Below are 373,625 nucleotides of genomic sequence, written 5' to 3' on the forward strand. Positions count from 1 at the left end.
CACGAGCGAGGTGACCAACAGGTCGCGTGTCAGACCGCGCAGCACCGGATTCCCGGCCGAGGACCACGTGTCGTAGAGACGAAGGGGTGACTCCCTCTGCGATCTCCACACTTCGAGGCCAATGCTCGTAGATAGCAGAAAACCCCCAGCCGTATCGACTGGGGGTCCTCTCGCTGGTGGGGCTAACAGGATTTGAACCTGTGGCCTCATCCTTATCAGGGATGCGCTCTAACCAACTGAGCTATAGCCCCGCCGCGCTCTGCGGTGTGTGTCCCGCGCGCTGACTCCTGAAGATTAGCGCACGACATGGGCAGTCCCAAAATCGGTTGTCGGGACGACACCGCAGGGCCGTCACTCGTCCTCGGCGAGCGTCAGCTCCACCCCGCCCACGAAGCCCGCGGAGAGGTTGTAGATGAACGCGCCGAGCGTCGCGAGGGCCGTCGCGAGGACGACGTCGATGACCGCGATGACCGACGTGAACAGCAGGACGTTGGGCAGCGACAGGAAGGCCTGCAGGTCGAAGCCGTTGGACTCGTTGGAGCCGGTGGCCTCGGAGATCGTGCCGCCGACCGTCGAGAAGACACCCATGGCGTCCATGACCATCCACAGCACGGCGGCCGCCACGATCGTGCAGATGCCCAGCGCGATCGAGAGCAGGAAGCTGACCTTCATCACCGACCACGGGTCGGCCTTCGCCACCCGCAGACGCGCCTTGCGGACCCGCGGCGTGGTGCGCGCGCCCGTGCGCGGACGCCGTACGGCCGCCGCCCCCGCGTCGGCCCCGGCCGCGGCCCCCTGCTGCGCCGGGTAGGCCTGCGGCGGGTGGTACGGCCCGGCCGGCTGCTGCGTCCGCCGCTCGCCCGGCAGCGGAGAGGCCGGCTGCGCGGCGGCGCCCTGGTCCTGGGCGGCCGGCTGCGGCTGTGCCGCCGCGCCGGTGGCGGCCGGGCCCGCTCCAGGCTTCTGCTGGGTCTGCGGACCTCGGGTGTCCGTCACAGTTCCCCCCTGTGATCCTCGCGTGTCAGGCGTGGACGAGTCCTTGGTCGGGGACTTGATCGCCTTCAGGTTGGTCGTGTGCGGATCCGCCGCACGCGCCGCGGAGCCACGGCCGCCGCCGTCCGTCTCCGTACCCTCGGAGGTACCGGTCGGTCCGGCGCCCGTGGCTCCGCTCACGCTGACTCACTCCTCGTGCTACTCGGCCGAGGGCGCCTCACCCTCGTCCGTGCCGGTGGTCACGGGACCCTCGGCGGTCTCGTCGACGACCACGTCGCCGTCGACCTCTTCCGCCTCGCGTCCCGCCTCGGCGTTGCGCGCGATGCCCACGACGGCATCGCGCTTGCCCAGATTGATCAGTTGGACGCCCATGGTGTCACGGCCGGTTTCCCTGATCTCGTTGACTCGCGTACGAATCACACCGCCCGACAGCGTGATGGCGAGGATCTCGTCGGTCTCCTCGACCACCAGCGCGCCGACGAGGGAACCGCGATCCTCGACGATCTTGGCGGCCTTGATGCCGAGGCCGCCGCGACCTTGGACGCGGTACTCGTCGACGTTGGTCCGCTTCGCGTACCCGCCGTCTGTGGCAGTGAACACGAACGTACCGGGTCGAACAACATTCATCGAGAGGAGCTCGTCCCCTTCGCGGAAGCTCATGCCCTTCACACCCGAGGTGGCACGGCCCATGGGGCGCAGGGTGTCGTCCGATGCGGTGAACCTGATCGACTGCGCCTTCTTGCTGATCAGAAGCAGATCGTCATCGGCCGAGACGAGTTCGGCACCGATCAGTTCGTCGTCCGAACCGTCCTCCATCGACCGGAGGTTGATCGCGATCACACCGCCGGAACGGGGCGAATCGTAATCCTTCAGAGGCGTCTTCTTCACCAGTCCGGCCTTGGTGGCGAGCACCAGGTACGGGACGGCCTCGTAGTCGCGGATCGCCAGGATCTCGGCGATCGCCTCGTCCGGCTGGAAGGCAAGCAGGTTCGCCACGTGCTGACCGCGCGCGTCCCGGCCGGCGTCGGGCAGCTCGTAGCCCTTGACGCGGTAGACGCGGCCCTTGTTCGTGAAGAACAGCAGCCAGTGGTGCGTGGTGGACACGAAGAAGTGGTCGACGATGTCGTCTTCCTTGAGCTTCGCGCCGCGCACGCCCTTGCCGCCGCGCTTCTGGGCGCGGTAGTCGTCGGTCTTGGTGCGCTTGATGTAGCCGCCCCGGGTGACCGTGACGACGATGTCCTCCTCGGCGATCAGGTCCTCGATGGACATGTCGCCCTCGTACGGGATGAGCTTGGTCTTGCGGTCGTCGCCGTACTTCTCGACGATCGCGGCCAGCTCCGCGCTGACGATGCCCCGCTGGCGGACCGGGGAGGCCAGGATCTCGTTGTACTCGTTGATCTTCGCCTGGAGCTCGTCGTGCTCCTGGACGATCTTCTGGCGCTCCAGGGCGGCCAGCCGGCGCAGCTGCATCTCCAGGATGGCGTTGGCCTGGATCTCGTCGATCGTCAGCAGGTCCATCAGGCCGCCGCGGGCGATGTCGACGGTCTCGCTGCGCCGGATCAGCGCGATGACCTCGTCGATGGCGTCCAGGGCCTTCAGCAGACCGCGCAGGATGTGCGCCCGCTCCTCGGCCTTGCGCAGCCGGAAGCGCGTCCGGCGGACGATGACCTCGATCTGGTGCGTCACCCAGTGGCGGATGAACGCGTCCAGCGAGAGCGTGCGCGGCACGCCGTCGACCAGCGCCAGCATGTTGGCGCCGAAGTTCGTCTGCAGGTCGGTGTGCTTGTAGAGGTTGTTCAGCACGACCTTGGCGACCGCGTCCCGCTTGAGCACGATCACCAGCCGCTGGCCGGTGCGCGAGGACGTCTCGTCGCGGACGTCCGCGATGCCGCCGATCTTGCCGTCCTTGACGAGGTCGGCGATCTTCTGGGCCAGGTTGTCCGGGTTCGTCTGGTACGGCAGCTCGGTGACGACCAGGCACTGGCGGCCCTGGATCTCCTCCACCTCGACCACCGCGCGCATGGTGATGGAGCCGCGGCCGGTGCGGTACGCCTCCTCGATGCCCTTGCGGCCGACGACGAGCGCGCCGGTCGGGAAGTCGGGGCCCTTGATGCGCTCCAGGAGGGCGTCCAGCAGCTCCTCGTGCGAGACCTCGGGGTTCTCCAGGTACCACTGGGCACCGGCCGCGACCTCGCGCAGGTTGTGCGGCGGGATGTTGGTCGCCATGCCGACCGCGATACCGGCCGAGCCGTTGATCAGCAGGTTCGGGAAGCGGGCCGGCAGGACCGTCGGCTCCTGGGAGCGACCGTCGTAGTTGTCCGTGAAGTCGACGGTCTCCTCGTCGATGTCACGGACCATCTCCATGGACAGCGGCGCCATCTTGCACTCGGTGTACCGCATGGCCGCGGCCGGGTCGTTGCCCGGGGAGCCGAAGTTGCCGTTGGAGTCGACGAGCGGCATGCGCATCGACCAGGGCTGGGCGAGGCGCACGAGCGCGTCGTAGATGGAGGAGTCGCCGTGCGGGTGGTAGTTGCCCATGACGTCGCCGACGACGCGGGCGCACTTGTAGAAGCCGCGCTCGGGGCGGTAGCCGCCGTCGTACATGGCGTACAGGACGCGGCGGTGCACGGGCTTGAGGCCGTCACGGACGTCGGGCAGCGCACGCGAGACGATGACGGACATCGCGTAGTCGAGGTAGGAGCGCTGCATCTCCGTCTCGAGCCCGACGGGCTCGACACGCATCGCGAGGTCGCCGCCCTGCTCAGGGGTGACGGGAGTGTTCTCGTCGGTCATTGCTGGTGGGAATCCTTCCTGGTGCGGTCAGCTGAGACCGACTCAGATGTCGAGGAAGCGGACGTCCTTGGCGTTGCGCTGGATGAACTGGCGCCGGGCCTCGACGTCCTCGCCCATCAGGACCGAGAACAGGTCGTCGGCCTGCGCGGCGTCGTCCAGGGTGACCTGGCCGAGGACCCGGTGCTCCTGGTCCATCGTGGTCACGCGCAGCTCCTCGGCGTTCATCTCGCCGAGACCCTTGAAGCGCTGGATCGAGTCCTCGCGGACGCGCTTGCCGCGCTGGCGGCCCATCTCGATCAGCGCGTCGCGCTCGCGGTCCGAGTAGGCGTACTCGACGTCGTCCCGGCCCCACTTGATCTTGTACAGCGGCGGACGCGACAGGTACACGTGCCCGGCCTCGACCAGCGGCCGCATGAAGCGGAACAGGAAGGTCAGCAGCAGGGTGCTGATGTGCTGGCCGTCGACGTCGGCGTCCGCCATCAGGATGATCTTGTGATAGCGCAGCTTCTCGATGTCGAAGTCCTCGTGCACGCCCGTGCCGAAGGCCGAGATCAGCGCCTGGATCTCCTGGTTCTGCAGGATCTTGTCGATCCTGGCCTTCTCCACGTTGAGGATCTTGCCGCGGATCGGGAGGATCGCCTGGTACTGCGGGTTGCGGCCGGACTTGGCCGAGCCGCCGGCGGAGTCACCCTCGACGATGAAGATCTCGCACTTGGTGGGGTCGTTCGACTGGCAGTCCGAGAGCTTGCCCGGCAGGGACGCGGTCTCCAGCAGGCCCTTGCGGCGGGTCAGGTCGCGGGCCTTGCGGGCGGCCACGCGCGCGGTGGCGGCCTGGATGCCCTTGCGGACGATGTCCGCGGCCTCGTTCGGGTTGCGGTCCAGCCAGTCGTTGAGGTGCTCGTAGACGGCCTTCTGGACGAAGGTCTTCGCCTCCGTGTTGCCCAGTTTGGTCTTGGTCTGGCCCTCGAACTGCGGCTCGCTCAGCTTGACCGAGATGATCGCGGTCAGACCCTCGCGGATGTCGTCGCCCGTGAGGTTGTCGTCCTTCTCGCGGAGCAGCTTCTTGTCGCGCGCGTACTTGTTGATCAGGTTCGTCAGCGCCGCGCGGAAGCCCTCTTCGTGGGTGCCGCCCTCGTGCGTGTGGATGATGTTGGCGAAGGAGTACACGCCCTCGCTGTAGCCGCTGTTCCACTGCATGGCGACTTCGAGGGAGAGGGACTTGTCCTTGTCCTCGGCCTCCAGGTCGATCACCGACGGGTGCACCGCCTCTCCCTTGCGGGAGTTGAGGTACTTCACGAAGTCGACGATGCCGCCCTCGTAGTGGTACGTGACCGTCTTGACCTCGGCGGTCTCGTCCGCGCCGGCCTCGTCCGCCCCGGAGGTGGCCTTCGCCGACTCGCGCTCGTCCGTGAGCTTGATCGTCAGGCCCTTGTTGAGGAACGCCATCTCCTGGAAGCGCCGCGACAGCGTCTCGAAGGAGTAGTCGGTGGTCTCGAAGATGTCGCCGTCGGCCCAGAAGGTGACCGAGGTGCCCGTCTCCTGCGTGGCCTCGTGCTTGGCGAGGGGGGCCGTGGGGACGCCCATCTTGTATTCCTGCGTCCAGCGGTGGCCGTCGGTCTTCACCTCGACGGAGACCTTGCTGGACAGGGCGTTCACGACCGAGACACCGACACCGTGCAGACCACCGGAGACCGCGTAGCCGCCGCCGCCGAACTTGCCGCCCGCGTGGAGCACGGTCAGCACGACCTCGACGGCCGGCTTGCCCTCGGACGGGACGATGCCCACCGGGATGCCACGGCCGTTGTCGACGACCCGGACGCCGCCGTCGGCGAGGATCGTCACCTCGATCGTGTCCGCGTGCCCGGCCAGCGCCTCGTCGACGGAGTTGTCGACGACCTCGTAGACGAGGTGGTGCAGTCCGCGCTCACCGGTGGAACCGATGTACATACCGGGTCGCTTGCGGACCGCGTCCAGACCCTCGAGGACGGTGATGGCGCTGGCGTCGTACGACGCCGTTACGGAGGCCTCGGCGACTCCGGCCGGGGCCTCGGTGGACGGGATGTTCTCGTTGGGGTTGCCGGAATCGGCCACGAAGCGCCCTTTCTGGCACAGCACGAGCCGGGCTCGTCGGCGGGTTGCCGGAGCGGCTGCGGCATGTTGCGTTGGTAAGCCTTGATCAGCGTTGCTCAGCTTTTCCCGGACGGTCCCCAGCGAGTGGGGCGGGATTGCTTCCAGTCTACCGGTAGCACTGACACTGATGGGGGTTTGCCGGTACCTGAGTCCGCATGTGCCGCCCTCGACGGGTCTCGTCCGACTCCCGATATACGGAAGGGGGCTCCAAGAGGCTCACGGAGCCACTCAGCGCTTCCGGCCGTCAACCCTTGGCTACTTCGGAGTCAGGTCGCGATTCGCAACCGTGTGCGGTGCCACGACGGGACGGCCGGGCGGGCCGATCCGGGGTGTGAAGACGTGACGTAAGTCACCTGTAGGAAGAGCCAGGACCACCGCTGCCGGGGGCGCGCAGGGGGCCGTAGCGGCGTGTGGGAGCACTGGGACCGACCACCTTGATCTGCCGCACGGTGCCGTGCCCCAGGTCCTCGTTGAGCCGCGCGACGAGCACGGGCGCGAGGCGGCGCACCTCCGTCGCCCAGGCCGGCGACTCGCACTGCACGACCAGGACCCGCTCGTCCTCGTCGTACCGCTGCGGGGTGCAGTGGTCGGCGAGCTTCTCGCCGACGATCTGCGGCCAGCGGCCCATCACACCGCCCACCGCGGCAGGGGCCTCCCAACCGCGCTCGGTGATCAGCCGGTTGATCGCGGGGCCGAGCGCCATGGGGTCACGGCCGTCGGCGCGCGCGCCGGAGCGCAGCCCGCCACCCCGGCGCGCCTGCTTCCTCTGCTGCGCCGCGTCCCCCCGCGCGCGGGCGGCCTCCTTGGCGGCGCGCAACGCCACGCGCGCGAGGTCCACACCGGAGGGCTCGGGGTCCTTCTTCGGCTCCTGCGTGCTCATACGCGCTCCACCGTCCCCTCGGACACGGCGAACCGCACCCCGGACAGCACGTGCGGGACGTCGTCGTCCACCGCCGCGGTCACCAGGACCTGCTCACCGGGTGCGACCAGTTCGGCGAGCCGCTCGCGCCGGCGGGTGTCCAGCTCGGCGAAGACGTCGTCGAGCACCAGCACCGGCTCGTTTCCCTCGGCCCGCAGCAGGTCGTACGAGGCCAGGCGCAGCGCCAGCGCGTACGACCAGGACTCGCCGTGCGAGGCGTAGCCCTTGGCGGGCAGCTGGCCGAGCTTGAGCAGCAGGTCGTCCCGGTGCGGTCCGACCAGCGTGACGCCCCGCTCGATCTCCTGCTTGCGGGCCTCGGCGAGCGCGGCGGTCAGCTGTTCGAAGAGGTCCTCGCGGGTGTGCGCCTCGCCCGGCGCGGACGGCTTGTACTCCAGGGCGACCGGGCCGCCGCCGGGGGCGAGCTGCTCGTACGCCTTGTCGGCCAGCGGCTGGAGCGTGGCGATCAGATCGAGCCGCTGGGCGAGCAGCTCGGCGCCCGCCCGCGCCAGGTGCTGGTCCCAGACGTCCAGGGTGGACATGTCCATGGAACGGCCGCCGTGCCGCCGGGCCAGCGCGGCCGACTTCAGCAGGGTGTTGCGCTGCTTGAGCACCCGGTCGTAGTCGGAACGGACCCCGGCCATGCGCGGTGAGCGGGCGGTGATCAGCTCGTCGAGGAAGCGGCGCCGCTCCCCGGGGTCGCCCTTGACCAGGGCGAGATCCTCCGGCGCGAACAGCACGGTCCGTACGATCCCCAGCACGTCACGCGGTCTGACCTGCGAGGACCTGTTGATACGGGCGCGGTTGGCGCGGCCCGGGTTGAGCTCCAGCTCGATCAGCTGCTGCCGCTCGCCCTGCCGCACCTGGGCCCGGATGATCGCCCGCTCGGCGCCCATGCGGACCAGGGGCGCGTCGGAGGAGACCCGGTGGCTGCCGAGGGTGGCGAGATAGCCGACGGCCTCGACGAGGTTGGTCTTGCCCTGCCCGTTCGGCCCGACGAAGGCCGTCACCCCCGGGTCGAGCGGGACCTCGACCCGGGGATAGGAGCGGAAGTCGGCCAGCGACAGATGCGTGACGTGCATGGTCGTTTCGCCGACCTCCCTCGGTGCTCGGTTACTTCTTCTCGACCGCGTGGCCGCCGAACTGGTTGCGCAGCGCCGCGATCATCTTCATCTGGGGCGAGTCCTCCTGGCGCGAGGCGAACCGCGCGAACAGCGACGCGGTGATCGCCGGCAGCGGCACCGCGTTGTCGATTGCGGCCTCCACGGTCCAGCGTCCCTCGCCGGAGTCCTGTGCATAACCCCGGAGCCCGTCCAGGTGCTCGTCCTCGTCGAGCGCGTTCACCGCGAGGTCGAGCAGCCAGGAGCGGATGACCGTGCCCTCCTGCCAGGAGCGGAAGACCTCCCGGACGTCGGTCACGGAGTCGACCTTCTCCAGCAGCTCCCAGCCCTCGGCATAGGCCTGCATCATCGCGTACTCGATGCCGTTGTGGACCATCTTGGCGAAGTGGCCCGCGCCGACCTTGCCGGCGTGCACCGAGCCGAAGTCGCCCTCCGGCTTGAGGGCGTCGAAGACCGGCTGCACCTTCGCGACATTCTCCGCGTCGCCGCCGTACATCAGCGCGTAGCCGTTCTCCAGGCCCCAGACGCCGCCGGAGACACCGCAGTCGACGAAGCCGATGCCCTTGGCCGCCAGCTCCTCGGCGTGCTTCTCGTCGTCCGTCCAGCGGGAGTTGCCGCCGTCCACGACGACGTCGCCCGGCTCCAGCAGCTCGGCGAGCCGGTCGATGGTGGACTGGGTGGCCTCGCCCGCCGGGACCATCACCCAGACCACGCGCGGTCCGCTGAGCTTGCCCACAAGCTCTTCCAGGCTGTGGACATCGGCGAGGTCCGGGTTGCGGTCGTATCCGTGGACGGTGTGGCCCGCGCGGCGGATCCGCTCGCGCATGTTGCCGCCCATCTTGCCGAGGCCGACGAGACCGAGCTCCATCAGTTGTTTTCCTTAGGTTTGCAGGTGTCCGACGTGGCGCTGCGGCACTGGTGTGCCGCGTCCGAGCCTAATCCCGGACGCTCGCGCACATCTGTGGGCATACGCGCTCACTCGCACGCCCTCACCTGCGGGTTTTCCCCCAGCCTGTGGACAGCCGGCGGAGCTCAGCCGCTGAGGCGCACCGGCATGATCAGGTACTTGTAGGCCTCGTCCGCCTCGGCGTCCACCGCCGGCTTGCCGCTGAGCAGCGCGGGCTTGGTGGACGTCGTGAAGGACAGCTGGGCGACCGGGGAGTCGATGGCGCTCAAGCCGTCGAGCAGGAAGGTCGGGTTGAAGGCGATCGAGATGTCGTCGCCCTCCAGCTGGGCGTCGACCCTTTCCACAGCCTGTGCGTCGTCGCTGGAGCCGGCCTCCAGGATGAGCACGCCCTGCTCGAAGCTGAGCCGCACCGGGGTGTTCCGCTCGGCGACCAGGGCCACACGCTTGACGGCCTCCACGAAGGGGGCGGTCTCGATCACGGCGATGCTGTTGAACTCCGTCGGGAACAGCGTGCGGTACTTCGGGAGGTCGCCCTCCAGCAGGCGGGTCGTGGTGCGGCGGCCGGCGCCCTCGAAGCCGATCAGGCCCTCGCCCGAACCCGAGCCGGACAGCGCCAGGGTCACCTGGTCGCCGCTGGTCAGGGCCTTGGCGGTGTCCAGGAGCGTCTTGGCGGGCACCAGGGCGACCGCGGAGGCGTCCGGGTTCTCCGGCTTCCACAGGAACTCGCGGACCGCGAAGCGGTAGCGGTCGGTGGAGGCCAGCGTGACCGTGTCGCCCTCGATCTCGATGCGGACGCCCGTGAGGACGGGCAGCGTGTCGTCACGGCCGGCGGCGATGGCCACCTGGGCGGCCGCGGAGGCGAAGACCTCGCCCGGGACCGTGCCCGTCGCGTTCGGCATCTGGGGCAGGGCCGGGTACTCCTCCACAGGCAGGGTGTGGAGGGTGAACCGCGAGGAGCCGCAGACCACCGTCGCCCGTACACCGTCTGTGGAAATCTCCACCGGGCGGTTGGGGAGCGCGCGGCAGATGTCCGCGAGCAGGCGGCCGGAGACCAGGACCGTGCCCTCCTCCTCGACCTCGGCCTCGACGCCCACCCGGGCGGAGACCTCGTAGTCGAAGCCGGACAGGCTCAGCTGGCCGTCCTCGGCCTTGAGGAGCAGGCCGGCGAGGACAGGCGCCGGCGGACGGGCCGGGAGGCTGCGAGCCGCCCAGGCCACTGCCTCCGCGAGTACGTCGCGTTCCACCCGGATCTTCACTGTTGCCGCCTCCTGCTGTTGCCGGCGCTTCTCGCTCTGCCTGGCCCTCGTCGTCTGTCTCGGTGTCGACGGTCCCTGAGACGGGGAGGACACCGGGGACCAGTCTGACGCACGGCACTGACAGTAGGTGCCTCTCGGGGTCAAGTCGTGACGAGGGGCGGCCGGGCTCCGGAGAGCGAGTTGTGCACAGGGCCCGCTTCGAAACGAATTCCGCTCTCTCTCTAGTCGGGAGTAGTAGTAGGGCCTGTGGATACCGTGGATAACCACGTTTGCCCAGCTCAGAGCGGGAATTTTGTCCACGGGGCCTGTGGGTGGAGGCGGTGGACAACCCGGCGCTTCTGTGGAGAACGGAAAGTTCTGCACACCCCGTGCACAGGAGGAGGCGAGTTCTCCCCAGTGCCGTCCCCAGGTTTACCCACCTTTCCCACAGCCCAACCCGGCACCTTGGTGTGACGCCTTTCACTCGACCCGGTGAGGAGGCGCGTCGGGTTGCCGAACAGTGGACAGTCATGTGGAGAAGCGGCCGATCGCTGGGGACAACCGCCCCCAGCCTGTGGGCAGCCCGTGGACAACTCGGTGCACAGCCTGTGGATCACCGCTTCGTCCACAGTCTGTGGAGATCGTTCGTCCACCAATCCACAAGCAGCTGAGCTGGTCTGATGGTCTTTCAACAGTGCTCCCTGTGGACACGATCTGGACAACTCCCCGGTCCCCAGGATGTGGACGGCAGAAAGTCCCCGAATCTGTGGAGGGAGGCCGTAACCCGGCGACTATTCGAACAGCGGGATGCGGATGAGGGCCGGCCCGGTCGCCCGCACACATGCCGAAGGGCGCCCCCGGCAGGCTCCGGGGGCGCCCTCAGCGGTCTGCGAAGCGGCGCTCAGCCGTTCTTGATGCGGTTGGTGAGCTCCGTGACCTGGTTGTAGATGGAGCGGCGCTCGGCCATCAGATTGCGGATCTTGCGGTCCGCGTGCATGACCGTCGTGTGGTCCCGCCCGCCGAACAGCGCGCCGATCTTCGGCAGCGACAGGTCCGTCAGCTCCCGGCACAGGTACATGGCGATCTGCCGGGCGGTGACCAGAGCCCGCCCGCGGGAGGTGCCGCAGAGGTCCTCGACGGTCAGCCCGAAGTAGTCCGCCGTCGCGCCCATGATCGCCGTGGAGGTGATCTCGGGCGCCGAGTCGTCTCCGCCGGGGATGAGGTCCTTGAGGACGATCTCCGTCAGCCCCAGGTCCACCGGCTGCCGGTTGAGCGAGGCGAACGCCGTGACCCGGATCAGCGCGCCCTCCAGCTCACGGATGTTCCGCGAGATCCGGGACGCGATGAACTCCAGCACCTCCGGCGGCGCGTTCAGCTGCTCCTGCACCGCCTTCTTGCGCAGGATCGCGATGCGCGTCTCCAGCTCGGGCGGCTGGACGTCCGTGATCAGTCCCCACTCGAAGCGGTTGCGCAGCCGGTCCTCCAGTGTCACCAGCTGCTTGGGCGGCCGGTCGCTGGAGAGCACGATCTGCTTGTTGGCGTTGTGGAGCGTGTTGAAGGTGTGGAAGAACTCCTCCTGCGTCGACTCCTTGTCCGCAAGGAACTGGATGTCGTCGACGAGCAGGATGTCCATCTCGCGGTACCGCTTGCGGAAGCTGTCGCCCTTGCCGTCGCGGATGGAGTTGATGAACTCGTTCGTGAACTCCTCCGAGCTCACGTACCGCACCCGGGTGCCGGGGTACAGGCTGCGCGCGTAGTGCCCGATGGCGTGCAGCAGGTGCGTCTTGCCGAGCCCGGACTCCCCGTAGATGAACAAGGGGTTGTACGCCTTGGCCGGTGCCTCTGCGACGGCGACCGCGGCCGCGTGCGCGAAGCGGTTGGAGGCGCCGATGACGAACGTGTCGAAGAGGTACTTCGGATTCAGACGGGCGGTGGGCTCACCCGGGCCCGTCGCCGGAGCGGGCTGCGCGGCCAGCGGGCCGGGTGCCCCGGTCGTCGGCAGGTTCGGGCCGACCGGACCGCCCCGGTGCACGTGCCCCGAGCCAGCCGGCGGCTCCGGCAGCTCGCGCCGGACCGGGTCGCGCTGGTCGTAGTCGGGGCGTGAGTTCTCGTACTCGGAGCGCGGCGGCTCGTAGGAGGGGCGCTCCACCGGCTGTGGACGGTAGTCCTGTGATCCGTAGGGCTCCTTGGGGGAGCCGTAGGAATCCTGCCCGCCGTACGAGTCCTGCCCGCCGTAGGAGTCCTGTGACGGTGACGCGTACGGGTCACGGTCGGGGAAGCCGAGGCGCTGCTGCTGCCAGCCGTAGTCGTCCTGCGGGGGGCGCGGCCAGGCGCCGGGCTCCGGGCGCTGGTACTCGCCGGGGTAGGCCGGGCGGGCCGTCGGCAGCTGGTCTGCGCGCGTAGGCGGGAGCTGGTCGCCACCCGTGCCCGGCAGCGGCTCGGCACGGTGCCGGCCGTACCCCTCGTAGCCGTCGCGGTCCTGACGCGCCTCGTAGCCGTCACGGTCCTTGCGGCTGTCGTATCCGTCGCGGTCGGGCCGGTTGTCGTACGCGTCACGGTCCTGGCGCGCGTCGTACCCGTCACGCTCGGAGCGGTTGTCGTACGCGTCACGTTCCTGACGTGCGTCGCGGTTGTCGCGCTCGGGGCGGCTGTCGTAGCCGTCGCGGTCCGGGCGGGTCTCGTAGCCGTCGCGGTCCTGCCGGGCGTCGTACCCGTCGCGGTCCTGGCGCGCGGACGGGAGCTCGGGCTCCTCGTAGCGCTGCTGGGGGCGCGCGGGCGGTGCCGGCGTGGCCGGGGGCTCGCCCGCGGAGTCGTCGACCGTGATCGCGATCCGGATCGGGCGTCCGCACTCACGGCTCAGCGTCTCGCTGACGACCGGCGCCAGCCGGCCTTCCAGCACGCCCTTCGCGAATTCGTTCGGCACGGCGAGCAGCGCCGTGTCGGCGACCAGCGCGAGCGGCTGGCAGCGCCGGATCCAGTGCTCGTCCTTCGCCTCGACCCCCTGGCCGCGGCCCTCCCCGAGGAGCTGCTCCAATACGCGTGGCCACACTGCGGCAAGATCGGCAGGTACGTCAGCCACAGGGCACGCTCTCTCACGGGTCCCTCGAAGGTGTGATTCGGGGACGGGTCGGGATGTAAATCGGGTCGGGCAGGGATAAGGGAACGAATCGGAGTCCAGTCACGGTAGTCAGGGCGGCGGGTGCGGTTCAAGTTGTTGTCCCCAGGCTGTGGACAAGTGTCTCCCGGCGACTCCTGGTTTGACCGGATGGCGTAGCCGCGCGTACCGTAACCAGGTCGAGTTGTCGATGGCTGCTGCCGCCTGCCTCCGATGGGCACAGATCACCGGGGTGATCGGTAAGCGGTGCACTCGGGCGTAACTGCGAGCTACTCGTGGGCGCACGGTGACAGCCAGGACGGCACCCCGCAACCACCGATTCTTTCTGGAGCCCCCGAGTGAGCAAGCGCACCTTCCAGCCGAACAACCGTCGTCGCGCGAAGACCCACGGCTTCCGGCTGCGTATGCGCACCCGTGCCGGCCGCGCGATTCTCGCGTCCCGCCGTAGCAAGGGTCGCGCCCGCCTGTCCGCCTGATCCCGATCAGGTCATGACGTCGTGCTGCCCACCGAGAACCGGCTGAGGCGGCGCGAGGACTTCGCGACCGCGGTACGACGAGGTCGCCGGGCAGGCCGCCCGACGCTCGTCGTCCACCTTCGAAGCGGTGCCACGGACCCGCATGCGCCTGGGGAGAGCGCTCCCCCGACGCGTGCGGGTTTCGTCGTGAGCAAGGCCGTGGGTGGCGCGGTCGTGCGCAACAAGGTGAAGCGCAGGCTTCGCCACTTGATGCGCGAGCGAGTCGCCCAGCTGCCCCCCGGTAGCCTGGTAGTCGTACGAGCGCTGCCCGGTTCGGGCGACGCCGACCATGCACAGCTGGCCCGAGACCTGGATGCCGCCCTTCAGCGGCTGCTGGGAGGGGGCGCGCGATGAAGTACCCGCTGCTGGCTCTGATCAAGCTCTACCAGTGGACGATCAGTCCGCTGCTCGGGCCGGTCTGCAAGTACTACCCGTCGTGCTCCCACTACGGCTACACGGCCATCGACCGGCACGGTGCCATCAAGGGAACGGCACTCACGGCCTGGCGCATCCTTCGGTGCAATCCGTGGTCGCTGGGCGGTGTGGACCATGTCCCGCCGCGCAAGCGCCCGCGGTGGCACGAGATGCTGCGTCACGCGTGGCGCGCACGCAAGGGCGGGCCCTCCGCCGCCGACCCGGCCACCGAGGGACAGACTTCTCCCACAAGTCCGTCGAGTCCTTCGAGCCCGGCCGCAGAGACACCGTCCCATGCCCAAGGAGCATGATTAGTGGACACGATTGCCAGCCTCTTCAGCTTCATCACCACACCCGTCTCCTGGGTCATCGTCCAGTTCCACTCGGTGTACGGCGCCCTCTTCGGGCCCGACACCGGATGGGCCTGGGGCCTGTCGATCGTGTCCCTGGTGATCCTGATCCGTATCTGCCTGATCCCGCTCTTCGTGAAGCAGATCAAGGCGACCCGGGCGATGCAGACGCTCCAGCCCGAGATGAAGAAGATCCAGGAGCGCTACAAGAACGACAAGCAGCGTCAGTCCGAAGAGATGATGAAGCTGTACAAGGAGACGGGCACCAACCCGCTCTCCTCGTGCCTTCCCATCCTGGCGCAGTCCCCGTTCTTCTTCGCCCTGTACCACGTGCTCAACAGCATCGCGTCGAACGACACCATCGGCGTGATCAACAACCGCCTGCTGGAGAGCGCCCAGAAGGCCCACATCTTCGGTGCGCCGCTCGCGGCGAAGTTCACCGACAGCTCCTCGAAGGTGGAGGCCCTCGGGTCCTCCATCACCGACGTGCGGGTCGTGACGGCCATCATGATCGTCCTGATGTCGGCCTCGCAGTTCTTCACCCAGCGCCAGCTGATGACGAAGAACGTCGACACCACGGTGAAGACGCCGTTCATGCAGCAGCAGAAGATGCTGATGTACGTCTTCCCCATCATGTTCGCCGTCTTCGGCATCAACTTCCCCGTCGGCGTCCTCGTCTACTGGCTGACCACCAACGTGTGGACCATGGGTCAGCAGATGTACGTCATCCGCAACAACCCGACCCCGGGTTCCAAGGCCCAGGCCGAGTACCTGGAGCGGCTGCACAAGCACGTCACGCACCGCGACAAGGTGTCCCGGCGCCGGGACCGGGTCATCGTGAAGGCCATCGTCGCCAAGGGCCGGGACCGCAACGAGTACGAGCGCAAGTTCATCAACGGACTGAGCAAGGCCGGACTCGCCGCGCAGGCCGACGGCACGGTGATCAAGAGCGACGCCGCGGCCGCGGCCCAGGCCGAGGACGGTACGCCGGCCACCACCGGTACGCCGAAGCGCCAGCAGCCCAAGCGGCAGACCAAGGCGCAGCGTCAGTCCGGCACCGTCGGGGGTGCGAAGGCAGCGGGTGAGCAGGAGCCGAAGACCTCGCTGACCAAGTCCGACGAGCCCGAGGATGCCAAGCCCGCCGCCGCTGCCAAGAAGGGCGGCGCCAAGCCCGCCGGCGGCACCCGCAGCAAGGCCCAGTCCGGACAGCGCAAGGGCCCTCAGCGGCCCAAGTCCCCGTCCAAGAAGTAAGAAGGAGTCCATCCCGTGACGGAAGGCACCACCTCCGCCGCTGCCGAGGGTGCAGACACCCTGACTCGCCTGGAGCAGGAGGGCGAGATCGCGGCGGACTACCTGGAGGGTCTGCTCGACATCGCCGACCTCGACGGCGACATCGACATGGACGTCGAGGCCGACCGTGCCTCTGTCTCGATCATCAGCGACACGGGCGGCCGTGACCTGCAGAAGCTGGTCGGCCGTGACGGTGAGGTGCTGGAGGCGCTCCAGGAGCTCACCCGCCTGGCCGTGCACCGGGAGACCGGCGACCGCAGCCGTCTGATGCTCGACATCGCGGGGTACCGCGCCCAGAAGCGCTCCGAGCTGTCCGAGCTGGGCGCCAAGGCCGCCGCCGAGGCCAAGAGCAGCGGCGAGGCCGTGAAGCTGAAGCCGATGACGCCGTTCGAGCGCAAGGTCGTGCACGACGCGGTCAAGGCCGCCGGCCTGCGCAGCGAGTCCGAGGGCGAGGAGCCGCAGCGCTTCGTCGTCGTGCTGCCCGCCTGATCGGCTCCTGCTTTCCTCGGCCCCGTCTGTTGCGCAGACGGGGCCGAACTTTGTCAGCCTGATAGTTCTGTGGTTCTGATGTCGGCGCCGGGTGCGCCGACGCGGTACGGAAGGACGGTCCCCCCGTGACGGAGGCAGCGGAGCTTCCCCCCGCGCCCGAGCAAGCGCGCGAGGTGTTCGGTGACCGCTTCGCGGATGCGGTGCGGTACGCCGAGCTGCTCGCCGAGGCGGGCGTGCAGCGCGGTCTCATCGGTCCACGCGAAGTGCCCCGCCTGTGGGAGCGGCACCTGCTGAACTGCGCTGTGCTCTCCGAGGTCGTACCCGAGGGGGTGACGGTGTGCGACGTCGGTTCGGGCGCCGGCCTGCCGGGCATTCCGCTGGCGCTGGTGCGGGAGGATCTGAAGATCACCCTGCTGGAGCCACTGCTGCGGCGGACCAACTTCCTCACCGAGGTCGTGGAGCTGCTCGGCCTCGACCATGTGACGGTCATGCGCGGCCGGGCCGAGGAGGTCATGGGGAAGATTCAGCCCGTCCATGTGGTGACCGCCCGAGCCGTCGCGCCCCTCGACCGTCTCGCCACCTGGGGCATCCCACTGCTGCGTCCTTACGGAGAGATGCTCGCGCTCAAGGGGGACGCCGCCGAGGAGGAGCTGAAGAGCGCCTCCACGGCTCTCAGCAAGCTGGGAGCCGTGGGGACCTCCATCCTGCATGTGGGTGAGGGCGTGGTGGACCCGATGTCCACGGTGGTGCGCGTCGAGGTCGGGGAGAGCCCGGGCGGCGTGCGCTTCGCCGCGAAGCGGGCCAAGGCGGCACGGACGGGCCGCGCCCGCCGGCGACGCTGATCCGTCCTGCGGACGAGACGTACTCCACACAAGCTGCCAAACCTACGCATGCCGGAGTGTCGCGGCCGTCCGGCCACGGCTGCCCTGCATCGTGTTTCACGTGAAACGTCGCTCACTGCTGCACGGCATCATCAGTCGTGGCCGCGCTGCGGCCGAACCCCGCGACCGTAAGCCCCTCGGTTCACTCGACGAGGGAACTGAGTTGTCCACAGAGGTGGATTTCTCCACAGAACGTCAGGCCTCACTGGTTCACGACCCCGAAGACATGGGAGGCTCTGTTCATTGCGAGCCTGAAGTCGAGGAGAGTGAATCCTTGCGGTCCGACGCCAACATCGCGGGACCGATGACCGATCCGGTCCCCGGTCCCCGTACCGAGTCGATGGGGGCGGATGTTTCACGTGAAACACCGCCTCCGATGGACGACACTCCCATCGGTCGTGCTGCCCAATTGGCGGTGGAGGCTCTGGGCCGCGCCGGCGAGGGCCTGCCGCGGCCCGAGCAGACCCGGATCATCGTGGTCGCCAACCAGAAGGGCGGTGTCGGCAAGACGACGACGACCGTCAACCTGGCCGCGTCGCTGGCTCTGCACGGCGGCCGGGTCCTCGTGGTCGACCTCGACCCTCAGGGCAACGCGTCGACCGCGCTGGGAATCGACCACCACGCCGAAGTCCCGTCCATCTACGACGTGTTGGTGGAGAGCAAGCCGCTCTCCGAGGTCGTCCAGCCGGTTCCCGACGTCGAGGGTCTCTTCTGCGCCCCCGCCACGATCGATCTCGCCGGTGCGGAGATCGAGCTGGTGTCCCTGGTGGCACGGGAGAGCAGACTGCAGCGCGCCATCCAGGCGTACGAGCAGCCGCTGGACTACATCCTCATCGACTGCCCGCCCTCACTCGGCCTCCTGACGGTCAACGCCCTGGTGGCGGGCCAGGAGGTCCTGATCCCGATCCAGTGCGAGTACTACGCGCTGGAGGGCCTGGGCCAGTTGCTGCGCAACGTCGACCTGGTGCGGGGACATCTCAATCCTTCCCTGCACGTGTCGACCATTCTCCTCACCATGTACGACGGCCGGACGCGCCTGGCGTCCCAGGTGGCCGAGGAGGTACGCACCCACTTCGGCGACGAGGTACTGCGGACGAGCATCCCCCGGTCCGTCCGTATCTCGGAGGCGCCGAGTTACGGGCAGACGGTCCTGACCTACGATCCAGGATCGAGTGGTGCCCTCTCTTATCTTGAGGCGGCACGAGAGATCGCGTTGAAGGGCGTGGGCATCAGCTATGACGCCACGCACGCCCACATCGGCGCACAGCAGAACGACCCGAGCATGGTGGAGGGCATCCAGTGAGCGAGCGACGGAGGGGACTGGGCCGTGGCCTCGGCGCACTGATCCCTGCCGCCCCGACGGAGAAGTCGGTGGCCCAGGCCGCGGCAGGGAGTGCCGTGTCCACGTCCCCAACGGCGGTGCCCGTGCTGCCCGGCGACCGCGGGGTGGCCGCGGCGAAGGTGGCGACGCTGCCCGCTGTTTCACGTGAAACGGAGGAAGCGGCGCAGCCCACGGCCCCCGCCACCCCCGCTGCGCCGATCGGTGCGCACTTCGCCGAGATCCCGCTCGACGCGATCACGCCGAACCCGAGGCAGCCGCGTGAGGTCTTCGACGAGGACGCGCTGTCCGAGCTCATCACGTCCATCAAGGAAGTGGGGCTCCTTCAGCCGGTCGTCGTCCGGCAGGTGGGCCCCGCCCGCTATGAGCTCATCATGGGCGAGCGTCGCTGGCGGGCCTGCCGTGAAGCGGGCCTGGAGGCGATCCCGGCGATCGTGCGCGCCACGGAGGACGAGAAGCTCCTTCTGGACGCCCTGCTGGAGAACCTGCACCGCGCTCAGCTCAACCCGCTGGAAGAGGCCGCCGCCTACGACCAGTTGCTCAGGGACTTCAACTGCACGCACGACCAGCTGGCGGACCGCATCGGCCGTTCCCGTCCGCAGGTCTCCAACACCCTGCGCCTGCTGAAGCTCTCGCCGGCCGTGCAGCGCCGGGTCGCCGCGGGTGTGCTCTCCGCCGGTCATGCGCGGGCCCTGCTGTCCGTCGAGGACTCGGAGGAGCAGGACCGGCTGGCTCACCGCATCGTGGCTGAAGGGCTCTCGGTGCGTGCCGTCGAGGAGATCGTCACCCTCATGGGGTCGCGGCCCCAGAAGGCTCAGCGGCCCAAGGGACCACGTGCCGGAGCCCGGGTCTCTCCCGCGCTGTCCGACCTCGCCACGCGGCTCTCGGATCGCTTCGAGACGCGCGTGAAGGTCGACCTGGGACAGAAGAAGGGCAAGATCACCGTCGAGTTCGCCTCGATGGAGGACCTGGAGCGGATCCTCGGTTCTCTCGCCCCCGGCGAGGGACCGGTCCTGCAGAAGAGTCTCCTGGAGGGCGACTCCGAGGACAGCGAGTCCTGAGCCTCCTCAAGGAGTCTCGGCTGTGCATCCGACAGAGCGGGTCGTGTCCGGTGTGTACCGGAACGTGGCCCGCTCTTTCCTTTTTGGCGGTTTCGAGGGAATCGCATCGTCGATACGATGCGTTCGGGTACGGCGCGACCACCCGGCAGCACCTCTGAGAGGGAGGCAGGGGCCATGCGAACGATGAGCCGCACCGGACTGGTGAGCGCCGGTTTGGGGCTGGGAGCCGTCGGTGGGTTCATCGGCAGTCTCCTCAGGGAACGGAGTGCTCTGACAGCCGCCCGCGGCGCGGCGGGCGAAGGAAGCGAGGAACAGCCTCCATGGGGCGTCGGCTTGTACCGCTCACGCTGGACAACCTTCAGGACCTTCCCCAGCGCTGTCGCTCGTGCGTCTTCTGGGAGCTCGACCCGGTCAGCGGTGAGGCAGCGGTAAAGGCGGGCACCTCCGATCTGGAGAAGGAAGCCTGGATCTCAGCGGTGCTGCTGGACTGGGGCTCCTGCGGTCGCGTCGTCTACGTCGACGACGTGCCGGTGGGCTTCGTGCTCTACGCCCCTCCTGCCTACGTCCCGCGCTCCACGGCGTTCCCCACGAGCCCCGTCTCCCCTGATGCCGTCCAGCTGATGACCGCGTTCATCGTCCCGGGCTACCAGGGGCAGGGGCTGGGCCGGGTCATGGTCCAGACGGTGGCGAAGGACCTGCTGCGGCGCGGCTTCAAGGCGATCGAGGCGTTCGGAGACGCGCGCTGGAAGGAGCCGGCCTGTGTGCTGCCGGCCGATCATCTCCTGGCGGTGGGCTTCAAGACGGTCCGGCAGCACCCCATCCATCCCCGGCTGCGACTGGAGCTGCGGTCCACGCTCTCCTGGAAGGAAGACGTCGAGATGGCGCTCGACCGGCTCCTGGGAGCCGTCCAGAAGGAACCGGCGCTGCGACCGCTGTAGAGAGGGGCACGTAAACGAAAGGGCCAACCCATGCGGGTTGGCCCATTCGTGTTTCACGTGAAACATGCGCCGTCGACGTGACGGCTCAGCCGTCCTACTCGGCGATGAACTCCTCCAGGTCGCGCACGATCGCGGCCTTCGGCTTGGCGCCCACGATGGTCTTGGCGACCTCGCCACCCTGGTAGACGTTCAGGGTCGGGATGGACATGACGCCGTACTTGGCGGCCGTACCCGGGTTCTCGTCGATGTTCAGCTTGACGATCTCGATCTTGTCGCCGTACTCGGAGGCGATCGCCTCGAGGGACGGCGCGATCTGGCGGCACGGACCGCACCAGGCGGCCCAGAAGTCCACAAGGACGGGCTTGTCGCTCTTGAGGACGTCCTGCTCGAAGGAGTCGTCGGTCACATTCTTCAGGGTGCCGGCCACGGCGGGCTCCTTAACTGTTGGTGCGTGGGGCGGGTAGGGAGAGGTCAGACAGCGGTCTTCTCGGGCTCCGGCTGCTCCTCGTCCGCGAGGGCGGCGAGGAAGCGCTCGGCGTCGAGAGCGGCGGAGCAGCCGGTCCCGGCCGCGGTGATCGCCTGCCGGTAGGTGTGGTCCACGACGTCGCCGGCACCGAAGACACCCGGCAGGTTCGTGCGCGTCGACGGCGCGTTCACCTTCAGGTAGCCCTCTTCGTCCAGGTCGAGCTGACCCTTGAAGAGCTCGGTACGGGGGTCGTGGCCGATGGCGATGAAGAGTCCGGTCACCGGCAGATCCGAGAGCTCGCCGGTCTTGAGGTTGCGCAGCTTCAGACCCGAGAGCTTGGGGTCGCCCTGGATCTCGGCAACCTCGCTGTCCCAGACGAACGAGATCTTCGGGTCGGCGAAGGCGCGCTCCTGCATGGCCTTCGAGGCGCGCAGGGTGTCCCGCCGGTGGACGACGGTGACGGACTTGGCGAACCGCGAGAGGAAGGTCGCCTCCTCCATGGCGGTGTCGCCGCCGCCGATCACAGCGATGTCCTGGTCCTTGAAGAAGAACCCGTCACAGGTGGCACACCACGACACGCCACGCCCGGAGAGAGCGTCCTCGTTCGGCAGGCCGAGCTTGCGGTGCTGCGAGCCGGTCGCCACGATGACGGCCTTGGCCCGGTGGACGGTGCCGGCGGTGTCCGTGACGGTCTTGATCTCACCGGTCAGATCGACGGCCACCACGTCGTCCGGGACGAGCTCAGCGCCGAAGCGCTCCGCCTGGGCGCGCATGTTGTCCATGAGCTCGGGGCCCATGATGCCGTCCTGGAAGCCCGGGAAGTTCTCGACGTCGGTGGTGTTCATGAGCGCACCACCAGCGGTGACAGCGCCCTCGAACACCAAGGGCTTCAGCGACGCGCGTGCGGTGTACAGCGCCGCCGTGTAACCGGCGGGCCCGGAGCCGATGATGATCACGTTACGGACGTCGCTCACGGCTTGATTCCTCGTCTCTGGACTGCGTCGTTCGACCGGTGGGAGCTTCTTTCGGAGCTCTCACCCCACCCAACGGATCCTAAGGGGCGCGCATTCCCACTGTGTCCGGGCACACGGAGATGCACCCCCGTGCCGGATACCACGCAGGGGGAGGGCGAAGCGCCGGCTCAGGGAGACGGGTAGGTGCGCTCCAGGAGGACCGCGCCCTTGGACGAGGAGTCCTTCTGATCCACACAGGTCGCGTCGACGACGTAGGCGGTGACCCTGGTCGCGTCGGCCGCGTCGGGAAGCAGCACGAGCATGGCCTTCTTCCCTTGATAACGGCCGTTCTCGACAGCGAGGGCGGCATCCTCACGCCCGATGCCGTCGCGCACGCAGCCTGGCACGACGATCTCCCTGAAGACCTTGTGCTCGTTGGTGCCGGGGGCGGTCGCCGCGCCGAAAGGCGTGCGTGAACCGCCTTCTCCCTCGCTCTCGCTGTTGTTTTCGGAGAGGAGTTCGGCGACCTGGTTCCGCAGTCGGCCCTCGGAGAAGGTGTCGGCAGGGGCGGTCTGCCCATCGCTCGCCGTATCTCGCGCGGGCTCACCGTCGCCGAGGGACGACAGCAGGACGGATCCCAGCCCCAGGGCGGCGACGGTGAAGACGGTGCCCAGAACGGCGATCCTGCGGCGTCCGTTCCGTGTGCGTCCCTTCCGTCCCGGGCCGGTGGTCGAGGAGCGGGGGCGTCCGGTGGGCCGGTCGGTGGAGGGCGATGTTTCACGTGAAACACGCGTACCGCTGTCGCCCTCCGCGTCGGAGCCGTCGCGGGAACCAGCACCCTCATCGGGCTCGGTCGCGGCGTCCGGGCCGGGGGTGCTCGTGGGCGCCGCCGGGCTGTCCGAGGCCTCCGGGCGTGTGGCCGTCAGCAGGGCCTCGGCGGCGAGAGCGGCGTCGATGCGGCCGGCCACCTCGGCGGGCATGCGCGGCGGACCCGGCAGGGTGCCGAGCAGACCGCGGATCTCCTCCAGAGAGGCATGGACGTCCGCGCAGAGCTCGCACGAGTCGAGGTGCCGCCGCAGGTCGCTGCTCCGGGCCGGCGGGAGGAGACCCTCGGCGAGGTCGGAGATCTCCGCGACGTCCGGGTGCCAGTCCATGTCGGTCGTCGACGTCACGCTCGTCCACCTCCGCCCTTCACTACAGCTGAGTCGCTCGGTCCTGTCTCCGGCGGTGCCGTCGGCGGTCCCGCTGCGGGTGGGACGGCCGAGTCCGGCGTCCGGTTCCGCTCCGCGCCCGTCTTCTTGCCGCTGCTTTCCGGCCGCAGGTGGGTGAGCAGCGGCAGGAGTCTGGCTCTGCCGCGTGCGCAGCGGCTCTTCACCGTGCCGGTCGGCACGTCGAGGATGCGGGCTGCCTCCGCGACGGGGTAGCCCTGCATGTCCACCAGGACGAGCGCCGCGCGCTGGTCGGCCGGCAGCGTGCCCAGCGCCTCGACGAGCTGGCGGTGCAGATCGTTGCGCTCGGCCGGCGCCGAGGCCGACTCGTGCGGTTCCAGCAGCTGCTCCAGGCGCTCGGTGTCGTCGACCGGGGAGGTCTTGCGGGAGGCCACCTTGCGGGCCCGGTCCAGGCAGGCGTTCACCGTGATCCTGTGCAGCCACGTCGTGACGGCCGACTGGCCCCGGAAGGTGTGGGCGGCCCGGTAGGCGGAGACGAGGGCGTCCTGGACCGCGTCAGCGGCCTCCTCGCGGTCTCCCAGTGTCCTCAGGGCGACGGCCCAGAGCCGGTCGCGGTGCCGCCGGACGATCTCACCGAAGGCGTCGGGGTCACCCTCGACATGCCGGGTGAGGAGTTCCTGATCCGTGGCACCGCTGTGCTCGGCGCGGTCCCCCATCGAACCCCCTCCCCTCGGCCGGCTCTCAGCCCGTGAACTTCACTTCGGTGATGGCCTGCTTGTAACCCGGGTCGCTGAAGTTGGACGGGTCGGCGCCCGAGTACGGCAGCGCCGTCAGCCAGACCAGGACGTACCGGCTCTTCACGGGCTTGTCGACGGTGACCTTCGCGGAGGTTCCGCTGGTCGTCACATCGCCGAGCTTCTTCATGGAGCTCAGCGGGGTGGAGGAACCGGAGGAGTCGGTCGCGTACAGCTCGACCGTGGTGTGGTCGCCGCCGTACCGCAGCGACAGGGCCGCCGCCGAGACCTGCTGCTCGGATCCGAGGTCGTAGACGATGCCGACACCCGGCTTTATCACCATCTTCGGACCGTCGAGGTAGCTGTTGGTCCGCCAGCCCGTGGACGGGTCGCCGTCGTAGGTCTTGCCGACGTCGGCGGCGTGCTGGGCCTGGCCCTTGGCCACGTACTCCTCCGACCCCTTGATCGCGACGGGCTTCGGAGCCGGGCGGTTCTTGTTCTTGTCGCCGCCCTCGTTGTTCTGCGTCTTGGTCGGGTCGTCCGACGCGCCGCCCTGGTCCATCAGGGCGTCGGCGAGCTGCCAGCTGCCGAGGCCCAGCGCGGCGATCAGGAGGGCGGACACGGCCCACTTCAGGGCCTTGCCGGTGCGGCTCTGCAGCGGGGGCGGCGGAGCCGCGAGCGGCTGGGCGGCGCCCGGGTGAGGCGACTGACGGCCGTACGTGCCCTGCTGGTACGTCGTGCGCTGGTACTCGGGCGGGGCGGTGAACGCCGGCTCCGGCGGGCGGATGCGGGGCATCTCGCCGATCGCCTTCACCAGCTCCTCCGGCGTGGTGCACGGCGACTCGTGCCGGGAGGCGGTGGCACCGTCGTTGGCGAGGGCCCGCATGGAAAGCTCGGACAGGCCGCGGTGCACCCCGGCCCGCACCTGGTCCGGCGCGATGAGGCCGATGTCCTTCGGAAGCCCCGACAGACCGTAGGCGTCGCTCTCGTACGGCCAGCGCTGGGTCAGCGCCGCGTACAGCAGGGCGCCGATGGCCTCGGTGTCGGTGCGCTGCGGGGTGTCGGACGAGACGCCGCGCAGCGCGGCGTTCACGGCGAGGCCGCGGATGCGCCACTGGCCCGTCGAGGCGCGCAGGACGGCGTTGGGGTTCAGCCGAAGATGGGCGAGGCCCTCACGGTGTGCGGCGGCCATGGCGGCGGAGACCTGGCTGACCATCTGGTAGGCGTCGTACGGCTCCAGCGGCCCGGCGGCGAGGAGCGTGGTCAGCTCCGTCGCGTCCGGGAGCCACTCGTGGACCACGTAGACGACGTCGTTCTCCTCCACGGCGTCGAGCACCTGGACGAAGCGCGGGTCGCCGAGGAGCGCGGAGGAGCGGGCTGCGGCCAGGACGGACCGGGCCCGTGAATGGTCCGCGGGCAGGATGTGCACGCCCACGGCACGGCGGAGCTTCTCGTCCACGGCGCGCCAACTGCTGAAACCGTCCAGACGGGTGACGCACTCCTCGAGGCGGTAGCGTCTGGCGAGCTTGTGACCGCTGTGCAGTTCAGGCGTCGAGGTCTTCTCGGAGCCGTCGCCCCGGGTGCTCTCCTGTACCTCGTCGCTGTCCGTGTCCCGCTCCCGGTTCTTGGCCACCCCGTCGGCCGTGGACTGGTCCGCCTGTGCGGTCAGCGACGTCTCGCCGCTGTTGTCTGCCACGTCGACGGCAGCCGTACTCCGTTCCGCCACCGTCGTTCCTGCCTCCCCATCCATTGCGCGCCGGCCGGCATCCGTTGCGCGCCGTCCGACGCCGAAACCAATTGTGCCCACAGTCCGCCGCTATGCACGACACGCGGTGGCTGACGATGGTTGTGCGCCTACCCCCCCGCCTCAGCGTCCCAGGCGTCCGCGGACCATGCCGACCAGCGAGTTGAGCTCCTCGATGCGCATGCGGCGGGCGGCGACGAAGAAGACCCCGAGCAGCACGGCACCGCCGGCGAACACCGCGGCGAGCGAGCCCGCGACGCCCTGGCCGAGCGTGTGGCCGATGCCGTAGACGGCCGCGCCGCTGAGCAGGGCTGCCGGGATCGAGGCGATGCACAGCCGGGCGTAAGTCCGCAGGACGCGGGCGCCGTCGAGGTCTCCGCCCAGCCGCTTGCGCAGCCGGCGCCAGGCGACGCCGACGCCGATCGCGTAGGCCAGTCCGTAGGAGGCGGCCATGCCGACGACGGCCCAGCGGGACGGGATGACGAAGTAGCAGACCGCCGAGGCGCCGGCGTTGACCGCGGCCACGATGACCGTGTTGTAGAAGGGAGTTCGGGTGTCCTCGTAGGCGTAGAAGGCGCGCAGGACCACGTACTGCACGGAGTACGGGATCAGGCCCAGGCCGAACGCCATCAGCATGAAGCCCATGTTGGTGGCCTCGCTGGTGCCCGAGGAGCCGAACATGAGCGTGCACATCGGGATGCCGAGGGAGAGGAAGCCGAAGGCGATCGGCACGATCGCGACGGCCGTGTTGCGCAGGCCCTGCGAGATGTCGTCGCGGACCGCCCCGCCGTCGCCCTCGGCCGCCGAGCGCGACAGGCGCGGCAGCAGGGCGGCCATCAGGGAGACGGTGATGATGGCCTGCGGCAGGCCCCAGATCAGCTGGGCGTTGGCGTAGGCGGCGAAGCCGGTGCCGTCGACCGGCGAGGCCTTGCCCGCCGCGGTGGACAGCTGGATGACGATCATGGCGCCCGCCTGGTTGGCGAGGACGAACAGCACCGTCCACTTGGCGAGCGTGACGGCCTTGCCGAGTCCCTGGCCCCTCCAGTCGAAGCGCAGCCGCAGCCGGAAGCCGGTCTCGCGCAGGTAGGGGATCATCGCCAGTGCCTGGACCACCAGGCCGAGCAGGACACCGACGCCGAGCAGGCGCTGACCCTCCGGCGGGATGGTGGTGACCTCCATGCCGGAGTCGGCCGCCGTGCCGTAGACGTAGATGAACATGCCCAGCGTCACGATGATGACGATGTTGTTCAGGACCGGGGTCCACATCATCGCGCCGAACTTGCCGCGGGCGTTGAGGATCTGGCCCATCACCACGTGGATGCCCATGAAGAAGATCGTGGGCAGGAAGAACTGGGCGAAGGTGGTGGCGACCCGGTTCGCCGCGGGGTCGCTGGCGACCGGGTCGGACAGCACGCGGATCAGCAGGGGCGCGCCGAGCACGGAGAGCGCGGTGAGTCCGCCGAGCGTCACGATGACCAGGGTCAGCAGACGGTTGGCGTAGGCCTCGCCGCCGTCCTCGTCGTTCTTCATGGCGCGCACGAGCTGCGGTACGAAGACCGAGTTCAGGCCGCCGCCGACGGTGAGGATGTAGATCATCGTCGGCAGCTGGTAGGCGACCTGGAAGGTGTCACCGAGCAGGCCGACGCCCAGAGCGGAGACGATCAGTGCGGAGCGGATGAAGCCGGTGAGGCGGGAGACCATCGTGCCGGCCGCCATCACGGCGCTGGACTTCATCAGGCCCGCGGCGCGGCCGGTCTTCTTCGGGGCGGGCGAGGGGGCCGTCTCCTCGGCGGGGGCCTCCTCCGTCACGGCCGCCATCGCCGCGGTCTGCTCGGGCGCCGGGTACTGGCCCTGGGCCAGGGGCGCCGGGGACGGGCCGGGGACCGAGGGCGACTCGTACGAGGGGTGGCCGCTGCTCTGCTGCTGGTCCCGGAAGAGGTGCGCGAACGCGTCCGGTTCCTGGCGCGGCTCACCCGCCCGGGAGACGAGGTCGTCCACGCCGACGAACTGCGTGGTGCGCGGGTCGTCGCCGTACGGCAGGTGCCGCGTCGGACCGTCCGGCTCGGGCGCGGGCGTCTGGGCCCACACCCGCGGGTCGGGGGCGTACGGCGACTGCGGCGGCTGGGCGTACAACTGCTGCTGGGGCTGGTACGTGCCCGGCGCGGGCGGCGGGTGCGCGGCGCGGTCGTAGAGCGCCTCGCCGACCGGGTCCTGGGCGGAGAGGTCGTGCGCCTGGTAGGGGTCCGGGGCGTAGGCGTCCTGGAGGTACATGTCCGCGGGCGGCTGCGGCGGCACCTGGCCGTGCTCGGCCGGCGAGCCCTCGGGCCCGCCCGACTCGGGGTGCCCCGGGCTGCCCGCGGCACGGCCGCGGTCACCGTCGTACGGCGCGTTCATGGTTACCCCACCTCATCGTCCCGGGCCCACCGGCCACGACATCTCAACGGTCCACTCTCTCACCCGTGCCGGACGGGTCGGCGCTTTCCGCTGCGGTGTCCGGGGCCGGGTCACTCGGCTGCTCCGGGGCGCCTGCCCGGGAGCCGGCGGCGGACTCCTCCGTGAGACGGTCGCCGGCGGTGTGCGGATCGTGCGGGGCGCCGGCCGGTTCCTGCGGCTCGCCGGCGGTCTCCTCGGGCCCGGCGGTCTCCTCGGGCTCGGCGGCCTCGCGGGCGGCGGCGCGCTTGCGCTGGGTGTACATCCGGAAGCCGGCCAGGACCAGGAGCAGGAAGCCGCCGCCGATGACCAGCATCACCGTGGGGGTGACCTCGGTGACCCGCACGTCGAAGGTGACAGGGGCGCCGTAGGGCCGGCCGTCCTCCGTGTAGAGCTGGGCGACGACCTCGGCCCGCCCGTTGGCGTTGGCGGACGTGGTGAACTTCACCGACTGGCTGTGGCCGCCGTTGACCGCGACGGGCTGCTCCTCGTAGGAGGCGTCGCCGATCTTGAGGCGGGTCGGGTTCTTCGACGTGAGCCGCAGTTCGAGGTGCTCGACGCCCTGCACCAGGTTGTTCTGGACGGTCACGGGGATCGTGGCGCTGCGGCCGGAGAGCTTGGTCTCCGTCTTCTGGATCAGCTTGACGCCGTCGATGATCCCGTCGAGGTAGGACTCGATGTCGTCGCGGTAGCCCACCGCCGCGACGCCCCGGCCGCGCCAGGACGTGGACATCTCGCGGTTCATGGCCCGCCCGAACGGGGTGACCACGCGGGACTGGATGGTGAGGATGACCTTGAACTTGTCGAGCTTGCCCTGCGTCCGGGCGATCTGCTCGAACGCGGCCCGCGGCAGCTCCTGCTTGCGCAGGTCACGGGGGTACACCGACGCCGGCGGCACCTTCGTGTTCGCGGCGGGATCGGGCTTGGCCTTGGCGGCGTCCGCGAGATCCTGCGCCTCGGACCAGTTCCCGCCCTCCAGGGCGGCCAGGGCTTCGGCCATGGCCTGGGCCTGACCGACGGAGGGCATGCGCTGCGGGGCGACGACGACGCTGCGCTGCTTGCCGGTCTGCAGGCCCAGCGTCAGGCTCTGGGCGAGGAAGCGCTGCACGGCGAGCGTGGACGCGGAGGCCTTCGTCAGGTCGCCCTGGAACGGCGTGGACATCCTGGCGTCCGCCACGACCGCCGTGGTGCCACCGCCGATGGGCCGGGCCGCTGAGGGCGTGTAGGACAGGTTGTCCTGGAGACTGTCGCCGCGGGCGATCACCTTGTCGGCGCCCGCGGACGTGGCGACCTTCACGATCGGCGGGTCGACGGCACCCTCGGCGGGCCACGCGAAGTCCGTGTTCGGCTTCACATGGAGGATCGTCTCCACCGTGTCGTCGACGACGTCGGTGGCCTCCTTGAGGTGGCTCAGGGAGCCGGTGACGTTCGTGCCGTTGTGGGCGAGGGAGGCCAGGTCGGGGTCGCCGAAGGGCAGGGCGACGACCTCCTTGCCGGCGACGGCCTGCTGGAGCTCGGTCAGCCACTTCTTGGCGAGCTCCTGGTTCCTGCCGGGGACGGTGGTGCCGTCGGCGGCGCGGACCTCGTAGCTCCTCGTCATCGCGTCGACGGACGCCAGCAGGTCCGGGTCGACCACCCACGTCACGCCGAGGCCCTTGCCCAGCGACACCATCTGCTCCAGGCGGCCGCCCGGGGAGATCTCCTCGGCGAGCTCCTCGTCGCGGAAGACCGGCGTCTGCTGCTCGTTCGACCCCGTCTCGGCCGCCATGTGGGAGGTGGAGACGAGGGGCCACAGGAACGTGGTCCTCGTCTTCGTGCCGGCCTCCTCCGGCTGCCAGGGCAGGAACGTCCGCTGAATGCCCAGGAGCCGGTCCCAGGGCTGTGCGGAGGTCTCCCCGGAGAGCGTGACACCCAGCTGGTAGACGCCGTCCCCGCCGAGGTCCAGTTCGTCCACGGGCACCGAGATCGAGAAGGGCTCGGCCACGCCCGGGGTGAGCTTGGGGAACTTCTCGGTGTACTTCCCGCCGACCTCTTCGCCGAGAAGACCCTGGACGTCATCGCTCTTCCTGGCCAGGGTGTCGATGGACGAGCGGGTCTCGACCCGAGGGCCCACCCGCAGATCGACGTGGGCGTCGGTGACCGCCTGCTTGCCGTTGTTGGTGACCGTGCCCGAGACCGTCACCGTGTCCCCCTCGGTGGGGGCGCTGGGGGTCAGTGAGTCGACCGCCACGGCGACCGAGCCCGCGCCGGAGGCGACCTGCGGGGACTCCTGTCCCGCCGCGTCCGCGGGGGTCGCGCCGGGCAGCTGGAGGAGCCCGGCCAGCAGGGGCGCACCAGCGAGCAGTGCCCCGGTGCGCCGCAGCCACCGGCGGGCAGGTGAGGCACTGGTCCCCTGGAAGTCTGCCGCGTCGGCCACGCGCTTGCCCGTCCCTCGTCGTCGTCAGTGGTGGTCGTCGGAATGTGCGTCCACGCATGGTAACGATGCGCGCTGAGGGGAAGTGCCGCGGTCCGCCTCACAAGATCGCAGGCCGATGCCCCGCTGTCCCGTATGACGCCCTATGGAAGGGAGCGGTTCTCTATCGCTCAAGGGTCGCCCTTGTGCGCGTCTGGCGGGACCTGTCCCACCCGGAATACGGGGAGCTGAGGGGCGCCCCGGCCACGTACCCTCTTCTTTTGTGCCGAACGCCAACGAAGAAACGTCCAGTGTCCTGAGCCAGGTGCAGCACCGCGCGGTGAGTGAGCTGCTGCGGGTCGCCCCTGTCGCCGACGACCTCGCCCGCCGCTTCCAGGAGGCCGGGTTCTCCCTCGCCCTGGTCGGCGGCTCGGTCCGGGACGCGCTGCTGGGCAGGCTCGGCAACGACCTGGACTTCACGACCGACGCCCGTCCCCAGGACGTGCTCAAGATCGTGCGGCCGTGGGCGGACGCCGTCTGGGAGGTCGGGATCGCCTTCGGTACGGTCGGCGCCCACAAGGACGGCTACCAGATCGAGGTCACCACCTACCGGTCCGAGGCGTACGACCGCACCTCACGCAAGCCCGAGGTGTCGTACGGCGACTCCATCGAGGAGGATCTGGTCCGCCGTGACTTCACGGTCAACGCGATGGCCGTCGCGCTGCCGGAGAAGGACTTCATCGACCCGCACGGCGGCCGGGAGGACCTCGCGGCGCGTGTGCTGCGCACCCCGGGCACTCCGCAGGATTCCTTCTCGGACGATCCGCTGCGGATGATGCGGGCCGCGCGCTTCGCGGCTCAGCTGGACTTCGAGGTCGCACCCGAGGTCGTCGCAGCGATGAAGGAGATGGCGGGACGGATCGAGATCGTCTCGGCCGAGCGGGTCCGGGACGAACTGAACAAGCTGATCCTCTCCCCGCACCCGCGCAAGGGCCTGTCCCTGCTCGTGGAGAGCGGCCTGGCCGACCACGTGCTGCCCGAGCTGCCGGCCCTGCGGCTGGAGCGTGACGAGCACCACCGGCACAAGGACGTCTACGACCACACGCTGATCGTGCTGGAGCAGGCGATGGCGCTGGAGGAGGACGGTCCGGACCTGACGCTGCGGCTGGCGGCGCTGCTGCACGACATCGGCAAGCCGCGCACCCGGCGTTTCGAGAAGGACGGCCGGGTCTCCTTCCACCACCACGAGGTGGTCGGGGCGAAGATGACCAAGAAGCGCATGACCGCGCTGAAGTACTCCAACGAGCTGGTGAAGGACGTCTCCCGGCTGGTCGAGCTCCACCTGCGGTTCCACGGCTACGGCACCGGCGAGTGGACGGACTCCGCGGTCCGCCGCTACGTCCGTGACGCCGGCCCGCTTCTCGACCGTCTCCACAAGCTGACCCGCTCGGACTGCACCACGCGCAACAAGCGCAAGGCGGCGGCCCTGTCCCGGGCGTACGACGGGCTGGAGGAGCGGATCGCCCGGCTGCAGGAGCAGGAGGAGCTGGATTCGATCCGCCCCGATCTCGACGGCAACCAGATCATGGAGATCCTCGGCGTCGGTCCCGGCCCCGTCATCGGCCGCGCGTACCAGCACATGCTGGAGATGCGGCTGGAGCACGGGCCGATGGAGCACGACGCGGCCGTGGCGGTGCTCAAGGAGTGGTGGGCCGAGCAGGAGAGCTGAGGCTGTGGAACGGGGTCGTGTTTCACGTGAAACACGACCCCGGGACCAGCACGAGGGGCGGTGTTTCACGTGAAACACCGCCCCTCTCTGCATCCGCGTTACTTCTTGTAGTCCTGCAGGCAGAGCAGGAAGTCCTTGCCGTCACCGCTCTCGGTGTACGTGTACTGGAAGTCCTTGGCTTCGGCCTCGCACTTGCTCGACGCCAGGGTCTCCGTGAGGAAGGACCCCTCGATCTTGGCCAGCACCTTGAACTGAGCCTTCGCGTCGCTGCACTCGACGACCTCGAGGTCCGGGTTGTTGTCGTTGGTGCTGCCGCGGTGCATGCAGTCACCGACAGCCGCCGTGTTCGCGTCGTCCCGGCTGGTGATGTAGCCGCCGATGGCGATGCCCGCCACCGCGACGACGATCACGATGTTCTTGATGGTCTTGAAGCTCAGCTTGCGGCCGGACGGCTGCGGCGGAACCGGGGCGTACGGGCCCGCGCCCTGGGGCGGGATGCCGGGCTGGCCGGGCTGCTGGGGGTAGCCGCCCTGCGGCGGGTACGGAGCCTGGGCCTGGCCGGCGGGCTGGTTCTGCGCGAACGGGTTGCCCTGGGGCGGCGGAGTAGACACTTGGGGTCCCCCTATAAAGCATGGATGAGTGACGCGAACATGTCGCGAGATAAGACCCACGTAAGGTAGCGGTCCCCACTGACAGCGCAGTAGTCAGGAGTGGCTCTGTGTCATTGATGTGACACTGCCGCCCGGCCAAACCGGGCCATAGCAGCAGCTACTGCCGCGTAGATAACGGCGATCGTGATCACCAGCGGCGCGGATCGGCCGTCCGGCGGCAGCATGAGGGCGGCCACGGCGGCCGCTCCGACGAAGAAAACGTTGAACAGGACGTCGTAAACGGAGAAGATCCGGCCACGGAAGCCGTCGTCGACGGAGGACTGGACGATGGTGTCCGTGGCGATCTTCGCGCCCTGGGTGGTCAGACCGAGGACGAACGCGGCGACCAGCAGGGGCACGATGGCGAACGGCAGCCCGAGAGCGGGCTCCAGCAGGGCTGCGGCCCCGGCGCACACGACGATCCAGCGGCCCGGTCCGAGCCGTCCCGCGGCCCAGGGCGTCACCACCGCCGCCGCGAAGAACCCGGCGCCCGATACGCCCAACGCCAGCCCCAGCAGGGCGAGTCCGTCGTCCGTGGTCTCGGTGAGGGCGTACCGGCAGAGCATCAGCAGCATGACGAGCAGCGCGCCGTAGCAGAACCGCATCAGGGACATCGCCGCGAGTGCCCAGGCGGCCTGCCGGCGCGGCGGTCCGGCCAGGTGCCGTACGCCCGCCGCGAGTTCGCGCATCGTGCCGGTGAGGGCCGTGCCGATCCGCAGGCGTACCGCGCTCCGGTCGGGACCGAGGAGTTCGCGCGCCATGCTCAGTGTCGCCAGGGCGGCGCACAGGTACAGCCCGGCCGCCACGAGCAACACGGCCGCGTCGGAGTCGGCCACCACCAGACGGACGACGAAGGCGAGGCCGCCGCCCGCGGTCGCCGCCAGCGTTCCGGCGGTCGGGGAGAGGGAGTTGGCGATGACGAGGCGATCGGCGTCCACGACGCGGGGCAGGGCGGCGGACAGGCCGGAGAGCACGAAGCGGTTGACGGCGGTGACGCACAGGGCGGAGACGTAGAAGAGCCAGTCCGGTGCCGGACTGAGTATCAGCAGGGCCGTCGCGCAGGCCAGGAGGGCGCGCAGCAGACTGCCGTGGAGCAGGACCTGGCGCCGCCGCCAGCGGTCGAGCAGGACGCCGGCGAAGGGGCCGACGAGCGAGTACGGAAGCAGCAGCACGGCCATCGCGGAGGCGATCGCGGCCGCCGAGGTCTGTTTCTCCGGTGAGAACACGACGTAGGCGGCGAGCGCGACCTGGTACACACCGTCGGCGCCCTGGGAGAGCAGACGGACGGCGAGCAGGCGCCGGAAGCCCTGGAAGCGCAGCAGCACGCGCAGGTCACGGACGACGGCCATGGGGCCCAGCCTCACATACGGGGAGGGTCCCCGGGCCATACGACCCGGGGACCCTCACAGCCCTGGCAGGAGCGACTCTGTGCGGCGCGTCAGCGCTCGACCTCACCCTTGATGAACTTCTCGACGTTCTCGCGGGCCTCGTCGTCGAAGTACTGCACCGGCGGGGACTTCATGAAGTAGCTCGACGCCGACAGGATCGGGCCGCCGATGCCGCGGTCCTTGGCGATCTTCGCGGCGCGCAGGGCGTCGATGATGACGCCGGCGGAGTTCGGGGAGTCCCAGACCTCCAGCTTGTACTCCAGGTTCAGCGGGACGTCACCGAAGGCGCGGCCCTCCAGGCGGACGTAGGCCCACTTGCGGTCGTCCAGCCAGGCGACGTAGTCGGACGGGCCGATGTGGACGTTGCCCTCGCCCAGTTCGCGGTCGCGGATCTGGGAGGTGACGGCCTGGGTCTTGGAGATCTTCTTCGACTCGAGGCGGTCGCGCTCGAGCATGTTCTTGAAGTCCATGTTGCCGCCGACGTTCAGCTGCATCGTGCGGTCCAGGACGACGCCCCGGTCCTCGAACAGCTTCGCCATGACGCGGTGCGTGATGGTGGCGCCGACCTGCGACTTGATGTCGTCACCGACGATCGGGACGCCCGCCTCGGTGAACTTGTCCGCCCACTCCTTGGTGCCGGCGATGAAGACCGGGAGGGCGTTGACGAAGGCGACCTTGGCGTCGATGGCGCACTGGGCGTAGAACTTCGCCGCGTCCTCGGAGCCGACGGGCAGGTAGCAGACCAGGACGTCGACCTGCCGGTCCTTGAGGACCTGAACGACGTCGACGGGCTCCTCGGCGGACTCCTCGATGGTCTCGCGGTAGTACCGGCCGAGGCCGTCGAGGGTGTGGCCGCGCTGGACCGTCACGCCGGTGCGGGGCACGTCGCAGATCTTGATGGTGTTGTTCTCGGAGGCGCCGATGGCGTCCGCGAGGTCGAGACCGACCTTCTTGGCGTCCACGTCGAACGCGGCGACGAACTCGACGTCGCTGACGTGGTAGTCGCCGAACTGGACGTGCATCAGGCCCGGCACCTTGGCTGCCGCGTCGGCGTCCTTGTAGTACTCGACTCCCTGCACCAGCGACGCGGCGCAGTTGCCCACGCCGACGATGGCTACGCGAACCGAACCCATTCCGGTTGCTCCCTGTGTGTACGAGTGAGGCCCGCGAGGGCTCTCACGTGGCGGTGTCGTCGGGCGTATCCGGACGGGGGTCGTCCCCCGGCCGGGGCAGGCCGCCCGACGCTCCAGATGTGGTGTCACGCGAAGCGGGGTCCCCGGAGGCGGGGCCCTTGAGGTCCCGTCCCGCCCGCTCGCTCTCGATGAGCTCGTTCAGCCAGCGCACCTCGCGCTCCACGGACTCCATCCCGTGGCGCTGAAGCTCGAGCGTGTAGTCGTCGAGTCGCTCGCGGGTCCGGGCCAGAGAGGCGCGCATCTTCTCCAGGCGCTCCTCCAGGCGGCTGCGGCGGCCTTCCAGCACGCGCATGCGGACATCGCGCGAGGTCTGCCCGAAGAACGCGAAACGGGCGGCGAAGGTCTCGTCCTCGTACGCGTCGGGCCCAGTCTGCGAGAGCAGCTGCTCGAAGTGCTCCTTACCTTCCGCCGTCAACCGGTAGACGATCTTGGCGCGGCGGCCGGTGAGGGGCACGGCCTCGGTCTCGTTCCCCGGTTCCTCGATCAACCAGCCGTTGGCGACCAGCGTCTTGAGGCAGGGGTAGAGCGTCCCGTAGCTGAACGCACGGAACACGCCCAAGGACGTGTTGAGGCGTTTACGCAGCTCGTATCCGTGCATCGGAGACTCGCGGAGCAGGCCGAGTACGGCGAACTCGAGGATGCCGGAACGCCGGCTCATCGTCGCCTCCTCTCCGCGGTGTGCGCGTCCCCGTCCGGTGTATCGCTCCGATGTCTCGGGGCGATGTGTCGAGCTGATGTATCGACTCGATACATCACGACGATAGAACGGCCTTCCGGATGCGACAAGAGGGGGTGTGGTGAACGGGATCACATCACCGATTCATCGGACGCGAGTTGCCTGATTTGAGGTGAACTTCGGGGCTCGGCAGGTTTTGACGGTGCGTAGTCTGTGCGCCATGCACATCACCGGGAACCGAGTGACGCACGAGAGCGTCGTGGTCTTCGGTGTAGTACGGGTGCATGCGGGACCGATGAATGCGGAGCCGACCGCATCCGTACTTCGGGGGGACCGGAAACCAGCCGCCGTTTCCAGGCGCGCAAGGGTGCGCCTGCCCGAGGAGTAGTCGTTCGATGAGCGAGCACCGTCGCAAACCGCCGCAGCCGCAGGGAGGCGGACGTGCCGCGGCCCGACGCGGCCAGTCCGGCTCGTCCTCCGGCCGCCGAGCGGCACCGCGAGGCGCCACCGGGTCTCCGTCCGACTCCTATGGGTCGGACTCCTACGGCTCAGGGGGTGAAGAGCGTACGTACGGCGGCCGTGCCGAGGCCCGTCGTGCGGCGCAGAGAAGTGGGGGTGGCCGGCGGAGAGCGGCCGAACCGCCGCGGGGCGGCGGCCGACGTGGCGCCGCCATGGGCGCTGCCGGGGCGGCTGCCGCCGGCCGGGGCCGGGGACGCGCCGCCGCCGTCTACGACAAGAAGCGGCTGATCGACTACCCGCGGGCCGGCAAGTACGGCTGGCAGCGCTGGATGCCGTCCTGGAAGCTCGTCTCCGGTCTGTGCATCGGCTTCTTCGGCAGCCTGGTGGCCGTGGCCGGCATCGGGTACGCCATGGTGGGCGTCCCCAACGAGGAGAACGCGGCGGCTCTGTCGCAGAACAACGTCTACTACTGGTCCAACGGCCAGCAGATGGTCGCGACGGGCAGTGGCCAGAACCGGCAGAACGTCACGATCGACCGGATCCCCAAGGCCATGCAGGAGGCCGTGATCTCGGCCGAGAACAAGACCTTCTACCAGGACTCCGGCGTCGACCCCATGGGCATCGCCCGAGCCCTGGCGAACATGGCCCGGGGCGGTGACACGCAGGGTGGTTCGACGATCACCCAGCAGTTCGTGAAGAACACCTACCTGAGCCAGGAGCAGACGGTCTCCCGGAAGTTCAAGGAGATGTTCATCTCCATCAAGGTGGGCACGAAGCTCTCCAAGCAGGAGATCCTCCAGGGATACCTCAACACCTCGTACTACGGGCGGGGCGCCTACGGCATCCAGGCCGCCGCCCAGACGTACTACGGCAAGGACGCCCACCAGCTCAAGCCGAGCGAGTGCGCCTTCCTCGCCGCCCTGCTCAAGGGCCCGACGTACTACGACCCGGCGGGCAATGCGAGCCTCGACCCGGCGGCGAGCGCCAAGGCCAACCGCAAGCGGTCGGAGGAGCGCTGGGGCTGGATCCTCGAGCAGATGCACAACGACGACAAGCTCACGGACGCCCAGTACCAGGAGGCGATCAAGGAGTACCCCGAGCCGCAGGGCCGCAAGGCGACCAAGGGCATGAGCGGCCAGATCAGCTACCTGGTGGACACGGCCAAGAAGTACGTCCTGAACCACTCCGACATCACGGAGCAGCAGTTCGACCAGGGCGGCTACCAGATCAGGACGACCTTCGAGAAGAGCAAGGTCGAGGCGCTGGCCAAGGCGGTCAAGAAGGTCGAGAAGGAGAAGCTGGACCCGGAGAAGCGTGAGCTGGACAAGCACGTCCAGTTCGGCGCGGCGTCGGTGAAGCCGAAGGACGGCGCGATCGTCGCGCTCTACGGCGGCGCCGGCTACGAGAACGGCCACTTCAACAACAACGCGGACACCTCGGGTGTCCCCGTCGGCTCGACGTGGAAGCCGTTCGTGCTGGCGGCCGCCATGGAGCACGGGACCTACCGCAGTGACGGTCCGCTCTCGCCGATGAGCAAGTACAACGGCAACGACCGCCTGAAGGTCCTGAACAACGACGGCTCGTACGTCCTGAAGAAGGACAACACCCCGTTCCTGCAGAAGAACGAGAGCGACCGTCCCTGGGGCTACATCACCCTGCACAAGGCGATGGAGCAGTCCGTCAACACGCCGTTCGTGCAGCTCGGCATGGACGTGGGGATGAGGAACGTGCGGGACGTGGCCGAGAAGGCCGGGATCCTGGACAGCAGCTTCGCCACGCTCAACCCGTCGTTCGCGCTCGGTACCTCCACCCCCAGCGCGATCCGCATGGCCGACGCCTACGCGACGTTCGCCGCGGCCGGCAAGCAGGCCGCTCCGTACTCGGTGACCAGCGTCAAGTTCAACGGGCAGGAGATCGACGGCTTCGACAAGCCGAGGATCACGCAGGCCATGCCCGAGAACGTGGCGAACAACGTCACGAACGTCCTGGAGAACGTCATCCAGAACGGTACGGGCCAGAAGGCACTCGCTCTGGGCCGTAAGGCGGCCGGCAAGACCGGTACGACGGACGAGAACAAGTCGGCCTGGTTCGTCGGCTACACCCAGCAGTTGTCGACCTCGGTCGCGATGTTCCGTGAGGATCCCAAGAGCGCCAAGCTGCTCTCGATGAACGGCACGGCGGGTGAGAAGTCCATCCACGGTGGTGACGTCCCGACGCTGGTGTGGACCGAGTACATGAAGGCGGCGCTCAAGGGCAAGCCCGACCTCGGCTTCCCGGAGGCCGAGCCGATCGGCGACGTCCAGGACGCGGTGGGAGCCCCGTCGCCGACGCCGACTCCCAGCGACACGCCGAGCGAGACGCCGAGCGAGACCCCGAGTGAGACGCCCAGCGAGACCCCGACCGATCCGTCGCCCTCGCCGAGCGACACCTGTGGCTTCTTCGGCTGCGAGGAGGAAAACGGCGGACAGAACGGCGGTGCGGACGACGGGGGCACGGACGGAGGAGCGAGTACCGAGCCCACGCCGACCGATACGAACCTGGACGGTGGCAACACCAGAGGGAACGGCAACGGAGGAGGCATCTTCGGAGGCCCCGCCGGATAGCCGCCGAACGCCCGGCTTGGGTGTTTCACGTGAAACACGTTGTTTCACGTGAAACAGGGCCGCCGTACCCGACTCGGGTACGGCGGCCCTCGCCGTTTTGCCGGACACGTACGGCAGGATGTGCGACATGCCCAGTGCAGAAACGACGCCAGGGAGCGTCCACGAGCCGGAGCCGGTGCGGCCGACCCAGGAGGACAAGGTCGCCGCGGCCGGCAGTGAGCTGATCGGCGGTCCGATCGGGCGCCGCGCCCTGCTCGGCACGTCCAGGTGGACTCCTGTCCGGGTGATCGCTCTGGTGGCGATCGGGATGTTCGCCCTCGGCCTGGTCCAGAAGGCGCCCTGCTACAACGGCGCCTGGTTCTTCGGCGCCAGCTCGCAGTACACGCACGCGTGCTACTCGGACATCCCGCACCTCTACCAGGGGCGCGGTTTCGCCGACGGGCTCGTGCCGTACTTCGACCGGCTCCCCGGCGACATGCAGTACCTGGAGTACCCGGTGCTGACCGGTGTCTTCATGGAGGTCGCGTCCTGGCTCACGCCCGGCAGCGGCACCATCCAGGACCAGGAGCAGTGGTACTGGATGGTCAACGCCGGGATGCTCATGGTGTGCGCGTCGGTCATCGCCGTCTGCGTGACCCGCACCCACGCCCGGCGTCCCTGGGACGGCCTGCTGGTCGCCCTGGCGCCCGCCTTCGCACTGACGGCGACCATCAACTGGGACCTGCTGGCGGTCGCTCTGACGGCCGCGGCGATGCTGATGTGGTCCCGCGGCCGCTCCCTCGCCTTCGGCGTCCTGCTGGGGCTCGCCACGGCCGCCAAGCTGTATCCCTTCCTGCTGCTGGGACCGCTGCTGGTGCTGTGCTGGCGGGCCGGCCGGTGGCGGGAGTTCGCCACGGCCGTGGGCGGCGCGGTCGTCGCCTGGGTCGTCGTGAACGGGCCGGTGATGCTCTTCGCCTTCGAGGGCTGGTCGAAGTTCTACACCTTCAGCCAGGAACGGGGCGTCGACTTCGGCTCCTTCTGGCTGATCATGGCCCAGAACTCGGACGACCCGCTCGCCACCGACACCGTCAACACCCTCGCCACGCTGCTGATGCTGGCGTGCTGCGCGGGAGTCGCGGCCCTGGCCCTGACCGCTCCGCGCCGGCCGCGCTTCGCCCAGCTCGCCTTCCTGATCGTCGCGGCGTTCATTCTCACCAACAAGGTCTACTCGCCCCAGTACGTGCTCTGGCTGGTTCCCCTGGCCGCCCTCGCCCGGCCCAAGTGGCGGGACTTCCTGATCTGGCAGGCCTGCGAGGTGGCGTACTTCCTGGGGATCTGGCTGTACCTCGCGTACACGACCAGCGGAGACGCCCACAAGGGGCTGCCCACGGACGGCTACCACTGGGCCATCGCGCTGCACCTGCTGGGCACGCTCTATCTCTGTGTGATGGTCGTGCGGGACATCTTCCTGCCGGAGCGGGACCCGGTGCGCCGCTCCGGGGACGACGACCCCTCGGGCGGGGTGCTCGACGGTGCCGAGGACGTCTTCGTCCTCGGGCCCGCGGCCCGGGCCCGGCGCCAGGCGACCGCGCACTTCACGGAGCAGCCCATCGAGTGGGGCAAGCAAGGCACCGCGGGCGGTTCACTCTGAGCGAACGGTGCCGGGTGTCCGCCCGACGCCGCCCCCCAGTCAGACGGAAGGCCGTACAGGAGACCCCTGTACGGCCTTCTCGCTGTACTGCGGCGGTCAGCGGTCCACGAGCCGGTCGAACTGCGTGGTGGTGTGCCGCAGATGGGCCACCAGCTCCTCACCGACCTGCGGCTCCGGCGCGTCCGCGGGCACGAACAGGATCGACACCTGCATGTGCGGCGGTTCGGCGAACCAGCGCTGCTTGCCGGCCCAGACGAAGGGAGAAAGGTTCCGGTTCACCGTGGCGAGGCCGGCGCGGGCGACGCCCTTGGCGCGCGGCATGACGCCGTGCAGCGCCTTGGGGGCCTCCAGACCCACCCCGTGCGACGTTCCGCCCGCCACGACCACCAGGTAGCCGTCCGAGGCGGCCTTCTGCTGCCGGTAGCCGAAGCGGTCGCCCTTGGCGACGCGTGTGACGTCCAGGACGGCGCCGCGGTACTCGGTGGCGTCGTGGTCCCCCAGCCACAGCCGCGTGCCGATGCGGGCCCGGAACCGGGTCTGCGGGAACTGCTGCTGGAGCCGGACGAGATCCTCGGACTTCAGGTGGCTGACGAACATCGTGTGCAGGGGCAGCCGTGCCGCGCGCAGCCGGTCCATCCAGCCGATGACCTCCTCGACCGCGTCCGAGCCGTCGGTGCGGTCCAGGGGCAGGTGGAGGGCGAAACCCTCCAGGCGGACGTTCTCGATGGCGGCGTGCAGCTGGGCCAGGTCCTGCTCGCTGATGCCGTGGCGCTTCATCGAGGACATCACCTCGATCACCACACGGGCACCGACGAGGCCGTACACACCGTCTATCGACGAGACCGAGCGGATCACCCGGTCCGGCAGCGGCACCGGCTCCTCACCGCGCCGGTAGGGGGTCAGCACCAGCAGGTCCCCGCCGAACCAGTCCTTGATCCGGGCGGCTTCGTACGTCGTGCCGACGGCGAGGACGTCCGAGCCCAGCCGCGTGGCCTCCTCCGCCAGCCGCTCGTGCCCGAAACCGTAGCCGTTGCCCTTGCAGACCGGCACGAGGCCGGGGAACTGCTCCTGCACGTGCTTGTGGTGCGCCCGCCAGCGCGCGGTGTCGACGTAGAGCGTGAGCGCCATGGCCGGACCTGGAACCTTTCTCGTGGTTGCCGTGAATCAGCGGTCGCCGTGAATCAGCGGGCCGTGTCAGCGGTTGCCGTGTGTCAGAGGTATAGAAGCACTGAACGGGACATCAGCGACGCGACATGTAGATGTCGAGCGCCTTGTGCAGCAGCTTGTTGAGCGGGAAGTCCCACTCGCCGAGGTACTCGGCCGCCTGGCCGCCCGTGCCCACCTTGAACTGGATCAGGCCGAAGAGGTGGTCGGTCTCGTCCAGCGAGTCGGAGATGCCGCGCAGGTCGTAGACGGTCGCGCCGAGCGCGTAGGCGTCGCGCAGCATCCGCCACTGCATCGCGTTCGACGGCCGGACCTCCCGGCCGATGTTGTCGGAGGCGCCGTAGGAGTACCAGACGTGGCCACCGACGATCAGCATCGTCGCCGCCGACAGGTTCACACCGTTGTGGCGGGCGAAGTACAGCCGCATCCGGTTGGGGTCCTCGCTGTTGAGGGCCGTCCACATGCGCTGGAAGTACGACAGCGGGCGCGGCCGGAAGTGGTCGCGCACGGCCGTGATCTCGTACAGCCGCTGCCATTCCTCGAGGTCCTGGTAGCCGCCCTGGACGACCTCGACGCCGGCCTTCTCGGCCTTCTTGATATTGCGGCGCCACAGCTGGTTGAAGTTCTTGTGGACCTCTTCCAGGGAACGGTTCGCCAGCGGCACCTGGTAGACGTAGCGCGGCTGGACGTCGCCGAAGCCGGCGCCGCCGTCCTCGCCCTGCTGCCAGCCCATGCGGCGCAGCTTGTCGGCCACCTCGAAGGCACGCGGCTCGATGTGGTCGGCCTCGATGTCCCGCAGGCGCTTGACGTCCGGGTTCTGGATGCCCTGCTTGATGGAGGCGGCCTCCCAGCGGCGGATGATCACCGGCGGGCCCATCTTCACCGAGAAGGCGCCCTGCTGCTTCAGGTGCGCCAGCATCGGCTCGATCCACTCCTGCAGATTCGGCGAGAACCAGTTGATGACCGGGCCCTCGGGCAGGTAGGCCAGGTAGCGCTTGATCTTGGGAAGCTGCCGGTAGAGGACCAGACCCACGCCGACCAGCTCGCCGGTGCGGTCGTCGAACCAGCCGAGGTTCTCGGAGCGCCATTCCGCCTTGACGTCAGCCCAGGCCGGGACCTGCATGTGGCTCGCCGACGGCAGGCTCTGGATGTAGGCCAGATGCTGCTCTCGACTGATGGTCCTCAGGGTCAGGCTCATTCGGGGCGCTCCTCGGGCTGGTGTGTCCCCATGGGTTCAGGGGCTCCGGCTCTCGCGCGAAGCCTACTGCGCCGTGGGAGCGCGCCGGTTGGGCGTACGGAAGCTGCGTCCCGGCCCGAGGACGGCCGGGGCGTCGTCCGGTGTGCGGAAAGGGGTGCTCCGGCGTCAGCCGATGAGGCCGCCGTGCATCATGCCCAGGAAGAATCCGACGCCCGACGCTCCCAGGCCCAGGATCAGGCCGAAGCGCTCACGCGTCGTCTCCGAGATCCACTGGCCGTAGGCGCCCGTGAGAATGCCCACCAGGCCGGCCCAGGAGCTGAGCACGTGCAGGTCGTCGCTGATGATCGCCGTGAGGAACGAGGTGAGGCCCAGCACCAAGGTCACCGCGAGCAGCGTGTCCTGGAGGGGGTGGGGCTTGCCGTCCGTGGCGAAGAGGCCGCCGGCGGTGTTGGGTCGCAATGCCTGTGCCATAGGGCACCTCCTGCGAAAGTCGGCGCATCGTAGCGCCATACACACCCGATGTGTACAGATTGGCTGCCCTGGCGACCGGATTTCAACCGGAAGCCACCGTGCGGGTACTCTGTACCGTCCGCACCGGTGTCTGCCCATGTCACGGCAGGGGCTTCTCCACAGAACCCCCGATTGTCAGTGGTGGCCGATACCGTTGCCTACGCATCACAACCCTCCTGCCACGGAACGACCGTGGCCGCTGAGTCCAAAGGAGGTGGGTTCCACATGCGTCACTACGAGGTGATGGTCATCCTCGACCCCGACGTCGAGGAGCGCGCTGTCTCCCCGCTGATCGAGAACTTCCTCTCTGTCGTCCGTGACGGCGGCGGAAAGGTCGAGAAGGTCGACACCTGGGGTCGTCGTCGTCTCGCGTACGAGATCAAGAAGAAGCCCGAGGGCATCTACTCGGTCATCGACCTGCAGGCCGAGCCTGCGGTCGTCAAGGAGCTCGACCGCCAGATGAACCTGAACGAGTCGGTCCTCCGGACCAAGGTCCTCCGTCCCGAGATGCACTGAGCTTCCACGCTCAGCTGATCCCGGGATTCGAGTAGCAAGCAGCCAGAGCAAACCCGCCGAGAGGTTCCCCCATGGCAGGCGAGACCGTCATCACGGTGGTCGGCAATCTTGTCGACGACCCCGAGCTGCGCTTCACCCCCTCCGGTGCGGCCGTCGCGAAGTTCCGTGTCGCGTCCACTCCCCGCACCTTCGACCGCCAGACGAACGAGTGGAAGGACGGCGAGAGCCTGTTCCTGACCTGCTCGGTCTGGCGTCAGGCGGCGGAGAACGTCGCGGAGTCGCTCCAGCGAGGCATGCGCGTCATCGTGCAGGGCCGGCTGAAGCAGCGGTCCTACGAGGACCGTGAGGGTGTCAAGCGCACGGTCTACGAGCTGGACGTCGAGGAAGTCGGCGCCAGCCTGCGCAATGCCACGGCCAAGGTCACCAAGACCAGCGGCCGCGGTGGCCAGGGCGGTTACGGCGGCGGCGGTGGCGGCGGCCAGGGTGGCGGCGGCTGGGGCGGCGGCCCCGGCGGCGGCCAGCAGGGCGGCGGAGCTCCCGCCGACGACCCGTGGGCGACCGGCGCTCCCGCCGGTGGCAACCAGGGCGGTGGCGGCGGCTGGGGTGGAAACTCCGGCGGCGGCGGTGGCGGCGGCTACTCGGACGAGCCCCCCTTCTGAGGGCGGGTTCGCACCCACACTTCTTGATCACACAGGAGAATCACCATGGCGAAGCCGCCTGTGCGCAAGCCGAAGAAGAAGGTCTGCGCTTTCTGCAAGGACAAGGTCACGTACGTGGACTACAAGGACACGAACATGCTGCGGAAGTTCATTTCCGACCGCGGCAAGATCCGTGCCCGCCGCGTGACCGGCAACTGCACGCAGCACCAGCGTGACGTCGCCACGGCCGTCAAGAACAGCCGTGAGATGGCGCTGCTGCCCTACACGTCCACCGCGCGATAAGGGAAGGGTGACCGACACATGAAGATCATCCTCACCCACGAGGTCTCCGGCCTCGGTGCCGCGGGCGACGTTGTCGACGTCAAGGACGGTTACGCTCGCAACTACCTGATCCCGCGGAAGTTCGCGATCCGCTGGACCAAGGGTGGCGAGAAGGACGTCGAGCAGATCCGTCGTGCTCGCAAGATCCACGAGATCCAGACCATCGAGCAGGCCAACCAGGTGAAGGCCCAGCTCGAGGGCGTCAAGGTCCGTCTGGCCGTCCGCTCCGGCGACGCCGGTCGTCTCTTCGGTTCCGTCACCCCGGCCGACATCGCCTCGGCGATCAAGGCTTCCGGTGGCCCCGAGGTCGACAAGCGCCGCATCGAGCTGGGCTCGCCGATCAAGACGCTGGGCGCTCACGAGACGTCCGTGCGTCTGCACCCCGAGGTTGCCGCCAAGGTCAACATCGAGGTTGTCGCGGCCTGAGTGTCGTGCTCGCTGAAGCAGTGAGCGGTGGGGTCGTTCCCTTCGGGGGACGGCCCCACCGTCATGTGTGCCGACGGAGTCCGCTCGTTCCCCGGTGGACTCCTGTTTCACGTGAAACCGTCGATGTTTCACGTGAAACGGTCAGCGGGTCGCGCCCGTCACGATCCAACGGCCCGAGCGGGTACGGAGCCACAGGGTCAGCATCCGCACCGTCATCATCAGCGTCATGGTGGCCCACAGCGCGGTGAGCCCTCCGCCCAGTACCGGCACCAGCAGAGCTGCCGGAGTGAACACCGCGAGAGTGACCAGCATCGCCCAGGCCAGATAGGGACCATCGCCGGCGCCCATCAGGACGCCGTCCAGCACGAAGACGATGCCGGAGATCGGCTGGGAGAGAGCGACGATGACCAGGGCGGGCAGCGCCACGTCCTTGACCGCAGGGTCGCTGCTGAAGAGGGGCAGGAACACCGGTCGGGTGATGACCACCAGGACGCCGAGGACGACCCCGACGGCGATACCCCACTCGACCATGCGACGGCAGGCGTCGCGGGCGCCCTGGGCGTCACCTGCTCCGAGGTAGCGGCCGATGATGGCCTGGCCCGCGATGGCGATGGCGTCGAGAGCGAACGCGAGCAGGCTCCACAGGGACAGGATGATCTGGTGGGCGGCGATGTCGGCGTCCCCGAGCCGGGCGGCGACCGCCGTGGCGATCATCAGGATCGCCCTCAGGGAAAGGGTCCGCACCAGCAAGGGAACACCCGCCTGGGCCGAGGCCCTGATCCCGGCGGCGTCCGGACGCAAGGAGGCCCCGTGCTTGCGGGCGCCCCGGAGGACCACGACGAGATAGACCACGGCCATGCCGCACTGTGCGATGACCGTGCCCCAGGCGGAGCCGGCGATTCCCAGGTCGGCGCCGTAGACGAGCCCCGCGTTGAGGGCGCCGTTCGCGACGAAACCGGCGACGGCGACGTAGAGCGGGGTTCTGGTGTCCTGAAGGCCCCGCAGGACGCCGGTCGCGGCGAGGACGACGAGCATGGCGGGGATGCCGAGTACGGAGATGCGCAGGTAGGTGGTGGCGTACGGGGCTGCCGCCTCCGATGCTCCGAAGAGGCTCACGAGGTGGGGCGCCGTGGGCAGGGCGACGGCGACGACGGCGGCGCCGAGGAGGAGGGCCAGCCAGATACCGTCCATGCCCTGGCGGATGGCGGCCTGCAGGTCACCTGCGCCGACCCGGCGGGCGACCGCCGCCGTGGTGGCGTAGGCGAGGAAGACGAAGACGCTGACGGCGGTCATCAACAGGGCCGAGGCGACGCCGAGACCGGCGAGCTGGGCCGTGCCCAGGTGGCCCACGATGGCGGTGTCGGCCAGCAGGAAGAGGGGCTCGGCGACGAGAGCGCCGAAGGCCGGTACGGCCAGCGCGACGATCTCTCGGTCGTGCTGTCTCCGGCCGTCTCGACGGCGCGCGGGGGCCTGTGTCATGTGCACCAATCTAATCGTCCACAGGTAAGAGATGCAAAGCTTTCTCAACCCTTACTTTCCGTTCGGGGATGCGCACTGCTGTGCACCTTTCGAAGCGATCTTGCGCCGCTTGGGGAAGTTTTTCTTCTGCACAGCCGGTGGATGGCAAAGGGGCAGGTCAGGGCGGTCTTGGTAGGAGGGCGCGCCGCTTGTTCACAGGCCTGTCCACCGGGTCGTGCACAGGTTTCACGGAGTTCTCCACAGCATCTGGGCCGTCGTCCACATGGCCTGTGGATAACCAGATTGGCTGACGGTGCCGAGGGGCCTACGGTGGTCCGGCGCCTGCTCCGTCCGCCGGTTTTCAAAACGCCACAAAACCGGCGCCGACCAACCGGAGTTGGGCCTCTTATTTGTCAGTGCCGTGCCGTAGAAAGAAGGGGCACGGCGAGGTCTGCTGCGGCGGACGGGAGGAGGTGGCTCGGTGAGCATTTCCGAGCCCTTGGACGACCCGTGGGCCGACAGCGGGCCCAGTGATCGTCTTCCCTCGTCCCGCCGCAGGGGCGACGGCCCCCGGGGCCGCGAGGAACAGCACGAGCGCGGCCGGGACACCGGGGCGTGGGACGGTGGCTCGGGCACGTCGTTCGAGCGGGTGCCTCCGCAGGACATCGAGGCCGAGCAGTCGGTCCTCGGCGGCATGCTGCTGTCCAAGGACGCCATCGCCGACGTCGTCGAGATCCTCAAGGGCCACGACTTCTACAAGCCGGCCCACGAGACGATCTTCCAGGCCGTCCTCGACGTCTACGCCAAGGGCGAGCCGGCCGACCCGATCACGATCGCGGCCGAGCTCACCAAACGCGGCGAGATCAACAAGGTCGGCGGGGCCTCCTATCTGCACACCCTCGTCCAGACGGTGCCCACGGCGGCCAACGCGGCCTACTACGCGGAGATCGTCCACGAGCGTGCGGTCCTGCGCCGCCTGGTCGAGGCCGGCACGCGGATCACGCAGATGGGATACGCGGCCGACGACGACGTCGACGAGATCGTCAACCGCGCCCAGGCCGAGGTCTACGCCGTCACCGAGCAGCGCACCAGCGAGGACTACCTGCCGCTCGGCGACATCATGGAAGGCGCCCTCGACGAGATCGAGGCGATCGGCTCGCGCAGCGGCGAGATGACCGGTGTGCCCACGGGCTTCACGGACTTCGACTCGCTCACCAACGGTCTGCACCCCGGCCAGATGATCGTCATCGCGGCCCGTCCCGCCATGGGCAAGTCCACGCTCGCGCTGGACTTCGCGCGGGCCGCCTCGATCAAGAACAACCTGCCCAGTGTGATCTTCTCACTGGAGATGGGGCGCAACGAGATCGCGATGCGCCTGCTGTCCGCCGAGGCCCGGGTCGCGCTGCACCACATGCGCTCCGGCACGATGACGGACGAGGACTGGACGCGCCTGGCCCGGCGGATGCCGGACGTCTCGGCCGCGCCTCTCTACATCGACGACTCCCCGAACCTGTCGATGATGGAGATCCGCGCCAAGTGCCGCCGCCTCAAGCAGCGCAACGACCTCCGGCTGGTCGTCATCGACTATCTCCAGCTGATGCAGTCCGGCGGGTCCAAGCGGGCCGAGAGCCGTCAGCAGGAGGTCTCGGACATGTCCCGTAACCTCAAGCTGCTGGCCAAGGAGTTGGAGATCCCGGTCATCGCGCTCTCCCAGCTGAACCGTGGCCCCGAGCAGCGCACGGACAAGAAGCCGATGGTCTCCGACCTGCGTGAGTCCGGCTCCATCGAGCAGGACGCCGACATGGTCATCCTGCTGCACCGCGAGGACGCCTACGAGAAGGAGTCGCCCCGCGCCGGCGAGGCGGACCTGATCGTGGCCAAGCACCGAAACGGCCCGACGGCGACCATCACCGTCGCCTTCCAGGGTCACTACTCGCGGTTCGTGGACATGGCACAGACCTGATCCGCGCCGCGCGGTGAAAAGAAGTCGACTCCCGCGATCGGGCCGGATGGACTGGGCCCATGACGACACCTCAGGAAGAGCTGCTTCCCGCCACGCGTCGCGCGCTGCTGCACCGGATCGCCGTGGCACAGGCTGAGGGACGGGCACCGTCGCTGGTCGCGGCCGTCGTCCGGGACGGCCGGGCGGTATGGCACGGGGCCCGGACCTCGGTGGAGGGGCACGGGCCAGACGAGACCGTGCAGTACCGGATCGGTTCCATCACCAAGACCTTCACGGCCGTCCTGGTGATGCGCCTGCGTGACGAAGGACTGCTCGGGCTCGGCGATCCCCTGGAGAAGCATCTGCCGGGCACGGGGGCGGGGGAGGCGACGATCGCCGAACTGCTCGCGCACACGAGCGGGTTGGCGGCTGAGGCGCCCTCGCCGTGGTGGGAGCGCACCTCGGGGTCCCTGCGGCCGGAGGTGTCCGACGTCCTCGGCGAGCAGCCCTTCCTGCACCCGGTCGGCCGGCGGCACCACTACTCGAACCCGGGTTACACGCTGCTCGGCGCACTCGTGGAAGAGCTGCGGGGGACCTCCTGGGAGGAGGCACTGCGGCGCGAAGTGCTCGATCCCCTGGGGCTCGATCGGACGAGCGTGCGGCCGCGGGTCCCGCACGCGGGCGGCTGGGCGGTCCACCCCTGGGCCGACGTGTTGCTGCCCGAGCCCGCCGAGGACCTCGGCCGCATGGCACCGGCCGGCCAGCTCTGGTCGACCACCGGTGACCTGGCCCGGTTCGCGGCCTTCCTCTCGCGGGGCGACGAGCGGGTGCTGAGCCCCGAGTCGCTGCGGGAGATGCGGACCCCTTCGGCCCCGGCGGAGGCCATGGACGTGGTGTCGGGCGATGCCTACGGCCTCGGCCTGCAGATTCAGCACCGGCACGGCCGGCTGCTCGTGGGGCACAGCGGATCCCTCCCGGGCTTCCTGGCGAATGTGAGCATCGGCGTGGAGGACGACGTGGCGGCGGTCGTGCTCGCCAACTGCACGTCGGGACCCCTGGTGTCGGCGGTCGCCGCCGATCTCGTCCGCATCGTCGCCGAGGCGGAGCCGCGCATCCCGGCCCCGTGGACACCGATGCGTGCGGTCGAGCCGGCCGCACTGGAGCTGACGGGCCCGTGGTACTGGGGGACGTACGCCTTCGCGCTGCGGCTCACGGCCGACGGGCTCGCCTCGCTGGAGCCGCTGTCCGGCAACGGGCGCCGCTCACGCTTCCGTCCGAACGGGGACGGCACCTGGACCGGCCTGGAGGGGTACTACGCCGGAGAGCTGCTCACGGCCGTACGGAGGCCCGACGGATCCGTGAGCCATCTGGATCTCGGCTCGTTCGTGTTCACGCGGAAGCCGTACGACGAGACGGCTCCGGTACCGGGAGGAGTCGACCCGGAAGGCTGGCGCGGGATCGGCTGAGCGGGATCTGGTGAGCGGGATCTGGTGAGCGGGATCGGCTGAGCCCGATGGGCTTGAGCGGGATCGGCTTGAGCGAGACGCGTAGGAGCGCCTGTGTTTCACGTGAAACACAGGCGCTCCGGCGTATCGGTCAAAGCTGGAGCTTGAAGCCGGTATGGGAGGCCGTGAAGCCGAGCCGCTCGTAGAAGCGGTGGGCGTCGGTGCGGGACTTGTCGGTGGTCAGCTGGACCAACTGGCAGCCTTCTGCCCGGGACTCGCCGATCGCCCACTCGATGAGCTGGGACCCCAGGCCGCTGCCGCGCTCGTCGGCGTGGATGCGCACGCCTTCGATGAGGGACCTGGTCGCGCCGCGCCGGGACAGCCCGGGGATGAAGGTGAGCTGCAGCGTGCCGACGACGCGGCCCGCGCGGACCGCCACCACCAGGCGCTGATTCGGATCGGAACTGAGCCGCTCCAGGGCGGACACGTACGGGGTGAGGTCGTCCGGTGACTCGCGCTGCGCCCCCAGCGGGTCGTCGGCGAGCATCGCCACGATCGCCGGGACGTCGTCGGTGACGGCGGTGCGTATTTCAAGATCTCCCATGGCTGCACCCTACGCAGAGGGAGCCGACGGGGTTATGCGGGCACCGGCGCCTTCAGTGTCTCGACGACCCGGACCAGCGGGGCCAGCTCGGGGTTCTTCGCCGCCTCGTCGAGGGCCTCGCGCAGAGCCGCGTCATTGGTCGGCCGGGCCGCCTCCAGCAGCTTCAGGCCCGCCTCGGTGACGTTCGTGTAGATGCCCCGGCGGTCGGTGGGGCAGAGATAGCGCTCCAAGAGGCCGCGGTCCTCCAGGCGGGTCACCAGGCGGGTGGTGGCGCTCTGGCTGAGGACGACCGCGTCGGCGACCTGCTTCATCTGCAGATGGCCGCCATCGCCGTCGTGCTGTCGGCTGAGCACGTCCAGCAGGGAGTACTCGCGTGCGCTGAGGTCGTGCTGGGCCTGCAGGGCGCGCTCGATGTGGGCCTCGATCCTCCCGTGCAGCAGGGAGAGGGCGCACCAGCCCTGGGCGAGGGCGGTGAGCGCGGGGTCCGTCGCTGTCATTGGCGTTTCCTCCGTCCCGGGGTGGCTGACATCCAGGATAGAGCAGTCGCGCAATAGACGGCGGTTGCGTGTAGCCCGCGTCTGCAACTATTGTAGACGCACGCAAAGCGCTCCTGCAATCTTCTGGGAAGGTAACCCCTCCATGCCTCTCGCGCTTCTGGCCCTCGCGATCGGGGCCTTCGGGATCGGAACGACAGAGTTCGTGATCATGGGCTTGCTGCCCGAGGTCGCGGGCGACTACGGGGTCTCCATCCCCACGGCCGGGTATCTGGTCACCGGTTACGCGCTCGGCGTCATGTTCGGCGCCCCGCTGATGACCGTCCTCGGCACCAAGGTCTCCCGCAAGCGGATGCTGATGCTGTTGATGGGCTTGTTCATCGTCGGCAACCTGCTCTCGGCGCTGGCCCCCGCCTTCGGCGTCATGCTGATCGGCCGGATCGTCGCCTCGCTGGCCCACGGCGCCTTCTTCGGCATCGGCTCGGTGGTGGCCGCCGATCTGGTCGCCCCGGACAAGAAGGCCGGAGCCATCGCGATGATGTTCACCGGGCTGACCGTCGCCAACGTCGTCGGGGTCCCGCTGGGCACGCTCGTCGGTCAGTCCGTCGGCTGGCGTGTCACCTTCGGCATCGTCGCCGCCCTCGGCGTCATCGGCCTGATCGGCATCGCCCGGCTCGTGCCCGACATGCCCAAGCCGGAGGGGGTGCGCCTGCGGCACGAGCTGGCCGCCTTCAAGAACGTGCAGGTGCTGCTCGCCATGGCGATGACCGTCCTCGGCTTCGGCGGTGTCTTCGCGGCCATCACCTATATCGCGCCGATGATGACCCACGTCGCCGGATTCGCCGACGGTTCGGTCACCTGGCTGCTGGTCCTGTTCGGCCTCGGCATGGTCGGCGGCAACCTCGTCGGCGGCAAGTTCGCCGACCGCGCCCTGATGCCCATGCTGTACGTCTCCCTGGGCGCCCTGGCCGTCGTCCTGGCGCTGTTCACTGTCACGGCCCACGACAAGGTCCTGTCGGCCGTCACGATCGCGCTGATCGGTGCCCTGGGCTTCGCCACCGTCCCGCCGCTGCAGAAGCGGGTCCTCGACCAGGCCCACGGCGCCCCGACCCTGGCCTCCGCCGTCAACATCGGCGCCTTCAACCTGGGCAACGCCCTGTCCGCCTGGCTCGGCGGCCTCGTGATCGCCGCGGGCCTCGGCTACACCGCTCCCAACTGGGTCGGTGCCGCCCTCGCCGCCGGCGCCCTGCTCCTGGCCGTTCTCTCGGCCGCCCTGGAGCGCCGCGCCGGCGCACCCGGCACCGTCGTCACCGGGTCCGCTCCGACGGAGCAGCGGACCGCTGTCCACCACTGAGCCGTCGGGCTGACCCGACCGCCTTCACCCCACATCCTCCAGGAGAACCACCCCATGAGCACCACCACCGCTGTCGCCCCGCTGACCACCCAGGACGCCGACGCCCTCGTCGCGGCCGCGAGCCGTGCCGCCGAAGCCGCGGGTGTCACCGTCAGCGTCACCGTCCTGGACGCGGGCGGTCACCTGCTCGCCTTCCGGCGGGACGACCGTGCCGTGCTGATCTCCGGCGAGACCAGCACCCGCAAGGCCTACACGGCGCTCCAGCTGAACGCGCCCACCGCCGACCTCGTCGACGCCGTGCAGCCCGGAGGCCTCTTCCACACGCTGCCCACCGCGCTCGACCGGCCGCTGCTGTTCATCGCCGGCGGCGTTCCGGTGCACCGTGACGGCCGGCTGATCGGCGCGATCGGTGTCGGTGGCGGGGCCCCCGAGCAGGACCATGCCTTCGCCACGGCCGCCGTGGAGACCCTCGCCTGACCCGACTGGGCCTCGCCTGATCCGAGTGGGCGGCGCCTGATCCGAGTGGCCCTGCTTGCCCCGGCAGGGCCCGGCACAACCGACGCCGGTTCCCCGATGCCCGGGGAGCCGGCGTCCGGCATGAGGAGGCCCGTCAGCCCGCCGCGACCGTGACCGGGGCGAAGCGCCGGGTCCACTCCCCGGGCAGTTCCGTGATGCCGTAGGTCATCACGGAGTTGAAGGCGACGGGGGCCAGGCCGCGCTCCTTCACCCAGGCGAGCAGCTCCTCGTGCCGTACGTCGATGTCGGTGCGCAGCGGACGGTCGGTGTGGGCGGCCAGCGACGCGATGAGGGCCTGGGCCACCGCTGTGTCCCGGGCGATGAGCGGGCCGACGACGTGTGTCTCCATGTTCGGCCAGGCGGCCGCGTAGCCGACGATCCGCCCGCCTTCCTCGGCCACGCGCAACTGGTCCGCGAAGGCGGGCAGTCGGGTGACGATGTGCGTGCGGTCGGTCCCGAAGACCTGCTCGTCGAGCCGGAGGATCGCGGAGAGGTCCTCGGCGGTCGCGGCACGGGTGGCGACCTCCGGCTCCGCCCCGCCGGGAGTGAAGCGCCCCCTCACCATCTCCGCCCGTCCGGTGACCTTGAAGCCCAGTTCTTCGTAGAGCGGCCGGCCGTACGGCGTCGCGTGCAGGGTGAGGGGCGTGGTGCCCATCGCGGAGATCACATGGCGCATCAGCCGGCGTCCGATGCCCTGCCGGGCATGCCGGCCGGCGACCAGCACCATGCCGATCGCGGCGAGGGCGGGGCGTTCGAGGGGTCCGTACTCGGTGACGACACAGGCGCTCACCAGACCGCCGTCGGGATCGTCGATGCCCCAGCCCTTTCCGGCCGTGAGGAGGAACCCCCACTTGTGCTCCTCCCGTGGCCACCCCCGGTCCTCGGACAAGTCGGCACAGGCGGTGAGGTCGCGAAGCGTCAGACGGCGGATGGGCAGAGCGGCAAGGGAAGGAGTCGACACGCAGGCCAGGCTGTCCGAAGGAAGCCCCTGACGTCCACCTGTTTCGGCGGAGACAATCGACCTTTTGGCCAGTTGCAGTCGCATGCGGAGTGGGCGAACGCGCATCGGCCGTTTCACGTGAAACACGCAAGAACAGCAGGTGACCGACAGGGACGGTCAATGTGTCTATTCCACATGCCAGTTGGTCCGCCCGATCGTGCGCCCGCCGCCCTCATTCGTGATGAGGCAAGGGGGGACTTGTGTGCACAGCGCGGGCCGGTAGGGTCGACTCCGGTTCGCGTCAGGGACGGGTGACCCGTCTCGTGTGGGCCGAGTGCAGGGCAATGCAGCCTAAAGGGACGGAGAGATCGAAGACCCGCGTTTCCGGTAATGCGACGAGAACCGTCGAGGCGAGTGGGAAGCTCGGAGAAAGTACTGCGGGCAATGTCACACTCTCGCCTTACTTGTCCGTACAGAGCTGGATCACGGGTTGAATGTGGCCGCATTGGCCGCGACAGGGATGGGAACACGGCCCGTCCACGGGGGAAAGCAGGCACCTTCCGACCAGGGAAGTGCGCAGACCGACCGAAAGATGCTCGAGGCGAGGCACACCATGGACGCTCCGACCACCACGTCGGCCGACAACGGCACTTCTGGCGGCGGGGGCGGCTGGTTCACGCCCCGCAACAAGCCGGAGCCGGGCAACGAGCCGGCTCCCGCCGAAGCACCCGGCCCGGCGGCAGGACGCCGCCCGGCGGCGATACGCCCGGTGGGCCGCCCCACACCCCCTCCGCAGCCCGCACCCCCAGCCGCCGGGACCGCGCAGCCTGAATCCCCGCCCGCCGGGACCGCGCAGCACGCATCCCCGCCCGGGAGCACGCGCCCCGCCTCCTCGCCCGGAGCTGCTGCCGTGCCCGCCGACACGGCTGGGCCGGCGGGTCCCGTGCCCACGGCGCTCACCCCGGCACCCTTCGCCTCGACCGTGGTACCCCCCGCCGAGACCCGGGCCCCCGCCCAGCGCCCCGCACCGGCGCCGCCCCGAGGCGAGGCCGCCTCAGCTCCCGCAGCGTCCCCGGACGCCCTCCTGGTCCGGCGCGCGATGGCCGAAGTCACCCCCGTGGCGGACAAGGTCACCTCGTACTTCTACGCCCTGCTCTTCGTTCGTCACCCCGATCTGAGATCGCTGTTCCCCGCCGCTATGGACACCCAGCGGGACCGGCTGCTCCGGGCGCTGCTGACGGCCGCCGAGCACATCGACAACACCGACGTCCTCGTCGACTACCTCCAGAACCTCGGCCGTGGCCACCGCAAGTACGGCACCCGGCCCGAGCACTACCCGGCCGTCGGTGAATGCCTCATCGGCGCACTGAGCAAGTACGCCGCCGGGGTCTGGAACGAGGAGATGGAGGCGGCCTGGGTCCGGACCTACACCACCATCTCCCAGATCATGATCGACGCGGCTGCCGCGGACGAACTGCGGTCCCCCGCCTGGTGGTACGCCGAAGTCGTCACCCACGAGCTCAGAACCCCGGACATCGCGGTCGTCACCGTCCGCCCCGACCAGCCGTATCCCTTCCTCGCCGGGCAGTACACCAGCGTGGAGACCCCCTGGTGGCCGCGGATCTGGCGGCACTACTCCTTCGCCTCGGCGCCGCGCTCCGACGGCCTGCTGTCGTTCCACGTGAAAGCCGTTCCGGCCGGCTGGGTGTCCAACGCCCTGGTGCACCGCGCCCGCCCCGGCGACATCATCCGGCTGGGCCCGCCGGCCGGGTGGATGACCGTGGACCACACCACCGACAGCGGGCTGCTCTGCGTGGGCGGCGGCACCGGCATCGCGCCCATCAAGGCCCTGGTCGAGGACGTCGCCGAGCACGGGGAGCGCCGCCGGGTCGAGGTCTTCTACGGCGCCCGCACCGACCACGACCTGTACGACATCGACACGATGCTCCGTCTGCAGCAGACCCACCCCTGGCTCTCGGTCCGCGCGATCATCGACCAGCAGGCGCACCAGCAGCTCCCGGACGCCGTGCGGGCCTACGGGCCGTGGAACGAGTACGACGCCTATCTCTCGGGCCCGCCGGGGATGATCCGCAGGGGTGTGGACGCCCTGCGGGACAGCGGTATCCCGTCGGACCGCATACGGCACGACTCCGTCGAGGAACTGGTCTCGGCCGGGAACTGACCTGCCGCCCGGCTCAGCCCAGGTCGGGCGCGTGCATGGCCCGTACGCCTTCGATGTTGCCGTCGAGGTAGTGCCGCAGGGACAGCGGTACGAGGTGCACGGAGGCGATACCGACCCGGGTGAAGGGCACGCGCACGATCTCGTACGAACCGATGGGCTCGTCGACCTCGGGGCCGTGGCGGAGGGAGGGGTCCATGGTTTCCAGGCGGCAGACGAAGAAGTGCTGCACCTTCACACCCGTGGCGCCGCCGTCCTCTCCGATGTGTTCCACGGTGTCCACGAAGCAGGGCACCACGTCGGTGATCTTCGCACCGAGTTCCTCGTACACCTCGCGGTGGAGGGCGTGGACGACGGTCGGATCGTCGGGCTCGACCCCGCCGCCGGGAGTGACCCAGTAGGGATCGATGCCCGGCTTGGTGCGCTTGATCAGGATCAGGTCGTCACCGTCCAGCAGAACGGCGCGGGCGGTGCGCTTGACCACGGGTCGGACGGTCATGGGGGAAATGTGGCCCGGCTGGTTCCACGTGAAACATCGCGACGTGTCACCGGCCGGGCGCCCCGCGTGAGGGGCCCTTGCGCGCGCCCCTCAGCACCACTCGCTCGCCGCCCGCTGCAGCCAGTCGTGGGCCCGCGCGATGTGCGGCATGGCCATGGTCCCGGTCCGGACCACCAGGAAGTACGTCCGCAGCGGCGGCACCGCCGGCTCGTGCAGCGCGACGACGTCACCCCGCTCCAGCGCGGCCGCGCACAGGTACCGCGGGAGCACCGCCAGGCCCGCGCCCGCGACCGTGCAGGCGAGGACCGCACGCAGGTCGGGGACGACGACCGTGCCGGGGGCGGCCGGGCGCGAGTCGAAGACGGAGGCCCAGTAGCGGGAGACGAAGGGGAGCGACTCGTGCACCTCCACCAGGGGCACCTGCTCCAGGGAGGGCTCCGGCTTGCGGTCCGGCTGGCCGGCGCCGATCCGCTCGGCCCAGCGCGGGGCGGCGACCAGAACGTGTTCCTCGTCGCAGAGCGCAGTCGCCGTGAGCAGGGCGCCCCGCGGCCGGGCCGTGCTGATGGCCAGATCATGGTGTCCGGCGGAAAGCCCTTCCAGGGTCTCCTCGGCGTTCCCGAACGAGGCGCGCAGTGCGAAGCCCTGCCCGTCCTCGCCGGTGAGCTCCGTGAGGGCGGGCAGGGCTCGTTCGGCGGTGAACTCCGGGGGCCCCGCGAGGTGCAGCGTCCGTAAGGAGGAGTCGTCGTGGAGGCCGGTCTCGGCGATCTCGACCAGGGCGTCGAGATGCGGAGCGGCCTTGTGGGCGAGTTCGTCGCCGATGCTGGTCGGGGTCACGCCACGGGCCTGCCGCAGGAACAGGGGGCGGCCCAGCTGCCGTTCCAGGGTTCTGATCTGCGAGGTGACGGCCGGCTGGGAGAGGCCGAGCAGGGCGGCGGCGCGGGTGAAGGAGCCGGCCCGGTGCACGGTCACGAAGGTCCGCAGCAAGGCCAGATCCACGGACACTCTCCCCTCGTCGGCCCCCGCTCCCGGCCCCCGGCCGCGCCCAACTATAAATAAGTCGATAGGTCTCTGTCGCTACTGTGATTGGACACTGACAGAGAGTCAACTAGCCTTGGTCGCGCGGTTCTTGCGCGCGGAACCGGGGGACGGTCCGAGCCACGAGGGGGGAGGCTCGGACCGTCCGCGGGGGGATGTCAGCCGGTCGACGCGTCCAGGGCGCGCAGCAGGTCCGCCACCAGATCGTCCGGGTCCTCGGCCCCGACCGACAGGCGCACGAAGCCCTCCGGCACGGCGTCCCCGCCCCAGCGTCCGCGCCGTTCCGCCGTGGACCGCACACCGCCGAAGCTCGTCGCGTCGTCCACGAGCCGCAGGGCTTCGAGGAAACGGTCGGCACGCGCGCGTGAGGGCAGCGTGAACGACACCACGCAGCCGAAGCGCCGCATCTGCTGCGCGGCGATCTTGTGCGAGGGATCCTCGGGGAGCCCCGGGTAGCGCAGGTCGCTCACTTCGGGCCGGGCGCGCAGCGCCTCGGCGACCGTCAGGGCCGTCGCGCACTGCCGGTCGACCCGCATCTGCAGCGTCGCGATCGAACGGTGGGCCAGCCAGGCCTCCATGGGCCCGGGGATCGCGCCGACGATCTTGCGCCAGCGGCGCACGGCGGCCATGGCACCGGGGTCCCGGCCCACGACATAGCCGAGGAGGATGTCGCCGTGGCCGGTGAGCTGCTTGGTGCCACTGGCCACCGCGAAGTCGGCGCCGAGTTCCAGCGGACGCTGGCCGAGCGGGGTCGCGAGGGTGTTGTCGACGGCGACCAGCGCGCCCCGCGCGTGGGCCGCCTCGGAGAGCCGCCTGATGTCGCACACGTCGAGCCCCGGGTTCGACGGCGTCTCGATCCACAGCAGCTTCGCGCCGTCCAGTGCGTCGAGCTGGGCGTCACCGCCGGTCGGCGCGGTGCGCACCTCGATGCCGTACGTCTCCAGCTGGGCCCGGACCAGCGGCAGGGCCTGATAGCCGTCGGAGGGCAGCACGCACACGTCACCGGCGCGCAGCTGGGAGAAGAGCACCGCCGAGGTCGCGGCCATGCCCGAGGCGAAGACCAGCGTCTCGGCATCGTCCCGGCCGGGCGCCTCCAGCTCGCCGATGGCCCGCTCCAGCAGCGTCCAGGTCGGGTTCTCGTCCCGGCCGTAGGTGTAGGGGCCGGTCGGGTCGCCCGGCAGGTGGAAGTGGGCGGCGAACACGGGGCCGGGCAGGGTGGGCTCGTACTTGACCGCCTCGGGCAGTCCCGCCCGCACCGCGCGCGTGCCGTCGCCGGGGCCCGGGGCCGCCCGGCCCGGGCCGCCCGTCGTTCCGCCCTGGTCACCCGTCGCGGATTCGCTCATGCCGCTCTGCCCTCCATGTCCTCGCGCACTGCGGCGAGCAGACCGGTGCTCGCCGCCTCCACCATCTCAAGACACTCCTCGAAACCCTCCGGGCCCCCGTAGTACGGGTCGGGCACGTCGAGGTCGTCCCCGGCGGCGGGGTCGTAGGAGCGCAGCAGCCGTACCTTGCGCGCGTCCTGCTCCGTGGGCGCGAGGCGGCGCAGGGCTCCGAGGTGGCCGGAGTCGAGAGCGATCACCAGGTCCAGGCGGGAGAACCACGACGGCTGGAACTGCCGGGCCGTGTGGCCCGTGGCGTAGCCGTTGTCCTCCAGGACGGCCACCGTCCGCGGATCGGCGCCGTCACCCTCGTGCCAGCCGCCCGTGCCGGCGCTGTCCACCTCGACCCGATCGTCCAGCCCGGCCTCCGCGACCCGCGCGCGGAAGACGACCTCGGCCATCGGAGAACGGCAGATGTTGCCCGTGCAGACGAAACAGACGCGGTACGCCATGGCCGCTCAGTCCTCGTCGGGCAGGACGACGTGCAGCGCCCAGGAGACGACCGAGATGATCAGACCGCCCAGGACGGCCGTCCAGAAGCCCTCCACGTGGAAGCTGAGATCGAGCACACCGGCCAGCCACGAGGTGAGCAGCAGCATCAGCGCGTTGACGACCAGGGTGAACAGGCCGAGCGTCAGGATCAGCAGCGGCAGGCTGAGGAGCTTGACGACCGGCTTGACCAGGAAGTTCACCAGGCCGAAGAGCAGCGCGACCACGATCAGGGTGCCGACCTTCTTGCCCGTGCTGTCACCGGTCAGGGTGATCTTGTCGAGCAGCCATACGGCGACCGCCAGGGCACCCGCGTTGGCGATCGTCTTGACTACGAAATTCTTCATGTGTCTGATCGTGGCAGACCTGATCGGACACGGGCACAAGAGGCAGGGGCGGACAAGGCGATGAAGGCATTCCGGCTGGATGAACTGGAGGCGGAGCGCGCCGCCCACGACGGCGCCTACCTGCAGTTCCTCCGGGAGAAGAACATGTCGGTCGGCCTCTACGCCCTGGACGCGGGCGACCAGGACCCGCAGAAGCCGCACCATCAGGACGAGGTCTACTTCGTGGTGAGCGGGCGGGCCGCGATCACCGTGGGCATGGAGACGACCCAGGTGGCGCGCGGCAGCGTGGTCTACGTGCCGGCCGGTGTCGCCCACAAGTTCCACCACATCACCGAGGACCTCAGGGTGCTGGTGGTCTTCTCTCCGCCGGAGAGCTGAGGGACCGTCCCCGGGTTCCCTAGGGGTTCGGTCAGGGGAGGACAAGGGGTGCGAGGCCCCCGCGGCACCCCTCCCCGGACCTAGCATCGGGTGCAGGACATCAAGGACCGACCGGACCCGGCACTCGAACGGGCGGAGAGGCAAGGACGAGGGCGATGCGAGAGATCTTCACGGGACTGCCGTGGTGGGTGAAGTGGATCGCGGTGCCGGTCATCGCCCTCGTCGTGTTCGGGGGACTGATCGCCAGCGTGGTGGGCTTCGTCATCGGACTGCTCTTCAAGGTGCTGGTCTTCGTCGCACTGGTCGGCGGACTCGTCTACGTCGTTCGGAAGTTCACGGCCGGGTCCTCCTCGCGCAGCGACTGGTGAGACCGATGGGAAACCGGTGGGGGTAACGGGAAACGCCTGGAATCACCGGTTCCCTCGGCCGGGGGAAGTTTCCCGTCCGGGCCGTCTGCGTGCGGTGGCAGCCGAATAGAGTCCAGAACTCGACGCGGGGGCATCCCCGCGAGCGGCGTACACCCCCACCCGTGTTCTTCCGCACGGGCTGCCCCCACGCGCCTCGGGAGTGACCCTTGGTCCCGGCTGACACCGCCCCTGTCCACCTCCACACCGTGCCCGCCCAACCCCGTTCGGCGGCCCCCTGCTCGCCCGCGGCCCCCTCCCCGCCGGCGACCCTCATCGGTTCCGTACAGCGCGCGATGCGCCTGCTGGAGACCGTCGCCCGGCACGAATACGGTGCCCCTGCCAAACAACTGGCCCGCGAGACCGGGCTGGCACTGCCCACGACCTACCACCTGCTGCGCACCCTGGTGCACGAGGGATACCTGCGCCGGGACAAGGGGTTGTTCTTCCTCGGCGAGGCGGCCGAGCTGCTGAGCAGCAGCGGAGCGCGGCAGAAACGTCGCAGCACGGTCGTGGACGCCCTCGCGCGCTGGCGGGACGCTCTCGGCGTACCCGTGTACTACGCGGTCTACCGCGAGGGCGAGATCGAGGTCATGTGCGTCTCCGACACTCCCGCCAACCCGGCGGTCGAGGAGTGGGCCGGCTTCCGGGAGACGGGGCACGCGCACGCCATCGGGCAGTGCCTGCTGTCCCAGCTGGACGAGGCGTCCCGCCGCGACCACCTCGACCGCTACCCGGTGCAGCCCCTCACGCCGTACACGGTGCGGGACGACCACAGTCTGCTCAGACGCCTGGAGCGGATCCGCCGCATGGAACCGGTGATCGAACGTCAGGAATACGCGCTGGGCGCGGTTTGCGCGGCGATTCCGCTGACGCTGGGCACCACCGCCGCGACGGTGGCCATCTCCCTGCCCGCTCACCAGTCGGATCGCCTGCTGCCCGCGGCCCGGCAGCTGCAGCACGAGATCGGGCGGCTGCTCGGATCGCTCGCGCTCTCTATCAGTATGTGAAAACTCACTCCTTGTGATCTGCTGTGTACGTTCAGCAAGATTCCACCTGATGTCAGAGGTTCGGTCCCGGCCAGTCGACGGCGAATGACGGGGTTAGCGATGCGCGAGTCCGTACAAGCAGAGGTCATGATGAGCTTTCTCGTGTCCGAGGAGCTCTCTTTCCGCATCCCGGTGGAGTTGCGCTATGAGACCAGTGATCCCTATGCCGTGCGGCTGACCTTCCACTTGCCCGGTGACGCCCCGGTGACCTGGGCCTTCGGCCGCGAGCTGCTGATCGACGGCGTCGGTCGGCCGTGCGGCGAGGGCGATGTGCGGGTCACGCCCGTCGAACCGGACGCACTGGGCGAGGTGCTGATCCGTCTTCAGGTGGGCACCGACCAGGCGCTGTTCCGGTCGTCCACGGCACCGCTGGTCGCGTTCCTCGACCGCACGGACAAGCTGGTCCCACTGGGCCAGGAGGGTTCGCTCGCCGACTTCGACGCACATCTCGACGAGGCCCTCGACCGCATCCTCGCGGAGCAGGGCGCCGGGTGAGACCTCAGCCGGCGGCCCGGTGGAGGAACGCTTCACCGGAGGCCGCCGAGCTGTGCAGGAACGCTTCTCCGTACCGCTCCGCGCCCAGGGACCGTCAGCGCTTGCGGCGCCGGCCCTTCCCCCCGCGCATCGCGGCGGGTTCCGCGGCGGGTTCCGTACCCGGGCGGTCGGCCGAGACCACCAGCGCGGCCAGGGCCGTGGTGACCGGCACCGACGCCACCAGGCCGATCGAACCGATCAGCGTCCGTACGATCTCCTCCGCGACCAGTTCGCTGTTGGCGACCGTGCCCACGCTGCTCTGCGCGATGGAGAACAGCAGGAGCAGCGGCAACGCGGCACCCGCGTAGGCGAGGACGAGTGTGTTGACGACCGAGGCGATGTGGTCACGGCCGATCCGGATGCCCGCGCGGTAGAGCCCCCGCCAGCCCATCGACGGGTTGGCCTCGTGCAGCTCCCAGACGGCGGAGGTCTGGGTCACCGTCACGTCGTCCAGGACACCGAGCGAGCCGATGATGACGCCGGCGAGGAGCAGACCGCTCATGTCGATCGTCGGGTAGAGCCCGTGGATCAGACCGGTGTTGTCGTCGGTGTTGCCGGTCAGCGCGGCCCACCCGATGAACACCGAGCCCAGGACACCGATCAGCAGCAGGGAGACGAGGGTGCCCAGCACCGCCACAGAGGTCCGGGCGGACAGGCCGTGACACAGATACAGGGCGATGAGCATGATGGCGCTCGCCCCGACCACCGCCACGACCAGCGGGTTCGAGCCTTGCAGAATCGCGGGCAGGATGAACTGGTTCAGGACGAGGAAGCTGATCGCCAGCGCGACCAGCGCCATGACGCCCCGCAGCCGGCCGACGGCCACCACGGCGAGCGCGAAGATGCCGGCGAGCAGCGCGAGGGGCACCCGCCGGTTGACGTCCGTGACGGAGTACTGCAGGTCCCTGGGCGCCGAGGGCTCGTAGGCGACCACGACCTCCTGGCCCTCGTGCAGCTGGCGGGACTGGTCGGGCTGGACGATCTCGGTGAAGGTGCGGCCCTTGTCCTTGCCGCTGTCGACCCGGATCGTGGCCCGCTTGCAGGTGCCGTTCTCCTGCTGCACCGCCGACGAGCCCTCGGCGGTCGAGGTGTCGCCGGTCGGTGGCACCCCCGAGGCACCGGCTTCCTTGCAGCTGATGTCCACGACCTCGGTGACCGTGGCCTGCTGGGTCTGCCGGTCGAAACCGACGCCGGTGCGCTGGTGCGGCGGGGCGCCACCGGGCCACAGCACGGCGAGACCGACCAGCACGGCCGCGGCGAACGGGATCAGGATCGCCGCGATGACCTTGCGCAGGTGCATCGAGACGGGCGTGGCCGGGCCGTGGTTGTGCGAGTGCCCGTGTCCACCGCCAGGCGCGGACCCGTGGCCGTGACCGTGATCATGCCCGCCGCCTCCACCGCCGCCTTGACCGCCACCGCCCGGGCCGGGGCCTCGACCGCCACCGCCCGGGCCGGAGCCCTGACCGCCGCTTCCCGGGCCGGAAGCGGGTCCCGGGGAGTTCGAGCCGTAGCCGTCGCCCCTCGGCCCGTAGTGATTACCGTCGCCCTGCGCGTCGCCCTGCGCGTCGCCCTGCGCGTCGCCCTGCGCGTACCCGCCATCGTCGCGCGGCGTGTAGCCGCCACTATCGCCCTGTTCGTACGCGCCACCGCCGCGCGACGTGTACTCGCCACCGTCGCGCGGTGCGTACCCGCCACCGTCGCGCGGTGCGTACCCATCGGCCGGCCGTGACCCGTAGCCGCGGCCGGCGCCGGACCCGTAGCCGTGCTCCTGCCCCTGGGCAGGTCCGTGCCCGGCCCCGGCGGTGGCATCTCGGCCGTCACCAGGGCCGTTGCCGTGTCCGGCGCCGGATCCGCGGGGCGGTTCGGGCGGAGGGTACGGGGGACGCTGTGTCGTGGTCACCGACCGATCATCGCAAGAACGACGGGGGCCCTCTGTTCACCGCGCCAAGATTGCCGCTAGCGTGGAGGCACCTTTTGTACACGCGGGAGCTCGGAGCACCGGGCTGAGAGGGCGCTGACCTCCGTCCCAGCGACGTTTCACATGAAACATCGCCGGAGTCGAGTGATGTTTCACACGAAACGTCGCCGGACGGAAACCGCTGCGTCGACCGCCGAACCTGTTACCGGGTAATGCCGGCGTAGGGAGTAGGTCTGATGACCAACAAGGACGCACGCACGCCTGCCTCCGTTCAGGACGAGAAGTCCGAGGAGGCCGGGAAGTCCATCGGCTGGCACAAGGCGTACGTCGAGGGCAACCGCCCCGACCTGCGGGTGCCGGTCCGTCAGGTGCACCTCACCAACGGGCAGTCGGTCACGCTGTACGACACATCCGGCCCGTATACCGATCCGCTCGTCGAGACCGACGTCCGCAGGGGCCTGCCGCCGCTGCGCGAGAACTGGATCATCGCCCGCGGCGACACCGAGGAGTACGCGGGCCGCCCCGTCCGCCCCGAGGACGACGGCATCAAGCACACCTCACCCCGCGGCGGCCTGCGCAATCTCGACGCCGTCTTCCCCGGGCGGCCCCGGCAGCCGCGTCGCAGCCGGGACGGCCGGGCCGTCACGCAGCTCGCGTACGCCCGCCGCGGCGAGATCACACCCGAGATGGAGTACGTGGCCATCCGGGAGAACGTCTCCCCGGAAGTCGTGCGCGACGAGATCGCGGCCGGCCGGGCGGTGCTCCCGGCCAATGTCAACCACCCGGAGATCGAGCCGATGATCATCGGCAAGCGGTTCCTGGTGAAGGTCAACGCCAACATCGGCAACTCGGCCGTGACGTCCTCGATCGAGGAGGAGGTCGAGAAGATGACCTGGGCGACCCGCTGGGGCGCCGACACCGTCATGGACCTCTCCACCGGCCGCAACATCCACACCACACGCGAGTGGGTGCTGCGCAACTCCCCCGTCCCCATCGGCACCGTGCCGCTCTACCAGGCCCTGGAGAAGGTCGACGGCCGGGCCGAGGAGCTGACCTGGGAGATCTACAAGGACACGGTCATCGAACAGGCCGAGCAGGGCGTGGACTACATGACGGTCCACGCGGGCGTCCGTCTGGCGTACGTGCCGCTGACCGCCAACCGCAAGACCGGCATCGTCTCGCGCGGCGGTTCGATCATGGCCGCCTGGTGCCTCGCCCACCACAAGGAATCGTTCCTCTACGAGAACTTCGAGGAGCTCTGCGAGATCCTCGCCGCGTACGACGTCACGTACTCCCTCGGGGACGGCCTCAGGCCCGGTTCCATCGCCGACGCCAACGACGAGGCGCAGTTCGCGGAGTTGCGGACGCTCGGGGAACTCAACCGGATCGCGAAGCGTTTCCACGTACAGACCATGATCGAGGGCCCGGGCCACGTCCCGATGCACAAGATCAAGGAGAACATCGACCTTCAGCAGGAGATCTGCGATGAAGCTCCGTTCTATACGCTCGGCCCGCTGACCACGGACGTAGCGCCCGCGTACGACCACATCACCTCCGGCATCGGTGCCGCGATGATCGCCTGGTGGGGCACGGCGATGCTCTGCTATGTCACGCCCAAGGAACACCTGGGTCTGCCCAACCGTGACGACGTCAAGACCGGCGTCATCACCTACAAGATCGCAGCTCACGCGGCCGATCTGGCCAAGGGGCACCCGGGCGCGCAGGAGTGGGACGACGCCCTGTCCGACGCCCGCTTCGAGTTCCGGTGGGAGGACCAGTTCAATCTGGCCCTCGACCCGGACACGGCACGGGAGTTCCACGACGAGACCCTGCCGGCGGAACCCGCCAAGACGGCCCATTTCTGCTCGATGTGCGGCCCGAAGTTCTGCAGCATGAAGATCTCGCAGGACATCCGCCGTGAGCACGGCGGCAGCCGGACCGAGATCGAGGCGGGCATGGCCCAGAAGTCGAAGGAGTTCGCGGCGAGCGGCAACCGCGTGTACCTGCCGATAGCGGACTGACCCGGCCTCACGACCGCGTCACGGAACAGCACGGCGGCGCCCACCGGGCCCAAGACCCCAGGCCACAGGCAGGAAGGGGATCGATGTGGTCGCCGGAGTCGTGGGCGCCGCCCTCGGCATGGTGTTCGCCGTGCTGTTCCAAGTGCCCCGTGCCAAGCCGTCCGGTGCCAAGCCGTCCGGGCCAAGCCGTCCCGTGCCGGGCCCGAGTGCCGGCGGCGCCGTCACTCCGGCTGGTGCTCCGGTCCTCCGAAGTCCGGGCTGGTGTAGTCCGGGCTGCTGAAGCTCGGCCGTGAGCCGCGGCTGCCGTCGTCCGGGCTGGAGAAACCCGGGCGGTCGTAGCCGAGGTGCGGCATGCGGCTGACCGGGGCCGGGGTGGACGTGGGATGCAGCGCGGCGGCCGCGCCCGGGTCGGCGAGTGCCTCCCGCAGGAAGGGCAGGATGCCGCGCTCCAGCAGGGCCTGGCGCCAGTCCTCTCTGGCTTGTTCCACCTCCCGCTGCCGTTCGCCGTAGGGCCCGCCTTCGGCCGTCGGCTTGTTGCGCAGGGCGGTGAGCAGGAGTCCCACGGCGGCGACGAGGATCGCCACCGCGGTCACGGCGCCGAAGACCCAGCCCGTGGTGAGCATGGTCCGGGCGAAGCCCTGCTCCGGGTCGAGCATCTGCAGGATGTAGCCGACGAGCAGGAAGATCGCCGCGGCGGTTCCGGCCAGGACGGGCGCGAGGACGGCGACGACGGCGACGGCGCCCGCGCCGGCGGTCTCGGCGGCCACCTCCCCCATGGTGGCGGCGAACCCGGAACCGCCCGCGCCCGGCTCGGCGGAGCCGGACTCGCGCGCGGACGGCGCATTCGGCGACGCCGGCTGGCGGAGCTCGTCGCGGACCTTGACGTAGTGCTGGTACTCGGCCGACGCGGCGGCCGTGATGAGCGCGGTGGCGTTCAGCGCCATGGTGCGCAGCTGTTCGGAGTTGAGCCGCTGTCCGACCGCGGCCAGCTCCGGGCGGTGTGGTGCGGAGCGCAGCGCCTCATCGAGGATCCGCTCGTATTCCTGGCGGTCCTCGCTCAGCAGGTGCTGCGGAACGCTGTTCATGTGCATCCCCCGATGCTCCGTAGGGCTTGTGGCTCGGCATGCTGACGAGCCGTCGGGCAGAAACGGAGGGGAGCCTGCTACGGATAAGCCGATGGTAGAGCGGTGACGGTGGGGGGTGACAGGGGGTTTACCGAAATTGGCCCTTCACCGGTCCGGTCCTGTGGCGGGACCAGCCTGCCGGGTGAACGCTCAGGGGGCCAGCGGCAGTTGCTGGACCAGCAGTTTCCCGGCCATGGTCACGCCGCCGTCCATCGCGATGGCCAGTCCGTCGGCGTAGATGTGCGGTCCCTCGACGACGGGGTCGGTGCGCTCCTCGTCCTCCTCGGAGCCGACCTCGCCCAGCAGATACGGAATCGGGCTGTGGCCGTGAACGATGCGGGTGCCCCCGTACGTATCGAGCAGGGAGCGAACGGCGTCCGCGCCGCCCTCGTCGCGGAAGGAGAACCGCTTGGTGAACTTGCGGAACAGGTCCCAGACCTCGTCCGCGTCGTTGCGCGTGAGCGTCTCGCGGACGGTGTCGTTGACCTCTTCGATGGAGCGGCCGTAGTCGAGGTAGGCGGTGGTGTCGGAGTGCACGAGCAGGTGGCCGTCGACCTCCTCGACGGCGTCCAGCCGGGCCATCCACTGCAGGTGGTGGTCCTGGAGCCGGTCCATGTCGGTCTTCTGGCCGCCGTTGAGCAGCCAGGCCGCCTGGAAGGTGGCGGTGCCCGCCCCGGAGTTGACGGGCGTGTCGCCGAACCGCTTCGCGCCGAGCAGCAGGAGCTCGTGGTTGCCCATGAGCGCCTTGCAGTAGCCGCCGGCCGCCGCGGCCTCGGCGGACAGCCGCATCACCAGGTCGATGACGCCGATGCCGTCCGGCCCGCGGTCGGTGAAGTCGCCGAGGAACCACAGCCGGGCGGTGCCCGCGCACCAGTTCCCGGCGGCGTCCAGCAGGCCCTTCTCCTGGAGGGCGGCCACCAGCTGGTCGAGGTAGCCGTGGACGTCACCCACCACGTACAGCGGGCCCTGCCCGGTGGTGGCGGGCGCGGCGGCGGTCTCGGGATCGACGGTCACCTGGACAGTGTCGCCCCGGTTGACGACGGGGAGGTCACGCTGGGTCGGCGTGTATCCCTCGGGATAGGTCTCCTCGGCCGGCGGCGCGACGTCGCCGGGGTGGACGCTGTGGACGTACGGACCGGTCTCGTGGACGTACGCGGGCACCCGGAAGTCGCGCAACGTCGCCGTCCGCTCCACCTCGGGTCCCTGACCGGCCCCCTGAGTCATCGACCCCTCCACCATCGCGCCGCATCTGCACCGCATCGGACTGCCTGGTCGTAGCGGTCCGCCGGTGTCGTGGGCCCATCATAGGAATGCGGATCGCGCCATGTGATGACCCAGGGGTGGTGAATCAGAGCAAGACTCCGGTTCACCGCGGCTTTCGCCCCGATTGCGCCGGGCTTCGACCACCGTGTGACCGTCCTCGCTCTTCTTCTCTTCGCGAGAACGATGCCGTCTCTCCGGGGGACCGGCCCCGTTTCTCCCCAGGAGAGCGACCTTCCCCCCGGGCCCCTGGAGGGGCCTACGTCTCCTCGGGTGAACGCGGCGGGCTGACGGTCGTGCGCGGGGGGCGTCGCTGGGACGAGGTGCGCACGATCAGCTCCGTCGGTATCACCTGCTCGACCGGGTGGTCGGATTCCACGCCCTCGATGGCGTCGATCAGCAGCTGGACCACCGCCGTGCCGATGCGGCGCGGTTTCAGGGAGAGCGTGGTGATCGGCGGCTCGGTGTTGGCGTACACGGTGGACTCGCTGCAGCAGACCAGCAGCAGGTCTTCGGGGACGCGCAGGCCGTAGCGGCGGGCGGCGGCGAGCAGGTCGGTGCCGTTCGGGTCGAACAGGCCGTAGACCGCGTCGGGGCGGTCGGGCCGGGCGAGCAGCCGGTCAGCGGCGACGGCGCCCGCGCAGGGATCGTGCGCCGGGTAGGCCTCGTACACCGGGTCCTGGCCGACGCGCTCGCACCAGCGCAGGTACGCCGTGGTCGACAGGTGGGTGTACGTGTCCGTGGTCGTGCCGGTCAGGAGGCCGATGCGACGGGCGCCGGCGTCGGCCAGGTGGTCGAGGATGCCGAGGACGGCGGCCTCGTGGTCGTTGTCCACCCAGGCCGTGACCGGCAGCGCGCCGGCCGGGCGGCCGTCGGAGACGACGGGCAGGCCCTGGCGGGCGAGTTCGCTGACGACCGGGTCCTGGTCGGAGGGGTCGATGACGACCGTGCCGTCCAGGGCGACGTTCGACCACACGTCGTGGCGGGAGGTCGCGGGGAGGATGACGAGGGCGTATCCGCGGGCGAGCGCGGCGGAGGTGGCGGCGCGCGCCATCTCGGCGAAGTACGCGAACTCCGTGAAGGTGAAAGGTTCATCCCCGTAGGTGGTCACGGTCAGGCCGATGAGGCCCGACTTGCCGGTACGGAGCGTCCGGGCGGCGGCCGAGGGCCGATAGCCGAGCCGGTCGGCGACCTCGCGGACATGACGCCGGGTGGCGTCCGGGAGCCGGCCCTTGCCGTTGAGGGCGTCGGAGACGGTCGTGATGGAGACTCCGGCGGCGGCGGCCACGTCTCTGATACCCGCCCGACCCGGCCGGCTGCCTCGCCGTGAGGTTTCCGCGCGGCTCACCTGGTGCTTCCCTGCTGCTGTCATGGCGAGCCGATAGTAGGGCTCATGCGGTGGGGTAGTGCGGACGCATATGCACGCGTTGACAGGCACGTTTCTGCATGATCATTAAGGCTCAATTGCCGTGGAAAGTAAGGGTGTTGAGCGCTCTCAATCCAGTACGTGACGTGTCGGCGCGCGCGGGCCTGCCAAGGGGCCGAGGTTGCGAAGAGGTCTCAACTCACCTGCACGGGGGATGCGCGCCACGGCGTGCACCACCGGCGCGTAGATATATGTGCGGCGCGCCCCTGAATTCGTACGCCTTCGTACGGTGATGCCCCTGATGCCGGTGGGACGAGGGAGGCCGGCCCTCGCCGGATCGTCGCGGCTATACGCAGCGGCGCCGAATCCTCATAAGGTGAGGAGCATTGGATGTCGGCGGCGGTCAGGGGCCGCCGGTCTTCGCGAGGAGGACTGCGGTGAGCGAGACGAGCCCGAAGCTGCGCGCCGAGCTGGAGGGAATCCCCACCTACAAGCCGGGCAAGCCGGCCGCGGCCGACGGAGCGGTGGCCTACAAGCTGTCCTCCAACGAGAACCCCTACCCGCCGCTGCCCGGCGTGATGGAGACCGTGACGGCGGCGGCCTGCTCCTTCAACCGCTACCCGGACATGGCCTGCACCGGGCTGATGAACGAGCTGTCCGAGCGCTTCGCCGTGCCCCTGACCCACCTGGCCACCGGCACCGGGTCGGTCGGCGTCGCCCAGCAGCTCATCCAGGCCACGTCCGGCCCGGGTGACGAGGTGATCTACGCCTGGCGCTCCTTCGAGGCGTACCCGATCATCACGCAGATCAGCGGGGCGACCTCGGTGCAGGTGCCGCTGACCCCCGGTGATGTGCACGACCTGGACGCGATGGCCGACGCGATCACCGACCGGACCCGGCTGATCTTCGTCTGCAACCCCAACAACCCGACCGGCACGGTCGTACGGCGGGCCGAGCTGGAGCGCTTCCTCGACCGGGTCCCCGGGGACGTCCTGGTGGTGCTCGACGAGGCCTACCGCGAGTTCATCCGCGACCCCGAGGTGCCGGACGGTGTCGAGCTGTACCGGTCGCGGCCCAACGTGTGCGTCCTGCGGACCTTCTCCAAGGCGTACGGCCTGGCCGGGCTGCGGGTCGGTTTCGCCATCGCCCATGAGCCGGTGGCGGCGGCGCTGCGCAAGACGGCGGTGCCGTTCGGTGTGACGCAGCTGGCCCAGGAGGCGGCGATCGCCTCGCTGCGGGCCGAGGACGAGCTGCTGGGCCGGGTCGGCTCGCTGGTGTGCGAGCGCACACGCGTGGTCGACGGACTGCGCGCCCAGGGCTGGACGGTGCCGGAGACCCAGGCCAACTTCGTGTGGCTGCGGCTGGGGGAGCGCACGGCGGCCTTCGCGGGGGCGTGTGAGCAGGCCGGCGTGGTGGTCCGGCCGTTCCCGGGCGAGGGTGTGCGGGTGACGGTCGGGGAGGCCGAGGCCAACGACATCTTCCTGAAGGTGGCCGAAGGGTTCCGCAAGGAGCTCTAGCGGCTGGGCGCGGGACGTGAGGAGAGCCGGTCGGCGCTGGGCGCCGGCCGGCTCGCTGCGTATCGGCCTGTGCTTCACGTGATCGGGCCTCTGTTTCACGTGAAACCGGTGCCCTCGCTCCCGGGCGCCGGGGGTTGATGAGCGTCACACGGGGCCCCCTCCATCGGTCGAAAGTGCGTGCTGCATAATGGCTTGTGAATGTGAACGCTTTCACAAGCGTAGGTAAGGAGCGGCGACGTGGACCTGGCTTTGGCGCCGGAGACCCTGGCGCGATGGCAGTTCGGCATCACCACCGTCTATCACTTCCTGTTCGTCCCCCTGACGATCTCGCTGGCCGCACTGACGGCCGGGCTGCAGACCGCCTGGGTGCGGACGGAGAAGGAGAAGTACCTCCGGGCCACCAAGTTCTGGGGCAAGCTTTTCCTGATCAACATCGCCATGGGTGTGGTCACCGGCATCGTGCAGGAGTTCCAGTTCGGGATGAACTGGTCGGACTACTCACGGTTCGTCGGTGACGTCTTCGGTGCGCCGCTCGCCTTCGAGGCCCTGATCGCCTTCTTCTTCGAGTCCACCTTCATCGGCCTGTGGATCTTCGGCTGGGACAAGCTGCCCAAGAAGATCCACCTGGCCTGCATCTGGATGGTCTCGATCGGCACGTTGCTGTCGGCGTACTTCATCCTCGCCGCGAACTCGTGGATGCAGCACCCGGTCGGCTACCGGATCAACGGCGAGAAGGGCCGGGCCGAGCTCACCGACTTCTGGCTGGTGCTGACCCAGAACACCACCCTCAACCAGGTCTTCCACAGCTTCTCCGCGGCGTTCCTGACGGGCGGCGCCTTCATGGTGGGCATCGCCGCCTTCCACCTGCTGCGCAAGAAGCACATCCCGGTGATGCGCACCTCGCTCCGGCTCGGCCTGGTCACCGTCGCCGTCGGCGGCCTGCTCACCGCGGTCAGCGGCGACACCCTGGGCAAGGTCATGTATGAGCAGCAGCCGATGAAGATGGCCGCTGCCGAGGCGCTGTGGGACGGCGAGAAGCCGGCGCCCTTCTCCGTGTTCGCGTACGGGGACGTCGACAAGGGGCACAACAAGGTCGCCCTGGAGATACCCGGCCTGCTCTCCTTCCTCGCCCACAGCGACTTCGAGTCGTACGTGCCGGGCATCAACGACACCAACAAGGCGCTCCAGGAGAAGTTCGGCCCCGGCGACTACAAGCCCATCGTCCCCGTCGCCTACTGGGGCTTCCGCTGGATGATCGGCTTCGGCATGGCGTCGTTCTCGATCGGCCTGCTGGGGCTGTGGCTCACCCGGAAGAAGTTCCTGCTGCCGGCGGCGTTCCGGACCGGGGACGACGAGGTGCCGCATCTGGTCCTGTTCCGCAAGCCGCTGCGGCCGCGGCTCACCCGCCTGTACTGGCTGGTGGCGGTCTGGACGATGGCCTTCCCGCTGATCGCCAACTCCTGGGGCTGGATCTTCACCGAGATGGGCCGCCAGCCGTGGGTCGTCTACGGCCTGTTCCAGACGCGGGACGCGGTCTCCCCCGGCGTCTCCCAGGCCGAGGTCCTCACCTCGATGATCGTCTTCACCGTGCTGTACGCGATCCTCGCCGTCATCGAGGTCAAGCTGCTGGTCAAGTACGTCAAGGCGGGCCCGCCCGAGCTGACCGACTCCGACCTCAACCCGCCCAAGAAGATCGGCGGCGACCTCCGTGACGCCGACAAGCCGATGGCCTTCTCCTACTAGGCCGAGGGAGCTGCATCGTCATGGAACTGCACGACGTCTGGTTCGTCCTGATCGCCGTCCTGTGGACCGGCTACTTCTTCCTGGAGGGCTTCGACTTCGGGGTCGGGGTGCTCACCAAGCTGCTCGCCCGCGACCGGCCCGAGAAGCGGGTGCTGATCAACACGATCGGGCCCGTCTGGGACGGCAACGAGGTGTGGCTGCTCACGGCGGGCGGCGCGACCTTCGCCGCCTTCCCCGAGTGGTACGCCACGCTGTTCTCCGGCTTCTACCTGCCCCTGCTGCTCATCCTGGTCTGCCTCATCGTCCGGGGCGTGGCCTTCGAGTACCGCGTCAAGCGGCCCGAGGAGAACTGGCAGCGCAACTGGGAGACGGCGATCTTCTGGACCTCGTTGCTGCCGGCCTTCCTGTGGGGTGTGGCCTTCGGCAACATCGTGCGCGGCGTGAAGATCGACCGGGACTTCAACTACGCCGGTGGCGTCCTGGACCTGCTCAACCCGTACGCCCTGCTCGGTGGTCTGGTGACGCTGACGCTGTTCACCTTCCACGGGACGGTGTTCGTCGGCCTCAAGACCGTCGGCGAGATCCGGGAGCGGGCGCGGAAGCTGGCGCTGCGCGTCGGCGCCGTGACCGCCCTGCTGGCCCTCGCCTTCCTGCTGTGGACGCAGTCCGAGCGGGGTGACGGGGCGTCGCTCGTCGCCGTGGTCGTGGCCGTGGCGTCGCTGGTCCTGGCGCTGGCCGCGGCCCGGGCCGGGCGCGAGGGCTGGGCGTTCGTCCTGTCCGGCCTGACCATCGTGGCCACGGTGGCGGTGCTGTTCCTGACGCTGTTCCCGAACGTCATGCCGTCGACGCTGAACCCGGACTGGAGCCTGACGGTCACCAACGCCTCGTCCAGCCCGTACACGCTGAAGATCATGACGTGGTGCGCGGGGGTCGCGACGCCGGTGGTGATGGTCTACCAGGGCTGGACCTACTGGGTCTTCCGTAAGCGGATCGGTACGCAGCACATCGCCGATCCCGTGCACTGAGGTGTGTTTCACGTGAAACCAATCGATCCGCGCCTGCTCCGCCACGCCCGTGCCACCCGGGGTTTCCTGGCGGCGGTCGTCGCCCTGGGAGCGCTCGGGGCAGGGCTGGTCATCGCGCAGGCGATGCTCATCGCCGAGGTCGTGGTCGGCGCCTTCCAGCACGGCCTGGCGGTGTCCGCGCTGGGCACTCCCCTGCTGCTCCTGGTCGCCGTCGCGGTCGGGCGGGCGCTGGTCGGCTGGCTCACCGAGCTCGCCGCCCACCGGGCGAGCGCGGCGGTGAAGTCGGAGCTGCGGGGACGGCTGCTGGAGCGGGCCACCCGGCTGGGACCGGGCTGGCTGAGCGGACAGCGGACCGGATCGCTGGTGGCCCTGGCCACCCGAGGGGTCGACGCCCTGGACGACTACTTCTCGCGGTACCTGCCCCAGCTGGGTCTGGCCGTGGTCGTGCCGGTGGCGGTGCTGGCGCGAATCGTCACCGAGGACTGGGTCTCGGCGGCCATCATCGTGGGCACCCTGCCGCTCATCCCGGTCTTCATGATGCTCATCGGCTGGGCCACCCAGTCACGGATGGACCGTCAGTGGCGGCTGCTGTCGCGGCTCTCCGGCCACTTCCTGGACGTCGTCGCCGGACTGCCGACGCTGAAGGTCTTCGGGCGCGCCAAGGCGCAGGCCGAGTCCATCCGGCAGATCACCGGCGAGTACCGGCGGGCGACCATGCGGACGCTGCGGATCGCCTTCATCTCCTCGTTCGCGCTGGAGCTGCTCGCGACGATCTCGGTGGCCCTGGTCGCCGTGACGATCGGCATGCGGCTGGTGCACGGCGAGATGGACCTGTACATCGGCCTGGTCATCCTGATCCTGGCCCCGGAGGCGTATCTGCCGTTGCGGCAGGTCGGGGCGCAGTACCACGCGGCGGCGGAGGGGCTCGCCGCGGCCGAGGAGATCTTCGAGGTCCTGGAGACGCCGGTGCCGGCGACCGGTTCCCGGGCCGTGCCCGAGGGCGCGCTGGCCTTCGAGGGTGTGACCGTCCGGTATCCGGGGCGGTCGGGTGACGTCGTCTCCGGGGTGACCTTCCGGGTCGATCCCGGGGAGACGGTCGCCCTGGTCGGCCCGAGCGGCGCCGGCAAGTCGACGCTGCTCGGCGTCCTGCTCGGGTTCGTCACCCCGGCCGAGGGACGGGTCGTGGCCGGGGGAGTCGATCTCGCCGAGGCAGACCTGGAACAGTGGCGGTCCCGGATCGCCTGGGTCCCGCAGCGGCCGCACCTGTACGCCGGGACCGTCGCCGAGAACGTACGGCTGGCGCGGCCCGACGCGGACGACGAGGCCGTGCGGCGGGCGCTGCGGGACGCCGGGGCACTGGAGTTCGTGGACGCGCTGCCCGAGGGTGCCGCGACCGTGCTCGGCGAAGACGGGACGGGACTGTCCGCCGGGCAGCGGCAGCGGCTCGCGCTGGCCCGGGCGTTCCTCGCCGACCGGCCCGTGCTGCTGCTCGACGAGCCGACGGCGGCCCTGGACGGGGCCACCGAGGCCGAGGTCGTGGCGGCGGTGCGGCGCCTGGCGGCCGGGCGGACCGTGCTGCTGGTGGTGCACCGGCCGGCGCTGCTTCAGGTGGCGGACCGGGTGGTGCGGCTGGCGGAGCCGGAGCCGTCCGGGGTGTCCGCCGTGGCCGCCCCGACCCGCACGGCCCGGTCCGCCGAGCGCGGTCCGTCCCTGCCGGCCACCTCGGCGGCGTCCACCGAGGCGCCCACCTCGGGCAGGGTCCTCGCACGCGTCCGCGCCCTGTCCGGCGCCCGGCGCGGGCGGCTCGGACTCGCGCTGCTGCTCGGGAGTCTCGCGCTCGGCAGTGCCGTGGGGCTGATGGCGACGTCCGGATGGCTGATCTCCCGGGCCTCGCAGCAGCCGCCCGTGCTGTACCTGATGATGGCCGTGACGGCGACGCGCGCCTTCGGCATCGGGCGGGCCGTGTTCCGGTACGCCGAGCGGCTGGTGTCGCACGACGCCGTGCTGCGGATGCTGGCGGACACCAGGGTCGCGGTGTTCCGCAGGCTGGAGCGGCTCGCGCCCGCGGGGCTGCGCCGGACCCGCCGGGGCGATCTGCTCTCGCGGCTCGTGGCGGACGTGGACGCGCTGCAGGACTACTGGCTGCGGTGGCTGCTGCCGGCCGGGGCGGCCGTGTTCGTGTCGGTCGCGTCGGTCGGTTTCACGGCGTGGCTGCTGCCCGAGGCCGGGGCGCTGCTCGCAGCCGGGCTGCTGGCCGCGGGTGCCGGAGTGCCGCTGCTCACGGCGGCGGTCGCCCGGCGGGCCGAGCACCGGCTGGCCCCGGCCCGCGGGGTGCTGGCGACCCGGGTGACCGATCTGCTCACCGGCACCGCGGAGCTGACCGTCGCCGGTGCCCTGCCCGCGCGGACCGCCGAGGCCCGTGACGCCGACGGGGTGCTCACCCGGATCGCCTCGCGCGCCGCCACGGCCACGGCACTCGGCGACGGGCTCACCGCGTTGATCTCAGGCCTCACCGTCACGGCCGCAGCCCTGGCCGGGGTACAGGCCGTCGCGGCCGGGCGGCTGGACGGCGTCGCCCTGGCCGTCGTCGTCCTGACCCCGCTGGCCGCGTTCGAAGCCGTGCTGGGACTGCCGCTCGCCGTGCAGTACCGGCAGCGGGTGCGCCGCAGTGCCGAGCGGGTCTTCGAGGTGCTGGACGCGCCGGAGCCGGTGGCGGAGCCCGAGCGGCCCCGGCAGGCGCCCGTGTCGCCCTTCCCGGTGGTCGTCAAGGGGCTGGCCGCGCGACACGCGGGGCAGGACCGGGACGCGCTCGCCGGGCTCGACCTCACCCTCGGCGAGGGACGCCGGATCGCCGTGGTCGGGCCTTCCGGCTCCGGCAAGACGACGCTGGCTCAGGTGCTGCTGCGGTTCCTCGACGCGCACACGGGCACGTACACGCTCGCGGGTGTGGACGCCCACGCGCTGCCCGGCGACGACGTCCGCGCCTTCGTCGGGCTGTGCGCGCAGGACGCGCACCTCTTCGACAGCTCGCTGCGCGAGAACCTCCTGCTGGCGAGGAAGGACGCCGGTGAGGACGATTTGCGGGCCGCGCTCGGCCGGGCCCGGCTGCTGGACTGGGCCGACAGCCTGCCCGAAGGGCTCGACACCCTCGTCGGCGAGCACGGAGCGCGGCTGTCCGGAGGGCAGCGGCAGCGCCTCGCCCTGGCCCGGGCGCTGCTCGCCGACTTCCCCGTCCTGGTCCTCGACGAGCCGGCCGAGCACCTCGACCTGCCGACGGCCGACGCGCTGACCGCCGACCTGCTGGCCGCGACCGAGGGCCGTACCACGTTGCTCATCACCCACCGGCTGGCGGGTCTGGAGGCGGTGGACGAGGTGCTCGTGCTGGACGGGGGACGGGTGGTGCAGCGCGGGCGGTACGAGGAGCTGGTGGCGGTGGACGGACCGTTGCGGACGATGGCGGAGCGCGAGGCGGCCTCGGAGTCGCTCGCCGCGGTCCCCTAGACGGGTCCGGGGGCGGAGTCGCTCGCCGCAGTGCCTTGGACGGGCTCGGTGGGGGGCGGGGTGGTTCGACGCCGTGCTGCGGCTGGGCTCGGTGGGGGCGGAGTCGCTCGTCGTCGGGCCCCGGGCGGGCTCGGTGGGGCGCTGGGCTGGGCCGTTCGGCTCAGCCGGTCCCCCGGCCGTACGAGATGAACGCGACCGGGCCCCGGCCCTGGGCGACGATCGCTGACATGCGCTCACTTCGCCGCCATCGCGTGGTCGTTCCCGTTCTGCTGTGCGTGCTGGCGGTCCTCGGGGCCCGGCCCATGACCGCGGACGAGGAACCCGCCGACCCCGCCGGCGGCCCCGAGACCCATACACACGGCGGCGGCCTGGCGACGGGCCTGAGCGCCGAGGTGGTGCGGCTCTACGAGGAGGCCGCGGTGGCGACGCAGCAGTACGAGGCGGGCCGCGCCGAGGCCGACGAGCAACGGGCCAAGGCCCGGCGGGCGGAGGAACTCCTCGACACCCAGCGGCGGCACATCGCGGCCCTGCACGAGGACCTGGGCCGCATCGCCCGCGCCCAGTACCGCACCAGCGGTGGTCTGCCGGTCGCCGCCCAGATGATGCTGGCCGACAGTCCCGAGGGCCTGATGCGCGGTCACCATGCCTTCGCCCAGGCCGATCTCGCCGTGAACAACGCCATCTCCAGGAACCGCCGGGCCGAGGCACGGCTCGCCGCGGACGAGGCGAAGGCCGCGGCCGAGTGGCAGGTGCTGGAGAAGCGGAACACCGAACTGGCCGCGCTGAAGGCGGACATCGAGGAGAAGCTGGAGTCGGCCCGCGAAGAGCTCCAGGGGCAGGCGGACGCCGCGGTGGCGGCGGGGGCGTGCCGGGGGGCGGTCCGGCTCGACCAGCCGCAGACGGCGTTCACGAGCGCGTGGGTGGCTCCCGTGGAGACGTACGAGCTGTCCGCGTCCTACGGCAGCGGCGGTGCCCGGTGGGCGCACCGGCACACCGGGCAGGATTTCGCGGTGCCGATCGGCACGCCGGTGCGGGCCGTGGGGGCGGGACGAGTGGTGAGGGTCTCCTGCGGCGGACCCTTCGGCATCGAGATCGTGCTGCGGCACGCGGGCGGCTACTACACGCAGTACGCCCACCTCGCGTCCGTGGCGGTCGACCAGGGCGAGCAGGTCGTTCCGGGGCAGTGGATCGGCCAGTCGGGCACCACGGGCAATTCCACCGGGCCGCACCTGCACTTCGAGACGCGGGTCACGCCCGAGTCGGGCTCGGCGGTGAACCCGGTGTCCTGGCTCGCGGCCCGTGGTGTGTCGCTCTGACCGGTCAGCCCCGCGGCCGGAGCCGCTCGGCCACCAGCCGCTCGATCACGACGGCGACTCCGTCGTCGTTGTTGGCGACGGTGCGCCCCGAGGCCGCGGCGATGACGTCCGGGTGGGCGTTGCCCATCGCGAACGACCGGCCCGCCCAGGTGAGCATCTCGACGTCGTTGGGCATGTCGCCGAAGGCGACGACCTCTTCGTGCGAGATGCCGCGCTCGGCGCAGCACAGGGCGAGGGTGCTCGCCTTGGAGACGTCGGGGCCGCTGATCTCCAGCAGGGCGCTGGGGCTGGAACGGGTCACGTTGGCGCGGTCCCCGATGGCGAGCCGGGCCAGGGTGAGGAAGGCGTCGGGGTCCAGCTCGGGATGGTAGGCGAGGATCTTCAGCACCGGCTCGCCGGCCGCCCGGTGCCCTGCCGAGAGCAGTTCCTCGGCCGGGGCGAGGCTGTCGGGTATCTCCATGTGCAGCTTCGGGTACGCCGGTTCCTGGTAGAAGCCGTACGTCTGCTCCACCGCGTACACCGTGCCCGGCGCCGCCTCGCGCAACAGCCGCACGGCGTCGAGGGCGTTCTCGCGGGCCAGCTCGCGCACCTTCACGAACCGGTGGGCCCCGGGGCCGCCGTGCAGGTCGACGACGGCGGCGCCGTTGCCGCAGATGGCCAGGCCGTGGCCGTGCACATGGTCGCTGACGACGTCCATCCAGCGGGCCGGCCGGCCGGTGACGAAGAAGACCTCGATGCCCGCTTCCTCGGCGGCGGCCAGGGCGGCGACCGTGCGCGGGGAGACCGACTTGTCGTCGCGCAGCAGGGTGCCGTCGAGGTCGGTGGCGATCAGCCGCGGGGGGAGGGTCTCGGCCGCGGTCTCGTGCTGTCGGGTCGCTGAGGTCACCCGGCCATTGTCCCGCATATGCCTGCACGGGCGTGCGGCACCGTGCACAGGTGAGTGGATCCCGCCCTTGGCCAGGGCTTCCGCCCTACCGGGTTTCACGTCCCCGCCGGGGCTTCCCGCCCCCGCCCGGGCTTTCCGCCTCCACCATGGCTTTCCCCCACCATGGCTTCCCGCCCCTGCCCGGGCCCCCCCCCCCCCCCCCCCCGCGCGGACCCCCGGGTGCTTCAGCGCAGCTGAGCCGGTGCCTCCATGGCGATCTGCTCGAAGACCTTCTCGTCCGCCGCGAAGTCCGAGTCGGGGATCGGCCAGTGGATCACGAGCTCCGTGAATCCCAGCTCGGCGTGGCGACCGGCGAAGTCGACGAACGCGTCGAGCGACTGCAGCGGGCCCGTGCGCTCCGGGGTGAACCCGGTGAGCAGGATCCGGTCGAGGTCGCTCATGTCGCGGCCGGTCTCTGCGCAGATGTCGGCGAGCCTGTCGGCCTGTCCGCGCATGGCTTGAAGCGACTGATCGGCCGTGCCGTTCTCGTACAGCTTGGGGTCGCCGGTGGTCACCCACGCCTGTCCGTAGCGGGCGGCGAGGCGCATCCCGCGGGGCCCGGTCGCCGCCACCGCGAACGGCAGCCTGGGGCGCTGCACACAGCCGGGGATGTTGCGTGCCTCGTGGGCGGCGTAGAAGTCACCCTCGTACGACACCGCGTCCTCGCTGAGCAGCCGGTCGAGGAGCGGGACGAACTCGGCGAAGCGGTCGGCGCGCTCGCGCGGGGTCCAGGGTTCCTGGCCGAGCGCGGTGGCGTCGAAGCCGGAGCCGCCCGCGCCGATGCCCAGCGTGACCCGCCCGCCGGAGATGTCGTCCAGGGAGATCAGTTCCTTGGCGAGGGTCACGGGGTGCCGGAAGTTCGGCGAGGTCACCAGCGTGCCGAGCCGGAGCCGGTCGGTGACGGTCGCGGCGGCGGTGAGGGTGGGCACGGCACCGAACCACGGACCGTCCCGGAAGGTGCGCCAGGAGAGGTGGTCGTAGGTGTACGCGGTGTGGAAACCGAGCTGCTCGGCACGGGTCCAGGCCGCGCGGCCGCCTTCGTGCCAGCGGCGGTACGGGAGGATCACGGTGCTCAGACGCAGACTCATGCCATCGAGCCTAAGGGAGCCCGGAGGGTTCCCCGTGTTTCACGTGAAACGCTCACTCTGGGCGGTCGGAGGAACGCGGCACGTCAGCGGGGTCCGGGGAAGCGCAGATAGGGAGAGGGCACGGCTTGGGTCAGCCATACGCCGTTCGCGCTGACGTGGAAGACGTGGCCGTCGCGGTGCATGGCGCCCGCGTCCACCGTCAGGACGACCGGGCGGCCGCGGCGGGCGCCGACACGGGTCGCCGTCTCCCGGTCGGGTGAGAGATGCACGGCGTGCCGGTTCATCGGCCGCAGCCCTTCCGACCGGATCGCGTCGAGATGGCGGGCGATCGTGCCGTGGTAGAGGTGTGCGGGCGGGGTCGCCGTCGGCAGGCCGAGGTCGACCTCGATGCTGTGGCCCTGGCTGGCACGGATGCGCGTGCCCTCGACGGCGAAGCGCCGCTTGTCGTTGGTGGCGACCACGTGATCGAGCTCGGCGCGGGTGAACCGGAAACCGTGGGCGGCGGCCGCGGCGATCAGGGTGTCGATCTCCACCCAGCCCGCCTCGTCGAGGGTGAGCCCGATCCGCTCCGGCTGGTGACGCAGATGCTTCGACAGGTACTTCGACACCTTCACGGTGCGTCTCTCGTCCATCCCATCAAGGTTGTCCATGCGACCAGGGTGGGGGAGAGACGTGAATCACGCGATCGAGTTTCACTCTTCGGGTTTGATCCACAACCAAGTGGTGTTATCCACAGGGGAAATGGTCGTCGCTGTGGACAACTGGCCGCGCGGAAGCGGTCCTTGGCACCCCGTCATACCGGCGGCCTGACCCGCGCGATCCTCCGCAGCACCCCCGGCGCGAGCCGCGAGAGCACCCGGGCGGTCCGGGCCTCCGGCGTCACCGCGACCACCGGCTCGTCGCGCACGACCGCCCGCAGCACGGTCCGGGCGACCTTCTCCGGCGGATAGTTGCGCAGCCCGTACAGGCGGGCGGCGCGCTGCTGGAGCCGCTTCTCCTCCGGCCCGTCGACCCCGGCGAAGCGCGCCGTCGACGTGATGGCGGTGTTGACGAAGCCCGGGCAGACCGCCGTCACGCCGATGCCCTGCCCGGCGAGTTCCGCGCGCAGGCACTCGCTGAGCATGAGCACGGCCGCCTTGGAGGTGCTGTAGGCGGGCAGGGCCCGGGACGGCTGGTAGGCCGCGGCGGAGGCCACGTTGACGATGTGACCGCCCTGCCCCCGCTCGGCCATCCGCCGGCCGAAGAGCCGGCAGCCGTGGATCACACCCCACAGGTTGACGTCGAGGACCTTCTTCCAGTCCTGGGTCGTGGTGTCGAAGAAGGAGCCGGACAGCCCGATGCCGGCGTTGTTGACCAGGACGTCCACCACGCCGTACGCGCCGGTGACCTTCTCGGCGAGCTTCTCCATGGCCTGTTCGTCGGAGACGTCGGCCGGTTCCGCCCAGGCCTCCGGCGCGCCGGCCCGGCGGGACGCCTCGGCGGTGCGGACCGCCGCCTCGGCGTTCCGGTCGACGGCCACCACGCGTGCGCCGGCCGCGGCGAAGGCCAGCGCCGTGGCCCGCCCGATGCCGCTGCCCGCGCCGGTGACCAGCACCAACTGACCGGAGAACCGCTCGGCGTGCGGCCCGCTCGCCGCCTCGGGCGCGCTGCCGCTCTCCACGGACGTCACGAACTCCCCGATCCACGCGGCCACCCGGTCGGGGCGGGTCCGCGGGATCCAGTGCCCCGCCTGGATCGTCCTGCGAGTCAGCCGCGGAACCCACTGCTCCAGCTCCTCGTCGAGCCGCTCCGACAGGAACCGGTCCTCCAGGGGCGTGATGACCTGCACGGGCACGTGCGCGTACGCGTCGGTGCGCGGGTTGCGCATCCGGGGCCGGACGTTGTCGCGGTACAGCCACGCCCCGTGGGCGGCGTCCGAGGGCAGGGATGAGGTGGGGTAGTCGCCCCGGGGCACCTTCTCCACCCGCTCCAGGACCTTCGGCCAGCGCTTGCCCAGCGGACCGCGCCAGGCCAGCTCGGGCAGCACGGGCGTGTGCAGCAGATACACGTACCAGGAGCGGGCGCCCTGCCCGAGGAGCTGGCCGACCCTGCGCGGAGTGGGGCGCTTCACGCGCCGGCCGATCCAGTGGCCGAAGTGATCCAGCGACGGCCCGGACATCGACGTGAAGGACGCGATACGGCCCTCGGTGCGCCGGACGGTGGTGAACTCCCAGGCCTGCACCGAGCCCCAGTCGTGCCCGACCAGGTGCACCGGCCGGTCCGGGCTGACCGCGTCCGCGACGGCCAGGAAGTCGTCCGTCAGCTTCTCCAGCGTGAATCCGCCGCGCAGGGGCCGCGGGGCCGTGGACCGGCCGTGGCCGCGGACGTCGTAGGCGACCACGTGGAAGTCCCCGGCGAGTCGTGCGGCGACCTCCGACCACACCTCCTTGCTGTCGGGGTAGCCGTGCACGAGGACGATCGTCGGCCGTCCCGCATCACCCAGCTCGGCCACGCACAGCTCGACTCCGCCGGTCCGTACCCTGCGCTCCCGCGCACCCGTGAGCAACGTCATCCGGCGAATCTGGCAGTTGTTAGAGAGTTCGTCAATAGCGCTCCCCGGCCGTGGTAACCCTGGAGGACCAGGTCCCCTAAGGGCCCGTAATACTCGAGGCTGATCCCAAGACAGCTCTGCGGAGTGACGACCGCCACGCGCCCGGCCCCTACCGTCGTAGCGTGACTGTGATCGCGACCGAAAGCCTGAGCAAGCGGTTCCCCCGGGTGACCGCGCTTGACCGGCTCTCCGTGGACGTCGGGCCCGGTGTGACCGGACTCGTCGGAGCCAACGGAGCCGGCAAGTCCACACTGATCAAGATCCTGCTGGGTCTGTCCCCCGCCACCGAGGGCCGCGCCGAAGTGCTCGGCCTGGACGTCGCCACGAAGGGCGCCGCCATCCGCGAGCGGGTCGGGTACATGCCCGAGCACGACTGCCTGCCGCCGGACGTCTCGGCCACCGAGTTCGTCGTCCACATGGCGCGCATGTCCGGCCTGCCGCCCACGGCCGCGCGCGAGCGCACGGCCGACACCCTGCGCCATGTCGGCCTGTACGAGGAGCGCTACCGCCCCATCGGCGGCTACTCGACCGGCATGAAGCAGCGCGTGAAGCTCGCGCAGGCCCTCGTCCACGACCCGCAGCTGGTCTTCCTCGACGAGCCGACCAACGGCCTGGACCCGGTCGGCCGCGACGAGATGCTCGGTCTGATCCGCCGGATCCACACCGACTTCGGCATCTCGGTCCTGGTCACCTCGCACCTTTTGGGCGAACTGGAGCGCACCTGCGACCACGTCGTCGTCATCGACGGCGGCAAGCTGCTGCGCTCCAGCTCCACCACGGACTTCACACAGATCACCACGACCCTGGCGATCGAGGTCACCGACACCGACGAGCACCCGGACGGCACCCGGGCGGTCCGCGAGGCGCTGCACGCGCGCGGGGTGAGCGTCGAGGACGGCAGCGGCCTGCCCGGCGCGGGCCACATCCTGCACTTGACCGCGCAGGGCGAAGAGACGTACGACCTGGTCAGAGACGTGATCGCCGACCTCGGCCTGGGTCTGGTGCGCATGGAGCAGCGCCGGCACCACATCTCCGAGGTCTTCACGACCGGCGACCGGAACGAGCAGCGGAAGGAGGCGGTCGGCCATGGCGGTTGAGCACTCCACGGGGACATCCGTCCCGGCACCGGGTGACCAGACCCGCATCCACAACATCGGCTACCGCAGCTACGACGGGCCGCGCCTGGGCCGCGCCTACGCCCGCCGCTCCCTGTACTCGCAGTCGCTGCGCGGCGCCTACGGCCTCGGCCGCTCGGTGAAGTCCAAGGTCCTGCCGATGCTGCTGTTCGTGGTGATGTGCGTGCCCGCGGCCATCATGGTGGCCGTCGCGGTCGCCACCAAGGCCAAGGAACTGCCGCTGGACTACACGCGCTACGCGATCGTCATGCAGGCGGTCATCAGCCTGTACGTCGCCTCGCAGGCGCCCCAGTCCGTCTCGCGCGACCTGCGCTTCAAGACGGTGCCCCTCTACTTCTCGCGGCCGATCGAGACCGCCGACTACGTCCGCGCCAAGTTCGCGGCGCTGGCCTCGGCGCTGTTCGTCCTCACGGCCGCTCCCCTGCTGGTGCTCTACGTCGGCGCCCTGCTGGCCAAGCTCGACTTCGCCGACCAGACCAAGGGATTCGCACAGGGACTCGTCTCCGTGGCACTGCTCTCGCTGCTCTTCGCCGGCATCGGCCTGGTCATTGCCTCCTTCACCCCGCGCCGCGGCTTCGGCATCGCGGCCGTGATCGCCGTCCTGACCATCAGCTACGGCGCGGTCTCCACCCTCCAGGCCATCGCCGACGCCCAGGGCAGCGGCGACGCCGTGCCGTGGATCGGGCTGTTCTCGCCGATCACCCTCGTCGACGGTGTGCAGTCGGCGTTCCTGGGCGCGACCGCGGCCTTCCCCGGCGGGGTGGGGCCGAGCACGGGCGAGGGCGTCGTCTTCGTCCTCGTCGCCCTCGGCCTGATCGCGGCGAGCTACGGCCTCCTGATGCGCCGCTACAAGAAGGTGGGACTGTGACCACGCTCTCCATCGACCACGTCTCCCGCTGGTTCGGCAACGTGGTCGCCGTCAACGACATCACCATGACCATCGGCCCCGGCGTCACGGGCCTGCTCGGCCCCAACGGCGCCGGGAAGTCCACCCTCATCAACATGATGGGCGGCTTCCTGGCCCCCTCCACCGGCACGGTCACCCTCGACGGGCAGCCCGTCTGGCGCAACGAGGAGATCTACAAGCACATCGGCGTCGTCCCCGAACGGGAGGCGATGTACGACTTCCTCACCGGCAAGGAGTTCGTCCTCGCCAACGCCGAACTGCACGGCCTGGGCGCCAAGGCGGCCCAGAAGGCCCTGGCCACGGTCGAGATGGAGTACGCGCAGGACCGCAAGATCCAGACGTACTCCAAGGGCATGCGCCAGCGCGTGAAGATGGCCTCCGCGCTCGTGCACGACCCGTCGCTGCTGCTGCTCGACGAGCCCTTCAACGGCATGGACCCGCGCCAGCGCATGCAGCTGATGGACCTGCTGCGGCGCATGGGCGACGAAGGCCGCACGGTGCTGTTTTCGTCCCACATCCTCGAAGAGGTCGAGCAGCTCGCCTGGCACATCGAGGTCGTCGTCGCCGGGCGGCACGCGGCCAGCGGTGACTTCCGCAAGATCCGCCGCCTGATGACCGACCGGCCGCACCGCTATCTGGTGCGTTCCAGCGACGACCGCGCCCTCGCGGCCGCGCTGATCGCCGACCCGTCGACGTCCGGCATCGAGGTCGACCACGCCGAGGGCGCGCTGCGCATCCAGGCCGTCGACTTCGGCCGCTTCACCGCGCTGCTGCCCAGGGTCGCCAGGGACCACGGCATCCGGCTGCTCACGGTCTCGCCGTCCGACGAGTCCCTCGAGTCCGTCTTCTCGTACCTGGTCGCGGCGTAGGAGGCCCTGATGTACGACCCCACAGTCGCCCGGCTCACCTACCGGGCCCTGCTCGGCCGGCGCCGGGCCCTCATCCTCGGCGCGCTGCCGCTGCTGCTGATCGTGATCGCCGTGGCGGTGCGCGGCCTGGCCGGAGCGGACGACCAGACGGCGTCCGACCTGCTGGGCGGTCTCGCCCTGGCCACGATGGTGCCGATCATCGGCGTCATCGCCGGCACGGGAGCCATCGGCCCGGAGATCGACGACGGCTCGGTGGTGTACCTGCTGTCCAAGCCGATCAAACGGCCGACCATCATCTTCACCAAGCTGATCGTCGCGATCGCGGTGACGATGGTGTTCTCCGCGGTGCCGACGCTGATCGCCGGCTTCATCCTCAACGGCAACGGCCAGCAGATCGCCGTGGCCTACACGGTGGCGGCCCTGGTCGCGTCCATCGCCTACGCCGCCCTGTTCCTGCTGCTCGGCACGGTCTCGCGGCACGCCGTGGTGTTCGGCCTGGTCTACGCCCTGGTCTGGGAGGCCCTGTTCGGCTCCCTGGTGCCGGGCGCGCGCACGCTGAGTGTCCAGCAGTGGTCGCTGGCGGTGGCTCAGAAGGTGGCCGGCGGGGAGCTGGTGACCTCGGACGTGGGCCTGACCACGGCGACGGTGCTGCTGGTCGCCGTCACGGTGCTGGCCACCTGGTACGCCGGTCAGAAGCTGCGCTCGCTCACGCTGGCCGGCGAGGAGTGACGTGCCCGGGCCTTGACGGGGGCTTCACCCCCGTCAGGGCACACTGGGCGAACGGGACATAGCTACACCGCACGCGGCACACGGGAGTCGGACGGCCGGGAGGGACACGCATGGCGGGCGAGAGGGCACAGTACGACGACCGCGGACAGCCGGACTCCGGGTCGGGGTCCGGGTCCGGGGACGACGCCTGGGGCGAGGTCGTCCTGGACGACGACTTCATACGCTCCGCCGAGACCTCCGAGCCGTCGGCCCGGGCCCGGATGCTCGCCGCGCGCTGGCGCCGCGAGGAACCGGAGCCGCAGCCCTGGCGCTCCGACGAGCCGCCCGCCGGCTGGTTCTTCAGCAAGGCCCGGCGGCGCAGGTGGCGCAAGCGCTGACGCCCGCGGGCCGGTCGTCTGCCTCCCGCACGGGATGCCCTCCGGCCGTCGGCCCCCGGCCGCCGGCCCCCGGGCCCCGTCCGTCCCCGCCCGCCGATTTAATCGGTGGCGTCCGTTTCGCCCGGCGGGCAGAGTAGTCGTGTTCCTGCCGGACGAGGAGTCCGGCGGTGCCACGTCTGGGAGAGGAGCGGGACGATGTCCATGCACGGCAGTACGTCCAGCTCCCTTCAGGGCAGCCCGCGGCAGGCTCCGGAGTAGTCGCCACCTCTCCGTGGAGCCTTGCCCCGCACGGGGAGCTGCCCGGGGCGGCCGCTTCGAGCACGCGAGTCGCACCTCGCGTGGGCCGCCCACCCGGAGGATTGGCCGAGTGGTAAGGCACTGGCTTGCTAAGCCATGGTCGGGCCGGAAGGCCCGCGCACGTTCGATCCGTGCATCCTCCGCCGCATGCGCGACACGAAGGTTCAGCCCAGCAGCCGTTCCAGTACGACCGCGATCCCGTCCTCCTCGTTGGAGGACGTCACCTCGTCGGCCACCGCCTTCAGCTCCTCGTGGGCGTCGGCCATGGCGACGCCGTAGGAGGCCCAGGCGAACATCGGTATGTCGTTGGGCATGTCGCCGAAGGCGATCGTGTCGGCCGCCTTCAGCTTGAGCCGGCGGGCCGCCAGCGACAGGCCGGTGGCCTTGGACAGGCCCAGGGGGAGGAGTTCGACGATGCCCGGGCCCGCCATCGTGACGGTGACGAAACCGCCGGCGGTCCGGGTGGCCGCCTCGCACAGCTCGTCGTCCGACAGGGTCGGGTGCTGGATGTACAGCTTGTTCAGGGGCGCGGTCCACAGGTCCGACGCGTCCGTGAAGGGAGTCGCGGGCAGCTTGCCGTGGGCCGCGTAGCCCGGGCCCACCAGCACCTCGCCGTCCAGGCCGTCGCGGCTCGCGGCCAGGTACAGCGGGCCGACCTCCGCCTCGATCTTGGCCAGGGCCACTCCGGCGAGCTGCCGGTCCAGCGTGACCGAGGTCAGCAGGCGGCGGGCGCCGGCGTCGTAGACCTGAGCGCCCTGGCCACAGACGGCCAGACCCTCGTAGCCGAGGTCGTCGAGGATGTGCCGGGTCCAGGGGACCGCGCGGCCGGTGACGACGATGTGCGCCGCGCCCGCCGCGGTGGCGGCGGCGAGCGCGTCACGGGTGCGCCCGGACACCGAGTCGTCGGAACGCAGCAGCGTGCCGTCGAGGTCGGTGGCGACGAGCTTGTACGGGAAGCCGCCCGGGGAGGCCGAGTCGCTCACGTGGCCACCGGCTCCAGGACCTCCCGGCCGCCCAGGTACGGGCGCAGCACCTCGGGCACGCGCACCGAGCCGTCGGGCTGCTGGTGGTTCTCCAGGATCGCCACGATGGTGCGCGGGACGGCGCAGAGGGTGCCGTTGAGCGTGGCCAGCGGGCGGACCTGCTTGCCCTCACGGACGCGGATCGACAGGCGGCGGGACTGGAACTCGGTGCAGTCCGAGGTCGAGGTCAGCTCGCGGTACTTGCCCTGGGTCGGGATCCACGCCTCGCAGTCGAACTTGCGGGCGGCCGAGGAACCGAGGTCGGCGGAGGCCACGTCGATGACCCGGAACGGCAGCTCCAGGGAGGTCAGCCACTGCTTCTCCCACTCCAGCAGCCGCTGGTGCTCGGCCTGCGAGTCCTCCGGGGCGACGTAGGAGAACATCTCGACCTTGTCGAACTGGTGCACGCGGAAGATGCCCCGGGTGTCCTTGCCGTGCGAGCCGGCCTCCCGGCGGAAGCAGGGCGAGAAGCCCGCGTAGCGCAGCGGCAGCCGGTCCGCGTCGAGGATCTCGTCCATGTGGTACGCCGCGAGCGCGACCTCGGAGGTGCCGACCAGGTAGAGGTCGTCGTCCTGGAGGTGGTAGACGTCCTGCGAGGCCTGGCCGAGGAAGCCCGTGCCCGCCATGGACTGGGGGCGGACCAGGGCCGGGGTCAGCATCGGCGTGAAGCCGGCCGCCGTGGCCTGGGCCATCGCCGCGTTCACCAGGGCGAGCTCCAGCAGGGCGCCCACCCCGGTGAGGAAGTAGAAGCGCGAGCCGGAGACCTTGGCGCCGCGCTCGACGTCGATCGCGCCGAGGAGGTGGCCGAGCTCCAGGTGGTCCCGGGGCTCGAAGCCCTCGGCGGCGAAGTCGCGGATCGTGCCGTGCGTCTCCAGCGTGACGAAGTCCTCCTCGCCGCCCACGGGCACGTCCGGGTGGACGAGGTTGCCGAGCTTCTCCAGCAGCTGCTGGGTCTCGGCGGCCGCCGCGTCGCGTTCCGCGTCGGCGGCCTTGACGTCGGCGGCGAGCTGGCCCGCCTTCTTCAGCAGCTCGGCCTTCTCGTCCCCGGACGCCTTGGGGATCAGCTTGCCGAGCGCCTTCTGCTCGGCGCGCAGCTCGTCGAAGCGGACGCCGGACGACCTGCGCCGCTCGTCGGCAGACAGGAGGGAGTCGACGAGCGCGACGTCCTCTCCACGGGCGCGCTGGGACGCGCGCACACGGTCGGGGTCCTCACGGAGCAGGCGAAGGTCAATCACGCGCCCCAGGCTACCGGTGTGGGATGACCGCCCACGACTCACTATTCCTGTCGTGCCTTACGTGCCGTTATGAGTGAATTGCGCATCGTGTCAATGAAGAGGATGCCGCTCCCCGGAACGAGGCATCCAGCAGGCGTCGTCTTGACTCGAATCCCTTGCGGGGAGCGGGACTTGGGCTTCGGTTGTCCACAGGGATCCACACCCGCGAAAGAGTTATCCACAGGCTGTGTGGAAGATCTGTGGACTTCGGAATTGATCACTCCGTAAGGCAGGGTCGTCCCTGAGAATTCCCACCACAAACCCCCTCTATCCTCACTTTCGAGTGGAAACGGGTCACCCCAAAGAGTGACGCAGGGGGAAACGGTGGACGAAGGGTGACCTGCCCGCCGATGGACACATCAGGGGCCTGTAGGGCGATTTGTCGACTGACTCACGGTTCGTTGTCGACTTGTCCCCAGGTCGAGAAGCGGACCTGTGGATAACTTCTGTGGATAACGACTATCAGCAGGTACGACCGCCCACGACCGGCCCACGACCCGCCACGATCGCCCACGCTCGATCGCCTCATGAGGCGACCGCTAGAAGCGGCCGTCCTGACACCGGGCGACCCAGTCCGCCGCCGCCACGAACTCCTCGTCCGACGTGCCGAGCCGGGGCGGGCGCACCTCGGCCGGCTGCACGTCGGCCCGCGGATACGAGCCCAGGTAGCGCACCTGGAGACAGATCCGCTTCAGGCCCATCAGGGCCTCGGCCACCCGGCGGTCGGAGATGTGGCCCTCGGCGTCGATGCAGAAGCAGTAGTTGCCGATGCCGGCGCCGGTCGGGCGGGACTGGAGCAGCATCAGGTTGATGCCCCGGGTGGCGAACTCGCCGAGCAGGTCCCGCAGGCCGCCGGGGTGGTCGTCGCGCTGCCACAGCACGACGGAGGTCTTGTCCGCACCGGTCGGGGCGGCGGGCCGGGCGGGCCGGCCGACCAGCACGAACCGCGTCTGGGCGTTCTCCGCGTCGTGGATCCCGGTCTCCAGGGCCTCCAGCCCGTAGCGCGCGGCGGCGAACTCACCCGCGAAGGCGGCGTCGTACTGGCCCTCCTGGACCAGCCGCGCGGCGTCCGCGTTGGAGGCGGCCGACTCCCAGTGCGCGTCCGGCAGGTGCTTCCGCAGCCAGTTGCGCACCTGCGGCTGGGCGGCCGGGTGCGCGGAGACGGTCTTGATGTCCGACAGTTTCGTGCCCGGGCTGACGAGCAGCGCGAAGGTGATGGAGAGCAGCACCTCGCGGTAGATCATCAGCGGCGCACCGGCGACGAGCTCGTCGAGCGTGGTGGTGATGCCGCCCTCGACCGAGTTCTCGATCGGCACGAACGCGGCCTCGGCCTCGCCGGCGCGTACCGCGTCGAGCGCGGACTGGACGGACACGTACGGGATGAGCTCCCGGGTGGCGGCCTCGGGAAGCGTGCGCAGGGCGACTTCGGTGAAGGTGCCCTCGGGGCCGAGATACGCATAGCTCGCTGGCATGAGCTCACCCTAATGGGCTTGCGGAAGCGCTATCCCCCACAAGCCCGTACACGAGCGTTCTCTCACCCCTCCAGCAACTTCTGCCCCACGTACTCGCCCTCCGCCGCCCCGCCCGGCACCGCGAACAGCCCGCTCGACTCGTGCCGGATGAACGGGGACAGGGCGTCGCCCCGGTCGAGCTTGCGCTGCACCGGGACGAAGCCGCGCAGCGGATCGGCCTGCCAGCAGATGAAGAGCAGTCCGGCGTCGGGCATCCCGTCGGGGTCGATGCCGTCGTGGAAGGAGAAGGGACGGCGGAGCATCGCGGCGCCGCCGTTCTGGTCCGGCCGGGTGATGCGGGCGTGGGCGTTGATCGGGACGACGAGGTTGCCCTCGGCGTCCGTCTTCTCCAGGTCCATCGCGGTCGTCTCGGTGCCGCCGGACAGGGCCGCCCCGTCGGCCTTGCGGCGCCCGATGACGTCCTCCTGCGCCTTGACGGAGAGCTTCTCCCAGTCGTCGAGGAGCATGCGGATCCGGCGGACGACGGCGTAGGAGCCGTTCGCCATCCAGGCCGGCTCGCCCTTCTCCGGGACGAAGATCCGCTGGTCGAAGTCCGGCTCGCCCGGCTTGGGGTTCCGGGTGCCGTCGATCTGGCCCATGAGGTTGCGGGCGGTCATGGGGTGGGCGGTGGCGCCGGGCGAGCGGTTGAAGCCGTTCATCTGCCACCGCACCTTGGCGGCCCGTCCCGCGTCCTTCTGGATGGCGCGCAGGGCGTGGAAGGCGACCAGGGCGTCGTTCGCGCCGATCTGGACCCACAGGTCACCGTTGCTGCGGCTCTTGTCGAGGCGGTCGGAGGAGAACTCGGGCAGCGGGTCCAGTGCCACCGGCCGCTGCTTCTCCAGGCCCGTCCGGGCGAAGAAGCTGTGCCCGAAGCCGAAGGTGAGGGTCAGCGACGAGGGGCCGGCGTCGCGGGCCACGTCGGTGTCGCCGTGGGCGCTCGGCTCGCCCGCCATCAGCCGCCGGGCCGTCTCCGACCAGCGGCGGAGCAGGGCGGCGGCCTCCTTGCGGCCGGCGCCCGCCGCCAGGTCGAAGGCGACGAGGTGGCCGCGGGCCTGGAGGCCGTCGGTGATGCCGGGCTGATGTTTCCCGTGAAACATCGCCCGGTCGGTGCCGAGCGAGGTGAGCGGAGCGGCGGCCTCGGAGGGGGCGGCGGCGTATCCCGCCGCGGTGCCCGCCGTGCCGAGCACGAGCCCGGTGGCACCGGCGGTGCCCAGCAGCCGCCGCCGGGAGATGCCCCCGTGGGCGGCGGCCGCCTCGGTGTTCTCCGGGGCGGCCTCACGGGTGCGGGCCTGGGGGATGGACGGGTCGGACATGGTCGTTCAGCCGATCTGCGCGTTCTTGGTGACGGTCACCTCGTCGATCTCGGAGGTCCGCACGGTCACGTCGACCTGCCAGTCGCCGGCCATGGGGATCTGCACTCCGTTCGCCGACCAGTGTCCGACAGCGAGGTGGTCGGGGACGACGGGCAGGGGCCCGATGTCCTTGGCCTTGAGGGTGAACTCGACCTTGACCTCGGGGATGTCGAAGGCCTTGCCGTCGGGCCGCTCCACGTAGACGTGCATCTCGTTGCCGCCCACGCGGGCGGGGTCGAGGTCGACGGTGACGACGCCCTTGCCGTTCCGGCCACCGGTGTCGAAGGGCATGTTCAGGGTGAGCGCCCCGGACGTCCCCGTGTCGGCGGAGGCGGAGGACGACGACGAGGTGGCCGCCTTGGCCTCCTGCTCCGTACGTCCCGGCTCGGTCTGGGTCAGCACGGTGGTGACGGCGAGCAGGACGACCGCGACGCCGGCCTCGGCCAGCACCGAGCGGCGCAGCCCGAAGCGGTGGGGGTCGGCGTCCCGCAGCCGCTTCTGCCGGGCGGCGTCCCGGGCCGCCCGCTGCCGGGCGAGCTGGGCGGCGCGCTCGGGATCGGCGGGCTCGGAGGCTGACTCTTCGGCAGCGGACTTCTCCGCGGCGGGTTCGTCGTCCGTGTCCGCGGTGGCGTCGGCGTGGGTACCGGTATCGGTGTCGGTACCGGCCCCGGCACCGGTACTGGCCTCGGTGCCCGTACCGGGTCCGGCGGCCGCCTCGCCGGAGGCTCCCGCGCCGGCCCGTACCTTCTCCCGCTCCGCCGCAGCCGGCGCCGACTCCGCCAGCCGGCCCGTCCACCGGCGCGAGATCCACGCGACGCCGACGAGGACGATGACGAGGGCGATCTTCGCCAGGAGGAGCTGGCCGTAGCGGGTGTCGGTGAAGGCCGACCAGGAGCCGAGCTGGCGCCAGGACTGGTACGTGCCGGTCGCGATCAGCACGAGCACGCTGCCGAAGGCGATCCGGGAGAAGCCGCGTACGGCGGCCGCGTCGACGGGGGCGTCGGCCGGCGCCCGGTACAGGGCGACCAGGAGTGCGCCGAGCCCGCCGAGCCAGGCGGCGACGGCCAGCAGGTGGAGGACGTCCACGGGCATGGAGATGCCCGCCTGGATCCCGACCGAGGCGTGTTCGGACATCGCCCAGCTCGCGGCGAGCCCCGCGGCGACGACGCCACCGCCGATGGCCAGTCCGAAGGTGAGGTCCCGCTTCTCCTGGGCGTCCTCACGCTTGTCGTACGCCCCGAACAGCACCGCGATGAACAGCGCCGCGGCGGCGAGCAGCAGCAGCCGGGAGACCAGGGCCGCACCGGTCTTGGTCTGCAGCACCTGCCCCAGCAGGGACAGGTCGAAGACGTCGGAGACCTTCCCGGAGCCGGTGTAGGAGCCGCGCAGCAGGAGCAGGGCGAGGGTTGCGGCGGTCAGCGCCAGCCACCCGGAGACGACGAACCGCTGCACCGGACGCACCCCGGAGCCGCGCGGCCAGCAGGCGAGCACGAAGGCGGCGCCGCCGGCCATCACGATGAACCCGGCGTACGACACGTACCGCCCGAAGCCGTACAGCCAGCCGACCACCCCGTCGTCCGTGCCCTGCCCGGACACGGCGACGGACGTCTTGGAGGGGGCACCGATGGAGAAGGTATAGGCGCCGGCGACGGGGTGGCTGTCCGCCGAGACGACCTGGTAGGCCACGGTGTACGTGCCGTCGGACAGGCCCGACTGCAGGCGCACGGCGTACGTCGTGCCGCCGACGCCGGACGGCTCGCCCGTGTCGACGCGCTTGCCCTCGGGGTCGAGCACGCGCAGCGAGTCGCCGGAGAGCGCGACCTGCTCGGAGAAGGTGAGCGAGATCCGGGACGGGGCCTGGTCGACCACCGCCCCCTGCGCGGGGTCGCTGCCGGTCACCGCGGCGTGCGCGGAGACCGGGCCGGCCCCGGCGAGCAGGGCGCAGAGCGCGGCCAGGAGCAGCAGCACCAGCGTCCGGACGCGGGGGGCGATGGTCTGGGTCACAGGGGTCCCTCCGTCAGTGTCCGGTCGTCGGGGTGTAGGTGGCGGCCTTCACCGGCATCTCCACCTCGACGGGGTCGGAGTGGGCGAAGCGCAGCTCGACGGAGACGGTCTGGCCTTCCTTCGGCTTGCGCTTGAGCTGCTCGAACATCAGGTGGTCGCCGCCGGTCTTGAGCACCAGGCGCCCGTGGGCCGGGATCTTGAGGCTCTCCACCTCCTGCATGGCTCCGCCGGTGGTCTCGTGCACGGTGACCCGGCCGGCGATGTCGCTGCTGACCGAGGTCAGTTCGTCGGCGGCGCCGCCCTTGTTGGTGACGGTGAGGAAGCCGGCCGCCATCTCGTCGGAGACGGGCTGCGGCATGTACGCGGAGCCGACGGAGAGCTCCGCCTCGCCGCCCGAGCCGCCGTCGCCGCCCGAGTCCGAGCCGCCGCAGCCCGCCAGGGCCAGGGCCCCGGCCACGACGAGGGCCGCCGGGCCGAGCCGCCGCCTCACGGGGTCTCCCCCTTGACGATCTTGGGCAGGTCCTCGGTGTAGTCCTGGACGGTGGCGTCCTCGCCGTAGAGCACGTAACCGCCGTCCGTCTTCGGCGAGAAGGCGATGACCTGGGTGCCGTGCTCGGAGACGACCTTGCCGTTCTTGTCCTTGCGCGGCGGGTCGATGGAGATGCCGAGGGTGCGGGCGCCGGCCTGGACGGTGGCGAAGTCGCCGGTGAGGCCGACGAAGCGGGAGTCGATGCCCTTGAGCCAGGTGCCGAGTTCGGCCGGGGTGTCGCGCTCGGGGTCGGTGGTGACGAAGACGACGCGCAGGTCCTCCTGCTCGGCCTTCGGGAGCTGCTTGGTGGCGACGGCGATGTTGTTCATCGTCAGCGGGCAGACGTCGGGGCAGTGCGTGTAGCCGAAGTAGATCAGCGTCGGCTTGCCCGCGGTCTCCTTGCGGAGGTCGTACTTCTTGCCGTGGGTGTCGGTGAGGATCAGGTCCGGCTTCTCGAAGGGCTTGTCGAGGACCGTGGCGGCCTTGTCGGTACCGGCCTCCTCCGACACCACGGCGACGGGCTTGTTGCTGTCGTCGCCGCTGCCGCAGGCGGTCAGGGTCAGGGAGGCGGCGGCGAGCAGTGCGGCCGCGGCGAAGGTCTTGGTGCGCATAGAGAAATGTCCCAGATGTCGGTGGCCCGGCACGCACCGGGGTGCCCCCGTGGACGGGGGCGAGCACCCGGCGCGCGCCGTGCGAGGAAGCGGCGTCAGGCGTTGCTGCGCCGACGCCCGGCGAGCACGCCGTAGGCGACACCCGCGGCGCCGACGACGATGCCGACGATGCCCAGGACGCGGGCGGTGGTGTCCGTGCCGTCGGAGGAGCCGGAGTCGTCGTCCGCGGCGGTCTCGGCGGAGGCCTTCTCGGCGGACTCGGCGTCGTCGCCGTCGTCGCCGGCCGCCGAGTCGTGGTGCCCGTCCTCGGAGGCGGCGGACAGCTCCAGCACGGGGGCCGGGTTGTCGGGCTCCTCCTGGCCCTCCTGCGGCACCTCGATCCAGCGGACGACCTCCTTGTTGGAGTACGTCTGCAGGGCCTTGAAGACCAGCTGGTCGGTGTCCTCGGGCAGCTGGCCGACGGAGAGCGGGAACTTCTCGAAGTAGCCCGGCTCGATGCCCTTGCCGTCGGCGGTCCAGGTGACCTTGGAGACCGCCTCGGTGATCTTCTCGCCGTGCATCTCCAGCGGCTTGTCCAGCTTGGACTTGGTGACCTCGATCTTCCAGCCGGGCATCGGCTCCGGCATGACGGAGGCCAGCGGGTGGTCGGTCGGGAAGGTGACCTCCAGCTTGGTGGTGGAGGCGTCGTCGCGCTCGTTCGGCACCTTGAAGTCGACGACCGCGTAGCCGCCCTTGGCGGCCGTGCCCTCGGGCTGCACGGTGACGTGCGCGAAGGCGGGGGCGGACAGGGCGAGGACGGTCAGACCGGCGGCGGCACCGGCCGCGGCGATACGGGAAGCCTTCATGGAAGGAAGCACTCCGCTGTGAGTCGGGATGGAGAAGAGGGATCGCGCACGCGCGCGTGCCGCACGGCGGCGGCCCCTCCTCCCAGGCGTCCGGGGACCCGTGGGCTCGAAGAACCGGGGTTTCCGGGACGGCGGAGTGGTGGTCGCGTCGCGTCAGGCGGCGAGGGCGAGTGCGGCTGCGGAAGCCGTCGCGGCGGGCGGGCCCCGCCGGATCACCGTGTGCTGGAGCGCGGCGGTGCGGGGCATCGGGGGCACGGGGCGCGCGGCGTGCGCCGGGCGCGGACGCACCTCGGGCGCGCCGGGGAGACCGGCGCGCAGGGCGCGGACCAGCGCGAACGCTGCCCGCAGCGAGCGGACGAGCGCCCCTTCGGCGACGCCCTGCGCCGACAGTTCGGCCAGGCGCAGCACCGCCAGGTCGCCGCGGCGCAGCAGCCAGCCGGCGGCGAGTGCCGCGAGGACGTGACCGAGCAGCATCGGCAGGGACGGCCACAGCGAGACCGACACCCCGGACGCGGCGTCCGCGGCGAGGTGCGGGTGCGACCCCGTGGGCGGCTGGACCCGGGCGTCGGTGAGGATCCGGTGCGCCTGCGCCGGACTGATCGCCGCCGCCGTCGTGCCACACACGAACCGCGCTGCCTGCTCGACCAGAGCGGCGTCGCTCGGACCCGCCGGCCGCGGTGCGGCGACGGCGGCCGTGCCGTGCTGGCCCAGGCCGAACAGCGTGTGGAGCACCGTCTGGCCGACCGCGAGCAGGGCGGCGATGCCCGGCAGCGTGCGGGCGCGTCCGGCGAGCGGGACGGCCACGGCGGCCACGCCGAGGAACCCGGCGCCCAGGGTCCACAGCGGGATGCCGTCGCAGGAGGCCAGTGCGTGTCCTGCCCCGGCCAGCACGACGCAGACCGCGGCGAACACCGCGGCCCGCAGGATCCGGAGCCTGGCTCCGGAGCGTGTCGTGGGCGTGTGGGGGGCAGGCATGGCGGGCTCATCATCGCACTGGCCCTGCCGGTCCCGTGCGGCAGGTCCACAAGATGCGGTACGACCGGAACATCACCTTCTGGTCCGGCGCGCCCCTGGTTGCGCCGCTCCGCGCGCCCCCACCCCACCGACGCACGCCCCCACATACACCGATCAGGACCAGCGCGCATCCGCCGTATGGGCGGCATCACGTCAACTTCGCGCTTACGGACGGGCACTGAGGGCAATACGTAACGGTATGTCGAGCCGCGGCCAGGAGGCTGGAGCATGAGCATCTGGTGGTCACTCCATCTGCGGCGCGAAGCCGCGAGCGTGCCCCTCGCCCGCCGCCTGCTGATCGGCACGATGGAGACCGCGGGCGTGGACCCCGACATCTCCTACGACCTCTCCGTCGCCCTCAGCGAGGCCTGCGCGAACGCCGTGGAGCACGGCGGGGACACCGGGCGCGGCCCCGGTTCGGAGGCCTACCGCGTTACGGCCTACCTGGACGGCGAGAAGTGCCGGATCGAGGTCGCCGACGCGGGCCCCGGATTCCCCGCCGCCTCCGCCGGCCGGTCCCGCCCCCCGATCCGGCAGGCGCACACCGACGCCGAGAACGGCAGAGGGCTGTGTCTCATCGAGGAACTCGCCGACCACGTGCACATCGGCAACAAGCCGGGCCGGGGCGGAGCCGTGGTGAGCTTCGACAAGGTCCTCAAATGGCGTGAGGACGCGCCCCTGATGGCGGTCTGATCTGAGACAGGGCGGTGTTTCACGTGAAACACCGCCCCCGCGGCAGACAGCGGCCCTGACGGCGCTCCCGCGGCCATGACGCCGTCGCCCGCGGCCGACCTACAGCGCCGCCCAGTCCAGGGTCGTCCGCGCCAGCCCCGCCACCTCCGTCAGCAAGGCCAGCCGCGCCGCCCGGAGGGCCGGGTCCGGGTCCATCACGAGCACCTCGTCGAAGAACGTGCCGATCGCCTCGACCAGCGGGGCCGAGACCTCGATCAGCGCACCGAGGTCGTCCTCACGGCCCTCCAGGGCCTGACGCACGGTCTGCACGCTCTCGGCGAGACGCAGTTCGGCGGGCGCGGTCAGCAGGGACGGATCCGCCGCGCCGACACCGCCCTCGGGGAGGATCCGCACCACGCGCTGGAACGCGGCGGCGAGCGCCTCGAACGCCTCGCTGCCGACATGCCGCTCCAGCGTGGCCAGTGTCCGGTCGCCGTGCGCCGGGCGGTCGGCCCACACCAGCACGGCCTGCACCAGCCGGTGCTCGTGCCCGGCGTCCGTGAGCTGCTGCTCGTAGCGCCGCGTGATCAGCTCGGCGGCCTCGGCGACCCGGTCGGCGGGTACGGCGACCCCTTGCGCGGCGTACCGCACGGCCGCGGCGCGCAGCCCGTCACCCACCCGGATCCCGGCCACGGCCGGCACGCTGCGCAACACGTTGAGCAGCCCGATCGCGGCCCGTCGCACCCCGTACGGATCGGAGCTCCCGGTCGGTGCCGCGCCGATCACGAACATGCCGGTCACCAGGTCGAACCGGTCGGCGAGCGAGAGCACGGCCCCCGCGTCCCCGGCGGGCAGGGCGCCTCCGGCGGAGCGCGGCAGCTCCATCTCGGCCAGCGCACGGGCGACCTCGGGGGACTCACCGGCCCGGCGGGCGTACTCCTCGGCCATCACCCCGGCCAGGCCCGAGAACTCGATCACCATCTGCGAGGCCAGATCGAACTTGGCCAGCGCACCGGCCCGCCGCACGACCTCCACGGTCTCCTCCGCCAGCCCGGCCCGTCCCGCCAGGTCCAGGGCGAGGGACCCGAGCCGCCCGGCGCGGTCGGCGACCGTGCCCAGCCGGTCCTCGAAGGTCAGCTTGTCCAGCCGGCGGCGGAACTCCTCCGGCGCCACCTTCAGATCCGCCCGCCAGAAGAACGCGGCGTCCTCGTACCGCGCCCGCAGCACCGCCTCGTTGCCCGCGCGCACCACGTCGTCGTCGCACAGGGCGTTGGCGAAGGTGACGAAGTGCGGCATGAGGCGGTCGCCGTCCAGCACGGGCAGATAGCGCTGGTGCTTGCGCATCACCGTGGTCAGGACGCTCGCGGGCAGTTCGAGGTAGCGCTCGTCGAACGACCCCCGCACGGCGTACGGGAACTCCAGGATGTCGGTGATCTCGTCGATCAGCCCGGCCTGGGCCTCGACGTCGATCCGCCCGCCGACCTCGGCCGCCGCCTCCAGCGCCCCGCGCACCACCGCCCCGCGCCGGGCCTCCCGGTCGAGCAGGATGCCGTGCATGTGCAGGAAGTGCGGGTACCCCTCGGCGGAGGTCACCCGGACCTCCGGGTAGGGCGCCTGCCGCTGCACCCGGGTCGTGTCGCCCGAGGAGAGCGAGGAGACCACCACGGGCAGGGGGGTACGGCCCAGCAGCGCCAGCAGCCAGCGCACCGGACGGGAGAACGACAGGCCCGGGTCGCTCCACCGCATGTTCCGCCCGGCGCGCAGCCCGGACACCACCTCGGCCAGCAGATCGCTGAGCACCTCGACGGCCGGGCGCCCCGGCTCGTGCCGGGTGAGCGACACGTACTCGGCCCCGTTGAACTGGACGATCCGCACGTCGGACGGCTCGGCGCCCTGGCTGCGGGCGAAGCCCAGCAGCGCGGGCGTGGGAGCGCCGTCCTTGAAGGCGGCGGCGACCTTGGGGCCGCGAACGGTCCGCACGGTGTCCCGCTCGCGCGGCTGCACGCCGTCGACCGTGATGACGATCCGGCGCGGGGTGGCCAGCACGGTGATCGCCCCGTGCCCCAGCCGCGTCTCGGCGAGCTTGGCGGTGACCGACTCGCGCACCGCCTCGGTGGTGGCGACGACGTCGGCGTAGGGCAGTTCCTCCACCCCGATCTCGAACAGCAGCGTCTCGACGCCGGGCACCTTGGGCAGCGGGGCCCGTTCGGCGGGGGCGGGGGCGGGCGCGATCCCGAGCGGGTGCTCCAGTGCCGCCCGCCGCTTCTCCCACAGCTTGGCCGACTCGTGGGTCAGGCCGCGCATCAGCGCGAAGGCCTTGGCCCGCTCGGTGGTGCTGATCGCGCCCCGCGCGTCGAGCACGTTGAAGGTGTGGCTGCACTTGAGCACGTACGTGTACGCCGGTACCGGCAGCTCCAGGTCCAGCAGCCGCCGGGCCTCGGCCGCGTAGGCGTCGAACAGCCGGTGGTTGGTGTCCAGGTCGGCGTCGTCCAGGTAGTACCGGCTCATCTCGTACTCGTTCTGCCCGAACACCTCGCCGTAGGTGATGCCCGGGGCGTACGCGATGTCCTTGAAGTGGGACACGCCCTGGAGATTCATCAGGATGCGTTCGAGGCCGTAGGTGATCTCCACCGACACCGGGTCCAGCGCGACGCCGCCGACCTGCTGGAAGTAGGTGAACTGGGTGATCTCCATGCCGTCGAGCCAGACCTCCCAGCCGAGCCCCCAGGCGCCGAGCGCGGGGGAGGCCCAGTTGTCCTCGACGAACCGCACGTCGTGCGCGTTCAGGTCGACGCCGAGGGCCCGGAGGCTGCCCAGGTACAGCTCCTGCGGGTTGCCCGGGTCGGGCTTGAGGATCACCTGGAACTGGGTGTGGGTCTGGAGCCGGTTGGGGTTCTCGCCGTAGCGCGAGTCGTCCGGGCGCACGCTCGGCTCCACGTAGGCGACGCTCCACGGCTCCGGGCCGAGCACCCGCAACGCGGTGGCCGGGTTGGCCGTACCGGCTCCGACCTCGGTGTTCAGCGGCTGCGTGATCATGCAGCCGTTGTCGCTCCAGTACTTCTGCAGGGTGAGGATGGCGTCCTGCATGGTCAGCGCCGTCTGAACGTTCTTCATGGTGATCGCGCCCGTCCCCGAATCGGCCCGGCAAGGTCGGCCATGATCTCACACGTCAACTTGCGCTGACCTGCTGGTTTTTGAGCGGCCGGGGCGCGGGCGCCCTGTTCCCGGACGCCCGCGCACCCACGGGACTCAGCTCTTGAGCGCGGCCATCCACGCCTCGACCTCGTCGGAACGCCGGGGCAGCGCGGCGCTGAGGTTACGGTTCCCGTCCTCCGTCACGAGGATGTCGTCCTCGATCCGCACCCCGATCCCCCGGTACTCCTCCGGCACGGTCAGATCGTCGGCCTGGAAGTACAGCCCGGGCTCCACCGTCAGGCACATGCCCGGCTCCAGGACGCCGTCGACGTACGTCTCGGTCCGCGCGGCGGCGCAGTCGTGCACGTCCATGCCCAGCATGTGACCCGTGCCGTGCAGCGTCCACCGCCGCTGCAGCCCGAGCTCCAGCACCCGCTCGACGGGGCCCTCGACGAGCCCCCACTCCACGAGCCGCTCGGCCAGCACGCGCTGTGCCGCGTCGTGGAAGTCCCGGTACTTCGCGCCGGGCTTCACCGCCGCGATCCCGGCCTCCTGGGCCTCGTACACGGCGTCGTAGATCTTGCGCTGGATCTCGCTGAAGCGGCCGTTGATCGGCAGCGTGCGCGTGACGTCGGCCGTGTAGTACGTGTGCGTCTCCACGCCCGCGTCCAGCAGCAGCAGGTCGCCCGAGCGGACGGGGCCGTCGTTGCGCACCCAGTGGAGCGTGCAGGCGTGCGGGCCGGCCGCGGCGATCGTGCCGTAGCCGACGTCGTTGCCCTCGACGCGGGCGCGCAGGAAGAACGTGCCCTCGATGTAGCGCTCGGAGGTCGCCTCGGCCTTGTCGAGGACCTTCACCACGTCCTCGAAGCCGCGCACGGTCGAGTCGACCGCCTTCTGCAGCTCGCCGATCTCGAAGGAGTCCTTCACCAGCCGCGCCTCGGAGAGGAAGACCCGCAGCTCCTCGTCGCGCTCGGCGGTGACCTTGTCGGTCAGCGCGGCCTCGATGCCGGCGTCGTAGCCGCGCACGACCCGGACGGGGCCGGTGGCCTCGCGCAGCTTCGCGGGCAGCTCGCGCACGTCGGAGGCGGGGATGCCGTACAGCTTCCCGGCCTCGGTGAGGGAGTGGCGGCGGCCGACCCACAGCTCGCCCTGGCCGTCGAGCCAGAACTCGCCGTTCTCGCGGTCGGAGCGCGGCAGGAGGTAGATCGTCGCCTCGTGGCCGTCGCCCCTGGGCTCCAGGACCAGGACGCCGTCCTCGGTCTGGTTGCCGGTGAGCCAGGCGTACTCGACGGAGGCGCGGAAGGCGTACTCGGTGTCGTTCGAGCGGGTCTTGAGGTTGCCCGCGGGGATCACCAGGCGCTCGCCCGGGAAGCGCGCGGACAGAGCGGCCCGGCGGGCGGCGGTCTCGGCGGCCTGGGGGACGGGGTCGAGGTCGCGCAGCTCGGTGTCGGCCCAGCCGCTCTTCATGTTCTCGGCCAGCTCGTCGGACACGCCGGGGTACAGTCCGTTCTTCCGCTGCTTGATCGGCTCTTCGCTCTCGTCCGGGATCGCCGGTGTGAGCTCCTCGGCCACGGTCATCCTCCTCGATACGCCACTGGACCACCGTCCACTGTACGGCGGGGCGGAAGGGGGCCCGGGCCGGTGACGAGGAGCGTTACTCGAAGCGGGCGGCCAGCAGCACCACGTCCTCGGCCCCGTCCGCGGCGTCCAGTCCGTCCGGCAGCACACTGCGCAGGACGTGGTCGGCGATCGCGCCCGGGTCGCCGCGCAGGGCCCTGGGCACCCCGGCCCCGGCCGCGTGCAGCCGGGCGAAGGCCCGGTCCGTCGTCTCGCCGGTGCGGTGCAGCAGCCCGTCGGTGTAGAGCAGAACCGTCTCTCCCGGTTCGGCCAGGATCTCCACGCTGGGCGCCTCCCAGCAGGCGAGCATGCCGAGGGGGGCGGAGACGGAGGTCTCCACGAACTCCGTGCGGCGCTGCCCGATCAGCAGCGGCGGGCTGTGGCCCGCTCCGGCGAGCGTGATCTTGCGGGCGGCCGGTTCGCAGTAGCCGAACAGGGCGGTGGCCGAGCGGGCCGGCTCGGTCAGCCGCAGCAGCAGCTCCAGGTCGGACAGGACCGCGACCGGGTCCTCGCCCTCCATCACGGCGTAGGCGCGCAGGGACGCCCGCAGCCGCCCCATCGCGGCGACGGCGCTGGGGCCCGCCCCGGTGACGGAACCGACGGCGAGACCGAGGGCGGCGTCGGGCAGCGGCAGCGCGTCGTACCAGTCGCCTCCGCCGCGCGGGCCGGTGCGGTGCCGGGCGGCCAGCTGGACACCGGCCACCCGGGGCAGCCGGGAGGGCAGCAGCTCGTCGGACATGGTCGCCATGGACGCGCGCGTGCGCTCCAGTTCCAGGAGCCGGGCGAGGTGCTCGGCGGCGTACCGCGCGTAGAGGCCGGCGAGGTGGCGCTGCCGCTCGCTGGGCTCGGCGGGTTCGTCGTAGAGCCAGACGGCGGCGCCGAGGCGGCCGGCGGCCTCGGGGGTCAGGGGGAGGGCGTAGCTGGCGGCGTACCCCAGGCGGGCCGCGACCTCGCGGTGACGGGGGTCGAGCTTCTCCTCGGCGAAGAGGTCGGGCTCGGCGATCGCGTCGTCGCCGCCCGGCAGACCGTCGAGGATCCGGCCGTGGGACAGGGCGCTGCGCGGCACGGTCTCGATGTGTCCGAGGTCGGCGCGGGCCAGACCCAGGCCGACGGTGGTGTCGGGGCCGAGTCCGTCGCCCGGTTCCAGGACGACGAGGCCGCGGCGGGCCCCGACGAGGGCGGCGCCGGCCCGCAGGGTCTCGTGCAGTGCCTCGTCGAGCGCGCGCGTGCGGGCCAGGCGTTCGGTCAGTTCGTGCAGCGTGGTGAGGTCGGACACCCAGCCGGCGAGACGGTCCTGCAGCACGGCGCCGGGTGGGGCGGGTGGGTTTGCCGGGGCGGCCGGGGAGGTACCCGCGACGGGCGGGACAGTGTGTGCGGGGGCCGGAACCGTTGAATCGATTCCAGCCACTTTCGCAGGGTGCGGGGCGTTCATGGCGTCCGGCCTTCCGACCGGCGCGTACTGCTCAAAAGCATCGCAAACCCCCATGTCATTCTGCGCCGCCAGCAGTGTCTCCACATGTACACGCACTCGTGAGGAGATGTCCAGCATTGTCCTGCCGGGATTCCTGGTGTCCGTGAGGTCCGAGAGAACAACTTCCCTTCCTCTTGCGGAAATGCAAAGTTGGCTTAAAACTGCCGCAGGGGACGGCTTATTGCGGTCGACTGGGCTTGCTCGACGGAGCGTCACAACGGTCGTGATGGGTACGTACTCGGAGAAGGCCAGGGGTGGTTGGGAACCACCCGGAACCTGGTGACGGAACCGGGCGTCCTATCCACCGACGACCGTGCCCCATCCTCCCGTGGCGGAGGCGGAGAGAAATACGCGCGACGGCAAACGCCATACTTCGCCACCCCTACGCCACGCCCGTGCTTTTGACCGACGCAGTATGGGCGGGACGGCCGCGGAGGCAGCCCTTGCTCGACCCATAGGGGTTCCCCTTGCTTCAAGCAGGGGTGTGATGCGCCAACAGGTACGCACAGTGAAGTGATCGACACATGTTGTGATGTGGACCACGGTGTTGCCAGGCGTGCAACGGAAAGGACGAGCGCTCATGCGCGAGATCCCTGGAAGGCGACGCAGGCTCCTGTTCCAGCGCAGTGACGGGAGGCCTGAGCCGATCGGCGCGGCCCTGACCTACGCGACGGAATGGCAGTGGCCCGTACTGCCGGGCGTGGCGGCGGACCCGCAGGGGCACTCCCGCTGCAGCTGCCCCGACCCCGACTGCACGGTGCCCGGCGCGCACCCCTTCGACCCCGGCCTCCTCGCGGCCACCACCGACGGGCGCATGGTGCGCTGGTGGTGGAGCAACCGGCCGACGGCGCCGATCGTCCTGGCCACCGGCGGCAAGGCGCCCTGCGCGGTCTCCCTGCCGGCCCTGCCGGCGGCCCGGGCCCTCGAAGCGCTCGACCGCACGGGCATGCGGCTCGGCCCGGTCGTCGCCTCGCCCACCCGCTGGGCGATTTTGGTGAAGCCGTATTCCATGGAGCAGCTCGGCGAACTGCTCTACGCCAAGGACTTCGTGCCCGGCTCCCTCCGCTTCCACGGCGAGGGCGGCTACCTGGCCCTGCCGCCCTCCGAGACGGGCCAGGGCGAGATCCGCTGGGAGCGGGCGCCGCTGCCCGGCTCGGCCTCCCCGTGGGTGCCCGACGTCGAGGCCGTGGTGGACGCCGTGGTCGAGGCCCTCACTCGTACGGGTGTGAGCGCGCCCGAGTTCTAGGGCCGTCGGGCGCGCCGGGCGCCGCACACGCCCCGGCGCGTTAAGTTCCGGGGCCATGCCGCGTCATTCCCGGGGCCGCCGCCGGGACCCCCGCAAGACCCGACTGCTCGCTCTCGCGGGCGTCGGGGTGGCGTGCGCGGTCGCCCTGCCGCTGGCGGTGGCGGCGGCCGGGGCCGTGCGGTCCGAGCGGGCCACGAGCGGTGCGCCCGCCTCCGGTGCGGAACAGGCCGGGCGGCGTCCTTCCCCGTCCGACGGCAAGGCGCCCGGGGTGTCCTCCGCCGCCCCGCACCCGCCCACGGCCCGCCGGGGCCTGTCGACCGCCGTGCGCTGCGGTCCCGAACTCTCCTCCCCCGACGGCGTCGAGGCGCAGACCTGCGTGATGACGCAGGGTGCGCTGACCTGGGCGCGGACCTACTACCGCAACGCCACCGGTGAGGCGCTGGACGCGGCGCTCACCCTGATGGGGCCCGAGGCGCGTACCGTGCGGATCACCTGTGCCGTGGGGGCCGAGGACGAGCCGGGCACCTGCGAGACACCCCGGGAACCCGCCCGGGGCGAGCCGGCGGCGTACACGGCGGTCACGGAGTTCGCGCGGCGGGCCGGGCAGGGGCCGCTGCTGCTGCGCTCGGGGAGCAACTCACCCATGGGAACGGGCAGTTGACACACCATCGCGTCGGGTGAGCGATCGGGCCCATGAAAAGACCCGGTTGCTGGCGACGGGGGATGCACCAGCAACCGGGCTACAGGAACGGTAACAAGAGATCGGCGGTTCGCAAATTCGATCTCGCCCTTTCCAGTCACCGACTGGCCTGTCCGCGACGGGAGTTGTGATCCGCCGGGGCGCGGGGAGACCGGGCGGCCGGGTGTCCCGGCCGCCCCTGTTCGCATGCCCGGTGTCAGCTGAGCGTGACCTGCCGGTTGGTGAGTCCGCCCCGGGCCCGGCGCTCGTCCGCCGTCAGCGGCGCGTCCGTGGCCAGGGCCGTCGTGAGGCGCTCGGCGAACTCCGCCGCCGGCTTCTCCACGTCCTCGGCGGAGACGCCGCTCGGCAGGTCCCACACCGGCACCGTGAGCCCGTGAGCGCGGAAGGAGCCGACCAGGCGGGTGCCCTCGCCGAGGCTGGAACGGCCCGCGGCGTGCAGCCGCGCGAGAGCGTCCAGAAGCTGCTCCTCGGGGTGCGGCATGACCCAGCGCAGGTGGTTCTTCTCCGGCGTCTCGCACCAGTACGCGGCGTCCACGCCCTGGAGCTTGACGGTCGGGATGGCCGCGGCGTTGGCCCGTTCCAGGGAGGCGGCCACCTCCGGCGTGGCGTTCTCCGGGTCCGGGACCCAGAACTCGAAGCCGCTGTGCACTTCTGGCTCGAAGGCGCCCTCCGCGTCGAGCAGGTCCTGAAGGCGCGGACCGTCGGCGGGGGCGCGGCGGCCCTGCACCGGCGTGCCCGGCTCCGCTTCCAGGGCGCGCAGGAGGGTGTCGGCGAGGTCGCGGCTGATGTCGCCCGAGGAGGTGTCGTTCTGCAGGCCGAGCAGGACCGAGCCGTCGTCGCGGCGCAGGGCGGGCCAGGCCATCGGCAGGACCGTGGCCAGCGTGACCGCGGGGACGCCCTCGGGCAGGCCGTCCTTCAGGGGCAGTGCCGCCGTGGCCGCCGGGACCAGCTCGCGCAGGGCCACCCAGTCGCACTCGCCGGGCAGGCCCTCGAAGGGACGGCGCACCAGTTCGGTCACGGCGTGGGCGGCGGCGCGGCCGTGGCAGGCCTTGTAGCGGCGGCCGCTGCCGCAGGGGCAGGGTTCACGGGCGCCGACGACCGGAACGTCTCCCTCGGCGCCGACGGCGCCGCCCGTGGTCTGCGGGCGCTTGGCCTTCGTCTGGGGTCGCTTCTTGGCCATCGATGGGTCTCCCGGTTACGGCTCGTCTCGTACGGTCGCGAGCCTAGCCGTTCGTGCACCGGGGGACGGGGTCCTGTGGACAACGCCGGGTCCTGCGCGGCGTACCGGGCTCGGTCGGTCCCGGCGCGTCCATGTCGCGGCGTGCCGGGCTCGGCCCGTGTCGCGGCGTACCGCGCTCAGTCCACGTCCTCGAAGGCGTCCGCGAAGTCCAGCCCCGGTATGCGGGAGACGGCCGGGGCGGTGACGCGGGTCGCGAAGTCGTCGCGTCGGTGGCCGGCGTCCGGGTCGTGCACGTCGTCGTGGACGACGACCCAGACCGTGACCTCGCCGCGGGCGTCGTCCCGGACGCCCCAGTCGTCGGCGAGCGCGGTGATGATGTTCAGCCCGCGGCCGCCGTGGGCCGTGACGGACGGGGTCGCGGGGGCGGGGCGGGTCGGGCCGCCGCCGTCCGTGACCTCGACGATGAGCCGTCCGGCCGGGTCCACGCGCCACGCGGCCCGGACGTCGCCGTCACCGGCGAGCGCGTCGCCCAGGGGTCTGCCGTGCTTGCACGCGTTGCTCAGAAGCTCGGAAAGGATCAGTACGGCGTCGTCGATGACCGATTCCGCTACGCCGCCGCTGCGCAACTGCGCCCGCATGCGGTGTCTCGCTTTCCCCACGCCCGCAGGGCCATGGGGTACGGCCATGCTCGACGACGTGGGCACTTCCTGTGCCACCACCAACGCCACCCCCGAGACCTCCTTCGCCCCACGCCACGGTGTGGATGCCCCATTGGCCTGTACCGGAAACCGGCCAATCCACGTCCGGTGACGCACTCACCACGGACGAACACGGAGCGAACGCGCCGGAGCACTCCTTGTGACTGCGTGGCTGGAAATCATCGGTGTGGCCGAGACGGGAGCATCCCGTCGGTCGAGGGGTGAGGTCAAGAGGTGTGCGGGGGTCTGGTGGGACTTGTGTGGTCCCTGGGGCGGCGCCGGGGGTCAGCGGCCCAGCTGATCCAGCACCGCGCGCGGGCGGTTGGTGATGATGGCGTCGACGCCCAGCGCGACACACAGGTCCACGTCCTCGGGCTCGTTCACGGTCCACACGTGCACTTGGTGGCCGGCCCGTTTCAGCCGCTCGATGTGGGCGGGGTGGTTGCGCACGATACGGACGGAGGGGCCCGCGATCCGCACGCCCGGGGGCAGCCGGCCGTCGCGCAGCCGGGGTGTGACGAACTGCGTCAGGTGGACCGTGGGCAGGGTCGGCGAGGCGGCACGCACGCGCTGCAGCGAGCGGGCCGAGAAGCTCATCACCCGGATCCGCGACTCCTCCGGCGATGCCGGGGCGTCCAGGCCGAACCGCTTCAGCAGGGCCAGCAGCCGCTCCTCGACCTGCCCGGCCCAGCGGGTGGGGTGTTTGGTCTCGACGGCCAATTCCACCGGGCGCCCGGCGTCGGCGACGAGTTCCAGCAGCCGCTCCAGGGTGAGGACGGACGTCGCCTCGCGGTCCTCCGGGCGGTGCTCCCAGTCGGGTTCCTCGTCCCGCCCCTTCCAGACGTCGCGCGTCTTCCAGGAGCCGAAGTCGAGGGCGGCGAGGTCGGCCAGCTCCAGGGCCGAGACCGCGCCGCGGCCGTTGGACGTACGGTTGACGCGGCGGTCGTGCACGCACACCAGGTGGCCGTCGGCGGTCAGGCGCACATCGCATTCGAGCGCGTCCGCGCCGTCCTCGATCGCCTTGGTGTAAGCGGCCAGGGTGTGTTCCGGGGCGTCCTCGGAGGCCCCGCGGTGGGCGACGACTTGAATCGGATGCTGGCGTGCGTGGGTCACCGCGTCATGGTGCCACCGCGCGTGGGTACGCGTCCGGTCGGACGGACTCGGCGGATGGGCGGGTCCGGACGGAGGCACTGGGATTGCGTCCCTTTCGTGAGTAATGACCTATATAAAGAATGGCCCCGGACCCACAGCCACCGCTTATGGTGCTCTGACGGCCTGTGGGAAAAGCTGACGGCATACAAAGGGACAAGCACAGCTGTACCGCGCCGGACCCGTCGACCGGCGTGGACCGGCGTGACCGAGTGCGACCCAGGACGAACAGCCGTGGACCGAGGAGAGAAGCTGTGAGCACCGAGAACGAGGGCAACGCGGTACCCCCCGCCCCGTCCGCACCCCCCGTGCCGGTGGACGCTCCCGCTGCTCCGGCGCCCCAGGGGTCGTACGGACAGGGTGCGCCCGGTGATGCCGGTCACCCCGGCGTCTCCTCGTCCGCCCCCGACCCCTCCTGGCCCCCGCCCCCGCCGCCGGCCGGTCCGCACGGCGGCGGCGGTTCCGGCTCGGGCCCGGGCGGCTGGGGCGCGTCGTACCAGCAGCCGGCGCCGAAGTCCGGCCGCGGGCGCGGCGGGCTGGTCGCCGGGATCCTGATCGCCGCGCTGGTCGCGGGCGGTCTGGGCGGCGGCCTCGGCTACACGCTGGCGAAGAACAACGACGACAGCACCGGCTCGACGACCGTCTCCGCCTCCAGCAGCGGCGGCGACGTCAAGCGCGACCCGGGCACGGTCGCGGGCGTGGCCGCCAAGGCCCTGCCGAGCACGGTCACGATCGAGGCCGAGAGCACCAGCGGCGAGGGCGGCACGGGCACGGGCTTCGTCTTCGACAAGCAGGGCCACATCGTCACCAACAACCACGTGGTGGCGGACGCCGTGGACGGCGGCAAGGTCACGGCGACGTTCCCGGACGGCAAGAAGTACGACGCCCAGGTGGTCGGCAACGCGCAGGGCTACGACGTGGCGGTCATCAAGCTCAAGAACGCCCCCGGCGACCTCAAGCCGCTCACCCTCGGCGACTCCGACAAGGTGGCCGTCGGGGACGCGACCATCGCGATCGGCGCCCCCTTCGGCCTGTCCGACACGGTGACCACGGGCGTCATCAGCGCCAAGAACCGCCCGGTGGCCTCCAGCGACGGCAGCGGCAGCCAGGCGTCGTACATGAGCGCCCTGCAGACCGACGCGTCGATCAACCCGGGCAACTCCGGCGGGCCGCTGCTGGACGCGCAGGGCAACGTCATCGGCATCAACTCCGCGATCCAGTCCACCGGCAACGGCGGCTTCGGCACCGGCCAGTCCGGCTCGATCGGCCTGGGCTTCGCCATCCCGATCAACCAGGCGAAGTACGTCGCCCAGGAGCTGATCCGGACCGGCAAGCCGGTGTACGCGAAGATCGGCGCGTCCGTCTCCCTGGACGACAGCTCCGACGGCGCGCAGATCACCGACCAGGGCGCGGGCGGCTCGGCACCGGTGGAGCCGGGCGGCCCGGCCGCCAAGGCGGGTCTGAAGCCGGGCGACGTCATCACCAAGCTCGACGGCCACGTGATCGACTCCGGTCCCACGCTGATCGGCGAGATCTGGACCCACAAGCCGGGCGACAAGGTCACGATCACCTACGAGCGCGACGGCAAGGAGCGCACGACCGAGGTCACCCTGGGCTCCCGCGTCGGCGACAACTGACCCCCGCCCGCCCGCACCGACCCGTTACCCTTGTCCCCGCGCCGCCGATCACGGCAGGCGCGGGGAGGCGTGCCCGAGCGGCCGAAGGGAACGGTCTTGAAAACCGTCGTGGCAGCGATGTCACCGTGGGTTCAAATCCCACCGCCTCCGCTTGATCAGCAGTGAGCACGGCCCCTGACCTGTGAGTGCGGTCGGGGGCCGTGCTCATGTCCGGCCTGATGCCCGACGAGAACGGCGCATCTGAGTACCCGCGCTCATGTGCAGTGCCCGCTGCAACCACCACGCTGACCGCATGTACTCAGTGGATCGTCACCTGCAGACGGGACGGCAGTGGGCATGAGACGGGCGAACGAGCCGTCAACCGGCCGGCAGATCGGGGTCAGCCTGGCGCTGCTCGTCATCGACTTCATGCTCATCGCGTGGTCGGTGTACGGCGTCGGAATCGCGGGATGGGCCGACAGCTACGAAAGCGACGGCGTCGTTCCGTCGAGTGCGGCGCAGGCGGCGTCGCAGGCCATGTGGCTTCTGGGGGGCGGCGCAGTACTGACAGGCGGTGGCCTCCTCGCCCTGGGATGGCGCCTTCCTGGCATCGTGCAGTTGGTCGTCCTCGGGCTCGGGGCGGTGCTGGTCTCTTCACTGGCTGCCGGTTGACAGTGCGCCTGCCAAGCCGGAGATCCCGCGCACGCCACTACTCCGGCCGGCCCGCGCGAACGGCGCCCCCTCCATGACGGCCAGGGGCGTTTGCCGTGGCCAATTCGGGTCTATGCGCTGTGCATATGCGCAGATACTCTGCGTGCTCATGGGAAAAGTGGTGCATCTGTACTGGGGATACATGGTGGCCGCCGCCCTGATCGTCGCCTGGAGCCAGCAATGGTCCCTGCCGGTGATCGTGGCCTTGTCACTCGGCGTCTCGGCCTATGCCGCCTTCCAGGTGCCGGTTTGGTGCGGAGCTCTCAACCGGGACGGGCAGACCTACTGCCGCAACAATGCCTACGGCGTGCTGATGGGCTGCTCGAAGCGTCAGCACCGGTGGCAGAAGATGAAGATGATCGTCCTGCGCAGCAAGGTCGGCAACGCGAGTCGCTCCGTGTTCCCTACAGCCAAAGAGAAGTTCAACGGCGCTCTCGCTGTGGCAGGTCTGCTGTCGGCCATCGCGGCAGTGATCGTTCCCGTTGTGACGGGTGGTTGAGGGGGTACCGCCCTGCCGCTCGGGGCCTGTGGCGGGCACGCGATCTGTGGCGGCGTAGCATGCGGTCGGCAGTGAGCACGGCCCCCGGCCCGGTTCTCCGGTCGGGGGTCGCTTGTGTGTCCGGTTCCGGTTGGAGCGTCCCGTATCCGGAAAGGGTGTGAGCCCCCTGTGAGTCGGTGCGTCGTCGTCGTCACCGCTGTGCACGGCCCCCATGCCCGCTTCCTGCCGGAGGCCTACGCCTCGCTGTGCGCGCAGCGCTTACCCGGTGGGTGGGAGTGGCACTGGGTGATCCAGGAGGACGGGGAGGGCGACGGCGTACGGCCGTACGTGCCCGAGGACCGGCGGGTGACGTTCCGCCAGGGGCGGGGCGGGGGGCCCGGGGTGGCCCGGACCATGGCGCTGGCGCACGCCGAGGGCGCGTACGTGAAGGTGCTGGACGCCGACGACCTGCTTGCGCCCGGGGTGCTCGCGCGGGATCTGGCGGTGCTGGAGGGGGACCGCGGCCTCGCCTGGGTGACGTCCCGGGTGCTCGATCTGCTGCCCGACGGCTCGACGGCCGGGTTCCCGGGCGACCCCGAGGAGGGGGTGATCGAGCGCGGGGACGTGCTGGAGTACTGGAAGGCCAACGGGTTCCTCGCCCCGGTCCATCCGGCCTCGCTGTTCGTGCGGCGGGAGCTGCTGCTCGCGCTCGGCGGCTGGATGGCACTGCCCGCCTCGGAGGACACCGGCCTGCTGCTCGCCCTGAACGCCGTGAGCCGGGGGTGGTTCTCGCGGGAGGTGGGGCTGCTGTACCGGAAGTGGGAGGGGCAGGTCACGGGGAAGGCCGCGCACATGGAGCGGGGTGAGCGGGAGGCCCGGATGGCCGTCGTGGAGACCCGGGCCCGGGCGCTGTCCCGTCTGCGGTGGAGTTTCGGAGCGGCGCTATGACGAGAGGCCGGCGTCCGGGTCCGTGCCCGCGGCCGGGGGCGTGGGCGTGAGGGAGAGGCGGGTGTACCACTCCGTGCCCAGCAACAGCGCCCGTTCCCGGGCCGCCAGTGCGGCGATCAGGCCCGGGGCGGCTCCCCGTTCGACCTCGGTGCGGTGCGCCAGGATCGCGGCGACCTTGCGGTCCAGCCACGGGGTCACGTCGACCGCGGTGGTGACGTCGTCGTCCGGCACCGTGTACATCCGCTTGCCCGTGGGAGCCAGTGGACCGGCCCAGGCACGGACGGCCGCGTGCGGGTGCGTGGCCAGGTACAGCGCCTCCGGCCGCCAGGGATCACCCGCCTCCGGGTAGAGGCGTTCCAGGCCGGCGGCGTGGACCGCGAGCAGGGTCACCCGGTGGGTGTGCACATGGTCCTCGTGGCCGGTCAGGCCCCCGTACCCGTCGTGGGTGAGGACGATCCGCGGGCGGAAGGCGCGCAGGTGCGCGACCAGTCGGCGCACCGTGTCGTCCAGGGGGGCGTCCAGGAGGCGGGGCCGGCCCGGGGCCGAGTGCGGGACGCGGGAGTCGGCGTACCCGAGCATCCGGGGCGGGCCGGTGCCGAGGGCGCGCAGGGCATCGGTCAGTTCCGCGGCGCGCGGGGTGTCCGGGGCCCACGTCGCCGTGACGACCTCCGTGCGCGCGCCGGCCGCCGCGTGCCGGGCCAGCACACCGCCCGCGACGAGGGACTCGTCGTCGGGGTGTGCGAAGACCGCGAGGAGGTCGGGCGGTGGCATCCGGCGTCCGCTCGCCTAGGGGTGGTCCGGTGCCGGTGGCGGTGCTCCGGCGATGCCGATCGCCTGGCTCGGGCACTTCTCCGCCGCCTCCAGGACGTCCGGGTCGGCTCCTTCCGTCCGCTCCCGGCCCGGGCGGACGACGCCGTACCCGTCGACGAAGTCGAAGACCTCCGGGGCCCGGTGGGCGCACTCGGCGGATCCGTAGCAGAGCGCGCGGTCGACGGAGACCTTCATGACGACCTTCATGACCCTTTGTCCCCCTCCGGACGGCGTCACGAGCCGTGGGCATCACCAGGTGACTGCCCAGCGGGCCTCCGGTCGAACCGGCCCGGGGTCACACCGGCCGGTCCGGCCGGCGCGTGCCCGCAGCCGTCGCGAGCCAGTGGGCGACCCGGCGTACGGCGCCCTCGTCGAGACCGTCGACGAGGGCCCGGACGGCCGTGTCGTCCTCGGGCGTGAGCTCGTACAGGCCCGCCTCGTGCAGCCCGGCGAGGAGGACCTGGTGGCGGCGGCCGGTCATCCGCTGGGCGAGAACGGTGGGTTCGCCGGGTGCGGCCGCCGGGCCCGGGCGGGGCGCGGCCGTCTGCCGTGCCGGGGCGTCGTAGCGGTGCCAGGCGCCGTCCTTGGGCCCCCAGACGGCGACGGTGGCCTCCTCGCCCCGCGCGCGCAGGGTCCGGGTCATCTCGCCGACGGCGTGCAGCACGGGAGCGCGGTGGGGCGACTCGGCGGCCGCCTGCCAGGAATCCGTGGCCGGACGATGGAACATCGCCACCCAGCGGGGCGCACCCTGCGGTCGCGGGCTCTCGGGACGTGACTCCACTGCGCTCACCCCTGTACGTCTGTACGTCGCTGCGAAGGCGTTGCGGCAGCCCGAAGATAACTGACGGGCCGTCAGTTATCCAGGGCGCCCGGGGGCGGGAAAGAACCGGTCGGCGGAGTCGGAGAACGCGGTCGGCAGGGTTGGAGGGCGCCGTCCGCAGGGGAGGATCACCACGTCGTCCGACACCGGTCCCTCCCCTCGTGGGGACCGGTGCCGAACGGTGGAGTCACCGTCGTCCGACTCGGATGGAAGCTGACCGGATGGGTGCGTTGCTGCGTCCGGATCCTGCCATTTCCGGCTCTGGACGGGGAGGTTCCGGGGTCGAACGGAGGGTATTACCGCAGGTCAGCTGTATAGAGTGAGTTTTCCGGACCGGACGTCGGACGTCCCGGCGCGACCCGTCGTGACCAGTGAGGAGTGGAGACCTTGAGTTCCGACTCGGGGGCACGCACCGCCTTCGCGGAACGCCTCGCACTGCTGTACAAGGAAGCAGGCAACCCTCCACTCAAGCGCGTGTCCGAGTCGGTCGGGCGGCTGCAGCGGGTCGACGAACGCGGGCGGCCCGTGCGGGTGTCCGCCCAGCGGATCAGCGACTGGCGCCGGGCCCGGAACGTCCCCGCTCAGTTCACCGCCCTCGCGGCGGTGCTGCACGTGCTGATACCCGAGGCGCGGCGAGCGCGGCCGACGCCGGTCTCCCCCGGCCTGTACGACTTGGCGCAGTGGCAGCGACTGTGGGAGCGCGCGGTGGCCGACCCGGTCGCCGAACGTCCCGCGGCGTCGGCGGCGGAGGAGGGGCCCGCCGCCGAGCCGCCTCCCGCACCGGGCGGCGTGTGCCCGTACCGGGGACTGGCCTCCTACCGCCGGGAGGACGCCCGGTGGTTCTTCGGCCGGGAACGGAGCACACAGGCGCTGGTCACCCAGCTCCGGGCGGTGGGCGGCACGGGCGGTCTGGTCATGCTGGTCGGCGCGTCGGGGGCGGGGAAGTCCTCACTGCTGAACGCCGGCCTGGTGCCGGCCCTGCGTGACGGCGCGCTGACCGGGGACGACGGCAGGGGAGGCAGGGGCGGCCGCGTCGGGGCCCGCCAGACCGACGGCCGGGCCGACGAGGACTTGGTGCGCGGTGACCAGACCGACACCGAGAGCCAGGGCGACACCTCCGGTCCCGGCGGCCGGGGCGGTGACCCCGAGCAGGGCGGCGAGGTCCGGTCGGCCGGCAGTGCCGGGCACGGCCGGGGTGACCAGGGCGGACCCGCCGGCAGCCCCGGGCACGGTCCGGGTGACCAGGGCGGACCTGGCGGCGGTTCCGGGTACGGGCACGGTGGTCGGGGAGGGGGTCGGGGTGATGGTTCCGGGCGGAGCGGGTCGGTCGTGCAGCTCGTGCCGGGTGCCGATCCGCTCGCGGAGCTGACCCGGCGGATACCGGACCTGGAGCCCGTCGTCGCGGCGGGGGCCGGGCGGGTCGCGGCGGAGGCGGAAGGAGCCCGCGCTCCCCGGCCTGTCCTCCCCGGCGCCGTCCGTGCCGCCGTCTCGGCCTGGGCCCGGCGCGAGGCCCCCTCCGGTGCCCGGCCGGTCGTCATCGTCGACCAGTTCGAGGAGACGTTCACCCTCTGCCCGGACGAAGCCGAGCGGCGCACCTTCGTCGAGGTCCTGCACGCCGCCTGCACACCCGCCCGGCCCGGCGAACCGGCCCCGGCGGTCGTCGTCCTCGGCATCCGCGCCGACTTCTACGAGCGCTGCCTGCGCTATCCCGAACTGGCCGACGCCCTCCAGCACCGCCACATGGTGCTCGGCCCGCTCACCGCCGCCGAGCTGCGCGAGGCGGTGACCGGCCCGGCCAAGGCCGTCGGACTGGAACTGGAACCGGGCCTGGCGGAGCTCATCGTCCGGGAGGTCAGCGCCGACGGACCGCGCGGGGCGCACGACGCCGGCGTGCTGCCGCTGCTGTCGCACGCCCTGCTCGCCACCTGGCAGCGCAGGAAGGCGGGCCGCCTGACCCTGGCCGGCTACCGCGCGGCCGGCGGCATCCAGGGCGCGGTCGCGGCGACCGCCGAGCGGGCCTGGTCCCGGCTCGACCCGGCGGCCCGCACGGCGGCGCGTCTGCTGCTGCTCCGGCTGGTCAGGCTGGGCGAGGACACCCAGGCCACGCGGCGGCGCGGCACCCGGCGGCAGCTCGCGAACGAGTCGAACGACCCCGGAAAGACCGAGGAGTCCCTGGAAGCACTGGTCCGCGCCCGGCTGGTGACCCTCGACGCGGAGACCGTGGAGATCACCCACGAGGCGCTACTGCACGCCTGGCCGCGGCTGCGCGAGTGGATCGACGAGGACCGGCAGGGCAATCTGCTGCGCCAGCGCCTGGAGGAGGACGGCCGGGCCTGGGAGGAGTCGGACCGCGACACCTCCCTGCTCTACCGGGGCTCGCGGCTGGAACAGGCCGACACCTGGGCCAGGTCCGCCGGGGACACGTTCCTGACCCGCAGCGCGGTGGAGTTCCTGGCCGCCTCGCTCCGGCTGCGCCGGCGTTTCCTCTGGATCACCCGGGGCGCGGTGGCGGCGCTGGTCGTGCTGGCGATGCTGGCCGTCGGGTCGGCGGTCATCGCCTTCAAACAGCGCGACGACGCCGTGTTCGAGCAGGTGCTGGCCCAGGCCGACCGCGTCCAGGACACCGATCCCTCGCTCTCCGCGCAGCTCGACCTGGTCGCCCACCGGCTCCGGCCGGACGACGAGGGCGCGAACAGCCGCCTGATGTCCGTCGTGAACGCCCCGCTGGCCACTCCCCTCATCGGCCACACCGGCGCCGTCTACCTCACGACGTTCAGCCCGGACGGCAAGATCCTGGCCACCGCCAGCTACGACCGGACCGTCCGGCTGTGGGACGTGTCCGACCCCCGCCGCCCCAAGCCCCTGGGCGGTCCGCTGACCGGCCACACGAGCTGGGTGAGCAGCGCGGTCTTCAGCCCGGACGGCCGGACGCTGGCCTCCGCCGCCGACGACGGCACGATCCGGCTGTGGGACGTCACGGACCCGGGCCGGCCGAAGCGGCTGGGCCCGCCCGTGACCGGCCACGACGGCACGATCTACCTGATCACCTTCAGCCCGGACGGCCGGACGCTGGCCTCCGCCGGCGACGATCACACCGTCCGGCTGTGGGACGTGGCCGACCCGAGCCGGCCGCGGGCGCGCGGCGAGCCGCTGACCGGGCACACGGCCGCGGCGCGCTCGGTGGCGTTCACCCCGGACGGCCGGACCCTGGCGGCGGGCGGCGACGACGGCACGATCCGGCTGTGGGACGTGTCGGACGTGGACCGGCCCGAGCGGCTCGGCAGGCCGCTGACCGGCCACGGCGCCCTCGTGCACTCCGTGGCGTTCAGCCCCGACGGCAGGACGCTCGCCAGTGGCGGCGAGGACAACACGGTCCGCCTGTGGAAGATGGCCGATTCTCGTCGCCCGGAGCCGATCGGAGCGCCGCTCACCGGCCATACCGGCCCGATCTGGTCCGTGGCGTTCAGCCCCGACGGCACGATGCTCGCCGCCGCCAGCGCGGACAGTACGGCGAGCCTGTGGAAGGTCAGCGATCCGGAGTACCCCTCGCAGGTCGGGGGGCCGCTGGCGGGCAGCAGCGGTGAGATGTACGCGCTGGGCTTCAGCCCCGACGGGCGCACCCTCGCCACCGGCACGGGCGACAACAAGGTCCGTCTGTGGGCGGTGCCGCGGTCGGACATGACCGGCCGGACGGGTTCCTTCCGCTCCGACGGACGGGTGCTGGCGACGGCCGGCCGGGACGGCCGGGTCCGGCTCTGGGACGTGCGCAGACCGGGCGGGCCGGTGCGCATCGGTGAACCGTTCCGGCCCGGGAAGGACGGCGTGCGCACGCTGGAGTTCTCCCCGGACGGCCGCACCGTCGCCGCCGTCACCGGCGACCGGACCGTGCGGCTGTGGAACCTCAGCGACCCGGGGCACCCCGTTCCGTACCGTTCCTCCATTCCCCTGCGCATCCGGTACGCCGACCCGCTGGCGTTCAGCCCCGACGGGCGCGTGCTGGCCACCGCCCACGACGACCGCACCATCCGGCTGTGGGACATCGCCGACCCGTCCCGGCCCCGGCCGCTCGGCGCGCCCCTCACCGGTCACAAGGGCTATGTGAACTTCCTGGTGTTCAGCCCCGACGGCCGCACTCTCGCCAGCGGCAGCGCGGACGGCACCATCCGGCTGTGGAACGCGGGCGACCCCGCCCGGATCACCCTGATCGGCACCCCGCTGCGGGGACACCGCGGAGCCGTGAACGCCCTCGCCTACCGCCGCGACGGCCGCACCCTGGCCAGCGCCGGCGACGACAGCACCGTACGGCTCTGGGACGTCGCGGACCCCGCCCGCGCCTTTGAGGAGAAGCGCCTGACCGGGCACACGGAAGCGGTCGTGTCCCTCACGTTCAGCCGCGACGGCCGCACCCTGGCCAGCGGCGGCAACGACAGCACCGTCCGGCTGTGGGACGTCGCGGACCCCTCCGGGGCCACCGCGATCGGCCAGTCGATGAGCCCCGGCGCCAAGACCGGCAACTTCCTGGCGTTCAGCCCGAGCAGCCATCTGCTCGGGGTGTCCAGCGGTGCCGACACCATCCGGATCTGGGACCTGGACGTCGGCCGCGCGGTGGACCGCATCTGCTCGATGACCCGGGGCGTGCTCACGCCGGACACCTGGCGCGCCTATCTGTCCCGCCTCTCCTACGATCCGCCGTGCGACGACTGACCCGCCCCGGTTTTCCCCCCGGTTTCCCCAACAGGCCGTACTGTCAAGGCAGTTGCGTGATACCAGTCACAACTGCGGCTTACGGGCCGTCAGTCGTCCCCCACTGGGCAAGCGCTTGTTACCCTTGGCCATAGCCCGACCGCTGGTGCATCCCCCGTCGCCAGCGGTCGGGTCTTTTCTCAGCGCAGGTCCCGCCGCATCAGAACCCGGGGATGACCGGCCAGGACCGAGGTGGTGGCCGCCGCCCAGGTGAAGCCGGCGCGTTCGAAGTTCTTCCGCAGACCGGCGTAGGCCATCGTGAGGTCGACCTTGGCGTCGCCGTTGTCGAGCGGGTACGCCTCGATCACCGGTGCCCCGTGTGCCCGGGCGAAGTCGACGGCTCCGGCGATCAGGGCGTGCGAGATGCCCTGCTTGCGGTGGCCGGGGCGGACCCGGACGCACCACAGCGACCAGACGGGCAGGTCGTCGAGGTGCGGGATCTTGCGGTTGCGGGCGAAGGAGGTCTCGGCGCGCGGTGCGACGGCGGCCCAGCCGACCGGCTCGTCACCGTCGTAGGCGAGCACGCCCGGGGGCGGGTCCGCGCGGCACAGCTCCGCGACGTAGGCGCCGCGGGCCGGGCCGCGCAGTTCGTTGTTGAGCTTGGAGGGGATCCGGTAGCTCAGGCACCAGCAGACGTTCGCGGTCGGCGACTTCGGGCCGAGCACGGCGCGGACGTCCTCGAAGTCCGTCGCGGGGCGCACCTCGATGCTCATGCCCTCACGATGTCACGGGCCGCGCGGAGGCGCCGCCGGATCAGGACCTCGGCGGCGAGACGGCCTGGCTGAACGCGGTGTAGAACGGCTGGGCCATGCCCGCGAGCGCGGAGGCGCCCTGCGCGAACGGGGTGAGCGGATCGATCGAACCCGACCGGCTGCCACCGCCGCCGCCCTCACCGGCCAGGGCGGGCGAGCCGCCCTGGAGGACGACGAGGGCGATCAGCAGCACAGCGGCACGGGAGAGCAGACGAGTTCGCATGCCCGCTTCAACGAACCGTCTTCTCGCAGGTCACAGACGTGCGGTTAGTCATTTGGACGTACCGCCGAGGCCGCTCGCAGCAGCCGCAGCTGGCCGATCTCGCTCACGTTCTTGGTCAGTTCCGTGTTCACCCACGCCACCATGTGCGCCACGGTGTACCGGGGGTCCTCGGGCCACGGGAACGGGGCCGTGGCGTCCAGGTCCGTCTCGGTCAGGCCGTCCAGGGCGGACAGCCACCGCGTGCGCAGCTCCCGCAGCCAGGTGACGGCCGGGGCGCCCTCGCCCGGCCAGACCACGTCGGCGCGGTCGCGGGGCGGCCGGCCCTGCGCGTGGTCGAGGGCGACGCTCCACCACCAGCCGATGTGCCAGCTCACCCAGGCGATCGTGGGCACCGGCACGGGGTCGGGTTCGGTGTCCGCCCAGTCCGGGGTCCAGGTGCCGTCGGCGGCCCGGCGCATCGTCCAGCACAGCGGCGCGGGTTCCCAGAGGAAGTCCTCCGGCTCCAGCCGCTCCAGGTGGTACTCGAACAACGACCAGGTCAACTCGAACTGCTCGCGCAGCAGTTCCGTGCGGGAGACGCTCATCGCACGACCCTACGCAACGGTCCGGGCGTCCCGGGCCAGTGCCGCCCAGTCGAGGTCCCGCAGCGCCGGCTCCGCGTCGCAGCCGGACGGCAGGCGGGTCGTGGCCTGGAACCAGACGACGACCAGGTGCGAGCGGTAGGTGACCGGGTCGCGGCCGGGGTCCAGGGCGGTGGACCGGAACGTGCCCAGACAGGCCACGGCCGGCAGCACCTCCACGGGCCCGAGGCCGCCCGCGTACTGGTCGGGGTACTCGCGCACGGGCGGCACCAGATGCACCGGCGTGCCGGGGCGGGCCGCCCGCCGGGCGGCCCGCACCAGGCGGGCGATGCGCAGGTCGTTCACCGGCTTGCAGGGATAACCGGCCGGGAGGTCGCCGTAGGTCGACGAGAAGCGCAGCTCGGCGAGGTCCACCGAGCGGCCCGAGGCCAGGACGAGGCGGGTGAGCGCCATGGCCGGCGTGTTGCCGTACGGGTGCATGGGGGTCTTTCGGTGCTCAGGGGAAGGGCTCCGGTCACGGCCGGTGTCCCGCCGGCCGGGCCGCCGACGGGGGTCGGGTCACGGCCGGTGTCCCGTCAGCCGGGCCGCCGACGCGATCGTCGCCCGGGCCTCGCGCTCGGACAGGCCGGTGTTCAGGGCCGCCTCGACCAGGGGGTCCACGAGCGCCGGACCGAAGCCGTCCTCGTAGGCCCGGCAGGCCGCCCAGAACAGGCGGGTGTTGCGCTGGCCCTCGTGCGCGGCCAGGACGAACTGGACCAGGCCCTGGCCGTGTCCGCCGGCCGCCGCCGATGTGGGGTGGTGGGCGCGGGGCGGCGGGAGCAGCAGCCGCAGCAGGGAGCGCGGGCAGCGGGCGGGGGGCAGGTGGGCGGTGCCGGGCGCGGCGGCGTAGACGCCCCGGTCCGTGCGGGAGCCGGGGCCGACGAGGTAGCCGCCGGCGCCCCGGATGTCGATGCCGGGGGCGAGGCGGCCCGCCGAGTTGGGGACGACCACGTCGGGCGGGCCGCTCAGCCACAGGTGGCGCCCGCCGGAGGGGGTCAGCACGACCACCGTCGGGGGGATCGTGAACAGGTGCCGCAGGGCCAGCTCGCGCAGGGCGGCCGAGGAGTCCGTGCCGGTCTTCACGTCCAGGTCGACGCCGATCAGATGGTGCGGGGGCAGGCCGCAGGCGATGCCGTAGCCGGTCGCCCAGGGTGCGGCGGCGAACAGCTCGCGGATGCGGGCCGGGTCGCTGGAGGCGTCGTACACCCCGTGGCCGAGGCGGCCGCACTCGCCGTGGCAGGGGGAGGGGTCGTCGCGGTGGGGGGAGCGCAGCGCGGGCAGCTTGGTGCGCGACAGGGGGATGACGGCCAGCCCGCGCTCGGCGGCTGACAGGGCGTGTGCGAGGGCCAGCGTCGTGGCCTGCCGGTCGGTGGTGGCCATGACTCTAGTTTCGTACGTACGTTCGAAAAAGGAAAGAGGGAGCGGCCGTGACACGCCGGGCGGGGGTGCTGTGCCCGAAACGTGCGGGAACGCTTCGTCCCTTGCGGCACCTGGGTTCGAACGCCCCTTTCCGCCCCTGTTCGGGACGGAAGTGAAGCGAAGGGGTTTATCGACTTGTCCTCACGCTTGCGTGCGAATGGTGGCTTCCGGGGTGGTTCGCCGGGGATTCGGGGGGCAAGTCTGGATGCGCGACGTCGCGCAGAAAGCCAGGGCGGCCGGCCAACTTCCCTGGTGGCAGCAGTACTTCAGCAGCACTTCGCGCACTCACGGTCATCAGCCGGTGCGCACCGTTCTCGAAGTCCTGGAGGGACCACAACATGGCAAGCATCCGTACCGCCCGCGTCATCGCCGCCGTCTCCGCCCTTCCGCTCGCGGCCGCTCTCTTCGCCGGCGTCGCGACGGCGGACAACGGCGCCTTCGCGGACAACGGATCCATCGCCGCCGTCACCGAGGCCGAGCAGGGCATCCTCGGCAGCGGCGTCGGCGGTGACAACTTCGGCAACGCGGCGACCACCCAGCAGCAGGCCGTGGGCGAGGGCGCCTCGAACCAGAGCAACACGGCCCAGGTCAACGGCTCGGCGTTCACGGCCGTCAACCAGGGCAACGCCAACACCGCCGTCAGCTTCGCCCCGCTGTGGTGGTGAGCTGAGCGGGCCGGTGCGCCGGCCCGCCGTCCGGGTGGGGGTGTGCTTCGTGGGGTGACAAGCGTCTGAGCGGCGGTGCTCCGGTACCGCCGCGCAGGCGTTCTTCCGTGCTCCGGGTCCTCCCGCCCCGGCCGTCCGCGCCGTGCCGAAGGACCCGCCTCTTGACGGAGCATCAGATCTGACGGACAGTCAGAAACCGTGAACGGTGAGCCGGAGATCGACGAGGAGTTCGAGGCACGCCTGAAGGCCTACGCGGGCCGGCCGGCGGCCGCCACCGGGGCCGGCCGCGACCCGGTCAACCAGCCCATGATCAGGCACTGGTGCGAGGCCATGGGCGACACCAACCCGGCCTACACGGGACCGGACGCCGTCGCGCCGCCCACCATGCTGCAGGCCTGGACCATGGCGGGCCTGTCCCGCCGCCCGGAACGCGCGGCGGCCTACGACGAACTCCTCCACCTGCTCGACGCCTCGGGCCACGAGGCCGTGGTCGCCACCGACTGCGAGCAGGAGTACCTGCGCCCCCTGCGCCCGGGCGACCGCATCACCTACGACTCGGTCATCGAGTCCGTCTCGGAACGCAAGAGCACCAGGCTCGGCACCGGCTACTTCGTCACCACCCGCACGGACGTCCGGGCGAACGGCGAACCGGCCGGCACCCACCGCTTCCGCATCCTCAAGTACGCCCCCGCGCACCGGCCGGACCCACCGCGGGAGAAACGTCCCCGCCCCGTCGTCAACCGCGACAACGCCGGCTTCTGGGCGGGCGTGGCCCGCCACGAGCTGCTCATCCAGCGCTGCGCCGGCTGCGCCCGACTGCGTTTCCCCTGGCTGCCGGGGTGCAACGACTGCGGCTGTCCCGACTGGGACACCGTCGCCGCATGCGGCACGGGCACCGTCCACTCCTACGTGGTGATGCACCACCCGCCCTTCCCCGCCTTCGACCCGCCGTACGCGGTCGGCCTGATCGAGCTCGCCGAGGGCGTGCGGATCGTCGGCGACCTGGTCGGGGTGGAGCACGAGCAGGTGCGGATCGGCATGCCGGTACGGCTGGAGTTCCGGCGCTTCGACGAGGAACTGGTCCTGCCGGTCTTCCGCGGGGTGGCGCGATGAAGGCCGGCGACCGCCTCCCGCCCCTGGAGATCCCCCTCACCCGCACCCTGATCGTCGCCGGGGCGATCGCCTCCCGTGACTACCAGGACGTCCACCACGACCCGGACGCGGCCCGGCGCAGGGGCTCCCCCGACATCTTCATGAACATCCTGACGACCAACGGCCTGGTCGGCCGCTACATCACGGACCACTTCGGCGCCCGGGCCGAGCTGCGCCGGGTGGCCATCCGGCTGGGCGCGCCCAACCACCCCGGTGACACGCTGGTGCTGACCGGCACGGTGGAGGAGGTCGACGGGGACCTCGCGACCGTCCGGGTCACCGGCGCGAACGGCATCGGCACGCACGTCACCGGCACGGTGACGGTGAGGGTCCCCGGATGAGCCCGCGCGGACGGGAGGACGGGCTCGGCGGACGCGCGGCGATCGCCGGCATCGGAGCCACCGAGTTCTCCAAGGACTCCGGCCGCAGCGAACTGCGCCTCGCCGTCGAGGCGGTGCGGGCGGCCCTGGCGGACGCGGGGCTGACCCCGGCCGACGTGGACGGCATGGTCACGTTCACCATGGACACCAGCCCCGAGATCACCGTCGCGCAGGCGGCCGGCATCGGTGAGCTCTCCTTCTTCTCCCGCGTCCACTACGGCGGCGGCGCGGCCTGCGCCACCGTCCAGCAGGCCGCCCTCGCCGTCGCCGCCGGCGTGGCGGACGTGGTGGTCTGCTACCGGGCGTTCAACGAGCGCTCCGGCCGCCGCTTCGGCTCCGGCGTACGGCACCGGGAACCCTCGGCGGAGGGCGCGGCGCTCGGCTGGACCCTGCCGTCCGGCCTGCTCACCCCGGCCTCCTGGGTGGCGATGGCGGCCCGGCGCTATCTGCACGTGCACGGCCTGACACCGGAGGTGTTCGGGCACGTGGCCGTCACCGCGCGCGCCTACGCGGCGACCAACCCGGCGGCGTACTTCCACGGCCGGCCCCTCACCCTCGCCGAGCACGCCGCCTCCCGCTGGATCGCCGAACCGCTGCGGCTGCTGGACTGCTGCCAGGAGACCGACGGCGGGCAGGCACTCGTCGTCACCTCCGTCGAACGGGCCCGCGACCTGCCCCACCCGCCCGCCGTGATCGCCGCGGCCGCCCAGGGTGCCGGACGCGCGCAGGAGCAGATGACCGGCTTCTACCGCGGCGACCTCGCCGTCCTGCCCGAGGCGGCGGTCGTGGCCCGGCGGCTGTGGCGCACCTCGGGGCTCACACCGGCCGACATCGACGTGGGGATCCTCTACGACCACTTCACGCCGTTCGTGCTGATGCAACTGGAGGAGTTCGGCTTCTGCGGGCGCGGCGAGGCGGCCGGCTTCGTGGCCGGGGGCCGGCTGCCGCTCAACACCCACGGCGGTCAGCTAGGAGAGGCGTACCTGCACGGCATGAACGGCATCGCGGAGGCCGTCCGGCAGCTCCGGGGCACGGCGGTGAACCGGGTGCCGGGTGCCCGGCGGGTCCTGGTGACGGCGGGCACCGGCGTGCCCACGTCGGGCCTCGTCCTGACCGCCGACCCCCAGGGGTGAACCCGCAGTACGCCGGGCCCGCCGCTCCACCTACAGGAGGTGCAGTCACCCCCACCCCTACAACCTGAGGGGGACACCGCTTCGGGACCTGCGGCCGATCCGCCCGGCACCGCCCCGCTCATAGCGTTGAGCCATGACCCCACTCGTCTGCACCAGCGCTTCGAAGGCGGCCGCACCCGCGGCGCAGACCCTTCCGTACCCGTCGTTCTCGTCGTACGTCAGGGCCCGCCAGCCGGTGCTGCTGCGTACCGCCCGCTCGCTCACCGGCAACCCGAGCGACGCGGAGGACCTGCTGCAGACCGCGCTCGCCAAGACGTACGTCGCCTGGGAGCGCATCGAGGACCACCGCGCCCTCGACGGCTATGTGCGCCGGGCGCTGCTGAACACGCGGACCTCGCAGTGGCGCAAGCGCAAGGTCGACGAGTTCGCCTGCGACGAGCTGCCCGAGCCGGACCCGGTGACCGGCACCGACGACCCGGCCGAGCAGCAGGCGCTGCGCGACGCGATGTGGCGGGCGATCATGCGGCTGCCCGCCCGGCAGCGGGCGATGGTCGTCCTCAGGTACTACGAGGACCTCAGCGAGGCCCAGACGGCCGAGGTGCTCGGCGTGTCGGTGGGCACGGTGAAGTCGGCCGTCTCCCGCGCCCTGGGCAAGCTGCGCGAGGACGCCGAACTGGGGCTCGTCCGCCAGTGAGTCCCGCGGTGACCTGCGGCAGTCCGGCTCCGGCGACCCCTCTGTGTGTGACCGCCGGTAGTCCCAGGTGAGGAGCCCGGCCCGATGTCGTCCGGCCCGGCTGTGAGCTGTTCCGCCCGCATGGCGTGATGTGATCGATCACCCGGTCCTAGTGACATACCGCGTGGTATGTGCGCAGAATCAGCGCAACCTTTACCACCGCGTAGGCAATGTCGCCCCGGGAGGACGCCGTGCTGAGCACGATGCAGGACGTACCGCTGCTGATCTCGAGGATCCTGACCCACGGGTCGACGATCCACGGGACGTCACAGGTGACCACGTGGACCGGTGAGGACGAACCGCACCGCCGCTCCTTCGCGGAGATCGGCGCCCGAGCGGCCCAGCTGGCCCACGCGCTGTGCGAGGACCTCGGCGTCACCGGCGACGAGCGCGTGGCGACCCTCGCCTGGAACAACGCGGAGCACGTCGAGGCCTACTTCGCGATCCCGTCCATGGGCGCGGTCCTGCACACCCTGAACCTCCGCCTCCCGCCCGAGCAGCTGGCCTGGATCGTCAACCACGCCGCCGACCGCGTGATCATCGCCAACGGCTCGCTGCTGCCCCTGCTCGCCCCGCTGCTGCCGCACCTGAAGACCGTCGAGCACGTGGTCGTCACCGGCCCGGGCGACCGCTCCCTGCTCGCCGAGGCCACCGCGCGGGTCCACGAGTACGAGGACCTCATCGCCGGCAAGCCGACCTCCTACGACTGGCCCGAGCTGGACGAACGCCAGGCCGCCGCCATGTGCTACACCTCCGGCACCACCGGCGACCCCAAGGGCGTGGTCTACAGCCACCGCTCCATCTACCTGCACTCGATGCAGGTCAACATGGCCCAGTCGATGGGCCTGACCGACGAGGACACCTCCCTGGTCGTGGTCCCGCAGTTCCACGTGAACGCCTGGGGCCTGCCGCACGCGACCTTCATGACCGGCGTCAACATGCTGATGCCGGACCGCTTCCTGCAGCCCGCCCCGCTCGCCGCGATGATCGAGGGCGAGAAGCCGACCCACGCCGCCGCCGTCCCGACCATCTGGCAGGGTCTGCTCGCGGAGCTGACCGCGCACCCCCGGGACGTCTCCTCCCTCACCCAGGTCACCATCGGCGGCTCGGCGTGTCCGCCGTCGCTCATGGAGGCCTTCGACAAGCTGGGCATGCGGGTCTGCCACGCCTGGGGCATGACGGAGACGTCGCCGCTGGGCACGGTCGCCCGTCCGCCGGCCTCCGCGGTCGGCACCGACGAGGAGTTCGCCTACCGCCTCACCCAGGGCCGCTTCCCGGCCGGTGTCGAGGCCCGGCTGACCGGTCCGGGCGGCGAACGCCTCCCGTGGGACGGGGAGTCGGCCGGTGAGCTGGAGGTGCGCGGCGCCTGGATCGCGGGCGCCTACTACAACGGCCCCGACGCCGAACCCCTGCGCCCCGCCGACAAGTTCAGCGAGGACGGCTGGCTGAAGACCGGCGACGTCGGCACCATCTCTCCCGACGGCTACCTCACCCTCACCGACCGGGCCAAGGACGTCATCAAGTCCGGCGGCGAGTGGATCTCCTCGGTGGAGCTGGAGAACGCCCTGATGTCCCACCCGGACGTCGCCGAGGCGGCCGTCGTCGCCGTCCCCGACGACAAGTGGGGCGAACGCCCCCTGGCCACGGTCGTCCTCAAGGAGGGCGCCACCATCGACTTCGAGACCCTGCGCGCCTTCCTCGCCGAGGAGGGCAAGATCGCCAAGTGGCAGCTGCCGGAGCGCTGGACGGTGATCGAGGCGGTCCCGAAGACCAGTGTCGGCAAGTTCGACAAGAAGGTGCTGCGCAAGCAGTACGCGCAGGGCGAGCTGGACGTCACGTCCCTCACCTGACCGACCACGGCGAGGAGCCCCCGGCGTGCCGGGGGCTCCTCGCCGCATGCGCACCTCCGGGACTCCGCCGCGGCGCCACCTCACCGCCGCCGCAGGGTGAGCCCCCACCCCAGCAGCAGCCACACCCCCGCGACCACGCTCACCCCGCCCCAGCCGAAGTGGCTGTACGCGGCTCCCGCGAGGGCCGACGCACCGGCGCCACCCGCGAACCCGGCCACGACGTAGGCGGTGTTGGCGGTGGCCGGGGTGGAGGTCGCGGTCAGCGCGAGGGTCTGGTTGGCGACGTGCGAGGCGACCAGCGCCGCGTGGATCAGGACCGCGGCGGCGAACAGGGCGACCAGCACGTGCCCGCCGAGCCAGAACAGCGGCACCGACACGGCGGCCAGTCCGTAGGCGGCCCGCACGACCCGGGCCGCGCCGAACCGGTCCACCAGTCCGCCGGCCAGCGGCGCCACGGCGGTCGCCGTCAGCCCGAACAGCCCGAAGAGGCCGGCCGTCGCGGTGGACAGCCCGTACGCCGGCCCGGTCAGCAGCAGCGCGAGCGACGTCCACAGCGCGCTCCACGCACCGAACATCCCGGCCTGCCGCACGCACGCCCGCCACAGGTCGGACGAGCTCCGCAGCACCGACGGCAGGGCGGCCAGGCCGGAGAGGAGCGAGCCGGTCCCGCGCCGCCGCGAGGGCAGGACGGCGGCGGTGGCGAGCCCGAGGGCCAGCGTGAGCAGGGCCGCGCCGGCGAACACCCAGCGCCAGCCGAAGGCCTGCCCGGCCAGGCCGCCCAGCACCCGGGCCCCGACGATGCCGGTGAACAGGCCCGCGATCACGGCGGCGACATGCCGCGCCCGCCGGTCCGCCGGGGCGCGTTCGGCGACCAGCGGCACGAGCAGCTGCGGTATCACGGTCGCCGCCGAGGCGACGAACACGGCCACCGCCAGCGCCCCGACACCCGGCGCCAGCGCACTGGCCGTCAGCGCGACGGCGGTCACGAGCGTCAGGACGGTCACCAGCCGGCGCCGGTTCGCGCTGTCGCCGAGCGGGGCGAAGAACAGCAGGCCGACGGCGTAGCCGAGCTGGGCGACCGAGGCGATCCAGGCGACGGCCGAGGGCGCCGAGCCGAAGTCGCGGGCCATGAGCGAGAGCAGCGGCGCGGCGAGATAGATGTTGGCGGCGGTCACCGCGCTGCACACGGCGATCAGCGTGAGCAAGAGGGCGGGGGCGGGCGTCCGCTCCTGCCGCGCGGGGGCCGAGCGGCGGGGTGCGGTCGTGGTCGGTGACGACATGAGGGGAGGACTCCTTGGAGCCGACTCTAACAACTAACTGGTTGGTTGGCTATCTGCCCAACAGCATGGGCGGCCCGTTCATTCCTGTCAACCAAACAGTTGGTTACCTGTCGCGCTACCCTCTCCCCATGGCAGCAAGGGACCCCGAGGCCACCAAGGCCCGGATCTTCGAGGCGGCGGTCGCCGAGTTCGCCCGGCACGGCATCGCCGGTGCCCGCATCGACCGCATCGCCGCCGAGGCGAAGGCCAACAAACAGCTCATCTACGCCTACTTCGGCAACAAGGCGGAACTGTTCGCCATCGTCCTGGAGCGCAAGATGCTCCACCTCGCCGAGGCCGTCCCCGTCGACCCGGACGACCTGGAGGGCTGGATCGACCGCCTGATGGACTACCACGCCGCCCACCCGGAACTGCTGCGCCTGCTGTTCTGGGAGGGCCTGGAGTACGGCAGCACCGAACTGCCCCACGAGTCCGACCGCCAGGAGCACTACCGCCGCAAGGTCGCCGCCCTGCGGGACGGCCAGGAGCGGGGCGTCGTCACCGACGCGATCCCGGCCGCCGACCTGCTGTTCCTGCTGACCGCCCTGGCCAACTGGACCGCCGTCGTCCCGCAGATGCGGCGCATCCTGGTCGGCGACGAGGACACCGACCGGGACCGCCTGCGCGCCTCGGTCAAGGAGGCGGCCCGCAGGCTCACGGCCCGCTGACCCCCCGGACGTACGGCTAGTTGGTCCCGATCCGGCTGAGCAGTTCCACGATCCGGGACTGCACCTCGCCGCTGGTGGACCGCTCGGCGAGGAAGAGCACCGTTTCTCCCGACGCCAGCCGCGGCAGGTCGGCCTGGTCGACGGCGGCCGTGTAGACGACGAGGGGGGTGCGGTTCAGCTGCCCGTTCGCCCGCAGCCAGTCGACGATCCCGGCGTACCCCTCCTGCCGCCGGTGCACCTGCAGCAGGTCCATCACGACCAGGTTCGGCCGGAACTGCCCCGCCAGCGTCACCGCGTCCGCGTCGCTCGCGGCCCGCGCGACCTGCATCCCGCGCCGCTCCAGCGTCGCCGTCAGCGCGAGCGCGATCTCCGCGTGCTCCTCGATGAGCAGCACGCGCGGCGGGTGCTGCTCGCTGTCCCGGGGCGCCAGCGCCTTCAGCAGCACCGCCGGATCCGCGCCGTACGCCGCGTCCCGCGAGGCCTGCCCGAGCCCGGCCGTGACCAGCACCGGCACCTCGGCGGCCACGGCGGCCTGCCGCAGCGACTGCAGCGCCGTCCGCGTGATCGGCCCGGTCAGCGGGTCCACGAACAGCGCGGCGGGGAAGGCCGCGATCTGCGCGTCGACCTCCTCGCGCGAGTGGACGATCACCGGCCGGTAGCCACGGTCGCTCAGCGCCTGCTGGGTGCTGACGTCCGGTGCCGGCCACACCAGCAGCCGCCGCGGGTTGTCCAGCGGCTCGGGCGGCAACTCGTCGTCCATCGGCTGCGGCCGCGGCGGGTCGGCCACCTCGACGGCACCGCCCGGCCCGTCCAGCGGCTCGGGCCCCTCGGCGGCGTTCTCGTCCGGGGCGCCTATGGCGTACGAGCGTCCGCCGCCCTCGGTCATCTGCGCCGGCCGCGACTGCCCGGCCAGTGACGGCTGCGCGGGAACGGGTGCGGGGACCTGGGCGGGCCGCGCAGGCGTGGGCGTCGGCTCGGCCGCCGGATGCGGCCGGGCGGCCTGCTCGGGACGCGGTGCCTGCTCGGCGCGGGACGCAGCTTCCGGGCGCGCCGCCTGCTCGGTCCGGGCGGTGGGGTCGGGCGGCGTGCCGAGCTTGCGGCGCCGGCCCGAGCCGCCCGGCTGGTGCGGGGGAGGCGTCGCCGACGGCTGCTGGACCTGGGCCGCCTGCCGGTTGAACGGCACGCCCTGCCCCAGCGTCCGCACGCTGATCGCCCGTCCCTGCGTCGAGTGGGGATCGGCGGGCGCCGCGGCCTCGGCGGGCAACGGCTGTGCGACCCGGGGCAGACCCTCCGGGGGCAGTGGGGTGCCCGGGGCCGGCGTGCCGGCCTGGGCCGCCGCGCCGTTCGGCGGTACGGCGACACCGGCTCCCGAGGGGTCGTCGGCGGCGGGCCAGGGCTGCGGCGCGGGGGCGCCCTGCGCCGGAGTCGTGAGGGCGGGGCCGGCGGGGTTCGGCCCGGGTGGGGCTTCGGCGGGGAGCGGCTGCCCGGCGAAGGCCTGCGGCTCCGGCGCGACGGCGCCGCCCTGCTGCGGCAACGGCTGACCACCGTGCGGCCCGGCCTGCACCGGCGCCTGCGGCAGTTGCCCCGGAAGAGCGGCCTGCACACTCTGCCCGAGCCCACCCTGAGCGGGCACGGACACGACCTGCGGCTGCACACCGACGCCTTGCGGTACGGCGACGCCCTGCGGGGGTACGGCGGCACCTTGCGCTGGTGCGGCGACGCCGTGAGGTGGTACGGCCGCACCTTGCGGAGGTGCGACGCCGTGAGGCGGGGCCATGCCCTGAGGGGGAACGGCCGGGTTCTGCGCCTGAGGGAGGGCGGCCTGAGGGAGGGCGCCTTGGGGGACGGCACCCTGCGGGGCGTTGCCCTGCGGTGGCACGGCCGTGCCCGGCGCCATTCGACCGGCGGGCACCCCGACCTGTGCGGGCGCACCCTGCCCGGGGCCGACCTGACCGGGAACGGGCTGCCCGTGGCCGACCTGGCCGGGAGCAACCTGGGCGGGAGGGGCCTGGCCGGGAGGGGTCTGACCAGCGGCGTTGTGCTGCGCGGCAGCCCCCGGTTGCGGCACGGCGGGTGCGGCACCCGGCACGGCAGCCACGGCCGCCGGCGCCACGGGCTGAACGCCTTCGACCGCCCCCGGCACTCCCGCACCGGGCCCGGAAACACCGGCACCGGGCACTTCGGCGCCCGGCATTCCGGCGCCCGGCCCTGCCGTACCCGGCGCCTGGGCCCCAGCCCCGGTCGTTGCGGCCGCCTCGGCCGGCTGCGGGGCGGCGGCGCGCCGTCGGCGTCCGGTCGGCGCGCTCGTGGGATGCGGCTGCGGAGGGGTGTGATCGGCGGACTGGTCGTGCGGCGCGGCGTCGTGCCGCCCCTCGTCGAACCCCTGGTCGCCACCGCCACCACCGTCACCGGCGGCCGGGGATGCCCCGGCCGGCCCCACCCCGCCGGGCGGAACCGTCACGGCCGCCTGCCCGGCCGGAGACGTCTGGTCGGCCTCGGCGGGCGGCAGTGCGAACACCGGACGCGGCCCCGACGCCTGCTGGGCGGCCGCCGCCCTCTCGTTCGCGGCGGCCAGCGCCCGCCGCCGGCGACCGGTCGGCTGCTGAGCCTGCCCCTGCGCCGCGTCGCCCGCGCCACCGGAGGTCTCCCCGGACGACGACGGTGCGGGCAGGGCCGGCGGCAGCGCGTGCTGCTCGCCCGGCTCCCGCCGGGCCCGCCTCCCGGACGGCGGCGCGGGCACGCCCTGCGGCGGAACGGTCCCGCCCAGCCCCGTGCCCGTGGCCGCGGTCCCGGCCGCGTGCTCGGCAGCCGTGACCACGGCCCCCTCGGCGACACCCTGGACGGCACTGCCGATGGCGGCAGGGGCACCCGCGGCGCTCGCGGTACCCGCGGCACTGGCCACACCGGCGTCCTCGGCCGCTCGGCCGCGCCGCCGCCCGGTGCCGCCCGACGCAGCACCCTCGTCCGACGCCTGCGCGGGAAGAGCGGCCGGTTCCCCGGCGGCCCGCCGCCGGCGCCGCCCGGTCGGCACGGCCCCTTCGACACCACCGGCACCAGCCGCACCGGCCCCCGGAGCCGCACCGGCTCCGGCACCACCGGCGGCCCCGTCACCCTCGGTCGCCGGAACGTCCCCGTCGAGGAACGCGTCGGTCGAGCCGCGCCGAGCCCGGCGTCGCCCGCCCCCGGAGGTCTGCTCCTCCGGAGCGGCGGCGGCACCCTCGTCCGCCGGCTGCGCCGCGACGGCCCCGGCGCCGCCCCCGAGCGGCACCTCCAGGACGTACGCGCTCCCGCTCATCCCCGGCACCTCGTGCGTCTGCAGCACGCCGCCGTGGGCCCGGACGATGCCCCGCACGATCGGCTCGTGGACGGTGTCGCCCCCGGCGTACGGTCCGCGCACCTCGATGCGGACGACCTCGCCGCGCTGCGCCGCCGCCACCACGACGGTGTTGTCCAGATAGCCGCCCGCCGACACGGGCGTGTTGCCGGTCGCGTCGACACCGGCCACGTCGGCGACCAGATGCGCCAGGGCGGTCGCGAGCAACCGCGGGTCCACCTCGGCCTCGATGGGCGGCGCGTGCACGGCGAACTGCACCCGCCCCGGCCCGATCAGCTCGACGGCCCCGTCGACACCGGCGGCGACGACGGCGTCGAGCATCACCTTCGTCCGGGCGACGTTCTCACTGCCCGCGTCGAGGCGCTGGTAGCCGAGGACGTTGTCGATCAGCGTGGTGATGCGCGAGTAGCCGGCCGAGAGGTGGTGCAGCACCTGGTTGGCCTCGGGCCACAGCTGCCCGGCGTCGTCGGCGGCGAGCGCGGCCAGTTCGCGGCGCAGCTCCTCCAGCGGCCCGCGCAGGGAGCGCCCGAGCAGGGTCAGCAGTTGTTCGTGCCGGGCGGCGAGCGCCTCGAAGCGGTCCTTCTCCCGCTCCCCGAGGGCGGCGTAGCGCTCCTCGTTCGCGGCGAGTTCCTCGGCGTGCCGCTCGCGCAGCTCCTCCACCTCGGTGACGTGCCGCTGGCGCAGGGCGGTGAGCTCGGAGGCGTGCTCCTCGGCGACCCGCTCCAGCTCCTCGGCGTGCGCCCGCTCCGCCGCCTCCTTCTCCTCGACGACGGCGTCGTAGGGCCGCCGGTCGGTGAAGGTCATCACGGCGCCGACGAGCTGGTCGCCGTCGCGCACGGGCGCGGTCGTCAGGTCGACCGGCACCTGCGAGCCGTCCTTGGCGTACAGCACCTGCCCGCGTACCCGGTGCTTGCGCCCGGAGCGCAGGGTGTCGGCCAGCGGCGACTCGTCGTAGGGGAAGGGGGAGCCGTCGGGGCGGGAGTGCAGGACGAGTGTGTGCAGCTCGCGCCCGCCGAGGTCGCTGGCCCGGTAGCCCAGTATCTGGGCGGCGGCCGGGTTGACGAGGACGATCCGTCCGTCGGTGTCGGTCCCGACGACGCCCTCGGCCGCGGCCCGCAGGATCATCTCGGTCTGCCGCTGCGAGCGCGCGAGCTCGGCCTCGGTGTCGACGGTCCCGGACAGATCGCGTACGACGAGCATGAGCAGTTCGTCGCCGGTGTAGCCGTAACTGTCGTAGGCCTGCTGCCCGTTCTCCAGATTCGCACTGGTGACCTCGACGGGGAACTCCGTCCCGTCGGTCCTGCGCGCGACCATCCGGGTGGGCTTGGTCCGCGCCCGCGGGTCCAGGTGTTCGGGCCGCCGCATGGAGCCCGGGATCAGCTTGGAGTCGAACTGCGGCAGCAGATCCAGCAGCCCCCGGCCCACCAGGGCGGTCCCCGGGGTCTCGAAGGCCTCCAGGGCGATGGTGTTGGCGTTGACCACCGTCCCGTTGGCATTGACCAGCACCAACGCGTCCGGCAGGGCGTCCAGTATGGCTGCGAGGCGAGCAGCGCCTCGGGATGGCCTGCTGCTCACGAGACGCTTCCTCCCTGTTACCGCACCTTGCCGACCGCTCGGGCCATCTTGCCAACCGTCCCGCGGCGTGTCACGCGAGGGAGTCTAAGGGCTGCGGTTGCGCTCGCGACGCCGGATGAGAGGGAGGTCGCACGAGGAAGTGACCCCGAACTGACGACCGGGTAAGCGTCATACGCCCGCCCTCCTGCGACGACGTCGCGGGACCTTCGCGGGACCTTTACGAGAGCGGCGTTTCTGTATCTTTCGGCCGAGCCGCCCGGAGCTGGCGGAATGAGGGCGGAGTGTGGCGCAAACGGCCCGGAGCCGCCCGCCCTTCCTTCCGCCCTTCCTTCCGTCCCTCCCTCGTCCGGCGTCAGCCCTTGTCCGCGGCCTTCATGTCGGGCAGCAGCGGCACGAGCCGGTCCCAGCGGGAGATCCCGCAGCCGTCGCGGCGGTCGTAGGTCGCGTCCACGGGGCGGCCGGCCCAGGTGCCGGTGACGTGCGCGGTGGCCGGGCCGCCGTACTGCATGGTGCAGAAGCCGCCCTCCGGGGTGGGCGCGAAGAGGTCCTGGCCCCAGCGCGTGTCCCGCTGCAGCGTGGCGCAGGCGCCGCGCGGGTCGGGGTGGCTGCCGCCGTCGGGGTCGCAGTACAGCTCGTAGGTCCCGTCGGCCCCGCCGCCCGCGTTCCGCACGGTCACGGTGAGGTGGTCGCGGTCCGGCCCGCCGCCGGCGCGGGCGGGCGACGACGGTCCGGCCGCGTCGGCCCGGGCGTACGCGGTGGGGGAGACGGCAGCCAGCGACCCGGCGGCGGCGACGGAGGCGGCGGCACCGACGAGGAGGCGCCGCAGGGCGGGGCGGGCGGTGGCCCGGGGAGTGGCACGCAACATGCCCTGACTAACGCGGCACGCCCCCGGACGTTGCGCACGCCCCCGCGCACGCCCTCCCCTCGGACCTCCCCGCGCCCTCCCCCCGGCCCTGTCGCAGCCCTGCCGTGGCGGCTCCGGCCGGACCGGGCAAGGCCTTTGCCCTGCGCCCTTCCCGCCTAGTACCGTGGGGGTCGATTGGTGACACCCCGCTCGACTGTGTCATCATCGGCACGCACCGACCCGCGCTCGCGCGGGTGGATGTGTGGAGGCGTCGCCTAGTCCGGTCTATGGCGCCGCACTGCTAATGCGGTTTGGGCCTTAAAGCCCATCGAGGGTTCAAATCCCTCCGCCTCCGCCGTGATCACGAAGCCCCGGTCAGCCGACCGGGGCTTCGCCGTTGCCCGGGGTCTCGCACACCCCGTCCGAACGGCGATTCCGCAGGTCACAAGGGGTATGGCTAACGGATTTCACATGGCGGCGGCAGTCATGTAATGTTCTTCCTGTCGCCGCGAGCGAGCCGGAAGGCCCGGGAGCGGCGATAAAACAGAACAAGCACTCGTAGCTTAACGGATAGAGCATCTGACTACGGATCAGAAGGTTGCAGGTTCGAATCCTGCCGAGTGCACAGCACACCAGAGGCCCTGTGGAGAGATCCACAGGGCCTCCGGTCTTTGTCTGGGTGGTGATGACCGACGGCCGGTGGCTCCTCGGCCGCCGGTCCGCGGTTCTCAGTCCGTGCGGCGGTGTTCCTCCAGGTAGTCCGCCGCCAACGTGCTCGCGCGGTTGAACCAGTCGGTGAGGACCGCGATCTCGGCCGGGGAGTAGTCCGCGAAGAGTTCCATGAGGCGGGCGTAGTACGGCTCGTAGACCTCGCGGACGCGGGCGACCGCGTCGGGCTCGGCCGCCACGCGGATCCGGCGGCGGTCGTCCGGGTCGGGGCGGCGGGTGATGAAGCCGGCGCGCTCCAGGCGGTTGAGGATGCCGGTGACCGCGCCCGTGGTGACGTGGACGCGGGCCGCCAGGTCCCCGGCCGTGGGCAGGTTCTCCCCGGCCTGGATGACATACGCGAAGCACGTGAGGTCGGTCACGCTCAGACCGACCTGTTGGGCGATCTCGTGCTGTCCGACCAGGTGAGTCGCGATGAGGTGGTCCATCGCCGACAGTGCCTGCTCCGGCGTGGCGGCCGGACGCGGCTTGGCTTGCATTCCCATTTCCCTTAGTTCGTGAGATGTTTGTGCTGTAAAAGTCTTAGCAAGTAAGGGGTTCCGGGTGTGTTCTCCGGGGAGACCCCGTGGCTGAGGGGAAGCACGTGAGCGCACATCAGTATGACCACGGGCACACCGTCGCGGGCTGGGTCGGCTTCGGCATCGCGAGCGTCGGGGCCGTCGCCGTGGGGGCGGGGATCTGCACGGTCTCGGGCCTGCTGATCGCCGGGGGACTCGGCATCGGTGCGGTGAGCCTGCTCGTCACCTGGGCGCTCCATCTCTCCGGGTGGGGCAAGGGGCCGGGGGCGCGGCCCCGGTCGGAATGGGACTGGCGGGTGCGGGACTCGGCGGCGCCGGGCGGCCACGCGGACTGCCTCGGTTGCCGGCTGGCCGGCCGCGGCCGGAGCGGCGGACGGGCCGTCGGCACGCCCCGCCTCTCCATGCCGGTCCAGCGAGAGGGAGAGCAGGAGCCGGTGACGACACTGCGAGCGGACTCCGCCCGCTGAGACACCGTCCCCGATCCGTGTCCCCGCGCCCGGCCCGTGCCGTACGGTGCGCCTCCACCTGCCCGTCCCGAGCCGCCCCGCTCCTCCCCCTTCCGGAGCCCCGTTGTCAGTGGCCCCCTCTACGCTCGTCAGCGATGGCACACGCATGGAAGTGCTCGGGGCTGCGGTGGTCCGTGGAGGGGCCCGAGCTGGTGTGGGACGGGGGCCGGCGCAGTGTGCTGGCCCGGGGCGGACGCGTGGCCTTCGGGGTTGCGGAAGGCGGCGTGCGGACGTGCGCGGGGGCCCGGGGGCATGCCTGCCCCGTGGGGGCCGTCGTCGCGGCGCGCGGTACGGGGGCGCGATGCGAGGAGTGCGCGCGGCTGGACCGGGCGCACTCCGTCGCGGCGGACACCTTCGCGGACGACCCGCGGCCGTACCACGTGTACCTGGCGTGGTTCGGGCCCGGCATGCTCAAGGTCGGGATCACCGCCGTGGAGCGGGGCCCCGCCCGGCTCCTGGAGCAGGGGGCCGTCTGCTTCAGCTGGCTCGGTGCCGGGCCGCTCATGGCCGCGCGCCGTACGGAGGAGCTGCTGCGGGCCGCGCTGCGGGTGCCCGACCGGATCCCCTACGCGGAGAAGCGGGCCGTGCGCGCCGCCCTGCCGGAGACGGCGGCCGCCCGGGCCCGTGAGATCGCCGAGGTGCACGCGCGGGCCGTCGCGCTGGCCGGGTGGCCGGAGTCGCTGGAGCGCAGGCCGCTGGACGTGGTCGATCACGTAGGCGCGTTCGGGCTCGCGGGCGTCCCCGCCGCCGTCGGGGAGGTGGCCGGGCTGGCCGCCGGGGGCGTGGTCGGCGGGGAGCTCGTCGCCGCGGCCGGGCCCGATCTCCATCTGGCGACCGGGGCCGGCGTCGTCGTGCTCGACACGCGCCTGATGACCGGCTGGGAGCTGGTGCCCGCCCCCGGTGCCGGACTGACGGTGCCCGTACGGGAGTTCAGGGCCGCCGCGGGCGTACAGGACGGGCTGTTCTGACCCTCGCGACCCGTCGGCCGGCCAGGGCTCGCCGACCAGGGCCCGCGGGCCACGCCCCGTCGGCCACGGCCCACTGCCAGGGCCCACGGGCCACGACCCGCCGGCCAGTGCCCGTCGGCCAGGATCCCCGGCCAAGGCCCTGTCGGCCGTGGGGATGTGACCGGCCCCGCTTCCGCTTCCCAGGCGCTCCCAGACGTTCCCTGAGAGGCCCTGTCGGTTTCTCAGACAAATCACAGGTGCGGGAAAGGGCGCTCTCAGAGGGTCTCGACATCGTGTTCACATGACCACGACCTCGCCCCAGGGGCGCACCGAACTGCTGAGGCCGGACGGGAGCCCCGTCCGCGTGCTGGTGGTGGACGACGAGATGTCGATCACCGAGCTGCTGTCCATGGCGCTGCGCTACGAGGGATGGCAGATCCGGAGTGCCGGTGACGGTACGGGCGCGATCCAGGCCGCGCGGGACTTCCGGCCCGACGCCGTCGTCCTCGACATGATGCTGCCGGACATGGACGGGCTGGCCGTGCTCGGGCGGCTGCGCCGCGAACTGCCGGACGTGCCGGTGCTCTTCCTGACGGCCAAGGACGCGCTGGAGGACCGCATCGCCGGGTTGACGGCCGGCGGGGACGACTACGTCACCAAGCCGTTCAGCCTGGAGGAGGTCGTCGCGCGGCTGCGCGGGCTGATCCGCCGCTCCGGCGCCGCCGACCGGCGGTCCGAGTCCACGCTGGTCGTCGGCGACCTCACCCTGGACGAGGACAGCCACGAGGTGACCCGGGCCGGGGAGCACATCCACCTCACCGCCACCGAGTTCGAGCTGCTGCGCTTCCTGATGCGCAACCCGCGGCGCGTGCTGAGCAAGGCGCAGATCCTCGACCGCGTCTGGTCGTACGACTTCGGCGGCCAGGCCAACGTCGTCGAGCTGTACATCTCGTATCTGCGCCGGAAGATCGACGCCGGGCGGGAGCCGATGATCCACACGCGGCGCGGTGCCGGTTACCTGATCAAGCCCGCGGTGTCGTGAGCGGACGGCGACGGCCGCGGGCGCGGGGGGCGGCCGGCAGGCGGGCGGGCAGGCCGCGCACGCTGCGCACCCGGCTCGTCGTCGCGTCCGTGGCGCTGATCGCCGTAGTGTGCGCGGTGATCGGGACCGTGACGACCCTCGCCCTGCGGTCGCATCTGTACGAGCAGCTGGACGGGCAGCTCCACGAGGTCGCCGCGCGGGCCGCGCTGAGCCCTCCGAAGGACCCCGGCCGGGACGGGGGCGACGCCCTCACCCAGCCGAAGCGCAGCAGTCTCACCGACTTCGTCACCAAGGGACCGCAACCGAGCGGCACGGTCGCCGCCGAGATCCGCGACGGGAAGATCGCGGACTCCGCGCGCGGCGAGAAGTCCGAGGACAACTTCCGGATGACGGCGAAGTCGCTCACCTCCGCCCAGACCGCCGCGCTCGCCACCGTCGCGCAGACTGACGGGACGATCGAGACCGTCTCCCTCCCGGGCCTCGGCGAGTACCGGGTCGAGTACAGGTCCGGTGACAAGGGCAGCTACTACGTCGCCCTCCCCACCACCGACGTCACCGGCACCGTCAACACCCTCGTCCTGGTCGAGATCAGCGTCACGGCGGCCGGGCTGGCCGCCGCGGGACTGGCCGGGTCCGTACTGGTCGGCGTCGCCACCCGCCCCCTCCGCCGCGTCGCCGCCACCGCCACCCGGGTCTCCGAACTGCCCCTCCACACGGGCGAGGTGCGGCTCAGCGAACGGGTCCCCGACTCCGAGACCGACCCGCACACCGAGGTCGGGCAGGTCGGCGCCGCGCTCAACCGGATGCTCGACCACGTCCACGGGGCGCTGCACGCACGCCAGCAGAGCGAGACGCGGGTACGGCAGTTCGTCGCCGACGCCAGCCACGAACTGCGCACCCCCCTGGCCTCCATCCGCGGCTACGCCGAACTCACCCGGCGCGGACGGGAACAGGTCGGCCCCGACACCCGGCACGCCCTGGGCCGGATCGAGTCCGAGGCAGGGCGGATGACGCTGCTCGTCGAGGACCTGCTGCTGCTCGCCCGGCTGGACGCGGGGCGGCCGCTGCGGTTCGAGCCGACCGACCTCGTCCCCCTGGTCGTCGACACCGTCAGCGACGCCCGCGCGGCCGGCCAGGACCACGTCTGGCGGCTCGACCTGCCCGACGGGCCCGCGCTCGTCCCGGCGGACGCCGCCCGGCTGCACCAGGTCCTGGTCAACCTGCTCGGCAACGCCCGCAGCCACACCCCGCCCGGCACGACCGTCACCGCCCGGGTCCGACGGCACGGCCCGTGGCTCCGCGTGGACGTCGAGGACGACGGGCCGGGCATCCCGGCCGCGTTGCTGCCGCACGTCTTCGAACGGTTCGCGCGCGGCGACTCCGCGCGCTCCCGCGCCACCGGCTCGACCGGTCTCGGCCTGGCCATCGTGCAGGCCGTGGCCGGTGCGCACGGCGGTGCCGTCACCGTCGACAGCGTGCCCGGGCGGACCGTGTTCACCGTGCACCTGCCCGCGCCGCCGCCCGCGCCGCAGCCGGAGACGGCGGGGCAGCCGCACTCACAGGCACGCCACAGCCTCACCACATGGGCACGACAGGGCGCCTGACGACAGTCGGTGCCATGCGAACCGACTCTTCTCCCGGCACCCTGCCGGCGCGGGTGCACCTCCCGGCCGCACCAGCCGGAACTCCTGTCCTGGACGTAGTGATCCCCGTCCACAACGAGGAGAAGGACCTCCAGCCCTGCGTGCGCCGCCTGCACGAGCACCTCGCCCGGACGTTCCCGTACGGGTTCCGCATCACGATCGCGGACAACGCCTCCACGGACACCACCCCGCGGGTGGCCGCACTGCTGGCGGCGCGGATACCCGAGGTGACCGTGCACCGGCTGGAGCAGAAGGGCCGCGGCCGGGCCCTGCGCGCCGCCTGGTCCGCCTCGGACGCCCCGGTCCTCGCCTACATGGACGTGGACCTGTCCACCGACCTCAACGCCCTGCTCCCGCTGGTGGCGCCGCTGATCTCCGGCCACTCGGACCTCGCGATCGGCTCCCGGCTGGCCCCCAGCTCGCGCGTGGTGCGCGGCCCCAAGCGGGAGTTCATCAGCCGGGCCTACAACCTCATCCTGCGCGGCTCCCTCCACGCCCGCTTCTCGGACGCCCAGTGCGGCTTCAAGGCGATCCGCCGCGAGGTGGCGGGGGCGCTGCTGCCGCTGGTGGAGGACACCGGCTGGTTCTTCGACACCGAGATGCTGGTGCTCGCCGAGCGGGCCGGCCTGCGGATCCACGAGGTGCCGGTCGACTGGGTCGACGACCCCGACTCGACCGTGCACATCGTCAGGACCGCCACCGAAGACCTCAAGGGCGTGTGGCGGGTGGGCCGGGCCCTGGCGACGGGGTCGCTGCCGCTGGACCGGCTCACCCGGCCGTTCGGCGACGACCCGCGCGACCGTGAGATCGGGGACGTACCGAGGGGTCTGGCCCGCCAGCTCGTCGGGTTCTGCGTGGTCGGCAGCCTGTCCACCCTCTTCTACCTGCTCCTCTACAGCGGCTTCCGGGCCTTCACCGGCTCGCAGACGGCGAACGCGCTCGCCCTGCTGGTCTCCGCGGTCGCCAACACCGCGGCCAACCGGCGGCTCACCTTCGGGGTGCGCGGGCGCGGCGGGGCCGTACGGCACCAGGCGCAGGGCCTGGTCGTCTTCGGCATCGGACTCGCGCTGACCAGCGGCTCGCTCGCCGCGCTGGGAGCGGCCACGTCCGAGCCCGCCCACTCCACCGAACTGGCCGTGCTCATCGCCGCCAACCTCGCGGCGACCGTGCTGCGCTTCCTGCTCTTCCGGGCGTGGGTGTTCCCCGACCGGCGCGCGGACGACGCCCCGCTCGCCGTCCAGCCGGCCGCTCCGTACGGCACCACTTCCTTCCGCGCCGGTGACGTCGCGGACTCCTGGCGGGACGCCACCGCGCAGCTGTTGCCGGCGCGCCCGCATGACACCGATGCGAGGGACCCGCGATGACCGTCCACCACGACCGGCGGACCGACGGCGCGGCCGCGCGTCCCGAGACCTGGACACGGCCCTCCGCGCCCCCGCCCGCCCCCGAGGGCGGTGAGCCGAAGCGGCCCCTGCCGGGGCGGTTGTGGCGCGGGCGTCCCGAGGACCCGCGTTGGGCCCGCCCGGCCTTCCTCGCCCTGCTGCTGGTGACCACCGCGCTCTACCTCTGGAACCTGAGCGCCTCCGGGTACGCCAACTCCTTCTACTCGGCGGCGGTGCAGGCGGGCAGCCAGTCCTGGAAGGCGTTCTTCTTCGGCTCGCTGGACGCGGCCAACGCCATCACCGTCGACAAGCCCCCGGCCGCGCTGTGGCCGATGGCCCTGTCCGTGCGGCTCTTCAGGCTCGGTTCCTGGGCGATCCTCGTCCCCGAGGTCCTGATGGGCGTCGGCACGGTCGCCGTCGTGTACGCCGCCGTGCGGCGCCGGTTCAGCCCCGCGGCCGGCCTGATCGCGGGCGTGGTGCTCGCGCTGACCCCCGTGGCGGCGCTGATGTTCCGCTTCAACAACCCGGACGCGATGCTGGCCCTGCTGATGGCGGTGGCCTGCTACCTGGTGATCCGGGCCTTGGAGGACGGCCGCACCAGGTGGCTGCTGTGGGCGGGTGCCGCGATCGGCTTCGCGTTCCTCGCCAAGACCCTCCAGGCCTTCCTGGTCCTCCCGCCGCTCGCCCTCGTGTACGGCGTCTGCGCCCCGGTCACGGTGCGGAAGCGGCTCGGGCAGCTCGCCGCCGCCCTGGCCGCGATCGTCGTCTCCGGCGGCTGGTGGGTCGCGGTCGTCGAGCTCTGGCCCGCCTCCTCCCGCCCCTACGTCGGCGGCTCGCAGAACAACAGCTTCCTGGAGCTGACCTTCGGCTACAACGGCCTGGGTCGCCTCAACGGCGACGAGACCGGCAGTGTCGGCGGGGGCGGCGGAGGCGGTGGTGGCAACTGGGGCGCAACCGGCTGGGACCGGCTGTTCGGGTCCGCCATCGGCGGGCAGGTGTCCTGGCTGATCCCGGCCGCGCTGATCCTGCTCGTCGCCGGGCTCGTGGCCACCCGCAGGGCCGGGCGCACGTCGGTGACCCGGGGCGCGTTCCTCGTCTGGGGCGGCGCACTGCTCACCACCATGCTGGTCTTCAGTTACATGCAGGGCATCTTCCACGAGTACTACACGGTGGCCCTCGCCCCCTATGTCGCCGCGGTGACCGGCATGGGCGCGGCGCTGCTCTGGGAGCAGCGGGCCCGGGCGTGGGCGTCGCTGACCCTGGCGGCCGCGGCGACGGCGACGGCCGCCTGGGGGTATGTCCTGCTCAACCGCTCCTCCGACTACCTTCCCTGGCTGAAGTGGCTGGTCCTGGTCGGTGGTCTCACGGCCGCCCTCGGCCTGATCTTCGCGGGGCGGCTCGGGCGTCGGCTCGCTCTGGGCGCGGCGGGGCTGGGCCTCGCGGCGGCGCTGGCCGGCCCCGCGGCGTACACCCTCACCACGCTGAGCGAGGGCCACACCGGCTCCATCGTCACGGCGGGCCCCGCGGTCGCGGGCGGCCGCGGCGGCCCGGGCGGCGGGGGCGGCGCACCCGGCGGCAGAGGCCCCGGCGGCGGCTTCCCACCAGGGGGCCAGAACCAGCCGGGGCAGAACCAGCAGGACGGCCAGGGCTTCCCCGGCGGCGGCACGCCCGGCCAGAACCAGAACCAGAACCAGAACCGGCAGAACGGTGAAGGCAGCCGTACGGACGGCATGGGCGGCACGGGCGGTGGCGCCGGCATGGGCGGCCTGCTCAACGGCGCGGGCGTGGGCACCGAGGCCAGGAAGCTGCTGGAGACGGACGCGGACGCGTACACCTGGGCCGCGGCGGCCATCGGCGCCCAGAACGCGGCAAGTCACCAGCTGGCGACCGGGGAGCCGGTGATGGCCGTGGGCGGCTTCAACGGCACGGACCCGTCCCCGACCCTCGCGCAGTTCCAGCGGTACGTGGCCGCCGGGAAGATCCACTACTTCATCGCCTCCGGCGTGGGCGGCGGCATGGGCGGCAGCGGCGACGGCACGTCCGCGCGGATCACCTCCTGGGTCGAGGCCAACTTCGAGAAGGTCACGGCCGGTTCGGCCACCTTCTACGACCTCACACGGCAGGCGAGCGGCTGACCCGGTCGCCGAGGACGAGGGGCGGTGGCCGGGAACACCGCCCCTCCCGAAACTCCGTTGTACACCGTATGGGAGCTGTTCTACGGTGTAGAACATGACGACGTCCTCCCAGGAAACGGCCCTGCCTCCGACGGCGCACGGCGGCCATCCCCAACGCTGGCTGATCCTCGGTGTCATCTGCCTCGCGCAGCTCACCGTGCTGCTCGACAACACGATCCTGAACGTGGCGATCCCCTCGCTCACCCGCGAGATGGACGCCTCGACCGCGGACATCCAGTGGATGATGAACGCGTACTCGCTGGTCCAGTCCGGACTGCTGCTCACCGCGGGCAACTCCGCCGACCGCTACGGCCGCAAGCTGATGCTGATGTCGGGCCTGGCGATCTTCGGCGTCGGCTCGCTGGCGGCCGGTCTGTCCCAGAGCCCGGCCCAGCTGATCGCGGCCCGCGCGGGCATGGGCGTCGGCGGTGCGCTGCTGATGACCACGACCCTCGCGGTCGTCGTGCAGATCTTCGACGACCGGGAGCGGGTGAAGGCCATCGCGCTGTGGTCGACGGTCAGTTCGCTCGGCTTCGCGGCCGGGCCGCTGATCGGCGGCGTGATGCTGAACCACTTCTGGTGGGGCGCGATCTTCCTCATCAACATCCCGGTCGCGGTGCTCGGCCTGGTGGCCGTGGCCGCGCTGGTGCCGGAGTCGCGGCACAAGGCCGGTGACCGGCCCGACCTGCTCGGCGCGGTGCTGTCCACCATCGGCATGACGGCCGTGGTGTACGCGATCATCACCGGGCCCGAACACGGCTGGACCTCCGGGCAGGTGCTGGTCTCCGCGCTCACCGGCGTGCTCGTCCTCGGCCTGTTCGTGCTGTGGGAGCTGCGTATCGAGCACCCCATGCTCGACATGCACTTCTTCCGCAACCAGAAGTTCATCGGCGCGGTCGCGGGCGCGATCCTCGTGGCGTTCGGCATGACCGGGTCGCTGTTCCTGCTCACCCAGCACCTGCAGTTCGTGCTCGGCTACGAGCCGCTGGACGCGGGGCTGCGGACCGCGCCGCTGGCACTGACCGTGGTCGCCCTCAACTTCACCGGGGTCGGCGCGAAGCTCGTGCTGAAGGTGGGGACGCCCGCGGCGATCGCGCTCGGCATGACCCTGGTGTCGGCGGGGCTCGCGGCGATCGCGCTGCTCGGCGGGCACGGGTACGGGGGCATGCTGCTCGGCCTGGTCGTCATGGGCGCGGGGGTGGCCCTGTCCATGCCCGCGATGGCCAACGCGATCATGAGCGCGATCCCGCCGGAGAAGGCGGGGGTGGGAGCGGGCGTCAACGGCACGCTCGCGGAGTTCGGCAACGGACTGGGCGTCGCCGTCCTCGGGGCCGTGCTCAACTCCCGGTTCGCCTCGCTCGTCACCGTCTCCGCCGCGTCCCTCCCGGCGGCGCTGGCCGCGGCCGGCAGCCCCGAGGAGAAGGCACGCATCTCCGACGCGTTCGCCTCGGGACTGGAGACGAGCCAGCTGGTCGGCGCGGTCGCCGTCCTCGCGGGCGGACTGGTCGCCGCGGCGTTGCTCCGGCGGGCCGAGCGGGCAGAGTCCGCCTGACGGGCACTTAGCATGACCGGCAGCAGCACGACGAGGAAGGTGCGCCATGGCAAGGGCAGCCGACAAGGCCGGGCGAACCAGCGTCTGGCTGGAGAGCAGGGCGCACCGGCGGCGCGGTGGCGGACAGCCCTCGGGGCTGGACCGGGACCGGATCATCGAGGTGAGCGTCCGCCTGCTGGACGCGGAGGGACTGGCCAAGTTCTCGATGCGGCGGCTGGCCGGTGAGCTGAACGTCACCGCGATGTCCGTCTACTGGTACGTCGACACCAAGGACGACCTGCTCGAACTCGCCCTGGACGCGGTCATGGGCGAGATGCGGCTGCCCGACCCGGACTCGGGCGAGGACTGGCGCGAGCAGGTCAGGGCGCTGGCGCGGGAGTACCGGACGTTGCTGGTGCGGCACCCCTGGGTGTCGGCGCTGGTGGGTGTCTTCCTCAACATCGGCCCCCACAACCTGGCGTTCTCGCGGGTGGTGCAGCGCGTCGTGCGCGGCACCGGGATGCCCGCGCAGCGCCTGACGAGCACGATCTCGGCCGTCTTCCAGTTCGTCTACGGCTACGGCACGCTGGAGGGCCACCTGGCCACCCGGGCGGCGGCCGGCGGCATGACCGTGGACGAGTACTTCCAGGAGGCCCTGAGCACGGTGAGCGAGGCCCCGCAGGCCGCCGACGTCATCAAGGAGTCCCAGGAGATCATGGCGGCGCGCGGCGGCGACACGGTCGCCGAGATGCTGGAGCGCGACTTCGAGTTCGCCCTGGAACTGCTCATCGCGGGCATCGAGGCGATGGTCGCCCGGGGCTGACGGCTCCCGCCGCTACTCCCCTTCGACCAGCCGCGCCGGGAAACCGCCCGTCGCCACCGGCCCCCACCGCTCCGGCGTGATCCGGATGATCGACTTGCCCTGCTTGACCATGGCCGCGCGGTACTCGTCCCAGTCGGGGTGCTCCCCGGCGATGTTCCGGTAGTACTCCACGAGCGGCTCGACGGAGTCGGGCGAGTCGACGACCTCCGCCGTGCCGTCGATCTGGACCCACGGGCCGTTCCAGTCGTCGCTGAGGACGATCAGGCTGACCCGCGGGTCCCGCTTGGCGTTGCGGGTCTTGGCGCGCTCCGGGTACGTGGAGACCACGATCCGGCCCGAGTCGTCCACCCCGCAGGTCAGCGGCGAGCCCTGGGGGCCGCCGTCGGACCGGCGGGTCAGCAGGATCGCGTGGTGCCGGGGCCGTACGAAGTCGAGCAACTCGTCCAGGGAGACTCGGGTGTTCGTCGCGATGTTCGGTGCCATGCCCGGCAGCCTACGACGCCAGCGCTTCCGGGAGGTTGTCGTACACGGGGACGTCCCGGCGCATGCCGGTGAGCTCCAGGACGCGGCTCGCGACCCCGTCCGGACGGGCCACCAGCCGGACCCGGGCCCCGGGACGCAGGCCCTCGCGTATGTCGTTGATGAGGCGGACGCCCTGGGAGTCCATGAAGGAGGTCGCGCTGAGGTCCAGGATGAGCACGTCCAGCCGGTCCCCGCGGGCCTCGGCCTCGGACATGACGTGCGGGAGCAGTTCCGAGGCGTTGCAGTAGTCGATCTCGGCGGGCATGGTCAGGTGGACGCGGCCGGGTAGGTCGCGCGGTTCTGTGGGATTCGTGAAGAAGGTCACGGCACTCACCTGGCAGACGTTCGTCCGGTTTCCGGTAAGGCCGCTTCCTGACCCGCCGCCATTCCACCATGCCGGAGGGTGGCCATGGAAGCGGCCTGGCCCGGCCGTCGGCCGGGCGTCACTTCGAGGCAACCGAACAGTTAGAGTGCTGTCCGTCCTGTGCTCGCAGTCGGGAATGTGCTGCGGAGCTCTCCTGCGCACGGCCATGGCCGTGCATGCCGAAGAGGTTCGTGGTGGCTGCGTCCGAGTTTCCTGATTTGCCCCGTTTTCCGGCCGGCTTCGAGCTGGCCGAAGCACTGACGGTGGCGTCTCAGCAGCTGCACGAGACCTCCACGCCGCACAGCACGCTCCGCACGGCGGTCCGGCTGGCCGTCCATCTCATGCCGGGGGCCGAGCACGCCGGCATCTCCGTGGTCGAACGCGGTGACAGGCTCCGCACACTCGCCTGGACCGACGAGGTCGTCCGCTCCGCCGAGTCCCGGCACACCGGCGGCGACGGCCGCGGGCACTGGGACCAGCTGTGGCACAGCCCCGTCGCGCGGATAACGGACAGCGAGGCGGACGACGGCTGGGACGTGCTGTCGGGCCTGGGGCTGCGCTCGGCGCTGTCGCTGCGGCTGCGCGCCGACAAGCGCCGGCTGACCGTGCTCACGGCCTACGCGCGCAAGCCCGGCGTCTTCGACGAGGACGCGACGCGCATCGGCCGGCTGTTCACCGCGCACGTGAGTATCGCCCTGGACTCCGCGACCGTGCGCGAGCAGCTCACCGAGGCCATGCACACGCGCGACCTGATCGGCCAGGCCACCGGCATCCTCATGGAGCGTCAGGGCATCGACGCGGCCGCGGCCTTCGACAGTCTGGTGCGGGCCTCCCAGCGGGAGAACGTCAAACTGCGCGAGCTGGCCCGCCGCATCGTGGGCACCCACAACACCCCCTGAGGGCGGCGGGCACCTCGGGGGCGTGTTCGCGGGGTGACGGGATACACGTACGGTCATGAGCTCCGAGACGTCCGACACGCTGGACCAGGCGATGGTGCGCAGCAGTGGTCTCGACACCCTGCTGCGCGACCTGACCGACCGCGCGGTGCAGGAGGTGCCCGGCGTGGCCGCGTGCAGCCTGACAGTGCGCCGCGACGACCGGCTGCTCACGCTGGCCGGCAGCGACGGCCTGCCCAGCGGCCTGGATCTGCGGCAGTACGAGAACGGCTCGGGGCCCTGCGTCGACGCGGCGGAGACCGGTGCCGAGCAGTACGCCCCGGACCTGGCCGAGGAGTCCCGCTGGCCGGCGTACACGCCGTACGCGCTGTCCCTGGGCGTGAGCTGTCTGCTGGCGGTGCCGATCGCCGTCGAGGGCGGGACGGGCGCCGCGTTCAACTTCTACGGTGTGCAGGCCGGGGCGCTGGACACCGCCCGGGACACGGCCCGGGCGTTCGCGGCCCGGGCGGGGGACGCGATCAACGTGTCCCTGGCCATCGAGCGCCGGCGCCAGTCGGCGGCCGACGTGCGCGCCGCGCTGCTCTCGCGCAGCGTCATCGACCAGGCGGTCGGCATCCTCATGGCCCGGGAGCGCATCGACGCCCGCCAGGCCATGGAGCGGCTGCGCCGGGTCTCCCAGGACCGGAACGTCAAGCTCCGGGACCTGTGCGGGCAGTTGGTGGCGCGGGTGTCCCTGCCGCGCGACCCCTCCTCACGCCGCGGGCAGTGACTCGCCCTGCACGGCCTGGATGTCCAGCTCCACCTTGAGGGTGGTGCCGATGGCGGCGATGCCCGCCTGGAGGACCTGGTTGTAGTTCATCGCGAAGTCCTCGCGCCGCAGCTCGGTCGTGGCACGGAACGCCGCCCGGGTGCCGCCCCACGGGTCCGGGCCCGTGCCCAGGTAGGCCAGGTCCAGGTCGACCGGCCGTACGACACCGTGCATGCCCAGCTCGCCGTGGACGGTCCAGTGGTCGGAGCCGGTCGCCGTGACCCCCGTGGACCGGTAGGTGATCTCCGGGAACCGCTCGACGTCCAGGAAGTCCGGCGACTTCAGGTGCCCGTCGCGCATGCCGTTGCCGGTGTCGATCGAACCGGCCCGGATCACCGCCTCCACGCGCGACTTGGTGACGTCGTCCGGCGCGATCTCGATCGCGCCGGAGAACTCCGTGAACCGGCCGTGCACGCTGGAGATGCCCAGGTGCTGGGCCACGGCGGCCACGCTGGAGTGCACCGGGTCGATCGTCCACGGGCCCGGCGGCGGCAGCTCGGTGCCGCCCTGGCGCGCGAGCGTCACGGTGCCGACCTCGGCCCGCCCGCTCGCCGTGACGATCACACTCGACGCGGCGGGCGCGTACCCGACGGCCGTGACGATCACCGTGTACGCCCCCGGCTGCAGCGGCGACGCGTCCCGAACGGCGCCCTCCGCGTCGGCCTCGGCCCGCAGCACCTGCGCGCCGGTCATGTCCGCCACCGTGACGACCGCGTGCGACACGGCCCATCCGTCCCGGGTACGGATCCTCGCGGTCAGTCCCATCTCCACGTAACTCCTCAGAAAGAAACCGGCCCGTGACAGGGGGCGCACCTCCGCTCGGAGCGCGCCCGCCCGCCACGGGCCGGGGTCCGTACTACTCGCCGGGGTGGGCGAGTTCGATGTCGTGACCGTCGGTGCCGCGGCCCGTGACCGTCAGCGCGGTGGCCACCGGCGGATAGCCCGTCGCGATGACCGTGTACTCGCCGCCGTCCAGGTCGGTGAAGGCGTACGCCCCGTCCGTCCCGGTCGTGGCCGAGCCGACGACGTTGCCCGCCTGGTCGACCAGCGTCACCCGGGCGTCGGCCAGCGGGCCGTGCGGGGCGCGGACGACACCCTGGACGCGGGCTCCGGCGTCCAGGTCGATCTCGACCCGGGTGACCCCGGTGCCGCCGACCTCGACGGGCAGGGCGCGCGGCCGGTACCCGGCGGCGTTCACCGCCACGGTCACCGCCCCCGGCACCAGCTCGGCGAAGGAGAACTCGCCCTGCTCCCCGGTGGCCTGGGTGGCCAGCAGGTCGCCGCGCACGTCGGTCACGATGACCATCGCGTCCTTCACGGGCTGCCCGCTCTCGGCGGCCCGGACCAGGCCGGTCAGCCCGCTGGTGCCGCTGAGCAGGACGTCGTAGGCGAGCGGCTCGCCGTTGACCACGATCGTCGAGGCCTGCGGCTGGTAGCCGTCGGCGGAGGCGATCAGCACGTACGATCCCGCGCCCGGCGCGTCGACCGCGTAGGAACCGTCGGACTGTGCCACGGACCGGCCCAGCTGGCGTCCGGCCAGCGAGATCAGCGTGATCGCGGCCTGCGGCACGGGCGCGGACTCGGCGCCGCGCACGAACCCGCGGACCGGCACGCCGCCCCCGCCGGACGCCGGCTCCTCGGCCCGGGCAACCGTGGCGACCGCGGCGAGCCGCTGCGTGCCCTCGGGCCCGGTCCCGCCGGCGGCCTCGGTCTCCGCGACGGCCCAGCTCGGCGCGGCCTTCTCGGCCGACGCCTCGGCCGGCGCCTCTGCGGGAGCCTGCGCACCGGTTTCCGCGGCCGCGGCCTGCGCCAGCCCGCCCCTGGTCTTCAAGGGGACCTCCTTGATGAACAGCGACACCAGCAGCGCGAGCAGCGCCAGCGGGGCCGAGTAGAGGAACACGTCCGCGACACCGTGGCCGTAGGCGCTCTCCACGACGGTGCGGATCGGCGCGGGCATCGTGTCGAGGTCGGGGATGCCGCCCCCGCCCGTGCCGGCGTGGCCGAGGGCCGCGCCCTTGGAGCCGAGGTCGGCGAGGCCGTCCTGCACGTAGTCGGTGATCTTGTTGCCGAGCACGGCGCCCAGCGCCGAGACGCCCACGGCACCGCCCAGGGACCGGAAGAAGGTCACCGTGGAGCTCGCGGCACCGAGGTCACCCGGCTCCACCTGGTTCTGCGTGCAGAGCACCAGGTTCTGCATCATCATGCCGATGCCGAGACCCAGCAGCGCCATGAAGATCGCTATGTGCCAGTACTCGGTGTCGTACCGGATGGTGCCCAGCAGCCCCAGGCCCGCGGTCACCAGCACACCGCCGGCGAGCAGCCAGCCCTTCCAGCGGCCGGTCCGGGTGATGACCTGGCCGGAGACGGTGGAGGAGACGAACAGGCCCGCGATCATCGGGATCGTCATGACACCGGACATCGTCGGCGACTTGTCCCGGGCCAGCTGGAAGTACTGGCTGAAGAAGACGGTCCCGGCGAACATCGCGACACCGACGAACAGCGAGGCCAGCGACGCCAGCGTGATGGTGCGGTTGCGGAACAGCCGCAGCGGGATGATCGGCTCGCTCGCCCTGGACTCGACGAGGACGAAGACCGCCAGCAGCACCAGCGAACCGCCGACCATCGCGTAGGTCTGCCACGAGACCCAGTCGTACTTGTCACCCGCGAAGGTGACCCAGATGAGCAGCAGGCAGACGGCGGCGGTGATGAAGAAGGCGCCGGCCCAGTCGACCTTGACCTTCCGCTTCACCACGGGCAGGTGCAGGGTCTTCTGCAGCACGATCAGGGCGATCACGGCGAAGGGCACGCCGACGTAGAAGCACCAGCGCCAGCCGAGCCAGTCGGTGTCGGTGATGACACCGCCGACCAGCGGGCCGCCGACCATCGCGGTGGCGAAGACGGCGCCCAGGTAGCCGTTGTACCGGCCGCGCTCACGCGGCGAGATCATCGCCGCCATGATGATCTGGGCCAGCGCGGACAGACCGCCCATGCCGATGCCCTGGACGGCGCGGAAGGTGATGAGCATGCCCGGGTTCTGGGACATGCCGGCCGCCGCCGAACCCAGCACGAAGATCACCAGCGCGAGCTGGATCAGCAGCTTCTTGGAGAACAGGTCGGCGAGCTTGCCCCACAGCGGGGTGGAGGCGGTCATCGTCAGCAGGGACGCCGTCACGACCCAGGTGTAGGCGCTCTGCCCGCCGCCGAGGTCGCCGATGATCCGGGGCAGGGCGTTGGAGACGATCGTCGACGACAGGATCGCGACGAACATGCCGAGCAGCAGGCCGGTGAGGGCCTCCATGATCTGCCGGTGTGTCATCGGAGCGTCGCCGGAGGAGCCGTGGGAGCCTCCCCCGTGCTTGGCATGAGCCCGCACACCGGCTGGTGTGGTCGTTGCCATGGGCTTCCTTTACTTACGTGCTTGCGGGTGTACGGGTGGTCCGTTCGAAAGCGGGCGGTGCCGCCGCCCGGGCCGCGGGCCGGCAGTCGAAGCTCTCCCGCAGCCGCGCCATCAGGTCCGTGAGCCGGCCGACCTCCTCGTCGGTCCAGTCGCTCAGCCGCTCGGCCAGGACCTCGGTGGTCCGCCGGGACAGTTCGTCGAGCTGGGCGTGGCCCGCGGGGGTCAGGCGCAGGATGCGTGAGCGTTTGTCCGCCGGATCGGGGGAGCGTTCGATCCAGCCCCGGTCGACGACGTGCGCGACATGGCGGCTGGTGACCGACATGTCCACCGCGAGCAGCTCGGCGAGCTTGCTCATGCGCATGTCGCCGTGGCGGCCCAGCAGCGTCAGCACGGCCGCCGACCCGCCGGGGCACTCGGCGGGCATGATCCGGCCGAGCTCCCGCTTGACGGCGCCGAAGGCACTGAACTGGCGGACCAGCTCTTCGTACTGCGCCCTCTCGGCCATGACACCTCCCGCTTTCGTTGCTTAGGGCAACCATAGAAGCCATTGGTTGCTGCAGGCAAATAAAAGGCGGGAGTGCTAAATCAAAACTTGGCAAAGGCAAGTATTGCGAGAGTAAATGTGCAGGTGGCGAGCCCGGTGCTCCGGGGCGCACGGGGTTAAACGGAAGACCAACCCCCACTTGGGGAGCACCGGCGTTTTCGCTAGGGTCTCGGGCCATGGCTAACAACCAGGCCCCCCAGGGCAATCACGACCCTGCCGGCAGCACCCAGATGTTCCGCGCGTTCGTCGACGAGGCGCCGCAGGGGCGGCAGGCCGCGGCGACGGGCGGCGGCCCGCGCATCGGACTCGTCCTCGGCGTGATCGTCGCCGTGGCGGTCATCGCGGCGGTGGCTTGGCTGGCGCTGGGCTGACAAGGCGGGTTCTCAAGTACGCGGCACCGAAAGTCGGGGCCGAGTGGGTCCGCGATCCGGCGCAGCGGGGTGCCGCTGCGCCCACCCTCCCCCGAGCTCTCGGCTTCGCTCAGGGGGGATCCCATCGCCCCGGCGGCACGACTGCCCGCAGCTGAGCTGAGCGGGCCCACCCGCCGTCGAACGCAAGGGGCCGTGTCGGCCCCCGGCGCGGCCCCGACCCACCACCGGCGGGAAGGCGAAGACACCGCGCCACGGGCACCCGGCAACCGTCCTCGGTCCGGCCTCAGTCCGAGATCAGGCCTTCCCGCAGCTGCGCCAGCGTCCGCGTGAGCAGCCGGGAGACGTGCATCTGCGAGATGCCGACCTCCTCGCCGATCTGCGACTGCGTCATGTTCGCGAAGAACCGCAGCATGATGATCCGCCGTTCCCGCGGCGGCAGCTTCGCCAGCAGCGGCTTCAGGGACTCCCGGTACTCCACGCCCTCCAGCGCCGTGTCCTCGTAGCCCAGCCGGTCCGCCAGCGAGCCCTCGCCGCCGTCGTCCTCGGGAGCCGGCGAGTCCAGCGAGGACGCCGTGTACGCGTTCCCCACGGCCAGTCCGTCGACCACGTCCTCCTCGGACACCCCGAGCACCGAAGCGAGTTCGGTGACCGTCGGCGACCGGTCCAGCTTCTGCGAGAGCTCGTCGCTGGCCTTGGTGAGCGCCAGCCGCAGCTCCTGAAGCCGCCGCGGCACCCGCACCGACCAGGACGTGTCACGGAAGAACCGCTTGATCTCCCCGACCACCGTCGGCATCGCGAACGTCGGGAACTCCACGCCCCGTTCGCAGTCGAACCGGTCGATCGCCTTGATCAGCCCGATCGTGCCGACCTGGACGATGTCCTCCATCGGCTCGTTCCGCGACCGGAAGCGCGCGGCCGCGTACCGCACCAGCGGCAGGTTGAGCTCGATCAGCGTGTCACGGACGTACGCACGCTCGGGGCTGTCCTCGTCGAGCGCGGCCAGCCGCAGGAACAGGGAGCGGGACAGGGTGCGGGTGTCGATGGCCCCCGTGGCCGGCAGCACCGGCGCGGGCTCGGTCGCGAGCTCGGCCGGAACGTCGTCGATGGGGCCGAGTGAGTCGAGAGCATGGGGAGCTGTGTCGCTCTCCGCGAGCGTGAGCACCTTCGAGCTGCCCTGTTCTGCGGACATGCCACCCCCTTTGGGTCGCGGGACGGTCGCGGCGGACGCTCCCGTCCGGGGAACGCAGCCTTCACCTGAATACCGGAGCCGAAGCCCCGGCAAACGCGCTTCACGCAGAATGTCACATGTCGGCAACACGCTGTAGTGACATGTCGACATCTGAGACGCGAATCCGCCCTGCAAACAAGGGGTATGACGGTGTTTCGGCTCTCGACTGTCGGCAACCGCCCTGATGAGCGATTACCTCTCCCCGGTGACCTCTCGCTCGCGTTTGCGGTTACGCGTCGATCCGGTTCGCAGACCGCAACCGCTGGAAACTACGCGCCAGTAGCCGCGAGACGTGCATCTGTGAGACGCCGAGTTCCGCGCTGATCTGAGACTGCGTGAGGTTGCTGTAGTAGCGCAGCAGCAGGATCCGCTGCTCGCGCTCGGGCAGCTGGACGAGGAGGTGCCGTACGAGGTCCCGGTGCTCCACCCCGTCCAGGGCGGGGTCCTCGTAGCCGAGCCGGTCCAGCAGCCCCGGCAGCCCGTCGCCCTCCTGCGCGGCCTCCAGGGAGGTGGCGTGGTACGACCGCCCGGCCTCGATGCAGGACAGCACCTCGTCCTCGGTGATGCGCAGCCGCTCGGCGATCTCCGCGGTCGTCGGGGTCCGCCCGAACGCGGTCGTCAGATCCTCCGTGGCGCTGTTCACCTGCACCCACAGCTCGTGCAGCCGGCGCGGCACGTGGACCGTGCGGACGTTGTCGCGGAAGTAGCGCTTGATCTCGCCCACGACCGTCGGCATCGCGAACGTCGGGAACTGCACGCCCCGGTCGGGGTCGAAGCGGTCGATGGCGTTGATGAGTCCGATGGTGCCGACCTGGACGACGTCCTCCATCGGCTCGTTGCGGGAGCGGAACCGGGCGGCCGCGTAGCGCACGAGCGGGAGGTTCGCCTCGATGAGCGCCCCGCGCACGCGGTCGTGCTCGGGCGTGCCCGGCTGGAGCTCCTTCAGCTGGGCGAAGAGCACCTGTGTCAGGGCGCGGGTGTCCGCGCCACGGCTCCGCTGGGGAGTCGCCGGGGCAGCCGGGGCGGCCGGGACGGCTTCCGAGGTGGGTGCCTGAGGTGCGGTACTGGCCAGCACGGTCAACTCCACCTCGTCATCATCAACTCATCCGTCAACTCTTCCATCAAAAGCGGTCATAGCATCACAAGACATGTGCACTGTGTGCAAGCACCCCATAACTACGTGTTGAGGGATGAATGGCGCACAAATGAACTCACGCCACACAGAAGCCCCCTGTCGCACGGACAGGGGGCTTCGAATGCGAAGAGGAGGCGGAAGGGGCCGGACTCAGAACTCGTAGTCCGCGATCACCCAGGTGGCGAACTCCCGCCACAGCGCCACACCGGCCTGGTGATCGGGGTGCTCCACGTACCGCCGCAGCGCCTCCGCGTCGTCGAAGGCGGAGTTGATGGCGAAGTCGTACGCGATGGGGCGGTCGCTGACGTTCCAGCCGAGCTCCCAGAAGCGGAGCTCGGGGATCTTGCCGTCGAGCGCGCGGAAGGCCTCGACGCCCTTCACGACCCGGGGGTCGTCGCGCTCGACGCCCTCGTTGAGCTTGAACAGGACCAGGTGGCGGATCATCACTTTCCTCCGTCGGCGACCCACGTCGCGAAGTCGCCCAGGGCCCGGGCGGCGTCCGAGATGCCCTGGAAGCCTATCTGGACGTAGTCGGCGGCCCCCTCAGGGTCCGTGATGATCACATAGGCGACGAAGACCACGACGACGTAGACGGCGACCTTCTTCGCGTTCACCGCCATCGCGGCCTCCCCTGTCCCTGGTGTCCCGAACAGCGCACATGATCGCACGAAGGATCGATCACACGAAGGGGCGGATCGCACGAAGGGCCCCGTCTCGCGACGGGGCCCTTCTCAAGCGGTAGCGGAGGGATTTGAACCCTCGGTGACTTGCGCCACACTCGCTTTCGAGGCGAGCTCCTTCGGCCGCTCGGACACGCTACCGAGGGAGACCTTACAGCAAGGTGGCGCGTGCTTCGAAATCGGTTTGCGGCGACTACCCGGCGATCAGCCGGCGACCGCCCGGCGACCCGTCAGCGGTCGCGGAAGAACGCCGTGAGCAGCGCGGCGCAGTCCTCGGCGAGCACGCCCTCGATCACCTCGGGCCGGTGGTTGAGGCGACGGTCGCGGACGAGATCCCACAGCGAGCCGGCCGCACCGGCCTTCTCGTCGCGGGCGCCGTAGACGAGCCGGTCGACGCGGGACTGCTGGATCGCGCCCGCGCACATCGTGCAGGGCTCCAGGGTGACCACGAGGGTGCAGCCGGCGAGCCGCCACCGGCCGAGGGCGGCCGCGGCCCGCCGCAGGGCGAGGACCTCCGCGTGGGCCGTCGGGTCGCCGCCGGCCTCGCGTTCGTTGTGCCCGGCCGCGAGCACGGTCGTGCCGTCCGGGGCCAGGACCACGGCGCCGACCGGGACGTCCCCGCCCCGGACGGCCTCGGCGGCCTCGTCCAGGGCGAGGCGCATCGCGGGCCGCCAGGGGTCCCGTACCGGGTCCGGCGGCGCCGGGGTGGCGCGTGCGGTCAGCGGACGGTCTCCAGGGTCTCCGAGGCGCCCAGCGACTCGGCGATCTCGGTGACGGCGTCCGTCGACATCGAGCGCAGCTCCTTCTCGCTCACGCCGAGGTCGTCCAGGATCTGCGCGTCGCCGACCGGGCCGTGCGGCACGGATTCGGCGGAGCCGGCCACGGGGTCGCCGTCGTCGGTCTCCTCGTCGTCCGACTCGCCGTCCTCGGTGCCGTCGAGGTCGAGGGCGTCCAGGTCGTCGCCGTCGTCCGGGTCCCGGCCGAGCAGTTCGTCGGTGAGCAGGATCTCGCCGTAGCTGCTGCGGGCAGCGGCGGCGGCGTCCGAGACGTAGATGCGAGGGTCTTCCTCGCCGTCCACGCGGACCACGCCGAACCAGGCGTCCTCCTGCTCGATGAGTACGAGCACCGTGTCCTCGTCGGGGGAGGCTTCACGGGCCAGGTCGGCCAGATCCGACAGGGTTTCCACATCGTCGAGCTCTGTGTCGCTCGCTTCCCACCCGTCTTCGGTGCGCGCGAGCAGTGCGGCGAAGTACACCGTGACTCTCCCACTGGTCTTAGGCGTGCCGGTTGGGGGTCCCCCCGGCGGAGGTTACGGGCGGGGAGTGCTCGTCCGAGCCCCACCCACTCGGAATCGTGGCAGAAACAAGGCGTTCAGGGGACGTCTTCGGCTCCCTGTGTCCGGCAGTTGCGCTCGCACGCTCGTTGCCGCCACCTGCGGATCGTACGCGGCTTTGCCCTGCTCCACGCACGGTCACCCGCCACAACGCCCGCGCGGTTCGTGATCTTCCCCGGCGGTTTCCCCGCCCGTCTCCTACCAGCGGAACGTGCGCATGCGCATCGCGTGCCGCAGCCGGGCCGTCTTGGCGCGGCGCGGCTGGACGCGGTCGCGCAGGGCCCTGGCCTCGGCCAGGTCGCGCAGGAACCGGGCGCGGCGCCTGCGGCGCTCGGCGTCGGACTCGTCCGCGCCGGGACGTCGGGCCGTCCCGTCGGGACCGGCCCGCTCGGCCGTGCGGTCGTTCTCCGGGTCCGTCCCGGGCCAGGCGCGCGGTGACGGATCGTGTCGGGTCTCCCGGTCGGGCATCTGGTTCACCACCCCCACTCCGTCTCTCCCACCTTCCCCCGTCCGGACGGTTTGACGCCGACGAAAGGGTGACGGCCGGGCGGCGTCCTTGCCGTGCGGCCGGGGCCATCGGGCCCGGTTACTGTTGTGGACATGCGTCTCCACGTCGTCGACCACCCCCTGGTCGCCCACAAGCTCACCACGCTGCGCGACCAGCGCACCGACTCCGCGACCTTCCGCCGTCTCGCCGACGAGCTGGTCACCCTGCTCGCCTACGAGGCCACGCGCGACGTGCGCACCGAACAGGTCGACATCCAGACGCCGGTCGCGCGGACCACGGGCGTCAAGCTCTCCCACCCGCGCCCGCTGGTGGTGCCGATCCTGCGCGCGGGTCTGGGCATGCTGGAAGGCATGGTGCGGCTGCTGCCGACCGCCGAGGTGGGCTTCATGGGCATGATCCGCAACGAGGAGACGCTGCAGGCCTCCACGTACGCGACGCGCATGCCGGAGGACCTGTCGGGGCGTCAGGTGTACGTGCTGGACCCGATGCTCGCCACCGGCGGCACGCTGGTCGCGGCGATCCAGGAGCTCATCCGGCGCGGCGCCGACGACGTCACCGCCGTGGTCCTGCTGGCCGCGCCGGAGGGCGTGGAGGTCATGGAGCGCGAGCTGGCGGGCACGCCGGTGACGGTCGTGACCGCCTCGGTCGACGAGCGCCTGAACGAGCACGGCTACATCGTCCCCGGCCTCGGCGACGCGGGCGACCGGATGTACGGGGCGGCCGAGTAGGCCGGAGGGCCTCCCGGCGGCACGCGGGCCTCCCGGCTGCTCGGCGGACCGCTCGGCAGCCCTTCTCCGGCTGGCAGGCCTTCTCCGGCTCGGCAGCCTTCGTTCGGCTCAGCAGCCCTTCTTCGTCGTCGGCGCCGGCTCGGGCGCGGCCAGCTCGGCCAGCGCCCGGTCGGCGTCCGGCTTCTTCGCCAGGTCCTTGAAGGCGTCCCCGATGACGAGGTCGACGGCGGCGCCCTTGCGGGCTGCCTCGGTGCGCCGTTCGGCGCCGGGGAGCTGGGTGCCCAGCACCGGCAGGGCTGTGTCCAGGGCGGAGGCCGGGCCCAGGAGCAGACCGGTGCCCTTGACCTTCTTGTCGTACTCCTTGGTCGCGTTGCCCACGTCGCCGATCGTGAAGCCGCGCTTCTTCAGCTCGTCGGCGGTCTTCTTCGCCAGGCCGCTGCGGGTGGTGGCGTTGAGGACGTTGACCTTGATCGTGCGGGGCTCGGGCAGGGCCCTGGCGTCGGGCGAGGGGCTCGCCTTGGTCGCGGGGGCGCAGTCCGTGCCGCCGGCCGCCGAAGCCTTTCTGCCGCCGCCGGTGAAGACGTCGATGAGCTGCAGCGTGCCCCAGCCGCCCACGCCGAGCACGACGACGGAGGCGACGCCCACGGCGACGAGCCTGCCGCGCCGCCTGGGCCGGCGCATCCGGGGATACCTGTTGCCCGTGATGCGGTATTTGCCGCCCATGCCGGGGGGAGTCAGCATGCTCATGAGCGCAGCGTAGTGCGCCCGGGCGACGATGCCTACTAGATGATCATTCGACGTCGCCCAGCGGAACCCGAAAGGGTCAACCCGTGACCGGCGGGGGTCAGTCCAGTTCGAGCACGCGGGCGTGCAGCACCTGGCGCTGCTGGAGCGCCGCCCGCACCGCGCGGTGCAGGCCGTCCTCCAGGTACAGGTCGCCCTGCCACTTCACGACGTGTGCGAAGAGGTCGCCGTAGAACGTCGAGTCCTCGGCGAGGAGGGTCTCCAGGTCGAGCTGCTGCTTCGTCGTCACGAGCTGATCGAGGCGGACCGGGCGCGGCGCGACGTCCGCCCACTGCCGGGTGCTTTCCCGGCCGTGGTCGGGGTACGGCCGGCCGTTTCCGATGCGCTTGAAGATCACACGGAAAGCCTACCGGTCAAGACCTTCCGGGCGCAGCCATGGCGACGGAGTACGACGCCGAAAAAAGCCCCACAAGGCGGTACGAACCGCCTCAGGCACACGCATATGCCGGACCCGGCCGGGCGCGGTGTGCGGCAGGTCAGGGCCGTTCTCGCGGGAGGCGGTCACCCGGGACGCGCGCCTGATTCCCCCGAAAGGGGTCGGGTCCCCCGTTCCGTGGCGTGGACCCCGGGCGGCGGAGGCGCCGCGCAGGCCGCCTCCGCCGCCCCGGACGGGTCAGCCGCGGCCCCGGTCCTCCGGGTGCGGGGGCTGTGGCTTCCGCTCGGTCGGCGGGGAGCTCGGCTTGGGGGCGCTGCGGGCGGCCTCGGCGCGCAGCAGGGCGCGCAGGACGGCGTACGGGTCTTGGAGCATGGCTGTGTTCCTCGTCCTCTGGTTCCGTCTGGTGGTTCCGTGCGGGACTGGTGGACCGGTGGACGGTCCGCTCAGCAGCGCAGAACCTCGGAACGCAGGGGGCGGGGGTCGTGCGGCGGATCCGGCGGCACGGGCACGGGACGCCGTGCGGTGCACGCGGGCGCGGGGCCGGGGAGCGGGGCCGGGCGCAGCGGGACGGCGGCCCGGCGGGCACCCCGGGGCGCGGGGCGCAGGACGGTGTCGAAGGCGTCGTACTCGACGGCCGTGCTCTCCCCGACGGCGGGGGCCGCGGGGCCCGTGTGGGCGGCGGCGTGCGTGCCGGGCACGAGCAGGGCGAGCAGCAGGACGAGCACCCGCGGCCACGTGTGCCGGCGGGTGCCGCGGGAGACCGGCTGCGCCTCGGGGTGCACGAGGGGTCATTCCCCGCCGCGGGCACGCCGTTCATCGCGCGGGCCGGGAGATCCGCTCGCTCGGCGTAGGGAGCACGTGGCCCGTTCGCAGGGGATGCGGCGGCCCGGTGCGCCGGGGGCGTGCTCCGGGCCCGGGGGCTCGCCGGTCGGTGGCTCGGTCATGCTTCATGCTCGGACCGGGCCGGACCGCCCCGCCATCCGGAGCGGGCCACGCGGATGACGCCAGGTCGTGGCCGCGAAGTCCCACCTGCCCGGCGACGCCTGGCACGCGCATTCGGCGTACCGGACGCAGGCGCGCCCGTACGAGGGCCCGCGTCCGGCACGCCGAGCGCACGCACCAGACGCCGCTGGGAAGTCCCACCTGCCCGGCGACGCCTGGCACGCGCATTCGCCGTACCGGACGCAGGCGCGCCCGTACGAGGGCCTGCGTCCGGCACGCCGAGCGCACGCACCGGACGCCGCTGGGGGCCCGCCCTCCGGGCGGCGGAGGGACCGTGCGGACACGGCCTAGGCGCGGGCGGCCTTCGCGGCCTTGGCCGCCGCCTTCATCTCCTGCTTGTGCGCCCGCACCTTGGCCAGGGACTCGGGTCCGGTGATGTCGGCGACCGAGCGGAAGGACTTCTCCTCGCCGTAGGAGCCCGCCGCCTCGCGCCAGCCCTCGGGGCGCACCCCGAGCTGCTTGCCCAGCAGGGCGAGGAAGATCTGGGCCTTCTGCTTGCCGAAGCCCGGCAGTTCCGCCAGCCGCTTCAGCAGTTCCCTGCCGCTGCCGGCGTCCCGCCAGACGGCCTCGGCGTCACCGTCGTAGTGCTCGACGAGGTACTGGCACAGCTGCTGGATGCGCTTGGCCATGGAGCCCGGGTAGCGGTGCACGGCCGGCTTCTGCGAGAGCAGCGCGGCGAAGGCCTCCGGCTCGTGCGCGGCGATCTCGTGCGCGTCCAGGTCGTCCGTGCCGAGCCGCTGGGCGATCGTCGCCGGGCCCTTGAACGCCCACTCCATCGGGATCTGCTGGTCCAGCAGCATGCCGGTCAGCGCGGCGAGCGGACTGCGGCCGAGCAGCGCGTCGGCCTCGGGGTCCTGGGCGAGGTGCAGGGTGACGTCCATGCCCCGATCATCCCCCGGGCCGGGCCCGGCCGCGTCCGGAGCCCGGGTCAGGGGCGCCAGTAGCCGAGGGCGTGCACGCGCTGCTTGGGCAGGCCGAGTTCCTTGCGGACGTACGCGGCGAGCGTCCGGGTCGTCGCCGTGTCGCAGGCGATCCAGACGTACGGGTCGGCGGTCGTGCCCAGCAGTCCGGGCAGGTCCGCCTTGACGCGGTCGACGAGGTGGGCGCCGGAGTCCTGGCGGGGCACCTTGCGCAGCTCGTGGCGGTCCGGGTCGGTGCGGAACGGCAGGTCGTCGTCGCCGCCCTCGAACCAGACGGTCGCCGGGGCGGTGCCCAGGGCGTCCAGGAGGGAGTTGATGGCCGGCAGCGAGGCGGGGTCGCCGACGGCGAAGACGTGCGTGGGCGCCGGGCTCGGGTGCTCGAAGCCGGTGCCCTGGACGGTCGCCTCGATGGTGTTGCCGGGCTTCGCCGCCCGGGCCCAGTCGCTGGCGCACCCCTCGTGCAGGGCGAACTCCAGGCTGAAGGTCCCGGCCGCGGGGTCCGGGTCGACGAGGGTGTAGGCGCGCTGGTGCGGCTTGCCCGCGTTGTCGAACCAGAGCCGGACCCACATGGTGGGGTGCACGCCGGTCGCGGCCAGCAGACCGCCGTCGGTGAAGCGCAGCCGCCGGTAGTCCGGGGTGACGTCCTCCGCGTCCGTCACCGTGAACTGGAAATCCTTCGCGCGCAGCAGTTTGAGGACCGCGCCCTCCCAACCCCGCCCCTGCCCCATCGCGTTTCAGCCCTTCGCGTACGATTCCGGCCACACAGCTCTGACTTAGGCAAGGCTAACCTAAAGGAAGGTGGGGGTACAGGGTGGCGATCGAGATCTACCGTGACGCCTGGGGCATTCCGCATCTGCGCGCGGACAGCGCGGCCTCACTCGCGCACGCCCAGGGCCTGGTCACCGCCCGCGACCGGGCCTGGCAGCTGGAGGTCGAGCGCCACCGGGCGCAGGGCACCTCCGCGTCCTTCCTCGGCGAGAGTGCCCTGGCCTGGGACCGGTTCGCCAGACGCGCCAGACTCGACGACACCGCCAGACGCTGCTTCGCGGACCTGGAGAGACGGGACCCCGAGACGGCGGACTGGGTGCGGGCCTACGTCGACGGGGTCAACGCGGGACTGGAGCGGGCCGGAAGCTCCACGGCCCCCGAGTTCACCCGCACCGGTCTCGTCCCCGGGCGCTGGCAGCCCTGGACCCCGCTCGGCGTCTGGCTGGCCACGCACATCCTCTTCGCCGGGTTCCCGGCCAAGCTCTGGCGCGAGCAGGTGGCGACGCACCTCGGCGCGGACGCCGTCGCGCTGTTCGCCACCGACGGGCCCGGCACCTCCGGGAGCAACGGCTGGCTGGTGAGCGGCGAGCGGACCGTCACCGGGCAGGCCGTCATCGCCGGCGACCCGCACCGCTGGATCGAGGACCCGGGCGTCTACCAGCAGATCCGTCTGTCCTGCCCGGAGTTCGACGTCGTGGGCCTCGCCGTCCCCGGCGTCCCGGGCATCGCCCACTTCGCGCACACCGGCACGGTCGCCTGGGCCATCACCAACGCCATGGCCGACTACCAGGACCTCTACCGGGAGCGGCTGCGGCGCACGGGTGCCGGTGTCGAGGCGCTGGACCCGGACGGGGTCTGGCGCCGGGCGGCCCGGCACACCGAGGTCGTCGAGGTGGCGGGCGAGGAGCCGGTCGAGGTCGAGGTGATCGAGACCGGCCGCGGCCCGGTGGTCATCGGCGGGCCGGAGGGCCTGGACGGCGGCACCGCCGACCCGGGTCTGCCCCCGGTCGCCGTCAGCCTGCGCTACCCGCCGCGCGTCACCGGCGACCTCGGCTTCGGCGCCCTGCTGCCCCTGCTGCGGGCCCGCCGGGTCGCCGACGTGGACCGGGCCCTCGACCGCTGGGCCGAGCCGGTCAACGTGGTCCAGGCCGCCGACACCGAGGGCGGGGTCCTGCACCGCGTCGCCGGATACGTGCCGCAGCGCGCCGAGGCCAACCGGCTGCGCCTGGTGCCCGCCTGGGAGCCCGGCCACGAGTGGCGCGGCCGGCACGAGACGCCCCGCGCCGGGCTCACCGACGGCGTCGCCGTCATGGCCAACCAGCGCGGCCCGGCCGCACCCCTCGGCGTCGAGTTCGCCCCGCCCCACCGCCACGACCGCATCGCCGCGCTGCTGGCGGGCCGGGAGCGCTGGTCCGCCGCCGACATGCCGGCCGTCCACACCGACACCCACCTGGCCTCCGCCGCCGCCCTCCTGGACCGCCTCCGTCCGCTGACCGGCCTCACGCCCGAGGCCGCCGCGCTGCGGGACCGGCTGCTCGCCTGGGACCGCCGCATGGACGCCGGCAGCGCCGACGCGGCCCTGTACGCAGCCGTGCGCGGAGCGGTCGTACGGCGGCTCGCGGCCGAGCCGGCCTTCGCCGCGCTCGCCGCCCCGCCGGCGTACCCGGACGTCTTCCGGCCCTGGCTCGCCCTGCTGCCGCGGGTCGGCTTCGCCCTCGAACACCTGCTGACCGCCGGGGAGCTGTACGGCATCGACCGCCCCGCGGCCGTCCGCGCGGCACTCGAAGAGGTGGCCGGGCGGCCGCCCGCCGGCGTCTGGGGCGACACCCACCGGCTCGCCCCCTGGCGCGCCCTGGAGCCGGAGACACCGCACGAGGAGCCGGGGCTGTCCGGTGACCACGACTGCGTGCTGTGCACCTCGGGCGTGCCGGGCCTGACCGACCTGGCCGCGCGCGGCCCGGCCGCCCGGTACGTCTGGGACCTCGCCCGGCGTGAGGACAGCCGCTGGGTGGTCCCGCTCGGCGCCTCGGGCGTGCCCGGATCCCCTCACCACCGTGACCAGCTCCCCCTGTGGCTCGGGGGAGACCTCGTCCCGGTCGTCACCGACTGGGCCCAGCTGACCAAGGAGACCGATGTCTGACCCGTACGCCTCCCGTACCGCCGTCCACGAGCAGGTGACCGACGGTTTCGGCACCGTCCGCGTGCTGCCGGTGGACGCCGAGGCCGACGCCTGCGTGCTGCACCGCTGGGTGAGCGAGGAGCGGGCCGCCTTCTGGGGCATGACCGGCCTCACCGAACGTCAGGTCGCCGAGATCTACGCCCACATGGACACGCTCACCACCCACCACGCCTTCCTGGTCGTGCGCGAGGGCGAGCCGGTGGCGCTCCTGCAGACCTACGAGCCCGAGGCCGACCGCGTCGGCGAGTGCTACGACGTCCGGCCCGGCGACATCGGGGTCCACCTGCTCCTCGCGCCCGCCGGGCCGGGCGGCCGCAGGCCCGGCTGGACGGCCGGGCTGGTCGCCGTCGTCGCCGCGTACGTCCTGGTGGGCCTGGACCGCCGCCGGGTCGTGGTCGACCCGGACGTCCGCAACGAGAAGGCGATCGCCCGCTTCCTCCGGCAGGGCTTCACGGCCGGGCCGGTCGTGGTCCTGCCCGAGGTCGACCTCCCGGACGTGTACCTGCCGGAGAAGAAGGCCCAGCTGGCCTTCCTGGACCGGGAGATACTCTTCCCCGCGTGACGCCCGACGAGCTCATCACGCACTACGGCCTCGAACCGATCCCCAGCGAGGGCGGACTGTTCCGCCAGACCTGGGCCGGTCCCGAACGTCCCGACGGCAGACCGGAGGGCACGGCGATCGTCGCGCTCCTCACGGCGGACGACTTCTCCGCCCTCCACCGTCTGCCCACGGACGAGATCTGGCACTTCTACGGGGGCGATCCCCTGGAGCTCCTGCTCCTCGCCCCGGACGGCAGCGCGCGCACGGTGGTCCTGGGGCCCGAGGTGCTGCGGGACCAGCACGTGCAGTTCACCGTCCCGGCCGGCACGTGGATGGGCGGCAGGGTCCGGCCGGGCGGCGCGTGGTCCCTGTTCGGCTGCACCATGGCCCCGGGCTTCACGTTCGAAGGGTACGAACACGGGGACGGCCCGGAGCTGGCGGCGCGCTACCCGGCGGTGGCCGACGCGATCACCGCGCTGTCCCGGCCCGTCGCCTAGACGCCGGCTGCGGGACCGTGGAGCGCTGCACGGACCGTCGGGCGCCGCACGGACCGTTGAGCACTGCACGCTTCCCGTCCGTATCTGACCGGGAGCCGTACAGCCCGACCCCGGAGACCCACGTGGAGCGCAATGTCGGACACCCCCGGCGAGCCCGGGCCCTGGTGCTGCTCGGCACCGTGCTGGTCCTGCTCCTCGGCGGAGCCGCCCCCGCCCCGGCCCACTCCGCCCTCCGCGGCACCGACCCCGAGGACGGATCGGTCGTCCCCCGCGCCCCCCGGCACCTCACCCTGACCTTCACCGAGTCCGTCGGGCTGCTCGACGACTCCTTCCGGGTCTTCGGACCCGACCGGCGCCGGGTCCCGACCGGCGAGGTCACGCACGCCGACGGCCGTTCCGACACGGCCCGGATCCGCCTGACCGGCAAACTCGCGCAGGGCACGTACGCGGTCGCGTGGCGGGTGGTGTCCGCCGACAGCCACCCCGTCTCCGGCGCCTTCACCTTCTCCGTGGGCAAGCGCTCCGCGACCACGGTCCAGATCGACACCGGCCCGGAGGAGGATCCCCTCACCGACGGCCTCTACGACCTCGCCCGCTACCTCGCCTACCTCGCCGCCGCCCTGCTCGTGGGCACGGCCGCCTTCGTGTCGCTGTGCCGCCCGGCCGGCACGTCCCCGCTGCGCCGGCCCCTGGCCGCCGCCTGGTGGACGCTCCTGTGCGCCACGGCCGTCCTGCTCCTGCTGCGCGCCCCCTACGAGACCGGCGCCGGCCCGCTCGCGGCCTTCGACGCCGGCGCCCTGGAGCGCACCCTGTCCAGCCGCCCCGGCCAGGCCCTGCTGGCGCGGCTGGTGATCCTGCTGCTGATCGCGGCCTTCCTGGTCCGGTCGTCCAGGAGCCGTGACCACACCCGGCCCGTCGTCCGGGTGTCCGGCACCGCCCTGGCCGTCGCCCTGGCCCTGACCTGGGCGATGGCCGAGCACGCCTCGGCCGGCATCCAGGTGCCCGTGGCGATGGCGTCCTCGGTGCTGCACCTGCTGGCGACCGGCGTCTGGCTCGGCGGACTCGTGGCGCTGCTGCTGACCCTGCGCCGCGCGCCCGTCGACGGCCTGGCCGAGGTCGTCCCCCGCTTCTCCCGGGTCGCCTTCACCTCGGTGGCCGTCCTGGCGGTCACCGGCCTCTACCAGTCCTGGCGCGGCCTCGGCTCGCTGTCCGCGCTGACCGGCACGTCGTACGGACGGCTGCTGCTCGCCAAACTGGCCGCGGTGACCGTACTCCTGTGGGCGGCCGCTCATGCCCGGCGCTGGACGGCCCGGATCGCCGCACCGGCGCCCACCGCCCGGACCGCCGTACCGGAACGGGTCGCGCAGCCGGTCGGCGCGCACGCGGCGGCCACGGGTCCGGCGCCCACCGGGGCGTCCGCCACCGGGACGCTCGCCCCCGGGCCGGCGGCCCCGGGCTCGGGAGATCCGGGCGCGGGCGCTCCGGACTCGGCAGATCCGGAGCAGGGAATCACGGGGTCAGGAGAGCCGACAGCGGGCAGCGCGGGCCCCGAGCGGTCCGGGAAGCCCGCGGACCGGGCTCCGGTGACCGGCGGTGCGGGCGGCGGTTCGGCCGGCTCCGGCTCCGGCACGCCGGCCGACTCCGAGGCGCGCCGCCGCGGCCTGCGCCGCTCCGTGCTTGTGGAGGTCGCCGTCGCCGCCGTGGTGCTGGCCCTCACGACCGTGCTGACCGGCACGCTGCCCGGCCGCGCCGAGGCCGAGGCGGCGCGGCAGGCCCCGGCGGGCGCGCTGCCGCCCACCGCCCAGGTGACCGTGCCCTTCGACACGGGCACCGGCGGGATGACCGGCCGCGGCACGGTCCAGGTCACCCTGGACCCCGCCCGGGTCGGCGACAACGGCGTGCAGGCCGTGGTCTACGGCGCCGACACCGGCCTGGTCGTCGTCCCCGAGGTCCGCGTCACCTTCAGCCTGCCCTCGCGCGATCTCGGCCCGATCGACGCCGAACTGACCGACCGGGGCGGCTATTGGAGCACCAACGCCGTCAATCTGCCGCTTCCGGGGACCTGGACGATGAAGACGACCGTGCGGGTGTCCGACGTGGACCAGGTGACGGAGGAGAAGCGGGTGCGGATCGTGCCCTAGGCAGCCGGGCCCCCGCCGCGGGCCCGTCGCCGTGCAGGAGCCGCGTCATGGTCTCGGCGGCCCGTACGGCGGCGTCCCCGCAGCAGTTGTTGAACAGGACGTGCACCTGCTCGGTCCGCTCGGCCAGATGCCGCACGCGGGGCAGCCACTCGGCGAGTTCGTCCTCGCCGTAGACGTGCCGGAACCGGTCCTCCTTGCTGCCGGTGCCCCAGGCGGTGCTGCGGCCGTGGAACCGCACGACGGACAGCCGCGGCGAGGTCACCGGGGTCACCGGCGGCACGGAGGACGGCAGGGTCTGCGTCATGTCGACGGCGACCGCGGTCATGCCGTGCCGCGCCAGCAGCGCCTCGGTCGCCTCGGCCCGGCCCGGCTCCCACCAGGACGGATGCCGGAACTCCACGGCGACGGGCCAGCCGCGGGTCCGCTCCGCGCACTGCGCGAGGAACGTCTCGGCCCGCTCGCCCGGACGGAACCACGGAGGGAACTGGAACAGCACGCTCCCGAGTCGTCCGGCGCACCGCAGCGGCTCGACTCCGGCCGCGAACCGCGCCCAGACCGCGTCGAGCACGGCCGGGTCCCGGTGCTCGGCCGGCAGCCCGTCCGGCATCACCACCTGCCGGGTGGGGTGCCCGGTCAGCAGCGAGAACGCCTTCACGTCGAAGACGAACCCGTCCGGGGTCCGCTCGGCCCACAGCACGCTGTTCCGCTCGCTCGGCAGCGCGTAGTAGGAGGCGTCGACCTCGACGACCGGGAACCGCTCGGCGTAGTGCCGTAACCGCCCCTCCGCGTCCCGCCGCCCGGCCGGGTACCAGCCGCTGCCGACCAGCGCCCGGTCGGTCCAGGAACACGTGCCCACCAGGATGTCGCCCAGGATCTCGCCCATGGGGGAGCGGTTACCCGGGCCGGGCGCCGGCAGGCTCCGCCACCGGCCCGGCGGTGGCACGGTGAAAGCTCCCGAATCAGGGTAATCAGGTCATAGTTGTCCATTGCGGTGCCATGGCCGAAGCCTCCGCGAGAGCGAGATGACCGAACATGGAGCAGCCCGTCACCGTCGGCCGGGCCGGCCGGCCGCCCGGCGGAGCCCGCGAGGTTCCCGAAGCCCCCACCGCCCTCGACGCCCTGGTCGCGGAGGACCTCACCGCCCGCGTCACCCTCGACGAACAGGGCAGGGTGACCGGCTGGAACGCCGGCGCCGAGCGGCTGCTCGGCCATCCGTCCGGGGAGATGCTCGGCCGTCGCGCCGCGGACCTGCTGGCCGAGCCGATCCCGGTGCGCGGCGGCATGCCGGCCCTCGCCGGGCTGTCCCGGTGGAACGGCGACGTCGCCCTGCGCCACCGCGACGGCCGCAAGCTGACCGTCCGGATCCTCGCCCACCACCGCACGCCCGCCGGCGGCGCCCCGGCCTGGCTCATCGTCTCCGCGCTGACCGGTCCGAGCCCGCAACCCGGCCTCGACGCATCCCTGGTGTCCTGGAGTTTCGCCCAGTCCCCGTGCTGCGCCCAGGCGATCTACGACACCCGGCTGCGGCTGCGCCGGGCCAACGCCGACATGGAACGCTCCACCGCGCTCACCGAGGAGGAGATGCGCGGTCTGCGCGTCAGCGAGATCATCGACGACGCCGCCGGCGAGCGGGCGGAACACAGCATGGCCCGGGTGCTGCGCACCGGCGAGCCGCAGTACGACGAGAACTACCTGCGGGCCCCCGGCGAGGACCACGAGCACGCCTGGTCGGTCTTCATGTCCGCGCTGCGCGACCAGGAGGGCACGATCCGGGGCGTGTGCCTGTCCGCGCACGACATGACCGAGCAGTTCTGGGCCCGCAAGCGGCTCCAGCTGATCGCCGAGGCCGGCCGGCGCATCGGCAGCACCCTCGACGTGACCCGCACGGCCCAGGAGCTGACCGACGTGACCGTCCCGGCCCTGGCCGACTTCGTCAGCGTCGATCTGCTGGCCGCGCTGGACGACGTGCCCGAACCGCCCGTCCGGGCGCTGCCCGCCGACGGGCCGCTGCGCCTGCGGCGGGTCGCCCTGCGGTCCGTCACGCCGGGCGCGCCGGAGGCGGTCGTGGCGGCGGGCGAGGTGGACTCCTACCCGGCGGGATCGGCGCCGTTCGAGAGCCTGCGCACGGGACGGCCCACCGTGCAGGAGGCGACCGACCCGGCGCTGATCGCGTGGTTCGCGCGCGACCCGGCCCGGGCCGCCCGCATCCGCAGCTTCGGCATCCACTCCGTGCTGACCGTGCCGCTGGCCGCGCGCGGCACGACCCTGGGCGTCGCCTTCCTGGTCCGGTACCGCAACCCGGACCCCTTCCAGCACGACGACCTGGTCCTGGCCGGGGAACTGGCCGCCCGGGCCGCGGTCAGCATCGACAACGCCCGCCGCTACACCCGCGAGCGCGCCACCGCGGTCACCCTCCAGCGCAGCCTGCTGCCCCAGCGGCTGCCCCGGCAGGCGGCGGTCGAGGTCGCCTCCCGTTACCTGCCCGCGGGCGGGCGCGCGGGCGTGGGCGGGGACTGGTTCGACGTCATCCCGCTGTCCGGGGCCCGGGTGGCCCTGGTCGTCGGCGACGTCGTCGGCCACGGCCTGCACGCCTCGGCGACCATGGGCCGGCTGCGCACGGCGGTCCGTACGCTGGCCGACATCGACCTGCCGTGCGACGAGCTGCTCACGCACCTGGACGATCTCGTGGCCCGCCTGAACACGGAGGAGGGCGACGGGGGGCGGGGCGGGTCCGCCGAGTCCGCGGAGACCTCGGCCGACGTGGGCGCCACCTGCCTCTACGCCGTCTACGACCCGGTCTCCCGGCACTGCTGCCTCGCCGGGGCCGGACACCCCCGGCCCGCCGTGGTGCGGCCCGACGGCACCGTCGACCTGATCCCCCTCCCGGCCGCGCCCCCGCTCGGCATCGGCGGCCTGCCCTACGAGGCGACCGAGGTCGAGCTGCCCGAGGGCAGCCTGCTGGCCCTCTACACCAACGGCCTGGTCGCCACCCGCGACCGGGACATCGACGCCGGGATCGACCGGCTGCGGGAGGCCCTCGCCGGCCCGGCGCCCTCGCTGGAGGCCCTGTGCGACCGGGTGCTCACCGAGCTGCTGCCGCAGCGCCCGGCGGACGACGTGGCCCTGCTCCTCGCCCGCACCCGCGCGCTCGACGCCGGCCAGGTCGCCACCTGGGAGGTGCCCTGCGACCCGTCGGCGGTCGCCCGGACCCGCAAGGACGTGGTGGCCCAGCTGGAGCGGTGGGGCCTGGCCGACGCCGTCTTCGTCACCGAACTCGTCGTCAGCGAACTGGTCACCAACGCCATCCGGCACGCCGAGCCGCCCGTCCGGCTCCGCCTGATCCACGACACCACCCTCGTCTGCGAGGTCTCCGACGGCGGCAACACCGCGCCCCACCTGCGCCGCGCCCGCAGCCACGACGAGGGCGGCCGCGGCCTGCTCCTCGTGGCCCAGCTGACCGAGCGCTGGGGCACCCGCCAGAGCGCCACGGGCAAGACCATCTGGGCGGAACAGCCCCTGACCCTCCCGTGAGGAGCCACGCCCATGACCACCCCCACCGCCCACCGGACCGCCCACCCTCCGATCGCGCCCCCGGACACCGGCCTCATCACGCGCCGGACCGTCCGCCCCCGGGTCGTGCCCTCCGCCCCGGCGGGTGACCGGCCGTGCCGCGCCCCCGGCGTCCCGCGCACCGCTCGGTGAGGGGACGGACCCCGGTATGCAGACCTTCCTGCCCCACGCCGACTTCCGCGAGACCGCCCTGGCCCTGGACCGCCGCCGGCTCGGCAAGCAGCGGGTCGAGACGCTGCAGGTCCTGCGCGGCCTGATCGTGCCGGGCTACGGCTGGCGCCGGCACCCGGCCGTGCGGATGTGGACCGGCTACGAGGAGGCCCTGGTCCGCTACGGCCTGGAGATCTGCCGGGTCTGGCGCGAGCAGGGACACCAGGACAGCTGCGCGGCCACCCTGGTCGCCGACCTCGCCACCGCCCGCCCCCACGCCCCGGTCCGCGACCAGCACGACCTGGCCGCCGAGGGCGAACTGCCGCCCTGGCTCGGCGACGGCCCCTTCCACCGCAGCCACCGCTCGGCCCTCGTGCGCAAGGACCCGGACACCTACGGGGCGCTCTTCCCCGGGGTGCCGGACGACCTGCCGTACGTCTGGCCCGCCTCCGACCGCACCGCGTAGGCGCACCTGCCCCTCCGGTCAACTCCCGTCCGTGCGGCACCCGTTGTCGGCCCGGCGGTTCCGTGTTCCACTGGATCTTTTCCGGCACAGCGGTCACGGGTTCGGGCGGGCAGGACGTCATGGGGGAACCGTGTGTGAGGAACTGGGCTTCGAGGGGCTCCTCTCCGACGAGGGCTTCTTCGCGCGGCTTTTCGGGCGGGCGCCCTCGGGTGCCGGGCGGGAGCCGCTGTACGGTCCCGATCTGCCCGTGGTGCTGCTCACCGGCGGCCCGGGCATGGGCAAGGGCCGGCTGCTGCGCGCCGTACGGGACCGGTTCGCCGCCAAGGTGCCGGTGATCCACCTCGACTGCGCCTCGCCGGTGTACGAGGACCGGGCCGCCCCGGAGCCCGGCGCCCGCTCGGCCGCGACCGAGGCGCTGGTGGAGGTGGCCCGGCGGTTGTGCACCTGGCAGGGCACGGGCGGCTCGTTCGCCTTCCCGCGCCTGTTCACCGGCCTCGCCATGATCGCCACGGGCGTCGCGGGCGGTTCGCCCCAGGCGGTCGCGACGGAGGCCGAGCGCTACGAGGACCTGCCCCAGCGGCGCCGGGTGCGGGGCCTGGGCGGCGGCGACTTCTGGCGCGGGATGCTGCGCGGCACCATCCGCAACCTGCTGGCGACCCTGTACGGGCAGGCGTTCGACCCCTATTCGGCGGCCGTGAGCAACGCCCTGCTGGACGCCGTGTTCGAACGCGCGGCCCCCCGCGGCAGGGCGGAGCTGGAGCGGGTGTACGGCGCCTACCCCGGCGCGGCCGGCCAGCCCCGGATCGGCCTGCGCATCCTCGCCGCCGACTTCCGGGCGGGCGGTGAGGCACGGGAGGTCGCGGAAAGCTTTCTCTTCCGGGCCCTGCGCGAGGACCTGGAGGCCGCGTACGCCTCGCCCTCCGGCTGGCTGCGCCGGGTCGGCCGCCCGGGCCTGCTGCTGGACCACGCCGAGTCGCCCCTGGGCGAGCAGCTGCTGCGCGCGGTGCTCACCGACCGCAGGGGAGGCCGGCGCGACCGGGTCGTCGTCGTGGGCACGGCCCGCCGCGCGGACGGCGGCGCCTTCCTGCACGGCGGTCTGCCGCCCGGGTCGACCACGCCCCCGGCCGAGTACCGGCCCGCCGACGGCGCCCCGCCCGCCTGGACCCGCCGCACGGACGACGGCGCCGACCGGGCCCCGCTCGCCGACGGCGTGCTCCTGCTGCGGATGCCGCTGCTCACCGGCGACCAGCTGCGCCGGGAGACGGTGCGACAGCAGCAGCACGCCGAGCCGGAGGGCGGCGAGAACCGCCGCCGTATCGACGCGGCCGTGGCCCGGCTGAGCGGCGGCCGCCCGCACACGGTGATCCGGCTGGCCGCGGCGGCGGCGGCGTTCCGCATGCCGGCCGACGCCAACGACCGTGACCTCCTCGACGCCCCCCTGCGCCTGCCCGGAGAGGACGCCGAACTCCCGGTGGCCGAGGCCCTGTTACGGGAGCTGATCCTGGACCAGCTGCCCGTCCGGCTCCCCACCGAGCACCACGCCCACTGGCTCGACCTCCTCACCCACCTGTCGGTGGCCCACGACACCGAGTGCGCCGACGTGCTGCTCCGCCACCACCAGGCCGGGCACGTCCACCACCTGACCGCCCATCACGTCGCGCGGCTCCTCACCGACACCGGCTGGCCCACCTGCGAACGCCACTTCATCGGTGACTTCGGCCTGCGCCAGCTCCTCGTCCACCGCCTCTACGGCCTGCTCCCCGACGGCGCCGCCTGGTACGCCGACCACCACCTGCTGCGCGACCACTACGCGCGGCGCGCGGCGGGGGAGGAGCGCACCCGCGACGAGGATCTGCCGGCCGACGACGGAGCCGGCGACGGCGGCCCCCGCGACACCGCCTTCCGCTCCCTGACCGCCCACCGGATGAACCACCACCTGGTCTCCGGCGGCGCCGACGACGTCGTCGGTCACCTCGCCGCCACGCTCCCCGGCCGCCCCCGCGCCTGGTGCGCCGAACTCCTGGAGATCGCCCAGGCCCCGTACCCCGGCGGCGCCGACGCCCGGCGCGAGCGCGCCCAGGGCCTGGTCCCCGCGGACGGCCCGCCGCTGCGCCGCACGGTCGACCAGCTGCTGCACGCGGTGTGGCTGTGCGAGGAACGCACCCGCCCGACCGGCCGCGAGACCGCCCGCACCCTGGCCAAGCTGCTGGACCTCCTCTCGATCATGGACTTCGACGGCGCGGGCCGGCTCAGCAGGACGGCGGCGGACTGGAGCGCCCTGGCCGAGAACGAACAGCCCCTGCTGCGCTGCACCTGCACCGAACAGCTCCGGCGAAGGAGATGACGGCATGCCGAGATGGAAGAAGATCCTCTACACGCTGTTAGGGGTGCTGGTCCTCGTCACGGGCGTCATGGTGACGGCCTCCCTCGTCCGCAAGCCGGACACCTGCGCCGACGGCGTGGAGCGGATCGACGGCGAGTGCGTCGGCGTCAACGGCGAGGGCTACGACTTCGGCACCCCGGAGATCGCCGACGTGGCCCGCGCGGTCGCCCGCGAGAACGACCGGATCGAGGACGAGCCGCACGTCACCGTCGCGATGATGCTGCCTCTGCAGTCCGGCCGCGAGGCCCTGCGCCGGCAGATGCGCAGCGACCTGCAGGGCGCCTACCTCGGGCAGCGGCAGGCCAACTCCGGCGAGGGCGAGCCGCCGAAGATCCGGCTGGTCCTGGCCAACCCCGGACGCGACTACGGGCACCAGGCGAAGGTCGTCGACACCCTGCTGCGGATGGCCGCCTCCCCCGAGGACCGGCTGCGCGCGGTCACCGGCTTCAACCTGAGCCTCGCCGCCACGGAAGCGGCCGTACGGCGCCTGACCGAGCACAAGGTCCCCGTGCTGGCCGCCCGGATCAGCGGCGACCGGATCGCCAACGAGGACCGGGCGGACGGCATGGCCAGGCTCCGCTTCCCGGGCCTGGCCCGCATCCTGCCCACCAACAACGACGCCGCCCGGGCCCTGGCCGACTTCAACGGCGCACAGGGCCGCCGCAACGTCCGGACGGTCCTGGTCTACGACAAACGCCCCGACGGCTACAACGAGTCCCTGGCCAGGGCGTTCAGCCGGATCAAGGAGCAGGGCCCGGCAGGCCCCGCCGCGATGTCCTTCGAGTCCCCGGCCATCGACGAGGCGGGCTCCACCGGCAACCAGTTCACGCAGACGGCCAACAACATCTGCGACTCCGAGGCCGACACCGTCTACTTCGCCGGCCGCACCCTCCACCTGCGCATCTTCGCCCTCAAGCTCGCCCAGGTGGGCTGCGAGGGCCGCCACTACACCATCGTCAGCGGCTCGGACGCGGCCTCGCTGCGCCAGGACATGACGGAACGGGACTGGGCCTCGCTGCGCGGCGACGACGGACGGCCGAAGGTCACGGTCCAGTACGCGGCTCCCGCCCACCCCGACGCCTGGGCCACGGAACTGGCGGCCTGGACGAAGGACTTCCGAGCCCGGCACAAGCGCGCCCCGGAACCCCGGGAGCTCCCCCAGTACCTCGCCGAGCCCAAGGCGGCCCTGGACACCCTGCGGGCCCGGATCACGCAGACACGACGCGAGGGCATCTCCCTCGGCTCCGCACCGAACCTGGAGGACTCCCGCACGATGCTCGTGCACGACGGGCTCCTCACCATCGGCAAGGCCCTGCACCAGGCCCAGCAGGGAGCGCCCGACACGACGGTCCCCACCCGTGAGGACGTCGGCCGCCAGTGGTCGCTCCTCCACTCCCGCCACCGCGTCCAGGCCACCAGCGGCCTGATCTGCCTGACGACCGGTGGAAACGCCTACGACAAACCGGCCGCGATCGTCGAACTGGACCCGGGCCGCGAGGGCCGCGGCACGCTGAAGTTCGTGGGCCTGGGCTGGCCGACGGGCCGGCCCCAGCCGAAGAACTGCGTGATCCCGAGCGGGACACCGTGAGGAGGCCGGCGCGAGGCCGGGCCGCGGGAGCCTGCTAGGCAGCCCTGCGGCGCGGTGCCCGCCGGCCCGCGGAGGGCCGCGTGCGCTCCCGGGGCCTGACGGACTGCTCGGTGACCTCGGTCACCTCGGCCGCCTCTGCCGCCTCGTCCGGGAAGAACTCGTCCTCCCCGAAGTCGGGTGCGCGGAAGGGGTCGGTCACCGGGGGCGGCGATGCCGCCGCGGAGCGGCCGACGTGCCCTTCCGGAGCGGAGAACAGCGATGTCGAATCGATGAGAGGTCTCTCTTTCGTGGGTGCGGGCCCCCTCCGGGGGCGCGCGTGCCGTGACCCGGCACGTGGTCCTACAGCTTGGTCATCTTGGCGTAGGGGCTCAGGATCCGCATCTGCGCGGAACCGAAGTCCACCAGCGCCGCGATCCCGTCCTCGACCCCGACGACACGGCCGAGGCCGTACATGTCATGGGTGACCTGGTCCCCGACGGCGAAGTGCTTGGGAGCCGGCGCGACGGGAGCCTTGAAGGGGCTCGTAGGCAAGTGACGCTTATGTGCTGCACGCTTTGTCATCAGGCCCAGTATGCGCCCCGGGGGGTCCCCGTGGGGTTGCAGTCGGGCACCGATTGCCCGAGAACGCCCGAGGGCCGGGCCGCTTTCACGCGGTCCGGCCCTCGGGGCTGGCGGAGGATACGAGATTCGAACTCGTGAGGGGTTGCCCCCAACACGCTTTCCAAGCGTGCGCCCTAGGCCTCTAGGCGAATCCTCCGCCGGAAACATTACATGACCGAGAGGAGTGCTCGCGAACTCGTTCCCCGGCCCGGACATCAGGTAGCCTTGGCGCAGCCCCTCACGCGGCGCTATCTGACTGAACTCCCCCAGGGCCGGAAGGCAGCAAGGGTAGGTCGGCTCTGGCGGGTGCGTGGGGGGCGTCTGCGTTCCCGGGCCGGGGCGCCGGGTCCGTGTCCCGGGCGGGGCCCGATGTCAGTGGGCGCCTATAACCTCGTATGCGTGTCGTCTCTCGCTCTGTACCGCCGCTACCGCCCGGAGACCTTCGCCGAGGTCATCGGGCAGGAGCATGTCACCGACCCGTTGCAGCAGGCGCTGCGCAACAACCGGGTCAACCACGCGTACCTGTTCAGCGGGCCGCGCGGCTGTGGCAAGACGACCAGCGCGCGCATCCTGGCCCGGTGCCTGAACTGCGAGCAGGGGCCCACGCCCACGCCGTGCGGTGAGTGCCAGTCCTGCCAGGACCTCGCGCGCAACGGCCCCGGCTCCATCGACGTCATCGAGATCGACGCCGCTTCCCACGGTGGCGTGGACGACGCCCGTGACCTGCGCGAGAAGGCCTTCTTCGGACCGGCCCGCAGCCGGTACAAGATCTACATCATCGACGAGGCCCACATGGTCACGTCGGCCGGCTTCAACGCCCTGCTGAAGGTCGTCGAGGAGCCCCCGGAGCACCTCAAGTTCATCTTCGCGACGACCGAGCCCGAGAAGGTCATCGGCACGATCCGGTCGCGCACGCACCACTACCCCTTCCGCCTCGTCCCGCCCGGCACGCTCCGGGAGTACCTGGCCGAGGTGTGCCGGAAGGAGGACATCCCGGTCGAGGACGGGGTGCTCCCGCTCGTGGTGCGCGCCGGCGGCGGTTCCGTGCGTGACTCGATGTCCGTCATGGACCAGCTGCTCGCCGGCGCCGCCGCTGACGGTGTGACCTACACCATGGCCACGTCCCTGCTGGGTTACACCGAGGGCTCGCTCCTCGACTCGGTCGTCGAGGCCTTCGCCACCGGTGACGGCGCCGCGGCCTTCGAGGTCGTCGACCGGGTGATCGAGGGTGGGAACGACCCCCGTCGTTTCGTCGCCGACCTGCTGGAGCGGCTGCGCGACCTGGTGATCCTCGCCGCCGTTCCCGACGCCGTGGAGAAGGGGCTCATCGACGCCCCCGCCGATGTCCTGGAGCGCATGCAGGCCCAGGCCGGCACCTTCGGCCCCGCCGAGCTGAGCCGGGCCGCCGACCTCGTCAACGAGGGCCTGACCGAGATGCGCGGCGCCCACTCGCCCCGCCTCCAGCTCGAACTGATCTGCGCCCGCGTCCTGCTCCCCGCCGCCTACGGCGACGAGCGTTCCGTGATGGCCCGCCTGGACCGGATCGAGCGCGGGGTGAACTTCTCCGCGGCGGGCCCGGCCGCCATGCCGGCCATGGGATACGTCCCGTCGCCGGAAGCCCATCAGGAGATGCCCGGGGGCGCGCCCACCGGGCATGCTCCGGTACCCCCGGGTGGCGGCCCGGCCGCGGCCCGCGCGGCGGTGCGCGGCTCCGGAGGTCCCGGTGGTTCCGGCGCAGCCGGCCCGGTCGACGGGCCCGGGGCTCCCGGCGGTCCCGGCGCAGTCGGCACTCCCGGTGGCCCCGGTGGTCCCGGCGCAGTCGGCACTCCCGGTGGTCCCGGAGCTCCTGGTGGTTTCGGTGGTCCGGCTCCCGTGGCGGAGTCCGCCCCCGCGGCAGCGGGTCAGGGCATGCCGGCGCAGGGACCCGGTGCGCCCGGCGGGCACACCCCCGGCGCGCCCACGCCTCCCGCCGAGACGCCCGCCCGGCCACCGCACCCGCCCCAGGCCCCTCAGACGCCGGCCGCTTCCACCCCGGCTCCCGGCGCCTGGCCCACCGCCGCCCCGAGCGCACCCGCCCCGGGCACCCCGGCAGCGGGCTCCGCGGCGCCGAGCACGCCGACGGCCGCATCCGCGCCCAGCGCCCCGGCCCCGAGCGCCCCCCAGGCGGCACCGTCCGCCACGCCCGCTCCGCCGGCCGCCGCCACGCCCCCCGCATCCGGCGGCCTCGACCCCCGCATGCTCTGGCCGAACATCCTGGAAGCGGTCAAGAACCGCCGCCGCTTCACCTGGATCCTGCTCAGCCAGAACGCCCAGGTCGCGGGCTTCGACGGCACGACCCTCCAGCTGGGCTTCGTCAACGCGGGCGCCCGGGACAACTTCCTGAGCAGCGGCAGCGAGGACGTACTGCGGCAGGCGCTGGGCGAGCAGTTCAACGTCCAGTGGAAGATCGAGGCGATCGTCGATCCCTCCGGCGGCTCCGCGCCCCCGGCCCCGGGCGGCCCCTCCGGCTACGGCGGCGGCCAGTCCGGCGGCGCCGGCGGTTACGGCACCGGCGGTGGCGGCCACGCCTCCGGCGGTGGCACCGGCGCGGGCTACGGCTCGGGCACCGGTTACGGCTCCGGCGGCGGCACGGCGACCGCCCAGCGCCCGGCCCCGGCCCAGTCGTCCGCCCCGGCGGCCCCCGCCCCGCACTCGGGCGGCGCCGTCTCGGCCCCGGCCGCCCCCGTCCCACAGCCCTCCGCCCCCCAGCCCCGCCACGTCTCCGCGGAGGAGGACATCCCCGAGGACGACGACCCCGACCTCGACGAGTCGGCCTTGTCCGGACAGGAACTGATCGTCCGGGAGCTGGGCGCGACCGTCGTGGAGGAGTTCTCGAACGAGCCGTAGGCGAGAGCCGCACCTCGACCGGCCCCGCGCGCGGCTTGGAGAAACCTCCAAGCCCGCCACCCCGCCCCCTTCGGAAGCCCGCACAAGGGAAACCCGGCGCCTCCCGTTAGGCTGACCCCGTGAAGGTCCTCGTCATCGGTACCGGCGCCCGCGAACACGCCCTGTGCCACGCCCTGTCCCACGACCCCGACGTCACCGCGCTGCACTGCGCCCCCGGCAACGCCGGCATCGCCGAGGTCGCCGAGCTGCACCAGGTCGACGCCCTGGACGGCGCCGCCGTCACCGAGCTCGCCCGGCGGCTCGGCGCGGACCTCGTGGTCGTCGGCCCGGAGGCGCCGCTGGTCGCCGGTGTCGCCGACGCCGTGCGCGAGGCGGGCATCCCGGTCTTCGGCCCGTCCGGCCGCGCCGCGCAGCTGGAGGGGTCCAAGGCCTTCGCCAAGGACGTCATGGCGGCGGCCGAGGTGCCCACGGCCCGCTCGTACGTCTGCACGACCGAGGAGGAGGTCGACGCGGCCCTCGACGCCTTCGGCGCTCCGTACGTCGTCAAGGACGACGGGCTCGCCGCCGGCAAGGGCGTCGTCGTCACCGACGACCTGGAGACGGCCCGGGCGCACGCGGCCGCCTGCGAGCGCGTGGTCATCGAGGAGTACCTGGACGGTCCCGAGGTCTCCCTGTTCGCCGTCACCGACGGCGAGACGGTCGTGCCGCTGCAGCCCGCCCAGGACTTCAAGCGCGCGCTCGACGGCGACCAGGGCCCGAACACCGGCGGCATGGGCGCGTACTCCCCGCTGCCGTGGGCGGACCCCAAGCTGGTCGACGAGGTGCTGCAGACCGTGCTGCAGCCGACGGTGGACGAGATGAACCGCCGCGGCACCCCGTTCTCCGGGCTGCTCTACGCCGGTCTCGCGATCACCTCCCGGGGCGTCCGCGTGATCGAGTTCAACGCCCGCTTCGGCGACCCCGAGACCCAGGTCGTGCTGGCCCGTCTCAAGACCCCGCTGGCGGGTCTGCTGATGGCCGCCGCCACCGGCAACCTCGCCCACCTGGAGCCGCTGCGCTGGAGCGACGACGCGGCCGTGACCGTGGTCGTGGCCTCGCACAACTACCCGGGCACCCCGCGCACCGGCGACCCCATCACCGGCCTCGACGAGGTCGCCGCCCAGGACGCCCCGCACGCCTACGTGCTGCACGCCGGGACCCGGCGCGACGGCGACGCGATCGTCAGCGCGGGCGGCCGCGTCCTGTCCGTCACGGCCACCGGCAAGGACCTCGCCGAGGCCCGCCGGCGCGCCTACACGGCCGTCGGCCGCATCCGCCTCGACGGCTCCCAGCACCGCACGGACATCGCGGCCGGGGCCGCGGGCGCGTAGAGCCGCCGGCGGCCGACCGCCGTCAACCGTGGTGCGTCGGGGGAGAAACCACCCCCGCGCCGATGAACCTCCCAGGCCCCGGATCCGTCTCAGGATCCGGGGCCTGAAGTGTGCGCCGGGCGGGGGCCTGATCCTCGCTTTCCGTCATCCACCTTTCCCCAGAGCCATTCCATCGAGTGACCGATGCCCTATCCGGCTGACGGGGGGCGAGGCCCCAACTAGGGTGCGGCGCAAGCGTTCCGGCACTTGGCCCACCGGCATTGCGATGTCGGTGGCGGGTGCCACAGTGGGGGAGTGAGCAAGGAAAGCGTCAGGTCAACGGGGAGGGGGTGAGGTCGGTCGTGACCGGAATGGGTGTGGAGGCAGGCGCGCAGGCCGCGCGGTCCCGGGCGCTCGTCGTGCTGCGCATCCGCAGCCGCGCGCTGGCCGTCGCCCTGCTGCCGGCCGCCGCCGCCGTGATCCTGCTCGCGGGCGTCCCCACGGGCCATCTGGCCGGTCCCGGCTGGGACGCCGCCCGCTGGATCCTGACGCCGCTCGCGCTCCTGGTGCTGCTCGCCGCCGCCGGTGTCGCCCTGGTCGTCGCCCGGGCCCGCCCCGCCATGACCCCGACGGTCGCCATCGCGGAGGAGGCGGCCCCGGATCTGTACCGGCTGGTGCGTGACCTCGCCGACCGCCTCGACGTCCCCGCGCCCTCGGCGATAGCGCTCACCCCCGACTGCGACAGCTGGCTGGAGGACCGCACGCACCGGGCCCACGGCCCACCCCCGGCGGAGGAGCACGAGGACATAGCGGGTACGGGCGGACCCGCCCACCGCCGGCACCCGGTCGCCCCGGTCCTGGTCATCGGCTCCCCGTTCCTGTGGTGGATGCGGGTCGGCGAGCTGCGGGCCGTCCTCGCCCCGGTCGTGGCGGGCACGGGCCCCTCGGCCCACCCGGACATAGCCGCCGCCCGGCGTTTCGTCCGGGGCCTGGACGCCGCGGTCGCGGTGACCTCGGCGCCCCGCCGCGACCCGGTGTCGCGGCTGGTCCTCGCCGGTGTCGGCTGGGTGGCCAGGGCCCTGCTGCGCAGCTGCCGGGTGCACGCCGCCGAGATGGAGCGGGGCGTGGCGGCCGCGGCCGCGGAGCGTGCACAGGCTGTGGACTACGGCCTGCGGATCGTCGCCCAGGAGCAGGTGGGCCTCGCGTACGCGGGCTGGGACCGGCTGCTGACCCGGGTCGCCCTGCCCGCCTGGCGGATGGGCCGCTGGCCGTCCCGGCTGGACGCGGGGGTCGTCGCGGCGCTCACGGAGCTGTCCCGCCGCGACCGGCTGGCCGAGGGTTTCGCGTCCCGGCTCGGTGAGCGGCCCGCCTGCGATCTGCTGGAGGAGCCGGGCGCGGTCGACGAGGCCGCCTCCCTGCTCGCCGCCCGCCTCTTCCACGGCGGGCCGGCGGGGCCGGGGCCCGACTGGGCGCCGGTGGACTGGAGCGAGTATCCGGAGGAGGTCGTGGACCGCAAGTGGCGCGTCGACGCGGCCCGCCTCCACCGTGTCCTGGACGCCCTGGGCGTCCGTCCCGCCCCGGGCCCCGCGACCCCCGCGGGCGCCCCGACCCTCGCCCGCGTCCTGGACCACCTGACGGACCTCACCGCCGACGCCCCACCGGTCCCGGGCGAAGGCGCCGCATCGGCGACCGGCGCAACGCCGGGAACAGGCAGCGCCCCCGCCGCCGGCCCCGCGACCGCGGCGGGCTCCCGACCGGCCGCGGCGGCCGCAGCCGCCGATGACGACGACGAGGACCTCTCCGGCACCACCCCCCGCAGCGCCGCCCTCGCCGCCCGCCTCAGCGCCGAGCTGTCCCGCGAGGAGACCGCGGCGCCCCGCCCGACCTCCACCGCCACCGGCACCACGGCCGTCGACCCCGCGGCCCTCTGGGACGACCGCGCGCTCCCCCTCTTCCCGCTCCAGCCCCCGCGCACGGCCCGGGAACTGCTGGCCGACCACCTCACGGCGATGGTCTGCTGCGCCGCGATGGACACGGCCGGCGCGACCCCCGGCCTGGACTGGCTGGACGGCCCGACCCTGCTCGTCGACGGCGCCCGCACGCCGGATCTCGCCCCGAAGGTCCTCGCCCTGATCGAGGACGGCGACGCCACCCCGCTCCGGGTCTGGCTGGCCGACCTGGGGATACGGCCGGAGAAGCCGGTCCGCCTCGCCTGACCCGGCCGGTTCCCGCGGCGCCCACCCGCCGGAGCCCCGCCTTCCGCTTCTGGCCAATTCAAAACGAACAGTGACGAAGCGCGCGCGTTATGTGATGTGCTTGGACCGTTCGCGCGCATGGCAAAGGCGTGCGACATACGACAAACGCACAAGACCACACACGGCACCACACACCACATCGGCAGGGACCACCACGGGGGCGAAGGGGAGGGGAAACGACCATGCGTTCGGAGCAGATCCGCCGCTGGGAGTCGGGAGCGCTGGCGCACGCCGTGACGGATCCCTTCGGGCAGGGCCCCGTCCCGTGGCTGCGCGGCAATGTGACGTACTTCGACGACACCGGCCGGATCGTCCCCTGGTACGTGGACCAGGACGCGCCCCAGCGGAAGGGCGGCCGCTCCGGCGGCCCCCGCGCGGCCGACGACGTCCACCGCCAGATCAAGGGGTTCACCTCCACCGGAGCGGTCGCCCCGGGCGAGGCCGTGGACTTCCACATCACGGTCGACCCGCCCCAGCAGTTCGCCGTCGACATCTACCGCATCGGCCACTACGGCGGTGACGGCGCCGCCAAGATCACCACCAGCCCCCGCCTGTCCGGCATCGTCCAGCCCCCGCCCCTCACGGCCGACCGCACGGTCTCCTGCCACCACTGGTGGCTGTCCTGGCGTCTTCAGGTCCCGTCGTACTGGAACATCGGCGCGTACGTGGCCGTCCTCACCACGGCCGACGGCTACCGCTCCCACGTGCCGTTCACCGTCCGCCACGACGAGCCCGCCGACCTGCTCCTCGTACTGCCCGACATCACCTGGCAGGCCTACAACCTCTACCCGGAGGACGGGCGCACGGGCGCCAGTCTGTACCACGCCTGGGACGAGGAGGGCCGGCTGCTGGGCGAGGCGGACGCCGCCACGACGGTCTCCTTCGACCGCCCGTACGCGGGCGCCGGCCTCCCGCTGCACGTCGGGCACGCCTACGACTTCATCCGCTGGGCCGAGCGCTACGGCTACGACATCGCCTACGCGAACGCCGGCGACCTGCACGCGGGCCGGGTCGACCCCACCCGCTACCGCGGCCTGGTCTTCCCGGGCCACGACGAGTACTGGTCGGCCGAGATGCGCCGGACCGTGGAGACCGCCCGCGACGCCGGCACCTCGCTCGTCTTCCTCTCCGCCAACTCCGTGTACTGGCAGGTGGAGCTCGGCCCCTCCCCGTCCGGCGTCCCGCACCGGCTGCTGACCTGCCGCAAGCGCAAGGGCCCCGGGAAGCCGGTGCTGTGGCGGGAGATCGACCGGGCGGAGCAGCAGCTCCTCGGCATCCAGTACGCGGGGCACGTGCCCGAGCCGCACCCGCTGGTCGTGCGCAACGCCGGGCACTGGCTGTGGGAGGCGACCGGGGCGCACGAGGGCGACGAGATCGAGAACCTGGTGGCGGGCGAGGCCGACCGCTACTTCCCGCGCACCCCGCTGCCCGAGCACGAGGAGCGCATGCTGCTCGCCCACTCCCCGTACACCGACAAGGAGGGCGTCCTCCGCCACCAGGAGACGTCCCTCTACCGCGCTCCCTCCGGCGCCTGGGTCTTCGCAGCAGGAACGTTCGCCTGGTCACCGGCCCTGGACCGCCCCGGTCACGTCGACGCGCGCGTCCAGCGCGCCACCGCCAACCTCCTGGACCGCATCTGCAAACGCGACTGACCCGCTGTCGGTGATCAAGCTCGCATACGGGAGAATCGAGCCACTCGTACAGAACCACGGGGAGGAACCGTGTCCGGATTCGTCGAAAAGCCCGAGCCGCTCCAGATTCCGGGCCTGGTGCATCTGCACACCGGCAAGGTGCGCGAGCTCTACCGGAACGAGGCGGGCGACCTCGTGATGGTCGCCAGCGACCGCATCTCCGCGTACGACTGGGTGCTGCCGACCGAGATCCCGGACAAGGGCCGGATCCTCACGCAGCTCTCCCTGTGGTGGTTCGACCAGCTCGCGGACCTGGTCCCGAACCACGTGCTGAGCACGGACCTGCCCGCGGGCGCCCCCGCCGACTGGGCGGGCCGCACGCTCGTCTGCAAGAACCTGAAGATGATCCCCGTGGAGTGCGTCGCCCGCGGCTACCTCACCGGCTCGGGCCTGGCCGAGTACAACGAGACCCGCACGGTCTGCGGCCTCGCCCTGCCCGAGGGCCTGGTCGACGGCAGCGAGCTGCCCGCCCCGATCTTCACCCCGGCCACCAAGGCCGAGGTCGGCGAGCACGACGAGAACGTCTCCTACGAGGAGGTGGCCCGTCAGGTCGGCGCCGACACCGCGGCCCGGCTGCGCCAGGCCACCCTCGCCGTCTACTCGCGCGGCCGGGACATCGCCCGGGAGCGGGGCATCATCCTCGCGGACACGAAGTTCGAGTTCGGCTTCGACGGCGACACCCTGGTCCTCGCGGACGAGGTCCTCACCGCCGACTCCTCGCGCTTCTGGCCGGCCGACCAGTGGCAGCCGGGCCGGGCGCAGCCGTCGTACGACAAGCAGTTCGTGCGCGACTGGCTCACCTCCACGGAGTCCGGCTGGGACCGTGCGAGCGAGCAGCCGCCGCCCGCGCTGCCCCAGCACGTCGTCGACGCCACCCGCGCCAAGTACGTCGAGGCCTACGAGCGCCTGACCGGCACCGGCTGGTCGTAGGCGGGACACGCAGAAGCCCCCCGGCCGGAACCGGGGGGCTTCTCACTGGAGCGAACGACGAGGTTCGAACTCGCGACCTCAACCTTGGCAAGGTTGCGCTCTACCAACTGAGCTACGTTCGCATGCGCCGTGGCGCGGGAACCACTATACCCAACCTCGCTCCCGCGCGAGCCGCACCGCGGCATGCCGGTTCTCCGCCCCGAGCTTCGACACGGCCGACGACAGGTAGTTCCGCACGGTCCCCTGGGACAGCGCGGCCCGCTCGGCGATCTCCGCGACGGGCGCCCCGTCCGCGGCGAGTTCCAGCACCTCGGCCTCCCGCGCGGTCAGCGGCGAGTCCCCGGCGGCGATGGCGTCGGCGGCCAACTCCGGGTCGACGTACCGGTTCCCGGCGTGCACGGTGCGGATGAGTTCGGCGAGCCGCTGCGCGCTCACGGTCTTCGGCACGAACCCGCGCACCCCGGCCTCCAGCGCCCGTTTCAGATGCCCGGGCCGCCCGTGGCTGGTGACGATGAGGACCTTGCATCCGGGCAGTTCGGACCGCAGGGATGTGGCGACCTTCACACCGTCGGCGCCGGGCATCTGCAGATCCAGCACGGCGACGTCGGGCTTGTGGGCCCGGGCCATCGCCAGCGCCTCCGGCCCGGTGGCCGCCTCGGCGACGACCATGATGTCCTCCTCCAGCGCCAGCAGCGCGGCGAGCGCCCCCCGGATCAGGTGCTCGTCGTCGGCGAGCAGCAGCCGCACGGGCTTCACGGCCGTCATCCGGTGACCCCGTCGACGACCTCGCGTGCCCCGGCGGACCCGGCCGGAGCGCCCGACGGCAGGGCGATCGCCGCCCGCAGCCGGAACAGCCCCTTGCCGACGGGCCCGGCCTGCAGCGTCCCGTCGAGCTTCGCCAGCCGTTCCCGCAGCCCGGCCAGGCCCGTACCGGGCGAGCCCGGCGACCCCGGCCCGCCGCTCTCCGTCGCGGTGACCCCGTCGTTCTCCACGGTCAACACCACCTGCCCCTCCCGCACCCGCAGTTCCACAGCACACCACCGCGCGTCCCCGTGCCGCAGCACGTTCGTCGCGGCCTCCCGTACGACCCACCCCAGGGCGGACTGCACCTCGGCCGGCAGTCCCGCCGGGGTCCGCCCGCTCACCGTGCAGTCGATCCCGGCGGCGGCCAGCACCCCTTGCGCACCGGCCAGTTCCGACGCGAGGTCGGCCTCCCGGTAGCCGCGCACGACCTCGCGCACCTCCCGCTGCGACTCCTGCGCGAGCCGCTGCACCTCGACCATCTGCGCCACGGCCTCCGGCCGCCCCCGCTGGGCCAGCTGCACGGCCAGCTCGCTCTTCAGGGCGATGACGGCGAGGTTGCGCCCCATCACGTCGTGCAGATCCCGCCCGAACCGCAGCCGCTCCTCGGCGACGGCGAGCCGGGTACGGGTCTCGCGGGCCTCGTCGAGCGCGTAGACGGCGTCGAGCAGCCACACCGAGAAGACGGCCGTGAAGGCGATGAACTGCCCGCCGGCCAGGACGACCAGCGCCGTGGACAGGGCCGTGAGGGCGGAGGCGCCGACGGCGAGGGTCACGATGCAGGTGCCCACCGCGAACGCCCCGGCGATGCCGAAGGCGCGCCGCCGGTCGCGCACGCCGAGCGCCATGATGCCGGGGCCGAAGATCAGGATGACGCCGAAGACCCCGCCCGCGGCGGTGTCCAGGCCCTCGCGGTCGGGCCCGTGCTCGGCGAGGGTGATCGCCGCCACGGCGATCAGGGCCGTGACGGTGGCCAGCGCCCACAGCAGCCCGGTGGGCTGCGGCCTGCGGCCACGCGTCCAGTCCACCGCCGCCGACACGGTCACGAAGCAGAGGGTGGCGTGCACGGCCACCACCAGCATGGCGGCGGCGCCCCACCGCGGACCCAGCGGCGGGACGGACGCCAGCCCGACGGAGAAGAACTCCATCACCGCGAAGAAGTGGAACGACAACCGGGTGTACGTCTCGACCTTCTGCGGCGTGGTCTTCCCCCGCCACCACCTGCCCGGCCCGCGCATCAGCCCGTCACTCCCCGTCCGCTCAGCGCCGCGGTTCCCAGTGGAACCTCCGCCGTACAGCAAACACGGCGACGGCGATCCAGGCCACCGCGACCGCGAGGGCGCCGAGCGCCTCGGAGGCGGACAGGTCTCCGGTCCAGCCACCGCGCACCAGGGTGACGACGGGCGTCAGCGGCAGCAGCTCGCAGACGTTCGCCACCTTGTCCGGCAGCAGCTCCAGCGGGACGAACATCCCGGAGCCGACCATCGAGACCATCATCAGCGGCATCGGCGTGACCTGCGCGCTCTCGCCCGTGCGGGTGAAGCTCGCGGTGGCGGCGGCCAGGGCGGCACACATCACGAGCCCCAACAGCAGGCCCAGGACGGCGAAGTGGGGCGCGGACGGCGCGGCCACGTCCAGCAGCACGCTGCACCCGGCGGCCAGCAGCAGGGACTGCGCCAGCCCGGTGAGGACGGCCGGCAGGGCCGCACCGGACAGTATCTCGGCGTCCCGCAGCTCACCGGTGCGCAGCCGCTTCAGGACGAGTTCCTCCCGCCGGACCACGAAGGTGCCGACGAGCACCGAGTAGACGGCGAACAGCAGGGAGAAGCCGATCGCCGCGGGCAGCACGAAGGTGCCGGTGTCCAGCCCGGCCTTGGCGAGGTCCATCTCCTTGGCCGCCTGCGAGGCGCTGACCGGCAGCACCAGCGGCACGAACAGCGCGGCGACGAGTGCGCCCCTGGTGCGTCCCAGGAGGGTCAGTTCGGCGCGGGCCAGGGCCGTCATCCGGCTCAGCGCGGTGGTGGCCGCGGGGCGTGGGGTCGTGAGGACGGCGCTCATGCCGCGTACTCCTTCGTCGTGGTGGGCCGCTCGGCGGAGACCTCCTTGGCGATCTGGAGGAACGCCTCCTCCAGGGAGGCCGACCGCACGTCCAGGCGGCGCAGCTCGACCCGGGCCCGGTCGGCCCACATCAGCAGCCCGGTGGCGGTCCGCTGCAGCTCGTGGGTGCGCAGCCGGACGATCCGGCCGTCGGTCTCGTGGCCGGACACGCCCAGTTCGCCGAGCGGCGGAAGGTCGCCGACGAAATAGCCGTCGGGCAGCTCGAAGGAGATCCGCGAGGGCTCCGCCGCGGTGACCTCGGCCGGGGTGCCGGTGGCGGCGATGCGACCCTCGTGCATGATCGCCAGCCGGTCGGCGAGCTGCTCGGCCTCCTCCAGGTAGTGCGTGGTCAGCAGCACGGTCGTGCCGCCGTCGCGCAGCGCGCTCACCAACTCCCAGGTGTGGTGGCGGCCTTCGGCGTCCAGGCCGGTGCTCGGCTCGTCCAGGAACAGCACCTCGGGGTCGCCGAGCAGGGCGAGCGCCAGGTCCAGCCGGCGGCGCTGTCCGCCGGAGAGCTGCTTGACCCGGGTGCCGGCCTTGGACTCCAGCCCGACCAGGGCCAGCACCTCCGCCGGCGGCCGGGCCCCGCTCACGCATCCCGCCCACATCCGCGCGGTCTCCGCGACGGTCAGCTCGGACGGGAACCCGCCCTCCTGGAGCATCACGCCGGTGCGGGGGCGTACGGCGGCCCGCTCGGTGTATGGGTCGTGCCCGAGGATCCGCACCCGGCCGCCGGCCGGCGGGGCGAGTCCCTCCAGCAGTTCGACCGTCGACGTCTTGCCCGCGCCGTTGGTGCCGAGCAGCGCGAAGATCTCCCCGCGCCGAACGGAGAAACTGATTCCGCGAACGGCCTCGAACCCGCCCCCGTACACACGCCGCAGGTCAGTGACCTCGATCACGTGCTCGTGTCCGTTGGTTTCCATGCCTCAAGCGTTCCGCCCGCGGGGCCTGTGGAGCAGTGCGGGCTGTCATCACTCGGCATGACAAATGTCAGAGAGGACCGGGGAAACGAAAAGACCCCGGTCCATCAGGACCGGGGTCTCATTCCCGAGCGGACGACGAGGCTCGAACTCGCGACCTCAACCTTGGCAAGGTTGCGCTCTACCAACTGAGCTACGTCCGCATTGCTCCCGACCAGCTCTCACTGACCGGTGCGGGCACCAGCCTACCTGATCCACATCGGTGGTCGGTACGGCGGTGCAGAGCGGGTGACAGGAATCGCACACTGCGCCTTCCCCCTGGAAGGGGGATGTTCTACTACTGAACTACACCCGCATGTTCCGTGAGCTGGGCCTTTCGGCCGCGCCCCTCGGCGTGCTCCAGACTCTAGCTGATCAGCAGGGGTGCTGCGCAAGTCGGTTGCCGCGAGGGGCCGGTGACCGGTCGTCGGTGCGGGCCCTGGGGGGCCGTCACTGCGCGGCGCTGAACGCCTCGTAGACCCTCTTGGGGATGCGCCCGCGTGCGGGGACCTCCATCCGGTTGGCCTGGGCCCAGGCGCGCACCGCCGACGGGTCGGGCGCGACCTCCGTCTGCCGGTACGCCTTGCCCGAGCGGGACCGCTTGCGGCCGGCCTCCACGTAGGGCGCGAGCGCCTTCCGCAGTTCGCCGGCATTGTTCTCGCTCAGGTCGATCTCGTACGACCTGCCGTCCAGTCCGAAGGCGATCGTTTCCGTCGCTTCCGAGCCGTCGATGTCGTCAAAGAGAGTGACCACGACCTTCTGCGCCACGAATATCGGTCCCTTCTTGCGGCACTTGCCAATTCATTTCTACAGTGCCCGGCAATGCATGGTGAAACCCGACTAAATCCTTCCGCGTGTCCGAACGCAATAGGTTTCGGGTGTCGATCGGGAATCTTTCCCGGAAATTTTCGTGAGTGTGCGTGTCGATGCCGGATCGTGATGGCGGTCACGTAGCTTCCTCCAAGTCGACGCGCGTAGAAATTTTGTGCGGGTAGTCTGAAGGAACCTGCTCAGCACCACACACCGGGAGTGCCAGTGGCACGCGTCGTAGTCGACGTCATGCTCAAGCCGGAGATCCTCGACCCCCAGGGCCAGGCGGTGCAGCGCGCACTGCCGCGGCTGGGTTTCGACGGGATCTCGGACGTCCGCCAGGGAAAGCGTTTCGAACTGGAAGTTGACGGGCCGGTCGACGAGGCCGCCCTCGCCCGCATTCACGATCTTGCGGAGTCCTTCCTCGCGAACACCGTGATCGAGGACTTCACCGTCCGGGTCGAGGAAGTCGCGGAGGCCGTGAAGTGACCGCTCGTATCGGCGTCGTCACTTTTCCGGGAAGTCTGGACGACCGGGACACGCAGCGCGCGATCCGTCTCGCGGGCGCCGAGCCCGTCGCCCTCTGGCACAAGGACAAGGACCTCAAGCAGGTCGACGCCGTGGTGCTGTGCGGCGGTTTCTCCTACGGCGACTATCTGCGCGCCGGGGCCATCGCCCGTTTCTCGCCGGTGATGGAGCCCCTGCTGGAGCAGGCGAAGGCCGGTCTGCCGGTGCTCGGCATCTGCAACGGCTTCCAGATCCTCACCGAGGCGCACCTGCTGCCCGGCACGATGCTGCGCAACGACCACCTGCACTTCATCTGCCGCGACCAGAAGCTGCGGGTGGAGAACGCCGAGACCGCCTGGACCACCGACTACACGGCCGGCCAGGAGATCCACATCCCGCTGAAGAACAACGACGGGCAGTACGTCGCCGACGCGTACACGCTCGACCAGCTGGAGGCCGAGGGCCGCGTCGCCTTCCGCTACCTGGACTTCAACCCCAACGGCTCGCAGCGGGACATCGCCGGTGTCACCAACGAGGCCGGCAACGTGGTGGGCCTCATGCCGCACCCCGAGCACGCCGTCGAGCCGCTGATCGGCACCGGCCGCACCGACGGCCTCCCGTTCTTCACCTCGATCCTCAAGAAGCTGGTCAACGCATGAGCCGGACGCCTCTGGACACGGTCGAGCACGCGGCCGCGACCCCCGACGTCGAGCTGCCCTGGGCCGAACTGGGCCTGAAGAAGGACGAGTACGAGCGCGTGGTCGAGATCCTCGGCCGCCGGCCCACCGGGGCCGAACTCGCCATGTACTCGGTGATGTGGTCGGAGCACTGCTCCTACAAGAGCAGCAAGGTGCACCTGCGCCAGTTCGGCGAGAAGGCGCCCGAGTCCGACGCCCTGCTCGTCGGCATCGGCGAGAACGCCGGCGTGGTCGACGTCGGCCAGGGCTACGCGGTCACCTTCAAGGTCGAGTCGCACAACCACCCGTCGTACGTCGAGCCCTACCAGGGCGCGGCCACCGGTGTCGGCGGCATCGTCCGCGACATCATCGCCATGGGCGCCCGCCCGGTCGCGGTCGTCGACCCGCTGCGCTTCGGCGCCGCCGACCACCCCGACACCAAGCGCGTCCTGCCGGGCGTCGTCGCGGGCATCGGCGGCTACGGCAACTGCCTGGGCCTGCCCAACATCGGCGGCGAGGTCGTCTTCGACGCCTGCTACCAGGGCAACCCGCTGGTCAACGCCGGGGCCATCGGCGTCATGCGGCACGAGGACATCCACCTCGCCAAGGCCTCCGGCGCCGGCAACAAGGTCATCCTCTACGGGGCCCGGACCGGCGGCGACGGCATCGGCGGCGCCTCGATCCTGGCCTCGGAGACCTTCGACGACGCCAAGCCCTCCAAGCGCCCGGCCGTCCAGGTCGGCGACCCCTTCCAGGAGAAGCTCCTCATCGAGTGCACCCTGGAGGCGTTCCGGGAGAAGCTGGTCGTCGGCATCCAGGACCTCGGCGCGGCCGGACTGTCCTGCGCCACCAGCGAGTTGGCGTCCAACGGCTCCGGCGGCATGCGCGTCACCCTGGACGACGTCCCGCTGCGCGACTCCACGCTCTCGCCCGAGGAGATCCTCATGAGCGAGTCGCAGGAGCGCATGTGCGCGGTCGTCGAGCCGGAGAAGGTCGACCGCTTCCTGGAGATCTGCGCGAAGTGGGACGTCATCGCCACCGTCATCGGTGAGGTGACCGACGGCGACCGCCTGGAGATCTACTGGCACGGCGGCAAGATCGTCGACGTCGACCCGCGCACGGTCGCCCATGAGGGCCCGGTATACGAGCGCCCCTACGCCCGCCCGTCCTGGCAGGACGAGCTGCAGGCCGACGACGCGAACAAGCTGCCCCGCCCGGAGACCTCCGAGGAGCTGAAGGACCAGGTCCTGAAGCTGGTCTCCTCCCCGAACCAGGCCTCCAAGTCCTGGATCACCAGCCAGTACGACCACTTCGTACAGGGCAACACCGTCCTCGCCCAGCCCGAGGACTCCGGCATGATCCGGATCGACGAGGAGACCGGCCTGGGCGTGGCCATCGCCACCGACGGCAACGGCCGGTACGCCAAGCTCGACCCGTACCACGGCGCGCAGCTGGCCCTGGCGGAGGCGTACCGCAACGTCGCCACCACCGGCGCCAAGCCGCTGGCCGTCTCCGACTGCCTGAACTTCGGCTCGCCCGAGGACCCGGCGGTGATGTGGCAGTTCGCCGAGGCCGTGCGCGGTCTCGCCGACGCCTGCCAGCAGCTCGGCACCCCGGTGACCGGCGGCAACGTCTCGCTCTACAACCAGACGGGCGAGGCCGCCATCCACCCGACCCCGGTGGTCGCGGTGCTCGGCGTCATCGACGACGTGGCCCGCCGCACCCCGGTCGCCTTCCAGGAGGAGGGCCAGCTGCTCTACCTCCTCGGCGACACGCGCGAGGAGTTCGGCGGCTCGGCCTGGTCCCAGGTGATCCACGACCACCTCGGCGGCCTGCCGCCCACGGTCGACCTGGAGCGCGAGCGGCTGCTGGCCGAGATCCTGATCTCCGCCTCTCGCGACGGCATGATCGACTCCGCGCACGACCTGTCCGACGGCGGTCTGATCCAGGCGGTCGTCGAGTCGGCCCTGCTGGGCGGCAAGGGCGCGCGCCTGATCGTCCCGGACGGTCTGGACGCGTTCACCTTCCTGTTCTCCGAGTCGGCGGGCCGCGCGGTCGTGGCCGTGCCGCGCTCCGAGGAGCTCCGCTTCACCGACATGTGCGGCGCCCGGGGCCTCCCGGCCACCCGCATCGGTGTCGTCGACGGTGACACGGTCGACGTGCAGGGCGAGTTCGCGCTCACCCTGGCCGAGCTGCGCGAGGCGCACGAGAGCACGATCCCGGCGCTGCTGGCGTAAGAAGACAGGCCGCCGAGCCCCCGTCCGGTCCGTCCGGGCGGGGGCTTCGCCGTTCCCGGACGGTCTCCCCCGACGGAGCACGAGGCTTGCACGTGATTACGTACTTCCGTAATCTCGAAGCCGTGGATCTGGAACAACGCGTCGCCGACCTCGAACGCCGTCTGGCGGCGCTGGAAGGCGACCGCCCCACGGGACCCCGCATCGACGGCGGTGACTTCTGGGCCCTGAACGGGCTCAAGGAGCAGCTCTCCGGCGCGGGCGTCGCCGACGGAGGCGTCCTCTACACCGGCTCGGTACGGCTGCCGACCGGCGAGGAGTACGCCTGGCAGATGACGGCCCTCACGGCCGACCTCCTGGACACCGACGGGACGGCGGCCGCCGAGTCCTTCGCGGCGCTCGGCCACCCCGTGCGGCTCCGGCTGCTGCGCGAGATCATCGGCGGCCGCCGCACCGCCGCCGAACTCGCCGAGCTCGACGAGGTCGGCACGACCGGCCAGATCTACCACCACCTGCGTCAGCTCACCGGCACGGGCTGGCTGCACACGACCGGCCGGGGCCGCTACGAGGTCCCGCCGGCCCGGGTCGTCCCGCTGCTGGTGGCCCTGGCGACGGCCCGCCCGTAGGGACAGTCAGACGAACAGGGGGACAGGATGTCCGTACGCAAGCTCGGCATGGTCGCTTCCCGGATCCTGCAGCTGCTCTTCATCGGCCTGGTGATCGCCGCCGTCTGCCTGGACCTGGACCTTCCCCTGCTGTGGATCGTGCTGCCGCTGGTGCTCGCCTTCGCCGTCGTCACCGTCGCCAACCGGTGGGGCGGCGCCCCGGACAGCCCCCGGGCGGCCCGCGACCCCGTCGAGGTCGCCCCGCCCGTCACCGGCCGCTGGTCCGCGCGGAACAGCCCGGCCGACCGCACCCCCAGCCACGGCATCCACGCCCACGGCCAGACCTACGCCATCGACGTCGTGGCCGAGCCCGCGCCGGGTCAGCGCCCCGCCTTCCACTGGCTGTGGCCGCTCGCCCGCCGCCCCCAGGACTTCCCGGCCTTCGGCGCCCCGGTCCTCGCGGTCGCCGACGCCACGGTCGTGAAGGCCGCGGACGGACAGCGCGACCACCTCAGCCGCACCTCCCTGCCCGGGCTGCTGTATCTGCTGCTGGTCGAGGGCTCGGTGCGCGAGCTGACCGGCACCGGGCGCATTCTCGGCAACCACGTCGTCCTCGACCTCGGCGACGGCACCTACGCCGCCTACGCCCACCTGCGGCGCGGCAGCCTCACCGTCCGCGAGGGCGACCGCGTCCGCGCCGGGCAGCCGATCGCCCGCTGCGGGAACTCCGGCAACTCCACAGAGCCTCACCTGCACTTCCAGCTGATGGACGCCCCCGACCCGGACGCGGCCCGGGGCATCCCCTTCACCTGGCGCGGGATCGGCGTCCCCCGCAACGGCGAGACCTTCGAAGCGCCCGCCGCGACACCCGCCCTAGGCTGACCCCCATGCCCCCGGCCAGGAAACGTCCCCGCAGCTACGACCCCGCCAAGATCCGGGCGGCCGTGCTCGCCCAGTTCGGGCACGTACGCACGGCCGTCGCCGGCCTCACCCCCGAGCAGCTCGCCCGGCCCACCCGGCTCGGCGACTGGACCGTGCGCGATCTGGCCGCGCACTGCGCCATGGCCCTGGACGCCGTGGACCGGCTGCTCGCGGAGCCCGAGCCCGCGCGGCAGACCGGCCGGCTGCTCGACTGGCCGTTCGCCATCGCGGCCGACGCCCCCGTCATCGCCGGAACCGCCCGCCGCCTGGCCGAGGAGCACCCGGACCTCGACGCCCACCTCGCCGACGCGGAACGCCGCTTCACCGCGAACCTGGACGCGCACCCCGCCGGCCGGCTGCTGCCGACCAGCGCCGGAGCCCTGCCGCTGGCCGACTACGTCGTCACCCGCACCGTCGAGCTCGTCGTCCACACCGACGACCTCAACGCCGCCGTCCCCGGCCTGGACATCCCGCTCGACCGCCAGGCCCTGGCCGCCTGCACCCGGCTGCTCGCCGACGCGCTGGCCGTGAAGGCGCCCGGCGGTTCCACGGAGGTCCGGGTGCCGCCGTACGCGGTGGTGCAGTGCGTGGAAGGCCCGCGGCACACCCGGGGCACCCCGCCCAACGTCGTCGAGACGGACCCGCTGACCTGGATCCGGCTGGCGACCGGGCGGCGGACCTGGGCACAGGCGCTGCGGGACGCCGAGGTCAGCGCGAGCGGAGAGCGGGCGGACCTGTCCGTCCACCTGCCCCTGATGACATGAGGGGAACCGGTCCCCCCGGGTGCTCCGTCGAAGGGGCATGGACAGGCAGAAGCGCATGACCCTGACGGCCGCCGCCATGCTCGTCCCGCTCATGGCGGCCTGCGGCAGCGAGACGGCGGACGGCGGCAGCGGCTCGGTCGGTGCCGAGCGCCCGGTCACCGGCGTGCGGTGGAGCGTGGACAGCGTCACCGCCGACGGGAAGACCCACCAGGCGCCCGCCGGCGCCCACGTGACCATCGACAGGGGCCGGGCCGAGGGCAGCCTCGGCTGCAACACCTTCGGCGCCGACGCCACCGTCGACGGCGACCGCGTCCGGCTCGGCCGGACCATGGCCACGGAGATGGCCTGCGAGGGCACGCCCATGGCGTTCGAGGAGACCCTCGCGCGCACCCTCTCCGGACGCGAGTTCGAGGCCCGGGTGGACGGCGACCGCCTCACCCTCACCACCGACGGGGGCGAGACCGTCCGCCTGACCGAGGCGAAGGACGCGCGGCTGAGCGGCACCAAGTGGACCGTCACCAGCCCCCGGGCCGACGGCCGGGCCCACCTCACCTTCGACGAGAGGAAGGGCACCGTCGCCGGCAGCCTCGGCTGCAACAAGGTCAACGCCAAGGCCACGGTGCGCGACGGCCATATCACCCTCGGCCCCCCGGCCACGACCCGGATGATGTGCGAAGACTCACTCATGGCCGACGAGAAGACCCTGCTGCGACTTTTCGACGGGAAGCTGAAGTACGGAGTCGATCACCGAACCCTGACGCTGACCAGCGAAAACGGCACGCGTGTGCGAGCTGTCGCCGAGCGGTGATCCACCGGAAAGTCCGGTATCCCCAATTCGGACCAGTGGTCGACCTCGCCTACACTCGGTGGCGTGCCACGTGGTGACGGACGACTCAACCACGACCTGCTCCCCGGTGAGAAGGGCCCCCAGGACGCTTGTGGCGTCTTCGGTGTCTGGGCTCCGGGCGAAGAGGTCGCCAAGCTCACGTACTTCGGGCTCTACGCCCTCCAGCATCGAGGCCAGGAATCCGCGGGAATCGCGGTCAGCAACGGCTCACAGATCCTCGTCTTCAAGGACATGGGCCTGGTCTCGCAAGTCTTCGACGAGACCTCCCTCGGTTCGCTCCAGGGTCACATCGCGGTCGGACACGCCCGCTACTCGACCACCGGTGCCTCCGTCTGGGAGAACGCCCAGCCGACGTTCCGTGCCACCGGGCACGGCTCCATCGCGCTCGGCCACAACGGCAACCTCGTCAACACCGCCCAGCTCGCCGAGATGGTCGCCGACCTGCCCAAGCAGGAGGGCGGCCGCACCCCGCGCGTCGCGGCGACCAACGACACCGACCTGCTCACCGCGCTCCTCGCGGCCCAGACGGACGAGGACGGCAAGCCGCTGACCATCGAGGAGGCCGCCCACAGCGTCCTCCCGCAGGTCCGGGGCGCCTTCTCCCTCGTCTTCATGGACGAGCACACCCTGTACGCGGCCCGCGACCCGCAGGGCATCCGCCCGCTGGTCCTCGGCCGCCTGGAGCGCGGCTGGGTCGTCGCCTCCGAGTCCGCCGCCCTGGACATCTGCGGCGCCTCCTACGTCCGCGAGATCGAGCCGGGCGAGTTCGTCGCCATCGACGAGAACGGCCTGCGCACCTCCCGATTCGCGGAAGCGAAGCCCAAGGGCTGCGTCTTCGAGTACGTGTACCTGGCCCGCCCGGACACCGACATCGCCGGCCGGAACGTGTACCTCTCCCGCGTGGAGATGGGCCGCAAGCTGGCGAAGGAGGCCCCGGTCGAGGCCGACCTGGTCATAGCGACCCCGGAGTCCGGCACCCCCGCCGCCATCGGCTACGCGGAGGCCTCCGGGATCCCCTTCGGCGCCGGCCTGGTCAAGAACGCCTACGTGGGCCGGACGTTCATCCAGCCCTCGCAGACCATCCGCCAGCTGGGCATCCGCCTGAAGCTGAACCCGCTGAAGGAAGTCATCAAGGGCAAGCGCCTGGTCGTCGTCGACGACTCGATCGTGCGCGGCAACACCCAGCGGGCCCTGGTCCGCATGCTCCGCGAGGCCGGCGCCGCCGAGGTCCACATCCGGATCTCCTCGCCGCCCGTGAAGTGGCCCTGCTTCTTCGGCATCGACTTCGCCACCCGCGCCGAGCTCATCGCCAACGGCATGACGATCGACGAGATCGGCACCTCCCTGGGCGCCGACTCCCTGGCCTACATCTCCATCGACGGCATGATCGAGGCGACCACCATCGCCAAGCCGAACCTGTGCCGCGCCTGCTTCGACGGCGAGTACCCGATGGAGCTCCCGGACCCCGAGCTGCTCGGCAAGCAGCTGCTGGAGACGGAGCTGGCCGCCGGCCCGGCCGCCACGGCCGCCGCCGACGCGATCCGCCGTCCCTAGACGGCCCGTCATCCCCGCCGTACGACACGAAGGTTCTCTTTAGCCATGTCCGAGAAACCCATTGCCGAAGGCGGCGCCAGCTACGCAGCCGCGGGCGTCGACATCGAAGCCGGCGACCGCGCCGTCGAACTGATGAAGGAGTGGGTGAAGAAGGCCCAGCGCCCCGAGGTCCTGGGCGGCCTCGGCGGCTTCGCCGGCCTCTTCGACGCCTCCGCCCTGAAGAACTACGAGCGCCCCCTGCTCGCCTCCGCCACGGACGGCGTCGGCACCAAGGTCGACATCGCCCGCCGGCTGGGCGTCTACGACACCATCGGCCACGACCTGGTCGCGATGGTCATGGACGACATCGTGGTCTGCGGTGCCGAGCCGCTGTTCATGACCGACTACATCTGCGTCGGCAAGGTCCACCCCGAGCGGGTCGCCGCGATCGTCAAGGGCATCGCCGAGGGCTGCGTGCTGGCCGGCTGCGCCCTGGTCGGCGGCGAGACGGCCGAGCACCCGGGCCTGCTGGGAGAGGACGACTTCGACGTCGCCGGCGCCGGCACGGGCGTCGTGGAGGCCGACCGGCTGCTCGGCGCGGATCGCATCCGAACGGGTGACGCGGTGATCGCCATGGCGTCCTCCGGTCTCCACTCGAACGGGTACTCCCTGGTCCGGCACGTCCTGCTGAACCAGGCCGGCCTCGCGCTGGACGCGCACATCGAGGAGCTCGGCCGCACCCTCGGCGAGGAGCTGCTGGAGCCGACGAAGATCTATTCGCTGGACTGCCTGGCCCTGATGCGCACCACCGAGGTGCACGCGTTCAGCCACGTCACCGGCGGCGGACTCGCGGCCAACCTCGCCCGGGTCATCCCCGACGCGTTGCACGCGATCGTCGACCGCTCCACCTGGACGCCCGCCCCGATCTTCGACCTGGTCGGCCGTACGGGCAGCGTCGAGCGCCTGGAGCTGGAGAAGACCCTGAACATGGGCGTGGGCATGATCGCGATCGTGCCCCAGGAGTCCACCGAGGTGGCCCTGGCGACCCTCGCCGACCGCGGCGTGGACGCCTGGGTCGCGGGCGAGATCACGGAACGGGGCGAGCACCCCACGGGTGCCGCCCTGATCGGTGACTACGCGAGCTGAGACACGGTCGTCACCTTGCACGCAGCACAGAACCCGGTCGGTGACCGGAGTCACCGACCGGGTGAATGCTCAGTGCAAGGTCAAGCGCCGCGACGATGCTGCGGGGACTGGCCGTCCTCGTCGTCGTCGTCCTCGTAGAGGTCGGCGTACCGTGCGTACAGGTCGTCGTCCTCATCGTCTTCGAACGGCTCGCCGTTAGGCGGCTGCGGATTCGAAGGCGATGCACCCAGCTCCTCGGCCAGGCGTGAGAGGTCAGTCCCACCGCTGTTGTACTTCAGCTGGCGGGCGACCTTCGTCTGCTTGGCCTTGGCCCGGCCGCGCCCCATGGCTCGACCCCCTCAACGACGGGGCTCGACGGCCCCAGAGTCTTGACACGCGTTCATGGTCCGGCACGGACTCTCCGCAGAGAGACCGGTCCGTAGGGCTTCCACGGTACCTGAGCCCGCGCCCATACGGTACGTCGCCCGCATGACGTGCCCGCGCCCAGGACCTTCGAGGCGCCCCGTCCTCGCTGGTCAACCGCGATTTTAACCACTTATCGGCGGTCGACCCGCCGGGAGAAGTGAGAGTTCTCTCTAACTGCCCACCGGCGGGTACCGGCCAAACGTGCGAACCGCGGAACCCGGACCGGGTCAGCGCGCCCGGCGTGCCGCGGCCGCGTCGTGCATCCGCTGCTCGGCGATCCGGTCGGCCGCGGCGGCCGGCGGAATACCGTCTTCCTTCGCACGTGCGAATATGGCGAGCGTGGTGTCGTAGATCTTGGCCGCCTTCGCCTTGCACCGCTCGAAGTCGAAGCCGTGCAGCTCGTCGGCCACCTGGATGACGCCGCCGGCGTTCACCACGTAGTCCGGCGCGTAGAGGATCCCGCGGTCGGCGAGGTCCTTCTCCACGCCCGGGTGGGCGAGCTGGTTGTTGGCGGCGCCGCAGACCACCTTGGCGGTGAGCGCCGGGACCGTGTCGTCGTTCAGCGCGCCGCCGAGCGCGCACGGGGCGTAGATGTCCAGGCCCTCGACGCGGATCAGGGTCGCGGTGTCGGCGACGGCCGTGACGCCCTCGGGGTGCGCGGCGAGGATCCGCCCCACGGCGTCCTCGCGCACGTCGGTGACGACGACCTCGGCGCCCTCCGCCCGCAGGTGCTCGACCAGGTGGTGGCCGACCTTGCCGACGCCGGCGATACCGACCTTGCGGCCGCGCAGGGTGGGGTCGCCCCACAGGTGCTGCGCGGAGGCGCGCATGCCCTGGTAGACGCCGAAGGCGGTGAGGACGGAGGAGTCCCCGGCGCCGCCGTTCTCCGGGGAGCGGCCGGTCGTCCAGCGGCACTCCCGGGCGACGACGTCCATGTCGGCCACGTACGTGCCGACGTCGCAGGCGGTGACGTACCGGCCGCCGAGCGAGGCCACGAACCGGCCGTAGGCCAGCAGCAGCTCCTCGGTCTTGATCTGCTCCGGATCGCCGATGATCACGGCCTTGCCGCCGCCGTGGTCGAGACCGGCCATGGCGTTCTTGTACGACATGCCGCGGGCGAGGTTCAGCGCGTCGGCGACGGCCTCGGCCTCGTTCGCGTAGGGGTAGAAGCGCGTACCGCCGAGCGCGGGGCCCAGGGCGGTGGAGTGGAGGGCGATGACGGCCTTGAGGCCGCTCGCGCGGTCCTGGCAGAGCACGACTTGCTCATGGCCCCCCTGGTCCGAGTGGAACAGGGTGTGCAGGACATCAGCAGGTGCGCCGGTTACGTCGGTCACGGTGGTGACTCCTGAGTAAGTTGCGGCGGGTGGAGACAGGCCCCGTGCGGGTGGCGGGGACTGTTGAGCACGAGATTAGAGCCTGGTGGGCCCGCCGGCCGCACGGTGCTCAGGATCACCTCCGACCGGAGTACACCCGTGCGACGATTTGCATAGATTTCCCGCGCGATCGTGAGCGGGTTCCGCAGGTTTTCGCCGCGGTGCGCGGGGGAGGGAGCAGGCGTGCCCAAGGTGTCCTCGGTGATCGTCCCCTACGCGACCTACTTGCGCGTGTACGAACCGCTGGCCGCCTTCCCCGAGCCGGAGCGCGGCCACTGGGCCCGTTACGCACGCCGCCCGGACCGCCCCTCGTACCAGGACGAACTGCGCCGCGCCCTGGCCGACTTGGCGCCCACGCCGCCGGTCCCGGTGCCGGTGCACGAGAGCGAGGACGCCTTCGTGCTGGACGTGGACGGGGTCGTCTGCGTCTGCCCCTGGCGCACCCGGCTGCGCGGCTGGCTGGCCCTGGAGGACCTCTCGGACGAGCTCCCGCCGCCGGTCCTGGACGCGGTCCTGCCGCCCGTCCTGCGCCGTCAGGCCGCCCAGGACTACGAGCGCTGGCTGGCGATCAACCCCGACGCCCGGCCGTGGATCCGTACGGCGACCTGGCAGGTTCCGATCAGCTGGTTCGTGCTGGTCTCCGACGAGGAGCGCGAGTACGACAAGGGCGACAGCGTGGACAGCCCGCCCGTGCTGCGCTACCGCACCCCCATGGTCCAGGCCCGGCGGCGGGTGGCCCGGGGCCTGCGCGCCCTGCGGGAGGCCATGGACGAGGGACCGCTGATCGACGGCCTGCTGGACGTCGGGCGCTGGCTGGAGGAGTTCCACCCGCGCTCGCTGGTGGAGCTGGACTACGGCGGCCTGGTGCACGCCGTGCCGGCCGGGACGCTGGAGGACGACCACTCGGCCGCCGACGTCGCCGAGGGCATCGCCGCGCTGCGCCGGGGCGACGGCGCCGCCGCCGGGGTGGCGTACGCCCGGCTCGTGGAGCGGTGGCGATCGGTACGGGATCTGCGGTCGGCCAACTGACCCCTGACCACGCGATCCGTACGGACCGCTCGTGGTCGGTCACGAACTGACGTTTGACGAACCGCCCGATTTGGGGTTTCGTCCTCGCACCGAGTTCCTGAAGCGGGCTGTGCGTCTCCTGAGGCTTCGTCAACAAGGGACGTAGGACCCGATCCGGGCGTACCTCTCAAGTGGGCCAAGCGTGACGGACTACACGTACGTGGCCCTTGCGCCCCTTGCCCCTCCTCATGCCAAAATAGGACAAGGAGTCCGGGGAGGGCTCCTTCCGTCCCGTAGTGCTGCACTATGGGGGGAATCTCAGCATTGCACGCTTTGGGGGGTCTCGTGACTCCTGATCGCCGCTGTGACTGATCGTCACAGCGGCGTGACTGTCCGCTATGGCATGGTCCATCGGCTTCCGTGGCTGATGGGCACCTGGAGGGGCAATTCCATCGGTTTGGCCGACGCGGCTGGACAGATGGTGTAGTTGTAGTGCCGAGGACAAGCCGTTCGTCCTATAACCGACTCGACTCGCGTCCGCCATTTCGGGCAACGCGGGTCAAGGTGCAGAATTTAGAGGAAAGAACCGAGAAGGTTCGGTTCTCCCGAGGAGGCCGCTCATGACCGCTCGCACCCCTGATGCCGAGCCGCTGCTGACCCCGGCTGAGGTCGCCACCATGTTCCGCGTCGACCCCAAGACGGTCACGCGGTGGGCGAAGGCCGGCAAGCTCACGTCGATCCGCACGCTCGGCGGGCATCGGCGTTACCGCGAGGCTGAGGTCCGCGCTCTGCTCGCGGGCATTCCGCAGCAGCGCAGCGAGGCCTGAACAACTGAATACCGGGCAGAACGGTCCGTCCCCCAACTGGCCGTGACGTCCGGACCCACAGCTCCAAGCGACGCGGGGTCCTGCCCCAACAGGCCCCACGCCCAAGCCAGAGAGAGCTTTCCGGGCATGTAACAGGGTGCGTCGTCGGTCGCGCTGGACTCCGCCGGGTCCAGCGCGATCTTTTTTGTGTGCCGGGCACCGGCCGCCGGACCTGCTGTGAGCGGGCTTGTCGGAGTCTGGGGAGGGGTGTCGGATCAGCTGAGTGCGGCACCTCGGACAAGGTGCAATTGCACATATTAAATTGACCCTTTGTAGGAGGCGGGTAAGTACCGCACTTCCGGAAACTCATGCGGTGACACCCGTCACATACCAAGCGGCTTGTTAGCTCCGCCGCCGGTGCGGTAGAGGAGCCTGCGGCTCCAGCTTCCCTTGTGCGGACGGGTGTTGAGGGCGGCTCACGCGGGTGCGGGGCTCTCGTCCTCGGCGACCTCGTCCTGCGCCGGGCCGGCCTCCCGGGCCGTGCGCGGCGCCGATTCCATCGCCAGCCTCAGCAGGTGGTGGCAGATCGGGCAGTGCCGGGTGAGATGCCGGTAAGACGACGCGGCCGCCAGGTGCGCGCGGAGCAGGGCCCGCGTCTCGTGCCTAGCCGATGCCGCCATACGCCACCTCCGGGGGCCGTACGGGGAACGGCCCTGGTTCTGGGGTACCGACCGAATGAGGGGGCGTCAAGACGGCGCGTGGGGGCGCACGGAGCCATGGGGCGCCGACGGCCGGCCTGGGAACTCCAGAGCCCTCCGGGCATACAAAAGAGCCCGGATCCGAAGATCCGGGCTCTCTGCTGCGGTCCTGACGGGATTTGAACCCGCGGCCTCCACCTTGACAGGGTGGCGAGCACTCCAAACTGCTCCACAGGACCAGGTTTCGCGGCGCTTTTCGTGCGTTGCGCTGCGAGAAGAGACTGTACAGGAGGGTGGGCCCCCGGTCGAACTCACCCAGCGTGCACGGCCGGTCACGGAGCCAGCGCGTCGATCGCCTTCACGATCCGCTTGTCGGAGATCGGGTACGCCGTGCCGAGCGCGTGGGCGAAATAGCTGACCCGGAGCTCCTCCAGCATCCAGCGGACGTCCAGGACCTGCCGCGGCACCGGCCGGCCCTGCGGCATCTGCTCCAGGAGCCAGGCGTACTCGTCCTGCATCTCCTTGACCTTGTCCATGCGCGTGGTGTCGCGCTGGACGTTCGTCGGCATCTGCTGCAGCCGCCGGTCGGCCGCGACCAGGTAGCGCATCAGGTCCGGCATCCTGCGCACGCCCGCCTCCGTGACGAAGCCGGGCTTCACGAGGGCGTCCAGCTGCCCCCGGACGTCCTGGAGGTTCGGCAGCAGCGCGGGGCTGCGTACGGCCTTCAGACGGCGCTCACAGGCCTGCCAGGCGGCCAGGACCTGCTGCACCTGCCCCACCGTGCGGACGGTCGTGTCGACGATCTCCGCGCGCACCTTGTCGTACAGCTTCCGGTACGACTCCTCGTCCCACGCGGGGCCCCCGAAGTCCCCGATGAGCTTGTCCGCAGCCGCCATCGCGCAGTCGTCGAACAGGGCCTGCACCGACCCGTGCGGATTCGAGGACAGCGCGAGCTTCTGCGCGTTGGTCAGCTTGTCGGAGGCGAACTTCGCGGGGTTCACGGGGATGTTGCGCAGGATCAGACGGCGCGTGCCCTTCCACATCGCCTCGGCCTGCTCGGCCTCGGTGTCGAAGAGGCGGACCGAGACCGTGTCGCCGTCGTCCACGAGCGCCGGGTACGCCTTGACCGGCTGGCCGGCCCTGCGCGTCTCGAAGACGCGCGTGAGCGTGCCGATCGTCCAGTCGGTGAGGCCCTTGCGCTCCAGGGACTCGCCGCCCTGCCGCTCGGCCGTGGCCGCCGCGGCCTGCGAGAGCGCCTTGCGGGCCTTGGGCTTCAGCCGGAGCTTGAGCGCCTCCAGGTCCTTGTCCTCGGCCAGCTTGCGGCGCCGCTCGTCGACGATCCTGAACGTGATCTTGAGGTGCTCGGGCACCTTGCCCCAGTCGAAGTCCGTCGCGTCGAAGGGGACTCCGACCATGAGCCGCAGCTCGCGGGCCATGGTGGTGGTGAGGGGCTCCTGGAGCGGCACCGCCCTGTCCAGGAACGCCTTCGCGTAGTTGGGCGCGGGCACGTAGTTGCGGCGGATCGGCTTGGGCAGGGAGCGGATGAGCTCCGTGACCAGTTCCTCGCGCAGGCCCGGGATCTGCCAGTCGAAGCCCTCGTCCGTGACCTGGTTGAGGACCTGGAGCGGGATGTGGACGGTCACGCCGTCGGCGTCCGCGCCCGGCTCGAACTGGTACGTCACCCGGAACTTGAGGTTCCCCTGGCGCCACGAGTCGGGGTAGTCGGCCTTGGTGACCTCACCCGCCTTCTCGTTGATGAGCATCTCGCGCTCGAAGTCGAGGAAGTCGGGCTGCTCGTGCCGCTTGCGCTTCCACCAGGAGTCGAAGTGCGCGCCGGAGACGACGTGTTCGGGGATGCGCCGGTCGTAGAAGTCGAACAGCGTCTCGTCGTCGACCAGGATGTCCCGGCGCCGGGCGCGGTGCTCCAGCTCCTCGACCTCGGTGAGCAGCCGGCGGTTGTCCGCGAAGAACTTGTGGTGCGTGCGCCAGTCGCCCTCGACGAGCGCGTTGCGGATGAACAGCTCGCGGCTGATCTCCGGGTCGATCCGGCCGTAGTTGACCTTCCGCTGCGCCACGATCGGCACGCCGTACAGCGTGACCTTCTCGTACGCCATCACGGCCGCCTGGTCCTTCTCCCAGTGCGGCTCGCTGTAGGTGCGCTTGATGAGGTGCTGGGCGAGGGGTTCGACCCACTCCGGCTCGATCTTCGCGTTGACCCGGGCCCACAGGCGGGAGGTCTCGACGAGTTCGGCGGACATCACGAACCGCGGGGGCTTCTTGAACAGGGCCGAGCCGGGGAAGATCGCGAACTTGGCGTTGCGGGCGCCCAGGTACTCGTTCTTCGCGCCTTCCTTCACGTCCTTCATGCCGATGTGGGACAGGAGGCCGGCGAGGAGGGAGAGGTGGATGCGGTCGGCCGGGGCGTCGTCCTCGTTGAGGTGGATGCCCATCTGCTTGGCGACCGTGCGCAACTGGCTGTAGATGTCCTGCCATTCACGGATGCGAAGGAAGTTGAGGTACTCCTGCTTGCACATCCGGCGGAACGAGGACGAGCCGCGCTCCTTCTGCTGCTCGCGCAGATAGCGCCAGAGGTTGAGATAGGCCAGGAAGTCGCTGGTCTCGTCCCGGAAGCGGGCGTGCTGCTGGTCGGCCTGGGTCTGCTTGTCGGCGGGGCGTTCGCGCGGGTCCTGGATGGACAGCGCGGCGGCTATGACCATGACCTCGCGGACGCAGCCGTTCCTGTCCGCCTCCAGGACCATGCGGGCCAGGCGCGGGTCGACGGGCAGCTGGGCGAGCTTGCGGCCGGTGTCGGTGAGCCGTTTGCGGGGGTCCTTCTGCGCCGGGTCGAGGGCGCCCAGCTCTTGGAGGAGCTGTACGCCGTCGCGGATGTTGCGGTGGTCCGGCGGGTCGATGAAGGGGAACTTCTCGATGTCGCCGAGGCCGGCCGCGGTCATCTGCAGGATGACGGAGGCGAGGTTCGTCCGGAGGATCTCCGCGTCCGTGAACTCCGGGCGGGCGTTGAAGTCGTCCTCGCTGTAGAGGCGGATGCAGATGCCGTCGGACGTACGGCCGCAGCGGCCCTTGCGCTGGTTGGCGCTGGCCTGCGAGACCGGCTCGATCGGCAGGCGCTGCACCTTGGTGCGGTGGCTGTAGCGCGAGATGCGGGCGAAGCCGGGGTCGATGACGTACTTGATGCCGGGGACGGTCAGGGACGTCTCGGCGACGTTCGTGGCGAGAACGATCCTGCGGCCGGTGTGCGGCTGGAAGACGCGGTGCTGCTCGGCGTGGGAGAGCCGGGCGTAGAGCGGCAGGATCTCCGTGAAGCGGTAGTTCTTCTTGGTCAGGGCGTCGGCCGTGTCGCGGATCTCCCGCTCGCCGGAGAGGAAGACGAGGATGTCGCCCTGGCCCTCCTTCTGGAGTTCCTCCACGGCGTCGATGATCGCGGTGATCTGGTCGCGGTCGGCGTCGTCGCCGTCCTCCTCCAGGAGCGGCCGGTAGCGCACCTCCACCGGATAGGTACGGCCGCTGACCTCGATGATCGGGGCGTCGCCGAAGTGCCGCGAGAACCGCTCCGGGTCGATCGTCGCCGAGGTGATGACGACCTTGAGGTCCGGGCGCCTGGGCAGCAGCTGGGCGAGGTAGCCGAGCAGGAAGTCGATGTTGAGGGACCGCTCGTGGGCCTCGTCGATGATGATCGTGTCGTAGGCGCGCAGCTCGCGGTCGCTCTGGATCTCGGCGAGCAGGATGCCGTCCGTCATCAGCTTGACGAAGGTGGCCTCGGGGTCGACCTGGTCGGTGAAGCGGACCTTCCAGCCGACGGTCTCGCCGAGGGGGGTGTTCAGCTCCTCGGCGACGCGCTCGGCGACGGTCCGGGCGGCGATCCGGCGCGGCTGGGTGTGCCCGATCATGCCGCGCACGCCCCGGCCCAGCTCCATGCAGATCTTGGGGATCTGCGTGGTCTTGCCGGAGCCGGTCTCGCCGGCGACGATCACGACCTGGTGATCGCGGATCGCCGCCGCGATGTCGTCCTTCTTCTGGCTGACCGGCAGCTGCTCGGGGTACGTGACCTCGGGCACGCGGGCCCGGCGCCGGGCCATCCGCTCCTCGCCCTTGGCGATCTCCGCCTCGATCTCGGCGAGCACGGCGGCCCTGGCCTCCGGCTTGCGGATCTTGCGCGCACCTTCGAGCCTGCGCCCGAGCCGCTGCGCGTCGCGCAGGGACAGCTCGGTCAGGCGGGGGGCGAGGGCGCCGAGGGCGGGGGCGGATTGTGTAGACATACGGGATCCAGGATCTCATCCCGGGGAAATTCATGGCTAACGCTTTTGCCCCGGGGTGGGGGCGGTGCCGCCCGCCCTGCTCCGGCGCCTCGGATCGGAGGAGGCGTGAGCGGCACGAAAGAGCCCCTCTCCGGAATCCCGGAGAGGGGCTCAGGCCCTGGTGAGGCCGGTTGTGGCTGGGGCCGGGGTCGAACCGGCGACCTTCCGCTTTTCAGGCGGACGCTCGTACCAACTGAGCTACCCAGCCACGAGGTTTCACGTGAAACCTCAGCGGTCCTGACGGGATTTGAACCCGCGGCCTCCACCTTGACAGGGTGGCGAGCACTCCAAACTGCTCCACAGGACCAAGCTTCGTACGACAGTGTCGCACAGGGTGGTGCGTGCCCCCAACGGGATTCGAACCCGTGCTACCGCCTTGAAAGGGCGGCGTCCTAGGCCGCTAGACGATGAGGGCTATCGGCCCGCCTGGGCGCTTCTCAGCGCGTCGGGGACGTGAGAAGCATATGGGATGGCGGGAGCTATCGCCAAAACGGTTTAGGGGGAGGGGGAGGGCGAGCCCTGCGGGGAGGTGCTCGGGGAGCTGCTCGGGACCGCGCCCGGGGACGGTTCGGCGCCGGGCTGGTTCTCCTCCGGGAGGTGGCGGCTGACCTCGGCCGTCGTGAGGCCGAGACCGCCCAGTTCGATCTCGTCCCAGGCCTGGAGATGGCGGGTGTCCCGGTCGAAGTAGAGGATCGACGCCTCGATCGGGTCGGGGTGCTTGCCCTCGATGGCGCGCAGGCCGCTGCCGCCCGTCGAGCCCTCGATGCGCAGCCGGGTGCCGTACTTCAGGACCTCCGTCTCGTCGTGGTGCAGGTGGCCGGCCAGGACCAGGGGGACCTCGCCGTCGACCTCGCGGGCCGCAGAGGGCTCGTGGGCGACGGCCACGTCCACCGGGGTGCCCGCGGCGCGCTGGTCGCGCAGGGCCGTGGCCAGACGGGCGCCCGCGAGCTCCTGGGACTGTTCGGCCCCGGCGCTCCTGGAGCGGTCCGGGGTGAACTGCGGATCGCCGATGCCCGCGAAGCGCAGACCCTTGATCGTCTTCGCCCGGCCGTCGTCCAGGACGTGGACGTTCCTCAGGTCCTCCAGATAGCGCTGGGTGATCATCGAATCGTGGTTGCCGCGGACCCAGACGTAGGGGGCGCCGAGGTCCTCGATGGGGTCGAGGAAGCCGTTCTCGGCGGCTGTGCCGTGGTCCATCGTGTCGCCCGAGTCGACGATCACGTCGACCTGGTACTGCTCCACGAGCGAGGCGATGATCTTCCAGCTCGCCGGGTTGAGGTGGATGTCCGAGACGTGCAGGACCCGGATGGTGGAGGGGTCGGGCGCGTACGCGGGGAGCGTCGAGGTGGCGTCGTAGAGCTTGGTCACATTGGTGACCAGGCGGGCCAACTCCTTCTGGTAGACGTCGAATTCCGTGACGATGCTGCGCGCGTTGCCGACCAGGGAGGGGGCGGAGGTGAGCAGTCCGGAGAACTTGGGCTCCAGGACCGAGTCCGGGCGCCAGGTCGCGTACGCCGTGCCGCCCGAGGCGACGAGGAGGGTGAGGGCCAGGCCGCCGGCGGCCATCGCGCGGCGCGGGCGGCGGTAGACCGCGAGGCCCAGGGCGGTGGCGCCCACGACGACCGCGACGCCGGAGCGCACCGCCAGATCGAGGGTGCCGCGGCCGACGTCCTCGGCGACCTCGTCCTGGAGGCCGGAGAGCCGCTCGGGGTGATCGACCAGGGCCCGGGAGCGGTCGGGGTCGAGCTGGTCGACGTTGACGTCCAGACGGACGGGGGCGATGTGGCTGTCCAGCTCCAGGGCGCCCAGCGGCGAGATGTTGATCTTCGTCCCGCCGGTGAAGGACGGACGCAGCGTCATCGTCGTGTTCATGGGGCCGACCGGGACGCGGACGTTGCCCACGACCAGCAGGCCGAGCCAGGCGCCGACCAGGACGACGGTCACGAGTCCCACCGCGCGGGTCCAGGGGTGCGGCTGCGGTACGAGTTCGATCGTGGTGGGCGCCTGGCGGGAGCGGTAGTGGCGGGCCAGGGCGCGCGGGGCCCTGCGGATCGGGTTCAGGACACTCAGGACTGCGGCGGGGACGCGGGCCATTGGTCCCGTATGCCCAAGTCCGGGGCCGGATATGCGGCGCCGGGAGGCTCTCGTGGGGCGGTGTCGTGGCCGACAATGGGCCTGTGCTGGAGATGACGCGCGAGGAGTTCGAGGAACTGGTCGCCGAGGCGCTCGACCGGATCCCGCCGGAGCTGATGCGACTGATGGACAACGTCGCGGTGTTCGTCGAGGACGAACCGCCGGCGGACGATCCCGAGCTGCTCGGGCTCTACGAGGGGACGCCGCTGACCGACCGGGGCGAGTGGTACGCCGGGGTGCTGCCGGACCGGATCACCATCTACCGGAACCCGACCCTGCGGATGTGCGAGTCGCGGGAGGACGTCGTCGCCGAGACGGAGATCACCGTCGTGCACGAGATCGCGCACCACTTCGGCATCGACGACGAGCGCCTTCACGCCCTCGGCTACGGCTGAGCGGGTTGTGAATACGGGGCGCGTGTCCTCTTGTGGGCGGCGGGAGTTGGAGGTGTTGACTCCATCACCCCTCCCGGAGGTGGCCCCGTGCGCCCCTTGTACGTACCCGTCCGCCTGGCCGCCACCGTCGTGGCCGTCGCCGCTGCCGCCGGCTGTATGAGCGTGGGCGACGACGACGCGGGCGGGCGCGTCAAGCCGTCTCACTCCGCCGGGCAGCGGGGCGGTGAGGCCTCCGGCGGCGGCTCGACGGTGTCGGGCGGCGCCGGAGGCTTCGGGGCCGCGGCGGCCGACGGCGAGCGCGGGCACGGCAAGGGCAAGAAGGGGAAGAAGGGCGAGCGGGGCGGGCCGGGGGAGTCGGCACCGCCGGAGGCGTCGCCGACGCCGGACGCGAGTGCGTCCGCGCCGGGGGCCGCCGGTCCGGGCAAGCCCGGCAAGCCGGGGAAGCCGACGCCGAAGCCGCCGGCCCAGCCGACGCCCACCCGGACGACGGAGCCGGAGCCCACCCCGACGCCCCAGGAGCCGACGACCTCTCCCGAGCCGACGCCGGAACCCTCCTCGTCGGCGCACGAGCCGCCCGGACCACAGCTGGCCCAGCGCGAGCCCGCACCGGAGGCCGGAGCACCCGCGTAGGCGCCCGGGCGGGCCTGTCGTCGGTGTCCGGAAGGCGCCTGTCGTCGACTGCAGCGAGCTCGCACCGGAGGCCGCAGCTCGGCGTGGTGCCCGGGCAGGGGTGTCGGGGGTCCGGACAGGGTCTGCCGTCGGGTGTCCGGAGGTGCCTGGGTCTTTCCGGCTGTGTCGGGAACAGATGTGGGGGGTGGTTGGTTGAGGACTCCGGGAAGGCGCCTCGGCACCCTGGTGCGTGGGCGTGTTCCCGCTGTCCCCGACTCGGTCCGGTTTGCGTGACACGGCCCGGACTGCGTATGGTGGCAGATCGTTTGATCCCATCTTGCCCGGCGCCACCGCAGAGCGCGCCGTGTGGCGCGTACTCTCCCTTGCCGTGGTGGACCGCATTGAGGCGGTCGTATTGCGAATCGCGAATCACGGAGTTGACGGGCGCGTGCCGACGAGACTCCGGAAGGTTTCGCATTCGCATGTCCATCGCCAGTACTGATCACGTCGTCGTGCCCGAGAACGAGGCAGCCGACACCACCCCCGACACCGCCCCCGAGATCACCTTCGCGGACCTCGGTCTGCCCGAGGGCGTCGTGCGCAAGCTCGCGCAGAACGGCGTGACCACCCCCTTCCCGATCCAGGCCGCGACCATCCCGGACGCCCTGGCCGGCAAGGACATCCTCGGCCGCGGCCGCACCGGCTCCGGCAAGACCCTCTCCTTCGGTCTGCCGACCCTGGCGCAGCTCGCCGGCGGCCGCACCGAGAAGCACAAGCCGCGTGCCGTCATCCTGACCCCGACGCGCGAGCTCGCCATGCAGGTCGCCGACGCCCTCCAGCCCTACGGCGACGTCCTCGGCCTGAAGATGAAGGTCGTCTGCGGCGGTACGTCCATGGGCAACCAGATCTACGCCCTGGAGAAGGGCGTCGACATCCTGGTCGCCACCCCGGGCCGGCTGCGCGACATCATCAACCGCGGCGCCTGCTCCCTGGAGAACGTGGAGATCGCCGTTCTCGACGAGGCCGACCAGATGTCCGACCTGGGCTTCCTGCCCGAGGTCACCGAACTGCTCGACCAGGTCCCGGCCGGCGGCCAGCGCATGCTCTTCTCGGCCACGATGGAGAACGAGATCTCCACGCTGGTCAAGCGTTACCTGACCGACCCGGTCACGCACGAGGTCGACAGCGCCCAGGGCAACGTCACGACCATGTCGCACCACATCCTCATCGTGAAGCCCAAGGACAAGGCACCGGTCACCGCCGCGATCGCCTCCCGCAAGGGCCGCACGATCATCTTCGTCCGCACCCAGCTGGGCGCCGACCGTATCGCCGAGCAGCTGTGCGACTCCGGTGTGAAGGCCGACGCGCTGCACGGCGGTATGACGCAGGGCGCGCGCACCCGTGTGCTGGAGGACTTCAAGAAGGGCTACGTCAACGCGCTCGTCGCGACCGACGTCGCCGCCCGCGGCATCCACGTCGACGGCATCGACCTCGTGCTGAACGTCGACCCCGCCGGTGACCACAAGGACTACCTGCACCGCGCGGGCCGCACCGCGCGCGCCGGCCGGACCGGCACGGTCGTCTCCCTCTCCCTGCCGCACCAGCGGCGCCAGATCTTCCGGCTGATGGAGGACGCGGGCGTCGACGCCTCGCGCCACATCATCCAGAGCGCCGGCGCCTTCGACCCGGAGGTCGCCGAGATCACCGGCGCCCGGTCCATGACCGAGGTCCAGGCCGAGTCCGTGGGCAACGCCGCGCAGCAGGCCGAGCGTGAGGTCGCCCAGCTCACCAAGGAGCTGGAGCGGGCGCAGCGCCGGGCCGACGAGCTGCGCCAGGAGGCCGACCGGCTGCTCGCGCGGGTCGCCCGTGAGCGCGGCGAGGAGCCCGTGGCCGCGGACGCCGAGGCCGGGGACGCCCCCGTCGCCGTCGAGGTGTCCGTGCCGGAGCAGCCGACCGCCAAGGACGTCGAGCGTCAGGACCGCGCCGAGACCTCCGCGCCCTACGAGCGCCGGGAGCGGCGTGAGGAGCGCGGCGGGGCCGGGCGCGACCGGTACGCCGACCGGGACCGGTCCTTCGACCGCGACCGCTCCTTCGACCGTGACCGGGACCGCGGTGGCCGTTCGTTCGAGCGTCGTGACGACCGTGGTGGGCGTTCGTTCGAGCGTCGTGACGACCGCGGTGGCTTCAACCGCGACCGTGACCGCGACCGTGGCGGCCGTTCCTTCGAGCGTCGTGACGACCGTGGCGGCTTCCGCCGGGACGACCGGGCGGACCGGGGCGACCGCGGTGAGCGCGGCGGCTTCCGCCGCGACGACCGGGGCGACCGCGGTGGCCGTTCCTTCGAGCGCCGTGACGACCGTGGCGGGCGTACCTTCGAGCGCCGTGACGACCGCGGTGGCTTCAACCGCGACCGTGATCGCGGCGGCTTCCGCCGGGACGAGCGCGGTGGCCACCGGGGCAGCGACCGTCCCTTCAACCGCGACCGCCGGGACGACCGTCCGGGCTTCCGCTCCGGCGGCCACGACCGTCCGGGCCACGACCGTCCTGGCCACGACCGCCCCTACGGCCGTCGTGACGACCACCGCGGCGGCGGCTCCTTCGGCCGCCGCGAGGACAAGCCGCGCTGGAAGCGCAACGGCTGACACCCACGCGTGACGAGCGCCGTGGCCCCGCCCGGGGCCACGGCGCTCGGCCGTTCCAGCCCTGTTTCGCCCTCCGGCACGGCCGGTACCCCGATACCCGATCGGAGACTCGGCGTCGTCCGGCTATGCTCGTGGGGGCAACATCGCCCGGGCCCTTAGCTCAATTGGCAGAGCAGTGGACTTTTAATCCATTGGTTGTGGGTTCGAGTCCCACAGGGCCTACCGTCGGCCCCGGGTCGGAGTGCATCCGACCCGGGGCCTTCGCGTTGCGCGGGGTCTGGTCCGAAGCGCGGCAGGAGCACGCGCGCACGAGCCCGTGCGCCTGGCGGCTCCCTCACGGACACCCGGCGCCGCTTGTCGGCCGGTGACCCGTCTCCCGGCCCGGGCCCGCACGTCGGAGCGTTTCTGCAGGTCCATGGGCCGACCGGTCGTCCCTCGTACGACGTCGGACGAGGTCCCCGCGTGCGGTCCGGCGTACCGGCTTTCTCCACTCTTTTCATATGATCTGACGGTCTCTCATGCCCTTGTCCCGCACGCCGGTCGTGCAGCTAGCTGGGTGCTGCGCCCCGTGTGAGCGGTCGCGCAACCGCATCAGAGGAGGAGAGATCATGAAGAAGGCGTACGAGGCCCCGACCCTGGTCCGGCTGGGGAGCTTCCGCAAGAAGACGGGTCTCCTGCAGCGCTCCGGCAACGACCGGCTGATCCTCAGCAAGAACTGACGGGCGACGGTCACTGACCCGACGTCATGAATCAACTGCACGCGAGTGCGGGGACGGGCCCCGGCGACGCGCACTTCACGGTCTTCACCGACCGGGAGGACGCGGCCGCCGTGGCCCGCTCCTTCGCCCACCCCGGGACCCGGACCGTTCCGCACCCCTCCGGCCGGCCCTGGCTGGTCGGCCGATGGGCCGACGAGGAGATCGTCACCGCGCGGGCCGGCCGCGCCGCCCTGGCCGTCGTCGGCTGCTGCCCGGTCGAGCCCGCCGAACTGCGCCGGTACGCCGAGCGGTTGCGCGATCTCGCCGAGGCGGACGCGCTGGCACGCTCCCTGCCCGGCAGCTTCCATCTGGTCGCCGCCCTCGACGGCCGGATCCGGGTGCAGGGGACCGCCTCCGGGCTCCGGCTCGTCTTCCACGCCACCGTGGACGGCGTACGCGTGGCCGCCACCCGCGCCGACGTCCTGGCCGGCGCGCTCGGCGCCGAACCGGACCCGGAGCGGCTGGCCGTGCGGCTGCTGTGGCCCACCCCCTACCCGCTGTCCGAGACGTCGCTGTGGCGCGAGGTCACCGCCGTGCCCCCGGAGGACGCGCTGTTCCTCGGGGCGGACGGGCGCGCAGCCCGGCACGCGCGCTGGTGGACGCCACCGGAGCCGGTCCGCCCGCTCGCCGACGGCGCGCCGTCGGTCCGGGAGGCCCTCACCGCGGCCGTCGACGCCCGGACCCGGGCGGGCGGCGTGGTCAGCTGCGACCTCTCCGGCGGCCTGGACTCGACCTCCCTGTGCTTCCTGGCCGATCACTCCGCCGCCCGCGTGGTGGCCGCCACCTGGCCCGGGCGCGATCCGGCCGACACCGACCTGTACTGGGCGGAACAGGCCGCCAAGCACCTGCCGGACGTCGAGCACGTGGTGTGGGACGCCGACGCCTCGCCGCTCGTGTACGAGGACCTGCTCACCATCGACGACCTGCTGGACGAGCCCACCATCGGGGTCATGGACCGCTCCCGCGTCCTGCACCACCTGCCGGCCCTGGCCGAACGGGGCAGCAGGCTCCATCTGACCGGCGTCGGCGGTGACCACGTGGCCTGGTGCTCCGAGGCGTACTACCACCGGCTGGCGCGTACCCGGCCGCTGTTCGCGTGGCGGCAGCTGCGCGGCTTCCGGGCCTTGTGGCAGTGGCCCCTCGGCGACACGCTCAGGGCGCTGGCCGACTCCCGGTCGTACGGCGGGTGGCTCGCCGAGGCGGCGGGGCGGCTGCGCGCGCCGTCCCCGGCGAACGTCACGACCAGCCTCGGCTGGGGCATGCCCCCACGTCTGTTCGACTGGGTCACCCCCGATGCCGAACAAGCCGTGCGCCGGGCCCTCGCCGAAGCGGCGGTGACGGCCTCACCGCTGCACCCCGACCGCGGGATGCACGCCGACCTGGAGCAGATCCGCTCCTGCACGCGGATCATCCGCCAGTGGGACCGCATGGCCGCCGGGGCCGGGGTGCCGATGGCCTCGCCGTTCCTCGACGACCGTGTCATCGAGGCCTGTCTGGCCGTGCGGCCGAGCGAGCGCGTCTCGCCCTGGCGGTACAAGCCGCTGCTCACCGCCGCGATGCGGGGCGTCGTGCCCGAGGTGTGTCTGCGGCGCACCGACAAGGCCGCGGCCTCGATGGACGCCGCCGAAGGGCTGCGCACGCACCGCGCCGATCTGCACGCGCTGTGGGAGGACTCCCGGCTCGAAGCGCTCGGCCTGGTCGACGGCCACGCCCTGCGCCGCCTCGCCCGGCGCCCGGCCACCCCCGGGCTGCGCGACGCCATCCTCTACTCGACCATCGCCGCCGAGGTCTGGCTGCGCGGACTGTCCCGCACCCCCGCCCTCTGAGAACGAACGCCACACCGGAGAAAGGCAGTCGCCCATGGCATTGCGGTTCGGCCCCGACGTCTCCACCGCGGAGACCGCGTACGGCACCGTCCTGCTGGACGAGCGCAGCGGTGACTACTGGGAACTCAACCCCACCGCCACCCTGGTGGTCACCACCCTCCTCCGGGGCGGCGACGAGGCCGCGGCGGCCGACGCGCTCGTCGCCCGGTTCGACGTCGACCGGGCCGGCGCGGAGCGCGATGTCACGGCGCTCGTGCGGGAGTTGCGGGAAGCGGGGCTGGTCCGATGACGACCCCCAGCGCCCTGGAGCGTCCCACCGGTGTGCCGTTCACCCGGCGGCTGGCCGCCCGCCTGGTGCTCCTGCCCGCCCTCGGGCTGTCGCTGCTGCCACCGCGCCGGATCCGTGCGGTCCTCGGCGTCCTGCGCCGCGGAGCGGTACCGGCCACCGCCGCTCAGGCCCGGGACGCACGGGACGCCCTGTGCGCGGTCAGCCTGCGCTGCGCCGGCCCCAAGGGCTGCCTGCCGCGGTCCCTGGGCGCCGTCCTGCTGTGCCGGCTCGGCGGGACCTGGCCGGCCTGGTCCACCGGGGTACGCGTCGTCCCTCCGTTCACCGCCCACGCCTGGATCGAGGCGGACGGACGTCCCGTGGGCGAGGGGGTGCCGGACGACTACTTCGCCCGGCTCATCACCGTCCCCGCCGTGCGCCGCACGGACCGATGACCGTCCGCGCGGCGCAGCAGGACCACGCGGCCGGCCCGGCGGCGGACCCGGTCAGCGGTGACGGCGGAGGGCCGGACCGCTCCACCCGGGCCGCCGTCCGCACCCTGTACGGGCTCACCGCCGGTCACCGTTCCTCCATCGCCGTCGCCTGCGTCCTCACCCTGGCCGGCTCGGCGCTGGGACTGGCCCAGCCCCTCGTCGCGAAGGAGACCGTGGACGTCAGCGGCGGCGGCCACCTGTCGTGGGCCCTGCTGCTTCTCCTGGGCGTCCTGTTCGCGGCCGAGGCGGTGACCGGCGCGGTGGGCCGGTTCGTCCTGGAGCGCACGGGCGAGGGCGTCGTACGGCAACTGCGGCACAGCCTGGTGGCGCGGCTGCTGCGGCTGGAGATGCGCGAGCACGACCGGCACCGCACCGGTGATCTGATCTCCCGGGTGACCGTCGACACCACCGTGCTGCGGGAGGTGGTCTCCCAGGCCCTGGTCGACCTGGTGACCGGCGCCCTCGTCGCGGCCGGCGCGATCGCCCTGATGCTGTGGCTCGACGCCCTGCTGCTGGTCCTGGTCGCGACCACGGTCGCGGTGGCGGCCCTGGTCGTGGCGTCCCTGCTGAAGGGCATCCGGGCCGCCTCGGAGCGGATGCAGAGTTCCGTCGGCGCGATCGCCGCCGACCTGGAACGCGCGCTCGGCGCACTGGCGATGGTCCGGGTGCACCGCGCCGAGGAGCGCGAGGCCCGGCGCATCGGCGAGCGGGTCGAGGCGGCGTACGGCGCGGGCGTACGCACGGCGAAACTCGCGTCGGTGATGAGTCCGGCCGTCGAACTCGCCGTCCAGGGATCGTTCCTGATCGTCCTGGTGATCGGCGGCCTGCGCGTCGGCGGTCACTCCGCCTCCCTCGGCGACCTGGTCGCCTTCCTGCTCTACGCCTCCTACCTGGTCCTGCCCCTGTCGTCGGTCTTCCGCGCGGTTGGTCTGATCCAGCGGGGCATGGGCGCCTACGCGCGTGTGGAGCAGGCACTGACCCTGCCCGCCGAGCCGGTGGAGCCGACCACGCCCCGGTGCCCCGGCGCCGCCCCGGCCGTACGGGCCGTGCCGCGCGAGGAGCCCGTCCTCGAACTGCGCGACGTCACCTTCGGCTACGACCCGGACCGGCCGGTGCTGCGCGGCGTGGACCTCACTGTCCCGTACCGGCGCCAGACCGCCCTGGTCGGCCGGTCGGGCGCCGGGAAGAGCACGGTCTTCGCCCTGGTGGCGCGGTTCTACGAGCCGGACTCCGGAGCGCTGCTGTTCGACGGGTTGCCCGCCACCGGACTGACCCGCGCCGCGTGCCGGGCCCGTATCGCCGTCGTCGACCAGAACACCCACGTCGTCCACGGCACGCTCCGGGACAACATCACCTACGCCGTGCCCGACGCCCCCGAGGCCGAGGTGCGGCGCGTCGTGGAACTCGCCCGGCTCGACGACGTGGTGCGCCGGCTGCCCGGCGGCCTGTCCGGCATGCTCGGCGAACGCGGCGGCACCCTCTCGGGAGGCGAGCGCCAGCGCGTCGCCCTGGCCCGGGCGCTGCTGGCCCGCCCCCGGCTGCTCCTGCTGGACGAGCCCACGTCCCACCTGGACGCCATCAACGAGAGCGCCCTCGCCCGGGTGATGAAGGACGTGGCCGGCGAATGCGCGCTGCTGGTGATCGCGCACCGGCTCTCCACCGTGCAGCACGCCGACCGGATCGTCGTACTGGAGGACGGGCGCGCCGCCGCTTGCGGCACGCACGAGGAACTGCTCGCCGTCAGCCCCGTCTACCGCGAACTGGCGGCGGGTCAGATGCTGCGTCCGGCCTCCGGACCGCTGCCCGCCGCGGGGACCGCCCGGTAGGGGTGCGGTCCGGGGCTCAGGAGCCGGTGCCGCGGCCCAGGACCACCACGCAGGTGTCGTCGCCGGCCGGGCGGGCCGCGCTTCCCGCGTCCCGCAGGAGCACCGCCGCCACCACGGCCGGGTCGCACCGCAGCAGGACGGCGTCGTCGGGCGGGGTCCAGCGGGTGGGCATGCCGTCGCTGTGCAGGACGAGCAGGCTGTCGTCCCGCCAGGCTTCCCGCTGCACGGGTACGGTCGCGGGGGCCTGGGCGCCCACGATGCCGGGGTGGGAGAGCAGCGGTTTCCAGCCGCCGTCGGTGCGCAGCCGGGCGCCGATGTTGCCGGTGCCGGCGAAGTGCAGCCGGCCGGAGCCGAGGTCGACCTGGGCCACGGCGACGGCCGCGCCCCTGGTGCGCCGCAGTGCCCGGCCCAGGTGCCGCAGGATGTCCGCGGGGGGCCGGTCCGCCACGCCGCGCAGTTCGGCCACGGCGGTCGTGGAGGCCTCGGCGGCCTTGGGCCCGTGGCCGAGACCGTCGGCGAGCAGCAGGGTCAGGCGGTCGCCGGTGTGCACCCATCCCCAGGCGTCCCCGGAGTGTTCGGCCCGGCCGAGCGGGACGTTGACGCCGCCGGCTCGCGGGTGCGGGGACGGGGACGAGCCCCGCACGGCCGGGTCGTGGTCGATGCGGGCCACCGCCACGGTGCCCCGGCCGGGGGCGCTGTGCAGGTCGAAGGCGTTCGCTATGCGCCGGCAGGTGCCCAGGCCGGCGCCCAGGGTGGCGGCGGTGCTGTAGCCGTCGCGCATGGCCTGGGCGACGTCCGGGATGCCCGGGCCGTGGTCCAGGGACAGCAGCTGCACGGCCGTCCGCCGGTCGTGCGCGCTCTCGACGAGGTTGATGATGACGTGGCCGTCGTCCGCGTGCCGCAGCAGGTTGGTGGCCAGTTCCGTGGCCACGAGCGCGGCGGTCGCGGTCCGTTGCGGCGGCAGGCCGGCGCAGACGCTGGCCTGCTCGGCCGCCACCCGCACGTCCCGCACGCGGGTCGAGTCGGCCACCGGCACGTCCCAGACCCTGCTCATCACGGCCCCGGACGGGTCGGCGGGACGACGGTGGCCCAGGCGGTGACGGTGACGGTGGTCCCCGCACCGGGCGTGCTGTCCACCTCGAACTCCTGGACGAGACGCTTGGATCCGCTCAGGCCGAGGCCGAGTCCGCCGCCGCTGGTGTAGCCGTCGGTCATGGCCTGGTCCAGGTCGCGGATGCCGGGCCCGGAGTCGACGAAGGACAGCCTGAGGCCCTGCGTCTGGCCGGTGCGCAGCGGGGTGAGTTCCAGGTGACCGCCCCCGCCGTGGACGAGGGTGTTGCGGGCCAGCTCGCTGGCGGCGGTGACCAGCTTGGTCTGCTGCACCAGGCCGAAGCCGAGTTCGGCGGCGGCCTGCCGGACCTGCTGGCGCACCCAGGCCAGGTCGGCGTCCGAGCCGATCGGCAGGGTGGCCGGGGCGGCATGGCGGGAAGCGGTCATCAAGGACTCCTCTCGCCGTCGCGCGGGTCGCCGGCGAGCAGTTCCATGGCGCGTTCGACGTCCAGCGCGGTCCGCAGTCCGGGCAGGGTCAGGCCCAGCTCGACCAGGGTGATGGCGACCGCCGGGCGCATGCCGGCCAGGACCGTCCGCGCGGCCAGCAGCCCGGCGCCGGCGGCGATCTCGGCGAGGACCCGGCCGAGGAAGGAGTCGACGATGTCCACGCCGGAGATGTCGATGACCACGCCGGTCACCCGTGACTGCGCGATCCGCGAGGTGATGTCGTGCTGGAGCTGCTCGGCCATGCCGTCGTGCAGTTCGCCCTGGAGGGTGACCAGCAGGACGTCACCCAGCCGGAGGACCGGCACCGTGAAGCCGTACCCGCCCATGGCCCCGGCCGGTGGGAGCCCCGCGGTCCCGGTCACCGCACGCCCGCGTCCGCCGCCGGGCCGGCCGTCCGCAGCGGCGCGATCTCGACGCCCTGTCTGCCGAGCGCGTAGGCCAGGGCGTCCGCCAGGCTCGCGCGGGTGAGCACCGAGCCCAGGTCGATGCCGAGGTGGACGATGGTCTGCGCGATCGCCGGCCGGATGCCCGAGACGATGCACTCGGCACCCATCAGCCGCGCCGCGGCCACCGTCTTCATCAGGTGCTGGGCGACCAGCGAGTCGACCGTGGGCACGCCGGTGATGTCGAGGATCGCGTACCGGGCACGCTCGGCGACGATGGCGTCCAGCAGGCTCTCCATGACGACCTGGCTGCGCGCGCTGTCCAGGGTGCCGATGAGCGGGACGGCGACGGTGCTGTCCCAGAGCTTGATCACGGGGGTGGCGACCTCGTGCAACTGCTCGCGCTGACGGGCGATCACCTCCTCGCCCGCGCTGACGGTGGTCTCCATCACGACCACGCGCAGCGTGCCCATGAGCGCGGTGAGCGCCACGACGCACTCCAGGGCCTCACGGCCGTTCGGGTCGTCGAACTCGGCGCGCAGCAGCTCGGCCGCCGGCTCGCGCAGGGCGGCCACCTCACGGGCCACCCCGTCCGGGTCGAGCCCCGTGCGGGCGCGGGAGGCGGCCATCCGTCCCAGCTGGTCGCGGACCGCCTCGAAGCCGGAGGCCCGGATGTCCTCCAGCCGTCCGGAGGCCGCCACCGCGGCCAGGGCGGCGGCCACGGCCCTGCCCGCCTCCACCGCTTCGTCGCGTGAGACGGTGAAGACCGTGCGGAACAGGGCGGCGTCGGCCCAGCGCTGGGCGATCTGCTCCCGGCGCCGTTCGAGAAAGGCGCTCACCTGGTGCGCGGCCGGCTGCTGGTCCGCGTTCTCTTCCGACACCGACACGTGCATCGCTCCCTTGCGCGGGCCGGACCGAGATCGCTCCGGCGCCTCAGTCCATTACTTGCCGTATGACAAACATTAGTGCCGACGTTCGGCACCACCAAACATCGTGCTGCGCACGCTCTCGACCTGCGCCTTCCCCGTTCGCTCAGCGACCACGCCAGTCGAGGCACACCACCAGGGCGTCGTCGTCCGCGTCGGGGCGGCCGCGGTGGCCGGTCAGCTCGCGCAGGATGGCCCGGGGCACCTCGGCGGCGGGCAGCAGCCGGGTGGCCTGGATCGCCCGGGCCAGGGCGGAGTCGCCGTACGTCTCGCCGCCCGGGGAAGCGACGTCGTACACCCCGTCGCTGACGAAGATCAACCGGTCGCCCGGCTCGACCCGGAACTCCTGGGCGACGTAGTCGGTCTCCTCGAACATGCCGAGCGGCAGCTGCGCCTCGAAGGCGACCCGTTCCACCGTGCCGGCGCGCAGCCGCAGCAGGTGCGGCGACCCGGCGTCCACGGCCCGGACCAGGCCGGTGGCCAGGTCGATGTCGAGCATGAGCACCGACAGGTAGCAGCGGCCCCGGTAGTGGGCGTACACCGCCTGGTCGCCGAGGGCCGCCTGGTCGGCCAGGGAGAGCCCGGCCCGGCGGGCGTTGCGCAGGGCGTTGATCGCCAGGTTCGTCAGCAGGGAGGCCTCTATGCCCTCGCCCATGCCGTTGGTGACGTAGAGGCTGAGCCGGTCGGCCGAGGCGGACCAGTCGAAGTTGTCGCCGAAGATCGCGTAGGCCGGTTCCAGCTGGGCGCCCAGGTCGTACTCGGGGCGGGCGCAGGAGCGGCCCGGCAGCAGCTGCCACTGCATCTCGGCGGCCAGGGTGAGCCGGTCCCTGCGGCGGGCCTGGAGGTAGAGGTCGGTGTCCCGCTCGGCCACGATCACCTCGTGCGCCAGCACCTCGGCGATCTCCGCCAGCTCGGCCAGGACGCCCCGGGCGTGCTCGCGGCCGCGCAGGGTCACCGTCAGCACGCCGAGGCGGTCGCCGCGCACGCTGACCGGCAGGTGCGCGCGCACGAGGTCGTCCGCGAGGGTCTCCACATGGGGTTCCTGCGCGCCGAAGGCCCGGCCGGCCGGGCTGCTGTGCACCGGCACCGGCTGGAGGGTGTGCGGCAGGACGGACACCGGCTGGAGCACCGTCAGTCCGTAGTCGGCGAGGAAAAGCTCGACGGAGTCCGCCGCGTACTGATCGGTCAGTACACGACGGACCGCGTCCAGCAGTTGGTGGGGTGCCGCCGTGCGCAGGGCGCGCTCGGCGGCCACGAATCTGTTCACGGTCGTGGTCACGGGGTCGCTACACCATTCCTTGGTCGGGCGCCGACGGGTGTCTGGCCGGCGTCGACGGGTTCTCGGGGGACGAAGGGCCCGGATGCGGGGCCCCGGGATCGAGCGGGCGGGCGGCCGGTGGGGGGAGGGGCGGACGGGGTCCGGGGTCGTCGTCCCCGCCGGTTTCCCGCGCGCCTAGTACGCTGGCGGCCATCCCGGTGCCTGCGAGAGTGTGACTGTGACTTCCCTCCGACCCCGCCCTGAGCCCGCAGAGGTCGCCCGCGTGACCTCCACGGCCGCGGAGTTGCTGGAAGTCCTGTGGGGCCGGGCCTCCACGGCGCCCGCGTCCGCGTCCCAGCTGCGCGTGCTGCTCATCCTGGAGCACCACGAGGGCATCAACCTGCGCACGCTCGCCGACTCCCTCGCCTCCACGCCGCCCTCCACCAGCAGGCTGTGCGACCGGCTGCAGGCGGCCGGGTTCGTCGAACGCGTGGTGAGCCAGGTCGACCGGCGCGAGCTGCGCCTGCGGCTGAGCGGCCGGGGCCGTGCCTTCCTGGCCGACCTGCGCGTGCGCCGGGAGGAGGCGCTGCGCGCGGTGCTCGACCAGATGCCCGCCGCGAAGCGGGTGGCGCTGCTGCAGGGGCTGGAGGCGTTCTGCGACGCGGCGGCGGCCCAGATACACGACGACTCCGACGACTCCCGCGCGTCCGGCACCCGGACTGCCTGACCTGCTCGCCGGGGCATCGGGTCGTCCCTTCGGGGCTCTTCCCGTCACCTGCTCGGCACCGCTACTTTGTTGCTCCACGACTATAGTTGTCAAACGACAACTGTCCGTTCCACGAGCCCCTCGGTCTCTTTCGCCGCACCGCACCGCCCACCCTCCCGCTCGTCCTGACACACCTCTCGTGCGGGTACCCCGACACCGCCCCGACCTGCGCCGACTGTGGTCTACGTCTCGACAGGGCCGGTGCGGGGCATGACCGGGCCGAGTGCGGGTAGCGGCGGTGGAGGTGGCCTGTCGGGGGATCGGAGCGGGCCGGAACTACGAGGGAGGGCCCGTGACCGCGACCACGCGCATCGGCACGACGACGGATTCCGCCACCTACGCAGGCGAGGAGCTGCCGCAGATCGCGGAGCCGCAGAAGATCCCTCCGCAGGACGCGCGCGAGCTGACGGGGCAGTTCCTCGACCGCCTCGCGGTGCTGGAGGAGGGCACCCCCGAGTACCAGTACGCGCGCAACACGCTCATCGAGATGAACATGTCGCTGGTGCGCTTCGCGGCCCGCCGGTTCCGCTCGGGCGGCCAGTCGATGGAGGACGTCGTCCAGGTCGGCGTGATCGGGCTGATCAAGGCCATCGACCGGTTCGAGGTCTCCCGCGAGGTGCAGTTCACCAGTTTCGCGGTGCCGTACATCGTCGGTGAGATCAAGCGATTCTTCCGTGACACGTCCTGGGCGGTGCACGTCCCGCGCCGGCTGCAGGAGGCCCGTACGGAGCTGGCCAAGGCCACCGAGGAGCTGGCCTCCCGGCTGGGCCGGGCGCCCCGGGTGTCGGAGCTGGCGGCCCTGATGAACCTGTCCGAGGAGGAGGTCGTCGAGGCGCAGATCGCGGCCAACGGCTATGTGTCCTCCTCGCTCGACGCCACGATCAGCGCCGACGCGGAGGAGAGCGACACCAAGCTCTCGGAGTTCATCGGCGGGGAGGACCCGGCGCTGGAACTGGTCGAGGACTTCCACGCCCTCGCCCCGCTGGTCGCCGAACTCGACGAGCGCCAGCGCCTCATCCTGCACCTGCGCTTCGTTGAGGAGCTCACGCAGGCGGAGATCGGCGCCCGGCTCGGCATCTCCCAGATGCACGTCTCGCGGCTGCTCTCGCGCACGGTGGCCCGCCTGCGGTCGGGGATGCTGGCGACCGAGTGACGCCCTGACCTCGCACTGAGCGCGGGACGCCCCGCCGACCGGCGACGCCCCGCGCTCAGCTGTGTCCGCCGCGATGTCTCACGCGCGGCCGCATGCGTGGGGTGGCTCGCGCTCGACTGTATGCGCTGGGGTCGCTCGCGCTCGCCGTATTGGCCGCGAGGTCTCGCACTCAGCTGTGGCCGCTGCGGGGAGCTCGCGCTCAGCCCTGTCCGAGCGCGGTACGTCGCTTCAGCCGTACCGCGCGGCGTTCCGCGCGTGGTCGTCTCCATGCGGCGTTCCGCACACCGTGTCCGCTGCGGTGTCTCGCGCTCGGGCGAGGTCCGAGCGGCGTCCCGCGTCAGAGTGTCCGCACGGCGTCCGTGCTCAGCCGTACCGTTCCGCGTCCCGTGTTCAACCGGGTCCGCGTGGTCCCTCCGTGTCGTCCGCGCGCGGGGCCGGGCGTCGGCGGGCGGCGAGGAAACCGCGCAGGCCGCGGCGGAGCGCCGCCCGTTCCGCCGGTGCCATGGCCTCCAGCGTCGTCGTCAGGGCCTGGGCGCGGCGCACCGCCACGTCGCTCAGGACGTGGTGGCCGTGGGCGGTGAGCCGGAGTTGCACCTCGCGGCGGGTGCCGGGGTGCGGGGCGCGTTCCAGGAGACCGGCCGCCGCCAGGCGGTCGCAGAGGCGGCTGGCCGTGGGCAGGCCGATGTCGAGCCGGTCGGCCAGGGACGTGAGGTTGAGGCCGGGAGTCAGCTGCAGGGTGCGCAGCGCGCGCAGTTGATGCGGCGACAGCCGCAGGGACGCTTCCTGCGCCGCGATCGCCCACAGGGCCGCCAGGCTCTCCACGGCATCGGCGATCTGTGCCGCGACGGCCTCCGGGCCATCGCCCCGTCCCCTCGCCCGGTGGTCGCCAGGGCCGTCGAGATCGGTCACGAAACGGTCACTTTCCTAAGCTCCGGGTACTGCGGAGGTCGCCCTCATTCAAAGGCTGTACCCGAAGAGCCACGGGGCAAGCAGTCCCGTTCCGTGCCGGATCCGGACCCGGACGGCTCAGCCGGCGCTCAGCTCCGTCAGCGACGCGAGCGGCAGGGTGTGCTGCGTCTGGAGGACCTTGGCGCGCAGGTAACGGACGTTGTGCGCGGTGGTGAACACCCCGGTCGGGACCCGGTCGCGGACGTCGACGCCCAGATCGCGCAACTGGGCTGCCTTGTCGGGGTTGTTGGAGAGCAGGTCCAGCGCGCCGATGCCGAGGGCCCGCAGCATCTGCGCCGCTGCCGTGTAGTCGCGGGCGTCCTCGGGCAGCCCCAGCGCCGCGTTGGCCTCGTAGGTGTCCAGGCCCTGGTCCTGGAGGGCGTACGCGTCCAGCTTGTTGTAGAGGCCGATGCCCCGGCCCTCCTGACGGAGGTACAGGAGCACGCCGCCGCGCTCGGCGATGCGCTCGACGGCCTCGCGCAGCTGCGGGCCGCAGTCGCAGCGGGCGGATCCGAACACGTCCCCGGTCAGGCACTCGGAGTGCAGCCGCACCAGCGGGACCGGGCCCGGCTCGCCCAGGACGACGGCCACGTGCTCCCGACCGTCGGCCAGGCCGTGGAAGGTGACGAGCTCGGCGTCGGCCTCGTAGCCGTCGTGGAAGCGCAGCGGGACCCGGACGCGGGAGCGCGGGGTGGCGATGACGCTGGGGGTGTCGGGCATGCGGGGCCTCCGGGTTCCGTTCCTGCTCGGCTGCACAGCCGTCGGGTGAGTTGCTTCAGATTTGAAGCAGACCCACGGCCGGAACCCTACTCTTGCTTTAAATTTGAAGCAATGACGGAACGGTGTCGTGTGACGCGCGTCACGAACAGGGTGTGGAGGACCTCCGCCGCCACGGCACGTCGTCCGCCGCCGGCCGTGCCCCGTCCTCCTGGAGCCCCTCCGCGATGGCCGTGGAGATCGCCTCCAGCTGGCCGACCTGCTCCGTGCTGAGCCGGTCGAACAGGGAGCTCCGCACGGTCTCGACGTGCCCGGGCGCCGCCCGCTCCAGCACGGCGAACCCCTCGTCGGTCAGCGCCGCGATGCTGCCCCGCCTGTCGTCCCGGCACGCCTCGCGCCGCAGCATGCCGTCCTTCTCCAGTCGCGTCACCGCGTACGTCAGCCGGCTGCGCGTGATCTTCAGCCGCTCGGCGAGGTCGGTCATCCGCAGCCGCCGGTCGGGAGCCTCGGACAGGACGGACAGGATGGAGTAGTAAAGGTGGGGCATGCCGGCGTCCTGCTGGAGCTGCCGGTCGATCGCGTCCTCCAGGAGCAGCGAGGCGGCGATGTAGGCGCGCCAGGCGCGCTGCTCCTCGGGGGTGAGCCAGCGAGTCGTCATGCCGCCAGTGTAAGTTTGTTTCAAACTTGAACCAAGCGCTGCCCAGTCCGCCGTCCCGACCAGCCGCGGAGCGTCGATGCCCCACCCGTACGTCCTGCTGTCCGCCGCCGTCTCCCTCGACGGCTATCTGGACGACACCGGCCCCGAACGTCTGCTGCTGTCCGGCCCGGCCGACTTCGACCGGGTCGACGAGGTCCGCGCGTCCGTCGACGCGATCCTGGTCGGCGCCGGCACCATCCGCGCCGACAACCCGCGGCTGCTGGTGAACTCGCCCGGGCGCCGCTCCGCCCGGGTGGCCGCCGGCCGGCCCGAGTACCCGCTCAAGGTCACCGTCAGCGGCTCCGGCGACCTCGACCCGGACGCCCGGTTCTGGCACACCGGCGGCGAGAAGGTGCTGTACACGACCGACATCGGGGCCGAACGCGCCCGCGCCCTCGGCATCGCCGCCGACGTGGTCCCGCTCGGCCCGGACCTCGACTGGCGCCGGCTCCTCACCCATCTGCACGACGTCCGGGGCGTACGGCGGCTCATGGTCGAGGGCGGTGGCCTGATCCACACCCAGCTCCTCACCCAGGGCCTCGCCGACGAGCTCCAGCTGGTCCTCGCCCCGCTCTTCGTCGGCGACCCGCAGGCCCCGCGCCTCTTCGGGCCCGGCGGCTACCAGAGCGGCCGGCTCCGGCTGCTGGAGACCCGGCGGATCGAGGACGTCGTCCTCATGCGCTACGTGCCGACCGCCCCGGGCACCGGCGCCCTGCCCGCCGCCGCCGACCACCGGTGGCTGAGCCTCGCCTGCGAGCTGGCGGAACAGTGCCCGCCCTCGGACACCGCGTTCAGCGTGGGCGCGGTGGTGGTCGCCGCCGACGGTACGGAACTGGCCCGGGGGCACTCCCGGGAAGGCGGTGACCCGGTCGTGCACGCCGAGGAGGCGGCCCTGGCCCGGATCGACCCGGCCGACCCGCGGCTGCCCGGCGCGACGGTGTACAGCAGCCTGGAGCCCTGCGCCCGCCGCGCCTCCCGTCCCGTGCCCTGCGCCCGGCTGATCCTCGACGCGGGCGTGCGCCGGGTGGTCACCGCCTGGCGCGAGCCGGACACCTTCGTGGCGGGGGCCGACGGCAGCGGGCTCCTGGCCGCGGCCGGAGCGGAGGTCGTCGTGCTCCCGGAACACGCCGAGCGGGCCCAGGCACCCAACCGCCACCTGCTGTCCTGAGTCCCGGGGCGGGTGTGGCACGAGCTGTCCTGCGCATGGCGTACACTGGAATCACAACGACGCGGGGTGGAGCAGCTCGGTAGCTCGCTGGGCTCATAACCCAGAGGTCGCAGGTTCAAATCCTGTCCCCGCTACTGAAGGCCGAGGGCCGGAATCCGAAAGGGTTCCGGCCCTCGGTGCTTTCGCTTCTCCTGCGCAGGGTGCTCTTCACGCAGGGTGAGCGAATCCTCCCGCTCCGCATAACAACTGACACACCGTCAAAAACCGTCTGTCACTTGAGAGGCGGTCAACTCGCCCGATTTAAGCCGGTCATGGCAGGTACGTCCGCGCGAAAAAGGTTAATGATCAAGCGGAACCGCTGGAATACGCACCGCGCCTCCATTAACGTTCGATAACGCAGCGCGGTCGTCCCAGCCGTCACAGAAGGCGGCTCCGTGCGCACGCGCCGAATCCCGAAAGGGAACCGGGGAACCACCACTTGGGGTGAATCGAGCGGATACCGCCGTGGCAGCACGGCCGGTATACGCGCGTAGGAGACCTTCCTGCTCCGAACCCGTCAGCTAACCCGGTAGGCGAGAAGGAAGGAAAGGAGTACGCCCACGTGGCGTCCAACCGGCCTGCCTCCGCGGCCCCGTTCGCGACGGAACAGCGCGACACCGAAGTCTTCTACGGCGGTCAGCGCACCGACGAGGGCCCGTTCCAGGAGTGGAACCCCACCGCGGAGTCCATCCGTCCCCTCCGTGGCCGGCATCGCGTCACCAAGCAGCGCGGCGGAGGGCTCGCCCGCAGCTCCACCGTCCTGGGCGTCGGCGTCATAGCCGCCGTGGGCGCCGGCGGCATGGCCAGCGCCCAGACCGGCAAGCCGCCGGTGTCGATCTCCGTGCCGGACCTTCCCTCGGTGGGTTCCCTCATCTCGGACGACGACACCCCCGAAGGCTCCGCCACTCCGCTCAGCGACCTCGCGACGGTCGCGGCGGACACCGACCAGAGCGGCCCCAACGCCGGCGAGGCCCTGCGCGCCCGGATCATGGCCCAGGTCGAGCACCAGCAGGAGCAGATCGAGACCAAGGCCGCCGAGGAAGCCGCCGCCGCCGCCGAGAAGGCCGCCGCGGAGGCCGTCGCCAAGGCGGAGAAGGAAGCCAAGGCCAAGGCCGCCGAGGCCAAGCGGAAGGCCGAGGAGGAGGCCCGCAAGAAGGCCGAGGCCGAGCGGCTCGCCGCCCTCGCCAAGCAGTACACGCTGCCGACCTCCTCGTACACCATCACCTCCAGCTTCGGCCAGGCCGGCGCCTACTGGTCCTCCGGCTACCACACCGGCCTCGACTTCGCCGCCCCCACGGGCACGCCGATCAAGGCGGTCCACAGCGGCACCATCACCGAGGCCGGCTGGAACGGCTCGTACGGCTACAAGACCGTCCTCACCCTGGAGGACGGCACGGAGATCTGGTACGCGCACCAGTCCTCCATCGGCGTCAGCGTCGGCCAGAAGGTCAGCACGGGCGACGTCATCGGCCGTGTCGGCGCCACCGGCAACGTCACCGGGGCGCACCTGCACCTGGAGGTCCACGCCGCCGGCTCCAGCAGCGGCATCGACCCGATGGCCTGGCTGCGGGGCAAGGGCCTCAACCCGTAAGCGACGAGCGCCCGCAGAAGCACCGGCAGCCCTGACGACGACCCCCCGACGTCAGGGCTGCCGGTTTTTCCGTGCCCGGACGGGTGTCAGGACCTGTAGGGGTTGTACGCCGGGTACTGCGTGGGCTGGGGGGCGTACCCCGCCGGGTGGCCGTACGCGGGGATCTGGCCGTACGCGGGGATCTGACCGTAGGCGTGGCCGTGGTCGTACGTGTGGCCGTGCGTTTGGCCTTGGCCGTACGCCCCGGGCATCGGCCAGGGCGGGGCCGTCACCGGGACCGGAGGCGCCGTGATCCGGGCCGCGTGGTCCAGGGCCGGGCGGGCCGCCTCCCGGCGCCGCCACAGGGCCGCCAGCAGCTCCATCTCGCGTACGGCGAAGTCGGGCCCGGCGCGGCCCCGGCGGGCCCGGTGCCGCAGGAACGCGAGCGACGTCGCGTACGCCTCGTACCGCGCCACCTCCCGTGCCGCCGTCTTCCCTGCGTGCCGGCGGGCGTACTGGCGGGCGATCCGGCGTGCCCGCATGGAGCCGAGCGCGTACGGCTCGGCCGGGGCCAGCCAGCCCGCGACCGCGTAGGCGGGCAGCTCCGTCCGAACCGTGCGCAGCTCCCGCTGCCGCGTCCAGATCACCAGCCACGTCAGCAGCCCGAAGATCGGCACCATGAACGCCGCGTAGACGGCGAAGAACCCGTACTCGCCGAACGACGACGAGCCGTTCCACATCGCGTGCATGCCCATCGCCAGCAGCAGCCCGGCGAGCGGGAAGGCGACGCGCCTCAGGTGCTGGCGGTCCGCCGAGAGCGCCGCGACGCCGAAGCCGATACCGGTCAGGACCGTGAAGAGCGGGTGCGCGAACGGCGACATGATGATGCGGACGAAGAAGGTGGCCGCCGTGACGGAGGCGATGCCGCTGCCGCCGGTGAGCTGGTCGGTGCCGAAGGCGGTGCCCAGGTAGAGGATGTTCTCGGTGAAGGCGAAGCCGGTCGCGGTGACGCCGGCTATGACCACGCCGTCGACGATGCCGGTGAAGTCGCGGCGGCGGAAGAGGAAGACCAGGAGGACGGCCGCCGCCTTGGCCGTCTCCTCGACCACCGGCGCTATCACGGTCGCGCCGAGTGTGTCCGCGCTGGACGGGTCCGCGGTCGCCGTCGCTATCCATCTCGTGGCGAAGCTGTTGGCGACGATCGCTATCAGCGCCGCCGCGCAGGCGCCCCAGGCGAAGGAGAAGACCAGGTTGCGCCAGGGGCCCGGTTCGACGCGGTCCAGCCAGCGGAACGAGGCGATGAGCAGGGGCACCGGGAGCAGGGCCAGCCCGAGCCCGACCAGGAAGCCCTCCGTGCCGGTCTCCTCCCGGACCAGCGCGAGGATGACCAGGCCGGATATCGCGAGGAGTGTGGTCGGTGCGCCGTAGCGCACCCAGGGGCGCTGCCACCAGTGGGCGTGCCGCAGCGGGCCGGCGGTGGGGGCGCCGTCGGTGGGAGCGCTGGGGTACGACGGGTGTGGGGGGCAGGTGGCCACGGCATTGACCCTAACGACGGAGGGGCGCTGTCCGCAGGCGGGAGAGGTGCCAGGGGCGGTGCGGTGCGGTCAGACGCCGGCGGGGGGTTGGTCCGCGTGTGGTACGCGGCGGAAGAGGAGGTCGTTCACGACATGTCCCTTGTCCAGTCCCTGGCCCTCGAAACGAGTCAGCGGCCGGAAGTCGGGGCGCGGCGCGAAACCGCCGTCCGCCTGCGTGTTCTCGAAGTCGGGGTGAGCCGTGAGCACGTCGAGCATCTGTTCGGCGTACTCCTCCCAGTCGGTCGCGCAGTGCAGGAGCGCGCCCGGCTTGAGACGGGTCGCGGCGAGCGTCAGGAACTCGGGCTGGATGAGCCTGCGCTTGTGGTGCCGCTTCTTGGGCCAGGGGTCGGGGAAATAGACGCGCAGTCCGTCGAGGGAGTCCGGGGTGAGCATCTCGCGGAGCAGGATGATCGCGTCGCCGTTGCCCACGCGGACGTTGGACAGGCCGTTGCGGTCGGCGAGGTTCAGGAGGTTGCCCTGGCCGGGGGTGTGGACGTCGACGGCGAGGATGTTGGTGTCCGGGTCGGCGGCGGCCATCTGGGCGGTCGCCTCGCCCATGCCGAAGCCGATCTCCAGCACGACGGGGTTGTCGTTGCCGAAGAGGTCGGGCAGGTCGAGGGCTCGGCTGCCGTCGATGTCGAGGCCCCACTTGGGCCACAGGCGCTGCAGCGCGTCCGCCTGACCGGCGGTGACCCGGCTGCGCCGGGGCTGGAAACTCCGGATCCGCCGCTCGAAGTGCGACCCGGCGGGGTCGGCCTTCGGCCCGTCGGGGAAGCGCGGCTCTCCCTTGGCCCGGGTGGGCTGGGTGGCGCCCGGGGCGTGGGGGAGGGGGGATTCGGGGGTGTTCGCGGAGTCAGACACAGTGAGGTCGATTTTACGGGGTGGGGGCGTCGGGGTGGGGGGCTCGGGTAGGGCGGGCTGCCGGTGGGGGAGCGTCTTCGCCTGACGGTGGGGGAGGGTCGGGGGGGGGGGGGGGGGGGGGGGGGGGGGGGGGGGCGGGCGGGGGGGGGGGGGGGGGGGGGGGGGGGGGGGGGGGGGGGGGGGGGGGGGGGCTGGGGGGGGGGCCGGGGGGGGGGGGGGCGCCCCCGCCGGGGGGGGGGGGGGGGGGCCCGCGCCGGGGGGTGTCCGTCCTCGGAACGGCGCGATGGGGTTGCGAACCGGCTCGCTGTCCGTCGACGCGCCAACCGCTGCCGGAGGACACCCCCCGACACGGCCCCTTCCGTACGACGGCGGGTGCGGGCGCGTGGCCGTGCCGGCCGGCCGGAAGGTGGGGCGAGCCGGGGTGGCGGCCCGCCCGGGTGCTCAGGCCAGCAGGCCCGAGGACTTCCACAGCCGGCGGCCCACGCCCCGCAGGACGCCGATGTCGTCGAGGAAGTCCGTGAGCCGCTTGGAGCCGGTCTGCATGACCTCGCGGCGGTGGCCACTGGCCTTCACCTGGGCGAGGGCCTCCCGCTTGTCGAGGCCCACGTTCGTGTAGACCTCCGGGTTCACGAACGCCACCGAGAAGACCCGGGCGAACTCGCCCGAGGTGATGCGGGTGAACTCCTGGGACCACTTGGGGGCCGTCACCATCTGGCGGCGGAGCTCCTCGCGGGCGTAGCGGACGTGGCGGGCCTCCTCGACGACATGGATGCGGGTGACGCCACGGACCAGGGTCTGGACGCGCTCGTCCGGGAACGTCAGGCGCTGCATCCAGTCGAGGACCTCCTCACCGAGCAGGGTCGCCGTGAAGGAACCGGGCGTGGTGGAGATGGTCTTGAACAGGCGGCCCAGCTGCTGGTGGACCCGGCTGACCGGGTACCAGGGCGTGTCGCCGTGGGAGATCAGCCGGGCGAACATCTTGGAGTGGCGGCACTCGTCCTCGATCTCGGTGAGGGCGTAGCGGACGTGTGCGCTGGTCGCCGCCTTGTCGTAGATGTGCCGGACCAGCAGCTGCATGAGGATGATCTCGAACCAGATGCCCAGGGAGGCCAGGGCGGCCGCCTCGTGCTGGGACAGGAGGATGCGCTGCTCCTCGCCCATGCGCTTCCACAACGGCGTGTCGTAGAGCGAGACCAGCTCCGGGGGCCAGAACCACTTGCCCTCCTCGAAGGGCGCGTCCCAGTCCAGCTCCTCGTCCGGGTCGAAGGAGTGCTTGGCGGAGGAGTCGAGCAGCCGCTGGGCCACCTGCTCCCGGTCCTTCAGCAGGCCCAGGGCGTCGCGCAGGCCGTCGAGCGCGTCGGCTTCCGTCAGGGTCGTCATCGCTGCCCACCTCGTTGTGCACACGTCACCGTCCCTTTTATGAGACTGCCTGTCAGCAACGCCGTCAATCCCTCGTGCGCGACTTGTTGACCCGGCGTCTACTTCGTGTGAGCCTGCGGGACATGCCGAGCTTCGACCAGTACGCCATGGAATCGGAAGAACCCGCCTGGCAGGTCCCGGCGACCGGCGCGGCCCGCTTCACCTGGGAGTACGACGACGGCCGCGACCGCCTCCTGGCCCTCTACCAGAAGGGCAAGGACAAACAGTGGGACGGGCAGAGGCGGATCGACTGGGAGCTGGAGGTCGACCCCTGCGACCCGCTGGGCACCCCGGACGAGGCGATGTCCCTGTACGGCACCCGCCATTGGGCCAGGATGACCGAGAAGGACAAGGGGGAACTGCGGCGGCACTACGCCTCCTGGCAGTTCAGCCAGTTCCTCCACGGCGAGCAGGGCGCGATGATCTGCGCCGCCCGCATCGTGGAGTCCGCGCCCGACCTGGACGCGAAGTTCTACTCGGCGACCCAGACCATGGACGAGGCCCGGCACGCCGAGATCTACGGCCGATTCCTGCACGAGAAGATCGGCATGCTGTACCCGATCAACGACAGCCTCCAGTCGCTGCTGGGCGACACCTTGCGGGACTCGCGCTGGGACATGCCGTACCTGGGCATGCAGGTGCTGATCGAGGGCCTGGCCCTGGCCGCGTTCGGCATGATCAGGGACACCACGGACAAGCCGCTGCCGAAGCAGATCCTCGCCTATGTGATGCAGGACGAGGCCCGGCACGTGGCCTTCGGGAGGATGGCCCTGCGGGACTACTACCGGCAGCTCACGGACGCCGAGCTGCGCGAGCGCGAGGAGTTCGTCGTCGAGGGCTGCCACCTGATGCGCGACCGGCTGCGGGGCGTGGAGGTGCTGGAGAACTTCGGCATCCCGAGGGCCGAGGCGGAGGCCTGCAGCGAGCAGTCCGAGTTCCTCGCCCTGTTCCGCAGACTGCTGTTCAGCCGCATCGTGCCCTGCGTGAAGGACATCGGCCTGTGGGGCGCGCGCCTGCAGCGGGCCTACGTCGACATGGGCGTGCTGGAGATGGGCGATTCCGACCTGGACCTGCTCATGTCCCAGGACGAGGAGATCGCCGAGAAGCTGGACGCCGAGCGGTTCGCGGCGGAGGAGCGGGAGCGGGTGGCCGAGGTGCGCGACGCCATCGAAGCCGGGCGGGGCACCGACGGCTGAGCGGGCCGCCGCCGTCCCCGAGCCGGGTGCGCGGGCCAGGGACCGGGTGCGCGGGCCACGAGTCGGATGCGCGACGTCAGGAACCGGGCGCGCGGTCGCGTGACTTCAGCACCGCCTCCATCACCGCCCGCGCGATCGGTGCGGCGTCCCCGCCGCCGCTGATGTCCCGGCGCTCCTCCTCCGCGTCCTCCACGACGACCGCGACCGCCACGCCCGGCGTCAGGTCCCGGGGCCCCTGTGCCCAGGAGACGAACCAGGCGTACGGCATCCCCGAGTTGCCGAGGCCGTGCTGCGCGGTGCCGGTCTTGCCGCCGACCTTCGCCCCGCGGATCGCGGCCCGGCGGCCGGTGCCCTCCTCCACGACCTCCCGCATCAGACCGCGCAGCCGCGCCGCGGTCGAGGGGTACATGGCCTGGCGCACCCCGCGCGAGCCGGCGGTCGCGAGGACGCTCCCGCCCGGCCGGGTGGTGCGCTCCACCAGATAGGGCTCGCGCACCTGGCCGCCGTTGGCCACGGCCGCCGCCACCATCGCCATCTGCAGGGGCGTGGCGCGGGTGTTGTACTGCCCGATCGACGACAGGGCCAGCTGCGCCCGGTCGAGCGTGGTGTCGAAGGTGGAGCGGGCCACCGGGAAGGGGATCGCCAGCTCACCGTTGTTGAAGCCGAAGGCGTGTGCCGTGGCCGTCATGTCCCGCAGCCCCACCCGCACGCCGAGCTTGGCGAACACGGTGTTGCAGGAGAGGGTGAACGCCTTGCGCACGGAGGCGTCCGCGCAGCCCCGGGACGCGTTCTTCAGCCGGGTCCGTGTCCCGGGCAGCGTGTACGGGTCGGGGGAGTCGGTCGGCGCGTCGAGGTCCGTGACCACCCCGGCGTCCAGGGCGGCGGCCGCTGTGACGACCTTGAAGGTGGAGCCCGGCGGATACGTCTGCCGCGCCGCCCGGTTGAGCATCGGACGGTCCTCGTCCGCGGTGAGCCGCGCCCAGGCCCGGGCCGCGGCCGTCCCGTTCCCGGACAGCGGCTGGGGGTCGTAGGAAGGGGCGGAGACCAGGGCGAGGATCCGGCCGGTCGCCGGTTCCACCGCCGCGACCGCGCCCTTGAGGCCCGCGAGCCCCTTGAACGCCGCCCGCTGCGCGGCCGGGTCGAGCGTCGTCACGACATGGCCGCCGGAGCTGCGCGCCCGCGTGAAGTCGTTCCACAGCGGGAACGGCGCGAGCATCGGGTCCGAACCGGACAGCACCCCGTCCTCGGCGTCCTCCAGCAGCGTCGTGCCGTACAGCTGGGAGGCGAAGCCGGTGACCGGGGCGTACAACGGGCCGTCGGCGTAGGTGCGTTCGTAGCGCAGGTGCTCGCGGGTGTCCTTCGAGCCGGTGACCGGCCGGCCGCCGACCAGGATGTCTCCGCGCGGCCGCTCCCAACGGCTGATGTCCGGACGCCGGTTGGCCGGGTTGCGGTCGTACTCGGGGGCCTGGACGACCTGGACGCGGGCCGCGTTCACCAGCAGGGCCACCAGCAGCAGGGCGCAGAAGACACCTGCGTGCCGGATGTGCCGGGTCACCGGGGGTCCTGCCCGTCGTACTGCCGCCGGGCCGAGTCGCTCACCCGGAGCAGCAGCGCCACGATCGCCCAGTTGGTCACCACCGACGAGCCGCCCTGGGCCAGGAACGGCATCGCCATGCCCGTCAGCGGGATCAGCCCGGTCACCCCGCCCGCGATCACGAACACCTGGAGCGCCACGAGCGAGGCGAGCCCGACGGCGAGCAGCCGGCCGAACGGCTCGCGCAGGTCCAGACCCGCCCGGAAGCCGCGCTCCACCAGCAGGCCGTACAGCAGGAAGACCGCGGACAGACCGGCCAGGCCCAGCTCCTCGCCCGCCGTGGCCAGGATGAAGTCGGACTTCACGGCGAAGCCGATGAGGACGGAATGGCCCAGGCCCAGGCCCGTGCCGAGCAGGCCGCCCTCCGCGAAGGCGAACAGCGACTGCGCCAGCTGGTTCGCGCCCTCGCCCGCCTCGATGGAGGCGAAGGGATGCAGCCACGTCTCGATCCTGCCGTGCACGTGCGGCTCCAGCCGTCCGACCGCGACCGCGCCCAGCGCCGCCAGCAGCAGCCCCACCGCGATCCAGCCGGTGCGGCCGGTGGCCACGTAGAGCAGGACCACGAACAGGCCGAAGAAGAGCAGCGAGGTGCCGAGGTCGCGTTCCAGGACCAGCACGCCCACGCTCACCAGCCAGACGGCGACGATCGGGCCGAGGACCCGGCCGGTGGGCAGCTGGAGCCGCCAGACGCGGCGGCCGGTGTAGGCCAGGGCGTTGCGGTTCGCGGCCAGGTACGCGGCGAAGAACACCGCCAGCAGCACCTTCGCGAACTCGCCCGGCTGGATGGAGAACCCGGCGACCCGGATCCAGATGCGGGCCCCGTTCACCGCCGGGAACAGGATCGGCAGGGTCAGCAGCACCAGCGCGGCGACGACGCACACGTAGGTGTAGCGCTGCAGGACCCGGTGGTCGCGCAGCAGCAGCACGACCAGGATGAACAGGGCCACCCCCAGCGTCGACCACACCAGCTGTGCCGGTGCCGCCCGGTCGCCCGGGGTCTCCAGGTCGAGCCGGTAGATGAGGACCAGGCCGAGACCGTTGAGCAGCACGCCGATGGGCAGCAGGAGCGGATCGGCACAGGGGGCCCGCAGGCGCACGGCCAGATGGGCCAGCAGCGCCAGCACGCCGAGCCCGGCGCCGTAGCCTGCCGCACCGGGCGGCAGCGTCCCGTGCCGGGCCAGGCCCACGGCGCAGTAGCCGTACACGGACAGCAGTACGGCCAGGACGATGAGGGCGAGTTCGACGCCCCGGCGCCGGGGGAGACGGCGGACGGCGGGCGCGGGCGGGTCCGCCGTCGCCACGGTGATTCCGGCCTTGCTCATGTCCGGAACCTACCCAAACAGTGCGTCTTGTGTGCCTTTGGCTGACGGAGTGTCAGCACCAGCGTGGCGCGGGACCGATGTTGTCGATGTACCGGGCCGCGCCCCAGGCCCAGGTGCCGTCGGTGAGGAGGTACCAGAGCGGGTTGCCCTTCACGGTCTCGCCGCCGGTCTTGCAGAAGATCGAGACGACCTCGCCCTTGTGGGCGTACCGGATGACCTGCGAACCGCGGTTCGGCGCGCTGCGCAGCGCCAGCGTGTTCGCGGTGACGACGCCCTTGTAGAGGTGCTTGCCGTGGTGGTCGCCGCCGTTGCCGCCGGTGGGGTCGTGGTGGTGGTTGCCGCCGTTTCCGCCGGTGCCACCGGTCACGTCCCAGTCGTCGTGCGCGGCGGCGGCGGGCGTGACGGCGGCCGCGGCGGCGAGGAAGGCGGCGGCGGTGACTATGCAGAGGCGGGAGCGCAGGGCCATGGGGTTACCTCCATGTGGGGGCGAAAGTGGCGAAGCTGACTATTCGCCACATTAGGAGCGGCCTGGCGGGGGCGCCCCTCACAGTGGGCCGAAGGAGGCGCGGCCGGGCTCAGTCCACCGGCAGTTCGAGCGTCGCCACCGCGCCGCCGTCCGGGGCGTTCGCGAACTCCAGCCGCGCCCCCAGCACCTCCGCCTGCCCCAGCGCGATCGTCAGCCCGAGCCCGTGCCCCCGGGCGCCGCCCTCGGTACGGAACCGCTGCGGCCCGTGCGCCACCAGGTACTCCGGGAAGCCGTCCCCGTGGTCCCGGACGGTGACCACCGGACCGTCCACGGTCAGCACCACCGGCCCCCGACCGTGCTTGTGCGCGTTCGCCACCAGGTTCCCCAGCACCCGCTCCAGCCGCCGCCGGTCCGTCTCCACGGCCACGTCCCGTACGACGACGACCCGCGTGCCGCTCCCCGACGCGCGCACCACCCGCTCGGCCAGCGGACCAAGGCGCTCGGTGTCCAGCTCCAGCCGCTCCCGCCCGGTGTCCAGCCGGGAGATCTCCAGCAGGTCCTCGGTGAGCGTGCGCAGCGCCGCCACCCGGTCACGCACCAGCTCCGTCGGCCGGCCCGGGGGCAGCAGCTCGGCCGCCGCGTGCAGTCCGGTGAGCGGGGTGCGCAGCTCGTGCGCGACGTCGGCCGTGAACCGCTGCTCGGCGAGCAGCTTGCCCTGCAGCGACGCCGCCATGGAGTCCAGCGCGGCGGCGACCGCGGCCACCTCGTCCGGCGGACGGGCGGAGACCCTGGGGCGAGGGGGGTCTTTCGGGGGGTCCGTCGCCCGGGCCGGATCGTTCGTGCGAACCGGGGTCTTCTTCCAGCGCCGCGGGTCCTTCGCGCGAGCGGGGTTCTTCGGGCGCCGCGGGTCCTGCGCGCGAGCCGGGTCCTGCGCGCGAGCCGGGTCCTTCGCGCGAGCCGGGTCCTTCGGGTGCGTCCGATCGTCCGGGTGCGCCCGGTCCCTCGGTTCCGGGCGGGGACGGGTGCGGGGGTCGTTCACGCGGGCGTCCAGATCGCCCGCGCTGATCCGCCGGGCCACCAGCGCCGTGGTGTGCAGCCGCCGCGTCACCCGCGTCACCGCGAACGAGCCGACCAGCAGCGTCGCCCCGATCGCCAGCCCCGACGACCACAGGATCGCCCGGTCCAGACCGTCGATGGTGCGCGCCTGCTGCCCGTAGTCGACCGCCACCGCCAGGGCCCGGCCGCCGTCCACGGGCCCCGCCGCCCACATCACGGGACGCCCCTCCCGGTCGGCGACCATCGTGCCCCGGTCCCCGGCGACCGCCAGCTCCCGCAGGGACCCCGGCAGCCCCGGCGGGTCCACCCCGGCGTCCCGCCGCAGCGCATCCCCGGCCTCGTACCGCTCGGTCGCCTGCGCCAGCCGCTGCAACGCCTGCTCACGGGCCTGGTCGACCGTCTGGTTGGTCACCTGCACGTGCACCAGGACGCCGAGCAGGGCGGCGAGCGCACAGCACATCACCGTGATGAAGACGGCGGCCTTCACGGCGAGCGTCCCGGACCACCGGGGCAGCACGGCTCTCATCCGCCGCTCGCGGAGGGCGACACCGACGGGGACGGCGAGGTGGAGGGCGAGACGGACGGCGAGGCGGAGCGCGAGGCGGACGGGCGCCGGGAGTGCCCCCGCGGGCCGGTGCGCAGCATCTCGTCGTGGGTGAGGAGCATGGCCCGCTGGTCCCGGTCCCAGGTCCACTGCAGGCGGTACTCGTAGCCCGCGACCTCCGACGGCGACCGGATGACCAGGGAACGCCCCGCCAGCTCCACACCGCTGAGCGCGTCCTCCCACGCCATCACCTGCATGAGCCGGCGCTGGTCGACGGTGTAGACGCGCACGGCCGTGGTCTTGCCGGGCAGCAGCCGGAAGCCCAGCGTCAGGTCGTCGCGCCCGTCACCGGTCAGGTCCCGGTAGTACGGCCGCAGAACGGGACACTTCCCGCGCCCCGGGCCGGCGGCGCAGTCGGCCATCCGGCGGTCGGTGTCACGGTAGGGCGCCTTGTCACCGGCGTAGTCGCCGGGGTTCGCGTCGATCTCGGCTTGGACGATCCGGACCGGGTCCACCCGGCGGATGTCACCGTCGGCGGGGACGCGGACGCCCTTGACCGGTTCCGTGTTCACCTCGCCGATCTCGAAGGCCGGACTCGACGCCGGGGTCAGCTCCGGCCAGAGCCGCGCCGGACCCACCGCCGTCGGGGTCGGCCCCGCGCCCTCCAGCTCCCCGGCGTTCCCGCAGCCCGCGGCGGCCGCCAGCACCAGCACCCCGGCGACGGCCCGGCGGACGGCCCGGCCGAGGCGGCGCTCACGCGGGCCGGGTCGGCTACGGGGGCGACTGCGGGGCACTGCACTCCTACGGTTCACGGTTCCTCACGTGGCGGACAGGACCGTCGGCCGCGTACACCTTATTCGCGGGGAAGTCCCATTTGCGCGCGAGGGGGACGCGCGGGCGCCCCGTGCCGTGCTACTCGGTCAGTTCCTCCAGCAGCCGGGCCGTGGCCAGCCCCGCCCGCAGGTACGCGACGAACAGGTCGTTGTGCAGCGCCCAGGGCGAGCGGCGGGCCCGGATCAGCCGGATCGCCGCCTCGGCGGAGCTGCCCCGGCGCATCAGCGCGTGCGCGACGACCAGCCCCGAGCGGTTGTAGCCGTGGAAGCAGCGGACCAGGACCGTACGGCCCGCGTCCAGCGCCTCGCACGCGGCCTCCGCGAGCCGGATCACCCCGGCCAGCTGTGTGCCGTCCAGCGGCCCGTCGGGGATCGGCCAGACGTGGTGCGGGACGCCCGGGTCCGGCCCGTGCCCCGGCAGCCGCAGCAGCGTCTGCACCAGGTCGAACTCGTCCCGTACGACGGCGAACTCCGGATGGCCCTGGGACACGGTGTACTCGTGACCACCCATCCACAGCCCGGGGACGATCTCGTTCCACGGACTCCGGGGAGTCGGCACATCGGGTTCACTGCGGGTACGCAACGGCGCCTCCCCACCCTCACCGCCCGAGGGCCCGCGCGGCGTCGACCAGGCACGGCGTCCTCCCGGCGGCCGATCCGCCGGCAGGCCCGACTCCTCCCCACGGTATCCGGGTTCTTGCACCGGCAGCACCCCGCCTGTTCCCATGGTCGGGGGTGATGCTGCATGGACGGACTGCGCGTCGTACCGACCTGGCGGCACGGCCGTGAGCGGCTGTACGTCAGCCTCCCGGACGGCAGGAACATCGCCTGGTACGACCGTGAGGCGGCCCGGGTCAACCTGCTCGGCGCGGACCGCGAGGACGACGTCATGAGGGCCCTCCGCCCCTTCATCACCGGCCCCGTGACGGTCGGCCCGCCCCCCGTCCCCACCCCGGCCGAACTGGCCCGCCTCACCCTCCACCCCGACGACGACCTGGCTCCCAACCGTCCCGGGGAGGCCCTGCTCGTCGCCCTCGACCGAGACCCCGGCCCGGCGCGCAGGCTGCGGCCCGACCCGCGCCGCCGGGCCCTGGAGGCGGAGCAGACGATCGGGGAGGCACTGGACCGGCTGGACGGCGCCGGCTGGCACGCCCTGCACTCGGTGCCGCTCCCCGGCGGCGACCGCATCCACCATCTGCTGATCGGCCCCGGCGGCCTGTTCGCGCTGCACACGCTGCACGCCCGCAGGCACCGCGTGACCGTCGCCGACCCCATGGTCACCGTGGGCCGCCGCGACCCCCACCCCCTGCTGCGCGCCGTCCGCGCCGCCGCCGACCGGGCCTCCTACGCCCTGACGGCCGAGGTCCGCCCGGTCCTCGCCCTGGTGGACCCGGCGGCGGTGACCGTCCCCACGGCTCCTCGCGAGGTCCGCGTCCTGACCGACGCGCAGCTGGACGCCCTGTCCCATCAGGGCGGCGTCCTGAAACCGGCGGACGTGGAGGCCCTCCATGCGATGGCCAGGGACCGGAACACGTGGGGGAGGGTCTGAGGGAGAGGTCCGGGCGGGGGCCACCAGGGCTGGCCAGGTCCACCGGCCCACCGGGTCCGCAGGGGTCGCCAGGTCCGCACGCTCATCGGGTCTGCAGGGCTGGCCAGGTCCGCCGGCCCATCGGGTTCGCAGGGCTCGCCAGGTCCGCCCGCCCACCGGGTCGCAGGCCCACCGGGTCCGCCGGGCACACAGGGTCCGCCGGGCCCGCCGGGGCCATGGGGCCTCCACCGGCTGGCGCCTGTCCGGGCCGGACGGACCACGGCAGGCGGCGGCTCCGAGCCCCGCACACCGCACCTGCTACGGCAGCTCCCCGGCCCGCTCCCCGTCGAGCAGCGGCGCCAGCAGGTCCCCGAAGTCCTGCACCCTCGGCGCGATGTCCCGCGCGTGGAAGTCCAGCCGACCCGGCGCCCGGCACTCCTCGATCTCCTCCCAGGTCACCGGCGCCGAGACGGTCGGCTCCGCACGGGCCCGCAGGGTGTACGGCGCCGCCGTCGTCTTGCGGGCGGCGTTCTGGCTCCAGTCGACGAAGACCTTCCCGGGGCGCAGGCTCCTGGTCATCCGGTGGAGCGCCAGCCGCGGCATGGCCTTCTCGGCCTCCACGGCCAGCTCCTTGGCGTACTCGGACACCCGCTCCGAGGAGGCCCCGCGCACGGCCGCGAGCAGATGCAGCCCCTTCGAGCCGGAGGTCTTGCCATAGACCTCGATGCCGTCCCGCGCCAGTCGCTCCCGCAGCCACAGCGCGACCTCGCAGCACTGCACGATGCTCGCCGGCGCCCCCGGATCGAGGTCGAAGACGATCCGGTCGGCCTCGTCAGGCGTCCCGACCAGCCACTGGTGGGTGTGGAACTCCGCCACCTGATTGGCCGCCCACATCAGGCTCGGCAGATCCTGCACCAGCACCATCCGCGAGGGCCCCTCCACCCGCGGCACCTCGGCGGTCGTGACCCAGTCGGGCGTACCCGGCGGCACGTTCTTCGTGAAGAACACCTGCCCGTCCGGCCCGTCCGGATACCGCAGGAAGGACACCGCCCGGTCCCGCAGATGCGGCAGCAGGACGTCGGCCACGGTCGCGTAGTAGTGCAGCACCTCGCCCTTGGTGAAGCCGTCGGCGGGATACAGCACCTTCTCCAGATTGCTCAGCGCGAGCCGTCGCCCCTCCACCTCTGTGATAGGCGCCATACGATAAGAATCCCACGCAAACCGTGACAAACACTCCCGAGCGTGACCGGAAGGGTGCTGCACGTGAGATCCATATGGAACGGCGCCATCTCGTTCGGCCTGGTCAGCATTCCGATCAAGCTGGTGAACGCCACCGAGAGCCACTCGATCTCCTTCCGCCAGATCCACACCGAGGACGGCGGCCGCATCCGCTACCGCAAATTCTGCGAACTGGAGGACCGCGAGGTCACCCAGGGGGAGATCGGCAAGGGATACGAGGACGCGGACGGCACGATCATCCCGATCACCGAGGAGGACCTGTCCAGCCTGCCGATCCCGACGGCCAAGACGATCGAGATCGTCGCCTTCGTGCCGTCCGACCGGATCGACCCCCTCCAGATGGACGCCGCGTACTACCTCCAGGCGAGTGGCGCCCCGGCGGCCAAGCCGTACACCCTGCTGCGCGAGGCGCTCAAGCGCAGCAACAAGGTGGCGATCGCCAAGTTCGCCCTGCGCGGCCGGGAGCGGCTGGGCATGCTCCGGGTGGTCGGCGACGCGATCGCGATGCACGGCCTGCTCTGGCCGGACGAGGTCCGCGCCCCGGAGGGACTCGCCCCCGACACGAACGTCACGGTCCGCGACAAGGAGCTGGACCTCGCCGACGCGCTGATGGACACCCTGGGCGAGGTCGACCTGGAGGACCTGCACGACGAGTACCGCGAGGCCGTCGAGGAGGTCATCGCCGCGAAGGCCGCCGGCGAGGCACCGCCCCAGGCGCCCGAGCCCGCGGCCGGCGGCAAGGTCCTGGACCTGATGGCGGCCCTGGAGAACAGCGTCCGCGCGGCCCGCGAGTCCCGCGGCGAGGAGGCCGGGGACCACGCCGAGGTCAAGCCGCTGCCGCGCAAGACGTCCCGCGCGGCGCCCAAGGAGACCGGCGGCAAGAAGTCGACGTCCACGGCGAAGAAGACCGCCGCCAAGAAGACGACGGCCTCGTCGAAGAAGTCGACGGCCAAGTCGGCCCAGGGCGCGAAGAAGACGGCGGCGAAGAGCACGGCGAAGAAGACACCGGCGAAGAAGTCGACGCCCCGCAAACGCTCGGCCTGAGGCACGCCGGTCCGCGCACGCGCCCCGCGCGGACTGGCCGGCTTCGGCACGGGTACTCCGCCCCAGGGGGAGACGGGAGAGCGCCATGCCACGCCCCACGGACGAGCCCACGGACCCGCCCCACTCCGCCCAAGAGGGGACGACGACCGGCGAGGACACGACCGTCGCCGACACCGCGGGCGAGGGTGCCACCGACGGCGACACCCTCGACGTCCACTTCATCGGCAACGCGACGGTGCTGCTGACGTACGGCCCGCTCACCCTGCTCACCGACCCGAACTTCCTCCACCGGGGCCAGTACGCCTACCTCGGCTACGGCCTGCTGAGCCGCCGTCTCACCGAACCGGCCCTCGACGTGCACGAACTGCCCCGCCTCGACGGGATCGTGCTCTCCCACCTGCACGGCGACCACTGGGACCGCCGGGCCCGCAGGCACCTGGACCACACGGTGCCGATCCTCACCACCCCGCACGCGGCCCGCCGCCTGCGCGTCCTGCACCGCTTCCCCCGCACGGCCGGCCTGCGCACCTGGACGTCCCTCACCCTCGAACGCGGCGGAGCCCAGGTCACCGTGACCGCCCTGCCGGGCCGCCACGCCGGCCACCCGGCACTGCGCGGGCTGCTGCCGCCGGTCATGGGAAGCATGCTGGAGTTCGGCCCCACCGCCGGCCCGCCCCGCCTGCGCCTCTACGTCTCGGGCGACACCGTGCTCCACGACGGCCTGGACGAGATCACCCGCCACTTCCCCTCCGCCGACCTGGCCGTCCTCCACCTGGGCGGCACCACACTCCCCGGCGGCTTCGTCGTCACCATGGACGGCGCCCAGGGCGCGGAACTGGCCCGCCGCCTGCGCCCCCGCCTGATCCTGCCGGTGCACTACGGCGACTACACGGTCATGCGCTCACCGCTGTCCGCCTTCCTCGCCGAGGCCGACCGACTCGGCCTCGGCGACCGCACCGTCCACTGCCCGCACGGCGAACACACCCGCATCACCGCCGCCCCCGGCGCGCCACCGTCGGTGTCCTGAGACGACAGCCCTAAGGCCACAAGCAGCCCTAAGGCCACAGGCCCTCAGGTCACAAGTGCTCAGGCCACAAGCCCTCGGTCACAAGCTCTCAGGCCACAAGTGCTCAGGCCACGCGCCTGCTCCCCTGCCCGGACTCGGGCTCCTCGCCCTCGTCCTCCGGCTCGTCCGGCAGATGGACGTCGTCGACGGCGATGTTGACCTCCACGACCTCCAAGCCCGTCATCCGCTCCACGGCGTTGATGACGTTGCTCCGGATGTCGGCGGCCGTGTCGGCGATGGAGGCGCCGTACTCGACGACCACGTTGAGATCGACGGCGGCCTGACGCTCCCCGACCTCCACCTTCACGCCCTGCGTGACGCCACTGCCGGAACCGGTGCCCGGCACACGCTGGCGCACAGCACCGATGGCCCGGGTCATCCCGCCACCCAGGTGATGCACCTCCGGTACTTCCCGGGCGGCCATCCCGGCGATCTTCGCGACGACCGGATCGGCGATGGTTGTGCTGCCCCGGGTCTCGGGAGCACCCGTGTGCCCCTGCGATGCCGAGGCCCCGTCCTGCTGCCTGCGCTGAGTGGTCTCCGTCATGACCGTCACCTCGATGGGGGTGAGGGGGTGAGCAGCGTGCTTCCGTTCCTCTCCACGGTAGAACAACGGTGCACATGGGGCGAAAGTGACAAAGCTCTGCGGGCGCCGCTGCTCACCCCACCAGACGCCGCAAGGCCGGACCTATGCCTGGAACACGACCCCCGCCGACCCGGCGAGGACATGAACGGCCAGCCCACCGGCGACGGCGACCAGCAGCCGCCATGCGGAAGCGGCCCGTCGCCCCGATCGCCACCCAGCCCGCACACACGCGAAGACCCTGTCCTCAGCTAGTCGCTGACGGCGGGGTCTCTGGGCACCTCATATGGGTGCCCCCGGCAGGATTCGAACCTGCGCACACGGCTCCGGAGGGCGCTTAAGTCATCTGCCTCTGTACTGGTCAGAGGCACCCGACGGCGTGTTCAGGGTGCCCTCGTCCACGACTGGTCCACCAGATCAGTGGGCACGCTGCCGCGTCTCGGATCGCGCATCCCGTCATCGTCCTTGATCAGGCATCCAAAGGTCGGGTCCGAGATGGCGGAGGCGTTCTCGACGGTCCTCATAATCAGGCATTGTTTGCTCGACCAGTCGCCAGAAATCCTTGCTATGGTCGCGCTGCCGCAGGTGGGCCAACTCGTGTACGAGCACGTAGTCAATCAAAGTGGGTGGCAGTTGCATGGTGGCCCAGTGGATGTTGACCCGTCCATCATGGGAACAAGAACCCCATCGATAGCCTAGTGATTGCACTCGTAGGCCGGTCACCTCCAGGCCCATCCGGGAAGCCCAAGGTCCGATGCGGCGCTTCAACCAGGGCTCGCCCACCCGGCAGTACCAGTGGACAAGCTCGCGGGCACCGCCGCCCTTGTGTAGCTCCAAACGGCCGCGGATCAGCCGCACCTCGTTTCCTGAGCCAACAATCCGCAGCCGGTAGGACCGGCCAAGGTAGGGGAAACCCTCCCCGGCCACATACTCCCTGGCAGGCCTGACCGGGCCGAGCTCTCGGTGCTCGGCGAGCTTGCTATACAGCCAGGCACGCTTAGCCTCAACTATCTTGACCAGCTCGTCTCGCGAGACCTGCGGCGGGGTAACCGCGGTGACCGAGGCATCTCGCTCGACGGTGAGGCGCACGCTCTTGCGGCGATCACTGACTGACACGACGACCTCAAGATCACCGACGCGCAACACTCCGGAAAAATCACTCACGGTCACCAGCATGCCAGGCTCACTTCCGAGGGATGCGTTGCCGGTTGTGCTTAATCACCTCTAGGAGCTTGCCAGCGAGCTGATCAAGCGCCCGGTAATCACCCAGTTCACGTTGATACAGAAGGTTAAAGATGCCGAGTCGGAAATCTTCCTGGTCCACTCGCTTCATCCAAAAGTCGCGACGGTGGATGGTCTGCGCCGCCACTTGGTGGACCTCTCGGGCGATTTCGGCGTATCGCTGATCCTGTGCCTCCTCGGCGGAGGTAGCCAGCTCGCTCAGAATCAGGCCATACAGCCTGGTCTCCACCTCGCTGAGGCCGTGCGGGTTCTCCTGATGTTCCTGCGTGACCTCGATGATCAGGTCACGCAGGGCGAGCACCTGCTGGTCCCAGTCATCCTTCAGCTCGGTCAGTATCTTCTCTAGCCGCTCACTGAGTAGCTGGTAACGTGCTGGGTCCTCACCGCGGTGCACGGTGATGTGGTGCCGGATAGCGTGTTCCATCTCGCTGGCCTTCGCTCGAGAACCGCCAGTCATCGCCTCGACCCGCTCGGCGAAATTCGATGCGGTTAGTGCGATCGGCGGAAGCTGCTGTTCAATACCAAGCGAGGTAATGTGTTCATCGATCAGCGCTCGGATCTTCGCCCCATAGGCTCCAGGGTCGAACTCGCCATCATCGACCCGGTAGCGTCGCGTCGCGGTGACCTTAATGACCATGAACCGCTTCAGATCCGGCAGGTACGGTTTCGCTGCCGGGTCAGGCAGTACGGTGTTGACGGTTTTAGCGAACCGGGCAAGCTCGACATTGAAGCGGTCCCGCAGTTCAGGGTCGACCAGCTCCTGCACGCACCGCTCGATGTCCTCCGGATTGCGGAACATCATCCGCAGCCGCTGGCGTTGAGGCTCCAGCCTATTAATCTCAGTGTGAGCATCCCGCAGCGCCTCTGACACATCGGCACTGTCATCGGCGTCGAAGTCCTCGGAAGCGAAAATCCGCAGTGCTTCTACCAGGTTCTGCGCCACACCACGGTAGTCGACGACCCAGCCACACTCCTTGCGGTCGGCAGTGCGGTTGACCCGGGCCACCGCCTGCAGCAGGTCGTGCTCAGCTAGCTTCCGGTCCAGGTACATGACCTGCTCGATCGGGGCGTCGAAGCCAGTAAGCAGCATCGACTTCACGATGATGAAGCCGATGTCGTTCTCCCCGAAGGGCCGGGTGAAGCCGTTAATCCAGGCCTTCTGCTTGGCCTCGTCGGTCCACTCGGCATACCGGTGCTCGTCCTCGGCGTCCCCCTTGGAGATCACCGGAACGAACTCCATCCTCTTGAGCAGGTTCAGATGCGAGTGGGCCTTTACCAGCCGCGCCTGTGTGAGCCGCAGTTCCTCGATTGGCCTGCGGAGCGTGGCTTCGGAGAGTTTCTCCACGGTGGCCACGAGCTCGTCGCGGGCGTCCATGAGCGCCTCTCGGTAGCGCAGGGTAGCGTCCCGGTCGTGCGCCACCAACTGCGCCTTGAATCCGTCGGCTAGCACCTTGTCCACGTAGTGCCGCAGCATGTGCTTGGCCTTGACGTCGATGAGCTGCTGTGCAGCAGACACCTGGCCCTTGGTTGCCCAGCGCCGCTGGAGCTGCTCACGCTCTTCCTCGGTGAGGTCCTCGAACTCGTCCTCGAAGATTTCATCCAGGTCCTGCCCGTCCCGGACAGCGCCCCTGACCTTGATCCCTTCGTACAGGATCGGCACGATCACGCCGTCCTCTTCGGCCTCTCTGAGCCGGTACTTGTCGATGAACGGACCGAACAGCTCGATGCTGGTCTTGCGCTGTCCTTTCCTCGTCATGATCGGCGTGCCGGTAAAGCCGATCCTCGCCGCGTTCGGCAACGCCTCACGAAGGTTGGCACCCAGGGAGGCGGTGTGCGAACGGTGTGCTTCGTCGATCAGCACCACTATCGACTCATCGGCGTTGATCTCGCCCAGCACGGTCCGCGCCGTCAGTCCTTGGCCCTTAGCGGCACTGTCCTGGTTCTTCTGGATCATCACAAAGACCACACCCGGACCGTGCCGGCCCAGGATGCCCCTGGCGCGGGCCGCCGACTTCGCGGTGTCCACCTTCTCACCGCTGAGCTGCATGGTCGCGCTGAGCTGGTCCTGCAGCTGAGTACGGTCGGTGACCACGACGATCTTGACGTTGGCCAGGTCATCGCAGGAGCGCAGCCTGCGGACCAGGAACGTCATGGTGAGGCTCTTGCCCGAACCCTGGGTGTGCCAGACGATGCCACCGCGTCGATCGGCGTACCCGTCCTGCCTGCGGGTCTTGCCGGTGCGCAGCCGGTGCACGGCCTTCTCTACCGCCCGGAACTGCTGGTAGCGGGGCGCTACCTTGACGGTCCTGCCCTCATCGGTGGTCATGAACGTTACGTAGTCGTGCACGATCGCCAGCAGCCTGCTTGGGTCGAGCACGCCGGCCACGAGGATCTCCTGCTGGCTGAGCTGCTTGGCTGCCTTGCCCAGCTGCACGCCGAGCTCGTCCTTGGTCAGCGGGTACGTGTCACGCCATGGCACATAGCGCTCATAGTCCGCAGTGAATGTACCGAGCCTGGCATCCTCGCCGCTGGTCACCACCGTGAGCTGCACGGTATGGAAGAGCTTCTGGTTCCCGATGCGGCTCTTGCTCGGTACCTGCTCAGCGTACCTACGGAGCTGCCCGACCGCCTTGGCCAGGGTGCTGGCCCGGGGTTCCTTGCACTCGATCACCACCAGCGGGATGCCATTCACGAACAGCACCAGATCCGGCACGATCGGCTCATAGTCCCCCGGAATATTCACCCTGAACTGGTTGACTACAGTGAACTCGTTGGTCGATGGGTTTTTCCAGTCGATGAAGTGCACCACCTGAGTTTTGCCGCCGTCCCAGTCGGGCGTCCCTTCGACCGGTACCCCCTCGAGCAGCAGCTTGGTGGCCTGCTTGTTGGCCTCCGGCAGACTGTGCGCGGATATCCGCGATAGGGCATTGACCACCGAGTCGATCCGAGCGTCATCTAGCCATTCCGCACCGTGTTGGTCCCGGTTGATCCGGCGAAGCGCGGTCCGCAGTTTGCCCTCAAGCAATACTTCATGGAAGCTGTTCCGTCCGGACAGGGAGGGGTAGATCGGGAGCACCGCATTAATCGGAGCGCCCTCGAGATGCATCCACCCCATCCTCTTGAGCTGTTCCACAAGAGGACGCTCTACCAGCGTGTACTCCAGCTTGTTCACCGTGCTCCCCCTATCTCCAACCGCACACAATTGCAGAATGCCCCACAAATTCCCCTAGTGTGGAGCCAGCCAGACACTAACTCAAGGCCCACCTTTTAAATATCTTCCAGCATGGTTTCCGCCTCTGAGGCCCGCACCTGTCCGGTCAACAAGTCCTTTGTGAGCCCCTGCCTGAGAGTAATCATTTTTTCGGCGAGATCCTCTTCCGTTTCAATACGGTGTTCGATCGCTTTGGCGATTGACGTGATTCGGCGCTGTTCCGATAGTGTCGGCATCGGGATTTCCAGCTTCTGCAGAGCGCCAATAGATACTTCTGCGCGAGTTGTTCCAACGATAGCTTGCGAAAGAAGATTTTGACCTGCTTGGGTTGCAAGCAGCCACGCCAGAAAACTCGATGATACTCGTTTTCCAGGTCGCAGCCGAGCCACATCCCTGCTGATATTCCCCGTAAAGCCCTTTGGGGTTACGGCAACTCGGCCGATGGTCCCCTTGATTGATACTAGGACATCATTTTCCCGGACTCTGCTGCGAGAATACCCGGCATCGATGCTGGGGTTGGTCCTGTGTAGATCACCGGTAAGTCCAGATTCCAAATTTCTAATCATGGCAACAGGCACACCGCCTGGGTGATGTGGACCAGCCTGGACAATTCCGTAGCAAATCGGTGCCGACGTTAGGGACTCGAAGCTCGATAGGCTCCAACTTGCAGGAGCAGCATCCCCTGGAGACCACGGAAGCAGTTCGTTAAAGATCCCAGTCTTTACACGCTGAAGCCCTTGAATGTGTGCCTTCGTGGCCTCTGTCAAGTCATCGAGAGTGTCGAGAATGCTTACGATTCGTAGCTGCTCCTCTTTAGGTGGGAGATTAACTGTAATTCGCCCGAAGTCGTGATAGCGCACTGCTCCACGCCTATCGACGGAAGCTTGCTCATGCACCCCGTAGGCGGTGATCAGTTCGGGTGATTTCAACACCCGGAACAGGTATCGGGGAATAATTCCTTCAGTGCAAGAAAAAACCGTATAGATTGGACTTACGCATGCAATTTCGAAGGATTCCTGGAGGCCGATTGATCCTTCGGCCAGGTGGTTGGTTGCATACGCGAACCAGCTCTTGTGTACGACCTTGTAGTTCGAGATGTCTTCACTATAGATTTTTCGTCCTTTGAAGTATTCATCTGAAGGGACAAGGCCGTGATGCTTCGTCGAAGAGAGAACGGGCGCTTGGTGCAGGCTGCCAACCTTGCTAATTCGCTCGACTGTGATTTCTCGCAGCGATACCCGTCGCCATCCTTCGGGAAGATTATTCATACCCCAGCTCCTTCAGGTAGGACTCCATCTGCTTGGCTGCAGTTTCACGCCGGTCTTCCAGCTGGCGCAGAGTGACGGCGTATTTGTCTCCCCAGGTACGGAAGGCCGTTTCCAAAAGGCGGCGAGTGGCGGCCATGCGGAAGTTAAGGCGGGTGGCGAGCTGGTTGCGAAGAACACTGAGGACTAGGTCGCAGCGCTGGTCGGCGTCCAGGCTCAGGGCTGCCATACGCAGCCGGGGCATGAAGTCACCTTCCAGCCTGCTGACCTTCCTGCGGGCGGCAGCAACATCAGCTTTGAGTCTTTTGAGCTCATCGGCCGACAACTGTGCCCCCGACGGCTCCTCAGCCTCCTCCTCATCATCCTCATCGGATTTGGCCGTGGCCGCCTTATACTGGGCGTTCAGTTCGGTATACCGGCCATCGGCCTCCTCCAGCTCGGTCACATAGTCTGGAATGAGTGCTGGGACGACGCGATGGTCACGAGCCTTGCGTTTTTCGACGGCAATCTTCTGCTTGTCCCAGTACGCGGACTCCTCCTCGTCCAGCGTGAACGCCGACTCGATTGTGGTAATCCAACCTTCGACCACACCCTCGAAGCTGCGCTGGGCGAGAGTTTTGATGTCGTACTGCGTCTCGCCCCACCAGGCTGCCACCACGCCGGCCAGCTCGAATCGGTCCAGCATGCCCAGTGGCTGCAGCTCGGTGACGAACGAATCCAGCAGTTCGGCGCGGATTTCCATCACCATGTGGGAGTCGGGCAGCTCGACCAGGTGCTTGCTGTGCCGTCCCCACCAGTTGGAGAACGCCTCGTGTAGCTGTACCTCTGCGGGCTTGGCGAGCTCCGGAAGACGTTCGGCAGTCCGCTGCCAGCCCTCGGGGAGGAAGTCGTAGTAGTCGGCATTCCGCTGGGCAAACAGCGTTGCGGGGTCAATGTTGAACGCTTCGAAAAGGTTGGCCTTTGCGTGCACCTCTGCCTTGGGGATGCCACCGTGCAGGTGGGCGCGAACGTCCTGGGGTTCGGGCAGCGGGGTGGTATCGACGTAACGTCGAATGTTGAGGTTGAAGTCGTTCTCTCGTAGCTCAGCAATGTCCACGACGCGGGCGAATCCGGGGATATCGCGGTACTCCCGGTAAGCTGAGACGATCTTCTCGGCGTGCTGCGGGTCGAGGTAGTTCTGCGCTCGGCCGGCGGTGAACTCGCGGTCGGCGTTGATGAACAGTACCTTGCCGCGCTGTTCCTTCGGCCGCGACTCCGTGCCTCGCAGGATCAGGACACAGGCGGGGATGCCAGTGCCGTAGAAGAGGTTGGGCGCCAAGCCGATGACCGCTTCCAGCCGGTCGTCCTTAATGATGCCCTCACGGATCTCCTTCTCCTTGCCACCGCGGAACAGGACTCCGTGCGGCATGACCGTGGCGCCTAGGCCATCGGGGGTCAGCACGGTGAGCACGTGTTGGGCGAACATTAGGTCCGCCTTCTTCCCGGTCTGCGGTGCGAAGCCATAGGTGAACCGCTCGGGATGCTCCATCCCGTCGAGGGAGTAGTTCTGGGAGAATGGCGGATTGGTCAGTACCCGGTGGAAGCGCATCAGTTCGCCGCCCTCCTTGTGGAGGGGGTTGGCAAGGCTGTCGTCATTCTCCAGGCTGGCGTTGAGGACGCCGTGGAGAATCATGTTCATTTTCGATACAGCCCAGGTACCGCCGTTGTACTCCTGACCAGCCAGGGTCAAATCCCGGTGATCCTGGCCGCGCTCCTCGATGTATTCCTTGGCGTGGATCAGCATGCCGCCCGAGCCCGAGCACGGATCGTAGACACGCATCCCGGGCTCCGGCTTGACCAGGCGAACCATCATCCGGACAACGCCACGTGGAGTGTAGAACTCCCCGCCCTTCTTGCCCGCCGAGTCAGCGAACTCACCGATCAAATACTCGTATGCGGCACCGAGCAGGTCGGGGAACTCGAAGTCATCATTGCGCAGCCGATATCGGTCGAAGTGATCAATGAGCTGCTGCAGACGCTTATCAGGGATAGTCGACTGGCCGACCTTGCGCATGAAGTCGATGTGCTCAAGAACCCCTTCAAGCGCGGCAGAGTTGGCCAGCTCCAGCTCGTGCAGCGCCTTGTTGAGTAGACTGCCGACGCCACTCTTGCGAGAGTTATCCTTGATGTACTGCCAGCGGGCCTTCTCGGGGACGTAGAAACTTTCACCCCTGTAGAAATTAGGAGCTTCGGCCATCCGCTCAGCCTCTTGCCGAGGTTTCCCTTGCCCCACCCACTTATCGATCAGCTGCCCACGGATTACGTCGAACTGGTCGGATGCCCGCTTCAGGAACAGCATCCCAAAGATGTACTCTTTGAAATCTGAGGCATCCATCTTGCCGCGGAGGATGTCCGCGGCCCCGAAGAGATGCCGTTCAAGCTGCGGCAACGTGAGCTTCGCCACTTTGTGGCCTTCCCCTTGAATGATCTTTTCGGCCCACATTGTTGCAGGTCGGCTGCGGCTGTGCAGGTGTATGGGGTAGCTAGGACTGGAGCCATGGCCCCCAGGGGCATCGGTTGGCAACGGCAGCGGCAGTAGTCAACCCTCGTGTACTGACGGTGAGAGTCGGCGGAGCGGGTTTGGCCGGTGGCCTGCCCGGTCTGGGGTCGAGCATGATCAGGGGGCCGTACGCTGGTTGGCAACTCGGGCAGGTCTTGGACCTGCCCGCAATGTGCACGAGTGGCCCCCTGGTCTTGCTCGACGCGGGACCCGGACCGGGGAGGTGGCTAAAGCCGCGGAGCCCCCAGCCACGACGTGCCTCTTCTCTGGCATCAGGCGGCTGAACGCTTAGAGCGCGGCACGGGCGCCGGCCGGGCTGGAGCGGGGCGGAGACAGGAGCGCAGGCCCGGCCGGGGGCCGGGCCGCGCGCGGGGAGCGGAGCGAGCCGCCTTGAACCAGTAGAGAAAGTTGTAACTCAGTCTGCGTGGTGGGGCTTGAAGCTTCGTGCGCATGCTGGGAGTTCGGCGTCCAGCCGGTGCGCGAGGGGCAGGAAGATCACTGGCCGGATCGTCCAGATGATGCGGACGTCGGCATGGGTGATGGTCACCGTGCAGGGTTCGGAGCGCATTAGAGCTTTGCGGGTCTCGGTGCGCTCTTCGTACAGCCACGTCCAGGCTTCGTCCGACGCGTCGGAGTCGAGCGCCGGTGAGATGGTGCGGAGGGCGATGGCTACCCAGCGGTCTGCCTGGGGTGCCGAGTACGCGTCGAACGATGCCAGACGCGCCGGCCCTCCTGTGCCGGTGACTTCCTCGGTCCAGCATTCGCACCAGTAGCCGCGGGTGGGCCCGTTCATGGGGTCGCTCCCGTCGGGTAGGCCAGCAGCACGTAGCGGGTGTTCTCGTCGTAGAGAGTGAGTTGGTACCCCGTGCCGCTGGTCAGGTAGGCGAGGGCCCGTTCGTGCTCGGCCTCGTCCGTCAGCCAGTGCAGGCCCGGCTGCGCGTATGCGGCGTCGAGCTGGTCGGCGATGTGCTGCGTGCGCTCGCGTAACCAGCGCAGTGCCAGGCGTGGACTCGTGGCGTCGTGTGATCCCAAGGGGATGGAACAGACCTCGGTCAACGGGTAGGCGGCGGCTCGGCATCGGTAGGGGAGGGGCCGACTGCCTGTGCTCAGCGCTGCGGAAGGAGCGGACGTTAGCACGGGTGTCCTCCTGCCGGGCCGGCCTCGGTGAAGAGTTCCGCGGTGACCGTGTGACCGCCATGGCTGTTGTGGACGACGACCCGGTGAGCGAGCGCGCTGACCATGCCCAGGCCCCGGCCGTGCTCCGCCTCTTGGTCCTGGTGCGTCACCTTCGGCGCCGTGCCGGTGCTTCCGTCGTCCGTGACGGACAGGGTGATGACCTGCGGGGAGACCGCGAGGGCCAGATGGAAGGTGCCGGATGCCTGGCCGCTGGCCGTGTGGAGGATCGCGTTCGCGCTCAGCTCGCTGACGATCAGCTCGGCGTCCTCGGCCAACGGCGATCCCCGCAGGATGTCGCGGGTCCAGCGGCGGGCCCTGCTGACCTCTTCCGGGAATCCTGGGCAACTGAGCCCCCAGACCCGGGCGCTACTCGTATACTCGTGCATACAAGTTCCTTCATGCTGGTAGGCCGCCATGTGCAGCGGGTTCGGGCTAGACGAGTTTCACGCCGTCGTGGGCGCGGACGGCCGGCGGGGACGCCGCGTCGAGTGCGTCAAGCACACGGATCGCGTACGCCTCGTCGGCGAGTTCGATGACTTCTTCACGGGTGGCCCAGCGCAACGCATGGGTCTCGTCCCCCGTGGTGGGAGTACCGTCGGCCGCCTGGCAGCGGAAGACGAGGGAGACGATCAGGCCCGTCATGTTCTTGTAGACACCGGTCAGGATCGCGGGAAGCTCGATCTTGATGCCGGTCTCTTCGAGGACTTCACGCTGAAGGGCCTCGGGGATGGTCTCCTCGCGTTCGAGGACTCCGCCCGGGGGTTCCCAGTGACCGTTGTCGCGGCGCTTGATCAGGAGGGCCCGGCCTTGGTCATCGACTATGACCCCGGCGACGCTCACGGAGTGCGGGCGTTCTGTGCTCACGTTCCTCGGCCCTCTCGGCTGACTAGGCTCTCCACCGTAGCAACAAGACTCGCCCACTCGTCTAGATACCTAAAGGAGTACGCATGGCGTCTCTACCGAGCATCCTCGGCGGCCTCGACCCGACCAGTGATCGTGCGGTCTTCCGGCAGATCGCCGATCAGCTGCGCGAGGCCATCGACCGTGGGCGATTCAAGGAGGGGGAGAAGCTGCCCTCCGAGGCTGAATTGGTCGAGCACTACGGGGTTTCCCGGATGACGGTCCGGAACTCCTTCTCGATCCTCCAGGGCGAGGGCCTGGTGCACGCTGAGCACGGCCGGGGTGTCTTCGTCCGGCCCCGGCCTCCGGTGCGCCGCCTCGCCTCCGACCGGTTCGCCCGGCGTCATCGCGAGCAGGGGAAGTCCGCGTTCATCGTGGAGGCCGACGCCGCCGGCAGTCACCCCACCGTGGACAGTCTGGAGGTGAAGGAGGAGAAGGCTAGCCAGGACATCTCCACCCGGCTCGGGTCCGTGCGGCGCGTGCTCGCCCGGCGTCGCCGGTACCTGCTCGACGGCCGGCCGGTCGAGCTCGCCACGTCGTATCTCCCGCTCGACATCGCCCGCGGTACGCAGATCGCCGAACCCAACCCGGGCCCCGGCGGCATTTACGCCCGCCTCGAGGAACTGGGCCACCAGCTCGACCACTTCGAGGAGGAGATCCGGGCCCGGATGCCTTCACCGTCCGAGGTGAAGACGCTGCAACTGGCCTCAGGTGTGCCGGTGATCCACCTGATCCGCACCGCCTTCGACACTGCGGGACGAGCCGTGGAGGTCTGCGACACGGTGATGGCGGCGGACGCGTACGTCCTCTCCTACCAGCTTCCGGCGACCTGATCGGCGGTGCGCGAGGGCCCTTCCCTGGACTCGTACACACCGACACGCATACTCGTATAGACGAGTGGGCAAGTTGTGTGGCAAGGTGATCCCGTTCCCGGTGCCGCCGGGTTCGAAGGATGCACCTTGTCTAGACGAGTAGATGGGAAGAAGCCTTGCGCACCATCCGTGTGGAGACCTCGGCCGCGACGATCCTGCTGACCGAGGCGCCCGAGCCCAAGGTTCGCGACCGGCAGTCGGGCGAGATCGCGAAGGACGCCGTCAGCGGTGAGGCGCTGATGACCATCGGCGTCGTGTACATCGAGGAGGGGGAGTCGTCCCTGATCAAGGTGACCGTTCCGGAGAGCGGGGTGTCGGAAGGGCTTGCCCTTGGTGCCCCGGTCTCCCTGCCGGGCCTGGTCGCCCGGCCGTGGGAGAGCGTGTTTAACGGGCAGCAGCGACACGGCATCGCCTTCCGGGCCGCCTCCGTCACTCCGGCCGCCTTCCCGGCCGCCATGGGGGCCACGGCCTGATGACCGATCTGGCGACGCTTCTGGAGGTGGGTGGTCCCGTCGCCGCGCTCGGCGGTGGGGCCGCCTACGCCCGGGCGCGACACCCCGGCGTCTACTGGTCCACGGTCGGCTTACCGGTGTCCACGGTCCGGCTGCTCAGCTCCTACGGCTCCGTCATGGAGGCGTGCGGGCTGACCGTGGCCCCCTCCCGGCTGCGGGTCCTGGCGGTCAAGGCCACCACTCGTCGTGAGGTCCGCCCCGTACCGCCGCGCCGGGGGATCATCCGGCCGACCACGACGGGGCTGCGGGTCCGCCTGCGGCTTGCCCCGGGACAGGAACCCGCCGACGTGGCCGCCTCCGCCGAACGGCTGCGGCACGCCTGGGGCGTCCACGCCGTCTACGTGACCACGATCAAGCCGGGCGTGGTCGAACTGCGGCTCGTCGGCTTCGACGTGCTGCGGCGGGTACGCATGCCGCGCAAGCTCCACCCGGACCTTCTCCGGGTGCCGGTCGCGCTGCGCGAGGATGCCACTCCGTTCGTACGCGACTACCGCACCGTGCCGCACCAACTCACCCTCGGCGCCACGCTGTCCGGCAAGTCCATGTACCTGCGACACCTCGTCGCCGGCCTCGCTCGCCAACCCGTCGCCCTGGTCGGGATCGACTGCAAGCGGGGTGTGGAACTGGCGCCCTTCGCCCCGCGCCTGTCGGCGCTCGCCACCGACCCGGAGCAGGCCGCCGAACTGCTGCCCGTGCTGATCAAGGAAATGGAGGACCGGTACGACCTCATCAAGGCTCGGCAGGGCATCGCGCCGAACACACCGGACGAGGAGATCACCTCCGATATCTGGGGCCTGCCCGAGCGTGAACGCCCGGTACCCGTCGTGCTGTTCGTCGACGAGGTGGCGGAACTCTTCCTCGTCGCCACGAAGAAGGACGAGGAGCGCCGGGACGAGATGGTCACCCAGCTCATCCGACTCGCCCAGCTCGGCAGGGCCGCCGGCGTCTACTTGGAGGTCTGTGGCCAGCGTTTCGGCGCCGAACTGGGCAAGGGCGCGACCATGCTGCGGGCCCAGTTGACCGGCCGGGTCTGTCACCGTGTCAACGACGAAGCCTCCGCCAAGATGGCACTCGGCGACATCGCCCCCGAGGCGGTCTCCGCCGCCTGTGCCATCGCTCCCGAACGGCCCGGCCTCGCCGTGGCCGGTGACACCTCCGGCGGCTGGTCCCGCATCCGCACGCCGTACCTCTCCCTCGGCGATGCCGCCGAGACCTGCCGCGAGTCGGCCCACCTGGTCCCCGACCTGCCCGCGCTCAAGCCCTTCCGGCCCGACGTGCCCGTACGACCACCCGTCGAAACCCCGGACCCGGTCGTGCGCCCCCACCCGGTGACCGACTGACCCGCGTCCGTACGCATCCCCGGCCGGCGTGACCGCCTCACGCCATGTCCCTACCCCTCCCATGCCCGAACCCGGAAGGAGCCGCAGCATGCGCGCCCACCTGGCCCGCGTCGACGCGGTGCTCGTCCAAGCGGCCATCGCCGCCGCACTGTCCTTCGCCCACCTCCACGACGTCGCCTCCGCGGCCGGACAGGACGGGTGGAAGGCGTGGGCCTATCCCGTCTCGGTCGACCTGCTGCTCGTCGCCGCCTGGCGCCGACTGCGCTCCGGCGACGCGAAAGCGGCCGGGTGGTGCTGGTTCCTGATCGCCCTCGCCGCGTCCCTGGGCGCGAACGTCGCCACCGCCGGGCTGCTCGACCTGGACCACGTGCCGGCCTGGCTCCGCATCCTCGTCGCGGGCTGGCCCGCGGTCGCCTTCCTCGGCGGAACCCTCCTCGTCCACTCGTCGCCAACCGTGCGCGACGAGACCAGTGACGCCGTGGGCCAGGAGGTGCCCGAGGGCATCGAGGACCAGGAGGACGCGCCCGATTCCGCATCGGAACCCCCGGTGCCTCCGGCAGCCGAGCCGGTACCGACTCAGGCCCCGCCGCCGGTCGCCGTCCCGGTCGCCCTGGTCGAGCACGCCCGCAAAGTCGCCGCCGAGCACCACGCCCGCACCGGAACGGCCATCGACCCCCCGACCCTGCGCGCCCGCCTCGGCGTCCCGCCACCCATGGCCGACGCCATCGCCGCCCAGCTCTGAGAGGAGACCCACGTGAGCGCAAACCGCCGCTTCCGCTCCGTCACCCGCATCGGCCCCGTCCAGGTCGGCACGTCCTACGACGGCCGCGGCCGGGAGAAGCACACCGCTGCCTGCACGGCCCCGCGCTGCGGCTTCTCCGCCGACTACGACAGCCGCGCCGCCGCCGAACTGGCCGCCCGTACCCACCGCTGCCCCGTCCGCTGAAAGGACCCGCACACCGTGACCGTCAGCCTGCCGCTCGTCGTCCTCCTTGGCTTCTTCGCCTGGGGAGCGGTCAAGTTCCTCGGCGTCCGTACGTGGATCGTCGTTCTGATCGCCCTCTTCGGCTTCTGGCTCTCGGACACCTTCCTGGCCCCCGCCATCGAGTCCGGCACGCGCTCCAGCGTGGACATCGTCAACAGCTCACATGACTAGACGAGTAGATAAGGAGAGCTTCGCAATGTTCCTGCCCAAGTACCCCGACAGCCCGACGCCGCCGCCCGCGCACGCCCACACCGTGGCCGACCATGTGCCCGTGCGGCGGCCGGTCCCTCAGATCTCCGTCACCACCGGGGCGGTCGCGGCCGTCCTCGTCGGTGGAGTCGTGCTGACCGCGCTCTTGGCCGCCGTCGCCGTCACAGCCGTCTCCGTGGCCGTCGCCGCAGTGGTCCTGCGCTCGCTGCTGCGCGACCAGGACCGCCGCTGACGCACCGGACCCCCGGGGCGGCCTCGATACCGCCAAGCATCCGCCGCCCCGGGGCCGTCTCCCTCCAGCCGAACCAGAAGGAGAAAGCCATCATCACCCGCGCCACTCCGCCCCCGCTCCGCGAACTCGGCGAACTGGCCGCCCTCGGCACCATGCCCGCACTCCTGCGTCAGCTTGCCGGCCTCGGCGGCTGCACGCACCCGATCCGCCTCGACGGCCACCGCACCGAGCACGCCGTCGACACCTGCACCGGCGAGATCGGCAACGTCCTCCACCACCTCGACTCATCCACCCTCCCGGCCGGTCACCTCCTGGTCCGCTGCAACAACCGCCGCACCACCCGGTGCGCGGCCTGCGCCGAGGTGTACCGCCGCGACACCTTCCACCTGGTCACCTCCGGCCTGCGCGGCGGCAAGGGCGTCCCCGAACGCGTCGCCACTCACCCGCGGGTCTTCGCCACCCTCACCGCGCCGAGCTTCGGCCCGGTCCACAACCGCCCCACCGGCCCGGCCGGCTCGGTCCGCCGCTGCCGCTGCGGCGCGCTCCACGACCAGGACGACCCCGCCCTCGGCACCCCGCTCGACCTGGACACCTACGACTACGAAGCGGCCGTGCTCTGGAACGCGCACGCCGGTCCGCTGTGGCGGCGCTTCTCCATCTACCTGCGCCGGGAGGTCGCCAAGCGCGCCGGACTTACTCAGCGGGCCTTCCGCGAGCACGCCAGGGTGTCCTTCGCCAAGGTCGCCGAGTACCAGAAACGCGGAGCCGTCCACTTCCACGCCGTCATCCGCATCGACGGCCCGGAAGGCGGCGACACTCCGCCTCCCGCCTGGGCCACCGCCGAACTGCTCACCGACGCCATCCGGGCCGCCGCCACCGCCGCCCGCGTGGACGGCCCGGTCATCGACGGCCGCGCCCACACCTTCCCCTTCGGCCGTCAGCTCGACGTCCGCACCATCCGCTCGGCCGACTTCGACGGCGACCGGGAGCTGACCGAGCGGGCTGTCGCCGCCTACATCGCCAAGTACGCCACCAAGGGCGCCGAGACGGCGACGGGAGCTCTGGACCGGCCGCTGAGGTTCCTCGCCGAACTCGCCCAGCTCGACATCAGCGACCACGCCCGTCGGCTCATCCGCACCGCCTGGACCCTCGGTGCCCGCAAGGACCTCGAACACCTCCGCCTACGCGCCTGGGCCCACACGCTCGGTTTCCGCGGCCACTTCTCCACCAAGTCCCGCCGCTACTCCACCACCCTCGGTGCCCTCCGCGACGCCCGCGCCGAATGGCGCCGCGCACAAGCCCTGGCAGCGGCCGAGACCGACCAGGACACGACCCTCGTCCTCGCGCACTGGGTCTACGCCGGGACCGGCCTTACCGACGCCGAAGCCTGGCTTGCCGAAACCCTCGAACCCGCCTCCGGAACGGAAGGAGAACCAACATGAACCACCGTCGCGATGAGCTGATGACTGTTCGCCAAGTCCTGGATGAGCTGGGCGGTGTTTCTCGCCGGACGTTCTACCGGTGGCGCGAGCTGGGGCAGAGCCCCGCTGCGTTCAAGCTGCCCAACGGGGAGCTCCGGGTGTGGCGGAGTGACTTCACCGCCTGGCTGCGGCAGTTGGAGGCGGCGGCATGAAGTCTCTCGACGTAAAGGTGTGGGGTGTTCGGAAGAGGAACACCAAAAAGTCGTCCTATGACGTCCGGTGGACTGTTGCCGGGAACGTGTTCTCCGAGCAGTTCCGCACCAAGGGGCTTGCGGACCACTACCGCTCCAAGTTGCTCCGCGCCGCTCATGCCGGTGAAGAGTTCGACACAGAGACAGGGCTGCCCGACTCGATGGTCGAAAAGGCAGCCTCGATGACCTGGTACGCCTTCGCTCTGAAGTACCTCGCCATGAAGTGGCCGCACGCGGCGCCGAACACGCGCAACGGGATCAATGAGGCCCTAACCGCCGTGACGATGGCTCTTCTCGACGAGCGTCCGGGGCAGCCTGCCGAGGAAATGATCAGGAGGGCACTTCGTAACTGGGCCTTCGTCCTTCCCGGACCGGACGAGCGCGAATTGCCGACCGAGATCGCGAACACCTTGCACTGGGTGGCCAAGGCATCGCGTCCGCTCTCGGAACTCGGTGACGCCGCGATCGGCAGGGCCGTCCTGGATTCGCTCAAGCTGAAGCTCGACGGGACGGCGGCAGCCGCGGAGACCGTCCGGCGCAAGCGTCGAACGCTCGTCAATGCGCTGCACTACGCGGTGGACCTCGGGGAGTTCAAAGAGAACCCGATCACGGGCATCCGCTGGAAGAAACCGAAGGTGGCCGGGGAAGTCGATCCCCGGGTGGTCGCCAATCCCGCGCAGGCCCGTTCCCTGCTGACTGCGGTCTCGTACGTCGGTGGGTACGGCCGGGCGCGTGGTCGCCGACTCGTCGGCCTGTTCGCCTGCATGTACTACGGCGCCTTGCGTCCGGCTGAGGCCGTCGGCCACACCGATGCGGACCTGAAACTGCCTGAGGCCGGCTGGGGGACGGTGCTGCTCAACCGGACGCGCCCCAGCGTCGGAAAGCAGTGGACGGACTCCGGCGAGACTCATGACGACCGGGGCCTCAAGAACCGCCCGGCGGAAGAGGTCCGGCTCGTACCGATCCCGCCCCAGCTCGTTGCCATCCTCCGGCAGCACCTCGACACGTTCGGCACCGCCGAGGACGGGCGGCTGTTCGCCAATGAGCGTGGAGGAGTGGTCGGCTCCTCGACGTACTACCGCGTCTGGCAGGAGGCCCGTGTGTTGGCGCTTTCGCCGGCCGCGGTCGCCTCTCCGCTCGCGGCTCGCCCGTATGACCTCCGGCACTCGGCACTGTCGACCTGGCTTAACTCCGGGGTGGACCCGACGGAAGTCGCCGAACGTGCGGGCAACAGCGTGGAGGTTCTGCTGAGCCGCTACGCCAAGTGCATCGACGGACGGCAGGAGATCGTCAACCGCAAGATCGAGGAGTTGTTGCGCGAGTACGAGTGATCATGTGCGTAGGTCGTTAGCCCTCCAGCCCCCATGGGCCGGAGGGCTTCGCCGTATCTCGGCCGTGTGTCGTCGGCCGTTGGTTGCTGGCTGCACCTGCCGCGTCGTCTCTCGTCTCGCTGCCGGACGGTTGCCCCAGGGGTTCCGACCGGTTCGCGCTCTACGCCTGGACCGACGGGCTGGCGACCCTCACGGTATGGGGGTTTTGAAGGAGAAGCCGCGGCGGCTGGGTGGTGGGCAGTCTCGCTGCCCGTACTGCGGGCTGCTGGGGGATCGAGTGGCGACGCTCGAGCATGACTGGGTGCTGTTGGAGCCGGACATGCGTCCGCTGGCTCATACGGTGCCGGCGGACCGCCGATGGATCGAACTGTCCGATGGGCGGGTGACGGTCTACGGAGTGTGTCCGCCGGATCAGTTCCAGCGGTGCCGTATCGAGCACAGTCTTGCCTGCCCAGCGCAGCCTCTACCGGATCTGTGGCCATGGCTGACGAGCCTGCGGGACGAGAACGCGCGGCGGGCAGAGCGGCAGAACGATCCGGAGCCGCCTAAGCCTCCGGAGCAATGGCCGGACGCGGGCTGAGGGGCGCTGCCGAAACTACGGGGCTGACCAGGGAAGACGTCCCAAGATCCTGTCCACGAATAGTCCACGGACGCCGACATAGGGCCGCTCAGAGCGGCGTACGCCTGCACATACGCGAAGACCCCGCTCTCAGCGTTTCCGCTGGTGACGGGGTCTTTGGGCACCTCATGCAGGGTGCCCCCGGCAGGATTCGAACCTGCGCACACGGCTCCGGAGGCCGTTGCTCTATCCCCTGAGCTACGGGGGCGTGTCGGGCGGGAGCTGTTCGCTCGCGGCGACGGGTAGAACACTACCAGCTCCCTCGGGGTGGTCATGAACGGGTTTCCGCTGTCGGGGGCGGTGGTGCGGGGCGCTCGTGCGGGGTGGAAGTGGGGAAAACCCGGACGCGATGGCCGGGGGCGACCTACTCTCGAGTTGTGCCAGGCGCGTGGGGCCGGGTGCTTGTTGTGGACGACAACAAGGTCATCCGGCAGCTGATCAGGGTCAACCTCGAGCTGGAGGGGCTGGAGGTCGTGACCGCGGCCGACGGTGCCGAGTGTCTTGATGTCGTTCATCAGGTGCGGCCCGATGCGGTGACCCTCGACGTGGCCATGCCGCGGCTGGACGGGCTCAGGACCGCCAGTCGGCTGCGGGCCGATCCGCGCACTCGGGACGTGCCCCTCGCCATCGTCAGCGCGTGTACGCAGTACGAGGTCGAGGCCGGACTCGACGTCGGCGTCGATGCCTTCCTCGCCAAGCCCTTCGAGCCGGCCGAACTTGTTGTCATGGTGAGGCAGTTGATCGAGCGAGCTCGGAGTCGGAGTCAGGGAGGGGACGGTCCCGACGTCGACGTCGACGCCGATGACGGCATCGGCCCCGGCCCTATCGGCAGCGGCAACCTCGGCAGAGGCGGCCCCAGCCACGACAGCCCCGGCCAGGGCGGCCGCCTCGGGCATGACTCTCTCGGACCCGGCAGCGCCTCGGCCGCCGTCGTGGATCAGGTCGTGGATCAGCCGGCCGTGCCGTAGACACGGTCGGGCGCGCACGGAGTCGCACGTAGTCCTTTGTCGCCGGATGCCCGCCCTCTGCGTCCACATCGCGGACCGTCCGCCAAACCGGGTCGCATACCCACCCCCCTCCTCCCATACGCTGGTGCCCGTGACCCCCGTCGAGCTCTCCCGCACCGTGCTGCACGCCGTGCGTCGTGCTGTGGACGAGGGTGAGCTGAGCGTGACCGTGCCCGAGCGGGTCGTGGTCGCTCCGCCCGGGCCCGGCGGGTGTGGCGACTACGCCACCAACATCGCCCTCCAGCTGGCCCGCGCGGCGGGGCGGCCGCCGCGGCACGTCGCCGAGATCCTCCGCGTGCGGCTGCTCCAGCAGCACGGCGTGAGTGACGTCGTCGTCACCGGGCCCGGCTTCCTCAACCTCAGCCTTGAGGGCACCGCCACCGCCGACCTCGTGGGGGAGATCCTCAGCCGCGGGCGGCGGTACGGCCACGCCCCGAGGTACAGCGGGACGCACGTCCGGCTGCGGTGCCCGGCCGAGGTCCGTGCCGTCGTGTTCGCCGACGCCATCGCCCGCCTGCGGCGCAGCCAGGGCGACGTCGTGCGCGTCCACCACGACGGGCAGCTCCCCCAGCAGTGGACGACCGTCCTCGGAGTCGGCACCGACGATCTGTCCGAGCCACCCGGTCTCGTCGACGGCGACGGCGACGACGGCGACGACGGTACCGACGGCGACAACATCGACGACACCGAGGACTCGCGAGAGTCACCCGGTCTCGACGGCACCGACGACATCAACGGCACCGACTGCATCGACTGCATCGACCGCACCGACTGCACCGACCGCACCGAGGACTCGCAAGAGTCACGCCCTCCCGTCGACGTCGACGTCGTCGACCGCACCGTCCGTCCCCTGCCCGCCCCCGCCGACCCCCTCCCCCTCGGCCGGGACGCCGGCCGCTGGGCCCTGTTGCACCCCGCCCCGCACGACCGCCCCCGCATCACCCGGGAGCATCTCGTCCAGCGGGAGACCAACCCCCTCTTCCGCGTCCGGTACGCCCACGCCCGCACCCGGGCCCTGCTGCGCAACGCCGCCGACCTGGGCTTCCGCCCGGAGCCCGGCCCGGTGGCCCTCCCACGTGACGCGGCCACCCCAGGCATCCGCCCCGAGCCCGCCCCCGCGCTCGATCAAGGGCCCCACCCCGCCCCCGCGCTCGACCAAGGGCCCGACCCCGCCCCCGCGCGCGAAGCGGCCGCCACCACCCTGCTCGCCCTGCTCGGCGACCACCCCCGCATCCTCGTCGCCGCCCAGGACGCCCCCGACCGTCTGGCCCGGCACCTCGTCGCCGTCGCCGACGCCACGCTGCCCCTGCTCCCGGCCGTGCTGCCGCTCGGTGAGGAGAAACCCTCGGCCGCCCACCGTGCCCGGCTCGCTCTCGCCGAAGCCGCCGGGACGGTGCTGGCCGGCGGCCTGTCCCTGCTCGGCATCGACGCACCCGAACACCTCTGAGAGCCAAGAAGAGGCACACGAATCATGAGCCGTTCCGCACACCCCGCCGGGCCCCGTCACGCCGATGTCCTGCCCGAGGGCCACTACTCCGCCCCGCCCGCCGACCTCAACGCGCTCGACCCCAAGGTGTGGGCCGAGACGGTGACGCGCGACGAGGACGGTGTCGTCACCGTCGGCGGGATCCCCGTCACGCGGCTCGCCGAGGAGATCGGGACTCCGGCGTACGTCCTCGACGAGGCCGACTTCCGGGCCCGGGCGCGGGCCTGGCGCACCGCCTTCGGGACCGGCGCCGACGTGTTCTACGCCGGCAAGGCGTTCCTGTCCCGGGCCGTGGTGCGCTGGCTGCACGAAGAGGGGCTGAACGTCGACGTCTGCTCCGGTGGTGAGCTGGCCACCGCGCTGTCCGCCGGCATGCCCGCCGAGCGCATCGCCTTCCACGGCAACAACAAGTCCGTCGACGAGATCACCCGGGCCGTCGAGGCCGGGGTGGGGCACATCGTGCTCGACTCGTTCCAGGAGATCGTGCGCGTCGCGCACATCGCGCAGGGCCTGGGCAAGCGGCAGAAGGTGCTCATCCGCATCACCGTCGGCGTCGAGGCGCACACGCACGAGTTCATCGCCACCGCCCACGAGGACCAGAAGTTCGGCATCCCGCTGGCCGGCGGGCAGGCCGCCGAGGCCGTACGGCGGGCGCTGCAGCTCGACGGTCTGGAGCTGGTCGGCATCCACAGCCACATCGGCTCGCAGATCTTCGACATGTCCGGGTTCGAGGTCGCCGCGCACCGGGTGGTCGGGCTGCTGAAGGACATCCGCGACGAGCACGGTGTCGAGCTGCCCGAGATCGACCTCGGCGGCGGGCTCGGCATCGCGTACACGAGCGACGACGACCCGCGCGAGCCGCACGAGATCGCCAAGGCGCTCACCGAGATCGTCACCCGGGAGTGCGAGTCCGCCAAGCTGCGCACGCCCCGCATCTCCGTCGAGCCGGGGCGGGCCATCGTCGGGCCGACCGCGTTCACGCTCTACGAGGTCGGCACCATCAAGCCCCTCGACGGGCTGCGCACCTACGTCTCCGTGGACGGCGGCATGTCGGACAACATCCGCACCGCGCTCTACGACGCCGAGTACAGCGTCGCCCTGGTCTCGCGCACCTCCGACGCCGAGCCGATGCTCGCCCGGGTCGTCGGCAAGCACTGCGAGAGCGGGGACATCGTGGTCAAGGACGCGTTCCTGCCGGCCGACCTTGCTCCGGGCGACCTGATCGCCGTGCCCGCGACGGGCGCCTACTGCCGGTCCATGGCCAGCAACTACAACCACGTGCTGCGGCCGCCGGTCGTCGCCGTGCGCGACGGCGAGGCCCGGGTGATCGTGCGCCGCGAGACGGAGGAGGACCTGCTGCGCCTGGACGTCGGCTGATCCCACGGCGGCCCCACGAGCCGCATGACTGGCAGTGGGGTGGAAGATCTCCTGTTTTCCACCCCCGTACAAATGAAATAGACGTCTCACGATCCGGACTCTGGGCAGAAAGTCCCGTTCGGTGGGTGAGACTGGTTGCACCGCAGACGGTAATGAGGAAACGAGGTCGGATGATGCGTACGCGTCCGCTGAAGGTGGCGCTGCTGGGCTGTGGAGTGGTCGGCTCAGAGGTGGCGCGCATCATGACGACGCACGCCGACGACCTCACGGCCCGGATCGGGGCCCCCGTGGAGCTGGCCGGTGTCGCCGTCCGCCGGCCCGACCGGGTACGCGAGGGCATCGACCCCGCGCTCGTCACCACGGACGCCACCGCCCTGGTCAAGCGCGGGGACATCGACGTCGTGGTGGAGGTGATCGGCGGCATCGAGCCGGCCCGCTCCCTCATCACCACCGCCTTCGAGCACGGCGCCTCCGTCGTCTCCGCCAACAAGGCGCTGCTCGCCCAGGACGGCGCCGCGCTGCACGCCGCCGCCGGGGAGCACGGCAAGGACCTCTACTACGAGGCCGCCGTCGCCGGCGCCATCCCGCTGATCCGGCCGCTGCGCGAGTCCCTCGCCGGCGACAAGATCAACCGGGTGATGGGCATCGTCAACGGCACGACCAACTTCATCCTCGACAAGATGGACTCCACCGGCGCCGGGTACCAGGAGGCCCTCGACGAGGCCACCGCCCTGGGGTACGCCGAGGCGGACCCGACGGCCGACGTCGAGGGCTTCGACGCCGCCGCGAAGGCCGCCATCCTCGCCGGGATCGCCTTCCACACGCGCGTGCGCCTCGACGACGTCTACCGCGAGGGCATGACCGAGGTGACCGCCGCGGACTTCGCGTCCGCGAAGGAGATGGGCTGCACCATCAAGCTGCTCGCCATCTGCGAGCGGGCCGCGGACGGGGCGTCGGTCACCGCGCGCGTGCACCCGGCGATGATCCCGCTGAGCCACCCGCTGGCCTCCGTGCGCGGCGCCTACAACGCCGTGTTCGTCGAGTCCGACGCCGCCGGGCAGCTCATGTTCTACGGCCCCGGAGCGGGCGGTTCCCCCACGGCCTCCGCCGTGCTCGGCGACCTCGTCGCCGTCTGCCGCAACCGCATCGGCGGCGCGACCGGACCGGGTGAGTCCGCGTACGCCGCCCTCCCCGTGTCCCCGATGGGCGACGTCGTCACGCGCTACCACATCAGCCTCGACGTGGCCGACAAACCGGGTGTTCTCGCCCAGGTCGCGACCGTCTTCGCCGAGCACGGAGTCTCGATCGATACGGTTCGCCAGCAGGGGAAGGACGGCGAGGCGTCCCTCGTCGTCGTCACGCACCGCGCGTCCGACGCCGCCCTCACCGGGACCGTCGAGGCGCTGCGCAAGCTCGACACCGTGCGTGGTGTCGCCAGCATCATGCGGGTTGAAGGAGAGTAACCAGCAATGACCCACCAGTGGCGCGGAATCATCGAGGAGTACCGGGACCGGCTGCCGGTATCCGACAGCACGCCGGTCGTGACGCTCCGCGAGGGCGGCACGCCGCTCGTGCCCGCGCAGGTGCTCTCCGAGCGCACGGGCTGCGAGGTCCACCTCAAGGTGGAGGGCGCGAACCCCACCGGTTCCTTCAAGGACCGCGGCATGACCATGGCCATCACGCGGGCCAAGGAGGAGGGCGCGCAGGCCGTCATCTGCGCCTCCACCGGCAACACCTCGGCCTCCGCCGCCGCCTACGCCGTGCGCGCCGGGATGGTCTGCGCCGTGCTGGTGCCGCAGGGCAAGATCGCGCTCGGCAAGATGGGCCAGGCCCTCGTCCACGGCGCGAAGATCCTCCAGGTCGACGGCAACTTCGACGACTGCCTCACGCTCGCGCGCGGCCTGAGCGACAACTACCCCGTGGCGCTGGTCAACTCCGTCAACCCGGTGCGCATCGAGGGTCAGAAGACGGCCGCCTTCGAGATCGTGGACATGCTCGGCGACGCGCCCGACATCCACGTCCTGCCGGTGGGCAACGCGGGCAACATCACGGCCTATTGGAAGGGTTACCGGGAGTACGCCGCCGACGGCGCCGCCACGAGGACCCCGCGCATGTGGGGGTTCCAGGCTTCCGGTTCCGCGCCCATCGTGCGGGGCGAGGTCGTCAAGGACCCCTCGACCGTCGCCACCGCGATCCGCATCGGCAACCCGGCCTCGTGGCAGTACGCGCTCGCCGCGCGGGACGAGTCGGGCGGCGCCATCGACGAGGTGACGGACCGTGAGATCCTGCGCGCCTACCGGCTGTTGGCCGCACAGGAGGGCGTCTTCGTCGAGCCGGCGTCCGCCGCGTCCGTCGCCGGTCTGCTCAAGGCCGCCGAGCAGGGCAAGGTCGACCCGGGTCAGCGCATCGTCTGCACGGTCACCGGCAACGGGCTGAAGGACCCCGACTGGGCCGTCGCCGGTGCCCCGCAGCCGGTCACCGTCCCCGTCGACGCGGCGGCGGCGGCGGAGCGCCTGGGTCTCGCCTGAGGGCGCTCGGACCGGGGCTGACGTGCGCCGACGCTCCGAGCGCCGGTGTCACGCCCGACATGTTCCGGCGTAAGACGGCGCCGGGCCGGGGAGATTCCCTACGGGGGGTGCACAGGGGGCTTACGACACGCATCGTGCGCCTCCTGTGCGCCCTATGTCGCCACAGAACCTTCCTTCGATAGGCTGTACTGAACCCGCCCGCCGCATATGCCTCCGCAGGAGCGCGGTGCCGCGCCGTCTCCGCGGCCGGGACAGCGGCCGGTCCCACCGGCCGGCAGCGGCCCCCCGGGTTCTCGTACGCCATCGAATGTCCATCGAACGTCATTCGACAATCACGCAGCTCAAGGAGAGTCATCGAGCGATGGCCGGTCCAGCGTTCCGCGCCGCCGCCGTCCGGGTGCGCGTCCCCGCCACCAGCGCCAACCTCGGCCCGGGTTTCGACGCCCTCGGCCTCGCGCTGGGCTTGTACGACGACGTGGTCGTCCGGGTGGCCGACTCCGGGCTGCACATCGACATCGCGGGTGAGGGCAGCGAGACGCTCCCGCGCGACGAGCAGCACCTTCTCGTGCGGTCCCTGCGCACCGCCTTCGACCTGCTGGGCGGACAGCCCCGCGGCCTGGAGATCGTCTGTGCCAACCGCATTCCGCACGGCCGTGGCCTGGGCTCCTCCTCGGCCGCCATCTGCGCCGGAATCGTCGCCGCCCGCGCCGTGACCATAGGCGCCGAGGCCAGGCTCGACGACACGGCGCTGCTGGAGCTCGCCACGGAGATCGAGGGACACCCCGACAATGTCGCCGCGTGTCTCCTCGGCGGTTTCACGCTCTCCTGGATGGAGGGGGGCGCCGCCCGCGCGATCAGGATGGACCCCGCCGATTCCATCGTTCCGGTGGTTTTCGTTCCCGGAAAGCCGGTACTGACCGAGACGGCGCGCGGCCTGCTCCCGCGCACCGTCCCGCACGTCGACGCCGCCACCAACGCGGGCCGGGCCGCCCTGCTCGTCGAGGCGCTGACGCGGCGTCCCGAGCTGCTGCTGCCCGCCACCGAGGACCGTCTGCACCAGGAGTACCGCGCCCCGGCCATGCCGGAGAGCGCCGCACTGGTGGAGCGGCTGCGGGGCGACGGCGTCCCCGCGGTCATCTCCGGCGCCGGACCCACGGTCATGGCGCTGGCCGACGCGGACACCGCCGACAAGGTCGAGGCCCTGGCGGGTGCCGACTGGGCCGCCAACCGGCTGAGTCTCGACGCGCACGGCGCGAGCGTGCTGCCGCTGGCGACCGCCGGTGACATCTGAAAGCGCGCTGTTGCCGGATTTCGAGAGGGGGAATGTTTGTTGGATCCGGTAGTGTTAACCTCAAGTCTGCACCCGACCCCACCATGGCGAGGTGCCTCGTGTCCCCGTCCGGGACAGACATTCTTCCGGGAGCCCCCCAAGCCGCACTGTGTTCCGTACGTCGGACCGTACGCCGTACAAGGACACTGAGCGGCGCACAGGGCACGCTCCGGAACCGGTGCGACCACGCCACGTGACACTGACACTGGGTGCCACGGCTCAAGGAAGCGCCATCACCAGATTCCTCCGCCGCTTAGGCGGACCACCGCCCCGGCACGGTTCACACCACACGGACCGAAGCCGGACAGCACAACCGGTCGCCGAGCCAGACAGGCCGACGTCCGCTCCAGGGAAGGACCCTTCGTGAGCGACACCACCGATCTGATGGGCGCACGTGTCGAGGAGACCGCTGCCGCGCCCGCCACGGACGCCTCCGCGCCTGCCACCGGTGCCGGCTCCCGGCGGCGCCGCGGTACCGGCCTCGAGGGCATGGTGCTGGCCGAGCTGCAGCAGGTCGCATCCGGCCTCGGCATCAGGGGCACCGCGCGCATGCGCAAGAGCCAGCTGATCGAGGTCATCAAGGAGGCGCAGGCGTCCGGCGGCGCCGCTCCGGCCGCGAAGGCCGACGCCACCGCCGACACCAAGCCCAAGCGACGCGCCACCTCGCGGACCCGTACGGGCGACAACGGCGACAAGGCCGAGCAGAAGGCCGACGCGAAGGAGGCCCCCGAGGCCCCCGCGGAGAAGGCCGAGAAGGCCACGGCCCAGCAGCAGATCGAGATCCCCGGGCAGCCGGCGTCTGACGACGCTCCCTCCGAGCGCCGCCGTCGCCGCGCCACCGCCGAGGCCGGATCCCCCGCTTCCGCTCCGGAGACGGTCGCCGCCGAGGCGAAGAACGAGCCCAGGGCCGAGACGCCGGCGCAGCAGCAGTCCCAGGGCAACCAGGGCAACGACGCCAAGTCCGACGCCGACGGCGGCGAGGGCCGTCGCCGCGACCGTCGTGACCGCGACCGCGACCGCGACCGTGACCGGGACCGCGGCGGGCGTGACCGCGACCGCCGCGGCGGCAAGGGCGACGACCAGCAGGGCGGCGGCCGCCAGGACCGCGGCCAGCAGCAGAACCAGCAGGGCGGCGGCGGCCGTCAGGACCGCGGCCAGCAGGACGACGACGACTTCGAGGGCGGCCGGCGCGGCCGTCGCGGGCGCTACCGCGACCGCCGGGGCCGTCGCGGCCGCGACGACATGGCCACCGAGCCGCAGATCAACGAGGACGACGTCCTGATCCCCGTCGCGGGCATCCTCGACATCCTCGACAACTACGCGTTCATCCGGACCTCCGGCTACCTGCCCGGCCCGAACGACGTGTACGTCTCCCTCGCCCAGGTCCGCAAGAACGGCCTGCGCAAGGGCGACCACATCACCGGTGCGGTCCGCCAGCCGAAGGAAGGCGAGCGACGCGAGAAGTTCAACGCGCTGGTGCGCCTCGACTCCGTCAACGGCATGGCCCCCGAACACGGCCGCGGCCGCCCGGAGTTCAACAAGCTCACCCCGCTGTACCCGCAGGACCGCCTCCGTCTGGAGACGGACCCGGGCGTGCTCACCACCCGCATCATCGACCTCGTGTCGCCGATCGGTAAGGGCCAGCGCGGTCTGATCGTGGCCCCGCCGAAGACCGGCAAGACCATGATCATGCAGGCGATCGCCAATGCGATCACGCACAACAACCCCGAGTGCCACCTGATGGTCGTCCTCGTCGACGAGCGTCCGGAAGAGGTCACCGACATGCAGCGGTCGGTGAAGGGCGAGGTCATCTCCTCGACCTTCGACCGCCCGGCGGAGGACCACACCACGGTCGCCGAGCTCGCCATCGAGCGCGCCAAGCGCCTGGTGGAGCTGGGTCACGACGTGGTCGTGCTGCTCGACTCGATCACGCGTCTGGGCCGTGCGTACAACCTCGCCGCGCCCGCCTCCGGCCGCATCCTGTCCGGTGGTGTCGACTCGACCGCCCTGTACCCGCCGAAGCGGTTCTTCGGTGCCGCGCGCAACATCGAGGACGGCGGCTCGCTGACCATCCTCGCCACCGCGCTCGTCGACACCGGCTCCCGCATGGACGAGGTGATCTTCGAGGAGTTCAAGGGCACCGGCAACATGGAGCTCAAGCTCGACCGGAAGCTCGCCGACAAGCGCATCTTCCCGGCGGTGGACGTCGACGCGTCCGGCACCCGCAAGGAGGAGATCCTGCTCGGCAACGAGGAGCTCGCGGTCGTCTGGAAGCTGCGCCGGGTGCTGCACGCGCTCGACCAGCAGCAGGCCATCGAGCTGCTCCTCGACAAGATGAAGCAGACGAAGTCGAACGTCGAGTTCCTGATGCAGATCCAGAAGACGACGCCGACGCCGGGCAACGGCGACTGAGGCAGTCACCGCGCACAGGGCCGCTCCCCGCGAGGGGGGCGGCCCTTTGTGATGTTCATGTACAGGTAGGATCACGCTCTCTTCGAACCTGTGATCCCGAGGGGGGACATTCGTGGGTAGATCCATGCCCGGGGGCGGCCGGCACAGACGCCGGATACGTATCGCACTGCCCGTCGCCGCGGCCGGTGTGGCCGCCGCCGTGGCCGCCGCGCTGCTGACGACGTCGGCCGGCGCGGCCACCCCGCTGCCGCAGCCCGCCGTCAAGCCCGCCGTGGCCGGCTCGCCGTCGCTCGCCGAACTGGAGCAGCGCGTCGCGGGCGCCATGGCCGGCGACGACGTCGCCGGCCGGACGAGCAAGACCTCGCTCAGCGCGGGCTCCGTCACCGGCAGCGTCGACGCGAAGATCATCGGTGGCAGCCAGACCACCATCACCTCGGCGCCGTGGATGGCCCAGCTCCACTACTACGACGACCGGGGCACCTCCAGCACCGGCGACGACATCGGCTTCTTCTGCGGAGGCGCCGTCGTCGCGCCGACGAAGATCCTCACCGCCGCGCACTGCGTCAAGGGCTACGACTGGCACGGCAACGGCGCCATCGTCACCGGCACCTCCCAGCTCCCCTCGGCGGACGGCACCGACCTGCACGGCGGCACCGTCACCGGCGTCTGGCGGCAGTGGAGCCACCCGTCGTACAGCGCGACGACCATCGACAACGACATCGCGGTGCTCACCCTGCCCGTCCCGGTCAAGGCCACGCCGATCCGCATGACGACGTCCGGTGACACCACCTCGTACGCGACCGGCACCAGCGCCAAGGTCTATGGCTGGGGCCGCACCAGCTCCACCAGCGACGACATCTCCGAGACTCTGAAGACGGCCACGCTGCCCATCCAGTCCGACGCGACCTGCTCGGCCGCGTACGGCGCGGACTTCGTCAAGGGCCACATGGTCTGCGCGGGCAAGCCCGCCTCCGGCAGTGACAGCGGCACCACCACCGCCTGCAACGGCGACTCCGGCGGCCCCCTGGTCGTCAACAACCGGATCGTCGGTGTCGTGTCCTGGGGCGTGACCGACTGCGTCGCCAAGGGCGCCTACAGCGTCTTCAGCAAGGTCAGCACCTACGTCGGCGCCACCTACCCGCGGGTCGACGACACCAACATCAACGGCGACCACCGGGCCGACGTGTGGGTGCGCAACGCCTCCACCAAGACCGGCTACTCCAAGAACTCCAACGGCACCTCCCTGGCCGCCCGCGAGTCCTGGGGCAACTGGAACGGCGTCAACGTCGTCCTGCAGACCGACCTCGACCGCGACGGCTACCAGGACCTGGTCTACCGGGTCAGCTCCACGGGCGACGTCTACTGGACCCACTACGTGATCTCCAGCGGCACCTGGGCCACCAAGCAGATCGCCGACAACTGGGCGAGCCGCACCCGCATCATCACCCCCGGTGACGTCACCGGCGACTACCTGCCCGACCTGCTCTCGGTCGACTCCGCCGGCGCCATGTGGATCTACCCCGGCAAGGGCAACGGCACCTTCGCCCCGCGCGTGAAGGTCGGCACCGGCTGGAACCAGTACAACTCCGTGCGCGGCAAGGGCGACTTCACCGGCGACGGCAAGACCGACCTGATCGCCCGCAGCAAGACCGGCGGCACGATCTACCTGTACAAGGGCACCGGCAAGTCCGGCACCGGGGCGTTCTCCGGCCGCGTCAAGGTGCGCACCTGGAGCAGCACCACGTACAACGCCTTCGACGCCATCGGTGACATGACCGGCGACGGCAAGGCCGACTTCCTGGCCCGCACCCCCGGCGGCACGCTCTACCTGTACGCGGGCACCGGCAAGGCGACCAGCGAGATCTTCGCCACAAGGAAGTCCGTCGCCACCGACTTCAAGCAGTACGACATCTTCGGCTGAAACAGCAGGTGAGCCGGTTCCCTCCGGCCCCACCGGCCCCACACTGTGCCCACCGCCGCACGCGGTGGGCACAGTCCGTTGTGCAACCCTTTCCCGGGTTTCCCCGTCTGACCAGGCGGAGCGACGATGGTGCGAGGAAGGGTTCCGGCCGGCCACGCCTGGCACTGACCGCAGGGGGTAACCGACCGTAGACGAGCTGAGGAGCACATGGCTGCCGAGAGCACGCCGGATCCGGGTATACCGGGCGAGACCGGCACCAAGGGATCGCGTCACCGCGGAAAGGGCCGCCGCCGCGCCCCCCGCAAGCGCCACAAGGGCCTGATCGTCACGGCGTGGACCGCCGCGGGCATCGTCGTCCTGGGCGGCGCCGGCATGGGCTACGTGTACTTCAAGCTCAACGGCAACCTCAAGAGCGTCGACATCGACCAGGCCCTCGGCACCGACCGCCCCCAGGCGGCCGACAACGGCTCCGAGAACATCCTGGTCCTCGGCTCGGACACGCGCTCCGGCAGCAACAAGAAGCTCGGCGGCGGCACCGACGACGGCAGCGCCCGCTCCGACACGGCGATGATCGTCCACCTCTACAAGGGCCACAAGAAGGCCAGCGTGGTCTCCATCCCGCGCGACACCCTCATCGACCGGCCCGCCTGCACGGACACCCAGGGCAACGAGCACCCGGCCGCGCGCAACGCGATGTTCAACTCCGCGTACTCCACCGGCGGCGCCGCCTGCGCCGTGAAGACCGTCGAGTCCATCACCGACCTGCGCATGGACCACTACCTGGAGGTCGACTTCGCCGGCTTCCAGAAGCTCATCGACGACCTCGGCGGCGTCGAGATCACCACGACCAAGAGCATCGACGACCCCGACAGCCACCTGAAGCTGAAGGCCGGCACCCACAGACTCGACGGCGAGCAGGCCCTCGGCCTGGTCCGCACCCGGCACGGCGTGGGCGACGGCTCCGACCTCGGCCGCATCCAGCTCCAGCAGGCCTTCATCAAGGCCCTGGTCAGTCAGGTCAAGGACGTCGGCGTCTTCACCAACCCCAAGAAGCTGCTCGACCTCGCGGAGACCGCGACCAAGACGGTGACGACCGACTCCGACCTCGGCTCGGTCAACAAGCTCGCCTCCTTCGCCGGCGGCCTGCGGGGCATCAGCCCGTCCCACATGCACATGGTGACGATGCCGGTCGTCTACGACCCCGCCGACCCCAACCGCGTCCTCCTCCAGGAGAAGAAGGCCGACCAGATCTGGAGGGCCCTGGCGAACGACCGGCCGATCCCGGAGAGCGCGACGAAGGACACGGCGACCGGCGAGGCCAAGGGCGTCGTGAACGCCCCCTGAGGGGCACGTCCCCAGGGGGCGCGGGGAACTGCGCGAACGCCCCCACCGGCCCGCGGGGAATAGATCACCGCAACCCCCGGTTTTGGGGGATGGCCCCAGTCCTGGCAGACTGGTACGTCGGCTCCGGTTCACGCCCCCGCACCCCGCGGCGGCGACCCGGCGCCCTCCCGAAACCTAGGAGACACCTTGAAGCGCGACATCCACCCCGAGTACGTCGAGACGCAGGTCAGCTGCACCTGCGGCGCGTCGTTCACCACGCGCAGCACCATCGAGTCCGGCACCATCCGGGCCGACGTGTGCTCCGAGTGCCACCCGTTCTACACGGGCAAGCAGAAGATCCTCGACACCGGTGGCCGTGTGGCCCGCTTCGAGGCCCGCTTCGGCAAGGCCGCCGGCTCCAAGAAGTAGCGAGCCCCATTTCGCCGGTCCACGGCAGTGCCCCCACCGAGGGGCGCGCCGGGACCGGCGTTTTTGGTCGCCCGCCCCTTCACCCCCGTCCGTACACAGGAGCCCCAAGATGTTCGAGGCCGTCGAGGAACTCGTCGCCGAGCACGCCGACCTGGAGAAGAAGCTCGCCGACCCGTCGGTCCACGCCGACCAGGCCAACGCGCGCAAGCTGAACAAGCGGTACGCCGAGCTCACCCCGATCGTCGCGACGTACCGCTCCTGGAAGCAGACGGGCGACGACATCGAGACCGCGCGCGAATTCGCCGCCGACGACCCCGATTTCGCGGCCGAGGTCAAGGAGCTGGAGAAGCAGCAGGAGGAGCTGACGGAGAAGCTGCGCCTCCTCCTCGTCCCGCGCGACCCCAGCGACGACAAGGACGTCATCCTCGAGATCAAGGCGGGCGCCGGCGGCGACGAGTCCGCTCTCTTCGCGGGCGACCTGCTGCGCATGTACCTGCGCTACGCCGAGCGCGTCGGCTGGAAGACCGAGATCATCGACGCCACCGAGTCCGAGCTGGGCGGCTACAAGGACGTCCAGGTCGCCGTGAAGACCAAGGGCGGCCAGGGCGCCACCGAGCCCGGACAGGGCGTGTGGGCCCGGCTGAAGTACGAGGGCGGCGTGCACCGCGTGCAGCGCGTGCCCGCGACCGAGTCCCAGGGCCGCATCCACACCTCCGCGGCCGGTGTGCTCGTCACGCCCGAGGCGGAGGAGGTCGACGTCGAGATCAACCCCAACGACCTGCGCATCGACGTCTACCGGTCCTCCGGTCCCGGCGGGCAGTCCGTCAACACCACCGACTCCGCCGTGCGCATCACGCACCTGCCGACCGGAGTCGTCGCCTCCTGCCAGAACGAGAAGAGCCAGCTGCAGAACAAGGAGCAGGCACTGCGTATCCTGCGCTCCAGGCTGCTCGCAGCGGCGCAGGAGGAAGCGGAGCGGGAGGCCGCCGACGCCCGCCGCAGCCAGGTCCGCACGGTCGACCGCTCCGAGAAGATCCGCACGTACAACTTCCCGGAGAACCGCATCTCGGACCACCGCGTCGGCTTCAAGGCGTACAACCTGGACCAGGTCCTGGACGGCGACCTCGACGCGGTCATCCAGGCCTGCGTCGACGCGGACTCGGCGGCGAAGCTGGCGGCTGCGTAGGGGGTGTCTCATGGGCCGGGCCGGAGGAGAGGTGCGGTACCTGGTTAGCTGAGACGCCGCGACCCCGGCTCGACCCATGAGACACCCCTGAGGCACGAACGAGCACACTCGGAGGACTTGCGTGAACCTGCTGCTCGCGGAGGTGGCCCAGGCCACCCAGCGGCTCGCCGACGCCGGCGTGCCCTCGCCGCGTACCGACGCGGAGGAACTCGCCGCGTTCGTGCACGGCGTCAAGCGCGGCGAGCTGCACACCGTCAAGGACTCCGACTTCGACGCCCGGTACTGGGAGGTCATCGCCCGCCGTGAGGCCCGCGAACCGCTCCAGCACATCACCGGTCACGCCTACTTCCGGTACCTGGAACTCCAGGTCGGCCCCGGGGTGTTCGTGCCGCGGCCCGAGACCGAGTCCGTGGTCGGCTGGGCCATAGACGCCGTACGGGCCATGGACGTCGTCGAGCCGTGCATCGTCGACCTGTGCACCGGCTCCGGCGCCATCGCGCTCGCCCTGGCCCAGGAGGTCCCGCGCTCGCGCGTGTACGCCGTGGAGCTGTCCGAGGACGCCCTGCGGTGGACCCGCAAGAACGTGGAGGGGTCCAGGGTCGAGCTGCGCCAGGGCGACGCCCTGACGGCCTTCCCGGACCTCGACGGCCAGGTCGACCTGGTCATCTCCAACCCGCCGTACATCCCGCTCACGGAGTGGGAGTACGTCGCTCCCGAGGCGCGGGACTACGACCCCGACCTGGCCCTCTTCTCCGGTGAGGACGGCCTGGACCTCATCCGGGGCCTGGAGCGGACCGCGCACCGGCTGCTGCGCCCCGGCGGCGTGGTGGTCGTGGAGCACGCCGACACCCAGGGCGGCCAGGTGCCGTGGATCTTCGCCGAGGACCGCGGCTGGACCGACGCGGCCGACCACCCCGACCTGAACAACCGCCCCCGCTTCGCCACGGCCCGCAAGGCACTGCCGTGAGCACCGGGGCCACCCCGCGGTCCTCGCGGATCCCGCGCACCGCGCGGACTTCATCCCAGCAGCACGTGTACGAGGAGGCCAGCTAAAGATGGCACGGCGATACGACACCAACGACGCGACCGACCGAGTCACCGGTCTGCGTGAGGCAGCGTCCGCCGTCCGCCGTGGCGAACTCGTGGTGCTGCCGACGGACACGGTGTACGGCATCGGCGCCGACGCGTTCTCCTCGGAGGCGGTCACCGACCTGCTCCAGGCCAAGGGCCGCGGGCGCAACATGCCCACCCCCGTCCTCATCGGCTCCCCGAACACCCTGCACGGACTCGTCACGGACTTCTCGGAGCTGGCCTGGGAGCTCGTCGACGCCTTCTGGCCGGGCGCCCTGACCCTCGTCGCCAAGCACCAGCCGTCCCTGCAGTGGGACCTCGGCGACACCCGGGGCACGGTCGCCGTGCGCATGCCGCTGCACCCCGTCGCCATCGAGCTGCTCACCGAGGTCGGCCCCATGGCCGTGTCCTCCGCCAACCTCACCGGCCACCCGGCGCCGGAGAACTGCGACGCGGCGCAGGAGATGCTCGGCGACTCCGTCTCCGTCTACCTCGACGGCGGCCCGACGCCCGGCAACGTGCCCTCGTCGATCGTCGACGTGACCCGTGAGGTGCCGCTGCTGCTGCGCGCCGGCGCGCTCTCGGCGGACGAGCTGAGGAAGGTCGTACCCGACCTCGAGGTGGCGAATTGACGGCCCCTGAGGGGCGTGGCATAGGCAACGGGGACAGCGCGGCGGAGATCACGACGACCTTCGTGGGACTGCCGCGCGACAGCTTCCGCATCCTCCACGTCAGCACCGGCAACGTGTGCCGCTCGCCCATCACCGAGCGGCTGACCCGCCATTTCGTGCAGGAGCGGCTGGGCATCCTGGGCGGCGGCCTGATCGTGGAGAGCGCGGGCACCTGGGGTCACGAGGGCGCGCCCATGGAGGCCCACGCGGAGACCGTCCTGGCCGACTTCGGCGCGGACGCCTCCGGCTTCACCGGGCGCGAGCTCCTCGACGAGCACGTGATCCGCGCCGACCTGGTGCTGACCGCCACCCGGGACCACCGCGCGCAGGTCATCTCGATGGGCCACTCGGCGGGCCTGCGGACCTTCACGCTCAAGGAGTTCACCCGCCTGGTCAAGGCCATCGACCCGGCGACCCTGCCGCCCCTGGAGGAGGGCGTGGTGGGTCGCGCCCGCGCCCTGGTCCGCGCCGCGGCGGCGCTACGCGGGTGGCTGCTGGCCCCGAACGCCGAGGCGGACGAGGTCTACGACCCGTACGGCGCGCCCCTGACGTTCTTCCGGTCCATCGGGGACGAGATACACCAGGCCCTCGACCCGGTCGTCACGGCGCTCACCGGCGTCCCCGCACGGACGTAACGGCCGAGCGCCCCGGGGGCCCCGGGCCTACATTGGTCGTACGTCACCGTCGACGCCCGGAGCCCACCATGACGGTCACCCCTGCCATCGAGGCCGACGTCCTGCGCCGCCAGGACCCCGAGCTCGCCGACGTCCTGCTCGGCGAGCGGGAGCGGCAGGCGACGACGCTGCAGCTGATCGCCGCCGAGAACTTCTGCTCCCCGGCCGTGCTGGCCGCCCTCGGCTCACCGCTCGCCAACAAGTACGCCGAGGGCTACCCGGGGGCACGGCACCACGGCGGCTGCGAGATCGTGGACATCGCCGAACGCCTCGCCGTCGACCGCGCCAGGGCCCTGTTCGGCGCCGACCACGCCAACGTCCAGTCCCACTCGGGCTCTTCGGCGGTGCTGGCCGCCTACGCCGCCCTGCTGCGCCCGGGGGACACCGTCCTCGCCCTGGGCCTGCCGCACGGCGGCCACCTCACGCACGGCTCCCCGGCGAACTTCTCCGGCCGCTGGTTCGACTTCGTCGGCTACGGCGTGGAGGCCGAGTCCGGGCTCGTCGACCACGAGCAGGTGCGCACCCTGGCCCGCACGCGCCGGCCCAAGGCGATCGTGTGCGGTTCGATCGCCTACCCCCGGCACTTCGACTACGCGTTCTTCCGCGAGGTCGCCGACGAGGTGGGCGCCTACCTCATCGCGGACGCCGCGCACCCGATGGGTCTGGTGGCCGGGGGAGCGGCGCCCAGCCCGGTGCCGTACGCGGACATCGTCTGCGGCACCACCCACAAGGTGCTGCGGGGTCCGCGCGGCGGCCTGATCCTGTGCCGGGCGGACCTGGCCGAACGGGTCGACCGGGCCGTGTTCCCTTTCACCCAGGGCGGCGCGCAGATGCACACCGTCGCCGCCAAGGCCGTCGCGTTCGGCGAGGCGGCAACACCGGCGTTCGCCGCGTACGCCCATCAGGTGGTGGCGAATGCGCGGGTGCTGGCGGCCCGGCTGGCCGCCGAGGGCCTGGCCGTCACCACCGGGGGCACGGACACCCACCTGATCACTGCCGACCCGGCCCCGCTCGGCGTCGACGGGCGCACCGCACGCGGCCGTCTCGCCGCCGCCGGCCTGGTCCTGGACTGCTGCGCCCTGCCGCACGGCGACGTCCGGGGCCTGCGGCTCGGGACGGCCGCGATCACCACGCAGGGCATGGGCGAGGCGGAGATGGCCCGGATCGCCAAGCTGCTCGCCGGAGTGCTCCGGGGTGTGACGGAACCGTCCGGAGCCCGTGAAGAAGTGCGGGAGCTGGCCGGTGCGTTTCCGCCGTATCCCCGCTGAGCGGGGGTGAGCGCACCCGGGTGCACAGCCACTCGTGCAACCATCGTCGCTACCCGGAAGTCCCCACCCATATGCGCGCATCGCTAGGGTGTGGAGCTGAGATGGCCTGCGAGACCTGTGGGGAAGCCCGTGCGTGAATACCTGCTGACGCTCTGCATCACGGCCGCGGTGACGTATCTGCTGACAGGGCCGGTACGGAAGTTCGCGATCGTGGCCGGGGCGATGCCGGAGATCCGGGCACGTGACGTGCACCGGGAACCCACTCCGCGGCTCGGCGGTATCGCGATGTTCTTCGGCCTGTGCGCGGGCCTGCTGGTCGCCGACCACCTGACCAACCTCAACCAGGTCTTCGAGACGTCGAACGAACCGCGGGCGCTGCTGTCCGGGGCGGCCCTGATCTGGCTGATCGGTGTCCTGGACGACAAGTTCGAGATCGACGCCCTGATCAAGCTGGGCGGCCAGATGATCGCCGCCGGCGTGATGGTCGTGCAGGGTCTGACGATCCTGTGGCTGCCCATCCCGGGTGTCGGCTCGGTGGCGCTCACTCAGTGGCAGGGCACCCTGCTGACGGTCGCGCTGGTCGTCATCACCATCAACGCGGTCAACTTCGTCGACGGTCTGGACGGCCTCGCGGCCGGCATGGTCTGCATCGCGGCCACCGCGTTCTTCCTGTACGCCTACCGCATCTGGTACTCGTACGGCATCGAGGCCGCCGCCCCGGCCACGCTCTTCTCGGCGATCCTGATGGGCATGTGCCTGGGCTTCCTGCCGCACAACATGCACCCGGCGCGGATCTTCATGGGCGACTCGGGCTCGATGCTGATCGGCCTGGTCCTGGCGGCCGGCGCGATCTCGGTCACCGGCCAGGTCGACCCGGACGCGCTGAACCTGTACGTCGGCTCCGAGAAGGAGGCCGTGCACCAGACGGTCCCCGTCTACATCCCGCTGCTGCTGCCGCTGACGATCATCGCGGTGCCGGCCGCCGACCTGATCCTGGCGATCGTGCGCCGCACCTGGCGCGGTCAGTCGCCGTTCGCCGCCGACCGCGGCCACCTGCACCACCGACTGCTGGAGATCGGCCACTCGCACAGCCGCGCGGTGCTGATCATGTACTTCTGGTCCGCGCTCATCGCCTTCGGCGCACTCGCCTACTCGGTCAACTCGGCGTCCATGTGGATCGTGCTGGGGGTGGTGTTCCTCAGCGCGATCGGACTGGTCCTGCTGCTGCTGCCGCGCTTCACGCCGCGCACCCCGCGCTGGATGGAGCGGTTCGTGCCGCCGCGTTACCGGCGCCGCGGCGCGGTCACCGCCCTCGCGCCGGAGGCCTCGACCCCGGCGTCCGCGGGGGAGCGGCCCGTCCCGGCCGGAGCCGAGAGCCGCACTCCCGTGGCGTCCGGTGTCGCCGGTGTCAACGGGGCGACCGCGCTCGGCGGCCGTTCCCGGCCCGCCGACCGGCGCAAGGCGGGGACAAGGTAAGAATCTGACTAGAGCATTGCCAAGTCGTGGGGTGCCGATGGGGGTACGAAGCGCCCCAATACCAGACATCTCGGCGGTGTTCACGCTCAGACGCGCACATTCACTCTCATGTGTGAGAGTCCGCACACCTTCAGGTAAAGACTGCATCAAATAGTTTGTGATACGGTTCACGAGAACCCCCCGGATAGAGCCGAAGGACCGCAGTGCGACGGTCCAGCGGTGTGAGGTCTCCACTCAGCCCGGGACTACGCTCGTCCATGACGACACCCCTGCCCCCTGCGAAAGCGGAGTTGCCGCCATGCCGTCCAATGACGCCCGGAACCTTCTGCAGTGCGCTGTGCCCACAGCCGCTGCCGGTGTGGTCGCGGCCGCCGTCAGTGGCGTGGTGGCCGGAGGCAAGGGCGCCGTCGGCGCCGCCGTCGGCGCGCTGCTGGCCATCCTCTTCATGGGGATCGGTCTCTACGTTCTCCAGTGGACGGCAAAAACGCTCCCGCAGTTGTTCCAGGCCATGGGGCTGATGCTCTATGTCGCCCAGCTGCTGCTTCTTCTGATCTTCGTCGCCCTCTTCAAGGACACCTCTCTCTTCAACGCGAAGGCGTTCGCCATCGGGCTCGTCGTCGCGACCGTCGTGTGGATGGCTGCGCAGGCTCGTGCGCACATGAAGGCCAAGATCTTCTACATCGACCCGGACTCCGAGAAGAGCGAGAAGCCCGAGAAGACCGGGTCGTCGTCGTGACGAGTAGGGGCGCGATAAAGGGCAGTACGAACTCCTGCTATCGTCCGGTGCCAACTGCGGCATCGCGGGCGCGGGCATTTGAGCTGACGCCTGCTCGAACGCGAGGCTCGATGCCCCCCAGCCGCCCTCACATCCGTAACACCAGTCCGGTGCCGATCCGCGGCTGCGCGCCGCGCCGACACAACGAGGTTGCCGTACCTATGCGTCACACCGAAGGAGCCCGCGGTGAGTGCTGACCAGACCCAGCTCGCCTTCGACTGGAGCTGTCGGATCATGTCCGACGGGTGTGGTTTTCCGGCACCGGGCCTGCACTCGTTCCTCTTCAAGCCGATCGCCACGGTCGGGGGGTACGAGTTCAACAAGGTGATGCTGCTCGCCATCATCACCACCATCCTCGTCATCGGCTTCTTCTGGGCGGCCTTCGGCAAGGCCAAGGTGGTGCCCGGCAAGCTGCAGATGGTCGGTGAGGCCGGCTACGACTTCGTCCGCCGCGGCATCGTCTACGAGACCCTCGGCAAGAAGGAGGGCGAGAAGTACGTCCCCCTGATGGTCTCGCTGTTCTTCTTCATCTGGATCATGAACATCTGGTCCGTGATCCCGCTGGCGCAGTTCCCGGTGTCGTCGGTCATCGCCTACCCGGCCGTCCTCGCCGCGGTCGTCTACGTGACCTGGGTCTCGCTGACCTTCAAGCGGCACGGCTTCGTCGGGTTCTTCAAGAACATCACCGGCTACGACAAGTCGCTCGGCCCGGTGCTGCCGCTCGTGATGATCATCGAGTTCTTCTCGAACCTGCTCGTCCGGCCGTTCACCCACGCCGTCCGACTGTTCGCGAACATGTTCGCCGGTCACCTGATGCTGGTCATGTTCACCGTCGCCTCCTGGTACCTGCTCAACAGCTGGATGATCCCGGCGGCCGGTATCTCCTTCGTGATGACCATGGCCATGATCGTCTTCGAGCTTTTCGTGCAGGCCGTCCAGGCGTACGTCTTCGTGCTCCTCGCCTGCACGTACATCCAGGGCGCTCTGGCCGAGCACCACTGAGCCCCTCCGCCCCCGCAAATCCCAAGAACGTCCGGTGGCCAACCCCCGCCGGTCCGTGAAAGAGAAGGAAGATTCAGCATGGCTGCCACTGAGACCCTCGCCGCTGTCTCCGGTTCGCTCGGCTCCATCGGCTACGGCCTCTCCGCCATCGGCCCCGGCATCGGCGTCGGCATCATCTTCGGCAACGGCACCCAGGCCCTGGCCCGTCAGCCCGAGGCCGCCGGTCTGATCCGTGCCAACCAGATCCTGGGCTTCGCCTTCTGTGAGGCGCTCGCCCTCATCGGCATCGTTATGCCGTTCGTGTTCGGTCAGTAATTTCCTGCTCACCGACACGTTTCGACGAAAGGCACTGATGTGATCGCCAACCTGGTGCAGCTGGCGGCCGAGGAAGAGCAGAACCCGCTCGTTCCTCCGGGCCCCGAGCTGCTCGTCGGCACCATCGCCTTCGCCATCGTGTTCTTCTTCTTCTGGAAGAAGCTGCTTCCGAACATCAACAAGGTTCTGGAGGAGCGCCGCGCGGCGATCGAAGGCGGTATCGAAGAGGCCGAGACCATGAAGGTCGAGGCCCAGAGCGTCCTTGAGCAGTACAAGGCACAGCTCGCCGAGGCCCGGCACGAGGCCGCGCGTCTGCGCCAGGAGGCGCAGGAGCAGGGTGCCGCCCTCATCGCCGAGATGCGGGCCGAGGGCCAGCGGCAGCGCGAGGAGATCGTCGCCGCCGGTCACGCCCAGATCGAGGCCGACCGCAAGGCCGCCGCGTCCGCGCTGCGCCAGGACGTGGGCAAGCTCGCCACCGACCTGGCCGGCAAGCTCGTCGGGGAGTCCCTGGAGGACCACGCCCGCCAGAGCCGCGTGATCGACCGGTTCCTCGACGAGCTCGAGGAGAAGGCCGAGGCCGGCCGATGAACGGAGCGAGCCGCGAGGCCCTGGCAGCCGCACGAGAGCGTCTCGACGCGCTGACGGACTCCACGTCCGTCGACGCGGGCTCGCTCGCCGACGAGCTGGCCGCCGTCACCGCGCTGCTCGACCGCGAGGTGTCGCTGCGTCGGGTCCTCACCGACCCGGCGCAGGCCGGCGAGGCCAAGGCCGAGCTGGCCCAGCGCCTGCTCGGCGCCCAGGTCAGCGGCCCGGCCGCGGACCTGGTGGCCGGCATGGTGCGCTCCCGCTGGTCGCAGTCGCGCGACCTGGTGGACGCGCTGGAGGAGCTGGCCAACACCGCCGACCTCACCGCCGCGCAGCAGGCCGGCAAGCTCGACGACGTCGAGGACGAGCTCTTCCGGTTCGGCCGGATCGTCTCCGGCAGCACCGAGCTGCGTGCCGCGCTGACCGACCGCAAGGCCACGGCCTCCGCCAAGGGCGGGCTGCTGCGCAGCCTGCTGGGCGGCCGGGCCCAGTCGGCCACCGAGCGTCTGGTGACGCGCCTTGTGACCGCGCCGCGGGGACGTAGCCTGGAGTCGGGACTGGAGTCCCTGTCCAAGCTCGCCGCCGACCGGCGGGACCGCATGGTCGCCACCGTGACCTCGGCGGTGCCGCTGAGCGACCCGCAGAAGCAGCGCCTGGGCGCCGCCCTCGCGAAGCTCTACGGCCGCACGATGCACCTCAACCTGGACGTGGACCCGGAGGTCCTCGGCGGGATCCGGGTGCAGGTCGGCGACGAGGTCATCAACGGCTCCCTCGCGGACCGCATCGAGGACGCCAGCCGCCGGCTCGCCGGCTGAGCAGCAACTCAATAGGCACAACGTACTTACGACGGCCCTGGTTGGGCCGTGCAGAAGAATCCTGGGGGTCGCCCCCAGACCCCCTAAGAAACTTCGGGCCCAACAAGGAGAGCAGGGAACCCAGATGGCGGAGCTCACGATCCGGCCGGAGGAGATCCGGGACGCGCTGGAGAACTTCGTCCAGGCGTACAAGCCGGACGCGGCCTCGCGCGAGGAGGTCGGTACGGTCACCTTTGCCGGCGACGGCATCGCGAAGGTGGAGGGCCTGCCCTCGACCATGGCCAACGAGCTGCTGAAGTTCGAGGACGGCACCCTCGGCCTCGCCCTCAACCTCGAGGAGCGCGAGATCGGTGCCATCGTCCTCGGCGAGTTCAGCGGCGTCGAGGAGGGTCAGCCGGTCTCCCGCACCGGTGAGGTTCTCTCCGTCGCGGTGGGCGAGGGCTACCTCGGCCGCGTGGTGGACCCCCTCGGCAACCCGATCGACGGCCTCGGCGAGATCGAGACCGAAGACCGTCGCGCCCTGGAGCTGCAGGCCCCGGGCGTCATGGTCCGCAAGTCGGTGCACGAGCCGATGGAGACGGGCTACAAGGCCGTCGACGCGATGACCCCGATCGGCCGCGGTCAGCGCCAGCTGATCATCGGTGACCGTCAGACCGGCAAGACCGCCCTGGCCGTCGACACGATCATCAACCAGCGCGACAACTGGCGCACGGGCGACCCGAACAAGCAGGTCCGCTGCATCTACGTCGCCATCGGCCAGAAGGGCTCCACGATCGCCGGTGTGCGCGGCGCTCTGGAGGAGGCCGGCGCGCTGGAGTACACGACCATCGTCGCCGCCCCGGCGTCCGACCCGGCCGGCTTCAAGTACCTGGCGCCGTACACCGGTTCGGCCATCGGCCAGCACTGGATGTACCAGGGCAAGCACGTCCTGATCATCTTCGACGACCTGTCGAAGCAGGCCGACGCCTACCGCGCCGTGTCGCTGCTGCTGCGCCGCCCGCCGGGCCGTGAGGCCTACCCGGGTGACGTCTTCTACCTGCACTCCCGCCTGCTGGAGCGCTGCGCCAAGCTCTCCGACGAGATGGGCGCCGGTTCGATGACCGGTCTGCCGATCGTCGAGACCAAGGCCAACGACGTCTCGGCGTTCATCCCGACCAACGTCATCTCCATCACCGACGGCCAGTGCTTCCTGGAGTCGGACCTGTTCAACGCCGGTCAGCGCCCCGCGCTGAACGTCGGTATCTCCGTCTCCCGAGTCGGTGGTTCCGCGCAGCACAAGGCGATGAAGCAGGTCTCCGGTCGTCTGCGCGTGGACCTCGCCCAGTTCCGCGAGCTGGAGGCGTTCGCCGCCTTCGGTTCCGACCTGGACGCCGCGTCGAAGGCGCAGCTGGAGCGCGGTCAGCGCATGGTCGAGCTGCTGAAGCAGCCGCAGTACCAGCCGATGGCCACCGAGGACCAGGTCGTCTCCGTCTGGGCCGGCACCACCGGCAAGATGGACGACGTCCCCGTCGCCGACATCCGCCGCTTCGAGAAGGAGCTGCTGGACTACCTGCACCGCAAGGAGCAGGGTCTGATGACCTCCATCCGCGAGGGCGGCAAGATGTCCGACGACACCCTGCAGGCCGTCGCCGAGGCCATCGCGGAGTTCAAGAAGCAGTTCGAGACCTCCGACGGCAAGCTGCTCGGCGAGGACGCCCCGGCTGCCGGCAAGTGACGACGGAAGGGACCTGACTCATGGGAGCCCAGCTCCGGGTCTACAAGCGTCGCATCCGATCCGTCACCGCGACCAAGAAGATCACCAAGGCGATGGAGATGATCGCCGCCTCGCGCGTCGTCAAGGCGCAGCGCAAGGTGGCGGCCTCCACCCCGTACGCGACCGAGCTCACCCGGGCGGTCACGGCGGTCGCCACCGGTAGCAACACCAAGCACCCGCTGACGACCGAGCCGGAGAACCCGACCCGCGCCGCGGTCCTGCTCCTCACGAGCGACCGCGGTCTGGCCGGCGCCTTCAACTCCAACGCCATCAAGGCCGCGGAGAAGCTCACGGCGAAGCTGGAGGCCGAGGGCAAGGAGGTCGTCAACTTCATCGTCGGCCGCCGTGGTGTCGCCCACTACAACTTCCGCGAGCGCAAGATCGCGGAGTCGTTCACGGGCTTCACCGACGACCCGTCGTACGCGGACGCCAAGAAGGTCGCGGCACCGCTGATCGAGGCCATCGAGACGGAGACGGCCGAGGGCGGCGTGGACGAGCTCCACATCGTCTACACCGAGTTCGTGTCGATGATGACGCAGACGGCGATCGAGGCGCGGCTGCTGCCGCTCAGCCTCGAAGAGGTCGAGGCGGAGGCCAAGCCCAAGGGCGAGATCCTCCCGCTGTTCGACTTCGAGCCCTCGGCGGAGGACGTCCTGGACGCCCTGCTGCCGCGCTACGTGGAGAGCCGCATCTACAACGCGCTGCTCCAGTCGGCCGCCTCCAAGCACGCCGCCACGCGGCGCGCGATGAAGTCGGCCACCGACAACGCCGGCGAGCTCATCGAGACGCTCACCCGGCTTGCCAACCAGGCCCGCCAGGCCGAAATCACCCAGGAAATCAGCGAGATCGTCGGTGGCGCCAGCGCCCTGGCCGACGCGACCGCGGGGAGTGACTGACAAATGACCACCACTGTTGAGCCGACCGCTCCTGCTGGCGTGGCCACTGGCCGCGTCGCGCGGGTCATCGGCCCGGTCGTCGACGTGGAGTTCCCCGTCGACGCGATGCCGGAGATCTACAACGCCCTGCACGTCGAGGTCGCCGACCCGGCGCTCGCGGGCGAGAAGAAGACGCTGACCCTGGAGGTCGCCCAGCACCTGGGTGACGGTCTGGTCCGCGCCATCTCCATGCAGCCCACGGACGGCCTGGTCCGCCAGGCCCCGGTCGTCGACACCGGTGCGGGCATCACCGTCCCGGTCGGCGACTTCACCAAGGGCAAGGTGTTCAACACCCTCGGTGAGGTGCTGAACAGCGACGAGGTCCACGACGGCGAGCGCTGGTCCATCCACCGCAAGGCCCCCGCGTTCGACCAGCTCGAGTCGAAGACCGAGATGTTCGAGACGGGCCTGAAGGTCGTCGACCTGCTCACCCCGTACGTCAAGGGCGGCAAGATCGGTCTGTTCGGTGGCGCCGGTGTCGGCAAGACCGTGCTGATCCAGGAAATGATCATGCGTGTCGCCAACCTCCACGAGGGCGTCTCCGTCTTCGCGGGCGTCGGTGAGCGCACCCGTGAGGGCAACGACCTCATCGCGGAGATGGAAGAGTCCGGCGTTCTGGACAAGACCGCCCTGGTCTTCGGCCAGATGGACGAGCCCCCGGGCACCCGTCTGCGCGTGGCCCTGGCCGGCCTGACGATGGCGGAGTACTTCCGCGACGTCCAGAAGCAGGACGTGCTGTTCTTCATCGACAACATCTTCCGCTTCACCCAGGCCGGTTCCGAGGTGTCGACCCTGCTCGGCCGTATGCCCTCCGCGGTGGGCTACCAGCCGAACCTGGCCGACGAGATGGGCATCCTCCAGGAGCGCATCACCTCGACCCGTGGTCACTCGATCACCTCGATGCAGGCGATCTACGTCCCCGCGGACGACCTGACCGACCCGGCCCCGGCCACCACCTTCGCCCACCTCGACGCGACGACGGTGCTCTCCCGTCCGATCTCCGAGAAGGGCATCTACCCGGCCGTGGACCCGCTGGACTCGACGTCCCGCATCCTCGACCCGCGGTACATCTCGGCGGACCACTACAACGCCGCGATGCGCGTGAAGAACATCCTGCAGAAGTACAAGGACCTGCAGGACATCATCGCGATCCTCGGTATCGACGAGCTCGGCGAGGAGGACAAGCTCGTCGTCCACCGTGCCCGTCGCGTGGAGCGCTTCCTGTCCCAGAACACCCACGCCGCCAAGCAGTTCACCGGCGTGGACGGTTCGGACGTGCCGCTGGACGAGTCGATCGCCGCGTTCAACGCGATCTGCGACGGCGAGTACGACCACTTCCCGGAGCAGGCGTTCTTCATGTGCGGTGGTCTCGAGGACCTGAAGAAGAACGCGAAGGAGCTCGGCGTCTCCTGAGCCTCGTGCTCGATGTGAGCTCGTGCTCACGGCGGAGGGGGCGGGGAACGTCCCGCCCCCTCTGTCACGCCCCTTAGACTTGTAACCAACACCCGGCACTCCCGCCGGGTGGTGACCCGAGGAGCCACCTTGGCTGCTGAGCTGCACGTCGCGCTGGTCGCGGCCGACCGTGAGGTCTGGTCCGGCCAGGCCACCCTGGTCGTCGCGCGCACCACGTCCGGCGACATCGGCGTCATGCCCGGTCACCAGCCGCTGCTCGGTGTGCTGGAGTCGGGCCCGGTGACCATCCGCACGAGCGACGGCGGGACGGTCGTCGCCGCGGTGCACGGCGGATTCATCTCGTTCGCCGACGACAAGCTCTCGCTGCTGGCGGAAGTCGCCGAGCTGTCGGACGAGATCGACGTCCAGCGCGCCGAGCGGGAGCTGGAGCGCGCGAAGGCGGAGGACGACGCGGAGGCCCAGCGCCGCGCGGACGTCCGTCTGCGGGCTGCGACGGCGGCGCGCTGACCGCGCCCGCCGTGTGAAGTCGTCACTCAGCCGCGGCTGGGTACCGGAGAGATCCGGACCCGGCCGCGGCTGAGGTGGATGTGGGTGTTTTTTACGTTCCGTTACCTAGGAGACGAGGAGGTCGGTGTCGATGGTCCTCGCTCTGACTGTGTGCGGAATCGTGGTGGCCCTCGTGGTGGTGGGCCTGTTCGTCTTCGGGCTGCGCCGCCGGCTCATCCAGCGTTCGGGCGGCACGTTCGACGCCAGCCTGCGCTGGGACGTCTCCGAGCAGAGTGACGCCAACGGCAAGGGCTGGGCGTACGGGGTGGCCCGGTACAACGGCGACCGCGTCGAGTGGTTCCGTGTCTTCTCGTACTCGCCGCGCCCGCGCCGCGTGCTGGAGCGGTCCGCGATCGAGGTGGCCGGCCGCCGGGTCCCGGAGGGCGAGGAGGAGCTGGCGCTCCTCTCCGACCATGTGATCCTGGCCTGTCTGCACCGGGGCACGCGCCTGGAACTCGCGATGAGCGAAGACGCGCTGACCGGTTTCCTCGCGTGGCTTGAGGCAGCCCCGCCCGGTCAGCGCGTCAATGTGGCCTGAGGTCTAAGACCCTTCGAACTTCTCTGTGATCAGGCCTACTTCAGGCCGCTGTCGATCGCGGTCGCGAGTTCTCCGTTCGCGGTGTCACCGCTGAACTCCCAGAAGAACGCGCCGCCCAGGCCCTGGTTCTTGGCCCAGGTCATCTTGCCCGCGATGGTCGCCGGGGTGTCGTAGGACCACCAGTTGCTGCCGCAGTGGGCGTACGCCGTGCCGGCGATGGTGCCGGTGGCCGGGCAGGAGTTCTTGAGGATCTTGTAGTCCTCGATGCCCGCCTCGTACGTGCCCGGGGCCGCGCCGGTCGCCGAGCCGCCCGGGGCGGACTGGGTGACGCCCGTCCAGCCGCGGCCGTAGAAGCCGATGCCGAGGAGCAGCTTCTTGGCCGGGACGCCCTTGGCCTTGAGCTTGGCGATGGCGTCGGCCGAGTTGAAGCCGTCCTGCGGGATGCCCGGGTACGAGGTGAGCGGGGAGTGCGGGGCGGTCGGGCCGTCCTTGTCGAAGGCGCCGAAGTAGTCGTAGGTCATCACGTTGTACCAGTCGAGGTACTGGGCGGCGCCGCCGTAGTCGGCAGCGTCGATCTTGCCGCCGGCGGAGCCGTCGGCGGTGATGGCCGCGGTGACCAGGTAGTTCGGGCCGAACTCGTTGCGCAGGGCCTGGGAGAGGTTCTTGAAGGCCGCCGGACCGGACGTGTCGCAGGTCAGGCCGCAGGCGTTCGGGTACTCCCAGTCGATGTCGATGCCGTCGAAGACGTCGGCCCAGCGCGGGTCCTCCACGACGGCCTTGCAGGACTTGGCGAACGCGGCCGCGTTCTGCGCCGCCTGGCCGAAGCCGCCGGAGTAGGTCCAGCCACCGAAGGAGTACAGCACCTTGATGTGCGGGTACTTGGCCTTCAGCTGGCGCAGCTGGTTGAAGTTGCCGCGCAGCGGCTGGTCCCAGGTGTCGGCCGTGCCGCTGACGGACTGGTCGGCGGTGTAGGCCTTGTCGTAGGCGGCGTAGGTGTCGTCGACGGTGCACTGACCGTTCTTGACGTTGCCGAACGCGTAGTTGATGTGGGTGATCTTCGACGCGGTGCCCGACGTCACCAGGTTCTTGACGTGGTAGTTGCGGCCGTAGACGCCCCACTCGGTGAAGTAGCCGAGCTTGACCTTGTCGCCGGTGGGCGGGGGCTCGGTGGTGCCGCCGGTGGTGCGGACGCGGATGGAGCCGCTGACCGGGCCGGTCTGGTCGGCGGTGTCACGCGCCTGCACGGAGTAGGAGTAGTCCGTGCCCTTGGTCAGGCCGGTGTCCGTGTACGAGGTCGTCGTCACGGTGGCGACCTTGGCGCCGTCGCGCAGGACGTCGTAGTTCTTGACGCCCTTGTCGTCGGTGGCGGCGGACCAGGTCAGCTTCACCGAGGTGTCGGTGATGCCGGAGGCGGTCGGGGTGCCGGGGGCGCTCGGGGCGCTGTCGCCGGGCTCGGTGGTGCCGCCGTCGCAGCTGCCGCCGTTGAGCTTGCAGTTGGCGGGGGAGCCGGAGCCGGAGCCGTTGAAGCCGAAGGTGACGGAGGCCCCGGGGGCGAGGGTGCCGTTCCAGGACTTGTTCTTCGCGGTCCAGTGGGTGCCGGAGGAGGTGACGTCGGCGTCCCAGGCGGAGGTGACGGAGGTACCGGAGGGGAAGTCCCACTCGACGGTCCAGGAGCTGATGCTGGTGGTGCCGGTGTTCTTCACCGTCCACTTGCCCTCGAAGCCGGAGCCCCAGTCCTGGGTCTTGGCGTAGGTGGCGGTGGCGGACGTCGCCGCCTGGGCCGGGCTCGCCAGGCCGACGAGGCCGGCGAAGGGGAGCAACAGGGTCGCGAACCCTGCCGCGGCTCTGTGTCTGAAGCGCATGCTGCGCCTCCTTGATGGAGTTGTGGGGGGCGTGACTGAGCCTCACGCCACACATGGTGCGGTGAGAATAGAAAGGTCTGGACCACCGGTCAATAGGTCTGGACCACCGTGACCCGGTGTGACCCGGGCGGGTCAGATCCCCAACTCCTGCGCGAGCACCGCCGCTTGCACCCGGCTGCGCAGCTCCAGCTTGGCCAGCAAGCGGCTGACGTGCGTCTTCACCGTCGCCTCCGCCATGTCGAGGCGTTCCGCGATGCCCGCGTTGGACAGGCCCTCGCCCAGGCAGGACAGCACCTCGCGCTCACGGCGCGTCAGCCGCTGAAGCACCGCCGGGTCGGCCGCGGGCTCCCGGGACGGCTTCGCGGCGAACTCCGCGATCAGCCGCCGGGTGACCGCCGGGGCGATCAGTCCCTCGCCGCGCGCCACCGTCCGCACCGCCTCCAGCAGGTCCCGTGCCTCGGTGTTCTTCAGCAGGAACCCGGACGCGCCCGCGCGCAGCGCCCCGAAGACGTACTCGTCGAGGTCGAAGGTGGTCAGCACCAGCACGTCCGCGAGCCGTTCCGCGACGACCTGTCGGGTGGCCGACACCCCGTCCAGACGCGGCATCTGAATGTCCATCAGCACCAGGTCGGGCCGCAGCTCGCGGGCGAGCGCCACCGCCTGCTCGCCGTCCGCCGCCTCGCCGACCACCTCGATGTCGGACGCGCTGCGCAGGATGAGGACCAGGCCCGCGCGGACGGCCGACTGGTCCTCGGCGACCAGGACGCGGATCATGCGGTGTCTCCTTCGGGGGTGTCACTGACGGGCAGGGTGGCGCGCACGGCCCAGATCTTGCCGTCCGGCGAGTCCTCGGGACCGGCCTCGAAGGTGCCGTCCAGCAGCGCGGCGCGCTCGCGCATGCCGACCAGGCCGGCGCCCGAGCCGGGGGCCGTGGGCCCGTCGCGGTCACCGTAGGGGCTGGTCACCGCCACGGTCAGGACGCCGTCGCGGCGGGCGAGGCAGACGGCGACCCGGCCGGCGCCGGCGTGCTTGAGGGCGTTGGTGAGCGACTCCTGGACGATGCGGTAGGCGGCCAGCTCCACCGGCGCCGGCACCGCGCCCCGGGCCGCGTCCAGGGCCGCGTCGAGGGTGACGTCGAGGCCGTTGGTGCGCGCGTTGTCCACCAGGGCGCCTAGGCCGTCGAGGGTGGGGGCGGCGACCGGTTCGGTGTCGCCGCTGGAGTCGCGCAGGATCCCGATGAGCCGCCGCATCTCCGCGAGCCCCTCCACGCTGTTCTCGCGGATGACGACCAGCGCCTCCTGCGAGGTCCTGGGGTCCTGGAGGGAGAGGGCGGCCGTGGAGTGGATGGCGATCGCGGAGAGGTGGTTGGCGACCATGTCGTGCAGTTCGCGGGCCATCCGGGCCCGCTCGGCGGTGACGGCCTGCGTGCGGTCCATCTCGGCCAGCAGCGCGGTCTGCTCCGCGCGCAGCCGGGCCGCCTCGGCGGCGTCGCGATGGTTGCGGACGATCAGGCCGGTGGCGGCGGGCCCGAAGGTGACCAGGCCGGTGATCACGCCGATGAGCAGCGCCTCCGGCTCGCGCCAGACGGCGAACGGCACCACGGCCCCGGCCACCGTGAGCAGCCCAGTGATCCGCGGGATGCGGTGGGCCGAGGCGGGCGGCCCGTACAGGACGGCCGCGTACATCAGGTCCGTGTACATCAGGATCGTGACCAGACTGCCCTGGGTGAGCAGATCCAGCACCAGTGCGGGCGTGCCGATCAGCAGGGCGACGCGGGGCGCGCTGCGGCGCAGCAGCTCGCAGCCCGCCATCACGACGAGCGGCAGCAGCAGGGGCCAGCGCCCGGGCAGCAGCACGTACGGCTCGGTGTGCGGACGGGTGGCCAGGCCGACGGCCCACAGCAGCAGCCCGCCGAGCAGTCCGCCCAGCGCGACGTGCACGTCGAAGCGGCGGGGGCGGGGGAGTCGTACGGCCATGGCACCATCCAACACGGCCGTCGCGCCCCGCGCCTGATTCCCGCGAAGGGTCCTGGACTGCATCTTTCGATGTACCGAGGGTTCGTCAGTCGCGACGACGATTCCGGCCGCGCAGCCCGGGAGCCTGGAAGGGTGACCGAGAGGAGCGAACCGTGATCGTCGCCTTGATCGCCGCCTGTGAGATCGGCTTCTGGGTGCTGCTGGCGGCCGGACTGGCCTTCCGCTACGTGCTGCGCATGCCGCGCACCGGGCTGGCGCTGTTGCTGTGCGAGCCGCTGCTGGAGGTCGTCCTGCTGGTCGCCACCGCGCTGGACCTGAAGAACGGCGCGGAACCCAACTGGACGCACGGGCTGGCCGCGCTGTACATCGGCTACACCGTCGGCCACGGGCACCGCACCGTGAAGTGGCTCGACGGGCACGCGGCCCACCGCTTCGGCGGTGCCCCGCCGCCCCGGAAGCCGCCGCAGTACGGCATGGCCCGGGCGCGTCACGAGGGCAAGGTCTGGATGGGCACGGTGCTGGGCGCCGCCGTCGCGACCGCGCTCCTGCAGCTCGCCATCTGGTACGTGGACGACCCGAGCCGCGTGACCTCCCTGGAGAGCTGGCGCTATGTGGCCTGGCGTGCGGCCGGGATCCACGGACTGGTCGCGCTGAGTTATCTGATCTGGCCGCGGAAGGCCCCCGCGGGTGCGCCGGAGGCGGTCACCGACCCGAAGGAGAGGCTCCCCCGATGAGCAAGGCCAAGCAGTACGCGACAGAAGGTGTCGTCACGTTCCTGATCGGCCTGGTGCTGTGGCGGTTCACCGGCGACGTGGACGTCCCCGTCGTCACCCTGACCAAGGTGGGCGTCGTGATGATGGTCGTCGGCGGGGTCCTCTCCGCCAACGGCCTCCGGCACGCCGCGCGGGGCGGAACCTAGCGCTCCCCGCCCGTACCCACAGTCCCCGGTGTCCTTGTCCGCCGTCCTCGCCAGGATGCTGTGTCTCCCGGGGGCGACCCCCGGGCCCCCGGCAGGAGGCCGGGGGTGTCAGCGTTCGCCGCCCGGTACCCACAGCACGTCCCCGGTGTCCTTGTTCGCCGTCCTCGCCAGGATGAACAGGAGGTCGGAGAGGCGGTTGAGGTAGGTCGCCGTCAGGGGGTTCATCGTGTCGGCGTGGGTCTCCAGGGCCGCCCAGGTCGAGCGTTCCGCGCGGCGGACCACCGTGCACGCCTGGTGCAGCAGGGCCGCGCCCGCCGTACCGCCCGGGAGGATGAAGGAGCGGAGCTTGTCCAGCCGCTCGTTGAAGCGGTCGCAGTCCGCCTCCAGCCGGTCGATGTAGAACTGCTCGACCCGCAGCGGCGGGAACTCCGGGTTCTCCACCACCGGCGTCGACAGGTCCGCACCCACGTCGAACAGGTCGTTCTGCACGCGGGTGAGGACCGTGACGACCTCCTCGTCCAGACCGCCCAGCGCGATCGCCGTGCCGATCACGGCGTTCGCCTCGTTGGCGTCGGCGTACGCCGAGATCCGCAGGTCCGTTTTGGCGACCCGGCTCATGTCGCCGAGGGCGGTCGTGCCCTGGTCACCGGTCCTGGTGTAGATGCGCGTCAGATTGACCATGCGGCCAGCGTAGTTACGCTCCGGCGGATCGGAACACGCGTGTGCCCACCGTCACGGACAGCGCGGCCAGACCGAGGGCCACCAGCACGCCGTACAGCATGTCGGCCGTGGCGTAACTGCCGACGTAGGCGTCCCGTACCGCGTCCACCAGATAGCGGAACGGCATGAGGTGCGACAGGACGTCCAGCCACGCCGGGCCCAGGGACATCGGCAGCATCAGGCCGGACAGCAGCATCGACGGCATCGTGAGCGCGTTGACCGTCGGGCCGAACCCCTGCGGGGTGCTCAGCTTCATCGCCAGCGCGTACGACAGCGCGGACAGCGACACGGTGAGCAGCGCGACGAAGCCGAAGCCGATCAGCACCCCGGCCAGCGGCGCCCGCAGGCCCATCGCGACCGCCGCCAGCACCAGCAGCACCGCCTGGAAGACGAAGACCGTGGCCTCCCGCAGCACCCGCCCGAGCAGCAGGGCCAGCCGGCTGACCGGGGTGACCCGCATCCGTTCGACCACCCCCTGCCCCTTCTCCAGGATGATCGTGAAGCCGGCGAAGGACGCCCCGAACAGACCCAGTTGGAGCAACAGCCCGGGGACGAGCACCTGCCAGGAGCTGCCCCGCTCGCCGAGCGGCAGATCGGTCAGCAGCGGGCCGAAGAACAGCAGGTACAGCAGCGGCATCAGCACGCCGAACAGCAGCGCGAAGCGCGAGCGCAGGGACTGGCGGAGATAGCGGCCGTAGACGAGGGCCGTGTCGTGGAGCAGCATCGGGACCTCCTAGACGGTCACGGGAGCGGCGTCGGCCGGCGTGGCGCTGCGGCCGGTGACGGCGAGGAACGTGTCCTGGAGCGAGGCGTCGAGCGAGCCGCCGTACCGCAGCTTCAGCGCGCTCGGGGTGCCCTCGGCGACCACCACGCCTCCGTCGACGATCACCAGCCGGTCGGAGAGGGCGTCGGCCTCGTCGAGGTAGTGGGTGGTCAGGAAGACGGTCGTGCCGTGCTCGTCGCGCAGCCGCCGCACCAGGTCCCACAGGTCGGCGCGGCTGCCCGGGTCGAGCCCGGTCGTCGGCTCGTCCAGGAAGAGCACCTTCGGCCGGTGGGTGAGCGCCATCGCGATGTCCAGCCGCCGCCGCTGCCCGCCGGAGAGCGCGCCGCACTTGCGGTCGAGCAGCCCGGCCAGACCCAGCTCGCCGGCCAGTTCCTCGGCGCGCTCGGCGGCCTGCGCCCGGGTCAGCCGGTACAGCCGCCCCTGCGTGACCAACTCCTCACGCACGCTGATCTGCGGGTCGACCCCGCCGGACTGGGCGACGTAACCGCAGGCCCGCCGTACTCCGGCCGGGTCGGTCGCCAGGTCGTGGCCCGCGACGGTGGCGGCGCCGCCGGTCGGCTCCAGCAGGGTCGTCAGCATCCGCAGGGTCGTGGTCTTGCCGGCGCCGTTCGGGCCGAGGAAGCCGAGGATCTCGCCCGCGCGGACGGTCAGGTCGATGCCGCGCACGGCCTCGACGGGGCCGTGCTTGGTCCGGAAGGTACGGGCCAGGCCGGCCGTACTGATGATTGGCATGCCGCCCAGAAAAACAGAGTCCCTCAAATTTTGCAATGCCCCCAAAATTTGGCATCCCCCAGGGAACGCTAGGATTCGGACATGGCTGAGGGGCTCAGGGAACGGAAGAAGCGCGAGACCAGGCAGCGCATCTCCGACATCGCCACCGGGCTGTTCCTGGAACACGGGTTCGTGACCGTGACCATGGCCGAGGTGGCGGAGGCGGCCGACGTCTCCGTGAACACCGTCTACAACTACTTCCCGGCCAAGGAGGACCTCTTCTTCGACCGCTCCGAGGGAGTCGTCGACCGGCTCTCCCGCTGGGTGCGCGCCCGGGACGCGGGGGAGTCGGCGACCCGGGCGGTGCTGCGCGAGCTGCGTGCCGAGCTCGAGGCCGTCTCCCCCCGGATGGGTCTCATCGAGGGCTACGACCGCTTCATGCGCTGCATCGACGAGGCGCCGCCGCTGCGCTCCCGGCTGTGGCGCATCCAGCAGGAGGTCCAGGAGAACCTGGAGGCGATCCTCCGCGAGGAGACCCGCGCCGGTGCCGGCGACCCGCTGCCGGGGCTGATCGCGGGTCAGATCTGCTGGGTCCACGGCACCCTCTTCGTCGCCGTCGGCCGCGAGATGGCCCAAGGGCGCAAACCGGGCGAAGTGTCCCGGGAGATGCTCCGGCTCCTCGACGACATCGAGGGCCTGTTGAGCGAGCAGGTACTCAACTACGCCGTCCGTGGCGAGGAATGACCCCTGCCGGTGTGATGTCCGTCATGTGAGACGTGACGCGCATTACTTACTGGTCACACGGGCCCTCACGAGCGCTAGTGTCCGCCGGAGAGGCAGACATAAGCAGCGCGTCAGGGGAGTCGCACAGTGGCACGGAAGCTCGCCGTCATCGGAGCCGGCCTCATGGGATCCGGCATCGCCCAGGTCTCCGCACAGGCGGGCTGGGACGTCGTCCTGCGCGACGTCACCGACGAGGCGCTGAAGCGGGGCACCGACGGCATCAAGGCGTCGTACGACAAGTTCGTCGCCAAGGGCAAGCTGGAGGCGCACGACGCCGACGCCGCCCTCGCCCGCATCACCGCGACCACCGACCTGGACGCCGCGGCCGACGCGGACGTGGTCGTGGAGGCCGTGTTCGAGAAGCTCGAGGTCAAGCACGAGATCTTCCGCGCGCTCGACAAGATCGTGAAGGACGAGGCGATCCTCGCCTCCAACACCTCCGCCATCCCGATCACCAAGATCGCGGCCGCGACGGAGCGCCCTGAGCGGGTCGTCGGCACGCACTTCTTCTCGCCGGTGCCCATGATGCAGCTGTGCGAACTCGTCCGCGGCTACAAGACCAGCGACGAAACCCTCGCCACGGCCCGGGAGTTCGCCGAGTCGGTCGGCAAGACCTGCATCGTCGTCAACCGCGACGTGGCCGGCTTCGTGACGACCCGTCTCATCTGCGCCCTGGTCGTCGAGGCGGCCAAGCTGCACGAGTCGGGCGTGGCGAGCGCCGAGGACATCGACCTCGCCTGCAAGCTCGGCTTCGGCCACGCCATGGGCCCGCTCGCGACGGCGGACCTGACGGGCGTCGACATCCTGCTGCACGCCACGAGCAACATCTACACCGAGTCCCAGGACGAGAAGTTCGCGGCTCCCGAGTCGATGCGCCGGATGGTTGACGCCGGTGACATCGGACGCAAGAGCGGGCAGGGCTTCTACAAGCACTGAAACCGCACATGCCCCGGGGGCATCACACCCCCGGGTGAATTCGGTCTCGGTTCGCTTACAAGAAGCAACCTCTGACTCCTCCACACAGTCAGAGGTTGCATCACCCAAAACCAGAACGCGGAGCACGATTCGCACGCACGGGGAGCGCATATGCACATCAGGGGCGACCACGCCGAGCTGGTCGTCGGGGGCCGCCTCGACGTCCGGAGCGCGGCGGACGCCCGTACGGTCCTGCACTCGGCCGTCGACGACGGCGTCGGCGATCTCGTGCTCGACCTGTCCGAACTGGACTCCTGGGACGCCACCGGCCTGGGTGTGATCATGGGCGCCCACCGGCGGGCCGGCCGCTGCGGCCGGCGCCTGGTGCTGCGCGGTGTACCGCCGCAGATGCAGCGCCTGCTCGTGGCCACACGCCTGCACCGGATCCTGGCGATCGAGGGAGGCATCGGGGTGGAGACACTGCCCCGCGTGTGACCCCGCGTACGGGTGTGAACCGGGCTACCGGGGAGACCCGGACGGACGTCGTCGAACCGTACGACGCGCACTATCCTCACGAGACCGTGACGTTACGGACGGCGCGGTACCCCGGACTGTCGTAGATACTGTGCGAAGGTTTAGGGTTCGGCTGCCCGCTGCCTTGAAACCCTTCAAGCGGGCCCGGACCAGAAGCGACAGCGCGGTGTGCAGCAAGGCCGGGAGGGGCTTTCACAGCACACACCCGCTTTTGGGGGGCTTGACCTATGGACCCGAACACCCGGGGACCCGAGGAGTACGGCCACGAAGGCGACGGCCAGGGGCCGCGCCAGCGCCCGCCCCGGGAATCCCTCACACCCGACTTCGGACAGCACGCACCCGCGCTCGCCCGCACGGTGCAGCTCGTCTCCGGCGACTTCCTGCTGACGGTCAACCCCGTCGACGGCAGCGAGATAGAAGCCTGCCCGCCCGCGGAACGGCCCGCCCGGCCCGTGAAGCTCACCACGGCCGAGCGCGCCGAGGCCCAGCGCACGGCCCGGCCGCCCGTCCCGCCCGGACCGGCGCAGCCCGCCCTGCCCCTGCTGGCCCGCCAGGACGAACGCGAGCAACTGGTGCGCCTGCTCGCCCGCGGCCGCTCCGTCCGCCTCACCGGCCCGGGCGGCTCCGGCCGCACCCGGCTGCTCGACCTCGTCGCCGAGGACTGCGCGGACCTCGCCCCCGACGGGGTGGTCCGCCTCAACGGCTTCGGCCGCACCTCGGGCGACCTGCTCCACGACCTGTTCTACGCGGTGTACAACGCCCCCCTGCACCGCCCGGACCGGGACGAACTGCTCACCCATCTCCGGGAGATCGGCGCCGTCGTCGTCCTCGACGACCTGCAGTTCGGCGGCGCCGCCCTCGACGAGCTGCTGGACGCCACCCCCGAGTGCGCCTTCCTGCTGAGCGCCACCCCGGACGTGCCCGCCCCGTCCGCCGACAGCGCCGTGGAGGAGGTCCTCCTCGGCGGTCTGGAGCGCGCGGACGGACTCGACCTGCTGGAGCACGCCGTCGGCCGGCCCCTCACCGAGGAGGAGTCCAACTGGGCGGGCGACCTCTGGTTCGAGTCCGAAGGGCTGCCGCTGCGCTTCGTCCAGGCCGGTGCCCTGCTGCGGCAGCGCGACCGGCTGCGGGCCGGCGCCGGGGCCGTCGACGAGTTCGGCGTCTTCGCGGACGCCCCTCCGGCCGACGCCGCCGAGACCTACGACCTGGGCGACGAGGTACCGCTGCCCTCGCTGGCCGAGGCCGCCGCGCCCGCTCCGCTGCTCGCCTCGCGGTTGAGCGCCTCCGCGCGGGCCACGCTGCGGTTCGCCGTCGCCCTCGACGGCGAGATCCCGCACCAGGCGCATCTGCCGGCCCTGGTCGGCGACACCCACGCGGACGCCGCGCTCGGCGAACTGGCCGCCTGCGGCCTGGTCTCCGCGGTCGGCTCCCGCTACCGGCTCGCCGCGGGCGTCCCCGCCCAGCTGGAGGCCGCCGGATACGCCGACGAGGCCGAGGCCGGCGCCCGCAGCGCCGCCCAGCACTACTCCTGGTGGGCCGGGCACCCCTCGGTCACCCCCGAGCGCGTCTGCGCCGAGGCCGACGCGGTCCTCGCCGCCCTCGCCGTGCTCGGACCGCTCACCACTCCGCCCGCCGAGGGCGAGGAGAGCGCGGCCGTGCACCTGGCCCGCACCGCCGCGCCGGCCTTCGCCGCCGGACTGCACTGGAGCGCCTGGGAGCGGACCCTGCGCGCCGGTGCCGAGGCCGCCCGGCTCGCCGGGGACGTCGCCGAACAGGCCTACTTCCACCACGAGCTCGGCATCCTCGCCCTGTGCGGGGGCTCGCTGGACCGGGCCCGCAGCGAACTGGAAACCTCCATCGGCCTGCGCGGCGCCCTCTCCGACAAGCGCGGCACGGTCGCGGGCCGGCGCGCCCTCGCCCTGGTCGCCGACCGCTCGGGCACGCCGATCGGGCTCGGGCCGACCGCGGCCGAGGAGGTGCCCGACGCCCGGTACGAGGAGTCCGCGTCCCCGGCCGGCGGCGTCCCGGCGGCCTTCCCGACGCTCCAGCCCCCCACGACCCCGGCCCTGGTCACCCACCGCAGCGCGCCCGCGCCCTCGCGCAAGGCCCGGGGCGGGCTCAAGGGGCTGGCCCGGCGCAATCTCGTGGCCGCCGGCGCGGGCGCCCTGCTCGTCGCCGTGCTCGGCACGGTGGTGACGCTCGGCGCCACCTCCGACAACGAGCCGAACACCCCGTCCGACCAGGTCGGCGTCAACCCCTCGGCCAGCCAGGGCCTGGGCGACGGCAGCCTGGGCGCGGACCCGGCGGCCAACGAGGGTGACGGCGGCCCCGGCGCGGCGACCGGCCGGCCGACCGACCCGGGCCCGGACGGCACGCCGGGCACCTCGGACGACCCGACCCCGACCGGCTCCCCGAGCGGCTCGGCGGACCCGAGCGGCTCCGCGTCGTCGTCGAAGCCGCCGTCCTCCCCGAAGCCCTCGTCGTCGTCGAAGCCGCCCACGACGTCCAAGCCGCCCACGACGTCCAAGCCCCCGACGACGTCCAAGCCGCCCACGTCGGAGCCGCCGACCTCCGAGCCGCCCACCTCGGAGCCGCCGACCACCGACCCGCCGTCCTCGCCGTCCACGTCGGACTCGGCGAGCGGCCCCGCCTCCAGCGCCCCCGCCAGCACCTCGGCGAGCGCACCGGAGAGCAGCGGTTCGGGGGCGCCGAGCAGCTCCCCGTCGGTGATCTGACACCCCGTACGGCGAAGGGGCCGGGTCCGCTCGGGCGGACCCGGCCCCTTCCGCACGCCCAGGGTCAGAACAGGCGCAGCTTGTCGTCCTCGATGCCGCGCAGGGCGTCGTAGTCGAGGACCTGGCAGCCGATGCCCCGGTCGGTCGCGAGGACGCGGGCCTGGGGCTTGATCTCCTGGGCCGCGAAGATGCCGCGGACCGGGGCGAGATGAGGATCGCGGTTCAGCAGCTCCAGGTAGCGCGTCAGCTGCTCCACGCCGTCGATCTCGCCGCGCCGCTTGATCTCCACCGCGACGGTCCTGCCGTCGGCGTCCCGGCACAGGATGTCGACCGGGCCGATGGCCGTCGGGTACTCGCGGCGGATGAGCGTGTAGCCCTCGCCGAGTGTCTCGATGCGGTCGGCGAGCAGTTCCTGCAGGTGCGCTTCCACGCCGTCCTTGATCAGGCCGGGATCGACGCCCAGTTCGTGCGAGGAGTCGTGGAGGACTTCCTCCATCGTGATGATGAGCTTCTCGCCCGCCTTGTTGATGACGGTCCAGACGCCCTCATCCTCGCCGCTGCCCTCCTTCAGCGTGCAGGGCGGCGACATCCAGTTCAGGGGCTTGTAGGCCCGGTCGTCGGCGTGGATCGAGACGCTGCCGTCCGCCTTCACCAGGATCAGGCGCGGGGCCGAGGGAAGGTGGGCGGTGAGCCGCCCGGCGTAGTCCACGGAGCAGCGGGCAATGACGAGACGCATGGTCGGCAACGCTACTCGACGGGCGCCGGTCCACGCGATTCGCCCTGGAAAACACGTGTTCGGTAATGGCCGATTGTGTGCATGGTGTGCTCAGTGGGAGTGTCTCATCTGCGCATTTTCCTGGTGCCGCCCCCAGCCGTTGCTTACCGTATGAACGGGAGGTCGCGGTGCGTGTACGCAGCGTGTCCGGTATCGCGCTCTCCCTCATCTGTCAGGCAACCCCTGCTCCTTGGGGGTGCGAGAGGAGAACTCATGTCGCTCGACGTCTCACCGGCCCTACTCGAACAGGCCGAGCGAGGCGAGGTCGACGAAGCGGAATTCGTCGACTGCGTCCGGACCTCCCTGCCCTATGCGTGGGAGATGATCAGCTCCCTGGTGGCCCAGCTGAAGGTGGACGGCGGTGCGTTCGCCGACAACCAGACGCCTCCGCCGGACGAGCAGGCACGCGGTCAGTTGCTGCGTGCACTTGCGAGTGACGCGATACGCGGCGCGCTGCAACGGCACTTCGGTGTGCGCCTGGCCTTCCAGAACTGCCACCGGGTGGCCGTGTTCCCGCTTGACTCCTCGGTCGACGAGACGCTGACCCGCTTCACCTCGGTCCGCAGTCAGGTGCTGAACCAGTCGCCCGAGTTCCGGGACTGCTGACGCGGCGCCGCTTGCTTGCCGCTCCGTACGCGGGAGGTGCAGTTCTGTACCGGAGCGGCAAGCCCCCAGGAAGTCACGGCGCGCTCAAACGAGTTGGGGCAGCACCTCGGCGCCCAGCCGCCGTACGTTCTCCTCGGTCGCCGCCAGGTCCCCGGAGCCCTCGACGAGCAGGGCGAAGCGGGAGATGCCGGTCCGCTCGCTCGTCGCCGCCAGCCGGTCGGCGCACAGCCGCGGCGTACCCACCGGGTGCAGCCCGCAGAGCAGTTCCGTGTACGCCAGCGGGTCGCGCATCCGGCGTGTGCGTCCGTCGACCGTGACATGGGCCTCCAGGCCCTGCTTCAGCCAGCCCGGCATCGCCTTCATCAGCGTCTCCGCCGCGTCGGCCCTCCGGTCCGCGATCTGGCAGACACCGGCCGACACATGGGACGCGCGGTGGATCTCCTCCGCCGGTCGCCCGGACGCCCGGGCGTGCTGCCGCCACAGGGAGACCATCTCCGCCTTCTCCTCGTCGCCCACGTGCATCCCGAGGAGCATCGACAGCCCGCGCTCGGCCGCCAGCCGCACGCTCGCCGGGGACGTGCAGGCGACGACGAGCTCGGGTCCCGCGGCCTCCGTGAGCGCCTCCGACGGCCGCGGCACCACCGGGACTTCGCGGAATGTGAAACGCTCCCCGTCGGCCGCCACGGACGGCTCGCGCAGCCACCGCCGCAGGACGTCCAGGGACTCCGGGAAACCCTTCTCGTAGGCCTCCAGGCCCGCGCCGAACACCTCCAGGTCGACCCACGGGCCGCCGCGGCCCACGCCGAGCGTGAAGCGGCCGCCGCTCGTGTGGTGCAGCAGCGCCGCCTGTTCCCCGAGAGCCACGGGATGGACGGTGGGCAGCACGCTGACCGCCGTGCCGACCCGGATGCGGCGGGTGCGGCCGAGCAGTAAGGCGGCCAGGGTGATGGCGGACGGACACGTGCCGTACGGCACGAAGTGGTGCTCGGCCAGCCAGACCGTGTCGAGCCCGGACTCCTCGGCCACCTCGGCCGAGCGGACCGCGCGGTGCAGCGCCTCTCCCTCGCCCTGACCGGGGAACTGGGCCGCCAACACGAAACTTCCAACGCGCATTGCTTTCCTGCTTCCTTGGCTCCGACACGGAGCTCCCCCACAGGGCATAACCGTCTGACACGTGCCGAGGACACGGCCGGCCGGGGTAATTTGCGGATTGTCTGCAGAATGGGGCGCTCCGCGAGGGGCCAGGGGGGAGACCCCGCGGGCGGCCCCCGGGGGAGAGCCCGCCTCGCCCGGGAGGGACTTGTGACGATTGGTGCCGTACGCGTACCCCTCCGGGCGCCGCGTAGGCTGGACACGGCCCGCTTCCTGTATAGCCCCGAGAGGTGTCCCGTGTCCCCGCGTCGCAACCGACCCAAGGGCGCCGGATCGTCCGGCCGGACCTCCGAGGACGACCGCGGCCGCTACGGCGGCTGGCAGTCCTCGGAGCACTGGCAGGGTGAGAACTGGAGCGTGCGGCACGTGGCCGGCGCCAGCGCGCAGGGCAAGTCCTACCGCTGCCCCGGGTGCGACCAGATGATCCCCGACGGGGTGCCGCACGTGGTGGCCTGGGCCGAGCACGCGGGCGTCGACGACAGACGGCACTGGCACAAGGCCTGCTGGAACGCGCGGGACCGCCGCACCCCGGGGGTGCAGCGGTCCCGTAACGCGCCGAGGTTCTGACCGGGCTCAGACGTCCCGCTTCTCCAGCAGAGCGAAGGCGGCGGCGAAGGCGACGGCCGTGGCGCCCAGCATGATCCACAGCGGGTCCCAGCCGGACGGGCCGGACTCGCTGAGCGAGGTGGAGTAGAACACGCTGAGCTGGCTCGGGATCGAGTACTCGAACAGCGCGTCCCGGACGCCCTGCAGCGACTCCGAGAACATGAACAGCGCGATCACCAGCGGGGCCAGGACCGTGCCGATCATGATCGTGATGGCACCCGCCGAATGCCGGATGATCGAGCCCATGGCGAGCGAGAACAGGCCCAGCAGCGCGACGTAGGCGGCGATGCCGACCGTGCCCTTCAGCCACTCCCCGCCGGAGGGGGACTTGGCGCCGTTGCCCTCCAGCATCGCGACGTGCATGAAGGCGACGAGGGACGCGGACACCAGCGTCACCACGAACGCGACCAGGAAGAACACCACGCCCTTGGCCGCCAGCACCCGGCCGCGGCTCGGGCAGGCGACCATCGTGGTGCGGATCATGCCGGTGCCGTACTCCGACGCCGTGGTCAGCACGCCCAGCGTGATGATGCACATGCTGCCCAGCAGCAGCCCGAAGAAGCCCAGGCCCAGCGGGCTCTCGCCGTCGAGCGCCGGGTCGGAGTTGGCCACCACCACGCCGGTCAGGGCGCCGATGCCGATCACGAGCAGGACGAACACGCCGAGCGTCCACATCGTGGAACGTACCGACTTGATCTTCGTCCACTCGGAGGCGATGGCGTTGCCGAGGTGCGTGCGCACGACCGGGATCGGCGAGGTGTAGCCGGCCGGGAACGAGGTGCTGGGCGCCGCCTGCCAGGCGGGCGCGGCCTGCGGCATCTGGGACTGGGGGCTGCTCATCGGGCGTCCTCGGGCTTGGTCAGGTCGGCGGTCGGGGCGGCGGCGGGCGCGGACGGCGCGGCGGCGGGCCGCGCGGGTGCGGCGGGCGCCTGCGGGGCGCCGGCACCGGCCGCGGGCGCGGACGGAGCGCCTCCCGCCGGTGTCTGCTCCGCCGGAGCCTGCGGCGCGGGCTGCGGGGAGGCCTGCGGGGGCCGGGGCGCGGGCGCCTGGCCCTGCGGGGCGCCCTGGGGGACCGGGGGCGCCTGCGGCGCGGGCTGCGCGTACGGGTTGGGGGCGCCCGCCCCGGGAGCGCCCTGGACGGCGCCGTACGGCCCTGCCGGGGCCTGCCCCGGGGCGCCCTGCGGCGGCATCGAGAACGGCTGCCCGCCCTGCTGGGGCGGCGGCGGGGCGTACCAGCCCGGCTGGCCCTGGCCCGGTACCGGCATCGGCGGCTGCGCGCCGGGCGGCAGCGGCTGCTGGAGGCCTTCCTTCTGGTCGATGGTCGAGCGGTAGTCGACCGCGCCCTGCGTCATCCGCATGTACGCCTCCTCCAGCGAGGCCTGGTGCGGCGACAGCTCCCACAGCCGGACGTCGGCGTCGTGCGCGATGTCGCTGATGCGGGGCAGCGGCAGGCCCGTGACGCGCAGCGCGCCGTCCTGCTCGGGCAGCACGTGCCCGCCCGCCTCGGTGAGCGCCGACGACAGCTTCTCCCGCTGCTGCGGCTCGGTGTCGGGCGTCCGCACGCGCGCGAAGTCCGCGGAGTTCGCCGAGATGAAGTCGGTGACGCTCATGTCGGCGAGCAGCTGCCCGCGCCCGATGACGATGAGGTGGTCGGCCGTCAGGGCCATCTCGCTCATCAGGTGGGAGGAGACGAAGACCGTCCGGCCCTCCGCGGCGAGCGCCTTCATCAGGTTCCGCACCCAGAGGATGCCCTCGGGGTCCAGGCCGTTGACCGGCTCGTCGAACAGCAGTACCTGGGGGTCCCCGAGCAGCGCCGCGGCGATGCCGAGCCGCTGCCCCATGCCGAGCGAGAAGCCCTTGGACCGCCGCTTGGCCACGTCCTGCAGACCGACCACCCCGAGCACCTCGTCCACCCGCCGGGCCGGGATGCCCGACAGCTGGGCCAGGGAGAGCAGGTGGTTGCGGGCGGAGCGGCCGCCGTGCACGGCCTTGGCGTCCAGCAGGGCGCCGACCTGGCGGGCGGCGTTGGGCAGCTTGCGGTAGGGGTAGCCGCCGATCGTCACCTGCCCGGCCGTCGGGTTGTCGAGCCCGAGGATCATCCGCATCGTCGTCGACTTGCCCGAACCGTTCGGCCCGAGGAAGCCCGTGACGGCGCCGGGCCGCACCTGGAAGGAAAGGTTGTACACAGCGGTCTTGTCGCCGTAGCGCTTCGTCAGGCCGACTGCTTCGATCATGCTCCGCACCCATCGCAAGGTTCAGGACAGCGGGGCACACGCCCCCGTAAGGGTTAGGAGGATATCGAGGCGCTGACGGTTCCAGCCAAGAGGAGGTAAAAGGTCGGGCCGGGCCGTCCCCCTAGGCGTCGCGTTTTCTCAGCAGCACGTACCCGCCGATCAGGGCCGCGAGCACCCACAGCCCCATGATCCCCAGGCCGCCCCACGGTCCGTACGGTGTGTCGTCGTCGAGGGGCGGGACCACCTGCATGATCCTGCTGCCGGCCTGGTCGGGCAGGAACCGGCCGACCTTCTTCGTCGCGTCGACGTTCCCCAGGATGTTGGAGATCAGGAAGAAGAACGGCATCAGGATGCCCAGCGACAGCATCGGCGAGCGCAGCATCGCGGCGACGCCCATGGAGAACATCGCGATGAGCGTCATGTAGAGGCCGCCGCCGAGCACGGCCCGCAGCACCCCCGGGTCGCCGATCTCCGCCCGGTGCTCGCCGAGCATCGCCTGCCCCAGGAAGAAGGCGGCGAAGCTGGTGACGAGCCCGACCAGCAGGGCGAGGGCCGTGGCCACGGCGATCTTGCTGAACAGAAAGGAGCCCCGCTGCGGCACGGCGGCCAGCGAGGTGCGGATCATGCCGGTGCTGTACTCGTTCGAGACGACCAGCACCCCGAACACGATCATCGCGAGCTGGCCGAGACTCATCCCGGCGAAGCTGATGAACGTCGGGTCGAACTCCGCCCGGTCCTGCGCGTTCATCGAGTCGAACTCGTTCTTCGACAGGGCCGAGATCAGCATGCCGAGCGCGACCGTCACGACCACCACCAGCGACAGCGTCCACACCGTGGACGCCACCGACCGGATCTTGGTCCACTCCGACCGTACGACCTGGGTCACCGCCATGCTCAGCCCCTCTTCCAGCCGTCGCCCCACTGCTGCTGCTGCTGCGGTGGTGGCGGTTCGGTGCTCGTCCCGCTGTGGGCGTGGTACTCCACCGACTCCGCCGTCAGCCGCATGAACGCCTCCTCCAGCGAGGCCTGTTGCGGGCTCAGCTCGTGCAGCGTGAGCCCGTGCTGTGCGGCCAGCTCGCCGACGTGCTCGGCCTTGTCGCCGTCCACCTCCAGCACGCCCTCGCCGCTCTCGACGGCGACGACCCCCGCCTGGTGCAGCACATCCAGCAGCCGCTCCCGGTGCGGGCTGCGCACCCGGACGTACGAGCGCGAGTTGCGCGCGATGAAGTCGGCCATGGAGGTGTCCGCCAGCAGCCGCCCCTGCCCGATGACGACCAGGTGCTCGGCCGTCAGGGCCATCTCGCTCATCAGGTGCGAGGAGACGAACACCGTCCGGCCCTGCGCGGCCAGCGACTTCATCAGGGTGCGGATCCAGTGGATGCCCTCGGGGTCCAGGCCGTTGACCGGTTCGTCGAACATCAGGATCCGCGGGTCGCCGAGGAGCGCGGCCGCGATGCCGAGCCGCTGTCCCATGCCCATGGAGAAGCCCTTGGTCTTCTTCTTCGCGACCGCCGTCAGTCCGACCGTCTCCAGCACCTCGCCCACCCGGCGGCGCGGGATGCCGTTGCTCTGCGCGAGGCACAGCAGGTGGTTGTAGGCACTGCGCCCGCCGTGCCAGGCCTTGGCCTCCAGCAGGGCGCCGATGTACGTCAGCGGGTCCTTCAGCTGCTGGTAGTGCTTGCCGTCGATACGGACGTCACCGGCGGTCGGGTGGTCGAGACCCAGGATCATCCGCATGGTGGTGGACTTGCCCGCGCCGTTCGGCCCGAGGAAGCCGGTGACGATGCCCGGTCTGACGGTGAAGGACAGGTTGTTGACCGCCACCTTCTCGCCGTACCGCTTGGTCAGCCCCTCCAGCTCAATCATGCCCGCCACGCTAGAACGGGACAAAGCCCTCTGCCACCCGAGCGGCAGAGGGCTTTGCGGAGGTTCAGACTCCGTATGCCGGGCTGTTACCGGGACTGCTGCGCCGGGACCCCACGGGAGATCGGCTCGTCCTCGGCCGGCGTGCCGGCGGCGGCCACCGCGGCGCCCGTGAGCGTCGCGAGCATCTCGCGGACGTTCGTCAGCTGGGCGTTGATGCTGTCGCGGCGGTTGGTGAGGGCGGCCAGCTCGCGCTCGGATTCCGAACGGATGCGGTCGGCCTTGGCGTTGGCGTCGGCCACGATGTCCTCGGCCTGGCGCTGGGCCGTCTCCACCGTCTGGCGGGCGCGGCGCTCGGCGTCCGTGCGCAGCTTCTCGGCCTCCAGACGCAGCTGCTCGGCGCGGTGCTCGATCTCGGCGAGGCGCTTCTCGGCCTTGGCCTGACGCGAGGCCAGGTCGCGCTCGGACTGCTCGCGGCGCTTGGCGAGGTTCGTCTCGAAGTCGGCGGCGGCCTGCGCGGCCTTGGCGCGGGTCTCCTCGAAGAGGGCGTCCGCCTCCTCGCGCTTGGACTGCGCGTCCTTCTGCGCCTCGGCGCGCAGCTGAGCGGCGTCACTCTTGGCCTTCTCGACGATCCGCAGGCCCTCGTCCTCGGCCTTCGCCTTGCGCTCCGCGGAGTACGACTCGGCGTCGTTGCGCACCTGCTGGGCGGCCGACTCGGCGAGCTCGCGGTGCTGCTCCGCCGCGCGCCGGGCCTCCTCGCGCAGGTCCTTCGCCTCTTCCTCGGCGAGGCGGAGGATCTTCTCCACGCGCGCGCCGAGACCCGCGTACGACGGCTCGGCGTCGGTGATCTGGGCCTGGGCGTTCTGCGTCTCGAGGTGGAGCTCTTCGATGCGCTTTTCCAGAGCGGTGATGCGGGCGAGAGCGCTGTCACGGTCGGAGACGAGCTTGGAGATACGTTCGTCCACCTGAGCGCGGTCGTACCCACGCCGCACAAGCTCGAAGCCGTAGGGGGAAGTGTCGCTCATGGGGTTCCTGTCGAATGAGACCGGTGAGGTGATAGGTGGAATCCTAGGGGCCGAAACGGTGTGTCATCGAGCGGATGCGCGTTTGATCTGGAAAATGACACCCCTTTTGAGTGGCTAACCGTCGGACTGCTTGCCAAAGTCTTGGTCAAAGCCCCTCAGCACACACCGGATTCGCCCCGTTTCGCTAGCTTTCCGAGCTCTTGCCACCCGAACGGGGTGCGCCGATCGTCGCGCCCGCCTTGACCCCGTTGTCCTTGGCCGCGGACGGGGCCTCGAAGGACTCCAACGCCTCCAGCACGTCCTGGACACGGGAGATCTCGGCGTTGATGTCCTCGCGGCGCCGGACCAGGACCTCCAGCTCGCGCTTGCCCTCCTCGACCGTGCGCTTGGCCTCGCGGATCGCCTCGGCCTTCAGCTCCTCGGCCTCCCGGACGAGCGTGTTCTTCTTCTGCTCGGCCTCCTTGAGGAGCCCTTCCGCCTTCTTCACCGCGGCGATGCGGACCTTGCCCGCCTCGGAGTTGGCCTCCGAGACGATCTCCTTGGCCTTCGCCTGCGCCTTGGCGAGCTGCTCCTCGGCCGCCTTGACCAGCGCGTCGCAGCGGTCGCCCGCCGTCTTCATCGCCTCGGCCGACTCCCGGCGGGCCCGCTCGTGCAGCTCCTCGATCTCCGAGGTGATGCGGTCACGCAGCTCCTCGGCGCGCTCCCTTATCTGCGTGGCGTCCCGGCGCGCGCCGACCAGCAGCTCGTCGGCGTCCGTACGGGCCTTCTCCACCAGCGAGTTGCCCTCGACCGTCGCCTCGGAGACGATCCGGTCGGCCTCCGTGCGGGCGGCGCCCACCATCGTGTCGGCCTGCGCCTCGGCCTCCGCGGTGGTCTTGTGCGCCTGCTGTTGCGCCTCGGTGAGCAGCTTGTCCGCCTCGGCGGTCGTCTCCGTGATGAGCTTGTCGACCTGCTCGGCCGCCTCCGAACGCCGCTTGTTGGCGTCCTTGCGGGCCTCGTCCAGGGTGCGGTCGGCCTCCTCGCGCGCGGTGGCGACGAGCCGCTCCGCCTCCGCCTCGGCGTCGGCCTTGACGCGCTCGGCCTCGGAGCGGACCCGCTCCGCGTGCTGCTGCGCCGAACCGACCGTCTCGGCGGCCTCGGCCCGCAGCCGCTCCGCCTCGCCGGTGGCCTCCCCGACCAGCTGGTCGGCCGTCGCGACCGACTCGGCCCGCAGCCGCTCGGCCTCCGCCGCCGCCTCGGAACGGACGCGTTCGGCCGCGGAGAGGGCCTCGGTGCGGACCCGCTCGGCCTCGGTGACCGTCTCCATCCGCAGCCGGTCGGTCTCCTGGACCGTCTCGGTGGTGAGCCGCTCCGCCTCGTTGCGCGCCTCGGTGATCAGAGCGTCCGCCTGCGCCGCCGCGTCCGACCGGATGCGGTTGGCGTCCTCCCGGGCGTCCGCCCGGGTGCGCGAGGCGCTCTGCTCGGCCTCGGCGATCGTGTCCGACGCCTCCGTGCGCACCCGCTGGGCGTGCTCGGCGACCTCGGTGCGGATCCGCTCCGCCTCCGCGATCGCCTCGGACATCGTCCGCTCGGCGAGCGCCTTGGCCGCCTCGGACTCCTCGTGGGCCTCGCGGCGCAGCCGGCCCGCGTCCTCGCTCGCCCGCTCCCGCTCGGCGTAGGCGTCGGAACGGACCCGGTCCGCCTCCTCCTGCGCCTCGCGCCGCGTACGGTCCGCCGCGTGCTCGGCGGCGGAGCGCAGCCCGGTGATCTCCTCCTGCGCCTGCTCGTGCAGCCCCGCCACGGAGTCCCGGACCTGCTGCGCGTGCTGCTCGGCCGCGGACACCGTCTCCGTGGCGCGCCGGTCGGCCTCCTCGACCAGCCGGACGGCCTCGGTCTGCGCCTCCTCCACGCGCTTGCGCGCCGACGCCAGCAGTTCCTCGCTCTGCTCGCGGGCCCGCTCGCGCTCCTGGTCGGCCTCCTGCCGGGCGCTGCCGAGGAGTTCCTCGGCCTCGCGGCGACGGCGGTTGGCCTCCTCCTGGGCGGCGGCCAGCGTCTCGGACGCCTCCGTGGCGAGCCGCTCGGCGGCGGCCTGCGCCTCCGCGCGCATCCGGTCGGCGCTCTCCTGCGCCTCCGACTTCAGCCGCTCCGCCTCGCTCGCGGCCTCCGTGCGCAGCCGGACGGCGACGGCCTCGCCCTCGGCGCGCGCCGCGGACGCGTCGGAGGCGGCCTCGTCGCGCAGCCGCTCGGCCTCGGCCTCGGCCTGCTGCTGAAGCGTACGGATCCGCTCCGCGGCCTCGGCGCGCAGCCGCTCGTTCTCCTCCGCGGCCTCGCGGCGGATCCGCGCGGCCTCCTCACGGGCGTCCGACAGCGCCTGCTCGGCGGCCGTCAGCCGCTCCTCCGCCTCCCGCTGGAGCCGCGTCAGCTCCTCGGCGGCCTCCGCGCGCCGGGCCTCTATGGCCCGCTCGGTCTCCTCGTGCAGCTCGCGCGCGGCGCGCTCGGCGTCCGCCTTGAGGGCCTCGGCCTGCTCGACGACCTCCTCGCGGTGCCGCTCGGCCTCCTGCCGGGTGCGCTGGAGCGTCTCCTCGGCCTGCCGGCGCAGGGTCGTCGCCCGCTCGATGGCCTCGGTGCGGACCTTCTCGCTGTCCGTCTGGGCCGTCGTGCGCAGCTCGTCCGCGTCCGCCTTGGCCTTGGCGAGCAGCTCCTCGGCGGACTTCGCCGCCTCCTCGATCTGCGCCACGGCCTCCTTGCGGGCCTCGGCGCGGATCTTCTCGCCCTCCTCGACGGCGTCCGCCCGCAGCTGCTCGGCCTCGCCGCGCAGCCGGCGGGCCTCCTCCTGCAGCTCGACCGTCTTGGCGCGGTACTCCTTGGTGTCGTCCTTCGCCGCGCCCTTGAGCTGCTCGGCGATGTCGTGCGCCTCGGCGCGCAGCCGGTCCGCCTCGGCCTCGGCCTCCTTGCGGATCCGCTCGGCCTCCTCGGCGGCGGCCTTGGTGGTCTTCTTGGCGTCCTCCGACGCCTTGTTGAGGACCTCCTCGGCCGTCCGGGCCGCCTTGGACAGCTGGGTCGCGGTCTCCTCGGCGGTGAGCGTGCGGGCCTTCTCGGAGGCCTCCGCGACGATCTTCTCGGCCTCGGCCCGGGCGTCCGCGACGATCTGCTCCGCCTCGGACTTGGTGTTCTCGGCCTCCTTGGTGGCCTCCTCGACCAGCCGGGCGACCTGCTCCTTGGCCGTGCGCGTGCGCGTCTCGTTCGCGGACTCCGCGCTCGCCAGGGCCTTGGCGGCGGCCTCCTTGGCCTCCGCGACCAGCTTCTCCGACTCGGCCTGCGCCTTGCGCAGCGCCTCCTCGGCCTCGGCCATCCGCTGCTCGGCCGCCTTGCTGAGCTCCTGGGCCCGGCGGCGCGCCGACTCGGACTCCGAGACGGTGGAGGTGCGCAGCTGCTCGGCGTGGTCGGTGGCCTCCTGGGCCTGCGTGGAGGCGGCGTTGAGGAGCCGCTCGGCGTCCGTGCGGGCACGCCGCAGGATCTGCTCGGCCTCGGCCCGGGCCTCCTCGGCCGCGCTCGTCAGCCGCTGCCGGGCCTCGGTCGCCAGCCGCTCGGCCTCCGCGCGGGCGGTGGCCAGGGCCTGCTCGGCCTCGGCGCGGGACTCCTCCAGCAGCCGGCGGGCCTGCTGCTCGGTGCGGGCGCGCAGCTGCTCCGCCCACGCCACGTTCTCGTTGACGTGCGACTCGACCGTCTGGCGGCGCTCGGCCAGCTCCTGGTCCAGCTGCTGGCGGCGGGTCACCGCCTCCTGGTGCAGTTCCGCCTGGAGGCGGGCCGCCTGCTCGGCGTGCTCCTGGAGGATCCGCTGGGTCTGGGCCCGGGCCTCGCTCAGCTCGCGGTCGGCGTCCGCGCGGATCTGGTCGGCCTGCATCTGCGCGTTGCGCAGCAACTGCTCGGCCTGCCAGCCGATGTCGCCCCCCTCGAAGGAGGGCCGGGACATGATGGTGCGCCGCGCCTCGTGCAGCTTGGCGCGCAGCACCTCGACCTGGTAGCCGAGGTCCTCGGCGTGCTGGATCGCCTTTTCCCGTTCGGTCTTCAGCCGCTTCATCTCGGCTTCGAACCGAGAGAGGTGGTCGACGTCAGCCGCCGGCTCTCGCTCCTGGCTCTCGTAGCCCCGCACTGCGCGGTCCCATCCGTCCCCTGGTCGCAACTCTTTCCGAACGAGCTCCGTCCATCCGCCGAACGGGGCCCCCGGGGAATGGTGTCAGATCATCGGCGGAGCAGAGGCTGCTGCCCCGGCGCTCGTCCCCCGAAACCCGGACCCCGGTGGTCCTGCCGTCGCACGGCGGGACCGCGGTCACCCTGGTTGAGCGGCGACCGCACCCAACCCTACCGGCCCCTATGTACGAGGGTCAGTGCTCAGGTGACTCAACAGGCGCCGAAGTGACCAGTTCTGTCAGTACGCCATGACAGTCCTTGGGGTGCAGGAAGGTGATCCGTGACCCCATGGAACCGCGTCGCGGCTCTTCGTACAGCACGCGTACGCCCTTGTCGCGGATGTCCGCGGAGTCCGCGTCCACATCCGCCGTACCGAAAGCGATGTGGTGGACGCCCTCCCCGTTCTTCGCCAGCCACTTCGCGACGGTGGAGTCCTCGCGGGTCGGCTCCAGAAGCTGCAGGTAGGAGGCGCCGCCGTCGGACGTCTCGTTGATCTTGAGCATGGCCTCGCGCACGCCCTGCTCCTCGTTGACCTCGGAGTGGAACACCTCGAAGCCGTAGGTGGCACGGTAGAACTCGACGGTCTTGTCGAGGTCGAAACAGGCGATTCCGATGTGGTCGATTCGCGTCAGCATGGTTTCAGTGCAGCGCCCCCGAGGTGGTTACGCAACGTGCGCGCGATCACACCGACAGCCCGATGACGGCACGGAGTGCCACTCAGTACATTCGAAGTAAACCCTCGTTCACTCCTCGGCTGTGCAGCCGGTAAGGGGATCGCAGCTCATGACTTCTGGAACCTCTGAAGCGAACAGCTCGGTGATCGTCGCGGGCGCGCGTACGCCCATGGGACGGCTGCTCGGTTCGCTCAAGTCCTTCTCCGGAGCCGACCTCGGCGGCTTCGCGATCAAGGCCGCCCTCGACCGTGCGGGGATCGGCGGCGACCAGGTGCAGTACGTGATCATGGGCCAGGTGCTCCAGGCCGGGGCCGGGCAGATCCCGGCGCGCCAGGCCGCGGTCAAGGCCGGTATCCCGATGAACGTGCCGGCGCTGACCATCAACAAGGTCTGCCTCTCCGGGCTGGACGCCATCGCGCTCGCCGACCAGCTGATCCGCGCGGGCGAGTTCGACGTGATCGTCGCCGGCGGCCAGGAGTCCATGACCAACGCCCCGCACCTGCTGCCCAAGTCCCGCGAGGGCTTCAAGTACGGCGCGGTGCAGATGCTCGACGCCATGGCCTACGACGGTCTGACCGACTCCTTCGACGGCGTCGCCATGGGCGAGTCGACGGAGAAGCACAACACGCGCCTGGGCATCGGCCGGGCCGAGCAGGACGAGATCGCCGCACTGTCGCACCAGCGGGCCGCCGCGGCGCAGAAGAACGGCCTGTTCGAGGCCGAGATCACGCCCGTGGAGATCCCGCAGCGCAAGGGCGACCCGGTGCTGTTCAGCAAGGACGAGGGCATTCGCGGCGACACGACGGCCGAGTCGCTCGGCAAGCTGCGCCCGGCGTTCTCCAAGGACGGCACGATCACGGCCGGTTCCGCCTCGCAGATCTCCGACGGTGCCGCCGCCGTGGTCGTGATGAGCAAGGCCAAGGCGCGTGAGCTCGGCCTGGAGTGGATCGCCGAGATCGGCGCCCACGGGAACGTGGCCGGGCCGGACAACTCGCTCCAGTCCCAGCCGTCCAACGCGATCCAGCACGCGCTGAAGAAGGAAGGACTGGGCGTCGAGGACCTCGACCTCATCGAGATCAACGAGGCGTTCGCGGCGGTGGCCGTGCAGTCCATGAAGGACCTCGGCGTGTCCACCGAAAAGGTGAATGTCAACGGTGGTGCCATTGCCCTGGGTCACCCGATCGGGATGTCCGGCGCGCGTCTCGTGCTGCACCTGGCGCTGGAGCTGAAGCGCCGGGGCGGCGGCGTCGGCGCGGCCGCGCTGTGCGGTGGCGGTGGTCAGGGTGACGCGCTGATCGTGCGGGTGCCGAAGGCCTGACGGCGGCTTTCTGATTCCCCTCTCAAGAACGGAGCTGTGATGCAGGACATCTCCACGCTGGTGGCCCAGGCCAGGGAGGGGCGGCCGCGGGCCGTCGCCCGGCTGATCTCGCTGGTGGAGGGGGCGTCCCCGCAGCTGCGGGAGGTCATGGCGGCGCTGGCGCCGCTGACCGGAGGGGCGTACGTGGTGGGGCTGACCGGGTCGCCCGGGGTCGGCAAGTCGACGTCGACCTCGGCGCTGGTCTCCGCCTACCGCAAACAGGGCAAGCGGGTCGGCGTGCTCGCCGTCGACCCGTCGTCCCCGTTCTCCGGCGGTGCGCTGCTCGGGGACCGGGTGCGGATGTCGGAGCACGCGTCCGACCCGGGCGTGTACATCCGCTCGATGGCGACGCGCGGGCATCTGGGCGGGCTGGCGTGGGCCGCCCCGCAGGCGATCCGGGTGCTGGACGCGGCCGGCTGCGACGTAATTCTGGTCGAGACGGTGGGGGTCGGGCAGTCCGAGGTGGAGATCGCCTCGCAGGCGGACACGTCGGTGGTGCTGCTCGCGCCGGGGATGGGGGACGGGATCCAGGCGGCCAAGGCCGGGATCCTGGAGATCGGCGACGTGTACGTCGTGAACAAGGCCGACCGGGACGGGGCCGACGCGACGGCCCGCGAGCTGAACCACATGCTGGGGCTGGGCGAGGCGCGCGGGCCGGGTGACTGGCGTCCGCCGATCGTGAAGACCGTCGCCGCGCGGGGCGAGGGCGTGGACGAGGTCGTCGAGGCGCTGGAGAAGCACCGGGCCTGGATGGAGGAGCGGGGGGTCCTCGCGGAGCGGCGCGTGGCCCGGGCCTCGCGCGAGGTCGAGACGATCGCGGTGACGGCCCTGCGGGAGCGGATCGGCGACCTGCACGGCGACCGGCGCCTGGGGGCGCTGGCGGAGCGGATCGTCGCGGGGGAGCTGGATCCCTACCGGGCGGCGGACGAACTGGTGACGGGCCTGACGGAGGGCTGAGCAGGGCCGGGGCCTGCCTGCGGCGGCCTGTGACTGCCGGGTGGGAATGCGCGTGGCGCGGGCCGCCGGGTGGTGGGGGCGCGTCGTCCATCTCATGCTGGGCGCTGGGGGGCGCGTCGGCGCCTTCGCGCCGGGTGGGGGCCGGGGCCGCGCCGGGGGGGTGTCCGTCCTCGGAACGGCGCGATGGGGTTGCGTGCCGACCGACTGTGCGTCGACGCGCCGACCGCTGCGGGCGGACACCCCCCGGCACGGCCCCTTCCGTCCGACGGCGGGTGCGGGCGCGTCTCGTCTGCCGCTGCTGCAGGTGCCGGGCCCACCGGGCTGCGGGTGACCGTCCGCCCTCGTTGCGGGCAGTCGTGCCGCTGGGGCGGCACGGGTGGGCGCGGCGGCACCTCGTACCGCCGGGTTGTGCGACGCCCCGGCGTCAGCACGGACGCCGGGGCGAATGCAACGGGGGCAGGAAGGGTCAGTCCTGGTCGTCGTCCGCGTCGTCGTCCTGCGCGTCCGCACGGTCCGCCGTGACCTTGCCCGTCTTGAGGTCGACCTTCCAGTCCTGCCCGGCGCCGCCGGACTTGTGGGTCTCGCCCTCCCAGGACTTGTCCTTGCCGTCCTCGTCCAGGTCGACGGAGGTCACCACACCCTTGCCGGCCAGGGCCCGCGCGGCCTCCTCGGCCGTCACCGAGGAACCCTTCAGCGCCGCCCGCACCTGCGCGGTGTCGTCCTCGTCGTCGCCCTGCGCACCGAGCACCTTGCCGTTGGACGGGTCGACGCTCACGCTGTGCCAGGTGCTGCCGCCGGACAGGACGTCGACCTTCCAGACCACCTTGCCGCCGTCGTCCTCGTCGTCCAGCTCGGCGGAGACGGCCGTACCCGACGTGTGCTTCAGCGCGGCGGCGATCGCCTCGGGCGCCGAGATGCCGGTGGAGGCGGCCCGCCCGGCGTCGTCGTCGCGGTCGTCCGCGTCGTCCTGGTCGTCCCGGGCGTCGTCGCCCGCCGGACGGGTGGTGGCCGCCTGACGCGCCGAGCCCTCGTCGTCCCCCGTGGTCGCGAGTGCCGTGGCCGTACCGCCTCCGATCAGCGCGGCGGCGGTCACAGCGGCGATCACGATGTTGCGCTTCATGCGGATTCCTCCCGAGTCGTTTGGTTTTCGATGTCTTCGACTCTCGCCGACGGAGGCTGAGAGGAAGCTGAAGGCCCCTGAAGGGATCTTCAGCTTCCCTTTGCCACTCTTGACGCATGCGCCTGTTGATCGTGGAGGACGAGAAGCGGCTGGCCCTGTCGCTGGCCAGGGGCCTGACGGCCGAGGGGTACGCCGTGGACGTCGTCCACGACGGACGGGAGGGGCTGCACCAGGCCTCGGAGGGGACGTACGACCTGGTCATCCTCGACATCATGCTGCCCGGGCTCAACGGCTACCGGGTCTGCGCCGCCCTGCGCGCCGCCGGGCACGAGGTGCCGATCCTGATGCTGACCGCGAAGGACGGCGAGTACGACGAGGCCGAAGGGCTCGACACGGGCGCAGACGACTATCTGACCAAGCCGTTCTCGTACGTCGTGCTCGTCGCCCGGGTCAAGGCCCTGCTGCGGCGGCGCGGGCAGGGCGCGGGAGCCTCGCCCGTGCATGTGCACGGCGATCTGAAGGTGGACACGGCCGCGCGCCGGGTGTTCCTCGGGGAGGACGAGATCGCGCTGACCGCCAAGGAGTTCTCCGTGCTGGAGCAGCTCGTGCTGCGGGCCGGCGAGGTGGTGTCCAAGTCGGAGATCCTGGAGCACGTCTGGGACTTCGCGTACGACGGCGATCCGAACATCGTCGAGGTGTACGTCAGCACCCTGCGGCGCAAGCTGCGTGCGGGGCTGATCCGGACCGTGCGCGGGGCCGGGTACCGGCTGGAGACCTCGCCGTGAGGCGGCTGTTCGGGTCCGTCCGGGCGCGGGCCACGCTCGGTGCCACGCTGGTCGTCGCGGTGGCGCTCGTCGCGGCCGGGGCCGCCGTGCTGCTGTCCCTGCGGTCGAATCTGATGGGCGAGGCCGGTACGCAGGCGGAGCGCTCCGCACGGGCCGTCGCCGCCGAGCTCGCGGCCGGCACGCCGTACGACAAGCTGTCCGGGCTGGACGGGGACATCGGGCCGGTGCAGGTCCTCGACGAGGACGAGCGGCTGGTCGCGGTCAGCGAGGACCTGGAGCGGATCAGCGGCACGGACAGCGACCGGGTCGAGGCGCAGGGCGCCGGGCGGCCGGCCGGGGACGACGATGACGACTCCGAGGCCTCGGCCGATCCCCTGGAACCGGGGGAGATCTCCGCGGAGACCGTGTTCAGCAACGGGTCGGCGACCGTCGACGGCGACACCGAGGACTACCGGTACGCCGCCGTCGAGGTGGAGACCCCCGGCCGGGGCACCCTCAAGGTCTACGCCGGTGCGCCGCTGGCCGCCGAGCACGGGGCCGTACGGACCGCGCTGACGGTGATGCTGATCGGGTTCCCGCTGCTGCTCGGCGTCGTCGCGGGCGTGACCTGGCTGGTCACCCGGCGGGCGCTGCGGCCGGTGGAGGGCATCCGGCGCGAGATGGCCGCGATCACCCGGTCCGAGGACCTCGCGCGGCGCGTCCCGGAGCCGGACACCCATGACGAGATCGCCCGGCTCGCCAGCACCACCAACGAGACGCTGGCGGCGCTGGAGACGTCGGTGGAGCGGCAGCGGCGGTTCGTCGCCGACGCATCCCACGAACTGCGCAGCCCGATCGCCTCGCTGCGCACGCAGTTGGAGGTGGCCGCCGCCCATCCCGAGCTGCTCGACCTCGACGGGGCCGTGGAGGACACCGTCCGGCTCCAGCGGCTCGCCGCCGACCTGCTGCTGCTCGCCCGGCTGGACGCGGGGGAGCGGCCCAACGACACGCGCGTCGACCTGGCCGGGCTCGCCCGGGAGGAGGCCGAGGGGCGCAGCGGGGTGACGGTGGAGGCGGAGCCGGTCGAGGTGGCCGGATCGCGGGGCCAGCTCGGGCGGGTGCTCGCCAACCTGCTGGACAACGCCCAGCGGCACGCCCGCTCGGCCGTGACGGTGAGCGTGCGGCGCGAGGGGGACCGGGCCGTGGTCGGGGTGGCCGACGACGGGGACGGCGTGCCGGAGGCCGACCGCGAGCGGATTTTCGAACGGTTCGTCCGGCTGGACGCCGCCCGCAGCCGTGACGACGGCGGTGCCGGTCTGGGACTGGCCATCGCCCGGGACGTCGCCGTACGCCACGGCGGCACGCTCACGGCCGGGCGGGGACCCGCAGGCGGAGCCCTGTTCGAGCTCCGCCTGCCGCTCGTCTAGCCGGTCGCGGTCAGGGGCGCCCGCGCTGTCCGCGCAGGTGCTCCGCGATGGGCTTGAGGGCCTTGTCCAGCTCCGTCAGGGCCTCGGGGGACAGCAGGTCGATGAAGTGCCTGCGCACGGACGCCACGTGGTGCGGCGCGACCTTCTGCATCGTCGCCATGCCGTGGTCGGTCAGGACCGCGTAGAGCCCCCGGCGGTCGGACTCGCAGTTCTCCCGCCGGACCAGGTGCGCGTTCTCCATGCGCGTGATCTGGTGCGAGAGGCGGCTCTTGGACTGGAGGGTGGCGGAGGCGAGGTCGCTCATCCGCATCCGCAGGTCCTCGGACTCGGAGAGATTCACCAGGATCTCGTAGTCGTTCATTGTCAGGCCGAACGGCTGCAGGTCTTTTTCGAGCTGGTACGTCAACAGCCTGTTGACCTCCAGGTGGGTGCGCCAAGCGCACTGCTCCGCATCGGTCAGCCAGCGGGTGGCCGTCTCGGTCTCCATGAATGAAGTCTACCTAAAAGGTTGAAAGGCGAACTAGTGAGGGGTGGCGTGTGACGGCGCTCACCTGGCGAACAGCTGTGCGCAGGCGTTCGATGTCACACTCCGCAGACTACCGCTCACAGCCCGAAGCGACGCTGGAGGTCCCCCAGCTGTCCGGGAAGGCGCGGTACCCCGGACTGGCCGTGCTGAGGCGCGGACGGCCCGCCTCCGGGCACCCCCGCCTGGTGCGGAACGGCCCCCGTGGCCTGCTCGGCCATCAGGGTCTCGGACGACTGGAGCAGGACCGTGCCCGCCCCGACGAACTCGAACTGGTGCTCCTCGCCGGAGGCCCCGCCCAGGCCCGTCAGCGCACGTAGGCCGCCCATCACGCCGGTCATGTACCCGTGGTCGTAGTGGTGGCAGGGGGAGGGGCAGTCGGCCCAGCCGACCAGGGCCTGGGGGTCGACCCGGATCGGGGGTTCCATGAAGACCACCGGACCGTTGGACGCGGCCACGAACTTTCCGGTTCCGATGAGGGTGAGGAAACCGGGCACGATGGATTGCTTCAGCGACAGAGTTGGCTGAAAAGCAAGCAAGTTGCCCGAGCGAATGGTCAGGTTGCCGTCTTCGAGGTCGTACGAATTCACGTCGAAGGCCCGGTCGGCGAGGAGCATCTTGCCCGAGCCCTCCGCCACGACCCAGTCGCTCGCGTGCAGTGGCGAATGGAACGAGGTGCGCACGAGACGGTCCAGCCGGCCGTGTCCGACGCCGTTGAAGTCGATCGAGCCGTAGTAGGCGATCATCTTCCCCTTCTGCAGGAACCACTGGCTCCCCTTGAGCTCCACGCAGAAGGCGTAGGGATTGACGTTGTCGTCGGGCGGCAGGGTCGCCGGGTCGAAGACCGCGGGGCCGGCGCCCGGGGTTCCGTACGTGCTCACAGCTTCTCCTCCGACGCCTGGACGTACACCGCACCGCTGCCGCTGAGCTCCAGCTGGAACGCCTCGCCCGAACCGCGGCCCACCATGTCCCGCCAGCCCAGGGCCGTGGACAGCTTGTTGCGGACCTCGCCGTGGTGGGCGACGTAGGCCTGCGGGTCGACGTGCACCGGGCGCTGCGGGGTGATCGGGATCTCGATGACGCCGCCGTGGGCCATGACCGCGACGGCCCCGTGCCCCTTGAGCGTGGTCGTGAACAGGCCCTGGCCGCTGACCTGCCCGCGCACCATGCCCATCACGCCGCCCTGCGAGCCCAGGAACATCGTGCCCTGCTGGAGCGTGCCCTCGAAGGCCAGCAGGCGGTCCGCCTCGACGTACAGGGTGTCGCCGGTGAGCCGGATCACCTGGATGTGATGCCCTCCGTGCCCGAACAGGACCGTGCCGCTGCCCTCGACCGTCATCAGGGGCGTGTCCTCGTCGGCGACCCGGCGGCCGATCATCGACATGATCCCGCCCTGGCCGCCCGCCGTGTTGGGCGTGAAGGACACCTCGCCCCGGTAGGCGAGCATCGCGCCGCGCTGACTGAACAGCCGCTGACCGGGCGTCACGGTCGCCTCGATCATCTTCGCGTTGATCTCCCGGAAGGCCATCTCACACGTCTCCCGCGATCGTGTTCCGCTCGCTCGGCTGCACGTACACCAGGCCGTCCCCCTCGAACCGCATCTGGAACGCCTCGCCGCCGCCCTCCCCGAGCAGCGTGCGGAATGTCACACCGGACTGGAAGGACTGCCGGAGGTTGCCCTGGTGGGCCACGTAGGCCCCCGGGTCCACCGTCAGCGGGTACTGCGGGCTGACGCGCAGCACCACGGCCGGGCCGTCCGACATGATCGCCGCCTGGCCGTGGCCCTCGACGGTCGTCGTGAACAGCCCGTTGCCCTGCGAGGCTCCGCGCAGGCCGGTGAACTCGGTCCCCGTGCGCAGCCCGCCGTCGGTCGCGAGCAGGTTGCTCGACTCGACCCAGAGCTTGTCGCCCTGGAGGCCGACCAGGTTGATCTCGGAGGCGCGGTCGGCGAACCAGCAGGTCCCCCGCCCCTTCACCTCCATCAACGTCATCTGCTCGCCGGTGAGCCGTCGGGTCACCATTCCCCGTATGCCCTCGCCGCCGCCGCTGAGCTTCTTGAAGGCCATCTCGCCGTCGTACGCGACCATCGAGCCGTTCTTCGCCTTGACGGCGTCTCCGGTCATGTCGACGGCGAGCACCTTGCTGCCTTGAAGTCGGAACATCGCCACATACGGGAAGGTAGCCCCAGGCCCGGGCCCGCCGACAGGTCCCCAGGGTGGAGAACGACCCTGACGCACCCCTGGGGGCCGGGGCCCCCGGCGGTTTGCCACAATGGGCGGGACGCTTGTGCGTGCGTTCACAAACCGTTTTCTCTCCCACCGAAGGTGACCCGTGGACCTCAAGACCGCCACCGCCCTCCGCCGCCTCCGCCTGGTCTCGGCCCCCGAGGCGATCTCGTTCCTGCTCCTGCTGGTCTGCTCGGTGCTGAAGCGGACCACCGAGTTCAACGCCGTGCCGGTGATGGGGGCGGTGCACGGCGCGCTGTTCGTCCTGTACGTGATCTTCTGGGCGGACGCGTGGAACCGGGCGAAGTGGTCGCTGCAGACGGCCGCGGTGTACTTCGTGCTCTCGGTGCTGCCGGCCGGCGGGTTCTTCGCCGAGCGCAAGCTGCGGCGCGAGGCCGAGGACGCGGTCATCGCGTCCCGGGCGCGCAACGAGGGCGTGGTGAACGCGTGATCGTCGCCTTCTCCGTGACGCCGCTGGGGGTCGGTGAGGACGTGGGGGAGTACGTCGCCGACGCCGTGCGGGTGGTGCGGGAGTCCGGACTGCCGAACCGGACGGACGCGATGTTCACGTCCGTCGAAGGCGAGTGGGACGAAGTGATGGACGTGGTCCGCCGCGCGGTCGCCGCGGTGGAGCGCCGCGCGCCCCGGGTCTCCCTGGTCCTGAAGGCGGACATCCGCCCCGGGGTGACGGACGGCCTCACGTCCAAGGTGGAGACGGTGGAGCGGCATCTCGCGGAGTAGCCCCGTCGAGACCTGACGCGACGCAGACCCCGGCTCTTGGGAAGAGCCGGGGTTTTCGCGCGCCTCAAGGCGGGACGCCGCGCCACACGACGGCGGGAGGTGCCGCCGCGCCGCCCTCCCGGCGCCCCACCCGCCTGGACGCCCCCAGATCGACACCGCCCCAAAGGTCCACTTACGTATGGGTATCGGGGTATTGCGCTTCGATCAGGTCTCGACCATCTGGAGGGCGCTGTGCGGCCGGAGGGCTACGACTACGACTCCCACAGCCGACTCGCCGGACCGCTCACGGAGCCGTCCGGTGAGGCGTACCGGGTGCAGTACGCCTCGCTCCTCGCCCGCGAGCCCCGCCGAATACGAGCCGTCCTGCTGATGTGCCTCGCCCCGCTGCTGACGGGTGCCCTGCTGGTCTACCTCGTGTGGCCCACCCACTGGGTGGAACGCGAGGGCGGGGAACGCTGGCTCGTCGGCCTCGACATCACCATGCTGGTCTCGATCGGCCTCATCGAACTCTTCATGCTGGTCAACGTCGCCTCGGTCGCCCACGCCACGATGGTGGCCCGCGACCCCGTCCCGGTCGTCCCCGAACCCGGCACCCGCGTCGCCTTCCTCACCACCTACGTCCCCGGCAAGGAACCCCTCTCCATGGTCCGGGCGACCCTGGAGGGCGCCGTCCGCATCCACCACACCGGCCCGGTCGACGTCTGGCTCCTCGACGAGGGCGACGACGCCGAGGCCAAGGCCCTGTGCGCGGAACTCGGCGTCCGGCACTTCACCCGGCTCGGCGTCCCCGAGTGGAACCGGTCCGAAGGCGTCCACAAGGCGCGCACCAAGCACGGCAACTACAACGCCTGGATCGCCATGCACGGCGACGCCTACGACTTCTTCGCCTCCGTCGACACCGACCACGTCCCGCTCCCGAACTTCCTGGAGCGGATGATGGGTTACTTCCGCGACCCGGACGTCGCCTTCGTCGTCGGCCCCCAGGTGTACGGCAACTACCACAACCCGGTCACCAAGGCCGCCGAGTCGCAGCAGTTCCTCTTCCACGCCCTGATCCAGCGCGCCGGCAACCGCTACCGCGCCCCCATGTTCGTCGGCACCAACAACGTCGTGCGCGTCTCCGTCGTCAAGCAGATCGGCGGCCTGTACGACTCCATCACCGAGGACATGGCCACCGGCTTCGAGATCCACCGCCACCGCAACCCGGCCACCGGCCACCACTGGCGCTCCGTCTACACCCCGGACGTGCTCGCCGTCGGCGAGGGCCCCGCCTCCTGGACCGACTTCTTCACCCAGCAGATGCGCTGGTCGCGCGGGACCTACGAGACGCTCCTGAAGCAGTACTGGAAGGCGCCCTTCAGCATGCCCCCGGGCCGCCTGCTGTCCTACACGCTGATGCTCGTCTACTACCCGATGACGGCCGTCAACTGGCTGCTCGGCATCCTCAGCTGCGTGCTGTTCCTCTGGTTCGGCGCCTCCGGCACCCAGGTCTCGGCCTCGGTGTGGATGATGCTGTACAGCGACGCGGCCGCCCTCCAGGTCGGCCTGTACCTGTGGAACCGCCGGCACAACGTCTCCCCGCACGAACCGGAGGGCTCCGGCGGCCTGGCCGGCATGGCGATGTCGGCCCTGTCCGCGCCGATCTACCTCAAGTCCCTCGGCGAGGCCCTGCTGCGCCGCCCCAGCCGGTTCGTCGTCACGCCCAAGGGCGGCGACGCCAGCCCCGACCGGCCGGCCACCTTCCGGATCCATCTCTTCTGGGCCGCCCTGCTGGCCACGTCCCTGGCCGCCTCGATCGCGCTGGACCACACCCACGCCGCGATGCGCACCTGGGCGGTCCTCGCCCTGGCCATCTCCCTGGCCCCGGCCGGGGTGTGGGCCGTGACCCTCCTCAAGGAGCACCGGGAGCGCCACCCGCGGCCCGTGCGGACCCCGCGTCCCGCGCAGGCGCCCGCCGCCACCCCCACGCACGCGCGCGTGCCCGAATCCAAGGAGCCCGCCCCGGCGCTCGCCACCGTGTCCCCGGCGGCGGCCCCCGCGACCGGCACCACGACAGGAGGCAACTAGCCCATGGCGTACCAGCCCTCGCAGAAGACCAAGAAGACCGTCCTGGGCATCGGCGGCATCGCGGTCCTGGCGGGCCTGAACGCCCCGGCCGCACTGGACTTCGCCTCCACGCAGTACCACGAGTACAAGATCGCCCAGCCCGGCTACAAGGCGAAGTACGGCTCCTGGGACCAGGTCGCCATCCCCGAGGAGTACCGCACCAACGCCATCCACGCCGCCCTGCTGCACACCGGCAAGGTGCTGATCGTCGCCGGGTCGGGCAACGAGCAGCGCAAGTTCGACAAGGGCGAGTTCGACACGGTCCTGTGGGACCCGGAGAAGAACACCTTCAAGAAGGTCCCCACCCCGGAGGACTTCTTCTGCGCCGGGCACGCCCAACTGCCCGACGGCCGCCTGCTGGTGGCCGGCGGCACCGCGCGCTACGAGCTCCTGGACGGCGAGGTGACCCGGGCCGGCGGCGGCATGCGCGTGAAGAACGAGAGCCCCGACAGGGCGGTGTTCCTGAAGAAGGGCACCCGTTTCCGCTCCCCCTCGGGCGTCGAGTACGTCACGAAGTTCGACGTCACCGTCCCCAAGGCCAAGCGCACCTTCAAGGTCACGTACAACAGCCGCGGGGTGATGCAGCCCTGGAGGACCAAGGTCACCGCCAGCGAGTCCCGCGTCTTCGTGGAGGCCGTCAAGAAGGGCAAGCGGTCGGTCACCGACCAGCAGGCGCAGTACGCGGTCGTCGGCCTCAAGGGCCGGGCCGCCGAGAACGTCTACGGCCTGTCGGAGAAGATCACCCTCGACAAGCAGGACTTCCAGGGCATCCGCGCCGCCTACGAGTTCGACCCGAAGGCCGAGAAGTACGTCCCGGTCGACCCGATGGACAAGGCCCGCTGGTACCCGACGCTGGTCGGCCTGGACGACGGGCGGGTCCTCGCGGTGTCCGGCCTCGACGACGTCGGCATGATCGACCCGGGCGACAACGAGATCTACGACCCGGAGACCAAGAAGTGGTCACCCGGCCCCAAGCGCTACTTCCCCACGTACCCGGCCCTGTTCCTCACCAAGGGCGGCAAGCTGTTCTACTCGGCCTCCAACGCCGGGTACGGGCCCGCCGACCAGGGGCGCGAGCCGGGCCTGTGGGACCTGGAGACCAACACGTTCCGCAAGGTGCCGGGCCTGAAGGACATCGACCAGACCGAGACCTCGGCCTCCGTCCTGCTGCCCCCCGCGCAGGAGCAGAAGGTGATGATCCTCGGCGGGGGCGGCGTCGGAGAGTCCAGGAAGTCCACGCCGCGCACGGCCGTCGTCGACCTGAAGAAGGACAACCCGGCCTTCGAGACCGGGCCCGACCTGCCACAGGGCACCCGCTACCTGAACAGCGTGATCATGCCCGACGACACCGTGTTCACGTCCAACGGCTCGAAGGACTACCGGGGCCGCAGCGCCAGCAACATCCTCCGGGCGCAGTTCTACGACCCGAAGGCCAACGCCTTCCGGGAGGCCGCCGCCCCGAAGGTGGGCCGCAACTACCACTCCGAGGCGCTGCTGCTGCCCGACGGGCGGATCGCCACCTTCGGCTCCGACCCCCTCTTCGACGACCAGCAGAACACCAAGCTGGGCCACTTCGAGCAGCGCATGGAGGTCTTCACCCCGCCCGCGCTGCACAGGAACGCCCTGAAGCGCCCCGTGCTGAAGGAGGGCCCGCGCACGCTGGACGACGACCACCGCATCACGTTCCGCACGGACCACCCGGAGCGGGTGGCGGCGGCCCGGCTGATGCGGCCCAGCGCGGTCACGCACACCACGGACGTCGAACAGCGCTCCATCGAGCTGGACATCACCAGGAAGGGCGACGCGGTGACGTTCGGCGTGCCGCGCGACCCGGCCCTCGTACCGCCCGGCTGGTACATGCTGTTCGTGACGGACGCCGAGGGCACGCCCTCCAAGGCCAAGTGGGTCCACGTGCAGTGAGCGGCGGACGGGTCAGCCCTTGGCATTGCGCGCCAGCTCCAGGGCGTACTCGGGCCACCAGCGCCCGGCGGCCGGCCCGCCCTCGCAGGTCCCGTCCGACTCGCCGGGCCGCTTGATCCACAGGTAGGCGTCGACGACGGGCCGGCCGGTGGCGGTGGTGGGCGGGGTGCCGAGCGCCCTGCCCGGCGGGTTGCACCAGACGCCGGGCAGGGGGCCGTTGCCGTTGCGGCTGGTGTCGACGACGAAGTGCTTGCCGCCGAGGGCCTCGGCGAGCCGGCCGCCGTACTCGGTGGTGACCTCGTCGGTCTGGAAGTTGGAGACATTGAGGGCGAAGCCGTCGGCCCGTTCGATCCCGGCCCGCTTCAGCGGCTCGACCAGCTTCTGCGCCTCCTTGATCCAGTCCGCGTTGCCCGCGTCCAGGTAGACCTTGGTGTTGGGCTGCTGCTTCAGCCGGGTGATGGCCTCGCCGAGCAGCTGCTCGCGTTCGGCGTGGTACTCGCCGGGGGTGCAGCCGTCCACGACGTGCGCGATCGCGTCGGGCTCCAGGACGACCAGGGCGTCGGCCTCGCCGAGGGCGTCGGCGAACTTGCCGATCCAGTCCCGGTAGGCGTTCGCGTCCGCCGCCCCGCCGGCCGAGTGCTGACCGCAGTCCCGGTGCGGGATGTTGTACGCGACGAAGACCGCCGTCTTCCCCTCCCGGCTCGCGGCCGTCGCCGCCGCCCGGACCGTCGGGGCCGGGTCGACCTCACCGGCCGGCCAGAGCGCGACCGGCTGGTCGGCGATCCGCTTGATCAGCGCGGCGTCCCCTTCACGGCCCTGCCGCTGCCAGAGCCGCGCCTGCCGGGCCGCGGGGCTGTCGGGGTCCACCCAGAACGGGGAGGCCGCGTAGCCGGCCTGGGTGGTGTCGACGTCGGTGGCGCCCTCGTCGCGGTCGGCGGACGTGCAGCCCCCGGCGAGACCGAGCACCGAGAGGGCCGCGAGGGCGTGGATCAGCCGAGTCATGCCGCTCCCTGGAAGGATGGTGACAGTGGGTGACGAACGGGAAGCAATCGTGACATACGCGATGGAATCGCTGCGGAAAGGACATGACTCGACGGCACCGGCCGGGTGGCCCGACCGAAGGGCGAGACAGGGCTGACCACCATGTGACCGGCCGGTAAGGTCTGGACCGTGCCGAAGCCGCTCAGTCTCTCCTTCGATCCGATCGCGCGCGCCGACGAACGCTGGAAGCAGCGCTGGGGAAACGTGCCGTCCATGGCCGCGATCACCTCGATCATGCGCGCGCAGCAGATCCTCCTCGCCGAGGTCGACGCGGTGGTCAAGCCGTACGGGCTGACGTTCGCCCGCTACGAGGCGCTGGTGCTGCTCACCTTCTCCAAGTCGGGCGAGCTGCCGATGTCCAAGATCGGTGAGCGGCTGATGGTCCACCCCACCTCCGTGACCAACACCGTGGACCGCCTGGTGAGGTCCGGTCTGGTCGCCAAGCGGCCCAATCCGAACGACGGCCGCGGCACCCTGGCCAGCATCACCGACAAGGGCCGCGAGGTCGTCGAGTCGGCCACCCGTGACCTGATGGCCATGGACTTCGGGCTCGGCGCGTACGACGCCGAGGAGTGTGCGGAGATCTTCGCGATGCTGCGCCCGCTGCGGATCGCCGCGGGGGACTTCGAGGAGCAGTGACCCGGGGCAAGATCCCCCGGAACGGGTGGTTACGCTCGACGGCATGAAAAAGAGCGTGCTGACCCGCTACCGCGTGATGGCCTACGTCACCGGCGTCCTGCTGGTCCTGCTGACCTTCGGCATGATCGGCAAGTACGTGCTCGACCTGGACGGCGCGGCCGACTTCACGCGCGTCGTCAGCATCGCGCACGGCTGGCTCTACGTCGTGTACCTGGTCTTCGCCTTCGACCTGGGCTCCAAGGCGAAGTGGCCGGTCGCCAAGCAGCTGTGGGTGCTGCTCGCCGGCACCATCCCCACGGCCGCCTTCTTCGTGGAGCGCCGGATCAGCCACGAGCTGCAGGCGCGGGTCACCGAGGACGCGCCCGCGACCGCCAAGGCGTAACCGCACCGCCGTACGGGCGAACGTACGGCGGTCTGCCATCGACATTTACTAGGACGTCCTAGTAAATTCGAGGGTATGGACGCTCACGCCATAGAGGAAGGCCGCCGTCGCTGGCAGGCCCGCTACGACGCCGCGCGCAAGCGCGAGGCCGACTTCACGACGCTCTCCGGCGATGCCGTGGAGCCGGTGTACGGGCCCCGGCCCGGGGACACGTACGAGGGCTTCGACCGGATCGGCTGGCCGGGGGAGTACCCCTTCACCCGCGGCCTGTACGCCACCGGCTACCGGGGGCGGACGTGGACGATCCGGCAGTTCGCCGGGTTCGGCAACGCCGAGCAGACCAACGAGCGCTACAAGATGATCCTCCGCAACGGCGGGGGCGGGCTCTCGGTCGCCTTCGACATGCCCACGCTGATGGGCCGCGACTCGGACGACCCGCGCTCGCTGGGCGAGGTCGGGCACTGCGGTGTCGCCATCGACTCGGCCGCCGACATGGAAGTCCTGTTCAAGGACATCCCGCTCGGTGACGTCACGACGTCCATGACCATCAGCGGCCCGGCCGTCCCGGTCTTCTGCATGTACCTGGTCGCCGCCGAGCGGCAGGGCGTCGACCCGTCCGTCCTGAACGGCACGCTCCAGACGGACATCTTCAAGGAGTACATCGCCCAGAAGGAGTGGCTCTTCCAGCCCGAGCCGCACCTGCGGCTCATCGGCGACCTGATGGAGCACTGCGCGGCCGGCATCCCCGCGTACAAGCCGCTGTCCGTCTCCGGCTACCACATCCGCGAGGCCGGAGCGACGGCCGCGCAGGAGCTGGCCTACACCCTCGCGGACGGCTTCGGGTACGTGGAGCTTGGTCTCTCCCGCGGGCTGGACGTGAACGTCTTCGCGCCCGGCCTGTCCTTCTTCTTCGACGCGCACGTCGACTTCTTCGAGGAGATCGCCAAGTTCCGCGCGGCCCGCCGGATCTGGGCCCGCTGGATGCGCGACGTCTACGGCGCCACGTCCGAGAAGGCCCAGTGGCTGCGGTTCCACACGCAGACCGCCGGCGTCTCGCTCACCGCGCAGCAGCCGTACAACAACGTCGTGCGCACGGCCGTGGAGGCCCTGGCGGCCGTGCTCGGCGGGACGAACTCGCTGCACACCAACGCGCTCGACGAGACCCTCGCCCTGCCGAGCGAGCAGGCCGCCGAGATCGCGCTGCGCACGCAGCAGGTGCTGATGGAGGAGACCGGCGTCGCCAACGTCGCCGACCCGCTGGGCGGTTCCTGGTACATCGAGCAGCTCACCGACCGCATCGAGGCCGACGCCGAGAAGATCTTCGACCAGATCAAGGAGCGCGGACTGCGGGCGCACCCCGACGGGCAGCACCCCATCGGCCCGATCACCTCCGGCATCCTGCGCGGCATCGAGGACGGCTGGTTCACCGGCGAGATCGCCGAGTCGGCGTTCCGGTACCAGCAGGCGCTGGAGAAGGGCGACAAGAAGGTCGTCGGCGTCAACGTCCACACCGGCTCGGTCACCGGCGACCTGGAGATCCTGCGGGTCAGCCACGAGGTGGAGCGCGAGCAGGTGCGGGTCCTGGCCGAGCGGAAGTCGGCCCGCGACGACGCGGCGGTGCGCGCCGCGCTGGACGCGATGCTGACCGCCGCGCGCGACGGCTCCAACATGATCGAGCCGATGCTGGACGCCGTCCGCGCGGAGGCCACGCTCGGCGAGATCTGCGGGGTGCTGCGGGACGAGTGGGGGGTCTACACGGAGCCGGCCGGCTTCTGAGCGAGGCCGTGCAGCAGCACCTGGGTGAAGCCGCGGACCCACTCCCCGTCCACCGGATGTCCGCTCACCAGGGTGCGGTGCACCACCGCGCCCGCGACCATGTCGAAGATCAGGTCCACCGTGCGGGCGGCCGCGCCGGGGTCCGGTTCGGGTGGGAGTTCGCCTCTCGCCTGGGCCCGGGCGCGGCCCTCCAGGACCAGGCGTTTCTGGCGGTCGACGACCGAGGCGCGGATGCGTTCGCGCAGGGCGTCGTCGCGGGTGGCCTCCGCCACCACCGCCATCAGGCCGCTCTTCGCCTCGGGGAGGGCCAGGATCGTGGCGAACTGCAGCACCACGCCCTCGATGTCCGCCGCCAGGGAGCCGCGGTCGGGGAGGCGCAGTGCGTCGAAGAGTTCCGCCACCGCGTCGACGACGAGTTCGTTCTTGCCCGCCCAGCGGCGGTAGAGCGTCGTCTTCGCCACCCCCGCGCGCGTCGCGACGTCTCCCAGCGTGAGCTTGGACCAGCCCAGCTCCACGAGCGCCTCCCGGGTGGCGGCCAGGATCGCGGCGTCCGCCGCGGCGCTGCGCGGGCGCCCGGTGCGGCTGGCTGGGCTGCGGCTCTGCATGTCCCGACCATAAACCGGCGGTTCCCGTGCGGCCCCGTGAGGGAGATCACCGGGGCCTGGTGTCCCGGGAGCGCGGCATGGCATTACGCTACGACTCGTAGCGAAAGCCCGTGAGGGACGTACACGGGCCTCGCACGCACGGCGTGGGGTGGGGACCCGGCGCCGAGGGCACAGACCGGCCTTGCTTTCACACCGTTTTTCACACGCGCGCGCAGTACGGGGGAGGATAGACGCATGCAGCCACGGAACATGTCCATGAGCGGAGTCGTCGACCTCGCCGCGGTGAAGGCGGCCCAGGAGGCCAAGGCGAAGGCGGAGCAGGCGCGCGCCCAAGCAGCCCGTGAGGGCGGGACGGGGGCGATCTCCCCGGCCGATCTCGTCATCGACGTCGACGAGGCGGGGTTCGAGCGGGACGTCCTGCAGCGGTCCGCCGAGGTCCCGGTCGTCATCGACTTCTGGGCCGAGTGGTGTCAGCCCTGCAAGCAGCTGAGCCCGGTCCTGGAGCGGCTGGCCGTCGAGTACAACGGCCGCATCCTGCTCGCGAAGATCGACGTCGACGCCAACCAGATGCTGATGCAGCAGTTCGGCATCCAGGGGATCCCCGCGGTCTTCGCGGTCGTCGCGGGGCAGGCACTGCCGCTCTTCCAGGGCGCCGCGGGCGAGGCGCAGATCCGGCAGACCCTGGACCAGCTGGTGCAGGTCGCCGAACAGCGCTTCGGCCTGACTGGCCTGACCGTCGACCCCGAAGCCGAGCCCGGCGGCGCCCCGGCGGCCCCCGAGCGGCCGGCCGGTCCGCACGACGGGCTCCTCGAAGCCGCCGTGCAGGCGCTGGACTCGGGGGACCTGGGCGGTGCCGTCCAGGCGTACCGGAACGTGCTGAACGAGGACCCGGGCAACGAGGAGGCCAAACTGGGCCTCGCGCAGGCCGAGTTGCTCCAGCGCGTGCAGGGTGTCGACCCGCAGCGGGTGCGCAAGGAGGCGGCCGAGAAGCCCGCCGACGTGCAGGCGCAGATCGCCGCCGCCGACCTGGATCTGGTGGGCGGCCATGTCGAGGACGCCTTCGGCCGGCTCATCGAGACCGTGCAGCGCACGGTGGGTGACGACCGGGATGCCGTGCGGGTGCGGCTGCTGGAGCTGTTCGAGGTGGTCGGACCCGATGACCCGCGGGTGATCGCGGCGCGCCGGGCCCTGGCGCGCGCCCTGTTCTGACCAGTCGTTAAACGCGCGGGCCTGTGGTGCCCGCGTGAAAAGTTCGCCCGAAGAGTGTCACTGCGGCCGCGCTTTACCAAAACTTGGTAATCGCGGCCGCTGTTACTGCTAGTAAGTCACGGGCGTTGATCTGTCGGATTCTGTCCAGCGATCAACAGCTTTGTACCGCCACTCCGGGCCACCCTGCGTCGCCGACCGAGACCGATGGGTCGTTGTTCGGTTATCCCCCCGTTACTAGCGAGTAACGAACCCCCTTGTGCGGGCGGCGAGAATGCACCACGATCGGCCACGCTCGGTCCAATCCCGTACCCCGGCAGCCGGTTGGGTCGCGGGACGTCCTGGGTCCCCACCGAGCAGAGCCGGCGGCAGTGGCGCCGGCTCTTGGACAGGGGGGTCTTCGCCCACTCGGCGAAGCCTGTCCAGCAGGGTTGTGCGTGATGCGTGTCAGGCGCGACCAGTGGTTGTCGCTCGGGGGTGATCGCCGGTGATTCGGGCGCAGTTGCGCCGCCGAGTGCAGGCGCTCTCCTTCCCGAGGACGTAGCACTTCTCCCATCCCTGCCCGGCTGAGCCGCGACTCGGGGCGAGCCAGGACAGGAGATGTACGTCCGAGAAGGAGGAAATATGGAGTCCCAGGTGCGTGGCGGGACCAGATGGAAGCGGTTCGCTGTGGTCATGGTGCCCAGCGTCGCCGCCACGGCTGCGATAGGTGTCGCCCTCGCGCAGGGCGCTCTCGCCGCGTCGTTCAGCGTCTCCGGCCAGTCGTTCAAGGTCACGACCGACCAGCTCGTCGGTGAGGGCTTCTCGCAGTACGGCGCCCTCGACGAGGGATACACGCTCGACGGCAAGAAGTCGGTGCACCCGGTCGCGGTCTCGTCGTTCAAGTCGGCGACGATCAAGAACCTGTGCCAGTCGGTCGTCACCCCGAACATTCCGGTGCTCGGGAACGTCAGCCTGATCCTGCGTGCGGGTCAGGGTGCGAAGCCGGTGGAGGCCCAGAACCTCTACATCGACGTCGCCGACCTCAGCGCCGACGCGACGTTCGAGAACATCGACATCGGTGTGGCCGCCAAGGACGCCACCAAGGGTCCGGCCATGAGGAAGGGCGAGACGGCGAACCCGTACGGCTTCGCCCAGCAGGCCGACCGGGCGACCCTGACCGACGTGAAGCAGACGGCGTGGGCGACCACCGCCGGAACCTTCAAGCTCAGCGGCCTGAAGATGTCGCTGTCGACGGGTGTCAAGGAGTGCTACTAAGCACTCGATGACGGGCGGGGGAGCCGGTGGCGCCCCCGCCCGTCCACCTTCCGGCCGCGCCTTCACGCGCGGCCCACATCACCACCACAGCAACGCCGTACCAGGGAGCTGTTTTTCCATGAGCGCCGAGACTCCTGCCGCAGGCGGCCAGTTCACTCTCCGGAGGCAGCAGTTCCGCGCCTGGCGGGGTACGCGGCCGTTCTGGGCCGGGCTGTTCGTCCTGCTCAGCGGGCTGCCCATCGCCTACTTCCCGTACGCGAACCTCCAGATCGGTCACCTGACGCTGGCGATGGCGACCACCGCGGGCGCCGGGTCTCTGATCATCGGCGTGCTGCTCGTCGTACTGGGCGTCAGTCTCTGGTTCCAGAAGCACGTCCGCGTCTTCGCGGGAGTCGCGGCCATCCTGCTGGCGCTGGTGTCCATCCCCGTGTCCAACCTGGGCGGTTTCCTCATCGGCTTCCTGCTCGCCCTCGTGGGCGGCGCGATGGCCGTGGCCTGGGCGCCGGGCGCACTGCCCGCCGGGCAGCTCGCCCCCCACGCCGCCGAAGGCACGGGCGGGGCTCCCGAGGCGACGGACCACGACACCACGGTGATCAAGCCCGTGGACGGGGTGGACGCGCCGAACGATCTATCAGGAACGAACCCGGCCAACGGGGCGAACGGGAGGCACAGTGCCGGCTGACGAGGTGACCCACGGGGCTGATGTGGAGGCGTCCCGTGTGAGAACCGGGCCGCGCCACGCGGCACCCAAGAAGCCGCTGTTCACCAGGTTCAACAGGCCGGCCGGCAAGGCGATAGCCATGGCGGCGATGCCGACGGCGGTGCTCATGGGGATGGGCTTCACGTCGACGCTCGCCATCGCCGACAGCAACAACCCGGCGACGCCGACGTCCAAGAGCCTGACGGTGGACGAGTACAAGGACTGCGTGGCGGCCCTGGAGGACGAGGGCAGGACCGCCGAGGACGACACCTCGGTCTCGCCCACGCCGTCTCCCTCGGCCAGTGACGGCGCGACGGACGGCAAGGACGACCAGAGCGGCACGGCCCCGAAGCCGTCGCCCTCCGCGGGCACGGGCGGCACGGACGACAGCGAGGGCGACTCCTCTTCGCCGGATTCAGGTTCCGACGACAAGGACGAGCCCGCGCCCGCCCCGTCCCCGAGCAAGCCGGCCACGGGCGGCGACGACGCGACGGCCACGCCGTCCCCCTCGCCGTCCGAGAGCGGCGGTGGCCTGCTGGAGGGCATCGGCGACGCCATCGACGGCATCCTGGGCGGCGGCGACAAGGCGGAGGCGAGCCCGAGCCCCACCCCGTCCGCCCCGGCGTCCCAGACCGCCGACGAGCCTGCCGAGGACGCCACCGGCACCGCCCGGGAGGCGACCGGGAAGGCCGCCGGCCCGGCCGAGGACACCGTCAAGGACACCGCCGAGAAGGCCGAGGAGCCCGCCGAGGACACCGCAGCGGCCGCCGGGAAGGCGGCCGCGGAGAAGGCGGCGGAGAAGGCTGCGGAGGCCACCGCCTCGCCCAGCCCGACCCCGAGCCCGAGCGCCACCACGGACCCCGACGACTGTCCGGCCGCCACCGACGCCGAGGGCGGCGTCGACAACAAGGTGCCGCTGCCGGACGACCCCTGGTACCTCAACGCCAGCTCGCTGACGCTGAAGGGTGCCGACTACAAGGGCGTCGTCGAGGTGCGCACCGCCAACGGCTCGGTCAAGAAGGTCCTGAAGTACGTCATCTCCGGCGGCACCGACATCGGTGACCTCCACCAGACGGTCAAGGACAAGCAGTCCGGCAAGACCTACCACGTGCAGGCGGCCAAGGGCTCGACGTCCACGATCCGCGACGGCGACACGGTGATGTACACCGAGAGCATCTCGGGCAACCTGCTCGGGCTGATCCCGATCACCTTCGACCCGGAGCACCCGCCGCCGCTGAACATCCCGCTGATCTACTTCACCAACGTGAAGGTCACGCAGGCGGGCCAGTTCGGCGGGACCCTACACGTGCCCGGGCTGCACAACTACATCGACTGAGCACCCCCACGAGCCCGTTCGGGAGCCGCACACACGAGGGCGCCCCCTGGATCCCAGGGGGCGCCCTCGGCCTCGTCCGGCGCCCTCACGGGCCCCGGGGTCAGCTCTTGGTGCCCAGGTGGTGCACCCGCACCATGTTGGTGGTGCCGGGGACGCCGGGCGGCGAACCGGCCGTGATCACCACGATGTCGCCCGCGTTGAAGCGGTTGAGCTTGACCAGCTCCTGGTCCACCAGGTCGACCATCTCGTCGGTGCTGTTCACGAACGGCACCACGTACGGCTCCACGCCCCAGCTCAGCGCCATCTGGTTGCGGGTGCCCTCGTCGGTGGTGAAGGCGATGATCGGCTGCTGCGCGCGGTAGCGGGACAGGCGGCGCGCGGTGTCACCGGACTGGGTGAAGGCGACCAGGCCGCGGCCGCCGAGGAAGTCGGCGATCTCGCAGGCGGCACGGGCCACCGAACCGCCCTGCGTGCGCGGCTTCTTGCCCGGGACGAGCGGCTGCAGGCCCTTGGACATCAGCTCCTGCTCGGCCGCGGTGACGATCTTCGACATCGTCTTGACGGTCTCGATCGGATACGCGCCCACGCTCGACTCGGCGGACAGCATGACCGCGTCGGCGCCGTCCAGGATCGCGTTGGCCACGTCGGAGGCCTCGGCGCGGGTCGGACGGGAGTTGGTGATCATCGACTCCATCATCTGGGTCGCCACGATCACCGGCTTGGCGTTGCGCCGGCACAGCTCGATCAGGCGCTTCTGCACCATGGGGACCTTCTCGAGCGGGTACTCGACGGCGAGGTCACCGCGGGCGACCATCACGCCGTCGAACGCCATCACGACGTCCTCCATGTTCTGCACCGCCTGCGGCTTCTCCACCTTGGCGATGACCGGGACCCGGCGGCCCTCCTCGTCCATCACGCGGTGCACGTCGGCGACGTCCTTGGCGTCCCGGACGAACGACAGCGCGACCAGGTCGCAGCCCATGCGGAGGGCGAAGCGGAGGTCCTCGATGTCCTTCTCCGACAGGGCGGGCACGTTGACGGCCGCGCCGGGCAGGTTGATGCCCTTGTGGTCGGAGATGACACCGCCCTCGATGACGATCGTCTTCACCCGGGGGCCCTCGACCTCGGTGACCTTCAGCTCGACGTTGCCGTCGTTGATGAGGACCTGGTCGCCCTTGTTCACGTCGCCGGGCAGGCCCTTGTAGGTCGTCCCGCAGATCGTCTTGTCGCCGGGGACGTCCTCGGTGGTGATGGTGAACTCGTCACCGCGCACCAGCTCCACGGGACCCTCGGCGAAGGTCTCCAGACGGATCTTCGGGCCCTGGAGGTCGGCGAGGACACCGATGGCCCGGCCGGTCTCCTTGGCGGCGGCCCGGACCCGGTCGTACCGGCCCTGGTGCTCGGCGTGCGAGCCGTGGCTGAAGTTGAAGCGGGCCACGTTCATGCCGGCTTCGATCAACGCGACAAGCTGATCGTGGGAGTCGACCGCGGGGCCGAGAGTACAGACGATTTTCGAACGGCGCATGGGGGCGATCCTATCGGTTTGTTTCCCAGCGGAATATTCCGTCTGGCGGAAAATACAAAAGGGCGGGATGCCGCTCAGGTGTGATTCCCCGAACCATTTACCAGCGCGTAGGTCTGTGTCGCGATCTCCAATTCCTCGTCAGTGGGTACCACCGCCACCGCCACCCGGGCGCCCTCGGGCGAGATCAGCCGCGCCTCGTCGCCGCGCACGGCGTTGCGCTCGCCGTCCACCGCGATGCCGAGCTCCTCCAGGCCGGCCAGCGCGGCCTCGCGCACCGGCGCCGCGTTCTCCCCGACACCCGCGGTGAAGGCGATCGCGTCCACCCGCCCGAGTACGGCGTAATAGGCGCCGATGTACTTCTTCAGCCGGTGAATGTAGATGTCGAACGCCAGCTCCGCCCGCTCGTCGCCCGCGTCGACCCGGTGGCGGATCTCCCTCATGTCGTTGTCGCCGCACAGACCGATCAGACCGCTCTTCTTGTTGAGGAGAGTGTCGATCTCGTCGGCGGACATTCCACCAACACGCATCAAATGGAAGATGACGGCAGGGTCCATGTCACCGGAGCGCGTACCCATCACGAGCCCCTCCAAAGGCGTCAGACCCATGGAGGTGTCCACGCAGCGGCCACCCCGCACGGCCGACGCCGACGCCCCGTTGCCCAGGTGCAGCACGATCACGTTCACCTCGGACGGGTCCTTGCCCAGCAGTTCGGCCGTGGCCCGGGACACGTAGGCGTGGGAGGTGCCGTGGAAGCCGTACCGGCGGATGCGGTGCGCGTCGGCCGTCTCGACGTCGATCGCGTAGCGCGCGGCCGACTCCGGCATCGTCGTGTGGAAGGCGGTGTCGAAGACGGCGACCTGCGGCAGGTCCGGCCGCAGCGACCGCGCCGTGCGGATGCCGGTGAGGTTGGCCGGGTTGTGCAGCGGGGCCACCGGGATGAGCCGCTCGATCTCGGCGAGCACCCGGTCGTCGATCACGGTCGGCTCGGTGAAGGACTTGCCGCCGTGGACCACCCGGTGGCCGATCGCGGCCAGCTCCGGCGAGTCCAGGCCGAGGCCGTCCCTGGCGAGCTCCTCCGCCACGGCCTTCAGGGCGGCGTCGTGGTCGGCGATCGCCCCGCCGCGCTCCCGGCTCCCGCCGCCGGCCGGGGTGTGCTTCAGCCGGGAGGTCTGCTCGCCGATCCGCTCGACCAGGCCCACCGCCAGCCGGCTGCTGTCGCGCATGTCGAGCAGCTGGTACTTCACCGACGAGGAACCGGAGTTGAGGACGAGGACACGGGTCGGGCTCACTGGGTGGCTGCCTTCTCGCTCGGGGACGGGGTCTGGGCCTGGATCGCCGTGATGGCGACGGTGTTGACGATGTCCTGGACCAGGGCGCCCCGGGACAGGTCGTTGACCGGCTTGCGCAGGCCCTGCAGCACCGGTCCGACGGCGATGGCGCCGGCCGAGCGCTGCACCGCCTTGTAGGTGTTGTTGCCGGTGTTCAGGTCGGGGAAGATCAGCACGCTGGCCTGCCCGGCGACCTCGGATCCGGGCAGCTTGGTCGCCGCGACCGACGGCTCCACGGCGGCGTCGTACTGGATCGGGCCCTCGATCTTCAGGTCGGGGCGGCGCGAGCGGACCAGCTCGGTGGCCTCGCGCACCTTGTCGACGTCGGCGCCCGAGCCGGACGTGCCGGTCGAGTACGACAGCATCGCGATCCGCGGCTCCACCCCGAACCGGGCGGCCGTGGTCGCCGACTGCACGGCGATGTCGGCGAGCTGCTCGGCGTTCGGGTCCGGGTTGACCGCGCAGTCGCCGTAGACGAGGACCTTGTCGGCCAGGCACATGAAGAACACCGACGAGACGATGTCGGCGTCCGGCTTGGTCTTGATGATCTCGAAGGCCGGGCGGATGGTCGCGGCTGTGGAGTGCACCGAGCCCGACACCATGCCGTCGGCGAGCCCCTCCTGGACCATCAGCGTGCCGAAGTAGTTCACGTCCGAGACGACGTCGTAGGCCAGTTCCACCGTCACACCCCGGTGGGCGCGCAGGGCCGCGTACTTCTCGGCGAAACCGTCCCGCAGTTCGGAGGTGGCCGGGTCGATCAGCCGGGTCTCGCCCAGGTCCACGCCGAGGTCGGCGGCCTTCTTGCGGATCTGGTCGACCGGGCCGAGCAGGGTCAGTTCGCACACGCCCCGGCGCAGCAGCACCTCGGCCGCGTGCAGCACGCGCTCCTCGGTGCCCTCGGGCAGCACCACCCGGCGCAGGTCGCTGCGGGCCTGCTCCAGCAGCTTGTGCTCGAACATCATCGGCGTGACGCGGTCGCTGCTGGGGGCGGAGACGCGGCGCGCGAGGTCCCCGGAGTCGGCGTAGCGCTCGAACAGGCCGAGGGCCCGCTCCGCCTTGCGCGGGGTGGCCGCGTTGAGCTTGCCCTCCAGGGAGAACAACTGCTCGGCGGTGGGGAAGCTGTTGCCGGTCACCGACAGAACGGGGGTGCCCGGCGCGAGACGGTCGGCGAGGGTGAGGATGTCCTCGCCGGGCACCTCGTTCAGGGTGAGCAGGACACCGGCGATCGGCGGGGTTCCGGCGCTGTGTGCGGCCAGGGCTCCCACGACCAGGTCGGCGCGGTCGCCCGGGGTGACGACGAGGCAGCCCGGGGTCAGGGCGCCGAGGAAGTTCGGCAGCATCGCGCCGCCGAAGACGAAGCCGAGCACGTCCCGGGCGAGCCCGGAGTCGTCGCCCAGCACCACCTTGGCGCCGAGGGCGTGGCTGATCTGCGAGACGGTCGGCGCGGACAGGGCCGGCTCGTCGGGCAGGACGTAACAGGACACCGGGAGCCGGGAGTCCAGCTGGCGGGCGATCTCGTCGCGGTCCTCGCGGGCCACCCGGTTGGCGACCATGGCCAGGACGTCGCAGCCGAGGGTGTCGTAGGCGCGGTAGGCGTTGCGCGTCTCGGCGAGCACGGACTCCACGGACTGCTTGCGGCCGCCGACGACCGGGAGCACCGAGGCGCCGAACTCGTTCGCCAGCCGGGCGTTGAGCGACAGCTCGTCCGGGAGCTGGGTGTCCGCGTAGTCGGTGCCGAGGACCAGGACGACGTCGAAGTCGCGGGCGACCCGGTGGAAGCGGTCGACCAGCGTGGACACCAGCTCGTCCGTGCCCGCCTCGGCCTGGAGGGCGGAGGCCTCGTGGTAGTCCATGCCGTAGACGGTCGCGGGGTCCTGGGCGAGCCGGTAGCGGGCACGCAGCAGCTCGAAGAGGCGGTCGGGCCCGTCGTGGACCAGGGGGCGGAAGACGCCGACCCGGTCGACCTGCCGGGTGAGGAGCTCCATGACCCCCAGTTCGACGACCTGGCGGCCGTCACCGCGGTCGATGCCGGTCACGTACACGCTGCGGGTCACGCGAGCTCTCCGTTTCATCGCGAACGAGGGCAGAAAAATCGCCCACCGAGGTGAGCAGAACCCTCTTGACAATACCTCTGCCGCTATATAAGGCGCCCGTCAGACCGGGGTTCCGCGGCGGGCTGTGGAGCGTGAAACAATCGGCAGTGGCTCACCGGCATCAACAGCGAGCAGGAGACACAGCACGATGCGTATCGGAGTTCTCACCGCAGGCGGCGACTGCCCCGGCCTGAACGCCGTGATCCGGTCGGTCGTGCACCGGGCGGTCGACAACTACGGCGACGAGGTCATCGGCTTCGAGGACGGGTACGCGGGCCTGCTCGACGGCCGCTTCCGCAACCTCGACCTGGAGTCCGTCAGCGGCATCCTGGCCCGCGGCGGCACCATCCTCGGCTCGTCCCGGCTGGAGCGCGACCGGCTGCGCGAGGCCTGCGAGAACGCCTCCGACATGATCCACGAGTTCGGCATCGACGCGCTGATCCCGATCGGCGGCGAGGGCACGCTGACGGCGGCCCGGATGCTCTCCGACGCGGGGCTGCCCGTCGTGGGCGTGCCCAAGACGATCGACAACGACATCTCCTCCACGGACCGCACCTTCGGCTTCGACACCGCGGTCGGCGTCGCCACCGAGGCGATGGACCGCCTGAAGACCACCGCCGAGTCCCACCAGCGCGTGATGGTCGTGGAGGTCATGGGGCGGCACGCGGGCTGGATCGCGCTGGAGTCCGGCATGGCCGCCGGCGCGCACGGGATCTGCCTGCCGGAGCGGCCCTTCGACCCGGCCGACCTCGTGAAGATGGTCGAGGAGCGCTTCGCCCGCGGCAAGAAGTTCGCGGTGGTCTGCGTCGCCGAGGGTGCGCACCCGGCCGACGGCACCATGGACTACGGCAAGGGCGCCATAGACAAGTTCGGCCACGAGCGCTTCCAGGGCATCGGCACGGCCCTCGCCCACGAGTTGGAGCGACGGCTGGGCAAGGAGGCCAAGCCGGTCATCCTCGGCCACGTCCAGCGCGGCGGTGTGCCCACCGCCTACGACCGGGTCCTCGCCACCCGGTTCGGCTGGCACGCGGTGGAGGCGGCCCACCGGGGCGAGTTCGGGCGGATGACCGCGCTGCGCGGGACGGACATCGTGATGGTGCCGCTCGCCGAGGCCGTGACCGAGCTGAAGACCGTGCCGAAGGACCGCATGGACGAGGCCGAGTCGGTCTTCTAGGCACCCTCCCGGCCGGGATCGTCCTGGAGCTTCGCCCAGAAGTGCTCGACGATCCGGTCCAGGAACTCCTGGCCGGCGCCGCCCGCGTCACCGCTGCCGCCGCCCCAGCTCAGGGTGGCGGCCATGTGGCCCTGGTAGTCCTCGTGCAGGCTCTGCAGGGCGCCCTCCAGGAACCGCCGGTCCAGCGGGACGAGCCGGGCCACCGGGCGCACGTAGGCCTGCCAGCGGGTGGTGGCCGCGCTGCGCAGCAGGTCGCCGAGCCGGGCGTCGCGGCCCGTGACGGTGACGAAGTCGGGCAGGCCGAGGCCGAGCAGTTCGGCGAGCGCGGCGGACTGGCGCTCGGTGCCGCGCCAGCTGTCCGTCTCCTCCATGCGCAGATACGCGTGGACGTCGTGCCCGACGGCCCGCGCCACGTCCTCGGGGGCGAGGCAGCGGGCGATGCGGTGTTCGCGCAGGGTGCGCGGTCTGCCGATGAGCTCGGCCGGCGAGCACCACAGCACGCCCGCGAGCGCGGTGAGTTCGGAGTCGGTCGGGGCCGCGATCCCGCGCTCCCAGGCGATCACGTGGTCCGGGGAGACGTGCGGGTGCCCGTACGAGACGCGCATGCCGTGGGCGACGTGCTCGGGGGCCATGCCGAGGGCCGCGCGCAGCCGGCGGGCGGCGGGGGCGTTGAAGGGCGGAGTCGTCGTGGGGGAGGGCTCGCTCGGGCTGGGTGAAGGTCGGCGCACGGGCCACAAGCTAGGGGCGCAAGACTGCGGCGACTACGGTCAGTTCGGCCAGGATCACGGATTGTAGGAAGCTACGGCTACCGGCGGGTTCGGTGGGCCGGGGGCGTCCGTCCGGCGGACGGATGCGCGGGTGCGCGGGGCGGCCCGATGGGGCGGCGGTGGATTCGCAGCGACCACGGCTCCGGCGAACGGCAAGCTCAGTGGGCATATTCGCGTGCGGGTCGAGCGGTGGTGCGCGCCGACGCGGGCGCGGGCGAGGTGTCCCGGGTGTCGTTCACGGGGGCGGACGTCGAAGCGGTGTGCGTCGCCGTGGGCTGGTCTGCGGGGCGCGCACGGGTGGAGTCGGCGGCGCGATCCGTGCGGTCGCTGTACCGCGAGGGCGTTTCCGTTCGCGGATGGCTGATCACCGGGCCATTGACCCCTGCGATTCACCCACCTAGCCTCCATCTGCATACGTAGACGCCGTCTGCATGCAGAGATGAGTCATCGACTCAAGGGGGCACCTGATGAGCACCGGGCAGCAGCCGGTCGTCACGGCGTTCGCCGTCTACCCCGTGGCCGGCCGGGACAGCATGGAATTGAACCTCTCCGGCGCGCACGGGCCGTACTTCACCCGCAACGTCGTCGTCCTCACCGACTCCGAGGGCCGGACCGGGCTCGGGGAGGTGCCCGGCGGGCAGGCCATCACCCGGACCCTGCGGGACGCCGAGTCGCTGGTCGTCGGGGCGAGGGTCGCGGACTACAAGCGGGTGCTGCGCGAGATCGGGGAGCGGTTCGCCGACCGGGACGCGGGCGGCCGCGGTGCGCAGACCTTCGACCGGCGGACCACCGTGCACACCGTCACGGCGGTCGAGTCGGCCCTGCTGGACCTGCTCGGGCAGCACCTCGACGTACCGGTCGCAGCGCTGCTCGGGGACGGGCAGCAACGGGAGTCCGTGCGGGTGCTGGGCTACCTGTTCTACGTGGGCGACGCGGACCGCACCGACCTGGAGTACGTGCGCGAACCCGGCTCCCCGGTCGCGTGGTACCGGGTGCGGCACGAGGAGGCGCTGTCGCCCGAGGCGATCGTGCGACAGGCCGAGGCGGCGTACGAGCGGTACGGGTTCCGGGACTTCAAGCTCAAGGGGGGTGTGCTGGAGGGGACCGAGGAGGTCGCCGCCGTGCGGGCGCTCAAACGGCGGTTCCCCGACGCCCGGATCACCCTCGACCCCAACGGGGCCTGGTCGCTGCGCGAAGCGGTCGAACTGTGCCGGCCGCTGGTGGGGACACTGGCCTACGCCGAGGATCCGTGCGGGGCCGAGGAGGGCTACTCGGGGCGGGAGATCCTCGCGGAGTTCCGGCGGGCGACCGGGCTGCCGACGGCGACCAACATGATCGCGACGGACTGGCGGCAGCTGGCGCACGCGCTGGCCCTGCAGTCGGTGTCCATCCCGCTGGCCGATCCGCACTTCTGGACGATGCAGGGGTCGGTGCGGGTGGCTCAGTTGTGCCGGGCGACGGGGCTGACGTGGGGGTGCCACTCCAACAACCACTTCGACATCTCGCTGGCGATGGTGACGCACTGCGGGGCGGCGGCGCCGGGGGACTACAACGCGCTGGACACGCACTGGATCTGGCAGGAGGGGCTGGAGCGGCTGACGGTGGATCCGCCGCGGATCGTGGACGGGGAGATCGCGGTGCCGGACGCGCCGGGGCTGGGCGTCGCGCTGGACATGGACCGGCTGCTGGCGGCGCACGAGCTGTACCGGGAGAAGGCGGCGGGGACGGCGGGAGCCCGGGACGACGCGGTGGCGATGCGGTATCTCGTACCGGGCTGGTCGTTCGACGCGAAGCGGCCGTGTCTGGTGCGGTAGCCGCCCGGGCCGACGAGGACGGGCGGGACACCGGGCTTCCGCCCGCCGGCAGCGGGGCGCCGGGGCTCCGCCCGCTGCCGGTGGGAGCACCGGGGTACGCCCGCCGTCAGGGGATGCCGGGGTGATCACCGTCAGCGGGACGCTGGGGTTCCGGACCGGCGGCGGTGGGACGCCGGGGTTCCGTCCGGTGCTGGTGGGGCGTCACCTTCAGGATGGCCTTGCCGCGGATGCGGCGTTCGTGGAGTGCCTCGGCCGCCTCGTCGAACCGGTCCCACGGCCCCTGCCAGCCGGTCCGGACCGTCAGGGCCCCTTCGGCGGCCAGTTCGGTGAGGACCGCCAGGTCCGCTCCCGCCTCCGAGTCGATGACGAAGGAGGACAGCGACTTGGCCGGGCCGACGGTCGCGTAGGGCGGGAAGACCGCCGGTTCCCCGGACGTCCAGCCGACGCTCTGCACGCTGCCACCGGGGGCGAGCAGCTCCCAGGCGGCGACCAGCTGCGGACCGCCGACGCTGTCGATGACGATGTCCACCGGGTCCCCGAGCCCGTCCAGCCCGATCAGCACCTGGTCGGCGCCGGCCCCGGCCGGCCCCTCGGCGCGGGCGGCCGAGCCCACGGACGCGATCACGTGGGCACCGGCCCGGGCCGCCAGCTGGACGGCGAACAGTCCGACCCCGCCCGACGCCCCGGTGACCAGCACCCTCTTGCCCGGTCCGAGACCGGCGGCCCGCAGCGAACGCAGGGCCGCCACTCCGGCGACCGGGAGTCCCACCGCCGTCGCCGGGTCCAGACCCGCGGGCAGCTCGGCGAGCGCGCCCACGTCGATCGCGACGCGCTCGGCGAAGGCCCCCGGGGTCAGGGCCACCACCCGCGTGCCCTCCACCGGCCCGGTCCCGTCGGCCGCGGCCCGGACGACCACGCCCGCGGCGTCCGAGCCGAGCACCGCTCCCACCGGGACACGCCGGGAGCGGGCGTCGTTGAGGTCGCCGTGGTTCAGCGAGACGTGCGAGGCCTCGACGAGGACCTGACCCGGTCCGGGCACGGGCTCGGCGACCTCGCCGAGCCGGACGGCGACGGGCGCGGACGGATCGACGACCAGAGCACGCACGGACATGACTCCCCCTTGTGTCGGGCGCGGCGATCTCCGCGATCACGGCGTGCAACAGCCGGTGCCCGCGTTTGCTTCCCGGTCCCGGGTCAGCCCTTCACCGCCCCGCCCAGCGCGAAGCCTCCTCCCAGGCGCCTGGAGATCAGGACGTACAGGAGGATCACGGGTGTGGAGTAGACGAGGGAGAAGGCGGCCAGCTGGCCGTAGGCCACCATGCCCCGGTTGCCGAAGAAGTCGTTGATGCTGACCGACGCCGGCATCTGGTCGGGGGTGAGCAGGAGCATGAACGGGACGAAGAAGTTGCCCCACATCATGACGAAGGAGAACACCGTCACCACGGCCACGCCCGGGCCCATCAGGGGCAGCACGATGCGGACGAGCGACTGCAGGGACGAGGCGCCGTCCGTCCAGGCCGCCTCCTCCAGTTCCTTCGGGACGCCGTCCATGAAGTTCTTCATCAGCCAGATCGCGAACGGAAGTTGGGACGCGGCGAAGAACAGGATCGTGCCGTGCATGGTGTCGATCAGGTCGACCCGCACGAAGAGCGCGTAGACCGGGACCATGATCGCGGTGATGGGCAGGCTGGTGGCGAAGAGGATCGTCAGCAGGAACGGCCGGTTGAAGCGGGAGCGGAAGCGGGACAGCGGATAGGCGGCCAGGGCCGCGCAGAACACCGTCACCAGCGTCGCGCCGCCGCACAGGAGCAGGCTGTTGAGCAGGGGCGTGAAGGTGATCTCGGGGGTCAGGACGGCGTCGAAGTTGTCCAGGGTCAGGCCGTCGGGCACCTTCACCCGCAGGTCGGCGCCCGGGTCGAGGGCGGAGAGGACGACCCAGGCCAGGGGCAGGACGAACGCGGCGGCGACGACCAGCAGGCCGGCGTCCGCGGCGAGGCGGCGGGTCGTGCGGCGGGAGGCGAGCGTGGCCATGCGGGTCAGACCTCCGTCCGCAGCAGGCGCAGGTAGAGAAGGGAGAAGAGGGAGCCGACCAGCAGGAGGAGCAGGGCGACCGCCGTGCCGTAGCCGATCAGGCTGTTCTGGAAGGCCTGTTCGTACATGAACAGCGGCAGCGTCTGGCTGCGGCCGCCCGGGCCGCCGCGCGTCATCACCCAGATCAGGCCGAAGACCGAGAGGGTCTGCAGGGTGTTGAGCATCAGGTTCGTGCCGATGGAGCGGCGGATCATGGGGAGCGTGATGTGCCACATGCGGCGCCAGCCGCCCGCCCCGTCGACCTCGGCCGCCTCGGTGATCTCCTGCGGGATCTCGTTCAGCGCGGCCGAGTAGACCAGCATCGAGAAGGCCGTGCCCCGCCAGACGTTGGCGAAGGACACCGCCAGGATGGGCAGGGTGTAGAGCCAGTTCTGGGCAGGCAGGTGCAGCCAGTCCAGGACGGCGTTCAGGGTGCCCTCGCGGCGGAAGAAGGCGTAGAGGAGGAAGCCCGCCACCACCTCCGGCAGGACCCACGCGGTGACCACGATGCCACCGGTCAGGGTGCGTACCGGTTTCGAGGCGCGCCGCATCAGCGCGGCGAGCGCCAGACCGAGGGTGTTCTGCCCGATCAGCGACGACAGGACCGTGAACACCAGTGTCAGCCACACGGCGTTGAGGAACGCCTCGTCGCCGAACGCCCGGGTGAAGTTGTCGAAGCCGACGAACGACGACTCGGCCTGGCCGGTGAGCTGGAGGTCGGTGAAGGCGATGAAAACGCAGTACGCGATCGGGCCGGCCAGGAACAGCAACAGGAGGACGACCGCGGGGGCGAGGGGCAGGACCCGCACCGGCAGGCGGGGACCACGGGCCGGGCGCGGGGCTCCGGGTGTCCTGGCGAGGGACGGGCGGGGCGCGGTGGCGGTCATGCGCGGCGACCCGGGATCACCGCTCCACCACCTGGTTGCCGGTGGCGTCCTTCAGCGCGTCCGTGTAGGCGCTCGTCGCCTCCTCCACCGAGGCGTCGCCCGTGGTGACGCTCTCCATCGCCTCCTGGATGGCCGTGGAGACCTTCGGGTACGCCGGGTACGCGGGGCGGTAGTGCGTCGAGGCCACCAGGTCCGTGAAGAACTCGATGCCGGGCTGCGCCTCGACGTACGCCGGGTCCTCGGCCACGTCCTCGCGGACCGCGATGCCCGAGTTGGCGACGTACCACTTCTGCGCGTTGGCCTTGGTCTGCATCGTCTTGACGAACTCGAACGCCAGGTCCGGGTTGCCGGCCTTGGCGGGGATCGACCAGGTCCAGCCCCCGGACATGCTCACCTTGCCGGGCGCCTGGCCGTGCTGGGTCGGCATGGCGGCCAGACCCAGTTCCCGCGACCACTCGGGCCACTCGTGGCCGCTGCCGGGCAGCCAGTCCTGCGGCAGCCAGGAGCCGTCGAGGGCGATGCCGAGCTTGCCCTGCGGGAGCCACTCGCCGCGCACGCGGGTCATGACGTTGGGGTCGAGCGCGTCGGAGACGTCCGGGCCGAGCTTCTCCTCGTAGACCGTCTCGACGAAGGCGAGCGCGTCCTTGAAGCCCTGCCCGCCGGCGATCCACTTCTTGCTCGCCTTGTCGTACAGGGGGTCCGTCGAACCGTCGTTCGTGCCGTAGAGGAGCATCTCGAAGGTCTGCATGGTGGCGGCCTCGCCGACCGGCTTGCCCGTGTAGACGTTGAGGGGGATGACGCCGGGGACCTTCTTCTTGATGGCGCGGGCGGCGGCGAGGACGTCGTCCCAGGTCTTCGGCTGCCAGTCGGCGGGCAGTCCGGCCTGGGCGAAGACGTCCTTGTCGAACCAGAGCCCGCGGGTGTCGGTGCCGTCGGGCACGCCGTACGTCCTGCCGTCCTCGCCCTTGGCCGCCGCCTTGGCCGTGTCGATGAACCGGTTCCAGTCCGGCCACTTGGCGAGGTAGGCGTCGAGGGGCTTGAGGTACCCGCTGGTGATGTCCGAGTTGATGAGGAACGTGTCCTCGTAGACCAGGTCGGGGGCGGTCTTGGGGGAGCGGAGCATCTGCTGGAGCTTGGTGTAGTACTCCGAGTCCGGGGCCTTGATCGGGACGAGCTCGACCTTCTTGCCCGGGTGGGCCTTCTCGAACTGCTTCTTGATGTCCGCGAGATAGGTGTCCATCACCTTCACGGAGTTGTCCGTGGACTGCTTGAAGGAGACCTTCACGGTGTCCGGGTCGCTGCCGGATCCCCCACCGCACGCGGTGAGGGTCGTGGCGGCGAGGAGCAGGGCGGCGAGGGGGGTGAGGGCGGCGGTGGGGCGCACGGGCACGACCTCCTACGGGCGCACTTCGTTGTGGCCGGGTGGCTGCGTCGTGAACCTAAGTTGAGTGGTCTAGTCAGGTCAACGGGTGTGCGGGGGTTTGATCGGCTGATGGGCCGTCACTGTCCGGTGACCCAGCGGTACTGCAACTCCGGCCGCCCGACGGTGCCGTACTGCGGGCGGCGGGCCGCGCGGCCCGCGTCGACCAGGTGCTCCAGGTAACGGCGGGCGGTGATGCGGGAGATGCCCACGCTCTCGGCCACGCCCGCCGCCGTCAGGCCCTCCGCGCTGTCGCGCAGGGCGAGCGTGACACGCTCCAGGGTCGGCGCGCTCAGGCCCTTGGGCAGCGCGGCCGGGCCCGGCGCGCGCAGGGCGGCGAGCGCCCGGTCCACCTCGTCCTGGCCACTGGCCTCGCCGACCGCCGCGTGGAACTCGGCGTATCGCACCAGCCGGTCGCGCAGGGTCGCGAAGGTGAACGGCTTCAGGACGTACTGCACGACGCCGAGCGAGACGCCCTCGCGCACGACGGCCAGGTCGCGGGCCGACGTCACCGCTATCACGTCGGCGTGATGGCCGGCCGCGCGCAGGGAACGGGCCAGTTGCAGACCGTGCACATCGGGCAGGTGCAGGTCCAGCAGGAGCAGGTCGACTCGGGTGCGCTCCAGGGCCCGGCGGGCCTCAGCACCCGTGTGCGCCTTGCCCACGGCCACGAAGCCGGGCACCCGGCCGACATAGAGGACGTGCGCGTCGGCGGCCACCGGGTCGTCCTCCACCACCAGGACGCGGATGGCCTGCTGTCTCGTCGGGTCGCTCGTCACGCGTCGCCTCCAGAGGCCTTGGACGTCGGGCCCCCGGAGGTCCCGGGCGCGGGCCCCGCGGGCAGCGGGAGCGCGGCGGCCGGCTCCGCCGGTGCCGAGCCGTCCCGGGCGAGGCCGCCGGGCGTCGCGCCCGCCGCCCGGCTCAGCGGCAGCCGTACCTCGAACTGTGCCCCGCCCCCGTCGGCGCCCGTCACCGCCAGTGTCCCCCCGTGCCGGTGCGCCGCCTGCCGGACCAGCGCCAGGCCCAGCCCCCGGCCGCCCGGACCGGCCGGCTTGGTCGTGAAACCCCGCTGGAAGACGGCCTCGGCGTGCTCGGGATCCACGCCCGGACCCGTGTCCGACACCCGCATCACCAGCTCCGGGCGGCCGCCCGCGGTCTCGGTGTACGCGGCCACCGTCACCCGGGCCCGTACGCTGCCCTGCGCCGCGTCCACGGCGTTGTCGATGAGGTTGCCCAGGATCGTCACCAGGTCCCGCGCCGGCAGGGACTCGGGCAGCAGGCCGTCGTCGAGGCTGCTGTCCTCCGACACCACCAGCTCCACGCCCCGCTCGTTGGCCTGCGCGGTCTTGCCCAGCAGCAGCGCCGCCAGCACCGGCTCGCTCACCGCCGCCACGACCTGGTCGGTCAGCGCCTGAGCCAGCTCCAGCTCGGCCGTCGCGAACTCCACCGCTTCCTCCGCCCGGCCCAGCTCGATCAGCGAGACGACCGTGTGCAACCGGTTCGCCGCCTCGTGCGCCTGCGAGCGCAGCGCCTGGGTGAAGCCCCGCTCGGAATCCAACTCGCCCATGAGCGACTGGAGTTCGGTGACATCACGCAGGGTCACGACCGTGCCGCGGCGCTCGCCGCCCGACACCGGCGAGGTGTTGATCACCAGCACCCGGGAGGCCGTGAGATGCACCTCGTCCACCCGCGGCTCCGAGGCCAGCAGCGCACCCGTCAGCGGAGCGGGCAGTCCCAGCTGCGCCACCGACCTGCCCACCACGTCCCCGGCCACGCCCAGCAGCTCCCGCCCGCCGTCGTTGATCAACGCCACACGGTACTGCCCGTCCAGCATCAGCAGCCCCTCGCGCACCGCGTGCAGGGCGGCCTGGTGGTAGTCGTGCATCCGGCTCAGCTCGGTCGCGTTCATCCCGTGGGTGTGGCGGCGCAGCCGGGCGTTGATGACGTACGTGCCGACCGCGCCCAGCACCAGCGCGCCGGCCGCGACGCCGAGCAGGGCGGTGAGCTGCTCCTGGACGCGCTGGGTGATCTCCTCGACCCGGATGCCCGCGCTGACCAGGCCGACCACCCGTGGGCCGTCCTTGATCGGGGTGACCGCCCGGACCGACGGACCGAGCGTGCCGGTGTAGGTCTCGGTGAAGGTCTGCCCGCGCAGCGCCTTGTCGGTGTGGCCCTGGAAGGTCTGGCCGATCTGCTTCGGGTCGGGGTGCGTCCAGCGGATGCCCCGCGGATCCATGATCGTGATGAAGTCGACCTCGGTGTCCCGCATCACCCGCAGCGCGTACGGCTGGAGATCGGCCGTCGGGTCGGGGGTGCGGATCGCCGCCGCCACGGACGGGGAGTCCGCGACCGACCGCGCCACCGCCCGGGCCTGGCGCGCCGCCGCCTCCTCGGCCTGGCTGCGGTCGCTGACATAGGTGAACAGCGCGTATCCGGCCACGACGACCGCTATCAGCACGGCCTGCATGGCGAAGAGCTGGCCCGCCAGACTGCGGGGGCCGGGGACGGTGAGGCGCATGCCGTCAGTCTGCACCGTGGCCGATTGTGAACTAAATGAACGGAAGGGTGACCGCGCTCACAGCGCACGACATAGTCACGGCATTCCCCATAACGCATCTCCGGGAGCCTCGCTCCCTGTTCCCCGCAGTTCCCCGGAGTTCCCGGAGTTTTCCCGGACGTGAGCCGCACGCCGGTGATGCCGACGACGTCGTCAAGGAGGGCCGCCGTGACCAGCGCAGCCGATACGGCACCTGCCGCACCCAAAGCCAAGCGGGACCGCACGCACTACCTCTACATCGCAGTGATCATCGCGGTCGCCGCCGGTATCGCGGTGGGTCTGGCCGCACCCGACTTCGCTGTCGAGCTGAAGCCCATCGGCACGGGCTTCGTGAACCTCATCAAGATGATGATCTCGCCGATCATCTTCTGCACGATCGTGCTGGGCATCGGTTCGGTGCGCAAGGCCGCCAAGGTCGGCGCCGTCGGCGGTATCGCCCTCGGCTACTTCATGGTGATGTCCCTGGTCGCCCTGAGCATCGGCCTGGTCGTCGGCAACATCCTGGAGCCGGGCACCGGCCTGGCGGTGACCGACGCCGTCAAGGACGCCGGGCACGCCCAGGTCGACGCCGAGGCCAAGGACACCACCGAGTTCCTGCTCGGGATCATCCCGACCACGATCGTCTCCGCCTTCACCAACGAGTCGGTGCTGCAGACCCTGCTGATCGCGCTGCTCGCCGGTTTCGCGCTGCAAGGCATGGGCTCGGCCGGCCAGCCCATCCTGCGCGGCATCGAGCACATCCAGCGGCTCGTCTTCCGCATCCTGGCCATGGTGATGTGGGCCGCCCCGATCGGTGCCTTCGGCGCCATCGCCGCCGTCACCGGCTCCGCCGGCCTGGACGCGCTCAAGAGCCTCGCCGTGCTGATGCTCGGCTTCTACGTCACCTGCTTCCTCTTCGTCTTCATCGTGCTCGGCGTCCTGCTGCGCGTGATCTCCGGCCTGAACATCCTCACGCTCTTCAAGTACCTGGGCCGTGAGTTCCTGCTGATCCTGTCCACCTCCTCCTCCGAGTCCGCGCTGCCGCGGCTCATCGCGAAGATGGAGCACCTGGGCGTCAGCAAGCCGGTGGTCGGCATCACCGTCCCGACCGGCTACTCCTTCAACCTCGACGGCACCATGATCTACATGACCATGGCCTCGCTGTTCATCGCCGACGCCATGGGCACCCCGATGTCCGTCGGCGAGCAGATCCCGCTGCTGCTCTTCCTGCTGGTCGCCTCCAAGGGCGCCGCCGGTGTCACCGGTGCCGGCCTCGCGACCCTGGCCGGCGGTCTGCAGTCGCACAAGCCGGCCCTGGTGGACGGCATCGGCCTGATCGTCGGCATCGACCGCTTCATGAGCGAGGCCCGCGCCCTGACCAACTTCGCCGGCAACGCCGTGGCCACCGTGCTGATCGGCACCTGGACGAAGGAGATCGACAAGGACCGGGTCAACCAGGTCCTCGCCGGTCAGCTGCCCTTCGACGAGAAGACCCTGCTCGACGACGGGCACGGCGCCCCGGCCTCCGACGACCACGTCGAGGTGCCCGAGCCGGGCGGCGAGAAGGAGCTGGCGAAGGCCTGACGGCCGCGCCGCCCCCTGACTCCGGGCGGCTGGGTGTCCCCCCGTCGCTCAGCCGCCCGGTCCCCCCGCAGCTCCAGCAGCAGAAGTCAGTCGTTCAGCTCCGCCACCAGCCCGGTGGCGGTCGAGGCGGGCACGCCCGCCGCGGTCAGGATGGTGACCGCGGCGCAGCGGCCCGCCTCTTGCGCTGCCACCAGCCCGTCGTTCACCGCCTCCATCAGCGCCACCAGCATCTGCTCGTGCACGTAGGCCAGGGCCGGGGCGGGCAGCGGGGAGCTGAAGACGCCCTCGTCGAGGCCGCGCCGCAGGATGCCGGTGGCGCTCTCGCGGACCGGGGCGAGCCGTTCGCGGATGCCCTGCATGGTCACCGTGCGCTGGGCGAGCGCGACCAGCAGCCGGTACCGGTCGGCGATCTCCCACACGGCCAGCACCGAGCGGGCCACGGCCTCCGCCGGATCCCCCACCCCCGCCCGGCCCGCGGCGTGCGCGGCCGACAGGGCCTCCACCGCCTCGTCGACGAGCGTGCTGATCAGCGCCTCGCGATTCGGGAAGTGCCCGTACACCGTGCGCCGGACGACGCCGGCCGCACGGGCGATCTGGTCCATGGACGCGTCGGGGTCCCGCAGCAGCTCGGCGAGGGCGACGTCGAGGATGCGGCGGCGGTTGGCGTCGGCGCGGCTGGTGGTGCCCGAGGTCATGGACGTCATTGTGCCCCTCCGGAGCTGAGTTGCACAGCACTGTGCAACGGCGTAGATTGCACAGTGTTGTGTAAATGCACACCCATGTGCAAATCAACGAGGAAGGCACCCCTGCCATGCGACTCGTCGTGACCGAACCGGCCGAGAGGATGGACCGCCCCTACCCGCGTCGCTGGTGGGCGCTGCTCGTGCTCTGTCTGAGCCTGCTGATCATCGTGATGGCGAACACCGCCCTCACCGTGGCGGCGCCCGCGATGACCGAGGACCTCGGCCTGTCCAGCGCCGACCTGCAGTGGGTCATCGACGGCTACACCGTCCCCTACGCCGCGCTGATGCTGCTGCTCGGCGCGATGGGCGACAAGTACAGCCGCCGGGGCGCGCTGGTGCTCGGGCTGCTCGTCTTCGGCGGCGGGGCCGTCTCCGGTTACCTCGCCGACAGCGCCACGGCCGTCATCGCCGCGCGTGCCGTGATGGGCGCCGGAGCCGCGATGATCATGCCCGCCACGCTGTCCCTGCTCGCCGCGACCTTCCCGCGGGCCGAGCGCGCCCGCGCCATCACCCTGTGGACCGCCACGGCCGGACTCGCCATCGCGGCCGGGCCGCTGGTCGCCGGGGCGCTGCTGGAGCACCACGGCTGGTCGTCGACGTTCCTGATCAACGTCCCCGTCGCCGCGCTGGCACTCGTCGGCGCGTTCGTCCTGGTCCCGCCGTCCAAGGCCGCCGACCGCGGCCGCATCGACCTCGGCGGCGGGCTGCTGTCCGTGGTGTGGATCGCGGCGCTGGTCTACATGATCATCCAGGGGCCGCACTTCGGCTGGGGCACCGAGGCGATCACGGCCGCGGTCGTCGCGGGCGCCGCACTGGTCGCCTTCGTGGTGTGGGAGCTGCGGCATCCCCACCCGCTGCTCGACGTGCGCCGTTTCGCCGACCGGCGGTTCGCGGGCTCCAACCTGGCCGTCGCGCTGTTCTTCCTGGCCGTCTTCGGGGCCTTCTACTACCTGACGCAGCACCTGCAGTTCGTCCTCGGCTACGACGCCCTGGACACCGGCGTGCGGATGCTGCCGCTGGCGGGCGCCGTGTTCGCCGGCTCGGCCCTCACCGGGTACCTGACGCCGCGGGTCGGCATGAAGTGGACCGTCACGGCCGGCATGGTCGGCGGTACGGCGGCGCTGGCCCTGCTCACCCGGGTCGACTCCGGTTCGGCGTACGGCGACTTCGTCGTGCCCCTGGTGGTCCTGGGCCTCGCGATCGGGCTCGCGCTCTCGCCCTGCACGGACGCGATCATGGGGGCCTTCCCGGAGTCGCAGCTCGGTGTCGGCGGCGCGGTCAACGACACGTCGCTGGAGCTGGGCGGATCGCTCGGCATCGCCGTCCTCGGCTCACTGCTGGCGACGTCGTACTCCGGACACCTCTCGGACGCGACGGCCGGCAGCAAGCTGCCCGCGTCCTCGCTGGAGACGGCCCAGGACTCCGTCGGGGCGGGGTACGCCGTGGCACAGGGCATCGGCGACAAGGCGCGGCAGCTGGCCGAGCAGGCCGCCGGTGCGAGCGACCCGCAGCAGGCCGAGCGGCTCAAGGCGCAGGCCGAGCAACTCGCGGGCGGAGCGCGGCAGATGACCGACGCGGTGGGTTCCTCGTTCGCCGACGCGGTCGCCCACACCAGCCTGGTCGGGGCGGTGGTCCTGGGCGTCGGCACGGTGATCGTGGCGCTGCTGCTGCCGGGCCGGGGAGAGCCGGAGGCGGAGCCCGCCGTCGAGGAGCGGAAGCCGGAGAACGCCGGGGCGCGCTGAGGTGTTGCCTTGACCTCGGCGTCAAGGATTACGTTCGGTGCCATGCGAATCGGCGAGCTGGCCGCACGCGCCGGAACCACCACGCGGACGCTGCGGTACTACGAGGCACGGGGGCTGCTGCCCGCGAGGCGTGAGGGCAACGGGTACCGGACGTACGACGAGTGCGATCTGAGGCTGCTGGAGCAGATCCGGACGCTGCAGGACTTCGGGTTCGGCCTGGAGGAGACACGGCCCTTCGTGGAGTGCCTGCGCGCCGGGCACCCGGAGGGCGACTCCTGTCCGGCGTCCCTCGCGGTCTACCGGCGCAAGCTGGACGAACTCGATGCGCTGATCGGCGAGTTGAGCGCCGTGCGCGACACGGTGGCGCGGCAGCTGGCGCGGGCCGAGCTGAACGCCGAGGCCGAGGCTCCGGGCGGTCCGGAGCCCCGCTGTGAACTGGGGAGGCACCCGTGGTGACCGAAGTGACGGACGCGGACTTCGAGGCCGAGGTGATCGGCGCGGATCTGCCGGTCCTGGTGGAGTTCACCGCCGACTGGTGCCCGCCCTGCCGGCAGATGGCGCCGGTGCTGAAGGCGCTCGCCTTCGAGCAGGGCGACCGGCTGAAGGTCGTGCAGCTGGACGTGGACCACAATCCGCTGACCACCAACGCCTACAAGGTGCTGTCCATGCCGACGTTCCTGGTGTTCCGCGACGGCGAGCCCGTGAAGTCGATGGTGGGCGCGCGGGCCAAGCGGCGGCTGCTGGAGGAGCTCTCCGACGTGCTGTGAGCGACCGGCCCGGAGCACGGAAAAACCCCCGAGCAATTGGCCCGGGGGTTTTTCTCGCGTATATTGATTCATTCGTGCCTGCACGTAAGTTGAAGGCACGGTGAAGTTCAGTGAGCACAGTATATCCGGGCGGGAGCGGAATTGTCAAACACCGAATTTCCGGACGATGAATTGCGCGAGGAACAGGAATTCATCGACGGGTTGTACGCGCGCGTGGACGCGCTGCGCGGCGACGCCGAGACCTCCGTCACGGACGCGCTCGCGCAGGGCAACACCCCCATGCAGGCCAGACTCGAACGGGACATCCTCGTCGCCGAGCGCTCGGGGCTGCTCGCCGCGCTGAACGCGGTGGACGGCTCCCTGTGCTTCGGCCGGATCGACCTCACCTCCGGCGTCACCCACCACATCGGCCGCATCGGCCTGCGCACCGACGACGCCGAGCGCACGCCCGTCCTGATCGACTGGCGCGCCGACGTCGCCCGGCCCTTCTACCTGGCCACCGGCCACACCCCGATGAGCCTCAGGCGGCGGCGGCACATCGCCACCGAGGGCCGCAGGGTCACCCATCTGCACGACGAGATCCTCGACCTCGGCGACGAGACCCGCACCGGCCACGAGGACCCCACGGGCGACGCCGTGCTGCTCGCCGCGCTGAACTCCGCGCGCACCGGCCGCATGAGCGACATCGTCCGGACCATCCAGGCCGACCAGGACCGCATCATCCGCGCCCCGCACCGCGGCGTCCTCGTGGTGGAGGGCGGCCCGGGCACCGGCAAGACGGCCGTCGCCCTGCACCGCGCCGCCTACCTGCTCTACGAGCACCGCGAGCTGCTGGCCAAGCGCGCGGTGCTGATCGTCGGGCCCAACCCGGCGTTCCTCGGCTACATCGGCGAGGTGCTGCCCTCCCTCGGCGAGACCGGCGTGCTCCTCGCGACCGTCGGCGAGCTGTACCCCGGCGTGAAGGCGACCGCCACCGACACGCCCGAGGCGGCGGCGGTGAAGGGCCGGGCCGGCATGGCCGACGTGCTCGCCGAGGTCGTCCGCAGCCGGCAGGCGCTGCCCGACCCGGTGATCGCCATCGAGCACGACCGCGAGGTCCTCATGCTCGACGACGGCCTGGTCAACGTCGCCCGCGAGCGCACCCGTGCCGCCAAGCTGCCGCACAACGCCGCCCGCGAGCACTTCGAGGGCCACATCCTCAACACCCTCACCGAGCTGTACGCCGAACGCATCGGCACCGACCCCTTCGACGGGTCCAGCCTGCTCGACCCCAGCGACATCACCCAGATCCGCGACGACCTCGCCGAGAACCCCGAAGTGTGGGCCGCCATCGACCAGTTGTGGCCGGTGCTGACCCCGCAGCGGCTCGTCGCCGACTTCCTCGCGGCGCCCGAGGAGTTCCTGCCCGCCGAGGACGCCGACGCCGTACGCCGCCCGGTGACCCGGCGCTGGACCGTCGCGGACGTGCCGCTGCTCGACGAGGCCGCCGAACTGCTCGGCGAGGACGACCGGCTGGCCCGCGAGCGCGCCGAGCGGGAGCGGGAGCGGCAGATCGCCTACGCGCAGGGCGTGCTGGACGTGTCGTACGCGTCCCGGACCTACGAGTTCGAGGACAAGGAGGAGGACGACCCCGAGAGCTCCGAGGTGCTGTCCGCGCACGACATCATCGACGCCGAGCGGTTCGCCGAGCGGCACGAGGAGGACGACCACCGCAGCGCCGCCGAGCGCGCGGCGGCCGACCGCACCTGGGCGTTCGGGCACATCATCGTCGACGAGGCGCAGGAGCTGTCGCCGATGGCGTGGCGGCTGCTGATGCGGCGCAGCCCGACCCGCTCGATGACCCTGGTCGGCGACCCCGCGCAGACGGCGGAGGCGGCCGGGGTCGGCTCCTGGGACGGCATCCTCGCTCCTTACGTGGAGGATCGCTGGGAGCACACCCGGCTGGGCGTCAACTACCGCACCCCGGCCGAGATCATGGACGTCGCCGCCGCCGTGGTCCGCGCCGAGAACCCGGCCTTCGAACCGCCCAGCTCGGTCCGCTCCACGGGCGTACGCCCCTGGGCCCGGGCCACCGACGACCTGCCCGGCGCCGTCGCCAAGGCGGTCGGGGAGCTCACCCCGGCCGAGGGACGGCTCGCGGTGATCGCGCCGCGCGACCTCCACCGGGGCATCGCCGCGCGCCTGGACGGCGTGACGGCGGGCGCCGAACCCGACCTCACGCGGACGGTCGTCCTGCTCGATCCGCGCCAGGCCAAGGGCCTGGAGTTCGACTCGGTCCTGGTGGTCGAGCCCGGCCGGTACGGCACCAGCGACCTGTACGTGGCCCTGACCCGGGCCACCCAGCGTCTCGGCGTCCTGCACACCGGGGAGCTGCCCGCATCCCTGGCGCAGGCACTCGGGTAACCCTCGAAGCGCCTACCCCAGCTGGGACCTCGGATCCCGCAGGGCGTGCCACAGCCCGGCGCCGAGGGGGACGACCGTCAGGGCGAAGAAGACCCAGAACAGGAACCCGGCCCCCGGGGCGAGGTCGTGGACGGTGCCGTCTTCCCACACGCAGGAGGCGCGTGGGGGGAAGGCCTTGGAGACCCCGGAGACCGCGCCGCTGCCGATGACGCCCTCCTGGAAGGGCTCACGCGGGCAGGGGGCGGTCTCCGGGAACAGGAACGGATCGTCCGCGGTCACGATGTACGCCCAGGTGGCGGCCGAGAGCGGCGCCGCCCAGAACACCGAGGTCCGTACCCACAGGGGCAGCAGCGGATGCGTCAGCAGCCCGCGCAGCGCGACCAGGGCGACCACCAGCCCGGCGAAGACCGGCAGCAGCGTCATGACGTCACGGGTGCCCTGCGCGCCCGCAGCTCGCTCGCGCCGCCGGCGCCGATGGCGAGCAGGGCGGCGGACAGGGCCAGGACCGCCGTCGTCCCGTTCATCCACCCGTAGTCCGGGTCACTGGCGTAGACGGAGCCGTCCTCGCGGACGCAGTCGAAGCGCAGCGGCAGGTAGGAGGACCGGTGGTGGCTCAGCCCTTCGACCGTGGCCGGGTCGAAACCGTCGCGGCAGGCCGGGGCCGGGACCGAGTTCGCCCCGTCGTTGAAGGCCGACTCCGAGTCCAGTACGGCGAAGAGGCCGAGGGAGTACACGGCGGCGGCCGCCCACGCGGCGGCCGCCGCGGCCCGGCGCATCAGATGCACGGACCACGGCTCGGGCCGTCCGGGCAACGCCATGGCGACGGCCCCCGCGGCGGCGACGAGCGCGGCGACGGCGCAGACCGCCGCGAGACCGAGACCCACCAGCACGGGCCTCAGCCCTTTCCGGACCGGCGGGGAAGTGGGGTGGCAGGCATGCGGCCACCCCACCACTCCCGGAGGAGACGGGCTGTGACGGAGGCCACTCCTCCGGTCACACCCCTGTCACAGGCCGCCTACGCCGGGCGCAGCCAGACCGTCGCCAGCGGTGGCAGGGTCAGGCGGATGCTCGCCGGACGGCCGTGCCAGGGCTGGGCCTCGGGCTTGACCGGGTCGGGGTTGGTGACGTCACTGCCGCCGTAACGGGCCGCGTCGGTGTTGACGGCCTCGTGCCAGGCGGGGACGTCCTCCGGCACGCCCAGCCGGTAGTCCGGGCGGACCACCGGCGCGAAGTTCGACACCGCCAGCAGGGGATTTCCCTCCGGGTCCAGCCGGAGGAACGCGAGCACGTTGTCGTCGGCCGCGTCACCGGCGATCCACTCGAACCCCGCCGGGTCCGTGTCCAGCCGCCACAGCGCCGGGGTGGCGCGGTAGACGGTGTTGAGGTCGCGGACCAGGTCGCGCACGCCCCGGTGGTCGGCCTCCGCCCCGTAGCCCGGATCCAGCAGCCACCAGTCGGGACCGTGGGCCTCGGACCACTCGGCGCCCTGCGCGAACTCCTGGCCCATGAACAGCAGTTGCTTGCCCGGGTGGGCCCACATGTAGCCGAGGTAGGAGCGCACCCCGGCACGCTGCTGCCACCAGTCGCCCGGCATCTTCGACACCAGGGAACCCTTGCCGTGCACGACCTCGTCGTGGGAGATCGGCAGGACGTAGTTCTCGCTGTACGCGTACACCATCGAGAACGTCATCTCGTGGTGGTGGTACTTGCGGTGCACCGGCTCGTGGCTCATGTACTGCAGCGAGTCGTGCATCCAGCCCATGTTCCACTTCAGGCCGAATCCGAGCCCGCCGAAGCCGCTCGGGCCCTTGTGGTGGGTGGCGCGGGTGACGCCGTCCCAGGCGGTGGACTCCTCCGCGACGGTCACCACGCCCGGCACCCTGCGGTACACCGTCGCGTTCATCTCCTGGAGGAACGCCACCGCGTCCAGGTTCTCCCGGCCGCCGTGCTCGTTGGGCGTCCACTGCCCCGGCTCGCGCGAGTAGTCGAGGTAGAGCATCGAGGCGACCGCGTCCACGCGCAGCCCGTCGATGTGGAACTCCTCGCACCAGTACACGGCGTTGGCGACGAGGAAGTTGCGCACCTCGTTGCGCCCGAAGTCGAACTCCAGCGTGCCCCAGTCGGGGTGCGCGGCCCGCAGCGGATCCGCGTGCTCGTACAGGGGCCGGCCGTCGAACTCGGCCAGCGCCCAGTCGTCGCGCGGGAAGTGGGCCGGCACCCAGTCCATGATCACGCCGATGCCGGCCTGGTGCAGCTTGTCGACCAGGTACCGGAAGTCGTCCGGCGTGCCCAGGCGGGCCGTCGGCGCGTAGAAACCGGTGACCTGGTAGCCCCAGGACCCGCCGAAGGGGTGCTCGGCCACGGGCATCAGCTCGACGTGCGTGAAGCCCAGGTTCTTCACGTAGCCGGGGAGCTGCTCGGCGAGCTGACGGTAGGTCAGGCCCGGCCGCCAGGACGGCAGGTGGATCTCGTACACCGAGAACGGCGCCTCGTGGGCCGGGGCCTCCGCGCGCCGGGCGAGCCACTCGGCGTCGCCCCACTCGTACCGCGAGGACGTGATGACCGACGAGGTCGCGGGCGGGACCTCGGTCCGGCGGGCCATCGGGTCCGCCCGCATCGTCTTCGAACCGTCGGACCGGGTGATCTCGAACTTGTACAGCTCGCCCTCGCCGACGTCCGGCAGGAACAGCTCCCACACGCCCGACGAGCCGAGCGAGCGCATGGCGTGCCCGGTGCCGTCCCAGAAGTTGAACGTGCCGGCCACGCGCACGCCGCGCGCGTTCGGGGCCCAGACCGCGAAGCGGGTGCCGGTCACGCCCTGGTGGGTCATCGGGTGCGCGCCCAGCGCCGTCCACAGCTCCTCGTGCCGGCCCTCGCCGATCAGGTGCAGGTCGAGGTCGCCGAGCGTGGGCAGGAAGCGGTAGGCGTCCTCGGTGTCCAGCAGCGTGCCCTCGTACTGCACGAGCAGCCGGTACTCCGGGACCTCCCGCAGCGGCAGCAGCCCGGAGAAGAAGCCCTCCCCGTCGGCGTGCAGTTCCGCCCGCACCTCCCCGGCGACGACGGTCACGGACAGGGCGTACGGCCGGAACGCCCGGAAGGCGATGCCGCCGGGCACGGGGTGGGCGCCGAGCACGGAGTGCGGGTCGTGGTGCGTGCCGCTCAGCAGCCGCTCGCGGTCCCCGGCGTCCACGGCGGGCGAGACGGCGATCTCCATCTCCGGGGGCACGGCCTGGACCGGAGCGCCCTCGACGACGGTGGCCTTCCCGGCGGGCGCCTTCTTCGCGACGCCCTTCTTGGCACCCGCCTTCTTCCCACCGGAGACCACCGACGACTTCTCGGCAACGGCCTTGGCGGCGCTCGCCTTGCCGGCGGCTTTGGTGGCGGCGGCTTTGGTGGTGGTCGCCTTGCCGGCGGCTGCCTTGGTGGTGGTCGCCTTGCTGGCGGCGGCTTTGGTGGTGGTCGCCTTGCTGGCGGCGGCTTTGGCGGCGGTCGTCTTGGCGGCGGCGGCTTTGGTGGCGCTCGCCTTGGCGGCGGCCTTGGTGGTGCTCGCTTTGCTGGCGGCGGCCTTGGTGGTGGTCGCCTTGCTCGCTGCGGCTTTGGTGGTCGTCGCCTTGGCGGCCGCGGCCTTCGTGGCGCTCGTCCGGCCCGTCGCGGCCTTCGTCGTGGTGGCCTTCCTGGCCGTCGCCTTCTTCGCGGCCGTCCCCTCGACGGGTGTCTCGGCCGCCGCCTTCTTCGCGACGGCCTTCTTCGCGACGGCCTTCTTCGTGGTCGTCTTCGCCGGGGCCGCCGTCTTCCTGGCGGCAGCCTTCTTCGCGGCGGCCGTCCCCTTCTTGGCCGCTGCCTGTTTCGGCACCGCCGTCTTCTTCGCGGCGCTCTTCTTCTGCGCGGCCGTGGGCTGCTCGGGGATCTTCTCCCCGGCCGTCCCCTGGGGACGCGGACCGCTGGACTCAGGGCGGGGGGTCACGGGCGGAGCCTCCTGGGCGAAGGTGGGTCAGTCAGGTCAGGTGGCCGGACGCGGCGAGCCGGTCTATGGCGGCCAGCGGCACCGGCAGCCAGTCGGGACGGTGCCGGGCCTCATAGACCACCTCGTAGATCGCCTTGTCCGTCTCGTAGGCGCGCAGCAGCACCGGGTCGGTGCGCGGATCGCGGCCGGAGGCGTCCGCGTAGCCGGAGCAGTACGCGGAGCGGCAGGTCTCGGCCCAGTCCGGCTGGGGCGGGTCGGCCGAGCGCGCCGCGTAGTCGAAGGACCGCAGCATGCCGGCGACGTCCCGCACGGCCGGCTGCGGCATGCGCCGCTCGGCCAGGGGCCGGGCCGGTTCGCCCTCGAAGTCGATCACCTTCCACTCGCCGGTGGGCGAGCGCAGGCACTGACCGAGGTGCAGATCGCCGTGCACCCGCTGCGCGGTCCAGGTGCGGCCCTCGGCGGCCAGATCGCCCAGCGCCGTGAACGCCGACCGCAGGCCACCGGCGTACGGGCGCAGCGCGGGCACCGCCTGGACGGCCGCGTCCAGGCGCTCGATCATGCCGTCCACCATCAGCCGCACCTGCACATGACCGAGCGTGACCGTGGGCAGCGCACGGGCCAGCGCCGTGTGCACCTCGGCGGTGGCCCGCCCCAGCGCCCGCGCCTCCGCGGCGAAGTCCTCGCCCTTGGCCAGCTCGCGCAGCGCCAGCTCCCAGCCGTCGGAGGCGCCCTGCACGAACGGCTGGAGCACCCCCAGCACATACGGCTGGCCGGCCAGGTCCACCGGGCCCGTCGAGACGACCGGGTCCGCGGCGGGGTCCACGTCCGCCACCATCCAGGCCGTCGGCGCGGGCACCCGGGGGCAGCCCTCGCGGGCCAGGGCCAGCGGCAGTTCGAGGTCCGGGTTGACCCCGGGCACGATCCGCCGCAACAACTTCAGGATGAACGTATCTCCGTAGACGATCGACGAGTTGGACTGTTCCGCGGTCACCACGCGCGGTACCAGCCCGGACCGGATGTCCTGGCCGGGGTCACGCTCGAAGCGGAGCGCGCCGATGCGGGCCCGGGTGCGCAGCGCCTCCAGGAGCAGCTCGGCGGGCCGGGTGTCGTGCAGGGCGTCGTAGACCGTCCGGCCGGCCAGTGGGCCCGCCGGCACATGTCCGATGAGCGCGGGCGCCAGCCGAGGCGGCAGCGCCTCGCGCACGCCTATGAGCAGCTGGTAGCAGTCGCCGGGGTGGCCGGGTGCACCGTGGGACGGCACGAGTGGCTGGTGGGCGCGGACGAGCAGGTGGTACAGCCCGAGCTTGGCCGAGGGCGGCAGCAGCTCGGTGGCCTCGACGAGCGTGAACCCGGTGACCGGCCGTCCCTTGCCCGCGAACCAGCGCTGTCGCGGCAGCCATTCCCGCAGCAGTGGATCGAGGGAGGCAAGAAGGCCGGGCGGGGTGGTGACGGTGCGTGTGACGGCTTCCGACATGGCGTCGCGTCCTTTCACCCATTTCTAGGTGCGCCTCCGGGCGCTGCGGCCGGCCCCGGACGGCGCCCCTTCCGGCTCACGCGGGTGGGTGGGGTGTTACTGATGCGTGCCCCGGGCGGGGCGGAGGAAACGCCCCGCCGCCGGGGTTTGCGGCCTGCCCCGCGCAACAGGCCCGATCAGGCCGGAACCGGCCTCATACGGCGTCCCTGCGCAGCCGGAACCAGTAGAAGCCGTGCCCGGCCAGCGTCAGCAGGTACGGCAGCTCACCGATCGCCGGGAAGCGCACCCCGCCGAACAGCTCCACCGGGTGCCGGCCCTCGAAGGCGCTCAGGTCCAGCTCCGTGGGCTGCGCGAAACGCGAGAAGTTGTTCACGCACAGCACCAGGTCGTCCTCGTACTCCCGCAGGAACGCCAGCACCGCCGGGTTGCTCGACGGCAGCTCCGTGTAGGAGCCGAGTCCGAAGGCGGGATTCTGCTTGCGGATCTCGATCATGCGGCGGGTCCAGTGCAGCAGCGACGACGGCGAGGCCATGGACGCCTCGACGTTCGTCACCTGGTAGCCGTAGACCGGGTCCATGATCGTGGGCAGGAACAGCCGCCCCGGATCGGACGACGAGAAGCCCGCGTTGCGGTCGGGCGTCCACTGCATCGGCGTGCGCACCGCGTCCCGGTCGCCGAGCCAGATGTTGTCGCCCATGCCGATCTCGTCGCCGTAGTACAGGATCGGCGAGCCCGGCAGGGACAGCAGCAGGGCCGTGAACAGCTCGATCTGGTTGCGGTCGTTGTCCAGCAGCGGGGCGAGCCTGCGGCGGATGCCGATGTTGGCGCGCATCCGCGGGTCCTTGGCGTACTCGGCCCACATGTAGTCGCGCTCTTCGTCGGTGACCATTTCGAGCGTGAGCTCGTCGTGGTTGCGCAGGAAGATGCCCCACTGGCAGCCCGAGGGGATGGCCGGGGTCTTGGCCAGGATCTCGGAGACCGGGTAGCGCGACTCGCGGCGCACGGCCATGAAGATGCGCGGCATGACCGGGAAGTGGAACGCCATGTGGCACTCGTCGCCGCCGCTCGGATAGTCGCCGAAGTAGTCGACGACGTCCTCGGGCCACTGGTTGGCCTCCGCCAGCAGCACCGTGTCGGGGTACTGGGCGTCGATCTCCTTGCGCACCCGCTTCAGGAAGTCGTGCGTGGCCGGGAGGTTCTCGCAGTTGGTGCCCTCCTCCTGGTACAGGTACGGCACCGCGTCCAGCCGGAAGCCGTCGATGCCCAGGTCCAGCCAGAACTTCAGCGCGGAGATCATCTCCTCCTGCACGGCCGGGTTCTCGTAGTTGAGGTCCGGCTGGTGGGAGAAGAAACGATGCCAGTAGTACTGCTTGCGGACCGGGTCGTAGGTCCAGTTGGAGGCCTCGGTGTCGACGAAGATGATGCGCGCGTCCTGGAACTGCTTGTCGTCGTCCGCCCACACGTAGTAGTCGCCGTAGGGCCCGTCGGGATCCTTGCGCGACTCCTGGAACCAGGGGTGCTGGTCGCTGGTGTGGTTCATGACGAAGTCGATGATCACGCGCATGCCGCGCTGGTGCGCGGCGTCGACGAACTCCACGAAGTCCGCGAGGTCGCCGAATTCCGGCAGCACGGCCGTGTAGTCGGAGACGTCGTAGCCGCCGTCGCGCAGGGGCGACTTGAAGAAGGGCGGCAGCCACAGGCAGTCGACGCCGAGCCACTGCAGGTAGTCGAGCTTGGCGGTCAGACCCTTCAGGTCACCGACGCCGTCGCCGTTGCTGTCCTGGAAGGAGCGGACGAGCACCTCGTAGAAGACGGCGCGCTTGAACCACTCCGGGTCGCGGTCCCTGGCGGGTGTGTCCTCGAAGGTGTCCTGCACGGGTTCGTTGACGATCATGTTGTGGGTGACCCTCCGATCTGCGGGTGGGACGGTCGCAGAACCGAGAAGACGTGCGCGGGACGGTGGCCCGGCTCCAGGCGCACATAGTTGGCCCTGCCCCAGTGGTAGGTCTCGCCGGTGAGCTCGTCGCGCACCGGCACCGACTCGTGCCAGTCCAGGCCGAGTTGCGGCATGTCCAACGAGACCGTGGCCTCCTGGGTGTGGTGCGGGTCGAGGTTCACGACCACCAGAACCGTGTTCGAACCCTTCCGCTTCGAGTAGACGATCACCGCTTCCTGGTCCGCGTGGTGGAAGTGGAGGTCGCGCAGCTGCTGGAGGGCCGGGTTCTCCCGCCGGACGGTGTTGAGCCGGGTGAGCAGGGGGGTGAGGGTGCGGCCCTCGCGTTCGGCGGTGTCCCAGTCGCGGGGGCGCAGCTGGTATTTCTCGGAGTCGA

General features: G+C 71.4%; 335 protein-coding genes, 17 tRNA genes, 1 other RNA gene and 2 riboswitches. Of the genes, 179 read left to right on the forward strand and 174 right to left on the reverse strand.

Annotated features, from left to right (window positions below; translation table 11 throughout):
* Window positions 1–174: 174 nt before the first annotated feature.
* The 9 genes from ACIGAQ_RS22255 to dnaA form a co-directional block, all read right to left on the reverse strand.
* A tRNA-Ile gene (locus ACIGAQ_RS22255) sits at window positions 175–251 on the reverse strand.
* A 100-nt stretch (window positions 252–351) separates the two neighbouring features.
* A complete protein-coding gene (locus ACIGAQ_RS22260) occupies window positions 352–1,170 on the reverse strand; it encodes a DUF3566 domain-containing protein (protein ID WP_399785306.1) in 819 nt (272 codons plus the stop codon).
* 18 nt (window positions 1,171–1,188) lie between these two features.
* Window positions 1,189–3,783 carry a DNA gyrase subunit A gene (gene gyrA, locus ACIGAQ_RS22265; RefSeq protein WP_362275917.1) on the reverse strand — a complete coding sequence of 865 codons (2,595 nt, stop codon included), beginning with the start codon at window positions 3,781–3,783 and terminating at the stop codon, window positions 1,189–1,191.
* 42 nt (window positions 3,784–3,825) lie between these two features.
* Entirely contained in the window at window positions 3,826–5,898 is a 2,073-nt protein-coding gene (gene gyrB / locus ACIGAQ_RS22270) for a DNA topoisomerase (ATP-hydrolyzing) subunit B (RefSeq protein WP_399785310.1), read from the reverse strand.
* Window positions 5,899–6,262: 364 nt separating this feature from the next.
* Window positions 6,263–6,793: a DUF721 domain-containing protein gene (locus tag ACIGAQ_RS22275; protein ID WP_399785313.1), complete on the reverse strand. Its 531-nt coding sequence runs from the start codon at window positions 6,791–6,793 to the stop codon at window positions 6,263–6,265.
* Window positions 6,790–7,911, reverse strand: coding sequence for a DNA replication/repair protein RecF (recF, locus tag ACIGAQ_RS22280; protein WP_362275909.1), 1,122 nt, complete (start codon window positions 7,909–7,911; stop codon window positions 6,790–6,792). The genes ACIGAQ_RS22275 and recF overlap by 4 nt, the downstream gene beginning before the upstream one ends.
* A gap of 31 nt (window positions 7,912–7,942) precedes the next feature.
* Window positions 7,943–8,818 carry a phosphogluconate dehydrogenase (NAD(+)-dependent, decarboxylating) gene (gnd, locus tag ACIGAQ_RS22285; RefSeq protein ID WP_311682594.1) on the reverse strand — a complete coding sequence of 292 codons (876 nt, stop codon included), beginning with the start codon at window positions 8,816–8,818 and terminating at the stop codon, window positions 7,943–7,945.
* A 164-nt stretch (window positions 8,819–8,982) separates the two neighbouring features.
* The gene (gene dnaN / locus ACIGAQ_RS22290; protein ID WP_311682596.1) at window positions 8,983–10,113 is read right to left on the reverse strand and encodes a DNA polymerase III subunit beta; all 1,131 of its coding nucleotides are present in this window, start codon (window positions 10,111–10,113) and stop codon (window positions 8,983–8,985) included.
* A gap of 880 nt (window positions 10,114–10,993) precedes the next feature.
* Window positions 10,994–13,171, reverse strand: coding sequence for a chromosomal replication initiator protein DnaA (dnaA, locus tag ACIGAQ_RS22295; RefSeq protein ID WP_399785318.1), 2,178 nt, complete (start codon window positions 13,169–13,171; stop codon window positions 10,994–10,996).
* 374 nt (window positions 13,172–13,545) lie between these two features.
* On the opposite strand from dnaA, the gene rpmH reads away from it, so the two are divergent.
* The 9 genes from rpmH (at window position 13,546) to ACIGAQ_RS22340 (ending at window position 20,484) form a co-directional block, all read left to right on the forward strand.
* Window positions 13,546–13,683 carry a 50S ribosomal protein L34 gene (gene rpmH / locus ACIGAQ_RS22300; protein ID WP_003956500.1) on the forward strand — a complete coding sequence of 46 codons (138 nt, stop codon included), beginning with the start codon at window positions 13,546–13,548 and terminating at the stop codon, window positions 13,681–13,683.
* Window positions 13,684–13,704: 21 nt separating this feature from the next.
* Window positions 13,705–14,076, forward strand: coding sequence for a ribonuclease P protein component (gene rnpA, locus ACIGAQ_RS22305; RefSeq protein ID WP_078650725.1), 372 nt, complete (start codon window positions 13,705–13,707; stop codon window positions 14,074–14,076).
* Entirely contained in the window at window positions 14,073–14,447 is a 375-nt protein-coding gene (gene yidD / locus ACIGAQ_RS22310) for a membrane protein insertion efficiency factor YidD (protein WP_311682601.1), read from the forward strand. The genes rnpA and yidD overlap by 4 nt, the downstream gene beginning before the upstream one ends.
* A 3-nt stretch (window positions 14,448–14,450) precedes the next feature.
* Window positions 14,451–15,737, forward strand: coding sequence for a membrane protein insertase YidC (yidC, locus tag ACIGAQ_RS22315; protein ID WP_311682603.1), 1,287 nt, complete (start codon window positions 14,451–14,453; stop codon window positions 15,735–15,737).
* A 15-nt stretch (window positions 15,738–15,752) separates the two neighbouring features.
* Complete coding sequence (locus ACIGAQ_RS22320) at window positions 15,753–16,265, forward strand: R3H domain-containing nucleic acid-binding protein (RefSeq protein WP_053670147.1); 513 nt, start codon at window positions 15,753–15,755, stop codon at window positions 16,263–16,265.
* A 125-nt stretch (window positions 16,266–16,390) separates the two neighbouring features.
* Window positions 16,391–17,107 (forward strand): 16S rRNA (guanine(527)-N(7))-methyltransferase RsmG, encoded by a 717-nt coding sequence (gene rsmG / locus ACIGAQ_RS22325; protein WP_094054798.1) that lies wholly within the window; start codon window positions 16,391–16,393, stop codon window positions 17,105–17,107.
* 265 nt (window positions 17,108–17,372) lie between these two features.
* Window positions 17,373–18,449, forward strand: a complete 1,077-nt coding sequence (locus ACIGAQ_RS22330) for a ParA family protein (RefSeq protein ID WP_094054924.1) — start codon at window positions 17,373–17,375, stop codon at window positions 18,447–18,449.
* Window positions 18,446–19,546 (forward strand): ParB/RepB/Spo0J family partition protein, encoded by a 1,101-nt coding sequence (locus ACIGAQ_RS22335; protein ID WP_399785323.1) that lies wholly within the window; start codon window positions 18,446–18,448, stop codon window positions 19,544–19,546. The genes ACIGAQ_RS22330 and ACIGAQ_RS22335 overlap by 4 nt, the downstream gene beginning before the upstream one ends.
* A 320-nt stretch (window positions 19,547–19,866) precedes the next feature.
* Entirely contained in the window at window positions 19,867–20,484 is a 618-nt protein-coding gene (locus ACIGAQ_RS22340; protein WP_399785326.1) for a GNAT family N-acetyltransferase, read from the forward strand.
* A gap of 94 nt (window positions 20,485–20,578) precedes the next feature.
* Here the strand turns inward: ACIGAQ_RS22340 and trxA are convergent, their stop codons facing one another.
* The 7 genes from trxA to ACIGAQ_RS22375 form a co-directional block, all read right to left on the reverse strand.
* Window positions 20,579–20,911 carry a thioredoxin gene (trxA, locus tag ACIGAQ_RS22345; RefSeq protein ID WP_030847066.1) on the reverse strand — a complete coding sequence of 111 codons (333 nt, stop codon included), beginning with the start codon at window positions 20,909–20,911 and terminating at the stop codon, window positions 20,579–20,581.
* Window positions 20,912–20,955: 44 nt separating this feature from the next.
* Window positions 20,956–21,924 carry a thioredoxin-disulfide reductase gene (gene trxB, locus ACIGAQ_RS22350; protein ID WP_309093697.1) on the reverse strand — a complete coding sequence of 323 codons (969 nt, stop codon included), beginning with the start codon at window positions 21,922–21,924 and terminating at the stop codon, window positions 20,956–20,958.
* A 167-nt stretch (window positions 21,925–22,091) separates the two neighbouring features.
* A complete protein-coding gene (locus ACIGAQ_RS22355) occupies window positions 22,092–23,075 on the reverse strand; it encodes an anti-sigma factor family protein (RefSeq protein WP_399785330.1) in 984 nt (327 codons plus the stop codon).
* Window positions 23,072–23,788, reverse strand: coding sequence for an RNA polymerase sigma factor SigM (gene sigM, locus ACIGAQ_RS22360; protein WP_362275893.1), 717 nt, complete (start codon window positions 23,786–23,788; stop codon window positions 23,072–23,074). Before sigM ends, ACIGAQ_RS22355 begins: the two co-directional genes overlap by 4 nt.
* A 25-nt stretch (window positions 23,789–23,813) precedes the next feature.
* Window positions 23,814–25,532 carry a protein kinase family protein gene (locus tag ACIGAQ_RS22365; protein WP_362275891.1) on the reverse strand — a complete coding sequence of 573 codons (1,719 nt, stop codon included), beginning with the start codon at window positions 25,530–25,532 and terminating at the stop codon, window positions 23,814–23,816.
* A 141-nt stretch (window positions 25,533–25,673) separates the two neighbouring features.
* A complete protein-coding gene (murJ, locus tag ACIGAQ_RS22370) occupies window positions 25,674–27,944 on the reverse strand; it encodes a murein biosynthesis integral membrane protein MurJ (RefSeq protein WP_362275889.1) in 2,271 nt (756 codons plus the stop codon).
* Window positions 27,945–27,987: 43 nt separating this feature from the next.
* A complete protein-coding gene (locus ACIGAQ_RS22375) occupies window positions 27,988–30,396 on the reverse strand; it encodes a DUF6049 family protein (protein ID WP_399785335.1) in 2,409 nt (802 codons plus the stop codon).
* Between the two features lie 259 nt (window positions 30,397–30,655).
* On the opposite strand from ACIGAQ_RS22375, the gene ACIGAQ_RS22380 reads away from it, so the two are divergent.
* Window positions 30,656–32,101, forward strand: a complete 1,446-nt coding sequence (locus tag ACIGAQ_RS22380) for a CCA tRNA nucleotidyltransferase (RefSeq protein WP_362275884.1) — start codon at window positions 30,656–30,658, stop codon at window positions 32,099–32,101.
* Window positions 32,102–32,199: 98 nt separating this feature from the next.
* Here the strand turns inward: ACIGAQ_RS22380 and ACIGAQ_RS22385 are convergent, their stop codons facing one another.
* The 4 genes from ACIGAQ_RS22385 to ACIGAQ_RS22400 form a co-directional block, all read right to left on the reverse strand.
* Complete coding sequence (locus ACIGAQ_RS22385; protein ID WP_311682634.1) at window positions 32,200–32,712, reverse strand: hypothetical protein; 513 nt, start codon at window positions 32,710–32,712, stop codon at window positions 32,200–32,202.
* Between the two features lie 110 nt (window positions 32,713–32,822).
* Window positions 32,823–34,100: an MFS transporter gene (locus ACIGAQ_RS22390; RefSeq protein ID WP_399785339.1), complete on the reverse strand. Its 1,278-nt coding sequence runs from the start codon at window positions 34,098–34,100 to the stop codon at window positions 32,823–32,825.
* 89 nt (window positions 34,101–34,189) lie between these two features.
* Window positions 34,190–35,272: an inositol-3-phosphate synthase gene (locus ACIGAQ_RS22395; protein WP_362275878.1), complete on the reverse strand. Its 1,083-nt coding sequence runs from the start codon at window positions 35,270–35,272 to the stop codon at window positions 34,190–34,192.
* A 43-nt stretch (window positions 35,273–35,315) separates the two neighbouring features.
* Window positions 35,316–35,990, reverse strand: a complete 675-nt coding sequence (locus ACIGAQ_RS22400) for a helix-turn-helix transcriptional regulator (protein ID WP_399785343.1) — start codon at window positions 35,988–35,990, stop codon at window positions 35,316–35,318.
* 806 nt (window positions 35,991–36,796) lie between these two features.
* On the opposite strand from ACIGAQ_RS22400, the gene ACIGAQ_RS22405 reads away from it, so the two are divergent.
* On the forward strand, window positions 36,797–39,070 hold the full coding sequence (locus tag ACIGAQ_RS22405; protein WP_399785902.1) for a transglycosylase domain-containing protein: 2,274 nt from the start codon (window positions 36,797–36,799) through the stop codon (window positions 39,068–39,070).
* A gap of 118 nt (window positions 39,071–39,188) precedes the next feature.
* Window positions 39,189–40,700 carry a glycosyltransferase family 87 protein gene (locus ACIGAQ_RS22410; protein WP_399785346.1) on the forward strand — a complete coding sequence of 504 codons (1,512 nt, stop codon included), beginning with the start codon at window positions 39,189–39,191 and terminating at the stop codon, window positions 40,698–40,700.
* A 96-nt stretch (window positions 40,701–40,796) separates the two neighbouring features.
* Here ACIGAQ_RS22410 and ACIGAQ_RS22415 read toward each other — a convergent pair whose 3' ends face one another.
* From ACIGAQ_RS22415 to ACIGAQ_RS22425, 3 genes are all read right to left on the reverse strand, one after another.
* A complete protein-coding gene (locus ACIGAQ_RS22415; protein WP_399785349.1) occupies window positions 40,797–41,828 on the reverse strand; it encodes an alanine racemase in 1,032 nt (343 codons plus the stop codon).
* Window positions 41,829–41,940: 112 nt separating this feature from the next.
* On the reverse strand, window positions 41,941–43,062 hold the full coding sequence (femX, locus tag ACIGAQ_RS22420) for a peptidoglycan bridge formation glycyltransferase FemX (RefSeq protein ID WP_031115197.1): 1,122 nt from the start codon (window positions 43,060–43,062) through the stop codon (window positions 41,941–41,943).
* A gap of 165 nt (window positions 43,063–43,227) precedes the next feature.
* Window positions 43,228–43,533, reverse strand: coding sequence for a hypothetical protein (locus tag ACIGAQ_RS22425; protein WP_311682649.1), 306 nt, complete (start codon window positions 43,531–43,533; stop codon window positions 43,228–43,230).
* Between the two features lie 264 nt (window positions 43,534–43,797).
* Between ACIGAQ_RS22425 and rpsF the strand changes: the two genes are divergently transcribed.
* The 4 genes from rpsF (at window position 43,798) to rplI (ending at window position 45,494) form a co-directional block, all read left to right on the forward strand.
* Entirely contained in the window at window positions 43,798–44,088 is a 291-nt protein-coding gene (gene rpsF / locus ACIGAQ_RS22430; RefSeq protein WP_030237450.1) for a 30S ribosomal protein S6, read from the forward strand.
* Window positions 44,089–44,159: 71 nt separating this feature from the next.
* Window positions 44,160–44,747, forward strand: coding sequence for a single-stranded DNA-binding protein (locus ACIGAQ_RS22435; RefSeq protein WP_362275863.1), 588 nt, complete (start codon window positions 44,160–44,162; stop codon window positions 44,745–44,747).
* 45 nt (window positions 44,748–44,792) lie between these two features.
* A complete protein-coding gene (gene rpsR, locus ACIGAQ_RS22440; RefSeq protein WP_003949403.1) occupies window positions 44,793–45,029 on the forward strand; it encodes a 30S ribosomal protein S18 in 237 nt (78 codons plus the stop codon).
* A gap of 18 nt (window positions 45,030–45,047) precedes the next feature.
* Window positions 45,048–45,494, forward strand: a complete 447-nt coding sequence (rplI, locus tag ACIGAQ_RS22445; RefSeq protein ID WP_010032778.1) for a 50S ribosomal protein L9 — start codon at window positions 45,048–45,050, stop codon at window positions 45,492–45,494.
* Between the two features lie 141 nt (window positions 45,495–45,635).
* Here the strand turns inward: rplI and ACIGAQ_RS22450 are convergent, their stop codons facing one another.
* Window positions 45,636–46,973: an MATE family efflux transporter gene (locus tag ACIGAQ_RS22450; RefSeq protein ID WP_399785354.1), complete on the reverse strand. Its 1,338-nt coding sequence runs from the start codon at window positions 46,971–46,973 to the stop codon at window positions 45,636–45,638.
* Window positions 46,974–47,433: 460 nt separating this feature from the next.
* Between ACIGAQ_RS22450 and dnaB the strand changes: the two genes are divergently transcribed.
* Together dnaB and ACIGAQ_RS22460 are read left to right on the forward strand one after the other, a co-directional pair.
* Window positions 47,434–48,915: a replicative DNA helicase gene (gene dnaB, locus ACIGAQ_RS22455; RefSeq protein WP_311682655.1), complete on the forward strand. Its 1,482-nt coding sequence runs from the start codon at window positions 47,434–47,436 to the stop codon at window positions 48,913–48,915.
* A gap of 59 nt (window positions 48,916–48,974) precedes the next feature.
* Window positions 48,975–50,360 carry a serine hydrolase domain-containing protein gene (locus ACIGAQ_RS22460; protein WP_399785357.1) on the forward strand — a complete coding sequence of 462 codons (1,386 nt, stop codon included), beginning with the start codon at window positions 48,975–48,977 and terminating at the stop codon, window positions 50,358–50,360.
* 130 nt (window positions 50,361–50,490) lie between these two features.
* On the opposite strand, the gene ACIGAQ_RS22465 is transcribed toward ACIGAQ_RS22460, so the two are convergent.
* Together ACIGAQ_RS22465 and ACIGAQ_RS22470 are read right to left on the reverse strand one after the other, a co-directional pair.
* The gene (locus ACIGAQ_RS22465) at window positions 50,491–50,943 is read right to left on the reverse strand and encodes a GNAT family N-acetyltransferase (RefSeq protein WP_311682658.1); all 453 of its coding nucleotides are present in this window, start codon (window positions 50,941–50,943) and stop codon (window positions 50,491–50,493) included.
* Window positions 50,944–50,975: 32 nt separating this feature from the next.
* Window positions 50,976–51,440: a MarR family transcriptional regulator gene (locus tag ACIGAQ_RS22470; protein ID WP_311682661.1), complete on the reverse strand. Its 465-nt coding sequence runs from the start codon at window positions 51,438–51,440 to the stop codon at window positions 50,976–50,978.
* Window positions 51,441–51,582: 142 nt separating this feature from the next.
* Here ACIGAQ_RS22470 and ACIGAQ_RS22475 point away from each other — a divergent pair, with 142 nt between their 5' ends.
* Together ACIGAQ_RS22475 and ACIGAQ_RS22480 are read left to right on the forward strand one after the other, a co-directional pair.
* Window positions 51,583–52,791: an MFS transporter gene (locus ACIGAQ_RS22475; RefSeq protein WP_399785361.1), complete on the forward strand. Its 1,209-nt coding sequence runs from the start codon at window positions 51,583–51,585 to the stop codon at window positions 52,789–52,791.
* 54 nt (window positions 52,792–52,845) lie between these two features.
* Complete coding sequence (locus tag ACIGAQ_RS22480) at window positions 52,846–53,268, forward strand: heme-binding protein (RefSeq protein ID WP_311682665.1); 423 nt, start codon at window positions 52,846–52,848, stop codon at window positions 53,266–53,268.
* A 133-nt stretch (window positions 53,269–53,401) separates the two neighbouring features.
* Here the strand turns inward: ACIGAQ_RS22480 and ACIGAQ_RS22485 are convergent, their stop codons facing one another.
* Window positions 53,402–54,268, reverse strand: a complete 867-nt coding sequence (locus ACIGAQ_RS22485) for a GNAT family N-acetyltransferase (protein ID WP_399785364.1) — start codon at window positions 54,266–54,268, stop codon at window positions 53,402–53,404.
* A gap of 571 nt (window positions 54,269–54,839) precedes the next feature.
* On the opposite strand from ACIGAQ_RS22485, the gene ACIGAQ_RS22490 reads away from it, so the two are divergent.
* Window positions 54,840–56,429, forward strand: coding sequence for a globin domain-containing protein (locus ACIGAQ_RS22490; RefSeq protein WP_399785367.1), 1,590 nt, complete (start codon window positions 54,840–54,842; stop codon window positions 56,427–56,429).
* 13 nt (window positions 56,430–56,442) lie between these two features.
* Here the strand turns inward: ACIGAQ_RS22490 and ACIGAQ_RS22495 are convergent, their stop codons facing one another.
* The 5 genes from ACIGAQ_RS22495 to ACIGAQ_RS22515 all read right to left on the reverse strand — a co-directional run bounded on the left by ACIGAQ_RS22495 (window position 56,443) and on the right by ACIGAQ_RS22515 (window position 60,175).
* Window positions 56,443–56,925, reverse strand: a complete 483-nt coding sequence (locus ACIGAQ_RS22495) for an NUDIX domain-containing protein (protein WP_094054824.1) — start codon at window positions 56,923–56,925, stop codon at window positions 56,443–56,445.
* A gap of 90 nt (window positions 56,926–57,015) precedes the next feature.
* On the reverse strand, window positions 57,016–57,921 hold the full coding sequence (locus ACIGAQ_RS22500; RefSeq protein WP_399785370.1) for a LysR family transcriptional regulator: 906 nt from the start codon (window positions 57,919–57,921) through the stop codon (window positions 57,016–57,018).
* Window positions 57,922–58,118: 197 nt separating this feature from the next.
* Window positions 58,119–59,303 (reverse strand): cystathionine gamma-lyase, encoded by a 1,185-nt coding sequence (locus ACIGAQ_RS22505; protein ID WP_399785373.1) that lies wholly within the window; start codon window positions 59,301–59,303, stop codon window positions 58,119–58,121.
* Window positions 59,300–59,791, reverse strand: a complete 492-nt coding sequence (locus ACIGAQ_RS22510; protein ID WP_399785376.1) for a low molecular weight protein-tyrosine-phosphatase — start codon at window positions 59,789–59,791, stop codon at window positions 59,300–59,302. Before ACIGAQ_RS22510 ends, ACIGAQ_RS22505 begins: the two co-directional genes overlap by 4 nt.
* Window positions 59,792–59,797: 6 nt before the next feature.
* Window positions 59,798–60,175, reverse strand: coding sequence for a phage holin family protein (locus tag ACIGAQ_RS22515; RefSeq protein WP_311682685.1), 378 nt, complete (start codon window positions 60,173–60,175; stop codon window positions 59,798–59,800).
* 60 nt (window positions 60,176–60,235) lie between these two features.
* Between ACIGAQ_RS22515 and ACIGAQ_RS22520 the strand changes: the two genes are divergently transcribed.
* From ACIGAQ_RS22520 to ACIGAQ_RS22535, 4 genes are all read left to right on the forward strand, one after another.
* Window positions 60,236–60,553, forward strand: coding sequence for a cupin domain-containing protein (locus ACIGAQ_RS22520; protein WP_399785379.1), 318 nt, complete (start codon window positions 60,236–60,238; stop codon window positions 60,551–60,553).
* Between the two features lie 155 nt (window positions 60,554–60,708).
* Window positions 60,709–60,921, forward strand: a complete 213-nt coding sequence (locus tag ACIGAQ_RS22525; RefSeq protein WP_311682689.1) for a DUF5326 family protein — start codon at window positions 60,709–60,711, stop codon at window positions 60,919–60,921.
* A gap of 245 nt (window positions 60,922–61,166) precedes the next feature.
* On the forward strand, window positions 61,167–61,967 hold the full coding sequence (locus ACIGAQ_RS22530; RefSeq protein ID WP_399785382.1) for an IclR family transcriptional regulator: 801 nt from the start codon (window positions 61,167–61,169) through the stop codon (window positions 61,965–61,967).
* Window positions 61,968–62,066: 99 nt separating this feature from the next.
* Window positions 62,067–62,501, forward strand: a complete 435-nt coding sequence (locus ACIGAQ_RS22535) for an SsgA family sporulation/cell division regulator (protein ID WP_094054832.1) — start codon at window positions 62,067–62,069, stop codon at window positions 62,499–62,501.
* Window positions 62,502–62,595: 94 nt separating this feature from the next.
* On the opposite strand, the gene ACIGAQ_RS22540 is transcribed toward ACIGAQ_RS22535, so the two are convergent.
* Window positions 62,596–63,840, reverse strand: a complete 1,245-nt coding sequence (locus tag ACIGAQ_RS22540) for a YibE/F family protein (protein WP_399785386.1) — start codon at window positions 63,838–63,840, stop codon at window positions 62,596–62,598.
* A gap of 63 nt (window positions 63,841–63,903) precedes the next feature.
* Between ACIGAQ_RS22540 and ACIGAQ_RS22545 the strand changes: the two genes are divergently transcribed.
* Both ACIGAQ_RS22545 and thiC read left to right on the forward strand, forming a co-directional pair.
* Window positions 63,904–64,269: a hypothetical protein gene (locus ACIGAQ_RS22545; RefSeq protein WP_399785389.1), complete on the forward strand. Its 366-nt coding sequence runs from the start codon at window positions 63,904–63,906 to the stop codon at window positions 64,267–64,269.
* 243 nt (window positions 64,270–64,512) lie between these two features.
* A riboswitch (TPP riboswitch) is annotated at window positions 64,513–64,702 on the forward strand.
* Entirely contained in the window at window positions 64,695–66,479 is a 1,785-nt protein-coding gene (gene thiC, locus ACIGAQ_RS22550) for a phosphomethylpyrimidine synthase ThiC (protein WP_399785392.1), read from the forward strand. (Overlaps the previous riboswitch by 8 nt.)
* A 221-nt stretch (window positions 66,480–66,700) precedes the next feature.
* Here the strand turns inward: thiC and ACIGAQ_RS22555 are convergent, their stop codons facing one another.
* The 3 genes from ACIGAQ_RS22555 to ACIGAQ_RS22565 form a co-directional block, all read right to left on the reverse strand.
* A complete protein-coding gene (locus ACIGAQ_RS22555) occupies window positions 66,701–67,570 on the reverse strand; it encodes a hypothetical protein (protein WP_311682696.1) in 870 nt (289 codons plus the stop codon).
* A 183-nt stretch (window positions 67,571–67,753) separates the two neighbouring features.
* Window positions 67,754–68,842, reverse strand: a complete 1,089-nt coding sequence (locus ACIGAQ_RS22560) for a metallophosphoesterase family protein (protein WP_399785395.1) — start codon at window positions 68,840–68,842, stop codon at window positions 67,754–67,756.
* A gap of 280 nt (window positions 68,843–69,122) precedes the next feature.
* A complete protein-coding gene (locus tag ACIGAQ_RS22565; protein ID WP_399785398.1) occupies window positions 69,123–70,235 on the reverse strand; it encodes a LacI family DNA-binding transcriptional regulator in 1,113 nt (370 codons plus the stop codon).
* A gap of 431 nt (window positions 70,236–70,666) precedes the next feature.
* On the opposite strand from ACIGAQ_RS22565, the gene hisC reads away from it, so the two are divergent.
* The 5 genes from hisC to ACIGAQ_RS22590 all read left to right on the forward strand — a co-directional run bounded on the left by hisC (window position 70,667) and on the right by ACIGAQ_RS22590 (window position 79,331).
* Window positions 70,667–71,746, forward strand: a complete 1,080-nt coding sequence (hisC, locus tag ACIGAQ_RS22570) for a histidinol-phosphate transaminase (protein WP_399785401.1) — start codon at window positions 70,667–70,669, stop codon at window positions 71,744–71,746.
* Between the two features lie 237 nt (window positions 71,747–71,983).
* Entirely contained in the window at window positions 71,984–73,489 is a 1,506-nt protein-coding gene (locus ACIGAQ_RS22575) for a cytochrome ubiquinol oxidase subunit I (RefSeq protein WP_094054840.1), read from the forward strand.
* Window positions 73,490–73,509: 20 nt separating this feature from the next.
* Window positions 73,510–74,514, forward strand: coding sequence for a cytochrome d ubiquinol oxidase subunit II (gene cydB / locus ACIGAQ_RS22580; protein WP_399785404.1), 1,005 nt, complete (start codon window positions 73,510–73,512; stop codon window positions 74,512–74,514).
* A gap of 12 nt (window positions 74,515–74,526) precedes the next feature.
* Window positions 74,527–78,015, forward strand: a complete 3,489-nt coding sequence (cydD, locus tag ACIGAQ_RS22585; RefSeq protein WP_399785407.1) for a thiol reductant ABC exporter subunit CydD — start codon at window positions 74,527–74,529, stop codon at window positions 78,013–78,015.
* Between the two features lie 227 nt (window positions 78,016–78,242).
* Window positions 78,243–79,331: a peptidoglycan DD-metalloendopeptidase family protein gene (locus tag ACIGAQ_RS22590; RefSeq protein ID WP_399785410.1), complete on the forward strand. Its 1,089-nt coding sequence runs from the start codon at window positions 78,243–78,245 to the stop codon at window positions 79,329–79,331.
* Window positions 79,332–79,335: 4 nt separating this feature from the next.
* Here ACIGAQ_RS22590 and ACIGAQ_RS22595 read toward each other — a convergent pair whose 3' ends face one another.
* From ACIGAQ_RS22595 to ACIGAQ_RS22610, 4 genes are all read right to left on the reverse strand, one after another.
* Window positions 79,336–80,235, reverse strand: coding sequence for a Cof-type HAD-IIB family hydrolase (locus ACIGAQ_RS22595; RefSeq protein WP_399785413.1), 900 nt, complete (start codon window positions 80,233–80,235; stop codon window positions 79,336–79,338).
* 206 nt (window positions 80,236–80,441) lie between these two features.
* The gene (locus ACIGAQ_RS22600; protein ID WP_311682713.1) at window positions 80,442–81,344 is read right to left on the reverse strand and encodes an LLM class flavin-dependent oxidoreductase; all 903 of its coding nucleotides are present in this window, start codon (window positions 81,342–81,344) and stop codon (window positions 80,442–80,444) included.
* Between the two features lie 83 nt (window positions 81,345–81,427).
* Window positions 81,428–81,976: an RNA 2'-phosphotransferase gene (locus ACIGAQ_RS22605; protein WP_362276540.1), complete on the reverse strand. Its 549-nt coding sequence runs from the start codon at window positions 81,974–81,976 to the stop codon at window positions 81,428–81,430.
* A gap of 161 nt (window positions 81,977–82,137) precedes the next feature.
* On the reverse strand, window positions 82,138–83,895 hold the full coding sequence (locus ACIGAQ_RS22610; protein ID WP_399785416.1) for an SDR family oxidoreductase: 1,758 nt from the start codon (window positions 83,893–83,895) through the stop codon (window positions 82,138–82,140).
* Window positions 83,896–84,062: 167 nt separating this feature from the next.
* Between ACIGAQ_RS22610 and ACIGAQ_RS22615 the strand changes: the two genes are divergently transcribed.
* The 6 genes from ACIGAQ_RS22615 (at window position 84,063) to ACIGAQ_RS22640 (ending at window position 88,392) form a co-directional block, all read left to right on the forward strand.
* Window positions 84,063–85,031, forward strand: coding sequence for an ABC transporter ATP-binding protein (locus ACIGAQ_RS22615; RefSeq protein ID WP_311682904.1), 969 nt, complete (start codon window positions 84,063–84,065; stop codon window positions 85,029–85,031).
* Entirely contained in the window at window positions 85,021–85,938 is a 918-nt protein-coding gene (locus ACIGAQ_RS22620; protein WP_362275818.1) for an ABC transporter permease, read from the forward strand. Before ACIGAQ_RS22615 ends, ACIGAQ_RS22620 begins: the two co-directional genes overlap by 11 nt.
* On the forward strand, window positions 85,935–86,846 hold the full coding sequence (locus ACIGAQ_RS22625; RefSeq protein ID WP_311682719.1) for an ABC transporter ATP-binding protein: 912 nt from the start codon (window positions 85,935–85,937) through the stop codon (window positions 86,844–86,846). The genes ACIGAQ_RS22620 and ACIGAQ_RS22625 overlap by 4 nt, the downstream gene beginning before the upstream one ends.
* A gap of 9 nt (window positions 86,847–86,855) precedes the next feature.
* Complete coding sequence (locus ACIGAQ_RS22630; RefSeq protein WP_362275815.1) at window positions 86,856–87,575, forward strand: ABC transporter permease; 720 nt, start codon at window positions 86,856–86,858, stop codon at window positions 87,573–87,575.
* A 110-nt stretch (window positions 87,576–87,685) separates the two neighbouring features.
* Window positions 87,686–87,952 (forward strand): hypothetical protein, encoded by a 267-nt coding sequence (locus ACIGAQ_RS22635; RefSeq protein ID WP_399785421.1) that lies wholly within the window; start codon window positions 87,686–87,688, stop codon window positions 87,950–87,952.
* A 353-nt stretch (window positions 87,953–88,305) separates the two neighbouring features.
* Window positions 88,306–88,392: transfer RNA gene (locus ACIGAQ_RS22640), tRNA-Ser, on the forward strand.
* Window positions 88,393–88,413: 21 nt separating this feature from the next.
* Here the strand turns inward: ACIGAQ_RS22640 and ACIGAQ_RS22645 are convergent.
* The 9 genes from ACIGAQ_RS22645 to ACIGAQ_RS22685 form a co-directional block, all read right to left on the reverse strand.
* Entirely contained in the window at window positions 88,414–89,232 is an 819-nt protein-coding gene (locus tag ACIGAQ_RS22645) for an HAD family hydrolase (RefSeq protein WP_311682728.1), read from the reverse strand.
* Window positions 89,229–90,506 carry a serine--tRNA ligase gene (gene serS / locus ACIGAQ_RS22650; protein ID WP_311682731.1) on the reverse strand — a complete coding sequence of 426 codons (1,278 nt, stop codon included), beginning with the start codon at window positions 90,504–90,506 and terminating at the stop codon, window positions 89,229–89,231. The genes ACIGAQ_RS22645 and serS overlap by 4 nt, the downstream gene beginning before the upstream one ends.
* Window positions 90,507–91,084: 578 nt before the next feature.
* Window positions 91,085–92,017, reverse strand: a complete 933-nt coding sequence (gene pheA / locus ACIGAQ_RS22655; RefSeq protein ID WP_399785425.1) for a prephenate dehydratase — start codon at window positions 92,015–92,017, stop codon at window positions 91,085–91,087.
* Window positions 92,018–92,079: 62 nt separating this feature from the next.
* Entirely contained in the window at window positions 92,080–93,369 is a 1,290-nt protein-coding gene (gene efeB / locus ACIGAQ_RS22660) for an iron uptake transporter deferrochelatase/peroxidase subunit (protein ID WP_399785428.1), read from the reverse strand.
* Window positions 93,370–93,375: 6 nt separating this feature from the next.
* Window positions 93,376–95,412, reverse strand: a complete 2,037-nt coding sequence (locus tag ACIGAQ_RS22665) for a copper resistance CopC/CopD family protein (protein WP_399785431.1) — start codon at window positions 95,410–95,412, stop codon at window positions 93,376–93,378.
* Window positions 95,413–95,425: 13 nt separating this feature from the next.
* Window positions 95,426–95,902 carry a copper chaperone PCu(A)C gene (locus ACIGAQ_RS22670; RefSeq protein ID WP_362275803.1) on the reverse strand — a complete coding sequence of 159 codons (477 nt, stop codon included), beginning with the start codon at window positions 95,900–95,902 and terminating at the stop codon, window positions 95,426–95,428.
* On the reverse strand, window positions 95,899–96,552 hold the full coding sequence (locus ACIGAQ_RS22675) for an SCO family protein (RefSeq protein WP_399785434.1): 654 nt from the start codon (window positions 96,550–96,552) through the stop codon (window positions 95,899–95,901). The genes ACIGAQ_RS22670 and ACIGAQ_RS22675 overlap by 4 nt, the downstream gene beginning before the upstream one ends.
* A 95-nt stretch (window positions 96,553–96,647) precedes the next feature.
* Window positions 96,648–97,397 carry a YcnI family protein gene (locus ACIGAQ_RS22680; RefSeq protein ID WP_311682746.1) on the reverse strand — a complete coding sequence of 250 codons (750 nt, stop codon included), beginning with the start codon at window positions 97,395–97,397 and terminating at the stop codon, window positions 96,648–96,650.
* A 153-nt stretch (window positions 97,398–97,550) separates the two neighbouring features.
* On the reverse strand, window positions 97,551–98,372 hold the full coding sequence (locus ACIGAQ_RS22685; protein ID WP_399785437.1) for a hypothetical protein: 822 nt from the start codon (window positions 98,370–98,372) through the stop codon (window positions 97,551–97,553).
* Window positions 98,373–98,639: 267 nt separating this feature from the next.
* On the opposite strand from ACIGAQ_RS22685, the gene ACIGAQ_RS22690 reads away from it, so the two are divergent.
* The gene (locus tag ACIGAQ_RS22690; RefSeq protein WP_311682750.1) at window positions 98,640–99,104 is read left to right on the forward strand and encodes an ATP-binding protein; all 465 of its coding nucleotides are present in this window, start codon (window positions 98,640–98,642) and stop codon (window positions 99,102–99,104) included.
* 99 nt (window positions 99,105–99,203) lie between these two features.
* On the opposite strand, the gene ACIGAQ_RS22695 is transcribed toward ACIGAQ_RS22690, so the two are convergent.
* From ACIGAQ_RS22695 to ACIGAQ_RS22705, 3 genes are all read right to left on the reverse strand, one after another.
* The gene (locus ACIGAQ_RS22695; RefSeq protein WP_394814264.1) at window positions 99,204–102,197 is read right to left on the reverse strand and encodes a glycine--tRNA ligase; all 2,994 of its coding nucleotides are present in this window, start codon (window positions 102,195–102,197) and stop codon (window positions 99,204–99,206) included.
* Window positions 102,198–102,332: 135 nt separating this feature from the next.
* Complete coding sequence (locus ACIGAQ_RS22700) at window positions 102,333–103,796, reverse strand: aminopeptidase P family protein (RefSeq protein ID WP_399785440.1); 1,464 nt, start codon at window positions 103,794–103,796, stop codon at window positions 102,333–102,335.
* Window positions 103,797–103,872: 76 nt separating this feature from the next.
* Complete coding sequence (locus ACIGAQ_RS22705; RefSeq protein WP_399785443.1) at window positions 103,873–105,384, reverse strand: PP2C family protein-serine/threonine phosphatase; 1,512 nt, start codon at window positions 105,382–105,384, stop codon at window positions 103,873–103,875.
* Window positions 105,385–105,886: 502 nt separating this feature from the next.
* Between ACIGAQ_RS22705 and ACIGAQ_RS22710 the strand changes: the two genes are divergently transcribed.
* Window positions 105,887–106,552 carry a bifunctional DNA primase/polymerase gene (locus tag ACIGAQ_RS22710; RefSeq protein ID WP_094054865.1) on the forward strand — a complete coding sequence of 222 codons (666 nt, stop codon included), beginning with the start codon at window positions 105,887–105,889 and terminating at the stop codon, window positions 106,550–106,552.
* A gap of 55 nt (window positions 106,553–106,607) precedes the next feature.
* Window positions 106,608–107,213, forward strand: coding sequence for a hypothetical protein (locus tag ACIGAQ_RS22715; protein WP_399785446.1), 606 nt, complete (start codon window positions 106,608–106,610; stop codon window positions 107,211–107,213).
* 235 nt (window positions 107,214–107,448) lie between these two features.
* Here ACIGAQ_RS22715 and ACIGAQ_RS22720 read toward each other — a convergent pair whose 3' ends face one another.
* The 3 genes from ACIGAQ_RS22720 to ACIGAQ_RS22730 form a co-directional block, all read right to left on the reverse strand.
* A complete protein-coding gene (locus ACIGAQ_RS22720) occupies window positions 107,449–108,432 on the reverse strand; it encodes a DUF5926 family protein (protein ID WP_399785449.1) in 984 nt (327 codons plus the stop codon).
* Between the two features lie 176 nt (window positions 108,433–108,608).
* On the reverse strand, window positions 108,609–109,247 hold the full coding sequence (locus tag ACIGAQ_RS22725; protein ID WP_362275776.1) for an ATP-binding protein: 639 nt from the start codon (window positions 109,245–109,247) through the stop codon (window positions 108,609–108,611).
* Between the two features lie 168 nt (window positions 109,248–109,415).
* Window positions 109,416–110,243, reverse strand: coding sequence for a glycerophosphodiester phosphodiesterase (locus ACIGAQ_RS22730; protein WP_399785452.1), 828 nt, complete (start codon window positions 110,241–110,243; stop codon window positions 109,416–109,418).
* A 290-nt stretch (window positions 110,244–110,533) separates the two neighbouring features.
* Between ACIGAQ_RS22730 and ACIGAQ_RS22735 the strand changes: the two genes are divergently transcribed.
* The 5 genes from ACIGAQ_RS22735 (at window position 110,534) to ACIGAQ_RS22755 (ending at window position 114,032) form a co-directional block, all read left to right on the forward strand.
* Window positions 110,534–111,916 (forward strand): S1C family serine protease, encoded by a 1,383-nt coding sequence (locus ACIGAQ_RS22735; protein WP_399785455.1) that lies wholly within the window; start codon window positions 110,534–110,536, stop codon window positions 111,914–111,916.
* A 63-nt stretch (window positions 111,917–111,979) separates the two neighbouring features.
* Window positions 111,980–112,066 (forward strand) — tRNA-Ser (locus ACIGAQ_RS22740).
* 186 nt (window positions 112,067–112,252) lie between these two features.
* Entirely contained in the window at window positions 112,253–112,567 is a 315-nt protein-coding gene (locus ACIGAQ_RS22745) for a hypothetical protein (protein WP_399785458.1), read from the forward strand.
* A gap of 148 nt (window positions 112,568–112,715) precedes the next feature.
* Entirely contained in the window at window positions 112,716–113,105 is a 390-nt protein-coding gene (locus ACIGAQ_RS22750; protein WP_362275768.1) for a hypothetical protein, read from the forward strand.
* A 168-nt stretch (window positions 113,106–113,273) separates the two neighbouring features.
* Window positions 113,274–114,032 carry a glycosyltransferase gene (locus ACIGAQ_RS22755; RefSeq protein ID WP_311682769.1) on the forward strand — a complete coding sequence of 253 codons (759 nt, stop codon included), beginning with the start codon at window positions 113,274–113,276 and terminating at the stop codon, window positions 114,030–114,032.
* On the opposite strand, the gene ACIGAQ_RS22760 is transcribed toward ACIGAQ_RS22755, so the two are convergent.
* From ACIGAQ_RS22760 to ACIGAQ_RS22770, 3 genes are all read right to left on the reverse strand, one after another.
* Window positions 114,027–114,803, reverse strand: coding sequence for a PIG-L deacetylase family protein (locus ACIGAQ_RS22760; protein ID WP_399785462.1), 777 nt, complete (start codon window positions 114,801–114,803; stop codon window positions 114,027–114,029). The two genes, ACIGAQ_RS22755 and ACIGAQ_RS22760, sit on opposite strands and share 6 nt — an antisense overlap.
* A 15-nt stretch (window positions 114,804–114,818) precedes the next feature.
* The gene (locus tag ACIGAQ_RS22765) at window positions 114,819–115,037 is read right to left on the reverse strand and encodes a ferredoxin (RefSeq protein WP_399785907.1); all 219 of its coding nucleotides are present in this window, start codon (window positions 115,035–115,037) and stop codon (window positions 114,819–114,821) included.
* Between the two features lie 100 nt (window positions 115,038–115,137).
* Complete coding sequence (locus ACIGAQ_RS22770; protein ID WP_399785909.1) at window positions 115,138–115,569, reverse strand: hypothetical protein; 432 nt, start codon at window positions 115,567–115,569, stop codon at window positions 115,138–115,140.
* 471 nt (window positions 115,570–116,040) lie between these two features.
* Here ACIGAQ_RS22770 and ACIGAQ_RS22775 point away from each other — a divergent pair, with 471 nt between their 5' ends.
* Window positions 116,041–120,366, forward strand: coding sequence for a hypothetical protein (locus ACIGAQ_RS22775; protein WP_399785465.1), 4,326 nt, complete (start codon window positions 116,041–116,043; stop codon window positions 120,364–120,366).
* Window positions 120,367–120,545: 179 nt separating this feature from the next.
* Here the strand turns inward: ACIGAQ_RS22775 and ACIGAQ_RS22780 are convergent, their stop codons facing one another.
* From ACIGAQ_RS22780 to ACIGAQ_RS22800, 5 genes are all read right to left on the reverse strand, one after another.
* Window positions 120,546–121,118, reverse strand: a complete 573-nt coding sequence (locus ACIGAQ_RS22780; protein ID WP_399785468.1) for a GNAT family N-acetyltransferase — start codon at window positions 121,116–121,118, stop codon at window positions 120,546–120,548.
* 40 nt (window positions 121,119–121,158) lie between these two features.
* Window positions 121,159–121,380 (reverse strand): hypothetical protein, encoded by a 222-nt coding sequence (locus ACIGAQ_RS22785; protein ID WP_311682777.1) that lies wholly within the window; start codon window positions 121,378–121,380, stop codon window positions 121,159–121,161.
* Window positions 121,381–121,424: 44 nt separating this feature from the next.
* Window positions 121,425–121,964, reverse strand: a complete 540-nt coding sequence (locus ACIGAQ_RS22790; RefSeq protein ID WP_399785471.1) for a DinB family protein — start codon at window positions 121,962–121,964, stop codon at window positions 121,425–121,427.
* Between the two features lie 9 nt (window positions 121,965–121,973).
* A complete protein-coding gene (locus tag ACIGAQ_RS22795; RefSeq protein ID WP_399785474.1) occupies window positions 121,974–122,414 on the reverse strand; it encodes a hypothetical protein in 441 nt (146 codons plus the stop codon).
* Window positions 122,415–122,519: 105 nt separating this feature from the next.
* Window positions 122,520–123,380 (reverse strand): bifunctional DNA primase/polymerase, encoded by an 861-nt coding sequence (locus ACIGAQ_RS22800; RefSeq protein WP_399785477.1) that lies wholly within the window; start codon window positions 123,378–123,380, stop codon window positions 122,520–122,522.
* A gap of 377 nt (window positions 123,381–123,757) precedes the next feature.
* Between ACIGAQ_RS22800 and ACIGAQ_RS22805 the strand changes: the two genes are divergently transcribed.
* The 6 genes from ACIGAQ_RS22805 (at window position 123,758) to ACIGAQ_RS22830 (ending at window position 129,332) form a co-directional block, all read left to right on the forward strand.
* Entirely contained in the window at window positions 123,758–124,084 is a 327-nt protein-coding gene (locus ACIGAQ_RS22805) for a hypothetical protein (protein ID WP_311682793.1), read from the forward strand.
* Window positions 124,085–124,282: 198 nt separating this feature from the next.
* Complete coding sequence (locus tag ACIGAQ_RS22810) at window positions 124,283–125,197, forward strand: bifunctional MaoC family dehydratase N-terminal/OB-fold nucleic acid binding domain-containing protein (protein ID WP_399785481.1); 915 nt, start codon at window positions 124,283–124,285, stop codon at window positions 125,195–125,197.
* Window positions 125,194–125,577, forward strand: a complete 384-nt coding sequence (locus ACIGAQ_RS22815; protein WP_362275747.1) for a MaoC family dehydratase — start codon at window positions 125,194–125,196, stop codon at window positions 125,575–125,577. The genes ACIGAQ_RS22810 and ACIGAQ_RS22815 overlap by 4 nt, the downstream gene beginning before the upstream one ends.
* Entirely contained in the window at window positions 125,574–126,749 is a 1,176-nt protein-coding gene (locus ACIGAQ_RS22820) for a lipid-transfer protein (RefSeq protein WP_311682801.1), read from the forward strand. The genes ACIGAQ_RS22815 and ACIGAQ_RS22820 overlap by 4 nt, the downstream gene beginning before the upstream one ends.
* A gap of 133 nt (window positions 126,750–126,882) precedes the next feature.
* The gene (locus tag ACIGAQ_RS22825) at window positions 126,883–127,443 is read left to right on the forward strand and encodes a SigE family RNA polymerase sigma factor (protein WP_311682803.1); all 561 of its coding nucleotides are present in this window, start codon (window positions 126,883–126,885) and stop codon (window positions 127,441–127,443) included.
* Between the two features lie 209 nt (window positions 127,444–127,652).
* On the forward strand, window positions 127,653–129,332 hold the full coding sequence (locus ACIGAQ_RS22830) for a long-chain fatty acid--CoA ligase (protein WP_399785486.1): 1,680 nt from the start codon (window positions 127,653–127,655) through the stop codon (window positions 129,330–129,332).
* 80 nt (window positions 129,333–129,412) lie between these two features.
* Here ACIGAQ_RS22830 and ACIGAQ_RS22835 read toward each other — a convergent pair whose 3' ends face one another.
* Complete coding sequence (locus tag ACIGAQ_RS22835) at window positions 129,413–130,612, reverse strand: MFS transporter (RefSeq protein ID WP_399785489.1); 1,200 nt, start codon at window positions 130,610–130,612, stop codon at window positions 129,413–129,415.
* A 128-nt stretch (window positions 130,613–130,740) separates the two neighbouring features.
* Between ACIGAQ_RS22835 and ACIGAQ_RS22840 the strand changes: the two genes are divergently transcribed.
* On the forward strand, window positions 130,741–131,319 hold the full coding sequence (locus ACIGAQ_RS22840; protein ID WP_311682809.1) for a TetR family transcriptional regulator: 579 nt from the start codon (window positions 130,741–130,743) through the stop codon (window positions 131,317–131,319).
* Window positions 131,320–131,335: 16 nt separating this feature from the next.
* On the opposite strand, the gene ACIGAQ_RS22845 is transcribed toward ACIGAQ_RS22840, so the two are convergent.
* Together ACIGAQ_RS22845 and ACIGAQ_RS22850 are read right to left on the reverse strand one after the other, a co-directional pair.
* Entirely contained in the window at window positions 131,336–136,228 is a 4,893-nt protein-coding gene (locus ACIGAQ_RS22845) for a PAS domain-containing protein (RefSeq protein WP_399785492.1), read from the reverse strand.
* A gap of 352 nt (window positions 136,229–136,580) precedes the next feature.
* Window positions 136,581–137,093, reverse strand: a complete 513-nt coding sequence (locus ACIGAQ_RS22850) for an SSI family serine proteinase inhibitor (protein WP_311682813.1) — start codon at window positions 137,091–137,093, stop codon at window positions 136,581–136,583.
* Between the two features lie 243 nt (window positions 137,094–137,336).
* Between ACIGAQ_RS22850 and ACIGAQ_RS22855 the strand changes: the two genes are divergently transcribed.
* Window positions 137,337–137,427: transfer RNA gene (locus ACIGAQ_RS22855), tRNA-Ser, on the forward strand.
* 197 nt (window positions 137,428–137,624) lie between these two features.
* Window positions 137,625–137,697: transfer RNA gene (locus ACIGAQ_RS22860), tRNA-Arg, on the forward strand.
* Between the two features lie 103 nt (window positions 137,698–137,800).
* Here ACIGAQ_RS22860 and ACIGAQ_RS22865 read toward each other — a convergent pair.
* Window positions 137,801–138,277, reverse strand: coding sequence for a MarR family winged helix-turn-helix transcriptional regulator (locus ACIGAQ_RS22865; RefSeq protein WP_399785497.1), 477 nt, complete (start codon window positions 138,275–138,277; stop codon window positions 137,801–137,803).
* A gap of 104 nt (window positions 138,278–138,381) precedes the next feature.
* Here ACIGAQ_RS22865 and ACIGAQ_RS22870 point away from each other — a divergent pair, with 104 nt between their 5' ends.
* The 8 genes from ACIGAQ_RS22870 to ACIGAQ_RS22905 all read left to right on the forward strand — a co-directional run bounded on the left by ACIGAQ_RS22870 (window position 138,382) and on the right by ACIGAQ_RS22905 (window position 148,364).
* Window positions 138,382–138,783, forward strand: coding sequence for an HGxxPAAW family protein (locus ACIGAQ_RS22870; RefSeq protein WP_399785500.1), 402 nt, complete (start codon window positions 138,382–138,384; stop codon window positions 138,781–138,783).
* A gap of 134 nt (window positions 138,784–138,917) precedes the next feature.
* Window positions 138,918–139,790 (forward strand): DUF2797 domain-containing protein, encoded by an 873-nt coding sequence (locus ACIGAQ_RS22875; protein WP_399785503.1) that lies wholly within the window; start codon window positions 138,918–138,920, stop codon window positions 139,788–139,790.
* A gap of 280 nt (window positions 139,791–140,070) precedes the next feature.
* Window positions 140,071–140,811 (forward strand): response regulator transcription factor, encoded by a 741-nt coding sequence (locus ACIGAQ_RS22880; RefSeq protein WP_311682822.1) that lies wholly within the window; start codon window positions 140,071–140,073, stop codon window positions 140,809–140,811.
* Complete coding sequence (locus ACIGAQ_RS22885; protein WP_399785506.1) at window positions 140,808–142,415, forward strand: sensor histidine kinase; 1,608 nt, start codon at window positions 140,808–140,810, stop codon at window positions 142,413–142,415. Before ACIGAQ_RS22880 ends, ACIGAQ_RS22885 begins: the two co-directional genes overlap by 4 nt.
* A gap of 14 nt (window positions 142,416–142,429) precedes the next feature.
* Window positions 142,430–143,818, forward strand: coding sequence for a glycosyltransferase (locus ACIGAQ_RS22890; RefSeq protein WP_399785509.1), 1,389 nt, complete (start codon window positions 142,430–142,432; stop codon window positions 143,816–143,818).
* Complete coding sequence (locus ACIGAQ_RS22895) at window positions 143,815–145,971, forward strand: ArnT family glycosyltransferase (protein WP_399785512.1); 2,157 nt, start codon at window positions 143,815–143,817, stop codon at window positions 145,969–145,971. Before ACIGAQ_RS22890 ends, ACIGAQ_RS22895 begins: the two co-directional genes overlap by 4 nt.
* Window positions 145,972–146,065: 94 nt before the next feature.
* On the forward strand, window positions 146,066–147,562 hold the full coding sequence (locus ACIGAQ_RS22900) for an MFS transporter (protein ID WP_399785515.1): 1,497 nt from the start codon (window positions 146,066–146,068) through the stop codon (window positions 147,560–147,562).
* A gap of 46 nt (window positions 147,563–147,608) precedes the next feature.
* Window positions 147,609–148,364 carry a TetR/AcrR family transcriptional regulator gene (locus ACIGAQ_RS22905; RefSeq protein ID WP_311682833.1) on the forward strand — a complete coding sequence of 252 codons (756 nt, stop codon included), beginning with the start codon at window positions 147,609–147,611 and terminating at the stop codon, window positions 148,362–148,364.
* 12 nt (window positions 148,365–148,376) lie between these two features.
* Here ACIGAQ_RS22905 and ACIGAQ_RS22910 read toward each other — a convergent pair whose 3' ends face one another.
* Together ACIGAQ_RS22910 and ACIGAQ_RS22915 are read right to left on the reverse strand one after the other, a co-directional pair.
* Complete coding sequence (locus ACIGAQ_RS22910) at window positions 148,377–148,847, reverse strand: PPOX class F420-dependent oxidoreductase (protein ID WP_311682835.1); 471 nt, start codon at window positions 148,845–148,847, stop codon at window positions 148,377–148,379.
* A 10-nt stretch (window positions 148,848–148,857) separates the two neighbouring features.
* Window positions 148,858–149,220 (reverse strand): STAS domain-containing protein, encoded by a 363-nt coding sequence (locus ACIGAQ_RS22915; RefSeq protein WP_394814267.1) that lies wholly within the window; start codon window positions 149,218–149,220, stop codon window positions 148,858–148,860.
* 206 nt (window positions 149,221–149,426) lie between these two features.
* Between ACIGAQ_RS22915 and ACIGAQ_RS22920 the strand changes: the two genes are divergently transcribed.
* Window positions 149,427–150,149, forward strand: coding sequence for a GAF and ANTAR domain-containing protein (locus ACIGAQ_RS22920; RefSeq protein WP_399785520.1), 723 nt, complete (start codon window positions 149,427–149,429; stop codon window positions 150,147–150,149).
* Between the two features lie 55 nt (window positions 150,150–150,204).
* Window positions 150,205–150,915 (forward strand): ANTAR domain-containing protein, encoded by a 711-nt coding sequence (locus ACIGAQ_RS22925; protein ID WP_399785523.1) that lies wholly within the window; start codon window positions 150,205–150,207, stop codon window positions 150,913–150,915.
* On the opposite strand, the gene ACIGAQ_RS22930 is transcribed toward ACIGAQ_RS22925, so the two are convergent.
* From ACIGAQ_RS22930 to ACIGAQ_RS22940, 3 genes are all read right to left on the reverse strand, one after another.
* Entirely contained in the window at window positions 150,898–151,719 is an 822-nt protein-coding gene (locus ACIGAQ_RS22930; RefSeq protein WP_399785526.1) for a YceI family protein, read from the reverse strand. The genes ACIGAQ_RS22925 and ACIGAQ_RS22930 overlap by 18 nt on opposite strands.
* Before the next feature lie 91 nt (window positions 151,720–151,810).
* Window positions 151,811–154,351 (reverse strand): MFS transporter, encoded by a 2,541-nt coding sequence (locus tag ACIGAQ_RS22935; RefSeq protein ID WP_399785529.1) that lies wholly within the window; start codon window positions 154,349–154,351, stop codon window positions 151,811–151,813.
* Window positions 154,352–154,364: 13 nt separating this feature from the next.
* Entirely contained in the window at window positions 154,365–154,856 is a 492-nt protein-coding gene (locus tag ACIGAQ_RS22940; RefSeq protein WP_311682848.1) for a MarR family transcriptional regulator, read from the reverse strand.
* 215 nt (window positions 154,857–155,071) lie between these two features.
* On the opposite strand from ACIGAQ_RS22940, the gene ACIGAQ_RS22945 reads away from it, so the two are divergent.
* A complete protein-coding gene (locus tag ACIGAQ_RS22945) occupies window positions 155,072–155,266 on the forward strand; it encodes a hypothetical protein (protein WP_311682850.1) in 195 nt (64 codons plus the stop codon).
* 283 nt (window positions 155,267–155,549) lie between these two features.
* On the opposite strand, the gene ACIGAQ_RS22950 is transcribed toward ACIGAQ_RS22945, so the two are convergent.
* From ACIGAQ_RS22950 to ACIGAQ_RS22985, 8 genes are all read right to left on the reverse strand, one after another.
* Complete coding sequence (locus ACIGAQ_RS22950) at window positions 155,550–156,455, reverse strand: RNA polymerase sigma factor SigF (RefSeq protein WP_086854429.1); 906 nt, start codon at window positions 156,453–156,455, stop codon at window positions 155,550–155,552.
* Between the two features lie 268 nt (window positions 156,456–156,723).
* Complete coding sequence (locus tag ACIGAQ_RS22955) at window positions 156,724–157,581, reverse strand: RNA polymerase sigma factor SigF (RefSeq protein ID WP_311682853.1); 858 nt, start codon at window positions 157,579–157,581, stop codon at window positions 156,724–156,726.
* 198 nt (window positions 157,582–157,779) lie between these two features.
* Complete coding sequence (locus ACIGAQ_RS22960; RefSeq protein ID WP_362275700.1) at window positions 157,780–158,073, reverse strand: Dabb family protein; 294 nt, start codon at window positions 158,071–158,073, stop codon at window positions 157,780–157,782.
* Entirely contained in the window at window positions 158,073–158,249 is a 177-nt protein-coding gene (locus tag ACIGAQ_RS22965) for a hypothetical protein (RefSeq protein ID WP_311682857.1), read from the reverse strand. Before ACIGAQ_RS22965 ends, ACIGAQ_RS22960 begins: the two co-directional genes overlap by 1 nt.
* Window positions 158,250–158,365: 116 nt before the next feature.
* Window positions 158,366–158,450: transfer RNA gene (locus ACIGAQ_RS22970), tRNA-Ser, on the reverse strand.
* 89 nt (window positions 158,451–158,539) lie between these two features.
* The gene (tadA, locus tag ACIGAQ_RS22975) at window positions 158,540–158,971 is read right to left on the reverse strand and encodes a tRNA adenosine(34) deaminase TadA (protein ID WP_311682859.1); all 432 of its coding nucleotides are present in this window, start codon (window positions 158,969–158,971) and stop codon (window positions 158,540–158,542) included.
* A 56-nt stretch (window positions 158,972–159,027) separates the two neighbouring features.
* A complete protein-coding gene (locus tag ACIGAQ_RS22980) occupies window positions 159,028–159,564 on the reverse strand; it encodes a hypothetical protein (RefSeq protein ID WP_311682861.1) in 537 nt (178 codons plus the stop codon).
* 276 nt (window positions 159,565–159,840) lie between these two features.
* On the reverse strand, window positions 159,841–160,110 hold the full coding sequence (locus ACIGAQ_RS22985; protein WP_362276528.1) for a hypothetical protein: 270 nt from the start codon (window positions 160,108–160,110) through the stop codon (window positions 159,841–159,843).
* A gap of 132 nt (window positions 160,111–160,242) precedes the next feature.
* On the opposite strand from ACIGAQ_RS22985, the gene upp reads away from it, so the two are divergent.
* Window positions 160,243–160,878 carry a uracil phosphoribosyltransferase gene (gene upp, locus ACIGAQ_RS22990; protein WP_311682865.1) on the forward strand — a complete coding sequence of 212 codons (636 nt, stop codon included), beginning with the start codon at window positions 160,243–160,245 and terminating at the stop codon, window positions 160,876–160,878.
* 108 nt (window positions 160,879–160,986) lie between these two features.
* Here upp and ACIGAQ_RS22995 read toward each other — a convergent pair whose 3' ends face one another.
* The 6 genes from ACIGAQ_RS22995 to ACIGAQ_RS23020 all read right to left on the reverse strand — a co-directional run bounded on the left by ACIGAQ_RS22995 (window position 160,987) and on the right by ACIGAQ_RS23020 (window position 164,708).
* Window positions 160,987–161,601 (reverse strand): LytR C-terminal domain-containing protein, encoded by a 615-nt coding sequence (locus ACIGAQ_RS22995; protein ID WP_399785912.1) that lies wholly within the window; start codon window positions 161,599–161,601, stop codon window positions 160,987–160,989.
* 121 nt (window positions 161,602–161,722) lie between these two features.
* Window positions 161,723–162,019, reverse strand: coding sequence for a type II toxin-antitoxin system VapB family antitoxin (locus ACIGAQ_RS23000; RefSeq protein ID WP_004943146.1), 297 nt, complete (start codon window positions 162,017–162,019; stop codon window positions 161,723–161,725).
* A 276-nt stretch (window positions 162,020–162,295) separates the two neighbouring features.
* Window positions 162,296–162,430, reverse strand: a complete 135-nt coding sequence (locus ACIGAQ_RS23005) for a hypothetical protein (RefSeq protein WP_399785537.1) — start codon at window positions 162,428–162,430, stop codon at window positions 162,296–162,298.
* A gap of 71 nt (window positions 162,431–162,501) precedes the next feature.
* Window positions 162,502–162,840, reverse strand: a complete 339-nt coding sequence (locus tag ACIGAQ_RS23010; RefSeq protein WP_399785540.1) for a hypothetical protein — start codon at window positions 162,838–162,840, stop codon at window positions 162,502–162,504.
* Window positions 162,841–163,347: 507 nt separating this feature from the next.
* On the reverse strand, window positions 163,348–163,941 hold the full coding sequence (locus ACIGAQ_RS23015) for an HhH-GPD-type base excision DNA repair protein (RefSeq protein WP_311688277.1): 594 nt from the start codon (window positions 163,939–163,941) through the stop codon (window positions 163,348–163,350).
* 47 nt (window positions 163,942–163,988) lie between these two features.
* Window positions 163,989–164,708, reverse strand: coding sequence for a siderophore-interacting protein (locus tag ACIGAQ_RS23020; RefSeq protein ID WP_399785543.1), 720 nt, complete (start codon window positions 164,706–164,708; stop codon window positions 163,989–163,991).
* A gap of 83 nt (window positions 164,709–164,791) precedes the next feature.
* On the opposite strand from ACIGAQ_RS23020, the gene ACIGAQ_RS23025 reads away from it, so the two are divergent.
* The 4 genes from ACIGAQ_RS23025 (at window position 164,792) to ACIGAQ_RS23040 (ending at window position 170,106) form a co-directional block, all read left to right on the forward strand.
* Complete coding sequence (locus tag ACIGAQ_RS23025; RefSeq protein ID WP_399785546.1) at window positions 164,792–166,888, forward strand: penicillin acylase family protein; 2,097 nt, start codon at window positions 164,792–164,794, stop codon at window positions 166,886–166,888.
* Entirely contained in the window at window positions 166,881–167,489 is a 609-nt protein-coding gene (locus ACIGAQ_RS23030; RefSeq protein WP_399785549.1) for a GNAT family N-acetyltransferase, read from the forward strand. The genes ACIGAQ_RS23025 and ACIGAQ_RS23030 overlap by 8 nt, the downstream gene beginning before the upstream one ends.
* Complete coding sequence (locus ACIGAQ_RS23035; RefSeq protein WP_399785552.1) at window positions 167,486–167,965, forward strand: cupin domain-containing protein; 480 nt, start codon at window positions 167,486–167,488, stop codon at window positions 167,963–167,965. The genes ACIGAQ_RS23030 and ACIGAQ_RS23035 overlap by 4 nt, the downstream gene beginning before the upstream one ends.
* 164 nt (window positions 167,966–168,129) lie before the next feature.
* Complete coding sequence (locus ACIGAQ_RS23040; protein ID WP_399785915.1) at window positions 168,130–170,106, forward strand: copper resistance protein CopC; 1,977 nt, start codon at window positions 168,130–168,132, stop codon at window positions 170,104–170,106.
* Here ACIGAQ_RS23040 and ACIGAQ_RS23045 read toward each other — a convergent pair.
* Entirely contained in the window at window positions 170,006–170,977 is a 972-nt protein-coding gene (locus ACIGAQ_RS23045) for a DUF72 domain-containing protein (RefSeq protein WP_399785918.1), read from the reverse strand. The genes ACIGAQ_RS23040 and ACIGAQ_RS23045 overlap by 101 nt on opposite strands.
* 161 nt (window positions 170,978–171,138) lie before the next feature.
* Between ACIGAQ_RS23045 and ACIGAQ_RS23050 the strand changes: the two genes are divergently transcribed.
* The 5 genes from ACIGAQ_RS23050 (at window position 171,139) to ACIGAQ_RS23070 (ending at window position 178,263) form a co-directional block, all read left to right on the forward strand.
* The gene (locus tag ACIGAQ_RS23050; protein WP_399785555.1) at window positions 171,139–173,637 is read left to right on the forward strand and encodes a SpoIIE family protein phosphatase; all 2,499 of its coding nucleotides are present in this window, start codon (window positions 171,139–171,141) and stop codon (window positions 173,635–173,637) included.
* Between the two features lie 12 nt (window positions 173,638–173,649).
* Complete coding sequence (locus ACIGAQ_RS23055; RefSeq protein ID WP_399785558.1) at window positions 173,650–173,808, forward strand: hypothetical protein; 159 nt, start codon at window positions 173,650–173,652, stop codon at window positions 173,806–173,808.
* Window positions 173,809–173,824: 16 nt separating this feature from the next.
* Window positions 173,825–174,292: an MSMEG_6728 family protein gene (locus tag ACIGAQ_RS23060; RefSeq protein WP_311688284.1), complete on the forward strand. Its 468-nt coding sequence runs from the start codon at window positions 173,825–173,827 to the stop codon at window positions 174,290–174,292.
* A 130-nt stretch (window positions 174,293–174,422) separates the two neighbouring features.
* On the forward strand, window positions 174,423–176,636 hold the full coding sequence (locus tag ACIGAQ_RS23065; RefSeq protein WP_399785561.1) for a hypothetical protein: 2,214 nt from the start codon (window positions 174,423–174,425) through the stop codon (window positions 176,634–176,636).
* Between the two features lie 4 nt (window positions 176,637–176,640).
* On the forward strand, window positions 176,641–178,263 hold the full coding sequence (locus tag ACIGAQ_RS23070; RefSeq protein ID WP_399785564.1) for an ABC transporter substrate-binding protein: 1,623 nt from the start codon (window positions 176,641–176,643) through the stop codon (window positions 178,261–178,263).
* Between the two features lie 34 nt (window positions 178,264–178,297).
* Here the strand turns inward: ACIGAQ_RS23070 and ACIGAQ_RS23075 are convergent, their stop codons facing one another.
* From ACIGAQ_RS23075 to ACIGAQ_RS23085, 3 genes are all read right to left on the reverse strand, one after another.
* Window positions 178,298–178,462 (reverse strand): hypothetical protein, encoded by a 165-nt coding sequence (locus ACIGAQ_RS23075; protein WP_311688287.1) that lies wholly within the window; start codon window positions 178,460–178,462, stop codon window positions 178,298–178,300.
* A 140-nt stretch (window positions 178,463–178,602) separates the two neighbouring features.
* Window positions 178,603–178,824: a hypothetical protein gene (locus tag ACIGAQ_RS23080; RefSeq protein ID WP_094054923.1), complete on the reverse strand. Its 222-nt coding sequence runs from the start codon at window positions 178,822–178,824 to the stop codon at window positions 178,603–178,605.
* Window positions 178,825–178,932: 108 nt separating this feature from the next.
* Window positions 178,933–179,020, reverse strand: a tRNA-Ser gene (locus tag ACIGAQ_RS23085).
* 72 nt (window positions 179,021–179,092) lie between these two features.
* Here ACIGAQ_RS23085 and ffs point away from each other — a divergent pair.
* The 6 genes from ffs (at window position 179,093) to ACIGAQ_RS23115 (ending at window position 187,974) form a co-directional block, all read left to right on the forward strand.
* An RNA gene (gene ffs, locus ACIGAQ_RS23090) (signal recognition particle sRNA small type) lies at window positions 179,093–179,189 on the forward strand.
* Between the two features lie 73 nt (window positions 179,190–179,262).
* The gene (locus ACIGAQ_RS23095; RefSeq protein ID WP_399785568.1) at window positions 179,263–181,749 is read left to right on the forward strand and encodes a DNA polymerase III subunit gamma and tau; all 2,487 of its coding nucleotides are present in this window, start codon (window positions 179,263–179,265) and stop codon (window positions 181,747–181,749) included.
* A 119-nt stretch (window positions 181,750–181,868) separates the two neighbouring features.
* Window positions 181,869–183,119, forward strand: a complete 1,251-nt coding sequence (gene purD / locus ACIGAQ_RS23100) for a phosphoribosylamine--glycine ligase (RefSeq protein ID WP_311688289.1) — start codon at window positions 181,869–181,871, stop codon at window positions 183,117–183,119.
* Window positions 183,120–183,469: 350 nt separating this feature from the next.
* On the forward strand, window positions 183,470–185,314 hold the full coding sequence (locus ACIGAQ_RS23105; protein ID WP_399785921.1) for a hypothetical protein: 1,845 nt from the start codon (window positions 183,470–183,472) through the stop codon (window positions 185,312–185,314).
* A 221-nt stretch (window positions 185,315–185,535) separates the two neighbouring features.
* Window positions 185,536–187,005, forward strand: coding sequence for a N,N-dimethylformamidase beta subunit family domain-containing protein (locus tag ACIGAQ_RS23110; RefSeq protein WP_311688290.1), 1,470 nt, complete (start codon window positions 185,536–185,538; stop codon window positions 187,003–187,005).
* Window positions 187,006–187,074: 69 nt separating this feature from the next.
* A complete protein-coding gene (locus ACIGAQ_RS23115) occupies window positions 187,075–187,974 on the forward strand; it encodes a phosphoribosylaminoimidazolesuccinocarboxamide synthase (RefSeq protein ID WP_399785573.1) in 900 nt (299 codons plus the stop codon).
* Window positions 187,975–188,020: 46 nt separating this feature from the next.
* Here the strand turns inward: ACIGAQ_RS23115 and ACIGAQ_RS23120 are convergent.
* The 8 genes from ACIGAQ_RS23120 to ACIGAQ_RS23155 form a co-directional block, all read right to left on the reverse strand.
* Window positions 188,021–188,096 (reverse strand) — tRNA-Gly (locus tag ACIGAQ_RS23120).
* Window positions 188,097–188,118: 22 nt separating this feature from the next.
* A complete protein-coding gene (locus tag ACIGAQ_RS23125) occupies window positions 188,119–188,739 on the reverse strand; it encodes a response regulator transcription factor (RefSeq protein ID WP_094057554.1) in 621 nt (206 codons plus the stop codon).
* Window positions 188,736–190,013 carry a histidine kinase gene (locus tag ACIGAQ_RS23130; protein ID WP_311688292.1) on the reverse strand — a complete coding sequence of 426 codons (1,278 nt, stop codon included), beginning with the start codon at window positions 190,011–190,013 and terminating at the stop codon, window positions 188,736–188,738. The genes ACIGAQ_RS23125 and ACIGAQ_RS23130 overlap by 4 nt, the downstream gene beginning before the upstream one ends.
* Before the next feature lie 22 nt (window positions 190,014–190,035).
* Window positions 190,036–190,833, reverse strand: a complete 798-nt coding sequence (locus ACIGAQ_RS23135) for an ABC transporter permease (RefSeq protein ID WP_399785576.1) — start codon at window positions 190,831–190,833, stop codon at window positions 190,036–190,038.
* A complete protein-coding gene (locus ACIGAQ_RS23140; RefSeq protein ID WP_399785579.1) occupies window positions 190,830–191,795 on the reverse strand; it encodes an ABC transporter ATP-binding protein in 966 nt (321 codons plus the stop codon). Before ACIGAQ_RS23140 ends, ACIGAQ_RS23135 begins: the two co-directional genes overlap by 4 nt.
* A 127-nt stretch (window positions 191,796–191,922) precedes the next feature.
* Window positions 191,923–191,995: transfer RNA gene (locus ACIGAQ_RS23145), tRNA-Gly, on the reverse strand.
* A gap of 80 nt (window positions 191,996–192,075) precedes the next feature.
* Window positions 192,076–192,147: transfer RNA gene (locus ACIGAQ_RS23150), tRNA-Gly, on the reverse strand.
* A 134-nt stretch (window positions 192,148–192,281) separates the two neighbouring features.
* A complete protein-coding gene (locus tag ACIGAQ_RS23155) occupies window positions 192,282–192,599 on the reverse strand; it encodes an Lsr2 family protein (RefSeq protein WP_311688295.1) in 318 nt (105 codons plus the stop codon).
* 267 nt (window positions 192,600–192,866) lie between these two features.
* Between ACIGAQ_RS23155 and purS the strand changes: the two genes are divergently transcribed.
* The 9 genes from purS to purM all read left to right on the forward strand — a co-directional run bounded on the left by purS (window position 192,867) and on the right by purM (window position 201,875).
* Window positions 192,867–193,130 (forward strand): phosphoribosylformylglycinamidine synthase subunit PurS, encoded by a 264-nt coding sequence (gene purS, locus ACIGAQ_RS23160; protein WP_030251612.1) that lies wholly within the window; start codon window positions 192,867–192,869, stop codon window positions 193,128–193,130.
* Entirely contained in the window at window positions 193,127–193,807 is a 681-nt protein-coding gene (purQ, locus tag ACIGAQ_RS23165; RefSeq protein WP_311688296.1) for a phosphoribosylformylglycinamidine synthase subunit PurQ, read from the forward strand. Before purS ends, purQ begins: the two co-directional genes overlap by 4 nt.
* Window positions 193,804–196,062 carry a phosphoribosylformylglycinamidine synthase subunit PurL gene (purL, locus tag ACIGAQ_RS23170; protein WP_399785584.1) on the forward strand — a complete coding sequence of 753 codons (2,259 nt, stop codon included), beginning with the start codon at window positions 193,804–193,806 and terminating at the stop codon, window positions 196,060–196,062. Before purQ ends, purL begins: the two co-directional genes overlap by 4 nt.
* Window positions 196,063–196,184: 122 nt before the next feature.
* Window positions 196,185–196,685: a helix-turn-helix domain-containing protein gene (locus ACIGAQ_RS23175; protein WP_362275641.1), complete on the forward strand. Its 501-nt coding sequence runs from the start codon at window positions 196,185–196,187 to the stop codon at window positions 196,683–196,685.
* Between the two features lie 27 nt (window positions 196,686–196,712).
* On the forward strand, window positions 196,713–197,546 hold the full coding sequence (locus ACIGAQ_RS23180; RefSeq protein WP_399785588.1) for a M23 family metallopeptidase: 834 nt from the start codon (window positions 196,713–196,715) through the stop codon (window positions 197,544–197,546).
* 5 nt (window positions 197,547–197,551) lie between these two features.
* Window positions 197,552–198,349, forward strand: coding sequence for a sterol carrier family protein (locus ACIGAQ_RS23185; RefSeq protein ID WP_362275635.1), 798 nt, complete (start codon window positions 197,552–197,554; stop codon window positions 198,347–198,349).
* Window positions 198,350–198,386: 37 nt separating this feature from the next.
* Window positions 198,387–199,157, forward strand: a complete 771-nt coding sequence (locus ACIGAQ_RS23190) for an META domain-containing protein (RefSeq protein WP_399785591.1) — start codon at window positions 198,387–198,389, stop codon at window positions 199,155–199,157.
* A 63-nt stretch (window positions 199,158–199,220) separates the two neighbouring features.
* Window positions 199,221–200,750: an amidophosphoribosyltransferase gene (purF, locus tag ACIGAQ_RS23195; RefSeq protein ID WP_311688302.1), complete on the forward strand. Its 1,530-nt coding sequence runs from the start codon at window positions 199,221–199,223 to the stop codon at window positions 200,748–200,750.
* A gap of 45 nt (window positions 200,751–200,795) precedes the next feature.
* Window positions 200,796–201,875 (forward strand): phosphoribosylformylglycinamidine cyclo-ligase, encoded by a 1,080-nt coding sequence (purM, locus tag ACIGAQ_RS23200; RefSeq protein WP_362275629.1) that lies wholly within the window; start codon window positions 200,796–200,798, stop codon window positions 201,873–201,875.
* An 80-nt stretch (window positions 201,876–201,955) separates the two neighbouring features.
* Here purM and ACIGAQ_RS23205 read toward each other — a convergent pair whose 3' ends face one another.
* Window positions 201,956–202,201 (reverse strand): DUF3073 domain-containing protein, encoded by a 246-nt coding sequence (locus ACIGAQ_RS23205; RefSeq protein WP_309095869.1) that lies wholly within the window; start codon window positions 202,199–202,201, stop codon window positions 201,956–201,958.
* Window positions 202,202–202,507: 306 nt separating this feature from the next.
* Window positions 202,508–203,614 carry a Glu/Leu/Phe/Val dehydrogenase dimerization domain-containing protein gene (locus ACIGAQ_RS23210; protein ID WP_311688304.1) on the reverse strand — a complete coding sequence of 369 codons (1,107 nt, stop codon included), beginning with the start codon at window positions 203,612–203,614 and terminating at the stop codon, window positions 202,508–202,510.
* A 222-nt stretch (window positions 203,615–203,836) separates the two neighbouring features.
* Here ACIGAQ_RS23210 and ACIGAQ_RS23215 point away from each other — a divergent pair, with 222 nt between their 5' ends.
* Both ACIGAQ_RS23215 and bldC read left to right on the forward strand, forming a co-directional pair.
* Entirely contained in the window at window positions 203,837–204,682 is an 846-nt protein-coding gene (locus tag ACIGAQ_RS23215; protein WP_311688305.1) for a hypothetical protein, read from the forward strand.
* A 599-nt stretch (window positions 204,683–205,281) separates the two neighbouring features.
* Complete coding sequence (gene bldC, locus ACIGAQ_RS23220; RefSeq protein WP_003949541.1) at window positions 205,282–205,488, forward strand: developmental transcriptional regulator BldC; 207 nt, start codon at window positions 205,282–205,284, stop codon at window positions 205,486–205,488.
* A gap of 455 nt (window positions 205,489–205,943) precedes the next feature.
* On the opposite strand, the gene ACIGAQ_RS23225 is transcribed toward bldC, so the two are convergent.
* The 7 genes from ACIGAQ_RS23225 to ACIGAQ_RS23255 form a co-directional block, all read right to left on the reverse strand.
* Window positions 205,944–206,147: a DUF6274 family protein gene (locus tag ACIGAQ_RS23225; RefSeq protein ID WP_362275624.1), complete on the reverse strand. Its 204-nt coding sequence runs from the start codon at window positions 206,145–206,147 to the stop codon at window positions 205,944–205,946.
* A gap of 182 nt (window positions 206,148–206,329) precedes the next feature.
* Window positions 206,330–206,404 (reverse strand) — tRNA-Asp (locus ACIGAQ_RS23230).
* Window positions 206,405–206,497: 93 nt separating this feature from the next.
* Window positions 206,498–210,442 (reverse strand): ATP-dependent RNA helicase HrpA, encoded by a 3,945-nt coding sequence (gene hrpA / locus ACIGAQ_RS23235; RefSeq protein WP_399785598.1) that lies wholly within the window; start codon window positions 210,440–210,442, stop codon window positions 206,498–206,500.
* Window positions 210,443–210,615: 173 nt separating this feature from the next.
* Window positions 210,616–210,689 (reverse strand) — tRNA-Phe (locus tag ACIGAQ_RS23240).
* A 24-nt stretch (window positions 210,690–210,713) separates the two neighbouring features.
* Window positions 210,714–210,788: transfer RNA gene (locus ACIGAQ_RS23245), tRNA-Asp, on the reverse strand.
* A 35-nt stretch (window positions 210,789–210,823) separates the two neighbouring features.
* A tRNA-Glu gene (locus ACIGAQ_RS23250) sits at window positions 210,824–210,896 on the reverse strand.
* Between the two features lie 80 nt (window positions 210,897–210,976).
* Window positions 210,977–212,575, reverse strand: coding sequence for a metallophosphoesterase (locus ACIGAQ_RS23255; RefSeq protein WP_399785601.1), 1,599 nt, complete (start codon window positions 212,573–212,575; stop codon window positions 210,977–210,979).
* Between the two features lie 83 nt (window positions 212,576–212,658).
* Between ACIGAQ_RS23255 and ACIGAQ_RS23260 the strand changes: the two genes are divergently transcribed.
* The 9 genes from ACIGAQ_RS23260 (at window position 212,659) to ACIGAQ_RS23300 (ending at window position 221,429) form a co-directional block, all read left to right on the forward strand.
* Window positions 212,659–213,009 carry a metallopeptidase family protein gene (locus ACIGAQ_RS23260; RefSeq protein ID WP_399785604.1) on the forward strand — a complete coding sequence of 117 codons (351 nt, stop codon included), beginning with the start codon at window positions 212,659–212,661 and terminating at the stop codon, window positions 213,007–213,009.
* 87 nt (window positions 213,010–213,096) lie between these two features.
* On the forward strand, window positions 213,097–213,639 hold the full coding sequence (locus ACIGAQ_RS23265; RefSeq protein ID WP_399785607.1) for a hypothetical protein: 543 nt from the start codon (window positions 213,097–213,099) through the stop codon (window positions 213,637–213,639).
* 461 nt (window positions 213,640–214,100) lie between these two features.
* The gene (locus ACIGAQ_RS23270) at window positions 214,101–216,260 is read left to right on the forward strand and encodes a DEAD/DEAH box helicase (protein WP_362275612.1); all 2,160 of its coding nucleotides are present in this window, start codon (window positions 214,101–214,103) and stop codon (window positions 216,258–216,260) included.
* A 149-nt stretch (window positions 216,261–216,409) separates the two neighbouring features.
* Window positions 216,410–216,482: transfer RNA gene (locus tag ACIGAQ_RS23275), tRNA-Lys, on the forward strand.
* Between the two features lie 386 nt (window positions 216,483–216,868).
* Window positions 216,869–216,979: a keywimysin-related RiPP gene (locus tag ACIGAQ_RS23280; RefSeq protein WP_311688311.1), complete on the forward strand. Its 111-nt coding sequence runs from the start codon at window positions 216,869–216,871 to the stop codon at window positions 216,977–216,979.
* A gap of 26 nt (window positions 216,980–217,005) precedes the next feature.
* On the forward strand, window positions 217,006–218,844 hold the full coding sequence (locus ACIGAQ_RS23285) for a lasso peptide isopeptide bond-forming cyclase (protein ID WP_399785611.1): 1,839 nt from the start codon (window positions 217,006–217,008) through the stop codon (window positions 218,842–218,844).
* A 34-nt stretch (window positions 218,845–218,878) separates the two neighbouring features.
* A complete protein-coding gene (locus ACIGAQ_RS23290; protein ID WP_399785614.1) occupies window positions 218,879–219,133 on the forward strand; it encodes a lasso peptide biosynthesis PqqD family chaperone in 255 nt (84 codons plus the stop codon).
* Complete coding sequence (locus tag ACIGAQ_RS23295; RefSeq protein WP_311688314.1) at window positions 219,130–219,564, forward strand: lasso peptide biosynthesis B2 protein; 435 nt, start codon at window positions 219,130–219,132, stop codon at window positions 219,562–219,564. The genes ACIGAQ_RS23290 and ACIGAQ_RS23295 overlap by 4 nt, the downstream gene beginning before the upstream one ends.
* Complete coding sequence (locus ACIGAQ_RS23300) at window positions 219,561–221,429, forward strand: ABC transporter ATP-binding protein (RefSeq protein WP_399785617.1); 1,869 nt, start codon at window positions 219,561–219,563, stop codon at window positions 221,427–221,429. The genes ACIGAQ_RS23295 and ACIGAQ_RS23300 overlap by 4 nt, the downstream gene beginning before the upstream one ends.
* 16 nt (window positions 221,430–221,445) lie before the next feature.
* Here ACIGAQ_RS23300 and ACIGAQ_RS23305 read toward each other — a convergent pair whose 3' ends face one another.
* The 5 genes from ACIGAQ_RS23305 to ACIGAQ_RS23325 form a co-directional block, all read right to left on the reverse strand.
* A complete protein-coding gene (locus ACIGAQ_RS23305) occupies window positions 221,446–222,483 on the reverse strand; it encodes an ATP-binding protein/SpoIIE family protein phosphatase (protein ID WP_311688316.1) in 1,038 nt (345 codons plus the stop codon).
* Window positions 222,483–222,926, reverse strand: a complete 444-nt coding sequence (locus ACIGAQ_RS23310; RefSeq protein ID WP_399785620.1) for an anti-sigma regulatory factor — start codon at window positions 222,924–222,926, stop codon at window positions 222,483–222,485. Before ACIGAQ_RS23310 ends, ACIGAQ_RS23305 begins: the two co-directional genes overlap by 1 nt.
* Complete coding sequence (locus ACIGAQ_RS23315) at window positions 222,926–223,312, reverse strand: STAS domain-containing protein (protein WP_311688334.1); 387 nt, start codon at window positions 223,310–223,312, stop codon at window positions 222,926–222,928. The genes ACIGAQ_RS23310 and ACIGAQ_RS23315 overlap by 1 nt, the downstream gene beginning before the upstream one ends.
* 32 nt (window positions 223,313–223,344) lie before the next feature.
* Window positions 223,345–224,256, reverse strand: coding sequence for an STAS domain-containing protein (locus ACIGAQ_RS23320; RefSeq protein WP_311688318.1), 912 nt, complete (start codon window positions 224,254–224,256; stop codon window positions 223,345–223,347).
* 145 nt (window positions 224,257–224,401) lie between these two features.
* Window positions 224,402–225,562: a PP2C family protein-serine/threonine phosphatase gene (locus ACIGAQ_RS23325; protein ID WP_399785924.1), complete on the reverse strand. Its 1,161-nt coding sequence runs from the start codon at window positions 225,560–225,562 to the stop codon at window positions 224,402–224,404.
* Between the two features lie 223 nt (window positions 225,563–225,785).
* Here ACIGAQ_RS23325 and ACIGAQ_RS23330 point away from each other — a divergent pair, with 223 nt between their 5' ends.
* Window positions 225,786–226,280, forward strand: coding sequence for a MarR family transcriptional regulator (locus ACIGAQ_RS23330; RefSeq protein WP_311688319.1), 495 nt, complete (start codon window positions 225,786–225,788; stop codon window positions 226,278–226,280).
* A gap of 331 nt (window positions 226,281–226,611) precedes the next feature.
* Window positions 226,612–227,472 carry an RNA polymerase sigma factor SigF gene (locus ACIGAQ_RS23335; RefSeq protein WP_094057526.1) on the forward strand — a complete coding sequence of 287 codons (861 nt, stop codon included), beginning with the start codon at window positions 226,612–226,614 and terminating at the stop codon, window positions 227,470–227,472.
* A gap of 390 nt (window positions 227,473–227,862) precedes the next feature.
* Here ACIGAQ_RS23335 and ACIGAQ_RS23340 read toward each other — a convergent pair whose 3' ends face one another.
* The 3 genes from ACIGAQ_RS23340 to ACIGAQ_RS23350 form a co-directional block, all read right to left on the reverse strand.
* Window positions 227,863–228,381, reverse strand: coding sequence for a MarR family transcriptional regulator (locus ACIGAQ_RS23340; protein WP_311688320.1), 519 nt, complete (start codon window positions 228,379–228,381; stop codon window positions 227,863–227,865).
* A 117-nt stretch (window positions 228,382–228,498) separates the two neighbouring features.
* Entirely contained in the window at window positions 228,499–229,140 is a 642-nt protein-coding gene (ribA, locus tag ACIGAQ_RS23345; RefSeq protein ID WP_362275596.1) for a GTP cyclohydrolase II, read from the reverse strand.
* Between the two features lie 139 nt (window positions 229,141–229,279).
* On the reverse strand, window positions 229,280–229,795 hold the full coding sequence (locus ACIGAQ_RS23350) for a MarR family winged helix-turn-helix transcriptional regulator (protein WP_399785627.1): 516 nt from the start codon (window positions 229,793–229,795) through the stop codon (window positions 229,280–229,282).
* 76 nt (window positions 229,796–229,871) lie between these two features.
* Here ACIGAQ_RS23350 and ACIGAQ_RS23355 point away from each other — a divergent pair, with 76 nt between their 5' ends.
* The 3 genes from ACIGAQ_RS23355 (at window position 229,872) to ACIGAQ_RS23365 (ending at window position 232,632) form a co-directional block, all read left to right on the forward strand.
* Entirely contained in the window at window positions 229,872–231,002 is a 1,131-nt protein-coding gene (locus tag ACIGAQ_RS23355) for a dihydrofolate reductase family protein (RefSeq protein ID WP_311688323.1), read from the forward strand.
* A gap of 60 nt (window positions 231,003–231,062) precedes the next feature.
* Window positions 231,063–231,136: transfer RNA gene (locus ACIGAQ_RS23360), tRNA-Met, on the forward strand.
* 299 nt (window positions 231,137–231,435) lie between these two features.
* Window positions 231,436–231,592: riboswitch (cyclic di-AMP (ydaO/yuaA leader) on the forward strand.
* 11 nt (window positions 231,593–231,603) lie between these two features.
* Entirely contained in the window at window positions 231,604–232,632 is a 1,029-nt protein-coding gene (locus tag ACIGAQ_RS23365) for a M23 family metallopeptidase (protein ID WP_399785630.1), read from the forward strand.
* An 86-nt stretch (window positions 232,633–232,718) separates the two neighbouring features.
* On the opposite strand, the gene ACIGAQ_RS23370 is transcribed toward ACIGAQ_RS23365, so the two are convergent.
* From ACIGAQ_RS23370 to ACIGAQ_RS23380, 3 genes are all read right to left on the reverse strand, one after another.
* A complete protein-coding gene (locus ACIGAQ_RS23370) occupies window positions 232,719–234,146 on the reverse strand; it encodes a PrsW family intramembrane metalloprotease (RefSeq protein WP_399785633.1) in 1,428 nt (475 codons plus the stop codon).
* Window positions 234,147–234,215: 69 nt separating this feature from the next.
* Window positions 234,216–235,046, reverse strand: coding sequence for a tRNA (guanosine(46)-N7)-methyltransferase TrmB (gene trmB / locus ACIGAQ_RS23375; protein ID WP_399785636.1), 831 nt, complete (start codon window positions 235,044–235,046; stop codon window positions 234,216–234,218).
* Window positions 235,047–235,487: 441 nt separating this feature from the next.
* On the reverse strand, window positions 235,488–236,426 hold the full coding sequence (locus ACIGAQ_RS23380) for a diiron oxygenase (protein ID WP_311679394.1): 939 nt from the start codon (window positions 236,424–236,426) through the stop codon (window positions 235,488–235,490).
* A 122-nt stretch (window positions 236,427–236,548) separates the two neighbouring features.
* Here ACIGAQ_RS23380 and ACIGAQ_RS23385 point away from each other — a divergent pair, with 122 nt between their 5' ends.
* Complete coding sequence (locus ACIGAQ_RS23385; RefSeq protein WP_399785639.1) at window positions 236,549–237,661, forward strand: ferritin-like domain-containing protein; 1,113 nt, start codon at window positions 236,549–236,551, stop codon at window positions 237,659–237,661.
* A gap of 76 nt (window positions 237,662–237,737) precedes the next feature.
* On the opposite strand, the gene ACIGAQ_RS23390 is transcribed toward ACIGAQ_RS23385, so the two are convergent.
* The 6 genes from ACIGAQ_RS23390 to ACIGAQ_RS23415 form a co-directional block, all read right to left on the reverse strand.
* On the reverse strand, window positions 237,738–239,216 hold the full coding sequence (locus ACIGAQ_RS23390; RefSeq protein ID WP_399785642.1) for a penicillin-binding transpeptidase domain-containing protein: 1,479 nt from the start codon (window positions 239,214–239,216) through the stop codon (window positions 237,738–237,740).
* Entirely contained in the window at window positions 239,213–240,577 is a 1,365-nt protein-coding gene (locus ACIGAQ_RS23395; RefSeq protein WP_399785645.1) for an FtsW/RodA/SpoVE family cell cycle protein, read from the reverse strand. The genes ACIGAQ_RS23390 and ACIGAQ_RS23395 overlap by 4 nt, the downstream gene beginning before the upstream one ends.
* A 52-nt stretch (window positions 240,578–240,629) precedes the next feature.
* On the reverse strand, window positions 240,630–241,043 hold the full coding sequence (locus ACIGAQ_RS23400) for an SH3 domain-containing protein (RefSeq protein WP_399785648.1): 414 nt from the start codon (window positions 241,041–241,043) through the stop codon (window positions 240,630–240,632).
* A 109-nt stretch (window positions 241,044–241,152) separates the two neighbouring features.
* Window positions 241,153–242,625, reverse strand: coding sequence for an ATP-binding protein (locus ACIGAQ_RS23405; RefSeq protein WP_399785651.1), 1,473 nt, complete (start codon window positions 242,623–242,625; stop codon window positions 241,153–241,155).
* Entirely contained in the window at window positions 242,622–243,437 is an 816-nt protein-coding gene (locus tag ACIGAQ_RS23410; RefSeq protein ID WP_399785654.1) for a hypothetical protein, read from the reverse strand. The genes ACIGAQ_RS23405 and ACIGAQ_RS23410 overlap by 4 nt, the downstream gene beginning before the upstream one ends.
* A 118-nt stretch (window positions 243,438–243,555) precedes the next feature.
* Window positions 243,556–244,059, reverse strand: a complete 504-nt coding sequence (locus ACIGAQ_RS23415) for a dual specificity protein phosphatase family protein (RefSeq protein WP_399785657.1) — start codon at window positions 244,057–244,059, stop codon at window positions 243,556–243,558.
* A gap of 162 nt (window positions 244,060–244,221) precedes the next feature.
* Between ACIGAQ_RS23415 and ACIGAQ_RS23420 the strand changes: the two genes are divergently transcribed.
* Window positions 244,222–245,025 carry a nuclease-related domain-containing protein gene (locus tag ACIGAQ_RS23420; RefSeq protein WP_399785660.1) on the forward strand — a complete coding sequence of 268 codons (804 nt, stop codon included), beginning with the start codon at window positions 244,222–244,224 and terminating at the stop codon, window positions 245,023–245,025.
* A gap of 297 nt (window positions 245,026–245,322) precedes the next feature.
* Here ACIGAQ_RS23420 and ligD read toward each other — a convergent pair whose 3' ends face one another.
* Window positions 245,323–246,204, reverse strand: coding sequence for a non-homologous end-joining DNA ligase (ligD, locus tag ACIGAQ_RS23425; RefSeq protein ID WP_399785663.1), 882 nt, complete (start codon window positions 246,202–246,204; stop codon window positions 245,323–245,325).
* A gap of 54 nt (window positions 246,205–246,258) precedes the next feature.
* Between ligD and ACIGAQ_RS23430 the strand changes: the two genes are divergently transcribed.
* A complete protein-coding gene (locus tag ACIGAQ_RS23430) occupies window positions 246,259–247,287 on the forward strand; it encodes a Ku protein (RefSeq protein ID WP_399785927.1) in 1,029 nt (342 codons plus the stop codon).
* An 85-nt stretch (window positions 247,288–247,372) separates the two neighbouring features.
* The gene (locus ACIGAQ_RS23435) at window positions 247,373–248,314 is read left to right on the forward strand and encodes an MBL fold metallo-hydrolase (protein WP_399785665.1); all 942 of its coding nucleotides are present in this window, start codon (window positions 247,373–247,375) and stop codon (window positions 248,312–248,314) included.
* Between the two features lie 103 nt (window positions 248,315–248,417).
* Here the strand turns inward: ACIGAQ_RS23435 and ACIGAQ_RS23440 are convergent, their stop codons facing one another.
* The 9 genes from ACIGAQ_RS23440 to ACIGAQ_RS23480 form a co-directional block, all read right to left on the reverse strand.
* On the reverse strand, window positions 248,418–248,900 hold the full coding sequence (locus ACIGAQ_RS23440) for an Asp23/Gls24 family envelope stress response protein (RefSeq protein ID WP_399785668.1): 483 nt from the start codon (window positions 248,898–248,900) through the stop codon (window positions 248,418–248,420).
* Between the two features lie 492 nt (window positions 248,901–249,392).
* Window positions 249,393–250,112: a M48 family metallopeptidase gene (locus ACIGAQ_RS23445; protein ID WP_399785671.1), complete on the reverse strand. Its 720-nt coding sequence runs from the start codon at window positions 250,110–250,112 to the stop codon at window positions 249,393–249,395.
* A 7-nt stretch (window positions 250,113–250,119) separates the two neighbouring features.
* Window positions 250,120–253,350 (reverse strand): type I restriction endonuclease subunit R, encoded by a 3,231-nt coding sequence (locus tag ACIGAQ_RS23450; protein WP_399785674.1) that lies wholly within the window; start codon window positions 253,348–253,350, stop codon window positions 250,120–250,122.
* Between the two features lie 95 nt (window positions 253,351–253,445).
* Window positions 253,446–254,657 (reverse strand): restriction endonuclease subunit S, encoded by a 1,212-nt coding sequence (locus ACIGAQ_RS23455; protein WP_399785677.1) that lies wholly within the window; start codon window positions 254,655–254,657, stop codon window positions 253,446–253,448.
* Window positions 254,650–257,097 carry an N-6 DNA methylase gene (locus tag ACIGAQ_RS23460; RefSeq protein WP_399785680.1) on the reverse strand — a complete coding sequence of 816 codons (2,448 nt, stop codon included), beginning with the start codon at window positions 257,095–257,097 and terminating at the stop codon, window positions 254,650–254,652. The genes ACIGAQ_RS23455 and ACIGAQ_RS23460 overlap by 8 nt, the downstream gene beginning before the upstream one ends.
* Before the next feature lie 511 nt (window positions 257,098–257,608).
* The gene (locus ACIGAQ_RS23465) at window positions 257,609–257,986 is read right to left on the reverse strand and encodes a hypothetical protein (RefSeq protein ID WP_399785683.1); all 378 of its coding nucleotides are present in this window, start codon (window positions 257,984–257,986) and stop codon (window positions 257,609–257,611) included.
* Window positions 257,983–258,225: a hypothetical protein gene (locus tag ACIGAQ_RS23470; protein ID WP_399785685.1), complete on the reverse strand. Its 243-nt coding sequence runs from the start codon at window positions 258,223–258,225 to the stop codon at window positions 257,983–257,985. The genes ACIGAQ_RS23465 and ACIGAQ_RS23470 overlap by 4 nt, the downstream gene beginning before the upstream one ends.
* Window positions 258,226–258,323: 98 nt before the next feature.
* A complete protein-coding gene (locus ACIGAQ_RS23475) occupies window positions 258,324–258,755 on the reverse strand; it encodes an ATP-binding protein (RefSeq protein ID WP_399785688.1) in 432 nt (143 codons plus the stop codon).
* A 46-nt stretch (window positions 258,756–258,801) separates the two neighbouring features.
* Window positions 258,802–259,209: an NUDIX hydrolase gene (locus tag ACIGAQ_RS23480; RefSeq protein ID WP_191888743.1), complete on the reverse strand. Its 408-nt coding sequence runs from the start codon at window positions 259,207–259,209 to the stop codon at window positions 258,802–258,804.
* 107 nt (window positions 259,210–259,316) lie between these two features.
* Between ACIGAQ_RS23480 and ACIGAQ_RS23485 the strand changes: the two genes are divergently transcribed.
* The 11 genes from ACIGAQ_RS23485 (at window position 259,317) to ACIGAQ_RS23535 (ending at window position 267,003) form a co-directional block, all read left to right on the forward strand.
* Complete coding sequence (locus ACIGAQ_RS23485; protein ID WP_399785691.1) at window positions 259,317–260,102, forward strand: GntR family transcriptional regulator; 786 nt, start codon at window positions 259,317–259,319, stop codon at window positions 260,100–260,102.
* Between the two features lie 155 nt (window positions 260,103–260,257).
* The gene (locus tag ACIGAQ_RS23490) at window positions 260,258–260,614 is read left to right on the forward strand and encodes a hypothetical protein (RefSeq protein ID WP_399785694.1); all 357 of its coding nucleotides are present in this window, start codon (window positions 260,258–260,260) and stop codon (window positions 260,612–260,614) included.
* Window positions 260,614–261,993, forward strand: coding sequence for an FtsK/SpoIIIE domain-containing protein (locus tag ACIGAQ_RS23495; protein ID WP_399785696.1), 1,380 nt, complete (start codon window positions 260,614–260,616; stop codon window positions 261,991–261,993). Before ACIGAQ_RS23490 ends, ACIGAQ_RS23495 begins: the two co-directional genes overlap by 1 nt.
* Window positions 261,994–262,081: 88 nt before the next feature.
* Window positions 262,082–262,735, forward strand: coding sequence for a DUF2637 domain-containing protein (locus ACIGAQ_RS23500; RefSeq protein ID WP_399785698.1), 654 nt, complete (start codon window positions 262,082–262,084; stop codon window positions 262,733–262,735).
* A gap of 12 nt (window positions 262,736–262,747) precedes the next feature.
* The gene (locus tag ACIGAQ_RS23505; protein WP_004986816.1) at window positions 262,748–262,939 is read left to right on the forward strand and encodes a mobile element transfer protein; all 192 of its coding nucleotides are present in this window, start codon (window positions 262,748–262,750) and stop codon (window positions 262,937–262,939) included.
* Window positions 262,940–262,954: 15 nt separating this feature from the next.
* Entirely contained in the window at window positions 262,955–263,149 is a 195-nt protein-coding gene (locus ACIGAQ_RS23510; protein ID WP_399785700.1) for a hypothetical protein, read from the forward strand.
* Window positions 263,150–263,174: 25 nt separating this feature from the next.
* On the forward strand, window positions 263,175–263,420 hold the full coding sequence (locus ACIGAQ_RS23515) for a SpdD protein (protein WP_399785702.1): 246 nt from the start codon (window positions 263,175–263,177) through the stop codon (window positions 263,418–263,420).
* Between the two features lie 152 nt (window positions 263,421–263,572).
* A complete protein-coding gene (locus tag ACIGAQ_RS23520) occupies window positions 263,573–264,862 on the forward strand; it encodes a replication initiator (protein WP_399785704.1) in 1,290 nt (429 codons plus the stop codon).
* Entirely contained in the window at window positions 264,859–265,053 is a 195-nt protein-coding gene (locus ACIGAQ_RS23525) for a helix-turn-helix transcriptional regulator (RefSeq protein ID WP_399785706.1), read from the forward strand. Before ACIGAQ_RS23520 ends, ACIGAQ_RS23525 begins: the two co-directional genes overlap by 4 nt.
* Window positions 265,050–266,423: a tyrosine-type recombinase/integrase gene (locus tag ACIGAQ_RS23530; protein WP_399785709.1), complete on the forward strand. Its 1,374-nt coding sequence runs from the start codon at window positions 265,050–265,052 to the stop codon at window positions 266,421–266,423. The genes ACIGAQ_RS23525 and ACIGAQ_RS23530 overlap by 4 nt, the downstream gene beginning before the upstream one ends.
* Window positions 266,424–266,619: 196 nt before the next feature.
* Window positions 266,620–267,003 (forward strand): DUF6083 domain-containing protein, encoded by a 384-nt coding sequence (locus ACIGAQ_RS23535; RefSeq protein WP_399785712.1) that lies wholly within the window; start codon window positions 266,620–266,622, stop codon window positions 267,001–267,003.
* Window positions 267,004–267,178: 175 nt separating this feature from the next.
* Here the strand turns inward: ACIGAQ_RS23535 and ACIGAQ_RS23540 are convergent.
* Window positions 267,179–267,250: transfer RNA gene (locus ACIGAQ_RS23540), tRNA-Arg, on the reverse strand.
* A gap of 169 nt (window positions 267,251–267,419) precedes the next feature.
* Between ACIGAQ_RS23540 and ACIGAQ_RS23545 the strand changes: the two genes are divergently transcribed.
* The 26 genes from ACIGAQ_RS23545 (at window position 267,420) to ACIGAQ_RS23670 (ending at window position 295,878) form a co-directional block, all read left to right on the forward strand.
* Complete coding sequence (locus tag ACIGAQ_RS23545; RefSeq protein ID WP_399785715.1) at window positions 267,420–268,010, forward strand: response regulator; 591 nt, start codon at window positions 267,420–267,422, stop codon at window positions 268,008–268,010.
* A 130-nt stretch (window positions 268,011–268,140) separates the two neighbouring features.
* Window positions 268,141–269,496 carry an ArgS-related anticodon-binding protein NrtL gene (gene nrtL, locus ACIGAQ_RS23550; protein ID WP_399785718.1) on the forward strand — a complete coding sequence of 452 codons (1,356 nt, stop codon included), beginning with the start codon at window positions 268,141–268,143 and terminating at the stop codon, window positions 269,494–269,496.
* A 24-nt stretch (window positions 269,497–269,520) separates the two neighbouring features.
* Window positions 269,521–270,912, forward strand: coding sequence for a diaminopimelate decarboxylase (gene lysA / locus ACIGAQ_RS23555; RefSeq protein WP_362278625.1), 1,392 nt, complete (start codon window positions 269,521–269,523; stop codon window positions 270,910–270,912).
* A gap of 170 nt (window positions 270,913–271,082) precedes the next feature.
* Entirely contained in the window at window positions 271,083–272,375 is a 1,293-nt protein-coding gene (locus tag ACIGAQ_RS23560; protein ID WP_311679376.1) for a homoserine dehydrogenase, read from the forward strand.
* A gap of 6 nt (window positions 272,376–272,381) precedes the next feature.
* Window positions 272,382–273,440, forward strand: coding sequence for a threonine synthase (thrC, locus tag ACIGAQ_RS23565; protein WP_399785721.1), 1,059 nt, complete (start codon window positions 272,382–272,384; stop codon window positions 273,438–273,440).
* Window positions 273,441–273,801: 361 nt separating this feature from the next.
* Window positions 273,802–274,731, forward strand: a complete 930-nt coding sequence (gene thrB, locus ACIGAQ_RS23570) for a homoserine kinase (RefSeq protein WP_311679374.1) — start codon at window positions 273,802–273,804, stop codon at window positions 274,729–274,731.
* A gap of 402 nt (window positions 274,732–275,133) precedes the next feature.
* On the forward strand, window positions 275,134–277,182 hold the full coding sequence (gene rho / locus ACIGAQ_RS23575) for a transcription termination factor Rho (protein ID WP_399785725.1): 2,049 nt from the start codon (window positions 275,134–275,136) through the stop codon (window positions 277,180–277,182).
* Between the two features lie 124 nt (window positions 277,183–277,306).
* Window positions 277,307–279,103, forward strand: coding sequence for a trypsin-like serine protease (locus ACIGAQ_RS23580; protein WP_399785930.1), 1,797 nt, complete (start codon window positions 277,307–277,309; stop codon window positions 279,101–279,103).
* Between the two features lie 207 nt (window positions 279,104–279,310).
* Entirely contained in the window at window positions 279,311–280,447 is a 1,137-nt protein-coding gene (locus ACIGAQ_RS23585) for an LCP family protein (protein WP_399785728.1), read from the forward strand.
* 186 nt (window positions 280,448–280,633) lie between these two features.
* Window positions 280,634–280,855, forward strand: coding sequence for a 50S ribosomal protein L31 (gene rpmE / locus ACIGAQ_RS23590; protein WP_003992975.1), 222 nt, complete (start codon window positions 280,634–280,636; stop codon window positions 280,853–280,855).
* Between the two features lie 109 nt (window positions 280,856–280,964).
* Window positions 280,965–282,041 (forward strand): peptide chain release factor 1, encoded by a 1,077-nt coding sequence (gene prfA, locus ACIGAQ_RS23595; RefSeq protein WP_311679371.1) that lies wholly within the window; start codon window positions 280,965–280,967, stop codon window positions 282,039–282,041.
* A 121-nt stretch (window positions 282,042–282,162) separates the two neighbouring features.
* On the forward strand, window positions 282,163–283,008 hold the full coding sequence (gene prmC, locus ACIGAQ_RS23600; RefSeq protein ID WP_094055922.1) for a peptide chain release factor N(5)-glutamine methyltransferase: 846 nt from the start codon (window positions 282,163–282,165) through the stop codon (window positions 283,006–283,008).
* Window positions 283,009–283,096: 88 nt separating this feature from the next.
* Complete coding sequence (locus ACIGAQ_RS23605; RefSeq protein WP_311679370.1) at window positions 283,097–283,744, forward strand: L-threonylcarbamoyladenylate synthase; 648 nt, start codon at window positions 283,097–283,099, stop codon at window positions 283,742–283,744.
* Window positions 283,741–284,418, forward strand: coding sequence for a protein-tyrosine-phosphatase (locus ACIGAQ_RS23610; RefSeq protein ID WP_311679369.1), 678 nt, complete (start codon window positions 283,741–283,743; stop codon window positions 284,416–284,418). The genes ACIGAQ_RS23605 and ACIGAQ_RS23610 overlap by 4 nt, the downstream gene beginning before the upstream one ends.
* 68 nt (window positions 284,419–284,486) lie before the next feature.
* On the forward strand, window positions 284,487–285,725 hold the full coding sequence (gene glyA, locus ACIGAQ_RS23615; protein ID WP_311679368.1) for a serine hydroxymethyltransferase: 1,239 nt from the start codon (window positions 284,487–284,489) through the stop codon (window positions 285,723–285,725).
* A gap of 129 nt (window positions 285,726–285,854) precedes the next feature.
* Window positions 285,855–287,201, forward strand: a complete 1,347-nt coding sequence (locus tag ACIGAQ_RS23620) for an MraY family glycosyltransferase (protein WP_311679367.1) — start codon at window positions 285,855–285,857, stop codon at window positions 287,199–287,201.
* A gap of 298 nt (window positions 287,202–287,499) precedes the next feature.
* A complete protein-coding gene (locus tag ACIGAQ_RS23625) occupies window positions 287,500–287,937 on the forward strand; it encodes a hypothetical protein (RefSeq protein ID WP_086852631.1) in 438 nt (145 codons plus the stop codon).
* A 273-nt stretch (window positions 287,938–288,210) separates the two neighbouring features.
* Window positions 288,211–288,978, forward strand: coding sequence for a F0F1 ATP synthase subunit A (gene atpB, locus ACIGAQ_RS23630; protein ID WP_094055975.1), 768 nt, complete (start codon window positions 288,211–288,213; stop codon window positions 288,976–288,978).
* Between the two features lie 78 nt (window positions 288,979–289,056).
* Window positions 289,057–289,293, forward strand: a complete 237-nt coding sequence (locus tag ACIGAQ_RS23635; RefSeq protein ID WP_010040161.1) for an ATP synthase subunit C — start codon at window positions 289,057–289,059, stop codon at window positions 289,291–289,293.
* A gap of 39 nt (window positions 289,294–289,332) precedes the next feature.
* Window positions 289,333–289,881, forward strand: a complete 549-nt coding sequence (locus tag ACIGAQ_RS23640) for a F0F1 ATP synthase subunit B (protein ID WP_031117488.1) — start codon at window positions 289,333–289,335, stop codon at window positions 289,879–289,881.
* Window positions 289,878–290,693, forward strand: a complete 816-nt coding sequence (locus ACIGAQ_RS23645; RefSeq protein WP_311679366.1) for a F0F1 ATP synthase subunit delta — start codon at window positions 289,878–289,880, stop codon at window positions 290,691–290,693. The genes ACIGAQ_RS23640 and ACIGAQ_RS23645 overlap by 4 nt, the downstream gene beginning before the upstream one ends.
* Window positions 290,694–290,817: 124 nt before the next feature.
* Window positions 290,818–292,407: a F0F1 ATP synthase subunit alpha gene (gene atpA / locus ACIGAQ_RS23650; protein ID WP_311679365.1), complete on the forward strand. Its 1,590-nt coding sequence runs from the start codon at window positions 290,818–290,820 to the stop codon at window positions 292,405–292,407.
* A 20-nt stretch (window positions 292,408–292,427) separates the two neighbouring features.
* The gene (locus tag ACIGAQ_RS23655) at window positions 292,428–293,342 is read left to right on the forward strand and encodes a F0F1 ATP synthase subunit gamma (protein WP_094055915.1); all 915 of its coding nucleotides are present in this window, start codon (window positions 292,428–292,430) and stop codon (window positions 293,340–293,342) included.
* A gap of 3 nt (window positions 293,343–293,345) precedes the next feature.
* Entirely contained in the window at window positions 293,346–294,794 is a 1,449-nt protein-coding gene (gene atpD, locus ACIGAQ_RS23660) for a F0F1 ATP synthase subunit beta (protein WP_311679364.1), read from the forward strand.
* Window positions 294,795–294,923: 129 nt separating this feature from the next.
* Entirely contained in the window at window positions 294,924–295,301 is a 378-nt protein-coding gene (locus tag ACIGAQ_RS23665; RefSeq protein WP_094055913.1) for a F0F1 ATP synthase subunit epsilon, read from the forward strand.
* Window positions 295,302–295,431: 130 nt separating this feature from the next.
* Window positions 295,432–295,878: a DUF2550 domain-containing protein gene (locus tag ACIGAQ_RS23670; protein WP_311679363.1), complete on the forward strand. Its 447-nt coding sequence runs from the start codon at window positions 295,432–295,434 to the stop codon at window positions 295,876–295,878.
* Between the two features lie 35 nt (window positions 295,879–295,913).
* Here ACIGAQ_RS23670 and ACIGAQ_RS23675 read toward each other — a convergent pair whose 3' ends face one another.
* From ACIGAQ_RS23675 to ACIGAQ_RS23685, 3 genes are all read right to left on the reverse strand, one after another.
* Window positions 295,914–297,740 (reverse strand): glycosyl hydrolase family 18 protein, encoded by a 1,827-nt coding sequence (locus ACIGAQ_RS23675; RefSeq protein WP_399785740.1) that lies wholly within the window; start codon window positions 297,738–297,740, stop codon window positions 295,914–295,916.
* Window positions 297,741–297,872: 132 nt separating this feature from the next.
* Entirely contained in the window at window positions 297,873–298,514 is a 642-nt protein-coding gene (locus ACIGAQ_RS23680; protein WP_311679361.1) for a response regulator transcription factor, read from the reverse strand.
* A complete protein-coding gene (locus tag ACIGAQ_RS23685) occupies window positions 298,511–299,716 on the reverse strand; it encodes a sensor histidine kinase (RefSeq protein ID WP_399785744.1) in 1,206 nt (401 codons plus the stop codon). The genes ACIGAQ_RS23680 and ACIGAQ_RS23685 overlap by 4 nt, the downstream gene beginning before the upstream one ends.
* Window positions 299,717–299,868: 152 nt before the next feature.
* Between ACIGAQ_RS23685 and ACIGAQ_RS23690 the strand changes: the two genes are divergently transcribed.
* The gene (locus ACIGAQ_RS23690) at window positions 299,869–300,450 is read left to right on the forward strand and encodes a hypothetical protein (RefSeq protein ID WP_362278631.1); all 582 of its coding nucleotides are present in this window, start codon (window positions 299,869–299,871) and stop codon (window positions 300,448–300,450) included.
* Window positions 300,447–300,635: a DUF5708 family protein gene (locus ACIGAQ_RS23695; RefSeq protein ID WP_399785747.1), complete on the forward strand. Its 189-nt coding sequence runs from the start codon at window positions 300,447–300,449 to the stop codon at window positions 300,633–300,635. Before ACIGAQ_RS23690 ends, ACIGAQ_RS23695 begins: the two co-directional genes overlap by 4 nt.
* 108 nt (window positions 300,636–300,743) lie before the next feature.
* Here the strand turns inward: ACIGAQ_RS23695 and ACIGAQ_RS23700 are convergent, their stop codons facing one another.
* Genes ACIGAQ_RS23700 through ACIGAQ_RS23710 form a run of 3 tightly spaced genes read right to left on the reverse strand, consistent with a single transcriptional unit; the run spans window position 300,744 to window position 302,871 of the window.
* A complete protein-coding gene (locus ACIGAQ_RS23700) occupies window positions 300,744–301,316 on the reverse strand; it encodes a cob(I)yrinic acid a,c-diamide adenosyltransferase (RefSeq protein ID WP_399785750.1) in 573 nt (190 codons plus the stop codon).
* Window positions 301,317–301,329: 13 nt separating this feature from the next.
* Entirely contained in the window at window positions 301,330–302,079 is a 750-nt protein-coding gene (locus tag ACIGAQ_RS23705) for an ABC transporter permease (protein WP_311679356.1), read from the reverse strand.
* 9 nt (window positions 302,080–302,088) lie between these two features.
* The gene (locus ACIGAQ_RS23710) at window positions 302,089–302,871 is read right to left on the reverse strand and encodes an ATP-binding cassette domain-containing protein (protein WP_362278633.1); all 783 of its coding nucleotides are present in this window, start codon (window positions 302,869–302,871) and stop codon (window positions 302,089–302,091) included.
* A gap of 81 nt (window positions 302,872–302,952) precedes the next feature.
* Here ACIGAQ_RS23710 and ACIGAQ_RS23715 point away from each other — a divergent pair, with 81 nt between their 5' ends.
* From ACIGAQ_RS23715 to ACIGAQ_RS23730, 4 genes are all read left to right on the forward strand, one after another.
* Entirely contained in the window at window positions 302,953–303,594 is a 642-nt protein-coding gene (locus ACIGAQ_RS23715) for a TetR/AcrR family transcriptional regulator (protein WP_399785753.1), read from the forward strand.
* Between the two features lie 126 nt (window positions 303,595–303,720).
* Window positions 303,721–304,569, forward strand: coding sequence for a 3-hydroxyacyl-CoA dehydrogenase family protein (locus tag ACIGAQ_RS23720; protein ID WP_311679353.1), 849 nt, complete (start codon window positions 303,721–303,723; stop codon window positions 304,567–304,569).
* A 150-nt stretch (window positions 304,570–304,719) separates the two neighbouring features.
* Entirely contained in the window at window positions 304,720–305,043 is a 324-nt protein-coding gene (locus ACIGAQ_RS23725; protein ID WP_003993003.1) for an STAS domain-containing protein, read from the forward strand.
* 266 nt (window positions 305,044–305,309) lie between these two features.
* Window positions 305,310–307,817 carry an ATP-binding protein gene (locus ACIGAQ_RS23730; RefSeq protein ID WP_399785758.1) on the forward strand — a complete coding sequence of 836 codons (2,508 nt, stop codon included), beginning with the start codon at window positions 305,310–305,312 and terminating at the stop codon, window positions 307,815–307,817.
* Between the two features lie 64 nt (window positions 307,818–307,881).
* On the opposite strand, the gene nucS is transcribed toward ACIGAQ_RS23730, so the two are convergent.
* A complete protein-coding gene (gene nucS / locus ACIGAQ_RS23735) occupies window positions 307,882–308,553 on the reverse strand; it encodes an endonuclease NucS (RefSeq protein WP_311679351.1) in 672 nt (223 codons plus the stop codon).
* A 252-nt stretch (window positions 308,554–308,805) separates the two neighbouring features.
* Between nucS and ACIGAQ_RS23740 the strand changes: the two genes are divergently transcribed.
* Window positions 308,806–309,198, forward strand: coding sequence for an SCO5389 family protein (locus tag ACIGAQ_RS23740; protein WP_311679350.1), 393 nt, complete (start codon window positions 308,806–308,808; stop codon window positions 309,196–309,198).
* Window positions 309,199–309,282: 84 nt separating this feature from the next.
* Here ACIGAQ_RS23740 and ACIGAQ_RS23745 read toward each other — a convergent pair whose 3' ends face one another.
* Complete coding sequence (locus ACIGAQ_RS23745; RefSeq protein ID WP_399785762.1) at window positions 309,283–310,311, reverse strand: LLM class flavin-dependent oxidoreductase; 1,029 nt, start codon at window positions 310,309–310,311, stop codon at window positions 309,283–309,285.
* A gap of 276 nt (window positions 310,312–310,587) precedes the next feature.
* Between ACIGAQ_RS23745 and ACIGAQ_RS23750 the strand changes: the two genes are divergently transcribed.
* Window positions 310,588–310,917, forward strand: coding sequence for an ATP/GTP-binding protein (locus ACIGAQ_RS23750; RefSeq protein ID WP_094055897.1), 330 nt, complete (start codon window positions 310,588–310,590; stop codon window positions 310,915–310,917).
* Between the two features lie 6 nt (window positions 310,918–310,923).
* Here the strand turns inward: ACIGAQ_RS23750 and ACIGAQ_RS23755 are convergent, their stop codons facing one another.
* From ACIGAQ_RS23755 to mce, 7 genes are all read right to left on the reverse strand, one after another.
* Window positions 310,924–311,796 carry an ABC transporter permease gene (locus tag ACIGAQ_RS23755; RefSeq protein ID WP_399785765.1) on the reverse strand — a complete coding sequence of 291 codons (873 nt, stop codon included), beginning with the start codon at window positions 311,794–311,796 and terminating at the stop codon, window positions 310,924–310,926.
* Complete coding sequence (locus ACIGAQ_RS23760; protein ID WP_399785768.1) at window positions 311,793–313,190, reverse strand: ABC transporter ATP-binding protein; 1,398 nt, start codon at window positions 313,188–313,190, stop codon at window positions 311,793–311,795. Before ACIGAQ_RS23760 ends, ACIGAQ_RS23755 begins: the two co-directional genes overlap by 4 nt.
* A 121-nt stretch (window positions 313,191–313,311) precedes the next feature.
* Window positions 313,312–314,082, reverse strand: coding sequence for an ABC transporter permease (locus ACIGAQ_RS23765; protein ID WP_311679346.1), 771 nt, complete (start codon window positions 314,080–314,082; stop codon window positions 313,312–313,314).
* Window positions 314,083–314,084: 2 nt separating this feature from the next.
* Window positions 314,085–315,056 carry an ABC transporter ATP-binding protein gene (locus ACIGAQ_RS23770; RefSeq protein ID WP_399785771.1) on the reverse strand — a complete coding sequence of 324 codons (972 nt, stop codon included), beginning with the start codon at window positions 315,054–315,056 and terminating at the stop codon, window positions 314,085–314,087.
* Between the two features lie 86 nt (window positions 315,057–315,142).
* Window positions 315,143–316,078, reverse strand: coding sequence for a cellulose-binding protein (locus tag ACIGAQ_RS23775; RefSeq protein ID WP_094055892.1), 936 nt, complete (start codon window positions 316,076–316,078; stop codon window positions 315,143–315,145).
* A 184-nt stretch (window positions 316,079–316,262) separates the two neighbouring features.
* The gene (gene scy / locus ACIGAQ_RS23780; protein ID WP_311679344.1) at window positions 316,263–320,210 is read right to left on the reverse strand and encodes a polarized growth protein Scy; all 3,948 of its coding nucleotides are present in this window, start codon (window positions 320,208–320,210) and stop codon (window positions 316,263–316,265) included.
* Window positions 320,211–320,442: 232 nt separating this feature from the next.
* On the reverse strand, window positions 320,443–320,883 hold the full coding sequence (gene mce / locus ACIGAQ_RS23785; protein ID WP_311679343.1) for a methylmalonyl-CoA epimerase: 441 nt from the start codon (window positions 320,881–320,883) through the stop codon (window positions 320,443–320,445).
* A gap of 148 nt (window positions 320,884–321,031) precedes the next feature.
* On the opposite strand from mce, the gene ACIGAQ_RS23790 reads away from it, so the two are divergent.
* Window positions 321,032–322,240: an acetyl-CoA C-acetyltransferase gene (locus tag ACIGAQ_RS23790; protein ID WP_362278639.1), complete on the forward strand. Its 1,209-nt coding sequence runs from the start codon at window positions 321,032–321,034 to the stop codon at window positions 322,238–322,240.
* 39 nt (window positions 322,241–322,279) lie between these two features.
* The gene (gene meaB / locus ACIGAQ_RS23795; protein WP_399785776.1) at window positions 322,280–323,236 is read left to right on the forward strand and encodes a methylmalonyl Co-A mutase-associated GTPase MeaB; all 957 of its coding nucleotides are present in this window, start codon (window positions 322,280–322,282) and stop codon (window positions 323,234–323,236) included.
* A 466-nt stretch (window positions 323,237–323,702) separates the two neighbouring features.
* On the opposite strand, the gene ACIGAQ_RS23800 is transcribed toward meaB, so the two are convergent.
* Window positions 323,703–324,356 carry a PepSY domain-containing protein gene (locus tag ACIGAQ_RS23800; RefSeq protein WP_399785779.1) on the reverse strand — a complete coding sequence of 218 codons (654 nt, stop codon included), beginning with the start codon at window positions 324,354–324,356 and terminating at the stop codon, window positions 323,703–323,705.
* 116 nt (window positions 324,357–324,472) lie between these two features.
* On the opposite strand from ACIGAQ_RS23800, the gene ACIGAQ_RS23805 reads away from it, so the two are divergent.
* Together ACIGAQ_RS23805 and ACIGAQ_RS23810 are read left to right on the forward strand one after the other, a co-directional pair.
* A complete protein-coding gene (locus ACIGAQ_RS23805) occupies window positions 324,473–325,141 on the forward strand; it encodes a response regulator transcription factor (protein WP_311679339.1) in 669 nt (222 codons plus the stop codon).
* The gene (locus tag ACIGAQ_RS23810; protein ID WP_399785783.1) at window positions 325,138–326,547 is read left to right on the forward strand and encodes a sensor histidine kinase; all 1,410 of its coding nucleotides are present in this window, start codon (window positions 325,138–325,140) and stop codon (window positions 326,545–326,547) included. Before ACIGAQ_RS23805 ends, ACIGAQ_RS23810 begins: the two co-directional genes overlap by 4 nt.
* Before the next feature lie 10 nt (window positions 326,548–326,557).
* Here the strand turns inward: ACIGAQ_RS23810 and ACIGAQ_RS23815 are convergent, their stop codons facing one another.
* The 4 genes from ACIGAQ_RS23815 to ACIGAQ_RS23830 all read right to left on the reverse strand — a co-directional run bounded on the left by ACIGAQ_RS23815 (window position 326,558) and on the right by ACIGAQ_RS23830 (window position 329,232).
* A complete protein-coding gene (locus ACIGAQ_RS23815; protein WP_311679337.1) occupies window positions 326,558–327,034 on the reverse strand; it encodes a MarR family transcriptional regulator in 477 nt (158 codons plus the stop codon).
* 116 nt (window positions 327,035–327,150) lie between these two features.
* Complete coding sequence (locus ACIGAQ_RS23820) at window positions 327,151–327,951, reverse strand: AIM24 family protein (RefSeq protein WP_399785786.1); 801 nt, start codon at window positions 327,949–327,951, stop codon at window positions 327,151–327,153.
* Window positions 327,948–328,598 carry an AIM24 family protein gene (locus ACIGAQ_RS23825; RefSeq protein WP_362278644.1) on the reverse strand — a complete coding sequence of 217 codons (651 nt, stop codon included), beginning with the start codon at window positions 328,596–328,598 and terminating at the stop codon, window positions 327,948–327,950. The genes ACIGAQ_RS23820 and ACIGAQ_RS23825 overlap by 4 nt, the downstream gene beginning before the upstream one ends.
* 1 nt (window position 328,599) lies before the next feature.
* On the reverse strand, window positions 328,600–329,232 hold the full coding sequence (locus ACIGAQ_RS23830; RefSeq protein ID WP_362278645.1) for an AIM24 family protein: 633 nt from the start codon (window positions 329,230–329,232) through the stop codon (window positions 328,600–328,602).
* A 169-nt stretch (window positions 329,233–329,401) separates the two neighbouring features.
* Between ACIGAQ_RS23830 and ACIGAQ_RS23835 the strand changes: the two genes are divergently transcribed.
* The 4 genes from ACIGAQ_RS23835 (at window position 329,402) to ACIGAQ_RS23850 (ending at window position 334,062) form a co-directional block, all read left to right on the forward strand.
* Window positions 329,402–329,746, forward strand: a complete 345-nt coding sequence (locus ACIGAQ_RS23835; RefSeq protein WP_311679334.1) for a DUF3817 domain-containing protein — start codon at window positions 329,402–329,404, stop codon at window positions 329,744–329,746.
* On the forward strand, window positions 329,743–330,036 hold the full coding sequence (locus ACIGAQ_RS23840) for an MTH1187 family thiamine-binding protein (protein WP_030854324.1): 294 nt from the start codon (window positions 329,743–329,745) through the stop codon (window positions 330,034–330,036). Before ACIGAQ_RS23835 ends, ACIGAQ_RS23840 begins: the two co-directional genes overlap by 4 nt.
* Window positions 330,037–330,267: 231 nt before the next feature.
* Entirely contained in the window at window positions 330,268–332,103 is a 1,836-nt protein-coding gene (locus ACIGAQ_RS23845) for a glycosyltransferase family 2 protein (RefSeq protein ID WP_399785791.1), read from the forward strand.
* Between the two features lie 3 nt (window positions 332,104–332,106).
* Window positions 332,107–334,062: a galactose oxidase-like domain-containing protein gene (locus ACIGAQ_RS23850; RefSeq protein ID WP_399785794.1), complete on the forward strand. Its 1,956-nt coding sequence runs from the start codon at window positions 332,107–332,109 to the stop codon at window positions 334,060–334,062.
* A gap of 12 nt (window positions 334,063–334,074) precedes the next feature.
* On the opposite strand, the gene ACIGAQ_RS23855 is transcribed toward ACIGAQ_RS23850, so the two are convergent.
* Window positions 334,075–335,064 (reverse strand): glycoside hydrolase family 6 protein, encoded by a 990-nt coding sequence (locus tag ACIGAQ_RS23855; protein WP_399785797.1) that lies wholly within the window; start codon window positions 335,062–335,064, stop codon window positions 334,075–334,077.
* A gap of 168 nt (window positions 335,065–335,232) precedes the next feature.
* On the opposite strand from ACIGAQ_RS23855, the gene ACIGAQ_RS23860 reads away from it, so the two are divergent.
* The 3 genes from ACIGAQ_RS23860 (at window position 335,233) to ACIGAQ_RS23870 (ending at window position 337,900) form a co-directional block, all read left to right on the forward strand.
* Window positions 335,233–335,742, forward strand: coding sequence for a MarR family winged helix-turn-helix transcriptional regulator (locus ACIGAQ_RS23860; RefSeq protein WP_094055876.1), 510 nt, complete (start codon window positions 335,233–335,235; stop codon window positions 335,740–335,742).
* Between the two features lie 43 nt (window positions 335,743–335,785).
* On the forward strand, window positions 335,786–336,124 hold the full coding sequence (locus tag ACIGAQ_RS23865; protein ID WP_311679330.1) for a DUF3817 domain-containing protein: 339 nt from the start codon (window positions 335,786–335,788) through the stop codon (window positions 336,122–336,124).
* 75 nt (window positions 336,125–336,199) lie between these two features.
* Window positions 336,200–337,900 (forward strand): methylmalonyl-CoA mutase family protein, encoded by a 1,701-nt coding sequence (locus ACIGAQ_RS23870; protein WP_311679329.1) that lies wholly within the window; start codon window positions 336,200–336,202, stop codon window positions 337,898–337,900.
* Here the strand turns inward: ACIGAQ_RS23870 and ACIGAQ_RS23875 are convergent.
* Window positions 337,876–338,505 (reverse strand): TetR/AcrR family transcriptional regulator, encoded by a 630-nt coding sequence (locus tag ACIGAQ_RS23875; protein ID WP_311679328.1) that lies wholly within the window; start codon window positions 338,503–338,505, stop codon window positions 337,876–337,878. The genes ACIGAQ_RS23870 and ACIGAQ_RS23875 overlap by 25 nt on opposite strands.
* A 234-nt stretch (window positions 338,506–338,739) precedes the next feature.
* Here ACIGAQ_RS23875 and ACIGAQ_RS23880 point away from each other — a divergent pair, with 234 nt between their 5' ends.
* From ACIGAQ_RS23880 to ACIGAQ_RS23895, 4 genes are all read left to right on the forward strand, one after another.
* The gene (locus ACIGAQ_RS23880) at window positions 338,740–339,714 is read left to right on the forward strand and encodes a tetratricopeptide repeat protein (RefSeq protein WP_311679327.1); all 975 of its coding nucleotides are present in this window, start codon (window positions 338,740–338,742) and stop codon (window positions 339,712–339,714) included.
* Between the two features lie 621 nt (window positions 339,715–340,335).
* Window positions 340,336–340,968 carry a DUF6230 family protein gene (locus tag ACIGAQ_RS23885; protein ID WP_094055872.1) on the forward strand — a complete coding sequence of 211 codons (633 nt, stop codon included), beginning with the start codon at window positions 340,336–340,338 and terminating at the stop codon, window positions 340,966–340,968.
* A gap of 118 nt (window positions 340,969–341,086) precedes the next feature.
* Window positions 341,087–341,650, forward strand: coding sequence for a DUF6114 domain-containing protein (locus tag ACIGAQ_RS23890; protein ID WP_399785804.1), 564 nt, complete (start codon window positions 341,087–341,089; stop codon window positions 341,648–341,650).
* Window positions 341,640–343,004, forward strand: coding sequence for a hypothetical protein (locus ACIGAQ_RS23895; protein WP_399785807.1), 1,365 nt, complete (start codon window positions 341,640–341,642; stop codon window positions 343,002–343,004). Before ACIGAQ_RS23890 ends, ACIGAQ_RS23895 begins: the two co-directional genes overlap by 11 nt.
* A gap of 100 nt (window positions 343,005–343,104) precedes the next feature.
* Here ACIGAQ_RS23895 and pyk read toward each other — a convergent pair whose 3' ends face one another.
* The 3 genes from pyk to pta form a co-directional block, all read right to left on the reverse strand.
* Window positions 343,105–344,529 carry a pyruvate kinase gene (gene pyk, locus ACIGAQ_RS23900; RefSeq protein ID WP_311679323.1) on the reverse strand — a complete coding sequence of 475 codons (1,425 nt, stop codon included), beginning with the start codon at window positions 344,527–344,529 and terminating at the stop codon, window positions 343,105–343,107.
* A 74-nt stretch (window positions 344,530–344,603) separates the two neighbouring features.
* Window positions 344,604–345,818 carry an acetate kinase gene (locus tag ACIGAQ_RS23905; protein WP_399785811.1) on the reverse strand — a complete coding sequence of 405 codons (1,215 nt, stop codon included), beginning with the start codon at window positions 345,816–345,818 and terminating at the stop codon, window positions 344,604–344,606.
* Complete coding sequence (pta, locus tag ACIGAQ_RS23910; RefSeq protein ID WP_399785814.1) at window positions 345,815–347,911, reverse strand: phosphate acetyltransferase; 2,097 nt, start codon at window positions 347,909–347,911, stop codon at window positions 345,815–345,817. Before pta ends, ACIGAQ_RS23905 begins: the two co-directional genes overlap by 4 nt.
* Window positions 347,912–348,098: 187 nt before the next feature.
* Between pta and ACIGAQ_RS23915 the strand changes: the two genes are divergently transcribed.
* Window positions 348,099–349,124: an ATP-dependent 6-phosphofructokinase gene (locus ACIGAQ_RS23915; RefSeq protein ID WP_311679320.1), complete on the forward strand. Its 1,026-nt coding sequence runs from the start codon at window positions 348,099–348,101 to the stop codon at window positions 349,122–349,124.
* Here the strand turns inward: ACIGAQ_RS23915 and ACIGAQ_RS23920 are convergent.
* Entirely contained in the window at window positions 349,121–349,852 is a 732-nt protein-coding gene (locus ACIGAQ_RS23920) for a helix-turn-helix transcriptional regulator (protein WP_311679319.1), read from the reverse strand. The two genes, ACIGAQ_RS23915 and ACIGAQ_RS23920, sit on opposite strands and share 4 nt — an antisense overlap.
* 506 nt (window positions 349,853–350,358) lie before the next feature.
* Here ACIGAQ_RS23920 and ACIGAQ_RS23925 point away from each other — a divergent pair.
* Window positions 350,359–351,705: an enolase C-terminal domain-like protein gene (locus ACIGAQ_RS23925; RefSeq protein ID WP_399785818.1), complete on the forward strand. Its 1,347-nt coding sequence runs from the start codon at window positions 350,359–350,361 to the stop codon at window positions 351,703–351,705.
* A 106-nt stretch (window positions 351,706–351,811) separates the two neighbouring features.
* Here the strand turns inward: ACIGAQ_RS23925 and ACIGAQ_RS23930 are convergent, their stop codons facing one another.
* The 6 genes from ACIGAQ_RS23930 to ACIGAQ_RS23955 form a co-directional block, all read right to left on the reverse strand.
* On the reverse strand, window positions 351,812–352,816 hold the full coding sequence (locus ACIGAQ_RS23930) for a zinc-binding dehydrogenase (protein WP_399785821.1): 1,005 nt from the start codon (window positions 352,814–352,816) through the stop codon (window positions 351,812–351,814).
* Window positions 352,817–352,899: 83 nt separating this feature from the next.
* Window positions 352,900–353,736 carry a carbohydrate ABC transporter permease gene (locus tag ACIGAQ_RS23935; protein ID WP_399785824.1) on the reverse strand — a complete coding sequence of 279 codons (837 nt, stop codon included), beginning with the start codon at window positions 353,734–353,736 and terminating at the stop codon, window positions 352,900–352,902.
* Between the two features lie 5 nt (window positions 353,737–353,741).
* Window positions 353,742–354,662 carry a sugar ABC transporter permease gene (locus tag ACIGAQ_RS23940; RefSeq protein ID WP_362278656.1) on the reverse strand — a complete coding sequence of 307 codons (921 nt, stop codon included), beginning with the start codon at window positions 354,660–354,662 and terminating at the stop codon, window positions 353,742–353,744.
* Window positions 354,663–354,678: 16 nt separating this feature from the next.
* Complete coding sequence (locus ACIGAQ_RS23945; protein ID WP_399785828.1) at window positions 354,679–356,052, reverse strand: extracellular solute-binding protein; 1,374 nt, start codon at window positions 356,050–356,052, stop codon at window positions 354,679–354,681.
* 110 nt (window positions 356,053–356,162) lie between these two features.
* A complete protein-coding gene (locus ACIGAQ_RS23950) occupies window positions 356,163–356,861 on the reverse strand; it encodes a response regulator (protein WP_311679313.1) in 699 nt (232 codons plus the stop codon).
* Window positions 356,858–358,600, reverse strand: coding sequence for a sensor histidine kinase (locus tag ACIGAQ_RS23955; protein ID WP_311679312.1), 1,743 nt, complete (start codon window positions 358,598–358,600; stop codon window positions 356,858–356,860). Before ACIGAQ_RS23955 ends, ACIGAQ_RS23950 begins: the two co-directional genes overlap by 4 nt.
* Before the next feature lie 207 nt (window positions 358,601–358,807).
* Between ACIGAQ_RS23955 and ACIGAQ_RS23960 the strand changes: the two genes are divergently transcribed.
* Window positions 358,808–360,202 carry a cation:dicarboxylate symporter family transporter gene (locus ACIGAQ_RS23960; RefSeq protein ID WP_399785832.1) on the forward strand — a complete coding sequence of 465 codons (1,395 nt, stop codon included), beginning with the start codon at window positions 358,808–358,810 and terminating at the stop codon, window positions 360,200–360,202.
* Between the two features lie 86 nt (window positions 360,203–360,288).
* On the opposite strand, the gene ACIGAQ_RS23965 is transcribed toward ACIGAQ_RS23960, so the two are convergent.
* A complete protein-coding gene (locus ACIGAQ_RS23965; RefSeq protein WP_399785835.1) occupies window positions 360,289–360,906 on the reverse strand; it encodes a TetR/AcrR family transcriptional regulator in 618 nt (205 codons plus the stop codon).
* A 107-nt stretch (window positions 360,907–361,013) separates the two neighbouring features.
* On the opposite strand from ACIGAQ_RS23965, the gene ACIGAQ_RS23970 reads away from it, so the two are divergent.
* From ACIGAQ_RS23970 to ACIGAQ_RS23985, 4 genes are all read left to right on the forward strand, one after another.
* Entirely contained in the window at window positions 361,014–362,687 is a 1,674-nt protein-coding gene (locus ACIGAQ_RS23970; protein ID WP_399785838.1) for a DHA2 family efflux MFS transporter permease subunit, read from the forward strand.
* Between the two features lie 42 nt (window positions 362,688–362,729).
* Window positions 362,730–363,143 carry a MerR family transcriptional regulator gene (locus tag ACIGAQ_RS23975; protein WP_362278660.1) on the forward strand — a complete coding sequence of 138 codons (414 nt, stop codon included), beginning with the start codon at window positions 362,730–362,732 and terminating at the stop codon, window positions 363,141–363,143.
* Window positions 363,140–363,454, forward strand: a complete 315-nt coding sequence (locus ACIGAQ_RS23980; RefSeq protein WP_362278661.1) for a thioredoxin domain-containing protein — start codon at window positions 363,140–363,142, stop codon at window positions 363,452–363,454. The genes ACIGAQ_RS23975 and ACIGAQ_RS23980 overlap by 4 nt, the downstream gene beginning before the upstream one ends.
* A gap of 123 nt (window positions 363,455–363,577) precedes the next feature.
* The gene (locus tag ACIGAQ_RS23985) at window positions 363,578–365,857 is read left to right on the forward strand and encodes a HelD family protein (protein WP_399785934.1); all 2,280 of its coding nucleotides are present in this window, start codon (window positions 363,578–363,580) and stop codon (window positions 365,855–365,857) included.
* Window positions 365,858–365,869: 12 nt separating this feature from the next.
* Here the strand turns inward: ACIGAQ_RS23985 and ACIGAQ_RS23990 are convergent, their stop codons facing one another.
* The 6 genes from ACIGAQ_RS23990 to ACIGAQ_RS24015 all read right to left on the reverse strand — a co-directional run.
* Window positions 365,870–366,280, reverse strand: coding sequence for a hypothetical protein (locus ACIGAQ_RS23990; RefSeq protein ID WP_399785842.1), 411 nt, complete (start codon window positions 366,278–366,280; stop codon window positions 365,870–365,872).
* Window positions 366,277–366,747, reverse strand: a complete 471-nt coding sequence (locus tag ACIGAQ_RS23995) for a hypothetical protein (RefSeq protein ID WP_399785845.1) — start codon at window positions 366,745–366,747, stop codon at window positions 366,277–366,279. The genes ACIGAQ_RS23990 and ACIGAQ_RS23995 overlap by 4 nt, the downstream gene beginning before the upstream one ends.
* Window positions 366,748–366,872: 125 nt before the next feature.
* Window positions 366,873–369,821 carry a 1,4-alpha-glucan branching enzyme gene (gene glgB / locus ACIGAQ_RS24000; protein WP_399785848.1) on the reverse strand — a complete coding sequence of 983 codons (2,949 nt, stop codon included), beginning with the start codon at window positions 369,819–369,821 and terminating at the stop codon, window positions 366,873–366,875.
* 31 nt (window positions 369,822–369,852) lie between these two features.
* Window positions 369,853–371,295 (reverse strand): maltokinase, encoded by a 1,443-nt coding sequence (locus ACIGAQ_RS24005; protein WP_399785851.1) that lies wholly within the window; start codon window positions 371,293–371,295, stop codon window positions 369,853–369,855.
* Window positions 371,296–371,488: 193 nt separating this feature from the next.
* Window positions 371,489–373,189: a maltose alpha-D-glucosyltransferase gene (gene treS / locus ACIGAQ_RS24010; RefSeq protein WP_399785854.1), complete on the reverse strand. Its 1,701-nt coding sequence runs from the start codon at window positions 373,187–373,189 to the stop codon at window positions 371,489–371,491.
* Window positions 373,186–373,625: DUF3459 domain-containing protein (locus tag ACIGAQ_RS24015; protein ID WP_399785856.1), on the reverse strand; the 440-nt coding region annotated here is incomplete at its 5' end. The genes ACIGAQ_RS24015 and treS, both read right to left, overlap by 4 nt.

Origin of the sequence: Streptomyces sp. NPDC085932, assembly GCF_044540525.1 — a bacterium.
GTDB lineage: Bacteria > Actinomycetota > Actinomycetes > Streptomycetales > Streptomycetaceae > Streptomyces > Streptomyces levis.

Bases quoted from the DNA above. Each gene is read 5' to 3' on its own strand.
- gyrA (WP_362275917.1), bottom strand. From the start codon at position 3,783: ATGACCGACGAGAACACTCCCGTCACCCCTGAGCAGGGCGGCGACCTC.
- ACIGAQ_RS22275 (WP_399785313.1), bottom strand. From the start codon at position 6,793: ATGAGCACGCAGGAGCCGAAGAAGGACCCCGAGCCCTCCGGTGTGGAC.
- recF (WP_362275909.1), bottom strand. From the start codon at position 7,911: ATGCACGTCACGCATCTGTCGCTGGCCGACTTCCGCTCCTATCCCCGG.
- gnd (WP_311682594.1), bottom strand. From the start codon at position 8,818: ATGGAGCTCGGTCTCGTCGGCCTCGGCAAGATGGGCGGCAACATGCGC.
- yidD (WP_311682601.1), top strand. From the start codon at position 14,073: ATGAAGTACCCGCTGCTGGCTCTGATCAAGCTCTACCAGTGGACGATC.
- ACIGAQ_RS22330 (WP_094054924.1), top strand. From the start codon at position 17,373: ATGGGAGGCTCTGTTCATTGCGAGCCTGAAGTCGAGGAGAGTGAATCC.
- ACIGAQ_RS22340 (WP_399785326.1), top strand. From the start codon at position 19,867: ATGGGGCGTCGGCTTGTACCGCTCACGCTGGACAACCTTCAGGACCTT.
- sigM (WP_362275893.1), bottom strand. From the start codon at position 23,788: ATGGGGGACCGCGCCGAGCACAGCGGTGCCACGGATCAGGAACTCCTC.
- murJ (WP_362275889.1), bottom strand. From the start codon at position 27,944: ATGAACGCGCCGTACGACGGTGACCGCGGCCGTGCCGCGGGCAGCCCG.
- ACIGAQ_RS22390 (WP_399785339.1), bottom strand. From the start codon at position 34,100: ATGGCCGTCGTCCGTGACCTGCGCGTGCTGCTGCGCTTCCAGGGCTTC.
- ACIGAQ_RS22395 (WP_362275878.1), bottom strand. From the start codon at position 35,272: ATGGGTTCGGTTCGCGTAGCCATCGTCGGCGTGGGCAACTGCGCCGCG.
- ACIGAQ_RS22400 (WP_399785343.1), bottom strand. From the start codon at position 35,990: ATGAGCCGGCGTTCCGGCATCCTCGAGTTCGCCGTACTCGGCCTGCTC.
- ACIGAQ_RS22405 (WP_399785902.1), top strand. From the start codon at position 36,797: ATGCCGTCCTGGAAGCTCGTCTCCGGTCTGTGCATCGGCTTCTTCGGC.
- ACIGAQ_RS22410 (WP_399785346.1), top strand. From the start codon at position 39,189: ATGTGCGACATGCCCAGTGCAGAAACGACGCCAGGGAGCGTCCACGAG.
- ACIGAQ_RS22415 (WP_399785349.1), bottom strand. From the start codon at position 41,828: ATGGCGCTCACGCTCTACGTCGACACCGCGCGCTGGCGGGCGCACCAC.
- femX (WP_031115197.1), bottom strand. From the start codon at position 43,062: ATGAGCCTGACCCTGAGGACCATCAGTCGAGAGCAGCATCTGGCCTAC.
- ACIGAQ_RS22425 (WP_311682649.1), bottom strand. From the start codon at position 43,533: ATGGCACAGGCATTGCGACCCAACACCGCCGGCGGCCTCTTCGCCACG.
- rpsF (WP_030237450.1), top strand. From the start codon at position 43,798: ATGCGTCACTACGAGGTGATGGTCATCCTCGACCCCGACGTCGAGGAG.
- ACIGAQ_RS22435 (WP_362275863.1), top strand. From the start codon at position 44,160: ATGGCAGGCGAGACCGTCATCACGGTGGTCGGCAATCTTGTCGACGAC.
- rpsR (WP_003949403.1), top strand. From the start codon at position 44,793: ATGGCGAAGCCGCCTGTGCGCAAGCCGAAGAAGAAGGTCTGCGCTTTC.
- rplI (WP_010032778.1), top strand. From the start codon at position 45,048: ATGAAGATCATCCTCACCCACGAGGTCTCCGGCCTCGGTGCCGCGGGC.
- ACIGAQ_RS22450 (WP_399785354.1), bottom strand. From the start codon at position 46,973: ATGACACAGGCCCCCGCGCGCCGTCGAGACGGCCGGAGACAGCACGAC.
- ACIGAQ_RS22460 (WP_399785357.1), top strand. From the start codon at position 48,975: ATGACGACACCTCAGGAAGAGCTGCTTCCCGCCACGCGTCGCGCGCTG.
- ACIGAQ_RS22465 (WP_311682658.1), bottom strand. From the start codon at position 50,943: ATGGGAGATCTTGAAATACGCACCGCCGTCACCGACGACGTCCCGGCG.
- ACIGAQ_RS22470 (WP_311682661.1), bottom strand. From the start codon at position 51,440: ATGACAGCGACGGACCCCGCGCTCACCGCCCTCGCCCAGGGCTGGTGC.
- ACIGAQ_RS22475 (WP_399785361.1), top strand. From the start codon at position 51,583: ATGCCTCTCGCGCTTCTGGCCCTCGCGATCGGGGCCTTCGGGATCGGA.
- ACIGAQ_RS22480 (WP_311682665.1), top strand. From the start codon at position 52,846: ATGAGCACCACCACCGCTGTCGCCCCGCTGACCACCCAGGACGCCGAC.
- ACIGAQ_RS22490 (WP_399785367.1), top strand. From the start codon at position 54,840: ATGCTCGAGGCGAGGCACACCATGGACGCTCCGACCACCACGTCGGCC.
- ACIGAQ_RS22495 (WP_094054824.1), bottom strand. From the start codon at position 56,925: ATGACCGTCCGACCCGTGGTCAAGCGCACCGCCCGCGCCGTTCTGCTG.
- ACIGAQ_RS22505 (WP_399785373.1), bottom strand. From the start codon at position 59,303: ATGAGCGAATCCGCGACGGGTGACCAGGGCGGAACGACGGGCGGCCCG.
- ACIGAQ_RS22510 (WP_399785376.1), bottom strand. From the start codon at position 59,791: ATGGCGTACCGCGTCTGTTTCGTCTGCACGGGCAACATCTGCCGTTCT.
- ACIGAQ_RS22515 (WP_311682685.1), bottom strand. From the start codon at position 60,175: ATGAAGAATTTCGTAGTCAAGACGATCGCCAACGCGGGTGCCCTGGCG.
- ACIGAQ_RS22520 (WP_399785379.1), top strand. From the start codon at position 60,236: ATGAAGGCATTCCGGCTGGATGAACTGGAGGCGGAGCGCGCCGCCCAC.
- ACIGAQ_RS22525 (WP_311682689.1), top strand. From the start codon at position 60,709: ATGCGAGAGATCTTCACGGGACTGCCGTGGTGGGTGAAGTGGATCGCG.
- ACIGAQ_RS22535 (WP_094054832.1), top strand. From the start codon at position 62,067: ATGCGCGAGTCCGTACAAGCAGAGGTCATGATGAGCTTTCTCGTGTCC.
- ACIGAQ_RS22540 (WP_399785386.1), bottom strand. From the start codon at position 63,840: ATGCACCTGCGCAAGGTCATCGCGGCGATCCTGATCCCGTTCGCCGCG.
- thiC (WP_399785392.1), top strand. From the start codon at position 64,695: ATGACCAACAAGGACGCACGCACGCCTGCCTCCGTTCAGGACGAGAAG.
- ACIGAQ_RS22555 (WP_311682696.1), bottom strand. From the start codon at position 67,570: ATGCACATGAACAGCGTTCCGCAGCACCTGCTGAGCGAGGACCGCCAG.
- ACIGAQ_RS22560 (WP_399785395.1), bottom strand. From the start codon at position 68,842: ATGGTGGAGGGGTCGATGACTCAGGGGGCCGGTCAGGGACCCGAGGTG.
- ACIGAQ_RS22565 (WP_399785398.1), bottom strand. From the start codon at position 70,235: ATGACAGCAGCAGGGAAGCACCAGGTGAGCCGCGCGGAAACCTCACGG.
- cydB (WP_399785404.1), top strand. From the start codon at position 73,510: ATGGAACTGCACGACGTCTGGTTCGTCCTGATCGCCGTCCTGTGGACC.
- ACIGAQ_RS22590 (WP_399785410.1), top strand. From the start codon at position 78,243: ATGCGCTCACTTCGCCGCCATCGCGTGGTCGTTCCCGTTCTGCTGTGC.
- ACIGAQ_RS22595 (WP_399785413.1), bottom strand. From the start codon at position 80,235: ATGCGGGACAATGGCCGGGTGACCTCAGCGACCCGACAGCACGAGACC.
- ACIGAQ_RS22600 (WP_311682713.1), bottom strand. From the start codon at position 81,344: ATGAGTCTGCGTCTGAGCACCGTGATCCTCCCGTACCGCCGCTGGCAC.
- ACIGAQ_RS22605 (WP_362276540.1), bottom strand. From the start codon at position 81,976: ATGGACGAGAGACGCACCGTGAAGGTGTCGAAGTACCTGTCGAAGCAT.
- ACIGAQ_RS22610 (WP_399785416.1), bottom strand. From the start codon at position 83,895: ATGACGTTGCTCACGGGTGCGCGGGAGCGCAGGGTACGGACCGGCGGA.
- ACIGAQ_RS22620 (WP_362275818.1), top strand. From the start codon at position 85,021: ATGGCGGTTGAGCACTCCACGGGGACATCCGTCCCGGCACCGGGTGAC.
- ACIGAQ_RS22630 (WP_362275815.1), top strand. From the start codon at position 86,856: ATGTACGACCCCACAGTCGCCCGGCTCACCTACCGGGCCCTGCTCGGC.
- ACIGAQ_RS22635 (WP_399785421.1), top strand. From the start codon at position 87,686: ATGGCGGGCGAGAGGGCACAGTACGACGACCGCGGACAGCCGGACTCC.
- pheA (WP_399785425.1), bottom strand. From the start codon at position 92,017: ATGCCAGCGAGCTATGCGTATCTCGGCCCCGAGGGCACCTTCACCGAA.
- efeB (WP_399785428.1), bottom strand. From the start codon at position 93,369: ATGTCCGACCCGTCCATCCCCCAGGCCCGCACCCGTGAGGCCGCCCCG.
- ACIGAQ_RS22675 (WP_399785434.1), bottom strand. From the start codon at position 96,552: ATGCGCACCAAGACCTTCGCCGCGGCCGCACTGCTCGCCGCCGCCTCC.
- ACIGAQ_RS22680 (WP_311682746.1), bottom strand. From the start codon at position 97,397: ATGAAGGCTTCCCGTATCGCCGCGGCCGGTGCCGCCGCCGGTCTGACC.
- ACIGAQ_RS22685 (WP_399785437.1), bottom strand. From the start codon at position 98,372: ATGCCTGCCCCCCACACGCCCACGACACGCTCCGGAGCCAGGCTCCGG.
- ACIGAQ_RS22690 (WP_311682750.1), top strand. From the start codon at position 98,640: ATGAGCATCTGGTGGTCACTCCATCTGCGGCGCGAAGCCGCGAGCGTG.
- ACIGAQ_RS22695 (WP_394814264.1), bottom strand. From the start codon at position 102,197: ATGAAGAACGTTCAGACGGCGCTGACCATGCAGGACGCCATCCTCACC.
- ACIGAQ_RS22700 (WP_399785440.1), bottom strand. From the start codon at position 103,796: ATGACCGTGGCCGAGGAGCTCACACCGGCGATCCCGGACGAGAGCGAA.
- ACIGAQ_RS22705 (WP_399785443.1), bottom strand. From the start codon at position 105,384: ATGCTGGACATCTCCTCACGAGTGCGTGTACATGTGGAGACACTGCTG.
- ACIGAQ_RS22710 (WP_094054865.1), top strand. From the start codon at position 105,887: ATGCGCGAGATCCCTGGAAGGCGACGCAGGCTCCTGTTCCAGCGCAGT.
- ACIGAQ_RS22715 (WP_399785446.1), top strand. From the start codon at position 106,608: ATGCCGCGTCATTCCCGGGGCCGCCGCCGGGACCCCCGCAAGACCCGA.
- ACIGAQ_RS22720 (WP_399785449.1), bottom strand. From the start codon at position 108,432: ATGGCCAAGAAGCGACCCCAGACGAAGGCCAAGCGCCCGCAGACCACG.
- ACIGAQ_RS22745 (WP_399785458.1), top strand. From the start codon at position 112,253: ATGAGACGGGCGAACGAGCCGTCAACCGGCCGGCAGATCGGGGTCAGC.
- ACIGAQ_RS22750 (WP_362275768.1), top strand. From the start codon at position 112,716: ATGGGAAAAGTGGTGCATCTGTACTGGGGATACATGGTGGCCGCCGCC.
- ACIGAQ_RS22760 (WP_399785462.1), bottom strand. From the start codon at position 114,803: ATGCCACCGCCCGACCTCCTCGCGGTCTTCGCACACCCCGACGACGAG.
- ACIGAQ_RS22765 (WP_399785907.1), bottom strand. From the start codon at position 115,037: ATGAAGGTCTCCGTCGACCGCGCGCTCTGCTACGGATCCGCCGAGTGC.
- ACIGAQ_RS22770 (WP_399785909.1), bottom strand. From the start codon at position 115,569: ATGTTCCATCGTCCGGCCACGGATTCCTGGCAGGCGGCCGCCGAGTCG.
- ACIGAQ_RS22780 (WP_399785468.1), bottom strand. From the start codon at position 121,118: ATGAGCATCGAGGTGCGCCCCGCGACGGACTTCGAGGACGTCCGCGCC.
- ACIGAQ_RS22785 (WP_311682777.1), bottom strand. From the start codon at position 121,380: ATGCGAACTCGTCTGCTCTCCCGTGCCGCTGTGCTGCTGATCGCCCTC.
- ACIGAQ_RS22790 (WP_399785471.1), bottom strand. From the start codon at position 121,964: ATGAGCGTCTCCCGCACGGAACTGCTGCGCGAGCAGTTCGAGTTGACC.
- ACIGAQ_RS22795 (WP_399785474.1), bottom strand. From the start codon at position 122,414: ATGGCGCTCACCCGCCTCGTCCTGGCCTCGGGCCGCTCGGTGGACCTC.
- ACIGAQ_RS22800 (WP_399785477.1), bottom strand. From the start codon at position 123,380: ATGGCCACCACCGACCGGCAGGCCACGACGCTGGCCCTCGCACACGCC.
- ACIGAQ_RS22805 (WP_311682793.1), top strand. From the start codon at position 123,758: ATGGCAAGCATCCGTACCGCCCGCGTCATCGCCGCCGTCTCCGCCCTT.
- ACIGAQ_RS22815 (WP_362275747.1), top strand. From the start codon at position 125,194: ATGAAGGCCGGCGACCGCCTCCCGCCCCTGGAGATCCCCCTCACCCGC.
- ACIGAQ_RS22820 (WP_311682801.1), top strand. From the start codon at position 125,574: ATGAGCCCGCGCGGACGGGAGGACGGGCTCGGCGGACGCGCGGCGATC.
- ACIGAQ_RS22825 (WP_311682803.1), top strand. From the start codon at position 126,883: ATGACCCCACTCGTCTGCACCAGCGCTTCGAAGGCGGCCGCACCCGCG.
- ACIGAQ_RS22830 (WP_399785486.1), top strand. From the start codon at position 127,653: ATGTCGCCCCGGGAGGACGCCGTGCTGAGCACGATGCAGGACGTACCG.
- ACIGAQ_RS22835 (WP_399785489.1), bottom strand. From the start codon at position 130,612: ATGTCGTCACCGACCACGACCGCACCCCGCCGCTCGGCCCCCGCGCGG.
- ACIGAQ_RS22840 (WP_311682809.1), top strand. From the start codon at position 130,741: ATGGCAGCAAGGGACCCCGAGGCCACCAAGGCCCGGATCTTCGAGGCG.
- ACIGAQ_RS22850 (WP_311682813.1), bottom strand. From the start codon at position 137,093: ATGTTGCGTGCCACTCCCCGGGCCACCGCCCGCCCCGCCCTGCGGCGC.
- ACIGAQ_RS22865 (WP_399785497.1), bottom strand. From the start codon at position 138,277: ATGCAAGCCAAGCCGCGTCCGGCCGCCACGCCGGAGCAGGCACTGTCG.
- ACIGAQ_RS22875 (WP_399785503.1), top strand. From the start codon at position 138,918: ATGGCACACGCATGGAAGTGCTCGGGGCTGCGGTGGTCCGTGGAGGGG.
- ACIGAQ_RS22880 (WP_311682822.1), top strand. From the start codon at position 140,071: ATGACCACGACCTCGCCCCAGGGGCGCACCGAACTGCTGAGGCCGGAC.
- ACIGAQ_RS22890 (WP_399785509.1), top strand. From the start codon at position 142,430: ATGCGAACCGACTCTTCTCCCGGCACCCTGCCGGCGCGGGTGCACCTC.
- ACIGAQ_RS22895 (WP_399785512.1), top strand. From the start codon at position 143,815: ATGACCGTCCACCACGACCGGCGGACCGACGGCGCGGCCGCGCGTCCC.
- ACIGAQ_RS22900 (WP_399785515.1), top strand. From the start codon at position 146,066: ATGACGACGTCCTCCCAGGAAACGGCCCTGCCTCCGACGGCGCACGGC.
- ACIGAQ_RS22905 (WP_311682833.1), top strand. From the start codon at position 147,609: ATGGCAAGGGCAGCCGACAAGGCCGGGCGAACCAGCGTCTGGCTGGAG.
- ACIGAQ_RS22910 (WP_311682835.1), bottom strand. From the start codon at position 148,847: ATGGCACCGAACATCGCGACGAACACCCGAGTCTCCCTGGACGAGTTG.
- ACIGAQ_RS22920 (WP_399785520.1), top strand. From the start codon at position 149,427: ATGCCGAAGAGGTTCGTGGTGGCTGCGTCCGAGTTTCCTGATTTGCCC.
- ACIGAQ_RS22925 (WP_399785523.1), top strand. From the start codon at position 150,205: ATGAGCTCCGAGACGTCCGACACGCTGGACCAGGCGATGGTGCGCAGC.
- ACIGAQ_RS22930 (WP_399785526.1), bottom strand. From the start codon at position 151,719: ATGGGACTGACCGCGAGGATCCGTACCCGGGACGGATGGGCCGTGTCG.
- ACIGAQ_RS22935 (WP_399785529.1), bottom strand. From the start codon at position 154,351: ATGGCAACGACCACACCAGCCGGTGTGCGGGCTCATGCCAAGCACGGG.
- ACIGAQ_RS22940 (WP_311682848.1), bottom strand. From the start codon at position 154,856: ATGGCCGAGAGGGCGCAGTACGAAGAGCTGGTCCGCCAGTTCAGTGCC.
- ACIGAQ_RS22945 (WP_311682850.1), top strand. From the start codon at position 155,072: ATGGCTAACAACCAGGCCCCCCAGGGCAATCACGACCCTGCCGGCAGC.
- ACIGAQ_RS22950 (WP_086854429.1), bottom strand. From the start codon at position 156,455: ATGTCCGCAGAACAGGGCAGCTCGAAGGTGCTCACGCTCGCGGAGAGC.
- ACIGAQ_RS22960 (WP_362275700.1), bottom strand. From the start codon at position 158,073: ATGATCCGCCACCTGGTCCTGTTCAAGCTCAACGAGGGCGTCGAGCGC.
- ACIGAQ_RS22965 (WP_311682857.1), bottom strand. From the start codon at position 158,249: ATGGCGGTGAACGCGAAGAAGGTCGCCGTCTACGTCGTCGTGGTCTTC.
- tadA (WP_311682859.1), bottom strand. From the start codon at position 158,971: ATGCGCCTCGCCCTGGACGAGGCCGCCGAGGCCGTCCGGGGCGGGGAC.
- ACIGAQ_RS22985 (WP_362276528.1), bottom strand. From the start codon at position 160,110: ATGCCCGACCGGGAGACCCGACACGATCCGTCACCGCGCGCCTGGCCC.
- upp (WP_311682865.1), top strand. From the start codon at position 160,243: ATGCGTCTCCACGTCGTCGACCACCCCCTGGTCGCCCACAAGCTCACC.
- ACIGAQ_RS22995 (WP_399785912.1), bottom strand. From the start codon at position 161,601: ATGGGCGGCAAATACCGCATCACGGGCAACAGGTATCCCCGGATGCGC.
- ACIGAQ_RS23005 (WP_399785537.1), bottom strand. From the start codon at position 162,430: ATGCTCCAAGACCCGTACGCCGTCCTGCGCGCCCTGCTGCGCGCCGAG.
- ACIGAQ_RS23015 (WP_311688277.1), bottom strand. From the start codon at position 163,941: ATGGACGTCACCCTGCACCTCGCCCAGGACCCCGAGGCCGACGCGCTG.
- ACIGAQ_RS23020 (WP_399785543.1), bottom strand. From the start codon at position 164,708: ATGGGGCAGGGGCGGGGTTGGGAGGGCGCGGTCCTCAAACTGCTGCGC.
- ACIGAQ_RS23030 (WP_399785549.1), top strand. From the start codon at position 166,881: ATGTCTGACCCGTACGCCTCCCGTACCGCCGTCCACGAGCAGGTGACC.
- ACIGAQ_RS23050 (WP_399785555.1), top strand. From the start codon at position 171,139: ATGGAGCAGCCCGTCACCGTCGGCCGGGCCGGCCGGCCGCCCGGCGGA.
- ACIGAQ_RS23055 (WP_399785558.1), top strand. From the start codon at position 173,650: ATGACCACCCCCACCGCCCACCGGACCGCCCACCCTCCGATCGCGCCC.
- ACIGAQ_RS23060 (WP_311688284.1), top strand. From the start codon at position 173,825: ATGCAGACCTTCCTGCCCCACGCCGACTTCCGCGAGACCGCCCTGGCC.
- ACIGAQ_RS23070 (WP_399785564.1), top strand. From the start codon at position 176,641: ATGCCGAGATGGAAGAAGATCCTCTACACGCTGTTAGGGGTGCTGGTC.
- ACIGAQ_RS23080 (WP_094054923.1), bottom strand. From the start codon at position 178,824: ATGACAAAGCGTGCAGCACATAAGCGTCACTTGCCTACGAGCCCCTTC.
- ACIGAQ_RS23105 (WP_399785921.1), top strand. From the start codon at position 183,470: ATGGGTGTGGAGGCAGGCGCGCAGGCCGCGCGGTCCCGGGCGCTCGTC.
- ACIGAQ_RS23110 (WP_311688290.1), top strand. From the start codon at position 185,536: ATGCGTTCGGAGCAGATCCGCCGCTGGGAGTCGGGAGCGCTGGCGCAC.
- ACIGAQ_RS23125 (WP_094057554.1), bottom strand. From the start codon at position 188,739: ATGACGGCCGTGAAGCCCGTGCGGCTGCTGCTCGCCGACGACGAGCAC.
- ACIGAQ_RS23130 (WP_311688292.1), bottom strand. From the start codon at position 190,013: ATGCGCGGGCCGGGCAGGTGGTGGCGGGGGAAGACCACGCCGCAGAAG.
- ACIGAQ_RS23135 (WP_399785576.1), bottom strand. From the start codon at position 190,833: ATGAGCGCCGTCCTCACGACCCCACGCCCCGCGGCCACCACCGCGCTG.
- ACIGAQ_RS23140 (WP_399785579.1), bottom strand. From the start codon at position 191,795: ATGGAAACCAACGGACACGAGCACGTGATCGAGGTCACTGACCTGCGG.
- purL (WP_399785584.1), top strand. From the start codon at position 193,804: ATGAGCCGGACGCCTCTGGACACGGTCGAGCACGCGGCCGCGACCCCC.
- ACIGAQ_RS23180 (WP_399785588.1), top strand. From the start codon at position 196,713: ATGTCCGTACGCAAGCTCGGCATGGTCGCTTCCCGGATCCTGCAGCTG.
- ACIGAQ_RS23185 (WP_362275635.1), top strand. From the start codon at position 197,552: ATGCCCCCGGCCAGGAAACGTCCCCGCAGCTACGACCCCGCCAAGATC.
- ACIGAQ_RS23190 (WP_399785591.1), top strand. From the start codon at position 198,387: ATGGACAGGCAGAAGCGCATGACCCTGACGGCCGCCGCCATGCTCGTC.
- purM (WP_362275629.1), top strand. From the start codon at position 200,796: ATGTCCGAGAAACCCATTGCCGAAGGCGGCGCCAGCTACGCAGCCGCG.
- ACIGAQ_RS23205 (WP_309095869.1), bottom strand. From the start codon at position 202,201: ATGGGGCGCGGCCGGGCCAAGGCCAAGCAGACGAAGGTCGCCCGCCAG.
- bldC (WP_003949541.1), top strand. From the start codon at position 205,282: ATGACCGCTCGCACCCCTGATGCCGAGCCGCTGCTGACCCCGGCTGAG.
- ACIGAQ_RS23225 (WP_362275624.1), bottom strand. From the start codon at position 206,147: ATGGCGGCATCGGCTAGGCACGAGACGCGGGCCCTGCTCCGCGCGCAC.
- hrpA (WP_399785598.1), bottom strand. From the start codon at position 210,442: ATGTCTACACAATCCGCCCCCGCCCTCGGCGCCCTCGCCCCCCGCCTG.
- ACIGAQ_RS23255 (WP_399785601.1), bottom strand. From the start codon at position 212,575: ATGGCCCGCGTCCCCGCCGCAGTCCTGAGTGTCCTGAACCCGATCCGC.
- ACIGAQ_RS23270 (WP_362275612.1), top strand. From the start codon at position 214,101: ATGTCCATCGCCAGTACTGATCACGTCGTCGTGCCCGAGAACGAGGCA.
- ACIGAQ_RS23280 (WP_311688311.1), top strand. From the start codon at position 216,869: ATGAAGAAGGCGTACGAGGCCCCGACCCTGGTCCGGCTGGGGAGCTTC.
- ACIGAQ_RS23285 (WP_399785611.1), top strand. From the start codon at position 217,006: ATGAATCAACTGCACGCGAGTGCGGGGACGGGCCCCGGCGACGCGCAC.
- ACIGAQ_RS23290 (WP_399785614.1), top strand. From the start codon at position 218,879: ATGGCATTGCGGTTCGGCCCCGACGTCTCCACCGCGGAGACCGCGTAC.
- ACIGAQ_RS23295 (WP_311688314.1), top strand. From the start codon at position 219,130: ATGACGACCCCCAGCGCCCTGGAGCGTCCCACCGGTGTGCCGTTCACC.
- ACIGAQ_RS23300 (WP_399785617.1), top strand. From the start codon at position 219,561: ATGACCGTCCGCGCGGCGCAGCAGGACCACGCGGCCGGCCCGGCGGCG.
- ACIGAQ_RS23305 (WP_311688316.1), bottom strand. From the start codon at position 222,483: ATGAGCAGGGTCTGGGACGTGCCGGTGGCCGACTCGACCCGCGTGCGG.
- ACIGAQ_RS23310 (WP_399785620.1), bottom strand. From the start codon at position 222,926: ATGACCGCTTCCCGCCATGCCGCCCCGGCCACCCTGCCGATCGGCTCG.
- ACIGAQ_RS23315 (WP_311688334.1), bottom strand. From the start codon at position 223,312: ATGGGCGGGTACGGCTTCACGGTGCCGGTCCTCCGGCTGGGTGACGTC.
- ribA (WP_362275596.1), bottom strand. From the start codon at position 229,140: ATGCCCGACACCCCCAGCGTCATCGCCACCCCGCGCTCCCGCGTCCGG.
- ACIGAQ_RS23350 (WP_399785627.1), bottom strand. From the start codon at position 229,795: ATGACGACTCGCTGGCTCACCCCCGAGGAGCAGCGCGCCTGGCGCGCC.
- ACIGAQ_RS23355 (WP_311688323.1), top strand. From the start codon at position 229,872: ATGCCCCACCCGTACGTCCTGCTGTCCGCCGCCGTCTCCCTCGACGGC.
- ACIGAQ_RS23380 (WP_311679394.1), bottom strand. From the start codon at position 236,426: ATGACGACCCTGACGGAAGCCGACGCGCTCGACGGCCTGCGCGACGCC.
- ACIGAQ_RS23385 (WP_399785639.1), top strand. From the start codon at position 236,549: ATGCCGAGCTTCGACCAGTACGCCATGGAATCGGAAGAACCCGCCTGG.
- ACIGAQ_RS23395 (WP_399785645.1), bottom strand. From the start codon at position 240,577: ATGAGCAAGGCCGGAATCACCGTGGCGACGGCGGACCCGCCCGCGCCC.
- ACIGAQ_RS23400 (WP_399785648.1), bottom strand. From the start codon at position 241,043: ATGGCCCTGCGCTCCCGCCTCTGCATAGTCACCGCCGCCGCCTTCCTC.
- ACIGAQ_RS23405 (WP_399785651.1), bottom strand. From the start codon at position 242,625: ATGAGAGCCGTGCTGCCCCGGTGGTCCGGGACGCTCGCCGTGAAGGCC.
- ACIGAQ_RS23420 (WP_399785660.1), top strand. From the start codon at position 244,222: ATGGACGGACTGCGCGTCGTACCGACCTGGCGGCACGGCCGTGAGCGG.
- ligD (WP_399785663.1), bottom strand. From the start codon at position 246,204: ATGGCGCCTATCACAGAGGTGGAGGGGCGACGGCTCGCGCTGAGCAAT.
- ACIGAQ_RS23435 (WP_399785665.1), top strand. From the start codon at position 247,373: ATGCCACGCCCCACGGACGAGCCCACGGACCCGCCCCACTCCGCCCAA.
- ACIGAQ_RS23440 (WP_399785668.1), bottom strand. From the start codon at position 248,900: ATGACGGAGACCACTCAGCGCAGGCAGCAGGACGGGGCCTCGGCATCG.
- ACIGAQ_RS23445 (WP_399785671.1), bottom strand. From the start codon at position 250,112: ATGCTGGTGACCGTGAGTGATTTTTCCGGAGTGTTGCGCGTCGGTGAT.
- ACIGAQ_RS23455 (WP_399785677.1), bottom strand. From the start codon at position 254,657: ATGAATAATCTTCCCGAAGGATGGCGACGGGTATCGCTGCGAGAAATC.
- ACIGAQ_RS23465 (WP_399785683.1), bottom strand. From the start codon at position 257,986: ATGAACGGGCCCACCCGCGGCTACTGGTGCGAATGCTGGACCGAGGAA.
- ACIGAQ_RS23475 (WP_399785688.1), bottom strand. From the start codon at position 258,755: ATGCACGAGTATACGAGTAGCGCCCGGGTCTGGGGGCTCAGTTGCCCA.
- ACIGAQ_RS23485 (WP_399785691.1), top strand. From the start codon at position 259,317: ATGGCGTCTCTACCGAGCATCCTCGGCGGCCTCGACCCGACCAGTGAT.
- ACIGAQ_RS23495 (WP_399785696.1), top strand. From the start codon at position 260,614: ATGACCGATCTGGCGACGCTTCTGGAGGTGGGTGGTCCCGTCGCCGCG.
- ACIGAQ_RS23500 (WP_399785698.1), top strand. From the start codon at position 262,082: ATGCGCGCCCACCTGGCCCGCGTCGACGCGGTGCTCGTCCAAGCGGCC.
- ACIGAQ_RS23515 (WP_399785702.1), top strand. From the start codon at position 263,175: ATGTTCCTGCCCAAGTACCCCGACAGCCCGACGCCGCCGCCCGCGCAC.
- ACIGAQ_RS23520 (WP_399785704.1), top strand. From the start codon at position 263,573: ATGCCCGCACTCCTGCGTCAGCTTGCCGGCCTCGGCGGCTGCACGCAC.
- ACIGAQ_RS23525 (WP_399785706.1), top strand. From the start codon at position 264,859: ATGAACCACCGTCGCGATGAGCTGATGACTGTTCGCCAAGTCCTGGAT.
- ACIGAQ_RS23530 (WP_399785709.1), top strand. From the start codon at position 265,050: ATGAAGTCTCTCGACGTAAAGGTGTGGGGTGTTCGGAAGAGGAACACC.
- ACIGAQ_RS23535 (WP_399785712.1), top strand. From the start codon at position 266,620: ATGGGGGTTTTGAAGGAGAAGCCGCGGCGGCTGGGTGGTGGGCAGTCT.
- lysA (WP_362278625.1), top strand. From the start codon at position 269,521: ATGAGCCGTTCCGCACACCCCGCCGGGCCCCGTCACGCCGATGTCCTG.
- ACIGAQ_RS23560 (WP_311679376.1), top strand. From the start codon at position 271,083: ATGATGCGTACGCGTCCGCTGAAGGTGGCGCTGCTGGGCTGTGGAGTG.
- thrC (WP_399785721.1), top strand. From the start codon at position 272,382: ATGACCCACCAGTGGCGCGGAATCATCGAGGAGTACCGGGACCGGCTG.
- thrB (WP_311679374.1), top strand. From the start codon at position 273,802: ATGGCCGGTCCAGCGTTCCGCGCCGCCGCCGTCCGGGTGCGCGTCCCC.
- ACIGAQ_RS23580 (WP_399785930.1), top strand. From the start codon at position 277,307: ATGCCCGGGGGCGGCCGGCACAGACGCCGGATACGTATCGCACTGCCC.
- ACIGAQ_RS23585 (WP_399785728.1), top strand. From the start codon at position 279,311: ATGGCTGCCGAGAGCACGCCGGATCCGGGTATACCGGGCGAGACCGGC.
- prfA (WP_311679371.1), top strand. From the start codon at position 280,965: ATGTTCGAGGCCGTCGAGGAACTCGTCGCCGAGCACGCCGACCTGGAG.
- ACIGAQ_RS23605 (WP_311679370.1), top strand. From the start codon at position 283,097: ATGGCACGGCGATACGACACCAACGACGCGACCGACCGAGTCACCGGT.
- glyA (WP_311679368.1), top strand. From the start codon at position 284,487: ATGACGGTCACCCCTGCCATCGAGGCCGACGTCCTGCGCCGCCAGGAC.
- ACIGAQ_RS23625 (WP_086852631.1), top strand. From the start codon at position 287,500: ATGCCGTCCAATGACGCCCGGAACCTTCTGCAGTGCGCTGTGCCCACA.
- atpB (WP_094055975.1), top strand. From the start codon at position 288,211: ATGTCCGACGGGTGTGGTTTTCCGGCACCGGGCCTGCACTCGTTCCTC.
- ACIGAQ_RS23635 (WP_010040161.1), top strand. From the start codon at position 289,057: ATGGCTGCCACTGAGACCCTCGCCGCTGTCTCCGGTTCGCTCGGCTCC.
- ACIGAQ_RS23645 (WP_311679366.1), top strand. From the start codon at position 289,878: ATGAACGGAGCGAGCCGCGAGGCCCTGGCAGCCGCACGAGAGCGTCTC.
- atpA (WP_311679365.1), top strand. From the start codon at position 290,818: ATGGCGGAGCTCACGATCCGGCCGGAGGAGATCCGGGACGCGCTGGAG.
- ACIGAQ_RS23655 (WP_094055915.1), top strand. From the start codon at position 292,428: ATGGGAGCCCAGCTCCGGGTCTACAAGCGTCGCATCCGATCCGTCACC.
- atpD (WP_311679364.1), top strand. From the start codon at position 293,346: ATGACCACCACTGTTGAGCCGACCGCTCCTGCTGGCGTGGCCACTGGC.
- ACIGAQ_RS23670 (WP_311679363.1), top strand. From the start codon at position 295,432: ATGGTCCTCGCTCTGACTGTGTGCGGAATCGTGGTGGCCCTCGTGGTG.
- ACIGAQ_RS23675 (WP_399785740.1), bottom strand. From the start codon at position 297,740: ATGCGCTTCAGACACAGAGCCGCGGCAGGGTTCGCGACCCTGTTGCTC.
- ACIGAQ_RS23680 (WP_311679361.1), bottom strand. From the start codon at position 298,514: ATGATCCGCGTCCTGGTCGCCGAGGACCAGTCGGCCGTCCGCGCGGGC.
- ACIGAQ_RS23685 (WP_399785744.1), bottom strand. From the start codon at position 299,716: ATGGCCGTACGACTCCCCCGCCCCCGCCGCTTCGACGTGCACGTCGCG.
- ACIGAQ_RS23695 (WP_399785747.1), top strand. From the start codon at position 300,447: ATGAGCAAGGCCAAGCAGTACGCGACAGAAGGTGTCGTCACGTTCCTG.
- ACIGAQ_RS23700 (WP_399785750.1), bottom strand. From the start codon at position 301,316: ATGGTCAATCTGACGCGCATCTACACCAGGACCGGTGACCAGGGCACG.
- ACIGAQ_RS23705 (WP_311679356.1), bottom strand. From the start codon at position 302,079: ATGCTGCTCCACGACACGGCCCTCGTCTACGGCCGCTATCTCCGCCAG.
- ACIGAQ_RS23710 (WP_362278633.1), bottom strand. From the start codon at position 302,871: ATGCCAATCATCAGTACGGCCGGCCTGGCCCGTACCTTCCGGACCAAG.
- ACIGAQ_RS23715 (WP_399785753.1), top strand. From the start codon at position 302,953: ATGGCTGAGGGGCTCAGGGAACGGAAGAAGCGCGAGACCAGGCAGCGC.
- ACIGAQ_RS23725 (WP_003993003.1), top strand. From the start codon at position 304,720: ATGCACATCAGGGGCGACCACGCCGAGCTGGTCGTCGGGGGCCGCCTC.
- ACIGAQ_RS23730 (WP_399785758.1), top strand. From the start codon at position 305,310: ATGGACCCGAACACCCGGGGACCCGAGGAGTACGGCCACGAAGGCGAC.
- nucS (WP_311679351.1), bottom strand. From the start codon at position 308,553: ATGCGTCTCGTCATTGCCCGCTGCTCCGTGGACTACGCCGGGCGGCTC.
- ACIGAQ_RS23740 (WP_311679350.1), top strand. From the start codon at position 308,806: ATGTCGCTCGACGTCTCACCGGCCCTACTCGAACAGGCCGAGCGAGGC.
- ACIGAQ_RS23745 (WP_399785762.1), bottom strand. From the start codon at position 310,311: ATGCGCGTTGGAAGTTTCGTGTTGGCGGCCCAGTTCCCCGGTCAGGGC.
- ACIGAQ_RS23755 (WP_399785765.1), bottom strand. From the start codon at position 311,796: ATGAGCAGCCCCCAGTCCCAGATGCCGCAGGCCGCGCCCGCCTGGCAG.
- ACIGAQ_RS23760 (WP_399785768.1), bottom strand. From the start codon at position 313,190: ATGATCGAAGCAGTCGGCCTGACGAAGCGCTACGGCGACAAGACCGCT.
- ACIGAQ_RS23765 (WP_311679346.1), bottom strand. From the start codon at position 314,082: ATGGCGGTGACCCAGGTCGTACGGTCGGAGTGGACCAAGATCCGGTCG.
- ACIGAQ_RS23770 (WP_399785771.1), bottom strand. From the start codon at position 315,056: ATGATTGAGCTGGAGGGGCTGACCAAGCGGTACGGCGAGAAGGTGGCG.
- ACIGAQ_RS23775 (WP_094055892.1), bottom strand. From the start codon at position 316,078: ATGAGCGACACTTCCCCCTACGGCTTCGAGCTTGTGCGGCGTGGGTAC.
- mce (WP_311679343.1), bottom strand. From the start codon at position 320,883: ATGCTGACGCGAATCGACCACATCGGAATCGCCTGTTTCGACCTCGAC.
- ACIGAQ_RS23790 (WP_362278639.1), top strand. From the start codon at position 321,032: ATGACTTCTGGAACCTCTGAAGCGAACAGCTCGGTGATCGTCGCGGGC.
- meaB (WP_399785776.1), top strand. From the start codon at position 322,280: ATGCAGGACATCTCCACGCTGGTGGCCCAGGCCAGGGAGGGGCGGCCG.
- ACIGAQ_RS23800 (WP_399785779.1), bottom strand. From the start codon at position 324,356: ATGAAGCGCAACATCGTGATCGCCGCTGTGACCGCCGCCGCGCTGATC.
- ACIGAQ_RS23805 (WP_311679339.1), top strand. From the start codon at position 324,473: ATGCGCCTGTTGATCGTGGAGGACGAGAAGCGGCTGGCCCTGTCGCTG.
- ACIGAQ_RS23815 (WP_311679337.1), bottom strand. From the start codon at position 327,034: ATGGAGACCGAGACGGCCACCCGCTGGCTGACCGATGCGGAGCAGTGC.
- ACIGAQ_RS23825 (WP_362278644.1), bottom strand. From the start codon at position 328,598: ATGGCCTTCCGGGAGATCAACGCGAAGATGATCGAGGCGACCGTGACG.
- ACIGAQ_RS23830 (WP_362278645.1), bottom strand. From the start codon at position 329,232: ATGTTCCGACTTCAAGGCAGCAAGGTGCTCGCCGTCGACATGACCGGA.
- ACIGAQ_RS23850 (WP_399785794.1), top strand. From the start codon at position 332,107: ATGGCGTACCAGCCCTCGCAGAAGACCAAGAAGACCGTCCTGGGCATC.
- ACIGAQ_RS23855 (WP_399785797.1), bottom strand. From the start codon at position 335,064: ATGACTCGGCTGATCCACGCCCTCGCGGCCCTCTCGGTGCTCGGTCTC.
- ACIGAQ_RS23865 (WP_311679330.1), top strand. From the start codon at position 335,786: ATGAAAAAGAGCGTGCTGACCCGCTACCGCGTGATGGCCTACGTCACC.
- ACIGAQ_RS23870 (WP_311679329.1), top strand. From the start codon at position 336,200: ATGGACGCTCACGCCATAGAGGAAGGCCGCCGTCGCTGGCAGGCCCGC.
- ACIGAQ_RS23875 (WP_311679328.1), bottom strand. From the start codon at position 338,505: ATGCAGAGCCGCAGCCCAGCCAGCCGCACCGGGCGCCCGCGCAGCGCC.
- ACIGAQ_RS23880 (WP_311679327.1), top strand. From the start codon at position 338,740: ATGCAGCCACGGAACATGTCCATGAGCGGAGTCGTCGACCTCGCCGCG.
- ACIGAQ_RS23885 (WP_094055872.1), top strand. From the start codon at position 340,336: ATGGAGTCCCAGGTGCGTGGCGGGACCAGATGGAAGCGGTTCGCTGTG.
- ACIGAQ_RS23890 (WP_399785804.1), top strand. From the start codon at position 341,087: ATGAGCGCCGAGACTCCTGCCGCAGGCGGCCAGTTCACTCTCCGGAGG.
- pyk (WP_311679323.1), bottom strand. From the start codon at position 344,529: ATGCGCCGTTCGAAAATCGTCTGTACTCTCGGCCCCGCGGTCGACTCC.
- ACIGAQ_RS23915 (WP_311679320.1), top strand. From the start codon at position 348,099: ATGCGTATCGGAGTTCTCACCGCAGGCGGCGACTGCCCCGGCCTGAAC.
- ACIGAQ_RS23925 (WP_399785818.1), top strand. From the start codon at position 350,359: ATGAGCACCGGGCAGCAGCCGGTCGTCACGGCGTTCGCCGTCTACCCC.
- ACIGAQ_RS23930 (WP_399785821.1), bottom strand. From the start codon at position 352,816: ATGTCCGTGCGTGCTCTGGTCGTCGATCCGTCCGCGCCCGTCGCCGTC.
- ACIGAQ_RS23935 (WP_399785824.1), bottom strand. From the start codon at position 353,736: ATGGCCACGCTCGCCTCCCGCCGCACGACCCGCCGCCTCGCCGCGGAC.
- ACIGAQ_RS23940 (WP_362278656.1), bottom strand. From the start codon at position 354,662: ATGACCGCCACCGCGCCCCGCCCGTCCCTCGCCAGGACACCCGGAGCC.
- ACIGAQ_RS23955 (WP_311679312.1), bottom strand. From the start codon at position 358,600: ATGCGCCTCACCGTCCCCGGCCCCCGCAGTCTGGCGGGCCAGCTCTTC.
- ACIGAQ_RS23965 (WP_399785835.1), bottom strand. From the start codon at position 360,906: ATGACGTCCATGACCTCGGGCACCACCAGCCGCGCCGACGCCAACCGC.
- ACIGAQ_RS23970 (WP_399785838.1), top strand. From the start codon at position 361,014: ATGCGACTCGTCGTGACCGAACCGGCCGAGAGGATGGACCGCCCCTAC.
- ACIGAQ_RS23975 (WP_362278660.1), top strand. From the start codon at position 362,730: ATGCGAATCGGCGAGCTGGCCGCACGCGCCGGAACCACCACGCGGACG.
- ACIGAQ_RS23990 (WP_399785842.1), bottom strand. From the start codon at position 366,280: ATGACGCTGCTGCCGGTCTTCGCCGGGCTGGTGGTCGCCCTGGTCGCG.
- ACIGAQ_RS24005 (WP_399785851.1), bottom strand. From the start codon at position 371,295: ATGTCGGAAGCCGTCACACGCACCGTCACCACCCCGCCCGGCCTTCTT.
- treS (WP_399785854.1), bottom strand. From the start codon at position 373,189: ATGATCGTCAACGAACCCGTGCAGGACACCTTCGAGGACACACCCGCC.